Origin of the sequence: Photobacterium indicum, assembly GCF_003026215.1 — a bacterium.
GTDB classification, from domain to species: Bacteria; Pseudomonadota; Gammaproteobacteria; order Enterobacterales; family Vibrionaceae; genus Photobacterium; species Photobacterium indicum.
The window spans coordinates 288,358-749,730 of the sequence record NZ_PYOC01000002.1 but is presented as its reverse complement, the minus strand read 5'-3'; the positions used below and the strand labels follow the sequence as shown (position 1 = coordinate 749,730).

At 41.2% G+C, this 461,373-nt stretch carries 403 protein-coding genes, 4 tRNA genes, 1 other RNA gene, 3 pseudogenes, 2 riboswitches and 1 other annotated feature (2 of these 414 cut by a window edge); of the genes and pseudogenes, 240 read left to right on the top strand and 171 right to left on the bottom strand.

Translation table 11 applies throughout. From position 1 onward, the window contains the following. A protein-coding gene (locus C9J47_RS09265) for a sigma-70 family RNA polymerase sigma factor (protein ID WP_107253253.1) crosses the window boundary here: on the bottom strand, positions 1-177 show its beginning. 396 nt of this gene lie to the left of the window's left edge; the window shows 177 of its 573 coding nt (coding positions 1-177); its start codon is at positions 175-177; its stop codon lies off the left edge, out of view. Between the two features lie 710 nt (positions 178-887). On the opposite strand from C9J47_RS09265, the gene fadI reads away from it, so the two are divergent. Then, positions 888-2,198 (top strand): acetyl-CoA C-acyltransferase FadI, encoded by a 1,311-nt coding sequence (fadI, locus tag C9J47_RS09260; RefSeq protein ID WP_107253252.1) that lies wholly within the window; start codon positions 888-890, stop codon positions 2,196-2,198. After that, positions 2,198-4,345, top strand: coding sequence for a fatty acid oxidation complex subunit alpha FadJ (gene fadJ, locus C9J47_RS09255; RefSeq protein WP_107253251.1), 2,148 nt, complete (start codon positions 2,198-2,200; stop codon positions 4,343-4,345). The genes fadI and fadJ overlap by 1 nt, the downstream gene beginning before the upstream one ends. Before the next feature lie 109 nt (positions 4,346-4,454). On the opposite strand, the gene C9J47_RS09250 is transcribed toward fadJ, so the two are convergent. Together C9J47_RS09250 and C9J47_RS09245 are read right to left on the bottom strand one after the other, a co-directional pair. After that, complete coding sequence (locus C9J47_RS09250) at positions 4,455-4,778, bottom strand: hypothetical protein (protein ID WP_107253250.1); 324 nt, start codon at positions 4,776-4,778, stop codon at positions 4,455-4,457. 248 nt (positions 4,779-5,026) lie between these two features. Next, on the bottom strand, positions 5,027-7,792 hold the full coding sequence (locus tag C9J47_RS09245; protein ID WP_107253249.1) for an insulinase family protein: 2,766 nt from the start codon (positions 7,790-7,792) through the stop codon (positions 5,027-5,029). Positions 7,793-8,059: 267 nt separating this feature from the next. Here C9J47_RS09245 and sixA point away from each other — a divergent pair, with 267 nt between their 5' ends. Beyond that, entirely contained in the window at positions 8,060-8,530 is a 471-nt protein-coding gene (gene sixA, locus C9J47_RS09240; protein ID WP_107253248.1) for a phosphohistidine phosphatase SixA, read from the top strand. A gap of 219 nt (positions 8,531-8,749) precedes the next feature. Further along, positions 8,750-9,112, top strand: a complete 363-nt coding sequence (locus tag C9J47_RS09235; RefSeq protein ID WP_107253473.1) for a hypothetical protein — start codon at positions 8,750-8,752, stop codon at positions 9,110-9,112. 109 nt (positions 9,113-9,221) lie between these two features. Here C9J47_RS09235 and smrB read toward each other — a convergent pair whose 3' ends face one another. Further along, a complete protein-coding gene (gene smrB, locus C9J47_RS09230) occupies positions 9,222-9,752 on the bottom strand; it encodes an endonuclease SmrB (protein WP_107253247.1) in 531 nt (176 codons plus the stop codon). A 53-nt stretch (positions 9,753-9,805) separates the two neighbouring features. Between smrB and prmB the strand changes: the two genes are divergently transcribed. Further along, the gene (prmB, locus tag C9J47_RS09225) at positions 9,806-10,738 is read left to right on the top strand and encodes a 50S ribosomal protein L3 N(5)-glutamine methyltransferase (protein WP_107253246.1); all 933 of its coding nucleotides are present in this window, start codon (positions 9,806-9,808) and stop codon (positions 10,736-10,738) included. A 123-nt stretch (positions 10,739-10,861) separates the two neighbouring features. Here the strand turns inward: prmB and queC are convergent, their stop codons facing one another. Continuing rightward, on the bottom strand, positions 10,862-11,560 hold the full coding sequence (gene queC, locus C9J47_RS09220; protein WP_107253245.1) for a 7-cyano-7-deazaguanine synthase QueC: 699 nt from the start codon (positions 11,558-11,560) through the stop codon (positions 10,862-10,864). Between the two features lie 272 nt (positions 11,561-11,832). Next, positions 11,833-12,918, bottom strand: a complete 1,086-nt coding sequence (locus C9J47_RS09215) for a PLP-dependent cysteine synthase family protein (protein ID WP_107253244.1) — start codon at positions 12,916-12,918, stop codon at positions 11,833-11,835. Between the two features lie 180 nt (positions 12,919-13,098). Here C9J47_RS09215 and C9J47_RS09210 point away from each other — a divergent pair, with 180 nt between their 5' ends. From C9J47_RS09210 to C9J47_RS09200, 3 genes are all read left to right on the top strand, one after another. Continuing rightward, positions 13,099-13,560 (top strand): Lrp/AsnC family transcriptional regulator, encoded by a 462-nt coding sequence (locus C9J47_RS09210; RefSeq protein ID WP_107253243.1) that lies wholly within the window; start codon positions 13,099-13,101, stop codon positions 13,558-13,560. 315 nt (positions 13,561-13,875) lie between these two features. Continuing rightward, positions 13,876-15,618: an ABC transporter transmembrane domain-containing protein gene (locus C9J47_RS09205; protein WP_107253242.1), complete on the top strand. Its 1,743-nt coding sequence runs from the start codon at positions 13,876-13,878 to the stop codon at positions 15,616-15,618. Continuing rightward, positions 15,618-17,396: a SmdB family multidrug efflux ABC transporter permease/ATP-binding protein gene (locus C9J47_RS09200; protein ID WP_107253241.1), complete on the top strand. Its 1,779-nt coding sequence runs from the start codon at positions 15,618-15,620 to the stop codon at positions 17,394-17,396. The genes C9J47_RS09205 and C9J47_RS09200 overlap by 1 nt, the downstream gene beginning before the upstream one ends. 102 nt (positions 17,397-17,498) lie before the next feature. Here C9J47_RS09200 and tesB read toward each other — a convergent pair whose 3' ends face one another. Further along, positions 17,499-18,368 carry an acyl-CoA thioesterase II gene (tesB, locus tag C9J47_RS09195; RefSeq protein ID WP_107253240.1) on the bottom strand — a complete coding sequence of 290 codons (870 nt, stop codon included), beginning with the start codon at positions 18,366-18,368 and terminating at the stop codon, positions 17,499-17,501. 121 nt (positions 18,369-18,489) lie between these two features. On the opposite strand from tesB, the gene C9J47_RS09190 reads away from it, so the two are divergent. Then, positions 18,490-18,909, top strand: a complete 420-nt coding sequence (locus C9J47_RS09190) for a YbaY family lipoprotein (RefSeq protein ID WP_107253239.1) — start codon at positions 18,490-18,492, stop codon at positions 18,907-18,909. Between the two features lie 144 nt (positions 18,910-19,053). On the opposite strand, the gene C9J47_RS09185 is transcribed toward C9J47_RS09190, so the two are convergent. After that, on the bottom strand, positions 19,054-19,365 hold the full coding sequence (locus C9J47_RS09185; protein ID WP_107253472.1) for an MGMT family protein: 312 nt from the start codon (positions 19,363-19,365) through the stop codon (positions 19,054-19,056). 97 nt (positions 19,366-19,462) lie between these two features. On the opposite strand from C9J47_RS09185, the gene C9J47_RS09180 reads away from it, so the two are divergent. The 5 genes from C9J47_RS09180 (at position 19,463) to C9J47_RS09160 (ending at position 22,291) form a co-directional block, all read left to right on the top strand. Then, a complete protein-coding gene (locus tag C9J47_RS09180; protein ID WP_107253238.1) occupies positions 19,463-20,194 on the top strand; it encodes a VP0952 family biofilm-associated protein in 732 nt (243 codons plus the stop codon). Positions 20,195-20,360: 166 nt separating this feature from the next. Further along, positions 20,361-20,457, top strand: an RNA gene (gene ffs / locus C9J47_RS09175) — signal recognition particle sRNA small type. 95 nt (positions 20,458-20,552) lie between these two features. Next, the gene (locus C9J47_RS09170) at positions 20,553-20,972 is read left to right on the top strand and encodes a TnsA endonuclease N-terminal domain-containing protein (protein ID WP_170107478.1); all 420 of its coding nucleotides are present in this window, start codon (positions 20,553-20,555) and stop codon (positions 20,970-20,972) included. Positions 20,973-21,061: 89 nt separating this feature from the next. Next, positions 21,062-21,358, top strand: a complete 297-nt coding sequence (locus C9J47_RS27215; protein WP_211321723.1) for a pseudouridine synthase family protein — start codon at positions 21,062-21,064, stop codon at positions 21,356-21,358. Between the two features lie 171 nt (positions 21,359-21,529). Further along, positions 21,530-22,291, top strand: coding sequence for a VIT1/CCC1 transporter family protein (locus tag C9J47_RS09160; protein ID WP_107253236.1), 762 nt, complete (start codon positions 21,530-21,532; stop codon positions 22,289-22,291). Between the two features lie 687 nt (positions 22,292-22,978). Here the strand turns inward: C9J47_RS09160 and C9J47_RS09155 are convergent. After that, positions 22,979-23,317 (bottom strand): hypothetical protein, encoded by a 339-nt coding sequence (locus C9J47_RS09155; RefSeq protein WP_036802973.1) that lies wholly within the window; start codon positions 23,315-23,317, stop codon positions 22,979-22,981. 256 nt (positions 23,318-23,573) lie between these two features. Then, positions 23,574-24,455: a GGDEF domain-containing protein gene (locus C9J47_RS09150; protein WP_107253235.1), complete on the bottom strand. Its 882-nt coding sequence runs from the start codon at positions 24,453-24,455 to the stop codon at positions 23,574-23,576. A gap of 659 nt (positions 24,456-25,114) precedes the next feature. On the opposite strand from C9J47_RS09150, the gene C9J47_RS09140 reads away from it, so the two are divergent. Next, positions 25,115-26,719: a BCCT family transporter gene (locus tag C9J47_RS09140; protein ID WP_006229894.1), complete on the top strand. Its 1,605-nt coding sequence runs from the start codon at positions 25,115-25,117 to the stop codon at positions 26,717-26,719. Between the two features lie 736 nt (positions 26,720-27,455). On the opposite strand, the gene C9J47_RS09135 is transcribed toward C9J47_RS09140, so the two are convergent. Both C9J47_RS09135 and C9J47_RS09130 read right to left on the bottom strand, forming a co-directional pair. Then, positions 27,456-28,118 carry a CatA-like O-acetyltransferase gene (locus C9J47_RS09135; RefSeq protein ID WP_107253233.1) on the bottom strand — a complete coding sequence of 221 codons (663 nt, stop codon included), beginning with the start codon at positions 28,116-28,118 and terminating at the stop codon, positions 27,456-27,458. Between the two features lie 208 nt (positions 28,119-28,326). Beyond that, on the bottom strand, positions 28,327-29,364 hold the full coding sequence (locus tag C9J47_RS09130; protein ID WP_107253232.1) for an alkene reductase: 1,038 nt from the start codon (positions 29,362-29,364) through the stop codon (positions 28,327-28,329). 156 nt (positions 29,365-29,520) lie between these two features. Between C9J47_RS09130 and C9J47_RS09125 the strand changes: the two genes are divergently transcribed. Beyond that, on the top strand, positions 29,521-30,420 hold the full coding sequence (locus C9J47_RS09125) for a LysR family transcriptional regulator (protein WP_107253231.1): 900 nt from the start codon (positions 29,521-29,523) through the stop codon (positions 30,418-30,420). 78 nt (positions 30,421-30,498) lie between these two features. Here the strand turns inward: C9J47_RS09125 and C9J47_RS09120 are convergent, their stop codons facing one another. Both C9J47_RS09120 and C9J47_RS09115 read right to left on the bottom strand, forming a co-directional pair. Next, positions 30,499-31,032 (bottom strand): peroxiredoxin-like family protein, encoded by a 534-nt coding sequence (locus C9J47_RS09120; RefSeq protein ID WP_107253230.1) that lies wholly within the window; start codon positions 31,030-31,032, stop codon positions 30,499-30,501. A gap of 13 nt (positions 31,033-31,045) precedes the next feature. Then, entirely contained in the window at positions 31,046-31,603 is a 558-nt protein-coding gene (locus tag C9J47_RS09115) for a nuclear transport factor 2 family protein (protein ID WP_245903392.1), read from the bottom strand. Positions 31,604-32,156: 553 nt separating this feature from the next. Here C9J47_RS09115 and C9J47_RS09110 point away from each other — a divergent pair. Further along, positions 32,157-33,530 carry a carbohydrate porin gene (locus tag C9J47_RS09110; protein WP_107253228.1) on the top strand — a complete coding sequence of 458 codons (1,374 nt, stop codon included), beginning with the start codon at positions 32,157-32,159 and terminating at the stop codon, positions 33,528-33,530. A gap of 49 nt (positions 33,531-33,579) precedes the next feature. Here the strand turns inward: C9J47_RS09110 and C9J47_RS09105 are convergent, their stop codons facing one another. Further along, positions 33,580-34,566, bottom strand: coding sequence for a LacI family DNA-binding transcriptional regulator (locus C9J47_RS09105; protein ID WP_107253227.1), 987 nt, complete (start codon positions 34,564-34,566; stop codon positions 33,580-33,582). 249 nt (positions 34,567-34,815) lie between these two features. Here C9J47_RS09105 and C9J47_RS09100 point away from each other — a divergent pair, with 249 nt between their 5' ends. The 3 genes from C9J47_RS09100 to C9J47_RS09090 all read left to right on the top strand — a co-directional run bounded on the left by C9J47_RS09100 (position 34,816) and on the right by C9J47_RS09090 (position 38,871). Continuing rightward, the gene (locus C9J47_RS09100) at positions 34,816-36,255 is read left to right on the top strand and encodes a sucrose-specific PTS transporter subunit IIBC (RefSeq protein ID WP_107253226.1); all 1,440 of its coding nucleotides are present in this window, start codon (positions 34,816-34,818) and stop codon (positions 36,253-36,255) included. 190 nt (positions 36,256-36,445) lie between these two features. Continuing rightward, a complete protein-coding gene (locus C9J47_RS09095; protein WP_107253225.1) occupies positions 36,446-37,375 on the top strand; it encodes an aminoimidazole riboside kinase in 930 nt (309 codons plus the stop codon). Between the two features lie 41 nt (positions 37,376-37,416). Next, positions 37,417-38,871: a sucrose-6-phosphate hydrolase gene (locus tag C9J47_RS09090; protein ID WP_107253224.1), complete on the top strand. Its 1,455-nt coding sequence runs from the start codon at positions 37,417-37,419 to the stop codon at positions 38,869-38,871. 128 nt (positions 38,872-38,999) lie between these two features. Here the strand turns inward: C9J47_RS09090 and C9J47_RS09085 are convergent, their stop codons facing one another. Beyond that, entirely contained in the window at positions 39,000-39,797 is a 798-nt protein-coding gene (locus C9J47_RS09085; protein ID WP_107253223.1) for a hypothetical protein, read from the bottom strand. Positions 39,798-40,078: 281 nt separating this feature from the next. On the opposite strand from C9J47_RS09085, the gene C9J47_RS09080 reads away from it, so the two are divergent. After that, positions 40,079-40,963: a DMT family transporter gene (locus tag C9J47_RS09080; RefSeq protein WP_107253222.1), complete on the top strand. Its 885-nt coding sequence runs from the start codon at positions 40,079-40,081 to the stop codon at positions 40,961-40,963. Positions 40,964-41,150: 187 nt separating this feature from the next. On the opposite strand, the gene C9J47_RS09075 is transcribed toward C9J47_RS09080, so the two are convergent. Further along, positions 41,151-42,041 (bottom strand): LysR family transcriptional regulator, encoded by an 891-nt coding sequence (locus C9J47_RS09075; protein WP_107253221.1) that lies wholly within the window; start codon positions 42,039-42,041, stop codon positions 41,151-41,153. A 130-nt stretch (positions 42,042-42,171) separates the two neighbouring features. Here C9J47_RS09075 and C9J47_RS09070 point away from each other — a divergent pair, with 130 nt between their 5' ends. From C9J47_RS09070 to C9J47_RS09050, 5 genes are all read left to right on the top strand, one after another. Continuing rightward, positions 42,172-42,720, top strand: coding sequence for an NADPH-dependent FMN reductase (locus C9J47_RS09070; protein ID WP_107253220.1), 549 nt, complete (start codon positions 42,172-42,174; stop codon positions 42,718-42,720). A 197-nt stretch (positions 42,721-42,917) separates the two neighbouring features. Further along, entirely contained in the window at positions 42,918-43,799 is an 882-nt protein-coding gene (locus C9J47_RS09060) for a glutathione S-transferase C-terminal domain-containing protein (protein WP_107241067.1), read from the top strand. Between the two features lie 352 nt (positions 43,800-44,151). Further along, positions 44,152-44,304 carry a hypothetical protein gene (locus tag C9J47_RS27050; RefSeq protein ID WP_006231049.1) on the top strand — a complete coding sequence of 51 codons (153 nt, stop codon included), beginning with the start codon at positions 44,152-44,154 and terminating at the stop codon, positions 44,302-44,304. Next, positions 44,301-45,236: a DMT family transporter gene (locus C9J47_RS09055; protein ID WP_107253219.1), complete on the top strand. Its 936-nt coding sequence runs from the start codon at positions 44,301-44,303 to the stop codon at positions 45,234-45,236. Before C9J47_RS27050 ends, C9J47_RS09055 begins: the two co-directional genes overlap by 4 nt. A gap of 12 nt (positions 45,237-45,248) precedes the next feature. Further along, positions 45,249-46,709: a sodium:solute symporter family protein gene (locus C9J47_RS09050; RefSeq protein WP_107253218.1), complete on the top strand. Its 1,461-nt coding sequence runs from the start codon at positions 45,249-45,251 to the stop codon at positions 46,707-46,709. Positions 46,710-46,799: 90 nt separating this feature from the next. Here the strand turns inward: C9J47_RS09050 and C9J47_RS09045 are convergent, their stop codons facing one another. After that, positions 46,800-47,711, bottom strand: coding sequence for a helix-turn-helix domain-containing protein (locus C9J47_RS09045; RefSeq protein ID WP_107253217.1), 912 nt, complete (start codon positions 47,709-47,711; stop codon positions 46,800-46,802). Positions 47,712-48,222: 511 nt separating this feature from the next. On the opposite strand from C9J47_RS09045, the gene C9J47_RS09040 reads away from it, so the two are divergent. Next, positions 48,223-49,455 (top strand): serine/threonine protein kinase, encoded by a 1,233-nt coding sequence (locus C9J47_RS09040; protein ID WP_107253216.1) that lies wholly within the window; start codon positions 48,223-48,225, stop codon positions 49,453-49,455. 410 nt (positions 49,456-49,865) lie between these two features. Then, positions 49,866-51,908, top strand: coding sequence for a DUF885 domain-containing protein (locus C9J47_RS09035; RefSeq protein WP_107253215.1), 2,043 nt, complete (start codon positions 49,866-49,868; stop codon positions 51,906-51,908). Positions 51,909-51,988: 80 nt separating this feature from the next. On the opposite strand, the gene C9J47_RS09030 is transcribed toward C9J47_RS09035, so the two are convergent. Beyond that, positions 51,989-52,777: an AraC family transcriptional regulator gene (locus C9J47_RS09030; protein WP_107253214.1), complete on the bottom strand. Its 789-nt coding sequence runs from the start codon at positions 52,775-52,777 to the stop codon at positions 51,989-51,991. Between the two features lie 98 nt (positions 52,778-52,875). Between C9J47_RS09030 and C9J47_RS09025 the strand changes: the two genes are divergently transcribed. Beyond that, positions 52,876-54,156 (top strand): MFS transporter, encoded by a 1,281-nt coding sequence (locus C9J47_RS09025; RefSeq protein WP_107253213.1) that lies wholly within the window; start codon positions 52,876-52,878, stop codon positions 54,154-54,156. Positions 54,157-54,442: 286 nt separating this feature from the next. After that, the gene (locus C9J47_RS09020) at positions 54,443-54,931 is read left to right on the top strand and encodes a hypothetical protein (RefSeq protein WP_107253212.1); all 489 of its coding nucleotides are present in this window, start codon (positions 54,443-54,445) and stop codon (positions 54,929-54,931) included. An 88-nt stretch (positions 54,932-55,019) separates the two neighbouring features. On the opposite strand, the gene C9J47_RS09015 is transcribed toward C9J47_RS09020, so the two are convergent. Further along, a complete protein-coding gene (locus C9J47_RS09015) occupies positions 55,020-56,912 on the bottom strand; it encodes an ATP-dependent zinc protease family protein (protein ID WP_107253211.1) in 1,893 nt (630 codons plus the stop codon). A gap of 303 nt (positions 56,913-57,215) precedes the next feature. Between C9J47_RS09015 and C9J47_RS09010 the strand changes: the two genes are divergently transcribed. Continuing rightward, on the top strand, positions 57,216-57,608 hold the full coding sequence (locus C9J47_RS09010) for a DUF3316 domain-containing protein (RefSeq protein WP_107253210.1): 393 nt from the start codon (positions 57,216-57,218) through the stop codon (positions 57,606-57,608). A gap of 54 nt (positions 57,609-57,662) precedes the next feature. Here C9J47_RS09010 and C9J47_RS09005 read toward each other — a convergent pair whose 3' ends face one another. The 7 genes from C9J47_RS09005 to C9J47_RS08975 form a co-directional block, all read right to left on the bottom strand. Next, positions 57,663-59,030 carry a heavy metal sensor histidine kinase gene (locus C9J47_RS09005; protein ID WP_107253209.1) on the bottom strand — a complete coding sequence of 456 codons (1,368 nt, stop codon included), beginning with the start codon at positions 59,028-59,030 and terminating at the stop codon, positions 57,663-57,665. Beyond that, positions 59,027-59,704: a heavy metal response regulator transcription factor gene (locus C9J47_RS09000; protein ID WP_107253208.1), complete on the bottom strand. Its 678-nt coding sequence runs from the start codon at positions 59,702-59,704 to the stop codon at positions 59,027-59,029. The genes C9J47_RS09005 and C9J47_RS09000 overlap by 4 nt, the downstream gene beginning before the upstream one ends. Before the next feature lie 54 nt (positions 59,705-59,758). Beyond that, entirely contained in the window at positions 59,759-60,322 is a 564-nt protein-coding gene (locus C9J47_RS08995; RefSeq protein WP_107253207.1) for a cupredoxin family protein, read from the bottom strand. 124 nt (positions 60,323-60,446) lie between these two features. Next, positions 60,447-63,572, bottom strand: a complete 3,126-nt coding sequence (locus C9J47_RS08990) for an efflux RND transporter permease subunit (RefSeq protein ID WP_107253206.1) — start codon at positions 63,570-63,572, stop codon at positions 60,447-60,449. Then, positions 63,569-65,146: an efflux RND transporter periplasmic adaptor subunit gene (locus C9J47_RS08985; RefSeq protein ID WP_107253205.1), complete on the bottom strand. Its 1,578-nt coding sequence runs from the start codon at positions 65,144-65,146 to the stop codon at positions 63,569-63,571. The genes C9J47_RS08990 and C9J47_RS08985 overlap by 4 nt, the downstream gene beginning before the upstream one ends. An 8-nt stretch (positions 65,147-65,154) precedes the next feature. After that, positions 65,155-66,507, bottom strand: a complete 1,353-nt coding sequence (locus tag C9J47_RS08980) for a TolC family protein (RefSeq protein WP_107253204.1) — start codon at positions 66,505-66,507, stop codon at positions 65,155-65,157. 192 nt (positions 66,508-66,699) lie between these two features. Next, a complete protein-coding gene (locus C9J47_RS08975) occupies positions 66,700-67,143 on the bottom strand; it encodes a hypothetical protein (protein ID WP_245903390.1) in 444 nt (147 codons plus the stop codon). A gap of 568 nt (positions 67,144-67,711) precedes the next feature. Between C9J47_RS08975 and dmeF the strand changes: the two genes are divergently transcribed. Next, a complete protein-coding gene (gene dmeF, locus C9J47_RS08970; RefSeq protein WP_107253203.1) occupies positions 67,712-68,668 on the top strand; it encodes a CDF family Co(II)/Ni(II) efflux transporter DmeF in 957 nt (318 codons plus the stop codon). A 19-nt stretch (positions 68,669-68,687) separates the two neighbouring features. Beyond that, positions 68,688-69,104 (top strand): MarR family winged helix-turn-helix transcriptional regulator, encoded by a 417-nt coding sequence (locus C9J47_RS08965; protein WP_107253202.1) that lies wholly within the window; start codon positions 68,688-68,690, stop codon positions 69,102-69,104. Between the two features lie 92 nt (positions 69,105-69,196). Here the strand turns inward: C9J47_RS08965 and C9J47_RS08960 are convergent, their stop codons facing one another. From C9J47_RS08960 to dinG, 5 genes are all read right to left on the bottom strand, one after another. After that, entirely contained in the window at positions 69,197-70,411 is a 1,215-nt protein-coding gene (locus tag C9J47_RS08960) for a hypothetical protein (RefSeq protein WP_107253201.1), read from the bottom strand. A gap of 245 nt (positions 70,412-70,656) precedes the next feature. After that, entirely contained in the window at positions 70,657-70,833 is a 177-nt protein-coding gene (gene rsmS, locus C9J47_RS08955; RefSeq protein WP_107253470.1) for a pleiotropic regulatory protein RsmS, read from the bottom strand. A 63-nt stretch (positions 70,834-70,896) separates the two neighbouring features. Continuing rightward, positions 70,897-71,847, bottom strand: a complete 951-nt coding sequence (locus tag C9J47_RS08950; protein ID WP_107253200.1) for a histone deacetylase family protein — start codon at positions 71,845-71,847, stop codon at positions 70,897-70,899. 3 nt (positions 71,848-71,850) lie between these two features. Beyond that, positions 71,851-72,402, bottom strand: a complete 552-nt coding sequence (gene priC, locus C9J47_RS08945; protein WP_107253199.1) for a primosomal replication protein PriC — start codon at positions 72,400-72,402, stop codon at positions 71,851-71,853. 117 nt (positions 72,403-72,519) lie between these two features. Continuing rightward, on the bottom strand, positions 72,520-74,598 hold the full coding sequence (gene dinG / locus C9J47_RS08940; protein WP_107253198.1) for an ATP-dependent DNA helicase DinG: 2,079 nt from the start codon (positions 74,596-74,598) through the stop codon (positions 72,520-72,522). Between the two features lie 537 nt (positions 74,599-75,135). Here dinG and C9J47_RS08935 point away from each other — a divergent pair. Together C9J47_RS08935 and C9J47_RS08930 are read left to right on the top strand one after the other, a co-directional pair. Then, a complete protein-coding gene (locus C9J47_RS08935) occupies positions 75,136-76,101 on the top strand; it encodes a porin (RefSeq protein WP_107253197.1) in 966 nt (321 codons plus the stop codon). Positions 76,102-76,279: 178 nt separating this feature from the next. Beyond that, complete coding sequence (locus C9J47_RS08930; RefSeq protein WP_107253196.1) at positions 76,280-76,930, top strand: YccT family protein; 651 nt, start codon at positions 76,280-76,282, stop codon at positions 76,928-76,930. Positions 76,931-77,078: 148 nt separating this feature from the next. Here C9J47_RS08930 and C9J47_RS08925 read toward each other — a convergent pair whose 3' ends face one another. Continuing rightward, positions 77,079-77,441 (bottom strand): conjugal transfer protein TraR, encoded by a 363-nt coding sequence (locus C9J47_RS08925; RefSeq protein ID WP_107253195.1) that lies wholly within the window; start codon positions 77,439-77,441, stop codon positions 77,079-77,081. A 698-nt stretch (positions 77,442-78,139) separates the two neighbouring features. Between C9J47_RS08925 and C9J47_RS08920 the strand changes: the two genes are divergently transcribed. From C9J47_RS08920 to C9J47_RS08895, 6 genes are all read left to right on the top strand, one after another. Further along, on the top strand, positions 78,140-78,538 hold the full coding sequence (locus C9J47_RS08920; RefSeq protein ID WP_107253194.1) for a YbaN family protein: 399 nt from the start codon (positions 78,140-78,142) through the stop codon (positions 78,536-78,538). A 155-nt stretch (positions 78,539-78,693) separates the two neighbouring features. Next, positions 78,694-79,254 carry an adenine phosphoribosyltransferase gene (apt, locus tag C9J47_RS08915; RefSeq protein ID WP_107253193.1) on the top strand — a complete coding sequence of 187 codons (561 nt, stop codon included), beginning with the start codon at positions 78,694-78,696 and terminating at the stop codon, positions 79,252-79,254. Positions 79,255-79,418: 164 nt separating this feature from the next. Further along, positions 79,419-81,611: a DNA polymerase III subunit gamma/tau gene (dnaX, locus tag C9J47_RS08910; protein WP_107253192.1), complete on the top strand. Its 2,193-nt coding sequence runs from the start codon at positions 79,419-79,421 to the stop codon at positions 81,609-81,611. A gap of 58 nt (positions 81,612-81,669) precedes the next feature. Continuing rightward, complete coding sequence (locus tag C9J47_RS08905; protein ID WP_006231083.1) at positions 81,670-81,999, top strand: YbaB/EbfC family nucleoid-associated protein; 330 nt, start codon at positions 81,670-81,672, stop codon at positions 81,997-81,999. 3 nt (positions 82,000-82,002) lie between these two features. Further along, positions 82,003-82,605, top strand: coding sequence for a recombination mediator RecR (recR, locus tag C9J47_RS08900; protein WP_107241044.1), 603 nt, complete (start codon positions 82,003-82,005; stop codon positions 82,603-82,605). A gap of 528 nt (positions 82,606-83,133) precedes the next feature. Then, on the top strand, positions 83,134-84,165 hold the full coding sequence (locus C9J47_RS08895) for a porin (RefSeq protein WP_245903388.1): 1,032 nt from the start codon (positions 83,134-83,136) through the stop codon (positions 84,163-84,165). 210 nt (positions 84,166-84,375) lie between these two features. Here the strand turns inward: C9J47_RS08895 and C9J47_RS08890 are convergent, their stop codons facing one another. Further along, the gene (locus C9J47_RS08890) at positions 84,376-84,924 is read right to left on the bottom strand and encodes a regulatory protein ToxS (protein ID WP_107253190.1); all 549 of its coding nucleotides are present in this window, start codon (positions 84,922-84,924) and stop codon (positions 84,376-84,378) included. Then, on the bottom strand, positions 84,915-85,787 hold the full coding sequence (locus C9J47_RS08885; RefSeq protein ID WP_107253189.1) for a winged helix-turn-helix domain-containing protein: 873 nt from the start codon (positions 85,785-85,787) through the stop codon (positions 84,915-84,917). Before C9J47_RS08885 ends, C9J47_RS08890 begins: the two co-directional genes overlap by 10 nt. A 191-nt stretch (positions 85,788-85,978) precedes the next feature. On the opposite strand from C9J47_RS08885, the gene htpG reads away from it, so the two are divergent. The 4 genes from htpG to C9J47_RS08865 all read left to right on the top strand — a co-directional run bounded on the left by htpG (position 85,979) and on the right by C9J47_RS08865 (position 91,320). Then, positions 85,979-87,883: a molecular chaperone HtpG gene (gene htpG / locus C9J47_RS08880; RefSeq protein ID WP_107253188.1), complete on the top strand. Its 1,905-nt coding sequence runs from the start codon at positions 85,979-85,981 to the stop codon at positions 87,881-87,883. Positions 87,884-88,140: 257 nt separating this feature from the next. Further along, entirely contained in the window at positions 88,141-88,785 is a 645-nt protein-coding gene (gene adk / locus C9J47_RS08875; RefSeq protein WP_006231089.1) for an adenylate kinase, read from the top strand. Positions 88,786-88,925: 140 nt separating this feature from the next. Further along, positions 88,926-89,894 (top strand): ferrochelatase, encoded by a 969-nt coding sequence (gene hemH / locus C9J47_RS08870; RefSeq protein ID WP_107253469.1) that lies wholly within the window; start codon positions 88,926-88,928, stop codon positions 89,892-89,894. 121 nt (positions 89,895-90,015) lie between these two features. Further along, positions 90,016-91,320, top strand: a complete 1,305-nt coding sequence (locus C9J47_RS08865) for an inosine/guanosine kinase (protein WP_107253187.1) — start codon at positions 90,016-90,018, stop codon at positions 91,318-91,320. Between the two features lie 141 nt (positions 91,321-91,461). Here C9J47_RS08865 and asnB read toward each other — a convergent pair whose 3' ends face one another. The 5 genes from asnB to nagB form a co-directional block, all read right to left on the bottom strand. Next, a complete protein-coding gene (gene asnB / locus C9J47_RS08860; protein ID WP_107253186.1) occupies positions 91,462-93,129 on the bottom strand; it encodes an asparagine synthase B in 1,668 nt (555 codons plus the stop codon). 310 nt (positions 93,130-93,439) lie between these two features. Then, on the bottom strand, positions 93,440-95,026 hold the full coding sequence (locus C9J47_RS08855; protein WP_107253185.1) for a cation:proton antiporter family protein: 1,587 nt from the start codon (positions 95,024-95,026) through the stop codon (positions 93,440-93,442). Positions 95,027-95,255: 229 nt separating this feature from the next. Beyond that, positions 95,256-96,470, bottom strand: coding sequence for a DNA-binding transcriptional regulator NagC (gene nagC / locus C9J47_RS08850; protein ID WP_107253184.1), 1,215 nt, complete (start codon positions 96,468-96,470; stop codon positions 95,256-95,258). Between the two features lie 3 nt (positions 96,471-96,473). Beyond that, on the bottom strand, positions 96,474-97,610 hold the full coding sequence (nagA, locus tag C9J47_RS08845; RefSeq protein WP_107253183.1) for an N-acetylglucosamine-6-phosphate deacetylase: 1,137 nt from the start codon (positions 97,608-97,610) through the stop codon (positions 96,474-96,476). Positions 97,611-97,626: 16 nt separating this feature from the next. Continuing rightward, positions 97,627-98,427: a glucosamine-6-phosphate deaminase gene (gene nagB, locus C9J47_RS08840; RefSeq protein WP_107253182.1), complete on the bottom strand. Its 801-nt coding sequence runs from the start codon at positions 98,425-98,427 to the stop codon at positions 97,627-97,629. A 256-nt stretch (positions 98,428-98,683) separates the two neighbouring features. Here nagB and nagE point away from each other — a divergent pair, with 256 nt between their 5' ends. The 3 genes from nagE (at position 98,684) to glnS (ending at position 105,020) form a co-directional block, all read left to right on the top strand. Further along, positions 98,684-100,174, top strand: a complete 1,491-nt coding sequence (gene nagE, locus C9J47_RS08835) for an N-acetylglucosamine-specific PTS transporter subunit IIBC (protein ID WP_107253181.1) — start codon at positions 98,684-98,686, stop codon at positions 100,172-100,174. A gap of 153 nt (positions 100,175-100,327) precedes the next feature. Then, positions 100,328-103,000, top strand: a complete 2,673-nt coding sequence (locus C9J47_RS08830) for a beta-N-acetylhexosaminidase (RefSeq protein ID WP_211321721.1) — start codon at positions 100,328-100,330, stop codon at positions 102,998-103,000. Positions 103,001-103,355: 355 nt separating this feature from the next. Continuing rightward, entirely contained in the window at positions 103,356-105,020 is a 1,665-nt protein-coding gene (gene glnS, locus C9J47_RS08825) for a glutamine--tRNA ligase (protein ID WP_107253180.1), read from the top strand. Positions 105,021-105,137: 117 nt separating this feature from the next. Here glnS and fur read toward each other — a convergent pair whose 3' ends face one another. Next, entirely contained in the window at positions 105,138-105,584 is a 447-nt protein-coding gene (gene fur / locus C9J47_RS08820) for a ferric iron uptake transcriptional regulator (RefSeq protein ID WP_107253179.1), read from the bottom strand. Positions 105,585-105,782: 198 nt separating this feature from the next. Here fur and C9J47_RS08815 point away from each other — a divergent pair. Next, positions 105,783-106,188 (top strand): annotated as a pseudogene (locus C9J47_RS08815) (DUF4442 domain-containing protein). Positions 106,189-106,246: 58 nt separating this feature from the next. On the opposite strand, the gene fldA reads toward C9J47_RS08815, so the two are convergent. The 3 genes from fldA to C9J47_RS08800 all read right to left on the bottom strand — a co-directional run bounded on the left by fldA (position 106,247) and on the right by C9J47_RS08800 (position 107,988). After that, positions 106,247-106,774, bottom strand: a complete 528-nt coding sequence (fldA, locus tag C9J47_RS08810) for a flavodoxin FldA (RefSeq protein ID WP_107253178.1) — start codon at positions 106,772-106,774, stop codon at positions 106,247-106,249. Positions 106,775-106,938: 164 nt separating this feature from the next. After that, positions 106,939-107,160 carry a DUF2788 domain-containing protein gene (locus C9J47_RS08805; protein ID WP_107253177.1) on the bottom strand — a complete coding sequence of 74 codons (222 nt, stop codon included), beginning with the start codon at positions 107,158-107,160 and terminating at the stop codon, positions 106,939-106,941. Between the two features lie 63 nt (positions 107,161-107,223). Further along, positions 107,224-107,988, bottom strand: coding sequence for an alpha/beta fold hydrolase (locus C9J47_RS08800; RefSeq protein WP_107253176.1), 765 nt, complete (start codon positions 107,986-107,988; stop codon positions 107,224-107,226). Between the two features lie 104 nt (positions 107,989-108,092). Here C9J47_RS08800 and seqA point away from each other — a divergent pair, with 104 nt between their 5' ends. Together seqA and pgm are read left to right on the top strand one after the other, a co-directional pair. Beyond that, on the top strand, positions 108,093-108,629 hold the full coding sequence (gene seqA, locus C9J47_RS08795) for a replication initiation negative regulator SeqA (protein ID WP_107253467.1): 537 nt from the start codon (positions 108,093-108,095) through the stop codon (positions 108,627-108,629). A gap of 35 nt (positions 108,630-108,664) precedes the next feature. Next, complete coding sequence (pgm, locus tag C9J47_RS08790) at positions 108,665-110,311, top strand: phosphoglucomutase (alpha-D-glucose-1,6-bisphosphate-dependent) (RefSeq protein ID WP_107253175.1); 1,647 nt, start codon at positions 108,665-108,667, stop codon at positions 110,309-110,311. An 87-nt stretch (positions 110,312-110,398) separates the two neighbouring features. Here pgm and C9J47_RS08785 read toward each other — a convergent pair whose 3' ends face one another. After that, positions 110,399-111,217, bottom strand: a complete 819-nt coding sequence (locus C9J47_RS08785; protein ID WP_107253174.1) for a DUF1853 family protein — start codon at positions 111,215-111,217, stop codon at positions 110,399-110,401. A gap of 115 nt (positions 111,218-111,332) precedes the next feature. Between C9J47_RS08785 and C9J47_RS08780 the strand changes: the two genes are divergently transcribed. Further along, a complete protein-coding gene (locus tag C9J47_RS08780) occupies positions 111,333-111,539 on the top strand; it encodes a DUF2517 family protein (protein WP_107253173.1) in 207 nt (68 codons plus the stop codon). A 159-nt stretch (positions 111,540-111,698) separates the two neighbouring features. Beyond that, a complete protein-coding gene (locus tag C9J47_RS08775; RefSeq protein WP_107253172.1) occupies positions 111,699-112,457 on the top strand; it encodes a Nif3-like dinuclear metal center hexameric protein in 759 nt (252 codons plus the stop codon). A gap of 138 nt (positions 112,458-112,595) precedes the next feature. Here C9J47_RS08775 and C9J47_RS08770 read toward each other — a convergent pair whose 3' ends face one another. Further along, positions 112,596-113,885 carry a citrate synthase gene (locus C9J47_RS08770; RefSeq protein WP_107253171.1) on the bottom strand — a complete coding sequence of 430 codons (1,290 nt, stop codon included), beginning with the start codon at positions 113,883-113,885 and terminating at the stop codon, positions 112,596-112,598. A gap of 411 nt (positions 113,886-114,296) precedes the next feature. Between C9J47_RS08770 and sdhC the strand changes: the two genes are divergently transcribed. From sdhC to C9J47_RS08725, 9 genes are all read left to right on the top strand, one after another. Beyond that, a complete protein-coding gene (gene sdhC, locus C9J47_RS08765) occupies positions 114,297-114,677 on the top strand; it encodes a succinate dehydrogenase cytochrome b556 subunit (protein ID WP_107241024.1) in 381 nt (126 codons plus the stop codon). Beyond that, on the top strand, positions 114,671-115,018 hold the full coding sequence (gene sdhD, locus C9J47_RS08760) for a succinate dehydrogenase, hydrophobic membrane anchor protein (RefSeq protein ID WP_107253170.1): 348 nt from the start codon (positions 114,671-114,673) through the stop codon (positions 115,016-115,018). The genes sdhC and sdhD overlap by 7 nt, the downstream gene beginning before the upstream one ends. Next, positions 115,019-116,785, top strand: coding sequence for a succinate dehydrogenase flavoprotein subunit (sdhA, locus tag C9J47_RS08755; protein ID WP_107253169.1), 1,767 nt, complete (start codon positions 115,019-115,021; stop codon positions 116,783-116,785). It begins immediately after the preceding gene. Between the two features lie 14 nt (positions 116,786-116,799). Next, a complete protein-coding gene (locus C9J47_RS08750; RefSeq protein ID WP_107253168.1) occupies positions 116,800-117,513 on the top strand; it encodes a succinate dehydrogenase iron-sulfur subunit in 714 nt (237 codons plus the stop codon). Positions 117,514-117,623: 110 nt separating this feature from the next. Further along, positions 117,624-120,437 (top strand): 2-oxoglutarate dehydrogenase E1 component, encoded by a 2,814-nt coding sequence (sucA, locus tag C9J47_RS08745; protein ID WP_107253167.1) that lies wholly within the window; start codon positions 117,624-117,626, stop codon positions 120,435-120,437. Between the two features lie 28 nt (positions 120,438-120,465). Beyond that, positions 120,466-121,680 carry a 2-oxoglutarate dehydrogenase complex dihydrolipoyllysine-residue succinyltransferase gene (gene odhB, locus C9J47_RS08740; protein ID WP_107253166.1) on the top strand — a complete coding sequence of 405 codons (1,215 nt, stop codon included), beginning with the start codon at positions 120,466-120,468 and terminating at the stop codon, positions 121,678-121,680. Between the two features lie 137 nt (positions 121,681-121,817). Next, positions 121,818-122,984: an ADP-forming succinate--CoA ligase subunit beta gene (sucC, locus tag C9J47_RS08735; protein ID WP_107253165.1), complete on the top strand. Its 1,167-nt coding sequence runs from the start codon at positions 121,818-121,820 to the stop codon at positions 122,982-122,984. Further along, positions 122,984-123,856 carry a succinate--CoA ligase subunit alpha gene (gene sucD / locus C9J47_RS08730; protein WP_107253164.1) on the top strand — a complete coding sequence of 291 codons (873 nt, stop codon included), beginning with the start codon at positions 122,984-122,986 and terminating at the stop codon, positions 123,854-123,856. The genes sucC and sucD overlap by 1 nt, the downstream gene beginning before the upstream one ends. Before the next feature lie 163 nt (positions 123,857-124,019). Continuing rightward, positions 124,020-124,328, top strand: a complete 309-nt coding sequence (locus C9J47_RS08725) for a VF_A0006 family four-cysteine protein (RefSeq protein WP_107253163.1) — start codon at positions 124,020-124,022, stop codon at positions 124,326-124,328. A gap of 101 nt (positions 124,329-124,429) precedes the next feature. Here C9J47_RS08725 and znuB read toward each other — a convergent pair whose 3' ends face one another. Both znuB and znuC read right to left on the bottom strand, forming a co-directional pair. Further along, positions 124,430-125,215, bottom strand: coding sequence for a zinc ABC transporter permease subunit ZnuB (znuB, locus tag C9J47_RS08720; RefSeq protein ID WP_107253162.1), 786 nt, complete (start codon positions 125,213-125,215; stop codon positions 124,430-124,432). Continuing rightward, on the bottom strand, positions 125,208-125,981 hold the full coding sequence (znuC, locus tag C9J47_RS08715) for a zinc ABC transporter ATP-binding protein ZnuC (protein WP_107253161.1): 774 nt from the start codon (positions 125,979-125,981) through the stop codon (positions 125,208-125,210). Before znuC ends, znuB begins: the two co-directional genes overlap by 8 nt. Positions 125,982-126,076: 95 nt before the next feature. Here znuC and znuA point away from each other — a divergent pair, with 95 nt between their 5' ends. The 5 genes from znuA to C9J47_RS08690 all read left to right on the top strand — a co-directional run bounded on the left by znuA (position 126,077) and on the right by C9J47_RS08690 (position 131,299). After that, positions 126,077-126,970, top strand: a complete 894-nt coding sequence (gene znuA / locus C9J47_RS08710; protein WP_107253160.1) for a zinc ABC transporter substrate-binding protein ZnuA — start codon at positions 126,077-126,079, stop codon at positions 126,968-126,970. A 2-nt stretch (positions 126,971-126,972) separates the two neighbouring features. Then, positions 126,973-128,322 carry a murein DD-endopeptidase MepM gene (gene mepM / locus C9J47_RS08705; RefSeq protein ID WP_107253159.1) on the top strand — a complete coding sequence of 450 codons (1,350 nt, stop codon included), beginning with the start codon at positions 126,973-126,975 and terminating at the stop codon, positions 128,320-128,322. A gap of 237 nt (positions 128,323-128,559) precedes the next feature. Further along, the gene (locus C9J47_RS08700; RefSeq protein ID WP_006231125.1) at positions 128,560-128,787 is read left to right on the top strand and encodes a FeoA family protein; all 228 of its coding nucleotides are present in this window, start codon (positions 128,560-128,562) and stop codon (positions 128,785-128,787) included. Further along, positions 128,787-131,060, top strand: coding sequence for a Fe(2+) transporter permease subunit FeoB (gene feoB, locus C9J47_RS08695; RefSeq protein WP_107253158.1), 2,274 nt, complete (start codon positions 128,787-128,789; stop codon positions 131,058-131,060). Before C9J47_RS08700 ends, feoB begins: the two co-directional genes overlap by 1 nt. Then, complete coding sequence (locus tag C9J47_RS08690; RefSeq protein WP_107253157.1) at positions 131,057-131,299, top strand: FeoC-like transcriptional regulator; 243 nt, start codon at positions 131,057-131,059, stop codon at positions 131,297-131,299. The genes feoB and C9J47_RS08690 overlap by 4 nt, the downstream gene beginning before the upstream one ends. Before the next feature lie 89 nt (positions 131,300-131,388). Here the strand turns inward: C9J47_RS08690 and C9J47_RS08685 are convergent, their stop codons facing one another. After that, positions 131,389-131,817 (bottom strand): HIT domain-containing protein, encoded by a 429-nt coding sequence (locus C9J47_RS08685; RefSeq protein ID WP_107253156.1) that lies wholly within the window; start codon positions 131,815-131,817, stop codon positions 131,389-131,391. A 221-nt stretch (positions 131,818-132,038) separates the two neighbouring features. Here C9J47_RS08685 and C9J47_RS08680 point away from each other — a divergent pair, with 221 nt between their 5' ends. Beyond that, complete coding sequence (locus C9J47_RS08680; RefSeq protein ID WP_107253155.1) at positions 132,039-132,644, top strand: DUF924 family protein; 606 nt, start codon at positions 132,039-132,041, stop codon at positions 132,642-132,644. A 171-nt stretch (positions 132,645-132,815) separates the two neighbouring features. Here the strand turns inward: C9J47_RS08680 and C9J47_RS08675 are convergent, their stop codons facing one another. Both C9J47_RS08675 and argS read right to left on the bottom strand, forming a co-directional pair. Continuing rightward, a complete protein-coding gene (locus C9J47_RS08675) occupies positions 132,816-133,835 on the bottom strand; it encodes a GGDEF domain-containing protein (protein ID WP_107253154.1) in 1,020 nt (339 codons plus the stop codon). Between the two features lie 219 nt (positions 133,836-134,054). Further along, complete coding sequence (gene argS / locus C9J47_RS08670; protein WP_107253153.1) at positions 134,055-135,785, bottom strand: arginine--tRNA ligase; 1,731 nt, start codon at positions 135,783-135,785, stop codon at positions 134,055-134,057. 428 nt (positions 135,786-136,213) lie between these two features. Between argS and C9J47_RS08665 the strand changes: the two genes are divergently transcribed. Then, positions 136,214-136,804 (top strand): VOC family protein, encoded by a 591-nt coding sequence (locus C9J47_RS08665; RefSeq protein ID WP_107253152.1) that lies wholly within the window; start codon positions 136,214-136,216, stop codon positions 136,802-136,804. 98 nt (positions 136,805-136,902) lie between these two features. On the opposite strand, the gene purU is transcribed toward C9J47_RS08665, so the two are convergent. Next, positions 136,903-137,742, bottom strand: a complete 840-nt coding sequence (purU, locus tag C9J47_RS08660) for a formyltetrahydrofolate deformylase (protein WP_211321720.1) — start codon at positions 137,740-137,742, stop codon at positions 136,903-136,905. Between the two features lie 228 nt (positions 137,743-137,970). Here purU and yoaA point away from each other — a divergent pair, with 228 nt between their 5' ends. From yoaA to rnd, 7 genes are all read left to right on the top strand, one after another. After that, the gene (yoaA, locus tag C9J47_RS08655; RefSeq protein ID WP_107253150.1) at positions 137,971-139,914 is read left to right on the top strand and encodes a DNA repair helicase YoaA; all 1,944 of its coding nucleotides are present in this window, start codon (positions 137,971-137,973) and stop codon (positions 139,912-139,914) included. Positions 139,915-139,929: 15 nt separating this feature from the next. After that, the gene (gene tsaB / locus C9J47_RS08650) at positions 139,930-140,640 is read left to right on the top strand and encodes a tRNA (adenosine(37)-N6)-threonylcarbamoyltransferase complex dimerization subunit type 1 TsaB (protein ID WP_107253149.1); all 711 of its coding nucleotides are present in this window, start codon (positions 139,930-139,932) and stop codon (positions 140,638-140,640) included. A gap of 122 nt (positions 140,641-140,762) precedes the next feature. Further along, entirely contained in the window at positions 140,763-141,044 is a 282-nt protein-coding gene (locus C9J47_RS08645; RefSeq protein WP_107253148.1) for a hypothetical protein, read from the top strand. A 156-nt stretch (positions 141,045-141,200) separates the two neighbouring features. Further along, positions 141,201-141,755 carry a Slp family lipoprotein gene (locus C9J47_RS08640; protein WP_107253147.1) on the top strand — a complete coding sequence of 185 codons (555 nt, stop codon included), beginning with the start codon at positions 141,201-141,203 and terminating at the stop codon, positions 141,753-141,755. Between the two features lie 34 nt (positions 141,756-141,789). Continuing rightward, positions 141,790-142,689, top strand: coding sequence for an alpha/beta hydrolase (locus C9J47_RS08635; protein ID WP_107253146.1), 900 nt, complete (start codon positions 141,790-141,792; stop codon positions 142,687-142,689). Positions 142,690-142,841: 152 nt separating this feature from the next. Further along, positions 142,842-144,533 (top strand): long-chain-fatty-acid--CoA ligase FadD, encoded by a 1,692-nt coding sequence (gene fadD, locus C9J47_RS08630; RefSeq protein ID WP_107253145.1) that lies wholly within the window; start codon positions 142,842-142,844, stop codon positions 144,531-144,533. A 413-nt stretch (positions 144,534-144,946) separates the two neighbouring features. Continuing rightward, the gene (rnd, locus tag C9J47_RS08625; RefSeq protein WP_107253144.1) at positions 144,947-146,071 is read left to right on the top strand and encodes a ribonuclease D; all 1,125 of its coding nucleotides are present in this window, start codon (positions 144,947-144,949) and stop codon (positions 146,069-146,071) included. Positions 146,072-146,128: 57 nt separating this feature from the next. Here the strand turns inward: rnd and minE are convergent, their stop codons facing one another. Genes minE through minC form a run of 3 tightly spaced genes read right to left on the bottom strand, consistent with a single transcriptional unit; the run spans position 146,129 to position 147,893 of the window. After that, the gene (gene minE, locus C9J47_RS08620; RefSeq protein ID WP_006231141.1) at positions 146,129-146,389 is read right to left on the bottom strand and encodes a cell division topological specificity factor MinE; all 261 of its coding nucleotides are present in this window, start codon (positions 146,387-146,389) and stop codon (positions 146,129-146,131) included. A gap of 6 nt (positions 146,390-146,395) precedes the next feature. Beyond that, positions 146,396-147,208: a septum site-determining protein MinD gene (gene minD, locus C9J47_RS08615; protein WP_107253143.1), complete on the bottom strand. Its 813-nt coding sequence runs from the start codon at positions 147,206-147,208 to the stop codon at positions 146,396-146,398. Between the two features lie 22 nt (positions 147,209-147,230). Continuing rightward, positions 147,231-147,893 carry a septum site-determining protein MinC gene (gene minC, locus C9J47_RS08610; RefSeq protein WP_107253142.1) on the bottom strand — a complete coding sequence of 221 codons (663 nt, stop codon included), beginning with the start codon at positions 147,891-147,893 and terminating at the stop codon, positions 147,231-147,233. A 222-nt stretch (positions 147,894-148,115) separates the two neighbouring features. Here minC and C9J47_RS08605 point away from each other — a divergent pair, with 222 nt between their 5' ends. Both C9J47_RS08605 and C9J47_RS08600 read left to right on the top strand, forming a co-directional pair. Then, positions 148,116-148,394, top strand: a complete 279-nt coding sequence (locus C9J47_RS08605; protein ID WP_107253141.1) for a YcgL domain-containing protein — start codon at positions 148,116-148,118, stop codon at positions 148,392-148,394. Positions 148,395-148,402: 8 nt separating this feature from the next. Then, positions 148,403-149,374, top strand: a complete 972-nt coding sequence (locus C9J47_RS08600; protein ID WP_107253140.1) for a lytic murein transglycosylase — start codon at positions 148,403-148,405, stop codon at positions 149,372-149,374. A 499-nt stretch (positions 149,375-149,873) separates the two neighbouring features. On the opposite strand, the gene C9J47_RS08595 is transcribed toward C9J47_RS08600, so the two are convergent. Continuing rightward, the gene (locus tag C9J47_RS08595) at positions 149,874-150,269 is read right to left on the bottom strand and encodes an H-NS family histone-like protein (protein ID WP_011217826.1); all 396 of its coding nucleotides are present in this window, start codon (positions 150,267-150,269) and stop codon (positions 149,874-149,876) included. A gap of 369 nt (positions 150,270-150,638) precedes the next feature. Further along, a riboswitch (Lysine riboswitch) is annotated at positions 150,639-150,822 on the top strand. 98 nt (positions 150,823-150,920) lie between these two features. Here C9J47_RS08595 and C9J47_RS08590 point away from each other — a divergent pair. Next, a complete protein-coding gene (locus C9J47_RS08590; RefSeq protein WP_107253139.1) occupies positions 150,921-152,516 on the top strand; it encodes a Na+/H+ antiporter NhaC family protein in 1,596 nt (531 codons plus the stop codon). 195 nt (positions 152,517-152,711) lie between these two features. Further along, positions 152,712-153,290 (top strand): thymidine kinase, encoded by a 579-nt coding sequence (locus tag C9J47_RS08585; protein WP_107253138.1) that lies wholly within the window; start codon positions 152,712-152,714, stop codon positions 153,288-153,290. A 121-nt stretch (positions 153,291-153,411) separates the two neighbouring features. Here the strand turns inward: C9J47_RS08585 and hisIE are convergent, their stop codons facing one another. The 11 genes from hisIE to C9J47_RS08530 all read right to left on the bottom strand — a co-directional run bounded on the left by hisIE (position 153,412) and on the right by C9J47_RS08530 (position 163,309). Further along, positions 153,412-154,035 carry a bifunctional phosphoribosyl-AMP cyclohydrolase/phosphoribosyl-ATP diphosphatase HisIE gene (gene hisIE, locus C9J47_RS08580; protein WP_107253137.1) on the bottom strand — a complete coding sequence of 208 codons (624 nt, stop codon included), beginning with the start codon at positions 154,033-154,035 and terminating at the stop codon, positions 153,412-153,414. Beyond that, a complete protein-coding gene (hisF, locus tag C9J47_RS08575; protein ID WP_107253136.1) occupies positions 154,032-154,805 on the bottom strand; it encodes an imidazole glycerol phosphate synthase subunit HisF in 774 nt (257 codons plus the stop codon). Before hisF ends, hisIE begins: the two co-directional genes overlap by 4 nt. Positions 154,806-154,824: 19 nt before the next feature. Continuing rightward, a complete protein-coding gene (gene hisA, locus C9J47_RS08570; protein ID WP_107253135.1) occupies positions 154,825-155,559 on the bottom strand; it encodes a 1-(5-phosphoribosyl)-5-[(5-phosphoribosylamino)methylideneamino]imidazole-4-carboxamide isomerase in 735 nt (244 codons plus the stop codon). A 61-nt stretch (positions 155,560-155,620) separates the two neighbouring features. Further along, on the bottom strand, positions 155,621-156,253 hold the full coding sequence (gene hisH, locus C9J47_RS08565; protein ID WP_107253134.1) for an imidazole glycerol phosphate synthase subunit HisH: 633 nt from the start codon (positions 156,251-156,253) through the stop codon (positions 155,621-155,623). After that, complete coding sequence (gene hisB, locus C9J47_RS08560; protein WP_425440595.1) at positions 156,253-157,338, bottom strand: bifunctional histidinol-phosphatase/imidazoleglycerol-phosphate dehydratase HisB; 1,086 nt, start codon at positions 157,336-157,338, stop codon at positions 156,253-156,255. Before hisB ends, hisH begins: the two co-directional genes overlap by 1 nt. 17 nt (positions 157,339-157,355) lie before the next feature. Beyond that, complete coding sequence (hisC, locus tag C9J47_RS08555) at positions 157,356-158,450, bottom strand: histidinol-phosphate transaminase (RefSeq protein ID WP_170107477.1); 1,095 nt, start codon at positions 158,448-158,450, stop codon at positions 157,356-157,358. Between the two features lie 2 nt (positions 158,451-158,452). Further along, the gene (gene hisD, locus C9J47_RS08550; RefSeq protein WP_107253132.1) at positions 158,453-159,784 is read right to left on the bottom strand and encodes a histidinol dehydrogenase; all 1,332 of its coding nucleotides are present in this window, start codon (positions 159,782-159,784) and stop codon (positions 158,453-158,455) included. 4 nt (positions 159,785-159,788) lie between these two features. Further along, complete coding sequence (gene hisG, locus C9J47_RS08545) at positions 159,789-160,685, bottom strand: ATP phosphoribosyltransferase (protein ID WP_107253131.1); 897 nt, start codon at positions 160,683-160,685, stop codon at positions 159,789-159,791. A 51-nt stretch (positions 160,686-160,736) separates the two neighbouring features. Next, positions 160,737-160,872 (bottom strand) — a sequence feature (His leader region). Positions 160,873-161,136: 264 nt separating this feature from the next. Next, positions 161,137-161,319, bottom strand: a complete 183-nt coding sequence (locus tag C9J47_RS08540; protein WP_107253130.1) for a hypothetical protein — start codon at positions 161,317-161,319, stop codon at positions 161,137-161,139. Positions 161,320-161,546: 227 nt separating this feature from the next. Continuing rightward, positions 161,547-162,083: a YchJ family protein gene (locus C9J47_RS08535; RefSeq protein WP_107253129.1), complete on the bottom strand. Its 537-nt coding sequence runs from the start codon at positions 162,081-162,083 to the stop codon at positions 161,547-161,549. Positions 162,084-162,085: 2 nt separating this feature from the next. Then, a complete protein-coding gene (locus tag C9J47_RS08530; protein ID WP_107253128.1) occupies positions 162,086-163,309 on the bottom strand; it encodes an EAL and HDOD domain-containing protein in 1,224 nt (407 codons plus the stop codon). 222 nt (positions 163,310-163,531) lie between these two features. Here C9J47_RS08530 and C9J47_RS08525 point away from each other — a divergent pair, with 222 nt between their 5' ends. After that, entirely contained in the window at positions 163,532-164,425 is an 894-nt protein-coding gene (locus tag C9J47_RS08525) for a sulfite exporter TauE/SafE family protein (RefSeq protein WP_107253127.1), read from the top strand. Positions 164,426-164,552: 127 nt separating this feature from the next. On the opposite strand, the gene lpxH is transcribed toward C9J47_RS08525, so the two are convergent. Continuing rightward, complete coding sequence (gene lpxH, locus C9J47_RS08520; RefSeq protein ID WP_107253126.1) at positions 164,553-165,290, bottom strand: UDP-2,3-diacylglucosamine diphosphatase; 738 nt, start codon at positions 165,288-165,290, stop codon at positions 164,553-164,555. Between the two features lie 40 nt (positions 165,291-165,330). Further along, positions 165,331-165,828 carry a peptidylprolyl isomerase gene (locus tag C9J47_RS08515; protein ID WP_107253125.1) on the bottom strand — a complete coding sequence of 166 codons (498 nt, stop codon included), beginning with the start codon at positions 165,826-165,828 and terminating at the stop codon, positions 165,331-165,333. Positions 165,829-166,043: 215 nt separating this feature from the next. Between C9J47_RS08515 and cysS the strand changes: the two genes are divergently transcribed. Both cysS and glpQ read left to right on the top strand, forming a co-directional pair. Continuing rightward, positions 166,044-167,438, top strand: coding sequence for a cysteine--tRNA ligase (gene cysS, locus C9J47_RS08510; RefSeq protein ID WP_107253124.1), 1,395 nt, complete (start codon positions 166,044-166,046; stop codon positions 167,436-167,438). A gap of 403 nt (positions 167,439-167,841) precedes the next feature. Further along, complete coding sequence (glpQ, locus tag C9J47_RS08500) at positions 167,842-168,927, top strand: glycerophosphodiester phosphodiesterase (protein ID WP_107253122.1); 1,086 nt, start codon at positions 167,842-167,844, stop codon at positions 168,925-168,927. Positions 168,928-169,137: 210 nt separating this feature from the next. Here glpQ and C9J47_RS08495 read toward each other — a convergent pair whose 3' ends face one another. Together C9J47_RS08495 and C9J47_RS08490 are read right to left on the bottom strand one after the other, a co-directional pair. Beyond that, the gene (locus C9J47_RS08495; protein WP_107253121.1) at positions 169,138-169,956 is read right to left on the bottom strand and encodes an ion transporter; all 819 of its coding nucleotides are present in this window, start codon (positions 169,954-169,956) and stop codon (positions 169,138-169,140) included. A 252-nt stretch (positions 169,957-170,208) separates the two neighbouring features. Beyond that, the gene (locus C9J47_RS08490) at positions 170,209-170,847 is read right to left on the bottom strand and encodes a YchE family NAAT transporter (protein ID WP_006231168.1); all 639 of its coding nucleotides are present in this window, start codon (positions 170,845-170,847) and stop codon (positions 170,209-170,211) included. Positions 170,848-171,596: 749 nt separating this feature from the next. On the opposite strand from C9J47_RS08490, the gene adhE reads away from it, so the two are divergent. Beyond that, entirely contained in the window at positions 171,597-174,305 is a 2,709-nt protein-coding gene (gene adhE / locus C9J47_RS08485; RefSeq protein WP_107253120.1) for a bifunctional acetaldehyde-CoA/alcohol dehydrogenase, read from the top strand. An 87-nt stretch (positions 174,306-174,392) separates the two neighbouring features. Here adhE and C9J47_RS08480 read toward each other — a convergent pair whose 3' ends face one another. The 9 genes and pseudogenes from C9J47_RS08480 to C9J47_RS08440 all read right to left on the bottom strand — a co-directional run bounded on the left by C9J47_RS08480 (position 174,393) and on the right by C9J47_RS08440 (position 183,363). Further along, positions 174,393-175,082, bottom strand: coding sequence for an SDR family oxidoreductase (locus C9J47_RS08480; RefSeq protein ID WP_245903386.1), 690 nt, complete (start codon positions 175,080-175,082; stop codon positions 174,393-174,395). 208 nt (positions 175,083-175,290) lie between these two features. Beyond that, positions 175,291-175,800 (bottom strand): VC2046/SO_2500 family protein, encoded by a 510-nt coding sequence (locus tag C9J47_RS08475; protein ID WP_107253118.1) that lies wholly within the window; start codon positions 175,798-175,800, stop codon positions 175,291-175,293. A 72-nt stretch (positions 175,801-175,872) separates the two neighbouring features. Continuing rightward, the gene (locus C9J47_RS08470) at positions 175,873-177,054 is read right to left on the bottom strand and encodes a MalY/PatB family protein (protein ID WP_107253117.1); all 1,182 of its coding nucleotides are present in this window, start codon (positions 177,052-177,054) and stop codon (positions 175,873-175,875) included. A gap of 141 nt (positions 177,055-177,195) precedes the next feature. Further along, complete coding sequence (locus tag C9J47_RS08465) at positions 177,196-178,182, bottom strand: alpha-L-glutamate ligase-like protein (protein WP_107253116.1); 987 nt, start codon at positions 178,180-178,182, stop codon at positions 177,196-177,198. 3 nt (positions 178,183-178,185) lie between these two features. After that, complete coding sequence (locus tag C9J47_RS08460) at positions 178,186-179,697, bottom strand: inactive transglutaminase family protein (RefSeq protein WP_107253115.1); 1,512 nt, start codon at positions 179,695-179,697, stop codon at positions 178,186-178,188. A 14-nt stretch (positions 179,698-179,711) separates the two neighbouring features. Next, positions 179,712-180,488, bottom strand: coding sequence for an ATP-dependent zinc protease family protein (locus tag C9J47_RS08455; RefSeq protein WP_107253114.1), 777 nt, complete (start codon positions 180,486-180,488; stop codon positions 179,712-179,714). An 89-nt stretch (positions 180,489-180,577) separates the two neighbouring features. Further along, positions 180,578-181,552 (bottom strand): tRNA 5-methoxyuridine(34)/uridine 5-oxyacetic acid(34) synthase CmoB, encoded by a 975-nt coding sequence (gene cmoB / locus C9J47_RS08450; protein ID WP_107253113.1) that lies wholly within the window; start codon positions 181,550-181,552, stop codon positions 180,578-180,580. 16 nt (positions 181,553-181,568) lie between these two features. Next, positions 181,569-182,297: a carboxy-S-adenosyl-L-methionine synthase CmoA gene (cmoA, locus tag C9J47_RS08445; RefSeq protein ID WP_107253112.1), complete on the bottom strand. Its 729-nt coding sequence runs from the start codon at positions 182,295-182,297 to the stop codon at positions 181,569-181,571. 175 nt (positions 182,298-182,472) lie between these two features. Beyond that, positions 182,473-183,363, bottom strand: a pseudogene (locus tag C9J47_RS08440) (DUF72 domain-containing protein). Between the two features lie 329 nt (positions 183,364-183,692). Between C9J47_RS08440 and aspS the strand changes: the two are divergent. From aspS to C9J47_RS08395, 9 genes are all read left to right on the top strand, one after another. After that, complete coding sequence (gene aspS, locus C9J47_RS08435; protein WP_107253111.1) at positions 183,693-185,486, top strand: aspartate--tRNA ligase; 1,794 nt, start codon at positions 183,693-183,695, stop codon at positions 185,484-185,486. Between the two features lie 113 nt (positions 185,487-185,599). Then, positions 185,600-186,343, top strand: a complete 744-nt coding sequence (locus tag C9J47_RS08430) for a YebC/PmpR family DNA-binding transcriptional regulator (RefSeq protein WP_107253110.1) — start codon at positions 185,600-185,602, stop codon at positions 186,341-186,343. 37 nt (positions 186,344-186,380) lie between these two features. Beyond that, complete coding sequence (gene ruvC / locus C9J47_RS08425; RefSeq protein WP_107253109.1) at positions 186,381-186,902, top strand: crossover junction endodeoxyribonuclease RuvC; 522 nt, start codon at positions 186,381-186,383, stop codon at positions 186,900-186,902. A gap of 205 nt (positions 186,903-187,107) precedes the next feature. Beyond that, complete coding sequence (locus tag C9J47_RS08420; protein ID WP_107253108.1) at positions 187,108-188,568, top strand: methyl-accepting chemotaxis protein; 1,461 nt, start codon at positions 187,108-187,110, stop codon at positions 188,566-188,568. 128 nt (positions 188,569-188,696) lie between these two features. Then, positions 188,697-189,317, top strand: coding sequence for a Holliday junction branch migration protein RuvA (ruvA, locus tag C9J47_RS08415; protein WP_107253107.1), 621 nt, complete (start codon positions 188,697-188,699; stop codon positions 189,315-189,317). A gap of 21 nt (positions 189,318-189,338) precedes the next feature. Then, positions 189,339-190,352: a Holliday junction branch migration DNA helicase RuvB gene (gene ruvB, locus C9J47_RS08410; protein ID WP_107253106.1), complete on the top strand. Its 1,014-nt coding sequence runs from the start codon at positions 189,339-189,341 to the stop codon at positions 190,350-190,352. A gap of 639 nt (positions 190,353-190,991) precedes the next feature. Then, a complete protein-coding gene (gene uvrB, locus C9J47_RS08405; RefSeq protein WP_107253105.1) occupies positions 190,992-193,016 on the top strand; it encodes an excinuclease ABC subunit UvrB in 2,025 nt (674 codons plus the stop codon). Between the two features lie 415 nt (positions 193,017-193,431). Beyond that, entirely contained in the window at positions 193,432-194,883 is a 1,452-nt protein-coding gene (gene luxO, locus C9J47_RS08400; protein WP_211321716.1) for a quorum-sensing sigma-54 dependent transcriptional regulator LuxO, read from the top strand. 2 nt (positions 194,884-194,885) lie between these two features. Then, positions 194,886-195,245 carry an Hpt domain-containing protein gene (locus C9J47_RS08395; RefSeq protein WP_107253104.1) on the top strand — a complete coding sequence of 120 codons (360 nt, stop codon included), beginning with the start codon at positions 194,886-194,888 and terminating at the stop codon, positions 195,243-195,245. On the opposite strand, the gene yvcK is transcribed toward C9J47_RS08395, so the two are convergent. The 3 genes from yvcK to C9J47_RS08380 form a co-directional block, all read right to left on the bottom strand. Next, the gene (gene yvcK, locus C9J47_RS08390) at positions 195,207-196,106 is read right to left on the bottom strand and encodes a uridine diphosphate-N-acetylglucosamine-binding protein YvcK (RefSeq protein ID WP_107253103.1); all 900 of its coding nucleotides are present in this window, start codon (positions 196,104-196,106) and stop codon (positions 195,207-195,209) included. The genes C9J47_RS08395 and yvcK overlap by 39 nt on opposite strands. A 170-nt stretch (positions 196,107-196,276) precedes the next feature. After that, positions 196,277-196,852, bottom strand: a complete 576-nt coding sequence (locus tag C9J47_RS08385; protein WP_107253102.1) for an LON peptidase substrate-binding domain-containing protein — start codon at positions 196,850-196,852, stop codon at positions 196,277-196,279. Positions 196,853-197,027: 175 nt separating this feature from the next. Beyond that, a complete protein-coding gene (locus tag C9J47_RS08380) occupies positions 197,028-197,255 on the bottom strand; it encodes a hypothetical protein (protein WP_107253101.1) in 228 nt (75 codons plus the stop codon). 182 nt (positions 197,256-197,437) lie between these two features. Next, positions 197,438-197,590, top strand: a riboswitch (molybdenum cofactor riboswitch). On the opposite strand from C9J47_RS08380, the gene moaA reads away from it, so the two are divergent. The 5 genes from moaA (at position 197,578) to C9J47_RS08355 (ending at position 201,714) form a co-directional block, all read left to right on the top strand. After that, positions 197,578-198,585: a GTP 3',8-cyclase MoaA gene (gene moaA, locus C9J47_RS08375; protein WP_107253100.1), complete on the top strand. Its 1,008-nt coding sequence runs from the start codon at positions 197,578-197,580 to the stop codon at positions 198,583-198,585. (Overlaps the previous riboswitch by 13 nt.) Before the next feature lie 138 nt (positions 198,586-198,723). After that, on the top strand, positions 198,724-199,218 hold the full coding sequence (gene moaC, locus C9J47_RS08370; RefSeq protein ID WP_041393973.1) for a cyclic pyranopterin monophosphate synthase MoaC: 495 nt from the start codon (positions 198,724-198,726) through the stop codon (positions 199,216-199,218). Beyond that, the gene (gene moaD, locus C9J47_RS08365; protein ID WP_107253099.1) at positions 199,215-199,460 is read left to right on the top strand and encodes a molybdopterin synthase sulfur carrier subunit; all 246 of its coding nucleotides are present in this window, start codon (positions 199,215-199,217) and stop codon (positions 199,458-199,460) included. Before moaC ends, moaD begins: the two co-directional genes overlap by 4 nt. Before the next feature lie 2 nt (positions 199,461-199,462). Then, the gene (gene moaE / locus C9J47_RS08360) at positions 199,463-199,912 is read left to right on the top strand and encodes a molybdopterin synthase catalytic subunit MoaE (RefSeq protein WP_107240954.1); all 450 of its coding nucleotides are present in this window, start codon (positions 199,463-199,465) and stop codon (positions 199,910-199,912) included. A 722-nt stretch (positions 199,913-200,634) separates the two neighbouring features. After that, on the top strand, positions 200,635-201,714 hold the full coding sequence (locus C9J47_RS08355; protein WP_107253098.1) for a porin: 1,080 nt from the start codon (positions 200,635-200,637) through the stop codon (positions 201,712-201,714). Positions 201,715-201,924: 210 nt separating this feature from the next. Here the strand turns inward: C9J47_RS08355 and C9J47_RS08350 are convergent, their stop codons facing one another. Continuing rightward, positions 201,925-202,365, bottom strand: a complete 441-nt coding sequence (locus C9J47_RS08350) for a MerR family transcriptional regulator (protein ID WP_211321715.1) — start codon at positions 202,363-202,365, stop codon at positions 201,925-201,927. 687 nt (positions 202,366-203,052) lie between these two features. On the opposite strand from C9J47_RS08350, the gene C9J47_RS27045 reads away from it, so the two are divergent. The 7 genes from C9J47_RS27045 to C9J47_RS08315 all read left to right on the top strand — a co-directional run bounded on the left by C9J47_RS27045 (position 203,053) and on the right by C9J47_RS08315 (position 211,875). Beyond that, the gene (locus C9J47_RS27045; RefSeq protein ID WP_170107476.1) at positions 203,053-203,220 is read left to right on the top strand and encodes a hypothetical protein; all 168 of its coding nucleotides are present in this window, start codon (positions 203,053-203,055) and stop codon (positions 203,218-203,220) included. Between the two features lie 466 nt (positions 203,221-203,686). Continuing rightward, complete coding sequence (locus C9J47_RS08340; RefSeq protein ID WP_107253095.1) at positions 203,687-205,321, top strand: ABC transporter substrate-binding protein; 1,635 nt, start codon at positions 203,687-203,689, stop codon at positions 205,319-205,321. Between the two features lie 94 nt (positions 205,322-205,415). Next, positions 205,416-206,336, top strand: coding sequence for an oligopeptide ABC transporter permease OppB (gene oppB, locus C9J47_RS08335; protein ID WP_107253094.1), 921 nt, complete (start codon positions 205,416-205,418; stop codon positions 206,334-206,336). A gap of 14 nt (positions 206,337-206,350) precedes the next feature. After that, positions 206,351-207,262, top strand: a complete 912-nt coding sequence (gene oppC, locus C9J47_RS08330) for an oligopeptide ABC transporter permease OppC (RefSeq protein WP_107253464.1) — start codon at positions 206,351-206,353, stop codon at positions 207,260-207,262. An 87-nt stretch (positions 207,263-207,349) separates the two neighbouring features. Continuing rightward, on the top strand, positions 207,350-208,315 hold the full coding sequence (gene oppD, locus C9J47_RS08325; RefSeq protein ID WP_006231262.1) for an ABC transporter ATP-binding protein: 966 nt from the start codon (positions 207,350-207,352) through the stop codon (positions 208,313-208,315). Beyond that, positions 208,315-209,304, top strand: coding sequence for a murein tripeptide/oligopeptide ABC transporter ATP binding protein OppF (gene oppF / locus C9J47_RS08320; protein WP_107253093.1), 990 nt, complete (start codon positions 208,315-208,317; stop codon positions 209,302-209,304). The genes oppD and oppF overlap by 1 nt, the downstream gene beginning before the upstream one ends. A gap of 435 nt (positions 209,305-209,739) precedes the next feature. Next, a complete protein-coding gene (locus tag C9J47_RS08315; RefSeq protein WP_107253092.1) occupies positions 209,740-211,875 on the top strand; it encodes a methyl-accepting chemotaxis protein in 2,136 nt (711 codons plus the stop codon). 90 nt (positions 211,876-211,965) lie between these two features. Here C9J47_RS08315 and C9J47_RS08310 read toward each other — a convergent pair whose 3' ends face one another. The 3 genes from C9J47_RS08310 to C9J47_RS08300 all read right to left on the bottom strand — a co-directional run bounded on the left by C9J47_RS08310 (position 211,966) and on the right by C9J47_RS08300 (position 216,528). After that, on the bottom strand, positions 211,966-213,429 hold the full coding sequence (locus C9J47_RS08310; protein ID WP_107253091.1) for a sensor domain-containing diguanylate cyclase: 1,464 nt from the start codon (positions 213,427-213,429) through the stop codon (positions 211,966-211,968). 86 nt (positions 213,430-213,515) lie between these two features. Further along, positions 213,516-215,030: an EAL domain-containing protein gene (locus tag C9J47_RS08305; RefSeq protein WP_245903384.1), complete on the bottom strand. Its 1,515-nt coding sequence runs from the start codon at positions 215,028-215,030 to the stop codon at positions 213,516-213,518. A gap of 364 nt (positions 215,031-215,394) precedes the next feature. Next, on the bottom strand, positions 215,395-216,528 hold the full coding sequence (locus tag C9J47_RS08300) for a ribosomal protein uL16 3-hydroxylase (RefSeq protein ID WP_107253089.1): 1,134 nt from the start codon (positions 216,526-216,528) through the stop codon (positions 215,395-215,397). Positions 216,529-217,098: 570 nt separating this feature from the next. On the opposite strand from C9J47_RS08300, the gene C9J47_RS08295 reads away from it, so the two are divergent. The 3 genes from C9J47_RS08295 to C9J47_RS08285 all read left to right on the top strand — a co-directional run bounded on the left by C9J47_RS08295 (position 217,099) and on the right by C9J47_RS08285 (position 231,460). Further along, on the top strand, positions 217,099-227,316 hold the full coding sequence (locus tag C9J47_RS08295) for a DUF7507 domain-containing protein (RefSeq protein ID WP_107253088.1): 10,218 nt from the start codon (positions 217,099-217,101) through the stop codon (positions 227,314-227,316). 98 nt (positions 227,317-227,414) lie between these two features. After that, entirely contained in the window at positions 227,415-230,912 is a 3,498-nt protein-coding gene (locus C9J47_RS08290; RefSeq protein ID WP_107253087.1) for a TonB-dependent receptor, read from the top strand. Positions 230,913-230,953: 41 nt separating this feature from the next. Beyond that, positions 230,954-231,460 (top strand): OmpA family protein, encoded by a 507-nt coding sequence (locus C9J47_RS08285; protein WP_107253086.1) that lies wholly within the window; start codon positions 230,954-230,956, stop codon positions 231,458-231,460. Between the two features lie 110 nt (positions 231,461-231,570). On the opposite strand, the gene norW is transcribed toward C9J47_RS08285, so the two are convergent. From norW to C9J47_RS08255, 6 genes are all read right to left on the bottom strand, one after another. After that, positions 231,571-232,716, bottom strand: coding sequence for an NADH:flavorubredoxin reductase NorW (gene norW / locus C9J47_RS08280; protein WP_107253085.1), 1,146 nt, complete (start codon positions 232,714-232,716; stop codon positions 231,571-231,573). A 9-nt stretch (positions 232,717-232,725) separates the two neighbouring features. Then, a complete protein-coding gene (norV, locus tag C9J47_RS08275; protein ID WP_107253084.1) occupies positions 232,726-234,252 on the bottom strand; it encodes an anaerobic nitric oxide reductase flavorubredoxin in 1,527 nt (508 codons plus the stop codon). A gap of 254 nt (positions 234,253-234,506) precedes the next feature. Next, entirely contained in the window at positions 234,507-235,874 is a 1,368-nt protein-coding gene (gene purB / locus C9J47_RS08270; protein WP_107253083.1) for an adenylosuccinate lyase, read from the bottom strand. Between the two features lie 85 nt (positions 235,875-235,959). Continuing rightward, positions 235,960-236,577 (bottom strand): high frequency lysogenization protein HflD, encoded by a 618-nt coding sequence (gene hflD / locus C9J47_RS08265; protein ID WP_107253082.1) that lies wholly within the window; start codon positions 236,575-236,577, stop codon positions 235,960-235,962. 14 nt (positions 236,578-236,591) lie between these two features. Further along, entirely contained in the window at positions 236,592-237,719 is a 1,128-nt protein-coding gene (gene mnmA / locus C9J47_RS08260) for a tRNA 2-thiouridine(34) synthase MnmA (protein WP_107253463.1), read from the bottom strand. Between the two features lie 618 nt (positions 237,720-238,337). Further along, positions 238,338-238,988, bottom strand: a complete 651-nt coding sequence (locus C9J47_RS08255) for a pseudouridine synthase (protein ID WP_107253081.1) — start codon at positions 238,986-238,988, stop codon at positions 238,338-238,340. 140 nt (positions 238,989-239,128) lie between these two features. On the opposite strand from C9J47_RS08255, the gene icd reads away from it, so the two are divergent. Continuing rightward, positions 239,129-240,382 (top strand): NADP-dependent isocitrate dehydrogenase, encoded by a 1,254-nt coding sequence (icd, locus tag C9J47_RS08250; protein WP_107253080.1) that lies wholly within the window; start codon positions 239,129-239,131, stop codon positions 240,380-240,382. A 501-nt stretch (positions 240,383-240,883) separates the two neighbouring features. On the opposite strand, the gene cspD is transcribed toward icd, so the two are convergent. Beyond that, positions 240,884-241,105, bottom strand: a complete 222-nt coding sequence (gene cspD, locus C9J47_RS08245) for a cold shock domain-containing protein CspD (protein ID WP_011217893.1) — start codon at positions 241,103-241,105, stop codon at positions 240,884-240,886. Between the two features lie 225 nt (positions 241,106-241,330). On the opposite strand from cspD, the gene clpS reads away from it, so the two are divergent. Then, positions 241,331-241,651, top strand: coding sequence for an ATP-dependent Clp protease adapter ClpS (gene clpS, locus C9J47_RS08240; protein WP_006231246.1), 321 nt, complete (start codon positions 241,331-241,333; stop codon positions 241,649-241,651). A gap of 45 nt (positions 241,652-241,696) precedes the next feature. Beyond that, positions 241,697-243,967: an ATP-dependent Clp protease ATP-binding subunit ClpA gene (gene clpA, locus C9J47_RS08235; RefSeq protein ID WP_107253079.1), complete on the top strand. Its 2,271-nt coding sequence runs from the start codon at positions 241,697-241,699 to the stop codon at positions 243,965-243,967. A 162-nt stretch (positions 243,968-244,129) separates the two neighbouring features. On the opposite strand, the gene infA is transcribed toward clpA, so the two are convergent. The 3 genes from infA to aat form a co-directional block, all read right to left on the bottom strand. After that, a complete protein-coding gene (gene infA / locus C9J47_RS08230) occupies positions 244,130-244,348 on the bottom strand; it encodes a translation initiation factor IF-1 (RefSeq protein ID WP_006231244.1) in 219 nt (72 codons plus the stop codon). A 219-nt stretch (positions 244,349-244,567) separates the two neighbouring features. Beyond that, on the bottom strand, positions 244,568-245,257 hold the full coding sequence (locus tag C9J47_RS08225) for an arginyltransferase (protein WP_107253078.1): 690 nt from the start codon (positions 245,255-245,257) through the stop codon (positions 244,568-244,570). Between the two features lie 8 nt (positions 245,258-245,265). After that, positions 245,266-245,979 carry a leucyl/phenylalanyl-tRNA--protein transferase gene (aat, locus tag C9J47_RS08220; protein WP_107253077.1) on the bottom strand — a complete coding sequence of 238 codons (714 nt, stop codon included), beginning with the start codon at positions 245,977-245,979 and terminating at the stop codon, positions 245,266-245,268. A gap of 79 nt (positions 245,980-246,058) precedes the next feature. Here aat and C9J47_RS08215 point away from each other — a divergent pair, with 79 nt between their 5' ends. Further along, the gene (locus C9J47_RS08215; RefSeq protein WP_006231241.1) at positions 246,059-246,517 is read left to right on the top strand and encodes a glycine zipper 2TM domain-containing protein; all 459 of its coding nucleotides are present in this window, start codon (positions 246,059-246,061) and stop codon (positions 246,515-246,517) included. Between the two features lie 92 nt (positions 246,518-246,609). On the opposite strand, the gene cydC is transcribed toward C9J47_RS08215, so the two are convergent. The 4 genes from cydC to ald all read right to left on the bottom strand — a co-directional run bounded on the left by cydC (position 246,610) and on the right by ald (position 252,637). Further along, positions 246,610-248,331: a heme ABC transporter ATP-binding protein/permease CydC gene (gene cydC / locus C9J47_RS08210; protein WP_107253076.1), complete on the bottom strand. Its 1,722-nt coding sequence runs from the start codon at positions 248,329-248,331 to the stop codon at positions 246,610-246,612. After that, positions 248,324-250,096: a heme ABC transporter permease/ATP-binding protein CydD gene (gene cydD / locus C9J47_RS08205; RefSeq protein ID WP_107253075.1), complete on the bottom strand. Its 1,773-nt coding sequence runs from the start codon at positions 250,094-250,096 to the stop codon at positions 248,324-248,326. Before cydD ends, cydC begins: the two co-directional genes overlap by 8 nt. 99 nt (positions 250,097-250,195) lie before the next feature. Then, positions 250,196-251,158, bottom strand: a complete 963-nt coding sequence (gene trxB / locus C9J47_RS08200) for a thioredoxin-disulfide reductase (protein WP_107253074.1) — start codon at positions 251,156-251,158, stop codon at positions 250,196-250,198. Between the two features lie 357 nt (positions 251,159-251,515). Beyond that, positions 251,516-252,637, bottom strand: coding sequence for an alanine dehydrogenase (gene ald, locus C9J47_RS08195; RefSeq protein ID WP_107253073.1), 1,122 nt, complete (start codon positions 252,635-252,637; stop codon positions 251,516-251,518). Positions 252,638-252,794: 157 nt separating this feature from the next. On the opposite strand from ald, the gene lrp reads away from it, so the two are divergent. From lrp to serS, 5 genes are all read left to right on the top strand, one after another. Beyond that, positions 252,795-253,289: a leucine-responsive transcriptional regulator Lrp gene (gene lrp, locus C9J47_RS08190; protein ID WP_006231236.1), complete on the top strand. Its 495-nt coding sequence runs from the start codon at positions 252,795-252,797 to the stop codon at positions 253,287-253,289. A gap of 478 nt (positions 253,290-253,767) precedes the next feature. Next, positions 253,768-257,094, top strand: a complete 3,327-nt coding sequence (locus C9J47_RS08185; protein WP_107253072.1) for a DNA translocase FtsK 4TM domain-containing protein — start codon at positions 253,768-253,770, stop codon at positions 257,092-257,094. A gap of 81 nt (positions 257,095-257,175) precedes the next feature. Next, on the top strand, positions 257,176-257,775 hold the full coding sequence (gene lolA, locus C9J47_RS08180; protein ID WP_479724476.1) for an outer membrane lipoprotein periplasmic chaperone LolA: 600 nt from the start codon (positions 257,176-257,178) through the stop codon (positions 257,773-257,775). Between the two features lie 174 nt (positions 257,776-257,949). Beyond that, positions 257,950-259,236, top strand: a complete 1,287-nt coding sequence (locus C9J47_RS08175) for a replication-associated recombination protein A (RefSeq protein WP_281258940.1) — start codon at positions 257,950-257,952, stop codon at positions 259,234-259,236. Between the two features lie 125 nt (positions 259,237-259,361). Continuing rightward, positions 259,362-260,654, top strand: coding sequence for a serine--tRNA ligase (gene serS, locus C9J47_RS08170; protein WP_107253070.1), 1,293 nt, complete (start codon positions 259,362-259,364; stop codon positions 260,652-260,654). 93 nt (positions 260,655-260,747) lie between these two features. Here the strand turns inward: serS and C9J47_RS08165 are convergent, their stop codons facing one another. The 3 genes from C9J47_RS08165 to metG form a co-directional block, all read right to left on the bottom strand. Beyond that, on the bottom strand, positions 260,748-261,617 hold the full coding sequence (locus C9J47_RS08165) for a hypothetical protein (RefSeq protein ID WP_107253069.1): 870 nt from the start codon (positions 261,615-261,617) through the stop codon (positions 260,748-260,750). A gap of 240 nt (positions 261,618-261,857) precedes the next feature. Further along, the gene (locus tag C9J47_RS08160) at positions 261,858-263,171 is read right to left on the bottom strand and encodes a dicarboxylate/amino acid:cation symporter (RefSeq protein ID WP_107253068.1); all 1,314 of its coding nucleotides are present in this window, start codon (positions 263,169-263,171) and stop codon (positions 261,858-261,860) included. Positions 263,172-263,749: 578 nt separating this feature from the next. Continuing rightward, positions 263,750-265,792, bottom strand: a complete 2,043-nt coding sequence (metG, locus tag C9J47_RS08155) for a methionine--tRNA ligase (RefSeq protein ID WP_107253067.1) — start codon at positions 265,790-265,792, stop codon at positions 263,750-263,752. Positions 265,793-266,069: 277 nt separating this feature from the next. Here metG and apbC point away from each other — a divergent pair, with 277 nt between their 5' ends. The 4 genes from apbC (at position 266,070) to yhjD (ending at position 271,566) form a co-directional block, all read left to right on the top strand. Beyond that, positions 266,070-267,146: an iron-sulfur cluster carrier protein ApbC gene (apbC, locus tag C9J47_RS08150; protein WP_107253462.1), complete on the top strand. Its 1,077-nt coding sequence runs from the start codon at positions 266,070-266,072 to the stop codon at positions 267,144-267,146. A gap of 163 nt (positions 267,147-267,309) precedes the next feature. Continuing rightward, on the top strand, positions 267,310-267,954 hold the full coding sequence (gene udk / locus C9J47_RS08145; RefSeq protein WP_006231227.1) for a uridine kinase: 645 nt from the start codon (positions 267,310-267,312) through the stop codon (positions 267,952-267,954). Between the two features lie 306 nt (positions 267,955-268,260). Then, the gene (locus C9J47_RS08140; protein WP_107253066.1) at positions 268,261-270,402 is read left to right on the top strand and encodes an AsmA family protein; all 2,142 of its coding nucleotides are present in this window, start codon (positions 268,261-268,263) and stop codon (positions 270,400-270,402) included. A 207-nt stretch (positions 270,403-270,609) separates the two neighbouring features. Beyond that, positions 270,610-271,566, top strand: coding sequence for an inner membrane protein YhjD (gene yhjD / locus C9J47_RS08135; RefSeq protein ID WP_107253065.1), 957 nt, complete (start codon positions 270,610-270,612; stop codon positions 271,564-271,566). A 75-nt stretch (positions 271,567-271,641) separates the two neighbouring features. Here the strand turns inward: yhjD and C9J47_RS08130 are convergent, their stop codons facing one another. Both C9J47_RS08130 and C9J47_RS08125 read right to left on the bottom strand, forming a co-directional pair. After that, positions 271,642-272,100: a CBS domain-containing protein gene (locus C9J47_RS08130; RefSeq protein WP_107253064.1), complete on the bottom strand. Its 459-nt coding sequence runs from the start codon at positions 272,098-272,100 to the stop codon at positions 271,642-271,644. Between the two features lie 205 nt (positions 272,101-272,305). Beyond that, positions 272,306-272,629, bottom strand: coding sequence for a hypothetical protein (locus C9J47_RS08125; RefSeq protein WP_107253063.1), 324 nt, complete (start codon positions 272,627-272,629; stop codon positions 272,306-272,308). A 280-nt stretch (positions 272,630-272,909) separates the two neighbouring features. Here C9J47_RS08125 and C9J47_RS08120 point away from each other — a divergent pair, with 280 nt between their 5' ends. After that, positions 272,910-273,950, top strand: coding sequence for a metal-dependent hydrolase (locus C9J47_RS08120; RefSeq protein ID WP_107253062.1), 1,041 nt, complete (start codon positions 272,910-272,912; stop codon positions 273,948-273,950). Between the two features lie 362 nt (positions 273,951-274,312). After that, entirely contained in the window at positions 274,313-275,638 is a 1,326-nt protein-coding gene (locus C9J47_RS08115; protein WP_107253061.1) for an anaerobic C4-dicarboxylate transporter, read from the top strand. 109 nt (positions 275,639-275,747) lie between these two features. Here C9J47_RS08115 and C9J47_RS08110 read toward each other — a convergent pair whose 3' ends face one another. The 4 genes from C9J47_RS08110 to cobT all read right to left on the bottom strand — a co-directional run bounded on the left by C9J47_RS08110 (position 275,748) and on the right by cobT (position 278,850). Beyond that, on the bottom strand, positions 275,748-276,182 hold the full coding sequence (locus C9J47_RS08110; protein WP_107253060.1) for a phosphate-starvation-inducible protein PsiE: 435 nt from the start codon (positions 276,180-276,182) through the stop codon (positions 275,748-275,750). Positions 276,183-276,353: 171 nt separating this feature from the next. Next, on the bottom strand, positions 276,354-276,959 hold the full coding sequence (cobO, locus tag C9J47_RS08105; RefSeq protein WP_107253059.1) for a cob(I)yrinic acid a,c-diamide adenosyltransferase: 606 nt from the start codon (positions 276,957-276,959) through the stop codon (positions 276,354-276,356). 29 nt (positions 276,960-276,988) lie between these two features. Next, entirely contained in the window at positions 276,989-277,825 is an 837-nt protein-coding gene (locus tag C9J47_RS08100; RefSeq protein ID WP_107253058.1) for an adenosylcobinamide-GDP ribazoletransferase, read from the bottom strand. Beyond that, positions 277,822-278,850, bottom strand: a complete 1,029-nt coding sequence (cobT, locus tag C9J47_RS08095; protein ID WP_107253057.1) for a nicotinate-nucleotide--dimethylbenzimidazole phosphoribosyltransferase — start codon at positions 278,848-278,850, stop codon at positions 277,822-277,824. The genes C9J47_RS08100 and cobT overlap by 4 nt, the downstream gene beginning before the upstream one ends. 2 nt (positions 278,851-278,852) lie before the next feature. On the opposite strand from cobT, the gene C9J47_RS08090 reads away from it, so the two are divergent. Then, positions 278,853-279,044, top strand: a complete 192-nt coding sequence (locus C9J47_RS08090; RefSeq protein ID WP_107253056.1) for a hypothetical protein — start codon at positions 278,853-278,855, stop codon at positions 279,042-279,044. 33 nt (positions 279,045-279,077) lie between these two features. Next, positions 279,078-279,776, top strand: a complete 699-nt coding sequence (locus C9J47_RS08085) for a DUF3313 domain-containing protein (protein ID WP_107253055.1) — start codon at positions 279,078-279,080, stop codon at positions 279,774-279,776. 207 nt (positions 279,777-279,983) lie between these two features. Here C9J47_RS08085 and C9J47_RS08080 read toward each other — a convergent pair whose 3' ends face one another. Further along, positions 279,984-281,543, bottom strand: coding sequence for a SulP family inorganic anion transporter (locus tag C9J47_RS08080; RefSeq protein WP_107253054.1), 1,560 nt, complete (start codon positions 281,541-281,543; stop codon positions 279,984-279,986). Between the two features lie 233 nt (positions 281,544-281,776). Continuing rightward, complete coding sequence (rne, locus tag C9J47_RS08075; RefSeq protein WP_107253053.1) at positions 281,777-285,049, bottom strand: ribonuclease E; 3,273 nt, start codon at positions 285,047-285,049, stop codon at positions 281,777-281,779. 438 nt (positions 285,050-285,487) lie between these two features. On the opposite strand from rne, the gene rluC reads away from it, so the two are divergent. Next, positions 285,488-286,432: a 23S rRNA pseudouridine(955/2504/2580) synthase RluC gene (gene rluC, locus C9J47_RS08070; protein WP_006231210.1), complete on the top strand. Its 945-nt coding sequence runs from the start codon at positions 285,488-285,490 to the stop codon at positions 286,430-286,432. Positions 286,433-286,500: 68 nt separating this feature from the next. Next, the gene (locus C9J47_RS08065) at positions 286,501-287,166 is read left to right on the top strand and encodes an HAD family hydrolase (RefSeq protein WP_006231209.1); all 666 of its coding nucleotides are present in this window, start codon (positions 286,501-286,503) and stop codon (positions 287,164-287,166) included. A gap of 133 nt (positions 287,167-287,299) precedes the next feature. On the opposite strand, the gene C9J47_RS08060 is transcribed toward C9J47_RS08065, so the two are convergent. Further along, the gene (locus C9J47_RS08060; protein ID WP_107253461.1) at positions 287,300-287,881 is read right to left on the bottom strand and encodes a Maf family protein; all 582 of its coding nucleotides are present in this window, start codon (positions 287,879-287,881) and stop codon (positions 287,300-287,302) included. Between the two features lie 364 nt (positions 287,882-288,245). Here C9J47_RS08060 and yceD point away from each other — a divergent pair, with 364 nt between their 5' ends. The 14 genes from yceD (at position 288,246) to ptsG (ending at position 300,741) form a co-directional block, all read left to right on the top strand. Then, complete coding sequence (yceD, locus tag C9J47_RS08055) at positions 288,246-288,764, top strand: 23S rRNA accumulation protein YceD (protein WP_006231207.1); 519 nt, start codon at positions 288,246-288,248, stop codon at positions 288,762-288,764. 25 nt (positions 288,765-288,789) lie between these two features. Then, positions 288,790-288,960 carry a 50S ribosomal protein L32 gene (gene rpmF / locus C9J47_RS08050; RefSeq protein WP_006231206.1) on the top strand — a complete coding sequence of 57 codons (171 nt, stop codon included), beginning with the start codon at positions 288,790-288,792 and terminating at the stop codon, positions 288,958-288,960. 9 nt (positions 288,961-288,969) lie between these two features. Further along, on the top strand, positions 288,970-289,995 hold the full coding sequence (plsX, locus tag C9J47_RS08045; protein ID WP_107253052.1) for a phosphate acyltransferase PlsX: 1,026 nt from the start codon (positions 288,970-288,972) through the stop codon (positions 289,993-289,995). A 5-nt stretch (positions 289,996-290,000) separates the two neighbouring features. After that, positions 290,001-290,957: a beta-ketoacyl-ACP synthase III gene (locus C9J47_RS08040; RefSeq protein ID WP_107253051.1), complete on the top strand. Its 957-nt coding sequence runs from the start codon at positions 290,001-290,003 to the stop codon at positions 290,955-290,957. A gap of 154 nt (positions 290,958-291,111) precedes the next feature. Beyond that, positions 291,112-292,035 (top strand): ACP S-malonyltransferase, encoded by a 924-nt coding sequence (gene fabD, locus C9J47_RS08035; protein WP_107253050.1) that lies wholly within the window; start codon positions 291,112-291,114, stop codon positions 292,033-292,035. A gap of 23 nt (positions 292,036-292,058) precedes the next feature. Next, positions 292,059-292,793 carry a 3-oxoacyl-ACP reductase FabG gene (gene fabG / locus C9J47_RS08030; RefSeq protein WP_006231202.1) on the top strand — a complete coding sequence of 245 codons (735 nt, stop codon included), beginning with the start codon at positions 292,059-292,061 and terminating at the stop codon, positions 292,791-292,793. Positions 292,794-292,952: 159 nt separating this feature from the next. Then, positions 292,953-293,189, top strand: coding sequence for an acyl carrier protein (gene acpP, locus C9J47_RS08025; protein WP_107253049.1), 237 nt, complete (start codon positions 292,953-292,955; stop codon positions 293,187-293,189). 85 nt (positions 293,190-293,274) lie between these two features. Continuing rightward, the gene (gene fabF, locus C9J47_RS08020) at positions 293,275-294,516 is read left to right on the top strand and encodes a beta-ketoacyl-ACP synthase II (RefSeq protein ID WP_107253048.1); all 1,242 of its coding nucleotides are present in this window, start codon (positions 293,275-293,277) and stop codon (positions 294,514-294,516) included. 142 nt (positions 294,517-294,658) lie between these two features. Continuing rightward, positions 294,659-295,468: an aminodeoxychorismate lyase gene (pabC, locus tag C9J47_RS08015; protein ID WP_107253047.1), complete on the top strand. Its 810-nt coding sequence runs from the start codon at positions 294,659-294,661 to the stop codon at positions 295,466-295,468. Then, positions 295,462-296,475 (top strand): endolytic transglycosylase MltG, encoded by a 1,014-nt coding sequence (mltG, locus tag C9J47_RS08010; RefSeq protein ID WP_107253046.1) that lies wholly within the window; start codon positions 295,462-295,464, stop codon positions 296,473-296,475. The genes pabC and mltG overlap by 7 nt, the downstream gene beginning before the upstream one ends. Next, positions 296,475-297,104 carry a dTMP kinase gene (tmk, locus tag C9J47_RS08005; protein ID WP_107253045.1) on the top strand — a complete coding sequence of 210 codons (630 nt, stop codon included), beginning with the start codon at positions 296,475-296,477 and terminating at the stop codon, positions 297,102-297,104. Before mltG ends, tmk begins: the two co-directional genes overlap by 1 nt. Next, positions 297,105-298,082: a DNA polymerase III subunit delta' gene (gene holB / locus C9J47_RS08000; RefSeq protein WP_107253044.1), complete on the top strand. Its 978-nt coding sequence runs from the start codon at positions 297,105-297,107 to the stop codon at positions 298,080-298,082. Continuing rightward, positions 298,072-298,848 (top strand): TatD family hydrolase, encoded by a 777-nt coding sequence (locus tag C9J47_RS07995; RefSeq protein ID WP_107253043.1) that lies wholly within the window; start codon positions 298,072-298,074, stop codon positions 298,846-298,848. The genes holB and C9J47_RS07995 overlap by 11 nt, the downstream gene beginning before the upstream one ends. 459 nt (positions 298,849-299,307) lie before the next feature. Next, on the top strand, positions 299,308-300,741 hold the full coding sequence (gene ptsG, locus C9J47_RS07990) for a PTS glucose transporter subunit IIBC (protein WP_107253042.1): 1,434 nt from the start codon (positions 299,308-299,310) through the stop codon (positions 300,739-300,741). A 296-nt stretch (positions 300,742-301,037) separates the two neighbouring features. Here ptsG and C9J47_RS07985 read toward each other — a convergent pair whose 3' ends face one another. From C9J47_RS07985 to C9J47_RS07975, 3 genes are all read right to left on the bottom strand, one after another. Beyond that, entirely contained in the window at positions 301,038-301,937 is a 900-nt protein-coding gene (locus tag C9J47_RS07985; RefSeq protein ID WP_107253041.1) for a LysO family transporter, read from the bottom strand. Between the two features lie 419 nt (positions 301,938-302,356). Next, the gene (locus C9J47_RS07980; protein ID WP_107253460.1) at positions 302,357-303,280 is read right to left on the bottom strand and encodes an HDOD domain-containing protein; all 924 of its coding nucleotides are present in this window, start codon (positions 303,278-303,280) and stop codon (positions 302,357-302,359) included. Positions 303,281-303,377: 97 nt separating this feature from the next. Further along, a complete protein-coding gene (locus tag C9J47_RS07975; protein ID WP_107253040.1) occupies positions 303,378-303,962 on the bottom strand; it encodes an LON peptidase substrate-binding domain-containing protein in 585 nt (194 codons plus the stop codon). Between the two features lie 291 nt (positions 303,963-304,253). Between C9J47_RS07975 and C9J47_RS07970 the strand changes: the two genes are divergently transcribed. Continuing rightward, positions 304,254-304,841, top strand: coding sequence for a TfoX/Sxy family DNA transformation protein (locus tag C9J47_RS07970; protein ID WP_107253039.1), 588 nt, complete (start codon positions 304,254-304,256; stop codon positions 304,839-304,841). 97 nt (positions 304,842-304,938) lie between these two features. Then, positions 304,939-305,853, top strand: coding sequence for a DNA-binding transcriptional regulator DsdC (gene dsdC / locus C9J47_RS07965; protein WP_107253038.1), 915 nt, complete (start codon positions 304,939-304,941; stop codon positions 305,851-305,853). 125 nt (positions 305,854-305,978) lie between these two features. On the opposite strand, the gene C9J47_RS07960 is transcribed toward dsdC, so the two are convergent. The 4 genes from C9J47_RS07960 to C9J47_RS07945 all read right to left on the bottom strand — a co-directional run bounded on the left by C9J47_RS07960 (position 305,979) and on the right by C9J47_RS07945 (position 310,458). Next, the gene (locus tag C9J47_RS07960; protein ID WP_107253037.1) at positions 305,979-306,521 is read right to left on the bottom strand and encodes a hypothetical protein; all 543 of its coding nucleotides are present in this window, start codon (positions 306,519-306,521) and stop codon (positions 305,979-305,981) included. A gap of 371 nt (positions 306,522-306,892) precedes the next feature. Continuing rightward, a complete protein-coding gene (locus tag C9J47_RS07955; protein ID WP_107253036.1) occupies positions 306,893-307,888 on the bottom strand; it encodes a 2-hydroxyacid dehydrogenase in 996 nt (331 codons plus the stop codon). 124 nt (positions 307,889-308,012) lie between these two features. Continuing rightward, entirely contained in the window at positions 308,013-308,513 is a 501-nt protein-coding gene (locus C9J47_RS07950; RefSeq protein WP_107253035.1) for a response regulator, read from the bottom strand. 10 nt (positions 308,514-308,523) lie between these two features. Beyond that, on the bottom strand, positions 308,524-310,458 hold the full coding sequence (locus tag C9J47_RS07945) for an ATP-binding protein (RefSeq protein ID WP_107253034.1): 1,935 nt from the start codon (positions 310,456-310,458) through the stop codon (positions 308,524-308,526). A gap of 186 nt (positions 310,459-310,644) precedes the next feature. Between C9J47_RS07945 and C9J47_RS07940 the strand changes: the two genes are divergently transcribed. From C9J47_RS07940 to udp, 8 genes are all read left to right on the top strand, one after another. Then, entirely contained in the window at positions 310,645-311,955 is a 1,311-nt protein-coding gene (locus C9J47_RS07940) for a DUF945 family protein (RefSeq protein WP_107253033.1), read from the top strand. A 281-nt stretch (positions 311,956-312,236) separates the two neighbouring features. Beyond that, complete coding sequence (locus tag C9J47_RS07935) at positions 312,237-312,653, top strand: CBS domain-containing protein (RefSeq protein WP_107253032.1); 417 nt, start codon at positions 312,237-312,239, stop codon at positions 312,651-312,653. A 112-nt stretch (positions 312,654-312,765) separates the two neighbouring features. Beyond that, positions 312,766-314,259, top strand: a complete 1,494-nt coding sequence (locus C9J47_RS07930; RefSeq protein ID WP_107253459.1) for an MATE family efflux transporter — start codon at positions 312,766-312,768, stop codon at positions 314,257-314,259. 608 nt (positions 314,260-314,867) lie between these two features. Next, positions 314,868-316,283, top strand: a complete 1,416-nt coding sequence (locus C9J47_RS07925) for an SLC13 family permease (protein WP_107253031.1) — start codon at positions 314,868-314,870, stop codon at positions 316,281-316,283. Between the two features lie 23 nt (positions 316,284-316,306). After that, positions 316,307-317,632, top strand: coding sequence for an ATP-binding protein (locus tag C9J47_RS07920; protein WP_107253030.1), 1,326 nt, complete (start codon positions 316,307-316,309; stop codon positions 317,630-317,632). A gap of 10 nt (positions 317,633-317,642) precedes the next feature. Next, complete coding sequence (locus C9J47_RS07915; protein ID WP_107253029.1) at positions 317,643-318,116, top strand: response regulator; 474 nt, start codon at positions 317,643-317,645, stop codon at positions 318,114-318,116. Positions 318,117-318,279: 163 nt separating this feature from the next. Then, complete coding sequence (locus C9J47_RS07910) at positions 318,280-320,763, top strand: zinc/cadmium/mercury/lead-transporting ATPase (protein ID WP_107253028.1); 2,484 nt, start codon at positions 318,280-318,282, stop codon at positions 320,761-320,763. A gap of 393 nt (positions 320,764-321,156) precedes the next feature. Next, positions 321,157-321,924 (top strand): uridine phosphorylase, encoded by a 768-nt coding sequence (udp, locus tag C9J47_RS07905; protein WP_107240882.1) that lies wholly within the window; start codon positions 321,157-321,159, stop codon positions 321,922-321,924. 190 nt (positions 321,925-322,114) lie between these two features. Here udp and C9J47_RS07900 read toward each other — a convergent pair whose 3' ends face one another. Beyond that, entirely contained in the window at positions 322,115-323,287 is a 1,173-nt protein-coding gene (locus C9J47_RS07900) for a Card1-like endonuclease domain-containing protein (protein ID WP_107253027.1), read from the bottom strand. Positions 323,288-323,790: 503 nt separating this feature from the next. Between C9J47_RS07900 and treR the strand changes: the two genes are divergently transcribed. The 3 genes from treR to treC all read left to right on the top strand — a co-directional run bounded on the left by treR (position 323,791) and on the right by treC (position 328,142). Further along, entirely contained in the window at positions 323,791-324,741 is a 951-nt protein-coding gene (treR, locus tag C9J47_RS07890) for a trehalose operon repressor TreR (RefSeq protein WP_107253025.1), read from the top strand. 200 nt (positions 324,742-324,941) lie between these two features. Beyond that, positions 324,942-326,384, top strand: coding sequence for a PTS trehalose transporter subunit IIBC (gene treB, locus C9J47_RS07885; RefSeq protein ID WP_211321712.1), 1,443 nt, complete (start codon positions 324,942-324,944; stop codon positions 326,382-326,384). A gap of 75 nt (positions 326,385-326,459) precedes the next feature. Further along, positions 326,460-328,142 carry an alpha,alpha-phosphotrehalase gene (gene treC / locus C9J47_RS07880; RefSeq protein ID WP_107253023.1) on the top strand — a complete coding sequence of 561 codons (1,683 nt, stop codon included), beginning with the start codon at positions 326,460-326,462 and terminating at the stop codon, positions 328,140-328,142. A gap of 142 nt (positions 328,143-328,284) precedes the next feature. On the opposite strand, the gene C9J47_RS07875 is transcribed toward treC, so the two are convergent. From C9J47_RS07875 to yccS, 3 genes are all read right to left on the bottom strand, one after another. Next, a complete protein-coding gene (locus C9J47_RS07875; protein WP_107253022.1) occupies positions 328,285-328,932 on the bottom strand; it encodes a LysE family translocator in 648 nt (215 codons plus the stop codon). A 430-nt stretch (positions 328,933-329,362) separates the two neighbouring features. Then, complete coding sequence (locus C9J47_RS07870; protein WP_107253021.1) at positions 329,363-329,839, bottom strand: DUF302 domain-containing protein; 477 nt, start codon at positions 329,837-329,839, stop codon at positions 329,363-329,365. 176 nt (positions 329,840-330,015) lie between these two features. Beyond that, positions 330,016-332,196, bottom strand: coding sequence for a YccS family putative transporter (yccS, locus tag C9J47_RS07865; protein WP_107253020.1), 2,181 nt, complete (start codon positions 332,194-332,196; stop codon positions 330,016-330,018). Positions 332,197-332,535: 339 nt separating this feature from the next. Between yccS and helD the strand changes: the two genes are divergently transcribed. Further along, positions 332,536-334,620: a DNA helicase IV gene (gene helD / locus C9J47_RS07860; RefSeq protein ID WP_107253019.1), complete on the top strand. Its 2,085-nt coding sequence runs from the start codon at positions 332,536-332,538 to the stop codon at positions 334,618-334,620. Between the two features lie 58 nt (positions 334,621-334,678). Here helD and C9J47_RS07855 read toward each other — a convergent pair whose 3' ends face one another. From C9J47_RS07855 to torT, 3 genes are all read right to left on the bottom strand, one after another. After that, a complete protein-coding gene (locus tag C9J47_RS07855) occupies positions 334,679-335,659 on the bottom strand; it encodes a zinc-binding dehydrogenase (RefSeq protein ID WP_107253018.1) in 981 nt (326 codons plus the stop codon). A gap of 152 nt (positions 335,660-335,811) precedes the next feature. Continuing rightward, positions 335,812-336,270 carry a methylglyoxal synthase gene (locus C9J47_RS07850; protein ID WP_107253017.1) on the bottom strand — a complete coding sequence of 153 codons (459 nt, stop codon included), beginning with the start codon at positions 336,268-336,270 and terminating at the stop codon, positions 335,812-335,814. A 142-nt stretch (positions 336,271-336,412) separates the two neighbouring features. After that, a complete protein-coding gene (gene torT / locus C9J47_RS07845; RefSeq protein ID WP_107253016.1) occupies positions 336,413-337,495 on the bottom strand; it encodes a TMAO reductase system periplasmic protein TorT in 1,083 nt (360 codons plus the stop codon). Between the two features lie 93 nt (positions 337,496-337,588). Between torT and torS the strand changes: the two genes are divergently transcribed. Both torS and C9J47_RS07835 read left to right on the top strand, forming a co-directional pair. Next, complete coding sequence (torS, locus tag C9J47_RS07840; protein ID WP_107253015.1) at positions 337,589-340,543, top strand: TMAO reductase system sensor histidine kinase/response regulator TorS; 2,955 nt, start codon at positions 337,589-337,591, stop codon at positions 340,541-340,543. Positions 340,544-340,797: 254 nt separating this feature from the next. Beyond that, positions 340,798-342,270, top strand: coding sequence for a C69 family dipeptidase (locus C9J47_RS07835; RefSeq protein ID WP_107253014.1), 1,473 nt, complete (start codon positions 340,798-340,800; stop codon positions 342,268-342,270). Between the two features lie 77 nt (positions 342,271-342,347). Here C9J47_RS07835 and fusA read toward each other — a convergent pair whose 3' ends face one another. Beyond that, positions 342,348-344,435, bottom strand: a complete 2,088-nt coding sequence (gene fusA / locus C9J47_RS07830) for an elongation factor G (RefSeq protein ID WP_107253013.1) — start codon at positions 344,433-344,435, stop codon at positions 342,348-342,350. Positions 344,436-344,908: 473 nt separating this feature from the next. Beyond that, positions 344,909-345,766 carry a PA4780 family RIO1-like protein kinase gene (locus C9J47_RS07825; RefSeq protein ID WP_036803511.1) on the bottom strand — a complete coding sequence of 286 codons (858 nt, stop codon included), beginning with the start codon at positions 345,764-345,766 and terminating at the stop codon, positions 344,909-344,911. Positions 345,767-345,892: 126 nt separating this feature from the next. On the opposite strand from C9J47_RS07825, the gene C9J47_RS07820 reads away from it, so the two are divergent. Continuing rightward, positions 345,893-346,342, top strand: coding sequence for an RNA-binding S4 domain-containing protein (locus C9J47_RS07820; protein WP_107253012.1), 450 nt, complete (start codon positions 345,893-345,895; stop codon positions 346,340-346,342). A gap of 41 nt (positions 346,343-346,383) precedes the next feature. Then, positions 346,384-347,292 carry a M15 family metallopeptidase gene (locus C9J47_RS07815; protein WP_107253011.1) on the top strand — a complete coding sequence of 303 codons (909 nt, stop codon included), beginning with the start codon at positions 346,384-346,386 and terminating at the stop codon, positions 347,290-347,292. A 36-nt stretch (positions 347,293-347,328) separates the two neighbouring features. Here C9J47_RS07815 and C9J47_RS07810 read toward each other — a convergent pair whose 3' ends face one another. Both C9J47_RS07810 and C9J47_RS07805 read right to left on the bottom strand, forming a co-directional pair. Further along, positions 347,329-347,556, bottom strand: a complete 228-nt coding sequence (locus C9J47_RS07810) for a hypothetical protein (RefSeq protein ID WP_107253010.1) — start codon at positions 347,554-347,556, stop codon at positions 347,329-347,331. 174 nt (positions 347,557-347,730) lie between these two features. Further along, entirely contained in the window at positions 347,731-348,135 is a 405-nt protein-coding gene (locus tag C9J47_RS07805; protein ID WP_107253009.1) for a helix-turn-helix domain-containing protein, read from the bottom strand. 94 nt (positions 348,136-348,229) lie between these two features. Here C9J47_RS07805 and C9J47_RS07800 point away from each other — a divergent pair, with 94 nt between their 5' ends. Beyond that, entirely contained in the window at positions 348,230-349,138 is a 909-nt protein-coding gene (locus tag C9J47_RS07800) for an aldo/keto reductase (RefSeq protein ID WP_006231315.1), read from the top strand. A 115-nt stretch (positions 349,139-349,253) separates the two neighbouring features. Here the strand turns inward: C9J47_RS07800 and C9J47_RS07795 are convergent, their stop codons facing one another. Beyond that, positions 349,254-350,567: a rhodanese-like domain-containing protein gene (locus C9J47_RS07795; protein WP_107253008.1), complete on the bottom strand. Its 1,314-nt coding sequence runs from the start codon at positions 350,565-350,567 to the stop codon at positions 349,254-349,256. A gap of 568 nt (positions 350,568-351,135) precedes the next feature. Between C9J47_RS07795 and trhO the strand changes: the two genes are divergently transcribed. Beyond that, positions 351,136-352,119 carry an oxygen-dependent tRNA uridine(34) hydroxylase TrhO gene (gene trhO, locus C9J47_RS07790; RefSeq protein WP_107253007.1) on the top strand — a complete coding sequence of 328 codons (984 nt, stop codon included), beginning with the start codon at positions 351,136-351,138 and terminating at the stop codon, positions 352,117-352,119. Positions 352,120-352,133: 14 nt separating this feature from the next. On the opposite strand, the gene C9J47_RS07785 is transcribed toward trhO, so the two are convergent. Next, positions 352,134-353,027 (bottom strand): LysR family transcriptional regulator, encoded by an 894-nt coding sequence (locus C9J47_RS07785; protein ID WP_245903378.1) that lies wholly within the window; start codon positions 353,025-353,027, stop codon positions 352,134-352,136. Between the two features lie 137 nt (positions 353,028-353,164). Between C9J47_RS07785 and C9J47_RS07780 the strand changes: the two genes are divergently transcribed. Further along, positions 353,165-353,551, top strand: a complete 387-nt coding sequence (locus C9J47_RS07780) for a nuclear transport factor 2 family protein (protein ID WP_107253005.1) — start codon at positions 353,165-353,167, stop codon at positions 353,549-353,551. Between the two features lie 81 nt (positions 353,552-353,632). Here C9J47_RS07780 and C9J47_RS07775 read toward each other — a convergent pair whose 3' ends face one another. Continuing rightward, positions 353,633-353,857, bottom strand: coding sequence for a hypothetical protein (locus tag C9J47_RS07775; protein WP_107253004.1), 225 nt, complete (start codon positions 353,855-353,857; stop codon positions 353,633-353,635). Positions 353,858-354,212: 355 nt separating this feature from the next. Here C9J47_RS07775 and C9J47_RS07770 point away from each other — a divergent pair, with 355 nt between their 5' ends. Beyond that, on the top strand, positions 354,213-355,685 hold the full coding sequence (locus tag C9J47_RS07770; protein WP_107253003.1) for an META domain-containing protein: 1,473 nt from the start codon (positions 354,213-354,215) through the stop codon (positions 355,683-355,685). Positions 355,686-355,789: 104 nt separating this feature from the next. On the opposite strand, the gene C9J47_RS27040 is transcribed toward C9J47_RS07770, so the two are convergent. Both C9J47_RS27040 and mobB read right to left on the bottom strand, forming a co-directional pair. Next, positions 355,790-355,954 (bottom strand): hypothetical protein, encoded by a 165-nt coding sequence (locus C9J47_RS27040; RefSeq protein ID WP_170107475.1) that lies wholly within the window; start codon positions 355,952-355,954, stop codon positions 355,790-355,792. Between the two features lie 171 nt (positions 355,955-356,125). Next, a complete protein-coding gene (gene mobB / locus C9J47_RS27585) occupies positions 356,126-357,157 on the bottom strand; it encodes a molybdopterin-guanine dinucleotide biosynthesis protein B (protein ID WP_107253002.1) in 1,032 nt (343 codons plus the stop codon). A gap of 308 nt (positions 357,158-357,465) precedes the next feature. On the opposite strand from mobB, the gene C9J47_RS07760 reads away from it, so the two are divergent. The 5 genes from C9J47_RS07760 to C9J47_RS07740 all read left to right on the top strand — a co-directional run bounded on the left by C9J47_RS07760 (position 357,466) and on the right by C9J47_RS07740 (position 362,449). Beyond that, positions 357,466-357,951: a hypothetical protein gene (locus C9J47_RS07760; RefSeq protein WP_107240858.1), complete on the top strand. Its 486-nt coding sequence runs from the start codon at positions 357,466-357,468 to the stop codon at positions 357,949-357,951. A 167-nt stretch (positions 357,952-358,118) separates the two neighbouring features. Further along, on the top strand, positions 358,119-359,192 hold the full coding sequence (locus C9J47_RS07755; protein WP_211321732.1) for an endonuclease/exonuclease/phosphatase family protein: 1,074 nt from the start codon (positions 358,119-358,121) through the stop codon (positions 359,190-359,192). Between the two features lie 94 nt (positions 359,193-359,286). Then, a complete protein-coding gene (gene prpC / locus C9J47_RS07750; protein WP_107253001.1) occupies positions 359,287-360,414 on the top strand; it encodes a bifunctional 2-methylcitrate synthase/citrate synthase in 1,128 nt (375 codons plus the stop codon). A gap of 88 nt (positions 360,415-360,502) precedes the next feature. Further along, positions 360,503-361,129, top strand: a complete 627-nt coding sequence (locus tag C9J47_RS07745) for an alpha-ketoglutarate-dependent dioxygenase AlkB family protein (protein ID WP_107253000.1) — start codon at positions 360,503-360,505, stop codon at positions 361,127-361,129. Between the two features lie 180 nt (positions 361,130-361,309). Continuing rightward, positions 361,310-362,449: a DUF3541 domain-containing protein gene (locus C9J47_RS07740; RefSeq protein WP_107252999.1), complete on the top strand. Its 1,140-nt coding sequence runs from the start codon at positions 361,310-361,312 to the stop codon at positions 362,447-362,449. Between the two features lie 138 nt (positions 362,450-362,587). Here C9J47_RS07740 and C9J47_RS07735 read toward each other — a convergent pair whose 3' ends face one another. From C9J47_RS07735 to amrB, 3 genes are all read right to left on the bottom strand, one after another. Continuing rightward, complete coding sequence (locus tag C9J47_RS07735) at positions 362,588-363,055, bottom strand: hypothetical protein (protein WP_107252998.1); 468 nt, start codon at positions 363,053-363,055, stop codon at positions 362,588-362,590. 267 nt (positions 363,056-363,322) lie between these two features. Beyond that, entirely contained in the window at positions 363,323-363,931 is a 609-nt protein-coding gene (amrA, locus tag C9J47_RS07730; protein WP_107252997.1) for an AmmeMemoRadiSam system protein A, read from the bottom strand. Beyond that, the gene (amrB, locus tag C9J47_RS07725; protein ID WP_107252996.1) at positions 363,900-364,688 is read right to left on the bottom strand and encodes an AmmeMemoRadiSam system protein B; all 789 of its coding nucleotides are present in this window, start codon (positions 364,686-364,688) and stop codon (positions 363,900-363,902) included. Before amrB ends, amrA begins: the two co-directional genes overlap by 32 nt. A gap of 86 nt (positions 364,689-364,774) precedes the next feature. On the opposite strand from amrB, the gene amrS reads away from it, so the two are divergent. From amrS to C9J47_RS27450, 3 genes are all read left to right on the top strand, one after another. Continuing rightward, complete coding sequence (amrS, locus tag C9J47_RS07720) at positions 364,775-365,854, top strand: AmmeMemoRadiSam system radical SAM enzyme (RefSeq protein ID WP_107252995.1); 1,080 nt, start codon at positions 364,775-364,777, stop codon at positions 365,852-365,854. A gap of 104 nt (positions 365,855-365,958) precedes the next feature. Beyond that, positions 365,959-366,267 carry a glutaredoxin domain-containing protein gene (locus C9J47_RS07715; protein WP_107252994.1) on the top strand — a complete coding sequence of 103 codons (309 nt, stop codon included), beginning with the start codon at positions 365,959-365,961 and terminating at the stop codon, positions 366,265-366,267. 145 nt (positions 366,268-366,412) lie between these two features. Next, positions 366,413-366,544 (top strand): hypothetical protein, encoded by a 132-nt coding sequence (locus C9J47_RS27450; RefSeq protein ID WP_281258928.1) that lies wholly within the window; start codon positions 366,413-366,415, stop codon positions 366,542-366,544. A 42-nt stretch (positions 366,545-366,586) separates the two neighbouring features. Here C9J47_RS27450 and C9J47_RS07705 read toward each other — a convergent pair whose 3' ends face one another. Beyond that, on the bottom strand, positions 366,587-368,509 hold the full coding sequence (locus C9J47_RS07705) for a methyl-accepting chemotaxis protein (RefSeq protein ID WP_107252993.1): 1,923 nt from the start codon (positions 368,507-368,509) through the stop codon (positions 366,587-366,589). 393 nt (positions 368,510-368,902) lie between these two features. Then, the gene (locus tag C9J47_RS27320; protein WP_342749862.1) at positions 368,903-369,049 is read right to left on the bottom strand and encodes a hypothetical protein; all 147 of its coding nucleotides are present in this window, start codon (positions 369,047-369,049) and stop codon (positions 368,903-368,905) included. On the opposite strand from C9J47_RS27320, the gene C9J47_RS27035 reads away from it, so the two are divergent. The 4 genes from C9J47_RS27035 (at position 368,979) to C9J47_RS07680 (ending at position 371,726) form a co-directional block, all read left to right on the top strand. Continuing rightward, entirely contained in the window at positions 368,979-369,317 is a 339-nt protein-coding gene (locus tag C9J47_RS27035) for a hypothetical protein (RefSeq protein ID WP_170107474.1), read from the top strand. The two genes, C9J47_RS27320 and C9J47_RS27035, sit on opposite strands and share 71 nt — an antisense overlap. A gap of 479 nt (positions 369,318-369,796) precedes the next feature. Beyond that, complete coding sequence (locus tag C9J47_RS07690) at positions 369,797-370,468, top strand: MOSC domain-containing protein (RefSeq protein WP_107252991.1); 672 nt, start codon at positions 369,797-369,799, stop codon at positions 370,466-370,468. Between the two features lie 188 nt (positions 370,469-370,656). Then, a complete protein-coding gene (locus C9J47_RS07685) occupies positions 370,657-371,310 on the top strand; it encodes a TPR domain-containing protein (RefSeq protein WP_245903376.1) in 654 nt (217 codons plus the stop codon). A gap of 209 nt (positions 371,311-371,519) precedes the next feature. Further along, complete coding sequence (locus C9J47_RS07680) at positions 371,520-371,726, top strand: hypothetical protein (protein WP_107252989.1); 207 nt, start codon at positions 371,520-371,522, stop codon at positions 371,724-371,726. A gap of 158 nt (positions 371,727-371,884) precedes the next feature. On the opposite strand, the gene nrfA is transcribed toward C9J47_RS07680, so the two are convergent. After that, positions 371,885-373,348 carry an ammonia-forming nitrite reductase cytochrome c552 subunit gene (gene nrfA, locus C9J47_RS07675; protein ID WP_107252988.1) on the bottom strand — a complete coding sequence of 488 codons (1,464 nt, stop codon included), beginning with the start codon at positions 373,346-373,348 and terminating at the stop codon, positions 371,885-371,887. Between the two features lie 620 nt (positions 373,349-373,968). On the opposite strand from nrfA, the gene nrfB reads away from it, so the two are divergent. The 8 genes from nrfB to C9J47_RS07635 all read left to right on the top strand — a co-directional run bounded on the left by nrfB (position 373,969) and on the right by C9J47_RS07635 (position 382,628). Further along, the gene (nrfB, locus tag C9J47_RS07670) at positions 373,969-374,571 is read left to right on the top strand and encodes a cytochrome c nitrite reductase pentaheme subunit (protein ID WP_011218000.1); all 603 of its coding nucleotides are present in this window, start codon (positions 373,969-373,971) and stop codon (positions 374,569-374,571) included. A gap of 11 nt (positions 374,572-374,582) precedes the next feature. Further along, a complete protein-coding gene (gene nrfC, locus C9J47_RS07665; protein WP_107252987.1) occupies positions 374,583-375,275 on the top strand; it encodes a cytochrome c nitrite reductase Fe-S protein in 693 nt (230 codons plus the stop codon). After that, the gene (gene nrfD, locus C9J47_RS07660; RefSeq protein ID WP_107253457.1) at positions 375,275-376,231 is read left to right on the top strand and encodes a cytochrome c nitrite reductase subunit NrfD; all 957 of its coding nucleotides are present in this window, start codon (positions 375,275-375,277) and stop codon (positions 376,229-376,231) included. Before nrfC ends, nrfD begins: the two co-directional genes overlap by 1 nt. A gap of 160 nt (positions 376,232-376,391) precedes the next feature. Next, entirely contained in the window at positions 376,392-378,440 is a 2,049-nt protein-coding gene (gene nrfE / locus C9J47_RS07655) for a heme lyase NrfEFG subunit NrfE (protein ID WP_107252986.1), read from the top strand. Positions 378,441-378,450: 10 nt separating this feature from the next. Continuing rightward, positions 378,451-378,978: a DsbE family thiol:disulfide interchange protein gene (locus tag C9J47_RS07650; protein WP_107252985.1), complete on the top strand. Its 528-nt coding sequence runs from the start codon at positions 378,451-378,453 to the stop codon at positions 378,976-378,978. 2 nt (positions 378,979-378,980) lie between these two features. Continuing rightward, positions 378,981-379,499 carry a heme lyase NrfEFG subunit NrfF gene (gene nrfF / locus C9J47_RS07645; protein WP_107252984.1) on the top strand — a complete coding sequence of 173 codons (519 nt, stop codon included), beginning with the start codon at positions 378,981-378,983 and terminating at the stop codon, positions 379,497-379,499. 260 nt (positions 379,500-379,759) lie between these two features. Continuing rightward, on the top strand, positions 379,760-381,865 hold the full coding sequence (locus C9J47_RS07640; protein WP_211321706.1) for an alkyl/aryl-sulfatase: 2,106 nt from the start codon (positions 379,760-379,762) through the stop codon (positions 381,863-381,865). Positions 381,866-382,133: 268 nt separating this feature from the next. Then, positions 382,134-382,628 carry a peptidylprolyl isomerase gene (locus tag C9J47_RS07635; RefSeq protein ID WP_041394002.1) on the top strand — a complete coding sequence of 165 codons (495 nt, stop codon included), beginning with the start codon at positions 382,134-382,136 and terminating at the stop codon, positions 382,626-382,628. 152 nt (positions 382,629-382,780) lie between these two features. Here C9J47_RS07635 and C9J47_RS07630 read toward each other — a convergent pair whose 3' ends face one another. Then, positions 382,781-383,494, bottom strand: a complete 714-nt coding sequence (locus C9J47_RS07630) for an RT0821/Lpp0805 family surface protein (RefSeq protein WP_245903374.1) — start codon at positions 383,492-383,494, stop codon at positions 382,781-382,783. Between the two features lie 167 nt (positions 383,495-383,661). After that, positions 383,662-383,862, bottom strand: coding sequence for a hypothetical protein (locus tag C9J47_RS07625; protein WP_107252983.1), 201 nt, complete (start codon positions 383,860-383,862; stop codon positions 383,662-383,664). A gap of 398 nt (positions 383,863-384,260) precedes the next feature. Between C9J47_RS07625 and C9J47_RS07620 the strand changes: the two genes are divergently transcribed. Both C9J47_RS07620 and C9J47_RS07615 read left to right on the top strand, forming a co-directional pair. After that, complete coding sequence (locus C9J47_RS07620; RefSeq protein ID WP_211321731.1) at positions 384,261-385,154, top strand: sugar kinase; 894 nt, start codon at positions 384,261-384,263, stop codon at positions 385,152-385,154. A gap of 366 nt (positions 385,155-385,520) precedes the next feature. Then, on the top strand, positions 385,521-386,942 hold the full coding sequence (locus C9J47_RS07615) for an alanine/glycine:cation symporter family protein (RefSeq protein WP_107252981.1): 1,422 nt from the start codon (positions 385,521-385,523) through the stop codon (positions 386,940-386,942). Between the two features lie 244 nt (positions 386,943-387,186). Here C9J47_RS07615 and C9J47_RS27445 read toward each other — a convergent pair whose 3' ends face one another. After that, positions 387,187-387,309: a hypothetical protein gene (locus C9J47_RS27445; RefSeq protein WP_265416154.1), complete on the bottom strand. Its 123-nt coding sequence runs from the start codon at positions 387,307-387,309 to the stop codon at positions 387,187-387,189. Positions 387,310-387,956: 647 nt separating this feature from the next. On the opposite strand from C9J47_RS27445, the gene C9J47_RS07610 reads away from it, so the two are divergent. The 5 genes from C9J47_RS07610 (at position 387,957) to C9J47_RS07590 (ending at position 389,110) form a co-directional block, all read left to right on the top strand. Beyond that, a tRNA-Cys gene (locus C9J47_RS07610) sits at positions 387,957-388,030 on the top strand. A gap of 20 nt (positions 388,031-388,050) precedes the next feature. Further along, positions 388,051-388,126 (top strand) — tRNA-Gly (locus C9J47_RS07605). 106 nt (positions 388,127-388,232) lie between these two features. Continuing rightward, positions 388,233-388,319 (top strand) — tRNA-Leu (locus C9J47_RS07600). 42 nt (positions 388,320-388,361) lie between these two features. Beyond that, positions 388,362-388,437: transfer RNA gene (locus tag C9J47_RS07595), tRNA-Gly, on the top strand. Between the two features lie 397 nt (positions 388,438-388,834). Further along, entirely contained in the window at positions 388,835-389,110 is a 276-nt protein-coding gene (locus C9J47_RS07590; RefSeq protein ID WP_157134292.1) for a hypothetical protein, read from the top strand. Between the two features lie 81 nt (positions 389,111-389,191). Here C9J47_RS07590 and C9J47_RS07585 read toward each other — a convergent pair whose 3' ends face one another. Continuing rightward, a complete protein-coding gene (locus C9J47_RS07585; RefSeq protein ID WP_011218020.1) occupies positions 389,192-389,353 on the bottom strand; it encodes a DUF3012 domain-containing protein in 162 nt (53 codons plus the stop codon). 295 nt (positions 389,354-389,648) lie between these two features. Between C9J47_RS07585 and C9J47_RS07580 the strand changes: the two genes are divergently transcribed. From C9J47_RS07580 to C9J47_RS07560, 5 genes are read left to right on the top strand one after another with little or no spacing between them, the layout of a single operon-like run. After that, a complete protein-coding gene (locus tag C9J47_RS07580; RefSeq protein WP_107252979.1) occupies positions 389,649-390,404 on the top strand; it encodes a 5-oxoprolinase subunit PxpA in 756 nt (251 codons plus the stop codon). Further along, on the top strand, positions 390,401-391,132 hold the full coding sequence (pxpB, locus tag C9J47_RS07575) for a 5-oxoprolinase subunit PxpB (protein WP_107252978.1): 732 nt from the start codon (positions 390,401-390,403) through the stop codon (positions 391,130-391,132). The genes C9J47_RS07580 and pxpB overlap by 4 nt, the downstream gene beginning before the upstream one ends. Then, the gene (locus C9J47_RS07570; protein WP_107252977.1) at positions 391,114-392,067 is read left to right on the top strand and encodes a 5-oxoprolinase subunit C family protein; all 954 of its coding nucleotides are present in this window, start codon (positions 391,114-391,116) and stop codon (positions 392,065-392,067) included. The genes pxpB and C9J47_RS07570 overlap by 19 nt, the downstream gene beginning before the upstream one ends. Positions 392,068-392,095: 28 nt before the next feature. Next, positions 392,096-392,668: a gamma-glutamylcyclotransferase family protein gene (locus C9J47_RS07565; RefSeq protein ID WP_107252976.1), complete on the top strand. Its 573-nt coding sequence runs from the start codon at positions 392,096-392,098 to the stop codon at positions 392,666-392,668. A 58-nt stretch (positions 392,669-392,726) separates the two neighbouring features. Beyond that, positions 392,727-392,978: a hypothetical protein gene (locus C9J47_RS07560; protein ID WP_011218025.1), complete on the top strand. Its 252-nt coding sequence runs from the start codon at positions 392,727-392,729 to the stop codon at positions 392,976-392,978. 73 nt (positions 392,979-393,051) lie between these two features. Here C9J47_RS07560 and C9J47_RS07555 read toward each other — a convergent pair whose 3' ends face one another. Both C9J47_RS07555 and C9J47_RS07550 read right to left on the bottom strand, forming a co-directional pair. Continuing rightward, positions 393,052-393,816 (bottom strand): DUF3108 domain-containing protein, encoded by a 765-nt coding sequence (locus tag C9J47_RS07555; RefSeq protein WP_107252975.1) that lies wholly within the window; start codon positions 393,814-393,816, stop codon positions 393,052-393,054. Positions 393,817-394,539: 723 nt separating this feature from the next. Then, positions 394,540-396,087, bottom strand: coding sequence for a long-chain-fatty-acid--CoA ligase (locus C9J47_RS07550; protein ID WP_107252974.1), 1,548 nt, complete (start codon positions 396,085-396,087; stop codon positions 394,540-394,542). Between the two features lie 529 nt (positions 396,088-396,616). Between C9J47_RS07550 and C9J47_RS07545 the strand changes: the two genes are divergently transcribed. Together C9J47_RS07545 and C9J47_RS07540 are read left to right on the top strand one after the other, a co-directional pair. Next, positions 396,617-396,835 (top strand): hypothetical protein, encoded by a 219-nt coding sequence (locus tag C9J47_RS07545; protein WP_107252973.1) that lies wholly within the window; start codon positions 396,617-396,619, stop codon positions 396,833-396,835. Positions 396,836-397,289: 454 nt separating this feature from the next. After that, positions 397,290-397,763: a DUF2947 domain-containing protein gene (locus tag C9J47_RS07540; RefSeq protein ID WP_107252972.1), complete on the top strand. Its 474-nt coding sequence runs from the start codon at positions 397,290-397,292 to the stop codon at positions 397,761-397,763. Between the two features lie 99 nt (positions 397,764-397,862). Here the strand turns inward: C9J47_RS07540 and C9J47_RS07535 are convergent, their stop codons facing one another. Both C9J47_RS07535 and C9J47_RS07530 read right to left on the bottom strand, forming a co-directional pair. Continuing rightward, on the bottom strand, positions 397,863-398,693 hold the full coding sequence (locus C9J47_RS07535; protein WP_245903371.1) for a pirin family protein: 831 nt from the start codon (positions 398,691-398,693) through the stop codon (positions 397,863-397,865). Positions 398,694-398,960: 267 nt separating this feature from the next. Continuing rightward, a complete protein-coding gene (locus C9J47_RS07530) occupies positions 398,961-400,385 on the bottom strand; it encodes an alpha-amylase family protein (protein WP_107252970.1) in 1,425 nt (474 codons plus the stop codon). Between the two features lie 352 nt (positions 400,386-400,737). Here C9J47_RS07530 and C9J47_RS07525 point away from each other — a divergent pair, with 352 nt between their 5' ends. Together C9J47_RS07525 and ydiJ are read left to right on the top strand one after the other, a co-directional pair. Then, on the top strand, positions 400,738-402,282 hold the full coding sequence (locus C9J47_RS07525) for a bifunctional NUDIX hydrolase/phosphatase PAP2 family protein (RefSeq protein WP_107252969.1): 1,545 nt from the start codon (positions 400,738-400,740) through the stop codon (positions 402,280-402,282). A 141-nt stretch (positions 402,283-402,423) separates the two neighbouring features. Further along, the gene (ydiJ, locus tag C9J47_RS07520; protein ID WP_107252968.1) at positions 402,424-405,495 is read left to right on the top strand and encodes a D-2-hydroxyglutarate dehydrogenase YdiJ; all 3,072 of its coding nucleotides are present in this window, start codon (positions 402,424-402,426) and stop codon (positions 405,493-405,495) included. 150 nt (positions 405,496-405,645) lie between these two features. On the opposite strand, the gene aqpZ is transcribed toward ydiJ, so the two are convergent. Then, complete coding sequence (gene aqpZ / locus C9J47_RS07515) at positions 405,646-406,338, bottom strand: aquaporin Z (protein ID WP_107244021.1); 693 nt, start codon at positions 406,336-406,338, stop codon at positions 405,646-405,648. A 332-nt stretch (positions 406,339-406,670) separates the two neighbouring features. Continuing rightward, positions 406,671-407,555, bottom strand: coding sequence for a LysR family transcriptional regulator (locus tag C9J47_RS07510; RefSeq protein ID WP_107252967.1), 885 nt, complete (start codon positions 407,553-407,555; stop codon positions 406,671-406,673). A gap of 179 nt (positions 407,556-407,734) precedes the next feature. Between C9J47_RS07510 and C9J47_RS07505 the strand changes: the two genes are divergently transcribed. Beyond that, entirely contained in the window at positions 407,735-408,436 is a 702-nt protein-coding gene (locus C9J47_RS07505; protein ID WP_107252966.1) for a cation efflux transmembrane domain-containing protein, read from the top strand. A gap of 123 nt (positions 408,437-408,559) precedes the next feature. Here the strand turns inward: C9J47_RS07505 and C9J47_RS07500 are convergent, their stop codons facing one another. Together C9J47_RS07500 and C9J47_RS07495 are read right to left on the bottom strand one after the other, a co-directional pair. Continuing rightward, a complete protein-coding gene (locus C9J47_RS07500; protein ID WP_006231382.1) occupies positions 408,560-409,039 on the bottom strand; it encodes a LabA-like NYN domain-containing protein in 480 nt (159 codons plus the stop codon). Between the two features lie 125 nt (positions 409,040-409,164). Next, complete coding sequence (locus tag C9J47_RS07495; RefSeq protein ID WP_011218039.1) at positions 409,165-409,416, bottom strand: hypothetical protein; 252 nt, start codon at positions 409,414-409,416, stop codon at positions 409,165-409,167. 189 nt (positions 409,417-409,605) lie between these two features. On the opposite strand from C9J47_RS07495, the gene C9J47_RS07490 reads away from it, so the two are divergent. Both C9J47_RS07490 and C9J47_RS27030 read left to right on the top strand, forming a co-directional pair. After that, the gene (locus tag C9J47_RS07490; RefSeq protein WP_107252965.1) at positions 409,606-410,346 is read left to right on the top strand and encodes a YggN family protein; all 741 of its coding nucleotides are present in this window, start codon (positions 409,606-409,608) and stop codon (positions 410,344-410,346) included. Between the two features lie 148 nt (positions 410,347-410,494). After that, positions 410,495-410,650 carry a hypothetical protein gene (locus C9J47_RS27030; RefSeq protein ID WP_006231385.1) on the top strand — a complete coding sequence of 52 codons (156 nt, stop codon included), beginning with the start codon at positions 410,495-410,497 and terminating at the stop codon, positions 410,648-410,650. Between the two features lie 186 nt (positions 410,651-410,836). On the opposite strand, the gene C9J47_RS07480 is transcribed toward C9J47_RS27030, so the two are convergent. The 9 genes from C9J47_RS07480 to C9J47_RS07445 all read right to left on the bottom strand — a co-directional run bounded on the left by C9J47_RS07480 (position 410,837) and on the right by C9J47_RS07445 (position 417,924). Beyond that, on the bottom strand, positions 410,837-411,832 hold the full coding sequence (locus C9J47_RS07480; RefSeq protein WP_107252963.1) for a phospholipase A: 996 nt from the start codon (positions 411,830-411,832) through the stop codon (positions 410,837-410,839). Positions 411,833-412,024: 192 nt separating this feature from the next. Then, positions 412,025-414,316 (bottom strand): YgiQ family radical SAM protein, encoded by a 2,292-nt coding sequence (locus C9J47_RS07475; protein WP_107252962.1) that lies wholly within the window; start codon positions 414,314-414,316, stop codon positions 412,025-412,027. A gap of 4 nt (positions 414,317-414,320) precedes the next feature. Beyond that, positions 414,321-415,556, bottom strand: a complete 1,236-nt coding sequence (locus tag C9J47_RS07470; protein ID WP_107252961.1) for a site-specific integrase — start codon at positions 415,554-415,556, stop codon at positions 414,321-414,323. An 11-nt stretch (positions 415,557-415,567) separates the two neighbouring features. Then, positions 415,568-415,825, bottom strand: coding sequence for an excisionase family protein (locus C9J47_RS07465; protein ID WP_107252960.1), 258 nt, complete (start codon positions 415,823-415,825; stop codon positions 415,568-415,570). Between the two features lie 43 nt (positions 415,826-415,868). Next, on the bottom strand, positions 415,869-416,216 hold the full coding sequence (locus tag C9J47_RS07460) for a helix-turn-helix transcriptional regulator (protein WP_049788921.1): 348 nt from the start codon (positions 416,214-416,216) through the stop codon (positions 415,869-415,871). A gap of 1 nt (position 416,217) precedes the next feature. Then, entirely contained in the window at positions 416,218-416,409 is a 192-nt protein-coding gene (locus C9J47_RS07455) for a helix-turn-helix transcriptional regulator (protein WP_107252959.1), read from the bottom strand. A gap of 10 nt (positions 416,410-416,419) precedes the next feature. Next, positions 416,420-417,205, bottom strand: coding sequence for a hypothetical protein (locus C9J47_RS07450; RefSeq protein ID WP_107252958.1), 786 nt, complete (start codon positions 417,203-417,205; stop codon positions 416,420-416,422). Between the two features lie 83 nt (positions 417,206-417,288). After that, entirely contained in the window at positions 417,289-417,441 is a 153-nt protein-coding gene (locus C9J47_RS27025; protein ID WP_170107473.1) for a hypothetical protein, read from the bottom strand. 150 nt (positions 417,442-417,591) lie between these two features. Continuing rightward, the gene (locus tag C9J47_RS07445) at positions 417,592-417,924 is read right to left on the bottom strand and encodes a hypothetical protein (protein ID WP_107252957.1); all 333 of its coding nucleotides are present in this window, start codon (positions 417,922-417,924) and stop codon (positions 417,592-417,594) included. A 121-nt stretch (positions 417,925-418,045) separates the two neighbouring features. Here C9J47_RS07445 and C9J47_RS07440 point away from each other — a divergent pair, with 121 nt between their 5' ends. The 4 genes from C9J47_RS07440 to C9J47_RS07425 are packed head-to-tail and all read left to right on the top strand — an operon-like array spanning position 418,046 to position 420,757. Continuing rightward, a complete protein-coding gene (locus tag C9J47_RS07440) occupies positions 418,046-418,264 on the top strand; it encodes a hypothetical protein (protein ID WP_107252956.1) in 219 nt (72 codons plus the stop codon). Positions 418,265-418,274: 10 nt separating this feature from the next. Further along, positions 418,275-418,451, top strand: coding sequence for a hypothetical protein (locus tag C9J47_RS07435; RefSeq protein WP_211321705.1), 177 nt, complete (start codon positions 418,275-418,277; stop codon positions 418,449-418,451). Positions 418,452-418,457: 6 nt separating this feature from the next. Continuing rightward, positions 418,458-419,336 carry a hypothetical protein gene (locus C9J47_RS07430; RefSeq protein WP_107252955.1) on the top strand — a complete coding sequence of 293 codons (879 nt, stop codon included), beginning with the start codon at positions 418,458-418,460 and terminating at the stop codon, positions 419,334-419,336. Positions 419,337-419,338: 2 nt separating this feature from the next. Further along, positions 419,339-420,757: a replicative DNA helicase gene (locus C9J47_RS07425; RefSeq protein ID WP_107252954.1), complete on the top strand. Its 1,419-nt coding sequence runs from the start codon at positions 419,339-419,341 to the stop codon at positions 420,755-420,757. Positions 420,758-420,791: 34 nt separating this feature from the next. Here the strand turns inward: C9J47_RS07425 and C9J47_RS07420 are convergent, their stop codons facing one another. From C9J47_RS07420 to C9J47_RS07400, 5 genes are all read right to left on the bottom strand, one after another. Next, positions 420,792-421,481, bottom strand: a complete 690-nt coding sequence (locus C9J47_RS07420; protein WP_107252953.1) for a hypothetical protein — start codon at positions 421,479-421,481, stop codon at positions 420,792-420,794. Positions 421,482-421,608: 127 nt separating this feature from the next. Next, positions 421,609-422,475, bottom strand: a complete 867-nt coding sequence (locus C9J47_RS07415) for a toll/interleukin-1 receptor domain-containing protein (RefSeq protein WP_107252952.1) — start codon at positions 422,473-422,475, stop codon at positions 421,609-421,611. A 173-nt stretch (positions 422,476-422,648) separates the two neighbouring features. Next, entirely contained in the window at positions 422,649-423,005 is a 357-nt protein-coding gene (locus tag C9J47_RS07410; RefSeq protein ID WP_146150840.1) for a hypothetical protein, read from the bottom strand. A 143-nt stretch (positions 423,006-423,148) separates the two neighbouring features. After that, positions 423,149-424,453, bottom strand: a complete 1,305-nt coding sequence (locus tag C9J47_RS07405) for an SIR2 family protein (protein ID WP_107252950.1) — start codon at positions 424,451-424,453, stop codon at positions 423,149-423,151. Between the two features lie 143 nt (positions 424,454-424,596). Beyond that, positions 424,597-425,520 (bottom strand): DUF2971 domain-containing protein, encoded by a 924-nt coding sequence (locus C9J47_RS07400; protein ID WP_107252949.1) that lies wholly within the window; start codon positions 425,518-425,520, stop codon positions 424,597-424,599. Positions 425,521-426,206: 686 nt separating this feature from the next. Between C9J47_RS07400 and C9J47_RS07395 the strand changes: the two genes are divergently transcribed. The 8 genes from C9J47_RS07395 to C9J47_RS07360 all read left to right on the top strand — a co-directional run bounded on the left by C9J47_RS07395 (position 426,207) and on the right by C9J47_RS07360 (position 434,967). Then, positions 426,207-428,780: an AAA family ATPase gene (locus C9J47_RS07395; RefSeq protein ID WP_107252948.1), complete on the top strand. Its 2,574-nt coding sequence runs from the start codon at positions 426,207-426,209 to the stop codon at positions 428,778-428,780. A 301-nt stretch (positions 428,781-429,081) separates the two neighbouring features. Further along, positions 429,082-429,276: a hypothetical protein gene (locus C9J47_RS07390; RefSeq protein ID WP_245903369.1), complete on the top strand. Its 195-nt coding sequence runs from the start codon at positions 429,082-429,084 to the stop codon at positions 429,274-429,276. Between the two features lie 160 nt (positions 429,277-429,436). Continuing rightward, on the top strand, positions 429,437-429,688 hold the full coding sequence (locus tag C9J47_RS07385; RefSeq protein ID WP_011218062.1) for a hypothetical protein: 252 nt from the start codon (positions 429,437-429,439) through the stop codon (positions 429,686-429,688). Positions 429,689-429,729: 41 nt separating this feature from the next. Further along, positions 429,730-430,290 carry an N-acetylmuramoyl-L-alanine amidase gene (locus tag C9J47_RS07380; RefSeq protein ID WP_107252946.1) on the top strand — a complete coding sequence of 187 codons (561 nt, stop codon included), beginning with the start codon at positions 429,730-429,732 and terminating at the stop codon, positions 430,288-430,290. Then, entirely contained in the window at positions 430,287-430,763 is a 477-nt protein-coding gene (locus tag C9J47_RS07375) for a hypothetical protein (RefSeq protein ID WP_107252945.1), read from the top strand. The genes C9J47_RS07380 and C9J47_RS07375 overlap by 4 nt, the downstream gene beginning before the upstream one ends. A 909-nt stretch (positions 430,764-431,672) precedes the next feature. Beyond that, the gene (locus C9J47_RS07370; protein ID WP_107252944.1) at positions 431,673-432,680 is read left to right on the top strand and encodes an ABC-three component system protein; all 1,008 of its coding nucleotides are present in this window, start codon (positions 431,673-431,675) and stop codon (positions 432,678-432,680) included. Further along, on the top strand, positions 432,665-433,120 hold the full coding sequence (locus tag C9J47_RS07365) for an ABC-three component system middle component 2 (protein ID WP_107252943.1): 456 nt from the start codon (positions 432,665-432,667) through the stop codon (positions 433,118-433,120). The genes C9J47_RS07370 and C9J47_RS07365 overlap by 16 nt, the downstream gene beginning before the upstream one ends. Beyond that, a complete protein-coding gene (locus C9J47_RS07360; RefSeq protein WP_107252942.1) occupies positions 433,117-434,967 on the top strand; it encodes a coiled-coil domain-containing protein in 1,851 nt (616 codons plus the stop codon). The genes C9J47_RS07365 and C9J47_RS07360 overlap by 4 nt, the downstream gene beginning before the upstream one ends. Positions 434,968-435,336: 369 nt before the next feature. Here the strand turns inward: C9J47_RS07360 and C9J47_RS07355 are convergent, their stop codons facing one another. The 3 genes from C9J47_RS07355 to C9J47_RS07340 all read right to left on the bottom strand — a co-directional run bounded on the left by C9J47_RS07355 (position 435,337) and on the right by C9J47_RS07340 (position 436,901). After that, entirely contained in the window at positions 435,337-435,906 is a 570-nt protein-coding gene (locus C9J47_RS07355; RefSeq protein WP_107252941.1) for a porin family protein, read from the bottom strand. A gap of 122 nt (positions 435,907-436,028) precedes the next feature. Further along, positions 436,029-436,343, bottom strand: a complete 315-nt coding sequence (locus tag C9J47_RS07350; RefSeq protein ID WP_107252940.1) for a hypothetical protein — start codon at positions 436,341-436,343, stop codon at positions 436,029-436,031. A 360-nt stretch (positions 436,344-436,703) separates the two neighbouring features. Next, positions 436,704-436,901 carry a hypothetical protein gene (locus C9J47_RS07340; protein ID WP_107252938.1) on the bottom strand — a complete coding sequence of 66 codons (198 nt, stop codon included), beginning with the start codon at positions 436,899-436,901 and terminating at the stop codon, positions 436,704-436,706. Positions 436,902-437,292: 391 nt separating this feature from the next. On the opposite strand from C9J47_RS07340, the gene C9J47_RS07335 reads away from it, so the two are divergent. From C9J47_RS07335 to C9J47_RS07215, 26 genes and pseudogenes are all read left to right on the top strand, one after another. Then, on the top strand, positions 437,293-437,613 hold the full coding sequence (locus tag C9J47_RS07335) for an HNH endonuclease (protein ID WP_107252937.1): 321 nt from the start codon (positions 437,293-437,295) through the stop codon (positions 437,611-437,613). Positions 437,614-437,785: 172 nt separating this feature from the next. Then, complete coding sequence (locus C9J47_RS07330; protein WP_107252936.1) at positions 437,786-438,223, top strand: hypothetical protein; 438 nt, start codon at positions 437,786-437,788, stop codon at positions 438,221-438,223. Beyond that, the gene (locus tag C9J47_RS07325) at positions 438,223-439,893 is read left to right on the top strand and encodes a terminase large subunit (RefSeq protein WP_107252935.1); all 1,671 of its coding nucleotides are present in this window, start codon (positions 438,223-438,225) and stop codon (positions 439,891-439,893) included. Before C9J47_RS07330 ends, C9J47_RS07325 begins: the two co-directional genes overlap by 1 nt. Continuing rightward, entirely contained in the window at positions 439,894-441,159 is a 1,266-nt protein-coding gene (locus C9J47_RS07320) for a phage portal protein (RefSeq protein WP_107252934.1), read from the top strand. Further along, complete coding sequence (locus C9J47_RS07315) at positions 441,131-441,931, top strand: head maturation protease, ClpP-related (RefSeq protein ID WP_170107472.1); 801 nt, start codon at positions 441,131-441,133, stop codon at positions 441,929-441,931. Before C9J47_RS07320 ends, C9J47_RS07315 begins: the two co-directional genes overlap by 29 nt. 13 nt (positions 441,932-441,944) lie before the next feature. Then, a complete protein-coding gene (locus C9J47_RS07310; RefSeq protein ID WP_107252932.1) occupies positions 441,945-443,207 on the top strand; it encodes a phage major capsid protein in 1,263 nt (420 codons plus the stop codon). An 18-nt stretch (positions 443,208-443,225) separates the two neighbouring features. After that, entirely contained in the window at positions 443,226-443,429 is a 204-nt protein-coding gene (locus C9J47_RS07305; RefSeq protein ID WP_107252931.1) for a hypothetical protein, read from the top strand. 5 nt (positions 443,430-443,434) lie between these two features. Then, positions 443,435-443,752 carry a head-tail connector protein gene (locus C9J47_RS07300; RefSeq protein ID WP_107252930.1) on the top strand — a complete coding sequence of 106 codons (318 nt, stop codon included), beginning with the start codon at positions 443,435-443,437 and terminating at the stop codon, positions 443,750-443,752. Further along, positions 443,752-444,072, top strand: coding sequence for a phage head closure protein (locus C9J47_RS07295; RefSeq protein ID WP_107252929.1), 321 nt, complete (start codon positions 443,752-443,754; stop codon positions 444,070-444,072). The genes C9J47_RS07300 and C9J47_RS07295 overlap by 1 nt, the downstream gene beginning before the upstream one ends. Next, positions 444,069-444,566 carry a hypothetical protein gene (locus C9J47_RS07290; RefSeq protein WP_107252928.1) on the top strand — a complete coding sequence of 166 codons (498 nt, stop codon included), beginning with the start codon at positions 444,069-444,071 and terminating at the stop codon, positions 444,564-444,566. The genes C9J47_RS07295 and C9J47_RS07290 overlap by 4 nt, the downstream gene beginning before the upstream one ends. Further along, on the top strand, positions 444,563-444,922 hold the full coding sequence (locus C9J47_RS07285; protein WP_107252927.1) for a hypothetical protein: 360 nt from the start codon (positions 444,563-444,565) through the stop codon (positions 444,920-444,922). Before C9J47_RS07290 ends, C9J47_RS07285 begins: the two co-directional genes overlap by 4 nt. A 9-nt stretch (positions 444,923-444,931) precedes the next feature. Beyond that, positions 444,932-445,570 (top strand): phage tail protein, encoded by a 639-nt coding sequence (locus tag C9J47_RS07280; RefSeq protein WP_107252926.1) that lies wholly within the window; start codon positions 444,932-444,934, stop codon positions 445,568-445,570. Positions 445,571-445,579: 9 nt separating this feature from the next. After that, on the top strand, positions 445,580-445,954 hold the full coding sequence (locus C9J47_RS07275) for a phage tail assembly chaperone (RefSeq protein ID WP_107252925.1): 375 nt from the start codon (positions 445,580-445,582) through the stop codon (positions 445,952-445,954). Positions 445,955-445,971: 17 nt separating this feature from the next. Next, entirely contained in the window at positions 445,972-446,265 is a 294-nt protein-coding gene (locus tag C9J47_RS07270) for a DUF1799 domain-containing protein (protein WP_107252924.1), read from the top strand. Between the two features lie 2 nt (positions 446,266-446,267). Next, positions 446,268-448,658: a phage tail length tape measure family protein gene (locus C9J47_RS07265; protein WP_245903365.1), complete on the top strand. Its 2,391-nt coding sequence runs from the start codon at positions 446,268-446,270 to the stop codon at positions 448,656-448,658. Continuing rightward, positions 448,655-449,014, top strand: a complete 360-nt coding sequence (locus C9J47_RS07260) for a hypothetical protein (RefSeq protein WP_107252922.1) — start codon at positions 448,655-448,657, stop codon at positions 449,012-449,014. The genes C9J47_RS07265 and C9J47_RS07260 overlap by 4 nt, the downstream gene beginning before the upstream one ends. Beyond that, on the top strand, positions 449,015-449,491 hold the full coding sequence (locus C9J47_RS07255) for a DUF1833 family protein (protein ID WP_107252921.1): 477 nt from the start codon (positions 449,015-449,017) through the stop codon (positions 449,489-449,491). Further along, positions 449,491-449,883: a hypothetical protein gene (locus C9J47_RS07250; protein ID WP_107252920.1), complete on the top strand. Its 393-nt coding sequence runs from the start codon at positions 449,491-449,493 to the stop codon at positions 449,881-449,883. The genes C9J47_RS07255 and C9J47_RS07250 overlap by 1 nt, the downstream gene beginning before the upstream one ends. Further along, complete coding sequence (locus C9J47_RS07245) at positions 449,871-453,752, top strand: TipJ family phage tail tip protein (protein WP_107252919.1); 3,882 nt, start codon at positions 449,871-449,873, stop codon at positions 453,750-453,752. The genes C9J47_RS07250 and C9J47_RS07245 overlap by 13 nt, the downstream gene beginning before the upstream one ends. A gap of 2 nt (positions 453,753-453,754) precedes the next feature. Next, positions 453,755-454,186, top strand: coding sequence for a hypothetical protein (locus tag C9J47_RS07240; RefSeq protein WP_245903363.1), 432 nt, complete (start codon positions 453,755-453,757; stop codon positions 454,184-454,186). After that, the gene (locus tag C9J47_RS07235) at positions 454,183-455,202 is read left to right on the top strand and encodes a hypothetical protein (RefSeq protein WP_107252918.1); all 1,020 of its coding nucleotides are present in this window, start codon (positions 454,183-454,185) and stop codon (positions 455,200-455,202) included. Before C9J47_RS07240 ends, C9J47_RS07235 begins: the two co-directional genes overlap by 4 nt. A 37-nt stretch (positions 455,203-455,239) precedes the next feature. Continuing rightward, positions 455,240-457,444, top strand: coding sequence for a hypothetical protein (locus C9J47_RS07230; RefSeq protein WP_107252917.1), 2,205 nt, complete (start codon positions 455,240-455,242; stop codon positions 457,442-457,444). Positions 457,445-457,649: 205 nt separating this feature from the next. Next, positions 457,650-458,279: a LysE family translocator gene (locus tag C9J47_RS07225; protein ID WP_107252916.1), complete on the top strand. Its 630-nt coding sequence runs from the start codon at positions 457,650-457,652 to the stop codon at positions 458,277-458,279. Positions 458,280-459,009: 730 nt separating this feature from the next. Further along, on the top strand, positions 459,010-459,288 hold the full coding sequence (locus C9J47_RS27315) for a DnaB-like helicase N-terminal domain-containing protein (protein ID WP_245903360.1): 279 nt from the start codon (positions 459,010-459,012) through the stop codon (positions 459,286-459,288). Positions 459,289-459,316: 28 nt separating this feature from the next. Beyond that, a pseudogene (locus C9J47_RS27310) lies at positions 459,317-459,868 on the top strand (DnaB-like helicase C-terminal domain-containing protein). Between the two features lie 564 nt (positions 459,869-460,432). Then, positions 460,433-461,373, top strand: partial view of a zinc metalloprotease gene (locus C9J47_RS07215; protein ID WP_107252915.1) — the 5' portion only. The gene runs 313 nt beyond the window's last position; the window shows 941 of its 1,254 coding nt (coding positions 1-941); its start codon is at positions 460,433-460,435; its stop codon lies off the right edge, out of view.

Below are 461,373 nucleotides of genomic sequence, written 5' to 3'. Positions count from 1 at the left end.
TAAGCATGTTTCTTGCACCAGATCCTCTGCTATATGGGGATCATGGCATAACCAATATGCATAACGGTATAAGTCTCGATGCCACGCCCTGACAAGGGCTTCATAACGTCTTTGTTTATTCATATCTACAGAGACCGTGGCATTTGGCGTTTTCTTACGGAAAAATTGTTTAATCATGAATTTGCCCGTTAATTTGGTGTCGACATCGCGATTATTGTTCGTTTTTTTTCATCGGATGCACGAATAAATGAATAATCAGCCATAAAATTGATCTGGTTCAAACTCTGACTTCAGCGGGAAGATATAGTAGTCCCTGTCATCTGATGATGAGTACGAATGTAGTTTCTGTGGAACAGTATTACATTCTGTGTTCATCGTCTGTTGAGCAAGATGACAACTTCCTTTTGAAGGCTGACTTTACTTTCTCTTATCAGGTTTATCCTGATTTGCAATTGGCTTTATGTTAATTGACTTAATACTTAGATTAGATGGTTTTTAACTTTCTATGCAATAGTGACCATACCTTAGGGTATGGTTTTTTTTTGTCTAAAGAAAAGTATAGGATGTTAACTTGTATCAGCTTGCTTTAGTTCCCCCAAGCCATTTCTGCACAGTATATCGGCTTTCTTCATACTGACTTATCTCTTTGTTATCTATTTTTCTTAACTAATATTCATATCTTATATGTTTTTAGGGGGGTGATTTGGGTTTTATCTTATAAATCATCCGTATTTATTGTCTCCCTCCACAAAAATAAAACATTTGTTTGAAGTTAATAACAATTTGATTACAATTGTTGTGGTCTGACCTCTAAATCGAACATGCAGTGTTCTGCATGCCAATACTGGCAGTTTTAAACTGGCCACTAACATTAATAAGGAGTAGCGATGACACGTATCCAAAACCTCACCACTCGTCAGGGTGAGCGCATCGCCGTTGTAAGTGGATTACGTACCCCGTTTGCTCGTCAGGCTACTGCCTTTAATGGCGTGCCTGCACTCGACATGGGGAAAATGGTTGTCAATGAGATGCTCCAAGAGCTCGATTTTGACCCTAAATTAATTGAACAAGTTGTCTTTGGCCAGGTGGTTCAAATGCCTGAAGCGCCGAATATTGCACGAGAAATAGTACTGGGTACGGGTATGCACATCGGTACTGATGCTTATAGTGTTACTCGCGCCTGTGCAACTAGCTTTCAAGCGGCAGCGAATGTGGCGGAAAGTATCATTTCTGGCACTATTGATATTGGAATTGCTGGCGGGGCTGATTCATCTTCGGTATTGCCGATTGGCGTATCAAAGAAGCTAGCCGCAACATTATTAGCGCTGAGCAAAGCGCGAACAATGAGTAAGCGTTTAAAACTGCTTAGTACATTAAGTGTTAAAGATCTTATGCCTGTACCACCCGCTGTTGCTGAATATTCAACGGGTATTAGTATGGGGCAAACTGCTGAACAAATGGCAAAAAGCCATGGTATTACTCGCCAAGAACAAGATGCACTGGCATACCGCTCACATACTTTAGCAGCTCAAGCATGGAAAGATGGTTTGATTCGTGGCGAGGTAATGACAGCTTTCCCTGAACCGTACGGGCAGTGGATTGATAAAGATAATAACATTCGTGAAGATTCAACCTTAGAATCTTATGCCAAGTTACGTCCGGCTTTTGATCGTAAATTTGGCACAGTGACAGCGGCAAACAGTACGCCATTAACCGATGGTGCTGCGGCTATTTTGTTAATGCGTGAAGGTCGAGCAAAAGAGCTAGGTCTTAAACCATTAGGTTACATTCGTTCTTATGCATTTTCAGCGATTGGTGTTGAGAACGATATGCTGATGGGGCCATCTTATGCGACGCCAATGGCACTAGATCGTGCTGGTATTAGTTTGTCAGATCTTACATTGATTGATATGCATGAAGCATTTGCGGCCCAAACGCTAGCGAATGTGAAAATGTTCGGGTCAAAGAAATTTGCCGAAGAAAAGCTAGGCCGTAGCCAAGCTATTGGTGAAATTGATATGGATAAATTCAACGTGCTTGGCGGTTCGTTAGCATATGGCCACCCATTTGCTGCAACAGGTGCTCGAATGATTACGCAAACACTGCGAGAGCTTCAACGTCGTGGCGGTGGTTTTGCATTGAATACCGCTTGTGCTGCTGGTGGACTAGGTGCAGCAATGATTTTGGAGGCAGAATAATGACACAGCATGAATCTGCAAATTCACAACCTTCCGCTTTCTCGTTAACGTTTGGCGATAATGGCGTTGCTTGGTTGAAAATTGATGTACCCAACGAAAAAATGAACACGTTGCAGTCAGCATTTGTTGATCAAGTAACAGATGTTCTTGCACAGTTGAAAGAAAAGAAAGACGTTAAAGGCATGGTGGTGTATTCCGGCAAGCCTGATAATTTCATTGCTGGTGCTGATATTCGCATGCTGGCTGCATGTCAAACGGCAGACGAAGCACAGCAATTAGCCGCAAAGGGGCAAGAGCTGTTTGCTCAATTAGAAGCATTACCATTTCATGTAGTCGCTGCCATTCATGGCCCATGTTTAGGCGGTGGTTTAGAACTTGCTTTAGCCTGCCATAGTCGAGTATGTAGTGATGATGGTAAAACACGCTTAGGTCTACCAGAAGTACAATTAGGTTTACTGCCTGGTTCAGGTGGCACGCAGCGTTTACCGCGTTTAATTGGTGTGGCTAATGCGTTAGATATGATTCTAACGGGCAAGCAACTACGTGCAAAGAAAGCGAAAAAGCTGGGTATTGTTGAAGAAGCGGTACCATTAAGTATCTTGCTTGATATAGCTGAAAAACAAGCTCTGAAAAGTAAGCCAAAACGCAAGGGCTCGTTCCAAGAGTGGGCAATGGGAGGCAATGCACTGGGTCGTTCTGTTGTCTTTGATCAAGCTGCGAAAAAAACACATGAAAAGACCCGTGGTAATTACCCCGCCGCAGACGCCATATTAGACGTAATCAAATATGGTCTGCAACATGGTATGAAGAAAGGCTTAGAGCAAGAAGCTAAGTGCTTTGGTGAACTGGTGATGACGTCTGAATCTGCCGCATTACGCAGCATATTCTTCGCTACAACAGCCATGAAAAAAGAGTCAGGTTCTGATGCCGAGCCAGCAACAATCAAGAAGGTGGGTGTGCTGGGTGGTGGCTTGATGGGTGGTGGTATCAGCCATGTAACGGCAACGAAAGCCGGCTATCCTGTTCGAATTAAAGACATATCAAATGATGGTATTAAAAATGCCCTTGTTTATAACTTCAAGTTACTCGATAAGCAGCGTAAACGCAGAATCATTAGTAAGGCTGAACTACAAAATAAAATGTTCAGTATTACGGGTGGTACAACATTTACTGGGTTTACGAATGTCGATGTGGTGATAGAAGCCGTTTTTGAAGACATTAATCTAAAGCATCAAATGGTAAAAGACATTGAGCAGCAAACATCGGATGATACGATTTTTGCGAGTAACACATCGTCATTGCCTATTCATCAAATCGCAGCTGCAGCAGATCGTCCTGAAAATGTGGTTGGCTTACACTATTTCAGCCCGGTAGAAAAAATGCCCTTGGTTGAAGTTATTCCACATCAAGGCACTGAAAATGGCAGTGCGACCTCTGAGCAAACCATCGCTACAGTCGTCGCTTTAGCGAAGAAGCAGGGTAAAACGCCGATAGTTGTCGCTGATAAAGCGGGTTTTTATGTGAACCGTATTCTAGCGCCATACATGAATGAAGCCGCTGCCGTGCTATTAAGTGGTGAGCCAATCGAACATATCGATCGTTCATTATTGGATTTCGGTTTCCCTGTAGGGCCAATAACCTTGCTCGATGAAGTCGGTGTCGATATTGGTGCGAAGATCAGCCCGATATTATTGGCTGAATTAGGCGAACGATTTAAAGCGCCGGATGTATTCGATCTATTACTGAGTGATGATCGTAAGGGGCGCAAGAGCGGCAAAGGGTTCTACCTATACAATACGAAGAAGAAAGAAGTTGATAAGAGTGTTTATAAACTGCTTTCTTTAGAACCAGAACAAAAAGCCGCAGGGCAAGATATTGCGCTTCGTTGTACGCTAATGATGTTGAATGAAGCGGCACGATGCCTTGATGAGGGGGTTGTTAAATCAGCACGAGATGGTGATATTGGCGCAATCTTCGGCATCGGTTTCCCACCATTCCTTGGCGGTCCATTCCGTTATATGGATACGTTAGGGGCTAAAAGGGTAGTAGAAATGCTGAAGGATCATACTGACAAATACGGTGGACGTTTTACGCCGTGTGACAGGTTGGTTGCGATGGCAAATGAAGAGCAATCTTTTTATTCATAGCATCTGTATTGTCTGAATATACGCCACTTTGTTATTTAAAATGTGGATGTAAAAGGTCTGCCTTGTTTTTTATAACAGCAGACCTTTTTTATGCACGCTGGCTATGGCTTCATGTGTCGCTGTTTTTTCGAATTAATGGGTTGCTTCTTTTTATCGTATTAAGGCTTCGTAAGCGAAAACGAGGCTCAAAAAAAGAGGGACGCAATAGATGGTAAGCAGTCATTGCCAGTGGAAGGGCAACGAAGCTATTTACGTTACAGACTAGTGTTAAAGTTAGCGTTGCGGCAGTAATAAAAATGGCAGCATAAAACACAATATCAAATTCACACTGCGATAGCCTACTTGCACAATGTGGGCAATGAAAGCTTTCGTTATAGCTACTCATTGGTGGCGCAGTTATATCCATTTCGCAATGTGGGCAGTATTGATTCATGACTTTCTCTTTTATTTTACTCATTCTTAAACGGAATATTATTGAGCGTTTATGTTTATAAAAATGGGTGCGACGGAGTGCCCATGCTTGTCGACTGAACCATAATTCTTAAACCGTTTTGTTTGTGATGGCTAATGAATAAAACTGATTAATAGAGACAATACGTGAATAAAGGTGGGGTTTAGATTTATTTAGTAGCCTTCATTACGTCATAAAGGCGCAGTGAAGGCTGTAAAACTAGGCTGTTTTTAACGTGCGTTCTGTTGGAATTCAGCTATTGATTCAATGGGTTGGCCTATATCCAAAGGTTGAAAGTTTTGATGTGCTTGGCCTTGGTAATGCATCACTATACGGTTTGCAGTACGTGGTTTTACAATATCGACGATAAATCGCACCATATCGGCACGGCTTAGGTTTTTGAGTGCTTCAATCACTTTTTTACGCTGGCTAAATGTTTCGTCCTTATTACCAATACTGACCCAAAAACGCTGAGCACGGCTGCGAAGGTTAGTGTCAGGTTCTGAAATTTGTGCGATTAATCCTTGTTTACTCGCTTGCCATTGTTCTTCATTGAGCTCTAATAATACGAGCGAGAAGGCATTGGTAAAATCGTCGATAGCTTCAGATAACAGCAATGGTCCAGCAACCGGGGACTGGATATATAAAATTAATCCGGGGTGGCGATTTAGGGGTAAATTGGCTGTACCAACCATATAACCTAATTGCTGCTTCGTTCTTAATTCATGAAAAAAGGTGGTCGACATTAAATGATTGGCTAACGTGTATACCGCTATTTTTCGTGGGGAAACTTCGCGCGACTGGTAATACATTAAAATAGCAGAATCGGCATGCTTGCCATTGATTTCGTAATTTAACGTACCTGACTTATTAAGCTGAACCAGTGGGCGCTGAGACTCGCCATAAAGCTGGTCGGTAACACGGAATGCATCTTTGAGTATTTCAGCTAATTGTAGCGTGTCTTCTTTTAACCAATTTCCGTAAACAAAGGTATCAATGTGCAGCTCTGCAAACATTGATTCAACAAAAACTGGAAGCTCATCAACATCGATAGACTCAAGCGCTTCAATCAATACCGGGTAAGGCGGGTTGTTGGGTTGAAGTAAGCCTGTAAGCTCATTAAAAAGCTGCGAGATAGGTTTATCTTCTGCCGCATTACGCCAGTTACGTAACATTTGCGCTTTGATATTATTAAAACGATTTTCATCAAATGTACGGCTGGCAAAACATTCTAATATTAACTTCATTAATAAGGGTTGTTTTTCACTAAAGCCAGATAGTTGCAGTGTTACACCACCTTGATGTGCGTATAGATTATATGACATACCAGCAATTTCAGCGGGGTAGGCTTTTTCGTTTATCGCCTCGAGTAGCATCTCTACACATAAGCGTGTTTTGACAATGTTACGAGGAGAGTTAACTGCGTGAGGGCTATCGATAGCAACGTAAATAACCCCTTTCGGTACACGAAAATCATGCTCTTGCTTATACCAAAGACGGAAACCGGGTAAGTCTTGAATTAATTGTGGCGGTAATTCTGATTCAGGTTCAAGTTCATGAGGGGTAAGGCGATCACAAAGGTACGGGTTTTTCTCTGATAAAAGATGCTCAGGATCGAGAGTAATATTCGTCCAGTCAGCTAATTGTTTGCCTGTGAACGGTGTTACGGAATAGGGCGTGGCATACCATTGTGCCGTTTGATCGTAATGTTGACCTTGGGCTGCTAACACTAATCGCATGTTTTCTGGGCGCAAGTAGGCAAGTAGATCGCGAATTAATGGTTCATTATAGCCAGCCATCATGTAATCACCGTAGATGACATCATCCGGAGCATAATGCAGTAAGTTCATGACTAAATAGCTTACCGTATCAAGTGGACGACTTTTTTCTTGATAACGGAATGCCAATTCTAAAACCGATTTTTTTTCTTCATAACGCCACTCTTCCATGCCTTGTTGTTGTATTAATGCAATGTATTGGAAGACAGACTTAACAATATCATCGGTATGCTCAAGACCTTTGAGTGTTAAGTTTAAGCTGATGGTAAATTCGCGAAAATTACTGCCATTGACACCACCACCGGCAGATAAAGTATTAATCAACTCCCGACTTTTTAAGACGGACATCAAGCTGCCAGTGCCTTCATTACCCAACATATGGGCGATGTATGACAAAGGTTTTTGCTGATAGTAGGCATCGACTGATGGCATGGTAAAAGACAGTGTTAGTTTACGAATATCTTTTATCGGCTCAATCTGAATAAATTGTTTTACTTCTTTTTGGGTTACAAGTGGTACCGGTATATCAGGTTTGGCTAATCCCGTGTTATTGATATGGCTGAAAAAGTCGTGAGCATATGCTTCTAACTCTTCGAGTGACTGAGAGCCTAATAGCACTAACCCCATTTTGTTTGCTGAATAATGCGTTTGATAAAAATGTAATAGATCATCTCGGATCGACGTATTATTTCGATCATCCAGCGTGGTTAAGTCACCTACAGAAAACTTAGTGAAAGGGTGGTTAGGGTTAATGGTTTCTTTATGTACTTGATAAAGGCGTCGTACGTCATCGTTTAGTTTTAATTTATATTCAGAATCAACGGCTTGACGTTCTTTGTCGACGGCTTCTTCATTAAATAATGGCGCGGTGAAAAATTGACCAAAGCGATCTAACCCTTCTTCAAAAGCATGGGGACTAACTTCAAAGAAAAATGTCGTATTTTCGGTGCCAGTCCAGGCATTGTTGCTGCCGCCACTTCGGTTTATGAATGTTTGAAATTCACCGATACGAGGGTACTTTTCGGTCCCTAAAAATAGCATGTGCTCAAGAAAATGTGCCATCCCTTGTCTATCATCAGGATCATCAAAGTGACCTACCTGAACAGATAACGCTGCTGCTGAGCGTGGTGCATTTGCATCGTGCACTAAAAGTACCTTGAGCTCATTAGCTAAGGTCAAATAGCGGTACTGCTTATGGTCGTTGGGGCTAATGTGCACAGGAAGAACCTTTTTCAAAGGGAATTAAGTAATTATGACCCTCATATAGCAAGCTGGCAAATTGGAAATACGTCTAATTATCTATATGTTAAATCAGTTGAATAGATAAAAAGTGATGAAATAAAAGGCATGCTTGTTAGAGCAGTGATCAATATGGGGAGTGATCCCACTGTCACGGAATGGCAATAGAATTGCTCGAATGGCTATGCTGTTTTGCCTGAAGTTGCTAGCATAGCGTTAGATATTCATGATTGGATAAGAATACACATGCGAATTTTTATCATGCGGCATGGTGAAGCTCAAAACTTTGCACCAAGTGATGCTGAACGCCCTCTAACGATTCGAGGTGAGCAGCAATCTAAGCAGGTAGCAAGCCAGTTAGCGACGCATTTAGAGGGTAATCTCGATCTTGTTTGGGTTAGCCCATACCTGCGTGCACAGCAAACGTGGCAAGTGATGACCGCTGAATTACCTGAAGCGAAAAAAGTCATAACGGCTGATAACATTACCCCTTATGGTGATTCAGAAGATGTTGCTGCTTATCTTAAAGCATTGATTGCTATTGAACGGCCTGAAACCGTGATGTTGATATCTCATCTTCCTCTTGTCGGATACCTAACGGCAGATATCGTTACGGGTATACAACCTCCCATGTTTAGAACGTCAGCGATTGCCGCTATTGACTACGATCCTGATACAGAGGTGGCTGAATTCTTATGGCAAGATGTGCCTGTATAAATAACAGATAAGAAGTTAATATTATAAGGCGCTGATTCTAATATGGAATTGGCGCTTTTTTACGAGTGTTATCGCAATTATGCAGTCCCATTTCATGATATGGCTAAATGGAACACTTCTTGCTTGTAGCTAATCATAAGTGCATTGTTTTGCCGCTTTTTATTGAGCCGATTCAATGAACACTCATTTAACCAATTTGAAATAGAAGAAACGGTAATAATGAAAACTAAAATATTAGCAGTAGTTAGTGCTGCACTACTTGTCGGTTGTGTTCAGGGTGGCCCTCAAAAACCAACGATTAATGCGAATGGTGCCATTAAATGGGCTAATGGTATCAGTGAAGAGATGCGCATTTCTACCTCGGGCAGTACGCTGACTTTTGCGTCACCGGGTAGCTTACTGGTTGCGGGATCAATTACTATATTTTCACGTATCGATAGTGCACGTAATGGATCTTGTGAGCATTATTACAGTGAATCATCAGTGAAAACACGGATGCAGATTTGTGAGAGTGGTGAAGTAACGCTGATTCAAGAGGGTCAGGTCATTAATGTTGGTTCATTAGCTAGATATACATATTAATAGGCGTTATTTTTTGGTGCGATAACGCCCAGACAACAACATTTGAACCGGTAGGTGTTCATTATGTTTAGTCTGGGGTTAATTGTGTATTGAATGTATACAACCTGCACTAGCGTTCAGGAATATCAATTAATACTAACAATGCACCGTTGCCACCAAACTCTAAAGGTGCTTGGTGAAATGCCATTACATCTGGGTGTTGTGCCAACCACAAAGGTGCTTTCTGTTTAAGTATATGCTTACCAATGCCATGCATTACACAGGCACAAGATACATTCTCTTTAATGCAAGCAGCTAACATTGCGGCTAACTCGCGTTTTGCTTCTTGTTGCGTCATACCGTGCATATCTAGATACATATCTGGTACATAGATACCACGTCGTAACTTTTTTACTTCATATTTAGACACACCAGTACGCGCATACTGCGTCGGGCCATGCTCATTTAGGTGCGGTTCAAACTCATCAGAGAAATAAAACTCGTGGTTTTGGGTTTCTTTACTCGAGACCTTGGCTTTATCAACCTTTGAGTTCTGTTGGCGCCGCGTGATTATGGTATCATGCGTGAACTTTTTTACGCCTTTTACCGCATCTTGGAAGAGTGACAACTCATCTTCTAAGTTAGGATTTTTTTTACTCATAATGAAATTCCAACATCTGTATGGCGGTATTGTAGCGTTTTTCGGAGGCTATTTTGGATAAGATTTTTGTCGACGAAGCTGTCAATGAACTTCACACTTTGCAAGACATGCTACGTTGGACTGTCAGCCGTTTCAATGCTGCTGGTCTTTTTTATGGTCATGGTACAGATAATGCGTGGGATGAAGCTGTTCAGCTTGTACTTCCAACACTGTATTTGCCACTTGATATTCCGTCAGAAGTGCGTTTTTCACGCCTGACGAGCAGCGAGCGTTTACGTGTAGTTGAACGTGTTATTCGTCGTATTAATGACCGTACACCAGTGTCATACATGACAAACAAAGCGTACTTCTGTGGTTTAGAATTTTTTGTTGATGAACGTGTACTTGTACCGCGTTCGCCGGTAGCTGAACTGATTGAAACGCAATTTGAACCGTTTTTACAACAAGAGCCAACACGAATCATGGATTTGTGTACAGGTAGTGGTTGTATTGGTATTGCTTGTGCACATGCATTCCCTGATGCAGAAGTGGATCTGGTTGATATTTCAATCGATGCACTGGCAGTGGCCGAGCAAAATATTCACGACCATGGTTTAGAGCAGCAGGTTATTCCGCTACGCTCTGATCTATTACGTGATGTACCTAAAGATAAATACGATCTGATTGTAACCAATCCTCCTTATGTTGATCAGGAAGATATGGACAATCTACCCGAAGAATTCCGCCATGAGCCAGAGCTTGGTTTAGCGGCAGGTACGGATGGGTTGAAACTGGTTCGTCGTATTCTTGCCAATGCACCAGATTACCTGAAAGACGATGGTATTCTGATCTGCGAAGTGGGTAACTCTATGGTTCACATGGAGCAGCAATATCCAAATATCCCATTTACTTGGATTGAGTTTGCTAATGGTGGTCATGGTGTATTCATGATGACACGCCAACAGTTACTAGACTGCAAAGATGAGTTCTCTCTGTACCGCGATTAATCGTGTAAGAGTGATTACGTCTGAATGGTAGTCGAATTAAAAAACCGGAGTCAGTTCATCACTGCGCTCCGGTTTTTTTGTATCTAATTGTAACTAGGTGCATTTTAGCTTGTTACAACAGCACTAAGCTTGCCCTTCAGCCTGCTTTGCCACCAAATCAGCCATGATGGCATCTTTATTCGTTAAGTAATCTTCTAAACCAGCACGGCGCAAGTCGCAAGACGGGCAATTGCCACAACCATCACCAATAATACCGTTATAACAGGTTAAGGTTTTCTCACGAACAAAGTCTAATTGCTTGTATTGATCGGCTAAAGCCCAGGTTTCAGCTTTGTTTAGCCACATTAGTGGTGTTTCGATCTTTAACGCGCGATCCATGCCTAAAACCAATGATTGATTTAGGGATTTCACAAATTCATCGCGGCAATCAGGGTAACCAGAAAAATCGGTTTCACATACACCAGTGATAACGGCTTCAGCGCCAATCTGATATGCATAAATACCAGATAACGTTAGAAATAAAATATTTCTGCCCGGTACAAACGAGTTAGGTAACCCGTTTGCTTGCAGTTCGTGTGAAACTTCAATGTTGTCGCGTGTTAAAGAGCTAATGGCCAGTTCATTAAGCAAACCAACATCCATCACTTTATGGGCAGTGATACCCAACTCTTTCGTTATCGATTGTGCCACTTCAATTTCCAGCTTATGACGCTGGCCATAATCAAAAGTGATGCAATGCACTTCGTCGTAGTTCTCAATAGCTTGGATTAGACAGGTTGTGGAATCTTGTCCACCACTGAATACGACAACAGCTTTACGCATGGGAATGTGTCCTTATTTGTAGCCTTACCGAAAAACAGTCGGTACCGACTCAATAATATGTAGATGAGCGACTATCGTACCCTAGGGCGTGTTGACGTTTCAAGATTCGGCTAGAATTTGAAACGTCAACACGCCCTAGATCGGGTATAGAAAAAAGTGTAAAAAAAAACCGTAGACAAGCTACGGCAAACGAAAGGTATAAACCTTACAAACACAACAAATTAGATAAATGTATTAATGAATTAAAATAGGCAGACAAATAAATTGCTAATTTACAATGTACCTGTTTGTTCAAATGCAGCTAATTGAGCTAGGTAAGGTGATATATCACCAATGTTTTCTTGTACCCATTCAGCATTAAAGTAGGTATCGAGGTAGCGTTCACCGCTGTCGCAGAGTAAGGTCACAATAGATCCGGTTTCGCCACGGGCTTTCATTTCACTCGCGAGTTGCAGTACGCCAAAAAGGTTTGTTCCGGTTGATGCGCCCGCTTTTCGCCCCAGTAACTTTTCAAGCCAATGCACAGTGGCAACGCTGGCTGTATCAGGAATTGTACGCATTTCGTCGATCACATCAGGAATAAAACTAGGCTCTACGCGTGGGCGACCAATACCTTCAATACGGCTTCCTGTTGTTCCTGTTAAATGAACATCTCGGGTTTTGAAATAGGTGTGGAATACTGAGTTTTCAGGGTCGACAACACACAATTTAGTGTCGTGCATTTGATAGCGAATATAGCGGCCAATAGTGGCAGATGTACCACCCGTACCAGGGCTCATTACGATCCAAGTTGGAATAGGGTGCTCTTCTAACTGCATTTGTTCAAAAATGCTGTTCGCGATGTTGTTGTTTCCACGCCAGTCAGTGGCACGCTCCGCAAAGGTAAATTGATCCATATAATGGCCATTGAGCTCTTTTGCCAGACGACGCGATTCTTCATAGATGGCATTGGGGCTATCGACCAAATGTGCACGACCGCCGTAAAATTTAATTTGTTCAATCTTCTTGCAAGCCGTTTTACGAGGAACAACAGCAATAAAGGGCAAACCCAATAAGCGTGCAAAGTAGGCTTCAGATACCGCAGTGCTACCTGATGATGATTCTATAATCGTGGTGTCTTCATTAATCCAACCATTACATAACGCATATAAGAACAATGAACGTGCCAAGCGGTGTTTAAGGCTACCTGTTGGGTGAGTGCTTTCATCTTTGAGATAAATGTCGATGCCTTCTAAACAAGCGATATCAAGCTTGATCAGATGCGTATCAGCAGATCGCTGGTAGTCGGCTTCAATTTTGCGTATGGCGCTATTTATCCATTGAGGATTTCTGCTTTTAGCCTGCAATTCATTCTTCATTTTATATCCTTAAATGTCTGATTAGGCTGATTTAATTATTCATTTTGTGACCCAGTATTATTCTTATTTATACTGTTAGAATTATAGTACTGCACTTGAGAGAAAAAGCTTTGCTTTGTTTATTGTAAAGTACGCATAATAGAGAAAAATATTCTCTGCTTTGAGCCTTGAAGGAAAGTAATGAACAGTTTAGATAACGTTGATAAAACATTGCTTCGGTTGTTGCAGCAAAATGGAACAATGGCCTTAGCCGATTTAGCAGAAGCGGTGAATCTGACAACAACACCTTGTTGGAAACGCCTTAAGCGACTGGAAGAAAGTGGAATACTTCGTAAACGTGTTGCTTTACTTGATCCCATTAAGCTGGGGTTATCATTTACTGCATTCGTGCAGATTAAAACCAGTAATCATTCGAAAGAGTGGTATCACTGTTTTGTCGAGACGGTGTCTGAATTTCCAGAGGTAATGGAATTTTATCGCATGGCTGGCGAATATGATTACATGATGAAGGTACAAGTCGCTGATATGGCTGCATTTGATAAATTTTATAAGAAGTTGGTTAACAGCATAGAAGGATTAACCAATGTGACATCGACGTTTGCGATGGAGCCTCTAAAATATACCACCGCATTGCCTTTATAAATTATTGTCTTTATAAGCGATGGCGGTTTATAAACCTCTGGCTATAAATCTGGTGTTTCATCGTGTTGTCGATTTATTGCACATGCTTTTAGATCCTGCTTGTAACGCAGGCAGGATTAACCTCTGTTTTTAATTTGACCACTATATTGTGGTTGAATTCCTCTTTAACATCTTGAAAATAGGTGTTAACAGTTTGTTTTTCATTTCATATTATATCAATCACTTACTCTTTATTTAGTTAATTGCCAAATGGTTCAAGGCGAAGCCTAGGTACTCATATTACGAGAATAAAGCAGAACTATTTCTGGAGGCTATATGCAGGTTTTTTGGCAACTCCGTTGGTTTTTTCGGCAGGAATGGCGCCGTTATAGTGGTGCTATTTTTATTCTGTGCTTAGTGTCTGCTTTTGAATTGCTTCCTCCGCGTGCAATTGGCTGGATTGTGGACGGTGTCGTATCGGGTGATATGAGCTCGTCGACGATGTTTATGTGGCTAGGGGGCATTGTACTGCTCTGGCCCCTTGTTTATGTACTGCGCATTATATGGCGAGTCTGGTTGTTTGGTGCGGCCGCAAAGTTAGGCACGGTATTACGCAATAGGCTTTATCGTCATTTTTCATCCCATTCCCCTATTTTTTTTGAACGCTATAAAACCGGTGATTTAATGGCGCGCTCAACTAATGATGTGAATGCCGTGGTGATGACGGCTGGTGAAGGTGTACTAACCGCTGCAGATTCATTGATTATGGGGTTAGCCGTTATTCTGGTAATGACAACACAGCTAAGCTGGGAGCTCACCATTCTTGCTTTGTTACCGATGCCAGTTATGGCGTTTATCGTTTTTGGTTTTGGTCGACAATTACATACACGTTTCTCTGAATCACAAGCTGCATTTTCTGATCTTACCGATAAAACCCAAGAGTCATTGAACGGTGTAAGAATGATCAGGGCGTTTGGTTTAGAGCAACGACAGCAACAGGAATTTGACGCGGTTGTAGACGCTGTCGGGCAGAAAAACTTGGCTGTAGAGCAGGTCGATGCCAAGTTTGATCCCGTGATTCAGCTCACGATTGGTATGTCTTTTTTCCTCAGTATTGCGGGTGGTGGTTATATGGTGTCGCAAGGTCGGCTGACGTTGGGGGATCTTACCGCGTTTACGCTTTACCAAGGGTTAATGATTTGGCCAATGTTAGCACTGGCATGGGTATTCAATATTTTAGAACGAGGCTCGGCAGCCTTAAAACGTTTACAGCACATCTTTGATCAGCACCCGAGCATTGTGAGTGGTAAAAGTAGCCTTGAAATGACAGGTCAAACATTGCATGTGGATATTGAGCGATTTCATTGGGACAAACAAGCACAAGCGGCAATGCAACATGTCTCATTTGAGTTAAATGCTGGGCAGATGCTGGGTGTTGCGGGGCCTATCGGCAGTGGTAAATCAACACTGCTGGCGTTATTACTGCGTCAGCAAGAATTACAGCATGGGCAGATTATGTATGGTGATGTATCGATAAAAGCGGCTGATTTGCATCAGTGGCGCAGTCGATTTGCTGTCGTGAGCCAAACGCCATTTTTGTTCTCACGTTCTATTGCCGACAACATTGCACTCGGTCGACCTGAAGCCACTCATGAGCAGATTCGCCATGCGGCACAATTAGCGTGTATTGATGACGATATTCTTCAATTTCCGGAAGGGTATTACACCTTAGTGGGTGAAAAAGGGATCACACTGTCTGGTGGGCAAAAACAGCGTATTGCCATTGCACGGGCCTTATTGCTTGAGGCCGAAATATTGGTGTTGGACGATGCACTGTCTGCGGTTGACGGTAAAACCGAACATACAATCTTGCAGAATTTACAAGCAACGAAAACAAAGCAAACAGTGATCGTGATTGCTCACCGTTTAACGGCATTAGAGCAAGCAGATCAAATCTTAGTGTTGCAGCATGGCCAGATCGTTGAGCAAGGCAAGCACCAGAACTTGATCAAAGATGATGCTTGGTATGCAGAGATGCATCGTTATCAGCAATTAGAACGCGCAATCAAGGAGGCATAATGGAAAATAAAGCCGTCAACAAAGCCGTTTTAGTGCGTTTATTACGGTATGCCTTGAACGATAAAAAGAAATTGGCCATTGCTATTGGACTTTTGTTTGCAGGAGCACTGGCCGATGTATCAGGGCCATGGCTAATTCAACATTTCATCGATAACTATATTGCGAAAGATAATTACCCAATAGAAGCCATCGCTATGTTAGCTGCTGCCTATATTGGTTTGATGATTATTGGCGCGGGGCTAAAGTATGCTCAATCTATTCGTTTTAATACGATTGCGATTGGCGTGGTTCAAACTGTACGTAAGCAGCTATTTGGCAAGGTACTTAATCAGCCATTATCAGCATTTGATTACATGCCGACGGGCAAGCTTATTTCGCGAATTACCAATGATACTGAATCAATTAAAGATTTTTATGTCTTCGTGATTGCTACGGTATTAAAAAATGTCACTCTGATCAGTGTCATGCTGGTGGTTATGAGTTTCTTAAGTTGGCGTTTAACCATTATTGTCTTGATTTTATTGCCCATTGTTATTTTTATTATGGTTATTTATCAGCGAAAAAGTGCCAATGCTTATCGAAAAATGCGTGATTTGTTGGCTGATATTAATGCCTCGATGAGTGAATCTATTCAGGGAATGAGTTTAATTCAATTAATGCGACAAGAACGCGCGTTCAGCGAACAGTTTTCATCACTGACCAATAATCATTTACGGGCACAAGTCGGGGTAATGAAGCTAAACGGTTTGTTATTGCGCCCACTCATCGATTTGTTATCGGGAATCGCCTTAATATCATTGGTCGCATTATTTGGAGTGAGCGGCGTTGAGTTAATCGGGGTCGGTGTGCTTTATGCGTTTATCAGCTACTTGGGGCGGGTAACGGAACCATTAATTGAAATGACGCAGCAACTATCCTTGTTACAGCAAGCTTTGGTTGCCAGTGAACGTATTTTTGCCTTGATCGATGCAAAGCAGCAAGATTACGGTGATGATGAACAAGCGATCCAACTGGGTGAATTGCAATGCAAGAATGTCAGTTTTAGCTACGACGGTGAACAAACGGTCTTAAACAATATCGATATACATCTGCATCATCGTGGGTTTTTAGCATTAGTTGGGCATACAGGTAGTGGTAAAAGTACATTAGCTTCGTTGATGATGGGCTTTTATCCGGCCTCACAAGGGGAAATATTGGTTGATAAGCGCCTACTGACTGACCTGCATAAAACCGTATTTCGTGATGGTATCGCGATGGTGCAGCAAGACCCGCATATTCTGAGTGACACGGTACGGGAAAACATCCAATTAGGGCGAAATGTTACAGATGTTGTGATTTGGGACGCTTTAGACAAAGTGGGGCTGGCAGCGCAAATTCGACAATATTCAGATGGTCTAGATACGTTATTTGGCAGTGGAGAGGCGAACCTGTCTGCGGGGCAAAAGCAGCTACTTGCATTGGCTCGAGTATTGGTGGCAAAACCGAAAATCCTGATTTTAGATGAAGCGACAGCAAACATTGATTCGGGAACAGAGAAGAAAATTCAGCTGGCATTGAATGTATTACGTCAAGATATGAGCATTGTGGTTATTGCCCACCGTTTATCAACCATTATGGATGCTGATGAAATTGTGGTGTTGCACCGTGGCGATATTACCGAGCGCGGAACACATCAACAGCTATTGACAGAGAAAGGGCATTATTGGCAGATGTATCAACTGCAACAGGCGAGTGAGCATTTACATCAGTTAGAAGAAGAAACGATAGTTACTATTTAATAAACAACCAGATAAATAACAAGTGAAAGCGGAGTGAGATTATTGATGAATAATCGCCCTCCGCTTTTTTATCATTGTAGGTCAGAATATGACTAGGATTAGTTACTCCGAATCTTTATGTTGGCGCATTAGCCCTTCTTGAACAGCTGAAGCGACCAGTTCACCTTTCTGGTTGTAAATTTCACCACGAACCAAGCCTCGCGCTCCACTGGCTGATGGGCTTTCGATAACATAAAGCAGCCACTCATCAAGACGGAAAGGGCGGTGGAACCACATTGAGTGATCAATGGTGGCAACCTGCATTTTCGGAGTTAAGAGTGTCACCCCATGTGGTTGCAGTGCTGTAACCAGAAAACCCCAATCAGATGCATAAGCCAATACATACTGGTGGATACGAGGATCATTCGGCATCTCGCCGTTAGCCTTAACCCAAAGGTATTGTTTGGGATCTGCAGCTTTCGGTTTTAGTGGGTTAATAACGGTCACAGGGCGTACTTCGATAGGGCGATCACGACCAAAGGTTTCAACGGCTTTTTTCGGCAGATACTGTGCGATAGATTGAACCAGTTCCTTTTCTGATGCTAACCCTTCGGGGCCCGCAACATTAGGCATTGTTGATTGGTGTTCAAATCCTGCTTCTTCTGCTTGATAAGAGGCGGTTAAGTAAAAGATAGGTCTGCCATTTTGAATCGCTTTCACTCGGCGTGTACTGAAGCTTTTACCATCACGCAGTTTTTCAACATCGTAAATAATGGGTTTTTCAGGATCACCAGGCAATAAAAAGTAGCTGTGAAATGAATGAACATGGCGCAGGCTATCAACCGTTTCTTTTGCGGCAGAAAGAGACTGACCGATAACTTGACCACCATAAACCTGAGGTAAGCCCAAATGTTCACTCTGACCGCGGAATAAACCTTGCTCCAGTCGCTCTAATTGTAAAAGATTGAGAAGTTCATTCAGTTCTTTACTCATTGTGGATCCTATTACCATGTTATTATTAAGGAGTTATTACCAGACTAGAACACAGACTTATGTGTTATTAAATAGTAATTACATCTCAGCTTAATGGAGTTTTAGTATTTAAGGGTTAATCATGAAAAAGTTTTTTGCACTATTGTTTACGCTGATTTTAGCTCTTGTTATTACAGCGTGTACTACTCTAGTGCCAAATGACAATGATATGGGCACAGTAACGGGTTCTCTAGCTTATCGTGAGCGTGTTGCGCTTCCTGATAATGCGCGTATTACAGTGGCCTTATCTGATGTATCGAAAATGGATGTAGCTGCGGAAGTCATTAGCAGTCAGGCATTTATGTCTGAAGGCAAGCAAGCTCCTTATGACTTTTCACTTGGGTATAAACTCCAAGATATTAAAAGTAATCATACTTATGCGATTAGTGCTCGCATTGAAGTAAACGGTAAATTGATTTTTATTACTGATACCGCAAACCATGTGATTACAGATGCGTCTACAACCAATAATCTAGATTTAATGTTGGTTAAAGTACAATAAAAGAAACAACCTGAATTCGACCTTTATAGCCTAATAAAAATATTATGCTGTATACCCAAGTACCTCAAGATGCTCGTTTCAGCGAGGTTGAGGTCGCTTGGCTATGGCTATAGAGGTAAGCCACCTTGTTTATTACATCGCTCACTACACTGGATCACCGTTCCAACGGTAATGACGCAGTGATATTTTTCCGCTTTCTGATACATCTATCCCCTCAGCAAGCAGCTTTTCTCGCTGACGAATCAGATCATTTCCGGTTAACGATATCATCCCTTTAGCATTAACGACTCGGTGCCAAGGGATTTTCGATCCTTCTGGCAACGTTGCCATTAAACGCCCAACATGGCGAGCATAACCAGGAAAACCTGAAAATTTAGCTATTTCTCCATAGGTAGATATTTTTCCATATGGAATTTGATGTACTTGGGTGTAGATTTGAGCTGAAAAATCGTCCATATTTAAACCTGATGTAAAAAAAATTTGATATCGACCGATAGCTGCTGTTTTCAATGTATTTCAATAATACTATCGGATAACGCAAGGAGGTGCTGCCATGTTGTATGCCGCGTTACTCATTTTTGTCAGCATAGTTTTGACTGTATTAGGTGTTACTGCCTTAGGTTATAGTCAAGGAGATGTTCCTGCACTCGCTTTAGCGATTCCTGCACTGTGGTTGCTCCCTCAAGGTGGAGCTGCTGCGTGGCTTTTATTGATTGGTTTAGCCTCTTTTGGTGCTGTATTGCCGGATCAATCTTTAGCATTATCAATTAGCCTTTTTATGATGTTACCCATTTTTTCTGTCACCTTCTCGCCTAAAAGCAATTGGCAATTAGGCGCATTACTTGTTTCTGTTGTTCTTGCAATGGATGTGGGGCTAATGGCTTTACAAGGCGAAGGGAAGTTACCTGGTAGCGTTGGTGCTACTGTAGTACAAATTGTTGCTGTATGTCTTATTTGGTATGCCGCTCGATCTTGGCGCACTGTAGAAGGAAATACGTGGTGGCCATTATTTTTAGTGGTACCGCTATGGGTTGGGGGATTACAGCATGCTGCGTTAGTGGCCTTGTGTATCACAGGGTTAATTGCGGCACTGCAAGGCATGAAAAAGGTTAAAGTCGGAGATTGGGTGCCTCGCTTGGCTTGGGTATTACCTGCAGTTGGTTTTGCGACATTAGTGATTGTGCCGCAGTTTGACGTGCCTAACCCTGTCTTAGTTGCATGGCTATTGATACTTGGCGGTGCGTTATTGGGTGAATTCCTATTGGAAGAGCCAGAAGAAGTATAGGGCGATACCTAGCTGATCCGTAATCACTTCTTATCACAATCAATCACTTTGGGTAATAATTCAGCAGTTGATTCGGTGGAGTGAGATAACACCTTGCATTGTATGCAGCCTTAGTAGATAATCCTTTCCGTTCTCAAGCAGAACTGAAAGAATCTATGGAGGCCCCCATTGGTCCTCCCGCAACACTAACCTGTGAACTCGGCCAGACCCGGAAGGGAGCAACCGCAGCAGGTGACGTGTGTGCCGGGATGTGGCTGGTGGGGGCTTCCACCCATCTGATTGTTGTAGTTTGCACCATAAGCTGACATATCTTCCCTAATACCCTGCATAAGCTATTTTTGTTGTAGTAAAACAACAAATGAGCTGGTCTATTATGTACCGCCGAAAGCTAAAACACTCCCGCGTAAAGAACCTTTTTAAGTTTGTCAGTGCTAAGATGAATCAAGTCATGACAGTTGAGTCATATCTTGAGTTCGATACTTGCTTCCACCTCGAATATTCATCATCCATAACGTCTTTTATTGCCCAGCCTGAAGGCTTCATCTATCACCTTGATGAGCAAGATCTTCCTTATACACCTGATTTTCAGATTGTTGAGAACGATACCGCGAAGTGGATTGAAGTGAAACCTTTCGCGAAAACCCTGAATCCAGATTTTCTTCATCGCTTTAAAGCTAAGCAGGAAAAAGCACAAAAACTTGGTACTCCATTGATCAGTATAGTAAAAGCATTGTTGGCTTTCATTTGGGTTTCAAAGAGCCTAGTTATTATTCGGTAATGAAGGCCATTCTTAACGCGATAAAGCCCAAAACTGATATAGCAGAACGATTTCCTAGTATCGAGTGTGAATGGTATTGCCAAGGTAAGATGGAATCACTCGTTGTTGATAATGGAGCTGAGTTTTGGAGCAAGAGTTTAGAACAGTCCTGCCTTGAAGTAGGCATTAACATTACAACTAAGCCCGCTTGTTTAGAGATACTCTCTGAGTACACCGCTAGGCTCTCACTGGTTGAAGGTAAGTATCATCAAGTTAAACGGATGTTTGGTTTTTTTCAAAACGAAGTGTTGGAGCTTTATCGAGTTTCTGTGGGGAATATTTGCCTAGAGGGGCTTGAAGAGAGGCAAAGTAGGCAGCTTACACAAAAGGAGTTGATGACAAATTAAGGCGTATTGCTGGTTGTTCTTGTTTTAATGAAATTTAATTGCGAGACATACCCCAAAAAAAATATCACTCAAACCCTCAGCTAGCGAGTCACAGATTTTAAGGCCACAATTAGTTCTGGAGTTGCGCCTGACAAATACGTCAATACGATTTATTACATGCGGTATTCTAGGATGAAAAGAACAAAAAAAGAGGAGCTTATAAGAGATCATCAACCAGAGATGATTCGGGAGCGCTTATCTCGGGGGCCCCAAAGGCAAAATATTTCTGACGCTGTATTGGGTGGTATTGATGGGTGCATAACTACATTTGCTGTGGTTTCTGGCTCTGTTGGCGCCGGTTTTCCATCTTCTGTCGCGGTGATACTCGGCTTCGCAAACCTATTTGCTGATGGCTTTAGCATGGCTATAAGTAATTATGAATCTGGCAAAGCAGAGCAGGAATATTTTGAAAGCATCAAGCAGTCAGAAGAAAGACATATTGAAGAAGTTCCCGAAGGTGAACGAGAAGAAATAAGGCAAATATTTAAAGCCAAAGGTTTTAAGGGCGAGCTACTTGAAATAATTGTAGATACAATAACCGCCGACAAAAGAATATGGCTTGAAATCATGCTTATGGAAGAACATGGCATTGGCAAAACCACACGAAATCCCTCTATATCTGCCTGTGTGACTTTTCTGTCATTCATTGCAGTCGGTGCAATACCTTTGATGCCATATATCGTTTCATCTTTGCAGGTTAGCCAACAATTTTCTATGAGTGCTTTTCTTGCTGGTACAATGTTCTTCTTAATCGGTATGCTTAAAAGTCTTGCGCTGGCAAAGCCTGTTTTTCTATCTGGAGTACGTACACTTCTGACTGGAGGGGCAGCAGCGGCACTCGCCTATTTTACAGCCTATTATTTACGAGAAATTTTCAATATTTCAGTTGGTTAAGGTCGCATTAACGAGCCTATTATTCGAGGTGTTATGTGTACATAATGCTGGTCAGTATCTGCAAACGCACTTCTGGATGGTTTACTACAGAAAAAACGTAGTGATGAAAATTGTGAGCCTATTGACGTAAAAATCAAAAATCTCATCCTTAATAGCATCACCCGATGCAATTAAAGATAATAAGCATCAGTATTTTTATACCAAAACAAACGACTGAAAGTACGAGTTCTATTGATGCTCAATATCTATACATTTTCTAATCTGAGTGCATCAATTTAGGATATTGAGCCTAACAAATAAGATATAGATGTCCCAAACCGTGTTAGCAACATGGTGATTTGGTATGACACTTTATTCCTCTCCCATACATAGCGAAGGTTATTAGTTGAGTACTCAATCTGTGAACTGGCATGCTGGAACGACAAAGTCCCTCGGTAATCACACTCAAACGCCCGTAATGCGCCTCGCGGATAAACAAGCAAAAAGGTCACGTCCGTGGCCTTTTCTCTAACAAATTTATGCCTCATTCCTTGCTAGGGATACAGCTAGCCAGTTAACCGCAGCATTGCTTTTCTTATTGAAGCTAGGATCCGGCTCCATTCAATTCGCACCCTGTTAATAAACGAAACGCTTGCGGATGAACGGCTAGGGATGCCAATTCGCCGATTTCAACTTACTGAATAATTTTCAGTCCATTCGGGTAATAAAGGTTTGCTCGTCATCCACAAAAGCAACAAAGCCGCCGTAATAGATAAACACCCGACCACGCCCCTCAACTAGGCAGGCAAGCTGTGGGTTCAAATCTTCTTCGTTATCTTGGCTTTGAAAAGTGCCGGTATCGGTGATTACGCCGCTGAGTGTAGGCAAATATCCATAAGTGCGCTTGGCTTGATCAATCAGGTTCAATTCGCTGGCGGTAGAGAAGCAAAAGGGGATCGCACCGGCTTCTTCGATAAATATAGTTTTCAGTTCTTCAAAAGCTGTAATCACCAGCCAGTCGATGCCGTTAACATGATGGATAAACATAGAGTTTCTCGTTAATTCTGATGCGGAGATTTTATCACTATCAGGGGCGTACCATACATTTTTCCCCTTTATAATTTAGCGAGATTTAGGCTGTTAGGTCTCGTTTTGGGTTTTCCTTACATATTCTCATTTCAAGTAGGGAGAAGGTAATGCGCACTTTCTTCCAGTTATGAGCAATTTTCAACTGCCACTTAAGAGACTTATATTTGCATAAATATTCACTTGCTGATTTGTCCAATGCATATGAGGAAATGCATTAAGTATATGAACAATAGCAGTTTTTACCCAATGACTTTGCCTTGTACATAGCTTCATCCGCTCGATGATATAGCTCTTCAAATCCTAACAAATGCCTGCTAGACGTTGAAATCCCTATACTGACCGTACATTTCACATACTTGTAATTATGATAGATATTCAAATTTTGGACGTTTAGACGTATTCTTTCCGCAGTAACAGTTGCTTCCTCACTGTCAGCATCTTTCAAAAACACCACAAACTCTTCCCCACCTAGTCTGGCGACATAATCCCCTTTGCGTAATGCAAGTTTTATGGTGTTAGCAATCTCAATCAGAATTTCATCGCCAAATGGGTGACCATAGGTGTCATTAATATCTTTAAAATCATCAACGTCTATTACGAATAGACTCACATGAAGAGAATCTTTTTCATTTAATTCAAAGTACTCTGCTGTTAGCTTCAGGAATGTTCTGCGATTTGGAACGCCCGTTAATGAGTCGATTTCGGCTAAGTGCCTCATATGAGCCAATTGCTGTTTATGATGTTTTACCCAGTGTATACAGGCGAAGATAAATAGAATAAAGCCCAATGATTTAACAATATCTTCTGTTATATCCAAAATACCATCAATTACAAAAAATTCGTCCAAGAGATCAATACTATTTCCTACAACCAGTAAAGACATAGATAGGAAGAGAACTTTATAGATGCCTGAGTCTTCCCTAAGCTGTTCAAAAGTAAGCAATAAGTAGATAAACGCCGAAACATTTGTAATTTCAAGTACAATATCCACAGCATTCGGAGTTGCATATGGGTAGTGGTATGCTGTGAAAACCGATATTAACAAAACTAAGAAAAGAACAGCAAATGCTCTATTTCGTTCGGCAATAGCTTTCATGTTTAACAACTCAAGGGCAACGAAATATCGATTATATCTATACTAGCTCTTCATTGGCAATAAATGTTCCCATCCCCCTAGTGATGGAAAAAACACGCTATCTTCATGCGTATTTACGCATTATGGCTGCTTTTTTATGTGGTTTTACTGCAAAAAGTTTGCGTCATGTATAAGCGTAATCTCAAGCACTCCCGTGTAAATAATCTATATAAATTTGTTAGTGCCAAGATGAATCGTGTTTTCATCGCTGAAGGCTCTCCTCATATTCATTCTTATGAAGCTCAACCTGTCGGTTTTGTCTATCAATGCTTTAACCGAGATTGCCCATATAAGCCAGATTTCAATTGCGTTGATTCCAGCAACAATTAAAAATATTTCTGTCAGTTTTTTTGATTGCGAAGCCCATGGTTTCGCAATTCTCCCATAGCCTTTCCCTTTTTTGCAGACAGAGAAGGGAAAGGCTATTGGTTAACATCTAATCAGGCAGCGCCATTTTGTGTTACAATACGCCGCTTGGGATTGAGCAAAAAGCCATTAATCACCTACGGCGGTGGTTTTCATCATGTTTGTTTATATGGTGCGGCTAGCCAATCAAGTAGTAATTGGATATGGAGTTGGTCCTTGTATTCGTTGATTCGGGTATGTGAACATCATAATTTATGGGTTTTAAATCAAAAAAGTACAGTATTGATTCTACTGATTATCAAGTTGGTCAAGATAACATCAGTAAATGGGGCATGGATGTCCACAACACAGTTTTCGTAGCCTCAGTCGGCTTATCTATTCTCTTCATTGTCACCCTTCTCGCATTACCGCCAGCAGATGCAAAAGCAGCTATTGATTCCATTAAGGGTGCTGTGCTATCAAATTTTGACTTCCTCTTTATGTGGGGAGCCAACATCTTATTAATCTTTGCCATTATTATAGCCTTTTCACCTTTAGGTAAAATTCGCTTAGGTGGTGAAAACGCAACGCCAGATTATTCAAAAGCATCTTGGATTTCGATGCTATTCGCTGCCGGTATGGGTATTGGACTTATTTTCTGGGGTGTTGCAGAGCCAACCGCGTTCTTTACCAACTGGTTTGGAACTCCACTTAATGTTGAGCCTTTTACAGAGGCGGGTCGTGAACTGGCATTAGGCGCAACCGTCTTCCATTGGGGCTTACATGCATGGGCTATCTATGGCATGACAGCACTTTGCCTTGCCTACTTTGTTTACAATAAAGGCTTACCACTCTCAATGCGCTCTGTGTTTTACCCATTATTAGGTGATCGAGTTTGGGGGAAAACAGGTGATGTGATTGATATCTTAACGGTATTGGTTACTTTGTTTGGCCTTGCAACGTCTCTTGGTTTAGGGGGCACACAGGCGGCTAGTGGTATCAGCCATGTTTTCGGAATGGAAAATAATATCTACCTTCAACAGTCCATTATCGTATTGATTATGGGCTTAGCCATTATTTCTGTTCTGCGTGGTATGGATGGCGGGGTTAAGTTTCTCAGTAACCTAAATATGGTTATCGCATTTATATTCCTTGGCCTTATTGCTATTTTGAATTTCACTACAGTATTGGATTCCTTAGTAACTGCTGTAACGGGTTATGTAAAAAACATTATTCCGTTAAGTCAAACCTCGGGTCGTGATGATACAACGTGGTTGCATGGTTGGACTGTGTTCTATTGGGCGTGGTGGGTTGCGTATGCACCTTTCTTTGGTATGTTTGTAGCTCGTATATCTAAAGGACGCACCGTTCGCGAATTCCTTCTTTGTGTAATGCTTATTCCGACAATGGTAACAACGGCTTGGATGTCAATCTTCGGTGGCGTTGCTATTCAACAAGTAATAGATAAAGTTGGGAAATTAGGTGTAGATCAAGGGATTACCGATGTCTCTCTAAGCTTGTTCCATATGCTAGATGCTTACCCGTTCGGGGATATTCTATCCTTTATTGCTGTAGCACTGATTATCGTTTTCTTTGTAACAACGTTAGATTCAGGCTCTATCGTTATTGATGGTATGACCGCAGGTGGTAAGTTAGAAGTACCAGTGAAACAAAAGGTAGTTTGGGCTGTTATCTCTGGTGCTATCGCAATGGTTATGTTGTGGATTGGTGGCACTCAATCTATTCAAGCTCTGCAATCAATCACCATTATTGCAGCAATGCCGTTTACTATTATTCTTCTGTTAGGCAGTGTGAGCCTGTTTAAAGGGCTGTTGACGGAAGTTAATAAACCTCAGGTATCGACTAACCAAGTTAACTAATCACGTTAGTTAGTCGTTAGATTAATAATTAGGTTTACAGTAAAACTCTCTGGTACTTCGTGCTGGGGAGTTTTTTGCTTTTTAGATATGAGGATAAAAGCCACAATTGAGTGGGATTTTGCAGCTCCAAATTTTGATATTACGCGTTTAATTCGTGTTGAATTAGGTAACCTAAAGCACCTATGCGAAATCACTCTCCACATAGATATATAACGAGGTGCTCAAATTGTGTTAACTTGCTGATAGGTTCATTGCACTATGTCAGCTTATGTTGCAAGCAATATGTTTGGTGATTGCACCATAACTCTGCATAAGTAAAAACACTCCCGCGAAAAGAACCTTTTTAAGTTTGTCAGTGCTAAAATGAATCAAGTCACGATTGTTGAGTCATACCTTGAGTTTGATACTTACTTTCACCTCGAATATTCATTATCGATAAGGTCTTTTATTGCCCTGCCTGAAGGCTTTATTTATATCGTTATAGTTTGAAACGTCAACACGCCCTAATCACCCAAAAGGATTAAAAAATGACTGTAAAACACACCCCTACAGGTATCGTACATAAAGGTACTAAAGGTGGAACTACAGGATGCCGAATTAACACAAAAGTACGCTCAAAGCATTGGGTAGCCTCAACAGAAAAAGTTACTTGCGATAAGTATGGATGTAGAAACGAAAAATAATATTTTAACTGCGATTTTTCGAAAGGCTGCCAACTGGCGGCCTTTTTACCCATTTAACTGTTTAAATCTAACAACGATGGCTGATTGAATAATACTTGTAAGATATTAATGAATTGGCCGACATGAAGACCATCCATCATCCCGTGGTGTACTTCTATCGAAAGAGGCATTCTCATGCGATCACCATTTTGAGTTAATTTTCCTAACGCCATTTTGGGAATACTGTCTGGATGTTTGGTGTCTCTTGCGTGCGTCATGCTGGTGAAATCAACCCAGGGTAGTACTGTCATATGGATAGTATCTTGACGTATTTCTTGGCCAATAAACTGTTCCATAATAAACGGCGAGTTTTTTATTCTTATTTCAGTTTTAGTCGCACTCTGGGTGAATTGTTTAAAAATAGACGCATAGGGGAGGTCGCAAAATCTTACCGTATCGTCATTAGCGAGCAAGGCGACGCTGACACACATTGGTGAATAGATGCGTACTTCATCCTCTACAATGCGATATGCCATCGGCTCAAATTGGTTAAGGGCTTGTTGAGTTAGGTAAAGGTAAGCATGGAAAAAACGATGACCGTGCTGCTTACAATAATGATATAGCTCAGTAACATCGATGTTTGAACAGATGTTATACCAAGGATGAGTGAAATCTTGGTAGAACTTGAAATGTTCTGCGCGTAACCATTGGTTTGTATCCTGTATTTTATATGTCATTGAATTTCATTTTAAATCTATATCTATGATGATTGCGATGATGATATTGTTTATCGAAAAAATTGGAAACAAAAATTTCCCCACAGTTTGTTGACCAAATAGAAGTAACGACCTGTTTTCTCAAAATGGTTAGAAAATTAGTGGCTCTAAGAAGCAGAACCACAAATACGCAGCAACAATTGAGTTTGAATCGTGGCTTTTCAGTATCTTAAAAAAGCTGGTTTAGCATCTTAACGTCGTATGAGACCAAAGGTAGCTGTTGGCGAACTTTTATTACATAATCAGGGTTTGCGATCAATGGACGACCAATTGCGACTAAATCTGCATCTCCATCAATAAGCGCTTTGCCCCCCGTATCAGCACTATATCCACCACATGCAATAACAGTCCCTTTGTATAGTCGTTTTATATATTGGGTTACGGTAGCATTCAAATGTGGCTGATAATTGTCTTCGAACATTCCGGTGTGAACATAAGCTAAGTCATATTCGGTTAAATGTTTGAGTACATAATCGGACACGTGAATATCACGTTCATCATGATCTAAATGCAAGTATGCGGTAGGTGAAAGTCGCACACCGACATGTCCAATTTCTTTTTTTACCTTTCTAATAACTTCAAATAGTATACGGCTCATGTTTTCTGGTGTACCGCCCCATTCATCAGTACGACGGTTCGTATCCCAGTGCAAGAATTGGTCAAGCAGATATCCGTTGGCCGCGTGGATCTCAACACCGTCAAATCCCGCTTTTTTGGCATTTGCAGCTGCATGAGTAAAATCTGAGATTATTTTCTCAATTTCTTCGCTTGTCATTGCTCTTGGTGTTTCATACTGTAAATCTGTTGTACGTGGAACGCGCCCCTTTAGGGGAACGGCTGAAGGAGCTAGAGGCTTCTCACCGTTTAAATAAATAGGATGGGATACTCGACCTGTATGCCATATCTGAGCAAAGATTTTTCCGCCATTACGATGAACCTTTTCTGTTACTGCTTTCCAACCCTCTACTTGCTCAGGTGAATAAATCGCAGGTGTATTTGGATAGCCTTGAGCTGTTGTCGAAATCATCAAGGATTCAGTGATGATTAGTCCTGTATCAGCTCGGCGAGCATAATAGTCTGCCATTGCTGATGTCGGAATAAAGTTATCATCAGCCATGCTACGGTTCATAGGGGCCATCACTATGCGATTCTTTAACGTCATATTCTGATTTAGTTGGTATGGTTCGAATAAGATGTTATGAGTCATCGGTAACTCCAAAAGTATGCTTTGAAAGATGTTCAAACTATAAATCGCCAAAGAAGCGAATAGAACTAAGGGAAATAGAACACCATGTATTCCAATATAGAATAGCTTGGTGATAATTGAGTATAATTGGCCTTAGAAATTTAATCAGGAGGGCATATGGATCAGCTGAGTGCGATGCGAGCTTTTGTGCGAGTGGTGCAAATGGGCAGCTTTTCAGCGGCAGCAAGAGAGCAAGATACCACCCAAGCGACCATCAGTAAGAAGGTTGCAGCATTAGAAAAAAAATTAGGAGCGAAATTATTGTCGCGCACCAGTCGAGAACTGTCTTTAACCGAAGTCGGGGCTGATTATTATGAAAACTGCGTGATTATTCTCAGTGAGCTCGATGAAGCGGAAGCCCAAGTGCGTTCACAAATTGCTTTGCCATCGGGGGTGTTACGTGTTGCAGCCCCCGTTGTATTTGGCCGCCAGTTTATGGCTCCCATTTTAGTTGAATTCTTAAATGCTTACCCAGAGATCAAAGTTGATCTGATGCTAAATGATAAGCATATTGACTTGATAGCCGATGGTGTAGATGTCGCGATACGAGCCAAGCAATTGGAAGATTCTACTCTTGTGGCAAGACACTTATTCAATAACCCATTGGTTGTGGTTGCATCTCCTGAATATCTTCAGAAAAATACGAAACCTCAGAATCCAGATGAGTTGAAAAATCACAATTGCATCGTTTACTCGATGTTGAAGTCGATCAATATTTGGCATTTTGAGCAGGAGAATAACAATATGTCTGTACCCGTGACAGGCAGTTTTCGGTGTGATAATGGTGATGTGATATTACAGTTGGTACTTGATGGCGCAGGTATTGCGCAGTTACCTGTATGGATGGTGGATGAGCATATTCGCTCTGGTAAATTAGCAATGGTGTTAGAAGGGTATATATCAAAACCTCTGCCATTTAACGCCATTTACCCTCAAAATCGATATGTACCGCTAAAAGTACGCTGCTTTATTGAGTATTTGAAGCAAAAGCTAGCAGATAATCCGTTGTACCAATGATATTCCTTATGCTGTTCACGAAGCAATGAAGGTGATGATATCGCCTTCATTGCTTCGTAAGTATTATTGTATTTTAACTTACACAAAAGTCCCGCGGATTGGGTAATTATTATTGGGATTGCGAATAAATTTTAACCCCTGTAACAATACATTCAAATCAGGCCGTGCAAAAGGTCCATTCGACATGTCCAATACTTGCACTTTTCCTTCATGATTGATTACAAATAACGCAGGCTCCGCAAATGGGTGATCCGTTTCTTGTTCAGATCTAGGAGTAGAGATATATAGCCCTAATGTTTGCATTTGCTCGGGGCTTAAATCGTAAGCTAATGGGTAGCTGATTTTCAGTTCTTCTTTGTGTTGACGAGCTTGCGTTTCGCTATCTGCAGAAATCGCAATGACATCAATGCCAATGTTTCTGTATTCTTCAACTAATATTTCCAGATCATTGAGGTAGCGTGTGCACAATGGGCAATGTTTGCCACGATAAACGACAACCATTTTCCAATCGTATCGTTTCTCTGGTTTACCTAATGTGACGTCTTTACCTTCTAATGTCTGAACTAAGATATTAGGGAAGGTGGCACCTGCTTCAAATTTTAAGGCTGACATAACTTTATCTCATTTATTGATGTTTTAGGTAATTGTAGCTATCGTCATTCTTATCACGTTTGCCACGGTATTTATCACTGTAGCTCTCTGCCCAGATGGCAGTTGCATCTTGATTCTGGTTCCAATCAAAAACAGTAGAGCGATGTTTGATTTTCCATACGCCATCACGACGTTCGAAACGAAAATGGTGGCGACCACCTAAAATACCTTCTTTGTCTACGCCATTTTCCTCATGCACATGGTAAGCCCATACGTAACATTCTGCTGTGGCTGTATCACCATCAATTTCAATCAGTGGGTTGCTGATGCGGTGCTGAGTGGTTTTTAACGCTCGGAACCCTTCCATCGCAGGCTCAACAAATGCGTGGGCATTATCATTGTAGAAAAATAAATCTGGAAAAATAGGATCTTGGTGCTCTTCAATGGCATCTTCCCAGTAAGTTGACTTCATCAGTTTTCCATCTACTCGGTCTAGAGCACGAGCGAACTTGTACATGATCTCTGTCATCTCTTGTTTATCTAATAGTTGTTGTAGTTGCTGCTGCATTTCCATCATCATTTCCTCGGTCATTTTTAGTAGCCATGCTACTTAGCAAAAGTTGGTGTTGAGGCGTAACCCCATTAAGCGATGAGATGATAATATCGATTCCATTAAGGGGTGATAAGGAGGCTGAAATGCATAACAATAATTCCATTTAGGAATAGATTAATTATAAACACGAAGTACTGACAAGCGTTGATATAAAGTTGACACCGATAATTAATGGAATTGGTATTACTACGTATTTCATCCTCTTTTGCTTGCTCTGCAAGAAGACGTTTTAATTTAGCAAGGCGTCAAATTTCAGTTATTACTGCGCGACTCTGCGTTTCATACTATGTAAAACGACTATTAACGTGATTGGAATTACATTTTTTATACTTCTTCGGGATCGTTCCCGAAAGTTTATGTATATTCTTCGGGTAACTATAAAGTGTACGAGTAATCAGTTCACTTTATGAGTTACTGGTTACTTTATATGCCTACTTACAGTAGGAATAATATTTCATCTGCTTGTATTTGTATGAATGGGAACGTTTGCAATTCGATGCCTATTTGCAATCCAAAACGGAGAAATATAACAATGAAAATGAACACGCTTACCTTAGCAGTGGTGTTAGGGCTTGGATCTACCTCAGTAATAGCGAATACAGATGTAGCAGAACTAGAACAACGCATTAATGAACTAGAAGCACGCTTAGTCAAAACGGAACAAGTAACAGAAGAAGCAAACGACCAAGCCTCATCTTTTGAGTTTCATGGCTATGCTCGTGCGGGCTTGCTGATTAATGATAACTTGAATGGCGCGACGGGAACTGGCCCCTACATGACTGCTGCAGGTGCTATTGGTGCTCCAATTGGCCGTTTAGGCGTTGAAGATGACAACTATGTGGAAGCAAACCTAATTCATAATCGTTATCTAGATGATGGTTCTAGTGCTCGCTTCCATATTATGCTGGCAGATAGTGTAGAGACAAACAATGAATGGACGGCAGAAGAGAGCCAGTTGAATGTGCGTCAGGTATACTCCGAGTTAGCGAACTTGCGTGCGTTTAGTGACTCTGAAGCACTATCAAATGCAACGTTCTGGGCTGGGAAACGGTTTGATCGTGCCAACTACGATATCCATTTCTTAGATTCTGATATTGTTTTCTTATCTGGTACCGGAGCGGGTGTTTATGATGCCCAACTGTCGGATGATTGGAAAGCTAACTTCTCAATCTATGGTCGTGATTTTGGAAATATTGACAGTTCATCAACGGATATCGAAAACTATATCGCAACAATGAACAACTGGGTAGGTAACTGGCAGTTCATGTTAAGTGGTATGACGGCTTCAGATAACAAAGAGCTGACGCAAGGCTCGGCAGATAAAGGTTTCCATGCTTTGCTGGCTTACCATGCTGATAGCTTTTATGGTGCAGGAGAAGGATTCGCTAAGTCAGGCGTACTATTTGGAGACGGTCTGGGGGCTGAGTTGAAAGGCATTGGTTCAAATGGCTTGTTGACGGAAGATGCTCAGGCTGTTCGTGTGTTTACCTATGGTGTAACTCGTTTTGCAGAAAATTGGCGTGCGGCACCTTCGTTTATGGCGGAGTATAGCCAAGACCGTTTTGAGAAAAATGATGAATTTGCATGGGCTTCTGTCAATCTGCGTTTGGCACAAGAGTTCACTGAGAACTTTGAGATGGTGTATGAAGGCTCATATCAGTATATGGATTTAGATAACGCAACAGATAAAGCGAGTGGCAGCTTCTACAAAGCGACGATTGCACCAACCTTGAAGTTATCTACCAGTAAGGGATTCTTTGACCGCCCTGAATTACGTTTTGCGGTAAGTTATGTGGATTGGAGCGAAGATCTTAATGATTACGCGGTCAGTCTTGATACCGATGCTGCAACCATGGGGGATGGTGGCGAAGTACTATTCGCGCTTCAAATGGAAACGTGGTTCTAAAAGATACACCATAATTCGCCAGCCTTGGTGGCTGGCGTTGTTATAGCGATTAACAGGTCTCACGTTCAATATTTTGAAAAGTCAGTACCACTTTACTCATTTCGAAACCTTGGTTGTTGATTCGCTCTAATAGTAATTTTGCGGCATTTTCACCTGCTTTATCAAAGGCATAATTAAACGTTGATAGGGAAGGGGTGCAAACAGAAGCAAGTTCGTCGTTACCTACACCAAGTACTTTTATCTCCTTTCCTGGTGTGATTCCATTTTCTTGAATTGCGCGTATTGCTCCTACGGCAATTCGGTCTGTCGCACAAAAAATCCCATCGGTTTCGGTGAATTTGCTTAAATATTCTTTCACTGTTTCGTAACCCGATTCGATGGAGAAGTTTCCACGAGCGTGGAAAAGTAACGAGAGCTGGTTAAATTCAAGCGCTTGAGCTAGACCCTGAGAGCGCAGCTTATCCACCGCTAAATCGTCGCCCTGAACACCAATAAAGCCAATTTTTTTACAGCCTTTTGCTGTCAGTCGGTTTCCTGCCTCATAGCCAACGCGGTAGTCATCATGAACAATACTCGGAATATTATGCATAGAACCATCTTGACCCACTAATACCACTGGTACGTTTGATATTTGAATTGCATTAACAAGGGTTTTGTCGAGATGTGTCGCGTATAAGATGATCCCTTCCACGCGTTTTTGGTTAAAGATCTGTATATATTCGAGTTCTTTTTGATGTTCTTGGTGCGTACTGGCAAGTAATACGTGCTTTCCTGCTTTATCAAGAATACTCGTTAATCCATCTACCCCTAACGCCGTAGCGTGAGAAGAGACGCGTGGAACAATAACGCCAACTAAATTAGTTTTCTGTGATTTAAGATCTTTAGCGACTTGATTGGGAATATAACCACATTCTGAAATAGCCTTTTGTACCTTGATCTTTGTCGCGCCTTTTACGCCATACTCGTCATTAATAACTCGTGACACCGTTGATTTTGATACCCCAGCAATTAGGGCGACATCGTGTAGGCTTGCCATCTGCGTTAATCCATCTCGTTATACTTTCATTAAACTGGGATTGTTTGCAATTTTTCGACTATGAATCCCTTTGTTAAAGCCGATTCTACAGTGCTTTCTGCTCATGATGGAGACTTTTAGACGATCAATTTCACACAATTTGTTGTTTCCCTTTGACGATCTAGGCTGGATCAGCAAAAATCCTTATTGCAAACGTTCCCAAAAAAAGATTCAAGTATAGTTAAACTAGATATAAAATCGGGGTCTGTAATGAATTATCCATCAATAGCAAAAGAGCTAATCACTCATTTAGGTGGCAAGAGCAATATTACCGCACTGGCGCACTGTGCGACGCGTTTGCGTTTGGCTGTAGCCGATGAGTCTTTGATTGATGAAAATGCAATCGACAACTTAGAAGGCGTGAAAGGGCAGTTTAAAATCGCAGGTCAGTATCAAGTGATTTTTGGCTCTGGCATTGTGAACCAAGTTTATGCAGAAATGGCAAAGTTAACTGGCATGAGTGAAATGTCGACCAATGATGTTGCTTCTGCGGGCGCACAAAAACAAAACATTTTACAGCGCGCAGTAAAAGGTCTTTCTGACATTTTTGTACCCATTATTCCAGCAATTGTTGCTGGTGGTTTATTAATGGGTATCTACAACCTTCTGACCGCTCAGGGCCTTTTTATTGATGGGCTCTCTTTGATTGATGCAAACCCTGGTCTAACTGACCTTGCAAGCATGATCAATACTTTTGCTAATGCGCCTTTTGTCTACTTGCCAATTTTGCTTGCGTTCTCGGCTAGCAAGAAGTTTGGGGGCAACCCATTTTTGGGCGCAGCTCTCGGCATGTTGATGGTGCACCCAGACTTACTCAATGGGTGGGGTTTTGGTGGTGCTTCAGTGTCCGGTTCGATTCCTGTGTGGAATATTATGGGCTTGGAGATCGAGAAGGTTGGTTATCAGGGCTCGGTGCTTCCTGTATTGGTTGCGGCTTTCATTCTGGCGAAAGTTGAACTTGGTTTAAGAAAAGTTATCCCGTCTGTATTAGATAACCTACTGACTCCAATGTTAGCTATTTTTATCACTGGTTTGCTGACCTTTACTATTGTTGGTCCATTTACTCGTGATATTGGTTTCTTATTGGGTGATGGTCTTAACTGGCTATATAACTCAGCTGGTTTTATCGGTGGAGCTCTATTTGGCTTTATTTATGCGCCATTTGTTATTACTGGTATGCACCACAGCTTCATTGCTATTGAAACGCAGTTACTGGCTGATATCGCCATTACAGGTGGCACATTCATTTTCCCTATTGCTGCGATGTCAAACGTCTCTCAGGGTGCAGCAGCATTAGCTGTTGGTGTAATGAGCAAAGATAAGAAGATGAAAGGCATTGCAATTCCATCAGGCATAACTGGTCTGTTAGGTATTACTGAACCCGCAATGTTTGGTGTGAACTTAAAGCTTCGCTACCCATTTATAGCCGCTATTACGGCAGCTGGTCTATCTAGTGCGTTTATCACCATGTTTAACGTTAAAGCACAAGCTCTTGGTGCTGCCGGTATACCGGGCATTATTTCAATCGCTCCAGATAAAATTGGTTACTACGTAGTAGGGATGCTTATTGCATTTGTTACAGCATTTGGCTTAACGATAGTTTTAGGATTACGTGAGCAGGCTAAGCAAAATGTAAAAGTTACCGCTTAACCTATCTTTAGTAACGACATTTATTTCTGTTGCCTCTGGAGTAAGCTGCTCCCCTTTTGCAGCTTCTCTTTTCCTAGTTTTAGGTCTGCAAGTCAAGCCGGTCGTTTGACTCGCTTTTTTAGAATCCTCCTGTTGCTGAACGGTCAAATTCAGCAACGAGCAATTATTAGTCTTTTCAATGGTGAGTATTATGAGTCGAGTATGGGTTACTGGGGATGCAGTTGTGGATCTGATCCCTGATTCAAGCAATACCTTATTGAAGTGTCCGGGTGGTGCGCCGGCTAATGTCGCGGTTGCAATTTCTCGGCTTGGCGGAAACGCAGCCTTTTTTGGTCGTATTGGTAATGATCCCTTTGGGCATTTCATGGCTATGACGCTGTCAGACGAACAGGTCGATACACATTATTTGGTTAAAGACGACAATCAGCGTACATCCACGGTATTAGTCGATTTAGATGAAGATGGTGAACGAACATTTACGTTTATGGTTAAACCAAGCGCTGACCAATTCACTCAGGTCAAAGATATACCAGAGTTTACTGCCGGGGAATGGCTGCACGTATGTTCTATTGCACTAGCTAATGAACCAAGCCGTTCTTCGACATTAACAGCACTTAAAAAAGTGAAAGCCGCAGGTGGTTACATCAGTTTCGACCCGAACTTACGTGATGAAGTTTGGAATAATCCAGCTGAGATTAAGTCTGTGGTATTGGATGCCATTCAACTTGCTGACGTTGTTAAATTTTCAGAAGAAGAATTGGCGTTTCTTACCGATACGAACAGTATTGCTGAAGGGCTAGATGTTATTGGCTCTTTTGGCAATAAGCTTGTATTGGTCACTCAAGGTGCTAAGGGCGTTCTTATCGATGTTGATGGAGTGCGAGAGCTGGTTTCGGGCACGGCCGTTAAGCCCGTAGACACAACAGGTGCTGGTGATGCGTTTGTTGGTGGATTACTGGCGAAGCTGTCTCAAACTTCAGAGTGGCAAAGCACTTCGACAATTCAAGCTGCAATCATGTGGGCAAATGCTTGTGGCGCGTTAGCCACAACTCAAAAGGGTGCGATGAGTGCACTTCCGACCGAAAAAGAACTGTCTGATTTTATTAACAACACGCCCTAGGTAAATGAATCACTCACTGTCGAAATAACGGGTTTAAGTGTATGGCTAGAGAAGCAAAGAAAAACTGGATGGTTGAACAAAGATATCGTCGTTTAGAGGACATTTCCCATACTCAAATCACTGAGATGATGGAAAAAAGAAGCCTTGATAATGGGTACCCAAGCTATCATATCGCCCCTGCTTTTGGCTTATTAAATGACCCAAATGGTTTGTGCTACTTTAATAGTGAACATCATATTTTTTATCAATGGACACCTGTTGGGCCCGTTCATGGCATGAAGTATTGGTATCATCTTTCTACCAAAGATTTTATCCATTTCACCGATCATGGTACCGCTATTCATCCAGATCAAGATTACGACTCGCATGGCGTGTACTCAGGTGGCGCGATTGTGGAGAACGATAAAGCATTGTTGTTCTTTACAGGCAATAAACGTGATGAGAATTGGAAACGCATTCCAACACAATGTTACGCAACGATGAATACAGCAGGTGAGATAGAAAAGAAAGGAATCATCATTGAAAATGACCACTACACAGAACATTTCCGAGATCCAAAAGTGTGGAAACAAGGTGATGATTACTACATGGTGGTTGGCGCTCAAACACAAGATTTAAAAGGGGCGATGATCCTTTATCATAGTCAGGATCTGTCGACGTGGGATCATAAAGGGCCAATCAAAACGACGCACAACGACTTTGGTTACATGTGGGAGTGCCCTGACTTTTTTGAGCTAGATGGAAAAGCTGTGATGCTATTTTCACCGCAAGGTGTGTCATCGTCTGATCCTTATGATTTTAAAAATGTTTTTTCCGTGACTTACTTGGTTGGTGACCGAGTGAACTTTAGCTCGATGGAGCTAGAGGGCGAGCAGAGTATTCGACAGCCTGATTATGGTTTTGATTTTTATGCCCCCCAAACATATGTTGATGATAAAGGGCGTCGTATTCTCTACGCATGGGTAGGGTTACCAGAAATCGACACCCCTTCAGTAAAGTACGAATGGGCAGGAATGCTATCACTCCCAAGAGAGCTGAGAATAGAAAATGGGTTTATGGTTCAAAAAGCGTTAGAAGAGTTAGAAGCGCTGCGTGGTGAGGCAATTGAATTTGAGGATGTTCTTCAGCTACCAAGCAATAGTTTCTATTTAACTCTTTATGTCGATACCATGAATTTTTCTATTGAGTTAGGGAACAGTGTTGGAGATAAAATTGAACTCAAAGGGACGGAAGCTGAGTTTACTCTCGACCGTTCACAGATGAGTGAAATTTATGCTGAAGAGTTCGGTTTAACTCGCAAAGCTCCAAGGTTAAGCCTAACCCAACAAATTGAAGTGTATGTTGACCAGTCGGTGATAGAGATATTTATCAATGGTGGTAAGCATACGATGACGAGTCGTTTCTTTATTGACGATTTGAGCTACCTTAAAGTATCTACATCACTTAAACCGACTTATTACCCAATGAAATCATTAAGCGGTTTTAACTTGAAATAGTTGAGTCTTCAATTAAAAAAGCACTGCAAAATAGCAGTGCTTTACTATTTCAGCTTTTGGGGTTTGCACCATAATCCGGTATAAGATATTTCGGGCGTCGTTACTGGGTAAGCGACTTAGTTTTTATCTCAGTCGATTAATTTTGGAATATCGTTAGATAAATCGATCCAAGGGTTTCCTCCGAGAGTTTTTGCTCCTTGAACGCTTGGCTCTTCATATCGCATGACAAAATGCTTAGGACCATGTGCATAAGCAACAACTAGACCGTAAGGTGCATCTAGGAAACCGCCATGTGGACCTAGCCCTGGGTAGCTAATGCGCCAAGCTTTACCGTCCGTTGGTACAAAGCCTAGCGTTAACTTACCTACTACATCATTAGGCAAAGTAAAAAACCAAGTCCAATCTCCACCAGAGACAATGGTCATTACTTCGTCAATACCTTGACCATTGTCTGCACTATTAACATGTAACTTGCCAAACTTTTCTTGCAGATACTGCATTACTTCTGGTGTCATTGCCTTCATATCGTAAACTTTCGGGTAAGGAGCAACGCCGACTTCAGATGTTGAAAGATAACCACCGCGATGCACTTCAGGTTTTCGACCTGCCTGTTCAATCTGATCTAGCAGTTCCCCGCGATGTAAGGAAAAGATTGAGATCAACTTATCAGTTTCTTGCTTGTTAATTGCTCGCTCTTTAGATACTTCAATAATTGGCTTTGCGGCGTCTGGAATCGTAATAGTGCTGACTCTGACACCAACTGAAGAGAGTACTTCATTTACATTTTCAACGCCTACTGCGTTTTCTCTTCCGTCGCTAAAGGAAAGGGTCAGTTGGCCTGAATTTGTGACACTTTTTGCAAAGCCTTGAGTAGCTGGCAGTGCAGCTATCATTCCAATTAGGGTTAATTTCATCCAATTCTTCATACTTCATTCCTCACTTAAGGTTTGGCTTTACGCCGTGTTTTCGATAGTGAGTGTAGATCTGGATGTTTCGTCGATAAACCGTAGTTAAGTGAACTTATTGATTACCATTGGTAAATAATCCTATGTTTTTTGTACCTTTTACATTCAAGTCTTTAAGGATTGTATTGATTTGGTGAACTATTAAATTACTCAACGGCGGTTTATCTACTTTCTAGAGGGCGTAATCTAGCGGCTTATACCTAATGAAACGCAGTGAATACACTGAGGAAGATGGAATCATCATGAAAGAACTTAAATATCACCTTTTATCCTTGTTAGTGACTGCGCTTGTTGCGGGATCATTCATATCTTCTGCTGAACTCTCAGGCGTGATAAATCCATTTTCACTCACGTTACTGAGGTTCTCGCTCGCTGCACTAATGATGTCTCCATTTATTTTTATACGCTTTGAACGAATAAAAATAGCGCGAAAAGTGTTTCCTAGAAGCTTAGTGATGAGTTTCTTCTTTTCTCTATTTTTTATATGTATGTTTGAAGCGCTAACGACAACAACAGCGCTGAATACTGGCACGCTTTATACATTGGTTCCGTTTCTTACCGCAATCGCTGGGGCTGCCATATTTAAACAGAAGCTCTCACCTAAGCTTTTACTCATCTACATATTAGCCGCTGTTGGCACATGCTGGGTGATTGCAAAAGGGGATTATTCTGTTTTACTTGCGTTGGATTTTAACCATGGCGATGTAATTTTTTTACTCGGCTGTGTTTCGATGGTCTGCTTTTCTCTGTCAATGAAAGTCTTGAACCGCGGTGAAGAATCATTGGTCACGGTGTTTTGTATTTTGATTGGCGGAATGGTGTGGATGACATTAGCGATGATTGTATTTCAGCAACCTTTAGGATGGGAGGCTCTTAGCTTCAATTTGGGTGCTCACATGATGTATCTCGCACTTTTCGCAACTCTTGCGTCGACATACATTATCCATAAGACAACGATAGTGTTAGGGCCAACTAAAGTCATGGCGTATATCTATTTAAGCCCTGTATTCGTCGCGTTGTTCATGTTGGTGTTCAGCGGGCAACAGATACCAATAGCCGTTTATCCTGGGATCTTATTATCGATCGCGAGCACATGTCTTCTTCAAATATTTAATAGGCAGTCGTAATCTAAGGGGTGGATTACGAAAGTTTATTCTTGAAGCACGCCAATGAACGTTTGTTTATTGGCGTATCTTTGTTTTAAGGGCGCTATTGTTAAACGAACTATTTTTAAATGCATTGATTTTGAATGCACGAGTTTCATATAGACATATTTCACACACCTAGGCACCTTCAAATATGCCTTATAGGGAGCTAGTGTTCAAAGTGTTTAACGATAAAATCAATGAAGGTGCGAACTTTCTGGGATTGCTCTTTATGATAAGGGTATACCAAATATAACGAATGATTATCGGCTTTCCACTCGGGTAATATCTCGATTAGTGTTTGGCTTTCCAATTCGTCTTTTATAAATAATTCAGGTGTTAACATAATCCCGTGACCTAAGCTTGCCGTTTGTTTCAAGGCTAAGCCATTGTTGACTACATAGGAACCTTGTGGGATCTCTATCTCTTCAATACGCTCATTATTTCTAAGTACCCATCGTCTAGCTGATGACGAAAAGCTATAGATTAAACAGTTGTGCTTAGCTAAGTCGGCCGGGTGATTAATCGATCCCGAACGAGCAAGATATTCTGGTGATGCGCAAAGTATACGCCTTAAATCCGTAAGCTTACGAGAGCGAAGACTAGAGCTCGATAGCTCACCGCCACCTCTAATTGCAATATCAATCCCTTGTTCGATGAGGTCTACAAATTGGTCGTTCATCACCAGTTCAATAGACAGTTCAGGGTGTTCTGTCATAAATTCGCAGATAATAGGATTGATCTCAACGAGACTTAGCGACATTGGCGCGCTGATCTTTAACGAGCCCTTTAAGGTATGCGAAGACTCAATTACCGATAAATCAGCATGCTGCAGGCTGTCTAGTATATTACAAACTTGATTGTAATATAGCTGACCATTCTCTGTTATATGTAGTTTTCGAGTGGTTCTGTTTATTAAAGCGCTTTGTAAATAATCTTCTAGTTCATTGATATTTTTACTTATTGCGGCTTTAGATAGATTAAGATCTTCTGCTGCATCTTTAAAACTTCCAAGTTCTATTACTCTTCTAAAAACGGTCAACGCTCTAATTTTATCCATCGATAACGGCCTGCTATTGTTTACTTATAGTGAACTATTTTGTCACTAGTATAGTGTTTATCTACTGAATCTTGTCAATTAGCATGTGTGTTATGCAATGTCATCACCCAATAATTGAGTAGGTAAAGGTATGAAAAAGATACTCGCGTTCTCTGGCAGTAACCACAGTCAATCAATTCACAGCGTATTGATTAATACGTTAGCCGCAAAAGCAATTTCAACAAAAGTTACCACGATTAATTTAATGGACTTTGAATTACCAATGTACGGTATTGATGTTGAATCTAACGGGATCCCTGAGACGCTGATTAAGCTTAAGAAAATAATGAGCGAATACGATGCGTTAATTATTGCTTCGCCTGAACACAATGGTTCTATGCCAGCTTTCTTAAAAAACGTGATTGATTGGCTTTCACGTATTGCCGAGCCGGGACAATCATTTTTTGGTTCCAATAAAACGCCAATTCTATTGGTGAGTGCATCTCCTGGTGAAAATGGTGGTGCAACGAATTTAAAAACGATGGCTGAGCTTATGCCTTGGTGGGGTGCTGATGTAAAAGGCACCTACAGTCTTGGTCATTATCACGACAAACTAATGAATGGTTCGTTTGATATTCCGACTCAAGGCCGGTTAACGACGCTAATGGCTGACTTTGAAAACTCACTGGGAGAGAAATGATATGAAAGTTGATATTGGCGCAAGATGGTAACGATGAGTCAACCGCCTCATTGGTATCAGACCGAATGCGTGAGCATGACAAAACAGCGTGGATGTTACGCTCTATGCTTTAAGTCTATCGATACCTTCACCGTGAGTAGGGTTGTACTTCGCATCTGAAATGCAGTCTCCCCCCAATTACATTTAAGGAGCTACGCATGGCAGTTTTAGACAAAGGGGTGTGGTACCCAAACAAAGAACCCCACGAACTAGCGTTTGAAGATACTTTTGATACGGTGATGGAAGTCGAACCAAATCGTTATCATTTGTACATGTCATACGCTTGTCCATTTGCTCATCGTCCATACTTGGTGATCAATTACTTAGGGTTGGAAGAGGCAATTTCAGTGTCCTCTGTTGCCGCTAAGCGGTATGACGATGGCTGGCTGTTTGACGATGAAAATCAAGACCCTATTCACGGTGCTCAAACGTTAGCAGAGCTGCACGTACATGCTAAACCTGATTACACAGGGCGTGTGACGGTGCCTCTGCTTTGGGATAAACAAAATGCCTGTATCGTAGGAAATGACTCTTTAGAGCTTGCAATGGAATTGGCGACCAAATGGCTACCATTGGCGAAAAATAAAGTGGAACTCGTACCTCGTGCTTTAAAAGATGATATTGAACAGCTAAACCCTTGGTTACATACCAATGTGAATCGCAAAGTGTACCAAGTTGGCTTTGCTACCAATCAATCAGACTACGATAAAGCGAGCGACGACTTGTTTAATGCATTAGATGTTCTAGATAGACGATTAGCACAGTCTAAGTATTTACATGGAAGTAGAGCAACGCTGTCTGATCTATTTCTTTTACCTACGTTAGTGAGGTTTGAAGCTGTCTACGAAGTCCACTTCAAAGCAAACAAAAAACCAATTAAAGAATTCGAACACTTATATCGCTATATGCTGGGTCTTGTTAGTGATAAGCGTATTCGTAGCACTATTGATATTGAATACATGAAGCTTCACTACTATTTTTCGCATAAGCACATTAACCCGTTTGGTATTGTACCTAGTGGCCCAAATATTCGTTGGTAAGTACCTGACACTGTGATTTGGAGAGATTAAGTGGTAAAAAGCAATCTTTTCCCCTTATCTAGCAATGTGATCTCTGCGAGAAGCGAATATTGCAATTCGTACCGTTTGACATGATTTTTTAATAAATTGCTCATTTATAATGGTATCAATTGTATTTTCCATCGCCTCCAAACGGCAGCCATCGGGCTGCCTTTTTTGATCGTGTTTTCTACTATTGAGCAGCAATTAGCAAGTAGACGGCAGGTTTTAACTAGTTATTGAGTCAGTACTCAATCAATATAAATATCAATCACAACATACTTCATTACTCACTTTCGTATGTTGTTATTTTAGCCTTGAAAAGGGAATGAAGATGCTTACAGGATATTGGTCTGTCGATGTATTTATACTCGCTAATGTTGCTCTATGTGTGGTGGTAATGCTGGTGTACGGTTATTACCAAATCACTGGCGGTGGAATGCTTTGCGATCATCCTGATGACAATAATCAAAGGAGTAAATCATGAACACCAAAACGTTGGGCTATTCCACGATGATAGTTTCGGCAGCCCTGATGGGGTGTGTTGGATTGTTTGCTAGAAATATTAATACTAGCGGTGATGTTATCGCATTTACCCGCATGACTGTTGGCGCGATTTGTATTTTGGGTCTGATGTTTTATCAAGGTAAAACATCGCTGATAAAAGCCACCAAAATAACATCAACGGTTATTGCGAGCGGTGCCTGTTTGGGGTTATGTCTAGCCGCTTATGTTTCTGCCACCCAATACACCACCTTAGCCAATGCGGTATTTCTTATCTACACCGGTCCGGTGTTCTCGACCATTTTAGCGGCTATTTTTCTTAAAGAAAAAATATCTAAGTTGACTGCTTCACTATTAACGGCAGTATTCATTGGGTGTTTATTTATTATCGGGATTATTAATTACAGCGCGACTGATGGATTGACCGTATCTCTGTCTTTCTCTAAAGAAAACTTTATCGGCGATATGCTTGGGCTAGCTTCAGGGGTAGGTTACGGTTTGTATTTGTTCTTCAGTCGCTATCGTACTGATGTAAGCTCAGATTCACGCTCTTTCTTCAACTTCTTGTTTGGTGCAGTGGCTATTGGGGTATGTTTTGTTGTTAAACCTCCTTCGCTTGCTGATATGAATACCAGCTCTTGGATCTGGTTAATTTCGATGGGGTTCTTCATTGGTTTTGGTGCGTTAACGTTACTGACTATTGCTGCGAAGCACTTGAAAGCAGCAGAGTTAGCGTGTGTGTCATACCTTGAAACCGTAGTGGGAGCTGGCATTGGGATTGCGATGTTTGGTGAATCACTCACATTACTTCAAAGTATCGGTGGCATCTTAGTGATAGGCGGCGGCATGGGCGAGATTGTTATTAGTATGACCAAGAAGCGCGTTGCTCTCAAAAATAGTCAACTAGAACATTAATCGGAGGCTACGATGATCACCTCATTAAACTGGGTGCTCCTATTGGTGACGGTGAGCATCATGGTAGGACTCGCGTTATACAGTAATAAAATTATGAAAACAGGTAATGGCGAAGGTGGTTTTTTATTAGCCGCCAATTGCCTTGGCCCTTTCATTGGTGCCGCAACGATTGTTGCGACAGGATTTTCAGGCTGGGGATTCATGGGATCCCCTGGTGTTGCCTATAAATACGGTGCGATTGAATTACTTGGTAACTTCTTTTTTGCACCAGCTATGGTATTTGCCGTCTTATTTTGTGCGCGTTTTTTACATCAGAAAGCAGAACAAATGGGCAGTTTCACCATTCCTGAATATATTGCCCGCAGTCACGAAGGTCCCGAAATTGTTAAGCGTTTCACTCAAGCCTTTGCAGCCATTATCACTATTATTTTATTGCTGGTTTTCTTAGTGGGGCAAATAAAGGCACTTGGGTTACTGGCTGGGCAATGGTTAGGTATCGATCAAGATACGGCTGCATTATTAATGGTTGGTATCATTATTTTGTATACCTCTATTGGTGGGTTAGCAGCTGTCGCATTTACCGATGCTTTTATGGTAATAGGAATGTGCGTATCAGCTCTTATTATCGTAGTGACTATTTTTTCTGATATGTCACCCAGTGAGCTGATTTCAGGTTTAAACGCGATTGATCCTGAGTTACTCGCGCCAACCGATTCCGGTCCTTATGGTTCCTCGGTTTGGCATGTGCTTATGGTGTTGCCTTACGCGTTTATTTATAGTGCAACATTACCTTATATGTCTGTTCGGTTTATGGCGCTGGCAAAAACCACCAAGCTACATCATGTGGCAGCTTATATGACCCCCATTGCCTGTTTACTTAGCCTAGTGCCCTTAGCGGGATTATATACACGCTTAAAAGTACCCAATCTAACAACACCTGATGAAGCGATGCCTACCTTTCTCGCCAACTTTTTATCCCCTTCAATGTCAGCCGTTGTCACCCTGTTTATTTTATTTGCTATGAAGTCGACAGCTAATTCTGTTTTGCATGCCATTGCGGGTTCTGTATCACACGACTTGCGTCAGGCTATTTGGCCTAACTGTCGGTTATCAGAAAAATCGTTATTAATATTGAATCGAAGTGCGGTGTGGTTATTAGGTGGAACGGGGTTTGTGCTTATGTTGCTTGCTCCTCCTTTTATGCTGTCTATGTTGGCAATATTGGGCTCCGGAACATTAATGGCTGCATTGGTTGCCCCTACATTGCTTGCTCATTTTGTGCCTGCCAATATATATGCAGCGTTATTTTCGATGATTATCGGATTTAGTTCAGGGTGTCTTTTATTTTTACAATTCAACTTAGGCTGGGTTGAAGCGCCAATTTATTCCTCATTATTTGCTTGTGGTACTTATTGGTTAGTCGCTAAATGTTTTAATCACCAGCCATCAACTGTTTCTTTCCCTTCTCACTAATAAAAAGAGAGTAGCAAGTTATTGCTACTCTCTTTTAAAATATTAATATCTATTAAATGAAAGTCAGTTATTAAAAGCACTTAGTACCAGTTATATCATGGTGTCTGATAGCTGTTTTTGTATTTGTCCTTCTACAGCTCGACTACTTTCAATATCTTTACGCATATCAATATGGCTCGCACGGTATTCTCGTGGCGTAACGCGCAATAGGCTTTTAAACTTAGAATTAAAGTTTGACAAAGATGAAAAGCCTACTTCAGAGCCAATATGAGCGATAGTCCAATCTGTCATGACTAAATACCTTGCCGCTTGCCTAACACGTTGTTCAATAACATATTGCCGAAAAGTAACGCCAAGATTAGCATGAAAAAACCGCGAAAAAGTACTATCAGCCATATGAAGTTGTTCTGCTACCAATGCAACAGATAATTGCTCTGCTAAATTATTCGCAATATATTCTTGTACAATATGGACGCGGCTTTCTGTGCGTTTAATATTATTTACTTCGAAACGGTTATTAGCAAGATAGCGGGCTGGTGTCATTGCTGATAATTTTTCGAGTAAACCAAGCAAATTAAGCACTTGAGAAAACTCAAAAGAATTTTCCATCTTATCTAAGATATGATGGATATCTGAAATACCCTGACCTTCGAATAGAGTACCATTGCGTGACTGCTCTAGCATGCTTTTGATGGTAAAGAATTGAACACTATCAACGAATGTTTGTCCCATTGCATTTAATCTAAAATGCAAGGTATCACAGTCAGTTGGCACCTTTTGATGCTGGTCTAGTGATAGCCTAAATGGGTTAAATGGTGCGAGTAATATCAGTTGTCCTACTCTTAACTGGAAGTGGGTATTGGCTAAATGCAGCGTACATCCCGCTGTTTTAGGGCGTATTAATATATAGTCCGCTCCAAATATCATGTGCTCAGTTTCTTCTATTTTTTGTAAGTCGAACATCTGAAATTTAGGGGTGTTGGCAATAACACGTTGACACATAAACATACCTCCCTTGTCGTATCGCATTATATTTACCCTTGAAAAAAATGAATGCCAACTAATCACTTTATAAATGTGATGTTACACAGTTATAAATAGTATCAATGCGGTGCCACTATGGAATAGGAGTAATAACTATCTTCTATTTAATAGGGGAGGTTTGTGAATAATTATGCAGCACATGAATACTCTGTGACAAATTGTATTGTTTAGGTCTTGGTGTATCCGTTATCGAAATAAATCTTTTATTGGTTATATAATAAAAACAACATCAGAGCAGGGAACAGTCAGTTGTTAGCAGTAAATGACTATTATCAGTCGATGTTTAGCGCGATATTAGTGTTATTGAAGAGCAGCGAATATAACTGCTAATCAGAATAAAGAAATGACTATTAATAATATTTATCATGGATTATGGCTGGCATATTGTTGCTTGAATATAAAGTGACAACATTAATAATATATGGAAGCACGACTTCTTGATTTATATTCATTCTATTGGAGATTTGTAATGAGTATTTCTAACGATCTATATCCTAATGCCTCTTTACCACTAGAAAGAAAAGATTCTGGTGTACCTTATGTAAGACAAGGTCTGCATGTTGAATCTTATAATGACTTCGATCCACTTCGTCACGTCATTGTTGGTATAGCGGATAATCAACATATCCCGGAAGCTTGCCCGGCAAGTAATGAAAAAATACCAGCTGGTTCTCCTATGAGAGGTGGTAAGGCAGGTCGTCGTACTCAAGAATCTATCGAACGTGCCAATGAATGCTTGAATGGTTTTGCGAAGATTTTAGAAGATCGCAATATCATTGTTGACCGCCCAGGGGCAGTAGACTGGCATGAGCGCATTACCACACCTGATTTCAGCATCAGTTCTGGTTTTGGCGTAATGCCACCACGTGACTGCCTACTTACTATGGGTAAGAGCATGCTGATGGCACCAATGAGCTTCCGTAGTCGTTACTTTGAATATTTGGCTTACGTAGATTTGATGCGTGAGTATTTTGAATCTGATCCAAATTGTATGATCGAGCAAGCACCGCGTCCACGTTTGTCTGATGATAGCTTCCGTATGGACTATGTGGCGGCTTACGAATACTTGTCTGATGCAGAAACCATGGAGCGCTCACTGCGTAAAGAGTACAGCACGAAAGAAACTGATATTCTGTTCGATGCCGCTGATGTAATGCGTTTAGGTAAAGATATTTTTGTGCAGCACGGTCTTACCACCAACTTAGCGGGTATTCGTTGGATAAAGCGTAAGTATGAATCTCAAGGTTACCGTGTTCACACGCTAAGCTTTGAAGATAACCATCCAATTCATATTGATGCGACCTTCTGTCCGTTACGTCCTGGCTTAATGTTGCTGAACCCTAATCGCCCATTATTCAAAGGACAGCGTGAAATCTTCGAGAAAAATGATTGGGAAATTGTGGAAGCGGTCAGCCCAGCGTGGGATAACCCACCACCGCTTTGCTACTCAAGCACTTGGTTGTCGATGAATACATTGATCTTAGATCATAAAACAGTCTGTGTTGAAGCATCTGAAACAGCACAAATGGAGCAATTCGATAAGCTCGGCTTTGATGTTGTACCGGTTGATTTACGTGATGCTTACGCATTTGGTGGTGGTCTACACTGTGCAACAGCCGATGTATGGCGTGAAGGTACATGTGAAGATTATTTCCCTAACCAATTCTCTGGCGCTCACAGTCTTGAGCACTGGGAATACTAGTCGTCATAACTAGATAATATAGTGGCTTCTTCGGAAGCCATTTTTTTTACCTGTTATTCGTTATATTTCGTTTTTATTCTATTTATTGAAATAATATCTGTGCTGAGTTCACACTTAATTTAATAAGTTTGATCTTCAATCAAGATTTGGATTTTACTTCACTCGACTTCATTTTTATATATGCACCAGCCCTTTGTATTCATGCAATTAAGTACTCGCTTTATCTGCTCTTCTTATTAGCGCGTTGAATAAAAACACATAAACAAGAATAAGCACTTAATTGAATAAAAGTGCGACGTTTAATAGCGTGAATATTTTCACAATATAGACATATGTATTCCTATAGTCTTCCCGATGAATTGCATTACTCATCAATGAGATACGATTATAAAAATATAAAGGAATACAGTATGAAAGGTATTGGAACTATGCGTTTGTCCTCTTTGTCGCTGGCGATATTAGCGTTAACTACGCTGGCAGGTTGTAACGATGAAACCAACATTATTGAGCAACCAAAACTGACACCAGATGTTGCGGTAGATATGAGGGGCGTTTTTTCTGGTTACCAAGAGGCGATGGATATACTCGATAATACGACGTTTGGTCAGATAACCGATCAGATGGCATCTTCGCGACAATCGGTAGATAGACTGTACCTAGATAAACTTGAAGCGCTCGATCGCAGTGCATTATCCGATGAAGATAAAATTTATTACGACACGTTCCGTTTTGACCGAAACATCGGCATTCGTGGAGCGTCGTTGCCTAATACTCGTTTCGGTAATTTCACGATTCCGATTACCCATTTTTATAACTATATCGAGTGGAATGCAGAAACGGCGGGTGCTAAGCAAAAAGATGTTGAAGCGTATAAAAGCCATGTTCAGGTCGTTCGTGAATTTACAGCTTGGGTTAACAATTTACACTCCCAATATTCAATGGGTCAGGTTGAGCATGTGCAGTTACCCAAAGTGCTGATTGAACGCCTTATTCAAAGTACAGAAGATACTGTAACTAAAGATAGTTATGCCTTACTCAAAATCGGCCTGAATGATATCAATAGTCACAGTGCGGATTATGAACCAGCCTTTATTGCTGAATACCAGCGAGCGGTGGATGATGCGACTACGGCAACAGGTAATTTGGTGGAATACCTAGATACAGGCTATATGGATGCCGCTCGTGATAGTAAGAGTGATAGTGGCTCTATAGCCGACACCAACATTGGCTGGGGCGATTTACCTAATGGGCAGGCATGGTATCAGTGGCAGCTGGATCGCAACAGTACCACGGGGAAACCAGCGATGGAGCTCAGCCAGTTGGGTGAAGATCTTGTGGCAGACGCTAAAGCCGAGATGGAGCGAGTTGCTAAACTGATTGTCGCAAAGCGCGGAAAAACTGTGACAGCCAAGTGGCGAGATACTGACGGTACTTTTCAGGATAAAACATTCACGCTAGCAGACGATAATGGCAAGATTAACCTTGCTGAATTCTTTGACTATCTGAACAGCGAAACTTTCTTCTATGGTCGAGATGACCGAACTATTACGGGTACGCCGTATGCGCAGGCTTGTACCTCGGCATCAGTACCGTCTGCCTGTGAGGCAGCATTAGTCGATTACTACAAGTTTAAAAATGATGCTAACGATGTAGTCGCTAAGTACTTTAAGCCAATTGAAACTGATTACAGCATTGTACCTATACCTGATAGTCGTGAATTGTATGACGGGGTGGCCTCTTATGGTGGTAATGAGTTTAACCTAAATACCAATCCTGACTACAGTTTGCAAAAGTGGAATGTCTCTACTTTGTTGCTGCATGAAGCAGCGCCGGGTCACCATTTTCAAAATGCGTATTCTATTGAGTATCCACCAGCCAATAAGCCGGAATATATTAAAAACGTTGGGTACACCGCCTATGCCGAAGGGTGGGCGTTATATACCGAATGGCTGGGTATGGAAATGGGTATATATGGTGAGTTGAATGAAGAGGGCAAGCCTACTTTTGTTAATGCGACCGGTATGTGTAAAGTGGATCTGAATTATGATGATTTCCAAGGCGGTATTTATCTAGATGCTGAAGAGTGTAATGCCTTACAGTATTTTGGTAGCTTGAATGAAGCCCAACTCCGAAATATGCGTTTGGCTGTAGATACCGGTATTCATGCTAAAGGGTGGAGTATTAAAGAGGCACAAGAGTATATGGGGAGTAATTCTGCGCTGGGTGCTGGTGATATCGAATCGGAAAGTTACCGTTATGCTGCGTATGTTGGTCAGGCCGTTTCGTACAAATCTGGCTATTTGGTGATCAAAGAAATGCTGGAGAAAGCAAAGTCTGAATTAGGTAACGAATTCGACTGGGCAGAGTTTCATGACCAGTTACTAAAATACGGTGATCAGCCCATGGAAGTGGTAGAGACAAGTATTGATAATTGGATCAAATCTAAAAGTTAAGCCAATACGCGGTTAATTTAAAGATGATGAAGTCGCTATGTTCTGAGAGGAACTAGCGGCTTTATTTTTTTAGTTAGTAACTATGCTTCACGCCCTTTCATATATTGTTTTGGGGGGCGTCCGAGGGTTTTCTTAAAAAACGTAATAAACGCACTAACCGATTCATACCCCAAGTGATCTGCAATCCGCTGTACTGAATCGCCTGAGGCTAGTTTTTGTAGTGCCACTACGATATGCAGTTGTCCGCGCCATTTACCAAACGTTAACCCAATTTCTTGTTTGACTAGGCGTGCCAAGGTACGTTCACTCATTGCAAATTGTGTAGCCCATTCACTGACCGTGCGTCGATCTGATGGATCAGCAAGTAACCTTAAAGCGATCGCATTCAGTCTAGGTTCTACTGGAATAGGAAAATCAAAATGCTCTGTCGGCATAGTGGCTAACTGCTCGATCAATACATTCACTAGTCGTGCCGTTTGGCTGGTGGGTAAATAATGTTGATCTTGCATCGTGAGGTGAACGATCAATTCTCGCACCAATGGTGAGATAGAAATCGTGCAGCTCTGATCGGGCATAACAATCGCATCAGGATCGATAAAAAGCATACAGACATTAGCGTCAGCCGAGATCTTGTTGCTATGTGGTACGTGGCTTGGGATCCACACTGCACAATGTTGGGGCACCATCCAAATAGCATCTGCTATTTTGCATTTCACGAAGCCTGTTAAGGGGATCACGATCTGACATTTTCGGTGCTGATGAAACGGTGTTTCGGCTTCTTTTTCACCTCCGGTAAGTTGCAAAGCAACAACTTTTTGAGGGTACTCGTCAGAGTCGAATTCGGGAAAGTAAGGCTGAAAAGGTAACATATAATGACTGTTTATAGATATATGTTGTCAATATAGCCCAATACGGTAAAGAAAATGAAGAGTAATCTAGTGCTATTGTGAATAACAGGAGCATTCTTATGCCACAACCGCTTTTATCTTCAACGCCTCCAATATTACCAACGTCCCCAAAATCCTCGACATCTTTTCTACTTATTGTGGGCATTTTACTGATATCACTTAACTTACGCAGCCCTATTACGGGTGTTGGTCCTTTGCTGGACGTGATTCGCGAACAGTTACATTTATCTGCGATGCAAGCAGGTATGTTAACCACCTTGCCATTATTAGCGTTTGCTTTCTTCTCGCCTATTGCGTCAATTTTGGGGCGCTCTCGTGGGCTTGAGCACTCATTGATGGTTGCACTGGTACTAATGCTGACGGGCATTATTGTAAGGTCGTTGGGCTCTGCCAGTTGGCTGTTTATCGGCACTGTGATTATCGGTGCCGGTATTGCGATTTCGAATGTATTGCTGCCCAGCTTGTTGAAGCGTGATTTCCCCAATAAGGTGGCGACGATTACAGCAGTGTATGTATTGATGATGGGGGTTGGCTCAACGTTAAGTGCGAGTTTGGCTATTCCTATAATGAATATGGCAGATGCGTTATCTATCACTGCCATCCCTGATTGGTCACTTTCTTTGGTGGGAATTGTTATTTTTCCCGTTATTGCGATTGGGCTTTGGCTTCCACAGTTAAAAAAACACAGCGCCCCAACAGCAGATACGGCAGAGATTGATAGTCATAGCTACCTTTGGCGTTCAACCAGTGCTTGGCATATTACTATTTTCTTAGCGTTGAACTCGCTGCTGATGTATATCTTTATCAGTTGGCTACCCGTTATTTTGGTCGATCTTGGCTATAGCCATCAAGAAGCCGGATTTATTCATGGCATGCTGCAATTAGCAACGGCTGTACCTGCGATTATTTTGATCCCTTTGATGGCTAAGATTCACGATAAACGTGTGTTGACAGTATGCATGACCTTACTGGTTTTCATCGGCATTGTTGGATTGATCACTATGCCTTCACTAGCCATGCTTTGGGTAATGGTATTTGGTGTAGGGACGGGTGGTGGTTTTATTCTTGCGCTCGCATTCGTGAGTCTTCGTACGCAAAACGCACATCAAGCGGCAGCACTATCAGGTATGGCACAATGCTGTGGTTATCTGTTGGCGGCGTCAGGGCCTATTGCGATGGGGGCGTTACATGAATCAGTAGGGAATTGGGTTTTACCGTTGAGTATCTGTGCTGGGCTCAGTGTGGTGTGGAGTTTTTTTGCATTGTTAGCTGCGAAAGGTAGTTCTATTTCTTCTCCTGTAAAAACCTCGACCGTGTACCTAAAAACGAAAGAGTGTTGAAAGAAGAAAGCAAACGGAGAAGCGCTATACTGAAAGGGTGACACTGCTTTTATATGGTTGCTGCTATCTGCATATTTAGCCGTGAAATATTCCATCTGTAATCTGTTTGTCGGATTCATTGCAGCAGTGCAGGGGGATATTATTGCTGAATATGTGCAATAATTTGTCAAACCTTAGATCTCTGTCACTCTATTCAACTTAAATATTGATAAAACGCATAGTCCTGTAGGAACTAAATGCATAATGTCTGTGATGTTCCGTATTATTCTAGTTAAAGGCCACAAATATGTCTGATGTACCAGTGTCTGTTACAAATACTGCCGAGGTGATTCAACCAGTTGTTGAGTCGTCAGGTTCTATCTGGGGTTATGTAGCGGGTGGTGTTGCCTTACTCATTCTTGCAGGTTTCGTCGCTTATAAGAAACTTAACACGCCTGCATTTATTATCAATCGAGTAAGAAAGAGAAACCAGAAAGAGATGCAGAAACAGGGTGTAGAAAACTCTGATTTCATGATTGATTTGGACAAGCTGTTCGATTCAATTCTTAAGTATGCTAATGAGAATAAAAAAACAGGCGGCGATGTCATTAAAATTATCGCACCACTTAATGACACAGCACGCATTAAGACTCCGCGTGATATGTATCAATCAATGATTTATATTGCGAATGATATCCATGATGTCGCATTGGCGCGTGAATTGAAGAATAAATCTAAGCAAGTGAAAGCAAGTTCATCATTAATGAATGGCTTGTTGAAGCGTGCTGGTGTGTAAGCTTAAACACTGAGTATTTTAGTGATTTAAAATAAGCGGCGTTGTCTACCAATTTATGGGTTGATAGGTAACGCCGCTTTTTATTACCCTATAAAGAAGCGTTGCTGGTTAGCATGAATTGCTGATCGCTGCTGACTATAATGTCATTCTTTAAGAAATTCTTACCCAGTATCATGCTGTATTTAAAGCGGCTACGATCTCGAAGGTTTACTGCAATTTCTTTTTCAACACTCCCAACTTTGACCAGCATACTTACGACAGGTCGTACGTTAGACTTCTCGCCCACTCGGCCTTTAATTCGCATTTCATCTATAACTTCTTCAGTTAGCGTTTTCATTACGTTACTTGCATTAGTGTAAGTAAATGACACCCATTTTTTGCCATCTTTAACGAATGGTTTAATATCTGTGGCATGCATTGAGCTTACGTCGGCACCGGTATCAAGCTTTACTGGGAAAGATAAGCCAGCAATTTGAGCTTGTTCAATATAGCCAGCTTTCAATGCTGCATGGCTATGAATTAAATGAGTTGTACGTGTATTGATCAGTAACGATCCATGTACCAGATTTGGCGTTATTTCAAAACGAGATGGGTCATTATCATTGGCTGACATCGCTTTTAAAGCTATATTTTTGATCAGCAATGAAGACGGTAAGGTGATCTCTGAAACAGCGATAGGGCGAACATCATCTCCCACTTTAATTTTTCGCTTGATCGGTTTTTCGAATGTATGGACGTTATTGTTAATATCCGTTAACTCGTAGCTGACCATGCGGCCTGTGTCTTTTTTGTCTTCATAAATGTGAGAGACTTTAAGCAACGGTGTTTTGATTATCGCAGAGGGCTTGGCATTTACTGTAATACCGTCAATGGTAATTTGTTCTTTAGGGCTCATTATAAATGAGGTTTTATCGCCGGAAACAGAGCTGAATAGTGCAATAGGGCGCTCTGTAATATAAGTGCTGCCTAAATCGACGATAAAGTTCTGATTAAGCGCTTCAGTCCCTAAACGTAGCTGGCTGCTATTTTTAGATCTGTCGCGTAAGTAAACCAGTATTGGTTTATTGAATGCTTTGTTATCGCTTACTGAGCCGAGTTGTACTGGTACATAAACAAGCGGTCGCTGGGCATTACTAAATTTAAGCATTTTAACTAAAGGGACAGTCATCTTTTGATGCTGTTTATTATCACCTTCGAGCGTAAAGCTTACTTGTTTGGCTTTTTCATCCACTTTGATATTAAGTGCATGCAAAATACTATATCGGTTAGTGAAGGATAAGCTGGTCTCTATAGGGATATCATTGATGTATGCGTGTTCTTTACGACCGATGACGAGTGCCGTGTCTTGTTCTTGTAAGTAGTCATACCCCGCATTAACCCACGCCGTATTCCGTAAGAAAGTTTTACCGATGAGTATGGGATATGAAAAGCGTGTGCGGTCAGTTAGGTTGACCTCAGTAAGAACCGTTTTTCCAGCAATCTGTAAACTCAATTCTACAACAGGGCGAGCAAGGTGACCTTCACCGCGGCTTTTTATCATCGCTAGGCGAAATAGCGGTAAGGTAACAGCGATGGTGTCGCCACTATAAGGATGAATAAGATCGAAGCTTACCATAATATCGGATTTATCTTCGCGATCTCGTAGCTTAGTGCTGGTTAGTGCATCGAATTCAACGGCTATCGCATCCAGTAATGCTTTACCTTCTAAACCGCTAAATAGCGGGTTGGTTGCTGTTATTTTGATGTTTTCGGCGTGAATAGAGGTTGAATCCGCCCCTGTATCAATTTTGGCTGGAATACCAATATCGTTCAGGGCGGCAATATCGGGCAAGTAGACTTTTTCTGTTCGACCAAGTACGACTTTGTCATCAATCATAGTGAGCTCTTTTTGTCTTATTTCTTGTGGTAGCTCTTGAGCAATGCTCGGTGATATTGATATGACAGATAAGCACAAAGCTGTGATTAATCGGAGAAATGCCATTATTATCCTATACGATGTAATTAAGGGTATTTTTGTCGGCATTATACGGATTATTAATAGATCTGGTGGCAGGTATTGGCTCGAATTCAGTTACGGTTCAGAATTTGCTCACTGAATATGATGGGGGGTGTTATTCACTCTGTAGATATTAACGTTTGCATTGAATATGAATAATAACCTTGGTATTTCGGCTTTCAATATATTTATAATTCAACCTGACAAAAATGTAATTTTCGCGACAGCTAGCTGTCAATTTACTTGGTTATTCTTGTTGGTAATAAATAACAAGAAAGGAAAGTAAAGATGAAAAAAACATTATTGGCAGTTACTGGTTTAGTATTAATGAGTACGCAAGTGATGGCTGGTTCCGCTGAATCCATGGATAAAACCTATATGAGATCAGCCGCAAACTATACCGTGCAAACTGGGACTACCACCTTATTATCTGATGTAACTGCAACACGTAGTTCAGCATATCAGCAAGGTTATGATATTTTAAATAACCTGCATGGAAAGTCGTCATCAGAGTTAAGACCTATTCTTAATGTTTCTTCGCGTGATTTAGATGCTAAATCTATTATGGTTGAAGATAAAGAAGTGACAGTAAAAGAGTTTGCTAAGCAACCCAATGTGATTGAATATCAAGCTTTGGTAACGGTGAAGTATCACTATCGTATCCATGACTCGAATAACTAAAGTGACTCGGTATGGCAGAGGGAGGTATGGTTAGCCTCCCTGTTTTTTTTATATTCAACCATACTTAATGGGGAGGCTGACCGTAAAGGTTGTCTCTCTATTTTTTGAATATAACGTTATTTTGCCTCCCATCGCCTTGATAATCGTTTGGCATATATTGAGCCCCACACCTATATTGACCTCTGTAGAATTCATATTACTTGAGGCAGGACTACGATATTGATGTTGATAAATAAGATGCTGTTCATTGATGTTGATTGATTTGCCTTGATTCGTCACTGAAAAAGTGACGAGTTCTTCATTTGGTATGATTACGATAGTAATTTCACTATCAGGATCTGCATGACGAGTTGCATTCGAGAGTAAGTTTCCAATAATACGGCGTAGATGGGCACTGTCATGATGAACGATACAATCACCGATAACGGTGAATTTTACGTCTTTCTCTTCCGCTAAAAGTTGATAGTATTCGATTACTTTTTCGGCTAGGGATTTGAGCTCAATGATCTCTACCTTAAACGGTAACTGGTTGTTTTGCGCTTGTGTGAGCAACAGTATATCGGTAACAGTTTTAGATAAGAATTCCAGCTCTTCAAGGTTAGAACGAAGGGCATCTTGATACGTTTTTTTATCGCGTTCATTTTGCAGTAGTACTTGGTTTTGTAAAATGATAGCAGAAAGTGGTGTACGTAATTCGTGGGCGAGGTGGGAACTAAAAAATGACAATTGGGAAAAAGAACTTTCAATCCGAGCGATCATTTCATTAAAGGCATGGACCAAAGGTGCGAGCTCTTGATGTGCAGCTTGATCGTTTAGACGAGTTGATAATGATGAGGCATTAATTTGAGTGAGTGTTATTCCTAGGTTTCTTAATGGTTTTAGTGCTCGCCATGCGATGTAGTATCCACCAATACTTAAGCTGATTGCAGTAACCATAAAAATTGAAAAAAGTAAGGTATACATCTTATTTAAAAACTGTTGATGTACCTCTTTATTCATAACCACTGAAATAAAAATGGGGGACGAGGTATTACTTCCTCCTGATATTCTTATCCCTCGGTACTGATTTTCATTCTGGCTCCAATTGTTGATGATATTTAGTTTCCATTGTGCAGGAGAGAGTAATAGATGTGATCGCTCATCTTTAAATAATAACTCATCCTTCTTATTGTAGATAAAAAGACTTATATTTTGTTCATTTTTAATAATAGTATTAAGCGTTGAGTAGGAATTGCTAAGCGTCTGTTCTTTAATTAAATCTTGTGCAGTATTTGCAATAGCCTGCAACTTTTCTTTATCCAAGGCATTAAAATGAGTATAGAGAGAGGCACTAATGATGCAAGCGATAATAGTGACTGTAAACAGTAAGCTTAAGCCAAACCAGGCAGCAATATTTACGGTTAGTGATGAAGGTTTATTCACTCTCGGCTCTCCATCACATATCCCATACCTCGTAAGGTATGAATGAGTTTGAATTCAAACGGATCATCTACTTTTTTGCGCAGCCTGCGAATCGCAACTTCAATAACATTAGTATCGCTGTCAAAATTCATATCCCATACTTTACTGGCAATAAATGCCTTAGATAGCACTTCTTTTTCTCGCGAAACCAAAAGTTCGAGTAATAAAAATTCTTTAGCTGTTAGATCTATATGTTGGTCATTGCGTGTAACACGTCGGCGAATAAGGTCGATGTGTAAATCTGCAATGGTGAGTGTTGTTTCTATTGCAACATTTTCATTTTTTCGAACTTGGTTCTGTATACGGGCAATAAGCTCTATAAATGCAAAGGGCTTAACTAGATAATCATCTGCGCCTAACTGTAAGCCTTTTACCCGATCCTCAACACTGTCTCGTGCTGTCAGCATAATTATTGGACGTGTTGGATAGTATGTTTTTATTTTGGTTAATATCTCCCAACCATCAAGATCCGGCAACATGACATCAAGAAGGATTAAATCATATTCAGGCGACATGGCTTGATGTAATCCATCCAAACCATTATTTACCCAATCGGTGGTGAAGCTACTTTCATTTAATCCGAGTTGGAGATATTTACCTAGTTTGGTTTCATCTTCAATAATGAGTATTTTCATAAAATCGATAACTATTCAGGAGAAAAAGCGCATCAGGTTGATGCGCGTTATAATTTATTTTTCCGCTAAGACGAAATTCATTTTCATTCCAGCTTCAGCATGACCGGGAATATTACATGCCACCTCAATGAAGGGTTGTCCCATGAAATGCCACGTTATTTCGCCTTTCTCTCCCGCTTTTAAGCTGATCGTGCTGCCATCGCTGTGTTCCATGTTTGGCATTGATCGCATCATGTCGCGGTGCTTTTTCTGTTCATCGATACTGCCAATGGAAAACTCATGAGGTATCTGCCCATTATTAATGATAACGAAACGAACAATATCACCTTGTTTAAGGTTCAGTGATGGTTCAAATTTTAGTTTCATATCATCGCTAAGACTGACCTGAATTGTCTGGGTCGCCTGTTCAGCAGGCGCGGGCATACCCACTGCAGACATCATAGCGCCATGACCCATTTTACTGTGATCCATGTCGCCATGGTTCATCTTGCTATGATCCATACCTGCCATGTTCTTCATGTCCATACTGTCGTGGTCCATACCAGCGTGATCACCTGCTGCTAAAGCTGTGGTAGAAGAAAGAGCCAAAGTCAGTGCGAGTAATGTAAATACTTTCATTATTAATTCCTTTTCATTTTATTGATTGGCTGTGCTATTTGAGAGAGAAATAACACAGCCTTTTTACTTTATTAGCTACTTTGTGGTTTTCCTGCTTCATTAGCTAACGAGATAAATAGCTAAATCACTTCAATTTATGGCTTACTTCTTTCCATAGCTTAAAGACCGCAGGCAGTACTACGAGCGTAAGCAGTAGTGCTGATGCCATGCCGCCGATCATGGGCGCTGCAATACGCTGCATGACTTCAGATCCCGTACCATCACCATACATGATAGGAATGAGACCGATAATGACGGTTGCCACGGTCATCATTACAGGGCGAACACGTAAACCTGCGCCTTCTTTGATAGCAGTTGCAAGGTCGGCTTTGCCTAAGGTTTGTTGGTTTTCTTCAGCGTGAAGCTGTTTGTAATGCCAAGCTTGGTTGAGATAAACCAACATGATGACCCCGATTTCGACAGCAACACCGGATAAGGCAATGAAACCAACGCCAACAGCAATAGAGAAGTTATAGTTGAGGATATGCATAAGCCACAGACCACCTACCATCGCGAGTGGCAATGTACCCATGATAATCATGACTTCGCCCACACGACGGAAGCTGAGGTACAGCAATACCATTATGATCGCGATGGTTGCTGGAACCACGGTCGTTAAGCGGGCTTTAGCACGTTCCATGTATTCATATTGTCCTGACCAGACAAGTGAATAACCGGCAGGCAGCTTGAGCTGTTCAGCCACACGTTGCTGAGCCTCTTTCACGTATGAACCTAAATCTCGACCTTCAATATCGATAAATACCCAGCCATTTGGACGTGCGTTTTCTGTTTTGATCATAGGTGGACCATCTTCAAAACGTACATCAGCAACATCTGCCAGTGCGATACGCGCCCCATTAGGGGTAACAAGCGGTAAGGTTTGCAACTTGTCTAATGAATCTCGGTATTGTTGCGGGTAGCGTACATTGATAGGGTAGCGCTCTAAGCCTTCAATGGTTTCCCCTACATTCATACCGCCAACAGCAGTACTGATCACTTGCTGGATATCCTGAATATTCAGCCCGTAACGCGCAGCAGCACGACGTTTGATATCGATAGTAAGGTAACGTCCACCCGCGACGCGTTCTGCATACACAGAGGTTGTGCCATCGATATCTTTCAGTACTTGCTCAAGTTGTTCGCCAATGCCTTCAATCTCTTTTAGATCTGGTCCCGCAATCTTGACGCCAATAGGAGTTTTAATGCCTGTCGCCAGCATGTCGATACGGGTTTTAATCGGCATTACCCACGCATTCGTTACCCCAGGGAATTGCACTAGTGCATCGAGCTCTTTACGTAAACTTGCCTTGGTAACGCCTTCTCGCCATTCGCTTTCAGGCTTAAATTGAATGATGGTTTCAACCATGGTTAATGGTGCCGGATCGGTTGCTGTTTCAGCGCGGCCAATTTTGCCCCATACGGTTTTGACTTCAGGAATTGTTTTGATCAGTTTATCGGTTTGTTGCAGTAGCTCTCTGGCTTTACCAATTGAAATTCCCGGGTAGGTGGTTGGCATGTACATCAAATCGCCTTCATCCAAAGGTGGGATGAATTCACTGCCCATTTTGTGTATTGGGTAATAAGCCGAGGCCATTAAAGCAAAAGCAATGATAATGATTGTTTTTGGAAAGCGTAGGCTAAGGTTCAGCAATGGTCGGTATAAACCGACAACAGCACGGTTAACGGGGTTTTTGTGTTCAGGCAAAATATTGCCGCGAATGAAATAACCCATCAAAACAGGCACTAATGTAATCGCTAGGCCAGCAGAAGCTGCCATCGCGTAGGTTTTAGTGAATGCTAACGGCGAGAACATCTTGCCTTCTTGACCTTCAAGGGCAAATACGGGCACAAAGCTTAATGTAATGATTAATAGTGAGAAGAACAGCGGCGCACCGACTTCTTCTGCCGCTTTGGTGATCACTTGCCAACGGTTCTTATTGGTTAGCGGTGTTCGCTCAATATGCTTGTGTACGTTTTCTATCATTACGATCGCGCCGTCGACCATTGCACCAATGGCAATGGCAATACCGCCGAGTGACATGATATTGGCATTAATACCTTGCCAGTGCATGATGATAAATGCGACCAAAATACCAATGGGCATGCTGATCATAATGACCAACGATGAGCGAATGTGGAATAAGAACAGGGCGCAAACAATGATCACGACAATGAATTCTTCCAGCAATTTCTCATAGAGGTTCTCTACGGCATTATCGATGAGCTCTGAGCGATCATAGGTGGGTACTATTTCAACGCCGTCAGGCAAACTGCGCTGTAAATCGGCAAGTTTTGCTTTAACGTTATGGATCACTTCACGGGCATTTTCACCATAGCGCATCACAATGATGCCACCGACAGCCTCACCTTCGCCGTTTAACTCTGAAATACCTCGGCGCATTTGTGGACCAAGATTAATATCAGCAATATCACCGAGTAGTAGTGGTGTGCCTTTGTCCGTGACCTTCAATGGTACGTTTTTAAGATCCGATATGCTTGAAATATACCCTGTTGCTCTCACCATATGCTCAGCTTCAGCCACTTCAATGACTGATGCGCCAGCTTCTTGATTGCCTGCCTGAATTGCTTTGTTAACTTGCTGTAAGGTCAGGTTATAAGCGCGTAATTTTGAAGGATCAATCTGCACCTGATATTGCTTGACCATGCCACCAACGGTCGCAATTTCTGATACTCCATCAACGGTTTGCAGCTCATACTTTAAGAACCAGTCTTGCATGCTGCGTAACTCGCTTAAATCGTGCTTACCTGATTTGTCGGTCAGCACGTAGCTGTATACCCAGCCCACACCGGTAGCATCGGGCCCTAGGGTAGGTTTTGCGCTAGGTGGCAACTTAGGTGCGACCTGGCTTAAATACTCCAAAACACGTGAACGAGCCCAGTACATGTCGGTATCATCGTTGAAAATGATATAAACATAGGAGTCTCCAAAGAAAGAATATCCCCGTACGGTTTCAGCCCCCGGCACAGCCAACATGGCTGTTGTTAATGGGTAAGTAACTTGGTCTTCAACGACTTGCGGCGCTTGCCCTGGGTAACTGGTTTTGATAATAACCTGAACATCGGAGAGATCAGGAATAGCATCTATCGGGGTGTTTTTAACGCTGTATATACCGGCGGCAACCAGAAATAACGTGGCAACAAGTACCATGAAACGGTTTTTGACCGACCAGCGAATGATGGCACTGATCATTGTGCAACCTCCGCATTATTATTGTTACTGGCATCGTTATCGGTATTTTCTTGCTCAACATCTGCGACAACATATTGGCCATTAGCTGTTTTTTCGATCAGAAATCGGATGCTTTGACCGCCGACAAATTGGCTCATATCAACATCGTCCTTCACCATGAAGTCCATTTGCATTGCGGGCCATTGCCACTCTGGAATAGGAGAGTGTTGGATGGTCAGCATTTTATGATCAAGCATAACGCTGCGAATGACACCCGTTGTCCAAGCCGAATTATCAGCTGAGAAGCCCGTAGATTGCTCTGCTGAATGGCTTGCCATGTCGTGTACTGGTGCGCTAACCGCAGCTTTGGTTTCGTTGCGGTTACTTATTCGGCTGAGATCGGCGCTTAAGCTTGATTCAGAATCTAATAAGAAATGTGAAGACGTGACAATAGTATCGTTTGGATTGAGCCCTTCAACTATTTCGATTTGGTTGCCCGATTCCCGGCCTGTTTCAACACGCGTTGAACGGAATTTTCCATCACCTAACGCCAATACCACACGAGACATACCAGCAGAACGAATAACGGCTTGGTTGGGAACGATCAATACCTTGTTATTGCTTTGTGGCATTAAGGTAATATTGGCAAACATGTTCGGTTTTAGAGCGCCATCGGCGTTGGGGAATTTAAGGCGTACACGTAAGGTACGGGTGTTAGGATCAAGGATCGGGTAGACATAATCGACTTTACCTTGCCAATGCTTACTGGGTAGGGCGTCAAGCGCCATATCAGCTGCTGTACCAGACTGTATCCAGTTGGATTGGCGTTCAAATACTTCAGCATCAACCCAAATATTGTCTAGTGAACCACCACTGATCACGTTCTGCGCTGGTGACAAATAAGCACCATTTCGTACGTTTAGGGTTGCAATAATGCCATCAGCAGGGGCTTTGATTGCGATATTCTTAAAAGATTTACCTCTTCGCAATATGGCATTGATCTGGTTGTTGTCGACACCTAGAGAAGAGAGGCGTTCTTTGGCCCCCTCAACAAGTACAGCTTTACCAATGCGTTTTGCGTTCAGCAATTCTTCTTGTGCTCGAACCAGTTCTGGTGAATAAAGTTCGAATAAAACATCACCTTTTTGTACTTTTTCGCCAATAGCATTGATATTCAGCTTTTGGATCCAACCACTCACGCGACTGTTAATTTGCCATAACTGACTCTCATCAAAAGCGATGTAACCGACCGTATCTATTTGGGGGGTTAATTTTTCATTAATAACGCTGGCAGTCTTCACCCCTAAATTATTTACAACTGCCGGAGAAATAGAGACTGTTCCCGCAGGGTCTTTCTTCCCGTCGCTTTGTTCTTCTGCGTAGAATGGGATCAGGTCCATCCCCATTGGTGACTTGCCAGGTTTGTCACGCTGGTAGTTAGGATCCATGGGTGCTACCCAGTACAAGGGTTGTTTTTCACCGGATACAGCGGCTTCCTGAGCATCAATATGTTGAGGGAAGGTTGTTGCGGCAAAGTAGCCAAGTGCGCCGCCAATAGCCAATGTGATGACTGCTACTGAAAATGTCTTATTCATTGTTATTCCTAAAATTTATTTAATAGGTAAGCCAAGCTACTATTTGTTTTTTGTAAATCAGCTTGAAGGCGCTCTTGTTCGATAGCCAATGTGAGTTCATCACTGGCGGCACGAATATATTCATCTAACTGGCTAGTATTGTTTTGATAGCCGCGTTCAATGGCGTGCGTTTTTTCTTTTGCCCGTTTTAACAATGAATCTTGATAGCGTTCAATGCGTTGTTCTAGGTTGTAGCGATCAACTGTCAGTGCATTTATTTTGGCGTTCATTTGTCGAAGAAGAAGGTCGCGTTGCGATTTCGCCGCGCCAAGTTGATGCTGTGCTGAGGATAACTTTTTATCTTGGCGTTTTTCGGTAAACAGTGGGATATCCATAGTTAGGTAAACGCTCATTAAATCAGATGCCGGTTGGCCTCCCATGCCGTTGGCTTGTCGATAGCCATACATGACTTCAACACCAAATTCAGGCAGGTATGCTTCGTTGGCAATATCGATACCTGTTTCATTGCTTTTGATCAGCAAATCGCTCATACGAATAGACGGATGACTGACCAATGCTTGGTAATTATCTTCGGACGTTATCGATGAACTAGCCCCTGTACTTGTCGATAAATAACCATTAAGTACGCCCCAGTCAGGGTAGTTATTGGCTTGCATTGTAAAAGCATTATCGCCAATCCATTCTGACAACTGAGCTTTGATTTTTTGCTGCATTTGTTGGTTAGCTTGCAGCTTGTCATCAATCAGGCCGATTTGGAGTTGGGCTTGAATAATATCTTGGGCTTGATTTGAACCAATGCCGTAATTAGTGCTGAGGTAATGTTCAAGCTCTCTAAATAGCGTCTGATTTTGCTGTAATAAGCCATAAACGTTTTGCTGGAAAACGAGTTCGTTCCATTGCGTTGTAATCGCGTTTTCTAATTCGAGGTCACGTACACCGGCTTTCTCGCGAATGCTATTAGCTTGTTGATCACTCTGTTTTTGTTTTAGGCCAAGCGTATTGCCTCGTCCAAATTGCTGCATTAATCCAACAGAAATATTGGTCATAGGATCGTCATCGAAGGCAAAGCTATCAACCGGTAGACCACCAACGCCCACTTTTAGTTTTGGATCCATCCACTGAGAAGTCGCTACGCCCATATCTTGAACGGCATCTGCTTGATAGTGTATTTGCTGAATCCCCGCGTCATGCTCGATAGCCCAACTGATTAATTGCTTAAGCTCAGTATTTGCATTCGTTGATGCGCTTATTTGGGCATTAGTCGCCCCTGAATTTGTAATATCCGTAGTTGCAAACACGGGCTGCGCAGTGGCAGTCATGAGTGTTAATGCTAATACGCGGGAAAGTATGCTTGGTTGCATAAATACATCCACTTTGTAGGTTTGATCCTCATCGGAACAAGAGTCTGATCAACGACTTGTTAAGAGTAGGATTACTGCTCATTTAAATAATGCTTATTATTTAAATGGTTTGAGTACTGCGTAGCGACATAAAGAAATATGTTAAATACTCTAGATGCAGTTTTATAGCCAGCAGTGTGCTTACAGAGGGGGTTATGCTATCGGTGGGCGAAATAAGGTTTCTGTTCGCGCTATCGGATTGAGGTTAAGCATTGATGAAATAGGGTTGGTACGAGGCAAGTGCGTAGTGAAAGCGAGATTCGTCGGAATCCAACCAGAAATCACACTACATTGCGTCATATCGCAGCAAGAATCACTCATTTGCTCAGAGTGAGAAGTACAGCTCATCATATTCATTGATGTTTGTACTGCTGCCGTGCTGGTCGTTGCTTGGTTTTCTCCCATCATACCGTGACAGCCCATAGGCATGTTCATCACCGTTTTCGAGGCTTCCGACGTGTTTATCGATATTGATGAAAGGGTACCACTCATTGGTTCCATACTGACAGACATGCCCATTACTGGCTTTGCAATCAAACTAATGATTACAACCAGTACGACAGCAAACAAATTGTCTGAACAGTATTTAACATTCATGTTTTAGTGCTATTACCTAAGTCATGATTAACTAAGCCACAAGCATGGCTGCATAATGAGATAGTCGAAGTTTAAACCTTTCCCTAGGGGTAAGGTCAAGTGATTGAAGTATAGTAATCGTAGTATTTATTTGTGGCTCATTTTTGCGAATTAATTGAACAAAAAAGCCAACAACATGATGACAGCAAACAGCACCGCAATAACTTTCAAGAGTAACCCTATATTATTTGAACCGCCATTCGGTGGTTGATTGCAGCATCCCATTCTCATTTCCTTATCTTAGTGATCGTTATTACTAGGGGAATAGTGATTTGGGTATAGCTACGCCTAATGATTGTATTTGTCATTCATCACTTTCTATTTTTATTACACGAGCAATAAAAACGAGGTCTTGTGCTTGAGGTTCCATTAGGGGGAAGGCATATCGTAATGGGTTTTGTTTGAAAATATAGTTTGATTATCAAAGTATATAATGTAAATATACTTTGAAAATCAAACTATATGTCTATCAAATTACTCTCTTGTTACATTGTATGATTTCAAGATAGAACGTTTAAACGAAGTGGATATGGAGAAGTCGGTGAACACACAATCATTAGCAGCATGGAAACATAAACATGATTTTGTCTCGTTAAATCATAGCGGAGAGAGGCGAACTTATTATGTGTTATGCCTAACACTAGTGATGATGGTGGCAGAAATCGTTGCGGGTACAGTATTTGGTTCTATGGCGTTACTTGCTGATGGTTGGCATATGGGCACACATGCCGCGGCATTTATGATTACGATTTTTGCTTATCGTTATGCTCGCAAACATGCGAATAGTGATGGTTTTTCTTTTGGCACTGGCAAGGTGAGTGTACTTGGAGGCTTTACCAGTGCGGTAGCCTTAGGGCTGGTGGCATTAGTTATGCTGGTTGAATCATTACAGCGTTTATGGTCACCAGAGGCGATTCAATTTAATGAAGCGATTGCTGTCGCGGTATTAGGTTTAATCATTAATATTGTGAGTGTGTTCTTGCTGAAAGATGATCACCACCATGATCATTCACATCACCATCATGGGCATGCCTGCGATCATCAAGGTGAGCATCATCATGATCACAACTTGAGAGCGGCTTATTTTCACGTAATGGCAGATGCTCTTACATCATTATTGGCGATTGTTGCGCTTATTTTTGGCAAATATCTAGGTTGGAACTGGCTTGATGCCTTAATGGGTATCGTTGGGGCAGTTATTATTACCCGTTGGGCTTATGGACTAATGAAGCAGACGGGGCCTATATTATTAGATCAAAGTATTGATGATGATTACCGCCAGAAAATCATCAGTCAATTAGAGGCTGATAATGATGACCGAGTCAGTGATATTCATATTTGGAAAGTCAGTGCCGATCATTATGCAGCAATGATTTCAGTCGTGAGTGCAAAGCCTAAATTGGTCGAGGAATACAAGCAATTACTGGCAAATTTCGCTAAGATTAGCCACCTGACCATTGAAGTTAATGAGTGTCGAAGTGCTTAGCTTCGGCTGCGGATATTGAATGAAAGATATTGAACAGTTAAATCACACTATTATTGAATTTTACGAGAAGTTGTCATCTTGGGAGCAATCAGTTGTGCGCGGGAAAGGCTTTTCTTTGCCACAGGTACATATTGTTGAGATTCTGGGTGCTCATGGCGCAATGCGAATGAAAGAGCTGGCAGATAAAATTGGTGTGACAACTGGTACGTTAACTGTTCAAGTCGATAAAATGGTGCTGGCTGAATTAATACAGCGCCGTCCGCATGAGTCAGATCGCCGTTCTATTCTCGTTGATTTAACCGAGAAAGGGGTAGAGATGTATCAAGAGCACGATCATTTGCATTTATCGTTAACTCAAGATATTACCGCTAAGTTAGACGATACTGAGCGAAAAAACTTACTGATGTATCTAACAAAGATGAATCAAGAGTTTTAAGGGGTCTTGGTACAGAATGCTGAGAAATATAAAGGAGAGGTGCCCCCTCTCCTTTATTGTTACTAGCAGTAAGTCAAATGTTCTAATTCGAGTTATGCTGCTGTTTCATCAATCACATCTTCCATGATTTCCGCTTCAACTGTTTCAGCCGCAGGTGTTTCTGAGATGATTTCAGCTTCAACAGTTTCAGTTGCAGGCGTTTCAATTACAGCAGCTGTTTTTACCTCTTCTGTTTTAGTTGAGGCTAGCATTGTCGTTTTTTGAGCCATAACGGCTTCTGCTAATTGTGACTCTAAAGCGGCAATAAGGTCATTTTGACTTTTTTGGTTAGCTTTGATGGAGGCAACAACGTGTTTTCCTTGTTGAAGAACTGGTTGGTCACGCACATCACCTGAATCTAGAGCGGCACTAATATCAGTTAAGATATGCTCATAACTTAGAATATGGCGTTCATAATCTTTATCTGGCATGGCTTTTAGATTTTGTACGGCGGTTGCTATTAGCTGCGAGTGAGCAAGCTCAAAACGGGTTTCTTCTGCTTTCTGTGTAATGGAAGAAATAGCACGAGGTTCAGTTGCAATAAATGTTTCAGACGCTTTTAGTTTTGCTTCAGCATGTCGTAATGTTTTTGGCGCGTGTTGTGCGACACCTGCCGTCTTCTGGCGTTGAAGTTCTTTTTGGTTATCAGATAAATAGATTTTTGTGATTGTTCTTACTTCTAGATTATGCTGTTTTCGAACAAGTTCCGGTTGGGATTTAATCGCTCGATCTTTATTATCGTTAGCCATGTAATCAACCAATGTTTTAAGTTGACGTTCTAGCTGCTGTGCTGTTTTAGGATAATGTTTTTTAGCATCAATTTTTTCAAGTTGCTTTCGGTAGTTTAATGCATCTTCTAATACAGTCGCCGTTTCAACATATATTGATTTTGCTTTATTTAAATTATCTGTAAACGTATCTAATGATTCTGTTGTTGCTTGAAGGTATGTTGTTGATGTGAAAAGTCCAATGCTATTATTCATCGTTGAAGAATCAGATTCATACTCTGAAAAATATTCCTTGGCTTCTTTTAATGCGGCTTTAGCGTCGGTAATTTGACGCGTGGCAAACCATGCCAGGTCTTTAGCTTCTACTGCCTTTAGTGCGCTTTCTGCGTCGTTAATCTTTGTTTTAAAAGAACTAATCTGTTCTTGTAGTTGTGCCTGATTGGTTTGTGGGTCCACATTTGCTGTAGCATCTGAATCTGATGCACAGCCTGATAACGTAATTGCCGCAGCAAGTGCAGCAATACGAAATTCCTTTTTCATAAATAAACCTTATGTGACGAAGTATATGAGAAATAAAAAACAGTCACCAATAAGTTATTTATATTTTATAGCATAGTGACGTAAGCTTTTATTATAAGGTTTTTAAATTCAGTCGGAAATGAAATTATATATATAATGCTAAAAACGAGATTTTAATAAAAATTGCCATTATGTTGTCAAAAAAGAGTCAATATAATGACTCCGTTGTTTCAGGATATTCTTGGGAGGTAGGGATAAATCGACAATTATTGTATTTTTGATTCTAAATCTTTTTTGACGATTTCAAGAGCGGCAAGTGCTATTTCTGGCTTTATCTCGTTGCTTTCTAACAAATAGATTAGATCAACAGCAAGTTGGATCTCTTCTGGTGCATCAGAAAGAGATGAAGGGGCCTTATCTTTGGTTCTAATATCTTTTGACATAATAGAGCTCTGCGTTGAATGTTGATAATTGATCATACAGCAATGGTGTTATTTATACCCAAGTTACCTCACTCTGAGTCCTGCATCGTGAGGTATCTTGGGTATATAAACATCGAGAGCAGCATGAATAAGCTGTGCATGTAGTTCCACCAGTGTTTGGTGATCTTCTCGATAGCCTCCACCAATCACTGCTGCTACAGGAATACCTGCCTGTTCACATGTGCTGAAGACGAAGTGGTCACGCTGATATAGACCCTCTTTGCAAACAGTAAAATAGCCGAGTTCATCATCTTCATGAATATCGACTCCCGCATCATAAAGTACTAAATCCGGCTGATGTTGTGCCAGTGCAAGTGTATAGATGGCTTTGAACGTATCAAGGTAGTCTTTACTTGAGGTATTTTTTGGTAGCGCTAGATCGATATCTGAGTTGGGCTTTCGGGCTGGAAAATTTTTATCGCAATGCACCGAAAAAGTAATAATGTCGCTGTGTTTCGCCAGTAACGTTGCGGTGCCATCGCCATGGTGTACATCACAATCAACAATCATGACTTTATCGACACCTTCAAGGGTGAGTGCATGATGAGCTGCTAGGGCTAAATCATTAAATAGACAAAACCCGCTGCCGAAATCATGATGGGCATGATGGTAGCCCCCACTCAAATGTATGGCTATACCATGCTGACGAGCAAGTTCAACCGTAAGCTGCGTGCCTGCGGTAGACATAAGAGTACGGTCGATGAGCTGCTGACTCCAAGGGAAGCCAATTCGACGCATTTTTACTGCGGGTAAAGTATTGTTGATAAGCGCGTCAACGTAATCGCTATTGTGTAAACGTTTTATGTTATCTGGTGTTAGTGTGTTTGGCTGATGAAATTTAACTGACGTTTGTTTATCTATAGGCAGTGAATCATTTAGATATTGGTATAAACGACGATATTTACTGATAGGGTAACGATGCGCTGGCGGTAAATCCAGCTGAGAATATATAGGGTGGTAGACAAGAGGTAACATCAATTAACGGCCTCGTTCACTTTGGCTAATACTCTTTTCAATATTGGCTAATGATGAACGGCATCGAGTTAAGCGACCTTCAAGCGCTAATACTTCTTTTTGCATGCTTTGCTGCTCTGCGTAAGTACCACAACGATTAAGCTGCATTTCTTTATCGCGAACCATTGCGGCTAATCGGCTTTCCCACTCTTTGTGTTTGGCCAGATCTTGGCGTAATTCATTAATGGGTTTACGCCAGCCTGCTTTTTTTCTCGGCTCGTTTTTACGAATATTTAGTGTAGCTATTTCTCGTTGAACCGCTTGAATCTGAGCGACAACACTTTCACAGATGTATTGAGTACGTGATGCAAGTAATTTTCCTGCTTGACGTTCTTGGCGTAAAGCCGAGATTTCATGCTGAATCTCTTTCACGCAAGGCGTGAGTAATTTACTGCGACAATGAAACAGCTGCTCATCAAACAAAGGGTATTTTGCTTCTTTTCGTTGGTGATCAATCTGTATCGCTTCGTGAAGGAGCTGGTCTACGATAGCTTCTAAACGTGAAAGATCAGACATAAAAAATACCTTAATTAAAACCAAGCTTGCCAAGCAAGTTTACCAGCAAGAATAACCACCACAGTGATAAATACTGGGCGAATAAATTTAGCACCAAAACAACTTACCTAGAATGTATTAGCTGTATTCTATAACGCGTTTAAATGGCGGTAGTGAATCCAATAAGGCTTTACCGTAACGACGGTTTATTATTCTACGATCAAGCAGTACGACTCGACCAGTGTCTTCTTCTTTGCGAAGTAATCTACCCACAGATTGAATTAGCTTTTTACTGGCTTCTGGCACTGAAATTTGCATAAACGGATTACCACCACAGCTTTCAATATATTCCGCATGGGCTTCTTCTACTGGTGAGGTCGGTACACCGAAAGGGATTTTTGTGATTATCAGGTTTTTTAATAAATCGCCTGGTAAATCAAGTCCTTCAGAGAAGCTTCCGGTACCAAATAAAATGCTTGACTTACCGTTTTTACAATTATCTTTATGTTTTTTTAGAGTTATGTGGCGTGATTCCTCACCTTGTACCAATAATTCCCATTTGTTTTTCTTGGCTAGTGGGCGTAATTCATCGGCAACTTTATTCATCTGCCAGTATGATGAAAAGAGCACGAGACTGGCGGTTTCACCTTCTAAATATTCTGGCAATATTTTGATTAATAGATCGGTGAATTTATCTGCCTGAGGTTCAAGGGATAATGCTGGAATAACTAAGCGAGCGTTATTTTGATAATCAAACGGTGAAGCAAGGGCTAAAAAGCGCGTGCTGTCCATTTCATAGATCCCCACTTGACGACAAAAGTAAGTAAATTGGTTTAAAGCACGCAGCGTTGCTGAGACCAAAATGGCACCTGCTGCACGGCTCCATAATAACTGATCTAAACGGTAACCGACTTCAAGTGGTGAAACCTGAATAATATAGTCCCCTTCGTTATCAGGGTTCTTTTCTATCCAGCGTGCGAGTGGGGCACCTTTATCTTTTTTTGGCTGTGCCATCAATGCCCATACTTTTTCTAGATTTTCTAAACGTTGTAGATAAACACCTGATTCAGCAAGGGCTTGTTCACCTAAACGTTGTTGGATTTCGTTATCTTTCACACGTTCAGAAATTAAGTCGTGTATCTTACCTAATGATTGTAAGGCTTTTTTACTGGCATCTTTGCAGCCTTTTGCTTCTTGTTCTAACCATGCTGGTAATTCACCGTGTTCAAAACGGTAGATACCGTCTTTACTGAACATACCGGCATCAACATTGTTGGCTACTTGCCGTAATGTTGGAATAAGGTGCTGAATATTTTCTAAGATAGCATCTTGGAAGCGAGCTGCTTTTTTGTATTCGGCCAGCTCTGCTAGTTTACCAATAGTTTGATTTAACTTTTCTAACCAAGTCGCAGCACCTTTTAAGCTTGATGCCGCTGAAGAGAAGTCTCGCGCGACCTTCGGTAAGTGGTGCGCTTCATCAATCACATAAATGGTTTGCTCTGGTTCGGGCAAAATCACCCCACCACCTAATTCAATATCTGCCATTAGCAAAGCATGGTTAGCAATAATGACATCGGCTTTGTCTAAGTGTTCTCTCGCTTTCGCAAATGGACAACTACGGTGCTGGGGTAAACCAGCATGGCAGCTGTGTTTATCTGCCATTATTTGTGGCCAGACACGATCTGGAATGGTTGTCGGCCAACTGTCGCGATCACCATCCCATTTACCGTCTTGAGTGGCTTTAAGCATTCTTCTTAAAAGATCTAAATCCGACTTTTTAGGTTTTTCTTCCCATAATGCTACTTGTTGGTCGTTATTTGTGGCACAACAAGCTTCTAATTTGTGGTTGCAGCAATAGCGTTGACGCCCTTTAGCCAGAATGAAGCTGAATTCTTTTGGGTAAATACGATTAAACAATGGCAAATCTTTGTTAATTAATTGTTCTTGTAATGCCACTGTTGCGGTCGAAATCAGTAACTTCTTATTATTGAAAAGTGCAAAGGGGATCCCTCCAAGCAAGTAAGCAAGTGACTTACCAATTCCTGTACCTGCTTCACCCACCAACATTCGGTGTTTCTGATGATATTCACCAGCCAGTGTTTTAGCAATTTCAGCTACAAGGTAGTTCTGTGCACGACGAGGGATAAAGTTATCCAGCTGGTTTCCCAGGTTCTCATAGCATTGTTTGATATCACTTTTAATCTGACTGTGTAACATCTCTGAAACTTCATAATGGTAAGGAAGGGCATTATAGCACGAAGCTCTAAATGTGAGCGGAGACTAATTTCTGTATATTTTATAAATAAAGTGCGACGGATATCACGAAATTAGATTGAACCTTATAAAACAGTTATCTAAATATACCAAAGCAGAATAAAAAAACTATAAAAACCGGTGTTTTATAATATTAAAGGTCTTGTTTTGGTGCGTAATAATCATTATTTCAGTGTTTTATCCTGTTTATTGTGGTTTGGAAATTAGGTTGATCTGGTGGGTTTTATTGCAATTAGCGGTCATCATGTGGTCTTTTTATATTCATGTATTTGTTTTTTAATGGGTTTTATGTTTTTTGTTTTTTTATTTAGAGTATTTGACACGTAGAATGAAACTCTGTCAGGATGAGCTCAACAAGTTACTCGCTCTTGGTTTACTTTTTCTGTTTACATTTCAAACAGAGAGTTAGCCGAGGGAATATAAGAAAAGGAATTCTTTAAACGGAATTTCACTCTAAATAATAAAAGGCAGTGGATTATCATGAAAAAGACTCTTGTAGCACTAGCAGTTCTAACTGCAGCTGGTTCAGCAAATGCAGGCATCAACTTATATGATGCAGACGGCGTTAAAGTCGATATGTCTGGTGCGGCTGAAGTTCAGTACTTCCAAGGTTATGCAGCAGATAGCAAGTCTAAAATCCGTTTGGATGATGGTGACCTAGCAGTTAATACAACAATTGCTGTTTCTGACCAAATGAACGCTGTTGCTGGTATCGCGTTTAAATTTGAAGATCAAGAAGTAACAAGTGACGAGTTATGGGTTGGTGTTGGTGGTGATTTCGGTACACTTACTTTCGGTCGTCAATACTTAATTGCTGATGATTCAGGCATTGGTAAAGATTACGAGCTAGGTGGTGACGGTATCGATTTCGTTCAGGCGGATGGCGATCAAGTTATCAAGTATGTATTTGACAATGGTCAATTCTACGCTGGTGTATCTGCGCTTCTTCAAGAAGATGGCAAAGACAATGGTGATGAAACAACAGTATATGACGGTCGTTTAGGTGCGCGTTTCGGTAACTTCGATGCACGTGTTTACCTATACTCTGGTGATGACGTAAGCTCTGATAAGTTTGATATCTTTAAAGATGCAGACAAAAAAGCACAAGCTATCAACATTGACGGTTACAACCTTGAAGCTGAATATGTAATGGATGCATTCGCATTCTCTGCTTCTTTCGGTCAAGTTGATTATGAGCTAGCTTCAGATAATACAAAGAAAGTTGATGCAGATACTGCAGCTCTAGCTGGTTCATACACTATGGACAAAACAACTTTCGCTCTAGGTTACACATACTGGGCACCTGAGAATGATGATGTTAACGTATTCTACGCGAACGTTACTCAGCAGCTTCACAGCAATGTGAAAGTATACGGCGAAATCGGTACTTCAGATGAAAAAGATTCTGAGTTCGGTTACGTAGCTGGTATGGAAGTAACTTTCTAAGATTGATTCAATCTAAGAAAACTTCTTAAGAAAGCCGCCATTTTGGCGGCTTTCTGCTATCTACACCGCATTCATTTTGTTTCTCGTGATTTACTCTCTAATGCTATGTAGCGTGTCATTACAGAATAGTGGCAAAATGAATGGGTATATTATTTGCCGTTTTACGAAAGGATTTAACATGAAAAGATTTGCGCTTTTAACATCGTTGGCAATTATGACATTGGCAACCGCAGGGGTGCAGGCTGCAACCCTGTCGACCAGTAAGAATATTGAGTTGCTAGTGATTGATGGTAAGAAGGTGGAATCGTCTTATTGGTCACCCACTGAAAGTGTGGAACTGGCCGATGGTAAACACCAAGTCGTTATTCGCTTTGATGGTGAAGTGAAAAATGGATCAAAAAATACAATTTACACCACACGCCCTTATTTGTTTGATATTAATGTCGCAGATAAAGATGCCAAAATTGTCTTGCCAACCTTGACGACACTTTCACAAACCAAGGCTTACTTTGATCGCGGTGCAGATTGGACTCTAGAATATACCGATGGCACAAAAGAAGCGCTTAAAACGGTAGAGCTGAAAGGTGATGGTTTTGGTTCTTACAGTAATATGGAAGAGTTAGTTGCTAAGTACAACAGTAAGCATGGCATTGTATTTGAGCAAGGTTATGCTGTTGATTTAGAGCAAGTCGCAGTGAAGGTCGATGAGGCAGGAAAAATTGAAATTACTGGTGATTCTTTAACTCAGCTAAAAATGTGGTATACCAAGGCATCAGCCAAAGAAAAGAAAGCATTTAAGATCTGGGCTGCAGAGCATGATTTTAACTAATAGTTAATAGGGCAGGAGTACGAGTCCTTTATACGTACTTTGCTTTTAAGCCGTTAACAAGATGAGGGCGAGGGGTCTAAAAAGATTCGTTGCCCTTTTCTTGTTTGTTGCCTTTTTCTTGTTTAGGTTGGAATTTGCTATGCAAAGCCTAGTCATGATGATAACGGCTATGATCACGACAAGCATGGCAGCGCGGTTGTGCAGGATCAGCTTTTAGCTCTGATTCCTCAATTTCTTCTTCGCAATCGACACATAAGCCATACATGCCTAACTTTATTGAGTATACCGCTGCATCCACTTTTTCCATTCGAATAGCCAGATCAAACAAGTTAGGAATAAAAGAGGATTTTGCCATCATGATCAGGTTATTAAGATCGGCATTCTCAATAGCTAATGCTGATGGTACTAATGTATTGAGCTGCATTTCATGTTTGAGATCTTTTGAGAGCATCAGATGCTCTTGCTCTAAGTTACTTTGCAGTTCTTGGTAAATAATGTCTGACGTTGTCATAGCTGCTTTATTTTCTTAGTGGTGGTGAATTCAGTCTAGATCGCTTTTATTCTTTGATTGTGATTTGAATCAAACCTTTATGACTCTTTGCTCGAATACCCTCATTTTCCTTCGGTTTTTGTCACTTTCTTTATTCGCTATAGTGGCCAAACAATAAATGGAGTTCAAAGAAGCTTCGAATCGAAATTTTATCAGTCGCTCAAAATAGTCGAAGAAGGAAGTACAAAATGGAACAGGATTTTAAAGACCCATACAATTTCACCTATTTTGTTGGTTTTTTAGCAGTATTATTAATTCCGACTTTACCAGCAAGTTTAACATTAATTGGTATGTTTACGCGTTAATATTGTGCCAGCCATTTGTACAAGAGTTAAGAAATATGCATCTCGTTGTTGCGTGTTGTACAAATGGTTATCACGCCCTTATAACCGATATTTTTTTTCTTCTCTCTTATCTCGTCTTATTATCTATAATTTTAGGCTGCGTTTTTTGTTACTTGCCTACAACCCAATAAACTCGCCCAAAGGGAACACCACTGGAAGCCAACTTCTGTGTCTAGCGATCTTAAAAGAGAACCACTCTTCTATCAACCGCTATCCTTGAACTTGACTCCCAGTAGTGTTCTGAATGGTCAGATAATTAATGGAATTGGTATAATTGGGTATAGAATCAAAAAATGTCGAACTCTGGAGTAGATAATGAGGGATTTGATTAAACGGACATTGCTGATAACGATAGGTTGGATTTGTGTCGTACTCGGTGTTATCGGTATCTTTCTGCCTTTATTACCCACTACGCCATTTCTATTGTTAGCGAGTGCCTGTTTCATGCGAGGTTCGCCGCGTTTAAGTCGTTGGCTACATCTGCATCCTCATTTTGGTCCCCTTTTAAACAATTGGCACCAACATCGTGCTGTCTCTACTGTTGTAAAACGTCGAGCAAATATTTCGATAGTGCTTAGCTTTGCTTTTTCAATTTATATCGTCCCGCTTCTTTGGCATAAAATGATGCTGATTGTGATCGCTGCAACACTCCTTATTTGGTTTAATCGATTGCCTGTAATGGAGTCGGTTGCTACAACTCAAGAAAAGCAATAAAATTGCCGGCTGTAAGAATACCAAACTGAACCATTCTCTTTGATTAAGCAGATAATCATTCAGTTTGGTATTTTTGTTTAAGCCTGCCAACGCTGGCATTTACTTCGCTTTTAGCATTCAACTCGTAGAGTATATTGGGTGCGTGGAAAATTATTATGACTAAAGAAACTGTAAATAACGAACAACTAACGTTGATTAAGAACAGTATTAAATCGATTTCTGATTACCCTAAGCCAGGTATCTTATTTCGTGATGTAACAAGCCTGATGGAAGATCCTGAAGCTTATCGTGCCACTATGCAGGTGCTGATTGAGCGTTACAGCAATACAGGAATTACCAAGGTCATTGGTACTGAAGCGCGTGGTTTTCTGTTTGGTGCTCCTTTAGCATTAGAGTTAGGTGTGGGTTTTGTGCCAGTGCGTAAACCGGGTAAATTACCACGCGAAGTGATTTCTGAAAGCTATGAATTAGAATACGGCAAAGACATACTTGAAATTCACGTCGATGCTATTGTAGAAGGTGACAAGGTTCTGCTTGTTGATGATCTACTCGCAACTGGCGGTACAATTGAAGCGACAACAAAGCTAGTTCGTCGTTTAGGCGGTGTGGTTGAAGATGCTGCGTTTGTTATTAATTTGCCAGACATTGGCGGTGCAGAGCGTTTAAAAGGCATTGGCCTGAATGTATTTAGTATTTGTGATTTCGACGGCCATTAATGGTTGTTTGGATCATTAAACGCAGTGATTACGATAGTTAATTATTTCCTCTAGCCAGAATGACTTAAATCTGGCTAATGATTGGGCGCTCATCATTGCGCCCTCTCGCTCAAATACCCTCTCTGTGCTAGCATTGAATTCTTGATTTTGTAGGGCTATACGACATGAGTTATCAGGTTCTGGCACGGAAATGGCGACCGCATCAATTTAGTGATGTAGTAGGGCAGTCACATGTATTGACTGCGCTGTCTAACGCTCTCGCGCACAACCGTCTTCATCACGCATATTTATTTAGCGGCACCCGAGGTGTGGGTAAAACCACTATCGCACGAATTTTTGCCAAAGGGCTTAACTGCGAACAGGGTGTTACAGCAACACCCTGCGGGCAATGTGGTACGTGTAAAGAAATTGATGAGGGACGTTTTGTTGATCTATTAGAGATCGATGCGGCATCAAGAACGAAAGTAGAAGATACGCGTGAGTTACTTGATAACGTTCAGTATAAGCCTGCACGTGGCCGTTTTAAGGTGTACTTAATTGATGAAGTGCACATGTTATCTCGTCATAGTTTCAACGCCTTATTAAAGACGCTAGAAGAGCCACCGGAATACGTTAAATTTATTCTCGCAACCACTGATCCTCAAAAGTTGCCAGTGACGATTTTATCTCGTTGTTTGCAGTTTCATCTAAAGCATTTAGACAATGATCAGATTCAAAGCCAGTTATCTAACGTATTAACGCAAGAAAATGTTGATTTTGAACCGAAAGCATTAAGCCTATTATCACGTGCTGCCGAAGGTAGTATGCGTGATGCATTAAGTTTGACTGACCAAGCGATAGCGCTGGGTAATGGCCAAGTTCATGCTGATTCGGTTTCAATGATGTTGGGTACGTTAAATACAGATCAAGCATTGTTTTTGTTAGAGGCTGTTTCTGGTGGTCAAGCGAATACAGCGATGGGTGGGCTTGAAGAACTCGCGAGTGTTGGTGTGGAATGGGATAGTTTACTACGTGAATTAGCCGCACAATTACACCGTGTTGCCATGCATCAGGCATTACCGGCAGCATTAGATATGAGTGCCCCCGATGCTGATCGTATTATTACGCTTAGTTCAGCAATGACCCCACAAGATGTTCAGCTGTGTTATCAAATTGCGTTGCAAGGTCGTCAAGATTTAGCGTTCGCACCTGATGGTCGTATAGGACTTGAGATGGTGTTGCTGCGCATGTTGGCGTTCAGACCTGTATCGGGGAGTGGGATTACACCTCAATCTATTAATGTACCGGCAAGCGAGCCTGCTGTTGCACCGACGATGCCGTCTGGAAGAGCACCCAATGCGCCTCAACAAGGTATGCAGCGTGTTCAAGCATTAAAAGCGCAGATGGGATCGCAGCCACAAGCCGCTACTTCAAGTTCTATTCAGGAATCAGCGGGTACAGTACCGGCAGAGCAGCATCAGCAAGTGCCGACGTCACAGGAGCCTTCTCGACAAGATCCGACACCGCCACCTGTACAGTACCAACAGCAAGCTCCTCATTCAGAGCAGTCTGCAGCACCACAGAATATACCGCCAGCACAACCACGTTCAGCAGCTTCTGGTTTACTGGCTGCGCGTAACAAGTTACGAAGCCAGTCAAAACGTGGTAATGAAGAGCAACCTGTAAAAAAGGGTGAACCGGCGCCAGCTAAAAAAGTCGCAACGAATGTGTTAGACCGTATTGCCAACAAGCATGCGGGGATGCGTGTTCCTACCACAGGAAACACTGTAACTAACAGTGCGATGCCAGCGTCGATGATAGCGACTCATGCAAATGGTACTCAAGCAAATGTGCCTGAGAAAAAAGATGAGTATCAGTGGAAACCGATGCAACCGGTAGCACCTGAAGAAGATACCAAGCTTGAGGTTGCCCCGCGTAAATTAAAGCAAGCGTTAGAGCATGAAAAAACACCTGAAATGGCGAAATTACTTGTCAAAGAAGCGGCAAATCAGGATAGTTGGTCCGATTTAGTGACTAAGCTAAATGTAGGACGGTTAGTTCAACAGCTAGCGTTAAATTCAGCGTTTGAACAAGATAGCAATCAGGTTACTTTGTATTTACGCCAATCGCAGAGTCACCTAGATAACCCGAAAGCACGAGAGCAGCTGGCGCAAGCCATTGGCGAGCTACAAAGTGTAGACATTGATTTAAAGATTGAGCTGAGTGGTAAAGGCCAGACGCCATTAGAATGGCGTGAAGGGCTCTATCAGCAGAAGCTGGGTCAAGCAAAAGAAAGTTTAGAGAGTGATGCTAATGTCACTTTTATCCGCCAGCGCTTTGCCGCAGTGTTGGATGAAGACAGTATTCGGCCATTGTAATGTAGCGAATTGCTACAGAGCATAATGAATTTCAACCAGACCAATAGAGAGAGATAATATGTTTGGTAAAGGTGGTATGGGTAACATGATGAAGCAAGCGCAGCAAATGCAAGAGCGCATGCAGAAAATGCAAGAAGAAGTCGCAAATATGGAAGTTACTGGAGAGTCTGGTGCTGGCCTTGTAAAAGTGACTATTACGGGCAATCACAGTGTTCGTCGTGTTCAGCTAGATGATAGCTTAATGGAAGACGACAAAGACATGTTAGAAGATCTTATTGCTGCGGCATTTAACGATGCTTCACGTCGTGTTGAAGAAACGCAGAAAGAAAAAATGGCAGGTGTTACTGGCGGTATGAATTTACCAGCTGGCTTTAAGATGCCATTTTAATCAATGCGAACCAGTCATTTACTGGAACAATTAATGGAGGCCTTACGTTGTCTACCTGGGGTTGGTCCCAAGTCGGCGCAGCGTATGGCCTTCAATTTGTTGCAGCGAAATCGCCAAGGCGGTTTACAGCTTGCTGATGCATTAAATCGCGCAATGACTGATATTGGTCATTGTCGTGATTGCCGTACATTCACTGAAGATGACATTTGTGCAGTTTGTGCGAATCCTCGTCGTCAGGAAAATGGTCAGATCTGTGTGGTAGAAAGCCCTGCTGATATTGTTGCGGTTGAATCAACAGGACAGTTTTCTGGTCGTTACTTTGTATTGATGGGTCACTTATCGCCATTAGATGGTATAGGCCCTTCAGATATTGGCTTAGATACCCTTGAGTTCCGCCTACAAAAAGAAACGATAGCTGAATTAATTTTGGCGACGAATCCTACTGTAGAAGGTGAGGCAACAGCGCATTATATTGCCGAGCTTTGCCATGAATACGGTGTACCAGCAACGCGTATTGCACATGGTGTACCGGTCGGTGGTGAACTAGAACTTGTTGATGGAACAACCCTTTCTCATTCATTAGCGGGTCGCCAGAAACTGAACTAATTGCTTAGCAATGTACATTAGACCTTTCGATTGAATTGAACAGAGTTCGTAATAGATGCCAATCATAGAGATAATCTGTGGTTGGTATTTTTTTGTCTTTTTGCTACCCGTTTAAAAATTATCCTTTAACTAGCCATTTTCCCTCTTGCTTCTCTCTTCTTTGATGTCTTTATTGTGCTGTTATATAAATCCATTAAAGATCAATGGATTAACGTTTATTTTGAGGTGTTGAGTTTTTTGTAGTTCTGTTTAGTTTTTATATCAGGTTAATTTCTAATGATAACTATATAAATAATGTTTAAGTCTGTTTTTCTTTATAAGTTGTTGTTATCTATTGTTTAATAACTCCCATCATTGGAATGAAGTTTACAGCTAAGGAAGATGTTTCAAAATACTCGTCAGAGTGTGTAACAACACATTGACGGAAAATGAAAGCATCAGGCTACTACGGATATTTTAATAAAACATCGTCAAGTGTATCTGGTCAAGTAAGGCTAATAATAAATACGCTGACAGTTAGGAGTGAACATGAAAAAGACAACAATCGCGATCCTTGTTAGTGGTGCTTGTATGGCAAGTGCATCTGCAATGGCTACTACAGTTTACAAAGATGACACTACAAGCCTCGATGTTGGTGGTCGTGTAGAAGTACGTGCTAACTTTTCAGATGCAAATAAAACACTAGGTGATGATAATAGTTTTGAAAACAACTCGCGTGTTCGTTTGAATATTGGTGGTGAACATGCTGTTAATGATGACTTAAGTGTTCTTGGTTTTACAGAGTTTGAAATTACTGAAGATAGTGATTACAGCGGTGATAATGAAGTTCGTTATATGTATGCGGGTTTCTCATCTAAAAAGATGGGTGATTTAACCTTCGGACACCAAGATAATGCTGTTACTTACTTAACAGACTGGACGGATAAAGCTGAAACATTCAGTGGTAGCATCAACGAGTATAATGCTTCTACTTCTGACCGCGCGGCAAACGTTATCCGTTATGGTTATGCGACAAACAACCTAAACTTCCAAGCAAGCTACAACATTGATTCCACATCAACTAACAACGAAGGTTGGAATGCAATGCTAGGCTACGACACAGGCTTCGGTCTGAACGTAGGTGCGGGCTACTCTGGTAGTGAACAAAAAATCAATAACGTTGGTAACCAACGTGCTGATTCGAATGTTGCTATTGTTGCTGCACAATACCAAAATGATATGGGTATTGATGTAGCGATGACTTATCAAGGCGGTAAGCTTTCTGCGGTAAACAGCAATGGCGGTACAGGCTTGAATGAAAGTGATTTTAATGCGGTAGATGCTTACTTAGGTTATAACTTTGGCAATAGCAATGTGAATGCGACATATAATTATTTAAGTGCAGATGATTCTAAAGACTTCGATATTAATAATATCGGGGTTGAGTACGCACATTATATGGGTAACTTTACTGCGTTCGTAAGCTATAAGTTTGCACTTCTTGATGACAATAAGAATGCTTCTTATGTAGGCGATAATGCTGACGATGAAGCAATGATCGGTGCTCGTTACGCATTCTAAGATAGCGATAAGCTAAAGATTGAACAGTAATAAGGAGCCTAGTGGCTCCTTATTTGATCTTGATTAATAGAGGAGTCGGAACTGTATTTTTAGCTAAAGTCAGATCCCTATCTATTCACCAGAAAAATTCATACATAAAAAAACCACACCTAATCAGATGTGGTTTTAGAATAAAAGGGTCTTTATATCATTTTAGAGTTACCGTTATTCTTACAGTGAATACAAAATATTTGAACCGTAAGTTAAGCTTGTTAGCAACATTGATTTTTGATCGATAATATCAATGCGACGGCTTTGTTGAGCATCCATACGGAAAATCTTCTTCACAATAGTAAGATGCTGCTTTTTAAAGTCTGCATTTTTCCCTGATGTAATATCTTTAAATTCCACAGGTTCAGTCAATAAGTAACCACCGCTAATATCCCAGTTACCAGACTCAGAGATATGTAGCGTTAATGGCGATTCTTCATTACTGAATAATTTCATTAGTGTAATGCGCGAATACGTTTTATTGGGTAAATACACAACATGGCTCGTTTGCTCTACGCGACGTAGCATACCCAGCGTATTAAATTGCGTTTCTTCAATACGACTTACTGTAGTCGATTGCCATTCACGAGACATCAGCAATTGGTCTAACTTAAAGTCACTTGAATAATAAAGCCAAGTGCTAAAGATTCCCGACATGATCAAGACCATAAATGGCCAAAAACGTTTGACAAAAGAGGGCATTTGAGTCGATTTGTTTTTTATTGGCATAGCTTCGAATTATCCTCTTGGCTTGTTAGCAGGCGAAGCGTTACATTTTCATTTGGCACTGATGTGTCGTGAATATAGTTCAACCAAATTGAGTTGTTTTGACCGCCCGTTACAATGATATCGACGGGGCGAATTTTATCTTTATGACTTTCTAAATAGGTCGTTACGCACTCTGAAATCATCGGTTTCCAATCACTAAGAACAGGATGAATCTTTGTCGTTGATACGGTTATGCCATCTACAGCTAGTAGTGGTGTAAATGCTGCTGACTTAGGTGGAAAACTAAGGTTAACCAGTAGAGGTAATAAGCATGCGAGCGCTAGAGCAACCCAGCCTAATACCATGTTTTTTTGTGCTGGCACAGCAGCAGTAACAGTCGCCTTGCCTGATGAATGATTAACATGTGCAGTTGCTGCCGTATTATGGCGGGGTTCATCTTTGTGATGGCTGCTTTCATCTATTGAATCTGTATTGTCCGCGACTTCTGTTACTGGGGTTTCTGTACTATCAGTGTCGCTATTGTATTCTTCAACAGGAGCGATCATTTGATAACCGCGTTTAGGCACGGTTTTTATAAACTCTGGTGACTTTGTCGAATCTTTTAATGCTTTACGCAGTGTTGAGATTGCTTGAGTTAAGCTTGAATCATCAACTTCAAAACCCTGCTCTCGCCATACATAATCATGTAAGCGGTTACGAGTAATGATGGCGCCTGGGTCTTCAATTAATAAACCTAGGGCTCGGCTTTCATTGCTACCTAGGCGTGTTAACTCATCACTTTCATATTGATCGATCAGGCTGTTATCGTAAGGGTCAAAAAGGAATCGTTGCCCGATCAAGTATTTGGTGGAAATTTTAAGCATTTTTTGCCCCGGATATATAGTTCGTGCGTCTATATATCATATTTGTACTGAACACAGTCTGAATATAAAAAAATAAAAACACACACTGAAAAAATCTAAAGTGTATGAAAAGGCCTATTTTAGGTTGAAAATACATTATTTGACCATATATATCTAATGAATTACGTAAACTAACTGTTTCGGAGTACTAGATGAGCGAACAAGGTACACATATCAACAAGGAAACGCGTGGCTTTCAGTCTGAAGTCAAACAATTACTTCATTTGATGATTCATTCTTTATATTCGAATAAAGAGATTTTTTTGCGTGAGTTGATTTCTAATGCGTCGGATGCTGCAGATAAGCTTCGCTTCCGTGCTTTGTCTCAACCTGATTTATTTGAAAATGATGCCGATATCGGTGTGAAATTATCATTCAATGCAGAAGCGGGTACGCTAACCGTTAGCGATAATGGCATTGGTATGAATCGTGATGATGCTATTGAACATCTAGGTACGATTGCAAAATCAGGTACAAAAGACTTCTTTTCTAAATTGAGCAACGATGAATCAAAAGATTCACAGTTAATTGGTCAGTTTGGTGTTGGTTTTTATTCTTCTTTTATCGTGGCTAAATCAGTAACGGTTAACACACGAGCTGCGGGTGAAACTGCAGATAAAGGTGTAAGTTGGACGTCTGAAGGTGAAGGCGACTACACCGTTGAAGATATCAACAAAACAACACGCGGTACGGATATTATTCTGCACTTGCGTGATGATGAAACTGAATTCTTAAACGAGCACCGTTTACGTGACATCATCGGTAAGTATTCTGATCATATCGGCATTCCCGTTCATATCTTAGTGACTGAGAACGATGATGAAGGAAAACCAACAGGCAGTAAGTGGGAGCAAATCAATAAAGCTCAAGCCTTATGGACACGTAATAAGTCAGAAGTAACGGAAGAAGAATATAAAGAATTCTACAACCATGTTTCTCATGACTTTGCTGAGCCATTAACGTGGAGCCACAACCGTGTGGAAGGTACGCAAGATTATACAAGCTTGCTGTATGTTCCATCTGCAGCCCCGTGGGACATGAACAATCGCGATAGTAAGCATGGTCTTAAGCTATACGTTCAGCGTGTGTTTATCATGGATGATGCTCAGCAGTTTATGCCAAGCTACCTACGTTTCATGCGTGGTTTGATTGATTCAAATGATTTGCCTCTAAACGTTTCTCGTGAAATCTTGCAAGATAACAAGGTGACTCAAGCGCTACGTAAAGCATGTACGAAGCGTGCACTTAGCATGCTGGATCGTATGGCAAAGAACGATGCAGAAAAATACCAGACTTTTTGGACTGAATTTGGTCAAGTGCTAAAAGAAGGCCCTGCTGAAGATTTCTCTAATCGAGAAAAAATTGCTAATTTACTTCGCTTTAGTTCTACAGAGAACGATACAGCCGATCAAACAGTATCTTTAGCTGATTACGTATCACGTATGAAAGAAGACCAAGAGAAAATTTATTTCTTAACGGCTGATAGCTTTACTGCAGCAAAAAATAGCCCTCACCTTGAGCAATTCCGCGCGAAAGGCTTAGAAGTTATTTTAATGCACGATCGCATTGATGAATGGTTGATGAGCCAATTACCTGAATTCGACGGTAAGCAGTTCCAAGCAATTACCAAAGCGGATCTTGATCTTTCTAAGTTTGAAAACGAAGAAGATAAAGAAAAGCAAAAAGAAGCAGAAGAAGAATTCAAATCTGTTGTTGAACGTGCAAAAGGCTACCTTGGTGCTCGCGTTAAAGACGTACGTACAACGTTCAAACTACATGATACACCAGCGGTTGTTGTCACAGATGAAAATGAAATGGGCACGCAGATGGCGAAATTACTCGCAGCTGCTGGCCATGATGCACCAGAAGTGCAGTACATTTTCGAAATTAACCCAGAGCATGGTTTAGTGAAGCAAATGGCGAACGAAGCGGATGAAGAAACATTCGGTCGTTGGATTGAGCTGCTACTTGGCCAAGCAATGTTAGCGGAGCGTGGTTCATTAGAAGACCCATCACAGTATGTTGCTGCGGTGAACAAGCTTTTGATTAAGGCCTAATCGCTTTTATGCCTGATACTGATTATCTTAGTATCAGGCATTGTTTGTTTTCGTTTTTGTATCAAATTGTATTCTGATAACGCATGTAATCGCAGGCAAGACGGGCTCTAGGCTTGCGAGTAGGGGCTATTCAGTGTATTTTCCATGTCTTCAAAGTTACCCTTTTTAAATCCGATGTTTTTTAGTGTTATTTAAATTACAGGTTTTAAAAACGATAACTTTGTAAAACTACAGTTTATTTTTTAAAGGGGATCAAGATGCGCATCATTCTTCTGGGCGCTCCAGGTGCAGGTAAAGGTACACAGGCACAATTCATCATGGAGAAGTTTGGCATTCCACAAATTTCTACTGGTGACATGTTACGCGCAGCGATCAAAGCGGGTACTGAGCTAGGTAAACAAGCGAAGTCAGTTATTGACGCTGGTCAGTTGGTGTCTGATGATATCATCCTTGGTCTGGTTAAAGAGCGTATTGCCCAAGACGATTGTGCAAAAGGTTTTTTACTTGACGGCTTCCCTCGCACAATTCCTCAGGCTGATGGCTTGAAAGAAGTGGGCGTTGTTGTTGATTACGTAATTGAGTTCGATGTTGCTGACAGTGTAATTGTTGAGCGTATGGCAGGTCGTCGTGCTCACCTTGCATCAGGTCGTACTTATCATAGTGTTTACAACCCACCGAAGGTTGAAGGCAAAGATGACGTAACTGGCGAAGATCTTGTTATCCGTGAAGATGACAAAGAAGAAACAGTGCGTGCTCGTTTAGGTGTGTACCACAACCAAACGGCACCATTGATTGCTTACTACGGTAAAGAAGCAGAAGCTGGCAACACACAGTACCTGAAGTTTGATGGTACTAAGGCTGTTGCAGAAGTTAGTGCTGAGTTAGAAAAAGCACTAGCGTAATTATTGGTTTCATTACCAGTAAGAAAAAAGCGGGTATACCTTTAGGTTGCTCGCTTTTTTTTTGTTTATAAAACTTGAATTCGTCGCTTAATGATAAGATAGACTTAATTCTTGATTTTGATGAATGTGCAGTGGTAGCAATGAAAAATAATAACTATGGTGTTTTACTAGTCAATTTAGGGACGCCTGATGAAGCATCGCCAGCGGCTATCAAACGTTTCTTATCCGAATTTCTGCATGATCAGCGTGTTGTTGATATGACCCGTTGGCTTTGGTTGCCTATTTTACATGGTGTTATTTTACCCATCCGCTCGCCTAAAGTAGCAAAGCTTTATCAGTCTGTATGGATGGAAGAGGGCTCTCCGCTACTGGTGTATTCTCAACGCCAGCAACAAATGCTAGAAAAACAGTTGAATGTACCAGTGGCACTTGGTATGACTTATGGTGTGCCGAGTATCTCTACGGGGTTAGCAGAATTAAAGCAGCAAGGTTGCGACAAAATATTGGTATTGCCTCTGTATCCTCAATATTCGGGTACAACCACAGCTGCTGTTTTTGATCGTATTGCAAAAGAGCTAAAACAACAGCCTTATATTCCAGAGTTACGTTTTATTAATCATTACTTTGATCACCCTGATTATATTGATGCGTTAGCACTATCTGCTTCAGAGTTCTGGGCTGAAAACGGTAAGCCAGATTATTTACTGTGTTCTTATCATGGTATTCCCAAACGTTATGCAGATAACGGTGATCCGTACCCTAAGCATTGTCATACTACAACCGAAAAACTGGCTGAAAAGCTGGCAATGCCTCGTGAAAATATGAGTATGAGTTACCAATCAATTTTCGGTCGTGAAGAATGGTTGCAGCCATATACTGAAGCGACTATTGAAGCATTGGCTAAAAAAGGCGTTAAACGGTTAGACGTTATGTGCCCTGCTTTTTCTGTTGATTGTTTAGAGACATTGGAAGAAATTGCAGAGCAATGCAAAGAAACCTTTATAAACGCTGGGGGCGAAGTTTTTAATTTGATTCCATGTTTAAACGATAACGAAGCACATATTCGCATGATGGAAAATTTGGTTATTCAGCACACTCAGGGTTGGTAGCAAAGGTTTGCGTCGTTGATATATCTTTATTGAGCTCTTAAAAACTGTGAGAGCTCAGTATTTTTTGTACTATATTGTGTGATAGAATCCACAAAAATCTCACAACAGACAGCCCATTTACATGAAATTTCCAGGCCAACGAAAATCAAAGCATTACTTTCCAGTACATGCTCGTGATCCGCTTTTAAGTCAAACGAAACAAGAAAAGCGTTTAACTCGTACTCATGTGGTCGGTATTGATCAGACTTTGGTTGATATTGAAGCGTATGTTGATGACGAATTCCTGGAACGCTATGAGCTAAGTAAAGGGCACTCGCTTGTCATCACTGATGAAAAAGCAGAAGAGCTATACCGTGAATTAAAAGACAATAATCTCATTACGCATGAATTTGCGGGTGGCACGATTGGCAATACATTACACAATTACTCTGTACTGGCTGATGATAAATCAGTGCTATTAGGTGTTATGAGCAAAGATATTGAAATTGGTAGCTATGCATACCGTTATCTTTGTAATACCTCTAGCCGTATGGATATGAACTTCCTTCAACCTGTAGTGGGTCCTATTGGCCGTTGTTTTGCGCTAATGTCTAAAGATGGTGAACGTACTTTCGCCATAAATGAAGGACGCATGAACCAACTGCATCCTGATAATATTCCTGAGTCTATTTTCGAAACAGCTGCAGCACTTGTGCTAACGGCTTACCTTGTTCGTTGTAAAGATGGTGATCCAATGCCAGAAGCAACGATGCGAGCGATCGAATTTGCTAAGAAATATGATGTACCTGTTGTACTAACGTTGGGCACAAAATTTGTTATCGAAGATGATCCACAATGGTGGCGTGATTTCCTTCGTGAGCATGTGACTGTGGTTGCGATGAACGAAGATGAAGCTGAAGCACTTACTGGTGAGTCAGATCCATTAGTTGCTTCAGATAAGACTCTGGACTGGGTTGATCTTGTTTTATGTACCGCGGGTCCTGTTGGTCTTTATACTGCAGGCTACACAGAAGATACTGCGAAGCGCGAAACTAGCTTACCATTATTACCGGGTGAAATTGCTGAATTTAACCGTTATGAATTTAGCCGCCCAATGCTGAAAACAGAATGTGAAACGCCAATTAAAGCGTATTCGCACATTGCACCTTACATGGGTGGCCCAGAGCGTATTAAGAACACCAATGGCGCGGGTGATGGCGCACTATCTGCGTTACTGCACGATATGTCGGCTAATCATTACCACAAAGAGAATGTGCCTAATTCAAGTAAGCATCAGCAGAGCTTCCTAACGTATTCTTCATTTTCACAGGTATGTTTATATGCAAACCGAGTGAGCTATGAAGTGCTTGCACAGCACTCTCCGCGTCTTTCTCGTGGCTTGCCTGAGCGCGAAGATAGTCTGGAAGAAGCATACTGGGAGCGTTAAGCTTCAGTATAGAGTTATGAGTTTCTAGAACCGAGTTTCGAGAATAAAAAAACCGCCAAAGAATGGCGGTTTTTTGTTTTATATCTGCGCTAATTTGAACAAAGAAGAGGCGAGAGTGTAAATTAGCCCCTCTATATACTCTTATTTATAAGCTTCGTTGTGAACGGCTGCAATGGCACGCCCTGAAGGATCTGCACTGTTCTTGAAGCTCTCATCCCACTCAATGGCTTTAGCGCTTGAACATGCGATTGACGGACCACCAGGAACACACTTGGCAGCGCTTTCTAGTGGAAATAGCTCTTCAAAGATTTCACGGTACATGTAGCCTTCTTTGGTTGTTGGCGTGTTGTACGGGAATCGGAAGCTCGCTGTCTCTAGTTGTTGCTCAGTGATTTTAGCTTCAGCGACTTCTTTTAGACTATCAATCCAGCTATAGCCTACACCATCAGAAAACTGTTCTTTTTGGCGCCATGCCACTGATTCTGGTAGGTGATCTTCAAAACACTCACGTAGGATATGCTTTTCCATCTTACCGTTGCCACACATCTTATCTTCTGGGTTAATGCGCATCGCAACTTCTAAGAATTCTTTATCTAAGAAAGGTACACGTGCTTCAATGCCCCAAGCCGCCATCGATTTGTTTGCTCGAGCACAGTCAAACATGTTCAACGCTAGTAGCTTACGTACTGTTTCTTCGTGGAATTCACGCTTGTTAGGTGCTTTGTGGAAGTATAAGTAGCCACCGAATACTTCGTCGGCGCCCTCACCAGAAAGTACCATTTTAATACCCATTGCACGGATTTTTCGTGACATTAAATACATAGGTGTCGATGCGCGAATTGTTGTTACATCGTATGTTTCAATGTGGTAAATCACGTCACGAATTGCATCGATACCTTCTTGAATCGTGTAAGTCAGCTCGTGGTGAACAGTGCCAATACTATCTGCGACAACTTTTGCTGCTTTAAGATCTGGCGCATTTTCTAGGCCGACGGCAAAAGAGTGCAATGTTGGCCACCAAGCTTGCGATTTTTCATCATCTTCAATACGACGAGCAGCAAATTTCTTGGTGATAGCTGAAATAATCGATGAATCTAATCCGCCAGAAAGTAGTACACCATAAGGTACATCGGTCATTAATTGGCGTTTAACTGCACTTTCTAGTGCATCTTTTAGTGCCACTTTGTCTGTTGGTGCATCAGCAACCGTCTCAAATTCCATCCAGTCACGTTTGTAGTAACGTGTTGGTTCCCCTTTTTTGCTCCACAGAAAGCTTCCAGGAGGGAATTCACTGATGGTTTTACAGATTGGTACAAGTGCTTTCATTTCAGACGCAATGTAATAGTTACCATGTTCGTCATAACCTTGGTACAGCGGGATAATACCAATATGGTCACGTCCGATTAAATACGCATCTTCAACCGCATCATAAAGAATAAAGCCAAAGATACCGTTTAGGTAATCAAGTAGTTCAGGCCCTTTCTCTTTATATAGAGCCAAAATGATTTCACAATCAGATTCGGTTTGGAAAGGGTAGTCTGGTGCAAATTCTGCACTTAATTCTTTGTGGTTATAAATCTCACCATTAACTGCTAAAACATGTGTTTTATCTTGGTTGTAAAGTGGCTGCTCGCCGCTATTCAAATCCACAATTGCTAGGCGTTCATGCACAAGAATTGCTTTATCCGATGAATAGATACCTGACCAATCAGGACCACGGTGACGCATCTTTTTTGACATTTCTAGTGCAGTCGCACGCAATGCTGATGGATCACTTTTAATGTCTAAGATACCAAATACTGAACACATACTTTCCACTCCAACCAAACGGTTTTAATTCTATCCCTAAATTCTTTCGGGTTAAGATTCCAGCATCTAGTTAGATTTATAGACTGCCTCATCCTTTCCCTTTCTGATTGTTAAAATTGCGTATTCTGTAAGTAAATGCAATAAAAAATATCTGTTCAATTAAAGAAAATAGCCTGTGGTGAATATCATTCAGTTAAATTGGTTTTTTCCGAATTTAATCTAATGTCGGTGGCTTTTTCGTACAAAAAAACAAACGGCAGCCGAAGCTGCCGTTGATTTGTTTATGAGACTTTCTTATCCCGAGTTGAGGTTAAATAGGCTTAATATCAGGTTCTAAGTGCTCACATACATGGCGAGCAAAGCCACTTCCTGCTTCGTTGTAGATATTAAAAGCGGCATCTACGCCTAGCTCATGAAGCAGTTCTTCATCGTCATTATATTTAGCAATGGCTGCCACTTTTCCATCGAAATTACGCAAGTTAACCTGTTCTAAAGCAAAGGTGTTTGCTTGGCTATGTGGCATTGCCAATAAAATTAATTTAATACGGTGATTAGCGATGACTCTTGCCCAAAAGTCGGGGTCAGTAGCGTCACCATGAATCACATTACGCCCTTCATTACGATGATTCAGTGCCGAATCTTCACGGTTTTCAACACCAATCACTTGTTTGCCATAACGGGTGACAAGCTCATCGTAGGCACCACTGCCAATACGACCCATACCTAAAATGAGTATTTTTGCTTCACCTAGATCAATGAGTTGATCATTCGCGTTGAGCTTTTCAGGGGCGTATTCTTTGAGCCATTTTGATGCCTCTGTATAAAGTCGATGCCCCATACTGTTGAGTGGTGCTGCAATTAAGAATGATAACGATACAGCGATGGCGATGGCGACAAGGAAGTTGCCTGGTAACCAGCCCAGCTTGTATGCCATGCCACTCACAATAAGTCCAAATTCACTGTAGTTAAATAACGTGAGTGTACCCAATAACGATGTACGAACACGGTAGCGACTAAAGTTGAAGATAGCGTAATAAAGCAATCCTTTAATCGGTAATAGCAGTAGTAATAGAATTGCCATTAAGAAGCCATCAAACGTTGGTTGTTCTGCTAAGCCTATATTGAGGAAGAAGCAGACAAGTAATAACTCCTTTAAATTAAAGAGCGTTTTCGACATTTCTGATGCTTTAGGGTGAGCGGCTAGCATCATGCCAAGAATTAGCGCACCCAGATCGGCTTTCATACCGACTAATTCAAATAAACCCGCGCCTGCAACTAATGCAAGGAAAATAGCATAAAGTACGAGCATTTCACCATGCCCAGCTTTATCCAAAATCTTGAACATAAGCGGACGTAACAAAGGAAGGGCAAATAACCCTAACGCGGTAATTTCGGGTACTTTGCCTGTTGAAAATGTGAGGAAAAGTACGGCAAAAATATCCTGCATAATGAGGATACCAATGGCGAGAGTACCGTATGTTGCGTTGAGTTCTCCTTTTTCTTGTAATGCTTTTATCGCAAATACCGTACTTGAAAACGAGAGCGCAAAAGCCAGCAATGCGAGTTGCATTAGCTCTAAATCAGCTAGCATACCAATGCCGAGCTGTTTAAAACCCAGTAATGCCAGTGTAAATAATGCTGTAGACAGTAAATTATGGAGTGTTGCTCCTCCCCAAATCTCTTTGGCTAGTAGCGTTTTTACATCGAGTTTTAAACCAATGGTGAATAATAAAAGTGTTACACCAAGATCGGCCAATACTGTAAGCGTTTCGGTTGAATGAAAGCCTGCACTATTAAGGGCAAAACCCGCCAATAAAAAGCCCACTAAAGGCGGAAGTTTGCACCTCAAGGCAATGAAGCCTGCAAGAAATGCGGCAATAACGAAAACGAGTTCCATAGCCGGAGTGACAATCCTTTAATTTAGAGCTTAAAATTATATCTATACCCAAGTTACCTCAAGGTTCTCGTTGAGTACCCATTAGTATTATCGATATAATATTTAAGCTTTAGCTGATATTTGCGCGTAATATAGCATAAGGGGGTGTGTCTGTCTGACGCACCCCCTTAAAAATAAATTGTTACAAATTAATCAGCTATATCAACTTAGCATTCATTTACAGTAACTATCAGTCTTCTAATAGTCGTTGTAGAAGTACACCATTTAGCATAGCACGCTTAATCATTGAGAAAGCGCCAATGGTAGGTTGGTTGTATAGTTCTGATGCAACTATTGGTAAGTCTTTGTGGAATGTTGAAAGTGATTGAGTTTCAATGCAGCGGCGAATTGCAGGGAAAACCACATCTTTTGCCTGAGTAATATTGCCCGCAATCAAGATTTTCTGAGGATTGAATAAGTTAATCGTCATCGCTAAGGCTTTACCTAGCTGATTACCTACTTTAATTAACGCCTGACTTGCGAGCTCGTCACCATTATTGGCCGCTTCACAAATTGACAGCATCGTAATGCCATCTAACTCTTGTAAGCTACTCGGGTAGCCTTGATCCAGAAGTTGTTGAACGTGTGCAACAACAGCAGGATCGGCAGCAACTGTTTCTAAACAACCAAAGTTACCACATTGGCATTTATCACCAAGAGGGTCGATTTGAATATGCCCGATTTCACCAACGTTACGGTTAAACCCAAGAAATACCTGACCATTAACGATAATACCGGCACCAGTACCATGATGCATACTAACAAGAATTGAGTCTTTGCAGTCTTTGCTTGAGCCGAAGTAATGTTCAGCAAGCGCTAAGCCTCTGATATCATTACCAACAAAACAAATAACACCAAAGTTATTTTTGATTGTATCTGCCAATGGGAAGTTATCGACATCAATATGAGGCATGTATTCAACAATGCCTTTTTCAGGGTTAATTAAACCTGGCAGTGTAATACCAAAAGCAACAAGTTCTTTTATTACGTTCTGGTTACCCGAAATAAACCGGCGTATATGGCTTAATAACCCATCAGTCAGTTCTTGTTGAGTCGTGTAATAGAAATTATGCGCAGCACTTGCGATATGCTTACCACTAAGGTCATACAGCGTAATTTCGATATAATTTCGTCCAAGGCGAATAGCAATGGAGTGGAAAGCGGCTGACTCAGTTGTCAGCGAAATAGCACGTCTACCACCGGTAGAGGCTTGTTGCGCGACCTCTTTTATTAAGCCGCGCTCAAGCAACTGGCGGGTAATCTTAGTAACACTTGCAGGCGCAAGCTGACTCACGTCCGCAACCTGAATCCGTGATATAGGGCCTTGCAAGTCTATTAATCTGTAAACAGCCGCACTGTTAAGCTGTTTAACCAGATCTACATTACCAATTTGTCCGCCTGTCATATTTTAATTCTGCTCGTATTCACCGTTAACAACAGTCGCTCGAACGTTGTAATCGCGATCGAAAATAGCAAAGTTAGCAACCATGCCCTTTTTGATTGCTCCCAGTTTATCATCAACACGAATCGCTCGTGCAGGATAGAGGGTAGCCATGCGAATCACTTCATCCAGAGCGATACCTGCGTGTTCGACACTGTTTCTAACCGCTTCAATCATGGTTAATGCCGAACCTCCAAGTGTACCATTCTCATCAATACACTTGCCATCACGGTAATATACTTTCTTACCGACGAAAATAAAGTGATCCATGTCTGCTCCTGCGGGTGCAGTTGCATCGGTGACTAAAACAAGTTTCTCGCCTTTCATACGGTGCGCCATCCGAATGTTCGCATAATCGACATGAAAACCGTCTGCGATTACACCAGTATATACGTCGGGTGTGTCGTAGATTGCACCAACCATACCAGGCTCACGCCCCGCAATTGGTGTCATTGCATTAAACAGGTGCGTGGCAAAACTAATGCCAGCAGCAAAGCCTTTTCGGGCTTCTACGTACGTTGCATTTGTATGGCCAGCTGAAACAACAACACCAGCTTCAACGAGTTGTTCGATATGCTCTTGCGCATTTTGTTCCGGTGCCAAAGTAACTTTAGTTACGATATCGGAATTTTCACAAATTGTTGAAATCATTGCATTATCAGAACGACGAATATGATCAACAGAATGAATGCCTTTTTTCATGACATTTAGATATGGCCCTTCAAGGTGAAGACCTAAAGAATGATTTTCATATTGATTCTGATAGTCACGTGTCGCTGCAATGGCAGCTTTCATATCTTCATCAGAAGATGTGATTAGTGTCGGTAAGAAACTTGTACAACCTGATTTAAGGTTAGCGCGGTGCATGGTGTGAATTGCTTCTGAATTAATTTCATCATTAAACATGACACCACCACAACCGTTAAGTTGTAGGTCAATAAAACCGGGTGTTAGGTTAGCACCGCCTAAATCAACGAGTTCAATATTTTCTGGTAATTCTGTTACCGGGCAAACAGCGTGAATGCTCACACCGTCAATGATGACGGCGTGGTTATTCAGCACATCGCTACCGGTAAAAATGCGACAATTGGTAAGCGCGTACATGAACATGTCCTTTTGGTTAAAGGTTTTTAATATTTTGAGCTTCTAACTCTTGGAAGTACTTAACTGTTTTGACTTTCAATTCTTGTGTTGCAGGCTCATCACAAACAATCAATGCTTTAGGGTGTAGCTGAAGCGCAGATACTGTCCATAAATGGTTGACGTTGCCTTCGACAGCGGCTTCTAGTGCCAATGCTTTATTGTGACCCGTCACTAAAATCATGATTTCTGCTGAATCAAGCAGGGTACCTACACCGATGGTTAATGCATATTTAGGTACTTGATTTATATCGTTATCGAAGAAACGAGAATTCGCGATACGGGTATCTTGCGTTAATGTTTTGATTCGAGTGCGAGATGCTAATGAAGACGCGGGCTCATTAAATGCGATATGGCCATCGTTACCAACACCGCCCATGAATAAATTAATTCGCCCGTACGACTTAATTTTAGCCTCGTAACGTTGGCACTCTGCATCAACATCGTCTGCGTTGCCATTAAGAAGATTAATGTTTTCTTCTTTAATATCAATGTGATTGAAAAAGTTGTTATACATGAAACTACGGTAAGATTCAGGGTGATCGGCGGTAATGCCAATGTATTCATCCATGTTAAATGTCACGACATGCTTAAAACTTACTTCGCCTGCTTCATAAAGTTCAATAAGGCGCTTATAAGTTGTGAGAGGAGTTCCCCCAGTAGGTAAGCCTAAAATAAACGGTTTGTCTGCTGTTGGTTGAAATTTGTTAATACGATCAGATATATAGCGTGCTGACCATAAACCTACTTCTTTAGCATTATTAAGTGGTATTAATCTCACCGTGACACCTCATTGAAAATACTTAAATCAAAAAAATCTTAACGACATATCGCTTTTGTTTCGAATAATAAAATAATTTTTATGATCGGGCTAGCAAATTCGTTTAGATCTTGGCTGTTCGGGTGATTGAGATCACAAATGGTGACCTTTTAATTTGCGGAGCGAAATTAATTTCATAAACTGCAAAGGACTTAATCGGATAACGAAAAAAAGTTGTCCATTTCAAATTCTAAGAGAGCCATAGGGGGAACTAAGGGTGAATATTCTTGGATATTTTCAAAAAGTAGGTAAAGCACTGATGGTGCCGGTAGCAACGCTACCTGCTGCTGCAATTTTAATGGGTATTGGTTACTGGATAGATCCAAATGGTTGGGGTGCAAACAGTGCACTTGCAGCTTTTTTGATTAAATCAGGTGCTGCAATCATCGATAACATGTCTGTACTATTCGCCGTTGGTGTTGCGTATGGTATGTCGAAAGACAAAGACGGTGCAGCAGCACTTTCTGGCTTCGTTGGTTACCTAGTTGTTACAACGCTTCTAGCACCAGGCGCAGTTGCACAAATTCAAGGTATCGACCCAAGCGCAGTTCCTGCTGCATTTGGTAAAATTGAAAACCAATTTGTTGGTATCCTTGTAGGTATCATATCTGCGGAAATTTACAATCGTTATCATACTGTAGAGCTACATAAAGCACTTGCGTTCTTCTCTGGCAAACGTTTAGTACCCATTCTAACGTCTGTTGCTGGTATCTTTATTGCCTTTGTACTTATGTACGTTTGGCCATCAGTGTACGGTGGCTTAGTGCACTTCGGTGAAGGTATCCAAGGTATGGGTGAAGTGGGTGCCGGTATCTATGCATTCTTCAACCGTCTACTAATCCCTGTTGGTCTACACCACGCATTAAACTCAGTATTCTGGTTTGACGTTGCTGGTATTAATGATTTACCTAACTTCCTTGGTGGTCAGGCGTCTATTGATTCAGGTGTTGCGATTCCTGGTGTTACAGGTATGTACATGGGTGGTTTCTTCCCAATCATGATGTTTGGTCTACCTGGTGCTGCACTTGCGATGTACCACACATCTAAAGCGAAGAACAAAGAAAAAGTAGCATCAATTATGATTGCTGCAGGTTTCGCATCATTCTTTACAGGTGTTACTGAGCCGCTAGAATTTGCATTCATGTTCCTAGCACCAGGTCTATATGTAGTACACGCAGTATTAACCGGTCTTTCTGTTTATATCGCCGCTTCAATGCACTGGGTTTCAGGCTTCGGCTTCTCGGCTGGTCTTGTCGATATGGTTCTACAGTCACGTAACCCACTAGCAACGAACTGGTACATGCTAATTCTTCAAGGTTTCGTGTTCTTTGGTCTTTACTACGCAATCTTCCGTACAGTTATCGTTAAGTTTAACCTTAAGACACCTGGTCGTGAGGATGACGAAGTAGAAGAGAGCGGTGTGACTGGTTCAAAAGAAACGGGTGAGCTTGCTAAGCAGTACCTTAAAGCACTTGGTGGTCACGGTAACCTTGAAAACATCGATGCATGTATCACGCGTCTACGTCTAACATTGAAAGACAGCAGTCTTGCTAATGAAAAGACACTAAAAGCGCTAGGTGCAATGGGTGTGGTTAAATTAGGTTCAAACAACCTACAGGTTATCCTTGGTCCTCTTGCTGAAATAGTTGCTGGTGAAATGAAACGTATCCCAGCTTCAGAAGACCTATCTGCTGTAAAACTGCCTTAATTACTTAAATTCTTAAGTAACGTAACAAAGCTTTATTTTTAAATTAAACGGTCTCCACATTCTCAAAGAGAATAGGAGACCGTTATTTTGAGTGCCTAACATTTAAGGCCTCGATTAAAATTCCCCTTTACGGGGGGCTTCGGGAGACAAATCATGAGTTTTATTTCTTTTAAATTAACAGCGCTAGCATCTGTTATTGCATTAGCAGTAACAGGGTGTGCATCACAAGGTTCGCCTGAACAAAACGTTGTAAACAACCTTGCTGAGAATCTTGATGTTAATTATGAACTTGTTACAAATCACGGTGCAAATGAAGGCCTGAAGTGCCAGGAATTGAATGCAGAATGGGCATCGTGCGATTTAATTAATTTGACGCTGGTAAATAATGGCCCAGCTGTTGATAGCAAAGATTGGACTATCTATTTCCACAGTATCCGCATGATCTTGGATGTTCAGAATGACCAGTTTAAAATCACACATGTCACTGGCGATTTACATACGCTAGAACCAACCGATAAATTTGATGGTTTTGCCGAAGGCGAGACTGTTGTTATCCCATACATAGGTGAGTACTGGACGTTATTTGAAAATGATTATATGCCTCGTGCTTATGTTGTATCGGGTGATGCCAAGCCTAAAACAATCAAAAGTACTGATGCTGAAGATCCATCTGCATACTTAACACCTATTTCTGGTGATAACTGGAAGCGTACGCCTGATGACAATAATGTATTGGCTACTGCTCAGTCTCGCTTCGAAAAAAATAACGACGTTAATCTCATTGCAAAAGAAGAGCTTGCAGGATCAATTATTCCTACGCCTTTGAGTACTCAGCTAACGGGTGATTCAATATCATTAGCTGGTGGCATTAATATTGAAAATGAAGCGATTCCAGGCAGCATGATGGTTGCGCTAAATGATCGTTTAGAGATGTTAGGCGTAAACACGGAAGGAAAATACGCGGTAAAAGTGAGTCTAGACCCAACGCGATTTACGAAAGAACAAAAGATAGAAGGCGCTTACCAATTAGATGTCCGTAAAGATGCGACGTACATTGTTGGTTATAATTACCAAGGTGCTTTCTATGGTATGCAGTCATTGATTTCGTTGATGACAACGGGTGATAAGAATACTATTCCGACGGTTAAAATCAGCGATGCTCCACGTTTTGATTACCGTGGTGTAATGGTTGATGTGGGCCGTAATTTCCACTCTAAGGCAGCCATTCTTCGTACGTTAGATCAAATGTCAGCGTATAAGATGAACAAATTCCATTTCCACCTGACTGATGATGAAGGTTGGCGTATCGAAATTCCAGGTTTACCTGAACTAACGGATATCGGTTCTAATCGTTGTCATGACTTATCAGAAACACAGTGTGTGTTGCCTCAGTTAGGTTCTGGCCCAGCATCAGATAACTTTGGATCTGGTTTTTACTCGAAGCAAGACTACATTGATATCTTAATGTACGCGAAAGCACGCGGCATTGAAGTGATTCCTGAAATTGATATGCCTGCGCACGCTCGTGCTGCGGTAGTGTCAATGGAAGCACGTTATAAGCGTTTAGCTGCTACGGGTGATATGGAAGCAGCCAATCAATATCGCTTGATGGACCCGCAAGACACATCCAATGTGACGACAGTGCAATTTTATGACAAGCGTAGCTTCATTAACCCATGTATGGATTCATCGGTTGCTTTCGTCGATAAAGTGATCACCGAAATGGCTGCAATGCACAAAGCTGCGGGCATGCCTCTAAATACGTGGCACTTCGGTGGTGATGAGGCCAAAAATATTAAACAAGGTGCTGGCTTCCAAGATATAAACTCGGTAGAAAAAGTGGCTTGGAAGGGCGATCTTGACCTATCTCTACAAGATAAGCCATTTGCAAAATCACCAATGTGCCAGCAGACAATTAATGACGGTACCGTGGCAGATTATGATCACTTACCTAGTTATTTTGCAGAGCGTGTTAGCCAGTTAGTGGCAGATCAAGGTATTGAAAACTTCCAAGCATGGCAAGATGGCTTGAAGTACTCAAAGGATGCAGAAGCTTTCGCAACCGATAATGTGCGGGTGAACTTCTGGGATGTACTTTACTGGGGCGGCGGTGCTTCAGCTTATGATTGGTCAGCTAAAGGCTACGATCTAATCATATCTAGTCCTGATTATGTTTACATGGATATGCCATACGAAGTGGATCCAGAAGAGCGAGGTTACTACTGGGCAACACGTGCGACAGATACGCGTAAAATGTTTGGTTTCGCACCAGAAAACTTGCCACAAAATGCTGAAACGTCACTCGATCGGGATGGTAACGGTTTTGCGAGCAAAGGCGCGGCAGAATACAAAGGCTTCTATGGCTTATCAGCTCAGCTTTGGAGTGAAACTGTACGTACCGATGAACAATATGAATTCATGGTATTCCCACGTGTTTTAGCGGCTGCAGAGCGTGCTTGGCATAAAGCTGAGTGGGAAGTGGATTACAAAGCTGGCGTTGAGTATTCACAGCAAACTAATTTCGTGAATAAAGAGGCGCTTAATACTGAGTGGGCACGTTTTGCCAACGTAGTAGGTCAGCGTGAATTAGCGAAGCTAGATGCGGCAGGTATTCAATATCGCGTTCCCGTTCCTGGTGCGAAAATTGAAAACGGTAGATTACAAATGAACGTGAGTATGCCTGGTCTTAAATTACAGTATTCAACCGATGGGGGTGATAGCTGGAATACTTATAACCATGATGCTCAGCCGGTCATCTCGGGTGATGTATCGGTGCGTGCCGTGAGTGCGAATGGTTTACGCTTTAGTCGAGTAACATCGTTGTAATTTGATGAATGTTCCGACTAACGATTTAAAATAAAGTTGTGCGAGAGAGGTTCTCTCGCCAGCTTCTTAATAAGCTCTCCCCAGAGCTTATTAAGAAGCTGCTGTTGTAGTTTCGTACCTTAAATTGTCAGATTTAAGGATTCGGTAATTCATCCTTCATGTGAATTCCTGACTGGAATGTTGTTGTTTTGACCCTCATTTAGGGTCATAAAGAATGTAATAGTTCTATTTACCCCGCTTCTGCGGGGTTTTTTTATATATATTGGTAAACAAAGCATACTAATTGTTGAGTCGTGACCCATATTTATGGATCATAGTCAGTTCTAAAATCCTGTAAGCACACGAGGTGTAATTGATGAGTGAATCTGAAGCTCGTCCAACTAACTTTATCCGCCAAATTATTGATGCGGATTTAGATAGTGGCAAACATAAAAGCGTTCATACCCGATTCCCGCCGGAACCGAATGGTTACCTGCATATCGGCCATGCTAAATCTATTTGTTTGAACTTCGGTATTGCTCAGGACTATCAGGGTCAATGTAATTTACGTTTTGACGACACTAACCCTGAAAAAGAAGACATCGAATACGTTGAGTCAATTAAGAACGATGTTAACTGGTTGGGCTTTGATTGGAGCGGTGAGATTTGTTATTCATCAAACTATTTCGATAAGCTATACGGGTTTGCAGTTGAATTAATTAATAAAGGCTTAGCGTATGTTGATGAGCTAAGTCCAGAGCAAATGCGTGAATACCGTGGCAACTTAACAGAGCCTGGTAAACCAAGCCCATACCGTGACCGTAGCGTTGCTGAAAACCTTGAACTGTTCGAAAAAATGAAGAACGGTGAGGTTGAAGAAGGCGTTATGTCTCTTCGCGCTAAGATCGATATGGCTTCATCTTTTATGGTGTTGCGTGATCCTGTTATTTATCGTGTTCGCTTCGCGACTCATCACCAAACAGGTGATAAGTGGTGTATCTACCCGATGTACGACTTCACACACTGTATTTCTGATGCGCTAGAAGGTATTACGCACTCGATTTGTACGCTTGAGTTCCAAGATAACCGTCGTTTATACGATTGGGTTTTGGATAATATTACGATTGATTGCCAACCTCGCCAGTATGAGTTTAGCCGTTTAAATCTTGAATATACGGTAATGTCTAAGCGTAAGCTTAATCAATTAGTCACTGATAACTTGGTGTCTGGTTGGGACGATCCACGTATGCCAACTGTTTCTGGTTTACGCCGTCGTGGTTTTACGTCTGCATCTATTCGTGAATTCTGTAAACGTATTGGTGTTACTAAGCAAGAAAACACCATCGAAATGAGCTCACTAGAGTCATGTATTCGTGATGATTTGAATGAAAATGCACCACGTGCAATGGCTGTTCTTGATCCTGTTAAAGTTGTGATTGAAAACTTTACTGGTGATGCAGAAGTCTTAACAGTGAGCAATCACCCAAGTAAACCAGAAATGGGAACGCGTGAAGTACCATTTACGCGTGAAGTTTGGATTGAACGTGAAGATTTCCGCGAAGAAGCGAATAAAAAATACAAGCGTTTAGTGTTAGGCAAAGAAGTGCGTTTACGTGGCGCTTACGTAATTAAAGCTGAACGTATCGAAAAAGATGCAGAAGGTAATATTACGACCATTTACTGTACTTACGATAATGAAACATTAGGTGTGAATCCATCTGATGGCCGTAAAGTGAAAGGTGTTATTCATTGGGTATCTGCAGATGCAGGTTTACCGGCAGAAATTCGTCTTTACGATCGTCTATTTACTGTTGCTAACCCAGCAGCATCAGATGATTTCGTTTCAGTGATTAACCCTGAATCATTAACAGTGCTTAATGGTTTTGTTGAGCCAAGCTTAAAAGTAGCCGTAGCAGAAAAAGCGTTTCAGTTTGAGCGTACAGGCTACTTCTGTGTTGATAGCAAAGACTCTTTAGCAGAGAAACTAGTATTTAACCGTACCGTAGGCTTACGTGATACATGGGCAAAAATTGGTGATTAATCACCAATAAAGCTGATTGAATAGTCGGCTTTATTTGTCTAATAAAAAACCAGCCATTTGGCTGGTTTTTTTATGCTTACTTTGTATTAGCAGAAGTAAGGATTTATGCTTAAATATTCATTTAGCTTCGTGAAGGCTTGGATCTGAATTACAATCGCCTTCAATACAGTGACCATAAAGATATAGGCTGTGATTTGTTAAGCGAACATTAAAGCTAGCTGCAATTGCTTTCTGACGTTCTTCAATGATTTCATCAGAAAATTCGATAACTTTGCCACAATCGAGACAAACTAGGTGATCATGGTGATGTTGAGTCGCTAATTCGAAAACAGATTTACCACCTTCAAAGTGATGGCGTGTAACAATACCAGCATCATCAAATTGGTTTAGTACACGATAAACTGTAGCAAGACCAATTTCTTCACCAATATCGATCAATTTCTTATACAAGTCTTCCGCACTGATATGTTGGCAATCAGGTTGTTGCAACACTTCCAAAATTTTTAAACGAGGAAGTGTGACTTTTAAGCCTGCTTGCTTAAGTGCGTGATTATTATCTGACATCTGAGTTTCCTATTGGCTACCTGCAAAAATGAAATGCAGTAGTCTTTCCCCATATCTGTTCATTATAAGGGACGATAAGATAACAATAAACCTTAAACGGCAATGAATCTATGAGTTATGCAAATTTTCTTTAGTTTGTAAAAATGTTAAAGAAATGTATAGAGTTCCTCGTCGTAACAGTCAATAAGGATTAAGACTATATTTAAGTATTATACGCCTCGAATTGTGAGATCTGCGTTGAATATTTGGCCACCATTTTGGGGGGCAGGCATTCGAATCGTTCATATCAGCGACGACTTTCGCTGTGTGAAAATTAAGTTGAAGCTAAGGTGGTGGAATAAGAATGCTAATCGCATCCAATATGGTAGGAGTATTTTTTCACTGACTGATCCTGTTTATACCCTGATGTTAATGGGGATATACGTCTAATGGTGATAAATATTTTCCCGAGTTTATTGTTAATGTGTATAACGATAAAGGTGAAGTTGTCTCTACAGTTCGACGAGTACTGTATATTCGTAAAAAGCCTAAATGCCGCCCGATAGAAACTGACAGTGATTCTATGGAAGAGGTGAGTGCTGAAGTGCAAAGTGAAGCTGTGTAAAGTAGAGGCATAAAAAAACGCGCTCTTAAAGCGCGTTTTTAACATAGGAGCAAATTGATTAGTCTGCTAGTTCAGCAAGACACATTTCTTCAAAAATTTGCTTAACCCATTTTTCAACACGTTCTTCAGTTAATTCTGGTTGACGGTCTTCGTCAACACATAAACCAACAAAGTGGTTGTCATCAGCAAGTGCTTTAGAGGCTTCAAATTCAAAGCCTTCAGTAGAGAAATGACCAACAATTGTTGCGCCACGTCCTTCAACAATGTCACGTACAGTACCCATCGCATCGCAGAAATATTCTGCATAATCTTCTTGGTCACCACAACCAAAGATAGCAACAAGCTTTGTTGAGAAGTCAATATTCTCTAGTTCAGGGAAGAAATCATCCCAATCACACTGTGCTTCACCATAGTACCAAGTAGGGATACCTAGAAGCAGTAGATCAAAATTATCAATATCTTCTTTGCTGCTTTTAGCGATATCTTTTACTTCAACTAAGTTTTTGCCTAGTTGTTTTTGAATCATTTTCGCGACAGCTTCGGTATTGCCTGTGTCGCTACCAAAGAAGAGTCCAACACTCGCCATAGTAGAGATTACCCATTTATTAGTTGTTGACCGTTATCGTTAACGGTTTACATAAATTAGATCAGGATTAAACCCGAAATGTTTAGTGATAATCGTTAGATCATCATGTGCTCATAATAATGAGCATAACTCGATGCATGTTAAATGCATCAAGCTATTGAAATTTAGCCTAGGCCTGCGCCTTCCCAGCTGATCTGAATCAGACCTTTAGTGATAAAGCCCGCACATCCTAAAAATAGCACCATCCAAACGATTTTGCGGCCAAAAGGAGGAACGTTACCTTGCTTTAATACATCTTTAATTGCCATGCCAATAAAGAAAAATATTGAAGCAAAAAGCAAATCTAGTCCAATAGATTCAAGCAAGTCCATATACTCATATAACATATCATCCCTTACAACAATCGAACTAGGCGCGCACTATATCACGACAGACGCTCACTGTTAATGTTAAGGGCGCTGCAAAAAGCTGAGAATGATACGATTTACGGTTTCAGGTTTTTCTGCATGTAGCCAGTGACCTGTGTTTGCGACCATGTGTGCCTTAGCATGGGGAAACTGTAGAGCAATTTTTTCACGGTGCTCGGGCAATATGTATTCTGATTCTTGTCCTTTTATGAATAATGTTTTTCCAATAAAAGGTAAGACGTCATTCCAGCCCATAATTGTAGCGTAATTCGCAATTAATCCTTCTACATTAAATCGCCAATTATAGCTATCACCATCTTTTGCAAATGACTTCAATAAAAACTGACGAACGCCCGGTTCAAGCACATGCTTAGCGAGGTAAACTTCAGCCTCACTTCGCTTATGAACGGTATGCTTAGCCACTTCGCGTAGACCTGCAAACACATTTTCATGGCGATGAACATGATAGTGCACAGGGGCCATATCAAGAATCATTAAGTGATCAAGACGTGTGGTTGCTACTTCACTGAGCGCCATGGCTACTTTTCCACCCATAGAGTGACCAACAACCGAAAATTGCTCAATATTCAATTCATCAATAACGGCAAGCACGTCATTGGCCATATCTCGATAAGTGAATGTGTCGGTATGTGCAGACTTACCATGATTTCGAAGATCCACGCTGATCACTTTATAATTATCTTTCAATGATCTAGCGAGTAACCCAAGATTATCTAAACTTCCGAACAAACCATGGATCAAAACGATCGCCTTTCCTTGGCCTTCAACACGATAATGAAGATTCACTGACTATTTTCTCTTATTAGGTGTGGTATTTACCGTAGAGTATAACCTCGGATCACGGTATAATCGCGCTGTGATTTTTAAACGGAACGATAATGAACACTACGATGAAGAGTATTGAGGTAGACGAAGAGCTATATCGTTATATCGCAAGCCAAACCCAACATATTGGTGAAAGTGCATCCGATATTTTGCGTCGCTTGTTAATGGTACCTGCAGAGCAGCAACTTGAGGTTGTCGTGCCAGTACGTCCAAAAGGTATTGTTGTTAGCAAAGACGCAGGAAATGAGCAGAAACTTGATCGTGTTAAAGAAATGCGAACGTTGCTGATTTCTGATGAGTTTGCGGTACAAGATAAAGCCATTGGTCGATTTATGATGATCTTATCTTCACTTTATCGCATCGATTCTGAAGGCTTCATTGAAGCTGCGGCAATTAAAGGTCGTACCCGCGTTTACTTTGCAGATAACGAAGAAGCTTTACTTGCGAGTGGTAAAACGACTAAGCCGAAAGCTATCCCAGAAACACCTTACTGGGTAATTACGAATACGAATACTGACCGTAAACGTCAGATGGTTGATCAGCTTATGGTTAAGATGAACTATAACACTGACATCATTGAGAAAGTTTGCGGTGTAATTTAACTGGCTATATGCCTTCGTTTTACAAGGATAAGTACATGGCGATCCATCCTCGCGCTGGGCAACGTGCTCAGCAAGAAGATATGCATAATATTCCTGCATTAGTTGCGAACTACTTTTTGATTGAGCCTAGTGCTTCAAATCCACAGCAGCATGTTGCTTTTGGCACGTCTGGTCATCGTGGAACGGCTGATAAAGGCACGTTTAACCAGCATCATATTTGGGCTATTGCTCAAGCTGTTGCTGAGGTACGTGCTGAAAAAGGTGTAACGGGTCCACTTTTTTTAGGTAAAGACACTCATGCTTTATCTGAACCAGCTTTTACCTCTACATTGGAAGTATTAGTTGCGAATAATGTAAAAGTGGTTATCCAAGAAGATAATGGTTATACCCCTACACCGGGTGTATCTCATGCCATCCTTTGCCATAACTTGGCAAATGCAGATAAAGCTGATGGTATCGTGATTACGCCTTCTCATAACCCACCTCAAGATGGTGGCATCAAGTACAACCCTGTACATGGTGGCCCTGCTGAAGGTGAGTTAACATCTGCAATCGAAAAGCGCGCAAATGAAATAATTGCTAAGGGCTTAGTTGATGTTAAGCGTGTTGCGATTGGAGTGGCACGTGCTAGCGATTTAGTGGTAGAAAAAGAGCTTGTAGCACCTTATGTTGACGACTTAGTGAATGTTGTTGATATGGCTGCGATTCAAAAAGCGAATCTTAAGATTGGTGTTGATCCTTTAGGTGGCTCTGGTATTGAATACTGGCGTCAGATTGGTCAACATTATGGTCTCGATTTAACATTGATCAACGAATCAATTGATCCGTCATTCCGTTTTATGTCACTCGACAAAGATGGCGCGATCCGAATGGATTGTTCTTCTCCATATGCAATGGCTGGTCTTCTTGCACATAAAGATAACTACGATTTAGCGTTTGGTAATGATCCTGATTATGATCGTCATGGTATCGTTACGCCTACAGGTTTGATGAATCCTAACCATTTCTTGGCTGTGTGTATTGATTATTTATACCGTCACCGCCCAGAGTGGAATCAAAGTGTTGCTGTTGGTAAAACATTGGTTTCTAGTGCACTGATCGACCGTGTGGTTGCTGATTTAGGTCGTGATTTATGCGAAGTACCTGTTGGCTTTAAATGGTTTGTTGATGGTCTATATTCTGGTGAATTAGGCTTTGGTGGTGAAGAAAGTGCAGGGGCATCGTTCCTTCGCATGAATGGCACACCATGGTCGACAGATAAAGATGGCATTCTTTTATGTTTACTTGCGGCAGAGATTACTGCGGTAACGGGTAAAAACCCACAGCAGTATTATGAAGAGTTAGCTGCTAAGCATGGCGCTTCTGAGTACAACCGATTACAAGCTGTTGCAAATGGCGAACAAAAGTCGGTACTGAGCAAGCTATCTGCTGAGATGGTTGCTGCTGAAACATTAGCTGGCGATGCCATTACTGCGCGACTAACTCATGCTCCTGGTAACGGTGCAGCAATTGGTGGTCTTAAAGTAACAACAGAGAACGGTTGGTTTGCTGCTCGCCCATCAGGTACTGAAGATATTTACAAGATTTACTGTGAAAGCTTTAAAGGTAAAGAACATCTAAGCCTTATTGAAAAAGAAGCACAAGAAATTGTAAGTAAAGTCTTTGCTGATGCTGGCTTATAACAGACGGATTTTCGTTATTGTTAGCGTGTAAAGCAAACAATAATTGATACCAATAAACGCTCTACTATCCACTTTTACTATTGGATACTAGGGCGTTTTTTTATGCCATGGCCATTCATTGGGTACGATAAACCAAACTTGATTATCAGGTGAAATAGCCTGTGTTGGGTGTACTAATGACGCGGTATTTAGTATTGCTGTTAACTCTTCGTAAGCGGGTGGCGATATCCAATGTTGCTTAATGAGTTCTCTTAGCTGTATGCCATTGCTAGACATTACTTTAGCCTCTGCCTGAAAGCACCATTTTCCTGTAAGGCTATTAGGGTTAATTTCAATGCTAGGTTGATGATTTCTTGCTGCATCATGATTGAATCGTCGCCCTTGCATAATGAGACGCTTTACCGCTGGTTGCCCATAAATCGAATTGTATTGAGTGCGATAAGCATTATGGTGGCTTAATTCAAGTTGATGGCAGCTCATGCGGTTAATTTTTCTGTCTAATTGATCTTTGGCATTAGGCCCAATCCAGTTACCTTGGTGTTCAAGGTAGAATTTTATCGCCACTTCCCAATGTTCCAGCTCATTACTTTTCTTATTTTTTACAAGAAAATCAATCGCGCCAACGGTTTGATTATCCCATTGTAGCTGTATTTCTTCAGCGATTAATTCATAATTTGAATGAGCATTAATAATTTTTAACCACAACCATTGATAATAGAAGCCAAGCCGTTGATTGCCGTTATAAGCCTCATAGCTGGGAATAGATGCGTGTTTACGGAGTTCCTCTAGCCATTCATTATCTATTTGATATTTAACGCCAAGGGTTAGGGTGGGGCATGATAATACAGCAGAGATATCACGTCTGAATTGCTTTATTTTGGTTGTGTTGTTGGCTGTAAATGGCATAACGAACACCTACTTTATTGAGATAGCGAAGTCGTTCAATTATTGTGCTGAATCATATATTTAATTGTACGTTATCGCTTAGAATACATACAGGTTAGGCCAGTTTGGAGGTTGTATGTACAGGTCATTTTCGCTTTTTAAGATTATCCTTCGCCGCATTTTTGTTGTACTTGCAGGACTTTTATCTTTTCCTATCGTCATTTTTTTACCTATATCAACACGTTCTCGGATCTATAGTTATTTAGATCGCTATTGGCTTAAAACCAGTAATAAACCTGTTTGGTTAAAACAGACCGAACATGGCGCAAAAGAACTTTATTGAGATGCTCAAATATATTCTTTCTGTTCTATCAATTGAAAAAGCGGCTAGACGGAGAGATCACTCTGAATTTTGTATATTGAGGTAACTTGGGTATACCTTTTACTTTTCAAAGTTATAATCAAGATAACTCGGGTAGAAAGATCATAACAGGAAGCCATAATGAATAACCTGAAACTGGAAGCGGCATTAAACGAATTGCTCAGCCCTCATTTAATCAAAGATTATTGCCCGAACGGCCTTCAGGTTGAAGGTAAGACTCAGGTCAACAAAATCATAACAGGTGTAACAGCATGCCAAGCCCTAATAGAGCGTGCTATTGAAGAAAAAGCGGATGCATTATTAGTTCACCATGGTTTTTTTTGGAAAGGTGAACCCGCTGAAATCCGAGGTATGAAATTTCGTCGTATAAAAGCGCTTATTGAGAACGGTATTAATCTTTATGCTTATCATTTGCCGCTAGATGTGCATCCAGAGTTGGGTAATAACGCTAAATTGGCACAAATGCTTGAACTGGAAGTGATTGGTGGATTAGAAGAGGCTAACCCCCGATCTGTGGCAATGTATGGACAGCTCGACAAAGCGATAACGGGCGCTGAATTAGCATCTCGACTTTCTATCGGGTTACATCGTGAGCCTTTGCATATTGGTGACAATGCACCTACTGAGATTAAAACGGTGGGTTGGTGTACTGGCGGTGGACAAGATTATATTGATCTAGCTGCACAAAAAGGGCTTGATGCATTTATTTCGGGTGAGATTTCTGAGCGGACAGTTCACATTGCGCGTGAGTTAGGCATTCATTATTTTGCGGCTGGGCATCATGCCACTGAGCGTTATGGTGTAAAGGCGTTAGGTGAATGGTTAGCGCAAGAGCATCAATTCGATGTGACGTTTATCGATATCGATAATCCAGTGTAGAGCCTTATATCTAATAAGTGATTTTAGCTAGTAAGGATGATCTGGTACTTGTCTAGCTTGGGTATATAAAAAAGGTTGAGCCATTTAGCTCAACCTTTTTAATTTCTAGTGTTTAACTATTAAGAAGTTAAATCGACACTATTCACGCTCATGAAGAGGTTTAAATTCACGCTGTAGCTCACCAGTGTAAAGCTGACGAGGACGACCGATACGATTATCTGGGTCACCGTGCATTTCGCTCCAGTGTGCAATCCAACCAACAGTCCGAGACATGGCGAAAATAACCGTAAACATTGAAACTGGAATACCAATAGCTTTCAAGATTAGACCTGAGTAGAAATCGACATTCGGGTACAGTTTCTTGTCAATAAAGTACGGGTCAGAAAGTGCGATACGTTCCAGCTCCATTGCCACGTCAAGCAGTGGATCTTGGATATTAAGCTCTTCTAATACTTCATGACATGCTTCACGCATTACTGTTGCACGTGGGTCATAGTTTTTGTAAACGCGGTGACCAAAACCCATAAGACGGAATGGGTCATCTTTGTCTTTTGCTCGTTCTACATATTCTTCAATTTTATCAACGCTGCCAATTTCTTCTAGCATTTTCAAGCAGGCTTCATTTGCCCCGCCATGTGCTGGTCCCCAAAGTGACGCAATACCAGCGGCAATACATGCAAACGGGTTAGCGCCTGAAGAGCCAGCTAAACGTACTGTAGATGTTGAAGCATTTTGTTCGTGATCGGCATGTAAGGTGAAGATCTTATCCATTGCACGCGCAACAACTGGGCTTACATCATACTCTTCACACGGAGTCGCAAACATCATGTGCAGGAAGTTTTCTGCATAATCTAGATCGTTACGAGGGAAGATGAATGGTTGTCCAATTGAGTATTTGTAACACATCGAAGCAAGTGTCGGCATTTTTGATAGCAAACGGAATGCCGTGATTTCACGGTGGCTATCATTATTGATATCTAACGAGTCATGGTAAAACGCTGCAAGCGCTCCAACCACACCACACATTACTGCCATAGGGTGAGCATCTCGACGGAAACCGTGGAAGAAGCTGGCAATTTGTTCATGAACCATTGTGTGACGCGTTACTGTAGTACGGAAAGATTCGTACTGAGCGCGGGTTGGCACTTCACCATATAACAATACGTAACATACTTCTAAGTAGTCAGCGTTATTGGCTAATTGGTCGATAGGGTAACCACGGTGTAGCAGGATACCTTTGTCGCCATCAATGTAAGTAATTTGAGATTCACATGATGCTGTGGCTAGAAAACCAGGATCAAATGTAAAGTAACCGTTAGCGCCAAGTTTACGCACATCAATTACATCTGGACCCTTAGTGCCCCCAAGAATTGGTAGTTCGATTGGGGCCTTCCCTTCAATGTGAAGAGTCGCTTTCTTATCCGCCATAACAATCTCCTTTGCTATTATTATAATCCTAATCCGATTCGGACCTCCTTTTGTTGTACCTTTCGTTGGCCCAAATGTCAATTTTGATGCCGTTTTGTGTGCGCTTGTTAATAAGTTTGAATAAAAAGGTGTAGATTTCTAAAAGCGTGTTAGAGGTCATGTAACGAAATTTGTGTTTGGTTGTTACGGGGCGTATACTCGCGGCAGGTCTCTGGTTATGCTAATGCCAGAAGCGAATGCTTAAGTTATTAATAATATTAGTTACTTAGGTTGAAGGCTGTTTATCTTTAATGTAAAAACAACCTAGCAACCTAACGTTACATATATGTTGCACTTATTCGTTGGCGTAGCAGATGGCCGGGGAGTTTTATAAAAATAAAATGCTTCAATGGAGCTGAGTGGGCAAACACCGTGAAAGTTAAAAAGCCAAGACCTGTCAATCTTGATCTACAGACGATTCGCTTCCCCTTAACTGCGATTGCGTCAATCCTACACCGCGTATCCGGCGTTATTACGTTCGTTTCTGTTGCAATCTTACTCTGGTTACTAAATATTTCTTTATCTTCCCCCGAAGGTTTTGCAAGCGCAGCCAGCATTGCTGACAGCTTTTTTGTGAAATTTATATTATGGGGTGTGTTAACAGCATTGTTCTATCACATTGTTGTAGGTGTTCGTCACCTATTAATGGATATGGGATATTTTGAAGAAATGGAAACAGGCATTGCAAGCACGAAAGTGAGCTTTGCAATTGTTGCTGTTCTTTCTGTATTTGCTGGAGGCCTAGTATGGTAAACAACGTATCCACAGTCGGCCGTAATGGTATCCACGATTTTATCTTGATTCGTGCAACCGCAATCATTCTAACCCTTTACACCATTTATATGGTCGGATTTTTCGCCTTTGGTCCTGACCTTAGTTTTGAAACTTGGACTGCCTTTTGGGGGCAGCTGAGTACTAAGGTTTTCACTATGTTGGCGTTAATCTCGATTCTTGTTCACGCCTGGATTGGGTTGTGGCAAGTATTGACCGATTACATAAAATGCGCGGCTTTACGAGCAGGCATTCAATTTGGTGTTGTAGCAGTACTTTTTGTTTACCTGTTTTCAGGTTTCTTCATTGTGTGGGGTGTGTAAGTGAGCATTGCAGTTCGTGAGTTTGATGCCGTAGTTATCGGTGCTGGTGGTGCAGGTATGCGCGCAGCACTACAAATTTCTGAACAAGGCCTTAGCTGTGCCTTGTTGTCTAAAGTCTTCCCTACACGTTCTCATACTGTGTCAGCACAGGGTGGTATTACCGTTGCTCTTGGTAATTCACATCCCGATAATTGGCAATGGCATATGTACGACACAGTAAAAGGTTCTGATTACATCGGTGATCAGAATGCTATTGAATATATGTGTCAAAACGGACCTAAATCCGTAATCGAACTTGAAAAAATGGGTCTTCCGTTTTCTCGTTTTGAAGATGGTTCGATTTACCAGCGTCCTTTTGGTGGTCAATCAAAAGCATTTGGTGGCGAACAAGCGGCACGTACAGCGGCTGCGGCTGACCGTACTGGACATGCACTTCTTCATACCCTTTACCAACAGAATATCAAGCATAAAACAACTATCTTTTCAGAGTGGTATGCACTTGATTTAGTTAAAAACCAAGACGGTGCAATTCTTGGTTGTACAGCCATTTGTATGGAAACAGGTGAAACGTGTTATTTTAAATCAAAGGCGACTATTTTAGCGACTGGTGGTGCTGGTCGTATTTATGCGTCAACAACGAATGCATTCATTAACACTGGCGATGGTGTTGGTATGGCGCTTCGTGCTGGTGTACCAATGCAAGACATCGAAATGTGGCAATTCCACCCTACGGGTATTGCTGGCGCAGGTGTTTTAGTGACGGAAGGTTGTCGTGGTGAAGGCGGTTACCTGCTGAACAAAGACGGCGAACGCTTCATGGAACGTTATGCACCCAATGCGAAAGACCTTGCTGGTCGAGACGTTGTTGCGCGTTCAATGATGGTTGAAATTCGTGAAGGGCGTGGTTGTGATGGCCCATGGGGTCCACACCTCAAGCTTAAATTGGATCACCTTGGTAAAGATGTACTTGAATCTCGTCTTCCTGGTATATGTGAATTGTCGCGTACATTCGCACATATCGATCCAGTGAAAGAGCCCATTCCAGTTATCCCAACATGTCACTACATGATGGGTGGCGTACCAACGCAAGTTTCTGGTCAAGCGCTTAAACAAAACAGTGCTGGTCAGGATGAAGAAGTACAGGGCCTATTTGCTTGTGGTGAAATTGCCTCTGTATCGGTACACGGTGCAAACCGTTTAGGTGGTAACTCATTGCTTGATTTGGTTGTATTTGGTCGTGCAACAGGCTTACACCTAGGTGAAACGCTTTCTGCGCAATCTGAGGCTCGCCCTGCAAGTGAATCTGATATTGAAGCATCTTTGGAACGTGTAAATCGATGGAATAACACGCAAAAAGGTGAAGACCCAGTTCAAATTCGTAAAGATTTACAGTCTTGTATGCAAAATAACTTCTCGGTATTCCGTGAAGGTGAAGCAATGGCGACAGGCTTAGAAGAACTTAAAGCTATCCGTGAGCGTCTGAAAGATGCACGTCTAGACGATACGTCGACTGAATTCAACACTCAGCGTATTGAATGTTTAGAGCTCGATAACTTAATGGAAACTGCATACGCGACAGCCGTTGCTGCAAACTTCCGAACAGAAAGTCGTGGTGCACATGCTCGTTTCGACTTCCCTGAGCGTGATGATGAGAATTGGCTATGTCACTCAATTTACAACCCTGAGACAGAGCAAATGTCGAAGCGTGATGTAAATATGAAACCGCTAACTCGCGAAGCGTTCCCGCCAAAAGCGCGTACTTACTAGGGAAGGGAAGACTAATGAAACTGAATTTTTCAATTTATCGTTATAATCCAGACATTGATAATGCGCCGCACATGAAAGGTTATACCCTTGATGTGCCTGAAGGCTCTGACATGATGGTTCTTGACGCATTAATTTTGCTGAAAGAACAAGATCCGACACTTGCTTTCCGTCGTTCATGCCGTGAAGGTGTGTGTGGTTCTGATGGCGTAAACATGAATGGCACGAATGGCCTTGCTTGTATTACTCCTTTGTCTGCACTAATCACTGATAAAACTATTGTGATTCGTCCATTGCCGGGCTTGCCAGTTATTCGTGATTTGATCATTGATATGGAGCAGTTCTACGCGAACTACGCGAAAGTGAAACCGTACCTTATTGATGATGGTGCAATACCGCCTGCGCGTGAAAACCTCCAGTCGCCAGAAGACCGTGCTCATCTTGACGGCTTATACGATTGTATTATGTGTGCTTGTTGTTCGACATCTTGTCCGTCTTTCTGGTGGAATCCAGATAAATTCATCGGACCTGCTGGTCTGCTAGCGGCGTACAGGTGGCTAATTGATAGCCGAGATACTGCAACAGATGAACGATTGTCTGATCTTGACGACGCTTTTAGCGTTTTCCGTTGCCATGGCATCATGAACTGTGTAAATGTTTGTCCTAAGGGATTAAATCCAACCAAAGCAATTGGTCACATTAAATCAATGCTGCTTAAACGAGCGGTATAAGTAAAAGAATTATCGATATGCTAGCCTGACCTGCTTTGTCAGCAAGGCTAGCTTTTAAGTCCGGCTTAGAGACCGGAAAAACGGCGATAACTAGTGGTTAAGGGAAAACAATGCAGAACGGCGTTATGAAGGCATGGCTTGAGTCTTCACACCTAGCTGGCGCCAATGCGACTTATGTAGAAGACCTCTACGAGTTGTATCTTAGCGACCCAGAATTAGTTGATGAACAATGGCAAACCGTTTTTGGTGATTTGCCAGTAGTTAATGAGAATGTTGTAGAACAACCTCATTCACGTGTTCGTGATTATTTCCGACGTCTAGCGAAAGAAACAACTCATCTAAGCGCTACCGTCAGTGATCCAGATGTAGATGTTAAGCAAGTTAAGGTATTGCAGTTAATTAACGCATACCGTTTCCGTGGGCATCAACACGCAAACCTCGATCCTCTAGGATTGTGGGAACAGGAGCGAGTCCTTGAACTTGCCCCTGAATTCCACAATTTGACCGAGGATGATTTTAATGAAAGTTTCAACGTCGGTTCTTTTGCCGTTGGTCAAGAAACGATGAAACTTTCAGAAATATATGCAGCACTGAAGAAAACCTACTGTGGGTCTATCGGTGCAGAATATATGCATATTACGAATACGGATGAAAAACGTTGGATTCAGCAGCGTCTTGAATCTGTATCGAGCACTGGTACGTTTAGTAAAGATGAAAAGCAATGTTTTCTTGAAGAGTTAACAGCTGCCGAAGGTCTTGAACGTTACCTTGGTGCAAAATTCCCAGGTGCGAAACGCTTCTCGTTGGAAGGTGGCGATGCCCTTATTCCAATGATGAAAGAACTGATCCGTCATGCTGGTAGTCAGGGTGTACGTGAAGTTGTTGTTGGTATGGCTCACCGTGGTCGTCTCAACATGCTTGTTAACGTTCTGGGCAAAAAACCGCAAGACTTATTTGACGAGTTTGCGGGTAAACATGGGGAAAGTTGGGGTACAGGTGATGTGAAATATCACCAAGGTTTCTCTGCTGACTTTGCAACCCCTGGTGGTGATGTGCATTTAGCTCTCGCATTTAACCCATCACACCTAGAAATTGTTAACCCTGTTGTTGTTGGTTCTGTTCGTGCTCGTCAAGATCGCTTAGGTGATAGTGATGGTTCGAAAGTTCTGCCTATTACACTTCACGGTGACTCTGCGATTGCAGGGCAGGGTGTCGTAGCTGAAACATTTAATATGTCTCAGGCGCGCGGTTACCGCGTTGGTGGTACTGTGCGTATTGTCGTGAATAACCAAATCGGCTTTACAACGTCTAACCCTCAGGATATGCGATCAACGCAATACTGTACCGATATTGCGAAAATGGTCCAAGCACCTATTTTCCACGTCAACGCTGATGATCCAGAAGCGGTAGCGTTTGTTACGCGTGTCGCATTTGATTTCCGTAATACCTTCAAACGCGATGTCGTAATTGATTTGGTTTGTTACCGACGCCATGGACATAACGAAGCTGATGAGCCTAATGCAACTCAGCCACTGATGTATCAGAAAATCAAAAAACACCCAACACCGCGTAAAATTTATGCAGATACATTGACTGATAGCGGAATCTTCGAGTTAGAAACAGCAACTAGCTTTGTGAACGAATATCGAGATGCGCTTGACCGCGGCGAATGTGTGGTTAAAGAATGGCGTCCGATGAAGCTGCATTCAGTCGACTGGGCTCCATACCTAGGCCATGACTGGACAGTTGACTGGGCAAGCAAAGTTGAACGTGAACGCTTACAAGAGCTTGGTCAGCGTATTTGTCAGTTCCCTGATAGCCATACGCTACAAGGGCGAGTACAGAAGCTGTATAACGACCGTGTATCCATGTTAGCGGGTGATAAGCTTGTTGATTGGGGTATGGCGGAAACATTAGCGTATGCAACGTTAGTTGATGACGGTAATCGTATTCGTATTACAGGGCAAGACTCTGGTCGTGGAACATTCTTCCACCGCCATGCTGTATTGCATAATCAAGCTGATGCAAGTACCTATGTACCGCTAGCGAATCTGCATGATAAGCAAGGCCCATTCGAAGTTATCGATTCGGTTCTATCTGAAGAAGCGGTGTTAGCATTCGAATACGGTTACGCGACTGCAGAACCAAGTGGTTTAACCATTTGGGAAGCACAGTTTGGTGACTTTGCTAACGGCGCTCAGGTTGTTATAGACCAGTTCATTAGTTCAGGTGAACAAAAGTGGGGACGTATGTGTGGTTTAACCATGCTGCTGCCACACGGTTATGAAGGTCAAGGTCCTGAGCACTCATCTGCTCGCCTTGAACGTTACTTGCAGCTTTGTGCTGAGCAAAATATGCAAGTTATCGTACCGTCTACACCTGCGCAGGTTTATCACATGTTGCGTCGTCAGGTTGTACGCCCTATGCGTCGTCCTATGATTGTGATGTCACCAAAATCACTACTTCGTCATCCACTCTGTGTTTCAACAATGGAAGACTTGGCGGAAGGTACATTCCAACCTGCGATTGGTGAGGTGGATGCACTAGAGCCGACACAAGTGAAACGTGTCGTGTTCTGTTCTGGTAAGGTTTATTACGATCTTCTAGAGCAACGTCGTAAAAATGAACAAACAGATGTTGCGATTGTTCGTATTGAACAATTATACCCATTCCCTAAAGAAGATGTTGAAGCTACATTGGCTGACTATCAACATGTTACTGACTTTGTTTGGTGTCAAGAAGAGCCTCAAAACCAAGGCGCATGGTATTCAAGTCAACACAACTTCCGTTCAGCATTGCCAAAAGGCTCTGATTTGAATTATGCAGGTCGCCCTGCATCGGCGTCACCGGCTGTGGGTTACATGTCGGTACACCTTAAGCAGCAGAAAGCGTTAATTGAAGACGCTCTGACTATTACAGAATAAGAACTGGAAACAAAAGGACAAAACCGATATGACGATCGAAATTCTGGTTCCTGATTTACCTGAATCCGTTGCTGATGCGACAGTTGCGACTTGGCATAAGCAGCCTGGCGATGCTGTTACACGTGATGAAGTGTTGGTTGATATTGAAACTGACAAAGTAGTGTTGGAAGTTCCAGCACCTCAAGATGGTATCTTAGAAGCAATTATTGAAGCTGATGGCACCACTGTTTTATCTAAGCAGCTAATTGGTAAGATTAAAGCGGGTGCGGTTGCTGGTGAACCAACAAAGGATGTGCCAGCTGCTGCTGAATCATCGCCGAACAAGCGCAATACGGCATCACTGACTGAAGAAACGAATGAAGCACTAAGCCCTGCTGTACGTCGTCTACTTGGCGAACACAGCATTGAAGCATCTGCGGTTAAAGGCACTGGTGTTGGCGGTAGAATCACTCGTGAAGACGTGGAAGCTTACCTGAAAAATGGCAGTGCTCCAGCGGTTACTCCTACTGCTGCTGAAGCTAAAGTAGAAGCGCCACTTGCTGCGCGTAGCGAGAAACGAGTTCCTATGACTCGCCTACGTAAGCGTGTTGCAGAGCGTTTGCTTGAAGCTAAAAATAGCACTGCAATGTTAACGACGTTTAACGAAGTTAATATGAAACCAATCATGGACCTTCGTAAGCAATACAAAGATATCTTTGAAGAGCGTCATGGTATTCGTTTAGGTTTCATGTCTTTCTACGTGAAAGCGGTTGTTGAAGCCCTAAAACGTTACCCTGAAGTAAACGCATCAATCGATGGCGATGATATTGTTTATCATAACTTCTTCGATGTCAGCATTGCGGTATCAACGCCGCGTGGTTTAGTTACTCCGGTTCTACGTGACTGTGACAAACTGAGCCTAGCTGAAATCGAGAAAGGTATTCGTGAGCTAGCAATCAAAGGTCGTGACGGTAAGCTTACTGTTGACGAATTGATTGGTGGTAACTTCACAATTACCAACGGTGGAGTCTTCGGTTCTCTGATGTCTACGCCGATTATTAACCCACCGCAAGCCGCTATTTTGGGTATGCATAAAATTGCTGACCGCCCAATGGCTGTTGATGGTAAGGTGGAAATTTTACCAATGATGTACCTTGCACTGTCTTATGATCACCGTTTAGTCGATGGTCGAGAGTCAGTGGGTTACCTGGTAACAATTAAAGATCTATTAGAAGACCCAACACGTCTATTACTAGACGTTTAATATCTAAAAAGCTAAGCCGGGCAGGCTCAACGTCCGGCTTACATAAAAGCTTGAAGATAGAATGACGAAGAAATACCCAAGAGTATTTCATATGGATATAACACTTCCCCTAAGGGATATAAAACGGATAGAACATCATGAATTTGCATGAATACCAAGCAAAACAGCTTTTTGCTGAGTACGGTTTGCCAGTTCCAGAAGGTTTCGCATGTGATACAGCGCAAGAAGCATTTGAAGCTGCTGGTCGTATTAGTACAGATAAAAAAGTTGTTAAGTGTCAGGTACACGCAGGCGGCCGTGGTAAAGCGGGTGGCGTAGAGATACATGATACAAAAGACGGTGTTAAAGAATTTGCTCAAAAATGGTTGGGTAAAAACCTCGTCACTTTCCAAACTGATGCAAATGGTCAACCAGTAACGAAAATCTTGGTTGAAGAAGCGTCTAACATCGCAAACGAATTATATTTAGGTGCGGTTGTAGACCGCGCTACACGTCGCATTGTATTCATGGCATCGACTGAAGGCGGTGTGGATATTGAAAAAATTGCTGAAGAAACGCCAGAACTTATTCACCAAGCTGCGATTGATCCATTGGTTGGCCCTCAGCCATATCAGGGTCGTGAACTTGCATTTAAACTTGGCCTAGTTGGCGATCAAATTAAGCAATTCGTTAAAATCTTTCTGGGTCTAGGCAACATGTTTGCTCAATACGACTTAGCGCTATTAGAAATCAACCCACTTGTTGTTACTGCTGAAGGTAACCTTTTGTGTCTTGATGGAAAAATCAACATTGATTCAAATGCAATGTACCGTCAACCTAAGCTACGCGAAATGCACGATCCATCTCAAGAAGATGAGCGCGAAGCACATGCTGCGCAATGGGAACTTAACTATGTTGCACTAGACGGTAGCATTGGCTGTATGGTTAATGGCGCTGGACTTGCTATGGGTACGATGGATATCGTAAACCTACATGGCGGTCAACCTGCTAACTTCCTAGATGTAGGGGGCGGCGCCACAAAAGAACGTGTAACTGAAGCATTTAAGATCATCCTATCGGATACGAATGTTAAAGCGGTTCTAGTCAATATCTTTGGCGGTATCGTACGTTGTGATCTTATTGCTGATGGCATCATCGGTGCTGTTGAAGAGGTTGGTGTTAAAGTACCCGTAGTTGTTCGCCTTGAAGGTAACAACGCACCTCTAGGTTCGAAAAAACTGGCGGAAAGTGGTCTGAATATTATTGCTGCGACTTCTTTATCTGAAGCTGCGGAAAAAGTAGTTGCTGCAGCGGAGGGCAAATAATGTCTGTACTAATTAATAAAGATACAAAAGTTATTTGTCAGGGCTTCACTGGTGGTCAAGGTACTTTCCACTCAGAGCAAGCTATCGCATACGGTACAAAAATGGTTGGTGGCGTTTCACCTGGTAAAGGTGGCACAGCGCACCTTGGTCTTCCTGTATTTAATACCGTACGTGAAGCCGTTGAAGAAACTGGCGCAACAGCATCCGTTATCTATGTACCCGCACCTTTCTGTAAAGATGCAATCCTTGAAGCAATTGATGCTGGCATTAAGTTAATCGTAACGATAACTGAAGGTATTCCAACGCTTGATCTTCTTGACGTAAAAGTACGTTTAGATGAAGCCAGCGTAGTGATGATTGGTCCTAACTGTCCGGGCGTTATTACTCCTGACGAATGTAAGATCGGCATCATGCCTGGTCATATTCATCAGAAAGGTAAAGTAGGTATTGTATCTCGTTCAGGTACGCTTACTTACGAAGCTGTTAAGCAAACTACAGACGAAGGTTTCGGTCAGTCTACATGTGTTGGTATCGGTGGCGACCCTATCCCTGGTTCTAACTTCATTGATATTCTTAAACTTTTCCAAGAAGACCCTGAAACTGAAGCAATCGTAATGATTGGTGAAATCGGTGGTACTGCAGAAGAAGAAGCGGCAGCATTCATCAAAGCTAACGTGACTAAACCTGTTGTTTCTTACATCGCAGGTGTTACGGCTCCTCCTGGTAAGCGTATGGGTCATGCTGGTGCGATTATTTCTGGTGGTAAAGGTACTGCTGAAGATAAGTTTGCAGCCCTTGAAGAAGCTGGCGTTAAGACAGTGAAAAGCCTTGCTGATATCGGTAAAGCATTACGTGAAGTTACTGGTTGGTAATTATTTTACTTCTTTAGTTTTTGCTAGTGTAAAAAGCCTATCTATTATTAGATAGGCTTTTTTATTTGAACGCGATTCAATTTAGTCGGTTTTATTCACTGCTCGTTAAGCAGGAATATATTTTTTTTATTGTATAATCACTAAAAATTGAACGGTGTATTTAATGTCTATGAATAAGTACAAAATATTCTTCGTACTGCTGTTTATTGTAGGTAGTGTACAAGCTAAGGAAGATAAAGCAGCGTATCAAGACTGTGTTTTACAGTATGTAACTGGCACGGAAGATCCGAGTGCGGCCAGCATGTTAACCCATGCCTGTAACCAGCTTTATGTTGATAACTTCATGTTGTCTGAAGAAGATGCGAACTATAATCAATGTTTACTCGATTACCTGCCAGATTCCAAAAATAGAGCAGTATCAATGAAAATTAAAAAAACATGTAATGAGAAGCACCGTAGCTTCTTTAATTAGATATTTAATTATATGCTTTTAATCAATCGTATTTCTCGTTGATAAAGAAAAGCCAGCAATACATGCTGGCTTTCTCTGTCTACAGTAATGTAGTAGCAACGTTATCTTTCTGCTCTTCTCAACTGGCTTAGCATGAACATCGCAGCTGCTGCGACAACAACGGAAGGGCCTGCAGGTGTGTCATAATGCCATGACATTGCAAGACCGATAAATACTGCAATAATGCCAATAACAGAGGCCATACACGCCATCATTTCTGGGCTATGTGAGAATCTACGGGCGGTTGCTGCTGGAATAATGAGTAATGATGTAATAATTAATGCGCCAACAAACTTCATTGCTACGGCGATAACCATACCCACCATTAGCATTAGTGCCAGTCGCATTAAGTCTACATTTACCCCTTCCACTTGTGCCATGTCTTCATTGATGGTCATTGATAGTAGCGGACGCCAAAGTGCGATCAGCGCACCAAGTACTAAAATCCCCCCGCCGTATATCCACATCAAATCAGCGGCTGTAACGGCCAGTAGATCACCGAAAAGATAAGACATTAAATCGATACGAACATGATCAAGAAAACTCACTGCCACTAAGCCTAACGACAATGCACTGTGTGCCAAAATACCGAGTAAAGTATCTGTTGCGACATATTTTTGTTTTTGCAAGCTCACTAAAATAACGGCTAGCACCATACAACAAATAATTAGCGCTAAGTTTAGGTTTATATCAAATAGAAAACCGAGGGCTATTCCTAGTAATGATGCGTGAGATAATGTATCACCAAAGTAAGCCATTTTTCGCCATACAACGAAAGAACCTAGTGGCCCCGCTAGAATTGCGATACCAATACCAGCAGCAAGCGCAGGAAGAAGAAACTCAAGCATTATCGTGTCCGTGTTGTTTATTATGTTGGCATGGGCCGACAGGGCTACCAGCTAAATCGTGCTCATGATTATGGTGGTGGTGATATAATGCGAGTTGCTCACTCTGCTGTTGACCAAATAGCGCAACATATGACGGGTGATTAGTAATTGTATCGGGTTCACCTGAGCAACAAATATGATGGTGTAAACAAATAACGTTATCAGTTTTTGCCATCACTAAATGTAGATCGTGCGATACCATTAAGATCGAACAATTTAATATATCGCGAAGTCTTTGAATTAGATTGTAGAGTTCAAGTTGACCATTTACATCTACACCTTGAACAGGCTCATCTAGCACTAATACGTCAGGTTTTTGTAATAGTGCACGCGCTAATAAAACCCGCTGCATTTCACCACCCGATAACGAATGCATATCACTATGATGTAAGTGAGTGCCACCGACTAAGGTTAATGCTTCTTTCCTGGCATTTTCGTCATAGCTACCAGCTAGACGCATGAAGCGGTCGACCGTTAATGGCAAGGTTGAGTTGAGTTGTAACTTCTGCGGTACGTAGCCAATCCTAATTCCTTTTTGACGAACAACGTGCCCTGCAGAAGGTTTACGTAGTCCTGTAATGACTTTAACTAAAGTCGATTTACCTGCACCATTAGGACCAATTAATGTGGTGATCTGCCCTCGCTCAAGTTTCATTGATACTTGGTCAAGTACATGTCGGTCACCAAAAGTGACAGTCACCGATTGTAATTCAACTAACGTTGTCATAAAAAAGAATGCTTATAGAGATTTGCAAAAGTAAGGTGTTATATTATAACATCACACCATATTGCTCGTCATCTTTAATTTTTATAGGAATTCTTATGCGTCGCTTTACCTTGTGGTGTAGTGCCATTGCGTTAGCTTTTTCAACAACAGTATCAGCAAAAGACTTTACGGTTGTTACCACGGTGAAGCCATTAAATTTGATTGTGCAAGAACTGGTAGAAGGTGTAACAACCAGTGAGAGTATTTTGCCTCCAGGTACTTCTCCACATGATTATGCATTACGTCCTTCAGATGTTAAAAAAATTCAAGATGCTGATTTGGTGATATGGGTAGGGCCGGAATTGGAGCGTTTCCTCACCAAATTGTTAACAGATAAAGAGAACAGTTTAGCAATTACGCTCTCGCATTCAGTCGATTTTCGCCATTATGATAATGATGAGGTTATCGACCATGGTGACCATAAACATAGCCATGATGGTATAGATCCGCATCTATGGTTAGGGCCAAAGCAAGCAATTCAAGCTGCAAATGTGATCACTAGCGCGCTTGTTAAGCATGATCCATTGCATAAAAATGAATATGAAGCTAACCTTTCCCAGTTCACTACAGAGGTGAAAGAGGCAATTCTAGCGCTAGAAAATAAATTGAAGCCAGTAGCTGACCATGGCTATTTTGTTTTTCATGACGGTTATGGTTATTTTGAAGAACAATTTGGATTAAACAATCTTGGTCATTTTACGGTAGAGCCAGATCGTAGACCAGGTGCGAAGACGTTAATCTCAATTCGTCGAACATTACAAGATCAACAAGCTTCTTGCGTCTTTAGTGAGCCTCAGTTTTCTCCTTCTGTTATTAACAGTGTAATTAATGGCACTGAAGTGAAGATAGGTACTCTTGACCCTATGGCAACAAATATTGCTGAGGGCAAGGGAGGTTATGTCCAATTCCTGGAGGAGTTGGGGGAAAGTTTTAGCAAGTGTCTTAAATAAAAATGAAATTTTACAAGGTTGCAACTTCTTCAGCTAAACAGTTACCTAGGCAGCATCGGATTGCGTTGGCCTCTACGTCATTATTGGTGGCTCTTGCCCTTCTTTGGCAACCTGGTAAACATACTACTCCTACGTTTCCATCTACTCAGCGAGTTGAGATTCAACTCGCTCATGATGATATTGAAATTTTGTCAGAAAACAATAGCGAGCCTTTAGGTGCCGTTATTGATCAAGCCGATCCCGAGTTTTTAGCGCCTAAAGATGAATTAGAACAGAAGCTTGATGAAGTTACAGATGTTGCGCACTCTCATACTGTCACATCAGGTGACACCTTAGGGTCTATATTTTCGCAATATGCGCTACCAATAAGCGATATGTATCGTTTAATTGATGCGAATAAAACAATTCAGAACCTACATGTAGGGCAAAGTATTGAATGGTCGTTGAATAAAGAGGGGAAAGTGAAAGAGCTTTCTATTCAGCGCAATAAAAAAACGACCGATACCTTTGTGTTAGGCCCTAAAGCTTATACTTATAAAGCCGTTGAGAAAACAGGTGTAATCCAATCCGTCTTCTTAACGGGGCGAGTTTCAGGAAGCTTTTATAACTCAGCACAAGCTGCTGGTTTGTCACCATCACAAATCCAAACTGTCGTAAAAGCATTGCAATGGAAATTTGACTTTGGGCGTGTAGCGCGAAAAGGCGATCGTTTTGCAGTCTCTGTTGATCGTGAATTCATTGATGGTAAGTCGGTGGGGCGAGGGGATGTTAAGGCTCTTTTTTACTTAAGTGGTAATCGAGAAGTTTTCATAATGCGTCACTCTGATGGTCAGTTTTATGATGTGAATGGCCAAAGTTTGAATCGCGCTCTTCGACGTTACCCAACGGCGAAACGTTATCGTATTAGTTCGTCGTTTAACCCTAATCGTAAGCACCCTGTAACAGGGCGGATCTCACCACACAATGGTACCGACTTTGCTGTGCCTATTGGTACGCCAATACTGTCAGCAGGAGACGGTGTTGTGGTGAAATCAAGATATCACCGATTAGCTGGTAATTACATTGTCGTTAAGCACGGGCGTGATTATATGACGCGCTATCTGCATTTGAGTAAGCGCTTAGTCAAAGTTGGCGATAGAATAAAAATGGGCGAACGTATTGCTTTAAGTGGCAATACTGGACGTTCAACGGGTCCACATCTTCATTTTGAATTGATTAAAAATAATCGCCCAGTGAATGCAATGAAAGTACCTTTACCTCAAGCTGCACCTATAGCAGGAAAAGCACGCTCAGTATTTAAGAAAGAAGCGAGTGAAGAGAAGCAAAGATTATTGAATGTTATGCCTGGTTAAACTTGCCTAGATTAGTATTACTACGTAATTGAAAAAAGCGCACTCAGTGCGCTTTTTTATGGATTCAAAATACTGGAAAGAAGTATGAGATTTCCTAAAATTAAAACCTTCATTTTTGGAATCAATGAATCCATGTGTGAGTGGGTAAATGTTGATTTTAAACAAGATAGAATGCAACTGAATGTGTAAGATCTTAAGTGGAAATACTAATAATTCTTATTAAGGTAGTTATTTACTATGAAACTGTCTGAGTTGTCGTGCGGTGAAAGCGGCATTGTCACCCATTTATCTGATCTTCCTACTGCAACCCGTAAAAAGTTGATGGTAATGGGACTATTGCCTAACACTGAAATTACGGTCGTGCGTTTTGCTCCGCTGGGAGACCCTCTTCAGGTTCGAGTTCGTGGTGTTAATATTGCCTTACGTAAGCAAATTGCTGCAGATATTGAAGTGGAGGCACATTAATGAAGTACAATATTTTAACTGTTGGTAATCCAAACAGTGGTAAAACAACTTTATTTAATGGTCTTACTGGTGCAAAGCAGCAAGTCGGTAACTGGGCTGGTGTAACTGTAGAAAAGAAGACGGGTAACTACCAATGTGCCGGTGATAATTTTGCATTAACAGACTTGCCTGGTATCTATAACCTAGACAGTGCAAATGATGCGAATAGTTTAGATGAGGCTATTGCTTCACGCGCAATATTAACGACACCTGCCGATGTCATCATCAATGTGGTTGATGCATCTTGTCTTGAACGTAGTTTGTATATGACACTGCAATTACGTGAATTAGGGCGCCCAATGGTGGTCGTGCTTAATAAAATGGATGTGTTACAGCGCCAGCGTCAAATTCTGGATGTTAAAGCATTAGAAAAAATGCTTGGATGCCCTGTTTTATGTTTATCTGCAAATAATTTAAAACAAGTCGAAGCGTTCAAAACGAACCTACATAAAATGCTTGCTCAGGGTGTCGCAGTTGGTGACATGGCTTTAGATTATGGTAAGCATTTTGAATCAGCAATTGCTGAGCTTGAAGGTTTATTTTCTAATGGCCAACTAAACGCACGTTCTCAAGCTATTCGTGTATTAGAGAATGATACCTTAGTGATTAATGGCTTATCTGAAGCAGATAAAAGCCAAGCATGTAATATACGTAATAAATTATTAGTTGAAGTTGACCCTGATATTCAAGTTGCTGATGTGCGTTATACCTATTTGCACCAACTCTGCCAAAAGGTGCGTCGTCAAGAAGGTAAATTAAGCCGAAGCATTAGCGACAAAATTGATGCTGTATTATTACACCGTGCATTTGGTATCCCATTTTTCTTCGTTGTAATGTATCTGATGTTTATGTTCTCTATCAATATTGGTAGTGCATTCATCGATTTCTTCGATATTAGTGTTGGTGCGATCTTAGTTGATGGTGGCCACTATTTATTAGATGGTCATTTACCTGTCTGGTTGGTGACGGTTATTGCTGATGGTGTAGGTGGCGGTGTTCAAACCGTTGCGACCTTCATTCCTGTTATTGCATGTTTGTACTTATTCCTGGCAGTACTTGAAAGTTCTGGCTACATGGCTCGTGCTGCTTTTGTGCTAGATAAGGTGATGCAGAAAGTTGGTTTGCCAGGTAAAGCGTTTGTACCATTGGTGCTAGGCTTTGGCTGTAACGTCCCTTCAATTATGGCGACACGTACTCTTGAGCAAGAGCGTGAGCGTAAACTTGCAGCGGCAATGGCGCCATTCATGTCATGTGGTGCACGTTTACCTGTTTATGCTTTATTTGCCGCAGCTTTTTTCCCTAATAATGGTCAAAACGTAGTCTTCGGTCTTTATGTGTTGGGTATTTTCGCTGCTGTAATGACGGGCGTTGTGCTTCGTTACACACTATACCCAGGTAAAAGCGATAGCTTCATTATGGAAATGCCAGATTATGAATTTCCAACTATGCGTAATGTCGGCATTAAAACGTGGCAGAAGCTAAAGCGTTTTGTATTTGGTGCGGGTAAGACGATTGTTGTTGTTGTTGCCTGCCTAAGCTTTTTCAACTCATTGGGTACTGATGGTACATTCGGCAATGAAGACAGTGAAAATTCAGTACTATCAAGAGCTGCACAAATCGTAACTCCTGTTCTTTCGCCTATTGGTGTAAAAGAAGATAACTGGCCTGCGACGGTTGGCATTATCACTGGTATTTTTGCGAAAGAAGCAGTAGTTGGTACGCTAAACAGCTTGTATGCTCCTTCGGCAGATGAAGATGCAGAATATGATTTATTTGGTAGTTTACAAGAAGCGGTAGCATCAATTCCTGCAAACTTAGCTGATCTTAGTTATTCGGATCCCCTTGGTATTACCGTTGGCGAGCTAGATGATTTAAGTACTGCGGCTGAAGAGCAAGAAGTCGATCAGTCTATCTTTGGTAATATTCAAGCGCATTTCGTGAGCTCTGCTGCGGCAATGTCTTATTTAATATTCATCTTGTTATACACGCCTTGTGCGGCTGCTATGGGTGCGTATGTTCGTGAGTTTGGTCAGAAGTTCTCTGTATTTATTGCCGGCTGGACAATGCTGCTAGCATATACTTTTGCGACTATTTTCTACCAAGTCGCACATTTCATTGAGCATCCGGTAAGTAGCATGGGATGGATCGCTTTCTTCGTTTTGATTAATGTTGGATTGTTTATTGTGTTTAAATACCAAGGACAAAAACAGCAAAAAGAATTGGCATTATTATGATTCTTCAACAGTTAAAGCAATATATTGAGCAACATGGGCGCTCGAGCCGTAGCAACTTAGCGACTCATTTTGGGATGTCAGCCGATGGGGTTGAAGCGATGCTAGCGGTATGGATCCGTAAAGGACTTATTGGCCAAGAGCTAGTGGGTTGTGACAGTGATGGCTGCTGCCAATCAGCAAAAGAAGTCTGGTATCGATGCTTAGATGCAAACGAGTTATCAGTAACCGTTATGCGCTAATCTTTGCTCTATAAGATACAGAATATGAAGGCAACCTATTGGTTGCCTTTTTAATGCGTGTCGTTTGAAAACGGCTAATCATGACAGCGCTATGCTGAAATAAATCCAGCGATGTTGTTTAACTCTGTACGAAGATCTTCTGCTAATGCGAGTTGTAGCTCTTCAGCGCGCTGTGTGCCATCAGTATTGCCCCAAACTGGCCCAGGCCATGCAACATCAACCTTAAAACGTGCGATGTGATGTACATGCAATTGAGGAACGAGGTTACCTAATGCCCCTACATTAATTTTATCTGATTGGTAGTTATTTTCTAATAACGAAGCAACCGCGCTTGATTCACGTATGAGCTGATACTGCTCATCTTCAGGAAGGTGATGAATTTCGGTTAAGTCTTCTTTGCGCGGTACTAGAATTAACCATGGCCCTAATGCTTCTTTAGACAATAGCACTTGGCAAAGCGGTAAATCACCTAAGATTGTGGTATCTGACGCTAATCGTGAATGTAGTATGAAACTCATTGTAAATATTCCTTAAGAGTACAGTGTTGCTCACAAGCTAAAACATTGTCGATTTCTATAAATAGGTACATAGGTATTCTGACATTATCTTTGAAGTAAAGACACTCTGCTTACTGTCGGTGTATTTATTCAGGTATAAGCGTTGTTGAGTAATCAGTGTCTATGAGTGGTTAGCTTGTTAACTTGTTAAACAAGTCTTTGTTGCTTGAGTGGAGATGAAAATGGTTTATGAATATCAGCAAGTGTTGGACTTTTGGTTTGGTGAGTTGGATGGTGAAGTCCCTAAAAATGATAAGAACGCCTTGTGGTTTAAAGGTGATAAAGAGACCGATACATTAATCACAGAGCAGTATAGAGATCTGATGAGCCGCGCAGGGCGAGGTGAGTTGGGCAAGTGGGCTGAAACCCCCAAAGGTGCGTTAGCACTTATCATCTTACTCGATCAGTTTACTCGAAATATTTACCGTGGATTAAGTGCGGCGTTTCGCTACGATTCATTGGCTCTGGCTATTTGTAAGCGGGGGTTAGCAAAAAATCAAGATGAAGAATTAACGCCAATTGAACGAGTTTTTTTCTATCTGCCGTTAGAACATTCTGAAACACAGGAAGATCAGGAAGAGTGCGTATTTCGCTTTGATCGCTTGCGACAGACAGTGCTACCAGAAAACGCGGTTATCTTTGACGGCTTTTATCAGTACGCGATCAGCCATCACGATGTCATTAAGTTATTTGGTCGCTTCCCGCATCGTAATGCTGTTCATGGGCGGCTATCAACCCCTGAAGAAATGCATTGGTTAAATGGTGGCGGGCAGCGTTTTGGGCAATAAAGTGATGAGCGGTAAGAGCTCCTGATATTAAGAGCACTTGATATTAAGTGTACGTGATTTACTTTATATCGGCTTTGTGAGGGAAAAGGTCATTCTTTTGTTTCAAACATTAGGATGACCTTTTTCATACGACATATGTCGTTGAGTGCTTTTGTTAGTTCAACGCTATTGTTAATTTAAAGGTAATACGCGGTTTCTGCCCAATTGTTTAGCCTGATTCATAAAGGTATCAGCACGGTTAATTAAACATTCACCTGACTCATTTGGCTGCTTCTCTGCAACACCAAAGGATGCGGTTATTGAGTTAACACGCTGACCTGTTTTTTTATCAATCACAGAAATTCGTTCAAATGCTCGTCTGAATGTTTCAGCCTGTTGACGTGCTGATGCCTTCATTTTATGAGGAAGAATAATAGCAAATTCCTCACCACCAAAACGATAAGCTTGAGCATAATCGCGACAGTTTTCTTTTAAGCGACGTGCGATGGTTTTCAGTACTTGATCGCCCATCAAGTGTCCAAATTTATCATTGAAATCTTTAAATTTATCAATATCTAATAGAATAAAACTGAGCGGGGTGTTGCTTTCGATGTAATGTTGGAAATCTCGGTCAAAAGCGCGGCGATTTAAAATACCGGTAAGCGCATCTTCATTGGCTTCTTTTTGGCTTTCAGCAAGAGCTTCACGTAATGCGGTTATTTCATCTTTTGCGCTGTTGAGTTGACCTTTAAATGTACCCGTTGAGGCTTGAATTTGACGAGACTCTCGAATGAGATCTCTAACAAGCTTCATTGTATCGTCAAGCGACAAACCATTTTGTTCTGCGGTTTCGAGCTTATCAAAACTCTTTGTTAATACACCTTGGAATGTTTCGGTATCAGATAGCGCATCCATCATTGTGTGTGAGAGCTCTTGTACCATAGCCGTTAGGCTCTGCTTCACTTGTCGTACATCTTGCTCAGTTTGATTGGCTAAGTGTTCTTGATATAACGATTCACACAATGTAGGCGTACATAACCCGAGTTCAGCAATGCCTTGATCAATCGCTAGGTTGAGTTCAGGGGTTTGTTGCTTTGTATACGTATACCAAAGAGCGTAGTTAGTCGGGGTTATTGGGACTTTGTGTTTCATCATAAGAGGAACGGTTTTTTTTAACGTTTCAGTTGATTCCACAAAGCTATCTGTACTCATAACCTAATTCCATGTCTAAACGCAAAACTTGATATTGTGCCAATCAAGATAAATATTAATGCTCAAAAATAATACCAAGGTGCTCTTAAAGGTATGTTTATGATGGTCTAATTGAGTTGTCTCGTGAATATATAATAAAAAAGCCTTCTAAGGATACCCTAGAAGGCTTAATTTTTTTAGTTTGTATTGTTTAAATTATCAGCCAGAGCTCAAAATTTATTACATACGTTCAAGGGTTTCGATGCCTAGTAGGTCTAAACCTTGTTTAATTGTTTTAGCCGTTAGTAGAGCAAGCTTCAGGCGGCTCTGCTTCACAGTTTCTTCAGCATTCAAAATTGGGCAAGCTTCATAGAAGCTTGAGAATTTACCTGCAAGTTCGAATAGGTAAGTACACATAAGGTGTGGCTGACCTTCACGAGAAACATTCAGAACTGCTTCTTCAAACTGAAGAAGAGTTGATAGAAGTGCTTGCTCTTTCTCATCGTTGATCACAATAGGATGAGTCAGATCTGCTAGGTTTACGTCTGCACGCTTAAAGATAGAAGCTACACGTGTATATGCGTATTGCATGTACGGTGCCGTGTTACCTTCGAATGCCAACATGTTGTCCCAATCGAAGATGTAATCTGTTGTACGGTGCTTAGAAAGATCGGCATATTTAACCGCAGCCATTGCTACTGTTTTAGCAATTTTGTCTTTCTCAGCTGCATCTAGATCTGGGTTTTTCGCTTCGATAAGTTTCGCAGCACGTACTTCTGATTCATCAAGAAGATCAGCTAGACGAACAGTACCACCTGCACGTGTTTTGAAAGGGCGTCCATCTTTACCTAGCATCATGCCGAATGCGTGGTGCTCAAGTGTGACTTCTTCTGGTACGTAACCTGCTTTACGCACAATAGACCAAGCTTGCATTAGGTGTTGATGCTGACGTGAGTCGATGAAGTAAAGTATACGATCGGCATTTAATTGCTCGAAACGGTATTTAGCACATGCGATATCTGTTGTTGTATATAAGAAACCGCCGTCACGTTTTTGGATGATAACGCCCATTGGGTCACCATCTTTATTTTTGTATTCATCAAGATATACAACTTGTGCGCCGTCACTTTCAACAGCCAGACCTTTTTCATTAAGATCAGCAACAATTCCTGGAAGCATACTGTTGTACATTGATTCACCCATTACATTATCACGTGTTAGTGATACGTTTAGGCGGTCATAGTTAAGTTGGTTTTGCACCATAGTAACGTCAACAAGCTTTTTCCACATTTCTGCACAGTATTCGTCGCCGCTTTGTAGCTTAACAACGAAACCACGAGCGCGAACTGCAAATTCTTCATCTTCGTCGTATAGCTTTTTAGATTCGCGGTAGAAGCCTTCAAGGTCGGAAAGTTCCATAGAAACTTCGCCAGTTTCATTTTGAACGCGTTCTAGGTTTGCGATAAGCATACCAAACTGCGTACCCCAGTCACCAATGTGGTTAGCACGAATAACGTTGTGACCTAAAAATTCAAGGGTACGTACTACTGCATCACCAATGATGGTTGAACGTAGGTGGCCAACGTGCATTTCTTTTGCAACGTTTGGTGCAGAGTAATCGACAACAATATTCTGTTGCTTCTCAGCGGTAACACCAATGCGGTCATCGTTTAGTGCTTCTTCGCCACGCGCTGCAAGCCAAGATTTATCTAGGAAGATATTAATGAAGCCAGGGCCTGCGATTTCCACTTTTTCAGCGATACCGTCAAGATCTAGCACATCGATAACTTTTTGAGCGAATTCGCGAGGGTTAGTGCCTAACTTTTTAGCAACACCCATTACACCGTTTGCTTGGTAATCACCAAACTGAATTTTTGCAGATTGGCGAACTGCTGCTGGGCTACCTGCTGGTGCGCCAGCGGCTTCTAGTGCCTGAGAGACTTTATCGTTAATTAGTGCTTGAATGTTCACACGCAGATCCTTTAAATCGTTTGTAACGCTAATGTATTGATTAGCGAGATGAAAACGTTACGGTACTCAAGAGTTGCAATACGCAAAACCGTCAAAAATAATCACGAAAATGGGCTACAAAAATTCGAATAAATTAATGCAAATATACGTTACGTGAGTATTTTTGACGGAACATCCTCTGGACTAAGAGATAGCATCTTGAATACATTAATATGTATAGCCCTAATAATACCCACATATTAAGGTGTTTTGGCAACCTGAAAAAGGTATTGTTTGCGTTTTTTTTTGAGGAGTGGGTAACGGATGAAAATTATGCACGAATCAGATGCAGCAAGGTCTGTCGTATGGTGCTTGAGGGTTCCTCTTATGGCAAAACTGTGGATAATTATGCGTTCATTGGCTGACTTAATAATTACTGGAGAAAAAACATGCAGAAGTTAACTGACATCGGCCTACATCCTGAGCAAATGTTGGCCAATTTACCCGCTTTTTTAGATCGTATTACGGCATTGGCAAATGAACTTGGGTTACCTTTAGATCAATACCAAGCGGATCATATCGCATTGCGTGTTAATGATTTGGATATCGCGAAGGCACTTCATCAAGCATGGCTAGCGTATGGTGATGAGTGGTCAAACAATATGATTAATGGTCGCCCCATCATTGTGATTGGTTTTCACCAGCCATTAAATGTCGGTTCTTGGTCGATAGAATGTCTAGAGTTACCGTACCCAAGTGATAAGGCCTATCCACAAGAGGGGTGGGAGCATGTGGAGTTTGTGATCCCAGGTAAGGCGAAGAACACTGATGAACTCAAAGACGTATTAGAGTTGGCATTTCCCCAACTTGAACGAGAATGGCCTCGACTTTCTGAAAAGGGCATCAAGCTGAAAGCAAGTTCACCTTCTGGCGAAAAAGAGCGTTTGCCGAATCCCACCTATGCGTTTAAGAAAAACGGTGTATGTATTAAGTTACATCCGTGTTCGCTAAAAGCGGTGATTGACAGCGAACATGCTTAAATAGCGAATAGGCAGACAGAAGGCAGAATTAAATAACGAGTTGTAGGCATTAGTGGCTCTCAACTCGTTATTGATTCTGTGATAATTATCTTAGCTTACTAAAGAATGATCGTCCTATTACCATGCACAAACACACGATCATCAACAACGAGCCCTAGTGCTTTACTGAGTACTGATTTTTCAACATCGCGCCCTGATCGTGCCATGTCTTTGGCACTGAAATTATGATCAACTGGGATTACGTTCTGCGTAATAATCGGGCCTTCATCTAGGTCATTCGTTACAAAGTGGGCTGTTGCGCCAATGATTTTCACACCTCGCTCAAAAGCTTGTAAGTAAGGTTTTGCACCAATAAATGCTGGCAAAAAGCTATGGTGAATATTAATGATTTGGTGCGGGAGTGCGGCTACAAACTCTGGCGTAAGTATGCGCATGTATTTGGCGAGTACGACATAATTCGGTTCATATTGCTTAATGCATGCGAGCATTTCATCTTCATGCTCTTCACGGGTAAGTCCTTCATGGCTCACATGGTGGAAGGGGATATCAAACTTTTCTGTTAATTTACCTAATGTATCGTAATTACCCACAACAGCGGCGATGTCGACATCAAGCGTACCGTCGTACGCTTTTACCAGAATATCACCAATACAATGTGCTTCTTTCGTCACCATAATAACAATACGTTTACGCTCTGAACTGATTAAGCGGCGGTGACTACCTGTTGGAAGTGCATGATCCAGATCGGCTAAGAAGGTTTTATCGTTAAAATACCCTTCTAATTCGGTACGCATGAAGAACTGCTTGTTGGTGTTATCGACAAACTCATTGTTGTGCACAATGTTGAGTTGATGCTTATAACAGATGTTCGTGATTTTTGAGATAAGACCTATTGCATCGGGGCTATCGGTGAGGAGCGTTTTCTTTTCCATGGTCATCCTTGAACGGTATTTTTAAATTACACTCCCTTCTATGTACCGTGTATTTATAACAGGGTCAAAAGATAATTGAATTATCACGCTACTGAATAGCCTAGATATGCATTTGATTTCTATATTCCTTATGGCATTGCACTGACAACAACGAATACTTGTTTTAATTAATCATGGTCGCAGATTAACAAAGTTGGCATAATGCTCAATCTTATACTGTATAGATAACCATGAATGATAAAGTCATTTTTTGCCGCTAAAGGCGCTCTAGATAAAGCAATTCCGGGCTTTCAGGCACGACAACCTCAGATTGATATGGCACAAGCTGTAGATGATGCTATCTGTAATAAAACACAGTTAGTAGTAGAAGCAGGTACGGGGACGGGAAAAACATTTGCTTATCTTGTTCCTGCTTTAGCGCGTGGCAAAAAAACGATTATCAGTACAGGCTCGAAAAATTTACAAGAGCAATTATTTCACCGTGATTTACCTTTAATGATGCGTTCATTAGGCTTTACGGGGCGAGTGTCGTTGCTCAAAGGGCGTTCGAACTATTTATGTTTAGATCGTCTCAGTCGTCAAATGACAGAAAGTCATGGGGTACATGCCGATCCCACGCTGCTTAGCCAATTAGTCAAAGTGCGTAGCTGGTCTTCTGCGACAAAAAGTGGTGATTTGGGGGAGTGTGATAGTGTGGCAGAAGATAGCCCTGTTATTCCTATGATCACCTCTACCAACGACAATTGTTTGGGACGTGATTGTCCGTCTTTTGATGATTGTTTTGTTGTGCGAGCTCGTCGTAAGGCGATGGAATCTGATGTGGTGGTGGTAAACCATCATTTATTTTTGGCCGATCTCGCGATAAAAGAAACCGGTTTTGGTGAGTTAATTCCCGAGGCTGAAGTATTTATTTTCGATGAAGCCCATCAAATGCCTGATATCGCGAGCCAATATTTTGGTCAGAGCTTATCGAGTCGCCAACTTCAAGAATTAGCCAAAGACGTAGAAATTGCTTACCGTACTGAAGCAAAAGATATGCGGCAGCTACAAAAAACGGCTGATAGATTAACGCAAGCTGCTTTTGATTTACGGATTGTGTTAGGTGAACCCGGTTTTCGAGGAAACTGGCGTGATGCAATGAAAGCCCCTGCAGTACAACGTGAATTAACTCGTCTAAACGATGCGTTAGATCTCACTTACGATGTCTTAAAATTAGCCCTAGGGCGAAGCCAACTGTTAGACGCTGCATTTGAACGTGCCACATTATTAAAAGCACGCCTGAATCGTCTATGTGATACCTCTATTACGGGCTATTCTTATTGGTTTGAATGTACTCCGCGTCATTTTTCTTTACACATTACCCCGTTATCAGTAGCTGAAAAATTCAGAGAACAAATGGCTCTTCAAGAAGGAGCGTGGATCTTTACATCGGCCACTCTTGCTGTCGATGATGACTTCAGTCATTTTAGCCATCGCTTAGGGCTTGAACCTAAACAGCAGTTCTCGTTAGAAAGCCCGTTTGATTATCAACAACAAGCGTTGTTGTGTGTGCCCCGGTTCTTACCCGAACCAAATAGCTTTGGCACCGCAGATAGGCTGGTGGAGATGCTTACGCCACTGATTGAAGCCAATAATGGGCGTTGTTTCTTTTTATGTACCTCTCATCAAATGGTGCGAGACTTAGCAGAAGGCTTTCGTGCGAAGTTAGATTTACCTGTTTTAGTACAGGGGGAGACAACGAAGCAAAAGCTTTTAGCTGAATATTTAGAACGGGGTAATGCACTTTTAGTGGCGACAGGTGCCTTTTGGGAAGGTATTGATGTTAGAGGGCAGGCGCTTAGCTGTGTTATTATCGATAAATTGCCTTTTACTGCACCGGATGATCCGTTGCTAAAAGCACGTATTGAAGATTGCCGCTTACGTGGTGGTGATCCTTTTTCACAAGTGCAAGTACCTGATGCTGTTATTACCCTAAAGCAGGGTGTGGGTCGTTTGATCCGCGATAAGCAGGATAAAGGTGTGCTCGTTATTTGTGATAATCGCTTGGTCACGCGTCCTTATGGCGCTGTCTTTTTAAGAAGCCTACCACAGATACCACGTACGCGTGATATCAGTCGTGTTGGGCAGTTTCTGTCGGAAGTTAACGGTGTTGATACGTCGGTAACTGATGACCACTAGCATTCAGAGGCTTGAATGAGCACCAAAATACTTGCAGTTGATACATCAACTGAAAACTGTTCTGTAGCCCTTATGATGGGTGATGAAATTATCTCACGTTGTGAATATGCACCACGTGAACATACAACTAAAATATTACCTATGGTCGATACTGTTCTGGCTGAAGGTGGCGTGAAGTTGACTCAACTTGATGCGTTAGCCTTTGGTCGAGGCCCAGGAAGTTTCACTGGCGTTCGTATTGGTATTGGTATTGCTCAAGGTTTAGCATTTGGTGCTGATTTACCTATGGTGGGTATTTCAACATTGATGACAATGGCACAAGGCACGTACCGTACACATCAATCAGAGCAAGTGTTAACGGCTATCGATGCTCGCATGGGTGAGATTTACTGGGGACAATACCGACGTCAAATCGACGGTGATTGGTTACTACAGGGTAAAGAGCGAGTTCTTGCTCCTGATGCTCTAGTACAAGAACAGAATGCAAACCAAACCGATTCCGGTATCTGGTTAACGGCAGGTACAGGTTGGGAAAGCTATGCTGAATTACGTAGCCAGCTGAATATTAATGCTCAAAAGGGCGAGATTCTTTATCCTGACTCACAAGATATGGTTGTGCTTGCTCAATATGCATTAGCACGAGGTGAAGCGGTTTCTGCTGAAAACGCGAGCCCTGTGTATGTACGTGATACCGTGACTTGGAAAAAGCTACCAGGTCGAGAATAAAGCGTCTTTAGTAGCAGGCGAAATATGAAGTAATAAATAAGAAACGAACATTAACAGCAATCAGTACAACTGGTTAAATTATACATGTTAGCGCTCGTTTCTTTGTTTATCGGAGGCGTATTATGGTGTCAATTACTCGTTTACCACCTTCCATTCATTCACAACAAAAACCTCAGGCTTCAAAGCCTGCTGCAGTGGTGAATAATACACAATCTGCTGTTATTGCTAGTGGTGTTTCAAAGCTAGCTACAAGCCCTGATGTTATTCTTAATGCACGTGCCAATATTCAATATGATCAACCTGAAGGCATAAATCGAGAAGCGCTGGATTCATACCTCGGTGTGATGCATCAAAATAAGAGAGATGAATTATCAAATCTCGTTGGTGTCGATCTTTATGCGTAGTTATATAGACTCAAAGTCCATATAAAGTCGATTCACTATAAAATGCTACTACTTATACCTATCGACGATTTTATATCATTTTACTTACGATAAACTCTCTGTTTACTGATGTTGTTAGTTGTTGAGCGTATATTGAACGTTATGACGGAGAACCCAATGTTTAGAAAGCTATTTCTTGGGCTGTTTATCTTCTTTGTGGTAGGCTGCGCCAGCATACCAGATAGCCTGAAAACTCAGACTGAAACCCCAATAACTGACTTTGCGACGATCGTTGATGATCCCGCATTTGTACAGCATAAAGAGGTACGTCTTGGCGGAATTATTGCCTCGATTACCAATGAAAAGCATCGAACACGTATTGAAATGGCAAGCTTGCCTTTAACCTCTGATGGTCGTCCAAAATTGGATGAGAAGCCACAAGGTCGATTCGTTGCTTATGTTGATGGGTTTCTTGAACCACTAGAATATACCCAAGGGCGTTTATTAACGGTTGTCGGTACGCTAGATGGCAACGAGAAAGGTAAGGTTGGGGAATTTGAATATACATTTCCCGTAGTGACGGTTTCTGGTTCTCAAATCTGGCAGATTAAACAAGAAATACGCATTGATAATTTCGATGCGTACCATAGCTGTATAGGTACTCGCTGTTCGTTTATGAATTATGGTTTTGGTTCGACACGAGGTGAAGTAAAGCAACGTGTAACTAAGTAACCGGATATCATCAGTCATTAGAGACTTAAACTTGATGCACAATATTTTTATTCAGCTAGCTGAAAAACAGTTGGCTGGGCTTTGTTCATTTAAAAACAGCAATAATAGCTTATCAGTACCGATAGAAAAAAATAACGGTACAGAGAAACCAACGTTATTAATGCTGCATGGTTGGCAAGACAATGCAGCCAGTTTTGACGTGCTATTTACAGATTTAATTAAACACTATCATGTTGTGGCGCTTGATTGGCCAGGGCATGGCTTATCTGAACATCGTCATAGCGATAACTATTATCACTTTGTTGATTATATTGATGATTTGCATCAGATTGTTGAGCTTCTGTCAGTGCAAAATCTTTATTTGGTTGGGCATTCTTTAGGGGCTATTGTCGCGGGTTGTTATGCTGCTGCGTTTCCTGAAAAAGTGCAAGGTATTGTGTTAATCGAAGGTTTAACACCACTTTATGAAATAACAGACAATGCCGCTTTACGATTAAAGCAAGGCATTACGAGCCGTCAACGTTATCGTCAACGAAATGCTACGCGTCCCAAACGAAAAATGGCGTCCTTTGAAGAGGCGTTGAATTTACGAAGTGTTGTTAACAAGCTATCAAAATCTGATCTGTATCCGTTAGTGAAACGAGGAACAGAAACCGATGGTAAGCATTGGTATTGGCGTCATGATGAGCGATTGCGGTGTGATTCACTGTATCGAATGGCTGAAGAGCATGCACAAGCATTAATGTCGCAGATTCAATGCCCAGCTTTATCAATTGTTGGTCATAATGGTTTTCAACAATTACAACGAAAAAAACCAGAAAGAACTTGGTTTCAGCAGCTTAAGCAGGTGAAAGTGACGGGTGGTCATCATTGTCATATCGACAGCCCAAATGATGTATACCGTTATATTTTGACCTTTACGCAAGGTTTTTGATGTTGACTTCAAACGTCACATGGCTGGTCTAATCAGTTTATGTTAATTAATTATTTGTTGGTTGTGCTGTAATACTGAGCGTAAACAATTGTTTAATGTGCTCATACAGCAGAGTTAGTGGCGAAATGCCATAGAAAAGAAGGAGAATACAATTGGATAAGGTTTGGCTTAACCGCTATCCGGAAGATGTACCGGCTGAAATTAACCCGGATGCATACCCGTCACTGGTTGAAATGTTTGAGCAATCTGTACACAAGTTTGCAGATCAAACAGCATTTATTAATATGGGCCAGGTAATGACTTTCCGTAAGTTGGAAGAGCGCAGCCGTGCTTTTGCTGCTTATTTGCAAAATGACCTGAAACTAAAGAAAGGCGACCGTGTAGCGGTAATGATGCCTAACTTGTTGCAGTATCCAATTGCTTTATTCGGTATTCTTCGTGCTGGTTGTGTCGTTGTTAATGTTAACCCACTTTACACACCCCGAGAATTAGAACATCAACTTAACGATTCAGGCGCGAAAGCAATTGTGATCGTTTCTAACTTTGCACACACCTTAGAAAATGTGGTCAAAAAGACATGTGTAAACCATGTTATTTTAACCAGCCTTGGTGATCAGCTTTCTCGCCCGAAAGGTACATTGGTTAATTTCGTTGTTAAGTATGTGAAAAAGATGGTGCCTAAGTATCATCTTCCACATGCTACATCAATGCGTGCAGCCTTAAAGAAAGGTCGTCGTATGCAGTACGTCAAACCCTTCTTATCAGGCGAAGATACCGCATTCCTTCAATACACTGGCGGTACGACAGGCGTAGCAAAGGGAGCCACTCTGACTCATCGCAATATGTTGGCTAACGTGATGCAAGCGAAAGGTGCTTACGGACCAGTATTAACCGATAGTCGAGAGTTAATTGTTACGGCACTGCCTTTGTATCACGTGTTTGCTCTGACGGTTAACTGCTTACTATTTATTGAAATTGGTGGTCAGAACTTATTGATTACTAACCCACGAGATATCCCGACGTTTGTTAAAGAACTGCAACGTTATCAATTTACAGCGATTACCGGCGTGAATACGTTGTTTAACGCATTATTGAATAATGAAGATTTCCATGAGTTAGACTTCAGTAATTTGCGTTTATCTGTTGGTGGTGGCATGGCTGTTCAGCGTGCTGTTGCTGAAAAGTGGAAAGACACTACAAAAACGTATTTGCTTGAAGGTTATGGTTTAACAGAATGTGCACCACTGGTGGCAGCTTACCCTCATAATCTGGTTGACTATAATGGCTCTATTGGCTTACCTGTACCCTCAACGGATGTACGTATTGTCGACGACGAAGGAAATGTACTTCCGAATGATCAAACGGGTGAACTACAGGTACGTGGCCCTCAGGTGATGAAAGGTTACTGGCAACGCCCTGAGGCGACGAAAGAAGTCTTGACTGATGATGGTTGGCTTTCAACTGGTGATGTTGTTCGGTTTGATGATGAAGGTTTCCTGCATATTGTCGATCGTAAAAAAGACATGATTCTTGTTTCTGGATTTAATGTTTATCCGAATGAAATTGAAGATGTTATAGCGCTTCACCCTAAAGTACTTGAAGTCGCAGCAATCGGCCAAGAACACGAAGTGTCAGGCGAAATTGTGAAAGTGTGCGTTGTTCCTCGTGATTCGAGCCTAACACGTGATGAGCTTTTAATGCATTGTCGTGAGCATTTGACAGGGTATAAAATCCCTAAAATTGTTGAGTTCCGAGAAGAGTTACCAAAGACTAACGTAGGTAAAATTTTACGTCGTGCTTTGCGTGAAGAATCGGAAAATGCAGCAAAATCTCAAGATGCATAACGAAGCTTTTGTTTCTGATGAAGCCTCTGTTTTTGATGGGGCCCTTGTTTCTGATAATGTATTTGGCCGTTAAAAATCGAAATACGCAAGAGGCAAAAAAGGTTACAATTAAGTGCTGGCTATTATAGTCGGCACTTTTTATTTGAGATGATGATTGTTATACCCAGTTACTATAGTCTTAATTCGTTAAGGCGCTTAATAGTAAATTATCCATATCATTGGGTGTTGGCTCATTGCTATTTCGTATAGTAGCGATTAAATCGTAGTGAATAGCTCTTTTTTATATGGCTATTAATATCACTTCTATTTTTCGCTCTTGTACGAAATAGCTGTGGGCATAACATGACTGAATATCGTGATTCATTTGTGATAATGAATGAGTAGATATGACTGCCAGCTAAATAAGGTTTGCTGTGAATTTTGAAATAATAACGACAACTCAACGTTTAGACACAATCTGTGATCATGCCCGCACACATTCGGTAGTTATGCTTGATACCGAGTTTGTACGTACTCGCACGCTTTATCCTAAGCTGGGTCTTATTCAAATGTTTGATGGTGATAATCTTGTATTGATTGATCCTATTGAAATAGAAGACTTAACACCGTTTTGGGATTTACTGCGTGATCAATCTGTTATAAAAGTACTTCATGCTTGTGGTGAAGATTTGGAAGTATTCCAGCATCATGCAGGCTGCTTACCAACACCAATGATCGATACACAATTAATGGCGGCATTCTTAGGCCATGGTGTTTCAGCAGGTTTTGGCTCTTTAGTCAGTGAATATGTTGGTGTTGATCTAGAAAAAGGCGAAGCACGTACTAACTGGTTAGCCCGCCCACTTACAGAAAAGCAACTCGACTATGCCGCTGCAGATGTCTTTTATTTACTGCCTTTGTATGAAACGTTACTTGAAAAAGTAAAAGCGAAAGGCTGGATGGAAGCATTAGAATTAGAATGTGCAGCTTTGATGCAGAAGCGTACGAAAGGGATTGATTTAGATAAAGCATATCGTTTAGTGAAAAATGCTTGGCAGCTAAACCCTAAACAATTAGCAGTATTACAGCATGCTGCGAAATGGCGAATTTTAGAAGCTCGCAAGCGTGACATCGCATTGAACTTCGTGGTGAAAGAATTACATATCTGGAAGTTGGCTAAATATAATATTAAGTCAAAATCGGTGATGTCGACTGAAGGTTTCGAGAGTATGGAAGTTCAACGCCATGGTAATCGACTTTTAAGGATTGTTCAGGATGTAGAAGATATTCCAGCTGAACAGTACCCAGAAAAAATTATCCGCTTGGTCGATCTATCTGGTTATAAGCAGGTGGTGAAACATATCAAAGATGTGGTCACTAAAGTCGAGGTAGAAACTGGTCTTGCACCTGAGTTCCTAGCATCTAAAAAGCAGATAAATCAGCTAATTTCATGGGCGTGGAAATACCAGAAATCAGACGATAAGTTGCCTGATATGCTAAAAACATGGCGTAAACCATTGTTTGAAGAGCACGTCTTACCATTACTGAATAAGAAATAGACAGTACGTTTTGTTTTGGTTAAAAAAAGCCCTGAAAGTATCTTTCAGGGCATCTTATTATTTATCTTCAGGCAACGTAACGTTCAGTTCAAGAACAGACAGATCTTCGTCTTTTTGATCGAGATTGACACTCACTTGATCTGGATTGATATGTACGTATTTTCTAATAACCTCTAGAAGATCAAGCTTCAGTTGAGGTAAGTAAGAGGGAGCGCCTTGACCCGCAGAGCGACGTTCAGCAACAATAATTTGTAGCCTTTCTTTCGCTACACTTGCCGTAGTCGCTTTCTTTGGACGGAAGAACTCTAGCAAAGCCATAATAAATTAGCCTCCAAATAAGCGTTTAAGGAAGCCTTTTTTCTCTTCCTCTAAGAAACGGAATGGGCGCTCTTCACCCAGTAAACGTGCAATGGTATCACCATATGCCAATCCAGCATCAGATTCTGTATCAAAGATAACGGGTTCACCTTTGTTTGATGCGTTGAGTACTGCTTGGCTTTCAGGGATAACACCTAAAAGTGGAATGTGCAGAATGTCTTCGACATCTTGAACACTCAGCATATCGCCGCTAGCAACGCGCGCTGGGTTGTAACGTGTCAACAGCAAGTGTTGCTTAACTGGCTCTTCAGCTTGCTCTGCTCGGCGAGACTTCGAATCTAGAATACCTAAAATACGGTCTGAGTCGCGAACTGAAGATACTTCAGGGTTCGTTGTTACTATGGCTTCATCGGCAAAATACAACGCCATTAAGGCGCCTGTCTCGATACCTGCTGGTGAATCACAAATAACGAACTCAAAACCCATTTCACCAAGATCATGTAGAATGCGTGCTACACCATCTTTTGTTAGCGCATCTTTATCTCGTGTTTGAGAGGCCGGAAGCACAAAAAGGTTATCAACACGTTTGTCTTTTATTAGAGCTTGATTCAGGCTAGCTTCGCCATTTATGACATTGACAAAATCATATACAACACGGCGCTCGCAACCCATGATTAAATCAAGATTACGTAAACCTATATCAAAATCGATTACTGCCGTTTTTTTCCCAGCTAAGGCTAAACCGCATGCGATTGCCGCACTGGATGTGGTTTTACCAACACCACCTTTGCCTGAGGTAACAACGATAACACGCGCCATCTATTAAATTCCTTATCAAACGTTATAGAGTTAAATGCTCTATGTTTAAATTATTTTCCGCAAGTGAGATAACGACACCTTTACCCCAGAACTCTTCCTTGATTTTATCACTAAGCCAGTAGTTACCAGCAATAGAAATCAATTCAGATTGTATGTTCTGACAAAAAATTTGCGCTTGATGCTGGCCACTAGCGCCTGCAATTGCACGGCCTCGTAGGTTGCCATAAACATGAATACAACCATCTGCAATAATTTCAGCACCAGCGCTGACATGGCTCATAACAACAAGGTCACAATTTTTCGCATATATTTGTTGTCCAGAACGTACCGGGGTACGGATAATTCGCGTTGGTTCAATAGCAACAGGCATATCCTTAGCCTGTTTTGCAGCATTCATAATAGCAAAGCCTGCTGATTTTGCTTCATTTTGCATGCGAGCGTCTTTACAACCACTAACCCCAACAGGAATCATTCCTGCATCTTTTACATCTTCTTTTAACTGCTTAAAATTAATTTCACGTCCTGCTTGGGTTATATCGATTACAACTGGTGCAGACGCAAAGAAGTTAGGTGCCTGATTTACTTTTTCTTTTAAGTAATCAGTCGCCTTTTTTATATCCCCATCAACTAAGTGTAGGGCGGAGAGCGTAAAGGAGCTCCCTTTTAATTCTGCCATTTTGGTCATGTTCATTATATGACTTAAACTGAATTAGCCAATTAGATACGTTATCACAAAGGTACTTGCATGGTATATTCCTATAGGTATATCGGCAAGCTATCCTTGCCTTAGCGTTGGAAATTCAGACAAGCTTCTCATCCAGTACCTTATCAAATCGGTATTTCATGGAATGATTAAGCAAAATAGTTGTCCGAATTGAGTGAAGCTTTAACAAACAGGCGATTTTTGATGTTGTGTTCAATTTATAAAAGTTCAAAAAAAGAAAATACGTACTTATATATTAATAAAAAAGACGACTTTTCAGATGTGCCTGATAGTTTAATGGGAACCTTTGGAGCGCCACAGTTTGTTATGGTGTTAAAGCTTGAAGGCCGTAAGCTGGTATCGGCTGATGTAGAAAAAGTGAAGGAATCACTTGCTACTGTCGGTTATTACTTACAAGTACCACCCCCAATAACCAATTTATTACATCAATATAAGGCAGAGAAAGCCTCACAAACTTCGTAAAGGTGAATATGCACAAGCGACTGATATCGGCCATGGTGGTCATTGGATTAGGGATATCTTCATCAGCTTTTTCTGCTAATGAAGGTTTTGATGAATATGTGAGTGGATTAAAAGTTGAAGCTCGTAGTAATGGAATTTCAGAGTCGATTATCAATTCAGCTTTCGACAATATTCAATATACTGAACGTGCGGTGAAGGCTGATAAAAATCAGCCTGAGAAAAAGTTGACGCTGGATGAATACATTCCTCGTGCGGTACCTGATTGGAAGGTAAAGCAAGCGAATCGTTTATATAACGAGCATAAAGCAGCCCTAGACCGAATTGGTCGTGAATATGGCGTTCAGCCTCGATTTATTGTTGCCTTATGGGGGGTCGAAAGTAATTTTGGTCGTCTTATGGGGGATTATAATGTTGTTGAAGCACTTTCTACATTAGCTTATGACGGGCGTAGAGAAGCGTTCTTCCGTAAACAAGTTATGGCCGCATTACAGATATTGAATGAAGGCCATATCGCACCTGAGAATATGAAAGGTTCTTGGGCTGGTGCTATGGGGCAGCCACAATTTATGCCGACGTCTTTCCTGACTTATGCTGTAGATGGAAATAATGATGGCAAGATTGATATTTGGCAAAATGTTGATGATGTCTTTGCCTCCGCTGCCAATTACTTGAAAATGTCGGGATGGAATGATGAATATACATGGGGACGACAAGTTGAATTAGTCTCTCCGATTAGCTCTGGCTTAAAAGGCGTTGAACAAGAAAAAGCTAAATCATTAGCTGATTGGCAGAGCATTGGTGTTCGCAAACTTAATGGCGAGTCATTACCTGATGTTGCAATTAATGCTTGGTTGGTTCAACCAGATGATAATCATGGCCGAGCGTATTTAGTTTATGGTAATTACCAAACATTGTTAAAGTGGAATCGATCGCATTATTTTGCTTTGGCCGTTAGTCATCTAGCAGATAAAATTCGATAGTCGACGTTATAAGTATTAGGTTCATTTCTTACTTATAATCGCTTTTCAAAGCCAGACATTAATGTCTGGCTTTTTTGTGTTGAATTACCGTAATACTATATAGGTAGAACCTACTCGCGTATTTTGTAATGCAATCGAAACTGAAGATTACATCTTTGTTGTTATTTTGTATTGGGATAATGACTTTGATAGGAAACTATAAATAAGAATATTGTTATAATATTAGTATAGATAAAGCTTTATGTATTCCCTATCGTGCTTGGATTTAACTGCTTTAAAACAGTAACTTACTATGGGGCGGTTGGTTTGGTAGTCATTGGGTTACATTAGGTTGTGAACGTGTTTTTATACGATAAATTTAATAGGTAAGGGTATCGAAATAGTATATGGTAAGAATAAGAGTTATGTTTATTACTTATATTGATGGTGCAGTGTTTTTGGTCAAGGTATAAAAAAACCCAGTGTTAACTGGGTTTTATTCAGCTTAGATTCAGCTAAATTATAATTCGAAATCTTCTAAAGATTTACCGTCATCTAGTGCTTTCTTAAGTGCACTTGGAGTACGGCCCTGACCTGTCCATGTTTTCTCTTCACCGTTTTCATCGATGAACTTATATTTAGCAGGGCGAGCAGCACGTTTCGCTTTAGGTGCTTTAGCTAGGCTAGATAATAGTTCTTCAGGGTCGATACCATCAGCCATTAGCAATTCACGGTAATGATCTAGTTTTTCTTTACGCTCAGTTTCTTTCGCTAAATCTTCAGCTTCAGCTTCTGTACGTTCTGAAACGACAGTTTGTAGCTTTTCAAGAGCTTCTTGTAGTTGTTCTACTGTATATTCACGAGAAAGTGCGCGAAGGCTACGTAGGTTTAATAGTACTTTCATTACGTCAGACATTTTTATTTCCTGTTAGTTTTAAACTAGCTGTAAATAATAATAGCAGTCAAAGTTAATTTACAGCAATAGTAATACTTTTATATGTAATGTGCCAAACAAATTATTTAATTACTAATTAAATAATGATTATTTTTCAAAGATGTTCTCATTTTTGAAAAATGTAATGGAAGATTTTGATGAAAAGCCATAATACATTTTTAGTTCATATCTATTTATTAATGTGTGTGATTTCATAATAAAGAAGATAAGCATTCAGATTTGGTGGTTAAAAAATCATCATGCTGGCAATATTATTCACTATTTCTGTTAAAAAATGCACTAGAACTTGTTGCAAATGAATTGTCAGTCCGTAGAATGAACCATTCCTTAACTAAGGGTAGAGGCGCATTGTCTATAAGTAACAAGCTGGAGGGTGATTCCTATGATTGCTTGTGAAAGGAGCCAATGCCGAAGTAAGAAGGCGTTAATCGAACGTTCTTGCTGGGGTTGTATCGAATAGGTGCAACACTGCCATAGTATATAATTACATTAACTATGGAGCGCTACTGTGAGGGTGGGAGAGGTTTTACCTTCTTTCCTTAAACTCTTCTAATTGCGGTATTACACCGTATTGGCAGTAGATCTCCGACCAGACCGGTTGTAGTAGAGATCATGAATATTGTAGATTTTTCCCATTCAGCTATATCGCTTTTACCACCATTGGTGGCACTAGGTTTAGCTATTCTTACACGTAAAGTACTTGTTTCATTGGGTGTAGGTGTTCTTTTAGGTGCTGTATTACTTACAGACTTCTCCGCAGGTGCAACTGTTGGTTACTTATCAACGACAGTATCAAGCTTGTTCATCGATGATGGCGCAATTAATAGTTGGAATATGAGCATTGTTGCTTTTCTTCTGTTACTTGGAATGATGACAGCACTTCTTACATTATCTGGTGGTACTCGTGCTTTTGCTGAGTGGGCGCAGACTCGTATTAAAAGTAAACGTGGTGCAAAATTACTAGCAGCATTTTTAGGTGTTTTCATTTTTGTTGACGACTACTTTAATAGCCTAGCTGTTGGTTCGATTGCTCGCCCAGTAACAGACCGTTTTTATGTGTCTCGCGCTAAACTTGCTTATATCTTAGATTCTACCGCTGCTCCTATGTGTGTTCTTATGCCAGCGTCAAGCTGGGGTGCGTACATTATCACCCTTATTGGTGGTATTTTAGCATCACATGGTGTGACTGATTATTCAGCGCTGAGTGCTTTTGTTCAGCTAGCGCCAATGAACTTCTATGCAGTCTTCGCACTTGCAATGGTATTTGTTGTTGCGTGGTTCCAAATTGATGTTGGTCCAATGAAGAAGCATGAAATTCAGGCAAGCCAAGGCCGTGGATTTGATGAAGGTGATGATGGTAGCCGAGCAAAAGATTTAAATGATGAGCTCGAAATCGACGAGAGCAGCAATGGCCGTGTTGCTGATTTGGTTCTGCCTATCATTGCGCTAATATTTGCTACATTCTTCTTTATGATTTTCACTGGTTATCAAGTGCTTGTCGAAGATGGCATTGCGTTTAATATTCTTGGTGCTTTTGAAAATACCGATGTTGGTCTATCACTTTGCTACGGTGGCTTAATCGGTCTGATTTCAGCTCTAGTACCAGTGATTCGTCAGAAGATCCCAATGGCCGATGTTGCGAAGACAATGTGGATTGGTGCTAAATCGATGTTTGGTGCGATTCTAATCCTTCTATTTGCATGGAGTATTGGTAGTGTTATTGGTGATATGGAAACCGGTAAATACCTGTCTACCCTTGTACAAGGCAATATTAACCCGATGTTGTTACCTATGATTCTATTTGTACTTGCTGGCATTATGGCTTTCTCGACAGGTACTTCATGGGGTACATTCGGTATTATGCTTCCGATTGCCGGAGACCTTGCTGGTGCAACGGATATCGCATTAATGTTACCAATGTTGGGTGCAGTATTAGCCGGTTCGGTATTTGGTGACCACTGTTCACCGATTTCTGATACAACGATTCTGTCTTCAACGGGAGCTCGTTGTCATCATATTGATCACGTTTCAACGCAGTTACCTTACGCATTATCTGTCGCGTTTGTATCGGTTATTGGTTTCTTAATACTTGGCATAACGGATTCATTACCCGTTGCCTTTATGGCTGCAACGATTACCTTTATTCTTGTATGTGTATTCTTGTCTTGGTTGTCTCGACGCCCTAAAGGCACAATCGCTAACGCATAACGAGTGCATACTTAAAGTAAAGAAAATGCGAAAGCCTGTGATATTTTCACAGGCTTTTTTCGTTTAGAGGGTATTTAACAGCGCTACACGCCATTAATCGTATTTCTATCTGGTCGAGACTTTCAATTTACAGGGGTTTTCTGTAGCATCTCGGCTGATTTTGAACCAAGCTAATCGTCTTATTAGGGGAGCCACATGGCCCAGATGTATTTCTATTACTCTGCAATGAATGCGGGTAAATCGACAACATTATTGCAGTCATCTTTTAATTATCGTGAACGCGGTATGAGACCAGTGATTTTTACGGCTGCAATTGATGACCGATTTGGTACGGGGAAGGTGAGTTCTAGAATTGGCTTGGAAGAAGACGCTGAACTATATAATAAAAACGACGATCTTTGGTCTAAATTGAGCATGATGCATGCAGATACACATATTGATTGTGTATTAATTGATGAATGCCAATTTTTAACGAAAGAACAAGTTTACCAATTAACAGAAGTCGTTGATAAGTTGCATATCCCTGTTCTATGTTATGGGTTACGCAGTGATTTCCGTGGCGAGTTATTTGACGGCAGTCGATATTTACTTTCTTGGGCTGATAAGCTCGTAGAGTTAAAAACAATTTGTCATTGTGGTCGTAAGGCTAATATGGTTATTCGCCAAGATGAAACGGGTCATGCCATTGCTGATGGTGATCAGGTCGAAATTGGTGGTAATGATCGTTATGTGTCAGTTTGTCGGAAGCATTATAAAGAAGCATTAGGTCGTTAATAACGATACCGTACGTAGTGATATAATATGAATTAGAAAAGGGAGCATTTGCTCCCTTTTTATTTATTTCAATAACATCTAACGGTTTGGTTTACGATTATAAATAACCATTTCAAGCCTGTTACTTGTTATGGCGTTCTTGCAGTTTTTCAGTAACGTCAGATAAGCTTAGTCCCTGATCTTGTAGCAATACAATCAAGTGATAGATCAGATCAGCGGATTCACACACTAATTCCGCCTTGTCACCCGACGTTGCCGCAAGCGCGACTTCAACGCCTTCTTCGCCCACTTTTTGCGAAATACGTTTGGTGCCACGGGCGTATAAACTGGCTGTGTAAGAAGATTCGGGATCTGCACCTTTACGATTAGCCAAGACTTGCTCAAGTTGATGAAGAAACACCAATGCAGGTTGTTCTTGTTTGCCTTCTGCATCGTTGTCGAAGCATGTTGGTGTACCTAAGTGACAAGTTGGCCCGATAGGGTTCACTTTTACTAATAATGTATCTTGGTCACAATCAAGGTTGATACTTTTAAGCTCAAGTACATTGCCAGAGGTTTCTCCCTTCGTCCAAAGGCGCTCTTTGGTGCGAGACCAGAATGTGACTTGTTTTGTTTCTAGCGTTTTGTTTAAGGCTTCTTTGTTCATGTACCCTAACATCAGTACTTGACCGCTGGTATTATCTTGAATGACAGCAGGGACTAATCCGTCTACTTTTTCCCAATTAATTGTTGTTACAAGGCTCATAGTCGGATCTCCACATTCTGTTCTTTTAAGTACTGCTTAAGTTCACCAATATTGATGATTTGTTTGTGGAATACGGAAGCGGCAAGTGCACCATCCACATTGGCTTTTTGATAAGCATCTGCAAAGTGAATCATTTCACCTGCACCACCAGATGCAATTAAAGGAACATGGCAAACTTCACGCACCATGTTCAATTGCTTTAGATCGTAACCGTTACGAACGCCATCTTGGTTCATCATGTTTAATACGATTTCGCCTGCGCCACGTTTTTGCACTTCCTGAACCCAATCTCGGGTTTCCCATTGGGTTGCTTTAGTACGTGATTCATCACCAGTAAATTGGTAAACCTGATATTTACCTGTTTCAGCATCAAAGTATGAATCAATACCCACCACGATGCATTGCACGCCAAACTTATCAGCAAGTTCTGTGATAAGCGCAGGGTTGGCAAGAGCGGGGGAGTTTATCGATACTTTATCTGCGCCAAATTGCAATATACGGCTCGCGTCTTCGATAGATTTAATGCCGCCAGCAACACAGAAAGGAATATCAATAACTTCAGCAACACGAGCGACCCAGCTTTTATCAACCACGCGCCCATCACTGGATGCGGTAATATCATAAAAAACCAGCTCGTCAGCGCCTTCTTCTGCGTAGCGTTTGGCTAAAGGGACAATATCACCAATAATTTCGTGATTACGAAACTGCACCCCTTTTACTACTTGACCGTCTCGAACGTCTAAACAAGGAACGATTCGTTTAGCTAACATAATTGTTTGACTCCTTGTTCTAGCTATTCCAGCACTGGAAAGCATCTTCAGCGGTAAATTTACCGTCTAATAAAGCACGACCTACAATGACGCCTGCCACACCGCTGCCTTTTAAGGCTGCAATATCGTTTAAATCGCCAATGCCACCTGAAGATTGAAATTGGACTTGTGGATATTGAGCACAAAGATCGACATATAGTTCAACATTCGATCCCGCTAAGGTGCCGTCACGTGAAATGTCGGTGCACAATACGTGTTTTAGCCCAACGGTTAGGAAGTCTTCAAGCAATGCCTCAATGCTCACTCCTGAATCTTCTTGCCAGCCAGAAATCGCCACGTTGCGGTTACCGTCTTTATCAATATTAACGTCTAGGGCTAAAACAATGTGTTCTGGTCCGTATTTTTCCATCCACCCTTTCACCATCTCTGGTTGCTTTACGGCTGTTGAACCAATAACGACACGTTGTGCACCAGCTTCCAATAAATCAGACACATCTTTTTCTGACCGTACACCACCACCAATTTGTATATTTGCCGGCGTGCTTGCCAATAATTGACGGATTAGGTCTAGTTGACGAGCTGATGTGTCTTTTGCTCCGGTAAGGTCGACTAAATGTAGCCAGTTAGCACCTGCTTGGTTATACAGCTTAAATTGTTCTGCTGGGTCTACTTTGTATTCAGTGACTTGGCCATAATCGCCTTGAAACAAACGAACGACTTGACCATTAATTAAATCGAGTGCGGGAATTATCATCCTAAATCCTTTTGATGCCTATAGATCAATTTATTCGTAAATTGTAATTTTTATTAGCAGGTTACATCTCTAAAAAATTCTTAATTAGTTGAGAGCCTGCTTTACTCGAACGTTCGGGATGAAACTGCACACCGAAATAATTGCCACTTTGAATCGCAGCACTAAAAGGCTGACCATACTCACACTGGGCGATGGTGTAATCGTTGACCTCTGTTGAAACCGGCATGGCGTAACTATGTACAAAATAGAAGTAGCTGCCTGCTGGAATACCCTTAAATAATGGGTGATTGTCAACGGGAGTAATCGTATTCCAACCCATGTGTGGCAAGGGTAAATTACCTGTTTTTAATTTTTTAATAGGGGCATCGCAAAGGTTTAAACAAGAAACAAGTTCTTTTCCGTTCTGTCCTTGTTCCTCAGATAATGCACCCAGTAATTGCATCCCCAAACAGATACCAAGTAATGGTTTATCGACCTGCTTGACGAGTTCAACTAAATCGCGCTCTTGTAGGTTTTTCATGGCTTCACTTGCCGTGCCTACACCGGGAAGAAATAACTTATCAGCATTTAGTACCACGCTTGTTTCTTTACTTATCGTAACGGTATAACCCAAGCGTTCAATCGCAAAGCGAACAGAAGATACGTTGGCACAGCCTGTATCAATGATGACAACTTTTTGATTTTCACTCGCCATTACAGAACTCCTTTACTGCTTGGTAGCTCATTACCGTCAACACGAATTGCTTGGCGTAATGTGCGACCAAATGCTTTGAACAAGCTTTCTACAATGTGGTGATCGTTATGACCTGTCGATGAAAGGTGCAAGGTACACGCCAGCGTATCTGTAAGTGAGCGGAAGAAGTGCGATACCATTTCGGTTGAAAGATCGCCAACTTGTTCTCGACCAAATTCAGCTTCAAATTTTAAATAAGGGCGACCTGATAAATCTAATGCACATTGTGCTAAGCATTCATCCATTGGCAAGCTAAAGCCAAAACGACCGATACCGCGCTTATCACCTAAGGCTTCTTTTAGTGCTTGGCCTAATGCGAGGGCTGTATCTTCAATGCTGTGGTGATCATCGATGTGTAAGTCGCCTTTCACATTAACCTGCATTTGAAAACCGCCGTGTGTCGCAATTTGATCGAGCATGTGATCAAAGAACCCCAAACCTGTCTCGATAGAGTTGTCGCCAGTTTCATCTAAATTCACTTTAACGCGAATGTCGGTTTCTTTAGTGGTACGAACAACTTCAGCAATACGAGGGTTTGTTGTTAGGTCTTTTACAATCTGTTGCCAGTTCAAGCTGCTCTTATCGGTAGGTCGTGGGTTGTATTGAATACCTTTGATGGCCATATTTTCAGCCAACTGACGATCAGTTTGACGATCGCCAATTACTGCAGATGTTGCGAAATCAACCCGACCTTGCTGTAGGTAACTTTTCACTAATCCTAGCTTTGGTTTACGGCAGCTGCAGTTGTCTTCATTGAAGTGTGGGCAAATTAATACATCATCAAACTTAACACCTTGCGACTCGAAGATTTCCATCATCATATTTTGCGGTGCATCGAAATCTGCTTGTGGGTAGCTATCTGTTCCCAAGCCATCTTGGTTAGTCACCATCACAAGTTTATACCCTGCATCTTGCAGCGTTAACAATGCTGGTATAACAAACGGTTCTAGCTTGAGTTTATCTAATCGATCAACTTGAAAATCAACGGGAGGCTCAACAATTAAGGTGCCATCCCGATCAATAAATAGAATTTTTTCTTTGCTCACAATGTACTTCCTTGTGTTTAATTAGATGAGTTTAATTCATCATTATTTGCTGATGCATTGCTCTGTGATGTGATATGAGCACGAATAAAGGCCAGTGTTTTTTCACATTCATCACGATTACCGACACTGATACGAATGCAGTTTTCAATAGGAGAACGTCGTAAAATAATGCCGTGATCCCATAATGCTGTGAATAAAGCATCGGCTTGTGAGAATTTCACCAGTAAATAATTACCGTAGCCATCATAGACAGTGACACCAGGCAGCATCCCTAACCCGGCTTGTAAGTAAGCACGATTTGCACTGATGTCGAGTACTTGATATTTCGTTTTAGCACGACCAGCGACAGACAAGGCTTGAACAGCTATATCAGCAACTGGCACTGGCACTGGGTACGGTGCAATAACTTTCAACAATAAGTTAATAACGTCAGTATTGGCTAGCGTAAAACCACAACGTAAGCCTGCTAATGCAAATGCTTTTGATAACGTACGAAGGATCACTAAGTGTGGGTATTTGGCGAGTAGATCTACCGTCGAGGTTTCAAGGCAAAAGTCGATATATGCTTCATCAACGACTACAATTGCTTTGTCTGTGGTCATATCAAGTAGCTTTTCGATATCTCGAGGCTTCATGATGTTACCGGTAGGGTTGTTAGGGCTACAAATGAACACTAACTTAACCCCATCAAGGTTATTTTCAATCAAAGGCAGATCTAATTGCCATTCCGGTGTTAGTGGCACTGTTTTCGTGTTGATATCAAACGTTTCTGCACTGATAGCATACATGCCATATGTCGGTGGGCAGTAAAGAATGCTGTCTTGGTTTGGTTCGCAGAATGTGCGAATTAATAATTCGATACCTTCGTCTGCACCGCGTGATGTCAGTACTTGCTTGCTATTAACGCCAGCATAATCAGCGTAAGCCTGAATAAGTTCGGCTGGTTGGCATTCACTGTAGCGGTTTAGGCGGCCACAGGTGACACTATATTCATTTGCAAAAGGTGATTCGTTTGCGTTTAGCCAAATATCACCACTACCGCCTAAACGACGTGCTGATTGGTAAGGCGTAAGTTCGCGTATTGTTTTACGCGCTAATTCTTCAATGCTCATTGTTACGCCTCCTTTTCTTTAGCTTGTTGTGCTTTTAATATTGCTTGCTGTTGTAACTTTTCAATACGAATAGTCACAGCACGTTTATGTGCATCCAGACCTTCGGCTTCAGCCATGGTAACCACTGTAGGTGCTAAGGTTTTCAGGCCATCAGCGGTGACTTCTTGTACTGTCATACGCTTAGAAAAGTCAGCGAGACCTAAGCTTGAATAGGTGCGAGTGTAGCCATAGGTTGGCAATACATGGTTAGTGCCAGAGGCGTAATCGCCCACCGACTCAGGCGACCAATCACCGAGGAAGATTGAGCCAGCATTATCCAATAAAGGCACTAACTCTCGTGGTTCTCGTGTTTGTACAATTAAGTGTTCAGGACCGTAGTGGTTAGAAATCGATATACACTGTGTGATTGTTTCCGTAACGATGAGGATACTCGATCCTAAGGCTTGGCGCGCAATATCAGCACGAGGTAATACTTGCAGTTGCAGTTGAATCGCATCGGCCACACGATCCGCAATGCTTGGTTCTGGTGTTAATAAAATAACTTGAGAATCAGGACCGTGTTCCGCTTGGCTTAATAAATCCGCGGCAATGAAATCAGGATCTGCTGTTTTATCGGCAATGACTAATACTTCGGAAGGACCAGCTGGCATATCAATCGCCGCGCCACGGAAATCATTACTGACTTGGCGTTTCGCTTCTGTAACGAATGCATTACCAGGTCCGAAAATTTTATCGACTTTAGTGACCGATTTTGTGCCATAAGCCATAGCTGCAATGGCTTGCGAGCCCCCAGCATTATAAATTTCTGTAATGCCACATAGCTGGGCCACATATAATATTTCATCGGCAATGGGTGGCGGTGAGCATAAAACGACCTGACGGCATCCTGCGATTTGCGCGGGAACACCAAGCATTAATACTGTCGATGGTAATGGTGCACTACCACCAGGTATATATAAGCCAACAGAGTTAATAGGGCGTGTTACTTGCTCGCATACTACGCCGGGTTGTGTTTCAACACGTAGTGGCTTTATTTTTTGTGCTTTATGGAATGTTACGATATTTTGATAAGCCTGTTGCAGCGCCTGTTTCATGTTATCGCTAAGCCGTGATGTAGCAGCCGTAACTTCCTGTTCAGATACTCTGATTGAATCAGGGCGAACTCGATCAAACTTTTCAGTGAGATCTAATAGTGCTTCATCACCACGTTGACGGACATCAGCAACCACATCAGCGACAATGGCGGTAATATTTGCGCCTTCAGTTATTGCTGGACGCTGAAGTAAAGACTCTTGCTGGTTTTCACTGAGAGATTGCCAAACAACCGTTTTCATTGTGTTACTCCATCATTTTTTCAATTGGCAGTACTAGAATAGAGCTCGCCCCTAATTCTTTTAATTGTTCCATTGTTTCCCAGAATAAGTTTTCAGTACTGACAAGATGAACGGCTACGCGGTTGTTATTTTGTGATAGTGGTAATACGGTTGGATCTTCAGCACCAGGTAGCAGCATTTTAATTTGCTCAAGACGATCTGTTGGTGCATGTAGCATGATGTATTTTGATTCTTTTGCCTGAATAACACCTTGCATACGTGTTAATAAACGGTCAATTAGCGCTTGTTTTTCAGCACCCAGATCGGCAGTGCATTGAATCAGTACGGCTTTAGAACGAAGAATAACCGCGGCTTCTTTTAGCCCATTAGCTTCCAGTGTTGCCCCTGTTGATACAAGATCACAAATCGCATCGGCTAGTCCAGCGCGAGGAGCGACTTCAACTGAGCCATTTAGCATACAAGGGCTGAATGTAACGCCTTGTTCGTCCATATAACGCTTAACAAGTTGAGGGTAGGTTGTTGCGATACGCTTACCTTGCAGATCTTGTGGTCCGTTATACGTTGCATCTTTGTCTATAGCGATAGATAAGCGACAGCCACCAAAATCTAAACGACGAAGCTTTTTATAATCAGATGGTTCATTGCGAGCTGCACGTTCTAGTCCCACTTCTTCTAGCTCATTCTCACCAATAACCCCAAGGTCAACAACACCATCCATGATAAGACCAGGAATGTCATCATCACGAACAAGGAGTAGGTCGATAGGCATATTTTCAGAGTGAACCACTAGGCGCTCACCCATCATGTTGAATTTAACACCGCAACGCTTAAGTAAATCTTGGCACTCTTTACTCAGACGTCCTTTCTTTTGAATCGCAATTCTTAATCGTTGTGTTTGCATGGTCATATTCCTTAATCCAATTCTGTAAAGTTAGTATTTTAAAGCTCTAAAACGCAAAAACCCTCGGAAGCGTTGCTCTCCGAGGGTTTGAATTCTTTATTTTATCAAACACTGGAAGAGTTTTTGGCTATCTTCCAGAGTGAGGCGTATCCTCCCGAAAGACTAGTCAGGATGATGATGGTGATGTAGGTTTACCATTGTGATACGCATAATTATTTACTCTGTATGGATAGTTACTGAATGCACTAGTGTGTAATGCTTGGTATTCACACTAACGAAGCTAATTAGAATTTGCAACATTAATTTTATGTAAATAGTGAATTCATTATTTATACCGACTAAAGTTCTTCTTTGTGCTGGATTTCTCACGGAGATACAGGGTATCCCGTGAGGAGGTTCTAGAATTGTATTAACAAAAGTGTAGCAGTGTGTATGTTAGTTAACGCGCCTATCAAACATAAATATCTAATAACCCTTTTTTATGTTTATTTGCTTGTTGTTTTTCAGGTTCTTCGGATGTGTCTTCTTGTTTGGTTTCAACCCGCTGGTGGCGATCAATGAGCATGGTTGATTGAGTGACTTTTTTGAGCTGTTTCTGTGCAGTTCGCGGCAGATTGTTGTTGGTATTGATCATGTCTTTCCCTCCACGTTTATAGATGTTGTATAGGACGTGTCGGCATATTAGTGAACAACTTGAGTGTTTTTTGTGCTGTTTTTTTGTGTGCATCAATGAAATGCTAGGCGGCTTTTGTGCAGAGAAATAATGTTGAGGGCGGGATAAGCAAAGAAGTAAGTAAAGAGATCTGCTAACGCTGATCTCTAGGATGTTTTAAGACGGATGATGTATTTCAGTTGCTGCGGTTATCCGCAACATTTTTTGAATTTCTTACCACTGCCACAGGTGCAAGGGTCATTGCGTCCAATGGTTTTGGTACTTACTGCTGGTTGAATCGCGGGTGGCGTTTCTGCAGTTTCTTCTACAGTGTGGTTTTCAGGATAATCGCCATCGATATAGAACCATTGCTGTTCTCCATTGACTTTTTCTTGCAGAAAACGAGAACGTTCATGAAGCGTATATTGCTCCTTTCCATCTTGATACATGGCTCTGAATTCAACAAAGCCTTCACCATTGTCTGCAATCTCACTGTTTATAACTTGAAGTCCAAGCCATTTTGAGTGAACTGAATCTGCAATTGCTTCGCGGTGTTGCTCTGCTTCACAACTTGGGTGGTAGGTAGCAACAACAAAATCAACAAGACCTAGAACGTGTGCACTGTAACGCGCGCGCATAATTTGTTCAGGGTGTGTCGCTGATGCGGCTGATTGATGTATTAGCTGACAACATTCAGCAAATTGTTTCTTGCTACCACATGGGCATAACGTGATTGGGTTAGACATGATTATTTGGTCGCTGATGATTTCTCTATAATTGCCGACCATTTTAATGACTCAACATAGACCTCTGCAACGTTTGTTTCATCAATTCCAAGTTCTTTACTGTAGAGGGAGACTTTATCCCAGTTTGCTTGGTCATAAGCGATGGCTAATTTAAGTATTATACCGAGAGGTCCTGTTTTACTCACTAGTGCAGCTTGAATTCCCGCGTTTAAAGGCAGCTGTTCAATTAGCTCTTCAATTGATTGATCAAGTAATGAATCAAGCAGTGAAAATAAACCCGTTAAAAAAGCCTGATTACTCACTATTTTGGGTGTTATGAGCACACTTAAACGCTCACAAAAGTTAGCTCTTTGTAAGGAGAGACTATATAACGATTGGGGTTTTTCCGCCAAAGCATGAGATGCAGCGACAAAAGAAATAAAGCGGCGTAATTTTTCTTCACCTAAATAGATTAATGCCTGTTTGAACGATGAAATAGGCTTCGACTTTGACGATGTAATAGTGTTTACATGGCGAAGCAATTTGTATGACAGTGATACATCGGTGGCTATAATTTTTTCAACTTTATCAAAGTTAACCTGTGGTAAGCATATTTCTTGATAGAGCTGCATTGTTGTTAAAGCTGATGGTTTCAGCGACTTACTTTGTATCATTTCGGGCTTACTGAAAAAGAAGCCTTGGAAAAAATCAAATCCAGCATCACTAGCTTCAATGAATTCAGCATACGTTTCGACCTTTTCTGCTAAAAACTTAATATTATTTTTCTTATATTTTTGTATAAAAAAGCGCGTTCTACTTATTGGTATCGCACGGATATCAAATTTAATAATATGGATGAAAGGTAAAAAACGTAGCCAATCTTTACTTGGAACAAAGTCATCTAATGCCAGCGTGTAGCCTTTTTTATAGAGCTCAATTACCGCTTCTAGTAATGCATCCGAAGGGGTGCAACTTTCCAGAATTTCAATCACAAAGCTTTGCTTGGGAAAAAGAAGAGGCGTTCTTTGAAGAAGGCTTGATTCTGGGAAATTTACGAAGGCTTTTTTACCCGCAGTGACTTGTGATGACCCTGAAGTGAAAAAATTATTGATCAATAAACGATTGGTTGCGAGCTCATCTTCAACATCAGGGAAGCAGTTATTTGGGCCATCACGAAAAAGTAATTCGTACCCGACGGTTACTTTGTCTTTATTTAGAATAGGTTGCCGTGCTAGGTATGAATGCATGTGCTTTTCGTATAACCAATATGAAGGAAATGAATAGGAAAACAATGCCAATTGTACCCATTAATAATGCTAGTGAATAGAATCATTTGATTAGTTATATTACAAATTACTATCAATACTCAATGTGATGTTCATTACAAATTAAGACAATGATATAGGACAAAGACTGATTATAGGCATTAATAGATAATATTTTTCCTTTTTCAACATATTGTACTTTAAATGAATATATTTACCTTGCTACAAGCGGGATTGCTTGTAGGAGGAGGCGTGTTTATTGCTATGCTTTTTTTATCATGGCGTAAAAACCGAGCGCATGAGGCGCAAACAAGAATACTTCCTATTGCTTTTATTGGTGGCTTTGCCAACTTTTGCGACACATTAGGTGTTGGTAGTTTTGCTATAAAAACGGCAGGTTATAAACAATTTAAGCTTATTGATGATCAGTTGTTACCCGGCACGTTGAATTGCCAAGCTGTTTTAGCAACCGTTGTACAATCGTTGATCTTTTTAACGGCTGTAGATGTTGATTCAACGACCTTAGTCAGCCTTGTCATTGCTGCTTGTTTAGGCGCAACATGGGGGGCTCGTTTAGTGTCTAGTTGGGATAGACAAGTCATTCGCCTTGTTATGTGCATTGCTTTACTCATTGTTGCAGGGTTAATGCTTGCGGGGCAGTTAAAGCTGTTTCCTTTAGGTGGGATGAGCTTGGGGTTAACTGGTTGGAAATTAGCCATTGGTATTATTGGTAACTTCTTATTTGGTGCACTAATGACCGTTGGCATTGGTTTATATGCACCGTGTATGGTAATGGTTTATTTACTGGGCATGCACCCGCTGGCTGCTTTTCCTATTATGATGTGTTCTTGTGCATTTTTAAGCTTTTTCTCTGCTAGCAGCTTTATTCGTATGAATCGAATTAATAGCCGTGCAGCGATTGTAGTGGCTATTACTGGGCCGATTGGTGTGGTTATTGCGGCGTATTTAGTGAAGTCATTAGATATGCATGTGTTGGCTTGGTTAGTGACTGCTGTTGTACTTTATACTTCAGCGACAATGTATCGTTCATGGACAAAAGAGCGCACCAGTCTGCGTACTGAAGCATCTGCTGGTTAGTACCTGCGACACCATTTTTCCGCTATAAACGATATTAGCTATAAAAAATATCCGATATAAAACAATAAAAGGTACGTTATGGCGTACCTTTTATTGGTCTAGCGTTGTGATACAAGATGTATTCCCGTTATTGTACTTTTTCGTTGAAATCACGCGTTTCAAGTTTACAGCCGTCAGGAGTACATACTAAAACGGAACCATGATGATACCAATCACCTAAAACCGTACGGGTTGCGGATTTTCCATTAACCTCAATATGGTGTACATCAGGACGGTGAGTATGACCATGGATCATATCAACAACGTTTTGTTCTGCCATTAATCGTACGACTTCATCTGGCGTTACATCCATAATACTGGTTGTTTTTTCTTTATTATTTTTACTGCTACCACTACGAATCTTATCCCCAACTTTTTGGCGATACGTTAAAGGTAAACAGAAAAATAGCCATTGAATGAAACGGTTATGCACTCTTTTTCGATAACGTAGATAATCCTCATCTTCAATGCAAAGTGTATCGCCATGAAGGATTAACGTGGGTGTACCGTAAAGGTCGATAACAGTGTGTTCAGGTAATAATGTCATGCCGGTTTCTTGGCAAAAACGTGACCCAATTAAAAAATCACGGTTACCATAAATGAAGTAGCAAGGCACGCCTGAGTCTGTGAGCTGTTTGAATGCGTGCTTTATCTGTTGCAGGAAAGGTGAGTTATCGTCATCTCCAATCCACATTTCAAATAAATCGCCGAGTACATAGAGCGCATCAATGTTTCTTGCTTCATGTTGCATGAAGTGAAGAAAACAATCGGTGATATCTGTACGTTCAGCGCTGAGGTGCAAATCTGCAATAAAGAGAGTAGTCATAATAGAAAGAGGGTGAGCAAACGCTCACCCTAATCAAAGATTATTCTTCGATTGTTACGTCGTTGATTACAACGTCTTCAACTGGCACGTCTTGGTGAACGTAGCCGCTGTTACCAGTAGAAACAGCTTTGATCTTGTTTACAACGTCCATACCTTCAATAACTTCAGCAAATACACAGTAACCCCAACCATCAGGCGTTGCTGATTTAAAGTCTAGGAATTTGTTGTCGTTAACGTTGATGAAAAACTGAGAGCTTGCAGAATGCGGTTCCATTGTACGTGCCATAGCAAGTGTACCCACTTTGTTGCTTAGGCCATTGCTTGCTTCGTTTTTGATTGTTTCACGTGTTTCTTTCTCAACCATACCAGAAGACATACCGCCGCCCTGGATCATGAAACCATCAATTACACGGTGGAAAAGCGTACCGTTGTAGAAACCGTCACGGCAATATTGTAGGAAGTTTGCACACGTTTCAGGCGCTTTTTCTGTGTTAAGTTGAATCTTGATGTCACCAAAAGTAGTGTGAAGCGTTACCATGAGATTGTCCTTTAATGGATTGTATATGCTTAGACTTTGAAGTCTAACTTACTAGTACCTATTCATACAAATTTTGATGTTTCAAATGGTGATAAAAATACAGTGAGTCATTGTGCTAGAAGCCAATAAATTCACACTGAAACTCGCATCTTGACGATGTTTGGGTATAATTACTTCTCTTATATCGACACCCATTAAATGAGTACGTACGAAGCATGTTGAAGATCTATAACTCACTGACAAAACAGAAAGAGGAATTCAAACCCATTCAGCCTGGTAAAGTAGGCATGTATGTCTGTGGGGTAACCATTTACGATTTATGTCACATTGGGCATGGTCGTACATTTGTGTCTTTCGATGTTGTTTCTCGTTACCTGCGATACTCTGGTTACGATTTAACGTTTGTTCGAAATATTACTGATATCGATGACAAAATTATCAAGCGTGCGGCTGAAAATGGCGAAAGTTGTGATTCTTTAACCGAACGTTTAATTGGTGAAATGCATAAAGACTTTGATGCTTTAGGCATGAAACGTCCAGATATTGAACCGCGTGCAACAGAATTCATCGCTGAAATTATTACCATGTGCGAGCGCTTGATTGAACGTGGCTTTGCATACGTGGCGAGCAACGGTGATGTTATGTTCGAAGTAAGCAAGTTTGAAGAATATGGTCGCCTATCTAGGCAAGATCTAGACCAGCTTCAAGCGGGTGCTCGTGTTGATATTGATATGGCTAAGCGTAGCCCTCTTGATTTCGTATTGTGGAAAATGTCTAAGCCTGGTGAGCCTACTTGGGAATCACCTTGGGGTGCAGGTCGCCCGGGTTGGCACATTGAATGTTCAGCAATGAACTCTGCAATTCTAGGTGATCATTTCGATATTCACGGTGGCGGTTCAGATTTACAATTTCCACACCATGAAAACGAAATTGCACAATCATGCTGTGCAACGGGTTCGCAATATGTGAATACATGGATGCACAGTGGCATGGTAATGGTTGATCGTGAAAAGATGTCTAAATCTTTAGGTAACTTTTTCACTATTCGCGATGTACTCGGTCATTATGACGCAGAAAGTGTACGTTACTTCTTGATGTCGGGTCATTACCGTAGCCAATTGAACTACAGTGAAGAGAACCTGAAACAAGCACGCTCGGCACTAGAGCGTTTATACACATCATTACGTGGTTTGGATTTGACTGCGCAAGCAGTAGGCGGCGAAGAGTTTGTTACGCGCTTTACTGCATCAATGAATGATGACTTTAATACTCCTGAAGCGTACTCCGTATTATTTGATATGGTTCGTGAAATCAACCGTCTAAAGGCTGATGAAACAATTGCCGACAACATTGCACAAGCATCAGCATTAGGTGCACGTTTACGTGAGCTAGCTGATATTCTAGGTTTATTATCGCAAGACCCAGAAGCTTTCCTTCAAGGTGGCGCTGGCCAAGATGATGTAGCAGAAATTGAAAGTTTAATTCAACAACGTCTTGATGCTCGCGCAGCAAAAGATTGGGCTGCCGCCGATGCTGCTCGTGATAAGCTACTTGCTATGAAGATTATTCTAGAAGATGGTCCGCAAGGAACAACTTGGCGCCGTAAGTAATTGCAGTACGTCAGCGATTACATATTGGGTAATCGCTGTGTAAGCCAATGAGTTAGAAGATAAATTGAAAACCGAAGCATTGGCTTCGGTTTTTTTATGTCATTTTTTTGTTTTCATCGCTGTTTTTATTATTGTTTTTGATAAGCGGAAGCACGAAAAAACAGGATATAAAAATATAGATGCACTATTTTGCTTTAAGAACGATATTTTGATTATGGATCCGGTGTCACCATTCGAAGCATAAATGTTCGATTTCGAGCGAAACTGATCACAATTAGTATATTCAATCGAAGCTAAATAGAAGGAAATCTTTATTATTCTTTCCGTGGTTTATCTTACTCATACTTGTTCCCTCCCTTTTCATATCGTGAAGGATAAGTATTGATTATTAAGGAAAATAATAATGAAAAAGCTATGGCTTACCGCTGCTATTAGTAGCACCTTACTTATGTCCCCATTTTTTGCTCAATCAGCATCTGAAACAGGTAAAGTCGTTGTTGCCCACCGCGGTGCATCGGGGTACCTGCCTGAACACACCTTGGCTGCAAAGGCGATGGCGTATGCTATGAAGCCTGACTACATTGAACAAGATGTTGTTATGACAAAAGACGATAAACTTGTCGTGCTTCATGATCATTATCTTGATCGTGTTACTAATGTCGCGCAAAAGTTTCCAGATCGAGCACGTAACGATGGAAGATATTACGCGATAGACTTTACCCTTGCTGAGATTAAGCAGCTGAGCGTAACTGAAGGGTTCAATGTCGACAAAGAGGGCAAGCAGGTTCAAGGTTTCCCTGAACGCTACCCAATGTGGAAGTCAGATTTTAAAGTCCCGACTTTTGAAGAAGAAATTGAAATGATCCAAGGTTTGAATAAATCCTTGGGTTATGACATTGGTATTTACCCTGAAATTAAAGCGCCTTGGTTTCACCGCCATGAAGGAAAAGATATCAGTAAAGCGGTATTAAAAGTGCTGAAAGAGTATGGCTATACCGATAAAGACAGCAATGTGTATCTGCAAACCTTTGACTTTAATGAGCTCAAACGTATTCATGAAGAATTAATGCCAGCAATGAATATGGATTTGAAGTTAATTCAGTTAATGGCGTACACCGATTGGAATGAAACCATGGTGTATGACAACAAAGGCAATTCACAGCCTTACAGCTATGATTGGATGTTTAAAAAAGAAGGGATGAAGCAAGTTGCTAAGTATGCTGATGGTATCGGACCATGGAAACCAATGGTTGTATCAGATAAATCCTCTAAAGGTAATATTCAATTAACAGGGTTGGTTAAAGCTGCCCATGCTGAAGGGATGAAAGTACATCCGTACACATTCCGCGCTGACCAAGGTAGAATTCCAACGTATGCCAATAACTTTGACGACATGTTAGATATTTTCTACAACACAGCCAATGTTGATGGTGTATTTACTGATTTTCCTGATAAAGCGGTAAATTATCTAGCTACTGAAAAGCAGTAAATAAATTGGTTTTGATAACCAGTGGGCGTTCAACCTAGGTAGCATTTAACGCATCAAGCTGAATATAAAAACAAAAAAGACAATATCGCAGCTGTGTTTAAGTAAACAGTAAACGTATTGTCTTTTTTTATGTTACAGCTTTGTTGGCTGCTCTCTATTTAATTTTAGCCGTGAAATAAAGCAAGTCCACACAAACATGTAACATTCATCTTATAAATGTTCCGGCAGTTTCGTTCCGCACTTTTTACAGTATTCCGCATCTGTTTCATGACCGCTGGTGGCACAGTTTGGACAGCGAATAAACTCGCGATGCGTTTTCATTTCTTGGCTGAGTTCAGCTGTTATGATGCCTGTAGGTACCGCAAGGATTGAATAACCTAATAGCATGGTAAGAGAAGCCAACGCTTTCCCCATAACTGTGTGGGGAATCATATCGCCATATCCTACGGTGGTTATGGTTACTATTGCCCAGTAGATACTCTGTGGAATGCTGGTGAAGCCGTTGTCGGGCCCTTCGATAACAAACATTAACGAACCAAATACTGTCACTAGAATGAGTACTGAACTAAAAAAGACGAATATCTTACGTTGTGCTTGTCTTAAAGAACGCAGCAAGATATTGGAATCTCTTAGATAACGCGCCAATTTAAGTATTCGGAATATTCGCAATACTCTTATAAGGCGAATAATCAGTAGGTAATTAGAACCGGGTATGAAAAAGGCAATGTAGGCCGGAATAATTGCCAGTAAATCTATGATGCCGTAAAAACTACGGGCATAAGCAATCGGTTTAGGGGAGCAATACAATCGAGTAATATATTCAATTGTAAATAATATAGTAAACAGCCACTCTGCATATAATAACGTATCAGGAAAGCGTGTTTCTACTGCTGAGACTGACGATAAAATGAGTATGGCTTCAGAGCTTAATATTGCAATGATTAAGGCTATATCGAAGTTTTGACCAGCTCGCGTACTAGTACCAAAAATGACTTGATATATTTTTTGTCGTTGAGTAAGTGCTGCCATGTTCGTTCTTCACTAAGCGTTAAATAAAAATGATGTTTTATGTCGAAAGGCTATTTAGCACTCACGGTTAGGCATCAGTAAAAGGTGAGGTTTATTATAGTATATCTAAGCCACCTCAAGGTGCAGGATTCAGAGTGACTTGTGTATATAATGAATAAGTTAGAATTCACCATATATAAAAAGGACTACCTAATTGGCAGCCCTTTTTTTAATCAAATTTCAGACTATTCAGCGCCTGTACTGCACTAACTATCAACTTAAGCCTGGAAACAGTGCTCTTAAGCCTGTTGCTATAAACTCAATACCTAAAGCCGCTAATATTAAGCCCATAATACGGGTAATAACGTTGATGCCTGTTTGACCTAAGAATCGAACAATAATAGGTGCCGCTCTAAATAATAGCCAACAACAGAACGCAAACGCGATAATTGTAGCGGCAATACCAAGCGTATTAGGGATACCAGGGAAGCGAGAACCATATACGATAGTTGAACTAATCGCACCGGGACCAGCCATTAAAGGCATGGCAAGGGGGACGACACCAATCTGCTCTCTGCTCGCGGATTCTGATTTCTCTTGCTTGTTCTGTTTATCTTCACCGAGTTTACCACTCATCATTGAGAAGGCAATTGTGAGTAATAATAAGCCGCCAGCTACCCGAAAAGAATCGAGCGAAATGCTGAACATATCAAGCAGAAATTGACCTGCAAGTAGAGATACAGTCAAAATAATTGCGACAGCTATATTGGCAGTAAATGCGGTTTTGTTTCTTTCTTCAGGCCCCATATGAGCCGTTAAAGTAACGAAAATAGGCATGATGCCGATAGGGTTTACTGCTGCAATTAAACCGACGAAAAATTGTAAAAAAATGGCGAATTCTAGTGACTGCATTGTTTGACCATTAGACAAACGTTAATAAAAAAGAAGCGTACTTCTTGCTCACGATTTGCATTTATATTCTCTATTCGCATTCATTAATTCTGCTTTGATAACAGTTAATTGAAGGCATAAAACACAAGAACATAAGGGAGAATGAGGAATGAATCACTATTGTATAGTGATGATTTATCCGAGTCTCTGCCAATCAGCAACACTTTAAGCTAAAGAAGATAAATCCACCAATTAAAAATTGTTATATCTAACAATAAACATTCTAATGATTTTGTTCCTTGTTAACAGGCTGTAAATTTAAGGCGAACTGTATTACTCTAAGTGGGTAATGTTCGTGCTAGTAAATATGAAACAAAGTTTAATCACTCAGCGATTAAAAATGTGATTATTGTCACAACTGATAACGTTTTTTACATACTATGTATAAATATTACGTAATATTTCCGCAGGTTTTGAAGGTTTATTTTGTTTTACTTACTTTTAAAAAGGTTATAGGTCGTATTTTTGGCTGTAACTTATTGATTTGGTCTTTTTGAGATCAAAAGTTGACAAAAATTACTCCTTTTGGATTACAAGTGATCTAAATCAAATTAATTCGCAGTGTGAAATTTTATAATCAGTTTTGAAAGCAATTTACTAAGTATGTGTGTTGCGGGATTGTTGAAACAATAAGCTTCCATCCAGCCGCCTTAAAGGATTTAAGACGTATCCTTACTAAAGAATTTTCAATATTAAGTTAGGAGTTAACTATGCCTGTTACAAATATGGCTGAACTAGATGCAATGGTTGCCCGCGTAAAAGCTGCTCAACAAGAGTTTGCAACTTTCTCTCAAGAGCAAGTTGATAAAATCTTTCGTGCTGCTTCTCTAGCGGCGAACAACGCACGTATTCCTCTAGCTCAACAAGCTGTAGCTGAGTCTGGTATGGGTATTGTTGAAGATAAGGTTATCAAAAACCACTTCGCTTCAGAATTTATCTACAACAAATACAAAGACGAACCAACTTGCGGTATTTTGGAAGAGAACGAAGAGTTCGGCACCATGACTATCGCAGAACCAGTAGGTATCATTTGTGGTATCGTACCAACTACGAACCCAACATCTACTGCAATCTTCAAATCTCTTATCTCTCTTAAAACACGCAACGCAATTATCTTCTCTCCACACCCGCGTGCTAAAAACTCAACAAATGATGCTGCTAAATTAGTGCTTGATGCTGCTGTTGCTGCTGGTGCGCCAAAAGATATCATCGGTTGGATTGATCAGCCTTCAGTTGAACTTTCAAATGCATTAATGAAGCATGACGATATTAACCTTATTCTTGCGACTGGTGGTCCAGGTATGGTTAAAGCGGCTTACTCTTCGGGTAAACCAGCTATCGGTGTTGGTGCGGGTAACGTGCCTGTAGTTATTGATGAAACTGCTGATATTAAGCGTGCTGTAGCATCTGTACTTATGTCTAAGACATTCGATAACGGTGTTGTATGTGCTTCTGAGCAAGCAGTTATCGTTATGGACGAAGTATATGACGAAGTGAAAGCACGTTTTGCATCTCACAACGGTTATGTCTTGTCTAAAGCTGAAGCTGATAAAGTACGTAAAATCTTACTTATCAACGGTAACCTAAACGCAGATATCGTTGGTCAGCCAGCAACTAAAATTGCTGAAATGGCGGGTGTTACTGTTCCTGCTGATACAAAGATCCTTATCGGTGAAGGCGTTGAAGTTAAGCACGAAGACGAATTTGCACACGAAAAACTATCTCCAACGTTAGGTATGTTCCGCGCAACTTCTTTTGAAAATGCGGTAGAGCAAGCTTGTACTATGGTTGATATCGGCGGTATCGGTCACACATCTGGTCTATATACTAACCAAGATGTAAACAAAGATCGTATTAAGTACTTCGGCGACAAGATGAAGACTGCACGTATTCTTGTAAACATCCCGACTACTCATGGTGGTATCGGTGACCTTTACAACTTTAACGTGGCACCTTCTCTAACTCTTGGTTGTGGTTCATGGGGTGGTAACTCTATCTCTGAGAACGTAGGTCCTAAGCACCTTATCAACAAGAAAACTGTAGCGAAGCGAGCTGAGAATATGTTGTGGCATAAACTACCTAAGTCAATTTACTTCCGTCGTGGTAGCCTTCCAATCGCAATGAGCGATCTAGAAGACAAGAAACGTGCATTTCTAGTTACTGACCGTTTCCTATTCAACAACGGTTATGCTGATGATGTTGTTAAACTACTTAAAGCTCAAGGCATTGAAGTTCACACTTTCTTCGACGTAGAAGCTGATCCAACGCTATCAGTTGTTGAGAAAGGTGCTGAAGCAATGAAGAGCTTCCAGCCTGACGTAATCATCGCACTTGGTGGTGGTTCTCCGATGGATGCTGCGAAGATCATGTGGGTTATGTACGAACACCCAGAAACTCACTTTGAAGAACTAGCAATGCGCTTTATGGATATCCGTAAACGTATTTACAAGTTCCCTAAAATGGGTAAAAAAGCCGAGCTAGTATGTATTACTACTACATCTGGTACAGGTTCTGAAGTAACACCTTTCGCTGTTGTTACAGACGATAAGACGGGTGCTAAGTACCCACTAGCTGATTATGAATTAACACCTCAAATGGCTATCGTTGATGCAAACTTAGTAATGAACATGCCTAAGTCGCTAACAGCATTTGGTGGTTACGATGCAGTTACTCACGCACTAGAAGCTTACGTTTCTGTTCTGGCGAACGAATACTCAGATGGTCAAGCTCTACAAGCGCTTAAGATGCTTAAAGAATACCTACCATCAAGCTACGCAAATGGTGCTGCTGACCCAATCGCTCGTGAGAAAGTTCACAATGCTGCAACTATCGCTGGTATTGCGTTTGCGAATGCTTTCTTAGGTGTGTGTCACTCAATGGCTCACAAAGTGGGTGCAGAGTTCCACGTACCACACGGCCTAGCTAACGCATTGTTGATTTCTAACACAATTCGTTACAACGCGAACGATAACCCAACGAAGCAAACTGCGTTCTCTCAGTATGCAAGCCCACAAGCTCGCCGTCGTTATGCAGAAGTTGCTGATCACTTGAGTCTATCTCAAGCTGGTGACCGTACTGCTCAGAAGATTGAGCGCCTACTAACATGGTTAGAAGAACTGAAAGTTGCACTAGATATCCCGCTATCAATTCAAGCTGCGGGTGTTCCAGAAGCTGATTTCCTAGCGAAACTAGACCAACTGTCTGTTGAAGCGTTCGATGACCAATGTACAGGTGCTAACCCACGTTACCCTCTTATCAGCGAGCTGAAAGAAGTACTAACGTCTGCTTACTACGGTACTCCGTATATCGAAGGTGAAACTTTCGAAGGTACGACTGTAATTAAGAAGTCTGAGCCTGTAGCAGTAGTTGCTGAAAAAGTAGAAAAAGTGAAAGCAAAGAAAGAAGCAGCTAAAGCTTAATTCTTAAATAGCGAATCATGATTATTAAACCCGCCAATTTGGCGGGTTTTTTTATGGAGGGAGTTTTCATCGCTAGGGTACATTTGCTTATCCCACTTCGGCTTCGATCATTCTTCCATTAAAATAATCATTTGACACAATATACTCAGCACTTCTTACTATTTCGTATTGAAGGTGTTGGTTTAATAAATTGCCTTGCGGGTTATTTGCTTCGTGGCTGAAGCACATAGGTACAACCCCACCAACCCGAATATTAAATTCAGCAAGTTCTGATGCCCAACTCTGTGTTAAACCTGAAATCATCGCTTTGGAACCAGAGGTTATGGTGGATTGAGTATTGAATTGATGAGCTGCAAGATTAATTATTAGACCCTTGCTGTTGTTTTTTCGCATGTAGTTAGCGGCTTGTTTGCCAAAAATGAAAAATGTTGTCGCCCCTTTTGTCATTGAGCGGCAAAATTTATCAACAGAACCATCACTGAATAAGCTTGGAAGATCTTCCCCCAACCAATAATTGACAAGTATATCGATTGCCCCAAAATGATTATGCACATCATTGATTGCATGCATGATGGTGTTTTCATCTTTACTTATTAGCAAAAATTGTTCGCAAGAACCACCAATTGCGAGGCATGCCTCATAGGTCTGTTTTAGTGTAGATGGATTAGTGTCAAGTAAAGCAAGTTGTGCACCTAGGGAGGCAAAGTGCATTGAAATTGCTTTTCCCATCGGATTGCCTGCTGCGGTTATTAAAATAACTGAGTTCGCAATATCCATTCCTACCATCCAGCTTATAAATTACTAACGTTATTTGAATATACTGACGCCTTTTCAATTGATTGAATGTGAAAAGACACGCATATAATGAGACTCTGTTAATAAATGTTAGTAAAGTGTGAAGATGCTTCCTTTGGGAGGTATCAAAGCTATGATGACTGTCACGAAATAAATATTTATCTAACGAATGCTGGAAGAGTAGGTAGCATTATGCTGAATGATACATTTCTGCATAGCGTTTTGATTGTATCAATGATAAATACAAATCTTGTGGTGATGCTTGAATGGTTGCATCTTCCGTTGGCGGTAATTTACGGCGTTCGTGACCAGATAGATTATGGTACAACTCTTCGGGCATACCTTTTGTACCTAGTGGGGGGAAAGTAAGTGCTGTTGGCTTTAATTCATGAAGAAATTGCGAGCTACTTAAACCTCCGTTATGAAAAGCATCTGCTTGAGCGGCTGCGCGATCATAACAATACTCAGTACTTGTTAGCGGTTGCGGGTCGGGTAGTTCAAAATATGCGCGTAGATCTGCTTCTGTTTGTTCTGAAGCTGGTGCTGGGTCTACGGGGGTTCTCTCTAGATGATCCGGTGATAGAAAAGCGAGCATTAACGCAAAATCAGCACGGCGACCACCTTCAACCGCATGGTTGAGTTGGTTACCAAGCTGCACTTCGTTAATTAACTGTGCTTTATCTAAAGTGTGGACTTGCATCGCTATAAGAGATTCCTTGTTAAAGTATCTCTTTATCGGACTGTTATAGCAGAACTTTAGTCTAAATATTCATTATTTATGAAATGATTCAATTGTATCTTTTTCTAGTGTAGCAATGGCTACACTCATGCGGCGTAGCGCTTCAACAAGCGTTTCATGGGTACAGCTAAAGTTTAACCGTACAAATTTTGGATCACCAAAATCGGCTCCAGGAGAAAGACCAACACCTGCCTGCTCAAAGAATTTAAAAGGGCTTGTGACAGGTAACGCTGAAGCATCAATCCATGCTAAATAGGTGGCTTCAATGTGCTGAATCGTTAAATAAGGCATGCAGTTGATGGCAGCTGTTAGCGTGCCACGGTTTTGCCGTAAGTAGGCAAGTTGTTGCTCTAACCATGGCTGTCCGCTTTCATAAGCCGCTTGTGCAGCGGTATAGGCGAGTACATTAACATCGGGTACTATTCCCGCTCGCACTTTATTGAATTTATTACGCAGAGCAGAATTTGGAATGATAGCCATTGATGCTCCAAGACCTGCGATATTGAAGGTTTTGCTGGGTGCTATTAACGTGACAGACCGTTGCTCGGCGCTTTTATTCAAACTTGCAAACGGTATGTGTTTTACATCCGTATCTAGAATTAAATCGCAATGAATTTCATCGGAACATACATATAAGTCATTTTTTTCAGTGAACGTTAATATTTGTTCTAATTCGTTGCGACGATATACCGTTCCACCAGGGTTTAATGGGTTACAGAACAAGAGAAGCTTGGACTCTGGAGCGGTTTCCACTTGTGTAAAGTCGATTAACCAGCGTTTATCTTGCAATGTGACTGGCGCGTATGAAGCAGTACGTTGCGCTAGTTTAATGGATGATACAAATGGAGGATAAATTGGCCTTGGCGTAATCACACTTTGATGTGCTTCTGTTAGTGAACGCACTGCGAGATTAAGGCCACATACTAGACCGGGTAAGAATACAATCCACTCGGGTTGAATATCCCAGTTGTATAACGTTTTCATACGCTCAACGAGTAATTCAGTTAAACGAGCAGGGGGTTTACCATAGCCAAAAACACCATGATTGATATGTTCTTGTAATGCTTCTGTTATTTCTTTAGGTACACGAAAATCACTGTCAGCGATCCACATGGGTAAGATATCTTCATTCTCATATTTATCCCACTTTATGCTATTGGTTTGTTTGCGGTCGACATGTGAGTCAAATAACGCATTAGATATAGTTGCTGACATAGTGAATTCCATTTGTTTTGAAAGCTAGATGAATAATTGCTTAGGCTTTGTTGAAAGTAATATTATTCGCACATTTTTGAGATATAAAAAAGCCCCAGATAGTCTCTGAGGCTTAGGTATTACTCTTGATTTACGTTCAGGTTATCTTGTTTGATTAGAACGTTGTTTTACACCAAACTGATCAGCGGCGTAAGCAACACGGTCTTCAGGTGGCGGCATTTTAGCCGTCATACCTAAATGCTCGATATGTTGCAAGCGAGGTAATAAACCACAGCCATTGGCAATTTGAATCGCTAAACCGGGTCGTGCATTGAGTTCTAACACCATAGGGCCTTTGCTTTTATCAAGTACCATATCAGTACCCAAATAGCCTAACCCTGTCATTTCCCATGCACTGGCTGCAAGTGTTAATAACTTGCTCCAGTTAGGTACCGCTAATTCGCTTAGCAATCGATCGGTATCTGGGTGGTGTTCAATCGGTTGATTAAATTGCACTGCACGTACCGCTTTGCCTGTCGCAATATCGATACCGACCCCAACAGCACCTTGGTGTAAGTTTGCTTTACCATCTGATGCTGCGGTTGAACAACGCATCATCGCCATTACAGGGTAGCCCTTAAATACGATGACACGTACATCAGGCACACCTTCAAAACTGAAACCATCGAACACATTATCAAATTGGATCAGGTTTTCAATCATTGCTACGTCATTCTTACCACCCAGAGAGAACAACCCCGCCAGTGTATTGGTAACGTGACGCTCAACATCTTGTTTATTTATTTGTGCACCAGATGGCTTAGTATAAATACCATCTTTATGATTAATAATAACAAGAATACCTTTACCACCAGAGCCTTGTGCTGGTTTGATAACAAATCCCGGCCAGTTTTTAACCATGTCGTGAACACGTTTCACGAACACTTGGCTATCAATGACGCCAATCAGATCGGGGACTGTTGCACCGGCTGCTTGTGCGATAATTTTCGTTTTTAACTTGTCATCAACTAACGGATAAAGCGTCCGGTCGTTATAACGACCAATATAGCTATGATTCCGCTTATTCATGCCCATAATACCGCGATCGCGCAGCTTAAACGGTGAGGTGAACTGTGACAATATAGACATAGTTTAGTCCTCCGTTAATGGTTTGAATCGACGAAGTTCGCTTAAACGATAGCCTGTGTAATTACCGAGCACTAGAATGACAGCCATGATAATAAGCTGCATACCGATAAAGTTGAATGTAAGGTGACGAACAATCTCATTGGTCATTGCGATATAGACTAAAACCGCCGTTAACAATGAACCACCACCTTGAATGAAGACTTCTTTTGCCCCTTCTTCTTCCCATAGAATAGACATACGTTCTACAGTCCACGATAGGATGATCATCGGGAAGAACGTAATCGTTAGACCTTCGACTAAACCAATCTTAAAGGCAACAACGGTAAATACTGAAATAATCAATATCACCGAGATAATGACCGTGGATATTCGGGCGACGAGAAGTAAGTTGAGTTTAGAGAGGTAACTACGAATTATTAGACCAGTGCCAACAATCAATAAGAAGCCGATAATACCAGTGATCAACTGCGTTTGTACAAATGCGACAGCGATCAATACTGGCATGAATGTACCAGATGTTTTTAGCCCGATGATAACGCGCAGGAAAACAACAATTAGCGCACCAATAGGCACAAGCATGATGGTTTTGAACATTGCTTGTTCTTCAACCGGCAGCGTATGAATCGAGAAGTTTAAGAGGTCTTCTGCCTGTACTTTTTCTCTTGTTGCCTGTTGAGGGGTAATATCTTGTGCAATGATTGAGAAACTAATGTGTGAGTTACGACCGCCAACAACATCCAATAATGAATGACCTTGCTGATTCCATACTAATACGTTATCAGGGCGACCTTCGTTACCAGTTAGAGGATCAAATAGCTCCCACTTTTCAGAGGCGGTATCCCATACTTCAACCATAGGATTAATGCTTTGGCGGCGACGACCGTCTTCAAGTTGAAGTCCACCAACCACACGGCTATGAATTTTTTCTAAAGAAAGTAGCCCAGTAATGGCTTCTTCACGGCTTAGGTTGTTGAGAAGCAAACCTGCATTCTGATTTTGTTTATCGTTAAATTGTTTAATCAATTCACGTGTCAAAGTCAGATTGTCAGAAGAACGAGTGCGGGCTTGGTCAAGCAATGCTGTGGCAGCTGTTTGTTGTGGGTTATCTAAGCTAACCATCATTGGCTCACCCTTGGGAGGGGTGTCTTTATAACTGGCCTGATCATCGATAAGCATCTGCGTTTTGTAATACAGAATTTGTTGTCCCATTGCTTCACGAATAGACCATTCAGCACGGCGACCTTTATCGGTATCAATTAACGCAACACCGTAACCTGGTGATGACGTACTTTCATCAATTAATGTGAAGCCCTGCTGTGTTTCAGGTGCTGCCATTGAGATTTTAACCGGATCACCAATCGCATCGAATTCAACGCGTGCTTCTACTTCCCAAACGGCACGTTCAGCACCTGGCGTCCAAGGTACGCCATACACATCATGACGGTACATGCTTAGTGCAATACCCGCAAAGACGAGCAATGAAACTATAAAGTAAAAAGGTATTCTTGACGTCATGACATCCTCATCATTTAATTATTAGTCTTTGATGCCGTTTCGGGCTGACTCTTTCCTTGGATAAATTGTTTGCCAACATCGACTAAGGCAATGTCTTTAAAAAATTCACGACCGAGCAATACGGGATAGGCCATTTGAGTGCGATCTGCCAATGTAAATTGTACTTTCTCGTGTAATGATCCTAATTGAATCCATGCATCTATAACGGGGCGTCGAGCTGCTTCTTCTGAAGTTGATTGACGAATTTTAACCCAGCGTACAACTGGCGCTTCAATGATTTCCGGCTTTTTACTTGTTTCATCGTTAAGGTGACTTAAGTTAAAGCGAACCCATTCTTTACCATCACGTTCGAAAACTTGCAGATCAACAGCATTCAGTGACGATGTTGTTGCACCAGTATCAATCCGAGCCTTAAAGTGCTGCTTAACCGAATCAAGCCAAATCCATTCTTCTTGGCCTAAAACTGCTTTGCCATTAGCAACTTTTACATCAATGGGTTTTGCTTCTGCTGGAATCGTTATAACTTGTTTCTCTACAACCAGTTTAGGTTGAGTTAATACTTTATGCTTAACGAACTTCACATCTTTTGAAACTGATGATAATTCATTTTCTAAATTGGCAATGTGTTCATTTTGTTCATTAATTTGCTGAGTCATTGTCTCAAGCTGAATATTGACATTGCTTTCCATTGTATTAATGGCAATTAAGGTTTCTTCGTGATTTTTTGACTGCGTAAGTGTACAGCCTGAAAGCATGGCTAAAGTGAGTAATGTAAAGCTACGGCGAAGCATGGTCTCTCCCAGAAGAACTTCTATTTTTCTATAAGCGGCGATAGTTTAGCGTAAAAAAAGGGATGCGAAAAGCACCCCTTTGTCAGTGGTTAGTCAGGATTCCGAGCAACTAAAATAGCGCGCTTAGGTGCAGGGTAACCCTCAATGGTTTTTGTTGGATCATCTGGGCTTAAATACTCCGGTAAGGAATTATTGGTCATCCAATCTGTCGATCGTTGCTCATCGGTGGTTGTTACACTTTCATCAACAATACGGACATCAACAAAACCACATTTTTCCATCCAGACTTTTAACGCTTTTGCTGATGGGAAAAAGTACACGTTGTGCATTTGCGCGTAACGACCAGTCGGCACGAGTACTGAGTTTTCGTCACCTTCAATCACCAAGGTTTCAAGAATCACTTCACCATCTTTACGAAGTTGGTTCTTTAGCTGAATGATGTGATCTAATGGCGAACGACGGTGATAAAGTACACCCATACTGAAAACAGTATCGAATGCTTTTAATTCTGGTAGCTGTTCAATACCTAAAGGTAATAAAAACGCACGGTTATCATTGCCCATTAGGCGACGAATCGCTTCAAACTGGATTAAGAAGAGGTTAGAAGGGTCGATGCCCACGGTTAACTCTGCACCTTCACCCAACATACGCCACATGTGGTAGCCGTTGCCACAGCCAACATCTAACACTGAACGACCTTTCAGCGGTGAGATATGCGGTAATACGCGATCCCATTTCCAATCTGAACGCCATTCAGTATCAATGTGGATACCGTGCATGTTGTACGGGCCTTTACGCCATGGGTGCAATAAACGTAACAGGCTTTCTAAGCGTTTTTGTTCGCCGATAGCAACACCATCTTCATAACGAACACTTACTTCGTTTTTGATATCGATGATATCAGGCTTATCTGTCGGGAATTTTTTCAATGCACGCATCCAGCGACCCATGTCGCCGTGCTCTGCTTCTTCCCAGTCACTTAATTGCTTTGGTAAGGTATTTAGCCAAGGGCGAAGTGTTTCGTGCTGGGCGATTAGCTTATAAAACTCAGAAAAACTAAACATAGTAAAACAAAATACCTTATTTAATAGCGAACATAGAACCGAAATTAAAGCACTGGAACCATACTTCAGTACTACTGAAGCCAATTTCAGTTAAGCGTTTTTTGTGCGTATCAATACTGTCGGGGCGCATTACGTTTTCGATCGCGCTGCGTTTTTGACTGATCTCTAGCTCGCTGTAACCGTTGGCTCGTTTAAAATCGTGGTGAAGATCGATGAGCAATTCGTGTGCTTGCTCATCGTCAAAAATATATTTTTCAGACAGGATCAAAATGCCACCAGGACGCAACCCTGCGTAGATTTTCTCTAGTAGCATTTGTCGATCTTCAGGTACTAGAAATTGCAAGGTGAAGTTCAAGACAACCACAGAGGCATCGGCAATATCGATATTACGAATATCGGCTTCAATCACCTGTACTGGGGTATCAGAACGGTAGGCATCAATATGTAGTCGGCAACGCTCAACCATGGCAGCTGAATTATCGACAGCGATAATTTCGCAGCCTTCTTGCTGAATAGAACGACGCATAGACAGCGTGGCGGCACCTAAAGAACAACCCAAGTCATATATCTTTGAGTGTGGTTTAGCAAAGCGTTCCGCCAACATACCAATCGCAGAGATGATATTGCTGTACCCGGGAACCGAGCGCTGAATCATATCTGGAAAAACTTCTGCAACTTTTTGATCGAAAGTAAAATCACCGAGTTTTTCAATTGGCGCAGCAAAAATATTGTCTTGGCCTGCCATTCTCACGAACCTCTTAATTGATAAAGAACATGGATCCTGCTGTTCAACGCAAAGCGTGTTCCATCACCCTCTGAAAGGTCGCGTATTGTAGAGAAAATGATGTCATTTGTCTTTAGTGAATTAATAATAAACAGCCCTGGTTCATTACGTAATTAAACAGAAGAAACTGTCGCTGCTAGAGTAATGTAATTTGAGGGCTTGCTTCTGGTTCCGGAGGAAGCGCAATATCAGGCAACGATAATGCGCTGTTCGCAATGCGTTGCTGTAATTTTTGATACAGACGAATGGCTAATTCAGGGGCTAAAACATTGTCAGGAGTGTGGATGAACAAGTACGGTTGTTTCCCATCGGCCATCCACTTGGGTAACCGGGTTAGTCAGTTATCAAAGAAAGGGTCGTTACTTAAATCTTCAGGATGGCCAATAAAGCGAATCATTGGCTGCATAGCCGTTGCGATGGCATGAACAGGCACATGCGGTTTCTTTTGGTGGGCGTCAATTACCGCTTCAGAGGTCGGTGGGGCGGCAAACACTGGGCGGCTATCCATAATAATACGGTTGGCTTGGTGCTCGATTAGCAATCCATTTAAGGCTTTTTCAGCTTCACCTTTATTGAAAAAGGCGTAATGCCTCACTTCAACACCATAAGTAAGGTGCTTAGGGATCTTTTGTAGAAACTTTTTGAGTGCGGGTAATGCATCAGGTCCAAAGTTGGCGGGTAATTGAATTTTCCATAGCCCAACTTTACTTTCAAGTGGCACCATTACGTTGAAAAAATCCGCTAACAGTTGATCACAATGCATTAACTGACTTTGATGAGTAATGGTGCTGGGCAGTTTGAAGGTAAATCGAAAATCACTCGGGGTTGCATCATGCCATTTTTTTACCGTGGTAATTGCAGGCGTTGCATAAAAAGTGGTGTTGCCTTCTACAGTATTAAAGACCTCTGCATAGCGCGCTAAACGGTCACTATTTTTACATCCAGAGCCATATAAACTTTTCAGCCATTGGTTATGAGACCACATAGCTAGGCCGAGAAAAAGAGGCCTATTAGTTGGAATTGTCATAACAATCCTCTCTCATTGAATGATTTTTGAACGTTGATACATTACGTATTAGTGCTGTAAGTCTTTATTGTGAGTACAGAATTTGCGTTTGGTCAACGTTATCTGCAAAGAAGTGAGTATTTTTCCTTGATTTAGGGGGCGGATTTTTCCTACATTGGTTTTTTTGCTTTATAATGTTTCGTCATTTTTGCATCTTGGCCACACTTAACATCCTAAATTGGATAAAGATTGAGCGGTTAGTGGTCAGGAATGAATCAGCCTGTGCAAGGTAAGTGATTAGCTTGCTGAAATCGCTCACAGGATATTAGTAAACAGATCAGGAATTTCTTATGCGCACCCAATATTGTGGTCACCTGAACAAGTCCCTTGAAGGACAAACAGTAGAATTATGTGGCTGGGTTAACCGTCGCCGTGATTTAGGCGGTCTAATCTTCATCGACATGCGAGATCGTGAAGGTATTGTTCAGGTAGTTGTCGACCCGGATATGAAAGATGTATTCGAACTGGCTAACCAACTGCGCAACGAATTCTGTATCCGTCTTATCGGTGAAGTACGCGTTCGTCCAGAAAGCCAAGTAAATAAAAAAATGGCAACAGGTGAAGTTGAAGTCTTGGCTACAGGCCTTGAAATTATCAACCGCTCTGACGTGTTACCACTAGATTTCAATCAGAATAACTCTGAAGAACAACGCCTTAAGTTTCGTTACCTAGACTTACGTCGTCCTGAAATGAGCGATCGCATTAAACTACGCGCTAAAGCATCTAGCTTTGTTCGTCGTTTCCTAGATGAGAATGCATTCCTAGATATTGAAACACCAGTATTGACTAAAGCGACACCAGAAGGTGCACGTGATTACTTAGTACCAAGTCGTGTACACAAAGGTAGCTTCTACGCGTTGCCGCAATCACCACAGCTATTTAAGCAGTTGTTGATGATGTCTGGTTTCGATCGTTACTACCAAATCGTTAAATGTTTCCGTGATGAAGATTTACGTGCTGACCGTCAGCCTGAATTCACACAGATCGATATCGAAACCTCTTTCATGAGCGCCGAGCAAGTGCGTGGGGTGACAGAGCAGATGATCACTGAAATGTGGAAAGAGCTACTTAATGTAGATCTGGGCACATTCCCTATCATGTCATTCGAAGAAGCGATGCGCCGTTTTGGTTCTGATAAGCCAGATCTACGTAACCCGCTTGAATTGGTAGACGTTGCTGACATCCTAAAAGATGTAGACTTCAAAGTATTCTCTGGCCCTGCTAACGACGAAAAAGGCCGCGTTGCGGTTATCCGTGTTCCTGGTGGCGCATCATTGTCGCGTAAGCAAATTGATGAATACACTAAGTTCGTGGGCATCTACGGCGCGAAAGGTCTTGCATGGATGAAAGTGAACGACCGTGAAGCTGGCTTTGCAGGTGTTCAATCTCCAGTCGCTAAATTCTTGAACGAAGAAGTGGTTGCAACCCTATTAGATCGTACCCAAGCACAAACGGGCGACATCATCCTATTCGGTGCTGACAGCAAGCGTGTTGTTACTGAAGCGATGGGTGCACTACGTCTTAAGCTGGGTGAAGATCTTGAATTGACTGACAAGTCAGCATGGAAACCGCTATGGGTTATCGACTTCCCGATGTTTGAAGAAGACGATGAAGGTAACCTACATGCAATGCACCACCCATTCACATCACCATTAGGTATTACGGCTGAAGAATTGGCTGTTAACCCTGCGGCTGCGAATTCAAACGCATACGATATGGTAATTAATGGTTATGAAGTGGGCGGCGGTTCTGTGCGTATTCACAACGCAGAGATGCAATCAGCAGTATTCAGCATTCTAGGTATTGAAGAAGGTGAGCAGCAGTCTAAGTTTGGTTTCCTACTTGAAGCATTGAAGTACGGTACACCACCACACGCAGGTCTTGCGTTCGGTCTTGATCGTTTGGTTATGTTGTTATGCGGTACAGATAACATTCGTGATGTTATCGCATTCCCTAAAACAACAGCTGCATCTTGTTTGCTAACCAATGCACCAAGCCTAGCGAACCCTGAGTCGCTAAAAGAGCTTTCTATTGCCGTTGCGATTGCAAAAAAAGAAACAGCTAAAGAAGAAAGTGCTGAATAAAGACTCTGTGCTTTAATTTATCACCGTAATCTATTTGGCCAGTGATTCCACTGGCCAATCTTCATCCTCGTGAAACCTCAAGCCAACAGGCTGACTAAAAATTCGGAGTATTCATGGCTGGTCATAGTAAATTTGCCAACATCAAACACCGTAAAGCTGCGCAAGATTCTAAACGTGGAAAAATTTTTACTAAATTAATTCGTGAGATTGTTGTTGCGACCAAAGACGGTGGCCCAGAAGCAGAAAATAATCCCCGTTTGCGTGCGGCAGTGGATAAAGCCTTATCCAACAATATGACCCGCGATACGATTAACCGTGCCGTTAAACGTGGCGCTGGTGGTGACGGAGAAGCAGATTTAGAAACGGTTATCTATGAAGGTTATGGCCCTGCTGGTACCGCTGTTATGGTTGAATGCATGACAGATAATCGTAATCGTACTGTTTCAGGTGTGCGTAATGCTTTCAGTAAGTCTGGCGGTAACTTAGGCACTGATGGCAGTGTTAATTACCTGTTTGATAAGAAAGGCGTTATTTCTTATGCTGCGGGTCTTGATGAAGATGTAATGATGGAAGCAGCGTTAGAAAGCGGTGCAGAAGACATTGAAACTAATGATGATGGCTCTATTGATGTATACACAACCCCATCTGATTTTGGATCGGTAAAAGATGCATTAGATGCTGCAGGTTTTGAAGCTGCGAATGCAGAAGTCACACTTGTACCTTCTACAAAAGCTGATTTAGACCTAGAAACCGCACCTAAATTGTTGCGTCTAATTGATGCGTTAGAAGATTTAGATGATGTGCAGGAAGTTTACCATAATGGTGAAATTACCGATGAAATTGCTGAACAACTATAATGGTTGATGTATTTATCGCTAACGCAGTGACAAACCAATGACGATTATTTTAGGTATAGATCCAGGTTCTAGAATTACAGGTTATGGTGTTATTCGTCAGGTTGGTCGAAATCTTGAATACCTTGGTAGTGGCTGTATTCGAACGTCTTCTGAAGATATTCCTGGCCGATTAAAGCAAATCTATGCGGGTGTGTCTGAAGTGATCACCCAATTCCAACCCGATACGTTTGCGATTGAAGAAGTCTTCATGGGGAAGAATGCCAGTTCTGCGCTGAAACTGGGGCAAGCACGAGGCAGTGCGATTGTCGCAGCGGTTAATGCTGACTTACCTGTAAGTGAATATGCTGCTCGTCTAATAAAGCAAGCTGTAGTTGGTACCGGGGCTGCAGATAAAGCTCAAGTTCAACATATGGTATGTTCGGTTCTTAAGTTGCCAGGTAAACCACAAGCTGATGCGGCCGATGCATTAGCGGTTGCCATTTGTCATGCCCATACACATAAAACATTAATTGCTATGTCTGGTAAAGCAAGTAGTGCCCGCCGTGGTCGTTATCGTTAAGTGATTAATAACAAGCGATAATAAGTATTTGCTTATGTAGTGTTAGCCAGATCAAAAAAGCAGCCATTGGCTGCTTTTTATTTTTTGAGTGTATTGTTAATTAGCATATATTGGTCAGAGGTCATATAAGTGATCTGTTTCATACTGTACCGGTTCTCTCATCCGCAATGGTTTAACAAATCGAATTATCGAAAGGAAAGGTTTTATGACCCCCATCTCAATATGGCGACATTTATTTTTACCGCCTTCTTATCAGTGGAATTCTGAACAAACCCGTTATGTTGATACGCTCGTATTCTTTACACTGCTTTCCTTTTTTGTGGGTATGTATAGCTTGATCAAATGGTATAAACATGACCATTCATTGTTGATCATAACATCACTGTTATTAATTGCTTGCGAAGTGTTTGCTGGTTTGATGTTAAGAGTATTCAAAGCGCCTGAATTAGCTCTCAATATTGGTTTTGTTGGCATGGTAGTGCATGCATTCAATATCGTTTATCAAAGTGGTGGTATCGTCAACTCCACTCAATCCTTTTGGATGCCATTATTGCTGATCGCTTTTTTTCTTACTGCCAGACCTTTGATGGCGACATTGTGGAGTGTGTTCGTTATTGCGAGTTCAGCATGGATGGTTAACGTCACCTTAAGTGGTTATGTATTTCCAGAGTTAATACTGACTGATAGTGCGCACATTGTTGAAACGTGGTCAGGTATTATATTACCGCTGGTGGTTATCGGTATAGCGCAAGCCTACACGGTGAAGCAACGACAAACTGCGCTTTCTGCGTCTGAACAAGCTCAACAAACCAGTCAAAAAATTGCTGATAATGCTCAACAAGGCGAGCAAAAACTATCTATTGTATTGCAACAAGCAAATGCAAATGCTAGCCAGTTATCAGATGTTGCCAATCAATTGGAACAGCAATCAGGTGAGCTTTATCAGCAAGTTAATCATTTAAATATTAATTGCGAATCGCAGGCCAGTTCAGCTGAAGAAATGAGTCAGCAATTGATTCATATGACATCAGGTATTGATGAATCAGACCGATTTGTTACTGAGCTAAAACAACGCAGTCAATTGGTTGGCGAGCAAGCGCAAAAAAGCGCCGAATCACTTGAAGCATCAACTAATGCAATCGACCGTATTTTAAGTAGCAATGCAGAAGTTGTCTCTGTCGCTGATTTGATCACAACGGTTGCCGATCAAACTAACTTGCTAGCATTGAATGCTGCGATTGAAGCAGCGCGAGCAGGAGAGCATGGACGAGGTTTTGCTGTCGTGGCTTCACAAGTGCGAGAGTTGTCGGCTAAAAGTAATGAATCGGCACTCGAAATTCGTACATTATTAGATAAAAGCCGTAAAGAAGTGCATCACGGTCAAACGGTAATTAAAGCAACAGCCCAAGAGTTGACGGCTATTATAGAGCAGGTAAGCAGTATTTCTGGTGATGTAAATCAGCTAGCAGATATTATGAGCCATCAAGTTCATGCATTAAAAGAGTTAAATACGGCAAGCCATGAAGTAGCAACGGGGGTTGTTGAAACAAATAAAGTATCAGATTCCGTGGCGATACAAGGGACGCAGTTAGCACAACGTGTTGAAGCATTAAAAGGTTTAGCCGACAGCTTAAACGCAGTCGTATCCCCTCCAAAAGTGAGTTGATTTTTTAATACGTAAATAGAATGAATATCATCTCCGATTTTCTACTCACCTAAAGACATAAAGTGCTGGATATCCATCCAGCACTTTACTATCCTAGAGCCAATTTAAACTCATACAGAGATAGTGCAGTGATTGGCCGACTTAGTGGAACAATTTTAGAGAAACAGCCACCAGAAGTATTAATAGATGTTGGTGGTATCGGTTATGAAGTTCAAATGCCAATGAGTTGTTTCTATGAGCTACCTGAGGTAGGTCAGGCTGCGATTATTTGTACGCATTTTATTGTCCGTGAAGATGCGCAATTACTGTATGGCTTTAATAAAAAAAGTGAGCGAGAGCTTTTTCGTGAAGTTATAAAAGCCAATGGGGTTGGCCCGAAGCTTGGTTTAGCCATTCTTTCTGCGATGACAGCAAGCCAGTTTGTTTTGAGTGTTGAAAATGAAGATATTACGACATTGGTGAAAATTCCCGGTGTTGGCAAGAAAACAGCAGAGCGTTTAGTGATCGAAATGAGAGATCGCTTGAAGGGGTGGGGTGAAGGCGATCTATTCACACCTGCTTCAGATGCTGCGGCATCTAATGCAGAAGTACAAAATTACTCAAGTGCACGTGCTGAAGATGAAGCGGTAAGTGCGCTTATTGCTTTAGGTTATAAAGCGCCACAGGCTGCAAAAGTGGTATCCCAAGTGGTGAAGCCTGAGATGAGCAGTGAAAACATCATCCGTGAAGCATTGCGTTCGATGGTATAAGGCTAAACAGGCAAACATATTATGATTGAAGCTGATCGATTAATATCAAATAGTTTTGAAAGCCGCGATGACGAAGTCATTGATCGAGCAATTCGTCCTAAGTTATTAAATGACTATCAAGGGCAAGATCATGTTCGAGGCCAGATGGAGATTTTCATTAAAGCGGCTCAGCTTCGTGAAGAAGCCCTCGATCATTTATTGATTTTTGGTCCTCCTGGGTTAGGTAAAACGACGTTAGCGAATATTGTTGCCAACGAGATGGGGGTAAATATTCGCACGACTTCTGGCCCGGTATTAGAAAAAGCGGGTGATTTAGCTGCGCTACTGACCAATCTTGAGCCTAACGATGTACTTTTTATTGATGAAATCCATCGACTAAGCCCACATGTAGAAGAAGTACTTTATCCTGCAATGGAAGATTATCAGTTAGATATCATGATTGGTGAAGGACCTGCCGCACGCTCTATTAAAATTGATTTACCGCCTTTTACGCTAATAGGTGCGACAACCCGCGCGGGTTCCTTGACCTCGCCGCTGCGTGATCGATTTGGTATTACCCAGCGACTAGAGTATTACAAAGTAGGTGATCTGAAAGATATCGTACAACGCAGTGCTAATTGCCTTGGTCTTTCAATGGAAGAAGAGGGCGCGTTAGAAATGGCGCAACGTGCTCGTGGTACACCACGTATTGCTAACCGCTTATTACGTCGAGTACGTGACTATGCTGAAGTGGTGGGTAACGGCATTATATGTCCAGATACCGCAAAAAAAGCCTTAGATATGTTAGATGTTGATAGTAGCGGTTTTGATTATATGGATCGAAAACTGCTTTTAGCCATTATCGATAAATTCATGGGTGGACCAGTAGGGTTAGATAACTTAGCTGCCGCGATCGGTGAAGAAAAAGATACAATTGAAGATGTATTAGAGCCCTATCTGATTCAACAAGGCTTCTTACAGCGAACACCGCGTGGACGTATTGCAACTCACCGCGCATATTTGCATTTTGGGCTTGATATACCAGAAGCTCGTTGAGGTATCTTGGGTATACATAAATGAGGCTAGTAAGCATTACTCGTTAATGACTAGCCTCGTTTTACATCACACTGTATGAAAAGCAAGCGCAACTGGCTAATTTGAATTTTTTTAAAAAAAATCTTGATTTTCTTTACCCCTATCCGCACAAGGCTTTACCTTGGTTATCCACGGAAACTGTGGATAACTGTGTTGATGGACACTAGAAAAGTATCATCGATGTATAAAATGATTTTCAATGTGAGTTTTTATCAATATGAATAATGATGGATAAATACTTGTTATCAGTGCGATTGAAAAATAAGTATTAAGTTTGAATAGATTATTAGAATAAATGGTCTACATTATTTTTATTATAAATATAACTGTGAATTGATTTAAAACAAAAAGAGGAAAAGCTGTGGATGGTTTTTTTTGTCAAAAAATAAAAAAGGGAATATCAATGTTTATTTTCAGCAGGAAGCTGAGTATGAGAAACTCTGTGGGTGAGGATAATACGCCGATAAGAAATATCGGTCAATCCCTTGCGATTATTATTTAGGTCTTTCTTTCCTCTTATTCAAATGCCACCATTAGCATTGACTTTACAATATCTCAACGCAAAATGGAGGCTTATTGTCTTGTTTTGGACGCGCTATTATGAGTAAAGTCTTTTCTCTATCTTCTAGTTTCTCACCTGCAGGTGATCAACCGACAGCGATTAATCAATTATTAGAGGGGCTTGATTCAGGGCTTGCTCATCAGACCTTACTGGGCGTTACAGGTTCAGGTAAAACGTTTACTATTGCGAATGTAATCGCAGAAGCCAATCGCCCTACGTTTATTATGGCGCCGAATAAGACGTTAGCCGCGCAACTCTATGGCGAGATGAAAGAGTTCTTTCCTGATAATGCTGTTGAATATTTTGTTTCTTATTATGATTATTACCAGCCTGAAGCGTATGTGCCGACAACCGATACTTTTATTGAAAAAGATGCCTCTGTAAACGCACATATTGAACAGATGCGACTATCTGCTACCAAGGCGTTATTAGAACGTCGTGACGTTATTATTATTGCTTCTGTATCTGCCATCTATGGTCTGGGTGATCCTGATTCCTACCTGAAAATGATGTTGCATGTACGCCGTGGAGACATGTTAAATCAACGTGATATTCTCCGTCGTCTCGCTGAGTTGCAATATACGCGCAATGACGTTTCTTTTGAACGTGGGCATTTTCGTGTAAGAGGGGAAGTTATCGACGTTTTTCCTGCGGAATCAGAACATGATGCTATTCGTATTGAGCTATTTGATGATGAAGTTGAGTGTATCAGCGTATTTGATCCTTTAACTGGCGCTATACTTGAAAAAGATTTACCGCGCTGCACGATTTATCCAAAAACGCACTATGTAACTCCCCGAGAAAAAATTCTGGAAGCCATTGAAAAAATTAAAGATGAGCTGGTTGTTCGACGCAAGCAGCTTATGGATAACAATAAGCTTGTAGAAGAGCAACGGATTTCACAGCGTACGCAGTTTGATATTGAAATGATGAACGAATTAGGCTTTTGCTCGGGTATCGAAAACTATTCTCGCTACTTAAGTGGCCGTGAGGAAGGTGAGCCGCCTCCAACGCTATTTGATTATTTACCGGCTGATGGTTTGCTCATTCTTGATGAATCTCATGTCACTGTCTCGCAAATTGGTGCTATGTATCGAGGTGACCGCTCTCGTAAAGAAAACTTGGTTGAATACGGGTTTCGTTTGCCATCAGCCCTTGACAATCGTCCTATGAAATTTGATGAGTTTGCATCATTAGCCCCACAAACTATTTATGTTTCAGCAACACCGGGTAAATATGAAATAGAGCAATCGGGTAATGATATTGCCGAACAGGTTGTTAGACCTACAGGTTTACTCGATCCTATTATTGAGGTGCGTCCGGTTGCAACACAAGTTGATGACCTTCTGTCTGAAATCCGGATTAGAGAAGCGAAAGGTGAGCGTGTATTAGTAACGACACTGACTAAACGTATGTCTGAAGATTTAACCGAATACCTTGCAGAGCATGGTGTCAAAGTACGTTATCTTCACTCTGATATCGATACGGTAGAGCGTGTAGAGATTCTTCGTGATTTACGGTTAGGTGAGTTTGATGTGTTGGTGGGTATCAACTTGCTTCGAGAGGGCCTCGATATTCCAGAAGTGTCTTTAGTCGCTATTCTTGATGCAGACAAAGAAGGTTTTTTACGTTCAGAACGATCGTTGATTCAAACAATTGGTCGTGCGGCACGTAACCTTGAAGGTCGCGCTATTCTCTATGGTGACAAGATCACTGGCTCAATGGAACGGGCAATCTTTGAAACTAATCGCCGGCGTGAGAAGCAAGCTCTCCATAACGAAAAAAATGGTATTACTCCGCAGGGGCTGAATAAAAAAGTGGGTGATATTCTTGAGTTGGGTAAGCCTAGTTCTCGTTCTAGAACGAATAAAGCAGCACAGCTCAATCGTGTTGCTGAAAGTAAAGGCACTTATGTAAATCTGTCTCCTCAGCAGTTAGAACTTGAAATACAGCGGCTAGAAACAGAGATGTATGATTTAGCGCAGAACTTAGAATTTGAAAAAGCAGCCGAAGCCCGTGACAAAATACATACGTTACGCCAGCAATTTATCATGAACAGTTAATGAATCGTGGATAACAAGCCAGCGTTTGCTTGTTATTCATTACGATTTCTCTTCTTTACCAAATTACAGGTAAAAAAAAGCCAACCGTAATAGTTTCGGTTGGCATCATTGTTTTAGTGAATTCATTCCACAAACAACGTCAGTTGGCTAGGTTGACTCTACATTAAGAGTCATTTCTTTTAATGCATGTCTTATGCCAACTTTTTTATTGTGCCTATTTTGCCATAAATACAGCGTATAGCGATTAATTTGTCATAAATTATTGCTAATTTTTCTAGGTCTTTCGCATTTTGCGAATCGTTTTGCGAATTAAAATGCGACGGTCGTAAGTTTTTTGCAAAAATACAAAAATACACACTACATAAATTTATGTATTGATTACAATTAGTTCAGGGAAAGATAGCGTGGAGTGGCAATGGAAAGCGGAATAAAACAAAGACAAGTCCTAATGGTCGAAGATACGGCATCGGTAGCGGCATTGTATAAATCTTATCTAAACCCATTAGGATTAAATGTCACGATTGTCGGAACAGGAAGAGATGCACTGAACTTCATGAAAGAAACAGTGCCCGAGCTTATCCTGCTAGATCTTCGTTTACCTGATATGACAGGTATGGAAGTACTTGAATCTGTACGCCTTAATCATCAGGATTTACCTGTTGTTATTATGACTGCTCATGGGTCTATTGATGTTGCGGTAGATGCGATGAGACACGGCGCACAAGATTTCCTGATCAAACCCTGCGAAGCCGATCGTTTACGCATTACGGTTAATAATGCACTAAAGGATAATTGTAAAAGTCAGCAATCACCTAAATCCAAACAAGGTGGAGCGCAATACCAAGGGTTTATTGGAAATAGTATTCCGATGCAAGCCGTATATCGTGTTATTGAATCTGCAGCATCCAGTAAGGCAACCGTTTTTGTTACCGGTGAAAGTGGTACGGGTAAAGAAGTGTGTGCAGAAGCGATTCATGCAGCCAGCCCGCGTAATGATAAACCGTTTGTCGCATTAAATTGTGCCGCTATTCCTAAAGAACTCATTGAGAGTGAGTTATTTGGTCATGTTAAAGGTGCATTTACAGGTGCATCGACAGAGCGGCAAGGTGCTGTTGAAATGGCTCATAAAGGAACATTGTTTCTTGATGAACTTTGCGAAATGGATTTGGATTTGCAAAGTAAGTTGCTACGTTTTATTCAAACAGGAACATATCAAAAAGTAGGCTCATCTAAAACAAGCACTGTTGATGTGCGCTTTGTATGTGCTACAAATCGTAATCCGTGGATTGAGGTTCAAGAAGGGCGCTTTCGAGAAGATCTCTATTATCGCCTACATGTTATTCCAATTGCATTACCCCCACTGCGTGATCGTAGTGACGATATGATAGAAATAGCACATGCGTTATTAGCGTTAATGTCTGTAGAAGAAGGTAAAAACTTTAGTCGTTTTTCTTCAGACGTGATTGAATTGTTTAAGCTACATGCTTGGCCGGGCAATGTTCGTGAATTACAAAACGTTATTCGTAATATTGTCGTTTTAAATTCTGGCGAAGAAGTGACACTTCAAATGGTTCCACCGCCAATTAGTGAGATATCTGGCACTGAAATTGCATCCCCTCTAAGAATTGCTTCTGGAGTACAAAAAAGTACGATTGTACAGAAAGATATCTTACACACCGAACCCATTGAACGGACTGCAATTGAGCCGCTTTGGGTTGTCGAAAAACGCGCAATACAAACTGCTATTGATGCGTGTGATGGTAATGTTCCTCGTGCTGCAGGTTTGCTAGAAGTTAGCCCATCAACAATTTATAGAAAATTACAAGCCTGGCAAGATGCTGTAGGTAGTAATAGGGAGATCGATTAATTATGGCTATTAATATTAACCAAGAAACAATAAAGCGCCTAGCTGATGAAGTGGGTGACGAAACCGTTTCGATCTTGTTCAATGTATTTAGTGATGAACTAGAGCAATATTTGCGTCAATTATCCGATCAACCAACGGTAGCCCAAATTGGTGATATTAGTCATGCTGTAAAGAGCAGTGCTGCTAGTTTTGGTGCAGATGATCTCGCTCAAATGGCTCAAGAATGTGAATCGAGAGTGAAGCAAGAGCAAGATCATTGGATAGTCGAACGTCTGCCTGAATTTAAGACGATGGTTAAAGAGACTGCGTATAAATATAAGCAGTTAGCCAGCAATAATGATCTTATCAATAGCATGCTTTAATTTTTCTCTATCATGACGCCATTCATGATTATTAGATGCTAAGTCTTCGATTAGTTGCTCATATCGAGGTGCGAGCTCAGGTATCGGCTTGTCAGTAATGACAGCATCAATATACTTGCCGTTCATTGCTCGCTCACACCAATGCAACATTGTCGTTAGTGACATTTGCCCTGCAGGTCCATTTTCTTGATCTAAATTCGAGATGAAAACAATTTTGGCATTCGATTCTTTTAATGCACCTGCAATTTCTTTCAATAGTAGTGGTGGCATAATGCTGGTTAAAAAGCTGCCGGGACCTAGTAAAACAATATCGGCCTTATGAATAGCCGTTACTGCTTCTTTTGTCGCTGGTACTAATGGCTCAACATACAGACGTTGTGGAACGTCTGGCAGTTCGTCGATACTGGTTTCGCCACAAATGACTTCACCCGTTAGCGTCAAAGCAGATAAATCGGCAGGATGCTCAGACATGGGGATAATTTGTGTTTCAACTTTAAGCATATCGCGAATAAGGTTTATTGCTTCTAGAGGGCGCACCGATAGGTTATCGAGTGCGGTAAGCATTAAATTACCTAAGTTGTGACCATTTAACTCACCATTACCCCGAAATCGGTATTCGAAGATCATTGAACCAACAGAAGGCTCTGTAATCAATTGGTTGATACAGTTTCTCATATCTCCCCATGCAATTCCGCCTTGGCAAGCACGAATTCGTCCAGTAGAGCCACCATTGTCTGTGGTTGTAACGATCCCAGTAACCTGAGAGCCGTAATCAGACAACGAAGAAAGTATACGGCCTAAACCATGACCACCGCCAATAGCGACGATTTTTGTTTTTATTTTATTTTGCGTGTTTGTCATGTTCAATTTGCAAGCTTTCGTGATCTGTATTTACCCGTGAGTGTATACAAGGCTGCAATATGAATACAAGGCTTGGGCTTTAATATGCTGCTTGTATCACGCTTAGTAAGCATTATTGTGTGAAGCTTAAGCGAGTATAAAACGCTTTAATCATAAGGCGAAAATATACCCTAATGTGATTCCAGCATCATACTCATAAGGTAATCACAGGTATCGAGACAGTTTGGTGTGTTGAGTAGCAGCTGCTTTTCACTTGCGGGTACCGGCAAAATCTCTAACCAACGTTGGCATAACCAACTCAGGTTATGAAATTCTTTAGTTCTGTGTAAATTATCTAATTCAGGGTATTTATCAAACATGATTTGTAATTTATCAGCCAACAATTGTTGGTTGTTACGTGCCTTCATTTCAGACCATTGTGGTAGCGCCTGATATTCTCCAAAGAAAACACCATTCTCGTTTTGTTCTAACGATTTGATACGGAAGCTTTCGTGTCCATAAACAGTAACGATTAATGCACCATCTTTTTTAGATGTATCAAAATCTTCAACCGTTACACGTGTGCCAATATGAAAAAATTGGTGATTATGCTCACTCCGGTCAAACATACAAACGCCAAATCCATCTTCAGATGTGACTGCGACTTTAAATACTTCAGTTTGAGGTCCTGGAGCGATCCTTATTGGCATTCTGCCTGTTGGTAAAACATGACGTTTTTGAAAAAGTAGCGGTAGTAAATTCGTCATTGTCGGCTCCATTTACAAAGATTGGTGTCTGATAAGGTAGACACTGCAAATGTGATGCCGACATTTCAATACCGCTATTTCTTTAGTTTTACACCTTGGTAGCAAGCAATATAGGGTGCATTTTTTTGTATACTGCAAATAACGAGTCCATCAATAGTGCAAAATGCAAAGCACTTTACTTTTGATTAGCAATAATACGAAGCGCATTGTCACTGGGTAGCAGTTCTAAATGCCCTTGGTCGTTAAAATACCAGCCTTTGATAATTCCTTTGTTCGCCATGTCGTTGAAGCCATCAATAACACTTTGTGCCTGTTGATAGGATGCTTTTACATCTATACCGTCTTCTCGCTGCAGATAGAGCGCTATATCGTCAATGGTCGCAGATTCAATAATATTGGACATAATACCCCCAGAATTAGTAAGAATTTTAAAGAATATTCCCTTTAGTAGTATTGTCGCTATCTGCGCCAAAAGGTAGAATACGGCAATATTTTTTCAGTAATTTGTCAATAAGGCATTTTATCTGATACTTTTATAATTAGATTAGCTGTTATGTTGATTGTTTCTTAATGAATTAGTTTGCATAGCTGCCATAACTCCGAGCTTTGGTCACTACGTTTTCTGCTTTCTTAAATTCAGAATATATGTGCTCAGAGCCAGTGACATACTGTCACCAGGGTCAATTTAGAAATGAATCGGCCTCCCGTATTTGGAAAGGTGTTCCATGGCGCAACAATTAGATAATGATCTTCAATTTGAAGATCGCTTTCATCGTAAGTTTTATTACTTACGACTATCAGTCACAGATGTCTGTAATTTTAAATGTACTTACTGCCTGCCTGATGGCTACAAGCCGACAGAAAAAAAGAAACCGTCTTTTCTTACATTGGATGAGATTGAGCGCGTAACAAGGGCTTTTGCTGAATGTGGTACGTCGAAAGTGCGTATCACGGGTGGTGAACCTAGTTTACGTCGCGACTATACGGATATTATCCGTACTGTTGCGGCTCAACCCGGCATAACTAAAGTGGCTACCACCACGAATGGTTATCGTATGGAAAAGAATGTCAAAGAGTGGCGTGAGGCTGGCCTTACTCATATTAATGTGAGTGTGGATAGCCTAGATCCTAAGATGTTTTATCAAATCACCGGTGAAAATATGTTTCATAAGGTGATGTCTGGGATCGATGCGGCATTTGACGCAGGTTTTGAACAAGTCAAAATCAATACGGTATTGCTAAAAAATCAGAATTCACAAGAGCTACCTAAGTTTCTAGCATGGATCAAAACGCGTCCAATTCAGCTACGCTTTATTGAATTGATGCAGACTGGTGAAATGGATTTGTTATTCCAGAAGCATCATGTATCTGGTGTAAGCATTCGTAATCATCTTATTGCTAACGGTTGGCTCTTAAAGATCAATGGCAAAAATGATGGCCCAGCACAAGTCTTTTGCCACCCCGATTATCTGGGTGAGATTGGGCTCATCATGCCTTATGAAAAAGATTTCTGCCAAAGTTGTAACCGTTTACGCGTTTCAGCTAAAGGTAAACTTCACTTGTGCTTATTTGGTGAGCATGGGGTAGAACTTCGTGATTTATTGTCGGCAGATGAACAACGCCCAGAACTCATCAGTCGTATTCGAGGTGGATTAAAGGAAAAATCCGTTAGCCATTTCCTTGATGCCGGCAATACTGGTATGACACCTAATCTTGCTTCTATCGGCGGTTGATTCTTCAGCTTACTCAGTAAGGTGTTAGTTGTATAACACCTTACAGTGCATTTGAATCGCGAAGAACGAAGCCTTACTTATGAATACATTTAGGCATGCCAGGTCATTTTTTCATGCCTCTTTATGGAAAAAATATTGATGAATCAACTAACTCATATCAACGCTTCTGGTGAAGCAAACATGGTCGATGTGTCAGCGAAAGCTGAAACTGTACGTGAAGCTCGTGCAGAAGCATTTGTACATATGGCACCAGAAACATTAGAACTGATTGTATCGGGTCAGAATCACAAAGGTGATGTGTTTGCCACAGCACGTATTGCGGGTATCCAAGCGGCTAAAAAGACGTGGGATCTGATACCGCTTTGCCATCCTCTTTTGTTGTCAAAAGTTGAAGTACAGCTTGAAGCAATACCTGCAGCTAATGAAAATGAAACCAATATGGTACGCATTGAATCGTGTTGTAAACTTGCAGGTAAAACAGGCGTTGAAATGGAAGCATTAACAGCTGCCTCAGTCGCTGCATTAACCATTTATGATATGTGTAAAGCCGTTCAGAAAGATATGGTTATTAGCCAAGTTCGTTTGCTAGAGAAAACGGGTGGAAAATCAGGCCACTTTAAGGTAGAAGCATGATTAATGTACTTTTCTTTGCTCAAGTTAAAGAGTTAGTTGGTGTTGATCGTTTAGAGGTTAATGCTGAGTATGCAACAGCAGAGATGCTACGTGCACATTTGACGGAACGTGGTGATAAATGGCCGTTGGCACTCGAGTCGGGTAAATTATTAGTTGCGGTTAATCAAACGATTTGTCATTTAGATACTGAAATTAAAGATGGTGATGAAGTCGCTTTCTTCCCGCCAGTAACGGGAGGCTAATGATGATTTCGGTTCAGTTTGATGATTTTTCTGTTGCTGAAGAATATGCACTTCTATCGGCAGGCACTGATGCCGGTGCCGTGGTTACTTTTATTGGTAAAGTACGTGACTTTAATCAAGGTGATGATGTAACAGGGCTATCGCTCGAGCATTATCCTGGTATGACAGAGAAGTCGTTAGAAGAAATCGTAGTGCAAGCACGCGAGCGCTGGCCATTATTAAAAACACGTGTGATTCACCGTGTTGGAGATTTGGGATTAGGCGATCAGATTGTATTTGTTGGTGTAACAAGTGCACACCGTGGTGCAGCATTTGAAGCATGTGAATTCATCATGGATTTTCTTAAAACCCGAGCGCCTTTTTGGAAGAAAGAGCAAACGAGCAACGAAACTCGTTGGGTCGATGCTAGAGATACCGACACTTCTGCTGCAGATCGTTGGCATAAAAAATAACCTAATACGGATTGTTAGGTAGGTCAAAAAAAGGAGCGAATAGCTCCTTTTTTAATGGCTGAAACAATGATGTGAAAGGTTTATCTGCATGAATCTATATTCCCTTATAAAGTGTACTGATTGTATATTCCTCTTATTGATGCTTTCTATTTAGCTATTGCTAGGTTGGCTCCCATATAATTAATGACTATTTACCTTTGTCTTCGTTTATATAAATCCAATTTGCGGGGAAGGGGTAACTCAATTTAATTAGTCATCAATAACTCGAACTAATACACCCTGTGAATTGGTTTGCTATGGGTTATATTGAATTGCTATTATTAATCTTATTCTTAAATGAGCGTAGAGTTGAACGTTAATAATGAATTGGGTGTTTTTTGACCGTAATTTAGGTTTTTTGATTTTTTATTAATATTTTTTTATCTTTTTTTCTTGGTCGTTATTCTTTTTTGCTATTAGAATTTATAAAATGCAAATTATTGTTTGTGGAATTATTATTCGTTATAAATTCAATTTTATGGGTGTGTTGGTGGTTTTTTATTTAAAAATACTGATTAATCACTCATTCGTCGTGTTTTTTGAAAATGTTATTTTTCATGCGAGTTGTTTCTGTTGTGTTAATTTTTCGGGGTTTTACCGTGTTGCGGTGTTTTTTTGTTACTGCTAAGTTCTCTGCAGCTCAGGAAGAGTTAAATAATTAGAAATTATTACAGGAACGTAGAATGAAAAAGACATTGTTAGCAGTTGCAATCCCAACATTATTATTAGCTAATTCAGCTATGGCCGCCGAAATTATTAAGACAGAAGACGGTACCGTTGATTTTTATGGTCAGCTTAGAACGGAAGTTAAAAAGCTTGATGATAAAGACGTTACATTAAATGCGGGCTCTTCTCGTACTGGTGTTGACGCTCGATATAAATTAACAGACACAACGGATGTGTTTGGTAAAGTTGAATTTGGTTTGAATTATAAAGCAGATGGTTCAGATTATTCTATGAATAACCGTCTGCATTATATTGGTATTGATTCAGAATTTGGTAAAATTTCATTTGGTCGTCAATGGACAGTATCAGATGATGTTTATGGTGCTGATTATTCGTATTTCTTCGGTGGTACAGCACTTCGTTACAGCACACTTTCTGGTGCTCGTCATGATTCATTAATTAAATATAATTTTGATGGCGAAGACTTTTGGGTTGCAGCGAACTACGGCCTATCTGAAGATGATAGTAACCAAGAACTAGCAGAACTTTATGTTGGTACAAGTGTTGGTAGCTTTAACTTACATGCTGGTGGTGGCCAAAACCGTGATAAGTCACATAAAATTGGCACAGAAACAGTAACTCCAGAACCGACTCTTCCTGAATTTACTCAGGAGAAAGCAATCACTGCTGATATCGAAAATATCTATTTTGAAGGTACGGTAGAATATACCGTTGGGGCGGCACTTATTGGCTTTACTTATTACAACGCAGAGCTGTCGGATAAAAACTCGAACCTTTCGATTGATGAGAATGGCTATAGTTTAGCGGGTACATATAGCTGGGCTGATAATGCAACTGCGTATGCTGGCTATGAATATACAGAACAATCCGCAGATGGCGTTGAAGATCAAGACGGTACATTGATTTATGTTGGTTCTGATTACAATGTGAATAGCTGGTTCCGTGTTTATGCTGAATATGGTTACGGCGACGGTACAACACTAGGTTACTCGAATAAAGGATCTGATTCATTTATTGGTACAACTGAAGTAGATAGTGAAAGTTCTTTTGCACTAGGTGCACGTGTTTACTGGTAAGTAAGCACACTGATACATCCCTTATATCCCTGTTTTTTCCCGGCTCTTGTAGCCGGGTTTTTTATATCTACTGATCTACATTATTTAATTAAACACCTCATCAGATGAATATAGAGAGGCTATGATGATTTGTGAGTATTAAAGGCAGTAGATACCCTAACAATAAGGTCGCGAGCGACTTAGAGGGGCGGCATAAGTATAGAACTAACGTTAACGGTGTAGCTTAGCGGGAATGCTACATCTTTTTGAAAGTGGTTTGTTGTTCTGCTGTTCAAATTTAGCTAGCTGTAAGTAACAGTTTCTTTCTGCAGCATTTAATTCCATCATTACTGCGTTTATATCAGCCTGCTGTTGTATTAATAACTGTTGGCGGTGTTTTATGGCATTTAACATATCTTGTTGTTGTTTCTTATTGCTCTTATTTGAATCGTAAAATTCAAAGAGCTCACTAATATCAATAAGGCTAAAACCTAAACGTTTTCCTCGTAAAGTTAGCTTTAAACGAGCGCGATCTTGCTTTGAATATACGCGAACTTTACCTTTACGTGTAGGGGTAAGTAAACCGCGGTCTTCATAAAAACGAATGCTTCTTAGTGTAATACCAAACTCGTCAGCAAGCTGAGAAATCGAGAAAGTATCCTTACTTTCCATTTTCATTATCCTTACTCTCTATCTATCGAACTATGCTTCTATCGGCTTATCATTTCACAACTAGGGTCTAATACCAATACTATTCTTCGTGAAATTGGCTGCTAGTTTTAGGGGGGTAAGAGTGAGAAATGAAATTTATTTTCGAGTAAAAAATAGCCCCTATATAGGAGCTATTATTTTATTGATTTCATAGCATAATTTAGCTATTAATCACTTTTTTTATTGTACTGAGGACGGTGTGCAGGTGGCACATAGCCATGACGAACACGGGTAGGACTAGGACGAGCGAGACAAGCTGCTGGTTTTGCTGATGCCATACTAAACTCACAAATGCTAACAGAACGGAAACGGAAGTATCGGTAAGATCAAGCTTGATTACTGAAATCTAATTAATCATCCCGATATGAAGATAGTAGCGCTATTGCGGATCGATAGGTACAGGAAGTTCATTAAAAAACAGCGTTGTGAAATCTTAATCTATCAGTGTTTTTTTTATACGTTTTTGTTATTAAGATACGTGCTTCAGTCATGCGAAAAAGGCAGATATCATGCTTTTATAATTTCTATTTTCACTGCTAATAAAGGCCTGCTCAGGCGCATACTTAAATTCTGTGCCATATTTATTGAGTGTCCTGATAAAAATGTGAATTTTTATCTATCTGGTCTTATTTAACAGCGGAGAGTTATATGAAACACAGACGCGTAGGCAGCAAGAAGATTAAGCAGATGATGGATGATTTAGGCATTTCAGATAATGCAAAATTAGATGATGATCAACAGCTTTTATTAGAGCAAAGACAGCAATCTGTGAGTGACGATAAGCAAATTACCCAGTTTGATAGCGAAAACAAGTAAATTTCATTATTTTTAATTGTTAACTGGTTTGAATTAGCGCCTTAATAAAGGCGCTTTTTTTATGCCTTAAGATCATACTTTTACTTTTATGTTATTGACTCCGCCGTCAGATGTTATCTTTATGAGCATATTATGCTGATTACTTATTCATTTTGGTGTTTTTATTATTCAAATAGGCACTTTTATTAGCTTTATTGGCGGATTTTCCTCTGCGGAGTGGTTTTTTTAATAGATATATCTAACCGTTTGTTTTTGTCTGGTCATTTGTTCTGCATAAAGCACCATTATTAAGAATTATCTCACTTTTTGTAATGGTTTTGTGGCAAATTGCTTCAATGCCTGTTAATGTTTTGACCAACTCTTCGGTTTGCTATGCATTGTTTAGGACTAACAGTGCATGGGGTGCAAATTATTATGCCGGCTGAAGAAAGTCATGGATGCTAAGAATTATGTATTGGAGTTATGCATGTATAAGAACAAAATCACTCAAGCACTACTAATCAGTGCGGGCCTAACGGTTGCTGCCACTTCTTTTTCTACAATTGCAGCTGAAGTACCTGAAGGTGTAAAACTATCTGCAACACAAGAACTTGTTCGTGGTAACGGCACTGAAGTTGCCTCTCTTGATCCCCATAAAACTGAAGGTGTTCCAGAGTCGCATGTTATTCGTGACCTACTTGAAGGTTTGGTTAACCAAGATGCAGACGGTAATACTGTTCCTGGCGTCGCTGAAAGTTGGGAAACAACCGATAACAGAACATTTATTTTCCACCTTCGCAAAGATGCTAAGTGGTCAAATGGCGATCCAGTAACAGCAGAAGATTTTGCATACAGCTTTAAGCGCGCAGCTGATCCAGCAACGGCATCACCTTACTCATGGTATATCGAAATGACTACCATGAAGAATGCTGCTGAAATCATAGCGGGTAAAGCTGATAAAGAAACGTTGGGTGTAACCGCGGTTGATGCCAATACGTTAAAAATTGAGCTTAACGAAGCAGTTCCTTATTTTGTGAAAATGATGGGTCACACAACCGTGAAGCCTGTTAACAAAAAAGTGGTTGAGAAGTTTGGTAACGATTGGACTAAGCCTGCGAACTTTGTGGGTAATGGCGCATATGTTTTAGACAAATGGGTTGTTAACGAGCGCATCGTATTAAAGCGTAATACTCAATATTGGAATGATAAGAAAACGGTAATTAACCAAGTAACTTATTTGCCAATTGAAAACCAAGTTTCAGAAATGAATCGCTTTTTAGCTGGCGAGATCGATATTACTAACGAACTACCGAATGAACACTTCCGTCGCTTACAAAAAGAGCACGCTGAAGACGTTTCTATTACTGGTAACCTTTGTTCGTACTACTACGGCTTTAATAACGATAAAGCACCATTCAATGATGTTCGTGTTCGTAAAGCGCTTTCTTACGCAATTGACCGTGACATTATTACTAAAGCGTTATTAGGCCAAGGCCAAAAGCCTGGTTACTTCTTAACACCTGAAATTACAGCTAACTTTAATCCTGTTACACCTCAGTATGGTAAATTAAGCCAGAAAGAGCGTAATGAAAAGGCGAAAGAACTTCTTGCTGAAGCTGGTTTCGATAGTAGTAACCCACTAGAATTTACTCTGCTTTATAACACATCAGAAAACCACAAGAAGCTAGCCGTTGCTATTGCTTCTATGTGGAAGAAGAGCCTAGGTGTAACAGCTAAGCTTGAAAACCAAGAGTGGAAAACATACTTGGATAACCGCCGTCAGGGTAACTTTGACGTAACACGTGCGGGTTGGTGTGGTGATTACAATGAAGCATCAAGCTTCTTATCACTAATGCAAAGTAACAACAGCTCTAACGATCCTAAATATAACAGCAAAGCTTATGATGGCATCATGGCTAAAGCATTGAGTTCAACGTCTGATGTTGAACGTGAGAAGCTTTACGCCGAAGCTGAAAAGCAACTTGCTGAAGATATGCCGATCGCACCTATCTACCAATACGTTAAGGCGCGTCTTGTAAGCACTAAAGTTGGTGGTTACGCGTCAAATAACGCAGAAGACAAATTGTTCACTAAAGACATGTACATCATTGCTGACAAATAAACAGCAAGATATATAACGCTATTAACGCTGCACCCGGAATTTTGGGTGTAGCGCTCTTTCTGTCACAGCTGTAAAAAATAAAACGGTAGAGTTTATGATTAAATTCATCGCAAAACGGATTTTTGAAGCCATCCCTACGTTATTGGTACTTATTACCATTTCGTTTTTCCTGATGCGCTTTGCGCCAGGCAACCCTTTCTCAAGCGAGCGTCCATTACCGCCCGAAGTAATGGCAAACATTGAAGCTAAATACGGGCTAGATAAACCAGTTTCAGAGCAGTACATCACCTACCTTGGTAATATTGTTCAAGGTGACTTTGGTCCTTCATTTAAATATAAAGACTTCACGGTAAATGAACTGGTTGTTAAAGCATTACCAGTATCAGCAAAGATTGGTTTCTTTGCATTTATCTTTGCTTTGGTGATGGGGGTAACCGTCGGAACCATTGCAGCGTTGAAACATAATACCTGGATTGATTACACCATTATGTCGACAGCCATGGCCGGGGTTGTAATGCCCTCGTTTATTTTGGCTCCTATTCTCATTTATATATTTTCAATAAATCTTGGTTGGTTGCCTGCCGGTGGCTGGCAAGACGGTTCAATGAAGTTCTTATTACTGCCTATGTTTGGTATGTCACTGTTATACGTTGCTACATTTGCGCGTATTACACGTGCCAGTATGATTGAAACACTAAACAGTAACTTTATTCGAACAGCACGTGCGAAGGGCTTAAGTTACCCGTATATCATTATCAAGCATGCGCTAAAACCTGCATTATTGCCTGTTGTTTCTTATATGGGACCTGCATTCGTCGGCATTATCACTGGGTCTGTGGTTATTGAAACGATCTTTGGTCTGCCAGGCATCGGCAAGCTCTTTGTAAACGCAGCCTTCAACCGTGATTACTCGTTGGTTTTAGGTATTACAATTCTTATTGGTACGCTAACTATTATCTTCAATGCTGTTGTTGATATTTTACTTGCGTATATCGATCCGAAAATTCGTTACTAGGGGCCAGACAGATGATGCTAACTAAAAAAGAAAATGTAGAAGCTGTCGAAGCGTTTTCAGAAAAACTGGAAATCGAAGGTCGCAGTTTATGGCAAGATGCTCGAACGCGTTTTAAACGAAATAGAGCAGCAATGGTGAGTTTAGCGATATTAACGCTAATAATGCTAGCGGTAATTTTTGGCCCAATGCTGAGCCATTATGCCTTTGATGATACAGATTGGTATTCGTTACACGCTGCACCAAGCTATGGCGCAGAAGGTCACTTCTTTGGTACCGATAGTCTAGGTCGAGACTTGTTCACCCGTACGCTTATTGGTGGGCGTATCTCACTAATGGTTGGTGTGTTAGGTGCGTTAGTTGCTGTTGTTATCGGTACACTTTACGGTGCGACTTCTGGCTTTATTGGTGGTCGTACTGACCGTGTAATGATGCGTATTCTTGAAATACTTTATTCGATCCCATTCATGTTCTTCGTAATCGTATTGGTGACGTTCTTCGGCCGAAATATCATGCTGATCTTTGTGGCGATCGGTGCGATTTCTTGGCTTGATATGGCACGTATTGTTCGTGGGCAAACCTTGTCACTTCGTAGCAAAGAGTTTATCGAAGCTGCGCATGTATCAGGTGTGAGCCGTTGGAGAATCATTACACGCCACATCGTGCCGAACGTACTAGGTATTGTTGCTGTGTATTCAACACTGCTTGTGCCATCCATGATTCTGACTGAATCTTTCCTTAGCTTCCTAGGCTTAGGTGTTCAAGAACCAATGACGAGTTGGGGCGCACTACTTCAAGAAGGTTCACAAACAATGGAAGTTGCTTTGTGGCAGTTGATGTACCCTGCGGCATTTATGGTGGTAACCCTGTTCTGCTTTAACTATGTGGGTGACGGTTTACGTGACGCACTAGATCCAAAAGACAGATAAGAATCAGTGATACTTAACTCAGTGCTGTTAATGGTGACATTCTCACGCAATGGGCTGAGTTAGGTATACAAGTATAAGGAAGTAATGATGAGCTTATTAGATGTCAAAGATCTACGCGTAGAATTTACAACACAAGACGGTATTGTCACCGCGGTAAATGATCTTAATTTTTCTCTTAATCTAGGTGAAACCCTAGGTATTGTTGGTGAGTCGGGTTCAGGTAAAAGCCAAACCGTATTCGCTATTATGGGGCTATTGGCTAAAAACGGTATTATTAGCGGTAGTGCTAAATTTGAAGGGAATGAAATTCTTAATTTGCCTGAAAAAGAGCTGAATAAAGTTCGAGCTGAGCAAATAGCGATGATTTTCCAAGATCCAATGACGTCACTGAACCCTTATATGAAAGTAAGCGATCAGCTTATGGAAGTACTAATGCTGCACAAAGGCATGGGTAAAAAAGAGGCGTTTGAAGAAAGTGTACGCATGTTAGACGCGGTTAAAATTCCAGAAGCCCGTCAGCGTATTACTATGTACCCGCACGAATTTTCAGGCGGTATGCGTCAGCGTGTAATGATTGCGATGGCGCTATTATGCCGCCCTAAATTGCTGATTGCTGATGAACCAACAACCGCACTGGATGTAACTGTTCAAGCACAGATCATGGAAATGCTGAATGATCTGAAAAAAGATTTTAACACGTCGATCATTATGATCACCCACGATCTAGGTGTCGTGGCTGGTAGCTGTGACAAAGTACTGGTGATGTATGCTGGTCGTACGATGGAATATGGAAAAATCAATGAGATTTTCTATAAGCCTGCGCACCCTTATACCGAAGGTTTACTACGCGCAATTCCACGTTTAGATACCGAAGGTGAAGAATTACCGACAATTCCTGGTAACCCACCCAACTTATTGCGTTTGCCTGTTGGTTGTCCTTATCAAGAGCGTTGTCACCGTGTATCGAGCCGTTGTAAACAAGAAGCGCCAGATTTGAAAGCGTTTTCTGACGGTCGTTTACGTGCTTGTTTTTCTGACTTGGGGACGTGGTAATGAATGCACAAAAAAATCTATTATTAGATATTAAAGATTTAAAAGTTCACTTTAACATTGCCGCTAAATCAGCATGGCCTTGGACTAAACCATTAAAGCTTAAAGCCGTCGATGGGGTTGATATCCGTCTGTATGAAGGTGAAACATTGGGCGTTGTTGGTGAGTCAGGCTGTGGTAAATCAACGTTTGCACGTGCCGTTATTGGCCTAGTTGAAGCTACCGATGGCAATGTTGTTTGGCTTGGTCAAGATTTAACAAAATTAAGCCATGTGAATATGCGTGAAAAACGCAAAGAAATTCAAATGATTTTCCAAGACCCGCTGGCTTCACTAAATCCACGAATGACCGTTGGTGAAATCATTGCGGAACCATTGAAAGCTTTCTACCCAGATTTGCACGATGATGACGTGAAAGAGCAAGTTAAAGTAATGATGACCAAAGTGGGTCTATTACCTAACGTAATCAACCGTTATCCTCATGAATTTTCTGGCGGACAGTGTCAGCGTATCGGTATTGCGCGTGCTTTGGTGTTAAAGCCTAAGATGATTATCTGTGATGAGCCTGTTTCTGCACTTGATGTATCGATTCAAGCACAAGTTGTGAACTTGCTTAAATCATTGCAAAAAGAAATGGGCTTAAGTTTAATCTTTATTGCGCATGACCTGTCGGTAGTGAAACATATCTCTGATCGCGTATTGGTTATGTATTTAGGCAATGCGGTTGAAATGGGTGAAAGCGATGCACTTTTTGCTGAACCCAAACACCCATATACCAAAGCATTAATGTCTGCTGTACCGATTCCTGATCCAGAGTTGGAAAAAAGTAAAGTGATTCAGCTGCTAGAAGGCGAACTTCCTTCTCCGATAAATCCACCATCAGGCTGTGTATTCCGCACTCGCTGCCCAATTGCCTCTGATGAGTGTGCTCAAACAAAGCCAGGCTTGCAAGGCGGTGATGTTCACGCCGTATCTTGTTTAAAAGCTTACTAGTTCAAGCCTGTGACAGGCTTTAGGCGCGGTGTCAAAACCGCGCTTTTTTTATGTCAAAAAAATATCGTATATCGTTAATACCAAATCCATTAATTATCTGCTCAGTTCAGCGAGAGTTAAAATGCTTTTAGGCAAGGAGATAGATTGAGAATCTAGTTGCTCTAAATTGAAATTTATTAACGCAGTATAAAAGTATTTTAAACTCGCCCCAAGGGAATACCACTGGAAGCCAACTTCTGTGTCTAGCGATTTCAAAAGAGAACCACTCTTTTATCAAACACTATCCTTGAACTCGACTCCCAGTGGTATTCTGAATGGTCAGATAATTAATGGAATTGGTATGATATATAAATGGTTAATTAATATTTTCGCATGTTGATAATTTAATAAATAACAGTTACATTTTGGTATCAAATACAAACAAGGATTGTTTATATGCGTTCGCTTTCTGTTCAATGGAAGATCACGCTGATGGCAGGAGTAGGGATACTACTTACAGTATTCGTATTAACTGGGCTGTCATTTTATTTCTCTAGTCAAAACCAGCAACTTGTAAGTGAGCAAACGTTCACATCCTTGCGTAATCAATCTGAAGCGCTCGTAAAAATACAATCGGAACGTCAGGCTATATATGTTCAACAGTATATGGATGAAGCCACTTATAGGGCTGAAATGTTGGCGCAAAGTGTTTTGTTTTTAAAGTTTAATGCTGAAGAAAATTATACAAATAGTGCAGAACTTCGTGGTTCCATTAATGAATTATTGCGGCGTTCGGTCAATAATTTCCCCAATATCTATAGTGCATTCGTGGTATTCGAACCCAATGCGCTAGACGGTGAAGACAATAATTATCATGATGCTAGTTATGTAGGTGCCAATAGTATCGGGCGTTTTGCACCCTACTGGTCAAAGCCATTAAACCAGGAAGCCGTTCAACGTGTATTTACTGAAGAGCAAATTGAGAATACGAGTTTGAATGCAGCAGGGCGTGCAGCTAATAATATTTTTTCATGTAGTGCACTTTCTCAAAATACCTGTGTGATGAATCCTACCTTTTCAAGTGAAGAATCTGGACGTCACCTTATTAGCTCAATAACCACGCCGTTGATTGTTGATGGTAAATCTATCGGTATTATGGGAATCGATATTAAATTAAATACCCTTCAGCCTGTTATTAATGACGTCGATAACAATTTATTTAATGGTGTCGGTAACGTTAGTCTATTAAGTAACGACGGTACGATTGTAGCGTGGGACCAAGGTGAAAATCGCTTAGGGGATCGATATACACCGCAAGATGGATTGCCCGAAATGTTACCCTCTTGGTTAAGTCAGGGCGATGATTTTATTGGTTGGAGTGATAGCCAACGAACGTTATTAGCGTATACACCTGTAATGCTGGGTAACACCACATGGGGGATTACAGTTCAACTTCCTGCTGAGCAAGTATTAGAAGAAGCAATAGCATTAGACAGCGCGATTCAAGCCCAGCGTTCTGCATCATCAAACATTCAAATTATCGCGAGTGTAATGATAGGTGGTTTTGGCATTTTAGTGGTGTTATTTGCAGCATCACGGTTAGTTGCACCGATTAAACAAGTTGTCGAAAGCCTAAAAGAAATAGCATCTGGTGAAGGCGATTTAACACAACGTATCACAGTTACTCAACAAGACGAAGTTGGGGAGTTGGCAATTTGGTTTAATCGATTCCTTGATAAGTTGCAAGATACCATTGGTCAGGTTGTTGTCACGGTTGAAGAGGTGAGTAAAACAGCAGGTGAAGCGGCTCATGTTGCCAGTAATACTCGTGATGGTAGTGAGTCACAGTTTAAAGAAGTTGATATGGTTGCAACTGCATCAGAAGAAATGACCCAAACATCAGCCCAAGTCGTCGGCCACACTGAAACAGCTGTCTACGCTGCTAAGGAAGCAGATAGTGCAGCACAAGAAGGGCAGCAAGTTATACAGTTATCAGCAGGCTTAATGGCAAGCCTTGTTAACCGTATGGATAGTGCGGTCCCTATTGCTAAAGAGCTAGAAAGCAATAGCGAGAATATCAATGAAATATTAAAGGTGATTGAAGGTATTTCTGAGCAAACGAATTTATTAGCATTAAATGCTGCGATAGAAGCTGCGCGTGCAGGAGATCAAGGGCGAGGCTTTGCTGTTGTGGCTGATGAAGTACGCTTGCTCGCCAGCCGAACAAAAGATTCTGTTGGGCAAATTCATACAGTAATTGACGATTTACAACAAGGGACGCGCAGTGTTGTTGGTGCAATTGAAGAAGGAAACCAACTCGCAGGTGATACGGCAGAGCAGGTAAGTAAAGCGGTTGAGAGTTTAAGCCAAATTACGGAATCAGTTGGTGCGATTCAAGCCATGAATGAACAGATAATGCGGGCAGCAGAAGAGCAGCAAGCTGTTTCTGGTGAAGTGAATCGTAATGTATCTAATATTCGCGAGCTGAGTGAGGGCATCTTAACGCATGCTGAAAGCTCTGCAGATATAGGGCAGCGTTTAACAGAGATTTCTGAACGCCAGAAAGCGCTCGCGAGTCAGTTTAAAGTGTAAGTATTGTACATATATTTACGGCATAAAACGTCAGGACATCAGACGTTTTTATAGCGCTATAACAGGTTAAATTTACTTATCTTGATGGTTTCATTCGGTCTTTTTGTACGCTTTATATCTATTTCTCTTGTTTTGATAGAGCTGTTTATCAGCTCGTATCAGGGCGTTGTCGACGGTTTCGTCAGGCTGTATTTGAGTGCAGCTTGTCGTAATTGATGTATAAATATCATGGTGGCAAAAGCGTGTTGTGCTTATTGATGATTCGAGCCGTGAAGCTAATTTCAATGCCTGAGCCTGTGTCACATACGGTAAAATAAGGCAGAACTCATCCCCACCAAGACGAATACAGATATCAGTACTTCTGCTAAGAAGAAATATTTGGCTTGAGATATGTTTAAGTGCGGCATCGCCAATATCATGGCCATAGTTATCATTAATGGCCTTAAAGCCATTTGCATCAATAACGATTAAAGAAACTGCATTGTAAGATATCCGGCATTCTTCAATTAAATTGACCACGATCGATGATAATACTCGGCGATTATATAGCCCCGTTAGTAAATCTGTACGTGCTTCTTTTTTATAGGTTTGTTGCTGGATTTTGTGCCGTTCAACCCTCATCATCAAATAGTTGAGTAAGATAATTAAAATCAAAACGAGTGCAATGTTTGGGGCTGCAGAACGTAAGACATAACGAATATCAACTTCAGCATGAATATGTAGAAAGTCACCAATAGTTTTCTGTACGTCGATGATTGGCCAGAATATATGTAGTCCCTTTCGTAATATAATCTCTTGTTGTGTCGACATGGCATCGAGATAAATGAAGATAGATGAATGAAGTGCTTTTGGTAAGGTAATCGCCGATGTTATTGATGTAAGAGGTACATCAACCCCAATATCACCGATAATTTTATCGTTTGAATAGATAGGGGATTTTATAGAAAATATTTTTTGCTTCGTGACAATGTCAATATAAGGTTGGGAGAAATAGAACCCTTTTTTTAGTTCTTCTTCACTTTTATAATATGAGCGTTGTTCATTGTAGTCTTGAGTTTCAAAAATGTTAGAGGGTAGCCTAAATAATGTGGATGTGTACTTACTTGAAACATAGAAGTATTCGTTTAGGTACGACACATAATAATAATTGTAGTTAATATTAAGGTGATGTTTCTCTGCCCACAGATCATCAATGGTAGGGAAAATAAAAGTATCGGTCAGTGCCGAAGGTGAGGGTTCACCAATACCTACCAAGGTACCATTCAATAAATTATCTTTGTATTGACCGCGATTAAAGCCGAATTCATTGAGTTCAGGGTAGTGATGAACGGTAACCAAAGACTGACCTAATTGATTGTTATTATTATTTACCGCTAACGAAATATATTTAGCATAACGCTCATTACGATAAGCAAGTGTCAGTAAGCTAGATTTTATTATTGATAAATTTGATTCAAGGTATGATGTTGTATTCTCGATCTCATTTCTAATGTTAATAGAAAGGGCGAAAAGAATAACAATACTGTTGACTAAAATAATCAAACTATTTTTCATATCATCATCTGCTTTTTTTGCATTATGTATGGCATCCTTGCCAGATTATGCTTCCTATCATTTATGTTCATTATTTGGGTATAAAGTTATTCGAATAGATTAAACTTTATTTTATCGAAAGGGACTGGTTTACCGTAGTAATATCCTTGGTGATACTTTACGCCAGCTCGGAGTAATGCCGAGGCTTGTTCTCTATTTTCTATGCCTTCAGCAATAACTTCAACTTCTGCTTTATCAGCAAAAGCGACAATCGACTCAATAATAACCATACCGTTATGGTCGCAAATATTTTTCACGAATATTTTGTCTATTTTTATCGTACTTGCTTGTAATTTCTGAAGCGCTAAAAAGTCACAATAGCCATTACCTACATCATCGAGTTTCACTTGGATACCTAATTCATTCAATGAATCACACACATTTTTAGCTTTATCAAAGTCTGAAATAGGGGTACGTTCTGTTAGCTCAAATGAGAAGTTATGAGGTTGTAATTTAAACTTGTTTAGTGTCATTTTGATTACATTAATTAATGCTGTAGATTGAATGAGGTCAGGAGATACATTGATACTAAAATAGTGTGGTAGTGGTGCTATTGAGTGCTGAACCTCAAGGCGTTTGATGTCTTTAGCAACAGTTTCAATTAGCTGTACAGTCATTGGAACAATTAAACCATTGAGTTCAGCTTCTGGAATAAAGACATCTGGCGGAATGATTTTCCCCTTTTTGGTTTCCCAACGCATAAGTACTTCATAGCCACAGATATGGTTTGTTTCAGCATTTACGATAGGTTGATAAAAAGGTATTAATCGATTTTGTTTCAATGCTTTGATTAACAAAAATGTTAGCATCTTTCCGTTATGAAAGCGACGATGCATTAATACGAGTAAAATGAGCGTTAAGCTGCATAACAGTATGATCAAATAGGGGCGAATGTTTTCGCGATAATGCTGAATGACATTATCTGCTACGTAATATTTAATCCAAGCGTTATCAAGTAATGGCATCGATAATATGGGTTTTACGACTTGATCGGTTAAGTCTTTATTCAGCTGTAGAGGTGAATTAAATATTTTACTTTCAGCGCGATTAGCATTCCCGGTGTAGAGGATAATGCCATTACCTTCTACTGTTTGTAGCCAGCAACCGTCACATTCATTTTTAAGTAGACTAATGGGATCTTGTGGCGTGATATCTACCGTCATGAATCCTTTTAATATTTGGCGATGATATTGAATAATTGTTCTGTCTTTTGAGGTATTAGCAATTAAACTAATTTGCTGGTTCAGATAAATCTCTTGTTTTGGTTTTGCGTAAATATTAAGCGTATCTACCATGTCGCCGCAGGTTATGCCATTTGGCGTACGCAAACTTAGACGCCTAATTTCAGCGTTAAAATAGCTTGCATGTTCTAGCGTATCGATATCCTGATTATCACAGGTATAGTTGAGTTCATATTGAAGGTTATCAAGTAATATAGATGTCGCTCTTACTCGTTCAAAATATTGTTCAATACGTTGATTTTCTGCATATTTGAAGTGATATTTAAAAAGTACTTTGTTCGCATTATTAGATATTAATAAAGCTGCGAATCCTATTATCATACAGAGCACAATAATTATTAGGCTAGAAAGCATGTATGTTGATTTCTTTTTCATGTTCACAGGCGGCTTATCTAAGTGAATAGCAATGGAACAATTTAACAAAATAATGGGCAATACTGTTCTTAATCATATTGATAAGTACATATTTGTTAAATAATTAGTTTTTATGATTATTTATTATGCCGCATTATATAGGGCGAAATGGTCGTTGGTTGAGGTTTGTTTTCTTTCAAATCAAGAGCTTAGGTTGTATGTCTTGAAGGGGGGTTACTAGGGCGATTAATAGAAAATACCAGGGGAGAATGTTAGTAATAAGTAGCACCAAACATTTTGTTTGGTGCGGAAATTAAACGATTATTGAATATTACTCAACGGGATACCAATAACCCATATTAATAAGCTGTGTCAGCATTGCTAAGAAGGCTGGGTGATCGAGCTGTTTTCCAAGCAAGGATAGGTTTACTTGTTCTTCATCACATAGGCATTTAGCAGCTTCTGCGCACTCTTCTGGTAGTTCGAATTTTTCACCGTTTATGTACAAAACATTAGGTTGTTCTGGGTGGTAAAAAGCACGTAAACCACCTAAACGTTTGAACTCTTCACCATCTTCTAAAAATTGATAGGTTTCATTTTTTTGCCAAGGTGGCTCTGATGCAATGATATCGAGTTCATGGCGGCTCTGGCTTAGATGTTCGCCCATCCATTGTTTCATTAAATTAGGGTGATCCAATAAGCTGCGCATCATTGCTTCAAGGTCATTACATTCTGCTTTTAAGATTGCCCCACTATTTTGGCGAGCCGGGATTGAAGGGTTGTGGTAATGCACATCTCCAATATCGTTAGAAATAATGAAATCAGCAAAGCTACTTAATAATTCTTGCTTCTTTGGTGAGCGAAAGCCAACAGAAAAGCTCATGGATGTTTCTATCGCGTAACCGTCGTGCGGAAATCCTGGCGGAATATATAAAATATCACCAGGTTCCATTACTTCGTCAATGATTGGCTCAAAGCCTTTGATTTGACGAAGCTCTGGGTGGTGGAGTTCTTCTTCATAATCATCTTTTTTAGGACCAACTCGCCAATGACGCTTACCTGAACCTTGGATAATAAATACATCATATTGATCAATATGTGGACCTACACCACCGCCCGGCGTTGAATAGCTGATCATTAAATCATCAAATAACCAGTTGGGTAATTGACGAAATGGTGTAACTAATCGAGCAGCACCTTCATGCCAATGATTCGCAGCTTGAACAATGAATGACCAGTGATCTTCTGGTGTATTATCAAAGGATAAAGGACCATGACGAACGTCCCACTCTTCGCCGTTTCTTGCGATATAGCGAGAATCGACGTCTTCTTCCATTGCCAATCCTGCAAGTTCATCAGGGCTGATTGGGTCGATGAAATCTTTAAAACCACCTTTTATGACAACAGGCTTTTTCTGCCAGAATTCGGCAAGAAATTCTTCAAACGAGAAGGTTAACTGGTACATGTTCAAACTATTAATTATTGAGCTTAGTGCCGATTATAGCGCAAAGCACACCATGCTAGATAAAAAATCATTTAATGATGGGTATTTCTTACGCCAAAGTTTTGGTGAATAGAACGGTGTTTATTGGCTTTTTTTTGATTCATTTTCGTGTCGAAACTGAATGTTTATTGTTAAATTTATTTTGAAAGTAGAGTGGTTTTAGTCTGAATCTGTCTGATTGTCTTTGTAGTGATTTGTTTTTTAAGTGCTTTTGATGGTTTCGGTATTGCTGCTCTGTATATAGGGGACAATATTTGATATTTTTATTTTTGAGACTTCAGTTGTTAAACCATAGTGATGGCTCGATTAGGAAAGCATTAGGGGGGTAAAAGGTAAATTTATTATTTAGAAAATGAGCGAAGATAAAATACCGACGTGATTTTTTCCGCGTTTTTATTATTTAACGCCAAATTATTGACTTGTTAGACTTTGACTAAATTTGACGATCTTAATGCTTGATATGAAGCGTAGGCATGTGTTCGTTAAAACAAAATATAACTAATATAACGAAGCAAGGTCAGCAGCAAGTCTATGAATAACGGTTTAGCTCAAGTCAGGTTCATACCCCTGTGTGTTTTTCTTTTGTCTGTCATTTTTTCAGGTAATGTTTTTGCTGCCAGCAGCAATGTGGCTATTTCGCTCTCAAGTACCAGTAAAGAATATGATAATGGCAATAACATTGATTATAAGTTAGTTGTTACTAACTCAGCTAGACGCGGTGTAGAAAGCATTGAAGTTAAAAGTGATTTGCTTGCTGTTTTAGCAGACATTGATAGTGGTGGAAAGGGTAATGCCTTCTCTTCGGTTTCAATTTCAGCTGATGCTTCTTCTGCTAAATCATCAGCTGGTAATTTTTCGTCTTCGGGGAATCTATATGCTCAGAATGTGACGATAGCTGCTGGTGATACAATCACTTATCATCTTACAGCAAGGGTTGCTGATGACGTTGTTGGTTCCATTGATGCTCGTGGCTCTTTTGTAACTGCCGCCCCTCATGAGACGATTGAATCTAATGTTGTTTCTGTTAAGCGAATTAAATACGATTTTTCAGTCAGTAAAACGGTAGTCGAAGGGGACTTTGCACCAGGCGAAGTGATTACTTACCAAATCCATATTGATAATAGCGGTACATCGCCTATTAAAAATATGACAGTGGCCGATGCCGTTATGGCAATTCAAGCCATCTCGATTGACGGTCTCCCAGTTCCTGCTTTTTCTTCTACCTTGATTACAGCTTCAAAATCCGGTTCGCGATCAAATGTCGGTAGTTTTAATTCATCTGGCAATTTAAGTGCAACGAATGTAAGTATTGATACTGGTGGATGGGTTGAATACCAAATAAAGGCAACCGTTGTACTTAATATTGTTTCTTCTATTGATAATACGGCAGAAGCGACAGCCCACTCAGTAACTAATCCTTCAAATACTATTGTTATAAACCCTGCCAAGCCTAACCTTTCTATTACGAAAACCGTTGATAAAAAAAATGATTATCAGGTAGGTGATGAGCTGACGTATACCATTACCGCATTAAACTCAGGGCGTGGCATTGCCTACCAATATCAGGTAAAAGATGCGATTAGTGATATTTCATCGTTGTTAGCTAACGATGCATCAGCTAAGCATGATCATACCGATGTAGGTGCTAACCCATTCCAGAGCTGGACGATAAAAGTGGCGTCGATAGGGGCCAACAGTCAGTCTGCATTAAAGCTAGCGGGTGAAGCCTCAGGTGTCGATTTAGATGATGTGGTCTCTATTGCACCAAATGAATCGGTTAAATACACCATTAAAGCGGTAACAAAATCGGTATCGATTTCTCCAATAGATAATAGTGCCCAAATCAATGATAGTGCGGGTGCTCAAGTCGCCACTTCTGATGTTGCCACTTCGACTAACCTAGACGTATTAGATACTGCATCAGCAAGCAAAAAGTCCACGGCAACCCAATACTCTCCCGGTCAGTGGGTGCCTTATGACATCACAGTTGAAAATGATGACAGCGATAAATTTGCTAACAATGTCACCATGGTGGATAACCTCACAACCTGTGTGCAAACAGAGCAAGCTGACGGTTCAACATCGGATGCGTTTTCTGGCTGGAAAGTGAAGAGTGTTGAAGAAATTGGCGAGGGTACTGACGCTGGTTTGGTTGCGAATAAAACTAGCCAACAAAGTGGCGATTTTGAATTTGTGGCTGACTTAGCGCCCAATGGTAAAGTGGTTTACCACATTGAAGCATTGGTAACTGAAAATAGCGTGGGTCATATTCGTGATACCCCCGGGTGTGATGCTATTGATGAGAGCGGTTCAGGGCTTGAAATGCCAAAAGGCAAAATTCAAGTAAAGAAAACAGTCGATAAAACTCAATTTATTCCCGGCGATAACCTTACCTACACCATCACTATTGAAAACCCAGCGCAAGGGTATGTGATTAATGTACCTGTTGATGACGCTATTTCGGATGTAATGGCAGGTAGCGTTGATGATGTTGATATTAAGGCGTTTGATAGCTGGACGGTAGTTGCCTCTGCGACGAATACTTCAGGCGCAGCAACCAATCCGACTAAGCCTGACTTAGACGGTTCCATTAATGATAACGTTGATATTCACACCCATGCCACTATTTATCCTGGTGATACTGTCACATATACCGTTACAGCTAAAACGAATGTGAAAGTAAACGATGAAATCCGCAACAAAGTGACGGCTGGTGATGGGGGCAATTCAGAAGTTGGCTCTACGCCGTATATCCATGATATTTCCATTAGCAAAAATGTTGATCACGGTACGTACAGTGATTCTGAAAATACCTTTACCTACACGATTGAAGTCAAGAATGGCGACTATGCAGGTTTTGCTAAAGGCGTGCATGTTTTTGATGACATTGAAGGCATTCGCGCTGATCTTTTAGAATTTGGTCCTGCCGAAAATCCGTTTGAATCATGGAAAATTACTGCGGTTGCCGAAGGTGATGAAGCCGACTCTGGCATTAGTGGTTCAGTTAAGGATAAGAATCTTAATGTTTACGCGGATATTCCTCCCAGCGGGAAAATCATTTATACCGTAGTCGGCCAATTAAAAGAGCGTACGCAAGATCATATTATTTGGGGCCCGTTTTCAAACTCAGTTAATGCCATGCTAGTGACTGGTGATGTGACTGATGATGTGACTGGTAATGCGATTAGTCAGCCTAAAAAGCCTAATTTACGTGTTACCAAAGACGTGAGCCAGCCTTATTACGCTGTGGGTGAAAAGGTCACTTACACCATTGTGGTTGAAAATATTGGTGATGGTTATGCCAATGATACTACTGTGTTTGATGATATTGCCTCTTTGGGACTATTTAATGAATGGACGATAGATTATGAAAAAACAGGCGTAGGTACGCGTGTTGATGAAGAGTACAACTCAGCTAAAACCACGAAAAATATTAAGACCGAGGTCGATATAGCCCCCGACTCTGCAATTACTTTTCAGGTAACGGGTATTGTCGTCGATGGCTCTCCCGATCGTGGAAAAATCACCAACACTGTAAAAGTGTATGACAATCAAAACAATCGTGAGTTTGATGAGTCAGCAGATATCGACAAACAAGATAAAGATATCAGTGTCAGTATCGATAAGTACTCTGAGCAAGTGTATTACCACCCTGGTCAGAAACATATGTATGTCGTGTCGGTAACGAATCATTCCAACGATGTAATGAATGATGTATCCGTTATTGACGAGTTATCAAAAATAGGGGTTAAAACCGCGAATGATAAAGACGGTCATAAAGCCGATGCTAATGAAGATACAGCGTTCGAAAGTTGGGGAGTAGAACGAACGATAGGGTCAGCTAGCGAACAAATCATACCGCCGGGTAGTACGACCGATCTTAATGATCACATAACGCTACAGCCGGGAGCTGAAGCCGTTTATTACATAAGCGCGATTGTGAAAGATAACGTTATCGAAGATACCCTTGAAAACATTGCGTATCTGAATGTTGTTTCGATAGATCGTAATGGGAAAGAGCACACGTATGAAGCGTTTGCAAAAGTGCAAAACCACCGTGCGGAATCTGGTGGGGCCGTTGTTCGTAAAGTGTCCCCCGCGATGTATAAACCCGGTGATAAAGTCACGTATACCATCACTGCTTCATCTTCATTAGGCTACTTTAATAACGTTGCTATTCAAGATGAGATCAGCAAATTAAGTGTTACGTTGTTAAACGGCGGTGAAGGCAACCCTTTTGCCACCTACGATGATCCTACCCACCCACTGTTTACTGTTGATGTTGCAATAGACGATGCCATTCCTAAAGATGGTGGCTCGACAGATGGAACATTGGATGGTGTTGTAAAAGCCAATACCGATTTAAATACTATTATCGATGTCGCGCCGCACGATAAGGTGGTTTATACCATTACAGGTACGATACGTGATGATGCCATTGGCGAGATCAATAATGATGGTTTAATTGTGAAGCCCTATGCAGCACAGATTGAATATAAGAAAGAAACAGTTGAAGCGAACTATGCACCGGGCAAAACACTTGAGTATTTACTGACCGTCGAGAATACGGGCAAGGCGCATGCACAGGATGTGAATATTGAAGATGCTATTTCATCTGTGGAAGTGACAGATGTTAATAACAACTTAATTAAAGCATTCACTGAATGGACCATAAAACCAGTATATTCTGGTGATTTCAAATCGTTCGCTTCACCAGGAAGTTATACCGATAACACCGATCTTAATACAATGGCAGATATCCCGCTCGGGGGTAAATTCGTTTATCACGTAATAGCGAAAGTTGCTGAAACAGCTGCTGGCGACATTCTGAATGTCCTAAATGTGAATGGCAATACGACCAGTGTGACGACTCGCCCTGAAACCCGCCAGTACGATGTCAGCAAAGAGATTGTTGCGTATTACGATGTCGATGGCGATAAGCTGCCAAACAACAATGGATACATGCCGGGTGGCGGCGTTGAATATCGCATTCATATCCAAAATAACAGTAGCAGTAATATTGCTGATATTCCGGTGAAAGACGCCATAGAAAGCATTAAAACGAAGTACTTTGATAATTCGATAGGACAAGTATTTACTAGTTGGGAGATAACGACAGAAAAAGATTCTGGTGGTGTGTCTAATGCTGGCTCAACCAGCGATAACCATGATATCGATACTCTTGCCGATCTTGGTCACGATGGGTTTGTCGATTACATTATCAAAGCCCAAATCAGTGATAAAGCGGTGGGTGACTTTAGCAATACCGTTGATGTTTATGGGTTAGAAAAGGCCTCTCCTGTTTCAACAATGCTGCCAGCGAAAGTCACTCTAAAAAAAGCAGTGTTTGACTCAGCAGGCAAGGCTATTTCTCAATATCTACCAAGCCAAGATGTTGTGTATAAGATCCGCCTTGAAAATACCAAGCAGGGTACTATCTACAATCAACACCTCTCCGATATTCTGTCGTCAATCACCACCGATATTGCTGAACTGTCTGGTACTGGTAAAGAGAATCCAACGGCTAATCCGTTCGTGTTATGGAATGTATCTGTTGATCAATCAAGCGGTATTACTAATGTAGGCGGTTTTACGGGGGGGAATAATGTCGATATTGATACCGATATCGATATTGCACCACTTGGCTACATTGAATTTACGGTAAAAGCGACTATTCGCGACACTGCGTTGGGTCAAATTACTAATACTGCTCATTTGAAAGCAGCAGCAGGATTATCACGAGATAATAGTAATCGCAGTTTATCTGCCACTGCGGTATTGGACCCGCAGCCTAAGCAAGTGGAACATCATAAAACGATTGTATCAGTAGGCGGGGCGACATATTCAAAGGACACCCATTATTTACCGGGTGATGAGGTTGAATACCAAATAACAGTCGATAACCAATCTGACGGTTGGGCGAATGATATCACCATGAAAGATGAAATAAGCAAAATCATGGTTGAACTTGCTGGTGATAAGACAGAAACCGCGTTCTCTTCTTGGGTTGTATCCCATGTAATTAGCCGAGGTTCCGATCTCGAAAAAGATACCTATTTACCGAATTATTCACCAACAGGTAACTTGGATCTTGAAGCTGATATTGCACCAAAAGAAGGGATCACTTTCACCATAAAAGCCCAAATAAAAGACAATGCGTTAGGCACTATTGATGCGAATACTGCGATTATCGATAGCCAAAATGATACAACCGATCCTATTACGCCACAGGCATCTTCGCTAGAAATTCATAAAGCGGTTGATACAGATACGTTTATTCCGGGGCAGACTGTTAATTATACCGTTACAGTCACCAATACCGGTGATACATGGCTGAACGATGTTGTAATAAAAGATCCAATTAGTGCAATTACAGCTGAAATAGCGGGCAGTTCGTCTACATCGAATATTGGACCAGCCTTTAGTTCATCATCGTTATCTGTTAAGCAAAGTGAGAGTTACGTATCGGCTAATCCTGATGGTTCTATTTCAGCGATCGCAGATATAAAGCCGGGCGATACCATTACGTTTACGATTGCAGCGATTGTGTCTGACAATGTTATCGGTGAGATTTCGAACACCGCGACAGCCGATGATATTCCTTCAGAAACCGTTATTATCCAGCCTGCACCTTTTGATATCGAGGTAACTAAAACAGCAGATACAAAAGAGTTTGTACCTGGTCAATTGATTACTTATACCGTGACAGTGTCTAACCCGACGAATAGCTGGGCTAACGATGTTGCGATTAGTGATGAGGTCTCAAAAATTGAAGCTGAAATCGCACATGACTCAACGGCAGGCAGCGCAATAACGGGACCAGCATTTGATGCCGCGACTATCACTGTCGATATTGCGAAAGGGGCGAGCTTTGTTGATGGTACTGGTGAGAATGCCACCGCTGATATAGCACCAAATAGCAATGTGGTATTTACAATCAAAGCGAATGTGGCTTCAAATGTAGTCGGTGAGATCAGTAATATTGCGAATGCCAACGATAAATCGGCAGAAGTCGTTATTACCCCGAAAACAGCCATTTTCACCATCATAAAAAGTGTCGATGAGCCCACGTTTATTCCGGGTCAAGTCATGACCTATAGCTTAGTTGTTGAGAATACGACGGATGCTTGGGCGAATGATGTGAAAATTACCGATGATATAGCTGCGATTAATGTAGAAGTTGCGGGGGGAAAAACAGGGCCAGCATTTGATATCAGTTCCTTAAAAGTGATTTCAGGCGTAGTCGACGGCGAGGGGTTTGTCTTTGCCAATCCAGATGGCAGCGTATCGGCAATGGTAGATATTGGTCCCGCAAGTAAAGCGACAGTTACCTTTGAAGCAACAGTGGCTGCCGATGTTGTCGGCGATATTCCCAATACCGCGTTCGCTAATGATATTGCCTCTGAAGAGGTGGTCATTACTCCTAAAGAATCAACGCTTGAAATTACGAAAAAAGTTGATGCTGCTGAATATGTACCAGGGCAGGAACTAACGTATACGGTCACGGTTAGCAATATCTCTGGCAGCTGGGCAAATGACATTGCAATAAGGGACGAAGTATCAAAGATCCAGGCAGAAATTGCAGGGGGATCAGCATCTGTGCCTGCAATAGGCAATGCCTTTGATGTCAGTTCGATTATTTTTGAAGATCCAGTCGTCATCAACAGTATTGTGGCAAAAACCACTGACGAAACGGTGAAGGCAGATATTGCGCCGAATGAATCAGTCATCTTTGTGATTAAAGCCAAGGTTGCAGATAACGTTATTGGCGACATTACCAATAACGCGTCAGCCAGCGGGCAAGATGCAAGTGTAGTAACGCCTGCTGCAAAGTCAGAAGTTGAAATTACCAAGACCTCAGAAAGTAAAACTTATACCGATGGTGGCAAGGTTGTTTACCACATTGATGTACATAACAAATCGCAATCTTTTGCCAATAATATTGCGCTAACCGATGAGATATCCAACATAGTTGTTGATACTAATTTGGGCATGTCTGAACCTGCATTTACCGACTGGAAAGTCGAGTACAAAGCCAGTGATAGTAAAACTGTCGTGATGGCAAATACCCGCAAGATTTATCATCCTGCCAACAATAGTGATATTGATGCGGTGATGGATATTGCGCCAGAAGATACGGTGACCTTCACTGTAACGGCGAAAGTTCAAGACCATGCGATTAGCACCATCACAAATACAGCGGTTATCACCGATGCTGACGGTGCTTCTCAAGAAGATGATGCAGTTGTCGAGCCTGCACCGACCTCAACGCGTGTGAGTAAAGTCAGTGTTGAAGAAAAATATACACCTAATCAGCCATTAAGCTTCGTACTGACGATTGCAAATACCTCGTCAAATTACATTGACGATATGATTGTCGTCGATGATATGTCTACGGTTCAAGTGAAGTACATTGACGGTACGACTGGACCAGCTTTCATTCCGGGTACTATCAGCTTTACGCCGACAGTTGTACCAGCAGGCTCATTAACTGTTAAAGGTTCCGAGACCAGCTATAAAGTGGATATCGCACCTAAGTCTACCGTTACGTTTGATGTAACAGGCACAGTCAATGAGCATGCAACCAGTGATATTCAAAACATTGCCCAGCTTAATGGGGATGATGTGAAAAGTAACTGGGTGCCGACGGTAGCTGCAAAAGTGAAAGGCACATTAACAGCCGTTGAAGAGGAGTACGTGCCAGGCAACACCATCGAATACCACTTAACATTGGCGAATGATAGTGATGGCATTGCTAAAAACGTGTATTTGCTTACGCAGTTTAATAAGGCATCGGGTACCTATATTGATGGCCATGAGGACAATGCGTTTGATCGCTGGACCATTAAAGCCGTAACCGATGGAGTTGATACCACGTCAGGTACGTTTACCGATGATAGTGATATAGCAACATCAATCAATATCGCGCCTCATGGCAAAGTTGAATACACCATCGTAGCCACCGTTAATCAAGACATGTTAACGCCCATTGATTTGCGAACTTTCTTTTTAGATTCGACCATCAATATACCGGGTACGGGGGCTGCTAGGCAGCTAGCCAAACAGATTGAGGTAGGTACGTCAGGCAAATTAGAAGTTTTACAAATACCGCCTGTTGGCTCAAAGCTGAATGTGGTGAAAACGGTGGAGAAGGATTCTTATACCGATGATGACAAAACGGTACAGTATCAATTGTCGGTTAATAATACCGGTGGTGGCAATGCACCCAACGTAGCATTGTTTGACGATATTGCGGGTCTTCAAAACACCAAAGGTATTGATGTATTTACAGATTGGGTGATCACCGGTCGTGAGTTTGAAGAAGGGCGATTAATCGATCACTTTACAATTAAAGGTGACCAAAATAATAAGAATAACCTCAATGTGATCAAAAATATGAAGTCGAATGGTCGCAACAATATAGAGATGATGATTGTTGCAACGATCAATAAGCATTTGGATGATGACATTACCAATATATTCAAAGCCACGGAAGAAAATGGCAAGGTTACTCAAGATGAGGCAACCACACATATTAAAAAGATCCCCGATAATACAGGAGAGTTAGATCTTACTAAGCGCGCGACAAAGACTGACGCGCAAGTGGGTGATGTTGTTGAGTATGAAATCATTGTTGATAACAACAATGAATCTTACTTTAACAATGTTGTTGTTGATGACCGATTCCCTGCAGGTTTTCAATATGTGCCAGATTCTACCGAGATGGTGATAAGCGGTGCTGATGGTGAATTTGAAACTTCTGACGATGTGGTTGTGTCAGCAGAACCTACGCTATCAGGCAGTTTGCAATTCCCTCAAGTGGATTTTGACCCTTACGAAAAATTACGTATTCGCTACTTGATGCGGGTAAGTATAGGGGTGACGTTTGGTAAGTATGTTAATACCGCGGTAGCGAAAGTTGATAATAGCAATGTATCGAACACCGGCTCGGCAACGGTGGAAATTGAAGCGGATAAACTATTCGATACCGCATCGATAATCGGTAAGGTGTTTGAAGATCTCAATGGTGATGGATTCCAAGCCGATGCAACGGCTGATGATATTGAGCTAACTACAACGGTTAAACCACAAGACTATATAGCGGGTTCAACCACCCTCGAGGTTAATGGCCACACTGTGGTGGTTGATGACGAAAATACGGTGCCAGCAATAGACGGTATTCATATTGATGAGTTATATGGTCAATCTAAAAACCGCACGTTGAAGCAGTCAAATAAGGCATATATCCAATTCAAGACACGCACGATGACGCCATTTTCACTGGTGATAGAAACGGATAATGGCACAACAATAACATTTGATGCGCAAGGTCAAATTCAACGCCACCTAGAAGGTGATGTTAAAGAAGAGTTATCTGCTGAAGAGCTGAATGTGACCCGTAATCTTTATAAAGCACCCGATGGTTATTTATGGGAAATCATCATCGAAAATTTAGGTGTCTATGAAGATGGTATTCCTGGTGCTCGCTTGATAACGACAGAGGGTATCAAGATAGAAACCGATGAATACGGTCGCTACCACGTTCCCGACCAATGGGTTACAGATAAGAAAGGGCGTAACTTCCTAGTGAAGTTAGATTCTGACTCGTTGCCAACGGGGATGAAGGTGATCAGTGAGAACCCTAAAGTAAAACGTATTACCCCCCATGCGTTAGCGAAATTTAACTTTAGCGTTCAAGCCAAAACCAGTGCAGGTAATAGCCAAAAGAAGAAGCCGATAAGTTCCTAATAAAGAGTAATTACAAAGGAAAAGGGCTGATGAAAATTCATCAGCCCTAGGTTTTTTCGTTTTGGTTTTCTGTAACAGCATTTTTAAAAGGTTAAAGAGTGAAGAATTTTAAATTAAGTCGACTGTCATTACTTATTATTACCTGCTTACCCTTTATCGCCAAAGCTGGGGTAACAGATGGTTTGGAATTAATTAGCAGCGAATCAACAGACATAAAAAAAGAGATTCATGAGCAAACAGATAACTCTCGTATTTATTTGAAAGAAGGTGCTCTTTGGGCGACCCGAGATATTACCAAGGTTGACCCCGTATTAAATATTAGCCTGAGTGATGAGGTTGAAATTGAAAATGATGCGATAAATAGCAACCTGAATTTTAATGTTCAAACTAACTATAGCTACTATGTGAAAAAATGGCAGTTAGAGGTTTACCAAGGTAAAGATAGCCACTTGTCTCAACCGCTAGCGACACTTTCTGGTGATAAACTGAGCAATGATTTTGATATCGACTGGGATGGTAAAACCCAAACTGGCTATAAATTTGAATCTGGGAAGCAGTTGCTGTTTCGCCTAAAAGTTTGGGATAAAGATGGCAACATGGATATATCAACGATAGGTGTTGCCGACATGGTAAAACCTACGAAAGAAGTTGATATCGATAAGTTTGATGATGAAGACGATAAGAATGGGCGTAGCTACGGTGAAGCAAAGCTCATGCGCCATAACATTCCCACATCTTCCGGTATGGCGAAGTTGATGGGTACTGGATTAAAAGGTATCGATAAAGTTTATATCGGCGACGATGAATATGATATTGAAGATAATCGTCTCTATGTTGAACAATATTTACCGACAGATGCATACATGTTTCCTGTACGTGTTGAGTACGATAACGGTGATGAACGGAAATATCAGCTATTTGTCCGTATTCCAGATACTTACTATTCGCAAGCAGGTATAGCCGATTTATACTTAGGTAAAAATCGCGTATCGGGCAATAAAGACGTACTTGGTGTTGATGAACAATACCAAGGTGATATATACAACCGTGGTCGTTTAGCCTACTTCGGTGAAGGTAAGTTTGGCGATAAGCTGCGCGTAGTTGCTCATGTTGATACTAAAGAAGCTGCGCTAAAAGACATGTTCAAAAATCCGTTTGCAGCCGATGAAACCACAGTATTCGATATCGTAGAAGATGACGATGAAATGTATTACGGTAACTATGGCGATAATGCCAATATTCAGAAAGTCGTTAATACCAAAGGTAAGGTTTATCTTGATGTGCAATATGATAAATCACGCTACTTATGGGGCAACTACAATACAGGTGTAACGGGCACAGAAACGGGTGGTTATAACCGTAGTCTGTATGGCTTCAAAGGGGATTACCGCACCCGTGAAACCACCAAGTTTGGTGACGATAAGCTCAATATTGTTGGTTTTGCATCGCAAGCTGACAGCTTGTACTCACATGATGAATTTTTAGGTACTGGCGGTAGTCTGTACTTTTTACGCCATGGTGAGGTTGTACCGGGAAGCGATAAGGTGTCGGTAAAAGTTATTGATAAAGACACTAATATTGCAGAAAAGCAGGTGTATCTCCAATCAGGGCGTGATTATGAAATTGATGAATACCAAGGTCGCTTAATTTTAACCCGTCCACTTTCCGACATCGTCGGCGATGACTTTGGCACCGTGATTGACAGCGGCCCTCGTGGCGATTTAGAAAATTACCTAACGGTTGATTACGAATACGTACCTGAAGGGTCTGAAGCTATTGATAAGATGGCAACGGGCGGGCGGGTTAAAGGTTGGGTAAACGACAATGTTGGGGTTGGTGCGACGTATGTACAAGAAGAAAAAGACGACCAAGATTATGAAATGTATGCCAGCGATTTAACCTTGCGTGCGACAGAAGGGACCTATTTAAAAACAGAGTTTGGTCATAGTGAAGGTACGCAAGCAGACAGTAACTTTGTGTCTTTCGATGGTGGTTTGAGTTTCGAGGAGGTGAGTTCTGGTACAAAAGTGCGAGAAGGCGATTCGATTGAAATTACTGGTGTTGCTAGCCTTTATGATCTTATGCCCGATACATTTGGCGCGGTAGGCAATGACGTTCGTGGTTGGTACAAAAATAAAGATGCCGGGTATTCATACGCCAGTCAAACCGACGATTTGGCACAAGAAGCTTACGGTACGCAACTTCGATTACAAGCCGGAGATAAATCGCAGGTATTGGCGCGCTATAAGCATATTGAAGAACAAGAAGAAAATGGCGATATCACCACTGATACCGACGAAATCGAGCTAGAAACCCAATATATGGTGACAGAGCACGTCAAGGTTGCAGTTGCCGGAAAGCATATTGAAGAGCTGAATAACCAAGATGAAAAGGGGGATGGCGATCTTGTGGGGGCACGTGTTGAGTATATTTTTGATGACGATAACAGCGTGTACGCTAAAACCCAGAAAACCATCAACCAGAGCAGCAGTTATGATCAGAACGACAGCGTTACTGTGGGGGCCGAAACTAAAATTACGGAAGATTGGACCTTATCTGGCGAGTATACCAGTGGCGATCGAGGCGATGCAGCAGAAGCAACAGTTAACTACGATGTAACGGACGATTACAGTACCTACGTAAGCTATGTAGAAGATGAATATGATGATAAAAACAATATTGTCTTTGGTCAGAAAGCGACGCTCACAGATACGATAGATGTTTATCAAGAAAACCAATTTGTTGATGAAAATAATGGCAAAGGGCGGATTGATTCGTTTGGTTTCGACTATGATATGGATGATGATATTGAAGCGGGAATCGCTTTTCAGCAAGGCACCATTGATTATCCTGATGAAGTGGGGGTTGAGCGCAAAGCAACAAGTTTGTATGTCGCCTTCGATCAAGATAACTACACTCTAAAAGATAAAGTTGAGTACCGTGTTGATGATGGTGAAGAGAAAATTCGTCAGTACGTTACCACCAACCGCTATACCCACCATTTGACCGACGAATACACACTGTTTGCTAAATTCAATTATTCCAAATCAGAGAATGCCACTTCAGATGAAGTGGTCGAGCGCTTTATCGAAAGTAATATGGGGTTAGCGTACCGTCCAATTTTTAATGATCGCCTTAACTTTTTAACTCGCTATACCTACTTGGTTGATTTCGACAATATGAATCGTGATGTCGATTATAAAGACGAGAAAAGCCACATAATAGAAGGCGAAACCATCTACTCAGTGGATGCACATATCGATGTGGGGGCCAAAGTTGCCTACAAGAAAAAAGATGAAATCTATACGCGCGAGTCTGGTGCTGATGTGCCAGTGAAGAACGATATTTTCCTGACGGGTTTAAGCGCAAGTTATAACGTGATGAAAAGCTGGGATGTCACTGGCGAATACCATTGGAAAAAAGATCAGGAAAATGACCAGCTTGAACATGGGGCATTAGTATCAGTGAATAAGCATATTAACGACAATATGAAAGTGGGGGTTGGCTATAACTTCTCGAGCTTTGAAGATGATCTTGTGCATAACGATGATTATGACGCAGAAGGTATCTTTATCAATGTTGTTGGTAAGTTCTAAATAACATGGCTAACCGCCTATACGTATTTACAGGATCTATAATGAAAGTTTTTTTACGCACTGTTTGTATAACATTGCTACTAACCCTGCTGGCTGGCTGTGCCACAGATACTTATGTCAGTGATGAAAATATTGATAAATTTGATGACCTATCGGTGAAGAAGTTTCTGATTGCAGAAATACAGCCGACAGTGGAGCCTGAGAAGAAAATCTACCTATCATTGGTGTCGCATTTCGATTTTGACCAATCTATTTTGAAGCCTGAAGATATTGCAGAACTGGATGACTTTATAGCTAAAGTCATCAACTTGAAAGGGCATATTGTTATTGCGGGACATACGGATTATCAAGGCTCTGATGATTATAATGAAAAGCTATCATTCCGCCGCTCTACAGTAATCCAACAGTATTTATCTGCGCGTATTCCAGTAGAAAACTATACGTTTGAAGTTGCGTATTTTGGCGAAAATAACCCCATTGTTAAAGCACACAGTCTAAAAGCAAACGCCCTTAACCGGCGCGGTATTGTTATTTTTACGCAAGCTTAATTAAGTGATTTAGCTAGGTGAAGCAAAAAAGAGAGGCATCGTGATGCCTCTCAATATGAAATCCATTTCTAGCAGTGATTATCGAAGGTTGGTATTAGCCCTCGTTTTAATTATTCTATTGGTAATAATCTTAAAAGCGGGAATGCTGCTTTCAGCTGGTTGTGACTCACAATGAAACCTGCGAGGTCGCCAGTTGTTTGGTTAAAGGCTTTGGCAACTAAGCCTTCAGGTTCTTGTTTTACTTCCCAAGTTAAATTATCGCTGGTGGTATCGCCCGATAAATGCAGCGGCAGCCAGGGCGTTTTCACCTTCACTAAACTGGCTGGCAGTTGAACTGGCGTTGGCGATCCGAGTAATGTTTTTGCTAATGCCGTAGCACTTAACATGGTTGGCTGTAAGAAAGCTCTTACCTTGCCATTTAGTTCGGCACAGTCGCCTAACGCATAAACATTGTTTATTGATGTTTGCATGTGCTGATTAACCAGAATCCCTTTCGCAACATCTATACCTGATTCCTGCGCTAATTGTGTATTAGGTGCTAGACCCATAGCAGCAATAATGACATCAGCGTGTTGATAAGAGTTATCTTGCAGCGTCACTATCAATTCCTGATGGTGACGGGTAATTGTTTTAACTTCTTTGCCTAGCTTTATATCAACCCCTTTTTCTTGCATGGTTTGATATAAATTGGCACTAATAAATGACGGTAATAGCGTTGGCATAAGGCTGGTGGCACGATCTAGCAATGTCACCTTTTTACCTGATGTCGCTAAATCCATCGCGATTTCAGTGCCAATTAAACCTGCACCAAGCACGAGAACAGACTTCGCTGTTGCTAGCTTACCTTGCTGCTCTTCATATTCCATTAGGCTGTTTAATGTGACGATCTCGTTTGTTCCATTACCAGAAAACGGCGGAACAAAAGAGGTCGCGCCTGTCGCCAGCACCAAATCAGAGTAGCCGACACAGTGGTCATTAAAATGAACCACCTGTTCTGAACTGTCTATCGCCCTTACTCGGGTATTAGCAATTAAAGTGATGTTGTTCGTATGAGCAAAGTCGTCAGCTGCTTGCTTAATCAGATCATTAGCGGTTTGCTGCTGACTGAATACATGGCTTAGGTCAGGCTTTGAGTAATCGTCACCATTATCGGCAGTAATAACCGTAATAGGGGTTAGCTCATTCTGTTTTCGTAGTGATTTGACCAATTGATAAGCCGCGAAACCACTACCGATTATAACAATATGCTTATTCATACTATTGCCTTAGTTGATGGGTTCGAATACTTGTTTGCCAATACCACATTCAGGACATAAGAATGAATCGGGTACTTCTTCCCATGCTGTTTTGGGTTCAACACCTTGATTAGGTTCGCCTAGTTCTGGATCGTATATCCACTGGCACACAGTACAAATTTGTTTCTGTTTTTGATCTGTGCTGCTAGACGTTGTGGTGTTGGTTACTTCTTGTTGCACGGCTGTCGTTTCATTTGTTGCTGGTATTACTGTTTCTACTACTGGTTGTGGTGCTACAACGCTGCGAGGTGCAACATTAAGTTCGTTTATCGCAGGTGTAGTCGCAGTTACAGTAAGGGGGTGTAACGCCCATTCACGAGCAATTTTACGCCCGTGTTCGCGACATTCTTCCATTGCATTTGAATCTGGGCGCCATTTGGTTTTTAACCCGACAGTAGTAAAGAAGCCCGCATCGGTTAAACGAGAGTGAATACGATCGACAGCACCACCGTTCCAACCGTAACTACCAAATGCACCGGCCTTTTTACCTTTAAAGCGTAAGCCCGTAATCTCTTCTAGCATGCCAGCGACTTTTGGCATCATCACATTGTTCATGGTTGATGAACCGACAAGAATACCTTTAGAACCAAATACATTAGTCAGTATTTCATTCTTATCATGACGAGAAACATTGAAGATTTTAACCGCAACATTTGGATCCGTTTCGGTGATACCTTGGGCGATACCATCTGCCATCATGCGCGTGTTGTTAGACATTGAATCGTAGAAGATAGTGATTTTGTCTTCTTTATATTCATTGGCCCACTCAAGATATTGTTCGATAATCTGAGTTGGGTTATCACGCCAGATAACACCATGAGATGTCGCAACCATATCAACAGGAAGATTAAAGCTTAACACTTCATGGATCTTGGCAGTAACAAGCGGGCTAAATGGCGTTAGGATATTGGCATAGTAACGTAAGCATTGTTCCATCAGTTCGTTTTGCTCAACTTCATCGTTGAATAAACGTTCGTCACAGTAGTGTTGACCAAAGGCATCGTTACTAAAAAGTACCGCGTCACCTGTCATGTACGTCATCATGCTATCAGGCCAGTGCAGCATTGGTGTTTCGATAAAGACGAGTGATTTACCATTACCAATGTCAATACTATCGCCAGTTTTGACTACATTGAAATTCCATTCAGGGTGATGGTGGTGACCAGTAATAGAGTCAATGGCATTTTCAGTACAGTAAATCGGTGTGTTTGGAATTTTGCTAAGTAAAACAGATAAAGCACCAGCATGATCTTCTTCAGCATGGTTGATGACGATAAGATCAATCTCGTTTAGGTCGATTTCTTGCTCTAGTTGTTGAACGAAATCGTAGCTAAACTTATGATCAACGGTATCAATTAACACGTTTTTACCTTCACGGATCAGGTAACTGTTATAGCTCGTTCCTTTCAATGTTTTGTATTCAGTGCCATGAAAATCTCGAACTTCCCAATCGCGCTGACCTACCCAGTGAATATTGTTCTTAACGTGAATAGACATAATTCCAACCTATAATTCCGATAACCTGTATTTTGAATGCATGTTATACCCGAGGGCTGGTCATGGCAATAGTAAACATGTATAAATAATACATGTTTTAGGTATCATTTTGATTTATAAGGATTTAAATTTTAAAATGGTTTGTTATGATTTCAGGAGGGAAGTGTTCGTTGAAAAAGGCGAGCTACTTAATTAGAAAATTGGCATAAAAAAGGCTGGTCGAAACCAGCCTTAAAAGAGTCTGTACAGCCAGGTTATAGTTGGTCTGTTAGCTTCACTGCATCGCCGATGTAGTTAGCTGGTGTCATTTCTTTAAGACGTGTTTTCTCGTGCTCAGGAAGCTCAAGGCTGTCAATAAAGTTACGCATACCTTCGCCATCAACACGTTTGCCACGAGTTAGCTCTTTTAGCTTCTCATATGGCTTTTCGATAGCATAGCGACGCATTACTGTTTGTACTGGTTCAGCCAATACTTCCCAGTTTTTGTCTAGCTCAGCTTCTAGTGCTGCTTGGTTAACTTCAAGCTTGCTAATACCTTTTAGCGTCGAAGTATAAGCAATGATTGCATAACCACAACCAACGCCTAGGTTACGAAGCACTGTTGAGTCAGTAAGATCACGCTGCCAGCGAGAAACAGGTAGTTTCTGTGCTAGGTGCGAGAAGATTGCATTAGCTAAGCCTAGGTTACCTTCAGAGTTTTCGAAGTCGATAGGGTTAACTTTATGCGGCATTGTTGAAGAGCCAATTTCACCCGCAATTGTTCTTTGCTTGAAATGACCTAGAGCAATATAGCCCCATACGTCACGGTCAAAGTCTAAAAGAATTGTGTTGAAACGAGCAAAGCCATCGAACAACTCTGCGATGTAGTCATGCGGTTCAATTTGAGTTGTGTATGGATTCCAAGTAATACCTAGTGACGTTACAAACTCTTCGCTGTACTGGTGCCAGTCAACTTCAGGGTAAGCAATCACGTGTGCGTTGTAGTTACCTACTGCGCCGTTAATTTTACCAAGAATTTCAACGCTTTCGATTTGCTTGAATTGACGTTCCATACGGTACGCAACGTTAGCCATTTCTTTACCCATCGTAGATGGAGAAGCAGGCTGACCGTGTGTACGTGAAAGCAATGGAATTTCGCGGTACTCATTTGCAAGCGTTTTAATCGAATCAATAACGTTACGCACTTCAGGTAACATTACTTTTTCACGTGCTTCAGTCAGCATAAGAGCGTGAGAAAGGTTGTTGATGTCTTCTGATGTACATGCGAAGTGAATGAATTCATTCACAGCGTGTAGCTCAGGAAGCTCTGCTACTTTCTCTTTCAAGAAATATTCAACAGCTTTAACGTCGTGGTTAGTTGTGCGCTCAATAGCTTTAATGCGTAGGGCATCTTCTTCACTAAATTCAGCAGCAACACGATCTAAAAATTGATTTGCTTCATCACTAAATGCAGGAACTTCTACGATAGCATCAGTTGCAGCCAGCTTTTGTAGCCAACGGATTTCAACGATAGTGCGGTATTTTAGCAGACCAAATTCGCTGAAAATGCTGCGAAGTACACTTGTTTTACTTCCGTAACGGCCGTCGACCGGGGAAACAGCAGTCAGAGCTGACAGTTCCATGTTGTATCTCTCCTGATTTATGAGGATGTGTAAACATCGCTGCTCTTATCTTGAGCATATGAGCAGCGAGAAAAAATAAAAATAATTAACAGCGAGCCAATAAGATTTTGGCTTGCTCGACCATTTGCTTACGACCGAAAATTAAATGACGACGCTTACCACCAACCTGACGCCATAGCACTGCACCACGAACAGCAGCAAGTAATAATGCTCGCACTTTATGCTGTACTTGTTGCTGTTGAAGATGTGCTGGCGCACCTGTTACCTGAATACGAGGGCCAAGAGGGCTGATAATATCAAGGTAAATACTGGCGATATTACTAACCATTTGATCGTCTAATAAATCAAAATGATCTTTCTGACGTATGATGACATCAATGCGGTCACCAAGCTGACCCATGCTATCGCGACGACCTGATAATTTACGTTCAAGTGCCATCACGCTCACTAAGTAGCGAGTAATTTCACTGCCTGTTGGTGAACTATCGATTTCTTGCGATAAGGTTTCAAGACCAAGTCGTAGATTGCTCTCGTTACCATAAATCTCAATGGTATTAGAAGGGTTCGTTACAGTAATACTGTTCAAACAAGCTTCTAGAATTTCGCGATCACAGTTGCCATTTTGCGCAACTAATTGAACCAGCTTTACTGCTTGGCAGATGCTGGCAAACGCGATTGTACGGTCATATAAGGTGTGTGCCACTTGTGACGACTCCTTTAGATTCGCTGCTCAATAATACCGCCGCCTAAACAGATCTCATCACTGTAGAAAACAGCTGATTGACCTGGTGTAACTGCGATTTGAGGTTCATCAAAAATAACTTTGATATTTTCATCATCGATAGGGATGATGGTACAAGGGATATCTTCTTGACGATAACGGGTTTTCACTGTGCATGTCATTGTTTCACGAATTGGTTGACGATCTACCCAATCTAATTGAGATGCGACTAAACCATTCGATTTTAGACGAGGGTGATCTTTGCCCTGACCTACAATCAACACATTACGTTTAAGGTCTTTATCGACTACGTACCATGCATCTTCAAGACCGTTCCCGCCTTTTTGACCACCAATATGTAGACCTTTACGTTGGCCTAACGTGTGATACATCAAACCTTGATGCTCACCGATAACCTTGCCTTCATCAGCGGTTTCAATTTTACCTGGCTGCGCTGGAAGGTATTTACCTAAGAATTCAGTGAATTTACGCTCACCAATAAAACAAATACCCGTTGAATCTTTTTTCTTTGCTGTGATCAAGTCTTGCTCTTCAGCGATACGGCGTACTTCAGGTTTTTCCAATTCGCCCACAGGGAATAGGCTACGAGCAATTTGTTCATGGCTCAGTGTGTACAAGAAGTAGCTTTGATCTTTATTGCTATCAACACCGCGTAGCATTTTAGGCTTTTCGCCTTCAGCTGTCGGGAAACTACGACGTGTGTAGTGTCCCATTGCAATGTAATCTGCTTCTAGAACTTCATCGGCAAATTCTAAAAACGCTTTAAATTTGATCTCTTTATTGCAAAGGATATCCGGGTTTGGAGTACGACCTGCTTTGTATTCAGCTAAGAAATACTCGAATACGTTATCCCAGTACTCAGCTGCAAAGTTAATGGTATGAAGGTGGATACCCAATTTGTCACATACAGCTTGTGCATCAGCGAGATCTTCTGCGGCAGAGCAGTATTCTTCGTTATCATCTTCTTCCCAGTTCTTCATGAACAAACCTTCAACTTGGTAACCCTGTTGAAGTAGTAAGTAGGCTGATACCGATGAATCAACGCCGCCGGACATGCCGACAATGACTTTTTTCTGGCTGTTATCTGACATATTTCTCTTCAGTCGCAATTTAGTGTTAAGAGCGTAATTCTAACAGAAAGCTATCTGTCGAAACAGACCGAGAACAGAATCACACTTTAATAATTTAATCGTTTTTTTTCATGGCTGAGACAAATTTGTTTCATTGTGTAAAAAGAACCGAGAAATTGACAATATGCTGTATATAAATAAATTTATTTTGTTAGGGCGTGTTGACGTTTCAAATTCTAGCCTGTGAAGTCTGAAAACGTCTCTAGACAAGGCACTTAATGTAATGTTTAGTCACCTAAATGCACATTGAGTAACGCAGTATAAAGCTTTTTCAGGCTTCACCCTTTGGGCTGAGGCTATTTTTCCACCTAACTTCGTTAGAAATCTTATGATTAGAACTACTAGTCATAAGATTTCTGCCTTGTTATCTGAAAAAAACGCTCTCAGCAGGCTGAATCTTGAAACGTCAACACGCCCTATATGTAATGCTTTATTTATCAGTGGCGCAATCGTTTGCTATTTGCGGGCAATAATAGTGTAAGTCTGGGGGAATGTGTAGCTTTTTATTATGGGTTTGATGACAAATTGTGTCGGCTATAAATTGGTCGTTGGAGCGACCAATTTATAGGAGAGCGGCTTAAAATATAGAATTTAGCGCGTTCGTGTCTCTGGCAGCGTTACTTCACGCCATTCACCAGGCGCTAAATCATCAACTGTCCAATCTGCCATTTTATAACGAATTAGACGTAATGTAGGAAAGCCAATATGAGCCGTCATACGACGCACTTGTCGGTTTCGTCCTTCGCGCAGGGTAAGTGCAAGCCATGTGGTTGGAATGTTTTTCCGTTCACGAATTGGTGGAGTACGATCCCAAATCACGGGCTGCTCCATGCGTTCGATATCTGCAGGTAACGTTAGCCCATCTTTTAATGTGACGCCTTTACGAAGCTGCTCCAAATCGTCATCACTTGGTGAACCTTCAACTTGAACCCAGTAGGTTTTAGGCTGCTTAGATTGCGGTTGTGTTAAACGCGCTTGCAGAATGCCATCGTTAGTTAAAACCAATAAGCCTTCGCTGTCTTTATCCAGTCGCCCTGCAGGGTAAATATCTTTGATAGATATATAATCTGCCAGCGTTTTATCGCCAGGTTCACCCGAAAATTGAGTCAACACATTGAAGGGTTTGTTAAATAAAATGATCTTTTGCGGTCCGCGAGGTCGCTTCGGGTTTGATATCTTTCTTGATGCTCGACGCTCATTATTGGCACGTTGAGGTTGACGAAAAGGGGTATTTGGCTTCATAAATAGCTGCTGTACTGGGGATTAGTAAATCGACATACCTATTATACGCGAAAATAACAGTATTGGCGTGTCGATAAATTTTCGAGTATGATTTGCGCGCATCTTACAAAAAGATAACAAATGGACGCTAGGAGATTTAAATGGATAGTAAAGTAGTTGTACCAGTAGAAGGTCAGAAAATTACATTGGATTCTGAAGGTAAACTGGTCGTTCCTAACAACCCGGTAATCCCATACATTGAAGGTGATGGTATCGGTGTTGATGTAAGCCCTGCAATGATCAAAGTTGTCGATGCGGCAGTAAATAAAGCTTATGCAGGTGATCGCAAAATTGAGTGGATGGAAATCTACACCGGTGAGAAATCAACTCAAGTTTACGGCGAGGATGCATGGCTACCGCAAGAAACTTTAGAATTCATTCGTGAATACAAAGTCGCAATCAAAGGCCCACTAACAACTCCAGTTGGTGGCGGCATTCGTTCTCTAAACGTTGCACTACGTCAAGAACTTGATTTATACATCTGTGTACGTCCTGTTCGTTATTTTGATGGCGTACCTAGCCCAGTTAAACGTCCTGATCTGACAGACATGGTTATTTACCGTGAGAACTCTGAAGATATCTATGCTGGCGTTGAATTCCAAGCTGGTACTGCAGAATCAGACAAAGTTATTAAATTCCTACAAGATGAAATGGGCGCAACTAAAATCCGTTTCCCACAGCAATGTGGTATCGGTATTAAGCCAGTTTCAGAGGAAGGCACCAAGCGTCTAATTCGCGCTGCACTTCAGTACACAATTGATAACGACCGTGACTCGCTAACGCTGGTACACAAAGGCAATATCATGAAGTTCACTGAAGGTGCTTTTAAAGATTGGGGCTATGAAGTTGCCCTACAAGAGTTTGGCGCTGAGTTATTGGACGGTGGTCCATGGATGACGCTTAAAAATCCAAATACTGGTAAAGAGATCGTTATCAAAGATTGTATCGCAGATGCATTCTTACAGCAGATCCTTCTTCGCCCTGCTGAGTACGATGTAATTGCAACCATGAACCTTAACGGTGACTACGTTTCTGATGCACTAGCTGCACAGGTTGGTGGTATCGGTATTGCGCCGGGTGCGAACATCGGTGACGGTGTTGCATTGTTTGAAGCAACTCACGGTACAGCACCTAAGTATGCTGGACAGGATAAAGTAAACCCAGGTTCACTAATCCTTTCTGCTGAAATGATGCTTCGTCATATGGGCTGGCTTGAAGCTGCTGATTTGATCATCAGTTCAATGGAAGCTGCAATCAGTAACAAGACAGTGACTTATGACTTCGAACGCCAAATGGAAGGTGCGACCTTACGTAAGTGTTCAGAGTTTGCAGATGACATGATTGAACACATGTAATTGCAAATCTCTTACTCTGTAAGATATTGGAGGCTCAGCTTAGGCTGGGCCTTTATTCTATCTCAGGTAAAATAATGTTTGCTACACTCTTTTCTTTCTCTCTCTCTTTCAAATCTCGATGCTTTCCTGACCATAGTTCTGCTGCATATTAAAGCAGTTAAGTTGCAAGTTCAGAAGATATAAAGGTAATCAGTGCGTTTACTCTCAATTCTTCTTCTATCTGCTTTGTCTCGATTTGCTCTTGTTCTTTTTTCGCCTATGATAGACATATATGATGATTCTCTTAGAGGAACATTAACCAACACTTGTTAATAGTATTGTTAATAAAATGTGTTCGAGGCTATTCATTTATTATTCATTAAGGTTTTTATAAATTTTAGTGGGTAAGAAGGATTGCTGATGTAGGTATGATTAATCAGGTGAGTGGGTAGATAAGCGGTATTTTCAATAAAAAGGCGAGCCAGTGCTCACCTTCGAAATTGATGCGATAACTTTCAGTGACTATTTGGTTAGTTCACCTTCGACTGGGACGATCTCGCTAGCATGGTGACCTTTAGGCCCTGTTTGAATCTCATAGTTGACCTGTTGGCCAGCTTTGAGAGTTCGATATCCATCCATTTGAATAGTTGAATAATGCGCAAAAATATCGCCTTCACCCTCTTCTGGGCAGATAAAACCAAAACCTTTGGCGTTATTAAACCATTTAACTGTACCTGTTGCCATGCTTTACATCCCTCTTGCATTCAAGATCCATTTAACTACTAGTATACAAGGTATTCCTTTTTGTTCTTGCATACTAATGCTGTTTTGATGCAGTTTATATCTACTACAGGTTACACTTTAGTAAAAAGAGCTAGACAGTCAAGTGCATATTGTAACATTTTGATAAAATCTTTTTTTCTGGGCCTAGATATAGCAAGCACTTGAACTAATGACTAAGATGAGATTATGAGTAAGTTATACGAATGGATTATTCCTGAGTCAGATGTATTAGATAAGGAAGAAGCTCAGGTTAAACCACCAGCGATGTACAAAGTTGTTTTAAACAATGATGATTACACTCCGATGGATTTTGTGATAGAAGTGTTACAGAAGTTCTTCTCAATGGACATGGAGAAAGCCACACAGTTGATGCTCAACGTGCATTACGAAGGTAAAGCAATTTGTGGAACCTTCACTGCTGAAGTCGCCGAAACAAAAGTGGCACAAGTGATGATGCACGCAAGAGAGAATGAACATCCGCTACTGTGTACGATGGAAAAAGCTTAATTTTTCCGGCACGCCACTTTGAGTGGTATTTAGGGGAGGTGCCTTATGCTAAATAAAGAACTAGAAGCTAGCTTGAATGGTGCATTTGCACGAGCAAGAGAAAAACGTCATGAGTTTATGACTGTTGAGCATTTGCTTTTGGCTTTACTTGAGAATGCAGCAGCTCAAGAAGCTCTGCTTGCGTGTCGCGCAAATCTCGATGTATTGCGTAAAGAGCTCGACTCATTTATCGAGCAAACAACTCCTCTCATTCCTGCTGATGATGAGAGCCGCGAAACACAACCTACACTGAGCTTTCAGCGTGTACTTCAACGTGCCGTCTTTCATGTGCAATCTTCAGGTCGTAGTGAAGTTACGGGTGCTAACGTTCTTGTCGCTATTTTTAGTGAACAAGAATCCCATGCGGCATACCTCCTCAAGAAGAGTGATATTAGTCGTCTTGATGTGGTTAACTTTATTTCTCATGGCACAGTGAAAGACAGTGACAATGATGATTTAAACGGCCCTGAAGTTGGCAGTGAAGAACCAAGAGCTGAACAGTCGTCTGAAGACAAGCTAGAGAACTTTGCAACGAACCTTAATCAGTTAGCCCGTGCTGGTGGTATTGATCCGCTTATCGGTCGTGACAGTGAGCTTGAGCGTACCGTTCAGGTGCTTTGTCGCCGAAGAAAGAATAACCCTTTGCTAGTGGGTGAAGCTGGTGTGGGTAAAACCGCGATTGCTGAAGGGTTGGCATGGCGTATTGTTGAAGGTCAAGTGCCTGATATTATTCAAGACTGTGTGATTTATTCTTTAGATATTGGTTCTTTGCTTGCAGGTACTAAATATCGTGGTGATTTCGAAAAGCGTTTCAAAGGTATTCTGAAGCAGCTTGAGAAAGAAGATCACGCTGTATTGTTCATTGATGAAATTCATACCATTATTGGTGCGGGTGCCGCATCAGGTGGACAAGTCGATGCTGCGAACCTTATCAAGCCATTACTGAGCAACGGTAAGTTACGCTGTATGGGGTCAACGACGTATCAGGAATACAGCAATATTTTTGAGAAGGAACGTGCATTATCACGTCGTTTCCAAAAAATTGATGTTATTGAGCCTTCGCTTGATGATACGACAAAGATTTTGATGGGGCTGAAGCCTAAGTATGAAGCGCACCATGAAGTTCGTTTTACCAATAAAGCGATTCGTGCCGCTGTAGAGCTATCTGCGAAATATATCAATGAACGTCATCTACCTGATAAAGCAATTGATGTTATTGATGAAGCGGGTGCGCGTTGCCGTTTAGCACCAGCAAGCCGTCGTAAGAAAACCGTTAATGTTAGCGATATTGAATCGATGATTGCCAAAATGGCACGTATTCCAGAGAAATCTGTGTCTTCAAGTGACCGTGATGTACTTCAGAAGCTAGACAGCAAACTGAAGATGCTGGTATTTGGTCAAGATGATGCCATTGATGTACTAACCGAAGCTATTAAACTGAGTCGTGCTGGGTTGGGTGCAGAGAATAAGCCTGTTGGTTCTTTCTTGTTTGCAGGTCCTACTGGTGTGGGTAAAACAGAGGTTACTGTTCAGTTAGCACGTACCATGGGTATCGAACTTCTGCGTTTTGATATGTCAGAGTACATGGAACGCCACACAGTGAGCCGTTTGATCGGTGCGCCTCCTGGTTATGTGGGTTATGACCAAGGCGGTCTGTTAACCGATGCGGTAATCAAACAACCACACTCAGTCGTATTGTTAGATGAAATTGAAAAAGCGCACCCAGATGTCTTTAATTTGCTACTGCAGATTATGGATAACGGGACGCTAACTGATAACAATGGCCGTAAGGCTGATTTCCGTAATGTCATTTTTGTCATGACAACCAATGCCGGCGTAACGGAAACGGTACGTAAGTCGATTGGTTTGATTCAACAAGATCATAGTCATGATGCAATGTCGGAAATTAAGCGTGTATTTACACCTGAATTCCGTAATCGTTTAGACAGTATCATTTGGTTTAATCATCTTGAGAAAGATGTTATTCATCAAGTGGTTGATAAGTTCATCGTAGAGTTGCAAGCACAACTTGATGCGAAGGGCGTATCAATGGAAGTGTCTGATAACGCACGTGTTTGGTTAGCTGAAAAAGGCTACGATAAAGCGATGGGTGCACGTCCGATGGCGCGTTTGATTCAAGACCGCTTGAAAAAACCATTAGCGAATGAATTGTTATTCGGCTGTTTAGTTAACGGTGGTTCGGTACGTGTTGATTACATTAACAATGAATTGGATTTCCAATACAACAGCAACAATGAATTAGAAGCTGCACACTAATCCATTACTGAGTTAGCATTAAATAAAAACCGCCTTCGAGGCGGTTTTTTTATCTGAATTAAATACCGTAAAGTGCTGAAAGACCAACAGAGTCTAATCTTCAGATAAAATAAAACCTAGCACTTGGCTAGGTTTTATTTGCAGTCTAATCTTGGTGAAAGATTAACGTGCGCGGAAGACGATGCGGCCTTTAGTAAGGTCGTATGGAGTCAGTTCCACGGTAACTTTATCACCAGTTAGAATACGGATGTAGTTCTTACGCATTTTACCAGAGATATGAGCGGTAACAACGTGACCGTTTTCTAGTTCAACGCGGAACATCGTGTTAGGTAGTGTATCTTGTACAGTACCTTGCATTTCAATTACGTCTTCTTTTGCCATTGAATCCTCTTAGGCTACCTGCCATTCTTCTGATCGGGCAAGATAATGCCTTGAAACTGTTTGAGTGTAAAGTTTAGGACGCAATTCTACCCTTGCCAGTACACTTTGTCAGCTTTTGTTGCGGTCTAAAGTCGCTTTTATCTGTTTTTTGCCAAAATACATTCATTTGTAAGTGCTGAATTGTTTGGATTTTCATCCAGCTGTTTGTATGGTGAACAGTTATTGCCAGTCGCCCAGTATTAACTTCTGGTGTGGTTGGAATCTGACTTTGTAATTCATCGCTTTACAGCCATCAATTTGATAACCCGGATAAAGCCATTTGCGACCCGTCTGCTGACAATATTGAATTTGATAAAGCACGCATAGAGTACCTAAAGATAGCGTGGAATCGGGTTCAAAAAAGCTATATACAGCACTGAGGGCATTCTCAAATACGTCGGTCACCGCGATGGCAATAAGCTTATCATCATCGTAGACATGCAAAAACAAAGTATCCATCCACTCTGCGGTGCAAAAATCAAAGAATTGCTCTTTATTCGCAGGATACATTGAGCCCGTAGAGTGGCGTAAACGGATATATCTTTCATACAGTGGAAACCACTCTTCATCGAGTTTAGCTTTAAACTCCCAGCGGAATTTTTTCATTTGATTTAGCTGGCGCTTTTGGCTCTTAGAGGCGATAAAATTAGGGCAATCGACACGTAGAGGGGTGCATGCACTACATAGTTCACACATTGGCTTATAGACAGCTCTACCGCTGCGACGATAGCCTGACGAGAGTAATATGTTATAGCCGACAGGTGATAGCCAATGTTCATCCATGACTACCCCGAGCTGCTCTTGCTCGTTAGGTAAGTAGTTGCAGTCGGAGTTTGGTGTGAGGCCGATGCGTAAAGAAAGGTTATTCATAAATCTCTTTATTCAATAGGTATTTTGAGCGTTTGAGGAGCAAAACTATTTGGTTTAATTATGGCAGCTCTTTGCTGGTGCAGCTGTTGCATAAACGGTGCTCGTGGAATTTCTAGTGCGCCAAGTGACTCCAAATGATTGTTCATCACTTGGCAATCAATGAGGGTGCCACCTTGATCTGAAAAATGGCGGCAAAAAAACCATAGTGCAATTTTTGATGCGTTATCGGCTAATGAAAACATTGATTCACCACAAAACACTGAACCGATTTGTAAACCATAAAATCCGCCAACGAGTTTATCTTGGTGCCAAACTTCTACTGAATGGCAGTGTCCAAGGTTGTGCATCGTTTGATAAGCTTGGATCATATCTTCGGTGATCCATGTTTCTTCAGGACTTCGACAGTCGGCACATTGGCGAATAACGTCATGACAGGCATTATTCAGTGTGATTTGGTATCCTGATTTTCGATAGAACTTTCGTAAGCTCTTACTGGGCTTAAATTCGTTAGGCAGAAAGATGGCACGCGGGGCAGGGCTCCACCATAAAATAGGCTCACCATTAGAGTACCAAGGAAAAATACCTTGACGGTAAGCCGCAAGCAAACGTGCAGGCTGAAGGTCGCCTCCAAAAGCAAGTAAGCCATTGGGTTCATCAAGTGCGGTTTCAGGTTTCGGGAAAAAAGTATTTTCCGGGTCAAGTTCCGGTAGGTAAATTGCCATAAAACTCAATTGTTCTCGTTAAATAGTCTTTAAAAGAATACTTTTTAGTTAAAAATTAGCGTCAATGGAGAAATTATATATGAGAAAATTTTTATTGTTACTGCTAATGCTTCCTTTGATCGTAACAGCGGCACCGTATAATCGAAATGAAGCGCGACCAGTAAATGACGTTGTTTTTGGCCAGGTTGAATCTGTTCGTTATATCACCCAACAAGAAGTGATTAATTCACAACGAAATGGTTGGGAAACATTGTTAGGTGGTGTGGTGGGTGGCTTGATTGGTAACCAATTTGGTGGTGGTACAGGTCGAGAAGTCGCTACCGCGGTAGGTGCTGTTGCGGGGGCCGGTATTGCTCATAATCGCCAGCAAGGACAAACCGTTATTGAATATCGTTTAGTTGAAGTGCTAATTAAAACCGATCAAGGTAAGCTCATTGATGTCATTCAAGATGTTGATCAAACCTCTGTGTTTAATCGAGGTGACAATGTGCGGATTCTCTACTTCAATGATGGCGTAAGGGTTGATAAAGAATTTTAATCAAGCAATTGTGTCAACATGAAAAACAAACAAGGCGAGGAATATCCTCGCCTTTTGTTTATCTCGGTATCGAAACCTACTGTCTAAGGTAACTAGATACGGTTACACAATTCAGTGTATCGACCACCAGCTGCAATCAGCTCTCGGTGTTTACCGCGTTCGATGATTTCACCTTCATCCATTAAACAAATATGATCCATTTGCTCTAGACCGACTAAACGGTGGGTAATGAATAAGACGGTTTTATCTTTCGCATGCTCTAGTAACAGGCTTAGAATCTGTTGTTCGGTACGGCGATCAAGACCTTCTGTTGGTTCATCCAGCAGAAGAATAGGGGTGTTATGAAGCAGTGCCCGTGCAATCCCTAAACGACGGCGTTCACCACCAGAGATCTGGCGACCCCCTTCACCTAACCAAGTATCTAATCCTTTATCTTCAAGCAAGGTTTCTAGCCCAACATGCATGAGTGATGCTTTAAACTCTTCATCAGTGCTTTCAGGTTTCGCCAACATAAGGTTTTCACGTAATGAGCCATTAAACACATCAACCCGTTGGCTAACGACGGTAATCGCTTTACGAAGAGATGTTTCATGCCATAAAGGTAAAGCAACACCATCAATGCTGATTTGCCCTTGCTGTGGATCCCAATTACGGGTGATTAGCTGAAGCAAGGTTGATTTACCGCAACCAGTACGCCCGAGCAATGCCAGCTTTTCACCTTTTTTAAGCTTGATAGAGACATTACTAACAACAGGCTGTTCACTATCGTGGTAGGTGTAACTGATATTATCAATACTGATATCACCGTGGACGACAGCTTGATGCCCATTAGGATCAAATTGCGTATCAGGCGTTGCTTCAATAATTTCATTTAAACGACGTGCTGAAGTCAGTGTCTGCCCCAAGTATTGGAAAGCACCTGCGACAGGCATCATCATTTCAAAGCTTGCCATTGTCGCAAAAGCTACCATGGCAATGAAGGGATCAGGCATTGCTCCGCCAACACCATCAGCGGCAATCCACAGAATTAGTACTAGCGTCCACCCTGTCGCAGCCATCAGTATTGCATTAGCGAATCCTGTTAGGCTTGCCATTTTGCGTTGTGCTGCGAGTAATTTTTCTTGCTCGCTTTCTGCTTCTTTACGGTAACGGTCTTCTGCATTGAACAGAAGTAACTCGGCATGGCCTTGCAACCAGTCAAGCAGCTTCACTCGGTAATTGGCTTTGGCATAAGTCAGTTCTTCACCGTTAGATTTTCCTAAGCGGTAAAAAATAACGGGTAGCGCTAGCATGAGCGATAAAAGAACGGCACCCAGCGTTAAACCAATGGTTAAGTCAAACCAAGCAAGAAAGCCTGTTACTGCTAATAACCCGATAACACCAATAACAAGAGGGCTAACAAGGCGCAAATAAACATGATCCATTGCGTCAACATCAGCCACAAGGCGGTTGAGCAAATCAGCATCACGCAGATTCGTCTGTCGGCCTGGAATTAATGGTGTTAGCTTTTTAAAAAAGAATAAACGTAAGTCGGCAAGCAGTTTGAAAGTTGCATCATGACTAACAACTCTTTCCCCCCAGCGACCAGCGGTTCTTGCCATCGAGAAGCCACGAACACCGGCTCCGGGTAACATATAGTTAAATGTTTGTCGGGCAATGGTTAAGCCAGCAACAGCAGATGCAGAGATAAACCAACCCGATAAGGTGAGTAGGCTAAGCCCTGCAAGTAAAGTCGCTAAGCCGAGTATCATGCCTACAGTTAAGCCAAACCAGTGCTTACGGTAAAGCTTTAGGTAAGGGACTAAATCACGCATCGAGATCCCTCTTATCAGTATGTGCCAACATGTCAGCGAGAAGGCCTTCATGACTAATTTTATCGAAATGACCATTTTGAACCAGCTTGCCATTGTCTAAGACAAGTACACGGTCGATAGCTGATAGTTGATCTAAGCGGTGACTGACCATCAATGTTGTTTGACCTTTAACGGCTTGCGCCAAGCTATCAAGTACCAACTTTTCACTGTTTGCATCAAGGCTTGCAGTGGGCTCATCCAGTAACCAAAAAGAACCGTTTTGTAGCATGGCACGTGCAACAGCTAATCGCTGAGCCTGACCAACCGATAACCCACCAGAGCGATCACCCACACGATGCTGGTAGCCTTTTTCCAGTCGGTCAATAAACTCACTCGCATAAGCTTGTTTCGCCACTTGAGCAATATGTTGTTCAGTTGCTAATGGGTTACCTAGCGTAATGTTGTCGTTAATTGTGCCGTGAACCAATAAAGGATTCTGTCCAACCCAGCTAATTGCTTGACGCCATTGGCTGTGATCAAGTTCATTCAGTTCAATGCCATTAATTTTTAAACTACCACGATAAGGTAAGAAACCGAGTAGGGCATTCAATAGGCTAGTTTTGCCTGCACCACTAGGGCCAACAAGCGCAACTTGTTCTTGTGAGTGAATAGAAAAGCTGAGTGGACCCGCTAGAATTTGTCCTTCCGGACTAAGCACTTCTAAGTCGATAGCATGAAGCTCTATCGTTTCAGGTGACGGTAAATTTGTATCACCAGCCTTCATCTCATCAGCTTCAGCATTTAGAAATTCAACAATCGATTCTGCTGCGCCAATCGCTTGTGCTTTGGCATGGTAGAACGTACCTAAATCACGCAGAGGTTGATAAAACTCAGGAGCAAGTACCAAGATAAATAAGCCCGTGAATAAGCTAATTGGAATGCCGTAATGTCCGAAGTTTAATTCGCCAATGAAAGCAAAACCAAAATACACCGCAACAATAGCCACTGAAATAGCAGAGAAGAACTCTAAAACCGCAGAGGATAAGAAGGCAAGGCGCAATACTTCCATTGTGCGTTTGCGTAACACGGTTGATGCAGCATGCAGGTTTTCTGCTTCCGCTTCAGCTCGATTAAACAAACGTAAGGTTGATAAGCCTTGCAAGCGGTCGTAAAAGTGCCCTGAAAGACGCTGGAGTGCTTTAAAGTTACGACGGTTAGCATCAGCAGCACCTAAACCAACAAGTGCCATGAAGATAGGTACAAGCGGTGCTGTAATTAAAAAGATTAACCCTGCAGCCCAATTGAGAGGGAAAACCGTCACTAAAATAATAACGGGGACTAAAACTGCAATCGACATCTGAGGCAGGTAGCGAGCAAAGAAATCTTGCATCTCTTCCACTTGCTCAAGCACAAGGCTTGCCCAGACACCCGCAGGTTTCCCTTTGATATAGGCCGGGCCTAAATTATGGAGGCGATCTAGTATAAGTTGACGAATATGTAAGCGAATTTGTTCGCCACAGCGGTATCCTGTTATTTCACGTCCCCAACTACATGCAGCACGAAAGGCAACTACAACGATCAAACCAATAAACTGATTAATCAGCTCAGATTTGTCGGTATGTTCCATGATCAGTTCATGAAGAATATTAGCAAGAAGTGCGGCTTGTCCGACGAGCAGTAATCCAGAAAGGAAACCCAGCCCAATAGTGAGCATTAACCAGCGTTTTGCTAGTTTGCTTTGTTCTTTTAACCATTTGGTTAAATTTTTCTGTATTTGTTTATCCATATAAAAGATATCGTTTTTAAATGGTGTACAGCGAATGCTGATGTTGAGCAGGCTGAAAGAATCTGGCCGCTGTTGAGCATAGCGGCCAGGGTAAGATTATTATTTTTGTTGTTCTAGTGCGTCTAAGTAACGTTCTGCATCTAATGCGGCCATACAACCTGTACCCGCAGAAGTGATTGCTTGGCGGTATGTGTGGTCCATAACATCACCAGCGGCAAAAATACCTTCTACGCTGGTTTGAGTCGCATTACCTTGTGTGCCAGATTGCACACTGATATAGCCATTTGCCATTTCTAACTGGCCTTCAAAAATGGCCGTGTTTGGCTGATGCCCAATCGCAATGAATGCACCCATTACCTCTAAATCTTCTGTTGCAGCAGATTGAGTGTCTTTGATGCGAACGCCTGTTACACCCATATCATCACCAAGTACTTCTTCTAGAGTACGATCGGTGTGAAGTATGATGTTACCGTTTTCTACTTTATCCATAAGACGCTTAATCAGAATTTTTTCTGAACGGAACGTATCACGACGGTGGATTATGTGAACTTCAGAGGCAATATTCGATAAGTAAAGTGCTTCTTCAACAGCGGTATTACCACCACCGACGACAGCTACTTTTTGGTTACGGTAGAAGAATCCATCGCATGTTGCACAGGCAGAGATACCACGACCTTTGAAAGCTTCTTCAGATTCCAAACCTAAGTATTTCGCAGATGCACCAGTAGAGATGATTAACGCATCACATGTGTATTCGGCATTGTCACCTTTTAAACGAAAAGGACGCTGGCTGAAATCAGTTTCATTGATGTGATCAAAGATGATTTCTGTTTCAAATTTTTCAGCATGCTCTTTCATGCGATCCATTAATGCCGGACCTGTTAAGCCTTCTGCATCACCCGGCCAGTTTTCAACTTCTGTGGTAGTCGTTAGCTGACCACCTTGCTGCATGCCTGTGATCATAACGGGATTGAGGTTTGCACGTGCTGCATAAACCGCCGCTGTGTAACCAGCAGGGCCAGAACCAAGGATGAGTAGATTACAATGTCTTACGTTACTCATTACTTCTCCAGGCTGAATGAGATGATTTCTTATTGAAGGCTGATTGTAGGTAAAATGATGACGTAAAGAAAGAGCCCAATCAATAATACCAAAAGTTACTGATTTAACTGATCCAAAAGCCTTAATTGCTGTGGGTGTATTGCTACTTATTCACTCTGAAATGAAGTTTAACAACATGTTTATTTATCAGTTGAACGAAATAAATATCAGATAAAGACAAAGTAGCGTGAAACGCGGTGGGAGGATAGTGGGTAAAAATGGAAAATCAGTTAGCAAATTTTCCATTTTACAGTAGAAAGCTTAGATAACTTTCTTCTCTATTATGTCTGTTACTTATATGACCAATTGTTTGAAGTGTCAGTGCATATTAATGGCCGTTACAGGATCGGTATAATGGAGGTTGAACGTATCTGCAATCTCTTTATTCGTGACTTTGCCATGCATAATATTCAGACCTTTCAAGAAACCTTCATCATCTTGAAGTGCTTTCTTGTATCCTTTATTGGCAAGGTTGATGATATAAGGCAAGGTTGCATTGTTTAAAGCAAAGGTCGATGTTCGAGCAACAGCGCCCGGCATATTAGCAACACAGTAATGGACAATGTCATCGATTATAAAGGTTGGATCAGCGTGTGTTGTAGGATGAGAGGTTTCAAAGCACCCCCCTTGATCAATCGCGACATCAACCAGCGCAGAGCCTGATTTCATCATTTTAAGGTGAGCGGCAGTAATTAATTTTGGCGCTGCTGCACCAGGGATCAAAATAGCACCAATAATCAAATCGGCTTGTACAACTAACCTATCAATGGCTTCTTTTGTAGAATAAATGACTTTTGCTTTACCTTGAAATTCAGCATCTAATGCGCGTAAGGTATCAATATTCTTATCGAGTATTGTCACGTCAGCTCTCATACCTACAGCCATTCGTGCTGCATTTGACCCTACAACACCGCCACCTAAAATTATGACTCTAGCTGGCTCGACCCCAGGTACTCCACTTAATAATAACCCACGACCACCGCGTGAATTCTCTAAAGTTTGGGCTCCAGCTTGAATCGACATGCGTCCAGCGACCTCAGACATTGGTGCTAGTAGTGGTAATGTACCCTTATTATCTGTTACGGTCTCATAAGCTATGCAGATAGCTTTGCTCTTTATCAGGTCTTCTGTTTGTGGAAAATCTGGTGCGAGATGAAGGTAGGTGAATAAAATCTGTCCTTCGTGTAACATAGTTCTTTCTACTGCTTGGGGCTCTTTTACTTTAATAATCATCTCTGATCTGGTAAAAACTTCTTTAGCGTTAGAAATAATGGAAGCTCCTGCAGCTTTGTAGTCAGCATCTGTGAGACCAATACCTGCACCGGCATTGGTTTCTATGACAACTTGGTGGCCGAACGAGATAAGTTCGCGAACGCTAGCTGGAATCAGACCAACACGGTACTCGTGATTTTTGATTTCTTTAGGTACACCAATGATCATACTGTTACCTCCGTGGTCTACTAGTTTTTGTTGCTAGTGACGAGGTTAAAAATACGGATCTAATGGCAGTATAGTTTGACTATCAGAGTATTTGATTCTAAATATTAGAAAGTTGTAGTATATTTTTTTGCAAGGAAGTAAGAAGGTGGAATAAAAAATGGTAGATACCAAAAAGAAACCATCCAAGGAATTGGATCGCATTGACCGCAACATATTGAACGAACTACAGAAAGATGGCCGCATTTCAAATGTTGAGTTGTCTAAGCGTGTAGGTCTTTCTCCAACACCATGTCTTGAGCGTGTGCGTCGACTAGAACGACAAGGTTACATCAGTGGTTATACTGCGCTGCTAAACCCTCAGTTTCTAGATGCATCCTTACTTGTATTTGTTGAAATCACACTAAATCGTGGCGCACCTGATGTTTTTGAACAATTTAATAAATCAGTTCAAGAACTTGAAGATATTCAAGAGTGTCATCTAGTTTCAGGTGATTTCGATTACCTGTTGAAGACACGTGTATGCGATATGTCTGCTTACCGTAAACTGTTGGGCGAAACCTTACTTCGTCTACCAGGTGTAAACGACACGCGTACTTATGTTGTGATGGAAGAAGTTAAGCAAACCAATAATTTGGTTATCAAAACTCGCTAATGGCTTTGTGATCCATCGTAAGATGGTTATTTAGTTACATTGTGGCTGAGTAAAGAATTGAATCGAGCGGCCTAGTGCCGCTCGATTTGTATCTATTGCTTTTGGGTCTAAATGTTGACGAATCGCGTGATTATTATTCAATTTATTAAACATTAATGTGAATTGACAAAAGGATGAATTTTTTCGAGGGATAAACGTCTACAATAGAGTTTTTTTATGATTAATGATATTAAGCCATTTATCATGATAATGCGGCTTTTCCCCTTTATTATGGTTAATTGCTTAGTGTGATTGCAGTCTGTATTGGTAATAAAAATTGGTTAATTGGTAATAAAATTTTAATAAGTCATCAAAATATGGCGATTTCCTTTACAATAAGCATATTAAGATTATTGAGTTATTCACAACTAAGAGTATGAATTCTGAGTAAAAATCAGGTTCTTGTTTTGGCAATTAAATAGTTACACCGGAGTTTTTTTTGAGGAAGGTTAAAAGCAAACAGCCCAAATTACGTCTTTCGGGTGGTCAACGCATTCTTGAAAGCTTTTTGATCATTGGTATTTTGGCTGCCATTTTTATTATGATTGCCTTGGTCAGTTTTGACCCCGCCGATCCATCATGGTCTCAAACTGCTTGGGAAGGTCAAGTTCAGAATAAGGCTGGGGCATTGGGTGCGTTTGTCGCAGACACATTCTTTTTCACATTAGGCTCATTAGCTTACCCTTTACCCGCTGCCATTGTTTTAGCTGCGTGGGTGCTATTCCGTCATCGTAGTGAGCCTGCTTCTATTGATTATATGATTTATGGCACACGATTATTAGGCATGCTTCTGCTGTTTCTTACAAGCTGTGGTTTAGCTGATTTAAACTTTGATGATATTTGGTATTTCTCGTCTGGTGGTGTAATTGGCGATGTTGTGTCTAACATGGCATTACCTCTGCTAAATGTACTTGGTACGACATTGGTCTTGATGTTTTTCTGGGCGGTTGGTTTTACACTGTTTACGGGGATTTCTTGGCTAACCATTGTTGATACCATCGGTGATAAAACCCTTAGAGGGATATCACGGTTATTAAATACTGTCCGTTCAGATAAATCGGAAACGCTGACCCCATTTGCAACCGACATTCCTGATGAACAGCAAACTGCATATGCTAAACAGCTTCAGCTTGAACAACCAGCAGAGGTTGATGCGGACGATGTATTACTTGCTTCGTATGGTCGAAGAGTAACACCAGAAATTAATTTTTCTAAGAGTGCTTCTCCTGAACCTGTATTAGCAGATGCGCCTTCTCAGGCTTGGAATTCAGAATCTACGCCACAGATTGTGATGCCAAATCGCACACAAACAGCCACACAACAACCTGCTTCTGATAATACATTCCGTCAACCAGTAGTTGCGGCAACTGCCGTGGCAGGCAGTGCTGTTGCTAGCAGTGCTGTTGAAAACAATGTTATTGAAGACCTTGTTGTTGCAAACAGGGTTATTGAAAACCATGTTGTTGCAAACAATGTAGCAGCTCAAGAAGTGACGATGGTGCAAGGCGAGCAACTAGCCGATCCATTGATGGATGTGACGACTTCTGTTCGTGTCCCTGAACCTAATCTGGCGGTTAAGCCTGATGCGCAAGAAAGTATCCTTGTGAATAACGGTGCTGTAAGTAGCACTAGCCTTGAACAAACAGACCCGATTGAACTTACATCAACGACTCAAGCAAAAGGACTAACCATTGCAGAGTTAGAGCGAGAGCTAGAAAAAGATGAAGATTTCACCATGTATGTTGAAGAGCAACATGAAGGTGTCGAAGAGGTTGTTACGCAGGTCGCTCAGAATATTGCACCTGTTGTTGCACCTGCGGTTGCTGCAAGCGTTGTAATGCCAGCTATGTCGGCGATAAGTGATGAGTCACTGGTTGATATATCTGCTCCTTTTGAGCCAATACAAGCACCAACAGCAAACATAGAGCAAGTATCACAAAGGGTTACTGAACAAACATCGGTGCCAGTGCCACCGGTACATATACCTCAATCAAGCAGCACTCAAACGCCAGTTCACCCTCCAGAACAAACAGCAACACCAATGTCGCCAGCCCATGTAGAGCAGGTTGTAGCTGAACCTAGCAGTATTGAAATTGGTGTCCAAGATGGGTTATCTGAGCTAGATCGTTCGCAACAAGACAATGTCGAAGAATTGACTGATGAAGAAATTTTCTTGCAGAAAATTCGTCAGGCGCAAAAAGAACAAGTGCATGCCGCGGGTTTAGATAATCCGTTTTTGATGAAGTCAGCGCCAGATCTTCCAGTGCCAACATCGCCAATGCCAACCATTGATTTGTTGGCCCCAGCGAGACAGAACGTAGAACCTGCGTCAGAAGAAGAGCTGATGGAAACAGCCCGCTTGGTTGAAGCAAAGCTGGAAGATTATAAAATCAAAGCACGAGTAGCGGGGGTTTACCCTGGTCCTGTTATTACGCGTTATGAGTTGGATCTTGCTCCAGGCGTAAAAGTAAGCCGTATTTCAGGCTTAGCCAAAGATTTAGCCCGTGCATTATCGGCAATTGCAGTACGCGTGGTGGAAGTGATTCCTGGTAAACCGTATGTAGGCTTGGAATTACCCAATCGAAATCGTGAAACAGTTTACATGTCTGAAGTGGTTGCTAGTGATCGCTTTCAGAATATGAATAGTGCATTGCCTGTTGTTTTAGGTAACGATATTGCTGGCGAAGCGGTTGTTGCAGATTTAAGTAAGATGCCACACTTATTAGTGGCTGGTACGACAGGTTCTGGTAAGTCTGTTGGTGTTAACGTAATGATTCTGAGCTTGCTGTACAAATGTACGCCAGAAGATTGTCGTTTCATTATGATTGACCCGAAAATGTTGGAACTTTCAATTTATGAAGGTATTCCGCACCTATTAACCGAGGTTGTTACCGACATGAAAGATGCGGGTAATGCATTACGTTGGTGTGTAGGGGAAATGGAGCGTCGTTATAAGTTGATGGCAGCCGTTGGAGTGCGAAACTTATCGGGTTATAACGCTAAATTGAAAGAAGCGGCTGATGCTGGTTTCCCAATCTATGACCCATTGTGGAAACCTGGTGACAGCATGGCAGAGCATGCGCCACTGCTAGAAAAGATGCCAAGTATTGTTGTTATCGTCGATGAGTTTGCTGACTTGATGATGGTAGTTGGTAAGAAGGTTGAAGAACTAATTGCCCGTTTGGCTCAAAAAGCCCGTGCCGCAGGTATTCACCTTATTCTGGCCACTCAGCGCCCATCTGTTGATGTTATTACAGGTTTGATTAAAGCTAACATTCCTACACGTATGGCATTTACAGTATCAACCAAAACTGACTCCCGTACGATTCTGGATCAGGGCGGTGCTGAATCACTATTGGGCATGGGTGATATGCTGTATTTACCATCGGGTCAAAGTCATACCATTCGTGTACACGGTGCATTCGCATCAGATGATGATGTACATAACGTTGTGAACGATTGGAAAGCGAGAGGGAAACCTCAGTACATAGATAGCATTCTAAGTGCAGATCAAGGTTCTGAAGGATTGCTTCCAGGTGAAGCGGCATCTGGTGATGAAGATCTGGACCAACTATTTGATGATGTAGCGGCATTTGTGACTGAAACTCGTCGTGGTTCGGTATCGGGTGTTCAGCGTAAATTTAAAATTGGTTATAACCGCGCGGCTCGAATTGTCGAGCAACTTCAAGCACACGGTATTGTAAGTGCTCCTGGTCATAATGGTAACCGTGAGGTATTAGCACCGCCTCCGCCACCAAGAGACTAACTATTAATGATGTTGTGTTGAGGGTAGATCCTCAACATAACGAATATATAAGTAGGTTGTAAAATGATTAAAAAAGCAATGATAGGGCTGTTTTTGGCTGCACCATTGGTATTGTCTTCTGCTGCATGGGCAAACCCACAGCAAGAGTTAAGCTCTCGTTTGAGTTTAGTGAATGCATTCAGTGCTAATTTTGACCAGAAAGTTGTTAGTCCTGAAGGTGATGTACTGGTAGAAGGAAAAGGGGACGTAACAATTAAACGTCCTAATTTATTTCGCTGGAACACCGTCACCCCTGATGAAAATTTACTGGTTTCTGATGGTAAAACCTTGTGGTACTACAGCCCATTTATTGAGCAAGTCACTGCTATGTGGTTGAAAGATGCCACGGAGCAAACACCGTTTGTACTGTTAACCCGTAATAGCGCGAGTGATTGGGCTAATTATAACGTGGCTCAAACGTCAGACACCTTTACGCTAACGCCGAAAGATACAACTTCAACGATGGGTAAATTTGTTGTTACCGTTGCAAAATCGGGTGAGGTGCGTAATTTTTCTGTTGTAGAGCAAGATGGTCAACGCAGTAATTTCAAATTCCGTCAGTTCAGCAAGCAAGTGCCAAAAGCGAATTTATTTACTTTTACGCCTCCAAAAGGTGTAGAGCTTGATGACCAACGAAATTGATAAAAACGTCAAAAATAAGAACACTTAACGTTAGGTGTTTTTTTATATTGGCTTAGAAAATACTATTTAAAATAGGTGGCATTTAATGCCACCTTTTCTGTCTTTAAGGGAGTGGTTATTTTGAGTAACTTCAGTCTTGATTTTTCATCTGATTTCCGCCCGCTAGCGGCAAGAATGCGACCTCGTACTGTTGAAGAATACATTGGTCAGCAACATATCCTTGGTGAAGGGAAACCACTACGACGTGCCTTAGAAGCGGGCCACCTGCATTCGATGATTCTTTGGGGACCGCCGGGCACAGGGAAAACAACATTAGCCGAAGTGGCAGCTAATTATGCGAATGCAGAAGTGGAACGTGTATCTGCAGTCACTTCTGGCGTTAAAGATATCCGTATTGCTATCGATAAAGCCCGCGAAAATAAAATGGCAGGGCGACGCACGATATTATTTGTAGATGAGGTGCATCGTTTTAATAAAAGTCAGCAAGATGCTTTTCTGCCTCATATTGAAGATGGCACGGTGACTTTCATTGGTGCCACGACAGAGAATCCATCATTTGAGCTAAATAACGCATTGTTGTCTCGTGCACGTGTTTATAAGTTGAAATCATTAGAAACGGCAGAAGTGTTGGCAGTTGTTGAGCAAGCACTCAATGATAGTTCTCGTGGTATATCTGATACGAAACTTGAATTTGTTGATGATGTAAAAGAACGCCTTTCCGAGCTGGTGTGTGGTGATGCTCGTATGTCACTCAATTATCTTGAACAGTTAATTGATATGGCAGAAGAAAATAAAGAAGGCATGAAGCAAATCACGTTAGAGCTTCTTGCTGAAGTGGCAGGCGAGAAAATAGGGCGCTTTGATAATAAAGGTGATCTCTGGTACGACATGATTTCGGCAGTGCATAAATCAATTCGCGGCTCTAACCCAGATGGTGCTTTGTACTGGTTTGCACGTATGCTGCAAGCAGGCTGTGATCCGCTATATATTGTGCGACGACTATTAGCGATTGCCTCTGAAGATATCGGTAATGCTGATCCTCGAGCAATGCAGGTTGCGGTATCAGCATGGGATTGTTTTACCCGCATCGGAGCATACGAAGGTGAGCGTGCTATTGCTCAGGCGATTGTATATCTTGCTTGTGCCCCTAAAAGTAATGCGGTTTATGTGGCGTTTGCAAAAGCAAAGCAAGATGCAGCTCATCACCCTGACTATGAAGTACCACCTCATTTGCGTAATGCCCCAACTAAATTAATGAAAGAATTGGGTTATGGTGCTGAATATCGTTATGCGCATGATGAGCCAGGTGCGTATGCTGCGGGTGAGAACTATTTCCCTCCTGAATTGAAAGATACACGCTACTATGAACCATCAAATCGTGGCTTAGAAACCAAAATTGCCGAAAAATTGGATTATCTTGCTTCATTAGATGCTAAAAGCACATTAAAGCGCTACCAATAATAAGGCTTTTTGGGTATCGTTAAGCAATTGGCGTCAGAGTTCCTGACGTACCGAAATTTAAGATTATTTTGGCAATAACTGCCTAAATAACGAGCACTTCAGAATATTAAGAGCACAGGATTAGCATGCTAGATTCTAAATTACTTCGAACTGAGCTGGATGAAACAGCTGCAAAACTCGCGCGTCGTGGTTTTACCCTTGACGTTGAAAATTTACGTCTTCTTGAAGAAAAGCGTAAGTCCCTTCAGATGATGACTGAAGATCTTCAAGCACAGCGTAACGCGCGATCGAAGTCGATTGGTCAAGCGAAAGCACAAGGCAATCACGAAGAAGCTGAAAAAATTCTAGCTGAAGTAGCAAACCTAGGTAGTGATCTAGACGATGCGAAAAAAGCATTGGCAGAACTTCTGGATGAGCTTCAAAGCATCACTATGATGGTACCAAACCTTCCAGATGATTCTGTACCTGCTGGTAAAGATGAAGACGAGAACGTTGAAATTTCACGTTGGGGTGAGCCAAAAGCTTACGACTTCGAAGTGAAAGATCACGTTGATCTAGGTGAAATGGCTGGTGGCCTTGATTTTGCTAGTGCCGTGAAGATTTCTGGTTCACGTTTTATTGTGATGAAAGGTCAATTCGCGCGTCTACACCGCGCCATTGCACAGTTCATGCTAGATCTTCATACAGAAGAGCATGGCTACACTGAAATGTACGTACCTTACCTAGTTAACGCAGACAGCCTATTTGGTACTGGTCAGCTTCCTAAGTTTGGTGAAGATTTGTTCCATACTAAGCCTGCGACTGAAGAAGGCGTTGGTATGTCACTTATTCCAACAGCAGAAGTACCTGTTACAAACATGGTTCGCGACACGATTACAGATGAAGCAGATCTTCCATTGAAGATGACGGCCCACACACCATGTTTCCGTTCTGAAGCTGGTTCGTACGGTCGTGATACTCGCGGTCTTATTCGTATGCACCAATTCGACAAAGTTGAATTAGTTCAGATCACCAAGCCTGAAGATTCAATGGCAGCATTAGAAGAGCTAACAGGTCATGCTGAGAAAGTGCTTCAGCTGCTAGAACTACCTTACCGTAAAGTGATTCTTTGTACGGGTGATATGGGCTTTGGCGCTGCGAAAACATACGACTTAGAAGTATGGGTTCCAGCACAAGAAACCTACCGTGAAATCTCTTCATGTTCAAACATGCAAGATTTCCAAGCACGCCGTATGCAAGCACGCTTCCGTCGTAAAGGTGAGAAGAAGCCAGAGCTTGTTCACACACTTAATGGTTCAGGTCTTGCTGTTGGTCGTACAATGGTTGCTATCATGGAAAATGGTCAGCAAGCAGATGGTCGTATTGAAATCCCTGTCGTACTTCGTAAGTACATGCAAGGTGCTACGCACATCGGTTAATCTCTCAAGAGGTTAGCGATAAAGAAGAAACCCAGCTAAGGCTGGGTTTTTTTATATGTGCAATATAATCAGAATGAGAAACGAACATTGCTATTAGTGTGAAATAGAATACAAGTTTGGTGTTTTCTGAAAAGCCACTACATTGCTGCTAGTGTGCTGAAGTTCAGGAAAACGAACAGAAATATCAGTCGCGATATTAGTCAAGATGATGTCGAATAAATTGAAAATCGTATCAGAGATTTTAAGTGATAATTGGTATAGTTCACCTTTAACGTCTTCCAAATTTCTTGCTTGTAAATTGATGCTCTCAAACTCCAACATTAGATCTTCAATCATGAAAGTGAGCGGCGGCTTATTTGTTAGTAAGGCTATCTGTCCTAATCGACGCTGAATAACACTTATGTGTATCCTTAACTCACGCTTACTTGAGTTTTTTCCTAAGGTGTAACTATCAATGGCGTAGCGAAATCGACTTAAACTATCAATCGAATTTAAAGTAATAGGCCAAGCGGTTTGATAGGTTTTAAATAGCGCTTCTTTATCTGCCGCGAGCAAGCTTTGGGTGACCACATCATCAATTAAGTACAAAACATGTCGAATCGCTTTTCCATGAGCGGCTTGATTACGGCGAACAGAATAGCTTAACCATTCATCCAATAATTTATTGATTTGCTTTGCAAGAATACGATACATGGGTTTATGCACCTTATCGGCTCGAGAAGACAAGATCTTCATCAATGATTTGATCGCAACGACTTCATTTAATTGTGCTGTTTCAAGTGGATGAGACTGAGATAAAAAGTGATGTGTTTCACGGCGATGAAATCGTAGTAAAAAAATAAGCTGTCGAAGGCCGATGACTTGATCAAACCGAGTTTGTAAAAAGCGCTTATTTTCTCTTGCCTGCCAAAGGAAGAAGCAACTAGCACCAAAGATTATTACGAGTAGTAATAGTATCAACATAACTCCTCCAAATATTGGTATAAAATCTCATACGTAATATGGTTGAGCAATATCTATGCCTACTAGTGTTGTTATTTTATAGTGAGTTAAACAATGACTTATATTTGTAAGATAGAATAAAGGGCAAGCATTTGCGCTGTTTTAGTGAGTGTTGCACTATATTGATACAGAAAAAAGGCTTCGCTATAGAGAATAGCGAAGCCTTAGATCTAGTTGATTACAGCGGTATTAAACGTGTAATTAGCTATTTTGTTTTAGGGTATGGAAGTGAACTTCTTCGTCTTTCTCACCCGCTTTCGGGTTATTGAAAACATCAATATTCATTTCATTTTCAGACTTAGCAACGATACAAGTAACAACACTATCACCCGTGATGTTTACCGCAGTACGAATCATATCTAGTAAACGGTCAACACCCATGATAAGCGCGATACCTTCAACAGGTAGACCTACTTGGTTAAGTACCATCGCAAGCATGATTAGACCAACACCAGGAACACCTGCAGTACCGATAGAAGCTAATGTTGCTGTCATGATAACGGCTAGGTAGTCACTCATCGTGAGGTCAATATTGAATGCTTGTGCGATAAATACGGTCGCGACACCCTGCATGATCGCAGTACCATCCATATTGATGGTTGCACCTAGAGGAACAGTGAATGATGCAATCTTGTTATTTACACCAAGACGCTTTGTTGCTGTCTCCATTGTGACAGGAATGGTGGCATTTGAAGATGCGGTAGAGAATGCAAACATTACAGCATCTTCCATTTTCTTCAAGAAAACAATCGGGCTTAAACCTGAGAATGCTTTCAGCATTACACTGTAAGTGACGAAACCGTGTAGTAATAGTGTTGCAGCAAGTACTAAGAAGTAACCTAGAAGATTGTAGATTGCATCTAAGCCTAGACCTGTGAATAGTTTGGCCATTAAGAAGAACACACCGTATGGTGCAATGTTCATCAATAATGCAACCAACTTCATGATTACGGCGTTTAAGTCAACGAATAGAGCGGCAATACGTTCGCCTGCTTTACCAGCAGCACTAATAGCAATACCAAATAAAATCGCAAATACGATAATTTGCAGTGTATTGCCTTGTGCCATTGAGCTTATTGGATTTGTTGGGAACATACCAACAATGACATCGCCTAATGATGGAGCTTCTTTAGATGCAAAAGTTGTTGCAGCAGAAAGGTCAGCACCTGCACCTGGTTGGAAGATTGTACCCATTGTTAGTGCAAGAGTAATCGCTAGTGCCGTAGTAACGAGATAAAACAGGACGGTTTTACCACCAAGACGGCCTAGAGTACTGATATCTTTTAGTGAGCTAGTACCACACACTAAAGATACGAATACTAATGGAACCACAAGCATTTTTAAGCTTGCGATAAAGATTTTCCCACCTACGTCAAATAAACCGTTCACGATATATTCGTGAATGAAAGCCGTATCGGCAAACAGAGAGCGAATGATAAATCCTGTTAATATGCCTAAAAGCATACCGAGGATAACTCGGCCAGTTAGAGACATCTTTTTCTTATCTGTATTCATGAATAGAACACTCCTTATAATTATTCACTCTGTAAATCACTCATCAGAGTGCGGAGCAGATTAGCAGTAGTTTGGGTGTTAAAGCGAAGTAAAATGTTATCTAAAGTGCAAAGGTCTGTTTTAGATCACACTTTTTATGCCATCTTAAGCTTGAAAAATAGAATATTTAACTGTGCGTTAACATCGTGGTTAAATCATAGTCGATTTTGTTAAGCTCACGGCACTATTAGCGTAGATTCGGTAGAGTAATATCTAATTAAGGGTGAATTTTTGCATGTAACTCGAAAGTGCTGTTAACAAATATAAATGCTTTTTTTGGGGCTGTTCGGAGGTAAAATTGAACAGTTTACAACGAGTTGGTTAAATAAACTGGATTTGAACTATATTAGCAGTGTTAAATGTTGCATTTTGGTGCGGTAAAGAGTGATAGTCTGGTTGAATGTTTTGTGCATAAATAGCGTTTTATTTCAGTATTGTCCGGTAACTATACGATCAAAGATGAGTAAGAGGTCTGTTTAGGTTGACATTACTTATAAAAAAAGGAGCCAATAGGCTCCTTAGTATTAAGATGTATAGCGCTACATAACACGCATACCAGGTTGAGCACCTTCGTGTGGTTCTAAGATCCAAAGATCTTTACCACCAGGTCCTGCTGCGAGGATCATACCTTCAGACATACCAAATTTCATCTTACGAGGTTTAAGGTTCGCAACCATTACGGTGTGCTTACCGACAAGCTCTTCTGGTGTGTATGCTGATTTGATACCCGAGAATACTTGACGCATTTCACCACCGATATCCAATTGGAACTTCAGTAGTTTATTTGCTTTTGGCACTGCTTCACACGATACAATTTTCGCGATTCGCATATCAATTTTAGCAAAGTCATCGAATTCAATTTCAGCTTCAATTGGCTCATCAATAAGAGGGCCAGTTGGTTTTGCTGATTCGATCAGTGCTTGTGCTACTGCTGCATCATCTTTAGATGCTTCAACCATCGCTTCAACATGCTTAGGATCAATACGATTGAATAGCGCTTTAAACTTAGTCACTTCGTGGTTAGTTAATGGCTGTGCCACACCTTCCCATGTTAGCGTTTCGTTTAAGAATGCTTCAGTACGTTCAGCAAGCAATGGCATTACTGGCTTCAAGTAAGTGATCAGAACACGGAACAAGTTGATACCCACAGAACAGATATCTTGTAGTTCTTGGTCTTGACCTTCTTGCTTAGCCACAACCCAAGGTGCTTTTTCATCAATGTATTGGTTTGCTTTATCAGCAAGTGCTGTAATTTCACGGATAGCACGGCTAAATTCGCGCGTTTCGTAAAGTTCAGCAATACGGTCTGCAGCATCTGCAAACTCAGCATAAAGCGCTGGTTCTGCGAATGTGTCAGACAACTTACCTTCAAAACGCTTAGCAATGAAACCAGCGTTACGTGAAGCAAGGTTCACGATCTTGTTTACAACATCGCTGTTTACACGTTGTGTAAAGTCTTCAAGGTTAAGATCTAAATCATCAATACGGCTATTTAGCTTCGCAGCGTAGTAGTAACGTAGACATTCAGGGTCTAGGTGTTCAAGGTAAGTACCTGCTTTAATAAAGGTACCTTTCGACTTTGACATTTTCGCGCCATTTACTGTTACGTAACCATGTACAAATACATTGTTTGGTTTACGGAAACCTGCGCCTTCAAGCATTGCAGGCCAGAATAGGCTGTGGAAGTACACAATGTCTTTACCAATAAAATGATAAAGCTCAGTTGTGCTGTCTTTCTTCCAGAATTCGTCAAAATCAAGATCGTTGCGCTTATCACATAAGTTCTTGAATGAACCCATGTAGCCGATTGGTGCATCTAGCCATACGTAGAAGTATTTGCCTGTTTCACCTGGGATTTCGAAACCGAAGTAAGGTGCATCACGTGAGATATCCCACTGTTGAAGACCAGACTCAAACCATTCTTGCATTTTGTTTGAGGTTTCAGTTTGTAGTGCACCAGACTTTGTCCACGCTTTAAGCATGTCTTCGAATTGTGGTAAGTCAAAGAAGAAGTGCTCAGAATCTTTCATTATTGGCGTTGCGCCAGAGACTGCTGATTTCGGATCGATAAGATCTGTTGGGCTATATGTTTCGCCACAATTATCGCAGTTATCGCCGTACTGGTCTTCTGCTTTACATTTCGGGCATGTGCCTTTTACGAAACGGTCAGGCAGGAACATCTCTTTCTCAGGATCAAATAGCTGAGAGATAGTACGGTTAGTAATATAACCTTTGTCTTTTAGCTGAGTATAAACAAATGATGCTAGCTCACGGTTTTCGTCACTGTGAGTGCTGTGATAGTTATCAAAGCTAATATCGAAGCCTGCAAAGTCAGCTTGGTGCTCTTTGCTTACTTCTGCAATCATTTGCTCAGGTTCCATACCCATCTGCTGGGCCTTAAGCATGATTGGAGTACCGTGTGCGTCGTCTGCACAGATAAAGTGTACTTCGTTACCACGAAGGCGCTGATAGCGCACCCAAATATCCGCTTGTACATGCTCAAGCATGTGGCCAAGGTGGATAGAACCGTTAGCGTACGGTAGGGCGCAGGTCACCAGAATTTTTCTTGGGTTTGCAGCCATAATTACTTATTTCGCTCATGATGGGTAAAAATAGAATAAGCATCAAATATTACCTGATCAGCAGCATATTGCCTAGCGTCAGTCGGTGATTTATCCAAGTTAAACGCTGTCTAAACAGCGGCAGTCTAAGTACATTAGTGGTAGGATTAAGAAAAAGAAGATGAATCCATCCTTTTCCCTAACTACCTCAATACTTTGCTTATACCTAGGTTGTTAGTGGGTGCGATAATAAGTCTAATATGAACGTGGAGCCTTAAACCTTATGGGGAATGATTCGATGATTCGCTTTGAAAATGTTGCAGATATCTGTCTTTGGTTAAATCACTTTGAACACCCTTTACTCATTTCAGAATGGGCAGAGACTGAAAATATTGTGTCGGTATCTGCTCAAGGTACAGTGACCATAACCCTTCCTTTTGCTGCTACCGCCATTACTGAATTACTTGAACATTGGATTCTGACTCAACAAGAGTTGCATCATGTAGCTGCCAGTATGGTGTTTGTTGTTCAGTGTCGTGTTGCACCATTGGCATGTGGTAAAAAGCAACCGCTAAAGGGCGTTAAAAATATTATAGTTGTAAGCTCGGCAAAAGGCGGAGTGGGAAAATCGACAACCGCTGTTAACTTAGCGTTAGGCTTGCAGAAGCAAGGCGCAAAAGTTGGCTTATTAGACGCCGATATTTATGGCCCTTCTGTACCTTTGATGCTGGGTACGGTAGATGAGAAGCCACAATCAACAGATGGCAAAATGATGTTACCTGTTGAATCATGCGGTTTGTATACGAATTCAGTTGGCTATTTAGTACCTGCAGAGAGCGCTACAATTTGGCGTGGACCGATGGCATCAAAAGCCTTACAACAAATCATCACTGAAACATGGTGGCCAGATCTCGATTATCTTGTTATTGATATGCCACCGGGTACGGGTGATATCCAATTGACACTTGCTCAACAAATTCCTGTAACAGGTGCGATTGTTATTACGACACCACAAGACTTAGCATTAGCTGATGCCATTAAAGGTATAAGCATGTTTGATAAAGTGGATGTGCCTATCGTGGGTTTGGTTGAAAACATGAGTTATCACATTTGTAGCAATTGTGGCCATCATGAAACTATTTTTGGTACTGGCGGTGCAGAGCGCATGGCTAAAGAATATTCCGTACCTTTATTAGCGCAACTACCACTGCATATTACGATTCGTGAAGATATCGACCGTGGTAAGCCAACCGTCGCAGCATCGCCTGATTCAGAGCAAGCCGCTGCATACATTGATCTTGCTGGACAAGTTGCGAGTCGATTATTCTGGCAAGGTGACGTGGTTACAGAGCAGATTACAATTCGTACGATGTAAGAGTATACGAATGAGTAAAGGCACTAAATATGAGAAAAATGTGACAGGTTTCTAACAAAGCGTGCTGGAAGTCACATTTTTACTGGCTTCTGGCGCTGCAAGTGCCTATAATAATGCGGTTAATTTTCCGCCTCGTCTCGTTGTCTTACAGGTGCTTTCTGATATGTCTGAAAACTCACACCAATGCGTCATTATTGGTATCGCAGGTGCTTCTGCGTCCGGTAAAAGCTTGATTGCCAGTACTGTTTATAAAGAATTAAAAGAAAAAGTAGGCGATCACCAGATCGGTGTTATCACGGAAGATTGTTACTACAGTGATCAAAGTCACCTGACCATGGATGAGCGGGTTAAAACGAATTATGATCATCCAAATGCACTTGACCACAATTTACTTTGTGACCATCTGCAACGGTTGATCGAAGGCAAAGCTGTTGAAGTGCCTCAATATAGCTACAGCGAACACACTCGTTTAAAAGAAACCACACCAATGACACCTAAAAAAGTGATCATTCTTGAAGGTATTCTTTTATTAACGGACCCACGTTTACGTGAAATTATGCACGCAAGTGTGTTCATGGATACGCCATTAGATATTTGTTTACTTCGCCGTTTGCAGCGTGATGTTGCTGAACGTGGTCGTACAATGGAATCTGTGCTTGTGCAGTATCAAAAGACGGTACGCCCTATGTTCATGCAGTTTATTGAACCGTCTAAACAATATGCCGATATCATCGTACCGCGTGGGGGTAAAAACCGAATCGCGATTGATGTACTGAAGGCGCATATTGCCAAGTTGCTAAAATCATAATGTGATTACTAAGGCTGACATTGTCAGCCTTTTTTATATCTGCTTATTGCCGATTTAGTTATTCTTTATGAAGGCAGTCTTAACGACTGCCTTTTTTTCTGCTTTAATCTAGGTAATAGAATATCTTTGTTATTGATATATAACCAAGTAACTTAGGTGTAGTGCTATTTAGTGGTCACATATTTTTCTTATGGCTATTGTTTTTTCGTCAAGAAACTAATTGTAGCCATCGCTGTCATAAATGGACTCTGACTAAAAATTTTAACGTAATAAAAGTCAGGAATAACGGATAATTCAGAGGATACAATGAAAAAGCTTCTTTACGTATTATTAGCCATTGTACTAGTTATAGTCGTTGGCATCGGTGCCTTGCTTGCATTGGTCGATCCCAACCAATTTAAACCTTTATTAAGTGAACAAGTTAAAAAAGCCACTGGGCGAGACTTAGTTATTAATGGCGATATTAGCTGGCGTTTTTTCCCTAGTATTGGTTTTAGCTTAGGTGAGACGGAGTTTAAGAACCCTCAAGGATTTGCTGAAGCTGATTTAGTGAAGCTGGGTAGTGCTGAACTTTCTGTGTCGGTGATGCCTCTTTTCTCTCAGCATCTTGAAATTGGTAATATCAGTTTAAATGATGCGCGTGTATTTATTCAAACACGTAAAGATGGTGTCAGTAACCTAGATAGTTTCGGTGAACAAGCCGCTGTTGAAGGTACAGTTACGGAAGGTACGAGTAGCGAACCTGTAACTCAGCCGTCAGTAGAAGGTGAAGCGACGCAACCGTGGACAATCAGCTTAGCTGGCGTTGAAGTTGTAAATGCGAGTGCTGAAGTACGTGATGATAAAGCAGGTACTGCTACAACAATTGATAGCTTGAATTTCAAACTTGATACATTCGCGCCAGGTGAGTGGACTCAAGCTAGCTTTGATATTACAGGCAAGAATGCCGAACTTAGCTTTACTGCTAAGGGTGATAGCCAGTTGTTGATTGCGACAGATTATAAAAGTGGTGAACTAAAAGCATTAAATTTAACCACGTCTGCAAAAGACAGTGTTAATGATATTCAATCCCTCGTGTTGGGTGTTGAACACTTTAAAGTCGGCGATTGGGCTAACATTACGTTTGCAGCGAAAGGTCAAATGCCTGATCTTGCATTTGATGTAAGTGGCGCAACACGCCTTAAAATAAGCACTGATTACAATATTGCTGAACTTGATAAGCTGACACTATCTTCCGATCTTAAAGGCAGCACGTTACCGCGTCCTGAAATGAAAGTCGGGTTAAGTGCTGATGTGACTTATGATGTTGCAAAAGGTTTAGCGACGTTAAGTCGTTTTGAAACATCGATCGATGAGCTAGCTTTAAACGGTAAAGGCTCGTTTAAGAGTGCAGCTATCCCTGTTGTTCGTTTCGATGTTAATAGTGATAACATCGATCTGGATGCATTCTTAGGTACTGCATCATCAGCTAAAAAGAAAGATACTACCAAAGAAGAAACAGATTCTGCGCCTTCTGCTGGTGGTGAAACATCAACAGTTAGCAAAAGTGAAGAGCCAGATTTATCGGCTCTAAGAACATTGGATATCGCTGGTACCGTTGCTATTGGAAAGTTGAAAGCTGCGAATGCTATAGTGTCTGATGTGCAAGTTGATATGAAGGTACAAAACGGCGTACTGAACCTTAAGCGCTTCAATGCCAAGTTATATGGCGGTACTGTTAGTGCTAATGCTACCGTCGATGCAAATGGTAAGTTGCCTAAATATCAGGTAACAAAGCATATTAAAGGCGTTGATGTACATGCCTTACTTAAAGACGTTGCACAAAATGAAACATTGGCTGGTACGGGTAATATCGATGTAAAACTGTCGGGTACTGGGTTGGCTGAAAAGCGTATTCGTGAAAATGTTGCTGGTAGCATTGCGATAAATTTTGCTGATGGTGCAATTTACGGTGTGAATATTCCCGAGATGATTCGTGAAGCAAAAGCGACATTGAAAGGTAAAAAAGCAGAATATGTGAAAGAAGAAAAGAAGACGGATTTCTCTGCTTTAAAAGCGACCTTCAAAATTGGTCAAAGTGTTGCTTCCTCAACCAATATTCACCTTGCGTCACCGTTATTACGTATTGATGGCAAGGGCAACACCAATCTAGTGAGCGAGCGCCTTGATTTCATCATTAGTACATCTGTGGTTGCGAGTAGTAAAGGTCAGGGTGGTAAAAGTATTGATGATATTGCTGATTTGACTGTGCCTGTAAATGTAAAAGGCGATTGGACTAAACCCTCGTTTGCTCTGGATTTGAAAGAGTTGTTTAAACAAAACAATGAACTTGAAGAAAAAGCAAAGAAAGAAATCGATCGGGGCTTAGAAAAGTTACTGGGTGATAAAAGCAAAGACGACAATATCAAAAAAGCGGCTGATAAGTTATTAAAAGGCTTATTTAACTAAGCAAACCCGCACTTTGAGTAAAAAGGCTTGCCATTTTTGGCAAGCCTTTTCTATTTTTAGAGGATGTAGCGATTCCAACCTGCACCTTGAGTATAAGTACATAATAAAACTGCAATTAAGAATGATTTACTGGTTTGCTGTTCTATTACAATGTAAAACTAAATAAGCATCAGAATTTTAATGTGTTGATTAAGTAGTAAAGAGAGTATGGAACAAGATAAAAAAGAAGTGAAAAACACCATCGTAAATCGATTTATTTCGATGTGCAGATTAACAGTAGGGAAGGTAAAAGCGTCTCCTCCTGTCGATCACCTATTACGTGCAGCTGATCGGTTTAATGACCGTTTAGGCAGTCAATTTGGTGCCGCTATTACCTACTTTTCTTTTTTATCTCTGATCCCTATTTTAATGGTGTTATTTGCTGCCGCTGGTTTTGTCTTAGCCTCAAACTCCGATTTATTAACGGGGCTAATCGATAAAATAGTAACGGGTGTAACAGATCCAAGCCTTGCAAAAACCCTTGAAAACACCGTGAACACCGCGATAAATCAACGTACTACTGTTGGCTTGAGTGGCTTAGTAATTGCTTTGTATTCAGGTATTAGTTGGATGGGTAATTTGCGTGAAGCCATTCGAGCGCAAACGCGTGATGTGTGGGAGCGAAAACCAGAAGATAAAGATCACCTGTTCTTACAATATGGGAAAGATTTTGTCGCGCTTACGGGCTTGGTTGCTGCGCTTATCTTTACTGTTGCATTAACATCAGTGGCGGGTTCAGCGCAGAAAACGATTGTAGAGGCGCTAGGTTTAGGGGGGATCACGTGGTTACGTCCTGCGCTAACATTGATTGCACTCACTATTTCAATTACAGCAAACTATCTGATGTTTTTATGGATTTTTTGGATGTTACCAAAGAAGAAGTTAGAAACGCGGGCTTTATTACAAGGTACTTTATTGGCAGCCATTGGTTTTGAGGTTATCAAGTTTGCGATGACTATAATATTACCAAGCTTAGCGAAATCACCATCAGGTGCTGCCTTTGGCTCTATTATCGGTCTAATGGCATTCTTTTATTTCTATGCTCGCTTAACTCTATTTTGCGCTGCGTGGATCGCTACAGCGACTCCTAAGGCTGTTAATAATGTCGAGGATGTAAAACCGTAGAAGTACCCTAGTTTTAGTACAATAAAGGTGTAGCAGATGGTTCATCGCTACACCTTTATTATTTATAAAATAGAATCAAGCCAGCGCTTTTTTGTTCTTATTTTTATTCGTTTTCTGCGACTCTAACGTATCTTGGAAAGCACTTAATAAATCAACGGCAGATAGTATTCCTACTAATTGCCCCGTTTTATCTAACACAGGGGCTGCGCTAATATTGTGATTAAGAATCGTACCTATGGCTTTGGTTAATGTGTCATACGTTCTAACATGGATGATATCTTTAACCATAACATCACCTACGTGTAGGTCATCTGTTAAGTCATATTCATGGCCGATATCCGGCGACTCATCAACCCATCCGGGGCGCCGTAATTCTCGGTCACTGATAAAACCAATTAATTCACCATCAATATTGGTAACTGGTAAGTGACGAATTGCATTATCTCGCATTAAAAAAAATGCTTCACGTAATCCTGTTTCAGGTTGGATAGTGACAACTTTTCTCGTCATATATTCAGATACTTTTGTTGGCATTAGCGTTTCCTTTTAGGTATGTGGGTATCCTTATCTAAGCTAGCGAAATCAACGGTATTAATTTGCGATCGATGGCACATATTGTTCATAAAGTAAGCGGATTGTTAACCTTCACTTTTTAAGTCTTTGATTAAAAAGTGAAGGCATGAAAAGAGGGGGCGTTTTTTGTGTAACAAAATTAGTGGCCGTAAGTGAGAAAGGAGCCTTAAAGACTATTATTTGTTTTAAATGGCATTAAGCTTTTAATTTTAGGTATATAACTTAATTTAATATCAAGTCTAGGCTCAACAATTACTGGGCGTAGAAAATGGTAAGTGACGAACGCAATAACTGTAGCAAGGAAAGTATTTTCACCAAGTAATATTAAGAGTGAAGTGACAACAATAAGGTAAATAGCGCCATATGAAATAATTTGTATTTCACTATGGGTTAAAATTGCATCGCAATGCGAGCATCTGAAATTCTTTTCAATGTCTTTTAGTGCTGGTACATCAAGCTGTTTATTACAGCATGGGCACTGTTTATCCATAGGTTGATATCCTCTTATAAATCAAAGTCCTTTGTATCAAACGGCAATAACTAAATAGTAATTTAGTGATGATAAAATAAGGATAGTCGTTAGCTTTATAATTGTAAGGGCTTTTTAGTTGAAATGTTAACTCAGTGTTTGTTTTACTTTATCTCTTAACCAAAAGTATGACTTTCTATTTACTTTTCAGTCGTTATTATAGGAGCCTTCAGTTAGTGTATTTATAAGGCATCTATTTGCAATGTGATTGCAATATGCTTAAAAAACAAGGAGAAGGTGGTTGGATTCAGTTACACAAGCTGCGTTAGGTGCTGCAGTTGCTGCGGTTGTCGCCGGGGAAAAAAGTACCCCAAAAATATTACTGGCAGGTGCTGCACTAGGTACGATTCCTGATCTTGATGTATTGATTGGCTATGGTGATCCTGTTTCAGATATGGTGAAACACCGTGGTTTTAGTCATTCATTATTTATCTTGTTACCGTTTTCTTGGTTGTTAGTACAAGGCTGGCATCAGTGGCGCCCTTCTCGTTTTTCTTTTACTCAGCTTTGGCTGCTTATTGCGGCTTGTCTTATCACGCACCCGCTACTTGATGCGTTTACCTCTTATGGCACTCAACTGTTTTGGCCGTTTGATATTAGTTTTTCGGTATCAAGTATCTTCATTATCGATCCACTTTATACCATACCCTTGCTCGTGGTGATTTTTGCTAGCCTTTTTTGGCGAGAGAAGATGGCAAAGCTATGTGGAGTAGGGCTAGCTATCTCGACAGTGTATTTAGCGTGGTCAGTGATTGCTTTGCAACTTATCGAATCGAGAGTCGAAGGGGACTTGGCGGGTACACCACTTGAAAATAAACCTGTATTTGTTGCCCCAACACCTGTGAATACTGTGCTGTGGCGTGTCGTTGTATTAGATGGTGATACGTATTGGGAAGGGTTAACGTCGTTATTAGATAAAGATAAGACGATTGATTTTATTGCCAAGTCCCGTGGTGAGTGGCTGTTGAATGAAAAGCCTGAACATTTACTTATGCTTGAAAAGTTCAGCGATCAGTTTGTTCGTTATCAACAAATTGATGACAAATTAATCGTGACGGATTTACGTTTAGGCATGGCTGAATACCTACCGTTTAGTTTTGCGTTTGCTCAGGAAAGTAATAATGATGAATGGAAAATGTTATCGCCTGAAAAAATGGAAGAGAAACGGGTCAGACCCAAACATTTACCCGCATTATGGTTGCGCTTATTAGGGAATCAAAATATTAATGCGAATTTATGTCATATTAAAGAATGCCCTGATGACATGAATAGCTTGTTATAACGGTTTTTCTTCATACAAAATTAAAAGCTAATATGGTGATAAAACTGTGTTAGTTTTTTATTTTATAGTAAATCTGTTTCTTATTGTTAATGATGTTTTTTATGTGCCACATAAATCACACCGTTCTAAATGTTGCATATAGTCGTATGTTTAGTGAATTGTTACAAAAAGTATTGTAGCGTTTCTATTTTTATAGAGCGTTGTTTCTAAGAGTGGGCTCACACATTACTTTTCTAAGGTATGATTTTTTTAATTAATTGATTTCTATCAATAGTGAAGTGTTATACAGCTGCCAAAATACTCCTAAAGTATTAAGGGTCTTATGTTGAGATCGCATTTTTCGATATATGGAGATAACGAGTATGCTGTATTTGGAATTTTTATTCCTCCTCCTCGTCTTATATGCTGGTAGCCGTTTTGGCGGTATTGGTTTAGGCGTCGTTTCAGGTTTAGGTTTGTTGGTAGAAGTGTTCATTTTCAGGATGCCGCCAACCTCGCCACCGATCACGGTAATGTTAATTATTCTTGCTGTGGTTACTTGTGCTTCTATTTTAGAAGCGGCTGGTGGCTTGAAGTACATGTTACAGGTTGCTGAACGAATTTTACGTAGTAACCCTAAACGCGTAACTATCCTGGGTCCGCTTGTAACCTACACCATGACTTTTATGTTGGGAACTGGTCATGCGGTTTACTCTATCATGCCAATTATTGGTGATGTTGCATTGAAAAATGGCATTCGACCAGAGCGTCCGATGGCAGCTTCATCTGTAGCATCGCAACTTGCGATTACAGCGAGTCCAATTTCTGCCGCGGTTGTGTACTATTTGGCACAGCTATCGGGTATCAATGAAAGCATCCACCTGCTAACCATTCTAATGGTAACCGTGCCTTCTACGCTATTGGGTACGATTCTATTATCTCTATATAGTTTACGCCGTGGTAAAGAGTTAAATGATGATCCTGAATATCAGCGTCGTCTACAAGATCCATTGTGGCGTGATAAAATTCTTCATACTACGTCAACATCTCTTGATGAAAAGCTGCCATCGTCTTCAAAGCATGCGGTAATGCTATTTATTTTGGCATTGGCTACAATTGTGGTTGTTGCGATGGTGCCAGAAATCCGCACTATAGGTGAGGGAACTAAACCGATTTCGATGTCATTGATTATTCAGATGATGATGCTGGGTTTTGGTGGCTTAATCCTGCTTGTTACGCGAACTAATGTACAGAAAGTACCCGAAGGCGTGGTATTTAAATCGGGCATGGTAGCGGCTATTGCCATCTTCGGTATTGCGTGGATGAGTGATACTTACTTCCAGTATGCAATGCCATCGTTTAAGTCGGGTATTACTGAGATGGTACAAGGTTACCCTTGGACCTTCGCTCTAGCACTATTCATTGTCTCTGTTGTGGTGAATAGCCAAGCAGCAACGGCACGTATGATGCTACCTGTTGGTCTTGCAATGGGACTTAACCCTGCATTATTGATTGGTTTAATGCCAGCAACTTACGGTTATTTCTTTATTCCTAATTACCCATCAGATATCGCAACGTGTAACTTTGATGTTACGGGTACAACAAAGATAGGTAAGTACTATTTTAACCACAGCTTTATGATGCCAGGTCTTATTGGTGTGATATCAGCGTGTATGATCGGCTATACCATCGCACAAATTGTTGTGTAGGCTGTCCTAATTTAGAACGCTGATTTATAGAATAGAAAAAGGGAGCAATTGCTCCCTTTTTGTTTATGAATAGATGTCTATTGAGGAATGCGTTATAGCTGATAAATCTTTAGTCATCAGACTGTTTCTTTAATGGGTCTGTTACTGCTTCATAAGGCCAGTAATGATGACCAACACGGATTATTAATGTTGCAGCTGCAAGAATAAAGGCAGCGAGTGCTAGCCATACAACTAAAACCCCATCTAACTCTTTCATGCCTAGCGTGATATAGCGTGCAATCGCCATTATCGCAATGTAAATTGGATAACGCACTGGAATTTTACCGTGGGCGACAAATTGCTGCACCATTGCCAATACTTCCAGATAAATAAACATCAATAAAATGTCGGTCAGCTGGATGTCTCTTTGGGTAATGACGTGAATAAACTCATTAACCATGGCGAACAAGGTGGCTAGGGTAATGGCAACCAGCAGGATTGCTTCAAGAATGTGAAATATTTTGAGAAAAGGTTTACTAAAGTTCTTTGGTAACTGGGAAGGCATAAATTCTCCGGAAACAATGTACTAACCGCTTTTTACGGCTTTAGGAATAATAAGTTGAGATTATAAGAATAGGAAAGAGATAGAGAAAGAAAATAATTATTTTAAATCGCAAATAAAAGAGGCAACACATCAGTATTGCCTCTGCAAGTCAAAATTAACGTTGCTACCTAATTACCAGTCGACGCCTTTACGTGCTTTAACACCGCTTTCAAAGGCATGCTTTACGCTTTTTACTTCGGATACTGTATCTGCTATTTCAATCAATGTACGATGCGCTGCTCGACCTGTAATGATAACCGATTGCATATTTGGACGGTTGTTAATTGCCTCTACAACCTCTTCTAATTCTACGTAGCCATAAGTTACCATGTAGGTCATCTCATCGAGTAAAACAACGTCGTAGCTATCATCAGCGAGCATTGCTTTACATTCTGCCCACGTTTTTTGAGCGGCAGCTTTATCTGTTTCTTTATTCTGTGTTTCCCAAGTAAACCCGGTTGCCATTACAGAAAAGTGTACGCCGTGTTGTTCGAGCAGCTTACGCTCGCCACAGTCCCAAGTGCCTTTAATGAATTGCCCAACACCACATTTAAAACCATGACCCACAGCGCGGGCAATTGTGCCAAAACCAGAGGTAGATTTGCCTTTACCGTTACCTGTAATAATGAGGAAAAGCCCTTTCTCTTCTTGAGCTGCTTCAACACGAGCATCGACGTCAGCTTTTACTTTTTCCTGGCGTGATTTATAGCGTTCGTCCTTGTTGGTTTGATCAACCATGAGTTTCCCTCTTTATTAATGTGTTTATTTTATGAAAGCCAGGCTAGCAAGGCTAGGTAGCCCGTAAGTTCCGCAATTTGCTGTGCAGCCCCCAAGCAATCGCCGGTATAGCCACCTAATTGTTGTTGGAACCATTTACCACAGAGCCAACGAACAATAAGTAAAACTAACGTTAAGCTGATAGCCACCTCTAAAGGCAAGAGTAGTAATATAATCAATCCTGTGGCAATTAAAACCCACAAATCGTGTTGGCTTTGCTGATTAGCTAATGGCTTTACTTTGCTATCTTGATCTGCTCTTACATAGGGATAAGAAAATATTAGGCTTGCTGCACAGATTCGGCTTAACGTGTGCATCACTATTAATAGCCCAGCAGGTAGCAAGATATCAATTTTTGCTAACGCAATTAACACTGCCCATTTACAGCCAAGCATCATCACCAAAGCAGATGCGCCATACGTACCAAGGCGTGAATCTTTCATTATGTTTAGCTTTTGTTCGACAGACCAACCACCGCCGAACCCATCAAAAACATCGGCTAAGCCATCTTCATGAAAGGCTCCTGTTAACAATAGCCCGCAAATGATTGCGGCTGCAACGGCGAGCTCTATAGGGAATACCTGTACGGAAATCCAATACATTATTGCCGTTAATAAACCGACAATAATACCTACAGCCCCAAAATAACGGTTTGCCTGATTGAGTCTTTCTGACGAGTAAGGCGTGTTTTCAGGAATAGGAATGCGCGTAAAAAAAGCCAATGCAACCAAAAATATTTGCCACTGACGTTTACAACCAGTGGCGTCTAAGCGATTCGTTGTGTCTGTATGTTGCGTGATAGTTTGACTATCTGGTTCGCGTTTCACACTGTTACCCCTGCATCTTCAAAACTGGCCATTTCGTTATAGAAACAACAAGCAGAGCGCAGTAGTGGTAGCGCTAATGCCGCACCAGTCCCTTCGCCTAAACGTAAACCTAAACTAAGCAATGGTGTGGCATTCAAATGTTGGAGCATCCGCTGATGGCCTGATTCTTCAGAGCAATGACAATAAATAAAGTAGTGGTTTGCTTCAGGGTACATTGAAACGGCAAGCATAGCAGCGGCTGTAGAAATGAAGCCATCAACCAATACCGTCATCTTATTTTCAGCAGCCTTTAGCATGCCACCCACGATTTGAGCAATTTCAAACCCACCGACGCTGGCTAGAATGGATAAAGGATCGGATAATCGTTCTGCATGCAGATCTAACGCTTGAGTTATCAGGTCGACTTTACGTTGTAGTTGCTGATCATCAATACCAGTACCACGCCCAACACACTCATCTGCTGGTATATTCAACAGTGCAGCCATTATGGCAGCAGCACTGCTGGTATTTCCAATCCCCATCTCACCAAAGCCTACAAGGTTACAACTTTTCTGGTTTAGCTTTTCTACAACGTCTGCGCCATATTGTAGGGCATGTAAAACGGTGCTCTCTGTCATTGCTGCGTACTGGCTGAAATCTTCAGTGCCGTGCCCAAGACGTTGTTTAACGAGATTAGGGTGATCTTCTGGTTCTACTTTAATGCCAGCATCAATGACTTTTAGTGCCATGTCGTTTGTTCGGCAAAAACAATTAATTGCAGCGCCACCAGCGAGAAAATTTGCCACCATTTGTGCTGTTACTTCACTCGGCGCAATACTTAAACCATGTTGAGCAATGCCGTGGTCGCCAGCAAAAACAAGCAGATGAGGATGCATTATTTCAATTTTTTCAGTTTGTTGGATTAAAGCTAGTTGTAATGCGACAGCTTCTAATTGACCTAATGCACCTAATGGTTTTGTCTTGTTATTTATTTGGTGTTGAATATGGTCGGATGGCTGAGTATCTGGCTGAGTGATGGTAAACATATGTGCAGATTTCCTTGTTCTGGCAAGATAACGTTTATGACGGCATATCGTTTAACGCAATGAAGCAAGCTGAAATTTTGCGGCAGCAAAGCTGGCAAAGCAATGAAGAAATGGCAAATATGGTGATTATATTTTTAAACGCACCACGTGGTTGCAAAATAGTGCTTGAAAGCGTTAACCGTATAGTGTTCTAATTGCGTGGTATTTAACCAACTGCATAGCGACGTATGAATATTAAATTATTGTCTATTATAAGCTTTTCACTTGTTCTTCTTGGCTGTTCAAGCCGCTTACCGACAGAAGATGAACGACAAACTCAATTTATTAAAAATAATGATAAATTGATTGAAGTTGAATACATAGAAGATGCGACAGGTTTGCAGTGGGTATCTCCGACAGTGGAGATTTCTGAGTATAATAAAATACTGATTAATGATGTTGGTATCCATCAGAATGCGAAAGCGGTACGCCAAATCCCTGAGAGTGTGCTAGATAAAGTATCTGAACGACTAACAACGATCGTCAAGCAAGAGCTTACTCAGGGTGTTGAGGTGGTTGACAAAACAGGTGCTGATACAGCGACGTTGAATATTATGATCAGCCGCGCCAGTACCGATTTTGAGGATCTTCAAATTACAGAGGTACTTCCTTATGGTGCACTCATTGGAAGTGCTAAAGCATTGCTTGGTACCCGTGATCGGAACGTTCGTATACTTGTAGAATCTCAGCTTATTGATAGTCAAACGGAAGAAGTATTGGCTGAACGAGTTGGTGTTATTTTAGCAAAAGGCATTTTAGAAAATGATGATGTTGAGCTTGAATACGAACAGATTAAAGAAACCGTAGAGTTGTTTACTCAAGATATTGTGCACTTTATTCGTGTAACTGCGTATCAAGCAGCCATTAATGAAAAAGAGCAAAGTTAGTACAAAAGTTCAAAGTACAACTGTAATGTAAGGCGGGCTTTTTATTTGAAAGCCCGCTTTTTTATTACCAAAGCTCAGCCACTATGCTAGATAAGTATTGTTATTAAGTCTGACGGAGTACTGATATATGAAAACGCCCACGACATGCTTTCACTATCATAAAGTGAAGCCGTCGTGGGCGTTTTTCTTGCGTCTTTATCGTTGGGCTTAGCCGCCTAACGTATCTGTTGCTACTTTGTACGTTGGATCTTCTAGCATATTCACTTCAACTAGCGTTCCCGCTTTTTTAAGTAAGCTACGACATTCAGGGCTTAAATGACGAATATGTAATGTTTTACCTTGGCTTGCGTAACGTTCTGCAACTGTATCAATCGCCTCGATTGCAGAGTGATCGGCAACGCGTGATTTAGCAAAATCGATAATAACGTCATTTGGATCTGTTTTTGCGTTAAATAGGTCTTGGAAGTGAGAAACAGAACCAAAGAAAATTGGACCATTTACTTCGTAGATCTTTGTACCTTTCTCGTTTGTATGCGTTGACGCGTAAACATGTTTAGCGTGATCCCATGCAAATACAAGCGCAGAGTAGATAACCCCTACAATAACAGCAATAGCAAGGTCGGCAGCAACAGTTACACAGGTAACAAGAATGATGGCAAAGAAGTCATGCTTTGGCACTTTACGCGCCATTTTAAAGCTTGCCCATTCAAAGGTGCCAATAACCACCATGAACATAACACCAACTAGTGCAGCTAGAGGAATGATTTCAATTAGCGCAGAGCCAAATAAAATAAAGCAAAGTAAACCAACAGCGGCAGTAATACCCGATAAGCGACCACGGCCACCAGAGTTAATGTTGATCATCGATTGACCGATCATCGCACAGCCACCCATTGCACCGAACACTGAACATGTTACGTTTGCTATGCCTTGACCAACACATTCACGGTTACCTCTACCACGAGTGCCTGTCATTTCATCAATTACAGTTAGTGTTAGTAGTGATTCAATCAGACCAATTGCAGCTAAGATTAGCGAGTACGGTAAGATAATACGTAAGGTTTCCATATTGAAACCCACATCAGGCAAAGCAAAAGTAGGTAAGCTACCAGCTAATGTTGCATTGCTGTCGCCGCTCATTGTGCGAACGAAGTCGATAACAGTACGAGAATCTAGACCAAAGACATGAACTAATACAGTAACAGTGATAATAGCAACAAGAGATGATGGGACTGCAGTCGTTAGTTTAGGTAAGAAATGGATAATTGCCATTGTAAGAAGAACAAGCCCTAGCATGATATACAGCTGAGAACCTTGCATCCACTCAAGTGCACCCGTTGCTCCTTGTACTTTAAATTGACCAAGTTGGGCTAAGAAGATAACGATCGCTAAACCGTTTACAAAGCCAATCATTACAGGGTGGGGTACCATGCGAATAAATTTGCCTAGCTTAAATATTCCCGCAAGAATTTGGAAAAGACCGGCAAGCATAACGGCGGCAAATAGGTATTGAACACCATGTTCAGCAACTAGGCTTACCATTACGACAGCCATTGCACCAGTAGCCCCAGAAATCATTCCTGGGCGACCGCCTAAAATAGCTGTAATGAAGCCAACAATGAAAGCGGCGTATAAACCAACCATAGGGTCGACACCTGCTACGAAGGCAAAAGCAACCGCTTCTGGAATAAGGGCTAACGCAACGGTTAAACCTGAAAGTACGTCATTCTTGACTGATTGATGTGAAACTTGGGGGAATTCAAACATTTTATAAATTGGCTTCAGTTTGGTGGTTAAAAGGGGCGTGAATGGACACGGATGCTACAGTTGTATGTGACATACTTCAACTTTGTAGCTAACGATAGCAGTTCATTCAGTTAAAAGAGTAAGAGAATGTGATCATCTTAGTATTTAATATACTTATCGATACATTTAATTACATTTTCGTTTGGGCCAAAAAAAAGCCATGCATAAAGCATGGCTTTTATATGGGTTATGGCTTAGTCGTATGATGGTTTAGTCATAGGAGCCATTGCCTTGCTTGTTGCCGTTTGGCTACCAGCTTGACGAGATTGCACTTTTGCATCGCGTAAAGGGGCGATAGCAACAGTAATCTCTTCTACTTCAGGTTCAGCGATTGCTGGCGCCTTTGTCATCGGAGAAACTGCATGGCGGCCGCGAGGTGATGTAGCTGTAGTCGCGACATCATTGCCTGGTACGGTTGCTGCAACTACTGGCGTTGGCATTTCAACGTTAGCAACTGGCTTCTCAACTACAGCCTCTTCAGTTGTCGTTTTAACTGTCGTCTCTTCTGCAATCACTTTAACTTCAGCGACAGGCTGTTCAACAACGGCTTCAACTTCAGCTTTTTCAACAACAGGTGCTGCGACAACGGGCTCAATAATAATTGGCTCATCAATCGTCACTGACTGAGTTTCTACTGATGTTGTTGATGCTTCAACTGTTGAGCGCATTGGCGTAACTTTGCCCATAGCAATTTCCGGCATTGCTACACCGCTTAACATTTCAGTTTCAACTGCTGGCTCAGCAGATACAGCATGTTCAGCAATAACTTCAGGTTGTGTCGGTACTTCTACTGGTGTTTCAGTAATTGTCTCAACAGATGGCTTGCTTGCGCGAGCCCAAACTTTACCCATTGCCATTTCAGGAGATGCGACACCCGTTACTGGGCGTATTGCTTTTGGCTTCTCGACAATAGAAATAACATTTTCCATGTCGTTTATCGCATCAGTCGTTTCTACTGCTGCATAGCCTTTAGTATCTGTCGTTGGGTGTGAAACATGGTCAGATTTCTCTTCACGTGTATCACGAATACGACGACGACGTTGACCACTAGCACGAAGATGACGAGGCGAACGACGGTTGCGACGCTGACCTGCTTCTTGTTCAGTGTTCTGCTCATTGTCTTGCTCAGAAGTATCAGTATCAGTCGCTAATGCTTCTTTTGCTACAGCAGTTCCCATTTCTTGTAGAGGAGAAGTTTGTTTTTGCTCTTCTACTAATGGTGCTGCTTCAACTGCATCAACGGCTTGAGCTTGTACAGGTGTCTTCTCTATATCGTCAGTGATACGTATCTTTTGACTTAGTTGACGACGTTGGCGGCGTAGTTTAACTGTCGCCACTTTTTCCTGTTCAATCTTTGGTTTATTCTCAACTACATCAACAACTGGTTTTTCAACTTTAGGCTGTTGTTCATCTTGACGGCGCGGTGCTTTTTGAGCTTGACGTTTGTCTTCGCTACGCGGAGAGCGTTGCTTAGCTGGCTTGTCATTCTGACGTTCCTGCTGAGGCTTCTCGTTGCGGCGAGGACGCTGCTGACGTTGCTGACGTTGTTCACCGCTATTCTCGCTATTATCACTATCTTGGCGATTGTTGCGACGAGAGCTATCTTTGTTGCGACGAGTATCATTGCGACGAGTATCATTGCGGCGATTGCCTTGACGATCACCACGACGGTTGTCATTACGGGTATCTTGCTTCTCTTCAACTTTCTTTTCTGGCTCTTGTTCTGTCGGACCAGAGAACAGATTAGTTAGCGCAGAGAATAGACGGCTGATTAAACCTGGTTGAGCTTTTGCTTCGGTAGCTGCTTTCGTTGGTGCTGCTGGTTTAGGTTTTGCAGCAACAACAGGCGCTGGCGTTTTAGGTGAAGCAAAGCCTTGTAATACAGGTTCCTCATGCTTTTTAATAACACGTTCTTGTTGTGGTGCTTCTGCCGCTTCAGCTTCTTTAATCGCTTCAATGACTTTAGGCATTTGGTAAGAAAGTGTATCTTTTTGATCGCCTTCACGGATACGTAACACTTCAAAGTGCGGTGTTTCCATCTCTGCATTTGGAACAATTACAACACGTACTGTGTGGAATTTTTCAATATGCTGAACTGAACGGCGTTTTTCATTCAATAAGTAAGATGCGACAGCCACCGGTACAATAGCCAGTACTTGTGCACTGTTGTCTTTTAATGCTTCTTCTTCAATTAAACGAAGAATAGATAGAGATAGCGATTCGTTATCACGAACAACACCTGTACCTGTACAGCGTGGGCAAACGTGGTGGCTTGCTTCTGCTAATGAAGGGCTTAGGCGCTGACGCGACATCTCTAGTAAACCAAAGCGAGATATGCGACCAATTTGTACGCGAGCACGATCCATACGAACCGCTTCACGAAGACGGTTTTCAACTTCACGTTGGTGACGAACTGGCGTCATATCAATGAAGTCAATTACAACCAAGCCACCTAGATCACGTAGGCGAAGTTGGCGGGCAACTTCATCAGCCGCTTCAAGGTTAGTTTGGAATGCTGTTTCCTCAATATCACCACCTTTCGTTGCACGAGCAGAGTTGATATCAATAGAGGTTAGTGCTTCCGTTGGGTCGATAACAATTGAGCCACCTGAAGGCAAACGAACTTCACGCTGGAACGCAGATTCAATTTGGCTTTCAATTTGGTAGTGGCTAAATAGTGGTACTTCGCCTTCATAACGCTTAACACGAGATAAGAAATCAGGACGAATAAGTTTAATATGATCACGTGCACGGTCGAAAATCTTCGGGCTATCGATAAGAATTTCACCAATGTCGCGGCGTAAATAATCACGAATTGCACGAGCAATAACGTTACTTTCCTGATGAATAAGGAAAGGTGCAGGGTTTGAATCAGCGGCTTCTTTAACAGCACTCCAGTGATTCAGTAGAACATTTAAATCCCATTCAAGTTCTTCAGCAGATTTACCAACACCAGCAGTACGAACAATTAAGCCCATACCTTTTGGTAGTTCTAATGTGCTTAGTGCTGCCTTAAGTTGTGTACGCTCTTCACCTTCGATACGGCGAGAAATACCACCAGCGCGAGGGTTATTAGGCATAAGAACAAGGTAGCTACCCGCTAACGAAATGAAAGTAGTAAGGGCTGCGCCTTTGTTACCACGTTCTTCTTTGTCAACTTGAACAATAACTTCCTGACCTTCTTTAAGCACTTCCTTAATATTAGGACGGCCTTGGTAGGTGTAATTAGCAGGAAAGTAATCGCGAGCAACCTCTTTAAGAGGAAGAAAGCCATGGCGCTCAGAACCGTAATCAACGAACGCAGCTTCCAGGCTTGGTTCGATACGGGTGATGCGACCTTTATAAATATTTGCTTTTTTAGATTCGTGACCAGGGCTTTCGATGTCTAAATCGAAAAGCTTCTGCCCGTCAACTAATGCGACGCGCAACTCTTCCTTCTGAGTTGCGTTAATCAACATTCTTTTCATTATATTGTACTCATTATTGTCGTTGTTTTAGTGCGTCAACTACAGATAGTTTACTGATGGTGCCGGACTCCAGGTCTATGTACGAGTGCAGCCTCACGGCTGGAAATTCAGGAGTGCTATTTGGCAACACTTATCATCCAACTATATCGAGATGTTTAGATCTAAAATATACAGCTGGTATCACCGCTTCAACGCGGTTGTATCTATCACATCAGTAAAAAAAATATAATTTGAACACACTAATAATCACTCCTGGGACTATAACGTCTTACGCCAGATGCTGCGCATATTGCCAAGAGTGCATAAAAAATAGCCATTAAGGTGAACCTTTGTTCACCCTGTCAATAAAGTAGGCAATTTTACCTACTCTAGTAAGCAATGATAGCAGGGTGACTTTTTTGCGGCAATCTGCTTTGCATGCGTGTTAGAATCAAATCTATGAAAGAAGATAAACCAAAAGTGCAATTCATCGACATTACTGATGATTTTGCTGGCCAACGGATCGATAACTTTCTCCGTGCTCGGCTTAAAAACGTTCCAAAAAGTATGATTTATCGCATTCTGCGCAAAGGTGAGGTACGAGTAAACAAAAAACGTATAAAACCTGAATATAAGTTGCAAGATGGTGATCTTATCCGTGTACCGCCGATTTTTTTACCTGAACAGGCAGATCAGGCACCAATCAGCACAAAACTGTCAAAAGTGGCTGAATTGGAATCGTGCGTTATTTATGAAGATGATCATTTATTGGTTTTGAATAAACCATCGGGTACTGCTGTTCATGGTGGCAGTGGGTTGAAATTTGGCGCAATTGAAGCATTACGTGCACTACGTCCTGATGCTCGATATTTAGAATTGGTTCACCGTATAGACCGAGATACATCGGGTATATTATTAGTGGCGAAGAAACGCTCAGCTTTACGTAAGTTGCAAGAACAGTTCCGTGAAAAGACAGTGCAAAAGTATTATTTCGCGCTTGTTATGGGGGAATGGAAGGCTAGCTGTAAAAAAGTCACTGCACCTTTATTGAAAAATGAAGTGAACAGCATTGTACGTGTTAACCAAAATGGTAAAGCTTCTGATACGCGGTTCAAAGTATTAGAACGTTTTGAACACGCAACATTAGTGCAGGCTAGCCCAGTAACAGGGCGCACACACCAAATTCGTGTGCATTGCCAATATGAAGGGCACCCGATTGCATGGGATGATCGCTACGGTGATCCTCGATTTGATGCTTACACGAAAAAAACGGGCTTGAATCGATTATTCCTTCATGCGGCTAATATTAAATTTACTCATCCAAGTACTGATGAGCCAGTTGATATTAGTGCACCGTTAGATGCGCTGTTAACCCGTTCGCTTGATAATTTACGTAAGCTATAACCGTATTTACACTGAAGGCTTGTTGCTCTTATTTACTTGAATTTAGCCAGACTCGATAAAGGAAAAGTATGAAAAAGTACAAGGTCGTTATTTTTGATTGGGATGGAACGTTAATGAACACTATCTCTCAAATTGTAACTTGTATGCATCAATCTGCTGAAATGACGGATGGATTAACAAGCCTTTCAGTTAACGCGTATAAACAAACAATCGGCTTAAGTTTGGAAGCAACAGCAAATAGCTTGTATCCAAATGCGACTGATGTGCAACACACGCTATGGCAACAGCGATATAGTGAACTCTATGTGGCTGCGGATAACCGACAAGATAGCCAGCTTTATTCAGGGGTCGTTGAAACATTAAAATTGTTACAACAGCAGAAGTTAGTTCTTGCGATAGCAACGGGTAAACGTAGAAGGGGATTGAATCGTGCGTTTCAACACACACAGATTCAAGACTATTTTGCTGTATCTCGATGCGCCGATGAAACTGCATCGAAACCAGACCCTCTTATGATTCATGAAGTGCTGGCTGAATTAGGGTTACAACCAGATGAAGCATTAATGGTTGGTGATAGTGTTCATGATATGCGGCTTGCAAATAATGCCGGAGTAGATGTTGTTGGTATTACTTGGGGAGTCGATGATAGAGAAACATTGAATCGATATAACCCAGTATTTGTCATTGATTTGATTGAAGAGCTGTTAATGGTTCCTGGTCTTGCGAATAAATAGATTGTTGTTTAATCGTGATAAAGGACGAGCTGGGTATGATAGAAGCAATGCGAGTGTCTTATTGATGATTTCGAATTACTTCTATGAACCGTTGAACCTGAAGGCTGATTCTCTTTTCTAAGCTGTATTTGATCTATAAAATATGAATGCCTTGTTTTTCTAGCATTTCACGTAGAGCAATTAAGGGTAGGCCAATGAGAGTATTAGGATCGCGTCCTTCTAATTTATTGAATAAAGCGATGCCGAGTCCCTCACACATAAAGCTACCAGCACAATAAAGCGGCATTTCACGTTCAATGTAGCGTTTGATTTCTTGTTCTGTTAGTTGGCGAAAGTGAACGTGGAAAGGTTCGCATATAACATCACTCTGTCCTGTTTTTGCATTGTAGAGGCATAAGCCTGTATAAAACGTTACAATTTGTCCGCTTGCTGCTTTAAGTTGTAGGCAAGCATTTTCAACTGTGTGGGGCTTACCAATAATTTTACCATTGATCACGCAGACCTGATCTGAGCCAATGATTAAGTGCTCGGGGTAATTGTTTTCACATGCTTTGGCTTTTTGTTCTGCTAATCTTTGAACAAGAGCTTCGGCAGATTCACCAGAGAAGCTACTCTCATCAGTATTGGGATTTGCTGTCTCAAAAGGATATTGAAACTTGTCTAATAACGCCTTTCTGAAAGGGGAGGTTGATGCAAGTAATAAAGGTTGTGTCATGGTTTGTACTTGTGAAGGAATGCTAGGCACAGTCTAACTCTCTCAGGTATTGGAATCGAGTTTTTCGCTGACTATAGATAAAATGCCATGGCACAATTTTCAGCTAAAGTACCATTAAATGAGTGGTTGATAGCAATCTTCGCTGCTGGTGAGAACGTTTTTCATACTATTTTTGTGTGTTATTTATTCGCTCTCGATAAGGAGAGCAAGTGATTGACTCATGAGCAAATAACCATCAAACCGATGGGAAAGTGGTGATTGTAGCAAGAGGGGTTGAACCTTCTTTGGCGAAATGGCCAAAAGCTGTTATTTCACACACATTTCCTTTGACTCAAACTAATTAGAAGGCTAATATTCGCGCCCTATGCAAAAGGTAAAATTACCGCTGAAGGTCGATCCAGTTCGCGCAGCTCAGAAACAACTTGATTATGATGGTATCATCAAAGCCGAGTTACTGACGCGTCTAGCTGAATCCACTCAGAGCGTAAAAAGTGATGCAAACGTCACCTTGTCATTTGACTTTGACCGACGTCACCTCGCAGTCATGCACGGTAGTGCTGATGTAGAAGTAACGTTAACCTGTCAGCGATGTCAGGAAGAATTCAATCACACTTCTAGTGTGGAGTTCTGTTATAGTCCGCTTCTCAAAACTGATGAAGATGATGATGAGTTTCCGGAAGCTTATGAGCCGGCTGAAGTCGACGAAAATGGTGAGATTAATCTAGTTGAAATCATCGAAGATGAGTTGATATTAGAACTACCTCAGATTGCTATGCATGATGATGCTGACTGTAAAGTGAGTTCATCTGATAAAGTCTTTGGTAAACTCCCTATTGCTGATGAGCGTCCGAATCCGTTTGCAGTATTGAAACAATCTAAGTAAGTGTTATTTAACAGGAGTAGGGTTAATGGCCGTACAAAAGAGCAAAAAATCACGTGCAGCACGTGGCATGCGTCGTTCACATGATGCGCTAACAACTGCAGCTGTATCTGTAGACTCTGCAAGTGGTGAAACTCACCTACGTCACCACGTGACAGCTGACGGTTTCTACCGTGGCCGCAAGGTTATCAACAAATAAGGTTGAGCCTTGACTGGTCTAACCGTTGCACTTGATGCGATGGGTGGGGATTTCGGTCCTCAAGTAATAGTGCCTGCCGCTGTGCAGGCACTGTTACAATACCCTGAACTCAAAATTAAACTTTATGGTGATCATGGTGCTATCGCCGCGCAACTAACTCTTCTTAATCAACACTCTCATTCTCGTATTAGTATCATTCATAGCGATCTTGTGATTGCCGACGAAACTCGTCCATCTCATGCTTTGCGTCGAAGCCAAGGTACATCTATGCGTATGGCATTAGATGCTGTTTCCGATGGTGAAGCAGATGCTTGTGTTAGTGCTGGTAATACGGGGGCATTAATGGCCCTGTCTCGCTATACTCTCAAACAGCTTCCTGGTGTTGATCGTCCTGCATTAGTCTCTGCTATACCTACCCATGGTTTAAATAAAACGTGGCTATTGGATTTAGGGGCGAATGTATCCTGTGATGCAGATACGTTATTTCAATTTGCAGTAATGGGCTCTGTGCTGGCTGAACAATCTTTACCGTCAAAACCTCGCGTTGCTTTGCTGAATATCGGTGAAGAAGAAATTAAAGGTAATGATTTAGTAAAACGTTGTGCTGAAATGCTAAGCAATTCGCCTGATATTCACTATATAGGCTACATTGAAGGTGATCAGTTATATGCAGGTAAAGCGGATGTGATTGTTTGCGATGGCTTTGTTGGAAATGTCAGTTTAAAAACCAGTGAAGGCGTAGCTAATCTCTTCATTAGTAGCTTTAAACAGGCAATTTCTACTAACCCAATGAAACGTTTGTTAGCTAAATGGTTGTTTAGCGACCTATTCGTTAGTCTTAAGAAATTGAACCCCGACCAGTACAACGGTGCAAGTCTGTTAGGATTACGAGGTATTGTGGTTAAAAGCCATGGAAGAGCTGATACTGCCGCTTTCGCAAATGCGATAGGTGAAGCGGTACACGAGGTCAAACGGCAAATACCGACTAAAATCAGTGACCGTTTGGAAGAAGTCTTACTCGAGAGGCATTATTAGTCTTCATGTATAGTAAAATTTTAGGTACTGGCAGTTATCTGCCATCTCAGATTCGCTCTAATGCAGATTTAGAGCAAATGATAGATACCAGCGATGAGTGGATCGTTGCCCGAACCGGTATTCGCGAGCGTCGTATTGCTGCGCCAGATGAAACTGTGGCAGTGATGGGATATCAAGCTTCTTTAAACGCTATTGAAATGGCGGGTATTGATAAAGAAGACATTGATCTGATTATTGTCGCAACAACCAGTGCAAGTCACTCATTCCCTTCAGCTGCTTGTCAGGTTCAAGGGATGCTCGATATTAAAGGGTGTCCTGCATTTGATATTGCGGCTGCATGTTCTGGTTTTGTTTATGCTCTAAGTATTGCAGATCAGCATATTAAAACAGGCATGGCAAAGAATATTTTGGTGATTGGTGCTGATGCCCTTTCGCACAAATGCGATCCAGAAGATCGTTCGACGATCATCTTGTTTGGTGATGCTGCGGGGGCTGTTGTTATTAGTGCAAGTGAAGAGCCTGGTATTATTTCCACGCATTTGCATGCAGACGGTCATTTTGGCGGTTTACTAAGCCTAGCAATACCTGATCACGGTCAAACATTCACTGAGGATAAGTGGTTGTATATGGCTGGTAATGAAGTATTCAAGGTTGCGGTTACACAATTATCTAATCTTGTTAAAAATACGCTTGCTGAAAATAACATGGATAAATCTGAGCTTGATTGGTTAGTACCTCATCAGGCGAATCTGCGTATTATTTCAGCCACAGCGAAAAAGCTTTCTATGTCGATGGATCAAGTGGTGGTAACACTCGATCGTCATGGCAATACGTCGGCCGCAACCGTACCGACAGCTCTCGATGAGGCCGTACGTGATGGACGTATCCAGCGCGGACAAACCTTGCTGCTGGAAGCTTTTGGTGGTGGTTTTACTTGGGGCTCTGCCCTAGTTAAATTCTAATTATGTTGCTAATTGCTTTCTATTTTTAACGATAACGATTAAAAAACTGCTTAAAGTTAAAATAATAACAACCTGATAAATAACAGGATTGTTTAAAGCGATTAGTTAGGTTAAAACTGAAAAACTTAGTTTAAAAAAATTAAAGGACTCTCGAATGTCTAAATTCGCGATTGTTTTTCCTGGGCAAGGTTCTCAGGCTGTTGGTATGTTGGCTGAACTTGCTGAAAAATTTGATGTTGTTAAGCATACTTTTGCTGAAGCATCAGAAGTACTAGGTTATGACCTATGGGCACTGGTACAAAACGGACCTGCTGAAGATTTAAATCAAACTGATCGCACACAGCCTGCTTTATTAGCAGCATCTGTTGCGATTTGGCGTGTATGGCAAGAACAAGGTGGTGAGCAACCTGCAGTACTTGCAGGTCACAGTCTGGGTGAATATTCAGCATTGGTTTGTGCTGGTGTGATTGATTTTAAAGCAGCCATTAAATTAGTTGAACTTCGTGGTCAATTAATGCAAGAAGCTGTACCTGCTGGTGTGGGTGCAATGTCTGCAATTATTGGTCTGGATAATGATTCAATTGCGAAAGCATGTGAAGAAGCAGCACAAGACCAAATCGTTTCTCCGGTTAACTTTAACTCACCGGGTCAGGTTGTGATTGCGGGTAATAAAGAAGCGGTTGAGCGTGCAAATGTACTGTGTAAAGAAGCAGGCGCAAAGCGTGCACTTCCACTACCAGTATCTGTGCCTTCACACTGTGCATTGATGAAGCCTGCGGCAGATAAACTAGCTGTGGCATTAGAGGCAATTGAATTTAATACGCCTTCTATTCCTGTTATCAATAACGCCGATGTGCAGACTGAGAGCGATCCAGTTGCAATTAAACTGGCGCTTGTTAAGCAGCTATACGGTCCTGTTCGTTGGACTGAATCTGTAGAGCGCATGGCAAATGAAGGCATTGAACAATTGCTTGAGATGGGGCCAGGTAAAGTACTTACTGGTCTAACAAAGCGCATTAATCGTGCATTATCAAGTGCTGTAGTGAACGATTCTGCAAGTTTAGAAGCAGCAAAATAAGTATTATTTAAAGAGGAAATACAATGAGCCTGGAAGGTAAAGTTGCTCTAGTAACGGGTGCAAGCCGTGGTATTGGTCGTGCAATCGCTGAAATTTTGGTTGAGCGTGGCGCAACTGTTATTGGTACTGCAACGTCTGAAAGTGGTGCTGAGGCGATTAGCGCATATTTAGGTGATAAAGGTAAAGGTTTAGCCCTGAACGTTACTTCACCTGACTCAATCGCTGATACACTAAAGCAGATTAAAGAGCAGTTTGGCGATATTGATATTTTGGTAAACAATGCGGGAATTACTCGTGACAACTTGTTAATGCGTATGAAAGATGACGAATGGCAAGATATCATGGATACTAACCTAACATCTGTTTTCCGTCTTTCTAAAGCAGTGCTACGTGCCATGATGAAAAAACGTAATGGCCGTATTATTAGCATTGGTTCTGTTGTCGGAACGATGGGCAATGCGGGTCAAACTAACTACGCAGCTGCGAAAGCTGGTTTGATTGGTTTCACTAAATCTATGGCGCGTGAAGTAGCATCTCGTGGTATTACCGTGAATGCGGTAGCACCAGGTTTTATTGAAACAGATATGACAAAAGCCCTGAATGATGAGCAACGTGCTGCTACACTAGCAAATGTTCCTGCTGGTCGTTTAGGTGATCCGCGTGAAATTGCAGCAGCTGTTGCTTTTTTAGCTTCTGAAGATGCTGCTTATGTAACCGGTGAAACGTTACATGTTAACGGCGGCATGTACATGATTTAATCAAAAAAGTTGCAATACTTGATGACGCAAGTCAAACTCGGCATGTTTTCATGAAAAATCGTGGTTTGACCAGCAATGAGGGTCTTGCAACTTTTGTAGTAATGAATAAACTACAGCAAATCGCATTAGCGAATTCTTGTTTTAAGGAAATATATTAGTATGAGCAACATCGAAGATCGCGTAAGAAAAATCATCATTGAGCAACTAGGTGTGGACGAAGCAGAAGTTAAGAACGAAGCTTCATTCGTTGACGATCTAGGTGCTGATTCACTAGATACAGTTGAACTAGTAATGGCTCTTGAAGAAGAATTCGATACAGAAATTCCTGACGAAGAAGCTGAAAAAATTACTACAGTTCAAGCTGCAATCGACTACGTAAACAGCGCTTCTGAGTAATAAAGAACACCTCCAGGCGGTCACCATGACCGCCTGATTTTTTTTAAAGTCTGTTTTAATCCTCATTTTCCCGGAGAAATTAATCGTGTCAAAACGTCGTGTAGTTGTTACTGGCATGGGTATGCTAACTCCTGTTGGCAATTCGGTTGAATCTTCTTGGAAGGCTTTACTATCTGGTACTAGTGGTATTAGTACTATTGAGCATTTTGATGCTAGCTTATTTGCTACTCAGTTTGCCGGTATGATCAAAGACTTCAACCCTGAAGAATACATGACCAAAAAAGATGCCCGTAAAATGGATTTATTTATCCAATATGGCATTGCAGCTGGCGTGCAAGCATTTAAAGATTCAGGCATTGAAGTAACAGATGAAAACGCACACCGTATTGGTGTTGCTATCGGTTCTGGTATTGGTGGTCTAGGGCTTATCGAAGCTGGTCATCAAGCCTTTATGGATAAAGGACCGCGCAAAATTAGCCCGTTCTTTGTTCCATCAACAATTGTAAATATGATTGCGGGTCACATGTCTATCATGCATGGCTTACGTGGTCCTAACATCGCTATTTCTACTGCTTGTACTACTGGTCTTCATAACATTGGCCATGCAGCACGTATGATTGCATATGGCGATGCTGACGCAATGCTAGCTGGTGGTGCTGAAAAAGCATCTACAGAGCTAGGCATGGGCGGTTTTGCAGCTGCTAAAGCGTTATCAACTCGCAACGATGATCCACAAGCGGCTTCTCGCCCTTGGGACAAAGACCGTGACGGTTTTGTTCTAGGTGATGGTGCCGGTGTGATAGTTGTAGAAGAATACGAACATGCGAAAGCGCGTGGTGCAACAATCTACGCTGAACTTGTTGGTTTTGGTATGAGTGGTGATGCTTATCACATGACTTCACCAACTCCTGATGGTTCTGGTGGCGCTTTGGCAATGGAAGCAACACTGCGTGATGCGGGTATCAATGCTGATAAAATTGGTTATATTAACGCTCACGGTACATCAACACCTGCAGGAGATGTAGCTGAAACGCTTGGTATTAAGCGCGCTATGGGCTCTGCTATTGATGATGTATTAGTATCATCAACAAAATCGATGACTGGTCACCTGTTAGGTGCCGCGGGTTCTGTTGAAGCTATTATTTCTATTATGTCTCTTGTTGATCAGGCTGTACCGCCTACGATTAACTTAGATAACCCTGATGAAGGCTGTGACCTTGATTATGTAGCTGGTGAAGCTCGCCAAGTTAAAAACCTTGAATACTCTTTATGTAACTCATTTGGTTTTGGTGGTACAAACGGCTCGTTACTATTCAAGAAGATCTAAGACTTTTCTCTTTAGATATCTAAAGTGAGTGGTCAGGAAAAATTAGCGATAACCTGATATTATGAACGGCCCGGTGTTTACATCGGGTCGTTTTTTTATACGCGTTTATTTATATTTAATTTTGCCGTGAAGAATTTTCAATATGGTACTGGTAAATGGAACGGAACAATCCAGCATTTCGATAAGAGATCGGTCCGCTCAATATGGCGATGGTAGTTTTACTACTGTGCTGATTAAGCAAGGTAAACCGCTATTGTGGCGATTGCATCTTCAGCGGTTACAAAAAAATGTACGAACATTCCGGATCTCTGCACCTAATTGGGATGACGTTACTCAGCAGGTGTATCAACAAGCTAAACAATATCCAGACAAAGGCGTCGTCAAAGTCGTGATCAGCCGTGGTGAAGGTGGGCGAGGGTATAGTCCTACGGGGTGTGCTGATACGCAGGTCATCATTTCTGATTTTGATTGGCCAAAGCATTATGTTGAATGGCAGCAAGATGGCATTGAATTGGGTGTTTGCCTGCAACGTCTTGGGCTTGTGCCGATGCTTGCTGGGTTTAAGCATCTTAACCGACTTGAACAAGTGCTATTAAAGCAAGAAGTCGATGATAGCGGTTGGTTGGACGCTGTTGTTCTTGATGTTAATGGACATGTAATGGAAGCGACAGCGTCGAATATTTTCTGGCGGTGTAAAAATACCGTATATACACCTGAGCTTGATATGTCAGGTGTACATGGTGTGATGCGAGCACATGTACTGGAATTGCTAGGTAGCACTGAGTATTGTGTTGAGTTTGTCAAAACATCATTAGAGTCATTGCTTTGTGCTGATGAAATCTTTATTACTAATGCGCTTATGGCATTGGTGCCAATTAAAAAGATTAATGAAAATGAATTCTCTGAGCGAATATTGCTCAGTGCTTTAAACAAGAGGTTGTATACGTGCTAAAGAAGTTGTTCATTGTTGTACTTATACTGGGTGTGTTTGCAGCAGGTGTTGCAGGCTGGTCGTATCAACAGGTTAACCAGTCTCTTGAACAGCCTGTGATTAATCAAGAAGATGTACTTTTAACGGTAACACCTGGAACCAGTTTTCGAGGGTTACTGAATCAATTAGCGCATACTAACGTTGTAACACCATCAAAATGGACACGTTGGATTGGCCGTTTAGAGCCTCAGCTTACACATATTAAAGCGGGTACATATTTGATCATGCCAGATCAAAACCTGCGAGAAGTGCTTGGATTAGTCACATCAGGAAAAGAGCATCAGTTTTCTATTACCCTTGTTGAAGGTGACCGGTTTGTTGATTGGTTAGAGCAATTAAGAACAGCACCAGCCGTTGTGCATGCAAGTGAAGGCATGTCAGAAGATGATATCGCTCAAGCAATTGGTGCGACACATATTAGTAAGCTCGAAGGCTACTTATTACCTGAAACCTATAATTATACGGCGGGTACCTCTGATCTCGAGCTGTTAAAGCGCGCGTACAATAAGATGACGAACTTACTTGATACGGCATGGCAAGCTCGTGATAACGATGTGCCATTAAAGTCGGCTTATGAAGCCTTAATTATGGCCTCGATTATTGAAAAAGAAACAGCCGTTGATGATGAGCGAACCTTGGTTTCTTCGGTATTCATGAATCGCTTAAATAAAGGCATGCGTCTTCAAACAGACCCTACAGTGATTTACGGTATGGGTGATAAATATGAAGGCAATATTCGTAAGCGTGATTTACGCACGCCAACACCTTATAACACATATACCATTTTTGGTTTGCCCCCAACGCCAATAGCAATGCCGAGTAAGGCATCTGTTTTAGCCGCGGTAAACCCAGAAACAAGCTCGTTTTACTATTTTGTGGCTGACGGTAAAGGTGGCCATAAATTTTCTAAATCACTGGTAGAGCATAATCGTGCTGTACGCGCTTATTTAAAGACGTTAAGAAACTGATGACAGCTAAATTTATTGTAATTGAAGGCCTTGAAGGCGCAGGTAAAAGCACCGCCATTCAGCAAGTGATCAATACCCTTGCTGCACATGGTATTAAAAATCCAGAATCAACGCGTGAGCCTGGCGGAACACCATTAGCAGAGCAAATGCGTGCATTGATAAAAGAAGGGCACCCAGATGAGCCATTAACCGATATGGCCGAGCTGCTTTTGTTATATGCCGCTCGTATTCAGTTGGTTGATAACATTATTAAACCTGCTTTAGCTGAAGGCCGCTGGGTCGTTGGTGACCGTCACGACATGTCATCACAAGCTTACCAAGGTGGTGGCCGTGGTTTTGATAAAGCATTGATGGAAAACTTGCGTGATACCGTGTTAGGTGACTTTTGCCCTGACTTAACGATTTATATGGATATTGACCCAATACTCGGACTAGAACGTGCGCGTGGTCGTGGCGAGCTAGACCGTATCGAAAAAATGAATGTGGATTTCTTCCATAGAGCGCGTGCTCGTTTTCTTGAACTATCAGAAAATAATCCTAAAGTGATCATTATTGATGCTGGTCAGTCATTAGAAAATGTAACGAGTGATCTGAAGCAAGCATTAAATCAATGGTTGGAGAAGCAATAGATGCTCTATCCCTGGCATGAAGCGCTATGGCAAAGTTGGCAGCAGCTGTTAATACAGGGACGCCTGCACCATGCAATTCTATTACTTGCACCCAAAGGTACTGGGCGGGAGGTTTTAGGGCAACAATTAGCGCAAACTGTGTTGTGTCATAACTGTGACTCTGAACCCTGCGGTGTTTGCCACAGTTGCAAATTATTTGCTGCAGGCACCCATCCTGATTTCCACCTTATTCAGCCAGAACAAGAAGGGAAACAGATTGGTGTTGATGCTGTCAGGCAATGTAATCGCTGGGCAATGGAAACCTCTCAGCTGGCAGGGCAACGCATTATCATGATTGACTGTGCCGATTCAATGGGTGAAGCGGGTGCTAACGCTATCTTAAAAACATTGGAAGAGCCGCCATCAGGATGTCAGTTTATTCTAACGGCACAATCGCTGGATAGTTTATTACCGACTATTGTCAGTCGTTGTAATAAATGGCGTATTGAAACCCCTGACGAGCAGTTTGTGAAGCAGTGGGTGGAAAAGCAATTAATGCAAACGATCAAGATTGAATCTATTCGTTTGAATGCGTGTGCACCGTTAGCAACACAGCAGTTTATTGAGCAAGGAATGGACATTCGTCACCATCATTTGATGGAAGCATTTACTGCTTTTTTACAGCCACCGCATATTGGCATTTACGATGTTGTATCACTGTGTAGCAGTGAAGGTATCATCAGTATGAAGTGGTTAAGCTACTTTCTTGTTGACTGTATTAAACTTCAACAAGGTGTTACTGGCTATTTGACGCATTGTGAATCTATCGACAAGATTCAATCAGTAGCACAAGCGGTACCCTCTACTATTCTGATACCGCAGGTTCGAAAAATTAACGAACTACATCGAAAGTTAGAGAAGCACAGTGGTTTGAATATTGAATTACTCATTGTAGAGTGGTTAACAGGATTTATTGGAGAAAATAACCGTGTTAGTTGATTCACATTGTCACCTGGACAAATTAGATTACGAGCAACTTCATACAGGCATTGATGATGTGTTAGCAAAAGCTAAAGATCGTGGTGTTGAGTACTTTTTATCTGTGGGCGTTACACTTAAAAGTTTTCCAGCAATGATGGAAATGATTGAACCTCATAGCAATGTTTTTGCGTCATGTGGTGTTCATCCCCTTGATATTGAAGAAGGGTTTAATTTCGATCAATTGAAAGCATTTGCTCAGCATGATCGCGTTATTGCAATCGGTGAAACGGGGTTAGATTACCATTATCAGCCTGAATTGGCTGATCAGCAGCAAGACATTTTTCGTGAGCATGTTCGTTTAGCGGTTGAATTAAATAAGCCACTTATCATTCATACCCGTATGGCACGTGAAGATACAATGCGAATTTTACGTGAAGAAGGCGCAGAGAAATGTGGTGGTGTTCTGCATTGTTTCACTGAAAGCCTTGAAATGGCACAAGAAGCGATTGAGCTTGGCTTTTATATCTCGATATCGGGTATTGTAACGTTCAATAAAGCTAGTGAACTTAAAAATGTAGTCAGTAGTTTGCCATTAGAACGTTTATTAGTTGAAACAGACTCACCTTACCTTGCTCCAATCCCTTATCGTGGTAAGCAGAATCAGCCTGCGTATGTTCGTGAAGTTGCACAATATATCGCGTTACTAAAAGGAGTATCTGTCGAAGAAGTTGAAAAAGTCACGACGAATAACTTCTTTAACCTTTTTTCGCGAGCCGAAAGATAGAATTTATAAAAATGGAGCTTTTAGCTCCATTTTTTAATGGTTTTAGTTCATTCTTTTGATAATCAAATTGCTGTTTTAATTTTTGATCTGTAAATCGTCGCTTTCTGCGATTTATAGCTTGAAAGTATCTTCGTTACGTAAAATAACATGAATTACAAAGCTGAAATTTTATTACATCTTTTGTTTGTCTTTCTTTTTAGTGCATTTTTCATGTTATTCAATATGTTAGCTGTATTTTTGTTTGTTTTTTTCATGATCGCCGATTGTGATCGGCACTTGATTTTGAAATTAAATTTCATGCTGCATTAGCATTTTTGATTGCCATCAAGTTATATTTAGCACCGCATTTTATACTAAGTGCCGAAAGAAAAAGAAAGTGGTGCTAGCATTATGGCTACGGGGGTATGTCGCTTGCACCCATTTGAACTCTAATTAAAACATTCCACTCAGGAGCACAATATGTTTAAGAACCTTTTTGCTAGCCTGCAAAAAGTCGGTAAGGCGCTAATGCTGCCTGTATCGGTTTTGCCGGTAGCAGGTATTCTATTAGGAGTTGGCGCAGCAAACTTTAGCTGGCTACCCGACGTTGTTTCACAAATTATGGAACAAGCGGGTGGTTCTGTATTTGGTCAAATGCCACTACTATTCGCAGTAGGTGTAGCACTTGGTTTTACAAACAACGATGGTGTTGCTGGTCTAGCGGCTATTGTTGGTTACGGTATCATGGCTGCTACTCTGAAGGTTATGGCTAACCTGATGGGTCTTGAAAACATCGAAACTGGCGTACTTGGCGGTATTCTTGTTGGTGGTGTTGCGGCGTGGGCATTTAACCGCTTCTTCCGTATTCAACTTCCTGAGTACCTAGGCTTCTTTGCTGGTAAGCGTTTTGTTCCGATCATGACAGGCTTCTGTTCTATAGGTCTTGCAATTCTTCTTTCTATTATTTGGCCTCCAATTGGCGGCGCAATTGGCGCATTCTCTGATTGGGCTGCACACCAGAATCCAACATTAGCATTCGGCATTTACGGTGTTGTTGAGCGTTCTCTAATCCCATTTGGTTTACACCATGTTTGGAACGTACCATTCTTCTTCGAAGCGGGTAGCTGTGTAAACGCTGCGGGTGAAGCGCGTACAGGTGTTCTAACTTGTTACTTAGAAGCAAATGAAGCAACTCGTCTTGCTGGTAACGGTTTCGGTCAGCTAGCTGGCGGTTACATGTTCAAGATGTTTGGTCTTCCTGCTGCAGCAATCGCAATCTGGCATTCAGCTAAGCCTGAAAACCGTGCGAAAGTTGGTGGTATCATGATTTCAGCTGCGCTGACTTCATTCCTAACAGGTATTACTGAACCAATCGAATTCTCATTCATGTTTGTTGCTCCTGTACTTTACGTAATCCACGCTTTCCTTGCGGGTTCTGCGTTCGTAATGACAAATATGCTGGGTATGGTACACGGTACTTCTTTCTCTCACGGTTTCATTGACTTCGTTGTTCTTTCTGCGAACGCTCAAAAGTTATGGTTATTCCCTGTTATGGGTCTAATTTACGCTGCAATTTACTACGTAGTATTCCGCGTAGTTATTGCTAAGCTAGACTTGAAAACGCCTGGTCGTGAAGACGAAGAAGAAACTGATGCTGTTGTTGTTGGTGCAGGTTCAGAGATGGCTAAAGAATTAGTTATCGCATTTGGTGGCAAAGACAACATCACTAACCTTGATGCATGTATTACACGTCTACGTGTATCTGTTGCAAGTGTTGAGAATGTTGACCAAGATCGTCTTAAGAAGCTTGGCGCTGCAGGTGTTGTTATTGCAGGTAGTGGTGTTCAAGCTATCTTCGGTACTAAGTCTGACAACCTAAAATCTGATATGGATGAGTGGATTCGTAATAACTAATACGACTCACTGAATCTATAAATAAAAGGGAAGCTTCGGCTTCCCTTTTTTGATTCTGCTAAATTGTGTGGGTTTGGTGCAACTGCCATAGCGGTTTAGTTTTAACCTATACCTATCATTCTTAATTGAATTAGGAGGAATACTATTACGGTGATCACTTGTGATGGTATAAGTGAAATACAAGAGGCCATAGAGATGGCCTTTTGAGTAATGCAGCATGAGTGAAGAATACGGTATTAAAGCAACCTTATCGTTAAGCTAGTACTGATTAGACGTGCTATAACGCCTGTATGACACTACAGAGAGATAAAGAAAAGCATAAGTACGGGAACGAGTAAGCTAAGAATAAAGCCGCTTACAATAGCGATAGGGACACATTTTATACCACCACAGTTTTGTATTACAGGTAGTGTGAAATCCATTGCTGTTGCACCTGCGTAACCAATCGCTGTACTAGGGTAACGTTGAATGATTAAGGGAATTAAACTTAGCGCAATAAGTTCTCGCATTAATTCATTTAAAAAGGCAGCACCGCCATAAATGGGACCGAGTCCATCGCCTATCAATATCCCTGCTAGCGAGTACCAGCCAAAGCCAGAAGCCATGGCTAAGCCATGTGTAATAGGAATATCCAATATTAAGGCTGCAATAATGCCACCAGGCAGAGAGGTGCCAATAATGACAAGGGCTATGATAATTCCTTTTTTATTCAACAGAATCTGACGTAGAGTCATGCCACTGTTTCTTAATTGAATACCAATTAAAAAGAGCAGTAAAAGTAAAATAGTCTCACTGGCTTGATCAACCCAAGAAAGATCAAAGCCAAGTGTAATCCCGACAATTAAACCGCCAGCAACAACAAGTACCAGTTTAACCGATTCCATGATCATTTTACCCAGTGGAAGCTGACGATGGTCATGTGCTGTGTTTGTGGGCCATAATTTATCGAGCAATGGTAATGCGGCAAGATTACAGAAGCTGATGGAGATGAAGAAAGTGGCAGTATAGAGAAGAATTTGGCTTAAATTCTGCCCAAGGTTGTCTAGTCCGGCAAGGCTTAAGCCCATCAATGCCAGAATAACCAATACAAGTCTGCTAGTTTGGGTATTGATAAATTCAAGTACGGATGTTTTATGTACTGGTATTAAATAACCGATTATTAGCGGCAGGAAGATGAAAAGCATCCCAGAGAACATGAGCATCCTTACTTTATGATAAACAGAGATTATTCAATCGTTTTTTTAGATTTTATACCCAAGCTACCTCAATATGCAGGATTCAGAGTGTTCTCAGCGTGTTTAATTCAAGGAAAATGTGTGTAGGAATGGCATTCCCTTTCAAACACATTTGACACTGAAGTAGATACGCTGAATCACTCCCGTAGGGCGAGTTTTGTTGGGATCTATGCGGTGTTACTTATTTTCAACGTAGAGCTACTAGGTCTATAAATAAGTGCCTTGCCTAGAGCCCAGCAAATTCTCGCTGAAACGAGCATCTTGAGGTAACTTGGGTATAGAAGCTTATCAATTGCTATGTAGGATGGTCAATCGAAAACAATACGGCGCATACCGTATTGTTTTAAGGAGCAACATTTTTATGTCGTATTGCTATTTAATTATAAGCCGCATGATTTCATGACATTTTGAAGTTCGGAATTAAAATCCCTGTCTGAAAGATTAGTCAACTCATACATGACCTCTGCACCAGTCAGATCCATCTCAACATGATGGTCTTCAATGGCATCATCATTATTTTTAAATAGCAGAAGGTGGTTAGCCATACGAGCAATGTCTAAATAGCTGGTGTTTTGTTCATTACAATAAGGCATTTTTTTATTTGATGAAACTTCGATATAATCTTTATCAAACCCCCAATGTTTTAAAACAATAGGACTTGCTTCAGTACAACAATGCTGGAATATATATATTGCGATATCAAGATCCAAATAATTACCGTTGTTTAAGTAATTTTGGTATTCATTAATTAAACCAAATAAACCAATGTCTGCTAATAAGCCGACTAACAATGCTTTTTCTGGCTCAAGTCTAAACGGTTTTGTGGATGTTTTGATAAAACCTTGGCATATTAAAGCCATGGTTCCAGCCAGCTGACGTGAACGTATTGCACTATTTAATAATGTGGTATTACATTCGTGTTCAAAACAATGTGTATTGTTTTTTAATTCATCAATGGCTTGTGCTGTTGCTATATCTCGTACTCGCATGATTCCTAAGCGAGATACCGCAGTTAACAGATCATGACAAATAATATTACGTCGGTTAAACATTATCGTATTTGATGTACGAATAATAGAAGCAGCTAAGCTCGGATCATCGAGCAAAAGATCGGCAACATCACGAACTGTCGTCTCTTCGTCGTTACAGAGTGTATGAAGCTTCGCTAAAACCTCCGGAATAGGGGGGAGTGAAAGAGTGTTATGCTTTACTGTCTCTTTTACCAGCGTGCAAAATTCAGACTCTAAACCTTTAATTATTTTTTCATTTTCAGCTTTTAGCCAAAAAAAAGATAAATGTGACATTATTACAAATAAGTAAATATTGATTCTAGGTATTTTATCTTGAGTTTGAACGCATATACAATAAACATTAGTTAAAAAATGGGTATAAACCATTGTTTTATCCATAATACTCATAGTCGAGTAATTTTTTTAAAAAACGAATCGCTAATTTTGTTGTGTCTTGCGTTATTAATAATTGTTTATATTTTACCTCTATAGGTAGTACCTCTATCCACCGCTGGCATATCCAACTGATATCATTGTATTTAGGCTCATTATATAATGCGCCTATCTCTGGCATAGACGAGTAAAAAAGTTTCAGCTTCTCTCTTAGGCTAACGTTATCATCATCTACAGGCATGTATATCCACTCAAGGTAAGGCTTAAATTCACCAATTAATAAGCCGTCAGGGTCAATTTCAATACTGAGCAATCGGATCTTCTGTATACCTTCAACCGTAATAACAAGTAGGCCACCTTCTAGCGCGTTAAAGTCTATTATTTTTACGTGAGTAGCAATCGCGGGAATTTTTTTGACTTCTTCAGACTCTTCATTTTCATTGAGCATGCACATAGCAAATCCTTCACCGGAAGTGAGAGAATCTTTTACCATACGGGTATAACGCTTTTCGGCGACGATAATTTCCAGTCGTCCGCCCGGCAAAACGTGGCTTGATGAAGGTAAAAGTGCAATGTTTGTCATTTTATTTCCCTAATTTAATACTATAAAGATAGACCTCATTGATAAAAGAGCGATAAAGGATAGTTGATTGTTATGAATTTTTTGTGAGGTAAAACGCAAAAATTATGGTCAATTTTTGTCCCTTTTTTCTTATTTTGCGTTAAATAATATGCCTTAAATCTCAAAATCTAATGTTACTTGTTTCATATGTGGAATTTATAAATTGTATATGAGAAAGTCAATTTGTTGACGTCGTGATGTGTGGCGTTACTGGATAATCGAAACCATTAGCGCTTAACCGGAGGACATGCTGTGTCAGCTTTCAAGGAAGATTATTTAACGTATTTAGGCAACTTTGGGTGTTATGAAAAACGGTCAATGTTTGGCGGGACTGGGATTTTCATTCATGGGGCTATGTATGCAATTCTAACGGATACCACGATATTTATACGTGGTGGTGGTGAGTTAGATGATAAATTACTCCAATTAGGTTGCCTGAAGTTTAAACATATTAAAAAAAGCACCACGGCAACTGTAAACTACTATGATATAACGAAATTGTTTTTACGTGACAAAAATAAATGCCACTTACTTATCAATGAATCTATCTCTTTTTCACAAAAAGAGAAGGCGTTTAAATGCTCAGAAGAGAGTCGACGTCTACGTGATTTACCCAATATGCGTTTAACGCTTGAAAGAATGGTTAAAAAAGCCGGTGTTCCAGATGTGAATAGCTTTCTTTTATTGGGTGCTGCTGAAGTCTTTCGTAAAGTGCGTAAAACGCACGGGACTGATATCGATCTTAAGTTGCTTTGGATGTTTGCTGGTGCAATCAACGGTTGCCATTGGTCATTATTGAATGATGACCATAAAGAGAAACTTTTGAACGCCATTGAATAATAAAACGGATAAGTTACGTATTTACCTAGCCACTGATTATCGGTGGCTATTTTATTTGTTATTATACTGCCTCTTTCTTGTGCCATCTTGAGGCATTATGCAACTACCTAAATTAACGGGCTCTGTACTTTCTGGGCTTCATTGCTTTCTTATTGCAGCTGATCAAATGAGTTTCACTCGAGCAGCAGAAGTTTTGTGTCTAACGCAAAGTGCTGTTAGCCATAAAATTAAGAACCTTGAAGATAGTCTTGGGGTGAAGCTATTTATTCGACAGCCAAGGAAAGTGATACTGACAGATGAAGGTAAACGCCTAAAAGCTGTGGTTGCTCAAAATTTTGGTGACATAGCACATGAAATTCGTGACTTGAAAACGTTGGAGTTAAGCGGTGATTTCAATGTGTCAGCACCTCCTACATTTGCACAGACGTGGTTAATGCCACGTATTAAAAGCTTTATCGATAAATACCCTGCATTACGTTTTCATCTTCGTACCCGTAATGACTTGATCGATTTTCAAACGGAAACATTTGATTGCGCAATTTATTTTGGTCATGGTAAATATGCAGGCCTACATTCGGAAAAGTTAATGGATGAAAGCATGCTTCCGGTATGTACGCACGAATATGCGCTTAGGTACAATTTGTATGATCGTCCTGATAACTTAGTCATGTGTATGTTGCTTCATGATGCGGCGCCTTGGGCAAGGGCGGGGCGTAATGATGAATGGCAATATTGGGCACAACGACAAGGGATAACTTTACCTGAGGTTGGTTGTACTTTTGATCGCTCAGATTTAGCGTTACAAGCCGCTGAAAGGGGAATTGGTGTCGCAATGGGCAGAATGTCATTTGTCGCAGAGCAACTAGCAAATGAACGGTTAGTGATACCTTTTGATATGCCCGTGAAATCACCATTAAGTTATTACGTAGTTTGCCGACAAGATATGAAGTCTTCGCCACGGGTGAAAGCCTTCCAAGATTGGCTGGCAGATGAGATTGCTAGCGTTGAATAAATGCAGCGTATTTAAAGTGTGTGGTAATACCTCCATGCAACTTATAACAGATAATAAAAAAGTCCTAATATAGGACTTTTTTATTCATCATTTTACTCGTCAATATAAGCGAGTAAGCATAGACGTTAGAACTTAAAGCGTGTTGTCAGTAAAACAGTGTCACCGTAAGTGTCGTTAAAACGGCCTTCAGCCCCAATAGAAAACAGTTCAGTGGCATGGAAACGACCGTAGATTGCTCCGATGACATTATCATCATCATCGATACTTGTATGCCCGATTAAACCGCCGACTTCAAGTTGCGGGCCAAGCCATTGACGAACACCAATGTTTACTTCCATTCCTACTTTACCGCCTGAACCATCGTGCTTTTCGCTTTTTTCATTACGAAGTTTCAGTTCACCAGTTACGTCTGCCCAGTTATTAATTGGGGCATGGAAGCCAACACCAGCCGCTAGGTTCCAATCGCTATCAAATTCAGTATCAACGCTAGCAAGAATGTGGGCGTTTGGGTGAATTGATTTACTGAAACCAGCACCATAAGTCAGCGGGCTAACACCGATACGTGCTTCAGCGTAATCGTAGCTAAAGTTACTCATTGTTGATGAATTTGCATGAGCAACTGAAACAGATGCTAACAAGATGCCAGTGGCACAAAGAATTTTACGCATGAAAGAGGTCCATGGAGGCATAAATATAATGGACATTATTTTAATGGACAAAGATTATCAATAATAGATTATTAATGCATTTAGTTGAAAAAATGATAGGTATGAGGTTAAAAATGCAGCGAAAGTCACAAATGAATATGATTTCCGACATGATTTGTCTTTTGTGCCAGAACTTTGATACAACTATTTGCGGCTAGAATGAATAAGATATTTTTATTTAATAGTGAAAAGCGGTGATTTAAATGGTTTGGGTATCGATTCGCTTGTAAAACGTAAAACAGGAAGTAATATCACTTCCTGTCTTGATGTATCTAAGTTAGCTTAATATGTTCGCTAAGATCACTTGGGTGAACGGTATCGATATTATTAATTTATTTGTTAATAAGCTCATTGCCTGACAGGGTATTACGACCAAATAATGAAATATTGTTGAGTGTCGTATCAGCAATATTGCCCAGTGCTTCTTCTGTTAGAAATGCTTGATGTCCAGTGAATAAGACGTTGTGACATGAGGATAAACGTCTAAATACATCATCTTTAATCACATCATTTGATTTATCTTGAAAGAATAAATCCTGTTCATTTTCATAAACATCAATACCCAATGAACCAATTCTACTGGCCTTTAATGCTTCAATGGCATCGATAGAATTAAGTAGACCACCACGACTTGTGTTGATAATCATCACGCCATCACGCATTTGGTCAAAGGCATCGGCATTGAGCATATGATAATTTTCTTGGGTCATCGGGCAATGCAAAGTAATAACATTGGCTTGGCGGTAGATATCTTCTAGTGTGGTGTAAGTGACCCCTAACTCGATAGCAATAGGGTTTTCATACGGGTCGTAAGCGAGAATGTTCATGCCAAACCCTTTAAGTATTCGAATCGTCGCAATACCTATTTTACCGGTTCCAATTACCCCCACCGTTTTTCCATGGAAATTAAAGCCCGTTAAACCTTCTAACGAGAAATTAGCGTCACGAGTACGCTGGTATGCACGGTGAATACGACGGTTTAAACTTAACATAAGCCCAAGGGTATGCTCAGCAATGGCTTCAGGGGAATAAGCGGGAACACGAACAACTTGAATATTCAGTTTGTTGGCAGCATCAAGATCAACCTTATCAAAACCAGCGCAGCGCATCGCAATAAGTTGAACACCATGATTGGCGAGTTCTTGAAGTACAGGTTGGCTTAAATCATCGTTTACAAAAACACAAACAGCATCGAACCCATGCGCCATGATTGCTGTTTGTTGGGTTAAACGGAAATCAAAATATGTTAACTCATGCTGATAATTGGTATTTATCAATTCAAAGGATTTTTGGTCATATTTTTTAGTGCTAAAGACTGCAACTTTCATAAGGCTACCTTTTGGATAACTGTTATTCAATCGGATTAGTAAGTAAATACTTGACTAACCCGATAGGTTATTCTTTGTGACAAAGATAACACTTTATAACGATTTCCAAAAGTTTGTATGACAATTAAATGTCAGATAAAGATAAACGGTTGTCGCTTAGCGCCTGCATGATGCGTTCAGTATTAAGCACTCTGATCCATGGCATTAAGTCTTTTTCGTTCTCAATGATATAGGTGGTTAATTGATCAATAACTATTTCTTTTAATTTATCGCCATTCCAAGGCTTTGAGACATAAAAATCGAGGCTAGCATTATTGACGGCTTGTATTGTTTCTTCTAATCCAGCTTGGCCTGTTAATAATATTTTACGGGCTTTTCTTGTTTCAGGTTGTTGCTTTAATTCAATTAAAAAATCAATCCCTTTTTCGCCCGGCATTATGTGATCGCATAAAATCAACGCCAGCGGTATATGATCTGTAATGGCATCGGCAAGTACTTCTTTAGCTTCATCGACAGACTCTGCGGCTTCAATCATGAAGTGCTCTTCAAGTATGGCGAGATCATGAAATACGCTGTCTAATACTTCTCGCTCATCATCGACGCATAGGATGAGGTATTTGTTCATATGCTCTCCGTTAGCTGCTGTGGTTAATCGGCAGCGTTACAATCATTCGAGTGTATTTATCGAGTTCAGATTCAACCCGAATATCTCCATCATGTTGGTTGATTATTTGTTGGCAAACCGACAAGCCAATACCTAGCCCGAAGTTTCCTTCTCGCTTAGTGGTGTAATTCAATTCAAAGATTTTTTTCTGTTGTTTTAGAGGAATACCTTTGCCATTGTCTTCGATAACAATCTCCATCGATTGCTTATTGCTACCGGGTGAATATTGGGTTTTGATACGAATTTCACCTGGTTCAGTAACAGCATCTAAAGCATTCGCAATTAGGTTGGTCCATACTTGCTGTAGGGCTATGGGCTGGCAGGTAAAAAGAGGGAATGGGGTATATTCTTTCGTAACTCGATGACGCTTTAAACGGTTCTCAAAAATAACTAAGGTATCTTCTAATCCTTCATGAATATCGACGGTATGGGTACTTTCATCATCTTGTCTGGCATAACTTTTTAGGCTTTTAACTAAATCAGCAATACGTTGTGCACAAACATTAATCGAGCGTAGAAAGTTGCCCATTTGGTAGTAGTGTTCCCACTCACTCATCACTTCTTTTAATTGATTTTTTTGCGGCAATAACCAATCAGAAAGGTGTTTATTATCATCAATGCCCATTTGAACCACTTTGCGTGCAAGTTGACGATCACCCAGTTGGCTTTCTAATTGTCTAGCTCGTTGGCGAGTTTCTGATGTGGATAATGGCCTCGATTGCATCGCTTGTTGCAGAATATGATTACCACGTCTTTGGTTTTCTAGACCTAACTCAGATTCAGTTAGTTTACCGATAGTTTCTTGAAGTGTTTCACTGCCTCTTAAAATTGCTGATACCGGATTATTCAGTTCATGTGCAACACCTGCGACCAATTGACCGAGAATAGCCATTTTTTCTTGATCAACAAGTTGTAGGTGAGCGTTATCGAGTGATTTTAATGTTTGCTGTAATCGTAGTTCGGTTTTAATGCTGCCTTGTAAGCGACGATTAAAATTACGTAATAGAAGGTTGGTAAAAAGGGGGAGTAATTCATTACGTGAATTCATAACTTTGGTAAATAACTGACGATCAAGCTTGATTACGTCAGTCTTTCCTAGAGTGACACCAGTCGAGAATGAGGTTTCTCCGGTTACAAATGACATACCTCCCACTAAATGTCCGGCACCGATGCGAACAACCTCATGTCTATATCCTTCATCATCTTCTTTATATAAAGCAACTTCTCCTTGGGTAATTAACCAGAGAAAGTTATTCGATGTGCCTTCTTTGGTTAATAAGTGTCCTTCGCTATATGTGCGGCATGCTCGGCTTTCATCATTACCATTAAAAAAGTCATGTAAAGCATCGGCTACTTGTTTTGCAAGCGTATCGTCGTCTAGGCTGTTGGTATTTTGAATAAAACCGGAGCGAAAATTAGACATCTGGCGGTCGATATGGGCTTTAAGAATACGACGATGATCTAACGTACGGCTGTATTGCAGCCAATCTTCTTGGGGGTTTTTAAGAATGTAGGTTGTTAACTCTTTTATTAATACACGATTAAGCTCTTCTTTATTCCAAGGCTTAGTGAGGCAGTAATTGAGCCGCCCTTCATTAACAGCCTGCATGATGGTATCAAGCTGGGGTTTATCATTGAGCAGGATGGTTCGGGCTTTTTGGGTTACAGGGTGCTGGTCTAGCCCAATAATAAAATCAACACCATTGTCACTGCCAAGCTCATTATCACAAATAACCATTGCAGCGCGTTGGCCATTTTGTGCTATAAATTCAAGTGTGTCATGCGCTTCTTCTATGCTTTCAGCACTAATAATATCGAACAGGTTAGCAAAGGGGACAAGCTCTTTGCTTAACTGTTCAATGATCCTTGGATCATCATCGAGGCACAAAATGACAAAACTATTCACCCTTATATCCTTATAAACTTCATTGGCTTTAAAAGTGTAGAATAATTCGCCATATTGGACTGAGAGGCATCTAGCAAACCTGTAAACTATTATCTCTTTACTGTTTGATTCATAGGGATATCGATACCTCATTACTGCTGTTTGTAATAAACTAACTGTGTTTATAAAACTATTTTAGGAAGTGATATGTTGAAGAAAGCGGCTGCTGGTGCGGGTGCAGTGTTAATTGTGCTGTGTTGGCCTTTTGCAACTGGTCAGGTTGGAGAACGAATTTATCTGGATACAGTCGGAAAATATGATAGCCCTTATGTAAGTATCACCAACGAAAGTTACGATCGTGGTTACTTATCTTCTGATGTCGTTTCTCGTGTTGAAATTAAAGATGCATTTAAGCCTCTATTTGAAGAAGAAGGCTTACCAACTGTTTGGCATATTGACAGCAAAATGACGCATGGCGTATTTGGTATTTCATCTGAAAGTCAGTTAGTACTTGATGATGATTTAAAACCTATTGCTGCTGAAATATGGGGAAAAGATGTTTCACCTATTACTTTTACTGCGTCAACAGCACTTACACGTAAAACTGATTTCACGATTACGGTTAACCCTATGTCATATGTTGAAGAATTAGGGGCAAAAGCGGATACCAGTGCGTTAGTGCTAAAAGGAGTGGTGGATGCGAAAGGGTATGGCGAATTTGAATATGCCTTACCAGAAGCGAAACTTACTACGACTGCAAATGAAGCCATGGTACTTACTGGTTTATCTGGTAGTGCAAAAGGGATACTTGATGGTCAATTTTGGATTGGTAATCAGGATTTTTCATTAAAAAGCGTTAGCTTTATTGATCAGATAAATGAGATGCAAGTGTCTCTTGAAGACATGAGCGCTGGTATGAGCAACGTATTAACGCAAGATGATGCAAAAGCATCTGACACTAACGGCCAGATAATGATCAATACCAATACTGCGACAATTGGTAAAATTGTGTCTTTAAATGGTGATGAATTTACCAATCTGAACTTCAAATTAGCGTTTTCTGACTTGAATTATTCAGCGCTAAGTCGCTTGGGTGATATGGCTGATGATTTGAATGAAAATATGACGCCAGAGCAAGCGCAGGAAGCGGCATTAGCACTCGATTTGCTGGTTGCGAAAGGCTTAAAGGTTCAGCTGGAAGACTTGAGTGTTACAACTCCACAAGGTGATGTGAGCAGTAATATTACTTTAGACGTTGCACCTGGTCTTGCTCGTGCTTCTGAAAACATGGCTAAAATTTCTGAGAAGTTATCGGGGCAAATTAATTTGATTTTACCTCAAGCAATTGTAGATGAAGATCCGATGCTTTTAGAAAGAGCCCAAATGATGGAACAGGGTGGCGTGGTTGTACTTGAAGACGGCAACTATAAACTTCAAATGCAAATTAAAGGCGATCAAATTGTTCTAGCCTCGGGTGATCAGTTACCGATTGCGATGCTGTTGATGTTATTTATGTAAGCAAACACAGTGATAACGCCAAGGCTTTTCGCTGAATAATGGCATAATGCATGCATGATCCTTTCTGCTTTCTAATCATTAGTGAGCAGAAGGGCTTTTTTATAAGTGGAAAACAGATATTTCGTTGATTGATAGTTTTTAGCTATCAATAAAATTACTCATTTCGATTTAGTATTTTCAAGGAAATAGACGACACTTAATTTATCGGAACAGGTGTCCGGCAATAATAAAAAGGCTCGTAACTTGTTTATCTTGTTATAACAATAGGTTTTGGGGGATGTATGGAATCATTAAAAGTTAAAGATTATATGAACAGTCGACCAGTCACATTTGATAAGCATATGTCACTATCGGTCGCGCTTGATAAGTTGTTAACGGCTAAGCAGATCGGTGGGCCAGTCATCGACGAACAAAAACGTGTGGTTGGTTTTTTATCTGAACAAGATATGATTCATAAGCTATTGAAAGTAGGCTATCACTGCCAAGATACGCACAATGTTGATGATTGCATGCGACCTGATGTACTGACTGTTTCACCTGAAGATTCAATTATTGAACTCGCAGAAGTAATGTCTGGTCAAAAACCAAAAATTTATCCAGTCGTTAATAATGGACAATTGGTTGGGGTGATTACTCGTCGTGATGTATTAACGGCCATCAGCACCCAGATTGGTGAATGCTTTAAGCACCCAGTTTAATTTTAAGTCTATGATTACTAAAATATGTTAAGGAGGCGCTTTATGCGCCTTTTTTAGGATCGAACGATAAAGTGCCGTTTATTATAAAAAGAATGGAGTGCATGTGGCACAAATGTCAGAAGTAAAAAATCCGTCAAATAAGACACATAACGAGCAAGCGAAGTTTGTGACTGGCTCACCCATGCGCCACATTGTCATTATGTCGGGTACTGGGGCTGTGGGTTTAATGGCGCTGTTCTTGGTTGATCTACTCGACATGCTATTTATTAGTATGTTGGGTGAGGTTGAGCTTGCGGCAGCAATTGGTTTTGCGGGTACATTAGTTTTCTTTTCGACATCTGCTTCTATTGGTACCTCTATTGCGGCTGGTGCACTTGTTTCAAGGGCATTAGGGGCACAAAAACGCGATGAAGCCAGAATACTAACCGTCAATGTAATGATATTTGCCTTTATCATCAGCGCAATTTTAGTGACGATTATGCTTTGGCAACTGCCTGTATTATTAAGCATGATTGGTGCGAAAGGGCGAGTAGCTGAAGTGGCTACCCAATACTTGGTTATCTTACTGCCAAGCGCCCCTTTAATTGCGATTTCTATGTCTGCGGGGGCAGCACTTCGTGGAGTTGGAGATGCCCGACGCTCTATGGTCGCCACATTAATTGGTGGCGGTGTAAACGCAATATTGGATCCAATATTTATTTTTGGGCTATCAATGGGGGTGCAAGGGGCGGCAATTGCATCGGTTTTTGCGCGTTTAGCGGTAATGGCTTTTTCGCTCTATGCCGTTATTTACAAGCATAACCTAGTAGCAAAACCAGACTTTAGTATCTTTAAATCATATATCCCAACCATATATAAAATTGCTTTTCCGGCCATATTAACTAATACCGCAACACCAATCGGTAACGCAATTGTTACCAGTAACATTGCGCGGTTTGGTGAGAATTATGTTGCGGGATACGCCGTGATTGGTCGAATTATGCCAGTATGTTTTGCGTTGGTGTTTTCTTTATCTGGTGCAGTCGGCCCTATCATAGGGCAAAACTTCGGTGCAGGTTATTGGGATCGTATTAATCGCACGTTACGCGACGCGATGTTGTTTACTTCTCTCTATTGTGTTTTGGTATCAATCATATTGTGGCTAGGGCAAGATTTGCTCATAGGTATGTTTAGCCTAAAAGGCGATTCCGCCGAAATTGTAATGATCTTTTGCTCTTTTGTGGCAATTACCTTTATTTTTAATGGTGCATTGTTTGTGGCAAATGCCGCTTTCAATAACTTGAATCGTCCTACATGGTCAACGGCATTGAATATGGGTAAAGCAACCATCGGCACGATTCCATTTGTCATTCTTGGCGGTCAAATTGCTGGTGCTGGTGGGGTGCTAATAGGGCAGGCGGTAGGCTCTGTCGTCTTTGGTATTTTGGGCTATTTTTTAGTTATTCGCCAAGTAAAAAAAATGGGACACGATCACGAGCGTAAGCTACAAGAATTGGAAGTGCTAGAGCCAAGTGTACCAATGACGCCATTTTGTTCTTCTCGTACTTATATGGCGTCTGAAGATGCCCTAGAAGAAACATTCAGCAAGGAAACTAAACCGCAATAATGGTTACTGAAATGCACTTCTAACGAGCATCGTTGCACCACCGTAATGAATAGCATCTACCTAGACGCCTGTAACAAATTTTGTTGCAGGCGTTTTTTGCTAAAGGTACTTTGGCTTATATAGCTCAGCCTAGAAAAGGTGATATAAATCACGATTTAATTGTATTTGTGATTTAGAACTCTATTTATGATGGTTTCCTCGTTTAATCCCTTGTATATGAGCAACCGGAATTATAAGTATTTCATTAAAACTTACTTACATTTCACATAATTATTGATCTATAACGAAGAAAAGTAGCCCTTTTACACTCAAAATGAATACTAATATACCCAAGTAACCTCATTGTGTTTAATTCAAGGGGAATTCTAGCTGAAACGAGCACCTTGAGGTTACTTGGGTATAAAGTCTTAGATTCGTTGTTGATTATGGTTAGGTTATCAGATCAGCAGTGAAACACAGCTTTTTCAGAGTCATTCCACCAACAAGAACGACTGTTTGTATGCGCAATGCCAATGTTGTATTACTCAAAAATAACAAACAGCGACAAAGGAATAGACCGAGGTTGTGAACAACAGATTCATTTTTTGTTTTAAGGGAATAACATCATTATGCGTCAGTACATCCGGTACATAGTACCAATCTTAATTCCACTCATAATCCTATTGTTGCCAGCGTCAGCATTTCCTGTTGAAGGGCTTACTGTTGTCCAACAACGTGTTATCGCCATTTTCTTACTGGCTGCACTATGCTGGGTGCTTGAACCGATCCCTATTTATGCGACATCAGTGGTTATCATTGTACTTGAGTTGTTATTGCTTTCCGATAAAGGGCTGTACTTGTTTCGTCAGGGCGAGGGGCAAGCTCATTTTGGTGAATTATTAGTCTCTAGCGATATTATGGCAACGTTCGCGAGCCCTATTATTATGCTGTTTTTAGGGGGGTTTTTCCTTGCAATGGCGGCAACCAAATACCGCCTCGATGTTAACCTTGCACGTGTGCTGTTAAAGCCGTTTGGTACCCAGCCCAAATATGTCATGTTCGGACTGATGTTGATCACCGCTATTTTTTCGATGTTCATGTCGAATACCGCCACCACGGCGATGATGTTGTCTATTCTCGCACCTGTCATTGCATTATTTGGCGTGAAAGATCCGGGTAAAATAGCTTTTGCACTTTGTGTGCCTGTCGCTGCGAATATTGGTGGTATTGGTACGCCAATTGGCACCCCGCCCAATGCGATTGCGCTGAAGTATATCTCAGAAGATAACATGATCTCGTTCGGGGAATGGATGTTCTTTGGTGTGCCTTTTGTCGCTATCTTACTTGTATTTGCATGGTTTCTTATCAACTATCTTTACCCTGCAAAGCAAGAGAAAATTGAACTGACCATTAAAGGTAAATTCCTTAAAACGCCGAAAGCAATCACGGTATACATTACTTTTGGTTTAACTATTCTATTGTGGTTAATGGGTTCATCACATGGTATGAATTCTTACACTGTTGCACTTATTCCTGTCGCAATATTTTCATTAACAGGCATCATCAATAAAGAAGATCTGAAGAAGATTTCTTGGGATGTGCTTTGGTTAGTGTCTGGTGGTATTGCACTTGGTTTAGCACTTGATCAAACTGGGTTAGCTCGCCTTATGGTGCATAGCATCCCATTTGATAACTACTCGCCATATGTTGTGCTCGCTGGGGCAGCGGTATTGTGTTTATTGATGGCCAATTTCATGTCTCATACGGCTACGGCTAACTTATTAATGCCGATCATGGCGGCATTAGGCACATCCATGACCTCACTCACACCATTAGGTGGTGAAATTACAATTATTCTTGTCGTTACTTTTGCGGCTTCTCTTGGTATGTCTTTACCTATCAGTACGCCACCGAATGCGTTAGCGCATGCGACAGGCCATGTTCAAAGTAATCAGATGGCACGTGTAGGTGTCATTATTGGTATTGTTGGTGTGCTAATGAGTTTTGTGATGATTTGGCTACTGCACCTTATCGGTCATATTTAATAAGTGCTTAAAGGGGTGTATTGATGCATCAACCGAAGGCTTTACAGCGTATTGTCGATGTTTATTTTAGTCACAGCGCACGAACGGTTTCTGTTAAGGCTGGTACACAGGTCTTAAAGCAAGATGGTTTTAACGACAAATTGTACTGGGTTAAGAGGGGAGAGCTATCTGGCTCTCTTCAAAATGAAACCAGTGGTCTTACAGCAAAAGTATTTCGTGTTGAACAAGGTATGTTCTTTGGTGTGCATAGTTATTTTGCGCAAACACTGGTTGCATCAACCACTGTAATCGCAGAGAAAGACAGTGAAATTGCGTGGATTGATTTAAACACTCAAGCGGTTGAACCTGAAATCTATGGTTCATTGGTTGAGCAGTTTATGCCAGTGATGGTACATGAATTAGCTCAGCGCCAAATGTTAACCGGATTAGAGGCAATAGAAAAAGAAAAAGCATTACAAACTTTGTATGCCGCAGAACAAATGACCACTCTTGGTCAGCTTGCTGCAGGTATTGCCCATGAACTGAATAATGCTGTGGGTGTATTAAGCAGCAAAACAGAAGGAGTTCAGAATTCCATTTGTCGTTTTCTTGAAGAAAACAAGCCAGAGGTATCGCCATTTTTAGACTCGGGTATTTGTGATGGACAATCTGCAACATCTGCTGAAGTTCGCAAGCGAGCGAAGATTCTGCAAGAGATGTATCGATTAGACCGTGACCAAGCTAGACAATTAGCCCGAGCTGTACCACAAGGTGATATTCCTGATTCATGGCTTACCAACTTAGATGAAGCCTTACAATATTGGGATATAGGGCGTGATCTTCATGACATGCGCTTAGCCGGTAAACATGCCGCAAGTATTGTGCGTTCTGTTAAACAGTTAGGGGGGAGTGATCAAGCACGTCAGCCAGATATTGATGTGAATGACACCATCCATAAATCGTTGGCTTTACTGCAAAGTAACTTACGCCGTGTAAATGTCGTATTGCGACCAGCAGTGCTGCCAACCATTAATGCAAGTGTGACAGAGTTAGTACAGGTGTGGGTTAACATCATTAAAAATGCCTGTGATGCAATGGAGTATACGGATAATCCGCATATAGAGATTATTACCCGTTGCTCGAAGAATCGACTATTAATCACTATCAGCAATAACGGACCAGTTATAGAAGAAGTGACTCGTAGAAAAATTTTCCAACCAAACTTCACCACCAAAAAAGGAGGTTTGTCGTTTGGTTTAGGGCTGGGGTTATCTATTGTGCAGCGTATCGTACAGAGCTATGGCGGTACGATTGCACTTAAAAGTGATCCAGAAAAAACAAAATTTCGAATTAAGCTGCCTATTGCGTAGAGGGACGGTTATGGAAAAGTTAAATATCATCTGTGTAGATGACCAGAGGGAAGTGCTTAGCGCTGTACTTAAAGATTTAGCACCGTTAAATGATTATTTTCATGTTGAAGATTGTGAGTCGGCTGATGAAGCATTAGATCTAATGGACGAATTAGATGCAGAAGGTGAGTTTATCGCTTTAGTGATCTCAGACCATGTTATGCCTGGGAAAACCGGTGTCGAGTTATTAACCGAAATATCACAAGACTCACGCTTTCTCCGTACTAAGAAAGTATTACTGACAGGGCAAGCTACCCACCAAGATACGATTGCCGCAATAAACCGTGCTCGTATCGAAAGTTATTTTGAAAAACCGTGGAAAGCAGAAGTTTTACTGACATCGGCACGAAGTCTAATCACAGAGTATATATTTGATATGGGGTTAGACTACCAACCTTGGACTGACATATTAGATAACAGTGTTATTTTTAGGCGCTTACGCTAGTAATATTTATTATTTATATTCAAATTGTTATCAACCAAAAAAGCCAAAATAAATTATTTTGGCTTTTTTGGTTGACCTTAGATTCAACTCCAAGGTTTATAGTTATTGCAGGTGGAGAAGCCCATCAAGCTAGAATAAAAATAGTGATTAAGGAGAGTGACCTATGTGTGCTCAATGCAATAATAAGAAACCACATATCCATAGCATTAAACCTACAGCAATACAGAGTAACTCTGTTCAAGTCGAAGCGTGCACATCAAGCGATTGTTGTAGTACAACCAATACCGCGACTGTTGTATCAACTGAAACAGAAAATAATGGTGATGGTGATTCAAATACTGAAGGCCCTGTTTCCAGTTCTCCTTATCTTTATGACATTTCGCCTACTCATCAGCATTCGCATTCAAAAGGTGAACAGCATGATCATCAAAGTGATCTTGTAAGTGAAAGCAGCTGTTCAACATCTTGCTGTAGTACATCTAACGTTTCGTTAGAACAGCAGAAAGATGAAGAAAAAAAGCTTGAAGAACAGTTAACTCAATCAAATTTAGGGCATAGCCAAAGCTGGAAAGTGCTCGGTATGGACTGCCCAAGCTGTGCCAGTAAACTTGAGAAAGCATTAATAACACTTGATGGTGTCGAACGTGCCAAAGTGATGTTTGCAACTGAAAAGCTGGTGGTAAACTGTCAGTCAGCCGATATGGCTGAAGTGATTGAAGCTAAAGCAAAAAAAACAGGGTTCCAATTAGTTAGTGGGCGTAAGTCACAACAACAAGAAAAGCCCCACTTTATAAAGCAAAATTTAGCGGTCATTACCATTGCAAGCATGATGGCGGTGTCATTTCTGATAAGCCAAGTGTCTGAACCGATGGGTTTAATTGCGTTTACTCTGACCAGCATTTTAGGCTTATTCCCCATAGCCAAAAAAGCCGTTGTATTAGCTAAATCAGGCACACCATTTTCGATTGAAACCTTGATGAGCATTGCAGCCATCGGTGCATTGTATTTAGGCGAAACCGCCGAAGCGGCAATGGTGTTGTTGTTATTTCTTATCGGGGAACAGCTTGAGGGGTATGCTTCAGCACGCGCACGAAGTGGTGTAAAAGCCTTGATGGATCTTGTGCCAGAAGAAGCGACGGTTATTCGTGCTGATGGCACAAGAGTGAAGGTTGCAGCTGAAGATCTCCAAAAAGGCGATGTGATCGAAGTGGCTCCGGGCTCACGCTTGCCTGCAGATGCACAGTTACTTGATATTATTGCTAGTTTTGATGAAAGTGCCCTCACAGGTGAATCAGTTCCGGTTGAACATATTCCTGGCGAGAAGGTAATGGCTGGCTCACTAGTGTCTGATAAGGTGGTGCGCTTAACCATCATTTCAGAGCAAGGTGAGAACGCCATCGATCGTATCCTACATCTGATTGAAGATGCAGAATCACGTAAAGCACCACTTGAGCGCTTTTTAGATCGCTTTAGTCGTTGGTACACTCCGGCAATGATCGTGTTTGCTGCTTTGGTTATTGTGATTCCACCGTTGTTGTTTGCACAATCCTGGGATGAGTGGATCTACCGAGGCTTAACATTGCTATTGATCGCATGCCCATGTGCTTTAGTGATCTCGACGCCAGCAGCTATTACATCAGGGTTAGCGGCAGCCGCACGACGAGGTGCCTTAATTAAAGGTGGTGCAGCGCTAGAACAGCTAGGCCACATTGAAACCATTGCTTTTGATAAAACGGGAACACTAACACAGGGTAAGCCTGTAATGACAGACCTGGTAAGCTGGGATGGCAACGACGATAAACTGTTGGCGCAATCTGCTGCGGTTGAAATGGGTTCATTACACCCTCTGGCAATGGCCGTGGTAAAAGCAGCACAAGATCGTGGTTTAACGGTGATTGAAGCGGCAGAACGTGAAGCTCTACCCGGACGTGGCATACAAGGCATTATAAATGGTGAGACGGTATTGCTCTGTGCCGCAGACAGATTAACCGAATCTGTTGTATTGACTAGCAAGCAAAACGCTCAAGTATTAGCGCTTGAGGCACAAGGTAAAACATTGGTTGTAGTGGTACGAAATGGCATTGCTGTTGGTATGATCGCATGGCGTGATAATTTACGTGATGATGCTGCTCAAGCGGTATCTGCTCTAAAGAAAATGGGTATAAAGGCAGTAATGTTAACGGGTGATAACCCACGTGCCGCTGCCGCCATTGCGGGCGAGATTGGTATTGAGTACCGCGCAGGCTTGTTGCCTGCTGATAAAGTGACGGAAGTACAACTTGCGAATGAAAAATCGCATGTTGCCATGGTCGGTGATGGTATTAATGATGCCCCAGCAATGAAAACGGCTTCGATTGGTATTGCCATGGGCGGCGGAACAGATGTGGCTTTAGAAACTGCAGATGCTGCGCTTACCCATAACCGTTTATCAGAATTACCAGTGATGATTGAGCTATCTAAAGCAACCTTAAATAATATTCGCCAAAACATTGGGCTAGCATTAGGTCTGAAAGCTATTTTCTTAGTGACAACATTATTCGGTTTAACGGGGTTGTGGGTGGCTGTTTTAGCTGACAGTGGTGCGACTGCGTTAGTGACGTTGAATGCATTAAGATTGCTTCGCTTTGAACCAAAGAACAAAGTCTAAGTAAACTGAGTGAAAATTCAGTAACCGCTAATAAGTAACCAGTAAATATAATTAAGCCCTCTATCTTGAAAATGGTAGAGGGTTTTTCTCATTTATTGTGTCGATAAAAATGTATTACCTGCTTTTTGTGATGTTTTATTTTTGTGATATTTAGCACGTGCAATCGATTTGGTGTGATCGATGTCACCTTATGGTGAGAGATGTAATTGAGTGTCTTTTGTTAGTTGTGACTTCGGTCACTCAAAAGTGCGGTTCTATAGGCTATCGTTACTTCGTGTTTTGAGAGTGTTCAATTTGTTGTAACAGATATGAATACTGCCTAAACATTACAATATTATTAATAAACCTCTGATTCCCCTATGCAGAGCCATAAACAATAACAAGGATATGATTATGTCTGATATTACAGTTTTCCATTTAGGTGTGACAAAAGCAGATCTCAATGGCGCAGAATTAGCAATTATTCCAGGTGATCCAGCGCGTGTAGAAAAAATCGCCAGCCTAATGGATAACCCTGAATTTTTAGCAAGTTCACGTGAGTACACATTGTTCCGTGGTGTACTTGACGGTAAAACTGTAATTGTTTGTTCTACAGGTATTGGTGGTCCATCTACTTCTATTGCAGTAGAAGAGCTAGCGCAGCTTGGTATTCGTACATTCCTACGTGTTGGTACAACAGGTGCGATTCAGCCACATATCAATGTTGGCGATATGATCGTAACAACAGGTTCAGTACGTTTAGATGGCGCAAGTCTACACTTTGCACCAATGGAGTTCCCTGCAGTCGCTGACTTTGATGTAGCAACTGCAATGAAGCAAGCTGTTGTAGAAGAAGGCGCTACAGTACACACGGGCGTAACGGCTTCAAGTGATACGTTCTACCCTGGTCAAGAGCGTTACGATACATTCAGTGGTCGTGTTGTTAAGCGTTTCCAAGGTTCAATGCAAGAGTGGCAAGACATGGGCGTGTTGAACTTCGAAATGGAATCAGCAACGCTATTAACTATGTGTGCAAGTTCAGGTCTACGTGCAGGCTGTGTTGCGGGTGTTATTGTAAACCGTACTCAGAAAGAAATCCCTGATCACGCGTTATTAAAAGCAACTGAAACGCGTTCAATTAAAGTGGTTGTTGATGCTGCTCGTCGCATGCTAGCTGAGTAAGTGATTACTTGCGTGTCGTACGCGGAATTTAGTATTTAACGAGTACTACACGATTTTAAAAACCGATGCCAGCGCATCGGTTTTTTTATGCTTATCGTTCAGCGGGAAGAGAAATAGCTGTTTGGGGGGTATAAAAAAGCCACTGTCAGTGGCTTTTTATTGATCATTGAAATGCTCGTGAAATAAAGGGCTAGGCGATATTGTGATCGTGCGGCTGGCCACCTGCACCTTTTAACCAGTTATGTAAGTGAGTTTGTAATTCACCTAACTGATCAGGACCAATAATCGCTAAACCTAAATCTTGTGCGCGAACTAAATCGTGATGACGTAATGGCCGGAAACTCACCAGCATTGCTCGTGCTTGTAAGCCGCCAAGTAGATCACGTAATGATTCCAGTTTATAGAGCGTATCATCACCGTCGTCCCGCATGCCTTTCGTTTTACATTCAATAATATGCAGTTTGTTATTAACCAGAGTTGCCACATCGAGTTCGTTACGTACTTCACGATCCCCAATCTTACGGTAAACTTGTACACCTAATGAATGGTCTTGAATGGTTGGTAATTCATTTTGTATCGCACGAACCGTACTATGAACCAGATTTTCTAACCACTCACCATTTGCAAAGCGACGGGCTTCTTCGTGTTTAAAGGTAAGAATGCCATTTTCGTAAGTCGCTAAACCGGTTTCATGCAAATCATTAATTAGCATGCCCAATTCTTTGTAGCCTTGTTGTTTTTCGCTTAAAGCAACATCTAATTTTTGTTCTTTACGGCACGTTGTCGCGAGGTAATTCAGTGTGGCCAGTCCTGGTCCTAATTCTAACGCGGAACCCGCCCAACGCTGCCCCAAATCCCATAGTTGGTCATTGAGTTCATCAGTTACTGTTGTTTCTGGTAGCTCACAACGCGCACCAAATATTGTTAAGTAATCGCTTAATTGAATGCGATCCTCAACCTGCTGCTGTTCGCGATCAGACGGGTATAACCAGCACATCTCATCACTATAAGGTTCGATAACATAGATAGGCCAATGAAACGTACGGAACACTTCATAAGCAGATAGTAAACGGTGACGTAATCCACAGCTCGCGTTAAACCATACTTCTTGATGATTCTTTTTTAGATCATCAGCTAAAGCATTTAGTCGTTCGCGAAGGCAAGTAATGTTAATTGAATCTGGTATTTCAAAAAATTCAGCATCAATATTACGTGGCGTCAGTATGGATGCGAGGCGTTCATATTGTGCTTTTTGGCTGGGAGTGCCAATAAAGATCATTCTATCGGCGGGAATGCCGTGATCAAGCAAAGGGGTGATCAACCTAACGGGATCTTGATCGATAATGCCAACGTGAGTATTCATAATAATCCTTGGTTTTGTACCCTGTGTGCATTAAGAGAAAAATGGAAGAGAAAAATGCTGCACAAAGTTGTTTTTATTTATTATCACTAAAAGATATGGGTATAGCGCTAAAGCTTTTCAAGCTATCGCAGATCTTAAGCCTAATTTATCGTACAAAATACAACTTATCTGATGTTGCTTCCTTTTTTGTTTGGATATTGTCAGTTTTTTTCAACGCCGAACAAAAATTGGTGGCATACATCGATAACGCCTACTTAAACGTTTTTACTCATATTTAGCCTAAGCACATACTATCAAAGTAATATTATTATTTTACGGTACTTTTATAAGACTATACCTTTTCGTAATAGTTGCGTTACCGTAGGTATGAGTGTCGATAAAAAAAGCACTTTTAACGAAAAAAGTGGATGGATGAAGCGTTTTTCATCGTTGATAACAAAAAGAATTGAATTATCGATGCCGACGGTGACAATGAAACTGTTCTTATAAGCCAGAATGAATTTATGACTAGAAAACTCACCATTTTAGATATTGCAAAGTTAGCAGGGGTTGGGAAATCCACCGTTTCGCGTGTATTAACCAATGATCCCAAAGTGAAGATTGAAACCCGAGAAAGAGTTGAACAAGTCATTCAAGAGTCAGGTTTTGTGCCATCTAAATCAGCCCAAGCGATGCGAGGTGGCAGTGCGAAAGTGGTGGGAGTTATTATCTCGCGGCTTGATTCTCCCTCAGAGAACAAAGCGGTGAGTGGCATTTTGGATGTGATTTATGCGGCAGGTTATGATGCCGTCATTATGGAAAGCCAATTTAGTGCTGAAAAAACCAATGAGCATTTGTCTGTACTGCAAAAGCGCAATGTAGATGGGGTGATTTTATTTGGCTTTAGCGGTTGTGACTTGTCGATTGTGGAAAGTTTGAATCATAAAGCCGTTGTTATTGCGGTGGACACCGGGCGGATCTCATCTGTGGGTTACGATAACTATGGCATTATTGAGCTGGCGATGGCGAACCTTCAACAGCAGGGTAAGCAGCACATTAGTTTTATCGGTGTTGATCCTAGCGATAAAACGACAGGTTTAATGCGCCTCAATGCGTATATTGAATATTGCGAATTTGCCAACATTGAACCGCGTTATCAGACGGGTCAACTTAGCCATGAAAGCGCTTATGAACTGACAGATTATGTACTTAAGCCTGAAACCGAAGCGATTGTGTGCGCAAGTGACACGCTAGCAATGGGAGTGGCGAAGCGTTTACAAGAATTAGACCGCAGTGATGTATTGGTTTCTGGTGTGGGTGCAACGGATTTATTGTCTTTTATATTTCCTAATACCTTCAGTATTGATCCTGGTTATTATGCGGCGGGTAAAGCGTCTGCCTCCTTACTTATCAAGCAACTAGCTGGTTGCCATGAAGTTATACACCTCACGCAAAAAGCCATGATTGCTCAATAAGCCATAATTATATAAATACTAAGAGTGAAAAATTGCTCTCTATTTGTGAACTCTTTCACGTTATGGGAATGTTCCCATTTCATGTTTGCGAGTGTTTTGTCATTATAGTCGCCAGTTGATGGGAATGTTCCCATTGATTAAATTTAAAACTAAAGATAAAAATAAGCTAAGCGTACCCTCACAACATAATGGACATTGGCATGAGTAAAATAAATCGACAGCATATTGAGCGTTTGGTTGAACTGATTGGCGGCGCAGGCAATATTGCCAGCGTTAGTCACTGTTTAACCAGATTGCGTTTTGTTCTTAACGATACAGAGCGAGCAAACGTTAAAGAGATCGAGAAAATTCCTGCTGTGAAAGGGTGTTTCACTAATGCGGGACAGTTCCAAGTGGTTATCGGCACTGAAGTTGATGAAGCCTATAAAGTGCTATCCGACATAACCGGAAATGCAGGAGCATCAAAAGAAGAAGCTAAGGTTGCCGCTCGTCAGAACATGAGTCTGCTTGAAAGAAGTATTTCTCACCTTGCTGAAATTTTTGTTCCTCTATTACCGGCAATCATTACTGGTGGTTTGATTCTTGGTTTCCGTAACGTCATCGGCGATATTCGCATGTTCGATGGCAAAACCTTAGTCGAAATCAGTCAATTCTGGTCAACCGTTCATTCATTCTTGTGGCTGATTGGTGAAGCGATTTTCTTCTTCCTACCTGTTGGTGTGTGTTGGGCTACGGTGAAAAAGCTTGGGGGGACGCCTATTCTGGGTATTGTGCTGGGTGTCACTCTGGTTTCGCCTCAGTTAATGAATGCTTATATGATTGGTAAAGAAGTACCAGAAGTATGGGATTTCGGCTGGTTTGTGATAGAGAAAGTGGGCTACCAAGCACAGGTTATTCCGGCAATTTTCGCCGGTATGGCATTGGCGTTCATAGAAACTAATCTTAAACGTATTATTCCTTCTTATTTGTACTTAGTGATCGTGCCGTTTATCTCATTGATTCTTGCCGTTATTTTAGCGCACGCATTTATTGGTCCATTCGGTCGTGCTATTGGCGATGCTGTAGGTTATGCCGCTAAAGTTGCAATGACAGGTGACTTTGCCGTTCTTGGTTCAATGGTTTTTGCCTTTTTCTACGCACCATTAGTTATTACGGGTATCCACCATACAACCAACGCAGTGGATTTACAGTTGATGCAAGATATGGGCGGTACACCGATTTGGCCTCTGATTGCATTATCAAATATTGCTCAAGCCTCTGCGGTTGTCGGTATTATTTGGATCAGCAAAAAACACAATGAACGTGAAATTTCAGTGCCTGCCGCTATTTCTGCTTTCTTAGGTGTGACTGAGCCTGCGATGTACGGCATCAACTTGAAATACAAATTTCCAATGTTAAGCGCAATGATAGGTGCAGCTTTAGCTGCGGGTATTTGTGGCAGCGCGGGCGTGATGGCGAACGGCATCGGTGTGGGCGGTTTACCGGGTATTTTATCTATCCAGCCACAATATTGGACAGTCTATCTTATCGCTATGCTAGTGGCCATGGCTGTGCCAATGACCTTAACGTTATTGCTTTATAAGCGTGCCCAAGCCAAGGGCGATATAGAGCCAGATGATAAGTTACAGGCTGTGGCTAACTAATACACCGTACTTTTCTATAACTATGTAAATTGTTGGGCAGCGTTCTGCTGCTCAATACTCTCCGAGTAAATAAGCATGATAACAGAGCATAATGAATGGTGGCGCACTGCGACTATTTACCAGATTTATCCTAAAAGTTTTTGTGACAGCGGATGTCAGGGTACGGGCGATATTCAAGGGATTATTTCAAAGCTCGATTATCTTCAAAAGCTAGGTGTTGATGCTATTTGGTTAACTCCCATTTATTGTTCGCCGATGATCGATAATGGCTACGATATATCTGATTACTATAATGTGAATCCAGATTTTGGCACTATGAGCGATTTCGATCAGTTATTAGACGAAGCGCATCAAAAAGGTATCCGTATAGTTATGGATATTGTGGTCAATCATACCTCGACTGAACATGCATGGTTTAAATCGGCATTAGGCAATAAGCAAAGCCCATATCGAGATTATTATATTTGGAAAGATCCGGTTAATGGTGCCGAGCCAACGAATTGGGCATCTAAGTTTGGTGGTAATGCATGGGCATTAGATGAAGCAACCAATCAATATTACCTCCATCTTTTTGCGAAAGAACAAGCAGACTTGAATTGGGAAAATCCAAAAGTTCGGAATGAAGTGAAAGAGGTCATCAGTTTCTGGGCCGAAAAGGGTGTCGATGGTTTTCGTTTAGATGTGATTAATTTAATATCTAAACAACAAGATTTCCCAAATGATCGCGTTGGTGATGGGCGCTGTTTCTATACAGATGGCCCGCGTGTACATGAGTACCTTAGAGAGATCAGCGAAAGTGTTTTTCAAAAATACGGTTCAGTAACCGTGGGTGAAATGTCGTCGACAACCTTAGAGCACTGTCAGCAGTATTCAGCGAATGACGGTAAAGAGTTGTCTATGGTGTTTAATTTTCACCATCTAAAAGCTGACTATGAAAATGGTGAAAAGTGGACCAAAGCACCGTTTGATTTTCTGCAACTTAAGCAGATTTTTAACCATTGGCAAAAAGGCTTAAACGGCAAAGGGTGGGGCGCATTATTCTGGTGTAATCATGACCAACCCCGTGTAGTTAGCCGTTTAGGAGATGATCAGCAATACCGAGTTGAGTCAGCTAAAATGCTCGCGACGTCTATTCATATGATGCAGGGCACACCGTATATTTATCAAGGTGAAGAAATTGGCATGACCAATCCAGCTTATAGCTCGATTGAACAGTACCGCGATGTGGAAAGTACCAATATGTACGACATCATGGTAAATCAGCAAGGTGTCAGTGAAGCCGATATGCTTGCTATTTTGGCGCAAAAATCCCGTGATAATGCTCGTACCCCAATGCAATGGGATGCTACCGAGCAAGCAGGGTTTACCCAAGGTAAACCTTGGCTAGCTGTTGCAGAAAACTATAATGAGATAAACGCGCAGCAAGCCGTTGAAGATCCTAATTCTGTTTTCTATTTCTACCGTAAGTTGATTGAATTACGCAAAGAGATTGAAGTGATCACAACGGGAGATTACAGCGATTTACTGCCAGATCATGCACAGCTGTTTTGTTATCGCCGAGAGTCAGGACAACAACTGCTTGTCTGTATTAACAATTATTATGGTACTGATATTAAGTGCGATCTACCGCCTGATATTGATGCGACTCAGGGACGTTATATCTTAGGTAATTATGAAGGGTATCAAGATCGAACAGCAAGCCAAACAATACGACTAAAACCGTATGAATGCTTGGTGCTGTTGATAGAGAAAGCGTAAATCTTTATTCAAGTAATTCACTGTATTTGAATACGTACCTGACTTGGGTATATATAAAAAAGGCTTTAACTTGCTCTGATATAGAGTGCAGTTAAAGCCTTTTTTGTAGCGATTCAGATCTTAAGCTCTGTTTTCAATACAGTCAGCTTATTGCGGGTGTTGGCACCTGTGATGCTAAAAGCCATATTGCCAATATGAAAAAGACCAAGCCCATCACTTTATGTTGATTAGTGCGGAATTTTTCATTTTTCAACAAAGATTTACCAAGGCTTCCGACCATAGATACTAAGAATAAGTTGAAGATTAAGCCCAGTACATTCAATAACAAGCCAAGAACCAGCATTTGCTCGCCAGAGGTTGCTGTCGATTGAGTCGATACAAATTGTGGTAGAAACAATACAAAGAAGATCAATGCTTTGGGATTAAGCAAATTACTGATAACAGCTCGGCGATAGAGTGTTTTTGCTAAACCCGTTTGTTGTTCTATCTCTGGCGCATCGGCTGGATTGGTACGCATGCAGTCCCAGCCCATTTTTAATAAATAAGCGCCGCCTAATAAACGCAAGACTTGTAATGCAATTGGATTCATGGCGATTAATGCAGATACACCCATTGCAGCCAGTAAAGTCAGCACTAAACCTGCTGTCGCATTACCTAGGCTTGCAAAGATTCCGACTTTTTTTCCGTAGCTTAAGCTAGAGCTGGCGATAAGTAACATGTCGGGCCCAGGGATCAGTAATAGAGCAACAACTGCTGTTAAATACACGGGAAGAATAGATAAATCAATCATAGTTTGCGAGTCAGTTTCAGAGTGAAGGGCTGGATTTTACATCTATAGGGATATATTTAAAGCTATTGTTTGTCTTAACTGGCGTTAATTGCTGGATATCTTATTATTTTTGGTTTTTGTTGCTGATGCTATGTCGGGGTGTAAGCATTCTGATCTAATTGTTGTATTCCTGTAAGCAATAAGGATGTGTGGTCATCATTGCTTTCATTGTGAACTTTATCGGTATTAAGACAATTTTTGAACATAGTACATACTTAACAGATCTCCTTAAACTGAGGTCGTTGTAGTTGGTGGCTTATGAATAGAATTGAAGTAGGTCACTTCGTGTTGGTTGATGACGTTATCGTGTATGCTGCGTTTAATTGCTGATGAAGTAGATGGGCTGTGGTGCATTTATCATCACAACCATCCCTATAACAGAACGAGGACTTTAGGGCATAGTGGCAGCTTTTGAAACGTTGGCTAAAGCCGTTTCAATTTTGGCAATAACTTCTTTGCAGCCCTTAATATTGTGCCTTTTAACTAAATAGTCAGGGTTATTATAGGTTAACCAAACTTGCCCTTTTTCGTCTTGGCTGATTAAGGCTTTTTGAGGTAGGTCTATTGCAGCGCTTTGACTGCATAGCATTAAAGGTGTTCCCACTTTAGGGTTGCCAAAAAGAATGAGCTCAGTTGGTCGTAATACTTCACCAACATGTTTTGCCCCCGCTGAATGATCAATTCTAACGAAAACCGTCATGCCTTTATCATTCAATATCTGTTCGAGCCTATCAGCGGTGACTTTTACGGTATGTGCACTTTTTACACGGATTAATCCATTGTCAGCAAAAGCCGTGGGAGTCATAAGAGTAAATAGCACTGTGCTGAATGCTGTCCGCTTTATTATTTTTACCAACACACTTTTCATCGTAAGCCATCCAGTTCTATGCCATGAAGGTCAATTTTTACTGTAGTAAATATTTCAGCAATAACGATAAATAATTTTCTGAGGTTGACTGAGGAGAGAAACGGAAAATAGGGGAGGTATAGGTATATACCAGCCTAAATAAGTATTTGTTTACTTATCCAGGCTGGTAACTTGGATTACGTAGTTTCTAATGCTTTTTTATTGGTTCTTGCTGCTAATTTATTCGCTAATGAATGCAATTCAGGCAACATGCGATGAATCAAGTGAAGCTGCTGCAATACCATACGGACTGATGTACAGTCTTCATCTCGCCATTGAGCAAGCCGCTGCTCGATTTCAGTATCAATAACAGGTGTTGGTACCACTTGGTTACTTGATAACTGTTCAGCCAAACTATCAAGGTGAGCGTGAATCAGACGGTGTGATTGCGCGACTAGCTGGTGTGTATGCTCATCTTCCAGTCGTGTACGGTGTGCCCCGAGTGCTGAAATATAGCTAAGCATGGCATGATTAAGTGTTAAAAAGCGGAAACTCTCGTCGGTACACATACGATAGCGCCCAGGTTCTGCGAGCATATTGCTTATCGCGGTACTGAGTTGAGCATCGGTATTATGCGCATCTCGACGTGCAATGCGGTAGTTTAAGCTGTCTTTTTTACCAATACGGTACTGACCAATGATCTGAGCAAGGTAATTACAATTGGTTTTAATTGCCGATGCCATTACCGTATGTAAACGGTTTGCTTGCCAATCAGGCAGAATAAAGCTGACAGCAAGCACTGCTAATAAACAGCCAAGTAAGGTATCGCCAAGTCGTGGTAAAATAACCGCAAATCCTTCACCCAATTGATTGAAACAGAATAAGACTAATAGCGTGATAAAGGCGGTTGCTAAGCCATACTGCACGGTTCTAAAGGCGAAGAATAAGACTCCAGCTAATACCATGAGTACTAGTTGACCTTCTTGACCAGGAAACAGGTACAACAATGGAATACCAGCTAACAGCCCACCCAGAGTACCAATGACTCTCTGAACCAGTTTTTGGCGTGTTGCACTATAGTTTGGTTGGCAAACAAAGAGTGTTGTAAGTAGAATCCAATACCCTCGTTCAAGCTCTAGAAATTGAATACAACCGTAGCCAACGGTTAGCGCAATTGCCATGCGCAGTGCATGACGAAATAGCATTGAATCTGGTTTAAGCTGGCTAATAACGCGTTTCCACATTTCTTTAGCACCACGAGCTTCAGTATCTGCCAGTTCAATGTCAGGATCGGTAGGCGCGGTATCTGGGTTGCTTACATTAGACAGTTGGCGCTCAACAGTTGCGAGGTTATTGAACAGATAATCTAATTGAATCAGATACGAACGCCACTCAGGGTTATTCTGACTTTTTAGGTGGATTAACGATTCTTGTAACTCATCTAATGCACGAATACTTTCAACACTGTGGTGGTAAGGTTTACCCATTGCGAGGGCATGTGACACCGCACGGCATTCATTGGCTTGTGAGGCTAGTAAGCGCTGAAAGCGAAATAGCACATCACTGCGTTGGAAGGTTGCCGCTAAATCTTGGTAGCGATAATGTGAAGAGCTGGCTCGTTCATGAATATCTTGTGCGAGAAAATAGATTTTCAAAAAGCGATCGCCGGTGGCATTAGGGTGCCCGCGACGTGCACGGTGCAGTAGCGTCGCTTTGGCTGAGTTAAGTGCGGCAACCACCAAGGCATTTTTTTGCGCAGCTTCAATGCGCAAGGGCTGCGGAACAAGGTTAGATACGGGCTCAAACAGTTTACTTTTACTGTCTAAATAGTGTGAAAATTCACTAAAAACACGTGCTAAGCTTTGTTGTACGGGTTGGTTAGGCCAAAAGATATGCCAAAGTAAGGATAAAGAGCCATACCATGCCGCGCCAGCTAATAGTATTACCGGCTGATACCATAAGTTAGGGCTCGTATCGGCTCCTAGCATGGTATAGACCGCTAGTAAGAGTGAAGCAAATGCAATACTAGCGTAACGAGCACCAATAGCCCCAAGCATTATAAAGCTGAACGTAGAGACGAATAAGCCAATCGCAAAAAAGAGAGGGGTATCAAATAAAATTTCGATAGAAAAAGACGCGATAAGAAAACACGTGAGTGTCATCGCCAATCCTTTAATTCGCCCTGTTAGGTTATCATCGGTTTCTGCGAGTGCGGCGGCGATAATACCCAGTACAAGTGGTGTAATTTCGGTGGTTAAGCCTAAATGCCAACAAGGCAAGGCAACACCGACTAGCGCGATTAATACTCTTATACTGTAGTTAATACGGTCGTTGGCCCAATAGCGGCGTAAATTGAATCTAAAGCGGTTTTTTTGCATGTATGATTAACAATCTTCTGATAAAAGGCGGCAAATGAACCGTTACAATCGTATGTGAGTAACGAAAAAAATGACAAGGTATATAAGATAACAAAGTTGAGATTAAACCACATAAAAAATAATGGCTAATCAAGCTGTAAGACGAAATTATAATCAACTCTGTATTGTGGTGCTATGGTGAAATACGGGTTGTTGGTAATATATCGCCCTGTAGGGCAAGGCATCTTGAAGTATTATGGGTATTATAGCCAAGCTACCTCAAAGTATTGAAATGAGTATCTTGAGGTAACTTAGGTATAAAAAAACCTGAATGAAAATTAGGAAGATTTTGGTGAAAAAATGCGTTTAAGTGCCAGTGTATTAGCACAGTGGTTTGTGCAAGGTGACTATTTCAGTGTTGAGCTGAATGAACATAGTTTAATTCTTGATAGCCAGACAGAAACAAGCACGATTTCTTTTGATGATTGGGATGGTGCGATTGAAGTGCATCGTGGGGTTGTGTGGGGTTCATTAGAACTCACCTCTGCTGATCAACAATATTGTTGGACGATTCATGGTTTACCTTGGCAACAATGTAAGCCTTTTGCTGCACGTCTTCTTGAATCGTATCGTGATTGGGCACATGGTCGAGTTGATAGGCTTGATAAAACCCTGCCAGATGTTCTTAACCGTATTGATAGCTTTGTGACACAGCAAGGTTATTTACGCGAATCAGAACACGATAACTTGTGTAAATTTCTTGACGATTCCTTAAAAACAACTGGTTTAACCCATGAACTTGCTGCGTCTTTTCGCCCTATGGCATTCGAGAGAATAGAACCTTGGCTAGAAGGTAATGGTGATTGGGTAGAAGAAAATAACCGAGAGTGGTTAACGTCAGAAGCTGAAAAATGGTCATCATGGTTTGATAAATTTGAAACATCACCACTCAATCTCTCTCAGCGTGAAGCTGTATTAATCAATCAAGATCACAATTTAGTTTTAGCGGGTGCGGGTACCGGCAAAACAAGTGTGCTGGTGGCACGTGCAGGTTACCTTGTTGCCAATCAGGCAGCACAGCCTGAAGAAATTCTGATGTTGGCTTTTGGTCGTAAAGCGGCAGAAGAAATGCGTGAACGTTTAGCGTTGAAGGTCAACGATAGAATTAAGGTGGCGACATTTCATGCACTGGGCACGCAGATCATTCAATCTGTTGAAGATGAACGCCCGAATGTCTCCCCATTAGCATTGGATGACAAAGCAAAAACACAGTGGATAGCCTCTACTTTAAAAGAGCAATGGGAAACTGCCGCATCAGCTAAACGCTGGCAGAAACATTTAACACAATGGCGTATTCCAGGTTTTAAAGCTGATAATTCGATGGAACAGCAAGCGAAAAATGAACAGCTAGCGAATTGGGTTTGGCGTCATATTGAATTGATCGGGCAAAGCGGTTTAAGCAAAAGCGATCTTTTAGCGGTTATAGATAAAAGTAATAATCCTGCAACTAAGCAGCGAATGAAGAGTGAACTAGGGTTATTGTGGCCTTGTTTTCGTGCTTACGAGCAACATTTAAAATCGAATAAGCAAATCGATTTTAATACCATGATCCAAAAAGCCGTTGAATACGTTAATGATGGAAAATTTGTACCAGAATGGCGTTTTATTATGGTTGATGAATACCAAGATATTTCGCCACAGCGTTTGTCATTAATTGAAGCTTTATGTCATAGCAAAGAAGAAGCAAAACCGCGTCCAACCTTGTTTGCGGTAGGCGATGATTGGCAAGCTATTTACCGTTTTGCGGGTGCTGATGTGAATTTAACAACAGGTTTTGCTGACCGATTTGGCTCAAGCCATATTACAGAGTTGGATACCACGTATCGTTTTAACAGCATGATCGGTGAAGTGGCAAATACCTTTATTCAACAGAACCCACAGCAGCTCAGGAAAGAGCTGACAAGCCATAAAAAACAGAAACGCAAAGCAGTTACGCTATTATGTCAGGATTTACTTGAGCAAGAACTGGTACAGCTAGCTTCCCAGAATGAAAAGCCTGTTACGGTGTTACTGCTAGGCCGGAACAATAAGCAACGACCTGAAAAACTAAAAGCTTGGCAAACTCAGTGGCCTCAACTCCATATGACATTTATGACGTGTCATGGTAGTAAAGGGCGTGAAGCTGACTTTGTCTTCATATTAGATGTGAACCGTGGTGTATTCCCCGCTCCAGAGCGTGAAACGGGGTTAGCGGCATGTTTACAATCTAAGAGTGAAGGGTATGCCGACGCAGAAGAACGCAGATTGTTTTATGTTGCGCTAACACGTGCGAAAAAACATGTTTGGGTCTGTGCTGATCCTGAAAAAACATCATCGTTTGTGAATGAATTGATTGATGATAAATATGCGGTAATGAATAAGATCAAGCGCATGAAAGTAAAATAACGCTCAGGGTGTTTAATACTGAATGAGAAGCCTCAACTCTAGTTGGTTGGGGCTTCGTTTAATCCATAACTACGACTATTTTACCACTGTGGCTCATCGCCTTTAATTTTTCTAAGCCTTCAAGTAACCGTTTAAAAGGTAAAACCTCCGTCACCATTGCGTCGAGCTTTCCTTCCGCAACAAGGTTACTCAAGCTATTGCCGATATCGGCAAGGTGGTAAATATGTTCAGGTGAACCGTGTGCGAATGTGCCGTGTAACGCTACTTCATGCAGGCTAAGTGCTTTTGTTGTTGCCAGCAAAGGAACTTGATTAAATTGATCTGCCACCATCACAATATGTCCGTTATAACGGATTAAAGCACTCATCATGCTGCCTGATTTAGCAGAAACACAGTCAATCACAGAATGAAGAAGATGATCTTCGGTAAGCTCAATAATCCGCATTGCAACGTTATCTTTATGGGGATCAATAACTGCATCTGCACCATATTGCAATAAACGCTCATGGTGCTGTTGGTCGGCAATCGCATAGACATGAGCGCCTGCAAGCTTGGCTAATTGAACGGCAAACCCGCCGACACCACCACCTGCCCCCGTAATAGCAATATGCTGACCAGGTTTAGTCTGGAGTTTATCGTATACCGCCATCCATGCGCTGTATCCTGCGCAGGGTAGCGCAGCTGCTTGTTGAAAGTCTAACGAGTCTGGAATGCGGCTAACGGCATTTGCTTTACACGTTGCATATTCAGCAAAACCACCAGCAGTGCGTGGATCGGCGAAAAAAAGCACTCTGTCGCCCGCTTTAAACTGTACAACATCTTTACCCACTTCAGTGACGGTACCTGATACATCAAGGCCGATCACTTGGGGGTAATTCCATGTTGCATATCCCCAGCTTGCAAGTTTGTAGTCCATTGGGTTTAGGCTAACGGCTGCTACTTGAATGCAAATCTCATCAGCGTTAGGGCTTGGCTTTGCTGCTTTCTCTAATTTTAGGTGTGTTAATCCTTCTGGTTTGGTGAGTCTCCATGCATTCATATACCACTGCCTCTGCATTTATTATAATAATTGTTATTACTATTCTGTTTTATAACTTTATATCTAATAGCGTTATATTGCTTAGTTCAAATAAAAAAAGCCTTTTGATAAACAAAAGGCTCAATGAGTCAGTGACTAATTAATGAGAGGTTTTAACCAATACGTTCAGCAAGGTAAGCATCATAATCTGGAATTTCGATAGAAATTTCTTCTGATAATAATGGTGATGTGATCATAAATTTTGCGCTTGCTCGGTTGGTTGCAACAGGTACATTCCAGACGGCAGAAATACGCAATAGTGCTTTCACATCAGGATCATGAGGAACTGCATTTAGCGGATCCCAGAAGAAAATCATCATATCAATTTTACTTTCTGAAATTAAAGCGCCGAGTTGTTGATCTCCTCCCATAGGGCCACTGATCATGCAGTTGATTTTAAGACCTGTTTCTTTAGAAAGAAGGTGACCTGTAGTGCCCGTTGCATACAGAGTGTGTCCTTCAAGTTTGTCTTCAAACTCTTTTACCCAGCGTAAAAGGTCTTGTTTACAGTTGTCATGTGCAACTAAGGCAATATGCTTGCTCTTGTTCATTGTACGTGTTGTGACTTGCATGTAGAACTCCAATTTATTCGTACAAAATACGAGAGGTTGCTTGGGTATAATTATAATGATATCTGCGCTCATTAATAACAAAGCTATCTATTGATGTACAACGACATGCACCGAAAGTATAAGCTAGCGCAAAGACTTATTTTTAGTGGGCAACATCATGGTTTTCAACATTAAATACAGGTCTATATTCTGCTGGTGATAAAGAGTCTGTAATGACCTCTTTGGGAAGGTACTCTGGTGTTAATGGCTGAATTTTTGGTGCTAAATCGAATTCCATCGGCTTATTCTCAAGATAACGTACAGCTTGATCGATAGACATTTGTGCTTGCTGAGCCATTTTATCTGTAGGAGAAAAGAGTATCTTTCCTCGGCGTAATCCACGATAGACACCATGACTCAGGTAGGTCGATATAATTTTCACATCGTCTGTTTTGTGGTTGGTGCGAAGTTCACTGATCGCAACTTCTGCAGCAACAGCTCCACCGACAATATAATTAATATCGGGATGTTCAATAAAAAGCTGTTGTATAAGGTTACGCTGCAGTTCTTTACTGTTATCAGCCCACAGTGTGCTCACCACTTCGATATCACTGTTTTGTATGGCATCTAAAAATCCAGAGTTGACAGGCTTTGTACCACCACGCTGCTTAGGCCCTGGTAACCATGCCACTTTCACTTTTCCGCTACCTTTAGGGTGACGCTGTGCGAGAAAAACACCGGCTTGTTTTCCCATGTAATACCAATCAACGCCCACTTTGGCTTTAATGTGCATTTTAATATCTGGGTCTGACATATCGATATCATTGGTCATCGAAAAGACAGGTATATCGCCAGTAAATTGCGATAAGATTCCGTTATAAGCAGTTCTATCGACAGTCCCTAAGATAATGGCATCGGCACCCCATTGCTTACAGTATTGTAATTGACGTTTTTGTTTTTTAAGTTCAGGGTAACCGCCTGCCTCTAATACTTTTAATGTAATGCCCAGGGTTTTAGCTTGTTTAACCATGCCATAGTTGATTGAAAGCCAATAGGAGTCTTTTAGATGTGGATAGACGGCACAAACTTTCCATGGCTTCGATACAGATAGAAGCGGTTTAAATGGAATACTCTGCGGTTGCTTTTCATGTTTAAAAGGCGGCTTATACGTGTTTATTTCACGCGCAAACGCAGAATGAAGGGTAAAAAAGAGTAATAAAAACGAAATAATAGATTTTTTGAGCATGATTATTAGCATCTGTACTGATATCGCTGGCAAAATAGTAATGTTTTATTTGGTAGGGTTAAACCCCATTTTTCATATATATGGTTCTAGTCTATGACATTTAACCGAAATGGTATTGGTGGCAAGCTACTTTTAGCATTCTCAGCCATGGCTGCGCTAATGATTTTAGCTGTTGTGATTGGTGTTGCTGGCTTTTCGTTGGTTGCAAAAACAGAAAAAACAGTCATTAATTCGGCAGTCCCCGCTTTGGTAGAAGCTCGTCACCTGTCTGATTTGAGCTCCAGAATTATTTTTACCGCTCAGGTTCTAGCAACGTCAAAAACAGAACATGAGCGTCAACGACAAGGTCGTGCGTTAACCATTTATATTGAAGGGTTGAAAGATAGCTTAACGGCACTAAAAAGCTACCCATTTAATGAAGACTTAATGTCTCAATTAGACGACGATGTTAAGAGCATTATCGATAATCTCGCTTTAATGGGATTATTGGTCGGGCGGCAGATTCGCCTGCAAGCTCAATCCGATGAACTTACCACGAAGATGCTCGTTGCAACACAGCAGGTTGATTCGCTGTCACAATCCCAAGTCTCGAATGCGAGCACTATTGCGGTTGCAAACGTTTCACGTATTTATGATTTAGTTGAGTCTGGTGATAATCAGGCGGTATATAACGCGTTAGATAGCTTAGTTGAAGTCGATATGGATTTGTCTGAGCGTCTTTTTGAGCTGAGGTTTTTAGCTCTCCAAGTCATTAACATGCTCGATGATTCCAAACGGTTAGGTGATATAGGTAATTTAACACGCTTAAAAGAACGGTTTATTCATGCGGTTAATGTGATGAGCTACCGTGTTAAGTCTGTAGAAGACCCTAGTCGTTCAGCGCAACTGACAGAATTAACGTCTAATTTAAATCGTGGCGGAGTATTATTTGGAGTTTTAGAGCAATTACTGTATGCCAAAAAAGATGTTGAGCGTCTAGACCAACAAAACCTCGTTTTATTTCAGCAGTTAAATAGCACTGTCGACGGTATTATAACAGCGGCAAACGAGGGTACCCAACAAGCGGTTACAAAAGTTGATGAAACCCTTACCGTTGCAAGAACGACTCTTATCAGTATTTCTGTTATTGGTTTAGCTGCCTTGGTATTAATTATGTGGCGCTTTGTGTATGCGAGCGTTATCTGCCGTTTTAATGATTATAGCCAAGCATTATTGTCGTTAGCCCGCGGCGATCTTGGTATTCAATTGGATATTAAAGGTGATGATGAATTAGCACACATGGGACGTGCCATCATGATCGCCCGTGATACCGCATCTGAACGGTATCGTTTAATACAAGTTGAGCGAAAAATCCGCCATGAACTGCAACTGCATAAAGAAAGTCTAGAACGATTAGTTGCACAGCGAACGTCTGAATTAGAAAAGACCAATAGCCGCTTAAACGAAGAAGTGGTTAATCACGATAAAGCACGTAATGAAGCAGAAAAGGCTAACCGCGCCAAATCAGCTTTCCTCGCGACTATGAGCCATGAAATTCGCACGCCAATGAATGGTGTGCTCGGCACCGCTTCATTGTTAGCAGACACAGGGCTTAACGACCAGCAAGCGCGTTATCTGCGTGTGATCAACCGCAGCGGAGAAACATTATTAGATATTCTTAACGACATTTTGGATTATTCAAAAATTGAAGCTGGTCATTTGGATATACGACCTGTTGATTTCTCACTGTCAGAATTAGTGTTGGACGTACACAATATGTTGGAAAGTCGCGCGCTAGCTAAACATATTCAATTAGTGAACCACATTGATGACACCATGAACAATGTTTGGCTGGGGGATGTGACGCGTATTCGTCAGATATTGATTAATTTGGTGGGTAATGCGATTAAATTCACCGACCACGGTCAAGTGACGATTGCAGTCAGTATGAACCCAGATATGCCTGATGAGTTACTGTTTGAAGTCACTGATAGTGGCATTGGTATCGATGAGGCGGAACAAGACATCCTATTTAACGCCTTCAAGCAAGCAGAAGAAGGACGGAAAACTGTTGGTGGTACCGGTTTAGGCTTAGCGATAAGCCGACATATTGTTGCAGCAATGGACGGCGAAATTGGTGTTGATTCGACGATTAATGTTGGTAGCTGTTTCTGGTTCTCTATTCCGTTAAAACGAGGGGAATTGTCGACAGGAATTGAAGGCTCTACGATAACAATACCGCCAGCTCATATCTTATTGGTAGAAGATAATCCAGTAAATAGCATGGTTGCAGAGGGATTTCTACGACGGTTAGGACATAGTGTGATTACGGCAGAAGACGGTGAAAGTGCCGAGCGTGAATTTAATCGAAATGTATTTGATATGGCGTTACTTGATATCAATTTACCTGATACAGATGGGGTAACCTTATTGCATCGTTTACGTCGTATCGAAGAGGCTAATGGTGAATCATGGGAAGAACCGACGCCAATGGTTGCATTTTCTGCTCACGTATTTAGAGAAGAAGTAGAGCAATATTTAACAGCTGGTTTTGCTGGTTTTTTACCTAAACCTGTGACTGAAAAGCTATTAATAGAAACAATTGGCAGTATTCTAAAAGGAGACAAGCGGGTGGTTGTAGAGAATATTCCATTTGACAATGTATCTACTATTGAGCTTGATAAGCAAGACGATAACAATGGCGAAAAGAGTGAGCCTAACTCAGTTTTTCCTATATTAAAAGAATCTGTACTGGGTGACGATTTACAAGTATTAGGTGTCGAACGAGTTCAGAAATTGATCACGTTGTTTGCAACTTCTTCAAGTGAAACCTTAGGTAAACTGCAGCAAGCCGTTGAAGATTTAGATATGGCTGAGGTTTCTAATCATGCACATACTTTAAAAGGTGCAGCAGGAACGATGGGCTTAATTCGATTACATCAAGAGTGCTTACTTTTTGAGAAAGCAGGTAAAGCAGGCTCGCTTGATGGATTAGATATTAAAACGGTTTGTCAGGCTTTTGAAGCATCAAAACACGCATTAGAAAGCACGTTTATACACTCAAGTTAGCTTGGGGATACTGCATTCATTCTTACGTTTGAATTAATCATAATATTAGAGGCATGATGTTTAGTTATATAAACATCATGCCTTATTTGTATTTAATCCTAGTGAATTCCTTCCAGCGTGATCCTCTATACAAAACGCACTTTCTTGGTGATATAAGCTATTAAATTGATAATTATAAGGTTTATATTTATCAAATTAGAAATGTTGCAAAATTAGTGAATATTATTCCATTATAAAAAATATAGAGAGATACGATGAAGAAGATGACTTTAACTTTGCTTTCTGCTGCTATTTTATCTGCAATCAGTCTAAGTGCTAATGCGTGTACAGGTCTTATTGTTGGTAAAAATGCCTCTTCAGATGGCAGTATTATGATTGCTAGAAATGAAGATTTTGGCATTAATAATTGGAATAAACACTTGGCGTACCGCCCTGCTCAGTTAAATAAAGAAGGGGACTGGGCACTAGGTAATGGGCTTGTTGTACCTATGCCTAAGCAGTTTTATGCGTACTCGGCTATTCCTGATTGGGATGCTAATACGGTAAACAGTGACGGAAAATATTACGAAGAACGTGGTATTAATGAATTTAATGTCGCAGTTTCGGCGACAACCAGCGCTGAAGTCAATGATAAAGCAGCTGCTGCTGATCCACTGATTGAAAATGGCATCATTGAAGCTGTTATTCCTACGTTGATATTGCCTCAAGTTAAAACCGCTAAGCAGGGAGTTGAATTACTTGGTCAATATATTGAAAAATACGGCGCTGGTGAGGGAAACAGCCTATATATCGCCGATGTAAATGAAGCATGGCTAGTTGAAATCGGTTCTGGCCATCATTGGATTGCAGTAAAAGTACCTGATGATAGCTATGCCATGATAGCCAATGGATTGAGAGTGCATGGGGTTAATCTTAATGCTAACGATGTACTGCATTCTAAAGGATTATTGGATTTTGTTAAGTCAAACGAACTGTTAGATAAGCCTGATGCTAAGTCATTCAATTTTGCCAAAGCATTTGGAGTTATTGGTGATGTCTACAATGTTGACCGCGAATGGCTAGGGCAACATATGCTATCGGCATCTAATGAACAAAATACACGATTACAGCAGTACCCTTTGTTTATGAAACCCGATAATAAACTGTCGGTAAAAGATGTGGCTGATGTACTCAGTGCAACGTATGAAGGCACCAGCTTAGCTGATAAAGGTGAACGCCCAATACGTGTAGAACGTCAGTTAGAATCTCATATTATCCAGCTACGTAAAGATATGCCTAAAGAGCTGCAAGGTTTGATCTGGCAAAGTTACGGTGTATTGGCTGAATCAGTATTAGTGCCGTTATACAGCAGCTTACAAGATTACCCAACGCCTTATACTATAGGAAACGATATTTATTCTGATGACTCTGCATATTGGCAATTCCGCAGTTTAACGGCTTTAGCTACCGCGAACCCTGACAAGTACCTACCGATGTTAAATGAGGTGTGGAACAAAGAAGAAACCAAGCTATATAAACAAGTTAGTAGCATGGATAAGACCCTGAAAACACTTTATAAAACGGATAAGCAAGCAGCGTTAGATATGGCGTCAGATTATTCTTATGGTCAACTTCAACGTACATTAAGCATGGCGACCGAAACACGTTATAAGATGATGACAGATCTGACTAAAAGTACCGAGAAAAAGTATTCAAAAGAAGAATTTAAGAAAATAATGAGCTTGTAATACCATTACTGGATAATAAAAAAGCCCCGATAGTTTTCACTATCGGGGCTCTTATCAGTTAACGCTTAAAGGAAGAATTACTTCTTCTCGTTAAGAGCCTTAACTTCTTCGATTACTGTCGCTGCAACGTTTGCAGGACATGGTGCGTAGTGTGAGAACTCCATAGAGAACTGACCACGACCAGAAGTCATTGTACGTAGGTGACCGATGTAACCAAACATTTCTGAAAGAGGAACGTCTGCTTTAATACGAGAACCAGTTAGACCAGCCATCTGATCTTTGATCATGCCACGACGACGGTTAAGGTCACCGATAACATCACCAACGTGATCTTCAGGAGTGAACACGTCAACAGCCATGATAGGCTCAAGAAGTTGAGCACCAGCTTTAGGCATAGACTGACGGAATGCGCCTTTCGCTGCGATTTCAAATGCTACTGCAGATGAATCGACTGCGTGGAAGCCACCGTCAAGAAGTTCAATTTCAACGTCAAGAACAGGGAAACCAGCTAGAACACCAGTATCCATCATGCCCTTGAAGCCTTTCTCGATTGCAGGCCAGAATTCTTTAGGAACGTTACCACCAACAACAGATGATGTGAACGTAAAGCCTGAACCTACTTCGCCTGGCTTCATGATGTAGTCGATCTTACCGAACTGACCAGAACCACCAGATTGCTTCTTGTGTGTGTAGCTATCTTCAACTGGCTTCGTGATTGTTTCACGGTAAGCAACTTGAGGAGCACCAACAATAAGGTCAACGCCGTAAGTACGCTTAAGGATATCAACTTTGATATCTAGGTGAAGTTCACCCATACCTTTAAGGATAGTTTCGCCAGTTTCTTCGTCCGTGTGAACTAGGAAAGATGGATCTTCTGCAACCATTTTACCGATCGCGATACCCATTTTCTCAGAACCGCCTTTATCTTTAGGCGTTACAGCAATCGAGATTACTGGAGTAGGGAAGATCATCGCTTCAAGCGTACACTCGTGCTTAACATCACAAAGAGTGTGGCCAGTTTGAACGTTCTTCATACCAACAACGGCGATGATATCACCAGCTTGTGCTGAAGTTAGTTCGTTACGCTCATCTGCTTGCATCTCAACCATACGGCCGATACGTTCAGTCTTACCAGTAGCACTGTTAAGAACAGTATCGCCTTTATTCAGTTTACCTGAGTAAATACGGATGAAAGTAAGAGCACCGAAACGGTCGTCCATAATTTTGAACGCAAGTGCTTTTAGTGGCTCGTCAACAGATACAGTAGCTACTTTGCCAGTTGGCTCGCCAGTTTCTGGATCAGTTAGCGGCTGTGGATCAACTTCCGTTGGAGACGGTAGGTAATCGATAACAGCATCAAGAATAAGTTGCATACCTTTGTTCTTGAACGCAGAACCACAGTACGTAGGGAAGAATGAACAGTCACGAGTACCACGACGGATACACATTTTAACTTGTTCATCTGTAGGCATTTCGCCTTCCATGTACGCTTCTAGAAGATCATCGTCTTGCTCTAGAGCAGTTTCGATTAGTTCTTCACGGTAAGCTTCTACATCGTCAACCATGTCCGCAGGAACATCAGTGATTTCGTAGTTTTCAGGAAGACCAGTGTCATCCCAAACGAATGCGCGACGGCTTAATACGTCTACAACACCAACGAAGTCGTCTTCACGGCCGATTGGTAGAGTCATAACTAGTGGAACAGCACCAAGAACTTTCTTGATCTGATCAACAACAGCTAGGAAATCTGCACCCATACGGTCCAGTTTGTTAACGAAGATGATACGTGCAACTTCTGAGTCGTTCGCGTAACGCCAGTTAGTTTCTGACTGAGGCTCAACACCACCAGAACCACAGAATACACCGATACCGCCATCAAGTACTTTAAGTGAACGGTATACTTCAACTGTAAAGTCAACGTGTCCAGGAGTATCGATAACGTTAAAACGGTGGTCTTTCCAGAAACAGCTTACTGCTGCAGACTGGATAGTTATCCCGCGCTCAGCTTCCTGTTCCATGAAGTCAGTTGTTGATTCGCCATCGTGAACTTCACCAGTTTTGTGGATCTGACCAGTAAGTTTCAGGATACGTTCAGTCGTCGTGGTTTTACCCGCATCAACGTGCGCGAAAATACCAATGTTTCTGTATTTCGATAAATCTGACATTGTCTTTCTCTATAGATAATGATGTTCTTAATTCGGCGGGAGTATACCACTTATTACCGCAAACAGAACATAGGTTCAGGGTTATTAAGTGACCATTTGTACCGCTTTTTTCATTAAACGATGAAATGTCGGCATCTAGCTAGCAATTATAGAGGGTAATTGCTTTGCTGTTTGCCCATTTGACGATGAAATCGACTCGTTAAGAATGACTAGCCTGTACAGATAACGTCACAAAAGAATATGTTTTCATGAAGTCACACAACTATTGTTGGCAACATCAACATCGTTTTCGATGATCTCCTAACCTAATAACTAAATAAACTAGGATGAGAATAGTGCGTGATTATGAAGACTTTAGTGCCAAAGTTAAACCTAACATTTCGATATTTGGTATAACTTCTTTATATTTTTTGAGAATACGCTACAAGTTTTATTAACTTGTAGCGTTAGACGTTGATTTAAGCAGTCAGAAGTTAATTACTTTCTTCTACTTCTTGAATGCGTTCTTTGCGCATCTGCTCTTCAAGCATAACGGCATTGATTTCTTCTAATACAGCATCAACATCTGCAAGCTCGGTGCTTTCTTCAAAGCAGCCAGTTAATTCTACATCAGGCTGTAGGTTACCTTCTTCATAAAGAGCCCAGATTTCTTTAGCAAACTGAGTATCAAGTAATTCAGGTGCGTATTGTCCGTAATAGGCCGTCATGTTATTAACATCACGTTCTAGCATCCATTTGGCATTGTTGTTAGCTGATGCATCAACGGCTTGAGGAAGATCGATGATTACCGGTCCGTATTGATCAACTAATACGTTAAATTCAGATAAATCACCATGCACAATACCTGCACATAACATACGCACGACACTTCGCATTACAGAAGCATGGTCGATAAGTGCCTGCTCTTTAGTAATAGAGACGTCATTTAAACGTGGGGCAACTAAGCCTTCGTCATCAGTAACAAGCTCCATTAACAGTACGCCATCAAAGCACCCGTAAGGCTGAGGCACGCGAACACCCGCATTAGCAAGTGTGTACAACGCGTCAACTTCGGCACTTTGCCATACTTGTTCTTGTTGGTCTCGACCGAACTTGGAGCCTTTTTCCATTGCGCGTGCGCGTCGGCTATTTTTTACTTTTCGGCCTTCACGGTATTGTGCAGCTTGTTTAAAGCTACGTTTATCCGCTTCTTTGTACACTTTCGCGCAACGAATGTCGTCACCACAACGTACAACGTAGACAGAGGCTTCTTTGCCACTCATTAATTGGTGTAGAACGTCGTCTACTAACCCATCATCAACCAGAGGTTGGATTCGTTTTGGTATCTTCATAGCGCCGTTATACATGAGTTATGTGTCGGAGGGAATACAGTGAAATAGATCTTTTTGCTTTGTTTACCCTAAGTATCGTTTGTGCGGTACAATTTAAGACGTAAGTTATCAAATGAGCGACATACAATGTCTCAAGAAGAAATTGAAGTAGAAGCGATTGGTATTGAAGTATCAACTCAACCAATTGAGCTTTATAAAGTATTAAAAATTGCCAACGCGGTAAGTGGCGGTGGCGAAGCAAAAATGGCCATCTCTGAAGGTTATGTTGCTGTTAACGGTGAATTGGAACAACGTAAGCGCCGTAAAATGTATGACGGTGACTTAGTTGAATTTAACGAAGAATATTATGTTGTGCTATGTGACCAGCCAGTACAAGAGACTTCTGATGAACCAGTAAAAAAGAAAACGGAAAAGCCCGCAGCGAAGAAACCTCAGCCAAAAAATGCTAATAAAGGCAACAAGCCTAAAAAGAGTGCATCGAAAAAGGCAAATAAGGGTGGTCAGAATAAATCATCAGAATCTAAAGCAGTCAATAACCCTGATCAGTCAACGGGTCGGAAGCTGATGAGTTTTTAATAGTACGGTTAATGCTTTAACTAAAGACTAAAGGTATAAAGATGAAAATAGGTGGTTTCATTGCGAGTATCCTTTTTTGCATATCATGGCAAGCATCGTCCGCAACGGTGTCACCTATTTCAGATGCGTTATGTCGAAATATGACGAAAGCAGGGGTGATGGACCACGCTGCTCCTGTTCAATGCCAACGTTTGAGGCAAGTGACATTTAACTATGTCGACTTTAATGGTAAGCAGCATAACGACGGGCATCTTGTTGTGTTAGATGCCGTTGCACCTCATGTTGGTCATCTTTTTGATTCCCTATTTTCTGTTAAATTTCCGATCAATAAAGCGATCACCATTGAGCATTATCAAGGTGATGACGATCGTTCGATGACAGATAATAATACTTCTGCTTTTAATTACCGTTCGATCAGTGGGCAGCGTTCGTTATCTTTACATGCGTATGGTTTGGCGATTGATATTAATCCCGTACAGAACCCATTTGTTGAATTTAGTACAACAAATACCGCTACATTTAAGCCGCAAGCAGGTATAAAGTATGCGAACCGGATGAAATACCGATTTGGTAAAACAGAAAGAGGGGGGATGGCAGAAGAGGTTATCGAGCTATTTGCTAAAAATGGTTTTCAATATTGGGGCGGTTTTTGGGATACACCTATTGATTATCAGCACTTTCAAGTTAGCCGAGATATGGCAAATCTGATGATTTCAATGAATAGCCAGCAAGCGAGTATGTTCTTTAAGCGTTATGTTGATTGGTATCAATCATGTAGTCGCTTTTATCCTCAAGCGCATTCACAGCATAAATTTAATGATTATGTCGAATACCTGAAAGATAAATTAGGGGTATCATCATTGAGTCAGACATATGTTCGTTCACCTTCACGAATTATCCAAGCCATACAGGTCGATTCTGTACGATCTGCTATCTGCGTTAAGCGATAATGGCTATTCTTGCTTAATTAGCGTTTAACGCTGGTTTTATACCGTTATATTAATTCTACTTCCTGTACTTGTTTGGTTCTTTGGCGGGGCATCGCCCATTTTTGAATACCCAGTGAAGTTAGGAACAGCTGAAATAGTTTTGGGTGTTTCTACAGCTTGTGAAGAGGTGGTCACTTTGGGGAGATTATTCGCATTGAACGCATTTTGGGCTTGCCAGTATTGATGTTGAGCACCGTATACATTGGCGAGAGCAATATTCGACATATAACCACCTTAGTTCAAAGATAACGTTAGTAACGATGTCTTTATCCTACCAAGGTGCTGCTATATTAATCAATAGAACACCGTGCAATTATTGTCAATTTATTGTCAGAACTATTTTGCTTAGTGTTTTTTACGCTTATGTCATTGATTGTAAGTTTTAATTAAAACAAGTTATTACTTACTTTCTAATTTAGCGATAGATAAGAAAGTATTCATTGCTTCAATGTCAAGATAGCCATCTGTTTTTTTGTGTTTTCGCAAAAATTGATAGCCAGAAACCACCTTGACTAATTCAGTGACTTTTTCATCGTTAGGAGTTTGCTCTGTAACAGCAGTGTATGCCGCTATTAAAGCATCTTGATCAACCACTTCAGCATGGCGATATAAATAACCACAGCCTGTCGCTAACCATTCTAAAGAGCAGTTTGCCCGTATTGCGATTTGGTTTGCTTTGGTGAAACTTGGCTCACTGCCTTTTAAATACTTACGGATAAGCGCTTCGCTGATATCTACGCGGCGTGCAAAACCACTCACACTCTCTTCTCCGATTAAGGTTTTTAGGCGGTCGGCAAATGTCATAATTTCGTACTCTAGTTCGAGGTTTCATTGTTATAGCATTGCTGCCATTGAGAAACCAGCATAGGATGAGGGCAGTTTTTTATGGAGAATGATGATGGTTAACAAGGTTGAGTTAGTACCACAAGGTCCACAGTTTTCTGAGCTTGTTCAAGGTTATTGGCGCTTAGGCGATTGGGGTATGAGCGCTCAAGAGCGTCTTTCATTCCTAAAACAGCACGTTGAAATGGGTATTACCACGGTTGATCACGCTGATATTTATGGTGGATATAGCTGCGAGCAGCTTTTTGGTGAAGCCATTGCATTGGAACCAAGCATGCGTGATCAAATTGAAATCGTGACTAAGTGCGATATCAATTTATGCACCGATTCTTTCCCTGATCGAAAAATTAATCACTACGATACGAGTAAAGAGCACATTTTAGGCTCTGTGAATAATTCATTGTCTCGTTTGAATATTGAAAATATTGATGTGCTTCTTATCCACCGTCCTGATGCGCTAATGGATGCTGATGAAGTCGCTGAAGCCTTTGCCCAATTGAAACAGCAAGGAAAAGTGAATCATTTTGGTGTTTCTAATTTCTCAGCGGCACAATTTGATTTGTTGCAATCGCGCCTTGATGCACCATTGGTTACTAATCAAGTAGAGATTAATCCGCTCAATTTTGATGTTGTTCATGACGGTACACTCGATCATTTACAAATGAAACGCACTAAGCCTATGGCGTGGTCTTGCCTTGCTGGTGGCGATATTTTTTCTGGTCAATCTGAACAGCAAATTCGTGTGCGTGATGAATTAGAGCTGATTCGTCAAGAAGTGGGAGCTGTAAGTATTGATCAAGTGATTTATGCTTGGGTAAAACGCTTGCCATCTAATCCAATAGCGATTGTTGGTTCAGGTAAAATTGAACGTGTTCAAGCCGCTGTTGAATCATTGAATATTGAGCTAACACGTGAACAGTGGTTCCGTGTATGGGCGGCGTCTAAAGGGCATGGTGTGCCATAGACGTTACTATATTTCAGCGTAAGTAATTTAAACGTTATTCAATGAAAAAAACGGTAGCTTAGAGATATAAGCTACCGTTTTTGCATCACCTAAAACGCGCTGTCTATCAACTAAGTTAGAGCGTCATCATTTGAGGTGGTTTTATATCACCGGTGTTGGTCGGATTCGATTTATCGCCACTCCATTCATACCAGCCGCCGTCAAATACGCTGATATTTTCCCAGCCCATTACGTAAGCGTAGAAAAACGTTGAAGAGGCACGCCAACCTGTACCGCAATAGAAAGAAACATCCTGTGCGGGTGTAATGTTCCATTCCTGCCATATACGAGTGATATCTGTAGCACTTTTCATGGTTAAATCGGGGTTACGAAAATCTTCAAGATGGTTTGCATCACTACCTGCATGTCCCCACTTTGAACCTTCAATACGTCCTTTGGGCTTGATGTATCGGTAACCACTAGTCACACCGATATATTCATCCCAAGTACGAATGCTCACTAAAGATTGTTCATCTTCTGGTTTGGTTAGCATTTCTTTTGCTTCAGGAATATCGATGATTAATTCGGGGTTAGCTGGAATAGTCTTACCAAAATCGACTTTATCCTTGTTGGTATTGAGTAACGGTTCAGTAGTGAACCCTGCGTTAACCCATGAGGTCCAACCGCCATTGAGTAAACGTACATCATCGACACCCGCATACATCATCATACTTGCTGCACGTGCTGCTGCTGTGTTATCGCGTCCATAAAGAATCACGGTGGTGTCATAACGAATACCAAGATCACGAATAATCTCAGTCAGTTTTTCGTCACTCACACGATTCCACCATGGTTCAGATTCAATTCTATTGGTATTAAGGTACAGAGCCGTTGGGATATGTGATGCAAGGTATTTACCTGGGGGGCCCCAAGCAACCTCGACCAATTTATACCCTTTTTTAGGTGCAAATGCTGACTGCTTACCTTCTACAACATCTTTTACCCATTGAGGTGAAACAAGATATTGGAATTTAGGTAAAGCCTCTAGTTCCCCGGTGTAATTCTGAAGGGGTTCATCGATGATACTGACATTTTTTAAGCCCTGCGTGTTAAGTGCTGAACTGAGTAGTTGGCTGCCCGTCTCATTGCAATATAAATACGTCGGCTTTCTCGTATCGATCTGTTTTTCTGTGAGTAAAGTTTGTAACGATTCCGGTGAAAGATCGTTGATCCAGTTGGCGTCAATATTGATTGCACCTGGAATATGGCCACCTTGAGTGGCACCGTCTTCTGGCCAACCGTTGTAATGATTACTTGAACGACAATCAATTATTTGAATATCAGAGGCTGGCATAACTGAAAGATCATTAAAGCTAATCGTCGTAGCTTGTGCCGAAAAACTGGCAAAGACAATGGCAGGGAAAACCGCCTTGGGAATGAAATACATCATAAAACCCTAAAAATAAAGAAGAAAAATATTATAAAGAAATTCAATGCAGCATAAGAAGCGCTGGATCATGACATTCTAAATCAATCATAAATATTTTGTGTAAATAGATCTCAGCTAATCCCACTTAAACTGTGAGTATTTGCCGTGCGTTCCCTCAGCTATAATCCATCCGCTCAATATAAAATATAATTAAAAGCTGAAACTAACGACTTGTTATCTGGCGTGGTATTTGGCTTCCTTTTAGTAATAACTAGGGCGTGTTGACGTTTCACATTCTAGCCTGTGAAGTCTGAAAACGTCTTTAGACAAGGCACGAAATGTAATATTTAGTCACCTAAATGCACATTGAGTAACGCAGTATAAAGCTTTTTCAGGCTTCACCCTTTGGGCTGAGACTATTTTTCCAGCTAACTACGTTAGAAATCTTATGATTAGAACCATTAGTCACTGCAATTTCTGCCTTGTTATCTGAAAAAATTGCTCTCAGCAGGCCGAATCTTGAAACGTCAACACGCCCTAATCTGCAATCTGCTCTGGATTTACGATCCAGTCCGCAAAAGGAAATAGAATGGCTCAATATGTAGTATGTGCATTGTATAAATTTGTTGCACTTGAAAATTTCGAAGCGATCCGTCAACCACTGACAGACGTGATGGAAAAGAACAAAATCCGCGGTACATTATTGCTGGCAAGTGAAGGCATTAACGGTACGGTTGCATCTACTCGCGAAGGTATCGATGCATTGTTGGCGTGGTTTAAACAAGATCAGCGCTTAGCAGATGTGGTTTATAAAGAGTCATTTGATGAAAACCAACCGTTTAATCGCACCAAAGTAAAATTAAAAAAAGAAATCGTGACAATGGGAGTCGAAGGTATCGATCCTCGTCATGTTGTGGGTACGTATGTAAAGCCTAAAGATTGGAATGCATTAATTGCTGATCCTGATGTCTTTGTTGTCGATACTCGTAATGACTACGAAATTGAAATTGGCACATTCAAGCATGCTGTTAACCCTGAAACAGAGTCGTTCCGTGAATTTCCAGAATACGTTGAAAAGAACCTAGACCCCGAGAAGCACAAGAAAGTGGCCATGTTCTGTACGGGTGGTATTCGTTGTGAAAAATCGACAGCTTATTTGAAAGAGCAAGGTTTTGATGAAGTTTACCACTTGGAAGGCGGCATTCTTAAATACCTAGAAGAAGTGCCAGAAAAAGAAAGCCTTTGGGAAGGTGAATGCTATGTATTTGATGGCCGTGTAGCGGTCGATCATCAGTTAGAGAAAGGGCAGTATTCAGTCTGTAATGCTTGCCGTCTACCTATTACTGATGCAGATATGCAGAATGAGCACTTTGAAAAAGGCGTGAGCTGCCCTCGTTGTGTTGATAAATATACTGAAGAGCAAAAAGGGCGTTTCCGCGAGCGTGAAAAGCAAGTTCAACTAGCTAACCTACGTGGTGAGCAGCATGTTGGTGGTGAAGCTGACAAAATTATTGAAGCACGACGTAAAGAAAAACTACAGCGTAAAGAGCAACAACGCGCGACAAAGAAATAAAAAGGCTACAAAAATTATGATTGCTGTTGAAGGACTTCTTCAATAGCATCTGAACATAGCTTAACCAAGAGTGGCGGTGTTTGATTAAACGCATGCATCGCATAAACCGTCACTTGCGGTAGCTGGTATCCAACCATTGCTGACTTTAATGTTCCTTTCTTTGCTCCCTCCCTAAATAAAAATTCAGGCACAATACCGACACCCGCCCCTGATTCAATTAAAGCTAATGCCGTATGGATAGAATCAGTAAAGCGTGTTGCAGAAAACATCGTTAAAACAGATTCAGGTATTGCTGTGTTTTGGCTAATACGTTCAAAATGATGAATGATTTTTTGTTTTTGCCAGCCATTTGCCACGTATAAACACTTTTCGAACGCCGTGTTTTTTTCTATTTTGAAATGTGGTGCACAACAGAGTACATCTCGAAACTGCCCGATACGACGTTGCTTTAGATTACTTGTAGGTGATTCGCCTACGCGTACTGCAAGGTCGATTCCGGATTGAAGTAAATCTACCCGTTGGTCATTGGCAGAGAGTGTTGGTTGTATTTCTGGGTACTGAGCGACGAGCTTGCCAACCGCTGGCGCGACGATCGTTCCCATTAATGCATGAGGTGCAGTAATATGAATATGCCCTTTGGGGGTTATTTGGCTTTCTCTGGCGTTATCCCATGCTTGTGTCGCCAATTGATTCATTTGTTGGCATTTTTCAAAAAAATCTTTTCCGGCTGGTGTTAATGTTTGTCGGCGGGTTGTGCGTTTTAATAACCCCACACCTAGCTCATCTTCAAGTACTTTAAGGTGTTGGCTAACAACAGACTTTGACAAGTTAAGTGATTCGGCCGCAGCGCTGATCGAACCCGATTCAACAACTTTCGCAAAAACTGACATATGACGAAGATAATTCACTTTAATTGTCCGTATTTATATTTACCCGAATATATTGTTCGTAAAAACAGAACAGTCATTTCTTATTGTTTGGTTTTTAAGTGTTAATTATTTCACTATATTTGTCATTAGAAATCTTATTAATGGTGGAAATAATAATGACAATGAACACACAAAAGACTCTTGTACTAGACGCCTGCAAGCAAGGCATTGAACGTTGGAAAATCGCTTTTAATACCCAAAATGCTGCAGGGTGTGCTGCTGAATATGAAGCTGATTGTGTTATGCATGCTCGACCATTTGGTGTATTTACGGGACGTGAAGAAATCCAAGCTTTTTGGCAAAAAATTATGAGTGATGGTTTTTGCGATGTTGATTATCAAGACACGAAATGGGAAGCCAAGGGTGATAACGGTTTTATTCTAACGTCATCTTGGACAATGAATAAAGTATTTGGTGTTGTGCATCGTGAGCATTGGTTATTGCAAGCAGACGGTACTGCGAAGTTACATTCAGATGACTTTGAGGTACAAGGTGAGCGTTAATTTACCCTCATAACAGATCATCTAAAAGCCCTCATGTTTTCACTCGCTTTAGTGAATAAATGTGAAGGCTTTTCTCTTTGTTTACGAGTCCTCAGAATTATCCCCGTCATGTTTCACTGCATACCGAATTGCAGCCCCACAAATCATAATTAACAAAAAAGGAATGGTAGCGACGGTGTATTCTGCCCATGCTTGATATGCAATGCTTTTTGCTAGAAGTAAATGCCCTAGAATTAATAATGCAGCACAAAGTAATGCCACTATCATCAATCTGCCTTCACTGCCAATAGACGATATTTTCATCATTTTTATCTCCTTGGTATATACCGAAGCGACCTAAAGACTAACGCTTAAGTCACTCTGAATTCTGCATGTTGAGGTAGCTTGGGTATAACAGTTGGGTGATGAGTCTATACCCAAGTTACCTCTAGATGCTCGTTTCAGCGAGAGTTTGTTGCGCTCTAGGCAAGGCACCTATTTATAGACCTAGTCATTCTACGTTGAAAATAAGGTATACATGTAGCGTGACGAGGCTCATAGTTGAATCACGAACCCCTTCGTTTTAACCCGCACTATGACGATAAATTGAACCAATGGTGCTCTATGCTGTATCAAATTAGTGGGATCATTTATGTAAGACGGATATTTTCAGGATAAGCTGATGCGATTAAAACTAACAATATTGGCAACGGTCTTAAGCATTTTTAGCCCGTTCTTGTGGGCAGAATCCCCTAGCTTTGATTGTGATAAAGCAAGCGGTCAGGTTGAAGAACGTATTTGCAACGACGATGCCCTTGCTGCATTAGATACGAAGATGGAGATGGTTTATGACCAAGCGATCCAGAATATTCCGGATTCAGAACGCTCAATAATGAAAGCAATGCAAAGAGGCTGGATTAAAGGTCGTAATGAGTGTTGGAAAGGACAAGACGAGCGAGCTTGCGTTGAATATGCCTATAAGAGTCGAATAGTCGATTTACAAGTTGCTGGTGGGCTGATCGAAGTGCCTTCGCCTGTTGGTTTTAATTGCCCCAATATGGCAGATAAACCCGTTACCGTGGTCTTTTATAATCAAACTGACCCTGCCAGTGCAATGATTACCGTCGGTGATGATCAAGCGTTAGCCTTCTCGACTCGAACAGCGAGCGGTGCACGGTATGAGGGGCAAAATGTCAGTTTATGGGAGCACCAAGGTGAGGCCTCTCTTGAATGGTTTGGTACAAAAATGCAATGCCAAGCAATAAAGCCAACGGCAGTGAATGCCAGTGATGATGCATTTTCATTTTTAGCATTAAAAAATACAGCCTATCAGGGTTTTGAAAGTGGGGCTTATCGCCGTGTTGTTTTAAATAATGGTTTATGGGTAGGCGAACCCTATCAACCTGGGGGCGCAGTTGCACCGCAAGTTATGCTTATTGATGGCATAAAAGCGACGGGGGATTTAAATGGTGACGGTGAAGATGAAGCCGTTGTGCTACTAAATTATGCCCCAGGTGGAACAGGGCAGTTTTTGAATTTAGCGGTTATGTCGAAGACGGGAGCTCAAGCACCCAGTAAAGCTGACAATATCGCGACAATATATGTTGGTGATCGGGTACGTGTTCGCGATCTTCAGATTAAAAATGGCAAGATTGTTTTAGGTGTTGTGCAAGTCGGCCCCAAAGATTCCATTTGTTGCCCAGGAGAAGTGGCAGAACGAGTATGGCAATTAAACGGCACGACGTTACAAGAAGTAGAATCGAATAAACAAACGTCACGGCTAAGTCCCAAAACGTTAGCTGGAAATTCTTGGGTACTTGAGAGTTGGCGCTACGGTGAATCTGCATATCAATCGAAACCTATTACGTTGTCTTTCCAAGATAATAAATTCGTTGGTCAATCTGGCTGCAACCGTTATTTTGCGACAGTGAAAGCGGGGAAAATGCCTGGTGATATTTCAGTATCGTCACTGGGTTCAACGCGTAAAGCTTGCCAAGATCCAAAGCTATCACAAAACGAAAATCGCTTTTTAAAGCAGCTTGCAGACGTCCATCAGTTCTCATATTTTGCGGGTAAACTAGCGTTAAGCTATGGGCAGGGCAGTCATTATGGCGTGATGATTTTCTCGCTTGATTCATCGCTAAAATCTGAGTAAAGAAAATTAAAGCGCAGCCAATATTCGTTCATAACAATGCCATTTATGAATATTGGCTGCGTTTTTAATGGTAGCTCTAACATCAAAAATTGAATTGTAATCCATTATTCTTGAAGTTGAATGCCCCCCTTTGCTTGCGCATTTTTAAGTAAAGCAAGGCGCTGAATGTCTGATTCAGACTGTGTATCGTTAGATAAATCAGGCACTGGGATGCTGTCTGCTGTATCTAAATGCTGAGTGAAAATATAATTTTTATTAAACGTTAACATGTGTAATGGCTCTGTGCTGTGTGTGCTTATGCATAATATGTTGTCGTCTGCTGGTTAATAAAGCATCATCCCTGTTCTTTTTTTTAGTAGATGAGGTAGCAGGCGTAGATTGAATCAATGACGGTGTAGTTATCACTTTTTTGATTAAACATGCTTGCTACCTTCAACAAATTACTTGCTAGTTTGGTCTTTTAATCGTTGAACCGCTTGTTTCGCAGAATTAAATGCAAAGTTATTCAGTTCAATGTCTTGTAGCCTGATCCATTCGACTTTTTCTACATCATCCCTAGCTTTTAGTGCTGGTTTTTCGTCTAAGGTAACAACGAAAAAAGTATCACAGGTTTTATATTCAATACTTTTGTAACGGTATGTATTTGGGTATGACGCGATATATTTTGCATCATGCACGATAAAATCAAGTTCTTCTTGTAACTCTCTCGCCAAGGCTTGCTCAAGCGATTCATCAGGGTCAACAAACCCTCCTGGAAGGTCTAACATCCCTTTACCTGGCTCTCTTGCTCTGGTCGCGACCAAGATTTCATCTTTATAGCAGATACCGGCTAAAACAGCCGCAGCTGCATTGTGAAAATACGTGAAATCACAGGTATCGCAACAAAACACTTTTGGTGGCTGAAAGGCTAAACTAGCTTCACCACAAGATGGACAATAATGTTGTTTTGTTTCAGATGTACCGAGCCAAGTTAGAATAAAATCGGCAATGTCTTGTGGTTGGTTAAGATCGAGTATTGGTAGTTTGCAATGCTGTTTGGCTTGTACTACATCATCGGTTGTGAATGCAATGATATGTTCATCATTAGAGTACAACAAAGGTTTCCCATAAGCAGGGCGATGAATTTCGATTTTTGGGAATGTCTCATCCCGAAAGCCTTCCACTAACACAATATCCAATTGGCTATGATCTAATTGCGCCAAGCATTCTGCTAATACAGGCTCGCCACGGTCGGGTTCTGTATATTCGAAATACATCATGTGGCGTGATTTTGTGGCTAAAAGAGTTTGGTCGCAACCTGCATGACGAAGGCGATAGCTATCTTTCCCTGGCTTATCCGGGTCGATGTTATGGTGACTGTGTTTGACTAAACCAATACGTAATCCTTGCTGTTTTAACAAAGGAATCAGCTTCTCAAGTAAAGTTGTTTTACCTGAACCACTGTAGCCAGCAAAACCAATGATTGGGGTCATATTCGTCTCAATACGTCATCGTAAAAATAGAGAGGCATTTTAGAGGAAATAAGACGTTACGTCATTGTCAGTTAACAGCATGTTTTTTGCCACATAAACGGCATAGTTATTTAATTATTGTATTGAAGTTGAGTAATTGATGAATTTTTACTCCTGAAATGCATATTCGGTCTAAAGTTATTTTGTAGCTAGGTTATTCAATTGTCTGACAGCTTGAGCGATAAAGTAACAACGAAAAAAATGAAAGATAATCAGGATGGTGTCTTTCACATCGAGTAATTAATAATAATGGCATCAGGGAGAGTGCAATGTGGGCGACGTTGGATTTTGAAGCTTCTGGATTATCAGATCAATCTTACCCAATTGAAGTAGGTTATTCTTTACCAGACGGTTATGGAGAAAGTTTACTCATCAACCCTTTAACAGCAAGCGATGTATGGCAGCATTGGGACGATTATGCTGAAAATGAAATACATCGAATTTCACGAAAAGAGCTTGAAATTAAAGGAAATCAAGTGGTTGAAGTGTGCCAGCATCTAAATGCTGTTCTTGGTAAATTTGAACATGTTTTTTGCGACAGCCAATGGGATCTTTTTTGGTTAGGCCGGCTTTATCATGCGGCGCACATGCGGCCTTCATTTATGTTGACAGAAATTGGGCACTGGCTAATGCAAGAAAATGGTATTGAGCGATCTCGCTTTCAATTGGCATTGGAAGAGCAAGGTCCGATAAAGCACCGAGCAATGGAAGATGCTAAACAAATTCGACTCGCAATAACACGTTTAGTGGAATGAGATGTGTGTTTATTCGTACAGTAAAACAGATTAAATAATGACACTGTAGCTACTGGTAAAGTGGTTACAGTCGTTTATTAAGCCGTTACAATCACACCATTATCCCTTTCTTCATTGAGCGGCTCTTGCTTACCCAAACTCTACGTGTTGCCATGTTTAATGTATCAATGTCTGAACCTGTATCAGGTCAAATTCTTAAGCAAACAGCCAACGCAGAAAATAAACGCTTCTCTAAACTTGCAACCATTATTCAATCTGTCCGTCCTGATGTGTTGTTACTGTGCGAATTTGATCACCCGGGCGATGGAGGTGATGACGGTGCACTAGCCAATTTTTGTCATCATTATTTGGCTGTACCTCAGTATGAACAAGACGAAATCGACTACCCTTACCAATACTGCCCGCCAAGTAACACTGGTTTATTAAGCCCGTTTGATTTAAATGGTGATGGCGTAATTAGTTTGCCGGAAGATGGACAGGGTTTTGGTGAACATCATGGTCATTTTAGCTTTGTGATCTTGTCACGCTATCCTATAAAAATGGACCAGATTCGTAGCTGGCAGCATCTATTATGGAGAGACATGCCTGAACATTGTATGCCTGAAGGTTTCTACAGTGAACAAGCACAAAGTGTATTGCGTTTGTCATCAAAGAATCATGTTGTTGTACCTATAGAAGTGAATAATCAGGTTATTCACTTATTGTGTTGCCATCCAACTCCGCCTGTTTTTGATGGTGAAGAAAAGCGTAATGCGCGTCGTAATCATGATGAATTACGTTTAGTCACCGATATTATCAATAACGCTGATTATTTAGTGGATGATAACGGTAAAAATGGTGGGTTATCAAAGGGTGATTCGTTTGTAGTACTGGGTGACTTAAATGCAGACTCAGCGGATGGAGACGGTATTAAGGGCGCGATCCAAAGCTTGATTTACCATAGCAGAATTAATCGTTCAGTTAGCGCGGGTACACTTACACCGAAGAGCCTAGGTGGTCGTTTTCATCGACCTTGGCAACCTCGTTCTGGTCGTTCAAATGAGTGGACGCATTTAAGCGGTTTACGATTGGATTATGTATTACCGTCTGTGGATCTCAGCGTTAAACAAACAGGGGTGTTCTGGCCGGATAAAAAAGACCCTTTGCGCCATTTAATTACCAATGAAAAGGGTAAAGAGCGAGCACAAGATGGTTCTGATCACCGCTTAGTATGGGTCGATTTACAGTTGTGTTCTCAATAAAAAACAAAGTGCTAACCCTCAATATATTAATGTGACCTATCTTTAATGAGAGCCATTAATGTAAGAGATGCGTTTTAACGACAAGGAGTGGGTTATGCCAGATAAAGTATTAAGCGGTGAAGGGCTTAGGGGACAAAGCGCAGGCTCAACCGCGATTTGTACCGTGGGCAAAACGGGAACAGGGCTTACTTATCGGGGGTATGATATTTCCGATTTGGCAGAGAGTGCTGATTTCGAAGAAGTGGCTTATTTACTGTTAAAAGGAAAGCTGCCCACTCAGGCACAATTGGATGCTTATAAAACGGTACTGATTTCTTATCGTGGCTTACCGCTGGCATTGAAGGTGGTATTAGAACAAATACCCGCCGATGCTCACCCAATGGACGTGATGCGAACAGGGTGTTCTATGCTAGGCAATCTAGAGCAAGAACATGAATTTGGTGAAGAGTACGACAAAGCCGACCGTTTGCTTGCATTATTTCCTGCCATTATTTGTTATTGGTATCGTTATAGCCATCATGGGGTTCGCATTGAAACGTACTGCGATCAAGATAGCTTAGGCGGTTACTTTTTAAAAATGCTGACAGATAAGTCACCGTCTGAATTACATAAACGAGTAATGCACTGTTCGCTAATTCTTTATGCCGAGCATGAATTTAACGCATCAACATTTGCCGCGCGTGTTTGTGCTTCAACATTGTCTGATTTACATTCTTGCATTGCCACCGCGATTGGTACGTTACGAGGCCCATTACATGGTGGTGCCAATGAAGCAGCTATGGCAATGATTGAACAATGGCAAACTGCCGATGAAGCTGAGGCGGGCATTTTGGCTATGTTGTCGAAGAAAGAGAAAATAATGGGGTTCGGGCACGCGGTATATACCGAATCTGATCCACGTAATGTGTTAATTAAACATTGGTCGAAACTGTTGGCAGAAGAAACTGATGATGCGGTGTTATATGCGATTTCAGAGCGTGTAGAAACCGTGATGAAACGAGAAAAAGGCTTGTTCTGTAATGCCGATTTCTTTCATGCTTCGGCATACCATTTTTTGAATATACCCACGAAGTTGTTTACACCTATTTTTGTTATGAGTCGCTTAACCGGTTGGGCTGCGCATGTGTTCGAACAACGCGATCATAATCGTATTATTCGCCCAAGTGCCGATTATATTGGACCCGAACATCAAGATTGGTTACCCATTGATAAACGGCATTAGCATATGTTCAATGAATTCTCGCTGAAATGAGTATCTTGAGGTAACTTGGATATACAAGGTAAACGAGAAGATATCTGGCTGAGGGGCGATGGTGACTCATGATCTATTTACGGCGCTAGAGGCCGACGATAGTCGTTCAAAAGGGGAGTGGATAACCATTCCTCAGGGTTTATTGTATTGGTCACCTCAGCACTTTGCGCAACCGCAAGCTGAACACTATTTTAAGTGTTTATTATCCGAGTTAAATTGGCGACAAGAATCCATCCGTATTTTTGGTAAGCAAGTTCTGCAGCCCCGCTTACAGGCTTGGTGTGGAGATGTACCTTATACCTATTCGGGTTTAACTATGAACCCCGATCCTTGGATAACTACATTGCAATCGATTAAAGAAAGCTGCCAAGCGATCACCAATACATCGTTTAATTCGGTGCTCGCCAATCAGTACCGTGATGGGAGTGATTATATGGGGTTTCATCAAGACAATGAAAGAGAGCTAGGTGTTCAGCCTGTCATTGCTTCGGTGAGTTTGGGGGAAGAGCGGCGTTTTGTATTAAAGCACTTGCACACCAAACAAAAAATTGAGTTCACAATGCATTCAGGCTCGTTACTGATCATGGCTGGTGATACTCAGCAATATTGGGCGCATTCCGTACCTAAAACCGTCAAGCCGATGCTACCTCGAATTAATCTTACGTTTCGACATATTTACAGATAACCTATACCCAAGGGTAAAGCAGTTCGATGTCTCATTTTTTAACGCCATTTTTCCTTTTGGCATCATTTTAACCGTACCCTGACGTTTGATTGGTAGCATTTTTGTGCGTGCAATATTAGAGAACTGTTGAAGAACAACAGATCGTTGTCTTATAGAATAGGCTAATGTTCAAGGAATTGTATGAAACCTTCAGTCTTAAAGTCGTTATCTAACATTAAGTTACGAATGACCCCGGTCATATCGTCGATATTGTTAACAGGGTTGATTGCATCGACAACAGTGAATGCGACATCAAGTAGCGTTGAGCCGTATGCGGTAACAAGTACTTTTCAGCAAGATGCCAATATGATTCGTGATACTTACGAATCGCAGCTTTACACATTACCCGCGTTTAAATCTGGTCATTATGGGTTGAGAATGTATCGCCAAACACTCGACTCTAAATACAACGCAGCGGTATGGTCAGACATGGCACGGGTTGCGAGTCGCTTAAATAAATTTGCTACTGAAGTGCATACACCTGAGCAGATTGCTGCGTATTCACAACAGCGTATAGATGGCTACCTTGATGAGAAAGATGAACGTAGCAAATTACGTTATGCCGCAACCAAGAATATGCCTGAATACCTTTATCTTGGTGTTGATCTATTAGGTTCGATGGCCCGCGCAAATGAATATGGCCTTAAACATCGTGAAGATGAAAAGTTACGTAATGTAATAGAACGCTACGACTTTAAAAAGTATGCGACGAATGAAGCGATGATCAAAGCATGGGCAGCCCAAATAGCCAATCAAGTGTATTGGTTACGTCAGCTAGGCGAACAGGATGTGGTAGATGATTTTATTATGGCTTTTAAAAAAGCCTATCCAGACAATCAAGATAGCCAGCTTTCAGCTTATCAGTTTGGTAATAAAATCTATGGCTTAACCCATATTATTTTTGCTGCTTCAGAATATTACCAACACCCGATTAAAGAACAAGATTACCAATGGGTTTTTGATTATTACCGACAAAATATCGATACCATCATCGAAAGAGCAAAAGAAGATGTGATTGCAGAAGTGGGCATTAATTTCTTGTTAGCTGGTTTGGATAACGATCCTGTTGTGCTAAAAACCCGAAAAGTAATTCAAAATGCGATAAACCGCGAGCATGGTTTGGTGCCATCTGTTAGCGGTGGTGTGGGTCTTCTTGATGGGGAGCACCGTAATACTTTGGCGATTATGTTGTTAGATTGGAAAGGAGCGCATGTTGCGCCTACCTATAAACAGCAACCTGATGTTTTCTCGTCGATGCCCTATGGTTTAGAAGCTAAGTAAACGGACTCTGAATCATAGCCTTTATGCTGACAATATTGTATTTATGCTGAAATAACATGTTCAAAATGGTGCTAACGTAACGAGAAAAAACAGTTAGCACCATTCCTATGGTCATATCCTATCGATAGCAGAATGCTATTATTTAACGCTTTTCTTACCCCAGATTTCCACTTTTGATTTTTTAGTTACACCCACTGCATTCAGTGTCACATTGCCAACACTACTGTATTCCAAGTCGATTGACTTTAGTTTTAGGTCATCACCTGCCAGCGTCATTGCGCGTGTTGACATGCCGTTCGTCAGTGTGCCCAAAGTATCTAATTTTTGAGATGAACCGTCAGTCATATTAACGGTGATGTTTTTGATGTTTACTGTGCCTTGCGTACAAGTCAGTTTTATTTTGGAATACGCACGATGACCTATAAGTGGGGTAGGTGATACCGTGTCTGTTTCGGTTTTAAAGTTAACGGTTTTCTCTGAAATCTTAACCCACTCACCATCGCCATTTGTCACTGTCGGTTGGTTATTTGTATTGGTTGATGCGCAGCCTACTAATGTTGATAGTGCTAAAAAAAGGACGGCAAAAAAAGAAAGAAATTTCTTCATCGAAAAGGACTCGCTCAGTAAAAAAGGGAAGGTATACCATTTTAGATAAGCAAATGGTCAGGTAATTGCTCAGGAAAAATTGACAATATTAACCAGCAAGAATGATCAGATACTTGTGTAGATTGGTATCAGTTGAGCGAGAATCATACTGGTGTGAATGAGGAAGTAACGTAAATTAGGATAATAAAAAAGTATAACAATGAAGTGTTCTGAAATAGCAAAGAAGACTCGCCATAGTGTAATTAGCACTATGGCGATAGCAACTATTTAGAAGTATTTGCCTTTTATCGTGTTGTATTTACCTTTTAAACTACTGACCGTAAATGTTTTAACTGTAATGTTAGGTGACCAGTAAGCGGCGTTCCAGCCTGCTTTTAGTTTTAGTTGGCGAACAAACTGTTGAGGCTTTGGCAGTTGTTTCCAGACTTGTGGTAAGAACAATGCTTGTTCATTGGCATTGGATAAAATCACACCCACTTTATGAGAACTTAAGAATTCAATTAACGCTTCTTCAGACTCGATATCGACTGTTTGAGGCTCTGATAAAACAGAAATCTCAATAGTTAAATCATCAAGTTGGTCTTCTGTTAGTGGCATAAAACGTCGGTCTTCATACGCACTTGCTCTGGCTTTATTATGTACTTCAAGCACCAATGGCGAGTACGCAACCGTTGAACCAAGGCAACCTTGTAGCTGTCCGTTCACTTCTAATGTGACGAAGCAAGCGGAAGGAGCCAGCAATTTCTTATGGTATAAATCAAGTTGTGGGGTTTTAATAACGCCTGTTGATAAATGCCCACGAATCGCTTCACGAGCAATATCTAAAAGTTGAGTTAATTCCCCTTTATTGAATTTCTGATACGAGGTAACTGACATATCCAACGACTCTCTCCTTATCTCCAGCGGTATCACCAGAGTTTTTTAATTCCATTCGTGTTAATTGGTATCCCCGTTTTTTTGCTAGTAGTAGCAACGCATTAATTCCTGTTGAGCCACACGCTTGCTCTGCAGTTAATGATGGTTCAAAACGTTCGATGGTAGAGCAGGTGTTTTGATCAATACATTGTGCATCCGCATAGGGATGAAAATGGCTTAAATCGCTACTTATTACGAGCAGTGTATCCTCTTGCTGCCACAGTTCACCGATGATCTTTGCTACCTGAGTAGCGGAAATATCGCTAGTGAGCAGTGGTAACAAAGTAAACTGGTGTAAGCATGTTTGTAAAAAAGGCAGCTGTACTTCAAGGCAATGTTCTTGCGCATGAACTTGATCTGACACCTTAATATCATCTATTTCAATTAAATTATCAATAGATTGTATGTCGATTGATACGCTGCCTAATGGCGTCGAAAAATACCGTGAATTAGGCACTGCGCAACCATGAAATGCGTATCTATGACTAGGTCCTACCAAGATGACCTTTTTAATGGTTTCAGCCTGAGGTTGAAGTTGGCAATACGCTTTTGCAGCCACTTCACCGGAATAGATATAGCCAGCATGTGGCACAATTAACGCGCGGATTAAATTGCAATGTGTCGCTGGTGGTGAAACCCAATCATCAAGTTGTTTTTGCAGCAGTGGTGCAGATTTTTCATAAAATCGACCAGCCACTGCAGGGGAGCGAGTTGTCATCGGCCTATTTCCATAGAAATCACACAGATATCCTGTACAGGACTATATTTAGTATAGGTAAGAATATTCCTTTGTGAGTCAGAAACATGCAATCACCTCCAGACTTTTTTAAAACACAGTATTGGCATCGTTTAGATGACGGTCGCGTTGTGTGTGATTTGTGTCCACGCCATTGTCGGTTGCGCGATGGAAAGCTTGGGGCATGTTTTGTTCGGCAAGCACACAATGGGGAAATTGTGTTAACGAGTTATGGGCGTTCAAGTGGGTTTTGTATCGATCCTATCGAGAAAAAACCGCTCAATCATTTTTACCCTGGCACTTCAGTGCTGTCTTTCGGTACGGCAGGGTGTAATTTAGGCTGCAAATTTTGCCAAAATTGGAGTATCAGTAAATCGCGTAAGATTGATACTTTAGGGCAGCAAGCCATGCCAGAACAAATCGCCCAAGCAGCAAAATCACAGGATTGTGACAGCATCGCTTTTACTTATAACGACCCAGTGATTTTTTTGGAATATGCAGTCGATGTTGCTCAGGCTTGCCATGAAGAAGGAATCAATAGTGTCGCGGTGAGTGCGGGGTATATATGTGATGCGCCCAGAGTTGATTTTTTCCGTTATATGGATGCAGCCAATATTGATTTAAAAGCCTTTACTGAGCATTTCTATCACAATATTTGTAGCGGCCACCTTGCGCCAGTGCTTGATACCTTGTTGTACCTTCGACATGAAACGGATGTGTGGTTTGAAATAACCACGTTATTGATCCCCGATGAAAACGACAGCATTGCTGAAATCGAAGCATTAAGCCGTTGGGTATTTGACAATTTAGGACCCGATATTCCCATTCATTTTAGTGCCTTTCATCCCGATTTTAAAATGGTCGATAAGCCCAGAACAGCGCCTTATATTGTGCAGCGAGCGAGAGAAATTGCGATTAAGAACGGATTACATTATGCCTATGTCGGTAATATTTATGATGAAGCCGGAGATAGTACCTATTGCCCTAATTGCAGTGAAAAAGTGATTTCACGCAATTGGTTTCAGCTTGGACAATATGCTGTAGATAGTACAGGGAAATGTTCATATTGTGGTTATCAGTTGGCAGGACGGTTTACTGCAAAGAAAAAAGCATTTGGACGGCAGCGCATTCCAATTCGTATTAGCTGATTTTTACTAAGTTTTTTATTGAAATATTGTATTCGACCATTGTGTTTGACCCACGCTTTCCATTATCGTACAGCTACAAAGTTAATTAGCCCAAATGGAACACCATGTCTACAATGACCATTGAACAGTTATCAGAATACAAAAACCTTGTAATTACTCAGCCACATTGCCCATTTTGTGTAAAAGCAAAGGCGCTTTTAGATGATCGCGGTACTGAGTACACAACATTAGTACTCGGTACTGATCTTGAAAAAACAGAGATGGTTGCTTTCATCGAGCAAGTTGCTAATACGACAGTTCGCACCGTGCCTCAAATTATGCTTGATGGTAAATATATTGGTGGTCATGATGATTTAGTCGCTTTTCTTGAGCGCCAAGTGAATACCGAAGAATTAGGTGATTTCGAACTGTAAGTTTGAATGACTTCAAAGGCTCCTACGGGGGCCTTTTAAAATCATTTAGAATCAATAAATAACATATAAATTCAACGATTTATTGATAAGAGATGTTGCTGGGTATTGTTAATTGTTGCTGTTTTTTTTTGTCATAATGTGGACAATGGATTTAGTTCTTTTGCTTCATTTAAGTCGTCAGATGCCAAGTGCGCATATGTCATGGTTTGCAACATCCCCCCATGTGAGTGAGATCCATGGGGCTGATGGTGGCTTTCAGGTGATTATGGCTTGTTGAAATACCGCGCCTTACACCCATTTCGTAATTTCAGCTTATGGGTTAAATCTTAAACTGCCCAATTAGATTCTTTAAACGGCCGGATAATGCATTTAGCTGATGACAGGCTTCTATCGTCTGGCTGGAAGCGTCTGACGTTTGATAGCTTTGTTCGCTGATTTTCTCTATGTTCCGGCCGATATCAGAAACCACGGCATTTTGTTCTTCCGTCGCGGCCGCAACCTGGGTGTTAATATCATTGATGGTGGAAATGGTTTGCTGAATCGCGGCTAAAGAGCTACCTATCTTGCCTGCCAGTTCTAAGCTTAATTTACTGCTGCTTTGCCCTTCATCCATCACATCAACGGCTTCTTTGGTGCCTTGCTGCAGTTGTGTAATCATTTCCTGTATTTCAAGCGTTGATTGGTTTGTTCTGTGTGCCAGTGAACGAACCTCATCTGCGACAACAGCAAATCCCCGGCCATGATCGCCGGCTCGGGCTGCTTCAATCGCAGCGTTCAGCGCGAGCAGATTGATTTGATCTGAAATACCATTGATGACATCGATGATGGCTCCAATTTTGTCGGTTTGATAGGCGAGGTTGGCAATGACCGAAGAGGCTGAATTAACATTGCGAGATAACGCTGACATCGAGTCAATGTTGCTTTGGACAATATCGATGCCGTTCGACACTTCATTGTTGCCTTGCTGAGCCGAGTCCGCAGCGATTGAGGCGTTGCGTGCCATTTCCGAAATGGTGGTGCCCATTTCATTAATCGCCGTTGCGATTTGCGTTGTCTGCTCTTTTTGATCCTCTACAATATTTCCTGCACCTTCAGAGAGCTGTTTGGTGTTTTCAATTGAGGTGACCAACTCTGTACTGACTTGTGAAACTTCTTTTATCGAATCGTGTATTTTTTCGATAAAGCTATTGAAACCTATTGAAAGCTCAGTTATTTCATCATTACCTTTTATTTCTAATCTCTGGTTGAGATCGCCTTCACCTTCACCAATGTCACGCATTAAATGGGCGACATTGCGGATCGGAGTCACGATCTTTGCGGCTAAAAACGCAGCAAGAAGAGTAAATAATACCGCTAGGACGATATTAATGAGGATATTTTTTTCAGTGACGGCGTCAAAGGCGCGGTATAACTCGTTTTCGGAAATTTCAGCAACAATATACAAATCGATAATGGGCAAATAACTTGAAGCAATAAGGTGTGTACCTTGATCGGTATTCAGTTTATCAAGGCTGAACTCTTGCTGATTCAGCAATGTTGATGTCAGAGAAGCGGGTAACTGATTTTTCATGATTCCCGTCTCAGGCTGTATTCTGATTTCGCCCTGTTGTGAGACAAGATACACGCCACCTGTTTCGCCCAACTTGTATTGTCGCAACATGTCGGATAATTGACTGAGGTCAATTGCCATACCGGAAACCGATAGCGGCTCGCCATTTTTAGTGGTCAGATTATTGATAAATAGGCGTTCCTGTCCTTCTTGGCCAGTATCAAAAGTCAGATTGACGGCTTCACCAGTACGAAGTTGGTTATATAACCATGAGTAGGCTGGATCATCGGCTGAAACTGCCCCTCTGAGCCCTTCGCCCGAGCGGTAGTCATGTAAGCCTTTCATTGAAACCAGGAAGGTACCGTTTACATTTTCCATCCTCGCCAGCGAATCTAATTGGCTTAAGACTTCGGCTCGTCTGCTATCGGGTTCGCCATTTATTATCCAGTTCTGAATAAAGACATTGCTGGCTAATTGACTGGCTGCTTGAACCGGAAGGTTAATATCACTTTCTATGGCTTCACGAATGACCGCAAGGGCTGTCGGTAACTGTTGCTCTTCAACTTGCTTGAGCATCAACTGTTTTACCTGATAATTGTTTATCAGTGTTGTTGCTGAAAGTGAGAAGAGTAGCGCAATACAGGTAGCGAATATGATTTTATTTTTTATTGATATGCGATTGAGCTTATTCATTGGTTACTTCTACTTCAGGTAGCAAATAAAGAGAGGGGTATACCAACACCGTTAAATATCTTGTCATTCAGAGCTTCTCTGGGAGGCAAGTTCCAGGATAGTGATTGAAGGAAGGGTAGATCCCTTTTGAAATCGCTAGACACAGAAATTGCTTTCCAGAGAGGCTCCCTTTGGGCGAGTTTAAAATGGTCTTATACTGCGTTGAAAGCTTTTGATTTAGAACCCTAGAACTTCAATCTTTCGCCTAGTCTAAAGCCATTTTAATTCTCTCTGATTGGTAAGATATCTAATGGTGTTGGTATTTTATTTATCCGTTCATTAACAAAAGATCGCATGGATTAAATACTAATTGGTATCCATGGCGTGTCGAGTAAAGGACTGTAGTGAGTCACTTTACACTTGCCGTTTTATTACTAGCACCTTTCCATGCGTAGATGCCGCAAGGAACACCATATCCAAGTTAATTGGAATGCAAGGCTCATGCCCAGAAGGTGCCTTAATTGGCAAACACTTAGCGCCATCGGCTTCAATAATAGAAATTGTGAAAGGGGATGTATTTTTGAGCTGCTCAACAAGGTTTGGTGTGATCCCTGACACTTTGGTTTACAGGCGTAAAAGCAATCCGTTTATTTTGGTGCTCGGGCATAGTGGTAACGAGCTGGCTGAGCGTTATGAAAACAATGCGAAAATCAGTATTGTCGTGAACCCTGATTACCGGCGGGGCATGTTTGGTTCAATTCAGGTCACATCGGCGGCTTATCACGCAGTATGCGAGAGCGCACATCGCAAGTATCAAATTGATTACTGAGATATCACTTTTATCAATTTGATAGCCGTTGTATCAACTCCGTTAATTAACTTACCATTCAGAACACCACGGTGAGTCGAGTACAACACCACAGAAGCTTTTGATGTGTTCAGAGGGTTTTATTGGTTGTACTCCCGTCCCTGTCGGTAACGGCCTACGCCCAGCATTGGCGTTCGAATTTTTTAGGGGACATCAAAAAATGATGCTTGATTAGCCAGCTCTGCGTCCTTCTTGGCGCTTTCCCGCATAGAGTGTAAAGTGTTTGGTGTCGCTAGGGTTGGATTGGATTCAGCGTTAATTTTAAACTGGATCCCCACGCCGCAAAAACCATTAGGTTTATGATTATTGTGCTTTTGTAAGTCTATGTTTATAAAGGTTTTAGCTTCTAGGTAAGGACTCCTGCAGGAGCTTTTTTACTATATGGTGAATACATTGTTGTATGATGTACGCATTAACCCAAAAGGACAGGAAGACGAGCCATGCAACGTAATCATCAATTATTTTTCGGCAAAGTGAAGCAACAATACGACTTTAATACCGCAATTGATAAAACGCCTATTGTCGACGGCGCTTTTCTTACTGTATTGGGTTTTGAAGGGGACGAGTGTGCCGAGCCAAAGCACCATGGTGGTGTTGAAAGGGCGGTACATCATTACCCTGCTGAACATTATGCGTATTGGATGCAGCAGTACCCAGAGCGTGATTGGCAAGCTCCGGGTATGGGCGAGAATATTAGCACCCTTGGAATGACCGAAGATACCGTGTGTATTGGTGATCGTTACCAATGGGGTGAAGCTATTGTTGAAGTGAGCCAACCACGTTCGCCATGCTATAAATTGAATAAAATATGGCAGGTCGACAAGCTATCGGTAGAAATGCAAAACATTAGCAGATGTGGCTGGTTATACCGTGTTATTCAACCTGGTTTCGTGCGCAATGATGATCAGCTGGTGTTAATTCAGCAAGCAGAGAAGCCGCTTACCGTTAAACAGGTATGCAATATGTTTTTCGGTGAACCGCTGAGCCCTGAATACTTGATGGTATTAGAGCAATGCACGGCATTGTCGAACAGCTGGCGTGACAGGGTAACGGAACGTATCGAAACCGGCACGGTAGAGAACTGGAATTTCCGTTTATTAGGTCATGCGTAATCTAGGGCAGCGCTTAGATTTCATAATAGGTATGCTGGTGGTGTTTATAAGTGTTGATCCAGATTAATGGATAAGCTGTTAGAGCGGTTATTCTCTTACTGCTAGGATTGAAAACAGGTAAAATAAACGCATCAATTCATTGGATGATAAGTACTTTTTAAATGAGTGAATTCGGGACAGGATTAGAAATGTTTGCAGTTGTCGTTTTACTTATCGCCGTGAGTTTGATGTTGATTTGGTGGAAGCCGTCGCGATCGTCTGATAAACGCCTGTGGATTCCTGTTGCTATCAGCCTTGTTTTGATTGGTGGTTCTGGCAGTTTATATGCCATGTTAGGTTCGCCGACATACCATGCAGAATCAGCTGTTGATAGTGCGAATGATGAATTTGCGGGTATGACCGCCAATGAAATTAACCAACGACGTATAGAAGAAATTCAAAATACGCTACGCGAAGATAAGCAAAACAGTGAAGCGTGGTATTTACTGGGCAATGCGTATATGTACGTGAGCGAATTCGATAAAGCCGCAATCGCTTTTGGTTATTCTGCGCGATTAGCTGATAGCCCTCAAGCTAATGTTTTTTCAGCGCAAGCCACTGCTGAGTATTATCAAAATGGTCAACAGCTGACAGAGAGCATTCAGCAGTTGCTAGATTACGCCTTGCAGCTAGATAATGACAACCTGCCTGCTTTAATGCTATTAGCATCAGATTTTTTCTTAAATGCCCGCTACCAAAAAGCCATTGATACATGGCAGCAAGCCTTAGACAGTGAACGCTCAGATTTAGATCGCGTCGCGCTTATTTCTGCGATTAATCGCGCTAAAATTTTAGTTCGTTAACCTGTTTATTTTTCAGTGAAACCTGCCTTTTTAACGTAATACGGTGTTCGCTCAATAAAGCTCGCCTTCGGGAGTGCCATTCCTGCACATACTTCCCTTGAATTAAATACGTTGAGGTCACCCTGAATCCTGTATCTTGAGGTGACTTGGGCATATACCGTATACTAAAGCCAATAAATTTTAGTAGAGCTTAATAACACAGCGATTTTATGAAATTAGACTTCTCAGGTTTAAACAAGCAAACACAAAAATCTTTTGGTGATCAACGTGCGATCATTAAACGGGTAATGCAGGGTAAGCAGGTATTGTGCGAAGAGTGTAAGCAAGCGTTATTGTTGGTTACGCCAGAAGCCAGTGAAAAGCCTGGTATTAGCTGCAGAAAAGGCTGTACTAATATTGAGCTAGACTTTGCATAACGCATAAAGGCTATACATAATGCGCAAAGCTCGTGTTCATATAAAGCTGCGTTTATCACATTGAAATCAAACGAAAAAAACCAGCATCGAATGCTGGCTTTTGTTTTACATGTGATAAGCGTTAACGTTTTAGCAGTCTCTCGACTGGTCAGTAACGATTAATATTTCGCTTCACGTGCGTCTGCTTGCTTGTCCCACTCTGGAACGATGGTCTTTAAGAACTCATCTTTCTCAGCATTCATCTTATCCATATCCATACCAAGTGCTTGTTGTGCCTTCACTTTGGTTGAGATATCAGGAATCTGAATTTCTTCAGTAATACCTTTGGTTGCTAATAAGCGAATAACTTTAGCGCGAGCATCACCAGCTTTATCAAGTGCAGTACCTAGAATACGTAATGCAACTTCTGGAGCGTGCATATGCACACCATGAGACGCGATTGCGTAATCCCAACGCCACTGTGCATGACGGATATCCATTAGGATAGGTTCCATCTCTGCTTCAGTTGCGCCTGCATCCCACGCCGCTTTCGCTTCGAAGTGTGCAGCAATGATTTGCTTCTCAGCACGTAACTTCATTTCAAGTACGCTAGCTTTACGTGTTGCTACGACACTTTTAAGTGCTGCTTTCGTTTGCGTATGACACTGGGCACAAGTATCTTCGAAGCGGTCAAATGGGTTACCCACTTTGTGGTCAGTAAATACTGTACCGTCTTCGTTTTGTACTTTAGGCATGTGACAATCAATACACGTCACATTGTTTTTGCCGTGAATACCTTCACGCCATGTTTCATAGCCAGGATGCTGTGCTTTCAGCATTGGTGCTTTTGAAACGCCATGAGTCCAATCTTTAAAGCCAATCTCGTCGTAGTACACTTCCATGTCGTCAACTGATGTGCCTTTATCCCAAGGGAATTTGACCGATTTTTTTGGACCAGTGAAGTAGTATTCAACGTGACATTGACCACAGACTTGTGCTTGTTGATCAAAGCGAGATTGATCTTCAAACTTTTTGCCGATGGCTTCCATTGCGCGTTCTGCATATGGACGAGACAGCTGTAATGCTGGACCACCTTTGGCAAACTCTTCGCTGCCTGTGTTATGACAGTCTGAACAACCAATCGCGTTGTTGATTTCAGCGCCTAAACGAGCCCATTTACCTTCAAAGTAGCCATCTTCACCACGGTCATCAATTACACGTGCAACATCAGGGCTTTTACAGCTCCAACATGCCATAGGCATTGGACCAGATTTGTCATCTGTTGGTCCGCCAGTACGTAATGTTTCACGTACATCGGTAATCGCGTAAAAGTGTCCACGCGCTTTGTTATAGTCTTTAGAAAAGCCATATCCTGCCCATAGAACGACCATATTAGGATCGCTTTCTAAGGCATCTTCTCTTTCTTCGCTATCTTGGGTTGCTTTCCAGCTTTTATATTGCTCAGCGTGAGCTTCAGCAAACTTTTCGTTGCGAGGCTCAAAGCGCATTCCTTCTTGTTGAGTAGTTGTCTGATTTTCATCAGTCACTGCTTGTTCAGAAGTTGCCAGCGCATTAGTCGATAAGCATAACGCTGACAATATAGCTGCCATGGCGGCAGTATTTCGCGTCCATTTCTTACTCACGATGTGTTACTCCAGTTTTCTAATTATTAAATAAGGCCAAGCGTTGTGAATGCGGCTAATTCAAATAATAAAAGATGGAGTTCAGACTAATAGTAGCAAATTATTTAAGGTTGTTAATGGAAATGAATGGATATTTGTTTTGGATCAAAAGTGTTTATTTGTTGGTGGGATCTAACCAGTAAAAAATGCATATATACCCCTTATTGGGTATTTACTTCTTTATGGGTGGTTACTGTTTATCTTTCCCTTTAAATCTTAAAAATCAGCAGGTTGGCGTTGTGTTTCTTGATCTTAATCATTAAAAGGTCATTTCTGATGCTACTTAAGGGGTAATTGTAGGTTGACTCAATTTTTTACATTTAAAAATATTATTTAATAAGTGTGTTAAGCGTTGTGGCTAATAATATCAGATTAATGAGAATGGGTTTCAATTGCAAATGGTTTTTATTTCTTTTTATTGCACTTATTTTCCAGTGTTTATTTCGTAGCAGCAGTGGTCACGAAAAATAATAAAGAAAAACGTTTTGCAGAATTTAATCAAGAGTTTAAACAGAAATTACATTTAAGCACCGATTGTTATTCGTATGTGAGTAGCAATTATGGAGAAGAAAAGGTGAATAATGGGCAATTATAAAGTTGCCATGAATACAATGATTACATTCTTTGTAGCCATGTGTATTTTTGGTTTTTCTATAAACGTTGCCGCAGACTCGAACACACAGGACGCCACAACCGCGACCCCTGCCGTGATTAATCAAGAGTCAGGTCAACATGTTGTCAAATTTATAAGGGACAGGGATTACGCTTGTACACAGTGTCATAAAGATGAAAAAGATGTACTAAAAGGTGCGCATGGTGATGCCATTCATGCGCAAACGGGTCGAGATGTAACGTGTGTTGATTGCCACAGTAATGTGGGTGAGAACCACCGTGATGGTGCAAAAGTAGTGACAAAATTCGCGCCAGCTCAATCGGTTGCCGGTTCAGAGAAACCTGCTGCTGATGTCGCGTGGATTAAACAGCAAAACAATACATGTATAAACTGTCACGAACCAAAAGATTTACGCGAAGTGAACTGGACGCATGATGTGCATGCGCTGGATCTATCGTGTGCTTCTTGCCATACCGTGCACCCAGATACTGATCCGATGAAAGGTATTGATCGAAAGTCGAAGATTAAGATGTGCGTCGACTGCCACTCAGACCAGAAAAAAGAGAAGTAGGAGATGATGGTATGACGTGTTCAAGACGAAATTTTTTAGCGGGTGCTGGTGCGGTGATTTTTACCACCGGAGTTAGCGCTGGTAGCGGTGTACTGGGTCGCCAATCGTTAGTTGCGACCATGGAAGACGGTGTTAAACGCTATGGCATGGTGCATGATGAAACATTGTGTATTGGCTGTACTGCGTGTACTGATGCTTGTCGTGAAGTAAACAAAGTACCTGAAGGTGTTTCTCGACTAGAAATAGTGCGCAGTGAACCTCAGGGAGAATACCCGGATGTGAGCTATCAGTTCACTCGGATTTCTTGTCAGCATTGTGATAATGCACCTTGTGTGCATGTTTGTCCTACAGGGGCTTCTTTCAAAGATCCTGATACTGGCATTGTCGATGTTGATCCTTTCAAATGCGTAGGTTGTGGTTATTGCCTTGCTGCGTGTCCGTATAAGGTTCGTTTCTTTAATCCAGAAACAAAATCTGCAGATAAATGTGATTTTTGTCGTAAGACCAACCTGAAGGAAGGCAAACTGCCAGCCTGTGTTGAATCTTGCCCAACTAAGTCACTGACGTTTGGCGATCTGAATGATCCAAACAGTGAAGTGTCGAAGTTATTAGAGCAAAAAACCGTTTATCGACAAAAGGTGGAATTAGGTACATCACCGAAGTTATATAAAGTGCCTTATGGAAAAGGGGAGATAAAAGGATGATGACTACTTTTGCCGATGCCTTTTATTTTGATTCCTTAGTGTGGGATTGGATTATCGCAATTTATTTGTTTCTAGCAGGCATGTCTGCTGGGGCTGTAATGATTTCGATATACTTGAAACGTAAAGTTATTCAAGGCCATCCAAGCACTAATGGCATCATTAAAGCGACAGCTATTCTTGCGCCATTTGGTATTATTGCTGGTTTAGTAATTCTAATTTTCCACCTGACTAAACCATGGTCATTTTGGAAAATCATGATTTTCTATAACACATCGTCAGTCATGTCGATGGGGGTAATGCTGTTCCAAATTTACATGGTGGTGTTGTTTGCTTGGATAGCCATTATTTTTAAAGATGATTTACTTAAACTGTTGAACGGTCGTTTACCGATTGTTGATAAAGTAATGGGGATCATTAGCAAATATGAAAATAGTATTGAGCTATTCTTAGGCTTCTTAGCGGTAATGTTAGCGGCTTATACTGGCTTCTTATTATCAGCACTAAAAACCTACCCATTGTTGAATAACCCTGTATTGCCAATACTCTTTTTGTTCTCGAGTTTATCGTCGGGAGCAGCTGCTTGTTTGCTATTTGGCATTATTGGTTTCAAAGAATCAGCGCATAGCGCCAGTGTTAAATGGATTCACAAGTTTGAACGTCCGGTTGTGGTGTTCGAATTGTTTGTTCTTTTTGCATTCTTTTCTGGTCTTTACTTCGGTGGTGGACAAAGAGAAGCGGCGGTTATGGCAGCGATTGGCGGAGGCTTTTGGGCATCGTGGTTTTGGTATGGGGTAATAGGGTTAGGCATGTTGGTGCCGTTGGGTTTGAATGCCGTTAGTTCAGACGGTGTTAAACACAATAAAGCCTTTATCATGCTAGTGACTACTCTCAGTCTTATTGGTGTGTTGATGTTACGTACCTTTATTTTATACGCTGGGCAAATGACACTGGTTTAATATTAAGCATTACTAAATCTAAATCGCCACACAATTTGTGGCGATTTTTTTGTTTAAATTCCGTAGTTATTGATCAAATGCAAAGCGGGTAGCAATGTGTTACTAGATGATGGTGAGTGAATACACCTGGTACTTCTATAGCATAAAAAAAGGAAATTTAATGATCCCTGAAGTTGGACATTACGCATTAATACTTGGGTGTGTATTTGCGGTACTAGGCGGAACGATCCCTTTGTATGGCCTTATCAAAAAAGACCCATATCTTATCCGCTATGCGTGGCCGTTAAGCTATGGTGCTTTTTTCGCTATTTCATCTTCTATCGTATTACTTGGCTACAGCTTTGCGGTTGATGATTTTTCGGTTGCGTATATCGCGCATCATTCTAATTCACAGCTTCCTCAAGTGTTTAAAATTGCCGCCGTATGGGGCGGACATGAAGGGTCATTTCTATTTTGGTTATTTTCACTTGCAGGTTGGAGCGCTGCTGTTGCATTTGTCTATCAGTACAAAGCTCCTTCTGGCGTTAATCAACCAGAAAAACAAGTGCAGCATGAAGCTTTTATCGGGCGGGTATTGGTTGTTCTTTCTTTGCTAATTGCCGCATTTAGTTTGTTTACTTTATTTACCTCGAATCCTTTTTTACGTTTATTGCCAATACCGATGGAAGGGCGAGATTTAAACCCAATGTTGCAAGATGTGGGGCTAATTTTTCATCCTCCTATGCTGTATCTTGGTTATGTCGGCTTTGCGGTGAGTTTCGCATTTGCCATTGCTGCGTTAACAACGTCGGGATCATCTGAACTGCCTTGGGCGGGCTGGAGTCGCCCTTGGGCATTAGCGGCGTGGGTGTTTCTAACCGGTGGTATTTCACTGGGTTCTTGGTGGGCATACTATGAACTGGGTTGGGGAGGTTGGTGGTTTTGGGATCCTGTCGAAAATGCCTCTTTAATGCCTTGGTTAACGGGTACCGCTTTACTGCATTCTTTAATAATGACTGAAAAGCGAAATGCGTTAACCAGTTGGACGTTACTGCTATCGATCTTTACCTTCTCGTTAAGTTTACTCGGCACATTTATCGTTCGTTCAGGCGTACTAACTTCTGTGCACGCGTTTGCTGTAGATCCAACCCGTGGTGTTGCATTGCTAAGTATTCTAGGCGTGGTGCTATTGAGTTCTTTGGCGTTGTTTGCTTTAAGGGGCGGTCAATATATTAAACCCGTACGGTTTGGATTCTTATCGCGTGAAGCTGCGTTCTTGGCGGGAAATAGTTTGTTTGCTGTTGCGACGCTTACTATTTTACTTGGCACGTTTTATCCAATGATATTCCAAGCATTTGGGTTAGGAAATATTTCAGTAGGAGCCCCGTATTTTAATAGCTTGTTCGTGCCATTAAGTTTCGTGATTTTTGCTTTCATGGGCTTAGCACCATTGATAAAATGGAAGAATGCGACATCAGATAATTTCATCATGCGTGTTATTGCCCCTTTTTCTGCTTCTGTGGTCATTGGTGTTGCACTCTCGGTGATGTTTGAACGAGGCATTAACCTTGTAGTCTGCGTTGCCTTTATCATGGCATTGTGGGTTACGCTAACGTCCTTACAGGCGCTTTATTTCGATCAAAAGTCGCGTAAAAATTGGCGGTTTGATAGTCAGTTTTGCCGCCAGTTCGCGATGGTGACCGCGCATATTGGTGTGGCTGTTGCGCTTGTGGGGGCAACGTTAGTCAGTTATTACGTTGAAGAAACCAATAATAGAATGGGGCCGGGTAGCCAATTAGTTCTGGGTGATTACCAGTTTGATTACCAAGAAACGGAATTATTAATTGGCCCTAATTACACGGCTGAACAAGCCAATATTGCAGTAACACGGATTAATGGTGTTGAGAATGATGCTGAAAATATAGGTTTTATTAAGCCACAGCGTCGGCATTACACGGTGCGAACAATGAACATGAGTGAGCCAGGTATTCATTGGTTTTGGAAAGGTGATATTTATATAACGCTGGGTGACAAAATCAATAAGACAGATTACGCCGTGCGTATTCAATATAAGCCTTATGTTCGTTGGTTATGGATCGGTAGTTTGTTGATGATGTTGGGTGGTGCTATGGCTGTGCTTGCGCGTATTAGAATCATGGTAATGACTAAGAAGCAGCAGCGTCAATGCCAAGAGGCAAAACTTACATCAACAATTATCATGTGGAAGTAGAGCTACTGTGATGAAAAAGACACGATTTATTCCATTGGTACTTGCTTCATTGGCTGGCATCTTGTTAGTGATAGGAATGAACAGTAAATCTGTTCCTACGGTGTCTCCTTTAGCGGATCGCCCTGTACCTGATTTTGCTCTGCCTAGTTTGCAACAAGAGTTGGGCAGCATTACTCAAGCCAGCTTGAAAGGGGGTGTACAACTGCTGAATGTTTGGGCGTCGTGGTGCAGTATTTGTAAGTCTGAGCATGCCTATTTACAGCAATTAGCAACAGAGCAGTCTTTAAGCATTATTGGATTAAATTATCGTGATGAACGTAAAGCGGCATTAAATGAATTAGCCCAAACAGGCAACCCTTATAAGAAAGTGATTTATGATCCTAAAGGATCGTTAGCATTAGACCTTGGGGTGTACGGCACACCAGAAACATACCTGATTGATGAAAATGGTATTATTCGACACCGCTATGTAGGGGCATTAACCCCGACTATTTGGGATCAGCAATTTGCACCGCTAGTGGCTCAATTAAAGGAATGAGTATGATACGTCTTTATTTGAAGCCGTTGCATTTAAAGGAGCCACATTTGAATCAGTCTAAAGCGCCTTATTTAGCTTTGATCTTTGGTTTTATAATCGTGATATTAAGCGTGTTATCACCTGTTCAAGCTAGCGGGGAACAAATTTTTATTGCTGCTGATAGCGAGTTAGTCGAGTCGGTTGAAACCTTTCAATTTCGTTCGCCGCTTGAACATAAAAGAGCATTAAAATTAGCCAAAACCTTGCGCTGCCCACAGTGTCAGAATCAAAACCTGATTGAATCAAACTCGCCAGTCGCCAAAGATTTACGCTTAAAAGTGTATCAAATGATCAATGCTGGCAGCACCGATCAAGAAGTCATTGAATTTATGACAAGCCGCTTTGGTGATTTTGTTTTGTATCAACCCAAGTTCACTCCTCAAACGTATGTGTTATGGCTTGCGCCTTTTTTTATCTTACTTTTATTTGGCCTATTAGGTATCCGATCTATTCGCTCGAATAGACGAGAAGACAAAGCTTAAAGATATATACGCAGTTGCCACTTTAAATTGTGCATCTAGACGAAATTTGGGTATATACCTATTTATCATTCCCCCGCTTGTATGAAAATTGAGCCGTTCATATTTGTATACACCACGGTTCTTTGCCTACACTGATTTCGTTAGATCATTGATATTGATTCAAAACGAAAGAGCATGCGGTGTATTGTCTGTTTGGTGTGTAGTATTCACAATGCATTAGTTATCCGTATGGTTATTCCTCGAATAAACAGGATAGTTAAATGAAAAATAAAGGAATTTTAGCTTTTACAATAAGTGTTAGCCTTATTGCTGCTTCTGCGGGAAATGTTTTTGCTAGCGGTGGTGGAGCTGTTCTTTCGGATCCTGGAGCCGCAGAAGGGAAGCATTTTGATCCCAAAGGAAAATTACCATCCAGCTTTACTATCGAAATACAGCAAGCCCTTCGTAAATCTCTTCCATTATCGGATACCCGCGATTTTGATGAAGCCAAAAAAGGTTTTATCGCAGCCCCAGATTACAAACAAATTCAAGCAGAAGCTGGCAACGTAGCATGGGACATGGCCAGCTACGAATGGCTACTTCAAGATAAAGAATTCGACAGTATCCACCCTTCATTACAACGCCAAGCCGTATTAAATATGGCTTATGGTTTATATGAAGTAGTACCAGATAAAATTTATCAGGTACGCGGCTTTGATTTAGCTAATATCAGTTTTATTAAAGGTGATACTGGCTGGATTATTTTCGATCCACTTACCGCGAAAGAAACCGCCGCAGCAGCGCTTAAGTTTGTTAATGAACAATTAGGGGAACGACCTGTAGTCGCCGTTGTTTATTCCCATTCACATGCCGATCACTTTGGTGGTGCGCGCGGGGTGGTTACTGACGAAGAGATTAAAGCCGGCAAAGTGCAGATTATTGCCCCAGAAGGCTTTATGGAGCATGCAGTATCAGAGAACGTCTACGCTGGTAACGCAATGAACCGCCGAATGTTCTTTCAATATGGTGTGTTATTACCGCGTAGCCCTTTTGGCCATGTTGATCAGTCCATCGGTAAAAATACGGCAGCAGGTACAACTGGGTTAGTACCCCCTACGGCTTACATCAAAAATGACATCGAAGAGATGACTGTCGATGGCGTGAGAATGATTTTTCAAAATACCCCAGGTACAGAAGCACCCGCTGAAATGAATACCTACTTCCCTGATTTAAAAACATTTTGGGCAGCAGAGAATATTACCGGTACTGTTCACAATATTTATACTCTTCGTGGGGCATTGATTCGAGATGCACTGGAATGGTCTAAACAAATCAATATTGCGCTGTATAAATTTGGTCAAGAGGCTGAAGTCATGTTTGCCTCACACAGCTGGCCGCGTTGGGGTAATGAACGTATTCAAGAAATTATGCGTTCTCAACGCGATATATACGCAAACTTAAATAATGAAGTGCTTCACCTTGCTAACCAAGGTGTCACCATTAATGAAATACATAATCAATATAAGCCACCGAAAAGCTTGCAAGAACAATGGTCGGCACACAGTTACCATGGCTCTGAACAACATAATAGCCGTGCGGTTGTTAACCGTTATTTAGGCTATTGGGATGGTAACCCAGCCACTTTGATCCCTTTGTCACCGCGTGAGACAGGTCCGCTATATATCGAAATGATGGGCGGAGCTGATAAGATCCTTAAGAAAGGGCAAGAATTATATGACAAAGGTGAATACCTTCAAGCATCTGAAATTCTAAATAAATTGGTTTACGGTGAGCCTAAAAACCAAAAAGGTAAGGATTTATTAGCCGATGTCTTTGAGCAAATAGGGTATCAGCAAGAAAGCCCAAGTGTACGAAATAGCTTCTTGGCCGCTGCTTTTGAATTACGCTCGGGGATTCCAACAGGTGCCTCGCCGAAAACATCGGGACCTGATGTTATTCGTGCTATGTCGACAAGCTTATGGCTCGACTTCTTGGCTATTCGTTTAGACAGTGAAAAAGCGGATGGTATACATTTCATCATCAATTTAGTCACGCCCGATAACGATGAAAAGTATGCGGTAGAATTAAACAACTCTACGCTAACGAATATCAAAGGCTACCTTGCTGATAAGCCAGATCTAACACTAACGATTAATCGTTCAGATTTAGAACAAGTCATGATGGGTGCTATAAGCATGGATGAGCAAATTGATGCAGGTAAAGCGAAGCTAGAGGGAGATCGTAAGCCGATTGACCAGCTCAAAACAATGCTGACTCAGTTTACGCCTGACTTTGAGTTAATGCCGGGAACGAAAAAAGGTGAAAGCGAGAAAGTAGAACGTAATGCATTTGAGCAAGAACCATTAGCTGTAACTGATGGGGGCTAATGCTAGCTGCTAAATGACTATTTGTTAAATGATTTTCTGATACTTTTAGTAGGGGAGGCGTTATATGTTTTTAATTAGAAAGAGAAGCACTAACGTCTTCCTTTATTCTTGACCTGCCTATAAGTGTCGGCTTTATCATCGCACCTCAGTTCATCAATTGAAGCGTAACGTTAAAGTAAACGCATTGACTCTAATTCGGCACTACAGTTGCAGACTGTGATTGCGTATACTGATAAAACTGAATTTATACCAACATAGTGCAGCAAGTATGATTATTTTTACCACTAATTTCGGCGATATTGAGATTGAACTCGATATGAAGCAAACACCTGTCAGTTCAAGAAACTTTTTAAAATATTGCCAAGATGGTTTTTATGACGGCACTATTTTCCACCGAGTTATAAAAGGTTTCATGATCCAAGGTGGTGGTTTTACTGTCGACATGCAAGAGAAGCCGACACGTGATGCTATTGTGAATGAAGCGAATCGTGGACTTAAAAATGTTGTTGGTAGCCTAGCAATGGCACGAACAGATGCTCCGCATTCGGCGACTGGGCAGTTTTTTATTAACCTAGACGATAACGATTTTCTTGATTATACAGCCACGTCCAATGCGGGATGGGGCTATGCGGTATTTGGAAAGGTTAGCGCAGGTATGGATGTTGTTAATGCGATAGCGAAAGCGAAAACAACCTCTAAATACGGTCATGATGATGTACCGTGTGAAGCAATCATTATTGAAAAAGTAACGATTACAGAATAACGTTGCTGTGCCTAACGTATAAATAAACCCATTAGCTACAGCTGGTGGTCAATGTTAGCCATTAATTAAAATATTAAAGGGGTATTATCTAAATAATGCCTCCTTTTTTAATGCGTATAGAGCGAATAATAACGTTACTAAGATAGCGGAGGTTAACTACCCGTCGATACGATTTCCCACGACCCATCTTGATTTTGACAAGCCGTACCGTAAGCATTTTCATTTTTCCCACCAACGGTGATTTTTTGCTGGAACTCCCGACAATAACGACCACTGGTTGTTGTTCCTTCACGTGTTGCCGTTACCGAACCTGATGCGTCGCCATCACTCCAGTTTATTTGTTCGTTAATAGGGGCTGTTGTGGCTTTGACCTGCGCGGCTTCGTGTTCTCTTTCTTGTTGTTCATTGAGGTTATCGAGCAGTTTTAAGGTTATTGCGGTGAATGCTAACCATTTCCAAGCATCGTTATCATTATAGTAATTACCGTAACCATAATAGACATTACCATGCGGGCGAACGACAACAACATTGCGATAAGTACGATGTCGGTTAGAGGGAACAACAACAGTGTTATGCCGATTATTATTGATGACGACATTGTTATTCTTATTAATATTTACGTCTTTATTTTTAATCTTTATATCATTGTTTTTAATGTTATTTTGTATGTTCTTATTTACCCGTACTGAATCTTGTCTATGAAGAGGGCGACTCTTGTCATGTGATTTATATGCTCCTTTTTTATCGGCAAATCGTCCTTCATTTGCGAACGCTGTTTGAGGCATAAAGGTAATAGAGACAATAGAACTTAAGATGATGGAACGTAACGAATTGCGCTTAACCAATTGAAATATAGTTATTTTCATTGCTTTTCATCCTCACGTTAAATCTTAATTTTTAAGTATAGTGAAGTGTTTGAATTTTATTTGAATTAGACGATAGATTAGAGGGTGAACGATTCTTTGAAGGTGCTCTGAGCGAGGTATAAACGCTCAGAGGTAGAGTATAGAAACTGAGTGAGGCTATAAATATTCTATGCCAATACGTAAGTAATCAATCCTAAAAATGTTAAGCAAGCACCACCGAAAAAACCAAATTCGATACGCTTTTCTACAACGCATTTAACGTGTTCTTTTTTCACCGTAAGCATCATGAATAAACAGCCGCCTGCCAGTGCAAAAAGCAGTACGCCGATGCTGAATAATCCGGCTTGCAAAAAATCGATAAGTTCCATGGATATTTTTCCTTTCTGGCAATTTACTAATGCGTACCTGATTGTTAACCCTATATTTTTTATGGGCTTTGTGGCACGTCTATTATGTTGAGTGGCATCGATAATACACATTAAATAGTAAGGTGCAACGGTAGAGCGGTGGGATGGGATCTGGAGGGGCATTCGCTATCATGTTTAATGCAGATTGGACCACATTCTAGATGCGGAACGTCAAGCCATGGAACAAGATGCTGTAGAAACAGTATCGGCAAAGCCTGTAATGGCAAAATAATCGACTAAAACTAGATGAAATGCGGGTCTTTGTGATGAGCCGAGATCCGCAATATAAATTACTCTTTTAGTACCACTCAAATAAAAATAAAGGTAATAGTGTGAGAATTGCATTTTTTGGCGAATGTATGGTTGAGTTAAGTGGCCAGCCTCTGCAGCGTACCTTTGGTGGTGATACCTTAAATACAGCACTTTATCTTTCAAGATTGGGTGTTTCTCGCCATCATTCTGTTAGCTATGCGACAGCCTTAGGCGTTGATAAAATTAGTCAGGATATGTTGGCATCTTGGCAAGAAGAAAACATAGGAACGGATTTAGTTCGTAAAATTGAGGATAAGCTACCTGGCTTGTATTTGGTTGAAACGGAACCAAACGGTGAACGTCACTTTCATTATTGGCGTAATGACAGTGCTGCAAAGTTTTATTTCTCAGAGCAATTGTCGCCATTAGAGCAGGCGATTGACTCGCATCAATTTGATGCACTTTATATCAGTGGTATTAGCCTGGCGATTTTGGCTGAAGATGCCAAAGCGGTATTAATTACCTTGTTAGAAAAACACAAAGCGGCTGGGGGTAAAGTGTTGTTCGACAATAATTACCGCCCACAGTTGTGGACAGAAAAACAAGCTCAATACTGGTATGCGCAAGTACTCCCTTTTGTCGATATCGCATTAATTACTGAAGACGACGATCAGCGAGTATGGGGTAAAACCAATATTGTTGAGCGTTGTAAGCAATATGGTTGTAATGAAGTCGTTATAAAGCGCGGCTGTGAGCCTTGTAAAATTGTCACCAATTTACAATCAGACGTAACAGAAACAAGTTACGTGGCAGCGAATAGGGTTGAGAATGTTGCTGATACCTGTGCCGCAGGTGATTCCTTTGCAGCAGGGTACTTAGCAGCGCGACTCAATGGTGAATCAGCGTCGTCATCAGCAGTACTTGGTCATCGCTTGGCCTCGACAGTTATTCAATACTCAGGAGCGATTATTCCGCTCGACGCAATGAAAGATATTTTGTGAAGAACAGAAGTTAATGTCTCAGTAACTTATTGATAGCTAATTAATTTCGAGGAGATTCCTCAGGTTTTGGTATAGATGTTATTCCAATCGGATAGAAAATACCTTTAGTTACACAAGCGCTTTTGGCATTGAAATAACCCAAGCGTCTCAGAGATTTCCGACTAAAGATGTTGTGACCGACTATACTCTTCTCAACTATCTTTCAGGGTCGGTAGTACATAACAGAAGTTTTGACGAGTCAGTCACCAAACTTAATCATTCCGTAAAGTGAGGAACGAACTTGTACGGTATCAAGGCGTACACGGCTATAGCTGGATCCCGGATATCTCGTTCCTCTATTCCGGGCTGATATGTTTAGGAGTCGAGATGGAATTGTTAGAAAGCCTTTTTGGTGTAATTGGAGATCTCACTTGGGGGTGGGCACTTATACCATTCCTGGTCGTATTGGGCCTATTCTTTACTTTCGTTACCGGATTTGTTCAATTTACTTTCTTTGGACGTATGTTCAGTGTTTTATTAAACAAAAACCAAACAGCCGACAGAAATGCAATTTCTGGTCGTGAAGCACTTTTATTATCTGTTGGTGGTCGTGTTGGTGGCGGTAACATTGCAGGTGTCGCTGTTGCAATTTCTCTTGGCGGCCCTGGTGCTGTATTTTGGATGTGGGCAATTGCGCTGGTTGGTATGGCAACAAGCCTAGTGGAATGTTCACTTGCTCAGCTTTATAAGCGAAAAGAAGGTGATGCATTTCGTGGAGGTGCTGCACGTTCGATAATTCATGGTCTTGGTGAAGACTATCGGTGGCTTGCTTACTTATATGCTGTTTGTTTGATTGCTTCCTTTGCGATTGGTTTTAATGCCTTTCAAGGTAATACCGTTGCAGGGGCTGCGCAGGATAGCCTGGGTATTGACCGCATGTGGACTGGTGGCCTGTTAGCTATTATTACTGGTTTCATTATTTACGGTGGTATTAAACGTATCGCTAAAACTGCGGATGTTATCGTACCTATTATGGCTATCGGGTATGTCGCAATGGCGCTTCTAGTTATCCTAATCAATATCACTGAGATCCCTGCGGTCATTGGTAGTATTGTATCTAACGCATTTGGTTGGGAGGAAGCTGTTGGTGGCGGTATGGGGACTGCGATGGCACAAGGTTTGCGCCGTGGCCTGTTCTCAAACGAAGCTGGCCTGGGTTCGGCGCCTAATGTCGCCGCTACGGCCGATGTCGCTCACCCAATCAGCCAGGGCATCACACAGTCTTTATCGGTCTTTATTGATACAATCCTAATATGTAGCTGTACGGCATTTGTTATCTTGCTGGGTGACGTTTATGTTCCTGGCGCAGAAGGCATTGATGGTGTCGTTTTGACTCAGCAGTCACTGGTTTCACACATAGGGGCTTGGTCTCAGTACTTTCTGACTGGGGCGATTTTGCTCTTTTCTATTAGTTCTATCATCTACAACTACTACCTGGGGGAAAACGCCCTCACATTCATGTCACAGAACAAACTGTCTGTACACATTCTTCGTTTTGTTGTGATCGGGATTATCTTTATGGGCGCAGTTGCTCCAGGAGCAACGTCAGTGTTTTTCTTCTCAGATCCGATGATGGGCATCCTTGCTATCGTTAACTTGTTAGCACTTATAATGCTGTTTCCTACGCTCATCCGTATTTTGAAAGACTATAAGAAGCAACTTAAAGCAGGTATCGAACACCCACAGTTCGACCCCAAAGATTTCCCTGATCTAGATATTGACCTCAAAGCGTGGAAACCAAAAAAATAAGATTAACTGAAGAAAGAGGACGATCATCACAACAACCTCATTAATCACTATAAAAAAGCGAGTGCCGTATTTGCAGTACTCGCTTTCTCCGACGATATTATTCAGATACTTGATTGAAAGGATTTCAATTAGACTCAGCATGTCCCCGTTATTCCAAAGCCCAACATAGATATGATGCAATGCCAACGCGTTGGAATGGCTGCCAACAGGTAGCCTTTTGGATCTCTGGTATAGCAAGGTATTATTAGACAATTCGTTCAATTGATTGTGACATAGCAAATAGTAATTTTTCTTTTAAAGCTTTTTGTTTTTTAAATTGTTTTTCTTCTTTACTCATTACACCGCAAATCTTTCTTAAAAACATCATACTAAGAACCTTTCGTATGTGGCCATTCATTGCCACCGGGGAGTTTTAAGCAAAACCCATGCCATATTTATCATAAAGCCCCGGTAACCTGATCATCCTTGCTGGTTAAAACTACTCATGCCTAGTTGTAAGCGATTTTTTCTGCGCAATATTATGATCAGCTACTTACCTAGAATGGTATAAGGCATATGTATGCCTCTTAAAGTGATAGTGTTTGGCGTCATTGTGTTTGTAAGGTATGTGTTAAACAGCTAACCGGAATGAAAGGTTGGCTATGATAACTGAACTCAGTGCTAATGGAATAAAGGAGCATTATCTGAGCGATTCAACAAAGCCGAAAGGCTAAAAGCTATTTTCAAACAATTACTTGTAAATAAGAGATTAAGGTTTTCGATTTTTGTATGTGTTTAGGTTTATTAAAAAAGAACCGTGTGTGAACTAGCGACTGCTTGATTAATAGGCGGTTCATTGTTATTTATTGCGTTTTGGATATAAAGTAAGCAAACGATCAAAATAATATGATTTTGATGTTGACTCATACTGAGCAATCCGTAAAATGCAGCCCATACCGCAACGGGGCAACCCATTAACGGTTAGCGATTGAAAGATTGCTTAATTCTTTAAGATGTTTTGGCATTAAAGAATATGGCGCGTTGGCAGAGTGGCTATGCAGCGGATTGCAAATCCGTGTACCTCGGTTCGACTCCGGGACGCGCCTCCATTATTCCTTGAGAATAATATGCGACACTAGCTCAGCTGGTAGAGCGCAACCTTGCCAAGGTTGAGGTCACGAGTTCGAGCCTCGTGTGTCGCTCCAAATTTTGTACTAACGGTCACGTTACATTGGCAGACCGTTATAAGATGGTGTCTAACCGCTTTTTATAAAGCACATTGGTTAGGAGCATCGCAATAAAGAATTGCGTGCCCTGGTGGTGGAATTGGTAGACACAAGGGATTTAAAATCCCTCGGCGTTCGCGCTGTGCCGGTTCAAGTCCGGCCCGGGGCACCATCTATTAAAGTCTGATATTCTCTGAAAAGAGGATTTCAGCATGCGACACTAGCTCAGCTGGTAGAGCGCAACCTTGCCAAGGTTGAGGTCACGAGTTCGAGCCTCGTGTGTCGCTCCAAATTGAAAAGCCCAATCAGAAATGATTGGGCTTTTTGACGTTTGTAGCATATAAAAAAGAGTCTCAACGCGTTATCTCAACAATCATTAGCTCAGCAGGTCGATCGCAACCTTGCCAAGGTTGAGGTCACGCCTAAGCCTTGAAGATCGGGAGCCTCGTGTGTCGCTCCAAATTGAAAAGCCCTCTTTATTACTCTCTAATTACTTTCTTGAACTGAATCGTTCTATACGAGTCTATTGTCATATATCTTAGTTATCTCATACTGGGGGGCGATTAAGGTAACTTGGGTATTACTTACTACTGGGAAGAATGAGCTTTGAACTATAAAAGAATAATCAATATTGTTGTAGTAAGCATACTATTAGCAGGGTGTAGCTCGTCGAAGCAAAACGACTTAATGGCAATGAATCGTCTTGCTAAACAGCATGCTCAAACGATTAATGACGCTAAGCATGTTGCTATGAAAGAGGGCGTTGAAATAGTAGAAGCTTATGCTATTGGTCCAACCGTTGTTGTTACCTTGCAGGGGAACGATCTTGATGGATTAAAGAGCTGGATTCGACCAACATTTTGCCAGCAGCCTAAAATAAAGCCACTTCTAGAACAAGGGCTGCAGTATGTATTTAGAGATCAAAATGGTGAAGAATATCTTGTTGATAAAACGAGTTGCTAAGGAGTTGCGTTAGTAATGCCTGAGGATCATAAACGAGGAAAGTAAAGATTCACTTTCCTCGTTTTACGAATTTGAAGGCGATTATTTCATGAAGCAGCTTTTTGCATACTCAGTCGCTTCGTTTGCCGTCCAGTCACCTTTTGGCTTGTCTTTCATTTCTTTACACCAATCTTCGCTGCCAACTTCCGGTGCACAAGCAGATAACACAAAAACCGCTGTCATTAGTACAAGAAATTTTTTCATCGCTTTTCCTTCAATTCATTAGTAGAAACTTACCTGTATACCCAAGTTACCTCAAGGTACTCGTTGAGAACACTCTGAATCCTGCACCTTGAGGTGACTTGGGTATGAGCGTCTCATTGATTACTTGTGTATTCAAATGATAAATTATTAATATAGATAAAAGCGTTTTTTATTATATGACTTGATTAACAATAGACTTGTTGTGAAGCCATTTTAGAAAATTGCGTTTTTAATCTATTGTTATAACGTGCTGCCAGTGTTTTGATGTTGTTAATTTTATAAGCAAGGATTCGCGATGAAATTGAACTGCGATATGGGTGAAAGTTATGGTCCGTGGCAAATGGGTAATGATGAAAAGGTTATGCCATTTATCGATATGGCAAATATTGCCTGCGGTTTTCATGCTTCCGATCCTGATATTATGGCGCAAACCGTTGAGTGGGCAACCACCTACCAAGTACAAATAGGCGCTCACCCCGGTTACGATGACAAGCTTGGTTTTGGACGACGTAGCATTCCTCATACACCATCATCAATAACCCATTTAATTGCCTATCAGGTGGGGGCGTTAGATGCGATTTGTCGGCTGCACAATAACAAGGTGTCTTATGTTAAGCCGCATGGTGCTTTATATAATGACATGATGGCAAATCGTGATATTTTCGAATCGATAGTAAAAGCTATCTCAGGTTTGAATGTTGATCGAATCAAAGGTGCGCCTTCTAATGCACTTAAATTGATGATTTTAGCGCGAGCTGATAATTCGGATTATCAAGAAGTGGCTAAGCAATATCACGTTGAGTTGTTGGAAGAAGCCTTTGCTGATCGTGCATATAATTCAGATGGATCTTTGGTCTCACGCGCACAAATTGGGGCGGTCCACCACAGCCCAGAAAGAATTAAACTGCAAGTTATTCAATTATCTCAAGGTTATGTTGTTACGGTTGATGGGAAGCGAGTGGCAATCAATGCCGACACAGTGTGCGTACATGGCGATAATGAAGTTTCAATCGCGACTATTGCTGAATTGAATCAGGTGCTTAACCCATGATAAGGATTGAGCAAGTATCTGAAACCTGCTTGATCATTTACTTAGGTGATCAGATAGATCTTCAATTAACTCAGGTGATCGCACAATTAGCTAATTACCTTGAACAGCACTTTTCAGAACAGTTGATTGATATTACGCCTTCCTATACGTCAATTTTGATCCAGTATCATCCTTTAAAGATCAACTTTAAAATGATCCAAGCCAGTGTATTAGCTTGGGCGAGCAAAGAATTAAAATCGAGTAAAAATCATAGACTAAACAGAGACGATCAATACATAGCCTGCCGTGGTAAAACCATTACGCTTCCGGTGTATTATGATGTAAGTGTAGGGCCTGATTTAGCGTCGTTAGCCAAAGAAAAAAGCCTTTCGATAGAACAAGTTATTAGTTTGCATCAGCAGGAAACGTATACAGTTTGTGCGATTGGCTTTGCCCCTGGTTTTGCTTTTCTTGCATCTGTAGACAATATGATAGCGACTCCTAGGCATGCAGAACCCCGTCTAAAAATACCTGCAGGCAGTGTTGGCATTGCCGATCAACAAACCGCAGTGTACCCAGATGATTCTCCCGGAGGTTGGCAAATTATTGGTAACTGCCCTCAGCAATTATTCTCACCGAATACAGATCCCATTTCACCCTTTGCAGTAGGGGATAAAGTGACCTTTGAAGCGATTGACCGTCAAACATTTTTAGATCTTGGAGGGGAAATATGGCCGCATTGGAAGTAGTACGTGCTGGTATGTTAACTCTACTGCAAGATTCGGGAAGATTAGGTGTTGCGCAGTTAGGTTTAAGCCAAGGCGGTGCATTAGATATGCATGCGTATTGCTGGGCTAACTATTTGTTGGGTAATGATATGTCATGCTCGCAACTGGAAATGACTTTAGGGCAAGCCAGTTTCAAATCAGATCACGATATTGTATGCGCGATCACTGGGGCAGATGCCGCTGCCACTATTGATGGTATCCCTGTTAAACCTTGGCAAACATTTTGTTTGAGTAAAGGATCGTTGTTAGCATTTAATTACCCTAGAAAAGGGCTGCGCACGTATTTAGCCGTAAAGGGGGGATTTCAATGTAAACCGATGATGGACAGTGTTTCTACTGTTGTTCGAAATAAAGTGGGGGGGATTGATGGTGGACGAGCATTACTTGTAGGTGATATGTTGCCAATGATTCTTCCATCTTCAAAAAGTGAATCTCATGTTAGGTATGCGCACAAAGCGTTATACGTCGCGCCACGTTTTATTCCGGATTATGAAGCACCATTAACGCTTAGAGTGATTGAATCGTATCAACATACATTGTTTTCTGAACACGTTAAGGCAAGGTTTTATTCTAATTCCTACCGCGTAAGCCTGCAGTGCGATCGCATGGGATGCCGCCTTGATGGACCTAATTTGAATACAGCAGTAAATGGCATTATTTCTGAAGGCATTGCGTATGGCGCAATACAAATTCCACCTAATGGACTACCTATTATCTTATTTAATGATCGGCAGACATTGGGGGGATACCCTAAGTTGGGCTGTGTTGCACGGATTGATATGGCCAAGCTTGCCCAAGCAGCTCCTGGTAAAGAGGTACAGTTCTTGCGTGGTAATTTAGAAGAACTACAGCAAGAGTGGATACAGTTTTCGCGATATTTTGGCTTGCCGTATTAGGGGCAACAAACATTAGGACATAAGCTTTATGTATATTTTTGGTTATGGCAGTTTGATTAACAATCATTCACGTCAATTAACGGGTCAAACGGGTAAAGCGATTCCTGCGGTGATACAGGGTTTACAGCGTTACTGGGGGAAAGTTGATGGTAGCTATAAAATAGCGCCGTTAGTGGCAAGAGTCGGTGAAGGGCACTGTAATGGGGTGTTGGTTGCTGTTGATGACATTACCTTACAAGAATTTGATCGTAGAGAAAAAGGCTATCACCGTGTACGTGTAAACCTTGATAGCATTGTATGTGTAAGCGATGAATGTATCTTGGAAGTAGATGAAACCGTTTGGGTGTACGTTAAAGATGATACTGAAGCACCTTGCGAGCATCAACCAATTGTACAGACTTATGTCGATACAGTATTGGCTGGCTGTTTATCGATCTCGGAGTCGTTTGCTAAAACATTTGTGGAAACCACTCATGGCTGGCATCATCCGCTGGAAAACGATCGCCATAACCCTAAATACGGCAATTTAGCAGGGGTACTTGATGAGCATTTATACACAATAGACACGTTGATTCAACAAGTTAGACTGCCGTTAAAGTAGAACATCGTAACTTCTTAATGTAGTCATACCTTAATTTAGCAAATAGTGTAGAGAGTAAATGGCAAAACCGAACAAAAAAGGCCCAACCAAAACCGTTGATGTATTGTGTGCTGGCTGTAAAACGCAATTGTTTAAATATCGAAAAGGCGGGAAAGGTGCATTAGTAAAATGTTTTAAAGAACGTATAACGAAAGATTTTACCAATGAACCGTGTATTTGCCCTCAGTGTAAGGTGCAATTTGCCCGTGATACCTTAGTACGAGGAACGCCTGCATATAAAATGATAGGTGGTAAAGTAACCGCCAAATAACGTTTAGTGAGTTTAAAAGCGGTGTTAATAATGCGGTTTTATTTTTTGTGGTGTTAGGTGGCACCTTAGAGACTTACTGTGTTTGTGGTATGAATGGCTGAGAGACAACCTTCACTGGTGGGCAGACTACTTTCTTTGAATTTAATGTTGTTTTTAAGTCGAGGATGTTACGTTTATACGTTCCGAGTACCAGTTGATAATCTAACTCTGGCGCAAACCAAAGGTATAATTTTCTGTCACTTTTTCTGGTTTGCTCAACACGAATTGTTTTTAATTTCCCAAAGTTCGTATTAATCGTTTCCTGTCCTTTTACTTCAAAAAAATAATGATTTACTTCATCAGCATCTTGTAATAAAAAATCAAACTTCGTTTCGTCATTGATAATATTTAAGCGCATTTGGCTGGCCAGTGCATCAGCATCCAGTAGTGGCATTGAATCGTCTGAAAATGTCATTATTTTACCGTTAGAATCGACGGATGATTTACTGGCATTATCGCTAAATTTAGCCGTGAACTTTCCGGAAATTAGTCCTTTTACATCCCGATCAAATGACTGTGAGATGAAGCTATTTTTTTCTGCAGACCAGTTATAAGATGAGTGCTGCTTCAGGGATGACTTTGTCACCAATACATCTATCTTGCTATAAGTGTAAACATTAACGTTGTTATTATTCCAATTAATTTGTCGTTCAAAAGTGCCGATTTTGGCACCATGAAAAAAAACGTTATACGTCAGTATCTTTTTACATTGGTGATATTTTTTAGGTAATTCCGTAGCTGGTAGTAATGATGAAAAGCTCATCAGTAAAGCTGTTATAGATAAGTAAGTGCTTTTCATACTGCCTCCAGTTTCTGCTGATATCCCAACTAAGAATAACTCATCATAGTAAAACGTTAGCATTTAGCGCTGGTTATCGCAAAATCAAGTGAGATTAGTAAGAGGCAGAAAATGAATCAATCTGTCAGCATAAGCAGTCAGATAACACTATTTTTTGCACCAATAATGGACTTGTTTGTCTTTTTAGTATGAAAGAAAACATGGTGGCGGCATGATTGGCAAGTATATTTGAAGTAATGAGTTCTTGTTAGATTACGTTCAACAAAACTTCGTTGTACCCGATGGAAACGTGTTCCTGTAGTGCATGAAGGACATTTTTTACCAAACAACATATACAATACACCTAGTGGATAGTAATAAATTATGGCTTCAACGACTTGAGAGCAATCAGTCGTGATTTAGCTGAAGAAATGTGCAGTGTGTGAATGAAAGGGATATTAAGTAAGCAGTAGATTAAGTTCAAATAAAATAAGTTAGATTTTAATTTATTAGCCTGAGCAAAACTGAAAATTAGAAAAAACATATCGTTGAAGCTAATTTCATCGCCATTTTTTTGCGTTTAAATTCCTTGGAAATATATATACCCAAGTTACCTCAAGCTGCTCGTTTCAGCGAGAATTAGTTGGGATCTAGGCAAGGCACTTATTTATAGACCTAGCGTGCTACGTTGAAAATAAGTAACGGCTCATAAATTGAGCCGCTATTACGTTTTATTATGCTTATTTATTTTAGTAGTCGCTTAAGGATTTTTCCTGTTGCAGTCATTGGCAACGATTCTAGTATTTCAACCTGACGAGGGTACTTGTAATCAGCTAAACGTTCTTTACCCCAGTTAACCAATTCTTTAGGTGCTACTTTTCTATCCTCTTTTAGCACCACGAATGCTTTAACTTCTTCACCGTATGTTTTATGTGGTACACCAATAACGGCAATTAGGTGTACGTCTGGGTGTGTCATGAAGGTTTCTTCAATATCGCGAGGATAGATATTGAAACCACCACGTATAATGACCTCTTTTAAACGATCGACAACAAACACATAACCTTCATCATCAATACGAGCAATGTCACCCGTATGAAGCCAACCATTCACAATCGTTTTAGCCGTTTCTTCCGGCTTCTTATAATAGCCTTTCATTACGTTATGTCCGCGAATAAGAAGTTCACCCTCTTTACCTTGCGCGACCTCTACACCATCTTTATCAACCACCTTCATCGTTACGCCTGGCAATGGTTGTCCGATGCTTCCGGGTTTACGTTTATATTCAAGTAAGTTGAATGCAGCAACAGGTGATGATTCTGATAAGCCATAACCTTCAATAACTGGAACATTTAATATTTCTTCGAAGCGTTTTAATATTTCAACTGGCATCGAAGCACCACCTGAAATAGCAACTTTCATATTCTTTGCAATTTCACTGGTATATTCACTGCCATGCTTCTCAGTAAACGCGAGTAAGCCGATATACATAGTAGGTACACCGGCAAAGTGCGTGACTTTATGTGTGTACATCTGTTGCATGACTGTTTTAGGCACAAAGCGTGGAATTAATACTAAGGCACTGCCTACAAGCACTGAGGTATTAAGTATTAGAGACTGACCAAAGGTATGAAACAGAGGGAGAACCGCAATACTCACATCGGTGCCTTTTTGGTTGGTTAATGCTTGGCAGGCTTGCGCATTACACAGCATGTTACTTTGGCTTAATTCAGCCCCTTTAGCATGGCCCGTTGTACCAGAGGTGTATAAGATGACACAGCTATCTTCTGCTTTACGGTACACAGCATCAAAGTGGGTTTCTGATGATGTTAACCATGTGTTAAAAGCATGAGTGCCTTCAGGCAAGGCTTCTTGATTATTTTCTGCTTCAATCATGATGAAATGTTTACAGCTGTTAGCTTGCAGGAACCCCGCATGACCAAATTGACCTGTTGGTAACGCACTATTTCCTTGGTAACAAATCAGTGCGATAGCATCTGAATCATCAAGGTGGTAGGCAACCTCAGCTCCCTTTAGCATAATATTTAAAGGGACAGTTACAGCGCCTACTTTTTGAATTGCATAATAACTAATGACAAAAGCCGGCATGTTTGGGCAAGATAGCGCCACTTTATCATCAGGTTTGATACCTAATTTAACGAGTTGATTAGCCACTTGGTTAACCATACGATTAAGTTCTTGGTAGTTAATTTTATGTTCTTGAAAAATCAACGCAGTGTTTGTAGGGCAAAAGCTCGCATTACGCTCTAAATTAGTCGCTAAGTTATACATGATTATGTTTATCTTTTTTATGAAGCTGCTTTTCGTCTAATTATGTGGCACTAAACAGTTTTGATAAGCGCAAATGTTAACGAGTAAGCAAGCGTATTATTTAGGTATGATTTTATTTTACGATCTTTGCAATTTTTTGTGCATAAAAAAATACCAAAGTGTAAAAAATAGAGGCATTTAAAAAACCTTTTTAAGATGCGGGTGTAGAGAGACTGTATGAAAAAGTGGACAGTAATGCCTATGAGTGTAGTGGTATTTACTGTAGGTATAATGTCATCATCTTATGATGAAATAAAAAGTTAATTAAAATAAATAAATTAATTAACATATATAAATCATTGGCTTACTTCAAAATATTTTATATCCCTTTTGTGTGGTCGTGTGCTTTTGTCAATAAGTGCCTGTTTTTTTTGTGAAAAATAAAATATCTCTCTACTAAATAGATGTGACATTTTCAAGTCACAAATTTGACGATTTAGGGTGAGGGTTCTATTTTTATTGAGGTTTAACTGAGAGGAGGAATCAAAAAATGAAAAGAATGAACTCGTCGTATCGTTTACAGGTAATAAAAGAAGTAATGACACGGCGACGGCTTACTGAACAAAATGATCCTATGGCTAATCATATCTCTCAGTTGCTAGATTCTCATGCACATGATGAAGTAGTCAAAGACGTTCCTCAATTTAGCGGAAGTCATTTTGATGAGAATGTTGGTGGCTGGATAAGTAATACGTGGGATTTAAAATAAAATCATTCAATGTATCTAGTTGGCTATGTAGAGATAGGGGCGATAGCGGAATACGCTAAACGCCCTTATAATACCAAATCCATTAATTATCTGCTCAGTTCAGCGAGAGTTAAAATGTTTTTAGGCAAGGAGATAAATTGAGGATCTAGTGGCTCTAAATTGAAATTTATTAACGCAGTATAAAAGTATTTTAAACTTGCTCAAAGGGAATATCACTGGAAGCAACTTCTGTGTCTAGCGATTTCAAAAGAGAACTACTCTTCTATCAAATACTATCCTTGAACTCGACTCCCAGTGGTATTCTGAATGGGCCGATAATTAATGGAATTGGTATTAGTATTCGTAATGATGACGAAACTAGATTGGCATTATATGAGCGTTTTTTCACAGAGAACTGGCACAATATCGGTGACTGATGTAAATTGCTTCCGTCAATGTTTTGTTAGGTCGATGAATGAACTACGTAGAGTTAGATAAGTATTCTCGCAAGTGGATTTTTACCCACGCATCTATGCCAGTCGCAGCTGCTGATTTGGAAGAAATTAAGCCGTTTACCCAAGCGCGCTCTTCACAAATTTGGTCGGAGCATATCAGTAAACACAGCCCTGATGCTGATCACTTTGAAAAAGGTGATTGGGCCTCGAATGAAAAAATCTGGAGTGAAGATACTGATTGGCAAACAGAGTGGGATAATGATGACGCCACTTTGCCCAACGAAGTGCTAGAGTTCATCGACTGGGAAGATAATACAACGGTCTTCTTCTGTTATGAAAAATACAATGTAATTGAGACCAAATGGGGCGTATTTAAACGTAATTGGAAGAATTTCTTATTCTTTGATGACGGCCCAATGCTGATTGGTCGTAAGAAAAAACAAGTATTATGGTTTAACTCGAATGGTACGTTTAAATCTGGCCTTCGAGAGTAGATAGCATCATTTATATATCTACATAGCTATTATGTAGATATATAAACAGCCTTTCAGATTATTATTTGTAATAATCTGAAATCGGCTTTATTCATATTTTCATATCTCTATATTTTCCATTAGTTCTTCGATTTTTTCTCCTCCGATTTTTAGATTTTTACGCGATGAATGAATAGAAGCACCTGAGCTAATAAGTGGTTGATTTAACGGCTCTCCAAGCACAACAAACAAACGAGTGCCAATATCACTTGTCTTTATTTCTAAGGCGTGCGAACTCAAATCTAATATTGCCATTTGATTGGGTTGTAGCTGATTTCCACTAATATATGCTTTACCAGAACGCAAATAGATAAAGCCAGCAGTCAGGTTATTCTTTGGTTGAAATGTCCACGTACCATAAGAGGAAATAATAATATCAAGGTAAACAATATCAATACTATAGTTAACGGGACTATTTATTCCTTTGTAACTACCAACAAGTACTTTTGTGGTTGAGTCGGCCTCTTCGACAAGGGGAAGTATCGCGGTTTTGTAATTGGTGCTCGAGGCGGTTTCCATTTCCGCATTGCCTGCGGGTAATGCCGTCCATAGCTGAAACGTTTCCACTACTCCATTTACTGGGGTTAATGTATCTTTGTGTACGATACCGCTTCCTGTGGTCATCACATGCACGTCACCTCCTTCTAGCGTCGCATGACAACCAGAAGAATCGACATGTTTTACTTTGCCTACAACAGAGTAACTTATCGTATCGACGCCAGAGTGCCCATGAAAATCAAGCCCAACAGGTTTCATTTTGTTTTTTGCGGCAAAATGATCCCACAGTACAAATGGATCGACTTCTGCGATATTACCTGCATCGATATATGCAGTCATTGCCCCTGCTTTTAATCCGTATCGGATTGTTATTATCTTTCTTGTTTTATTCATAGCTAAACCCAAATAAGGTTCAATAGTTAAATCATAGACCTTGAGCCCAAAAGAAACCTAAAATTTACAGGTAATTTTAAGAGAGGGGGATGTATGAACGGGGGGCTGTGCAATTGGGTAAATGTATTTAATATCAGAGTGTTATGTGCTGTATTGGCGTTATTGTCTAGATGGGTATTATTTAATTATGCTAACGAAACAAAGCTCTCGCGCATTATTATGAGTAAGCGGAGAGCTTTTTATTTGTATCAAACGGGCCAATATAGGTTATTGCATCCACATCCGAGCGGTTTGCGCTGGAACAGTTAAGTTGTGGTTTTGTGAAGTAATGGTTTCACTGCTGCCACTGAGCACATCAATGTAAGGTTGATACCAGTTAAATTCGTAGCGGTAAGTGTCGACTGTGTAACTGCGAGCTTCGCCACATTTGTTGATGGCTACTAGTCCTGCTTTATCACGTTTAAAGATAAGTAGGCATTTATCGCTGTATAAGGTTTCCATCGACTTGCCCTGCATCGCGTTGTGAAAACGAACCATGCTTACCATATCAGCGTTATTCCACATATCGTTCCAACGACCGTTGTCTTTGTCTTCCTCTGGTTTAAGCGCGTCGCTATAGATGAGTGGAGTACCGCCATTTTTCCCGAGAATATAGGCATAAGCGAGTTTCTCGCTAGTCGGATCCATAATCTGGTACCGGAAGCCGTCATTAGTCGGAATATCGTGGGTAATGGTAAAAGTGATCGCACGATCATTGGCTAGCGCTTGCCCGTATGCCTGCGGATCATGCAATTGACTCATGCTGCCATTGTAAGAAAAAGCATTTCGAATAGAAGAAAATAGTGGGAAATCATAAGCGCCATGATCTGTATTATTCAGATAAGGCTGTAAGAAAACATCGTAATCGTTAGTGCCTTTTCCACCGCTGGTGATCACTTCCCCAAATACATGCATACCAGCTGTGATTTCAGGAGTGAACACTTGATTTATTTGGTATTCGCTCATGTGTTTTACTGCATCGACACGAAATCCTTTAATGCCCATGGTTTTCAATGCTTGCAGGTACAAACGCTGTTGGCTCACCACCCAATTATTAGGATCTAAATCTGGTAAACCTGTGTCACCGTTACCGCCGCATAAGCGCCAATACTGCACGTGTCCCGGATTTCCCCAGTCGGTGATACATCCGGCAGGATGGAAGTCATTTGCAGAGAAACTGCCCTGTGTCAGATCGCCAAATAATTTCTGTTTGTTCATGTAACCCATGTTTTGGCTATATTGCGTCAACAGATCACTGCCAGGGTAATTAAGGTCGTTACGTTTCCAGCTTTCATTCGCCATGTGATTGAGCACGATGTCGGCATAGACTTCAACACCTTCAGCTTTAAGGGCGGCAATCAGTTTTTGTAAGTCTTCTTTGTTACCGACAGGTGAGTCGATTAAGCGAATGTCTTGCGGCTGGTAACGTGCCCACCATTCATTGCCAGATGATTTCAGCGGGGGTGAAATAAGCACTTTTTTATAGCCAGCCTGTGCGATGCTCTTGGCTTGTAGTGTAATGTCGCTGTATGACCAGTTAAATGCATGCAAAATGGTATCGGCTTGAACTGAAGTGGCAAAGAAGCTGCTACCTATGATTGCGGTGGTAAGCACAGAGGCGCGTGCAAAGGATGTTCCTAACGTTATTGTCATTATTGGTATGCCTTATTAATAAATAGAATCTACATAAGGGAAGTGGAGTTAGATTTATTGTTATAGGTATGTTTAACAGGTTACCTATAAACATTATCAATAGTTCCTGATGGGTTTATTCTTTGGAATCAATGTCGTTGATTGTAGTGCTGACTTTTTTAAGAATGTGATGAGCAAGCAATTTATAAGGTGATGGAGTGCGTCAATTGCGGTTATATAATGCTCTACGATTTTATGGCGAATGTGGCAATAGATGTTTTACGGAAGCATTTCTTACTGTAATCAGAATGACGATTACTATAAAGATAGGTAAGATGGCATAAGATCAATGACTTACCGATAGGGCTATTCCGTGTTTTATAACGCCAAGACTTCTATTTACTCTGTATGGCTACTCAGTTTTTTCTTTTTGCTTTTTTCTTCTTCTAGTTATGCTGTATCTGAACGCCTTACACAAAAAGAGATAGCGCCTGAAGAGATAGTGCCTGAAGATATTGTGGGTTCGGTTTGTGTTATTCGTCATGACGATAAAATTGTGATGTTGTCGGAAGTGATTACCCAGAAGCTATCGTTACCTGGTGGATATATTGATGCCGGAAATACGGCAGAAGAAGCAGCTGTTCGTGAAGCGCTAGAAGAAACGGGGCTGGTGGTTTCTATTGATAAATTACTGCAATACCGTGGACGTGCCGCGATATACAGCTGTGTGGCTGATGCGCCTATTTTAGTATCTTCACGGGTTGATTATCGAAATTATACGGTTGTAGCCTCGTGGTTTGCAGAGCACTTTGGCAAAGAAGTAAAACGGGTTTATTTGATCAACCCCGACAAAATGAATAGTGATGAGTATCGATACCCTGATGATACAAAGCTATTGGCTAAGTGGATTAAGAATACGCCAAATAGTGAGATAACAGTCTATTCTGATTTGAGTGATAAAGTGAATGCCTTACACCGCTTTGAATTAACGTTAATGAATGATTTTCAGCAATGGGTTAAATCACAATCAAATACTGTTAAATCATTATTTGATGTAACGATGACAGTCGTTAATTTACCTGGAGAAGCGTATTTCCTTTTATTTGTCACCATAGTGGTTATTGCTCTTTATGGACCAATGGCCTTATTGCAGCTATTAGTGATGCTAGTTGGCGTTATATTCATCTCTTCTTTACTAAAGTATGGTATTGCCTCCCCAAGACCTTTTTATATCGTGCCGGAATTACAACAAACAAATGCTTATGGCTTTAGTTTTCCTAGTGGGCATACACTAATGGCGACTGTGTTATGGGGTATGCTGTGGTGCTTAGTGCGTGAGAAAAACGGTGTTGCAAAAAGGCCAAAGAATAGCTTATTGTTTTCACTATTTATTGTGCTAATGATCATTGGTCAAGCTATTGCTAGAGTATGGTACGGCGTACATTATATGAGTGATACGATTGCCAGTATTATTCTGGGTATTGTGGTTGTTATTCTATGGAGTAAATGGCATCACTCAACAGAAATACCATTAAAAAATAGTATTGTCAGTAAATGGTTTTGGTTGGGTACAACGATCTTTGTTGGTGTTATTGCTAGTGTTGTTCAACTACCAGATCATGTTTATTTATTCTCTGCATTATTAGCCATTTTCTTAAGCATAGAATTGGTACCTAAAAACTCGCTTAGGTTATCTGTATTTAACCGTTGTGTAACTGCATTAATAACGTTGATTGGTATTGTGGTTATTGGTTACTTTGTTTCGTCTCTTGCACACAGTTCTACGGTTAGCTTGATTGTCGTTGCGATAAATTCTATCGGGTCTTTTGTGGCAGTAGGCTGGATGGTGATCGTTCCCTCTCTGTTGTATAAAAAGTTGGCAAATAAAGCGTGTTTTTTAAAAGCTAAATTCGATTAACGATGGCCTTAGTGATTTCACGTTGAGCTTGGTCACACTTTTTTTAAGATAAAGAGTGATGTAAAGTGGTTTATTTCTATTTTGAAAATATAACAAGCCAGTCTTCGTAGGATACGATAAAGATACTGGAGAGGGAGAGCAATGTTACCTGTATTGACATATCAGAATAGTATCGACGAAGTCGTACTGTCTTATCTGACTGAATTAGAATCTGCTGGATTCACCGGCGATATTGAAAAAAGTTACGCGAGCCGTCTTGCCGTCGCTACCGACAATAGTGTTTATCAACTATTACCACAAGCCGTTGTGCTTCCTCGTTCAGTGAATGACTTATCCCTAATAGGTCAACTTGGTCAAAAAGAGGCGTATAAAAAAGTAACGTTTTCACCGCGCGGTGGTGGTACAGGTACCAATGGCCAATCATTAACACCGGGTATCATTGTTGATTTATCTCGGCATATGAACCAAATCCTTGAAGTGAATGCTGAAGAAGGATGGGTAAGAGTACAAACAGGTACAATTAAAGACCAATTGAATGATGCTCTACGTCCTTACGGTTTCTTTTTTTCGCCTGATTTATCAACCAGTAATCGTGCCACCATTGGCGGTATGATCAGTACCGATGCATCAGGGCAGGGGTCGTTAAAGTACGGTAAAACATCGGATCATGTATTAGCATTGAAAGCCGTATTGGTTGATGGTTCAATATTAGATACCGAGCCGCTAGACAGTAAAGCAGTGGCTCGTTATGCGAATGAAGCCAGCTTTGTCGGTAATGCGATTAGTACTTCATCTACGGTATGTCGCGAAAAGCGCCAGCAGATTGTCGATAAATTCCCCCCGCTAAATCGTTTTTTAACGGGTTATGATCTTAAAAACGTATTTGACGAAAACGTTGAAACATTCGATATTGCCCGTCTTTTATGCGGTGCTGAAGGGTCGTTAGCCTTTGTTGCTGAAGCAAAACTCAATATTACCCCTATTCCTAAGTCTCGTACCTTAGTCAACATTAAGTACGATAGCTTCGATTCTGCATTGCGTAGCGCCCCGATGATGGTTGAGGCTCAAGCGTTATCGGTAGAGACTGTCGATTCACGTGTTTTGAATTTTGCTAAACAAGATATTGTTTGGAACACCGTCAGCGATTTACTCACCGATGTACCGGGCAAAGAAATGTTGGGTATTAATATGGTGGAATTTGCCAATAATGACCCTGAAGAAAATCAAAGCCAAGTTACCGATTTATGCGCAAAGCTAGATATTCTTATCGATCAGCAGAAAGATGGCTTAATTGGCTATCAAGTATGTGATGAACTGGCAAGCATTCAAAAAATTTACACCATGCGTAAAAAAGCGGTGGGTTTATTAGGTGCAGTACAAGGCAATAAAAAGCCGATTGCTTTCGCAGAAGATACTTGTGTGCCACCTGAAAATTTAGCCGATTTTATTGTTGAATTTCGTCAACTTCTAGACGACAAAAAACTTGATTATGGCATGTTTGGTCACGTTGATGCTGGTGTGTTACATGTACGACCTGCATTAGATATGTGCGATCCTGAGCAAGAACTTACCATGAAAGAAATTTCAGACCAAGTTGTTGCTTTAGTCGCGAAATATGGTGGCTTAATGTGGGGGGAACACGGTAAAGGTTTCCGCTCTGAGTATGGCCCTGCATTTTTTGGCGACGAGCTATTTACTGAATTACGTCGGATTAAAGCGGCATTTGACCCTGATAATCGCATGAATCCAGGTAAAATTTGTACGCCGTTAGGTAGCAGCGATGAGTTAGTCAAAGTTGATGGTGTTAAACGCGGTTTCTACGACCGTCAGATTCAAGTAACAACGCGTGATAGCTTTAAACAAGCGATGGAATGCAACGGTAACGGTTTGTGTTTTAATTACGACACAAGCTCTCCTATGTGTCCGTCGATGAAAATCACGGCAGATCGCCGTCATTCGCCAAAAGGTCGTGCGGGGCTAGTACGTGAATGGTTACGCCAGCTAGCCGAACAAGGTATTAATGCGGATGAGTTGGAGCAGAAGCTGCTCACCACAACGCCCACGGTAAAGCAGATTATAGATCGTCTGAAAAATACCTATGGTTCACACAAGAATGATTACGATTATTCTCACGAAGTGATGGAAGCAATGAATGGTTGCCTTGCATGTAAAGCGTGTGCAAGCCAATGTCCAATTAAAGTGGATGTGCCGAGTTTCCGTTCCCGTTTCATGAATATCTACTACAGCCGTTATCAGCGTCCGGCCAAAGATTACTTGGTGGCGTATGTCGAAAACTATCTGCCGATTATGGCCAAAGCGCCCGTTACGTTTAACGCGATAATGCGACCAGTATGGTCGAAGAAACTGACAGAAAAAGCGATCGGTTATGTTGATATGCCAGCACTGTCGGTGCCAACATTGATGGAAGGCTTAGATGGCCATCATGCTACTCATTTTGATCTATTGTGGTTACAAGCACTGTCACAAACAGAGCGTAGTCAGTACGTACTTATTGTTCAAGACCCGTTTACCAGCTATTACGATGCGGAAGTGATCCGTGATTTTGTATACTTAATTGAAAAATTAGGTAAAAAACCCATGTTGGTTCCGTTTAAACCCAACGGTAAAGCACAACATGTGAAAGGCTTTTTACGTCAGTTTGCAAAAACAGCACGTAATACGGCTGATTTTTTGAATCAATTGGCGTCTTTGGGGATTCCGTTAGTTGGTGTCGATCCCGCACTTGTACTGTGTTATCGCGATGAGTATGAAGAGGTACTGAAAGAAACACGTGGTGATTTTCATGTACTAACGGCTCATGAATGGTTAACACCACTTCTGGCTGAGCAGCCGAATGATGTATTACGTGATGCTGCAAATAACAACGACGATTGGTACTTGTTTGCGCATTGTACTGAAAAAACCAAAATGCCTAATGCAGAAAAAGAATGGATGGCAATCTTCAATCAATTCGGGGCAGGGCTAAAGCCTGTTGCTGTAGGTTGTTGTGGCATGGCGGGTACGTTTGGGCATGAGAAAGACAAACTTGAAATTTCGAAGGGTGTTTACAATCTGAGTTGGAAGCCAAACATTGATCTGTTGGATCCCGAGCGTTGTTTGGTGACAGGTTACTCATGCCGTAGTCAGGTGAAACGGTTTGAACACATCAAAATGAAACACCCCGTTCAGGCGTTGTTGCAATTACTGTCGTAGTCGTAAGCACTGGTATTTAAAAGCTAGTTTTTAAGAGCTGGCATTTAAGAACAGGCACCTAAAAGCGACATTGAATTTAGCAATAAAAAAGCGAGCAATGAATGCTCGCTTTTTTACGGTCAAAGAGTGCTTGAGTTAGCTTAAATCTAATTAATCTTCGTTTGGACACAACCAGCGATAGATAATACCCGCGACGATAGCACCGAGTATAGGTGCAACCCAGAATAGCCATAATTGAGACATAGCCCAATCACCCACAAAAATTGCAGGGCCAGTACTACGAGCAGGATTAACAGATGTATTAGTAACTGGAATACTGATTAAGTGGATTAACGTTAACGCTAAACCAATGGCTAACCCTGCCATACCAGGGTTGGCTAATTTGTGTGTAACACCAAGAATGATGAACAAGAACATAAAGGTCATTACAAACTCGGTTACAAAGCCCGACAACATGGTGTAACCACCAGGTGAATGCTCACCATATCCGTTGGATGCTAGCCCGCCAGCAAGATCAAATCCTGCTTGACCACTTGCGATAATGTACAGTACAAATGCGCCAGCAATAGCACCTAAAACTTGGAAGACAATATAAGGGATAATTTCATTTGCTGGAAAGCGACCGCCAGACCATAAACCAACAGTTACAGCAGGGTTTAGGTGGCAACCTGAAATATGACCAATAGCGTAAGCCATCGTCACTACGGTTAAACCAAAGGCAAGTGCAACACCAAGTAGGCCAATCCCAACGTCAGGAAATGCTGCTGCTAACACAGCGCTACCACAACCACCTAATACTAGCCAAAATGTGCCAATGAATTCAGCAACAAGTTTTTTTATCATCATTAGTTTTCCTGTCCACAATTTCGTATAACGAAAATTTAATAAGATATGGTGTGATAACTGACATAAATTAACTAGAGGGGCGCAGTATCTTTTATGTAAGTTTTATAGCTTTTAATCTCTATTTATATACTGGGTAATGATTAATCATAGATTCAAAACTATTCAACATTCTTAACCACTTGATAAGTTACGATGTAAAAAGTGTAGCTACGTAATTTTAAAAGGCATACCTACACAATGTTTTTTATTCAGATTGTTTTTAAGCTTTTACTAGGGCGTGTTGACGTTTTAAGGCTTCACTGGCTAGACGTTTGAAATGTCGACACGACCTAATCTGTCACATCAAGTAAATAGTCTTCTAATTGATCAGATAACCACTGAATAACTAATCCGCGTCGTGATTCACTTTCTACTATTTCACCGTAAGGCTGCCAGCTCATCGCTTTATTGTGTTTAATGACCTTGATTGTGCCTTGACGTAAATGTTCGTTAATTAGTAGTGCAGGAACATTAGACCACCCAGTACCGTCTAATACCGCATGGCTTAAATACTCATAAAAAGCTAGGGCGATGTAGTTGGTCGAATTGGGTATATCCGTCTTTAAATTGTCATCTTCAATGTAAGCCAGAATGATTTCTGTATAGCGAGCGAAATCTTCACTGGTAACCTTTCGTAATTGACTAAGAGGGTGGTCTTTATGAGCAACAGACATCATGCGAATTTGCCCTAAGTCTAAATGAAGCAAACGTGGAATACGATGTTCAGTTGGCAATAAGCCATAAGCTACATCTACGGCATCTTGTTCTACTAAATTTTCTAATTCTGGTGGTGTAGCAGCATAGATAGAGATGCTGGTATTGGGGAATTTTTCCTTCAAGCGGTTGAGTGTGTCACGCCAAAATGATTCAGGTAAAGCATCATCACGGGCGATACGAACAACAGATTCAACACCATCAATATGCAGAGTGCATTTTCGTTTAATATCGTTAGCAATTTGTAAGAGGCGAGTGCAATCATTGGCAATGCTTTCACCAATATCCGTTAACTGAATGCGATTCCCTGTTCGTGCGAGTAATTTGACGCCGAGATCATCTTCAAGTGCGCATAGAGAAGCACTCACCGTTGTTCGGCTCTTATTTAATTTACGCGCCGCTTCCGTTATCGATCCTGTTTTACTGGCATGAAGAAATATTTCAATCTGAGCTATTTTCAATTTAATGCTCCTGCTGACAAACAAATGTCATTTACCGATTACTTATCCAGAATGGTATTACCTGTAGCGACGAAAAAGTTGTCGCTGAGGGATTATTACATTCTACTTCAACCAGATACTATGAATACATTCTAAAAAAACACTTTATCGACGAAAAAATTGTCGATAAAGGAGGGTTTATGACTCGTAATATTCAGCTTGAACGTAAGCTTCTTCACTTTTCGACTCTTTTTGCGCTGTTATTTGCGGTTATGGGAATCAGTTTAGGGGTATGGATTGGCTCTTTAGTCATCATATTTGATGGGGCTTACTCGTTGGTTAGTCTTTTTCTTACCTTAGTATCGGTTGCTGCGGCATCTTATATACATAAGCCGAGAAAGAATCCTTCAGCTATCAATATTACCAAAGTAGAGCCAATGGTTATCGCTTTCAAAGGGTTAGTGATCACGCTAATGTGCTGTATTTCTTTTGCATCAGCCGTTGAAGCAATATTGAATGGTGGTCGCGATGTGAATACTGGTGTGGCACTTATTTTTGGTGTTATTAATGTTCTAGGTTGTATTGGTGCTTATTGGCTATTGGTCAAAAAGGGTAAGCGTGCGAATTCAGGTTTAGTGGATGCAGAAGCAAAGCAGTGGTTAATGGATACCGTGATAAGTATTGCAGTAATGGTTGGTTTTGTTTTTGCTAAGATTTTATCGCTAACAGAATATCAATCGTATGCCGTATATGCCGACCCTGTAATGGTTATTATTGTTTCTATATATTTTATTATTGTGCCATTGAAAATGACTTATGAAGCTATTCAACAACTAGTCTTAGATAAGCAACCAATGTCGGATGACAATAATCACGATGCTTCTATCAGTTCAACCAGCTGATGATAAATAAACGAGTGGTTTATGGGGTTCGTTGGCTATTAAATGATGATGATTCAACCAAGAAATACGGTTGAATCATCAGTTTAACACTTGTTTTAAATGCCAGTGCACCTTGAACGAAAATTAGCGACCTAGTAATAGTGTGCTTTCGATCTCACGGTAATAATGTGCAGTGTTAATCAGTGACGTCGCTGTTAGCCCAGGCACGCCGTAAACTTCAACATCAACACCATACTTGGTTTGTACTTTATCGACGAGTAGATCAAAATCGCCGTCGCCAGAAAGTAAAATCACACGGTCAACATCGCCAGCATGCTCAATCACATCAAGTGTGATACCAACATCCCAATCACCTTTAGCTGAACCATCGCTGCGCTGAATAAAGGGTTTAAGTTTTACTTCAAAACCGATACCACGAAGAATATTTTGGAATTGACCCTGCTTTTCATCACCTCGATGAATAGCATAAGCATAAGCTGCAACTACTTCACGACCTTGTGTCGCTTCAGCCCAAAAGGCATTGTAATCAAAATTACACTTATACTTATCTTTTACGGTGTAATAGATGTTTTGAACATCAACGAAAATGGCAACTTTTTCCACAATAATCCTGATTTTAGGTTAATTAAGAATATGCAGTACCATGTTGACGTGAATTACATAAAAATTCAAGCTAACTCTTAGTTGCTCTGCTACATAAGGCTTCAAGAGTTAGCTTGCGACTATGATTACTTCTTTTCTTTTTTGTCTTTATTGCCTTTCCCTGGGTTGTTATCACCGTGGACACTGCTATTTTTCTTGTCACCCTTGCTTTTTCCTTTCCCATCAGAACAATCTTCAGAGTTAATTTTAATATTGTCCGATTCCAGTTTTAGGCAGTCTTTACTCAATTCAAAACCATCTCCTGAGATTGAAACATCCGCTTGAGCGTATGATATAGGCAGTAGAGTAAAAGCAATGAGTAATAATTTTTTAAGCATGTTTGTATTACCATGGTGAATAATATGATTGTATGTATAGTAGCCTTGTTTATGTAAACCGTTGCTGAATAGTGCTGAAAAGTAGCCTGAGAATGTTTATTTATATGCATTCATGCTCAATATAAAATAAAGTGGTACAAGTTTGTATTTGATAGTCTTAAGCGGCAGAGATAATAAGAGAGAAGAATCATGAAAAGTATTTTGATTGGAGGGTTGTTATTGAGCTCAACGGCCGTATTTGCGCAAAGCTGTCCTGTCGATGTAACCAATGAAATTCACATCAAGAATGGCGACGTATCTGTCTATCAGAGTGGCCAACCGAAAGTCATGATTGATGAAGATAACAATGTATTTATCAATGGTAAGCAATTGGATTTAAATGCCATGCAGCGTCAGGCTCTGGAAGCTTACAGCAGTGGTGTTAAAGAGTACCTCCCGAAAATGGCTGATATTGCCAGTGATGGTGCGAGTATCGCCACTGATGTTCTTGATGAAGTATCATCGAGTTTTGATTCAAAAGAATCATTTGCCAATGTTGAAGCATTGATTGATGAATATGGTCAAAAAGCACAAGATAAATTCTACAAAAACGATGAATTTGTGATGCCAGCCGATATGTTTGCCGATGTAGATGAAAGTTGGAAAACAGAATTTGATGAAGCGATGAAGCACGTCAGTGTTGAATCAATGTCGAGCTTATTTGCCGCGTTATCTGATGAGATGAAAGATGGCGAAATTAACTTCACTGAGCTTCAAACTAAATTCTCAGATCTAAAACAACGTATTGAAGAGCGTATAAAAGCAAGGTCAGGTGAAATGGCAGTGAAAGCTGATGACTTGTGTGATTCGATAAAAGGGCTGGCACAAGAAGAGCAAGAGTTACATAAAGCGATTCCTGAACTGAAAGATTACCAGATGTTTGAGATTTAATTGATTCGCTTGGATATAGTGCCACTTGTTGTTTAACAGTGGCACTTTTTAATCATTAACCTGCTTCGCCACTCATAATAAATATACCCTTAAATGAATAAGTTAGTACTGTGCTAAGATGGCTTATCCGTTTTTAGAGGCTGATACTATGTTGAAGATCGGCGTGATTATCGGGTTACTTGCTCTCGCTTTGTTAGCGACTAAGTACCTTGATGAAAAGATTCAGAAAAAAATCTTTATCGGGTTAGCTGCTATTGCAGCAGGTGCGATTGTTTTATTCATGGGTGCAGAGCTGTTCCGATAATATCTTTATATTATTAACAAAACAGGTACACGGTTTCCAGCCCGGTGATTTGATTAGACTCATAAAGCTAAGCACCTCGTAACTTTCGTAAAAAGGGTATCTCGAGATTGCTTAGCCTTTCATTAAAATCGTCAACGTATTTTAGGACGAGACCCTGTAAATCATTCTGTGTTATTGCGTTTGTGCTTACAACATATCGGTTAACGCAATGCCCACACCAATCCGTTGTTGGTTGTGGTTATAGTCTATTAGACTTTCCCCGTACCCCGTTGTGTATTGTGCATATCCACGTAAACGTCCCCATAATGGAAATGTTAAACCGAGCTCAGCATAGCCCTTGTGTTCACTGAAATTCTGACGCCCTAAGAAGGTGAATTCGTAATCATCCCAGCGGTAGGCTGAGGATAACTCAAAGTGCCCCATATAATCTTCAAGATCAGGGTTATCATCACCATCTGCACTTTCTGGTGTTTCCTTTTCATCTTCAGGAATACGCCACCAAGGGCGCAAAGATAAAGCAAAATTATTCTTTTCAAAAACAAAATCGGTGTAAATACGGTTCCAACTACGCGATAACTCTTGGCTGCGGCCGTTAGATTCATGTTCAATACCAAATGCGACCCATGTATTACCCTCTAATGGTGTCCATGGCGTTGGTGCAAAGTAGAACATTTCTGGTCGATAGTTTGTTTCTCTGAATGGGCTAGAAATATCATCGGCGTATACCTGCCACCAAGATTTTAATGTAATGCCAAAAAACAACCCGTCGCCTTCGACAAACATGCTGTCGTAATTCAATGGTACTTTAAAGCTGATCTGAAATTTAGCTTCGACATCTTTAAGGCTGTCTTCCCAACCTGTTTTTGCATAAGCGTCTTTGTTTACATCGTTGGTATACGTTACAGGTAAGATGTAATTCATTCTATGAGGTGTAATTACATAGGGGTTGAATGCGTTTTTACGTTCATTTGCCATCCGTTCAGACAGTAAATCTTGTTCGTTTTTAGCGAGCTCCGCCTCTGTTTTACATTTTGATCTTACTTCACCCAGTGTTAACTCATAATCGTGATATTTTACAGCATTGAGAAGGCACTCATTGTAACTGATAGGTTGCTCTGCAAATGCATTGAAAGAGATGGCAAAAAGAAGGCTGAGCAGGCATAAAATGTAGTAATGAGTCACAGAGAGTCCTTTCGATGTCAGTTAACTAACAACAAAAAGAGAGGGCGTTGATAGTCTGTATTTTATTTATAGCATCTTAATATAACAGTGAGTTAAGTGTTGTTCGAATAATGTCAGATTAATTAGTAAAAACGAAAGCTTATAAATAACGGTACAAAAAAGGCGCTGAATATTCAGCGCCCACTTAAACAGTTATTTTACTCTGCTTCGGTTAGGTTTTCCACCTTGACCTTGACGAGTCGAGGTCGGCTTCCCTGGTTTGCTTGGGCGGTTGCCTGCAGGCTTACCGTTTGACTGGGTATTCCCATTTGGTCGGTTACCCGTGGTCGGGCGGTTGCCTGACGGACGTTTACCATCTTTACGGATATCTGGCTGATTCGGGTGCTTGGTTGCAAAGCGTTTTGCACCATGACGACCTGATTGGCGGCGTTGCGCTGGTGTTAGCTGCGTTTCTTGCTCAGAACCTTCTTCAGGTACTAAACAATTGGCGCGATCACCAATAAGGTATTTCTTACCCATAGAAATTAGCGTTTCACGAATAAGCGGCCAGTTAAGTGGATCGTGGTAACGTAGTAGGGCTTTATGCACACGACGTTCACGTTCACCTTTTGCAACGAATAATTCCTCACGTTTCTTATACTTAACACGTTTTAGCGGGTTAGTTTCAGAGTGATACATAGAGGTTGCATTACACATCGGTGACGGATAGAAGTTCTGAACCTGATCACACTCATATTCATATTTCTTTAGCCACAATGCTAAGTTCAACATATCTTCGTTAGTTGAACCTGGGTGCGCTGAAATAAAGTAAGGGATTAGGTATTGCTTCTTACCTGCATCTTTACTGTACTTCTCGAACATATTCTTAAAACGATCGTATGTGCCCATACCTGGTTTCATCATCAGGTCGAGGGTGCCTTTCTCTGTGTGTTCAGGCGCAATCTTTAAGTAACCACCTACGTGGTGAGTTACAAGTTCACGCACGTACTCAGGCGATTCAACCGCTAAGTCGTAACGCACACCCGATGCAATCAATACCTTTTTAATGCCATCAACTTTGCGAGCTTCACGATAAAGATCGATAGTATGTTTATGATCAGTATTCAGCTTTTCACAGATCTTAGGGAAGATACAAGATGGACGACGGCAGTTAATTTCCGCTTTAGGATCTGAACAGCCTAAACGGTACATGTTTGCTGTTGGGCCACCAAGATCTGAAATAGTACCAGTGAAACCAGGTACTTTATCGCGTATGTCTTTTAGCTCATCAATAATCGATTCTTGAGAGCGGTTTTGAATAATACGCCCTTCATGCTCGGTAATTGAACAGAAGCTACAACCACCAAAACAACCACGCATGATATTCACAGACGTCTTGATCATGTCGTAAGCTGGAATTTTTGCTTTACCGTATGAAGGGTGCGGAACGCGTGCGAAAGGCAAGCCAAACACAAAGTCCATTTCTTCAGTGGTTAACGGAATAGGGGGGGTATTTACCCATAGTTCACGATCGCCGTGTTTTTGAACCAATGCGCGTGATGAATGCGGGTTGGCTTCTAAGTGCATTACTCGGCTTGCGTGTGCATACAGAATACGGTCGTTACATAACTTTTCATACGAAGGTAAGCGGATACAGGTATTTTTTGGATCATGGCGAGAAGCCGTTACCACGATAGGTTTGGCTACGGGTTCTACTTTTACTTCATCTTCTTGTTTGGTTTTACATTCTTCTTCTGTCGCGTAAGGGTTGATCATAGGCATTGCTTTGCCTGGTTTTTCTATACGAGAAGAATCGATTTCTCTAAAGCGCTCAGGAATTTCTTTGATGATAACGGCGGTACCAGGGATATTCTTCATATCTTCTAGTTGTTCGCCTTTAGCAATACGGTGAGCGACTTCTACCAAGGCGCGTTCAGCATTACCAAAAAGAAGAATGTCAGCTTTTGCATCGACAATAACAGAGCGACGCACTTTATCAGACCAATAGTCGTAGTGCGCTAAGCGACGTAGGCTCGCTTCAATACCACCAAGTACAATAGGTGTTTCTTTATACGCTTCACGACAACGCTGAGAATACACAAGTACCGCACGATCAGGGCGTTTACCGCCTTCGTTATTCGGTGTGTAGGCGTCATCATGACGTAATTTACGATCAGCTGTGTAACGGTTGATCATGGAATCCATGTTACCAGCAGTCAGACCAAAGAATAGGTTCGGTTGACCAAGTTCCATGAAGGCATCTTTATTATCCCATTTAGGCTGAGAAATAATACCGACACGAAAGCCCTGAGACTCGAGCAAGCGGCCGATGATCGCCATGCCGAAACTTGGGTGGTCTACGTACGCATCACCAGTTACGATAATAATGTCACAGCTATCCCAGCCGAGTGCATCCATTTCTTTACGCGTGGTAGGTAAGAAGGGTGCAATTCCGTAGCACTCTGCCCAGTATTTAGGGTATTCGTTTATCTTCATTAAATTCATTGGGTTACATTAACTTGTTAGTTTTTAGGGGCATCTTGGGGGCATTCTCGCCGTATTTTTTGTTCAGTACATCAAGCTGATTTTGGGTATGCTCGCTAACCCAATCTCCGTACGTTTGATATATTTCTTTAGCACTAGAATGTCCCATTTGTTTTGCTATAAATGTAGGGTTCGCACCGGCAGATAACATCCAACAAGCAAACGTATGTCGGGTCTGATAGGGTTTTCGGTAGGCGATTCTTGCACGTCTTATCGCTGCCGTCCACTTATCATGAATACTAGTATGAAAGTAATAACTTTTCGTTTCTTTTGTAGCAGTAACACGGGGAGAGAAAACAAAGTGCACGGTTTCTATTTCTATTTTTCCATGCTCTCGCTGCTGAACCGTAATACTTTCCGGCAACATCATATAAGTTAAAGGCTTTTGTTTTATTAACGCTTTAATCGCGGGATCTAATAAATTAATTACCCTTTCACCCGCTGTGGTTTTAGGTAATTTAAAAATACCTTTTAACGTTAAATTACGCTTTACATAAATAAGGCCTTTATTGAGATCAATATCTTCCCACGCAAGCGCCATTAATTCGCCGTGTCGTAACCCTGTGTAAACGGCTAATGCCCACAAGTGTTTATCCTGCTCATTTTTACAGGCCTCGATAAGCCGAAAAAATTCATCACGGCTAAGGGGCGTAGGGGGCGACTTGGATTGTTTTAAATCTTTGATACCGCTTATTACTCGAGGGCTGCAGTATTCATTTGTAATGGCAAAGCTCAGCACCCCTTTTATTGTTCGCATGTAGGTGTTTACCGTTGAGGCCGAACACGTACTTAATAAGGCCATACGTAGATCTAAGATGTGCTCTTGAGTCAGATGGCTGACAAGCAGCTCTGGATCAAGGTAAGCCAGCGTTTGTTTGAGTCGGTTATGGTAGTTCGTTAACGTCGCTTCTGTGACTTCAATTCTTTTGAGCGTTAACCATCGCTCGAATAGCCCCTTTACTGTAAGCGTGTTGATGTTGACCATATCTTGGTGATTGGTTGAATGAGGAAACCATTCCAGATAGTCAAAAGTACCCAGTCGGATCGCGTGACAAACCGAGGTTCTTTTCTCAAAGGCAATTTTGATGTTTCTTGGCGTTGGCGGAGAATATAAGCTTTCTCTGCAGCGCTTGCCTCTGAACATGAACCAGATCCTCAGCTTTCCTGAATGGATCTCGACACCGGTAGGTAGCTTCTTCATCAATCCTACTCTTACATTTGGGGATAAGCGTCTATCCACTCATTAATCGAATGGATGTTGTAGAGGATTTTTGCTTTGCTGCCTGATGGTACCCCTGTAATGCCAACTTTTCGATAGTGGACACCTTGTTGCCATGCTTTTAACCGGTAATTCATGATGGCCGCGGCCGTGAGTCCATAAACGGCTTGAATGATGTTTTCGCCTACCCATTTGCTTTGTGGGAGGGTAATGATCACACGTGGGTCGCTTTCCTTTATGTCCTTATTCATATCTCACCTCATGGAGTATTTTTATCTGTTGACCAAAGTCGGGTTAATTCAGGGTTACCTGCAGGTGTATATCCCCGCAATTCCTCGCGAAGTATTGATTAACATCATCGACGGTTAACGGGATCCCACCGTTATATTTTTCACCCGTTAATAGAAACCGATAATCCGTTTTTAATATCTGAGCAATAGCGAGTAGGGTGCCCGCTTTCGGTTCAGTTTTGCCGGTTTCAATATCCAGGTAGGTCTGACGAGCAAGCCCTAAATATTTGGCCATTCTGACTTGAGTTAACTCTCTGCACTCTCTTGCTACACGAATACGTTGCGCCAGCGCTTTTCTATCAGTGATAAATCGTTGCATGTTCGTCCCTTCAATGTGATTGCTGGTGGTCATATCAGCACCTCGAATCAGTGCGGCGTTTGTTGTTTTGCTCAAACTGTTCAACGGTTTCTATCTTCCAACGCTTTAACGTTCCGTAGGTATCAGGTGTCGGGAAGTAACCGCTGCGGCACCAGCGCCATAACGTTGTTCGTTCAATACAGAAGTAACGGCATATCTGAGCATTCGTCATGTATCCTTTTCCCATGCGACACCTTCTATTTTGTGAACATGATGTATGGCACTTGATAATCTTTGATAAAACTGACGATCATGCGGATGTCATCCATTTCAACACTGCCACCCATTAGAAAGTGGATCTTATTTGCAGCGACATCTGTGGTGTATTGGCTAGGTTGCTTCTTAATATCAGCAAAGTGGCCATAATCAAGATGGTCAGTGTGTTTATGTTTAGCAGGCTCTGTGAGTGCTGGTTGGTTGCCCTTGGTATTGATGTGGGCGACTTCGCGGAGAAGAACGCGCAAGCAGCGTCGGTTGAGCAGAGTCTGCCGGACGGCTTCATAATCATCCCATTCGATTTCAAGAAATTCGCGTTTGGTTGCATCGATATTAAAATCAGGCGTGTTGTCGATATGTTCATTGAAAGCACACTCCAGCTTTTCAGCCATCTCTTGGCGAATATCAATAGGGCAGGTATCAGCGAAGTCATTGTCGAGACGATAAAGCGTGTCTTGTACCAACCCTAGGTAAGAGAACAAGACGGGATCATCCATTTCAGTCAGTGCGGTATAGTTTTTATAACCAGCTTGTTCTCGTTCCGATAGGTAGTTTTTATATTGGCTGGTTGTGGCGGTACCAATTTTAGATACTTTGTAGTCCTGGTGATGTTCACGATCCCAAAATGACAACTCTCTCTCTGCAAGCTCTCGAACCTCTTTTTGATACTTGCACGTAACGAACACGGTGATCTGTTGTTCAGTACCTAGCATCACATGGTCAGGGTGACACTCGAGAGTGATAAATTTACATGAGAAGAGTTTCATTGTTCACGCCTCACTAATTTTGAAGAAAGTATGGCTAGTTACGCTTGCCGTTCACGCACTAGCCATGTCCCACGAAGGACAAATTAAAAATGGGTGTCATGAATTAAGGCCACCAGCAGTGCGTCCAAATCAGCAAGCGTAAGGAACGCAGTAAGCAAAAAGAGCGCGATACCTGCGAGAATGGCATCTCGACGTTCACGGCGTTTTCGGATGGTTGAGTTCAATTCCGCTTGCATAATAAGCCACCTAACCTAATTCATTTTAAGTTAGTTAACTACAAAATGGTTAGTTAATGCAACAAAAAAAAGCACAATAAATGTGCTTTTTTTAGTGGTTACCACTTAATTTTATTGTTATCAGTATCTTAATAGTTAATCTTTAGTTAGTTATTTTTCTGATGATGCGTAAATAGTTTTTATAATTTGGATGATTTTTTCTGGCGGAACATCGAGTTCGACAATTAGTTCGGCAATTTTTTTAGAAATTTCTTCTATTTCATTAGGTATGTCGATATTTCTTCGATCGAAGCTATTAGTGGGCAATCCCATCTCCGATTCAACTCGCCGTGCAAAAGCATTACCTATCTTCCTGTTTCCATTGAGTAACTGCCCAATGGACTGCTCTGTTGTATTGAATTTGGTTGCCATATCCCTGTTGGTACTAAATTCCTTTCTAACCTTGTTTAGATTCTTACATCTATTGTCATAAATCGATTCCATTAGTACCTCAACGATCAAACTAAAAACGAGTTAGTAGTAGTTTGACTAATTTTCGAAAGTTGACAACTAACGTCAAAGTGGTTAGTTTTTGTGTTAACGTTTTTTAAGTTAGGTTTTATTTATGAGTGAATTCAATAAATGGCCAGTATTTTGGCGTGAATTTTCAATTCAGGATCGAGATGAGATAGCTAAAAAATTAAACGTTTCGGCATTTCATCTAAGAAACATAGGGAAAATGGGAGCACAGCCAAGTGCAAGCTTGGCCGTTCGTATAGAGAAGGTCTGTGGCTACCCAAAAGAGATGTTACGTCCCGATATCTTTGGTGAGTATAAATCTTGAGGAGCTGGTTATGTCGACTCTTGATAAACAGCAGGTCTCTGACCTAGCGAATGTACTTGATTGCAATGACTCAATGATTATTGATGTCGCTATTTTCTTAGGTCTACAGCAGATTAAAGAGCTGGCATCTCGTGATCCAAAGTTGGCTTACGAGCTCATTTATATGACAGCCATAAAGGCTAAGTAGGTAAGCATGGCTGATGCTGGTTTTATTAAATATAGGCGAACTGAAGAAGCAGAGTTTCTGTTGGGTCATCCGCATGCTAATCACTTACTGATGGTCATGGCGTATAGGGCAAGAAGAACAGATCATCCTATGAATGGCTTGAAAGCGGGTCAGTGTTTTTTGGGGGATTTTAGAGGCCTTGGGTTAACAGAAAGAGCATATCGAACAGCTAAAAAACAGTTACAAGATTGGGGGTTGGCTGATTTCAAAGGGACGAACAAAGGGACAGTCGGAACTATTACTAATTCAAAGGTTTACGATATAAATCATGGAGAGGGTGACGGACAAGGGGACAGACAAGAGACAGGCACTTGTGACAGATCAGTGTCACACGGCGTCAGTCCAGAGTCGAACAAGGTGACGGACAAAGAGACAGGCGAAAGTGACGAAAATACAGTTGGTTACAGTGGTGATTCTGATGAAGGTGACGGACAAACTGACAGGCAAGTGACAGACCAAAGACAGGTAAGCGACGAGCGGGTGACGACTAACAAAGAATGTAAGAAAGAAAGAAAAGATCAAAAGATCCCTTTGTCGATTAGCAAAATCGACGAGGAGGAAATTCTTGCTGTTTGGAATGAAATGGATCTCAAACAGCATCGGAAGATAACCGACAAGTGCATGAAGCACATCAAGGTCGGTTATACGAAATATGGCAACGAATGCAAAAAACGAGGGAAGGTGCCCAAGGGAATTACCATGTGGGTGTGTGTTTACCTGGTTCAGGGGTTTAGTAATTACATCACCGATCACCACCGTGGTCTGAATGATCGTGGCTGGATAGCAAATTTAGAATACGCATTACGGCCATCAACCTACGATGAAGTGACATCGATTAAGGATTAGACATGGATATCAATTATCAATCCCAAGCCAATGCTGCGGAGCAATCCGTGTTGGGAGCATTGTTTTTAATTGGCGACCCGAAAGCACCTGCAGTCAGTAAAATATTCTACTCGCTAAAAATAGGTAGTTTTGGTGAGGCCATGCATCGTGATATTTATCGAGCAATTAACAACGTTGCTCAAACAGGCTCTCGTATTGACTTAATTACCGTTGAGGCTGAATTACGTAACCTGCTAGGCATTGGTAGCAACCAGATTGATTTCCACCTGTCGTACCTTGTTGAGCTCGTCAATAACACGCCATCATCCCGTAACGTAATGGCTTACGTGTCCATTGTGAAAAATGCTGCTGTCGAGCGTGAAGCCTTGAGCTTACTCGAGTCAGGTTTGGCGTTGATGTCTGACCCATCGGAAGGGACACCGATTGAACGCCTTGGCCTTGTGATTTCGTCTCTTGAGCGAGCCAGAAACTCTGCTGTTGGAGTGAGTGCTGGTGGTCTATCCCGTATGTCTGATATCGGCAAAGAATGGCTTGAAGGTGTAGAGGCGAGGTTTAACGGAGAGGTGCCACTCGGGTTAAAAACGGGATTGGTTAACCTTGATAAAATCTTAGCCCCGAAAAACATCTTACCTGGTTCGCTGGTGGCCATTGGTGCGCGACCTAAGATGGGTAAAACCGCATTCACATTAAAAATTGCTGAATATGTTGCGATCGAAGAAGGGAAGGGGATTGCAACGTTTTCACTGGAAATGCCAAAAGAGCAAATTTATGAGCGTATGGTTTCTTCTCGAGCTCGTATCGATTCTGGCTTGTTCTATCAGAGCCCAGAGGATGTGTATAACTTCGATACTGAGTTTGCCAAAGCCAGCCAAGCCATTAGCGAATACAACAATACCAAGTGTTATATCGATGATTCACCCAGCGTCACGATTACATATATAGAGGCTGAATCACGCAGGTTGCACCGTGAGGTTCCACTGGCTGCAATTATGGTCGACTACTTAACACTGATGACTACCGAGAAGGCCGAGCGTAATGACTTAGCTTACGGCGATATTACTAAGCGGCTCAAGCAGCTGGCCAAGGAGTTAAATTGCGTTGTGTTTCTAGTTACCCAGCTTAACCGTAAACTGGAAGAACGAACAGACAAAAGGCCATTACCTTCTGACTCTCGAGATACCGGTCAGATTGAGCAAGACTGCGATATCTGGATTGGCCTTTACCGAGATTCGGTATACCACGCTGACTCACCAAACCCACCTGAATTGATGGAAGCCATTGTTCGATACAACCGACATGGCGGTACAGGAACTGCGTACCTTGAACTTATCAACGGGCATGTTGGCGACTTCCTCAGTAGTGTTGTTTTAGATAATCCATCTACAAGAAAAACAATGTCTGCCAAGTATGCGAGGAAATGATGGTGGTCGTATTGATGGCTTTATAGTTTGTTTTCTAACCTTCGAGCTCTGTTATTCTGCTCTGAATATGTATTGGTAATGTGGAGAATATGAAAGTATTGAGCGCATAATTTAGTTCAGGAGACCATACTAATGCGTAAACTTCTAACCAAAATCTCTTGTCATTGTCGATTAACCCTTTCATCAGCATCACATAATCCTCTTTCTCATCAGCAGACAAATCTCGTAGATTTAGAAGGACAGGAATAAGCAGAGCAGCTTCCGATTCAAAAATATTCTGATGTCTACGAATATAAGTTTTTGCTGTTTCCCAAGCATCCTCATTCAGATCAGTATGCTTATGAATTTCAAAGTGTTCGTTCACCCAAATGTTCGCCTCGGAGAAAAAATTATCATATAGCTCATTAACTCGAATTGGACGACCGTACTTCGCACCATCAAGAGCCAATTTTAATGAATTCATTGTATTAAAGAATGAGCTATCAAACTGCTGTTTTTGGAGTAACGTCAACTGTGCTTTATTGGCTGACCGAGTTTCTCTTAATGTAAGTAATAGTAAAACCACGGAGGCAAATGTTAAAACAGGACCAAGTACGCCACCCAAATAAGTACCAAGATAAGCCCAGTCTTCATTATTACGCCAAAACCCTACCCCAAAATTGTATGCGTAGAAGACAACAGGAGTACACGTTATACAAATCAATAATCCAAACCAACGTTTCATATACTTTCTAATACAACCTCTGAATTAATTATAAACTTAACGCCCGCTTTAGGGGAGAGTACACGTGTGCCAAAATTGTAGCGAAGCGAAAATGGCACGCGTTTACGAATCCCTCTTGAAGCATTTGTTATGCCTTGGTTCCTTCAGAACGCAGTACTTCAGTCATATGATTATAAGCTTGAGAAATTAAACTAGCCGTATTTACCAAGATATCTCTTCCAGTATCTTCACCTAAACGTCTTGAACCAATTCTTAATTTATACACTTCTTGAGGTGAATTACCTTGTATAACAATATGATCAATATGCTCTCTTTCAGACACTAACCTTGGACGATAATCTTCACTTTTTGAAAAGTGCTCATTTATAATACCAATGATATAACTACGAGCATATTCCTCGTTATGATCGATACAGTTCTGATGATATTTTTGTGTTGCAAACGGAGATGCGAGAACTTCTATGTTTGTTAAGCATGTAAACGGTTGATTTTTCGCTTGCTCGACAAAATTCAAAATAATTGCAAAGTTACCATTTACATCTCCCCAATCAATTGACCAATCGGTATGGTATTGAGGAGCATTACTTCGAGATAAAAAAGGGTTTGTTACTTTAGCTATACCTTCAACTACAGTTCTTAAACCATCATCAAAGTTAGTTCTAAAATCAGCGTATAACTTACCCCGTGCAAACAAAGGAATATCACAGTCTTCTAAAAGAACAGGCATTACAACAACCCGCTTTTCTTCAAGTTCACGAAGAAAACCTGCTGATAATTCTTTTTTACACCATTCTGATGCAATTGAAGCTTTTGACATAATAACCAATAGAGCACTTGCGCCGTCAGCAGCTTCCTGCACTTTGTCGATAATTGAATCGCCGATGCTTAATTCCCAACGATCCATCCAGATATTCACATTATTCTGAACAAGTTGAACTGCTAGCTTATCAACAAACTCTTTATTCTCATGCGAATAACTAATAAAAATTGGCATCTAAAACTCCTAATATTTAGATTATTTATGTGAAAGTTTACATTTAGGCATAACGCCAGCCATAATACGCCACAACGTATTACGGTGATGTTGATTTAACCACCGAAAACACTAAAGCCAATTCAGACCTAGAATGCCGAGCGTTGGTGGTCGTTTTAATGGCCTTGTTATGTTTATTTTTTGTAAGCTATTGGGCTAGAGCAAGAACCTAAATCTCCATGGCTGTACTTAGCCTTAACTTGACTCGACATCCTTTTGGTAGCTATAGCCTTTGGTAATATCCACTTGCCCGTAATTAACAGCAAAGCTGAAACATAATCAACTCTCTCACTACGGGAGTCATCACGGATCCATTTTTCAATAACGTTCTTGGCCGTATCTTCTGACATTAACTGCTTCTGACCAGTAAGTAAGAAGTAAGCTTTTCTAAACTCTTTTCTTCTCCAATTCTTTGGATTGGAATATAGCCTTTCAATTGTTTTCTTAGCTTTCTCTTCACTTAACTTCGCAAGACTATCCTTCTTATCCATTCGATATTCAAACCTCATAAACATAACGCCTGCAATAAGGTGCCCCGCAATGAACCAGCAAAGCGCACAGAACTTCGTACCAAAACTGCCGAGTGTAATAGGTCACCTTGATTGCTTTGTATACCGATAAGTTTTCGGGGCAGTTAGCCATTTCGCACGACAGATAGTGCATCAGGCCACGAACTTTTTTCCTCGATATATTTTTTTATCAAAGATCTATTCGAGGCAATGATACCTGACCAACGATAACTCCAAGATTTATAAGCATGCCATGAATACCCTGTATAAAGTTCTTTTCTCATAGTGGTCATTGAAGTAAGCGTTGCTTTAAGATAAACGTCTTCAATTGACGTCCCCTTAAGTTCAAGGATACTAGCTAGATAAATCAACCATCGAGCTAAATGCTCATACTGTTCCCATGCACAATTTTCACCGGTCAACTCAATTTTTTTCTCTATAATTTGCCCCAAAGCTCTCACTACTCGAGGATCGTCAATACTTACTCCAATAGCAGCTATTGAAGAAATAATTTCATAAAAATTATTTTCAATACGCAAAAAATCTTTTGTGAAATAAGCATTTTTGAAAACAACTTTCCTTATATTATCTAGTGAGGATTCTGCGCATTTTTCTGCATTAGGGATTGTATTATTTAATTGAGTGAAGAAATCATGAACACTAGTGTCATCGATAACTCTTATCCCATAACAATGGGAGTAATAATCTTTTACAGGCTGATCAACAGAAGAACGAGATACTAAGAAAATGTTTGATCCAATCACATGGCTACGAGAAAAGCCTTTATAGTCACTAATGATTGCTTTTAAATTTGTATCACCTAAAGAGTAACCTAGGATCACGACTGTATTTTCATGAAGTACAGTGCTCAACTTCCTTGAAAAGTAAGACGTACCATTTATAAATTTAAAGTAATCATCTGATGTGACCACCATATTATCAGGTGAGTCTACAGAGCCGTGAACATGATAAACTTTTATCCTTGATGGTGAACGTGGTATTGGTAGACCAGGAGTTAAAGAATGGCAATCAGATTCTCCTGATAACTTTTCAACAAGTTTATCATAATTTGTAGTAACCACTCTCAAGCTTCTTGATGATAAAAAATCAGAAATTGGACTGTTATCACCATGAAGATCAATTGGCTTAATTAATTTAGCTATTTCATTATGGATACTTTTATCTTCTTTCATTAATTCAATTGAAATAACTTGCGCAGCTTCTTCAAGGCTTAACGGGTTTTTTCCATTAGATGGAAATAAGCTCGCTTTTAATGAAATACCTTGAGCTACTTCATCACAAACTGATTCTAAAAGTCCTTGCCAGCTCGGGGCTTGACTATCCGTTACTGATTTTGAAAAGCCCGTCCCTGTAAACAGACACAACCTATTTGATACTGCAGCGTAGGCAATCTCAAAATATTCACTCAATTTTTTTCCCCTTCATAGGTATAACGCCCGCCATAATACGCCACAACGTATTACGCTAATGTTGATAGCCCACCGAAAACATCACAGCCAATTCAGACCTAGAATGCCGAGTGTTGGTGGTCGTATTGATGGATTTGTTAGGGCTATTTACGCCCAACAGCATTAAAACGCTCAACATATGAATCTAAAGCACCTATATCCGCTAAGGCTCGCAGAGGATTATTAGCGGCTGCAATATGCTCTTGATGCTCGCTAATAGAACACCATGAGCACTCTTCTTGGAATTGCTCTGTCGGCTCATAACAATTTGCACATGCTGACACCGATTGAGCTATAGAGACACCATCGAAACGGAATGTTTCATTTTGAAGATTTAAGAAATATGGCTCTGAAACACTTTTGCCCACTTTCGCAAGGAAGAAATCAGCGTCGATCTCATTACTCCATTTTTCACCTTTAACAAGGAATTCAGGTTTAGTTCGTGGCCCTGCGATTATTGCAGTGATGCAGTCAATTGGTATATGTAGAATCATATTCCCAGCAACATCTTTTACATCACTATCTGAAACAACTACTCGACGCTCTAACTCATAACTCCAGCACTCCTTTTTAGTAAAGTAAGCTGCATTACAAACGCCATTACGCAAAAACATTATATCTCTAGGTTTGCCACGGAACATTGCCATTTGTAATGTTCCTTTAAGTTTTTCACGCGGGGTATCTTGATACACAACGTCATCAATTCTTACACCTTCAACATATGACTCTAATTTTTCCTCATCAACTTCAATAATAAAACCCTTAGAGTTATGCGCGTAATGAGCCCACATAGGTGTAACTATTGGTGATTTAGAAAAACATGTAGTTGGATACTGAGGAATTTCTTGAACGATCTCATTGTAAAACGCAACTACATCTGAGTTATCTTCATAATCAATGGTTAGAAATAGCTCGTATGGATCATTGTAATCTTTCGGATATGAAAACTTAAAGCCACAATAATCAGGCTCACTAAATGCAATATCTAGGATATCTGGACCAACATATTTATATAATTTTCGACACATAACTTACCTTTATTACTATGGATAGCTCTAACATTGTATTCAACGACCTAAGATCGTATATCTCATCGTTACATCAAGCATTTAATCGTAACAACAAACACAATACTCTGGTTTGTAAATACCTATTACGTTAAATAGCCGATTTAGTAGGGTAAAACACCACACTAAGCTCCTTAACGTTTACTGCCTGCTATTTTAGCTCGTTATGTACAGTAAATAATACATTATGTGTCTGAAAGTTTATTGCAAACATCAATGCATATGATGTTGATCATGATATTGATTCGGTTTCGGAATGATTTGATGGTTAACAAATCAAAACCATAGCTTAGTCATCTAGTTAAGAGAAAAAGTAACTTGGCTGTGTGAGGGGGGTTATGCGGATTTTTGAGTTAGCAGCGATTTCGACCAGCGAGCTATGCCCCATTGCTACTTAGAGTTAGGGTTCATTCATATCCTGTTAATGAGATTTTTCCCTATCAAAAGTTATTCGAATAGTTGGATAAACTGCTACTTCTCACTTTCTGAAATTTTCATACGCTTAAACTGTGCCCCTCGCTCTCACACGAGGGTAATTGCCTGATTCAATATTATTCTCTGACCTAAGAACTTGAAATGTAACACACCTCAATTATTTATAACCGCGGAGGTGTATAGTTACGCTCATATGCATAAAGGGGTGTATTATGTCTGAGACAAAAAACGAATATTTGAATTTTCTAGAATCGAGTCTATGTAGTTTTTCCACAAAAGAGAAAGAAATCGCGAATCTAATATTTACCAATTTCGATACAGTTTCAAGTAAAGGTGTCGCTGCTGGCTCCAGAGGGAAATACATATCAAGTTTGATATTAAATACGCCAATGGTGCCTTTTACATCACTTCGTAAAGAAATCTCGAAAAATAAGAAAAAAATAACTCGTTTGAATAAGCTTTCCATTAAAGGATTTCGTGGTTTTACTGAGTGTAAAGATTTTGACTTAAGTAAGCAGTATAGTTTTATTTATGGCCCAAATGGTACTGGTAAGTCTAGTATCTGTGAAGCGTTAGAATACAAGTTAACAGGCAAGATACATGAAGCAAAATCAAAGCGATTTGACGACGGTGTATATACAAGAAATATAAAGGAACTCAATACAAACGTTAGTCTTTTAGTTGAATACTCTGATGGAACTGTATCCGAATCAATAGCATCGCCTGAAAACGAATTCATGTTTATTGAAAGAAACAGAATCGAAGGTTTTGCACGTGTATCATCATATACAAATAGTGAAAAGCAATCTCGACTATCACTACTATTTGGACTTGACGAATTTAACAAATTTTGCACAGGCTTTAGTACGTCTATTAAAAACTCTTTAGTCATTAATCCGGTAAAAAACCAAGAGCTGGTTATTGAAAGGAAAAAGGTTGATTCCTCAAAAGCAATAATAAAGAACAGTAAAGAACAAATTAAGGGGTTTGAGTTAAGAAAAAACAAACTAATGGCAAAGTATCCAAAATTGAGTTTAGTCTCTGATGTCATTCAACAACTAAAACCCGACTCGGTCTTTATGGATAATCTGAATAACAAACTATCCAAATATAAAAAGGTAATCATAAGAGATCTGAGCCCACTTAATGGGTTAATAGTGGATGTAAAGCAACTTAGAATTAAGCATAACCAATGTATATTGATGGGAAAAGAACTTAGCCAATCTGTTAATGAAATAAATTTTCTTGATTTATACAAAGCAATATCGGCTTTGAAACAGGGATCAACTTGTTGCCCCTCTTGTGATACTCCTTTAGATAAGGTAGCTAAGAATCCATTCGATAAAGCAAAGACTAAACTTATAGAGCTTGAAAACATAGCTAGAAAACAGACTGACTTTAAGGAAATGAAGTCGGCTATCGAAAACGGCATATTGATATTTGTAAGCAAATTACAGAAATACGAAATAGAAACCGATTTGAATTACAATAACTTTCTAACTGCAATTGGTAATGTAGACACTAAGTTAAAAGGTACTTTATCTAAATATGAAAAGGAGAATAAAGAAAACACCCCTTTAATAAAAGAGATTGAAGAACTTAATAATCTAATAAAAAAACACGGTTTGGATTACACTGAAGCAAAAACTATAAATGAACTTTACCAAGAGTCAAATAGAGTTATAAAACAAGAAAAAAACAAGATAGATACTTTTGATGTTCGAAATAAAAATCTAATATTGGAGGCTTCGGATGAATCTAAAAGAATAGACATGATTGGACATTACGCAATCGCTTATGACCAGCTTATTAGCAAGTTGCGGGACTATTCAAATAATTTGCCGGGCATTATCGCTGGCGAGTTATCGGATGCATCAATGGATATATATAACAACATAAACAAACATCCGTACCCCCATGAAATTTTGATTGATCTCAGATTACCGAAAAATCCTTCCGAAAATATAATGGTACAGTTTATAGATGGTCAGAATGAAAACGCACTTAGAGTGTTAAGTGAAGGGCACTTAAGATGTTTAGGTTTATCTATATTGTTGGCCAAGTCGATAAAAGACGAACAGAGTATATTTATTTTTGATGATGTAGTTAACGCTATTGATGACGAACATAGAACTGGGGTTATCAATGAGATCTTCGAGACGAACAAATACAAAGAAAAACAAATAATAGTTACCACTCACGGCGAGGATTTTGTAAAGCGTTTAGAAAATCAACTTCCAAACAAGAATTTATCCAAGGTACTCAAGCGTTATGATTTGGTGAGAAATAAAAATGGGAGAGACATTGTTATTTCAGAAGACCAAAACAGACAGTATTTGGAGAAAGCGCAGCATAGTTTAGATGCAAGTAAAACTAAAGATGGCTTAATGGAATGTAGGAGAGCTCTTGAGGATCTTACTGACCGATTGTGGCGCAAACTTAGTAACGAAGGATTCAGTTCGCCAGTTTCAGTTAAGCTATTTGCTCCAGGTCGAAGTCCAGATTTGTATTCCTTAGTAGATGGTCTAATTGCATTGCTTAATACCATAGAAAAGAAACCTGGTGTTCTATCGTTTGTGCCTTCTAAGAGCGCACTAGAAGCCATAAAAGACAAAAGTAAGAAGCATCAAGTTAATTGGAATCTGCTGAATAAAGGCACTCATGAAGAAAATCGTGATGAGGAATTCGACGAAAATTTAGCGTATGAATTGCTGGGACTATTATTACAACTAGATGAGTCAATTAAAAGTTATGTTCGACCTAAGGAGCTAAATGCTCTTAGTTAACTAGTCCTTAGACTTATCACTAATAGGGCTATTGCCTTATTAGTGATCTGCTCCAGTAATACTGGATATTCACCTAAGTGGATTTTACCATACTTCAGTTAATTCATTTTTTGCTAAATTAGCTACTTCGCTAAAACATTTGTCCATATATGGTTTTGAGTAATTGTGATCACTTTAAGCCTTATGTGCCCTAAAGCGTACGTCATAGTCTTAAAGATGACGAAAACTATCAGTGCTGGTGGTTCTGATTGTTTTGTTGGGCATAATCAAACAACGTTTAATATTATGGAGAGGCTGTATCATGCCGGAACATAACATAAGAAATGTTGATGAGATGCTGAGTTCATCAGTAGCAATGCTAGAAGTGTTGGAGATATTGGTACTTGAGGGATTGCTGATAGATTACGTCGATGTTGAAACGATTGGTACGTACATTAACCACATAAAAAACAATCAAATTATCGTTGCCCAGATTATTGAGCAATGCATTAAATAGTTAAATTCAATTTCGCTAATTATAGGTGAGCTTTTTTCTTTGATTAATGCCCGCCTAATCTTCAACAATGATTAATTCCTTTCCACAAAACCACAGCCACCTTCTTGTAGTGATTTATCTTTGCTGTTATTTTTACTGTGTATACATACAGGGGTAGATCATGACTATTCATGCAGGAGTAACCGTTTTAGTCGGGGCCATCAGCGCTGGTGTAGCACTTCTTGGTAGCGTGTCATATTCATCATTTCACGATGGAGAGAATAGCCGCCAGATTAAAGTTAACGCTGAGCACATCCACCAGCTCGAGTTAAACACTAAAGACATCGCAACAACACTGCATAAAATTGAAATTGATACTGCTGTATCCAGGGAGAAGGCCGAATGGCTCTATGACAATGCCACAAAACCATAAATGTGGGTCATGGATTAATCTCATGAACTTTGGAGCATGTAATGAAGACTATTGCTTTAATTATTGGCCACTCAGCGAAAAGTGGCGGAGCAGCAAACAAAATTCATGGTATCAATGAGTTTCAATTTAATGGGCCGCTTGCTCATTGTGTTGCTGAAAAGCTGATGCTGTATGGATTCGATCCGATTATTGTTTATCGGGATTGTTCTTACTCTAAATTGCCAAAGAAGGTGAATCAAACAGGTGCTGATTTAGCGGTATCCTTCCACTGTAATGCCTTCAATGATAAATCGAATGGCTCTGAGACGCTTTACTATAAGAACAGTGCCAAAGGTATTCTTCTTGCCTCAGCAATACAGAAAGAAGTGGTTCAATGCCTCGGCTTAAAAGATCGCGGTCTTAAACCTTGCGTAGCATCTTATAAAGGTAAAGCTGGCGACCGTGGTGGCTTACTCCTTCAGAAAACCTCAATGCCATGTGTAATCGTCGAGCCGTTCTTTATTGATAGTGATAGTTCGCTTGAGTTAGCACAAGAAAAATTTGATGACCTGGCTAAAGCGTACGCCTTAGGAATTAAAAATTTTTTGGGAGATGAGATATGAGCCTATTAACAAAAATCACGGATGTTGTTGGCGGTTCATTATTTGGCGCGGTAAAGGAGTTGATAACGGATTACTTTCCACCGGATATGTCCCCAGAAAAAAAAGCAGAGCTGCAGCGGAAAATTGATGAAATGGAATTTAAGAAACAGATAGCTATTCTTGAAGCTGCTGCGGATGCTGAGAAAACCCTTAATCAGCGTATTGCTGAACAAGAGGGAACGGCAAGCGATCTGAAGCAACTGCCAATTGTGGGGCGGATAGTTCTATTTCTTCGTGGTTTGCAGCGACCTATGTGGGGCTTCTTTGTTATGTACATTGATTTTGAATGGTTCACGAAGGCGCCAATATATACCGAACAACAGCAATCAGCTTTAATTGTGATTAATCTGTTGGTTCTTGGATTCTTATTTGGAGAGAGGACGATAACGAACTTAAGGCCGTTGATTGTAGAAGTATTCGGTAGGAAGAGGTGAGCCAGTGAAGTGGATTATCAGTTTCTACTTTGGAATGGGACAGGGTATCGTTTGGGCTATATAGGGTGAAGTAAGATATATCAATCAAACTTGGCTTGAACCGTTTAATTAAAATAAGTAGTGCTATCATTATTTTAACAAGCTTCTTCCCATTAATTTTTGGTGGATTGCACGTATCAACTTAATGACTTTTCATCATCTTCTATATCAATTGGTTATTATAAATAACTTATTTACATACAATCACTTAACTTAATTCAAAGTGCTCTTATCATTTTTTGTATCCTCGCGCATATTGAACAGGTTTCACTTGCATTTAAAGTCCATTTGTACCAAATTTGTACCAAATATTTTTGGTACAAATAAATATCGATTTAAGACGCTTGGATAAGAGCAACTCAAGGTAAACCCTGAAGTAATCCACTATGACGAGTGGGGGGCGCGCGTGACCCTGAAAAGTAAAATTACATGAACTACCTAATCGCCTACTTGAGTTAATCAAAATGAAGCTTGGCGAATTCCCGCGATGAAAATGCAAGGTGTTCTGTGAGAGCGCGATAGAAAAGCTGGGCTCGTCATGAGCAAGGCAGATCCACGCAATGGCTTAATCTTTTCGATGAGTCTTTTGTAATTACAGTTAACGATCAAATGCAAGATGGGTAATCACTGTAAAAATAATGTCTAACAGTGCTAAAAAAGATGTTTCAAATAAACATCAGCCCTTTTTCGTTGAGCTGCTAGAAATGTGTGGAAATTGATGAGGTTCATTTCATGTGGCAGCAATGATTTTAGATCATAAGGTACATACAGGTGTTAAAAGTTACTATTTAGATTACGACTACTTAGATAATTAGAGAGAAAAATATATCGCGTGGCGTTATAAATTAACCAACCAGAGGGCTATGGTCAGTGTTAGACAGAAACTATAGACGCGCAATATTATCTCTTGATGCGACTGAGCTTGAGATATTGGTACGTCGCTGGGTAGATAAACAGGTGGATAATTATGAGTCTGTTAAGCGCTACGGTTCAAAAGGTGATCGAGGAAGGGATGTCGTAGGCTTTTATTCGAATAGACGTCATGAAGGTGAATGGGATAACTATCAATGTAAACAGTATGGGCAGCCACTACAACATGGTTCCGGTATTGTTGAAGTTGGTAAGGTTTTATATTTCGCTTTCGATGGCCGTTTTACAGCTCCAAAAAATTACTTCTTTGTTGCCCCAAGAGGAGTTAATAGTACATTGGATGAGCTGATTGATAATCCAAGTTATTTTAAAAAAGAGTTAATTGAAAAGTGGGATAAATATTGTAAAAAGAAAATATCAACGACTCCTATTTGCTTAACGCCAGAGCTAAAAATCTTCATTGAAAAGTATGATTTTTGTAATATTAAAGTTATTGATATTGATGTAATTGTTAGTGACAGTAAATTTAAATCAGCATTGGTTGAGGAGTTTGGAGGAGAGCTGCAATCACCACCAAAATATGAAGTCCCAATAGATATTAAAGACTCAGAGTCTGTATATATATCTAAAATTCTTGATGCATATGGTGATTGTGAAAGCGAAGTGTATACATCAATTGATGATCTAAAATTAAATTTAGATTTTTCTGAAGATTTCATTGAACAAAGAGAGCGCTTTTATAGTGCTGAAGTATTTAAGTGTTTTTATAGAGATAGTACAACTGATGAAGTATTGAATACTTTTGAAGATGAAGTGTATAAAGGCGTTACCCCTACACACCGGAAACGTTATCAAGATGGTTATGAGCGTATGTGTTCAGTTTTAGAGCAAGCTGCAAGTTTACAACCTTCAGGTAAATTATCGATTCATGCTAAAATAGATGTTAAGCAAGGATATTGCCATCACTTTATTAATGAAGGGAAGATAAGGTCATGGATGAAAAAATAACTGTAAGTGATCGCAGGATATTTAACTCTTATTTAGAAGCGGGGGTCCGTATTTTGTGCATTCTAAATGCTTTGTCTCCTAAAGGATTAGATTTTGAATCGTTAATAAAAACTGATTATGTCCTTGTTAACTCGAATGATTTCAGTGGGCCGAAAAGCCTTCACTCAAAATTGCCAAATCGTAAAGGTGAATTAGTTACTCGGCGAGAAAGTATACGTCAAGGCTTAGAGTTAATGAGGCGTTTTGGTTTAGTTAGTGTGATTTTATCCCAAGAGGGGGCTGTTTATTACACAACCGAAAAAACAAAACCTTATCTAAAATTGATGGTTACTACATATTCAAAAGAGTTACAAATAGTAGCTTTGTGGCTATCGAAAGAAATTAATACTAACTCGTTTCATCGCATTGATGAGTTATTAAAGCAGGTGGTTTACTCGTGACTAAAAATAAAGGGCTTAAGATATTTGAAATATCTGTATATGGTGAGAACAAGAAAGCTGCGAGAATTTCATTTGATAAAGAGATAAAGATTGTTAATGGAGCTTCTAATACAGGCAAGAGTTTTCTGCTTTCTTTGATTGATTATATGCTCGGAAAAGAAAACTTAAAGCTTATTAAAGAAGCTCATGGTTATACTGAATGTATAATTAAAATGTATCTTAATGACAAGCCTTTTTCTATAAAAAGGAAGTTTAATCATGATGTTTATGAAGTTTACAATGGTTTCGAACATGATTTTGACGTCAACTTCTATTCATTTTTTAAAGTTGGTAACGAAACGAAAAAGATAAAAACGATCAATAGCTTTTATTTGAGTGAATTAGGAGTTAGTAATGTCATTCTATCGACAAATAGAAGTGCAAAAAAAGAATCTTTAACGATACGAACACTATCTCGCTCAATAAGGTCTGATGAAAAAAGTATAATCGATGATATATCACCTATACTAACACCAGTTTATACAGAGGATACGAAGTACCAAAGTATATTTAAATTTTTATTGACAGGTGAAGATGATTCTAAAATTAAAACGTTAGTCAGTCGTGGTGCATTTACAAGTGAAAAAAAAGGGAAGACATCTGTATTAGAAAACTGTATCACGGATTTAGAATTTGATTTAGCTTTCCCTGATGAAGAATTAATAAGTCTTGAGGAACGATGTGATAAGTTACAAAGAGCAATAGATGAGGAATCTGAAAATATTTCATCTGCAGAAGAATCACTATTAGAAGTAGTTAACAATAAAAAAACAATTTCAAAAGAATTAGAAAGTGCTAATTTCCGTGTTAGAAATTTAACAGTTAACGAAATTAATTTTAACAAATTGCAGGATCTTTATGTGAAAGATATTGATCGACTGAGTTCTCAAGAAGAAGCTGCATTTTTACTTACCGTTGGGCATAATGGTGAATGTGGTGTATGTGGTAATAGCTCTGAAAGCGTATGTAGAGAGATAAAATTAATAGATGATCTTGCAATAGCTTCTATTGCAGAGATAGAAAAAATCCGTGTAAAAAAAGATGAGTTATCATTTGCAATTGAAACAACAAATCAAAAGAAAAAAGTTTTCGAACAGCATGTAAATGATCTTAATGTTAAATTAACGTATTTAGATAATGAATCAAAAAGAAGAGCGCCTATTATTAAAGTCGGTGATAAGAATTTGTCTGGATTGAGGGGGGTTTTAAGTGCAATTCGTAAAGATTTATATATTCGAGATAAGATTTTCAAATATAAAACTCAGCTGCAAGAGTCAGAATTACAGAAAGCACCTAAGCCTTATGATAAAGAAATGTTTTTACCTGAGTCCTCTCATATAAAAGACTTCTGTCGTATATATCAAGATATATTAGACGAAATTAAGTTCCCAGGGCTGCACGGTGTGGAATTTGACTTTGATACTTATGATGTAATTATTGATGGAAACCCAAGAGATAGTAACGGTAAAGGGGTTAAAGCAATTCTTCATTCAATATTCAAAATTGCTTTGTTACTTTATTGTAAAGAGAAAAAGTTATTTCATCCTGGTATTTTAATTCTAGATTCACCTTTAGTAACTTATCGCGACCCTGTAAAGCATAAGATGGGGGAGTTAGCTGAAGATGAGCTAGCCCTGAAGCAAACATCAGTACGTTACAATTTTCTTGATTACTTAAGTAAAATTAGTGATTTAGCCCAATTCATTATTATCGAAAATATTGATATACCAGAAACATTATCGAATAAAATTGAAGTAGAAACATTTTATGGGAAAGGTAACCCTAGACTTAGATCTGGTTTTTTCTGATAAAAGAAAAGCATTGTTTCTCTCTTCCGCCTACACAATAACTTTTTGTATAGGCGTTTTCCTTTTATACCTTTTACACTTTGGGAAACCTAAATATTTGTCCACAGTTAAAGGTTAGGTTGGCTATTATCTACAGTTTGATTGAGTAGCCATTATAAATAATCTCTTAATTTACTTAACTTTTCACATGCAAGATAGAAATTACGGAATGAATGGATAGAATTAGTCATAGTGCAACTTCCTTTGCTGGTGGCATTAGTCGCACTTAGTTTATTGTGTGTTAACACATTGTAACCTTTAAATAAATGCCTTCGCGCAATAAGGAGGCCGCATTGACAGCGACCTTTTATTATTTTTTGAGTTTTTATATTAGAACTTGTAACCAATCATCAGCTCAGATTGAACTACATCAATATCTCTTTCGAATTCAGTGATGCGACTAACTCTGGTACCTACTGAAAGGGTGACTTCATCATTGAATGCCATGCGAACACCGCCGCCCAGTGCGAAAACGTTTTGAGTCTCTGATTTTGTTTCTGATCTGACTAGGTCTATATTTCCAAGATAGCGGTTGAAATATTGTGTAAAGTCTACATCCATATGTTCTAGACCCAATAGGGCATATGGCTTGATACTGAAGGTCTTATTTGGTTTGAACTCATAACCAATATCGATCGCGGCTAGAACAGATTTGGTATCAACCTTATATTCCTTGTTGAAGTTATCGTCATTTTTTGTATAACGTAGGCTCATTCCAACAATACGGTTAAAATCATACCCGACACCTGCAGTCCAACCGGTTGATGAGTCACTTGTATAATCATCAATATCTGAAATTGATGATCCAATACCGCCCTCTACACGAAAACTACCAGCATATGAATATGAGCTAATTAAGCTCGTCACTATAGTGATAGCAATAATAATTGATTTTTTCACGACGTAATCTCCACGTTAGTATTATTTAAATAACAGGGATAGTCATATGAGCGTTTGGAGTAATTAGTAACAAAGGTAGTGTTTACCCCGTATCTGTGACTTCCCACTGTGTTGCAATAAAGTTAGCCATCCCTTTTATTTATCTCACGGCTCTCACGTTCTGTTTCTCTGTCGGCTAGATATGCTAAGTTTTCAGTCATTTCTATTAGCGAATATGAGATCCCAAAAGCTAGAACTTTTATTACATATGCTGAAAACGAAATTAGCAGAGCGATAGCGACATCAATTTTAGTGGTGGTGTGACTATTCGCTGGATTTAAAATGATAATTGCAATAGCTCCAATAGTGATTAACGTTAAAGTAATCGTGAAAACAGCATCTAAAAAGACAGCTGTCTTCTTAAAGGAGGTAACCCTCGAATTCATATCTAAAATCATAATGTGACCCTATTAATTTTATCCTGAATGCTGACCGTTAAGTCTCCCATGCATTTCTCAAATATTTCTTATAGTTATTATTTCTTCCTCGTTATTTTTTTAATGGAAAGTCGGAAGCTTGGAGGGGGAGGTATTGCGGTATTCATCATTTCAGTGAACGTGGCATAAGCATCTGTTACAAAAACCTCAGAGTCTACAAAGACGATAAAAGTCTGGTCCCTGTAGTTCATTGGGCATCGAGTGTAGACGGCTCGGTAACCATGTTTAAGGCGTGAGAGCTCCTTTAATGCTGAATCACCAGCAAGTACACGAAAGCTAAGGTCCCTATCTATAAAGAAGTGCTTCATTATTTGCTCCCTGTTAAAACGTTTGTTCGACACTGATCCCTTGAGCTTCCCCCTCTTGATGTACATCAACGTCTAATCCGCCACCTGATTCGTAGTGACCATGATAGGGTTCATCATCATTGGTCGGTTGTTTGGCAGGAGAGGAATCACCGTGTCCCCCCGCACAACCTGCTAACGCAAAGATGAATCCAATCAGGATTAATTTAGCCATTTCATATTCCTTATGTTTAATCAGCCCTAGCTTGAAATGCATACTCATATCTCTCGATATGTTTGGTTTATGATGTTTATATGAAACTTGATTGTTACTGGGTCTTTGCTTTTTTGTGTTCAATTATCCACAAAAATAACACAGATGTATAAAACGTCGTACAATAGTGACGTGAAAAGTTACATTTCATATATGTGCATTATTCGATATCTATCGTTAATCATTCCCGCCTTATGTGAGAGCCCGAAAGAAGCTTATCGACGATAGTGTGCAGGCATGCGTTCTCTTCGGCCACTTGCCCAGCTAAACGCTGGGCTTTTTTGTTTCTCAGTGTTGCATTTTATGCATCTGATAAGGTAGTGATTGCGATTAATGCAACTAAGGGGTAATAATGAAAACGCTTAAGCCGAGGATCACGAAGACGCTAGATCCTTCAGTCACACGAAAGAATGGGAACCGTTCAGCGACAGCCCGTACTTATGGTGGTAAATGGCAACGGATACGCAAGGCGGTATTAACGGATGAACCACTGTGCAGGTTATGTCTAGCTGCAGGGATCACACAGCAAGCAATGGAGGTTGACCATATTATTCCGCTTCACTTGGGTGGTACTGATGAGAAGTCAAACTTACAACCGTTATGTTTTCTTTGTCACCAATTCAAAACGACAACTGAGAACACCTTGCGTAATCGTGACGGTAAGCGCGACTGAGAGGTGCAATAAGTCAGTGATGCCATGCTCGGCTGTATAGCTTTTGTCTCCAGATAACCCCGCACGATGCGTGTGGATAGGCAAGGGGGGGCTGTCATAGTGGTACGGGTTTGGTCGGTAACCTCACCTTGCTCTCACGTAGAGAAAAAAAAGCACAGGTAATGGGGGTCGTATGAATAATCACGATAAAAATGGCAAGACTCACGAAAATAATGACGGCGATGAGCCAGAAGTAAAAGTCATTATGATCGGTGAAGTCGCTGTTTCTGAAAAAGATTATCTTCGCGCCGAATACCTTTTTGTTGCGGGTTATACCTCGGCAAAAATAGCCAATTGGCTAGGTGTAAAGGTGAAAGATATGACTGCAATTGGGCTCACAAAAGTGAATTGTAAGCTCACTTTCGATGCAAAAATAATGCATTTATTCGCCATTGGTAAAGGGGCACCGGTCATGACCACGTTCCTGAAGACCATGCCTTTTTATGATGAGGTTGACCAACGGCCACCGTCGAAAAAGACCAAAACCAAGAAAGAATTTGAGAAAGAAGATGCGGCGAGAGCTGGCAAAACGGGCAAGTTCAGAAAGTCTGGATTACGGAGTGTTAAGTGATGATGCCACTGCAGTCTACAGCCAACCTGGATTGGGAAAAAAGGATCCTTGCAGGTGAAAGCATTATTCCCTTTGAGACGTATAACCAGTCCCTTGCTGATGAAGCCTGGGAAATTTTGAAGGAATTGAAGGTTGTTGATGCCTTGAGACAGCCAACGATTGGTGAGTCTCACCTGCCATGGTTACGCCAGTTCTGTGATGCCATCTTTGGCTCTTATGACATTGAAGCAGAAGAGCAGATCATCAAAGAGATCTTGCTGCTTATCTCCAAGAAGAATTCTAAATCATCGACTGCAGCCGGCATCATGCTGACTCTGTTGATTCTTAATACGCGGGCGTCTGCCGAGTTTTTGATTTTGGCGCCGACTATCGAGGTGGCCAACAACTCCTATCAACCTGCTCGGGACATGATAAAAGCGGACCCTGAGCTTGAGCGCATTCTTAAAGTACAAGATCACGTCAGAACGATTACGGATATTGAAACTGGCTCGACTCTCAAGGTGGTGGCAGCTGAATCAGATTCTGTTTCAGGTAAGAAAGCCTCCGTCGTGCTGGTGGACGAGCTTTGGCTATTCGGCTCAAAGCCCAATGCTGAAAACATGCTGCGTGAAGCGACTGGCGGTTTAGCATCACGGCCTGAAGGATTCGTGATTTATCTCACCACGCAATCAGATAAACCACCGGCTGGTGTATTTAGAACCAAGCTCGAGTACGCGCGGAAAGTGCGTGATGGTAAGACGAATGACCCTTATTTTCTCCCTGTGCTTTACGAATTTCCCCAAAGCATGATTAAGGATAAATCCTACCTCGAGCAGAAGTATTTCAAGTTAACGAACCCGAATATGGGACTCAGCGTTTCTGAAACCTTTCTAATTCGTGAGTTGGCAAAAGCTCAAGAAGATGGGGATGAAAGTCTCATCGGCTTCCTGGCTAAACACCTCAATATTGAAATCGACATGAATCTGCGTAATGACCGGTGGGTTGGGGCTGATTTTTGGTCTGACTGCGCAACGGACGTGACACTCGCACGCATCCTTGAGGAGTCAGATGCCATTTCAATTGGCATTGATGGTGGCGGTTTGGATGACTTATATGGTTTGGCCGTGATTGGACGCCATGCCGAAACACAACGATGGATGTTTTGGACGCATGCCTGGGCGCATCCCATTGTCCTGAAGCGACGTAAAGCCCAAGCGCCACGCTTCAAGGGATTTGAGAAGGATGGGGATTTAACACTGGTCAAAGAAATTGGCGATGACATGGATGACATCGTTGCAACGGTTAGTGAAGTGGATGATAGCGGTCTGCTTGTTCAAATAGGGATTGATCAACATGGCCTGGCATCGCTGGTGGAAGCCCTTATCGATGCACAAATTGATGAAGATAAAATCATCGGTATCTCCCAGGGCTGGAAGATGATGAGTGCGATTAAGACTGTTGAGCGACGCCTGGCCGACAAAAGTGCCGAGCATGATGGCTCGATGATGATGAAGTGGTGTGTCGGGAACGCCCGAACAAGACCTGTTGGTAATGCCGTCATGATCACCAAGCAAGAATCTGGCCCCGCAAAAATTGACCCACTCATGGCGTTATTTGATGCCGCATCAATTATGGCGCAAAACCCTGAAGGTGTAACCACGCCACAAGTGTACAACTTGGAGGACGTGTAGATGGGGAAGATAGCCCGATTCTTTTTTGGTGCGCCGGATAAAGAGGTGACCGACAAGAGCCCTGAAGCGGAAACGTCACTTGATCCTCAAGCTATGAGCATTAACGAGCTGGTTGATATGTTGGGCGTCGGAGTGACAGCGTCCGGTGAGCCGGTGACTGAGACGACGGCCTTAAAGGTAACGACGGTTTACCGCTGTATCGAACTCATTGGTAGCAGCATTAAAGTACTGCCTTTTAATGTGCATGAAAGAAATGGGGATGCGCATCAACCTATCGATCACGACTACAACTGGCTGTTTAACTGTCGCGCCAATATCGACATGACCAGCTCAGATGCTTGGCAGTTTTTGATCACATCAAAATTTACCCATGGTGATGGTTTCGCAGAGCTTATTCGAGCCAGTTACCGAAGCTCAAAAGTGATTGGTTGGGAACCATTACATCCTGACAAAGTTGACCCTTTCAGAGACCGATTAACGGGTATCAAATATTACCGTGTCACTCGGGAGAATGGTGAGCAAGAAGTGTTAGATCAGGCTGATGTCATTCAACTGACTTCGCTGGGTTATGACGGACTGAGAAGCCCAAGTCCAATCACTTATGCGGCATCTGAAGCAATAGGTACAGCCATTGCGGGTCAGAAATGGTCTGGGAAGTTCTTTGATGAAGGGGCAACGTTTGATTATGCCCTGAGTACTGATGCCAAGATGTCGCGCACCCAATTGAAAGACGTTAAAGACACGGTGATAGCCAGAGAAAAGAATTCACGGATGCCCTTGGTATTGTCGGGTGGTTTGAAACCCGCCCAGCTCACCATTAATCCGCGTGATGCAGAAATATTGGCCTCGCGACTTTTTACGATTGAGGAGATTTGCCGAATTTTTGGTGTTTTTCCTTTCATGGTTGGGCATACAAACAAGTCGACATCCTGGCAGTCGGGACTCGAGTCCATGGGCTCTACGTTTGTTCGCTATACCTTGCTCAGTCATCTCACCCAGATTGAACAGGAATTCAATTACAAGTTATGGCCAGCCAGAAGTAAACGGTTTCTCGATCACAACACCTCACAACTTGAGCGGGGTGATATGAAATCCCGCTTTGATGCTTATCGCAGTGCATTGGGTCGAGCAGGCGAACCTGGTTGGATAAGCGTTAATGAAGTGAGAAAGCGTGAAAACATGGCACCGGCTGCCGATGGAGACGAACTCTTTAAGCCGGAAATTACTGAGGCAAACAATGGAGAGCAGTCTAATGCCGATGCCTAAAAATACATATTTTCAGATGCTCTTTGAAAATCGTCATGTGGCCGACCGTAAGTTTGCCATTGAAAGTGCAGAGGGCAGTGATGACGCTGAAATCTTTCTTTATGACGCCATTGTTTCAGACAAAGACGAGGCTGAGTGGTGGGGTGGTGTTGATCCCGAGACGTTCGTGAATGCAGTGCGCGGAATCGATGCCAAAAATATTCACCTTCGAATTAACTCACCTGGTGGTTCGGTTTTTGCCGCACGAACGATGGAGCAGGCATTGCGTGAGCACAAGGCGACCGTGACGGTACACATTGATGGATTGGCAGCTTCTGCAGCGTCGTTTCTTGCGATGGCCGGTGACGAAATCATTATTGGTGAAGGCGCGATGATGATGATCCACAAGGCATGGACTGTCTCATGGGGAAATGCTGACGACTTATTGGCTGAAGCTGCATTACTAGAAAAACTCGATGGAACATTGGCTAAGACCTATGCAAAACGTGCGGGCGGGGATGAAAAAACCTTTTCCGATTATATGAGAAATGAAACGTGGTTTACGGCTGATGAAGCGGTAGCGGCAGGGATTGCCGATACGGTTTATGACGCAGAGCCAGCACCGAAAAAAGAAGGTAGCACCAATAACGCAATACGTCCGAATTGGAATTGTAATGCCTTCCTTAATGCAGTTAATCGGCCTGACACTCAGGAATATGTCAGTGATGAGCATCGTGACAGACAAATGCAACGATTGAACGTTTTAACCCGCTGCGCACTCGCAGTTAATTAACTAGGAGGGCTTTATGTCCAAACTTAAAGCATTGCGCGAGTCGCGCGACAAATTAGCGAAAGAAGCTAATGCACTAAACGATAAATACCCTGCAGACAAACGCATGAGCGCGGAAGATGGCCAAAAGCTGGATGGCATTTTAGCTGATATCCAAGCGATTGATGGGGATATTCGCCGTGAGCAGCAGGTTGCTGATTTAGCGTTGGAAAACGATGTCGATGACGGCGGTGTGAATAACACCTTGCGTGACAAACATACCAAAGAACCCAATAAACAGTCAGATGTGGCAGCCGCTATGCGTGCTTACATGCTGGGTGGGATCAGTGCCCTGACACCTGAGCAGTATCAGTTAATGACGGCGCGTAGCCCTTCGGATATCAATAATGCCATGAGCACCACGGTACCCACTGAAGGGGGATATACCACCGCACCGGAATGGATCCGTCAGGTTGAACAAGCGATGAAAGCATATGGCGGTATGTATAACGTATCGACGGTGATGCGTACGGCCACGGGTAACACGATCAATTTCCCGACAACCGATGCGACGGCAGAGGAAGGTGAAATTGTTGGTCAAAATGCGCCTGCCGGTACCAAAGATACCACCTTTGGCAATAAATCTATCGGCTCATATATGTACTCATCAAAGTCCATTGCCATTCCTTGGGAACTGCTGCAAGACAGCTTTTTTGATATTGACGGCTATATCCAAGATTTACTGGGTATGCGTATAGGTCGTATCACCAATCGTCACTTTACGGTGGGAACAGGTACAAATCAGCCTGCAGGTATTGTTACTGGGGCGGCGCTAGGTAAGAAGGGGAAAACGGGCCAAACCGCACTGGTGACCTATGAGGATCTTGTGTCTTTAGAACACAGTGTTGATCCCGCTTACCGCAATTCACCGGGTGTCGGTTATATGTTCCACGACACGACCCTTGAAGCCTTGCGTGTTATCAAAGATAAAAATGACCGTCCTATCTTCGTTCCTGGTTATGAAACGGGGAACCCTGGCGGTGCCCCCGATCGTATTTTGAACCGTCCAATAACCATCAATCAACACATGGCCGAAATGACAGCAGATGCCAAATCCATTCTGTTTGGTGCTCTGAATAAATACCGTATCCGTCTAGTGATGGATCTTCGCTTGTTCCGCATGACTGATAGTAAGTACACCGAAAAAGCACAAACAGGTTTTATTGGGTATCAACGTGCTGATGGTGCATTAATCGATGTGGGTGGGGCTGTGAAGTACTACCAAAACTCAGCCACTTAATTGTAATGGAGTATCCCAATGGCTAACAAAAAAGCACTCGTACTTAAACGCCTGCGCGTATTTGATATCGGCCCAGGCATTGTTATTACCGGCCCTGAGAAAACGATTAATGAGTTAGAGGAGCTGGGCTTTGTTGATACAGCAAAAGCTGCGATTGATCATGAGCTCAAAGCAACGAGTCAGGAAGCTGCCGTTAATTTAGAACAAGACGTGTTGGAGTAAACGCCGTGTTGGATTCAGCGACCTCACCCATCAGTTTGAAAGATATGAAATTGCACTTGCGCGTGGATCATGACCATGAAGATTTGTATATCGAGTCATTAACGGCTGCTGCCATTGCACTGTGTGAAGGGCGTCTGTTTCGATCTTTTGCTGAGGTGAGGACTGAGTATGGCTACCTACCAGCGCCATTGGTTTCATGGGTCAAGCTGGCCACGCTGGAAATGTATGCCCAGCGTCGGCTGGCAACCGAGAAGCCATTAACGATGAGTCCTTTTTCCGAGCACCTGCTTGATAAGTACATTGATTATTCCAAGGGGGTGTAATGGACGTTGGGCGAATGAACCATCGAATCACGATTGAAGGTGCTGACCGATCGCATGTTGATGCTGCTGGTCAGCCGATTACAGAGTATGCAGAGGTCTGTTCTGTCTGGGCCAATGTGCGTTTTGAGCGTGGAACGGAGGCCATGAGAAATGGTATCGACACGGCTGTGCGGCGTGGCAGCGTACGTATTCGGTATAGAGAGGACATCGATGAGGACATGCGTCTTATCCATAGAGGGATGACCTATGCCATTACCAACGTATTACCTGATGAAGAAACAATGGAATTTATGGACCTCTTGATTGAGAAACGTTCATGAAAATGCACGTGGATGTGAGTCGCATTGATGCTTATGTCGACAGTCTCAAAGAAGACGTTGTTGATGCTGTGTTCTCCGGCACGAAAGAGGCCGCTCAAACGATTAAAGCGTCGCTCGATGCCGAAGGAAAGAAACGGTTTGGTCGTAGTGATTTCATCATTTCAGGGCGCAGTAGCTTTTCTGTTAATGAGGTGGGTTTCGCTGTGTATAACGTGATGCCCCAGTGGAACAAAACGGTGTCAGAAAATGCCACACAGGGAACGACGAATGCTAACTTTCTTAACTTTATCGAGTATGGCCAGGTTAGACACCACCCTGTGTACCTAGATAGAAAGACGGGCGAGTGGAAAACGAATAGCAAGGTGACGGTAGCGGAATACAAAAGAAAATCCGTTCCATTCTTTTTTCCTGCGGTCCATAAAGGCCAAACGCAGGCTCGACTGAATTTTGAAGAGCAGTTTTTTAAGGTACTGAATGCAAGGCGGGCAACATGACGCTTGAAGAAAAGATGTATGCCGTTGTGTCACCGGTGGTGCATCAATGCTTCCCCGTAAAAGGTCCGTTTGCGATTCACGCACCGGTCGCGATTTGGGAAAGGCTCGGTGGTACTCCTATTTACTTTATGGATAACACTGCAGCTGATAAGTCGCACGCGATCGTAAGGGTCACATTCTTTGAAACGACGGCAATAAAAGCTGCAATAACAATGAAAGAGATCGAGAAAGCCATGGTGGGTACCGATGTGTTTTTATCATCACCACGCACCGAACCCGTAACGATAGCAGATGAAAACCCTGATGGGTTTTACATCTTAGCTCAAGATTTCAACGTGTGGTTTACCACCAATTGAGGAGGCTTCATGGCCGTTTCACTACCAAATGGCGTCGTGTTTGCGATTGCTAAAACGAAGGCTGCACCTGCAGTCATGTCTGCACTGACTAATGCAGCGGATGCTGTCGCAACCGTAACCGGAAATACGATAGCGACTAATGACATTGTTATTGTTCAAAGTGGGTGGAGCAATATTAATGAGCAGATCGCAAAGGTGGGTGCGACATCAAAACTGTTGGGTTTTGATACCTCAGATACGACTAAATTTCCTACTGATTCGGGAATAGGTAAATTAATTAAAGTATCTGATTGGCAGCAGATTACGCAGGTTATCTCATCCGAGACGTCGGGTGGTGATCAGCAGTTCGCCACTTACTCGTTCCTTGAAAATGACTTTGAAACACAGATCCCAACGCGAACATCACCTGTTGTTCTGACCTTGAGCATTGCTGATGACGATACCTTACCTGGTTATATAGCGTTAAAAAAAGCGGCTGATGGAAAAGAGACTCAGGTTGTCCGAGCGACGTTACCGAATGGCGCCACACTCTATTACCACGCTTATATCTCGGTGAATGAAACACCCAGCATGACTAAAGATCAGGTAATGGCCATCGGCGTCACCATTAGCCTTATCGTTCGTCCAACTCGTTATACAAAAGCTTAGGAGAAAGAGATGTCTTTATTAGTGCTAGGTAAAACACCCGATTCATTTGAGGGGAAGGTTGAGCTGATTGATGCTGGCGGTTCAAGCCAAGAATTGCCACTCACGTTCAAATATTTCACTAGCCTGGAGTATGCAAAACTATCAGATGGCTGGGGGGATAATGACACGAAAACAACCTCGTTGGCTGAAACCAATGAAGCTGTTGTTAAGAAAACATTTGATCAATACGCCAAAGTCTTGCAACAAATTTTAGTGGGATGGGACATCGATGCTGAATTCACTAAAGCGAATATCGTTAAGTTGTGTGATGAGTATCCTGATGCATTCACTGCGATTGTTGATGAGCATCGCAGTACGTTGCTTGAGCGCCGATTGGGAAACTAACAAAGGCTGCATCTGTATTGGTAGGGAAGAATATTGATGCAGCTTTAAAAATGCTGGGTATGTCATTGGATGATTTTGAGCAAGATGATGGTGACAAAGAGGTATGGCCTGAAAATTGGCCTGCTGTTCAACTATTCAGCCGAATGTCGACGCAATGGCGATGTGGACAAAATGGGGTTATCGGACTTGATTACAACGTCATTTTTTCATGGATGGATATCGAGGACTGGGGCATAGAGGTTAAACGGGATGTTTTCTCTAGCCTGCAAGTGATTGAAAAGAGCGCATTGGAAAATATTAACGAGGATTAATGATGTCTGATTCTTTAAATATCCCCATTACTGGCGATGCATCTAGCCTTGATAAAACGCTAGAGAATATAAAGTCTGAATTTAAAGAATTTGGGCAAACTGCTCAGCGTGAAGTGAATTTAACTGGAGAGCAGGTTAAAAAGCTCGAACGTCGCTTGAAAGGTTTAGGCACCGCTAACCTCAATAAAGCATTAACCCTCGATACGCCAAAATTGTCATCACAGTACCAACGTACAAAAGAGATCCTTAAAGGTATCTCTGTCTTACCTGAAGATCTCCAGGGTAAGTATGACGGCATCACCAATCAGATTTATAGAACAGAGAAAGCCAATCGCAAGCTTGCCAATACTCTGTTACATACCAATAACCAGATTAAGACAAACGCTGTTGGCTTTAACGGTCTATCAGAATCTCAAGTAAAAGCCGGTCGATCAGCTAAGCAAATGAGATTTGCTATGCAGGGGCTGCCAGCACAATTTACGGATATTTTTGTGTCGCTTCAGGGTGGCCAAAGACCGTTGCAAGTGCTCTTCCAGCAAGGTGGACAGATCAAAGATATGTTCGGGGGCATTAAACCCGCTATCCGAGGGGTGACAAAAGCTATTGGCGCAATGATTAATCCTATAACGGTTACTGCCGCTATTGCTGGTGGTTTGTTTTATGCGTTTTATCAAGGTCAGAGTGAATTACATGAAGCCACAGTACAGATGTACAAAACAGGTGAAGCCCTGGGTTATACAAAGGAAGGAATGATAGACGCAACACTCGCAGCGAGTGAGTTTGCAGGTGTAACACGAGGAGCAGCTGCACAAGCCATTACAGTGTTTGAGAAGGCGAATGTAAAGGCATCGGCTGTTACTGGTGAAGTGATAGCGATGGGGATTAAGGCCCAGAAAGCGGGAATATCGACGCTGGATGAGTACGCCAAGGGCATTTCTTCTCTGTCTGATAAACCATTAAAAGCGGCTCTGGCATTAAATAAGCAGTTCAATTTTCTTGATAAGACCACCTACAAACAACTCGTCACCTTTACATCGATGGGTGACAACGCTGCTGCTGCGTCATTGGCTCAAAAAGCGTATACCGAGGAAATCAGTAACGCTTCAAAAAAGGCGGTAGAAGATTTGGGTTTTCTTGAACGTGCGGCCAGTAGTGTAGGGACTGTGTTCACCAACCTATGGGATGGTTTAAAGAACCTTGGCCGACCATCTAATGCATTACTTGAGCTTCAGAGTGAGCTTAAAGTGACTGAAGGAAACCTGAAACTGATTAAAGAGATGAAGCCGTTTGATGGACAGGCTGAATCAATTGCCAACCTAAAAGCCAAGGCAAAAGACCTTAGCGAACAGATTACCATCCTTAATAAAACGTTGGATGATAAGCCGGATAAACTCCGGACCGAAGCGATTGAAAAGGCATACAAGAAAAGTATCGAGGGTATTCAACGTGCCCGAAGTGCAGCAAAGATAACATATAACAAATCAATTAGTGATTTGAATGATTTCATATCTAATCAAACGTCTCTTCAATCTAAAGGTACCCGTTCAGAGGCTTATTTTATTAATGCTCAAAAAAGAGCATTAGCAGATCGTCTTGATGTAACTGGCATATATAACAAAAAATTAGAAAAAGAATTAAATGCTGAAATTGATGCCAGAAGAGCGCATGGAGACAGCACTATTGGGCTGGAGTTAAAACTTAACGAGTTATTAGCGAATGCAAAAAATGAACAAAATAAAACGCAAACAGAACTAGCAAACTTAAAAATAGATCAGACGAAGATGTTTGTTGGTTATAAAACTGGATTTGCTGATTTTGCACTAAGTGCTGAGAAAGCCAGTACGAAAGCGCGAACAGCCATTCAAAACGCCATGTCTGGTGCTACCGATGCACTCACAGATTTTGTCGTAACGGGTAAAGCTGATTTTAAAAGCCTGGCAAATAGCATCGTCAAAGACTTAATTCGTATTGCTATTCAGAAAAATATCACGGGTCCTCTTGCTGATTATGCTGCCGGTCTTTTTCCTAATGCCAAAGGTGGTGTATATGAAAATGGGGTTAAGAAATTTGCGAATGGAGGTGTGGTAACCCGTCCCACACTATTTCCGATGGCCAAAGGTGGCATGGGGTTGATGGGGGAAGCGGGTCCCGAGGCAGTCATGCCGTTAACCCGCGACGCACAAGGCCGGCTGGGTGTTCGCCAATCTGGTAGTGGTGAATCGGCCATGAGCGTTCAAGTCAACGTTATCAATAAGTCAGGTCGAGAAATGACGGCTAAGCAATCACAGCCTGCCTATGATAGCCAGATGAAGAAATGGGTGGTCAATGTATTGCTTGATGATGTTCAGCGTGGTGGACCGTTAAGATCTGCAATTGCAGGAGTTAGATCATGACGCTTCCCATTTTCCCCTCAAATATTAGGCTCGTAATGGGCTATGACGAAGAGGTCGATCTTGGTATAGATCGTACGAATATGGATGGCGGTATTGCGAAACAGCGCCCTAAATACTCAATACCGGTTGTGGTTAGAAAAGCAAAAATTGTTGCTCAGTCCTTTTCAGATAAGGACGAGTTCGATCGGTGGTATATCCATGTCATCAAAGGTTCGGCATGGTTTACCTACCAGGACCCATTACGCGGTGGAGCGACAGTGACGGTAAGGTTTAAAAATCCATCACTGTCCTGGACGATGGTTTCCCGTCATTTATGGGAATCCAACGTTGAAATCGAATCGATAGGAGGTATCTAAATGCCTCGTAACTATACGAAGAATGCCCGAGTCAATCTCAATGCCACCTCTGCTGATGAGCCATTTTTAATATTGGTCGAAATTCATCATCAAAGCTTTTCAGAGCCAGCCCGTATTGTCGCTGATACGCAGGATATTACGCATGCAGGCTATCAATATACGGCTATTCCTATCGAAGTGACCTTGCCTGATGAGGGGGAAGGTAAACTGCCACAGGCTAAATTGATCGTTGATAACGTGGGACGAGTATTAACCGATGAGCTCGATGGAACACGTGGGTTCGAAGGAGGAACATGCGTGATCATGCAAGTGCTGAGGTCAAACCCATCGCATGTTGAGTGGGGCATTGAGCTAGACGTGTTGGATGTCACCATCGACCAAATGAAAATATCGGCCACCCTGGGCTACGAGGACATGCTTAACAAACCTGCGGTGACGATGCGCTTCACTCCCGAACGTTCACCAGGATTATTCTAATGCACTGGACTGAAAAATATATCGGACGTGTTTTCGACCCACTCACCTATGACTGCTTGGATCTTGCTGTCGAGGTGGCGAACAATGAGTTTAATTTATTCATCACTTCACCAGAGCATGTGCTTAGACCTATCAAAAATGGTGAACAGGCCCAAACTATCGAGTTGATGAAATACGATTACGCAATCCGTATCGATGAACCTGTTGAGGGGCATCCCGTTGTGTTATTTGACCGTGGTGAACCGTCTCATATTGGTGTGGCGACGTTCGTGAACGGGCAATGGCAGTGTTTGCACAACTTGGCTGGAATGGGGGTGGTGATGGAGAGAATGAGTCGGATGCGTATTGATGCTGGTGGCGGGATTGAGGGCTTTTATCAATGGCGGATTTAAAACAAGCGCGATTGACGCATTACCCTAATCCTCTCATTACGGAGGGTAGCCTTCGATTTAATTTGAATTTCATTGAAGGTGAAACGCTGGCGTCGTACTTATTAAGAGCTGGTGTCGTGATCATGAATGATCATCCTGTCATTGTGTATGTCAATGAAGATCGTCTGGCTGATAATTGGCAGAGTTATAGGCTTAAGCATCATGACATCATCAATGTCAGAGCTGCCGTGCAGGGTAAATCAGGTCGCATCCTTGCGGCCATTGCTATCGTGGCACTGTCGATATATACAGGCGGTGCAGCTACAGCATGGGCGACAAGTGCTGGGTGGGGAACATCCGCAGCAGGTGCATTTGGTGCAATCGTCAGTGCAACAGTGACTATTGCCGGCACTATGTTGGTTAACTCCATGTTCCCGCCACCCAGTGCGGGAAAAACACCTGAAATTGCCGAAAAAGAAAGGTATGTCATTTCAGGTACCAATAACAATATACGACTGTTTGAACCCATGATGGTTATTATTGGCAAGATGCGTGTTTACCCAGACGCGGCCACTAATTTTTATACTGACTTTTCGGGTAACGCCCAATTTCTTTATCAAGCCTTTCACTTTGGTGTTCAGGACAATCTTACTGTCACGGATGTCAGGATCGGCAATGCTGAAATTAGTAATTTTAATGATATTACGATGGAGGAGTCAGGCCATGACGGGAAGCTATCCCCAAAATTCGGCAATATAGACACTATTCAAGGTGTCGAGATTAAAAAATCGGATGGGTGGGTAACACGCTCAACCAAAGACAATACGCAATCCCTTGAGCTTGATTTTCAGGTTATCGCCTTCGATCTTGATGATATGGGGAAGGTGACCTCTCAAACAATCATTGTTGAAGTTGAAATTTACAATGTCTCATCGGGGTCGAACGTTTTAGATAACAGCCTATTGTTGACGTTATATGGTGACAAAATTAGTTCATCTAGAACAACCCATAAAATAGCACTCAAAGCTAATGGCAGTTTTCTCGTCAAGGTAAGAAAAACGACTGGTGACATAGAAACTACAAAGAAAACGAGGAAATTATCTTGGGTTAGCTTAAAGGCCTTCCAGAAAGATGATGCTGATTACACAGGGCAAAAGCGTATTGGTATAACCGCTAAAGCGAGTGGTCAGTTTTCTGGTCGCTTAGATCAGTTTAATGCTATCTGTCACTCAGCTATTCCAACATGGACAGGAACTGCTTGGGTGATTCAATTCTCGTCTAATCCTGCATGGTGGCTTTTGTGGTGGTTCAGGGGTAAACGAGATGCGAATGGTCGACGTTTGTATGGCGCAGGTTTATCTGACGAACGGATAGACTTGGAATCAATCAAAGCATTTGCATTATGGTGTGATAGAAAGAATCTCGAATGTAATGCTGTCATAAACTCTAGCCAGTCAGTAAAGAGTGTTGCAGAGATCATTACGCGTTGTGGTCGTGGGCAAACAACATGGCAAACGGGCAAGTATGGTGTTATTTGGGATGATGATCAGTTATCACCTGTGGCTGTTTTCGGACCTGCCAATATCAAAGCTGGTACCTTCAGTATTGACTTCATCTCAGGGAAATTGGCTGATGAATTTATTATCAATTTCAAGAATGCAGCCAATAATTGGAATGCCGACAGTGTGAGAGCCACTGTAGGTGGGATTAACAATCCAGATAATCCGGTAGAAATGGATTTCATTGGATGTACCGATAAAGATCAGGCAGGGAAAGAAGCGTCATTGCTTGCTGCCTCACAGCAACATTTCAAACGCCGAACCCATTGGGAGACCGATGTTGAAGGACTTGTTGCCTCGAAAGGCGATGTCGTTCTACTGAGTCATGACATGGTTAGCTGGTCACATTCTGGCAGACTCCTTGAAGGAGGTGATCATTTCAATGTTTATCTCGATAGTGATGTGCCGGAGCCAATTAGTGCCAATTCAGGAATTATTGGAATTCGGTATCCGAACGGAATATATGAGACATATGTTGTTTCTGCTGTTGATGGTAATAAGGTTTCTTTACTGTCGGGTATCACGGCATCAGCGAATACTTTGCTGCCGTTTGAAAGTGACAGTCAGGCATGTGATTACCTATGGTTTTATGATCAAGTGGCTGCACCAGGCCGCAAGGTGAAAATTATCGATGTTCAGGCATCGGGCAGTGAAGGATTTAAATTCTCTGCTATTGATTACTCTCAAGACTACTTCAATGCTGAAAATAGTAACTATATCTATCATCCAGGCTTTTCAGCGATAAATGTCGACCTTGGTACCACGGTGAGTGAAACCGTCGTGGGTCTGAATGTGATCGAAGGGCGCCGATGGACGCGTGAAAATGTAAGGTTGCCCACAGCCTCAGCGTCATGGTTAAGACTTCTTGATGCCGAGAATTACATATTCAAATACCGGCTGCGGGACGGCGGTATATGGAGTGAAATAAAAACCGATTATCAAGATATCAGCTTCGACGCTCCCAAAGGGGTGTATGAGGCAAATGTCTCAGCTCACCTTAATGGTGGTCGGGTCACTGAGCCAAGTTCAATTTCGTTCACCATTCATGATGAAATTTACCCAGCAACGGATGTTTTCGGCCTGAAAGCGAGTATTTCAAATAATGGAATATTGATCTCGTGGGATGATTGCCAAGATCCTGATTACGTAAAAACTGAATTGAGATTCGGCTCTACTTTCGCAACGGCAGAGGTGATCACTGAGGTTAAGGGCAATACTTTTCTGAGTAAATGGTTACCTGCCGGTAATAATAGATTCTGGGCTCGTCATTGGAACCCTTCATTAGCCAGCGTACGAGCCTCTTCTGTTAATTTGAATATCTCTCCGCCATCAGATGTGACAATTTCAAGATCATCGATGCAGGTTAATGCCTTGTCGTTGTCATGGGAGGATGCGAAAACAAGTCAGCCAATTAAGAGCTATACGATTAGTATCGGTTCCGTTAATAGCGATATCTCTACGGCTATGTTTTACGGTAAAGCAGGGGCTGATTCTCGCTCTGATGTTGTTATCTTCACGTCTGGTGGCGACTTCAGGGTGTTCATGTCGGCAGAGGATGTCGCAGGCAATGTCAGTCATATTCGAAATATTGATGTGACGGCGTCACTTCCTGCGAATTATGCGATAGCCATGAATTATAACGCTGTCGAAGGTGCAACATTTTCTAATGCTGCTTATGTTGATGGTGAGTTGTTAATGCTGATAACAACGGGTGAGACATGGGAGCAGCATTTTAAATCCCGTCAATGGAATACGATACAAGATCAGGTCGATGCCACTTTCCCCATTTACTTTGAACCAGGTGCTGAACATGCCCAATTGATAGGTGTGAAGGATTTAGGGAAGGTTCTATCTTCCGCCACTATTTCTGTAAGACTGGCTCAATCACACAGTGTCGGTAGCGTATCGGCAAAAATCAAGATTGAGTGGAGTCATGATAATACAGCTTGGAAGGTTGCTCCGACTGGTGCCATTGAAGTTCAGGTCTCGAATGTCAGGTATGTGCGGGTCAGTGTGATGGCCGAAGGCGTTGGCCATGATGATTTGATTGTCGTGACGTCGGTGAACGTGGATATAAGAGTCGAAGATAAAACTGAATCAGGCCGCCTGGTATTAAAAGCATCAGATATCAATGGAACTACCTTTAATCCAACCAAAAAATGGCTTGATATTGTCAGTGCCATCGTCACCCCGCGCAATAGTCCTGCTATTGCCAAAACGAATGTTGTCATCGATGACAGTGGTTCTACTCCCACCGTTAGGGTGATGGCGTGGGACGAGCACAGTGCACGTGTCGACGGAACCGTATCAATTTTACTTGGGGGATATTAGTCATGTCAGACCAAAATAATCTGTCAAAGCCTGATTTGAGTAGCGATTACTCAACAGAGGTTTTGCAAACCATTCGTGGGCACATCATTCGTTTATGGAAAATGGATTATTCAGGTATGGGTGGCCTAGTTGCTGGGTTAAAACGAACAGCATTTAAAACCGTTAAGACAAAAAAACATATTGAGATTTATAACAGTGGTTCGGATGGGACAGAAACGAAGGTTTTTGATTCTACGGACTTATTACCAAGCGGGATTGAAGATGTACCTGGGCTTCAAGATGAGTTAAACAAAAACGGAAAATTTGGTGATTTTACGTTAAGAGAAACGGGGGGAAAGCTGCAGATTTTATATGGCCAAAACATCATTTGGCAGATTGACTCAACAGGGAATGTGAGTGCTGAACAAAATGTATCGGCTAAGAAAACGTTATGACAATCAAATCATCGGGAACAATCAGTATACAGGACATTGTCGATGAGTTTGGTGGGGATGCACCGCATTCATTGACTGAGTATTACCGTGGTGGTGGCCGTGTTCCCGATATTCCACAGAATGATCATATACCAACGTCAGGAACAATTAGCCTGACTGACTTTTATGGCGCTGTAAATGAAATTGTTAGAACAATCACCACAGGCGGACTCAAGGCTAGCTTTGGGGCTTTCTGGGGACAGAACGTTCCGAAACGCGCCATTATCAATGGCGGTGTAACCCGCGCGTTATTGAATATTGAACCAGGTATGAGTGGCACGCTTGTTATCGATAACTACGGCGAAATCCAAGGTTACGGTGGGAGTGAAAATAGGAATGGTGGCGATGCGATTATTGCGAATTCTGACAATGTAATCATCAACAACCATGGTGCCATTCGTAGTGGCGGCGGCGGTGGTGGCCATGGTGGGGCTGGTGGTCGAGGTTCATACCCAACAACGATTAGGGACGGAGAACAATACAGTAAAGGGAGATACCACTATTACATTTTCGGCTCTCTAACCAGTATTTATTGGAATGGGCAAAAAATTTATTCAAATCAACATGCGGCATTTCACAGTACAAGTCAGAGAATTGGGAACATAACTTATTACCGAGGGACATTTCATCAAGGAACCGCAGGTAATGGTTATTACGGGGTCAGTAGAGTGCGGCCAACGACATCACCAACAAACGGTGGAACCGGAGGTGCTGGTGGACGAGGTCAAGGTTACGGGCAAGGTAAACAAAATGGTTCAGCAGGTCGTACTGGTGGAAGGAATGCTGGTCGCGGCGGCAATGGTGGTAACGGCGGAACATGGGGCGGTAATGGTGGGACAGGGCAAACAGGTGCTAATGGTAACGTAAGCCATGGTTCAGTTGGTCATGGTGGTGGTCGTGCTGGGATAGCGATAAGGAAGAATGGGCACAGTGTGGCCATCAACAATCTCGGTACGATTAACGGTAGTGTTGCTTGATTTATAGGGTTTAGGCGTATTGCGAATAGGTTGATATATGGCGATTACAACGTGTGAAGTAAAGGCGATGATAACCACTGCGGATGGAACACCCATCGAAAATGCGACGGTTATGGCGCAATTGAATGATGTAGTCATTTATAACGGGATCATTATTCCTGAAGTTATCGTTAAGAATACCGATGCAGCAGGCATCGCATTACTCGACTTGTGGCCCAATGAACTGCAAAGCATTCCCGAGACCTTTTACCAGGTAACGATTGTCACGCCTAGTCAAGAATATAGCCGGCTCAATATTAAGGTCAGGAACGTCGATAAATCGAACCTCTATGAACTGGTCTCTGATATTTCAAATATCAAACCGACTCATCGCTTAAGTATCCTCGATCCTAATGGTGACATTGCGTTGCCTAATAACGCGATAATGATTGGTAGTGAGCGATCAAGTGCGGTTCAGTCTTACAGAATAAAGAAAGCTGTGATTAACCAACCTTATGCCTGGGGATCGGGGGAAATGTCCCTCACGTCAGATGGCACTAAAACGGTTATCTCTCATCACACTAGTCTACCGAATAGTCAGGAATCCTTTTTAATTGGCGAAGGGTTTTTATGGCATGCCAAAGGTACCGAGGCCGCAGTGAAGATCTTCACAGAAGATAATCCACCAGACGCATCACAGATTACAAACTTACCAGATTTGGCGGCGCTAGCGAGTGAAATACCCAAAGCGAAAAAATGGGCGGTAAATCCTGAAGATGTGCCAGTTGAACCTGGCAAGTATTCATCGTATCACTACGCACAAAAAGCCGCTGATATTGCCCGTCAGATGGCAACAGATAAAACCTCTATTGATGCGATGAACATTCCGCAAGTAGGAGTGGATGTTCAGGCTGCTGCCTCTCAGGTATCTGGAGATAAAGTCGCGGTGCGTGCAGATCGTCAAGCTGTCATTGCATTGAAGCAAGATACTGACGTCGCAAAAAATAAAGCGGAAAAAGCTGCCGTGAGTGCACAATCTGCCGCTGCAGGGGCAATACAAGACGGTGGGGTGTTTACACCGACAGCTGAAAAGCCTTATCCAGATACACCAGTACTATCAACCATCTGGTGGGTACTGTTACCAAAAGGGTTGAAATTTACCTATACGGGCGGTGATTTAGTCGGGACTGATTACGCCACGGTCGAGAATGGCAGTGAAATACATTATGACGCTGTCACGGCGAAGTTCTACTCAACCGGCGATGATAAGACGGTTGATTTATCCTCTTTGAACTATCTAGATCCGAACGGTGGAACTATGACAGGCCCCTTTACCTGGTTTGGGTCGGGTGGTGCATTACTTCAATATAGAACTAGCGCTGGTATAAAAGAAGTCTTTGGTGTCCATGCATTAGATGGAGAGCAAACTGTTAATGTGGGTGATGCTGATATGTCGCTTCACTTAGCTGCCAAAGAGGCACCCAGTATTGAGGTCAATGGAAAAGATGACTCGCTCGTTTTACTCTCCCAGCTGTATGAACTGACAAGACGGCTATTGGAAGGAGGTGGGCTTATTAGTGTTGGCGATGATCCAAAGACTAAAAAAGCGGGGCTCTATTACGTCAATGGTAAGTTTACCGGTGCGCCAACATTACCGAGCAACAATTATGTTGGCTTAATGGAAATCAAAAAGGGCTTTAATGGTACCAATGGGAGCCTGATTGAGTACCACACGGTTGATGGCGTGTATGAATTGCTTGAGCTTACGGGGGGCTGGTCTTCAACGTGGATAGAACCATCATCAGGGGGCGGTGGTATTGCGAGCCTAGGGGGGACGCTGGATTCTGACCTTGAGCTTGGTGTACATGGTATTAAATACAACCGAAGTTATATCCTCGTTGTGAGTAACGGCAAGCTCATATTCGGCGATCAAGAAATGCAGATGGAAGTGGTTAGTAAACTGGTTCCAAAGTGGAGAAGGGATAGCCGTCATACTTATGACTTTTTCACAAAAGCTAACCCGCCACAATCCTCTCAAATTGGTGGTATCTGGGTTGGATGCTTGATTGAGGTTGTTATCGAAGATGGGCAGCAGGTAGGTGTCCCAGCTGGTGGAAGGTATCACCAATGTGATGGTTCAACGATCCCGCCGTTTTATTATGGATTAAAGCAGATGTTTCCTACAGGGAAGTACCCAAATATCCCTGTCGTTGATATTGCACCGAACATTAAGAAGTACACGTTTATCAAGGTGAAGGACTAATTGCTATGTTAGTTATTGAGGTATTTGTATCGTTATGATACGTTCGTTTTGTTCAGACAATTGTCGAACAAAACATGGAGCAAGATGTATGTATGTAGTCATAAAGCTGGGTAGTAATCGCTGCCCGCCCATTCTGTAAAGTATCGATTTAACGAAATTTTTTAAGGCGCATTTTATGCGTCGCGATATCTTATAGGATTTTTTTATGACTATTCATACTTTAAGTGCCTTTGCTGGCATCGTATTCATGCTGGCGATTATTCCTGGCCCCAATGCCCTTCTAATTTTGTATACCTCCCTAACACATGGAAAGCGACAGGCTTTTGTTAATATATTAGGTATAAGTTTTGGTTTTTTATTGCATGCCTTCGTCTCTGCACAAGGCTTGAGTATTTTACTTGCTCAATCAACTACAGCTTTCAACATATTTAAGTGGTTGGGTGTTGTTTACTTATTTTGGCTCGGTGTAAGTAACATCAAAAATGGCTTGAACATTTCATTGCTAAAATATGATTCGAGTCCGAATATAAAAAAAACACCTTTAATTAATAGCTTCTTCAAGGGGTTATTAACTAATTTACTCAATCCTAAGATTGTATTGTTCTACTTATCTATTTTCCCTCAATTTATTTCACCGCAGCATATGTTGGAACAAAGCATGGTGTTAGGAATAACTCATGCATTGGTCGTTGCTAGTTGGTTTCTCGTTGTGATCTTGTTTTCTGTAAGACTTAAAGCGATGCTAACATCATCCAAAGTGGCTAAATGGTTAAATTATGTCAGTGGAGGATTATTCCTTAGCTTTGGTGTTACTTTAGCGAGCACTCGTTTATAAAAAGTTGAATGAAAAGTGGGTAGCAAGTTAGTTGCCCACTTGTCGATTGAAGCCATTTCATTCTGTTTGATCTTTTTTATAACAGACGAACGTGTATAGATTTAGAACTTTCTTATTTTAATAAAATGATCAGTATTCGCTAGAATTCTTTCGATCTTATTCCACTGCTATCCAATGAGTACTTAAAGAACTTTGTTGCAAAAAAAACAAGTTTATCAGGTGCGTTATCTTCAAAAAATGTAGGTTGTTGAGGGCTCATATCTCTTGATTTTTTGGGGGCATATTGGGGGCAAAACTGATCGAAAAATGGTGTTTGGGGGCAAAATGGGGGCAAAAAAAAACGCTTGGAAATGGAAAAAATATTATCAAAGTGTATTTTAGTTTATTGATATATAATGATTTTTTCATGTTTAACAATTGGTTAATATTTTAGTGCCAACATCCTGCCCAGTACTTTGGATAGCTATTTATTGGTGTTGCTTTCGTGTGCATGTGTTGACCTCAATCTTTGGAGGCGGGAATTATAGCCGTTCAGTAAATGGCTGGCTAGCCCTTATATTTACTGACTTTTTGGCGCAATTACGCATGATTTTTATGTGGTTAAGCATAGTTGTAAATAAATGGAGGGAATAAAACATTTTTTGCTTTAAATAAACCGTGTCAATCCAGTGTGATGGAAGAGGGCTGTAAAATATTCTACTCGCTAAAAATGGGTAGTTTTGGTGAGGTCATGCATCGTGATATTTATCGAGCAATTAACAACGTTGCTCAAACAGGTTCTCGCATTGACTTGATTACCGTTGAAGCTGAATTACGTAACTTGCTAGGCATTGATAGCAACCAGATTGATTTCCACCTGTCGTACTTTGTTGAGCTCGTCAATAACACGCCATCATCCCGTAACGTAATGGCTTACGTGTCCATTGTGAAAAATGCAGCTGTCGAGCGTGAAGCCTTGAGCCCGTATCGATTCAGGTTTGTTCTATCAGAACTCCTAAGATGTATATAACTTCGATACTGAGTTTGCCAAAGCCAGCCTGGCCATAAGCGAATACAACAATACCAAGAGTTATATCGATGACTCACCCAGCGTCACTATTACTTATATCGAGGCTGAATCGCGCAGGTTGCACCGTGAGGTTCCACTGGCTGCAATTATGGTGGATTACTTAACACTGATGACTACTGAGAAGGCCGAACGTAATGACTAGGCTTACGGCGATATCACTAAGCGGCTCAAGCAGCTGGCCAAGGAGTTAAATTGCGTTGTATTACTGGTTACTCAACTTAACCGCAAATTGGCAGAGCGCGCAGATAAAAGACCACTGCCATCTGATTCACGAGATACCGGTCAGATTGAGCAAGACTGCGATATTTGGATTGGGCTGTACCGAGACTCGGTATATCACGCTGACTCACCAAACCCACCGGAATTGATGGAAGCCATTGTTCGGTACAACAGACATGGCGGTACAGGAACTGCGTATCTCGAACTAATTAATGGGTATGCTGGTGACTTCCTTAGTAACGTCGTTTTCGATAATCCATCGGCAAGAAAAACAATGTCGGCCAAGTATGCGAGGAAATGATAAGGATTAATATAATGAGGATAAGATATAGTTTGTAATAAACTCATCGATTTTATTAGTGAATTTACAGTTGACGTTTTATTTTGTTGTTCTGCAATTTTTTGCTATTAGATGGATAAGGGATTTATGAGTTTTACAAATGGTGAAATAAAGTATTGGAATCGGAGTCACATCAAAGAATGGTAGTCATAAAAACGATCGGTATGATTTACTTATAATAACATTATAGATTTCTTCATGTTTTTATCTATTGCTACTCCTATCAATAAAACAGTGTTCATTTTGTGTTTCTTATCTTTCAATATTAACAACTGCCCAGCTTATGCAATTGAGGGTATATTCTTCTCCATGTTATTCATTTTCTCTAAGGCGGTAGAATATAAATATTAAATTAACACTTATGATTATCTTATATATACAGAGTAAATGAGGTTAGATACCTTGATTGAATCTTTGAGCTATAAGTTGATTATGACAAGTGGAGTTTTCTTGTCTGGACTTTTATTGCGCCATGTTGGTGAAAAGAGAAACATAATGAGGTTTTAAATTTAAAAGGGAAAAATAATGAACAATAAAATAATTGGAAGTAATGTTTTATCATGCAGGTATATGTTGATTTTAGCTGGTCTTTCCGTCGCTAGCTTTTGTTATTCAGTAAGTGCAAGTGCAAGTGAAACAGCGACAGCAGGTAACCCTAACCATGAAAAATATATTAATGCAGAGAAAGTAGATAGTCTGAAAATTAGTTTACGTTCGCATGGGCTAGGGGTGGATCGAGAGCAATATGGCCTAACCCCTGCAGTAAGTGTAAGTGAAAGCGTAGATAAAACTAACCTAATAATATCACATGACTTATATATTGATTTTGATAAAAATGCATTTTCAAACTTAGCTGGAGTCACTGACTTTGATAGTTTTTTCAAGTATTCCTTTAGACCATACTTAAGGTTGGCTGAAAGTAATTGTAATAGTTTTAAGCTATTAGATTCTGAAGGTAATACTGATATGCTAAGCGGCAGTAATACGAAACATATTATTAATAACCATAAGTATCTTTTACAATTTACGTGTGTAGCTGATATTCATGCTAACGAAAACTATAAAATAGCATTTAAATTAAATTCTCCTATGAAAGCTACAGAATCAAGTAGAAACTTGATAAGTTGGAAGTTTCCTAATGAAGAAGATAATTATTTGTTTGCAAAATATAATATTGAAAATAACATTACGAAAAGTTTAAAAGAATATGTGGTTTGGTCTAGTTATACAGCTAAGCAAGTTGGTATTGATTCTTCACCCTTCTTGCCACTTCAAGGGAATATAACATACTTCCTTGCCCCTACGATTAGCGATGTAAGAGACCACTACAAACAAGCTAGTGAGAAAGATGCAGTGGTTAATGCGCTGGAAGATATGAAAAACTCGTTGAATGCTTTTAATTATGCTGTAACTTTCGAAGAAATAAGTGATAGTGATACTGCTGATTTAATAATAAGTCAAGAGGG

What these genes read in the sequence shown, in the direction of transcription:
- fadI (WP_107253252.1), top strand. Translation starts at nt 888, where the DNA reads ATGACACGTATCCAAAACCTCACCACTCGTCAGGGTGAGCGCATCGCC.
- fadJ (WP_107253251.1), top strand. Translation starts at nt 2,198, where the DNA reads ATGACACAGCATGAATCTGCAAATTCACAACCTTCCGCTTTCTCGTTA.
- C9J47_RS09250 (WP_107253250.1), bottom strand. Translation starts at nt 4,778, where the DNA reads ATGAATCAATACTGCCCACATTGCGAAATGGATATAACTGCGCCACCA.
- sixA (WP_107253248.1), top strand. Translation starts at nt 8,060, where the DNA reads ATGCGAATTTTTATCATGCGGCATGGTGAAGCTCAAAACTTTGCACCA.
- C9J47_RS09235 (WP_107253473.1), top strand. Translation starts at nt 8,750, where the DNA reads ATGAAAACTAAAATATTAGCAGTAGTTAGTGCTGCACTACTTGTCGGT.
- smrB (WP_107253247.1), bottom strand. Translation starts at nt 9,752, where the DNA reads ATGAGTAAAAAAAATCCTAACTTAGAAGATGAGTTGTCACTCTTCCAA.
- queC (WP_107253245.1), bottom strand. Translation starts at nt 11,560, where the DNA reads ATGCGTAAAGCTGTTGTCGTATTCAGTGGTGGACAAGATTCCACAACC.
- C9J47_RS09215 (WP_107253244.1), bottom strand. Translation starts at nt 12,918, where the DNA reads ATGAAGAATGAATTGCAGGCTAAAAGCAGAAATCCTCAATGGATAAAT.
- C9J47_RS09210 (WP_107253243.1), top strand. Translation starts at nt 13,099, where the DNA reads ATGAACAGTTTAGATAACGTTGATAAAACATTGCTTCGGTTGTTGCAG.
- C9J47_RS09205 (WP_107253242.1), top strand. Translation starts at nt 13,876, where the DNA reads ATGCAGGTTTTTTGGCAACTCCGTTGGTTTTTTCGGCAGGAATGGCGC.
- C9J47_RS09200 (WP_107253241.1), top strand. Translation starts at nt 15,618, where the DNA reads ATGGAAAATAAAGCCGTCAACAAAGCCGTTTTAGTGCGTTTATTACGG.
- tesB (WP_107253240.1), bottom strand. Translation starts at nt 18,368, where the DNA reads ATGAGTAAAGAACTGAATGAACTTCTCAATCTTTTACAATTAGAGCGA.
- C9J47_RS09190 (WP_107253239.1), top strand. Translation starts at nt 18,490, where the DNA reads ATGAAAAAGTTTTTTGCACTATTGTTTACGCTGATTTTAGCTCTTGTT.
- C9J47_RS09185 (WP_107253472.1), bottom strand. Translation starts at nt 19,365, where the DNA reads ATGGACGATTTTTCAGCTCAAATCTACACCCAAGTACATCAAATTCCA.
- C9J47_RS09180 (WP_107253238.1), top strand. Translation starts at nt 19,463, where the DNA reads ATGTTGTATGCCGCGTTACTCATTTTTGTCAGCATAGTTTTGACTGTA.
- C9J47_RS09170 (WP_170107478.1), top strand. Translation starts at nt 20,553, where the DNA reads ATGAGCTGGTCTATTATGTACCGCCGAAAGCTAAAACACTCCCGCGTA.
- C9J47_RS27215 (WP_211321723.1), top strand. Translation starts at nt 21,062, where the DNA reads ATGGAATCACTCGTTGTTGATAATGGAGCTGAGTTTTGGAGCAAGAGT.
- C9J47_RS09160 (WP_107253236.1), top strand. Translation starts at nt 21,530, where the DNA reads ATGAAAAGAACAAAAAAAGAGGAGCTTATAAGAGATCATCAACCAGAG.
- C9J47_RS09155 (WP_036802973.1), bottom strand. Translation starts at nt 23,317, where the DNA reads ATGTTTATCCATCATGTTAACGGCATCGACTGGCTGGTGATTACAGCT.
- C9J47_RS09150 (WP_107253235.1), bottom strand. Translation starts at nt 24,455, where the DNA reads ATGAAAGCTATTGCCGAACGAAATAGAGCATTTGCTGTTCTTTTCTTA.
- C9J47_RS09140 (WP_006229894.1), top strand. Translation starts at nt 25,115, where the DNA reads ATGGGTTTTAAATCAAAAAAGTACAGTATTGATTCTACTGATTATCAA.
- C9J47_RS09135 (WP_107253233.1), bottom strand. Translation starts at nt 28,118, where the DNA reads ATGACATATAAAATACAGGATACAAACCAATGGTTACGCGCAGAACAT.
- C9J47_RS09130 (WP_107253232.1), bottom strand. Translation starts at nt 29,364, where the DNA reads ATGACTCATAACATCTTATTCGAACCATACCAACTAAATCAGAATATG.
- C9J47_RS09125 (WP_107253231.1), top strand. Translation starts at nt 29,521, where the DNA reads ATGGATCAGCTGAGTGCGATGCGAGCTTTTGTGCGAGTGGTGCAAATG.
- C9J47_RS09120 (WP_107253230.1), bottom strand. Translation starts at nt 31,032, where the DNA reads ATGTCAGCCTTAAAATTTGAAGCAGGTGCCACCTTCCCTAATATCTTA.
- C9J47_RS09115 (WP_245903392.1), bottom strand. Translation starts at nt 31,603, where the DNA reads ATGACCGAGGAAATGATGATGGAAATGCAGCAGCAACTACAACAACTA.
- C9J47_RS09110 (WP_107253228.1), top strand. Translation starts at nt 32,157, where the DNA reads ATGAAAATGAACACGCTTACCTTAGCAGTGGTGTTAGGGCTTGGATCT.
- C9J47_RS09105 (WP_107253227.1), bottom strand. Translation starts at nt 34,566, where the DNA reads ATGGCAAGCCTACACGATGTCGCCCTAATTGCTGGGGTATCAAAATCA.
- C9J47_RS09100 (WP_107253226.1), top strand. Translation starts at nt 34,816, where the DNA reads ATGAATTATCCATCAATAGCAAAAGAGCTAATCACTCATTTAGGTGGC.
- C9J47_RS09095 (WP_107253225.1), top strand. Translation starts at nt 36,446, where the DNA reads ATGAGTCGAGTATGGGTTACTGGGGATGCAGTTGTGGATCTGATCCCT.
- C9J47_RS09090 (WP_107253224.1), top strand. Translation starts at nt 37,417, where the DNA reads ATGGCTAGAGAAGCAAAGAAAAACTGGATGGTTGAACAAAGATATCGT.
- C9J47_RS09085 (WP_107253223.1), bottom strand. Translation starts at nt 39,797, where the DNA reads ATGAAGAATTGGATGAAATTAACCCTAATTGGAATGATAGCTGCACTG.
- C9J47_RS09080 (WP_107253222.1), top strand. Translation starts at nt 40,079, where the DNA reads ATGAAAGAACTTAAATATCACCTTTTATCCTTGTTAGTGACTGCGCTT.
- C9J47_RS09075 (WP_107253221.1), bottom strand. Translation starts at nt 42,041, where the DNA reads ATGGATAAAATTAGAGCGTTGACCGTTTTTAGAAGAGTAATAGAACTT.
- C9J47_RS09070 (WP_107253220.1), top strand. Translation starts at nt 42,172, where the DNA reads ATGAAAAAGATACTCGCGTTCTCTGGCAGTAACCACAGTCAATCAATT.
- C9J47_RS09060 (WP_107241067.1), top strand. Translation starts at nt 42,918, where the DNA reads ATGGCAGTTTTAGACAAAGGGGTGTGGTACCCAAACAAAGAACCCCAC.
- C9J47_RS27050 (WP_006231049.1), top strand. Translation starts at nt 44,152, where the DNA reads ATGCTTACAGGATATTGGTCTGTCGATGTATTTATACTCGCTAATGTT.
- C9J47_RS09055 (WP_107253219.1), top strand. Translation starts at nt 44,301, where the DNA reads ATGAACACCAAAACGTTGGGCTATTCCACGATGATAGTTTCGGCAGCC.
- C9J47_RS09050 (WP_107253218.1), top strand. Translation starts at nt 45,249, where the DNA reads ATGATCACCTCATTAAACTGGGTGCTCCTATTGGTGACGGTGAGCATC.
- C9J47_RS09045 (WP_107253217.1), bottom strand. Translation starts at nt 47,711, where the DNA reads ATGTGTCAACGTGTTATTGCCAACACCCCTAAATTTCAGATGTTCGAC.
- C9J47_RS09040 (WP_107253216.1), top strand. Translation starts at nt 48,223, where the DNA reads ATGAGTATTTCTAACGATCTATATCCTAATGCCTCTTTACCACTAGAA.
- C9J47_RS09035 (WP_107253215.1), top strand. Translation starts at nt 49,866, where the DNA reads ATGAAAGGTATTGGAACTATGCGTTTGTCCTCTTTGTCGCTGGCGATA.
- C9J47_RS09030 (WP_107253214.1), bottom strand. Translation starts at nt 52,777, where the DNA reads ATGTTACCTTTTCAGCCTTACTTTCCCGAATTCGACTCTGACGAGTAC.
- C9J47_RS09025 (WP_107253213.1), top strand. Translation starts at nt 52,876, where the DNA reads ATGCCACAACCGCTTTTATCTTCAACGCCTCCAATATTACCAACGTCC.
- C9J47_RS09020 (WP_107253212.1), top strand. Translation starts at nt 54,443, where the DNA reads ATGTCTGATGTACCAGTGTCTGTTACAAATACTGCCGAGGTGATTCAA.
- C9J47_RS09015 (WP_107253211.1), bottom strand. Translation starts at nt 56,912, where the DNA reads ATGGCATTTCTCCGATTAATCACAGCTTTGTGCTTATCTGTCATATCA.
- C9J47_RS09010 (WP_107253210.1), top strand. Translation starts at nt 57,216, where the DNA reads ATGAAAAAAACATTATTGGCAGTTACTGGTTTAGTATTAATGAGTACG.
- C9J47_RS09000 (WP_107253208.1), bottom strand. Translation starts at nt 59,704, where the DNA reads ATGAAAATACTCATTATTGAAGATGAAACCAAACTAGGTAAATATCTC.
- C9J47_RS08995 (WP_107253207.1), bottom strand. Translation starts at nt 60,322, where the DNA reads ATGAAAGTATTTACATTACTCGCACTGACTTTGGCTCTTTCTTCTACC.
- C9J47_RS08990 (WP_107253206.1), bottom strand. Translation starts at nt 63,572, where the DNA reads ATGATCAGTGCCATCATTCGCTGGTCGGTCAAAAACCGTTTCATGGTA.
- C9J47_RS08985 (WP_107253205.1), bottom strand. Translation starts at nt 65,146, where the DNA reads ATGAATAAGACATTTTCAGTAGCAGTCATCACATTGGCTATTGGCGGC.
- C9J47_RS08980 (WP_107253204.1), bottom strand. Translation starts at nt 66,507, where the DNA reads ATGCAACCAAGCATACTTTCCCGCGTATTAGCATTAACACTCATGACT.
- C9J47_RS08975 (WP_245903390.1), bottom strand. Translation starts at nt 67,143, where the DNA reads ATGAATGTTAAATACTGTTCAGACAATTTGTTTGCTGTCGTACTGGTT.
- dmeF (WP_107253203.1), top strand. Translation starts at nt 67,712, where the DNA reads ATGGAGAAGTCGGTGAACACACAATCATTAGCAGCATGGAAACATAAA.
- C9J47_RS08965 (WP_107253202.1), top strand. Translation starts at nt 68,688, where the DNA reads ATGAAAGATATTGAACAGTTAAATCACACTATTATTGAATTTTACGAG.
- C9J47_RS08960 (WP_107253201.1), bottom strand. Translation starts at nt 70,411, where the DNA reads ATGAAAAAGGAATTTCGTATTGCTGCACTTGCTGCGGCAATTACGTTA.
- rsmS (WP_107253470.1), bottom strand. Translation starts at nt 70,833, where the DNA reads ATGTCAAAAGATATTAGAACCAAAGATAAGGCCCCTTCATCTCTTTCT.
- C9J47_RS08950 (WP_107253200.1), bottom strand. Translation starts at nt 71,847, where the DNA reads ATGTTACCTCTTGTCTACCACCCTATATATTCTCAGCTGGATTTACCG.
- priC (WP_107253199.1), bottom strand. Translation starts at nt 72,402, where the DNA reads ATGTCTGATCTTTCACGTTTAGAAGCTATCGTAGACCAGCTCCTTCAC.
- dinG (WP_107253198.1), bottom strand. Translation starts at nt 74,598, where the DNA reads ATGTTACACAGTCAGATTAAAAGTGATATCAAACAATGCTATGAGAAC.
- C9J47_RS08935 (WP_107253197.1), top strand. Translation starts at nt 75,136, where the DNA reads ATGAAAAAGACTCTTGTAGCACTAGCAGTTCTAACTGCAGCTGGTTCA.
- C9J47_RS08930 (WP_107253196.1), top strand. Translation starts at nt 76,280, where the DNA reads ATGAAAAGATTTGCGCTTTTAACATCGTTGGCAATTATGACATTGGCA.
- C9J47_RS08925 (WP_107253195.1), bottom strand. Translation starts at nt 77,441, where the DNA reads ATGACAACGTCAGACATTATTTACCAAGAACTGCAAAGTAACTTAGAG.
- C9J47_RS08920 (WP_107253194.1), top strand. Translation starts at nt 78,140, where the DNA reads ATGAGGGATTTGATTAAACGGACATTGCTGATAACGATAGGTTGGATT.
- apt (WP_107253193.1), top strand. Translation starts at nt 78,694, where the DNA reads ATGACTAAAGAAACTGTAAATAACGAACAACTAACGTTGATTAAGAAC.
- dnaX (WP_107253192.1), top strand. Translation starts at nt 79,419, where the DNA reads ATGAGTTATCAGGTTCTGGCACGGAAATGGCGACCGCATCAATTTAGT.
- C9J47_RS08905 (WP_006231083.1), top strand. Translation starts at nt 81,670, where the DNA reads ATGTTTGGTAAAGGTGGTATGGGTAACATGATGAAGCAAGCGCAGCAA.
- recR (WP_107241044.1), top strand. Translation starts at nt 82,003, where the DNA reads ATGCGAACCAGTCATTTACTGGAACAATTAATGGAGGCCTTACGTTGT.
- C9J47_RS08895 (WP_245903388.1), top strand. Translation starts at nt 83,134, where the DNA reads ATGAAAAAGACAACAATCGCGATCCTTGTTAGTGGTGCTTGTATGGCA.
- C9J47_RS08890 (WP_107253190.1), bottom strand. Translation starts at nt 84,924, where the DNA reads ATGCCAATAAAAAACAAATCGACTCAAATGCCCTCTTTTGTCAAACGT.
- C9J47_RS08885 (WP_107253189.1), bottom strand. Translation starts at nt 85,787, where the DNA reads ATGCTTAAAATTTCCACCAAATACTTGATCGGGCAACGATTCCTTTTT.
- htpG (WP_107253188.1), top strand. Translation starts at nt 85,979, where the DNA reads ATGAGCGAACAAGGTACACATATCAACAAGGAAACGCGTGGCTTTCAG.
- adk (WP_006231089.1), top strand. Translation starts at nt 88,141, where the DNA reads ATGCGCATCATTCTTCTGGGCGCTCCAGGTGCAGGTAAAGGTACACAG.
- hemH (WP_107253469.1), top strand. Translation starts at nt 88,926, where the DNA reads ATGAAAAATAATAACTATGGTGTTTTACTAGTCAATTTAGGGACGCCT.
- C9J47_RS08865 (WP_107253187.1), top strand. Translation starts at nt 90,016, where the DNA reads ATGAAATTTCCAGGCCAACGAAAATCAAAGCATTACTTTCCAGTACAT.
- asnB (WP_107253186.1), bottom strand. Translation starts at nt 93,129, where the DNA reads ATGTGTTCAGTATTTGGTATCTTAGACATTAAAAGTGATCCATCAGCA.
- C9J47_RS08855 (WP_107253185.1), bottom strand. Translation starts at nt 95,026, where the DNA reads ATGGAACTCGTTTTCGTTATTGCCGCATTTCTTGCAGGCTTCATTGCC.
- nagC (WP_107253184.1), bottom strand. Translation starts at nt 96,470, where the DNA reads ATGACAGGCGGACAAATTGGTAATGTAGATCTGGTTAAACAGCTTAAC.
- nagA (WP_107253183.1), bottom strand. Translation starts at nt 97,610, where the DNA reads ATGTACGCGCTTACCAATTGTCGCATTTTTACCGGTAGCGATGTGCTG.
- C9J47_RS08830 (WP_211321721.1), top strand. Translation starts at nt 100,328, where the DNA reads ATGAGTTTTATTTCTTTTAAATTAACAGCGCTAGCATCTGTTATTGCA.
- glnS (WP_107253180.1), top strand. Translation starts at nt 103,356, where the DNA reads ATGAGTGAATCTGAAGCTCGTCCAACTAACTTTATCCGCCAAATTATT.
- fur (WP_107253179.1), bottom strand. Translation starts at nt 105,584, where the DNA reads ATGTCAGATAATAATCACGCACTTAAGCAAGCAGGCTTAAAAGTCACA.
- fldA (WP_107253178.1), bottom strand. Translation starts at nt 106,774, where the DNA reads ATGGCGAGTGTTGGACTCTTCTTTGGTAGCGACACAGGCAATACCGAA.
- C9J47_RS08805 (WP_107253177.1), bottom strand. Translation starts at nt 107,160, where the DNA reads ATGTTATATGAGTATATGGACTTGCTTGAATCTATTGGACTAGATTTG.
- seqA (WP_107253467.1), top strand. Translation starts at nt 108,093, where the DNA reads ATGAAGAGTATTGAGGTAGACGAAGAGCTATATCGTTATATCGCAAGC.
- pgm (WP_107253175.1), top strand. Translation starts at nt 108,665, where the DNA reads ATGGCGATCCATCCTCGCGCTGGGCAACGTGCTCAGCAAGAAGATATG.
- C9J47_RS08785 (WP_107253174.1), bottom strand. Translation starts at nt 111,217, where the DNA reads ATGCCATTTACAGCCAACAACACAACCAAAATAAAGCAATTCAGACGT.
- C9J47_RS08780 (WP_107253173.1), top strand. Translation starts at nt 111,333, where the DNA reads ATGTACAGGTCATTTTCGCTTTTTAAGATTATCCTTCGCCGCATTTTT.
- C9J47_RS08775 (WP_107253172.1), top strand. Translation starts at nt 111,699, where the DNA reads ATGAATAACCTGAAACTGGAAGCGGCATTAAACGAATTGCTCAGCCCT.
- C9J47_RS08770 (WP_107253171.1), bottom strand. Translation starts at nt 113,885, where the DNA reads ATGGCGGATAAGAAAGCGACTCTTCACATTGAAGGGAAGGCCCCAATC.
- sdhD (WP_107253170.1), top strand. Translation starts at nt 114,671, where the DNA reads ATGGTAAACAACGTATCCACAGTCGGCCGTAATGGTATCCACGATTTT.
- C9J47_RS08750 (WP_107253168.1), top strand. Translation starts at nt 116,800, where the DNA reads ATGAAACTGAATTTTTCAATTTATCGTTATAATCCAGACATTGATAAT.
- sucA (WP_107253167.1), top strand. Translation starts at nt 117,624, where the DNA reads ATGCAGAACGGCGTTATGAAGGCATGGCTTGAGTCTTCACACCTAGCT.
- odhB (WP_107253166.1), top strand. Translation starts at nt 120,466, where the DNA reads ATGACGATCGAAATTCTGGTTCCTGATTTACCTGAATCCGTTGCTGAT.
- sucC (WP_107253165.1), top strand. Translation starts at nt 121,818, where the DNA reads ATGAATTTGCATGAATACCAAGCAAAACAGCTTTTTGCTGAGTACGGT.
- sucD (WP_107253164.1), top strand. Translation starts at nt 122,984, where the DNA reads ATGTCTGTACTAATTAATAAAGATACAAAAGTTATTTGTCAGGGCTTC.
- C9J47_RS08725 (WP_107253163.1), top strand. Translation starts at nt 124,020, where the DNA reads ATGTCTATGAATAAGTACAAAATATTCTTCGTACTGCTGTTTATTGTA.
- znuB (WP_107253162.1), bottom strand. Translation starts at nt 125,215, where the DNA reads ATGCTTGAGTTTCTTCTTCCTGCGCTTGCTGCTGGTATTGGTATCGCA.
- znuC (WP_107253161.1), bottom strand. Translation starts at nt 125,981, where the DNA reads ATGACAACGTTAGTTGAATTACAATCGGTGACTGTCACTTTTGGTGAC.
- znuA (WP_107253160.1), top strand. Translation starts at nt 126,077, where the DNA reads ATGCGTCGCTTTACCTTGTGGTGTAGTGCCATTGCGTTAGCTTTTTCA.
- mepM (WP_107253159.1), top strand. Translation starts at nt 126,973, where the DNA reads ATGAAATTTTACAAGGTTGCAACTTCTTCAGCTAAACAGTTACCTAGG.
- C9J47_RS08700 (WP_006231125.1), top strand. Translation starts at nt 128,560, where the DNA reads ATGAAACTGTCTGAGTTGTCGTGCGGTGAAAGCGGCATTGTCACCCAT.
- feoB (WP_107253158.1), top strand. Translation starts at nt 128,787, where the DNA reads ATGAAGTACAATATTTTAACTGTTGGTAATCCAAACAGTGGTAAAACA.
- C9J47_RS08690 (WP_107253157.1), top strand. Translation starts at nt 131,057, where the DNA reads ATGATTCTTCAACAGTTAAAGCAATATATTGAGCAACATGGGCGCTCG.
- C9J47_RS08685 (WP_107253156.1), bottom strand. Translation starts at nt 131,817, where the DNA reads ATGAGTTTCATACTACATTCACGATTAGCGTCAGATACCACAATCTTA.
- C9J47_RS08680 (WP_107253155.1), top strand. Translation starts at nt 132,039, where the DNA reads ATGGTTTATGAATATCAGCAAGTGTTGGACTTTTGGTTTGGTGAGTTG.
- C9J47_RS08675 (WP_107253154.1), bottom strand. Translation starts at nt 133,835, where the DNA reads ATGAGTACAGATAGCTTTGTGGAATCAACTGAAACGTTAAAAAAAACC.
- C9J47_RS08665 (WP_107253152.1), top strand. Translation starts at nt 136,214, where the DNA reads ATGCAGAAGTTAACTGACATCGGCCTACATCCTGAGCAAATGTTGGCC.
- purU (WP_211321720.1), bottom strand. Translation starts at nt 137,742, where the DNA reads ATGACCATGGAAAAGAAAACGCTCCTCACCGATAGCCCCGATGCAATA.
- yoaA (WP_107253150.1), top strand. Translation starts at nt 137,971, where the DNA reads ATGATAAAGTCATTTTTTGCCGCTAAAGGCGCTCTAGATAAAGCAATT.
- tsaB (WP_107253149.1), top strand. Translation starts at nt 139,930, where the DNA reads ATGAGCACCAAAATACTTGCAGTTGATACATCAACTGAAAACTGTTCT.
- C9J47_RS08645 (WP_107253148.1), top strand. Translation starts at nt 140,763, where the DNA reads ATGGTGTCAATTACTCGTTTACCACCTTCCATTCATTCACAACAAAAA.
- C9J47_RS08640 (WP_107253147.1), top strand. Translation starts at nt 141,201, where the DNA reads ATGTTTAGAAAGCTATTTCTTGGGCTGTTTATCTTCTTTGTGGTAGGC.
- C9J47_RS08635 (WP_107253146.1), top strand. Translation starts at nt 141,790, where the DNA reads ATGCACAATATTTTTATTCAGCTAGCTGAAAAACAGTTGGCTGGGCTT.
- minE (WP_006231141.1), bottom strand. Translation starts at nt 146,389, where the DNA reads ATGGCTTTGCTAGAGTTCTTCCGTCCAAAGAAAGCGACTACGGCAAGT.
- minD (WP_107253143.1), bottom strand. Translation starts at nt 147,208, where the DNA reads ATGGCGCGTGTTATCGTTGTTACCTCAGGCAAAGGTGGTGTTGGTAAA.
- minC (WP_107253142.1), bottom strand. Translation starts at nt 147,893, where the DNA reads ATGACCAAAATGGCAGAATTAAAAGGGAGCTCCTTTACGCTCTCCGCC.
- C9J47_RS08605 (WP_107253141.1), top strand. Translation starts at nt 148,116, where the DNA reads ATGTTGTGTTCAATTTATAAAAGTTCAAAAAAAGAAAATACGTACTTA.
- C9J47_RS08600 (WP_107253140.1), top strand. Translation starts at nt 148,403, where the DNA reads ATGCACAAGCGACTGATATCGGCCATGGTGGTCATTGGATTAGGGATA.
- C9J47_RS08595 (WP_011217826.1), bottom strand. Translation starts at nt 150,269, where the DNA reads ATGTCTGACGTAATGAAAGTACTATTAAACCTACGTAGCCTTCGCGCA.
- C9J47_RS08590 (WP_107253139.1), top strand. Translation starts at nt 150,921, where the DNA reads ATGAATATTGTAGATTTTTCCCATTCAGCTATATCGCTTTTACCACCA.
- C9J47_RS08585 (WP_107253138.1), top strand. Translation starts at nt 152,712, where the DNA reads ATGGCCCAGATGTATTTCTATTACTCTGCAATGAATGCGGGTAAATCG.
- hisIE (WP_107253137.1), bottom strand. Translation starts at nt 154,035, where the DNA reads ATGAGCCTTGTAACAACAATTAATTGGGAAAAAGTAGACGGATTAGTC.
- hisF (WP_107253136.1), bottom strand. Translation starts at nt 154,805, where the DNA reads ATGTTAGCTAAACGAATCGTTCCTTGTTTAGACGTTCGAGACGGTCAA.
- hisA (WP_107253135.1), bottom strand. Translation starts at nt 155,559, where the DNA reads ATGATAATTCCCGCACTCGATTTAATTAATGGTCAAGTCGTTCGTTTG.
- hisH (WP_107253134.1), bottom strand. Translation starts at nt 156,253, where the DNA reads ATGGCGAGTGAAAATCAAAAAGTTGTCATCATTGATACAGGCTGTGCC.
- hisC (WP_170107477.1), bottom strand. Translation starts at nt 158,450, where the DNA reads ATGAGCATTGAAGAATTAGCGCGTAAAACAATACGCGAACTTACGCCT.
- hisD (WP_107253132.1), bottom strand. Translation starts at nt 159,784, where the DNA reads ATGAAAACGGTTGTTTGGCAATCTCTCAGTGAAAACCAGCAAGAGTCT.
- hisG (WP_107253131.1), bottom strand. Translation starts at nt 160,685, where the DNA reads ATGCAAACACAACGATTAAGAATTGCGATTCAAAAGAAAGGACGTCTG.
- C9J47_RS08540 (WP_107253130.1), bottom strand. Translation starts at nt 161,319, where the DNA reads ATGATCAATACCAACAACAATCTGCCGCGAACTGCACAGAAACAGCTC.
- C9J47_RS08535 (WP_107253129.1), bottom strand. Translation starts at nt 162,083, where the DNA reads ATGTCTAACCCAATCACGTTATGCCCATGTGGTAGCAAGAAACAATTT.
- C9J47_RS08530 (WP_107253128.1), bottom strand. Translation starts at nt 163,309, where the DNA reads ATGCATTCATACCTAGCACGGCAACCTATTCTAAATAAAGACAAAGTA.
- C9J47_RS08525 (WP_107253127.1), top strand. Translation starts at nt 163,532, where the DNA reads ATGAATATATTTACCTTGCTACAAGCGGGATTGCTTGTAGGAGGAGGC.
- lpxH (WP_107253126.1), bottom strand. Translation starts at nt 165,290, where the DNA reads ATGACTACTCTCTTTATTGCAGATTTGCACCTCAGCGCTGAACGTACA.
- C9J47_RS08515 (WP_107253125.1), bottom strand. Translation starts at nt 165,828, where the DNA reads ATGGTAACGCTTCACACTACTTTTGGTGACATCAAGATTCAACTTAAC.
- cysS (WP_107253124.1), top strand. Translation starts at nt 166,044, where the DNA reads ATGTTGAAGATCTATAACTCACTGACAAAACAGAAAGAGGAATTCAAA.
- glpQ (WP_107253122.1), top strand. Translation starts at nt 167,842, where the DNA reads ATGAAAAAGCTATGGCTTACCGCTGCTATTAGTAGCACCTTACTTATG.
- C9J47_RS08495 (WP_107253121.1), bottom strand. Translation starts at nt 169,956, where the DNA reads ATGGCAGCACTTACTCAACGACAAAAAATATATCAAGTCATTTTTGGT.
- C9J47_RS08490 (WP_006231168.1), bottom strand. Translation starts at nt 170,847, where the DNA reads ATGCAGTCACTAGAATTCGCCATTTTTTTACAATTTTTCGTCGGTTTA.
- adhE (WP_107253120.1), top strand. Translation starts at nt 171,597, where the DNA reads ATGCCTGTTACAAATATGGCTGAACTAGATGCAATGGTTGCCCGCGTA.
- C9J47_RS08480 (WP_245903386.1), bottom strand. Translation starts at nt 175,082, where the DNA reads ATGGATATTGCGAACTCAGTTATTTTAATAACCGCAGCAGGCAATCCG.
- C9J47_RS08475 (WP_107253118.1), bottom strand. Translation starts at nt 175,800, where the DNA reads ATGCAAGTCCACACTTTAGATAAAGCACAGTTAATTAACGAAGTGCAG.
- C9J47_RS08470 (WP_107253117.1), bottom strand. Translation starts at nt 177,054, where the DNA reads ATGTCAGCAACTATATCTAATGCGTTATTTGACTCACATGTCGACCGC.
- C9J47_RS08465 (WP_107253116.1), bottom strand. Translation starts at nt 178,182, where the DNA reads ATGTCTATATTGTCACAGTTCACCTCACCGTTTAAGCTGCGCGATCGC.
- C9J47_RS08460 (WP_107253115.1), bottom strand. Translation starts at nt 179,697, where the DNA reads ATGACGTCAAGAATACCTTTTTACTTTATAGTTTCATTGCTCGTCTTT.
- C9J47_RS08455 (WP_107253114.1), bottom strand. Translation starts at nt 180,488, where the DNA reads ATGCTTCGCCGTAGCTTTACATTACTCACTTTAGCCATGCTTTCAGGC.
- cmoB (WP_107253113.1), bottom strand. Translation starts at nt 181,552, where the DNA reads ATGTTTAGTTTTTCTGAGTTTTATAAGCTAATCGCCCAGCACGAAACA.
- cmoA (WP_107253112.1), bottom strand. Translation starts at nt 182,297, where the DNA reads ATGGCAGGCCAAGACAATATTTTTGCTGCGCCAATTGAAAAACTCGGT.
- aspS (WP_107253111.1), top strand. Translation starts at nt 183,693, where the DNA reads ATGCGCACCCAATATTGTGGTCACCTGAACAAGTCCCTTGAAGGACAA.
- C9J47_RS08430 (WP_107253110.1), top strand. Translation starts at nt 185,600, where the DNA reads ATGGCTGGTCATAGTAAATTTGCCAACATCAAACACCGTAAAGCTGCG.
- ruvC (WP_107253109.1), top strand. Translation starts at nt 186,381, where the DNA reads ATGACGATTATTTTAGGTATAGATCCAGGTTCTAGAATTACAGGTTAT.
- C9J47_RS08420 (WP_107253108.1), top strand. Translation starts at nt 187,108, where the DNA reads ATGACCCCCATCTCAATATGGCGACATTTATTTTTACCGCCTTCTTAT.
- ruvB (WP_107253106.1), top strand. Translation starts at nt 189,339, where the DNA reads ATGATTGAAGCTGATCGATTAATATCAAATAGTTTTGAAAGCCGCGAT.
- uvrB (WP_107253105.1), top strand. Translation starts at nt 190,992, where the DNA reads ATGAGTAAAGTCTTTTCTCTATCTTCTAGTTTCTCACCTGCAGGTGAT.
- luxO (WP_211321716.1), top strand. Translation starts at nt 193,432, where the DNA reads ATGGAAAGCGGAATAAAACAAAGACAAGTCCTAATGGTCGAAGATACG.
- C9J47_RS08395 (WP_107253104.1), top strand. Translation starts at nt 194,886, where the DNA reads ATGGCTATTAATATTAACCAAGAAACAATAAAGCGCCTAGCTGATGAA.
- yvcK (WP_107253103.1), bottom strand. Translation starts at nt 196,106, where the DNA reads ATGACAAACACGCAAAATAAAATAAAAACAAAAATCGTCGCTATTGGC.
- C9J47_RS08385 (WP_107253102.1), bottom strand. Translation starts at nt 196,852, where the DNA reads ATGACGAATTTACTACCGCTACTTTTTCAAAAACGTCATGTTTTACCA.
- C9J47_RS08380 (WP_107253101.1), bottom strand. Translation starts at nt 197,255, where the DNA reads ATGTCCAATATTATTGAATCTGCGACCATTGACGATATAGCGCTCTAT.
- moaA (WP_107253100.1), top strand. Translation starts at nt 197,578, where the DNA reads ATGGCGCAACAATTAGATAATGATCTTCAATTTGAAGATCGCTTTCAT.
- moaC (WP_041393973.1), top strand. Translation starts at nt 198,724, where the DNA reads ATGAATCAACTAACTCATATCAACGCTTCTGGTGAAGCAAACATGGTC.
- moaD (WP_107253099.1), top strand. Translation starts at nt 199,215, where the DNA reads ATGATTAATGTACTTTTCTTTGCTCAAGTTAAAGAGTTAGTTGGTGTT.
- moaE (WP_107240954.1), top strand. Translation starts at nt 199,463, where the DNA reads ATGATTTCGGTTCAGTTTGATGATTTTTCTGTTGCTGAAGAATATGCA.
- C9J47_RS08355 (WP_107253098.1), top strand. Translation starts at nt 200,635, where the DNA reads ATGAAAAAGACATTGTTAGCAGTTGCAATCCCAACATTATTATTAGCT.
- C9J47_RS08350 (WP_211321715.1), bottom strand. Translation starts at nt 202,365, where the DNA reads ATGGAAAGTAAGGATACTTTCTCGATTTCTCAGCTTGCTGACGAGTTT.
- C9J47_RS27045 (WP_170107476.1), top strand. Translation starts at nt 203,053, where the DNA reads ATGAAACACAGACGCGTAGGCAGCAAGAAGATTAAGCAGATGATGGAT.
- C9J47_RS08340 (WP_107253095.1), top strand. Translation starts at nt 203,687, where the DNA reads ATGTATAAGAACAAAATCACTCAAGCACTACTAATCAGTGCGGGCCTA.
- oppB (WP_107253094.1), top strand. Translation starts at nt 205,416, where the DNA reads ATGATTAAATTCATCGCAAAACGGATTTTTGAAGCCATCCCTACGTTA.
- oppC (WP_107253464.1), top strand. Translation starts at nt 206,351, where the DNA reads ATGCTAACTAAAAAAGAAAATGTAGAAGCTGTCGAAGCGTTTTCAGAA.
- oppD (WP_006231262.1), top strand. Translation starts at nt 207,350, where the DNA reads ATGAGCTTATTAGATGTCAAAGATCTACGCGTAGAATTTACAACACAA.
- oppF (WP_107253093.1), top strand. Translation starts at nt 208,315, where the DNA reads ATGAATGCACAAAAAAATCTATTATTAGATATTAAAGATTTAAAAGTT.
- C9J47_RS08315 (WP_107253092.1), top strand. Translation starts at nt 209,740, where the DNA reads ATGCGTTCGCTTTCTGTTCAATGGAAGATCACGCTGATGGCAGGAGTA.
- C9J47_RS08310 (WP_107253091.1), bottom strand. Translation starts at nt 213,429, where the DNA reads ATGAAAAATAGTTTGATTATTTTAGTCAACAGTATTGTTATTCTTTTC.
- C9J47_RS08305 (WP_245903384.1), bottom strand. Translation starts at nt 215,030, where the DNA reads ATGATAATAGGATTCGCAGCTTTATTAATATCTAATAATGCGAACAAA.
- C9J47_RS08300 (WP_107253089.1), bottom strand. Translation starts at nt 216,528, where the DNA reads ATGTACCAGTTAACCTTCTCGTTTGAAGAATTTCTTGCCGAATTCTGG.
- C9J47_RS08295 (WP_107253088.1), top strand. Translation starts at nt 217,099, where the DNA reads ATGAATAACGGTTTAGCTCAAGTCAGGTTCATACCCCTGTGTGTTTTT.
- C9J47_RS08285 (WP_107253086.1), top strand. Translation starts at nt 230,954, where the DNA reads ATGAAAGTTTTTTTACGCACTGTTTGTATAACATTGCTACTAACCCTG.
- norW (WP_107253085.1), bottom strand. Translation starts at nt 232,716, where the DNA reads ATGAATAAGCATATTGTTATAATCGGTAGTGGTTTCGCGGCTTATCAA.
- norV (WP_107253084.1), bottom strand. Translation starts at nt 234,252, where the DNA reads ATGTCTATTCACGTTAAGAACAATATTCACTGGGTAGGTCAGCGCGAT.
- purB (WP_107253083.1), bottom strand. Translation starts at nt 235,874, where the DNA reads ATGGAACTGTCAGCTCTGACTGCTGTTTCCCCGGTCGACGGCCGTTAC.
- C9J47_RS08255 (WP_107253081.1), bottom strand. Translation starts at nt 238,988, where the DNA reads ATGAAGCCAAATACCCCTTTTCGTCAACCTCAACGTGCCAATAATGAG.
- icd (WP_107253080.1), top strand. Translation starts at nt 239,129, where the DNA reads ATGGATAGTAAAGTAGTTGTACCAGTAGAAGGTCAGAAAATTACATTG.
- cspD (WP_011217893.1), bottom strand. Translation starts at nt 241,105, where the DNA reads ATGGCAACAGGTACAGTTAAATGGTTTAATAACGCCAAAGGTTTTGGT.
- clpS (WP_006231246.1), top strand. Translation starts at nt 241,331, where the DNA reads ATGAGTAAGTTATACGAATGGATTATTCCTGAGTCAGATGTATTAGAT.
- clpA (WP_107253079.1), top strand. Translation starts at nt 241,697, where the DNA reads ATGCTAAATAAAGAACTAGAAGCTAGCTTGAATGGTGCATTTGCACGA.
- infA (WP_006231244.1), bottom strand. Translation starts at nt 244,348, where the DNA reads ATGGCAAAAGAAGACGTAATTGAAATGCAAGGTACTGTACAAGATACA.
- C9J47_RS08225 (WP_107253078.1), bottom strand. Translation starts at nt 245,257, where the DNA reads ATGAATAACCTTTCTTTACGCATCGGCCTCACACCAAACTCCGACTGC.
- aat (WP_107253077.1), bottom strand. Translation starts at nt 245,979, where the DNA reads ATGGCAATTTACCTACCGGAACTTGACCCGGAAAATACTTTTTTCCCG.
- C9J47_RS08215 (WP_006231241.1), top strand. Translation starts at nt 246,059, where the DNA reads ATGAGAAAATTTTTATTGTTACTGCTAATGCTTCCTTTGATCGTAACA.
- cydC (WP_107253076.1), bottom strand. Translation starts at nt 248,331, where the DNA reads ATGCGTGATTTAGTCCCTTACCTAAAGCTTTACCGTAAGCACTGGTTT.
- cydD (WP_107253075.1), bottom strand. Translation starts at nt 250,096, where the DNA reads ATGGATAAACAAATACAGAAAAATTTAACCAAATGGTTAAAAGAACAA.
- trxB (WP_107253074.1), bottom strand. Translation starts at nt 251,158, where the DNA reads ATGAGTAACGTAAGACATTGTAATCTACTCATCCTTGGTTCTGGCCCT.
- ald (WP_107253073.1), bottom strand. Translation starts at nt 252,637, where the DNA reads ATGATCATTGGTGTACCTAAAGAAATCAAAAATCACGAGTACCGTGTT.
- lrp (WP_006231236.1), top strand. Translation starts at nt 252,795, where the DNA reads ATGGTAGATACCAAAAAGAAACCATCCAAGGAATTGGATCGCATTGAC.
- C9J47_RS08175 (WP_281258940.1), top strand. Translation starts at nt 257,950, where the DNA reads ATGCGACCTCGTACTGTTGAAGAATACATTGGTCAGCAACATATCCTT.
- serS (WP_107253070.1), top strand. Translation starts at nt 259,362, where the DNA reads ATGCTAGATTCTAAATTACTTCGAACTGAGCTGGATGAAACAGCTGCA.
- C9J47_RS08165 (WP_107253069.1), bottom strand. Translation starts at nt 261,617, where the DNA reads ATGTTGATACTATTACTACTCGTAATAATCTTTGGTGCTAGTTGCTTC.
- C9J47_RS08160 (WP_107253068.1), bottom strand. Translation starts at nt 263,171, where the DNA reads ATGAATACAGATAAGAAAAAGATGTCTCTAACTGGCCGAGTTATCCTC.
- metG (WP_107253067.1), bottom strand. Translation starts at nt 265,792, where the DNA reads ATGGCTGCAAACCCAAGAAAAATTCTGGTGACCTGCGCCCTACCGTAC.
- apbC (WP_107253462.1), top strand. Translation starts at nt 266,070, where the DNA reads ATGATTCGCTTTGAAAATGTTGCAGATATCTGTCTTTGGTTAAATCAC.
- udk (WP_006231227.1), top strand. Translation starts at nt 267,310, where the DNA reads ATGTCTGAAAACTCACACCAATGCGTCATTATTGGTATCGCAGGTGCT.
- C9J47_RS08140 (WP_107253066.1), top strand. Translation starts at nt 268,261, where the DNA reads ATGAAAAAGCTTCTTTACGTATTATTAGCCATTGTACTAGTTATAGTC.
- yhjD (WP_107253065.1), top strand. Translation starts at nt 270,610, where the DNA reads ATGGAACAAGATAAAAAAGAAGTGAAAAACACCATCGTAAATCGATTT.
- C9J47_RS08130 (WP_107253064.1), bottom strand. Translation starts at nt 272,100, where the DNA reads ATGCCAACAAAAGTATCTGAATATATGACGAGAAAAGTTGTCACTATC.
- C9J47_RS08125 (WP_107253063.1), bottom strand. Translation starts at nt 272,629, where the DNA reads ATGGATAAACAGTGCCCATGCTGTAATAAACAGCTTGATGTACCAGCA.
- C9J47_RS08115 (WP_107253061.1), top strand. Translation starts at nt 274,313, where the DNA reads ATGCTGTATTTGGAATTTTTATTCCTCCTCCTCGTCTTATATGCTGGT.
- C9J47_RS08110 (WP_107253060.1), bottom strand. Translation starts at nt 276,182, where the DNA reads ATGCCTTCCCAGTTACCAAAGAACTTTAGTAAACCTTTTCTCAAAATA.
- cobO (WP_107253059.1), bottom strand. Translation starts at nt 276,959, where the DNA reads ATGGTTGATCAAACCAACAAGGACGAACGCTATAAATCACGCCAGGAA.
- cobT (WP_107253057.1), bottom strand. Translation starts at nt 278,850, where the DNA reads ATGTTTACCATCACTCAGCCAGATACTCAGCCATCCGACCATATTCAA.
- C9J47_RS08085 (WP_107253055.1), top strand. Translation starts at nt 279,078, where the DNA reads ATGAATATTAAATTATTGTCTATTATAAGCTTTTCACTTGTTCTTCTT.
- C9J47_RS08080 (WP_107253054.1), bottom strand. Translation starts at nt 281,543, where the DNA reads ATGTTTGAATTCCCCCAAGTTTCACATCAATCAGTCAAGAATGACGTA.
- rne (WP_107253053.1), bottom strand. Translation starts at nt 285,049, where the DNA reads ATGAAAAGAATGTTGATTAACGCAACTCAGAAGGAAGAGTTGCGCGTC.
- rluC (WP_006231210.1), top strand. Translation starts at nt 285,488, where the DNA reads ATGAAAGAAGATAAACCAAAAGTGCAATTCATCGACATTACTGATGAT.
- C9J47_RS08065 (WP_006231209.1), top strand. Translation starts at nt 286,501, where the DNA reads ATGAAAAAGTACAAGGTCGTTATTTTTGATTGGGATGGAACGTTAATG.
- C9J47_RS08060 (WP_107253461.1), bottom strand. Translation starts at nt 287,881, where the DNA reads ATGACACAACCTTTATTACTTGCATCAACCTCCCCTTTCAGAAAGGCG.
- yceD (WP_006231207.1), top strand. Translation starts at nt 288,246, where the DNA reads ATGCAAAAGGTAAAATTACCGCTGAAGGTCGATCCAGTTCGCGCAGCT.
- rpmF (WP_006231206.1), top strand. Translation starts at nt 288,790, where the DNA reads ATGGCCGTACAAAAGAGCAAAAAATCACGTGCAGCACGTGGCATGCGT.
- C9J47_RS08040 (WP_107253051.1), top strand. Translation starts at nt 290,001, where the DNA reads ATGTATAGTAAAATTTTAGGTACTGGCAGTTATCTGCCATCTCAGATT.
- fabD (WP_107253050.1), top strand. Translation starts at nt 291,112, where the DNA reads ATGTCTAAATTCGCGATTGTTTTTCCTGGGCAAGGTTCTCAGGCTGTT.
- fabG (WP_006231202.1), top strand. Translation starts at nt 292,059, where the DNA reads ATGAGCCTGGAAGGTAAAGTTGCTCTAGTAACGGGTGCAAGCCGTGGT.
- acpP (WP_107253049.1), top strand. Translation starts at nt 292,953, where the DNA reads ATGAGCAACATCGAAGATCGCGTAAGAAAAATCATCATTGAGCAACTA.
- pabC (WP_107253047.1), top strand. Translation starts at nt 294,659, where the DNA reads ATGGTACTGGTAAATGGAACGGAACAATCCAGCATTTCGATAAGAGAT.
- tmk (WP_107253045.1), top strand. Translation starts at nt 296,475, where the DNA reads ATGACAGCTAAATTTATTGTAATTGAAGGCCTTGAAGGCGCAGGTAAA.
- holB (WP_107253044.1), top strand. Translation starts at nt 297,105, where the DNA reads ATGCTCTATCCCTGGCATGAAGCGCTATGGCAAAGTTGGCAGCAGCTG.
- ptsG (WP_107253042.1), top strand. Translation starts at nt 299,308, where the DNA reads ATGTTTAAGAACCTTTTTGCTAGCCTGCAAAAAGTCGGTAAGGCGCTA.
- C9J47_RS07985 (WP_107253041.1), bottom strand. Translation starts at nt 301,937, where the DNA reads ATGTTCTCTGGGATGCTTTTCATCTTCCTGCCGCTAATAATCGGTTAT.
- C9J47_RS07980 (WP_107253460.1), bottom strand. Translation starts at nt 303,280, where the DNA reads ATGTCACATTTATCTTTTTTTTGGCTAAAAGCTGAAAATGAAAAAATA.
- C9J47_RS07975 (WP_107253040.1), bottom strand. Translation starts at nt 303,962, where the DNA reads ATGACAAACATTGCACTTTTACCTTCATCAAGCCACGTTTTGCCGGGC.
- dsdC (WP_107253038.1), top strand. Translation starts at nt 304,939, where the DNA reads ATGCAACTACCTAAATTAACGGGCTCTGTACTTTCTGGGCTTCATTGC.
- C9J47_RS07960 (WP_107253037.1), bottom strand. Translation starts at nt 306,521, where the DNA reads ATGCGTAAAATTCTTTGTGCCACTGGCATCTTGTTAGCATCTGTTTCA.
- C9J47_RS07955 (WP_107253036.1), bottom strand. Translation starts at nt 307,888, where the DNA reads ATGAAAGTTGCAGTCTTTAGCACTAAAAAATATGACCAAAAATCCTTT.
- C9J47_RS07950 (WP_107253035.1), bottom strand. Translation starts at nt 308,513, where the DNA reads ATGAACAAATACCTCATCCTATGCGTCGATGATGAGCGAGAAGTATTA.
- C9J47_RS07940 (WP_107253033.1), top strand. Translation starts at nt 310,645, where the DNA reads ATGTTGAAGAAAGCGGCTGCTGGTGCGGGTGCAGTGTTAATTGTGCTG.
- C9J47_RS07935 (WP_107253032.1), top strand. Translation starts at nt 312,237, where the DNA reads ATGGAATCATTAAAAGTTAAAGATTATATGAACAGTCGACCAGTCACA.
- C9J47_RS07930 (WP_107253459.1), top strand. Translation starts at nt 312,766, where the DNA reads ATGTCAGAAGTAAAAAATCCGTCAAATAAGACACATAACGAGCAAGCG.
- C9J47_RS07925 (WP_107253031.1), top strand. Translation starts at nt 314,868, where the DNA reads ATGCGTCAGTACATCCGGTACATAGTACCAATCTTAATTCCACTCATA.
- C9J47_RS07920 (WP_107253030.1), top strand. Translation starts at nt 316,307, where the DNA reads ATGCATCAACCGAAGGCTTTACAGCGTATTGTCGATGTTTATTTTAGT.
- C9J47_RS07915 (WP_107253029.1), top strand. Translation starts at nt 317,643, where the DNA reads ATGGAAAAGTTAAATATCATCTGTGTAGATGACCAGAGGGAAGTGCTT.
- C9J47_RS07910 (WP_107253028.1), top strand. Translation starts at nt 318,280, where the DNA reads ATGTGTGCTCAATGCAATAATAAGAAACCACATATCCATAGCATTAAA.
- udp (WP_107240882.1), top strand. Translation starts at nt 321,157, where the DNA reads ATGTCTGATATTACAGTTTTCCATTTAGGTGTGACAAAAGCAGATCTC.
- C9J47_RS07900 (WP_107253027.1), bottom strand. Translation starts at nt 323,287, where the DNA reads ATGAATACTCACGTTGGCATTATCGATCAAGATCCCGTTAGGTTGATC.
- treR (WP_107253025.1), top strand. Translation starts at nt 323,791, where the DNA reads ATGACTAGAAAACTCACCATTTTAGATATTGCAAAGTTAGCAGGGGTT.
- treB (WP_211321712.1), top strand. Translation starts at nt 324,942, where the DNA reads ATGAGTAAAATAAATCGACAGCATATTGAGCGTTTGGTTGAACTGATT.
- treC (WP_107253023.1), top strand. Translation starts at nt 326,460, where the DNA reads ATGATAACAGAGCATAATGAATGGTGGCGCACTGCGACTATTTACCAG.
- C9J47_RS07875 (WP_107253022.1), bottom strand. Translation starts at nt 328,932, where the DNA reads ATGATTGATTTATCTATTCTTCCCGTGTATTTAACAGCAGTTGTTGCT.
- C9J47_RS07870 (WP_107253021.1), bottom strand. Translation starts at nt 329,839, where the DNA reads ATGAAAAGTGTGTTGGTAAAAATAATAAAGCGGACAGCATTCAGCACA.
- yccS (WP_107253020.1), bottom strand. Translation starts at nt 332,196, where the DNA reads ATGCAAAAAAACCGCTTTAGATTCAATTTACGCCGCTATTGGGCCAAC.
- helD (WP_107253019.1), top strand. Translation starts at nt 332,536, where the DNA reads ATGCGTTTAAGTGCCAGTGTATTAGCACAGTGGTTTGTGCAAGGTGAC.
- C9J47_RS07855 (WP_107253018.1), bottom strand. Translation starts at nt 335,659, where the DNA reads ATGAATGCATGGAGACTCACCAAACCAGAAGGATTAACACACCTAAAA.
- C9J47_RS07850 (WP_107253017.1), bottom strand. Translation starts at nt 336,270, where the DNA reads ATGCAAGTCACAACACGTACAATGAACAAGAGCAAGCATATTGCCTTA.
- torT (WP_107253016.1), bottom strand. Translation starts at nt 337,495, where the DNA reads ATGCTCAAAAAATCTATTATTTCGTTTTTATTACTCTTTTTTACCCTT.
- torS (WP_107253015.1), top strand. Translation starts at nt 337,589, where the DNA reads ATGACATTTAACCGAAATGGTATTGGTGGCAAGCTACTTTTAGCATTC.
- C9J47_RS07835 (WP_107253014.1), top strand. Translation starts at nt 340,798, where the DNA reads ATGAAGAAGATGACTTTAACTTTGCTTTCTGCTGCTATTTTATCTGCA.
- fusA (WP_107253013.1), bottom strand. Translation starts at nt 344,435, where the DNA reads ATGTCAGATTTATCGAAATACAGAAACATTGGTATTTTCGCGCACGTT.
- C9J47_RS07825 (WP_036803511.1), bottom strand. Translation starts at nt 345,766, where the DNA reads ATGAAGATACCAAAACGAATCCAACCTCTGGTTGATGATGGGTTAGTA.
- C9J47_RS07820 (WP_107253012.1), top strand. Translation starts at nt 345,893, where the DNA reads ATGTCTCAAGAAGAAATTGAAGTAGAAGCGATTGGTATTGAAGTATCA.
- C9J47_RS07815 (WP_107253011.1), top strand. Translation starts at nt 346,384, where the DNA reads ATGAAAATAGGTGGTTTCATTGCGAGTATCCTTTTTTGCATATCATGG.
- C9J47_RS07810 (WP_107253010.1), bottom strand. Translation starts at nt 347,556, where the DNA reads ATGTCGAATATTGCTCTCGCCAATGTATACGGTGCTCAACATCAATAC.
- C9J47_RS07805 (WP_107253009.1), bottom strand. Translation starts at nt 348,135, where the DNA reads ATGACATTTGCCGACCGCCTAAAAACCTTAATCGGAGAAGAGAGTGTG.
- C9J47_RS07800 (WP_006231315.1), top strand. Translation starts at nt 348,230, where the DNA reads ATGGTTAACAAGGTTGAGTTAGTACCACAAGGTCCACAGTTTTCTGAG.
- C9J47_RS07795 (WP_107253008.1), bottom strand. Translation starts at nt 350,567, where the DNA reads ATGATGTATTTCATTCCCAAGGCGGTTTTCCCTGCCATTGTCTTTGCC.
- trhO (WP_107253007.1), top strand. Translation starts at nt 351,136, where the DNA reads ATGGCTCAATATGTAGTATGTGCATTGTATAAATTTGTTGCACTTGAA.
- C9J47_RS07780 (WP_107253005.1), top strand. Translation starts at nt 353,165, where the DNA reads ATGACAATGAACACACAAAAGACTCTTGTACTAGACGCCTGCAAGCAA.
- C9J47_RS07775 (WP_107253004.1), bottom strand. Translation starts at nt 353,857, where the DNA reads ATGATGAAAATATCGTCTATTGGCAGTGAAGGCAGATTGATGATAGTG.
- C9J47_RS07770 (WP_107253003.1), top strand. Translation starts at nt 354,213, where the DNA reads ATGCGATTAAAACTAACAATATTGGCAACGGTCTTAAGCATTTTTAGC.
- C9J47_RS27040 (WP_170107475.1), bottom strand. Translation starts at nt 355,954, where the DNA reads ATGTTAACGTTTAATAAAAATTATATTTTCACTCAGCATTTAGATACA.
- mobB (WP_107253002.1), bottom strand. Translation starts at nt 357,157, where the DNA reads ATGACCCCAATCATTGGTTTTGCTGGCTACAGTGGTTCAGGTAAAACA.
- C9J47_RS07760 (WP_107240858.1), top strand. Translation starts at nt 357,466, where the DNA reads ATGTGGGCGACGTTGGATTTTGAAGCTTCTGGATTATCAGATCAATCT.
- C9J47_RS07755 (WP_211321732.1), top strand. Translation starts at nt 358,119, where the DNA reads ATGTCTGAACCTGTATCAGGTCAAATTCTTAAGCAAACAGCCAACGCA.
- prpC (WP_107253001.1), top strand. Translation starts at nt 359,287, where the DNA reads ATGCCAGATAAAGTATTAAGCGGTGAAGGGCTTAGGGGACAAAGCGCA.
- C9J47_RS07745 (WP_107253000.1), top strand. Translation starts at nt 360,503, where the DNA reads ATGGTGACTCATGATCTATTTACGGCGCTAGAGGCCGACGATAGTCGT.
- C9J47_RS07740 (WP_107252999.1), top strand. Translation starts at nt 361,310, where the DNA reads ATGAAACCTTCAGTCTTAAAGTCGTTATCTAACATTAAGTTACGAATG.
- C9J47_RS07735 (WP_107252998.1), bottom strand. Translation starts at nt 363,055, where the DNA reads ATGAAGAAATTTCTTTCTTTTTTTGCCGTCCTTTTTTTAGCACTATCA.
- amrA (WP_107252997.1), bottom strand. Translation starts at nt 363,931, where the DNA reads ATGTCAGTTACCTCGTATCAGAAATTCAATAAAGGGGAATTAACTCAA.
- amrB (WP_107252996.1), bottom strand. Translation starts at nt 364,688, where the DNA reads ATGACAACTCGCTCCCCTGCAGTGGCTGGTCGATTTTATGAAAAATCT.
- amrS (WP_107252995.1), top strand. Translation starts at nt 364,775, where the DNA reads ATGCAATCACCTCCAGACTTTTTTAAAACACAGTATTGGCATCGTTTA.
- C9J47_RS07715 (WP_107252994.1), top strand. Translation starts at nt 365,959, where the DNA reads ATGTCTACAATGACCATTGAACAGTTATCAGAATACAAAAACCTTGTA.
- C9J47_RS27450 (WP_281258928.1), top strand. Translation starts at nt 366,413, where the DNA reads ATGGATTTAGTTCTTTTGCTTCATTTAAGTCGTCAGATGCCAAGTGCG.
- C9J47_RS07705 (WP_107252993.1), bottom strand. Translation starts at nt 368,509, where the DNA reads ATGAATAAGCTCAATCGCATATCAATAAAAAATAAAATCATATTCGCT.
- C9J47_RS27035 (WP_170107474.1), top strand. Translation starts at nt 368,979, where the DNA reads ATGCAAGGCTCATGCCCAGAAGGTGCCTTAATTGGCAAACACTTAGCG.
- C9J47_RS07690 (WP_107252991.1), top strand. Translation starts at nt 369,797, where the DNA reads ATGCAACGTAATCATCAATTATTTTTCGGCAAAGTGAAGCAACAATAC.
- C9J47_RS07685 (WP_245903376.1), top strand. Translation starts at nt 370,657, where the DNA reads ATGTTTGCAGTTGTCGTTTTACTTATCGCCGTGAGTTTGATGTTGATT.
- C9J47_RS07680 (WP_107252989.1), top strand. Translation starts at nt 371,520, where the DNA reads ATGAAATTAGACTTCTCAGGTTTAAACAAGCAAACACAAAAATCTTTT.
- nrfB (WP_011218000.1), top strand. Translation starts at nt 373,969, where the DNA reads ATGGGCAATTATAAAGTTGCCATGAATACAATGATTACATTCTTTGTA.
- nrfC (WP_107252987.1), top strand. Translation starts at nt 374,583, where the DNA reads ATGACGTGTTCAAGACGAAATTTTTTAGCGGGTGCTGGTGCGGTGATT.
- nrfD (WP_107253457.1), top strand. Translation starts at nt 375,275, where the DNA reads ATGACTACTTTTGCCGATGCCTTTTATTTTGATTCCTTAGTGTGGGAT.
- nrfE (WP_107252986.1), top strand. Translation starts at nt 376,392, where the DNA reads ATGATCCCTGAAGTTGGACATTACGCATTAATACTTGGGTGTGTATTT.
- C9J47_RS07650 (WP_107252985.1), top strand. Translation starts at nt 378,451, where the DNA reads ATGAAAAAGACACGATTTATTCCATTGGTACTTGCTTCATTGGCTGGC.
- nrfF (WP_107252984.1), top strand. Translation starts at nt 378,981, where the DNA reads ATGATACGTCTTTATTTGAAGCCGTTGCATTTAAAGGAGCCACATTTG.
- C9J47_RS07640 (WP_211321706.1), top strand. Translation starts at nt 379,760, where the DNA reads ATGAAAAATAAAGGAATTTTAGCTTTTACAATAAGTGTTAGCCTTATT.
- C9J47_RS07635 (WP_041394002.1), top strand. Translation starts at nt 382,134, where the DNA reads ATGATTATTTTTACCACTAATTTCGGCGATATTGAGATTGAACTCGAT.
- C9J47_RS07630 (WP_245903374.1), bottom strand. Translation starts at nt 383,494, where the DNA reads ATGAAAATAACTATATTTCAATTGGTTAAGCGCAATTCGTTACGTTCC.
- C9J47_RS07625 (WP_107252983.1), bottom strand. Translation starts at nt 383,862, where the DNA reads ATGGAACTTATCGATTTTTTGCAAGCCGGATTATTCAGCATCGGCGTA.
- C9J47_RS07620 (WP_211321731.1), top strand. Translation starts at nt 384,261, where the DNA reads ATGGTTGAGTTAAGTGGCCAGCCTCTGCAGCGTACCTTTGGTGGTGAT.
- C9J47_RS07615 (WP_107252981.1), top strand. Translation starts at nt 385,521, where the DNA reads ATGGAATTGTTAGAAAGCCTTTTTGGTGTAATTGGAGATCTCACTTGG.
- C9J47_RS27445 (WP_265416154.1), bottom strand. Translation starts at nt 387,309, where the DNA reads ATGATGTTTTTAAGAAAGATTTGCGGTGTAATGAGTAAAGAAGAAAAA.
- C9J47_RS07590 (WP_157134292.1), top strand. Translation starts at nt 388,835, where the DNA reads ATGGCAATGAATCGTCTTGCTAAACAGCATGCTCAAACGATTAATGAC.
- C9J47_RS07585 (WP_011218020.1), bottom strand. Translation starts at nt 389,353, where the DNA reads ATGAAAAAATTTCTTGTACTAATGACAGCGGTTTTTGTGTTATCTGCT.
- C9J47_RS07580 (WP_107252979.1), top strand. Translation starts at nt 389,649, where the DNA reads ATGAAATTGAACTGCGATATGGGTGAAAGTTATGGTCCGTGGCAAATG.
- pxpB (WP_107252978.1), top strand. Translation starts at nt 390,401, where the DNA reads ATGATAAGGATTGAGCAAGTATCTGAAACCTGCTTGATCATTTACTTA.
- C9J47_RS07570 (WP_107252977.1), top strand. Translation starts at nt 391,114, where the DNA reads ATGGCCGCATTGGAAGTAGTACGTGCTGGTATGTTAACTCTACTGCAA.
- C9J47_RS07565 (WP_107252976.1), top strand. Translation starts at nt 392,096, where the DNA reads ATGTATATTTTTGGTTATGGCAGTTTGATTAACAATCATTCACGTCAA.
- C9J47_RS07560 (WP_011218025.1), top strand. Translation starts at nt 392,727, where the DNA reads ATGGCAAAACCGAACAAAAAAGGCCCAACCAAAACCGTTGATGTATTG.
- C9J47_RS07555 (WP_107252975.1), bottom strand. Translation starts at nt 393,816, where the DNA reads ATGAAAAGCACTTACTTATCTATAACAGCTTTACTGATGAGCTTTTCA.
- C9J47_RS07550 (WP_107252974.1), bottom strand. Translation starts at nt 396,087, where the DNA reads ATGTATAACTTAGCGACTAATTTAGAGCGTAATGCGAGCTTTTGCCCT.
- C9J47_RS07545 (WP_107252973.1), top strand. Translation starts at nt 396,617, where the DNA reads ATGAAAAGAATGAACTCGTCGTATCGTTTACAGGTAATAAAAGAAGTA.
- C9J47_RS07540 (WP_107252972.1), top strand. Translation starts at nt 397,290, where the DNA reads ATGAACTACGTAGAGTTAGATAAGTATTCTCGCAAGTGGATTTTTACC.
- C9J47_RS07535 (WP_245903371.1), bottom strand. Translation starts at nt 398,693, where the DNA reads ATGAATAAAACAAGAAAGATAATAACAATCCGATACGGATTAAAAGCA.
- C9J47_RS07530 (WP_107252970.1), bottom strand. Translation starts at nt 400,385, where the DNA reads ATGACAATAACGTTAGGAACATCCTTTGCACGCGCCTCTGTGCTTACC.
- ydiJ (WP_107252968.1), top strand. Translation starts at nt 402,424, where the DNA reads ATGTTACCTGTATTGACATATCAGAATAGTATCGACGAAGTCGTACTG.
- aqpZ (WP_107244021.1), bottom strand. Translation starts at nt 406,338, where the DNA reads ATGATAAAAAAACTTGTTGCTGAATTCATTGGCACATTTTGGCTAGTA.
- C9J47_RS07505 (WP_107252966.1), top strand. Translation starts at nt 407,735, where the DNA reads ATGACTCGTAATATTCAGCTTGAACGTAAGCTTCTTCACTTTTCGACT.
- C9J47_RS07495 (WP_011218039.1), bottom strand. Translation starts at nt 409,416, where the DNA reads ATGCTTAAAAAATTATTACTCATTGCTTTTACTCTACTGCCTATATCA.
- C9J47_RS07490 (WP_107252965.1), top strand. Translation starts at nt 409,606, where the DNA reads ATGAAAAGTATTTTGATTGGAGGGTTGTTATTGAGCTCAACGGCCGTA.
- C9J47_RS27030 (WP_006231385.1), top strand. Translation starts at nt 410,495, where the DNA reads ATGTTGAAGATCGGCGTGATTATCGGGTTACTTGCTCTCGCTTTGTTA.
- C9J47_RS07475 (WP_107252962.1), bottom strand. Translation starts at nt 414,316, where the DNA reads ATGAATTTAATGAAGATAAACGAATACCCTAAATACTGGGCAGAGTGC.
- C9J47_RS07470 (WP_107252961.1), bottom strand. Translation starts at nt 415,556, where the DNA reads ATGAAGAAGCTACCTACCGGTGTCGAGATCCATTCAGGAAAGCTGAGG.
- C9J47_RS07465 (WP_107252960.1), bottom strand. Translation starts at nt 415,825, where the DNA reads ATGAATAAGGACATAAAGGAAAGCGACCCACGTGTGATCATTACCCTC.
- C9J47_RS07460 (WP_049788921.1), bottom strand. Translation starts at nt 416,216, where the DNA reads ATGACCACCAGCAATCACATTGAAGGGACGAACATGCAACGATTTATC.
- C9J47_RS07455 (WP_107252959.1), bottom strand. Translation starts at nt 416,409, where the DNA reads ATGGGAAAAGGATACATGACGAATGCTCAGATATGCCGTTACTTCTGT.
- C9J47_RS07450 (WP_107252958.1), bottom strand. Translation starts at nt 417,205, where the DNA reads ATGAAACTCTTCTCATGTAAATTTATCACTCTCGAGTGTCACCCTGAC.
- C9J47_RS27025 (WP_170107473.1), bottom strand. Translation starts at nt 417,441, where the DNA reads ATGCAAGCGGAATTGAACTCAACCATCCGAAAACGCCGTGAACGTCGA.
- C9J47_RS07445 (WP_107252957.1), bottom strand. Translation starts at nt 417,924, where the DNA reads ATGGAATCGATTTATGACAATAGATGTAAGAATCTAAACAAGGTTAGA.
- C9J47_RS07440 (WP_107252956.1), top strand. Translation starts at nt 418,046, where the DNA reads ATGAGTGAATTCAATAAATGGCCAGTATTTTGGCGTGAATTTTCAATT.
- C9J47_RS07435 (WP_211321705.1), top strand. Translation starts at nt 418,275, where the DNA reads ATGTCGACTCTTGATAAACAGCAGGTCTCTGACCTAGCGAATGTACTT.
- C9J47_RS07430 (WP_107252955.1), top strand. Translation starts at nt 418,458, where the DNA reads ATGGCTGATGCTGGTTTTATTAAATATAGGCGAACTGAAGAAGCAGAG.
- C9J47_RS07425 (WP_107252954.1), top strand. Translation starts at nt 419,339, where the DNA reads ATGGATATCAATTATCAATCCCAAGCCAATGCTGCGGAGCAATCCGTG.
- C9J47_RS07420 (WP_107252953.1), bottom strand. Translation starts at nt 421,481, where the DNA reads ATGAAACGTTGGTTTGGATTATTGATTTGTATAACGTGTACTCCTGTT.
- C9J47_RS07415 (WP_107252952.1), bottom strand. Translation starts at nt 422,475, where the DNA reads ATGCCAATTTTTATTAGTTATTCGCATGAGAATAAAGAGTTTGTTGAT.
- C9J47_RS07410 (WP_146150840.1), bottom strand. Translation starts at nt 423,005, where the DNA reads ATGGATAAGAAGGATAGTCTTGCGAAGTTAAGTGAAGAGAAAGCTAAG.
- C9J47_RS07400 (WP_107252949.1), bottom strand. Translation starts at nt 425,520, where the DNA reads ATGTGTCGAAAATTATATAAATATGTTGGTCCAGATATCCTAGATATT.
- C9J47_RS07395 (WP_107252948.1), top strand. Translation starts at nt 426,207, where the DNA reads ATGTCTGAGACAAAAAACGAATATTTGAATTTTCTAGAATCGAGTCTA.
- C9J47_RS07390 (WP_245903369.1), top strand. Translation starts at nt 429,082, where the DNA reads ATGCCGGAACATAACATAAGAAATGTTGATGAGATGCTGAGTTCATCA.
- C9J47_RS07385 (WP_011218062.1), top strand. Translation starts at nt 429,437, where the DNA reads ATGACTATTCATGCAGGAGTAACCGTTTTAGTCGGGGCCATCAGCGCT.
- C9J47_RS07380 (WP_107252946.1), top strand. Translation starts at nt 429,730, where the DNA reads ATGAAGACTATTGCTTTAATTATTGGCCACTCAGCGAAAAGTGGCGGA.
- C9J47_RS07375 (WP_107252945.1), top strand. Translation starts at nt 430,287, where the DNA reads ATGAGCCTATTAACAAAAATCACGGATGTTGTTGGCGGTTCATTATTT.
- C9J47_RS07365 (WP_107252943.1), top strand. Translation starts at nt 432,665, where the DNA reads ATGGATGAAAAAATAACTGTAAGTGATCGCAGGATATTTAACTCTTAT.
- C9J47_RS07350 (WP_107252940.1), bottom strand. Translation starts at nt 436,343, where the DNA reads ATGATTTTAGATATGAATTCGAGGGTTACCTCCTTTAAGAAGACAGCT.
- C9J47_RS07340 (WP_107252938.1), bottom strand. Translation starts at nt 436,901, where the DNA reads ATGGCTAAATTAATCCTGATTGGATTCATCTTTGCGTTAGCAGGTTGT.
- C9J47_RS07335 (WP_107252937.1), top strand. Translation starts at nt 437,293, where the DNA reads ATGAAAACGCTTAAGCCGAGGATCACGAAGACGCTAGATCCTTCAGTC.
- C9J47_RS07330 (WP_107252936.1), top strand. Translation starts at nt 437,786, where the DNA reads ATGAATAATCACGATAAAAATGGCAAGACTCACGAAAATAATGACGGC.
- C9J47_RS07325 (WP_107252935.1), top strand. Translation starts at nt 438,223, where the DNA reads ATGATGCCACTGCAGTCTACAGCCAACCTGGATTGGGAAAAAAGGATC.
- C9J47_RS07320 (WP_107252934.1), top strand. Translation starts at nt 439,894, where the DNA reads ATGGGGAAGATAGCCCGATTCTTTTTTGGTGCGCCGGATAAAGAGGTG.
- C9J47_RS07315 (WP_170107472.1), top strand. Translation starts at nt 441,131, where the DNA reads ATGGAGAGCAGTCTAATGCCGATGCCTAAAAATACATATTTTCAGATG.
- C9J47_RS07310 (WP_107252932.1), top strand. Translation starts at nt 441,945, where the DNA reads ATGTCCAAACTTAAAGCATTGCGCGAGTCGCGCGACAAATTAGCGAAA.
- C9J47_RS07305 (WP_107252931.1), top strand. Translation starts at nt 443,226, where the DNA reads ATGGCTAACAAAAAAGCACTCGTACTTAAACGCCTGCGCGTATTTGAT.
- C9J47_RS07295 (WP_107252929.1), top strand. Translation starts at nt 443,752, where the DNA reads ATGGACGTTGGGCGAATGAACCATCGAATCACGATTGAAGGTGCTGAC.
- C9J47_RS07290 (WP_107252928.1), top strand. Translation starts at nt 444,069, where the DNA reads ATGAAAATGCACGTGGATGTGAGTCGCATTGATGCTTATGTCGACAGT.
- C9J47_RS07285 (WP_107252927.1), top strand. Translation starts at nt 444,563, where the DNA reads ATGACGCTTGAAGAAAAGATGTATGCCGTTGTGTCACCGGTGGTGCAT.
- C9J47_RS07280 (WP_107252926.1), top strand. Translation starts at nt 444,932, where the DNA reads ATGGCCGTTTCACTACCAAATGGCGTCGTGTTTGCGATTGCTAAAACG.
- C9J47_RS07275 (WP_107252925.1), top strand. Translation starts at nt 445,580, where the DNA reads ATGTCTTTATTAGTGCTAGGTAAAACACCCGATTCATTTGAGGGGAAG.
- C9J47_RS07265 (WP_245903365.1), top strand. Translation starts at nt 446,268, where the DNA reads ATGTCTGATTCTTTAAATATCCCCATTACTGGCGATGCATCTAGCCTT.
- C9J47_RS07260 (WP_107252922.1), top strand. Translation starts at nt 448,655, where the DNA reads ATGACGCTTCCCATTTTCCCCTCAAATATTAGGCTCGTAATGGGCTAT.
- C9J47_RS07255 (WP_107252921.1), top strand. Translation starts at nt 449,015, where the DNA reads ATGCCTCGTAACTATACGAAGAATGCCCGAGTCAATCTCAATGCCACC.
- C9J47_RS07250 (WP_107252920.1), top strand. Translation starts at nt 449,491, where the DNA reads ATGCACTGGACTGAAAAATATATCGGACGTGTTTTCGACCCACTCACC.
- C9J47_RS07245 (WP_107252919.1), top strand. Translation starts at nt 449,871, where the DNA reads ATGGCGGATTTAAAACAAGCGCGATTGACGCATTACCCTAATCCTCTC.
- C9J47_RS07240 (WP_245903363.1), top strand. Translation starts at nt 453,755, where the DNA reads ATGTCAGACCAAAATAATCTGTCAAAGCCTGATTTGAGTAGCGATTAC.
- C9J47_RS07235 (WP_107252918.1), top strand. Translation starts at nt 454,183, where the DNA reads ATGACAATCAAATCATCGGGAACAATCAGTATACAGGACATTGTCGAT.
- C9J47_RS07230 (WP_107252917.1), top strand. Translation starts at nt 455,240, where the DNA reads ATGGCGATTACAACGTGTGAAGTAAAGGCGATGATAACCACTGCGGAT.
- C9J47_RS07225 (WP_107252916.1), top strand. Translation starts at nt 457,650, where the DNA reads ATGACTATTCATACTTTAAGTGCCTTTGCTGGCATCGTATTCATGCTG.
- C9J47_RS27315 (WP_245903360.1), top strand. Translation starts at nt 459,010, where the DNA reads ATGCATCGTGATATTTATCGAGCAATTAACAACGTTGCTCAAACAGGT.